The sequence below is a fragment of the Streptomyces chumphonensis genome, assembly GCF_014779715.1.
Taxonomy (GTDB): domain Bacteria; phylum Actinomycetota; class Actinomycetes; order Streptomycetales; family Streptomycetaceae; genus Streptomyces; species Streptomyces chumphonensis.
Genome location: NZ_JACXYU010000001.1, coordinates 1 through 461,373, shown reverse-complemented (window position 1 = coordinate 461,373; position 461,373 = coordinate 1). Strand labels below are relative to the sequence as shown.

374 protein-coding genes, 1 tRNA gene, 4 pseudogenes and 3 riboswitches (1 of these 382 only partly in view) are annotated in these 461,373 nt (G+C 73.9%); of the genes and pseudogenes, 250 read left to right on the top strand and 129 right to left on the bottom strand.

Annotated elements, in window-relative coordinates; translation table 11 throughout:
• Positions 1 to 66, top strand: the end of a protein-coding gene (locus IF129_RS01880; protein WP_318153492.1) for a DUF3043 domain-containing protein. 534 nt of this gene lie to the left of the window's left edge; 66 of the gene's 600 nt are visible here — the last part of the coding sequence; the start codon falls outside the window, past its left edge; its stop codon occupies positions 64 to 66.
• A complete protein-coding gene (locus tag IF129_RS01875) occupies positions 66 to 872 on the top strand; it encodes a class I SAM-dependent methyltransferase (RefSeq protein ID WP_191207614.1) in 807 nt (268 codons plus the stop codon). Before IF129_RS01880 ends, IF129_RS01875 begins: the two co-directional genes overlap by 1 nt.
• A 107-nt stretch (positions 873 to 979) precedes the next feature.
• Here IF129_RS01875 and nadA read toward each other — a convergent pair whose 3' ends face one another.
• Complete coding sequence (gene nadA, locus IF129_RS01870; RefSeq protein WP_191207613.1) at positions 980 to 2,158, bottom strand: quinolinate synthase NadA; 1,179 nt, start codon at positions 2,156 to 2,158, stop codon at positions 980 to 982.
• A gap of 353 nt (positions 2,159 to 2,511) precedes the next feature.
• On the opposite strand from nadA, the gene IF129_RS01865 reads away from it, so the two are divergent.
• Positions 2,512 to 2,868 (top strand): HesB/IscA family protein, encoded by a 357-nt coding sequence (locus IF129_RS01865; protein WP_191207612.1) that lies wholly within the window; start codon positions 2,512 to 2,514, stop codon positions 2,866 to 2,868.
• A gap of 112 nt (positions 2,869 to 2,980) precedes the next feature.
• On the opposite strand, the gene IF129_RS01860 is transcribed toward IF129_RS01865, so the two are convergent.
• Complete coding sequence (locus IF129_RS01860) at positions 2,981 to 4,444, bottom strand: hypothetical protein (RefSeq protein ID WP_191207611.1); 1,464 nt, start codon at positions 4,442 to 4,444, stop codon at positions 2,981 to 2,983.
• Positions 4,445 to 4,533: 89 nt separating this feature from the next.
• A complete protein-coding gene (locus tag IF129_RS01855; RefSeq protein ID WP_191207610.1) occupies positions 4,534 to 4,749 on the bottom strand; it encodes a hypothetical protein in 216 nt (71 codons plus the stop codon).
• 147 nt (positions 4,750 to 4,896) lie between these two features.
• On the opposite strand from IF129_RS01855, the gene IF129_RS01850 reads away from it, so the two are divergent.
• On the top strand, positions 4,897 to 5,871 hold the full coding sequence (locus IF129_RS01850) for a carbohydrate kinase family protein (protein WP_191207609.1): 975 nt from the start codon (positions 4,897 to 4,899) through the stop codon (positions 5,869 to 5,871).
• 29 nt (positions 5,872 to 5,900) lie between these two features.
• Here IF129_RS01850 and IF129_RS01845 read toward each other — a convergent pair whose 3' ends face one another.
• A complete protein-coding gene (locus tag IF129_RS01845) occupies positions 5,901 to 7,334 on the bottom strand; it encodes a cysteine desulfurase/sulfurtransferase TusA family protein (protein WP_191207608.1) in 1,434 nt (477 codons plus the stop codon).
• A 230-nt stretch (positions 7,335 to 7,564) separates the two neighbouring features.
• On the opposite strand from IF129_RS01845, the gene ctaC reads away from it, so the two are divergent.
• The 4 genes from ctaC to IF129_RS01825 all read left to right on the top strand — a co-directional run bounded on the left by ctaC (position 7,565) and on the right by IF129_RS01825 (position 12,126).
• The gene (gene ctaC, locus IF129_RS01840; protein ID WP_191207607.1) at positions 7,565 to 8,527 is read left to right on the top strand and encodes an aa3-type cytochrome oxidase subunit II; all 963 of its coding nucleotides are present in this window, start codon (positions 7,565 to 7,567) and stop codon (positions 8,525 to 8,527) included.
• Complete coding sequence (gene ctaD / locus IF129_RS01835; protein ID WP_318153491.1) at positions 8,524 to 10,284, top strand: aa3-type cytochrome oxidase subunit I; 1,761 nt, start codon at positions 8,524 to 8,526, stop codon at positions 10,282 to 10,284. Before ctaC ends, ctaD begins: the two co-directional genes overlap by 4 nt.
• Positions 10,281 to 10,679, top strand: a complete 399-nt coding sequence (locus IF129_RS01830; RefSeq protein ID WP_191207606.1) for a cytochrome c oxidase subunit 4 — start codon at positions 10,281 to 10,283, stop codon at positions 10,677 to 10,679. Before ctaD ends, IF129_RS01830 begins: the two co-directional genes overlap by 4 nt.
• A gap of 124 nt (positions 10,680 to 10,803) precedes the next feature.
• Complete coding sequence (locus IF129_RS01825) at positions 10,804 to 12,126, top strand: L,D-transpeptidase (protein ID WP_191207605.1); 1,323 nt, start codon at positions 10,804 to 10,806, stop codon at positions 12,124 to 12,126.
• Positions 12,127 to 12,224: 98 nt separating this feature from the next.
• Here the strand turns inward: IF129_RS01825 and IF129_RS01820 are convergent, their stop codons facing one another.
• Complete coding sequence (locus IF129_RS01820; protein WP_191207604.1) at positions 12,225 to 12,629, bottom strand: hypothetical protein; 405 nt, start codon at positions 12,627 to 12,629, stop codon at positions 12,225 to 12,227.
• A gap of 220 nt (positions 12,630 to 12,849) precedes the next feature.
• Between IF129_RS01820 and ctaE the strand changes: the two genes are divergently transcribed.
• From ctaE to IF129_RS01790, 6 genes are all read left to right on the top strand, one after another.
• A complete protein-coding gene (gene ctaE / locus IF129_RS01815; RefSeq protein ID WP_191207603.1) occupies positions 12,850 to 13,470 on the top strand; it encodes an aa3-type cytochrome oxidase subunit III in 621 nt (206 codons plus the stop codon).
• A 67-nt stretch (positions 13,471 to 13,537) separates the two neighbouring features.
• Positions 13,538 to 14,362 carry a cytochrome bc1 complex diheme cytochrome c subunit gene (gene qcrC, locus IF129_RS01810; RefSeq protein WP_191207602.1) on the top strand — a complete coding sequence of 275 codons (825 nt, stop codon included), beginning with the start codon at positions 13,538 to 13,540 and terminating at the stop codon, positions 14,360 to 14,362.
• Positions 14,359 to 15,429, top strand: a complete 1,071-nt coding sequence (qcrA, locus tag IF129_RS01805; RefSeq protein ID WP_191207601.1) for a cytochrome bc1 complex Rieske iron-sulfur subunit — start codon at positions 14,359 to 14,361, stop codon at positions 15,427 to 15,429. The genes qcrC and qcrA overlap by 4 nt, the downstream gene beginning before the upstream one ends.
• Positions 15,426 to 17,063 (top strand): cytochrome bc1 complex cytochrome b subunit, encoded by a 1,638-nt coding sequence (gene qcrB / locus IF129_RS01800; protein ID WP_191207600.1) that lies wholly within the window; start codon positions 15,426 to 15,428, stop codon positions 17,061 to 17,063. The genes qcrA and qcrB overlap by 4 nt, the downstream gene beginning before the upstream one ends.
• Before the next feature lie 160 nt (positions 17,064 to 17,223).
• Positions 17,224 to 18,288 (top strand): anthranilate phosphoribosyltransferase, encoded by a 1,065-nt coding sequence (gene trpD, locus IF129_RS01795; protein WP_191207599.1) that lies wholly within the window; start codon positions 17,224 to 17,226, stop codon positions 18,286 to 18,288.
• 110 nt (positions 18,289 to 18,398) lie between these two features.
• Positions 18,399 to 18,517, top strand: a riboswitch (SAM riboswitch).
• A 144-nt stretch (positions 18,518 to 18,661) separates the two neighbouring features.
• Complete coding sequence (locus IF129_RS01790) at positions 18,662 to 20,011, top strand: aminotransferase class V-fold PLP-dependent enzyme (protein WP_191207598.1); 1,350 nt, start codon at positions 18,662 to 18,664, stop codon at positions 20,009 to 20,011.
• Positions 20,012 to 20,038: 27 nt separating this feature from the next.
• Here IF129_RS01790 and IF129_RS01785 read toward each other — a convergent pair whose 3' ends face one another.
• Positions 20,039 to 20,320: an Lrp/AsnC family transcriptional regulator gene (locus IF129_RS01785; RefSeq protein ID WP_191207597.1), complete on the bottom strand. Its 282-nt coding sequence runs from the start codon at positions 20,318 to 20,320 to the stop codon at positions 20,039 to 20,041.
• A gap of 230 nt (positions 20,321 to 20,550) precedes the next feature.
• Between IF129_RS01785 and IF129_RS01780 the strand changes: the two genes are divergently transcribed.
• From IF129_RS01780 to IF129_RS01765, 4 genes are all read left to right on the top strand, one after another.
• On the top strand, positions 20,551 to 20,790 hold the full coding sequence (locus IF129_RS01780; RefSeq protein ID WP_191207596.1) for a hypothetical protein: 240 nt from the start codon (positions 20,551 to 20,553) through the stop codon (positions 20,788 to 20,790).
• A gap of 25 nt (positions 20,791 to 20,815) precedes the next feature.
• Positions 20,816 to 22,195, top strand: coding sequence for an NYN domain-containing protein (locus IF129_RS01775; protein ID WP_191207595.1), 1,380 nt, complete (start codon positions 20,816 to 20,818; stop codon positions 22,193 to 22,195).
• Positions 22,196 to 22,518: 323 nt separating this feature from the next.
• Entirely contained in the window at positions 22,519 to 23,559 is a 1,041-nt protein-coding gene (locus tag IF129_RS01770) for a C40 family peptidase (protein WP_191207594.1), read from the top strand.
• 306 nt (positions 23,560 to 23,865) lie between these two features.
• Entirely contained in the window at positions 23,866 to 24,885 is a 1,020-nt protein-coding gene (locus IF129_RS01765; RefSeq protein WP_318153490.1) for a C40 family peptidase, read from the top strand.
• Here IF129_RS01765 and IF129_RS01760 read toward each other — a convergent pair.
• Complete coding sequence (locus tag IF129_RS01760; RefSeq protein ID WP_191207592.1) at positions 24,837 to 26,045, bottom strand: glycosyltransferase family 87 protein; 1,209 nt, start codon at positions 26,043 to 26,045, stop codon at positions 24,837 to 24,839. The genes IF129_RS01765 and IF129_RS01760 overlap by 49 nt on opposite strands.
• Before the next feature lie 63 nt (positions 26,046 to 26,108).
• Between IF129_RS01760 and IF129_RS01755 the strand changes: the two genes are divergently transcribed.
• Both IF129_RS01755 and IF129_RS01750 read left to right on the top strand, forming a co-directional pair.
• Positions 26,109 to 27,260, top strand: a complete 1,152-nt coding sequence (locus IF129_RS01755) for a glycosyltransferase family 4 protein (RefSeq protein WP_191207591.1) — start codon at positions 26,109 to 26,111, stop codon at positions 27,258 to 27,260.
• A gap of 105 nt (positions 27,261 to 27,365) precedes the next feature.
• Positions 27,366 to 28,439 (top strand): PHP domain-containing protein, encoded by a 1,074-nt coding sequence (locus IF129_RS01750; RefSeq protein ID WP_191207590.1) that lies wholly within the window; start codon positions 27,366 to 27,368, stop codon positions 28,437 to 28,439.
• On the opposite strand, the gene IF129_RS01745 is transcribed toward IF129_RS01750, so the two are convergent.
• The gene (locus IF129_RS01745; protein ID WP_191207589.1) at positions 28,430 to 30,235 is read right to left on the bottom strand and encodes an AMP-dependent synthetase/ligase; all 1,806 of its coding nucleotides are present in this window, start codon (positions 30,233 to 30,235) and stop codon (positions 28,430 to 28,432) included. The genes IF129_RS01750 and IF129_RS01745 overlap by 10 nt on opposite strands.
• A 320-nt stretch (positions 30,236 to 30,555) precedes the next feature.
• On the opposite strand from IF129_RS01745, the gene IF129_RS01740 reads away from it, so the two are divergent.
• The 6 genes from IF129_RS01740 to IF129_RS01715 all read left to right on the top strand — a co-directional run bounded on the left by IF129_RS01740 (position 30,556) and on the right by IF129_RS01715 (position 35,508).
• Positions 30,556 to 31,326, top strand: a complete 771-nt coding sequence (locus IF129_RS01740; protein ID WP_191207588.1) for a metallophosphoesterase family protein — start codon at positions 30,556 to 30,558, stop codon at positions 31,324 to 31,326.
• A gap of 80 nt (positions 31,327 to 31,406) precedes the next feature.
• Positions 31,407 to 31,865 carry an SRPBCC family protein gene (locus IF129_RS01735; protein WP_191207587.1) on the top strand — a complete coding sequence of 153 codons (459 nt, stop codon included), beginning with the start codon at positions 31,407 to 31,409 and terminating at the stop codon, positions 31,863 to 31,865.
• A gap of 1 nt (position 31,866) precedes the next feature.
• Positions 31,867 to 33,045 (top strand): ArsA family ATPase, encoded by a 1,179-nt coding sequence (locus IF129_RS01730; RefSeq protein ID WP_191207586.1) that lies wholly within the window; start codon positions 31,867 to 31,869, stop codon positions 33,043 to 33,045.
• Between the two features lie 83 nt (positions 33,046 to 33,128).
• Positions 33,129 to 33,620 carry a DUF5304 domain-containing protein gene (locus IF129_RS01725; RefSeq protein ID WP_191207585.1) on the top strand — a complete coding sequence of 164 codons (492 nt, stop codon included), beginning with the start codon at positions 33,129 to 33,131 and terminating at the stop codon, positions 33,618 to 33,620.
• A gap of 134 nt (positions 33,621 to 33,754) precedes the next feature.
• Entirely contained in the window at positions 33,755 to 34,696 is a 942-nt protein-coding gene (locus IF129_RS01720) for an ROK family glucokinase (protein ID WP_191207584.1), read from the top strand.
• Between the two features lie 59 nt (positions 34,697 to 34,755).
• The gene (locus tag IF129_RS01715; protein ID WP_191207583.1) at positions 34,756 to 35,508 is read left to right on the top strand and encodes an endonuclease/exonuclease/phosphatase family protein; all 753 of its coding nucleotides are present in this window, start codon (positions 34,756 to 34,758) and stop codon (positions 35,506 to 35,508) included.
• Between the two features lie 2 nt (positions 35,509 to 35,510).
• On the opposite strand, the gene IF129_RS01710 is transcribed toward IF129_RS01715, so the two are convergent.
• Both IF129_RS01710 and IF129_RS01705 read right to left on the bottom strand, forming a co-directional pair.
• Complete coding sequence (locus IF129_RS01710; RefSeq protein WP_191207582.1) at positions 35,511 to 36,173, bottom strand: hypothetical protein; 663 nt, start codon at positions 36,171 to 36,173, stop codon at positions 35,511 to 35,513.
• Complete coding sequence (locus tag IF129_RS01705) at positions 36,160 to 36,933, bottom strand: alpha/beta hydrolase (protein WP_191207581.1); 774 nt, start codon at positions 36,931 to 36,933, stop codon at positions 36,160 to 36,162. The genes IF129_RS01710 and IF129_RS01705 overlap by 14 nt, the downstream gene beginning before the upstream one ends.
• A gap of 148 nt (positions 36,934 to 37,081) precedes the next feature.
• On the opposite strand from IF129_RS01705, the gene IF129_RS01700 reads away from it, so the two are divergent.
• From IF129_RS01700 to IF129_RS01685, 4 genes are all read left to right on the top strand, one after another.
• A complete protein-coding gene (locus tag IF129_RS01700) occupies positions 37,082 to 37,891 on the top strand; it encodes a lysophospholipid acyltransferase family protein (RefSeq protein ID WP_191207580.1) in 810 nt (269 codons plus the stop codon).
• Positions 37,892 to 38,029: 138 nt separating this feature from the next.
• The gene (gene macS, locus IF129_RS01695; protein ID WP_191207579.1) at positions 38,030 to 39,199 is read left to right on the top strand and encodes a MacS family sensor histidine kinase; all 1,170 of its coding nucleotides are present in this window, start codon (positions 38,030 to 38,032) and stop codon (positions 39,197 to 39,199) included.
• Positions 39,192 to 39,902: a response regulator gene (locus IF129_RS01690; protein ID WP_191207578.1), complete on the top strand. Its 711-nt coding sequence runs from the start codon at positions 39,192 to 39,194 to the stop codon at positions 39,900 to 39,902. Before macS ends, IF129_RS01690 begins: the two co-directional genes overlap by 8 nt.
• A 48-nt stretch (positions 39,903 to 39,950) precedes the next feature.
• On the top strand, positions 39,951 to 40,949 hold the full coding sequence (locus IF129_RS01685; RefSeq protein ID WP_191207577.1) for an ATP-dependent 6-phosphofructokinase: 999 nt from the start codon (positions 39,951 to 39,953) through the stop codon (positions 40,947 to 40,949).
• Between the two features lie 85 nt (positions 40,950 to 41,034).
• Here IF129_RS01685 and IF129_RS01680 read toward each other — a convergent pair whose 3' ends face one another.
• Positions 41,035 to 42,954 carry an anthranilate synthase family protein gene (locus IF129_RS01680; RefSeq protein WP_191207576.1) on the bottom strand — a complete coding sequence of 640 codons (1,920 nt, stop codon included), beginning with the start codon at positions 42,952 to 42,954 and terminating at the stop codon, positions 41,035 to 41,037.
• A 313-nt stretch (positions 42,955 to 43,267) separates the two neighbouring features.
• Here IF129_RS01680 and IF129_RS01675 point away from each other — a divergent pair, with 313 nt between their 5' ends.
• The 3 genes from IF129_RS01675 (at position 43,268) to IF129_RS01665 (ending at position 47,175) form a co-directional block, all read left to right on the top strand.
• Positions 43,268 to 44,185, top strand: a complete 918-nt coding sequence (locus IF129_RS01675) for an NADP-dependent oxidoreductase (RefSeq protein WP_191208222.1) — start codon at positions 43,268 to 43,270, stop codon at positions 44,183 to 44,185.
• A gap of 269 nt (positions 44,186 to 44,454) precedes the next feature.
• The gene (locus IF129_RS01670) at positions 44,455 to 45,912 is read left to right on the top strand and encodes an FAD-dependent monooxygenase (protein ID WP_191207575.1); all 1,458 of its coding nucleotides are present in this window, start codon (positions 44,455 to 44,457) and stop codon (positions 45,910 to 45,912) included.
• Between the two features lie 105 nt (positions 45,913 to 46,017).
• A complete protein-coding gene (locus IF129_RS01665; RefSeq protein WP_191207574.1) occupies positions 46,018 to 47,175 on the top strand; it encodes an alkaline phosphatase PhoX in 1,158 nt (385 codons plus the stop codon).
• 70 nt (positions 47,176 to 47,245) lie between these two features.
• Here IF129_RS01665 and IF129_RS01660 read toward each other — a convergent pair whose 3' ends face one another.
• Positions 47,246 to 47,746, bottom strand: coding sequence for a DUF1203 domain-containing protein (locus IF129_RS01660; RefSeq protein WP_191207573.1), 501 nt, complete (start codon positions 47,744 to 47,746; stop codon positions 47,246 to 47,248).
• Positions 47,747 to 48,130: 384 nt separating this feature from the next.
• On the opposite strand from IF129_RS01660, the gene IF129_RS01655 reads away from it, so the two are divergent.
• From IF129_RS01655 to IF129_RS01605, 11 genes are all read left to right on the top strand, one after another.
• Positions 48,131 to 49,312 carry a sensor histidine kinase gene (locus tag IF129_RS01655; RefSeq protein ID WP_191207572.1) on the top strand — a complete coding sequence of 394 codons (1,182 nt, stop codon included), beginning with the start codon at positions 48,131 to 48,133 and terminating at the stop codon, positions 49,310 to 49,312.
• Complete coding sequence (locus IF129_RS01650) at positions 49,309 to 49,710, top strand: roadblock/LC7 domain-containing protein (protein WP_191207571.1); 402 nt, start codon at positions 49,309 to 49,311, stop codon at positions 49,708 to 49,710. Before IF129_RS01655 ends, IF129_RS01650 begins: the two co-directional genes overlap by 4 nt.
• Positions 49,707 to 50,084 (top strand): DUF742 domain-containing protein, encoded by a 378-nt coding sequence (locus IF129_RS01645; RefSeq protein WP_191207570.1) that lies wholly within the window; start codon positions 49,707 to 49,709, stop codon positions 50,082 to 50,084. Before IF129_RS01650 ends, IF129_RS01645 begins: the two co-directional genes overlap by 4 nt.
• Positions 50,059 to 50,649 (top strand): GTP-binding protein, encoded by a 591-nt coding sequence (locus IF129_RS01640; RefSeq protein WP_191207569.1) that lies wholly within the window; start codon positions 50,059 to 50,061, stop codon positions 50,647 to 50,649. Before IF129_RS01645 ends, IF129_RS01640 begins: the two co-directional genes overlap by 26 nt.
• An 11-nt stretch (positions 50,650 to 50,660) precedes the next feature.
• Positions 50,661 to 52,046: a cytochrome P450 gene (locus IF129_RS01635; RefSeq protein ID WP_191207568.1), complete on the top strand. Its 1,386-nt coding sequence runs from the start codon at positions 50,661 to 50,663 to the stop codon at positions 52,044 to 52,046.
• Positions 52,047 to 52,170: 124 nt separating this feature from the next.
• The gene (locus IF129_RS01630; RefSeq protein ID WP_191207567.1) at positions 52,171 to 53,433 is read left to right on the top strand and encodes a cytochrome P450; all 1,263 of its coding nucleotides are present in this window, start codon (positions 52,171 to 52,173) and stop codon (positions 53,431 to 53,433) included.
• 87 nt (positions 53,434 to 53,520) lie between these two features.
• A complete protein-coding gene (locus IF129_RS01625; RefSeq protein WP_191207566.1) occupies positions 53,521 to 54,294 on the top strand; it encodes an enoyl-CoA hydratase/isomerase family protein in 774 nt (257 codons plus the stop codon).
• Positions 54,295 to 54,383: 89 nt separating this feature from the next.
• Positions 54,384 to 54,734: a hypothetical protein gene (locus IF129_RS01620; protein WP_191207565.1), complete on the top strand. Its 351-nt coding sequence runs from the start codon at positions 54,384 to 54,386 to the stop codon at positions 54,732 to 54,734.
• Between the two features lie 103 nt (positions 54,735 to 54,837).
• Positions 54,838 to 57,057 (top strand): NADP-dependent isocitrate dehydrogenase, encoded by a 2,220-nt coding sequence (locus tag IF129_RS01615; protein ID WP_191207564.1) that lies wholly within the window; start codon positions 54,838 to 54,840, stop codon positions 57,055 to 57,057.
• Positions 57,058 to 57,230: 173 nt separating this feature from the next.
• Complete coding sequence (locus IF129_RS01610; RefSeq protein WP_191207563.1) at positions 57,231 to 58,580, top strand: class II 3-deoxy-7-phosphoheptulonate synthase; 1,350 nt, start codon at positions 57,231 to 57,233, stop codon at positions 58,578 to 58,580.
• Positions 58,581 to 58,743: 163 nt separating this feature from the next.
• Entirely contained in the window at positions 58,744 to 58,989 is a 246-nt protein-coding gene (locus IF129_RS01605; RefSeq protein WP_191207562.1) for a (2Fe-2S)-binding protein, read from the top strand.
• 21 nt (positions 58,990 to 59,010) lie between these two features.
• On the opposite strand, the gene bfr is transcribed toward IF129_RS01605, so the two are convergent.
• Positions 59,011 to 59,490 carry a bacterioferritin gene (bfr, locus tag IF129_RS01600; RefSeq protein WP_191207561.1) on the bottom strand — a complete coding sequence of 160 codons (480 nt, stop codon included), beginning with the start codon at positions 59,488 to 59,490 and terminating at the stop codon, positions 59,011 to 59,013.
• 164 nt (positions 59,491 to 59,654) lie between these two features.
• Here bfr and IF129_RS01595 point away from each other — a divergent pair, with 164 nt between their 5' ends.
• From IF129_RS01595 to IF129_RS01575, 5 genes are all read left to right on the top strand, one after another.
• Positions 59,655 to 60,278, top strand: a complete 624-nt coding sequence (locus tag IF129_RS01595) for a sulfite oxidase-like oxidoreductase (protein WP_191207560.1) — start codon at positions 59,655 to 59,657, stop codon at positions 60,276 to 60,278.
• A 484-nt stretch (positions 60,279 to 60,762) separates the two neighbouring features.
• A complete protein-coding gene (locus IF129_RS01590; protein ID WP_191207559.1) occupies positions 60,763 to 61,104 on the top strand; it encodes a MerR family transcriptional regulator in 342 nt (113 codons plus the stop codon).
• Between the two features lie 368 nt (positions 61,105 to 61,472).
• Positions 61,473 to 61,676, top strand: coding sequence for a cold-shock protein (locus tag IF129_RS01585; protein ID WP_191207558.1), 204 nt, complete (start codon positions 61,473 to 61,475; stop codon positions 61,674 to 61,676).
• 345 nt (positions 61,677 to 62,021) lie between these two features.
• Positions 62,022 to 63,509, top strand: a complete 1,488-nt coding sequence (locus IF129_RS01580) for a DEAD/DEAH box helicase (protein WP_191207557.1) — start codon at positions 62,022 to 62,024, stop codon at positions 63,507 to 63,509.
• A gap of 71 nt (positions 63,510 to 63,580) precedes the next feature.
• Positions 63,581 to 63,904 carry an SCO5918 family protein gene (locus IF129_RS01575; RefSeq protein ID WP_191207556.1) on the top strand — a complete coding sequence of 108 codons (324 nt, stop codon included), beginning with the start codon at positions 63,581 to 63,583 and terminating at the stop codon, positions 63,902 to 63,904.
• Between the two features lie 100 nt (positions 63,905 to 64,004).
• Here IF129_RS01575 and IF129_RS01570 read toward each other — a convergent pair whose 3' ends face one another.
• From IF129_RS01570 to thiO, 8 genes are all read right to left on the bottom strand, one after another.
• Positions 64,005 to 64,928, bottom strand: coding sequence for a deoxyribonuclease IV (locus IF129_RS01570; RefSeq protein ID WP_318153489.1), 924 nt, complete (start codon positions 64,926 to 64,928; stop codon positions 64,005 to 64,007).
• A gap of 43 nt (positions 64,929 to 64,971) precedes the next feature.
• Positions 64,972 to 65,850 (bottom strand): transglycosylase SLT domain-containing protein, encoded by an 879-nt coding sequence (locus IF129_RS01565; protein ID WP_224754197.1) that lies wholly within the window; start codon positions 65,848 to 65,850, stop codon positions 64,972 to 64,974.
• Between the two features lie 301 nt (positions 65,851 to 66,151).
• Positions 66,152 to 66,607: a hypothetical protein gene (locus IF129_RS01560; RefSeq protein ID WP_191207555.1), complete on the bottom strand. Its 456-nt coding sequence runs from the start codon at positions 66,605 to 66,607 to the stop codon at positions 66,152 to 66,154.
• Between the two features lie 121 nt (positions 66,608 to 66,728).
• A complete protein-coding gene (gene pknB, locus IF129_RS01555; RefSeq protein ID WP_191207554.1) occupies positions 66,729 to 68,669 on the bottom strand; it encodes a Stk1 family PASTA domain-containing Ser/Thr kinase in 1,941 nt (646 codons plus the stop codon).
• 151 nt (positions 68,670 to 68,820) lie between these two features.
• Positions 68,821 to 69,930: a DUF4190 domain-containing protein gene (locus tag IF129_RS01550; RefSeq protein ID WP_191207553.1), complete on the bottom strand. Its 1,110-nt coding sequence runs from the start codon at positions 69,928 to 69,930 to the stop codon at positions 68,821 to 68,823.
• Positions 69,931 to 69,979: 49 nt separating this feature from the next.
• Positions 69,980 to 70,807, bottom strand: a complete 828-nt coding sequence (locus IF129_RS01545; protein ID WP_191207552.1) for a thiazole synthase — start codon at positions 70,805 to 70,807, stop codon at positions 69,980 to 69,982.
• A gap of 3 nt (positions 70,808 to 70,810) precedes the next feature.
• Positions 70,811 to 71,011 carry a sulfur carrier protein ThiS gene (gene thiS / locus IF129_RS01540; protein ID WP_381480324.1) on the bottom strand — a complete coding sequence of 67 codons (201 nt, stop codon included), beginning with the start codon at positions 71,009 to 71,011 and terminating at the stop codon, positions 70,811 to 70,813.
• 5 nt (positions 71,012 to 71,016) lie between these two features.
• Positions 71,017 to 72,198, bottom strand: coding sequence for a glycine oxidase ThiO (gene thiO / locus IF129_RS01535; RefSeq protein ID WP_191207550.1), 1,182 nt, complete (start codon positions 72,196 to 72,198; stop codon positions 71,017 to 71,019).
• Positions 72,194 to 72,305, bottom strand: a riboswitch (TPP riboswitch). (Overlaps the previous gene by 5 nt.)
• A gap of 123 nt (positions 72,306 to 72,428) precedes the next feature.
• On the opposite strand from thiO, the gene IF129_RS01530 reads away from it, so the two are divergent.
• The 6 genes from IF129_RS01530 (at position 72,429) to IF129_RS27035 (ending at position 77,863) form a co-directional block, all read left to right on the top strand.
• Positions 72,429 to 73,007, top strand: coding sequence for an LOG family protein (locus tag IF129_RS01530; RefSeq protein WP_191207549.1), 579 nt, complete (start codon positions 72,429 to 72,431; stop codon positions 73,005 to 73,007).
• 202 nt (positions 73,008 to 73,209) lie between these two features.
• Entirely contained in the window at positions 73,210 to 74,442 is a 1,233-nt protein-coding gene (locus IF129_RS01525) for an NAD(P)/FAD-dependent oxidoreductase (protein WP_191208219.1), read from the top strand.
• 69 nt (positions 74,443 to 74,511) lie between these two features.
• Positions 74,512 to 74,877, top strand: a complete 366-nt coding sequence (locus IF129_RS01520; protein ID WP_191207548.1) for an Rv2175c family DNA-binding protein — start codon at positions 74,512 to 74,514, stop codon at positions 74,875 to 74,877.
• Positions 74,878 to 74,962: 85 nt separating this feature from the next.
• On the top strand, positions 74,963 to 75,655 hold the full coding sequence (gene thiE / locus IF129_RS01515) for a thiamine phosphate synthase (protein WP_191207547.1): 693 nt from the start codon (positions 74,963 to 74,965) through the stop codon (positions 75,653 to 75,655).
• Between the two features lie 92 nt (positions 75,656 to 75,747).
• Entirely contained in the window at positions 75,748 to 76,665 is a 918-nt protein-coding gene (gene metF, locus IF129_RS01510) for a methylenetetrahydrofolate reductase [NAD(P)H] (RefSeq protein ID WP_191207546.1), read from the top strand.
• A 22-nt stretch (positions 76,666 to 76,687) separates the two neighbouring features.
• Entirely contained in the window at positions 76,688 to 77,863 is a 1,176-nt protein-coding gene (locus IF129_RS27035; RefSeq protein WP_191207545.1) for a hypothetical protein, read from the top strand.
• 71 nt (positions 77,864 to 77,934) lie between these two features.
• On the opposite strand, the gene IF129_RS01500 is transcribed toward IF129_RS27035, so the two are convergent.
• The 4 genes from IF129_RS01500 to IF129_RS01485 all read right to left on the bottom strand — a co-directional run bounded on the left by IF129_RS01500 (position 77,935) and on the right by IF129_RS01485 (position 83,535).
• Entirely contained in the window at positions 77,935 to 79,410 is a 1,476-nt protein-coding gene (locus IF129_RS01500; protein ID WP_191207544.1) for a phytoene desaturase family protein, read from the bottom strand.
• Between the two features lie 394 nt (positions 79,411 to 79,804).
• Complete coding sequence (locus tag IF129_RS01495; RefSeq protein ID WP_191207543.1) at positions 79,805 to 80,446, bottom strand: TetR/AcrR family transcriptional regulator; 642 nt, start codon at positions 80,444 to 80,446, stop codon at positions 79,805 to 79,807.
• 73 nt (positions 80,447 to 80,519) lie between these two features.
• The gene (locus IF129_RS01490; RefSeq protein WP_191207542.1) at positions 80,520 to 82,754 is read right to left on the bottom strand and encodes a YhgE/Pip domain-containing protein; all 2,235 of its coding nucleotides are present in this window, start codon (positions 82,752 to 82,754) and stop codon (positions 80,520 to 80,522) included.
• Positions 82,726 to 83,535: an ATP-binding cassette domain-containing protein gene (locus IF129_RS01485; RefSeq protein WP_191207541.1), complete on the bottom strand. Its 810-nt coding sequence runs from the start codon at positions 83,533 to 83,535 to the stop codon at positions 82,726 to 82,728. Before IF129_RS01485 ends, IF129_RS01490 begins: the two co-directional genes overlap by 29 nt.
• A 140-nt stretch (positions 83,536 to 83,675) precedes the next feature.
• On the opposite strand from IF129_RS01485, the gene IF129_RS01480 reads away from it, so the two are divergent.
• The 3 genes from IF129_RS01480 to IF129_RS01470 all read left to right on the top strand — a co-directional run bounded on the left by IF129_RS01480 (position 83,676) and on the right by IF129_RS01470 (position 85,665).
• Positions 83,676 to 84,164: an SAV_6107 family HEPN domain-containing protein gene (locus IF129_RS01480; protein ID WP_191207540.1), complete on the top strand. Its 489-nt coding sequence runs from the start codon at positions 83,676 to 83,678 to the stop codon at positions 84,162 to 84,164.
• A gap of 47 nt (positions 84,165 to 84,211) precedes the next feature.
• On the top strand, positions 84,212 to 84,961 hold the full coding sequence (locus tag IF129_RS01475; protein WP_191207539.1) for a class I SAM-dependent methyltransferase: 750 nt from the start codon (positions 84,212 to 84,214) through the stop codon (positions 84,959 to 84,961).
• A gap of 281 nt (positions 84,962 to 85,242) precedes the next feature.
• Positions 85,243 to 85,665 carry a DUF3040 domain-containing protein gene (locus IF129_RS01470; protein ID WP_191207538.1) on the top strand — a complete coding sequence of 141 codons (423 nt, stop codon included), beginning with the start codon at positions 85,243 to 85,245 and terminating at the stop codon, positions 85,663 to 85,665.
• Between the two features lie 263 nt (positions 85,666 to 85,928).
• On the opposite strand, the gene IF129_RS01465 is transcribed toward IF129_RS01470, so the two are convergent.
• The 4 genes from IF129_RS01465 to IF129_RS01450 all read right to left on the bottom strand — a co-directional run bounded on the left by IF129_RS01465 (position 85,929) and on the right by IF129_RS01450 (position 91,479).
• Positions 85,929 to 88,304, bottom strand: coding sequence for a transglutaminase TgpA family protein (locus IF129_RS01465; RefSeq protein WP_191207537.1), 2,376 nt, complete (start codon positions 88,302 to 88,304; stop codon positions 85,929 to 85,931).
• Entirely contained in the window at positions 88,301 to 89,782 is a 1,482-nt protein-coding gene (locus tag IF129_RS01460; protein WP_191207536.1) for a DUF58 domain-containing protein, read from the bottom strand. The genes IF129_RS01465 and IF129_RS01460 overlap by 4 nt, the downstream gene beginning before the upstream one ends.
• Entirely contained in the window at positions 89,782 to 90,795 is a 1,014-nt protein-coding gene (locus IF129_RS01455; protein WP_191207535.1) for an AAA family ATPase, read from the bottom strand. Before IF129_RS01455 ends, IF129_RS01460 begins: the two co-directional genes overlap by 1 nt.
• A 153-nt stretch (positions 90,796 to 90,948) precedes the next feature.
• Complete coding sequence (locus tag IF129_RS01450; RefSeq protein WP_191207534.1) at positions 90,949 to 91,479, bottom strand: beta-class carbonic anhydrase; 531 nt, start codon at positions 91,477 to 91,479, stop codon at positions 90,949 to 90,951.
• Between the two features lie 423 nt (positions 91,480 to 91,902).
• Here IF129_RS01450 and rsmH point away from each other — a divergent pair, with 423 nt between their 5' ends.
• From rsmH to IF129_RS01370, 16 genes are all read left to right on the top strand, one after another.
• Positions 91,903 to 92,871, top strand: coding sequence for a 16S rRNA (cytosine(1402)-N(4))-methyltransferase RsmH (gene rsmH / locus IF129_RS01445; RefSeq protein ID WP_191207533.1), 969 nt, complete (start codon positions 91,903 to 91,905; stop codon positions 92,869 to 92,871).
• Positions 92,868 to 93,248 carry a cell division protein FtsL gene (locus tag IF129_RS01440; RefSeq protein WP_191207532.1) on the top strand — a complete coding sequence of 127 codons (381 nt, stop codon included), beginning with the start codon at positions 92,868 to 92,870 and terminating at the stop codon, positions 93,246 to 93,248. The genes rsmH and IF129_RS01440 overlap by 4 nt, the downstream gene beginning before the upstream one ends.
• A complete protein-coding gene (locus IF129_RS01435) occupies positions 93,245 to 95,269 on the top strand; it encodes a peptidoglycan D,D-transpeptidase FtsI family protein (RefSeq protein WP_191207531.1) in 2,025 nt (674 codons plus the stop codon). The genes IF129_RS01440 and IF129_RS01435 overlap by 4 nt, the downstream gene beginning before the upstream one ends.
• Before the next feature lie 17 nt (positions 95,270 to 95,286).
• Positions 95,287 to 97,056: a UDP-N-acetylmuramoyl-L-alanyl-D-glutamate--2,6-diaminopimelate ligase gene (locus IF129_RS01430; RefSeq protein ID WP_191207530.1), complete on the top strand. Its 1,770-nt coding sequence runs from the start codon at positions 95,287 to 95,289 to the stop codon at positions 97,054 to 97,056.
• Entirely contained in the window at positions 97,053 to 98,480 is a 1,428-nt protein-coding gene (locus tag IF129_RS01425; protein ID WP_191207529.1) for a UDP-N-acetylmuramoyl-tripeptide--D-alanyl-D-alanine ligase, read from the top strand. The genes IF129_RS01430 and IF129_RS01425 overlap by 4 nt, the downstream gene beginning before the upstream one ends.
• The gene (gene mraY, locus IF129_RS01420; RefSeq protein WP_191207528.1) at positions 98,477 to 99,535 is read left to right on the top strand and encodes a phospho-N-acetylmuramoyl-pentapeptide-transferase; all 1,059 of its coding nucleotides are present in this window, start codon (positions 98,477 to 98,479) and stop codon (positions 99,533 to 99,535) included. Before IF129_RS01425 ends, mraY begins: the two co-directional genes overlap by 4 nt.
• Positions 99,532 to 101,040: a UDP-N-acetylmuramoyl-L-alanine--D-glutamate ligase gene (murD, locus tag IF129_RS01415; RefSeq protein ID WP_191207527.1), complete on the top strand. Its 1,509-nt coding sequence runs from the start codon at positions 99,532 to 99,534 to the stop codon at positions 101,038 to 101,040. Before mraY ends, murD begins: the two co-directional genes overlap by 4 nt.
• A 61-nt stretch (positions 101,041 to 101,101) precedes the next feature.
• Positions 101,102 to 102,544, top strand: coding sequence for a putative lipid II flippase FtsW (ftsW, locus tag IF129_RS01410; RefSeq protein WP_191207526.1), 1,443 nt, complete (start codon positions 101,102 to 101,104; stop codon positions 102,542 to 102,544).
• Between the two features lie 6 nt (positions 102,545 to 102,550).
• Positions 102,551 to 103,645, top strand: coding sequence for an undecaprenyldiphospho-muramoylpentapeptide beta-N-acetylglucosaminyltransferase (gene murG / locus IF129_RS01405; RefSeq protein ID WP_191207525.1), 1,095 nt, complete (start codon positions 102,551 to 102,553; stop codon positions 103,643 to 103,645).
• A 32-nt stretch (positions 103,646 to 103,677) separates the two neighbouring features.
• Entirely contained in the window at positions 103,678 to 104,565 is an 888-nt protein-coding gene (locus IF129_RS01400) for a cell division protein FtsQ/DivIB (RefSeq protein WP_318153487.1), read from the top strand.
• A gap of 363 nt (positions 104,566 to 104,928) precedes the next feature.
• Positions 104,929 to 106,149, top strand: a complete 1,221-nt coding sequence (ftsZ, locus tag IF129_RS01395; protein WP_191207524.1) for a cell division protein FtsZ — start codon at positions 104,929 to 104,931, stop codon at positions 106,147 to 106,149.
• A gap of 31 nt (positions 106,150 to 106,180) precedes the next feature.
• A complete protein-coding gene (gene pgeF / locus IF129_RS01390; protein WP_191207523.1) occupies positions 106,181 to 106,912 on the top strand; it encodes a peptidoglycan editing factor PgeF in 732 nt (243 codons plus the stop codon).
• Between the two features lie 3 nt (positions 106,913 to 106,915).
• On the top strand, positions 106,916 to 107,683 hold the full coding sequence (locus tag IF129_RS01385; RefSeq protein ID WP_191207522.1) for a YggS family pyridoxal phosphate-dependent enzyme: 768 nt from the start codon (positions 106,916 to 106,918) through the stop codon (positions 107,681 to 107,683).
• A 122-nt stretch (positions 107,684 to 107,805) separates the two neighbouring features.
• A complete protein-coding gene (locus IF129_RS01380) occupies positions 107,806 to 108,417 on the top strand; it encodes a cell division protein SepF (protein WP_191207521.1) in 612 nt (203 codons plus the stop codon).
• A gap of 69 nt (positions 108,418 to 108,486) precedes the next feature.
• The gene (locus IF129_RS01375; RefSeq protein ID WP_191207520.1) at positions 108,487 to 108,771 is read left to right on the top strand and encodes a YggT family protein; all 285 of its coding nucleotides are present in this window, start codon (positions 108,487 to 108,489) and stop codon (positions 108,769 to 108,771) included.
• A 49-nt stretch (positions 108,772 to 108,820) separates the two neighbouring features.
• Complete coding sequence (locus IF129_RS01370; RefSeq protein WP_191207519.1) at positions 108,821 to 109,990, top strand: DivIVA domain-containing protein; 1,170 nt, start codon at positions 108,821 to 108,823, stop codon at positions 109,988 to 109,990.
• 173 nt (positions 109,991 to 110,163) lie between these two features.
• Here the strand turns inward: IF129_RS01370 and ileS are convergent, their stop codons facing one another.
• Positions 110,164 to 113,337, bottom strand: coding sequence for an isoleucine--tRNA ligase (gene ileS, locus IF129_RS01365; RefSeq protein ID WP_191207518.1), 3,174 nt, complete (start codon positions 113,335 to 113,337; stop codon positions 110,164 to 110,166).
• 506 nt (positions 113,338 to 113,843) lie between these two features.
• Between ileS and IF129_RS01360 the strand changes: the two genes are divergently transcribed.
• Positions 113,844 to 114,629: a TraR/DksA family transcriptional regulator gene (locus IF129_RS01360; RefSeq protein ID WP_191207517.1), complete on the top strand. Its 786-nt coding sequence runs from the start codon at positions 113,844 to 113,846 to the stop codon at positions 114,627 to 114,629.
• 58 nt (positions 114,630 to 114,687) lie between these two features.
• Positions 114,688 to 115,233: a signal peptidase II gene (gene lspA / locus IF129_RS01355; RefSeq protein ID WP_318153554.1), complete on the top strand. Its 546-nt coding sequence runs from the start codon at positions 114,688 to 114,690 to the stop codon at positions 115,231 to 115,233.
• Between the two features lie 18 nt (positions 115,234 to 115,251).
• Here the strand turns inward: lspA and IF129_RS01350 are convergent, their stop codons facing one another.
• Positions 115,252 to 116,460, bottom strand: coding sequence for a metallopeptidase domain-containing protein (locus IF129_RS01350; protein ID WP_191207515.1), 1,209 nt, complete (start codon positions 116,458 to 116,460; stop codon positions 115,252 to 115,254).
• A gap of 127 nt (positions 116,461 to 116,587) precedes the next feature.
• Here IF129_RS01350 and IF129_RS01345 point away from each other — a divergent pair, with 127 nt between their 5' ends.
• A complete protein-coding gene (locus IF129_RS01345) occupies positions 116,588 to 117,535 on the top strand; it encodes an RluA family pseudouridine synthase (RefSeq protein WP_191207514.1) in 948 nt (315 codons plus the stop codon).
• 57 nt (positions 117,536 to 117,592) lie between these two features.
• Here the strand turns inward: IF129_RS01345 and IF129_RS01340 are convergent, their stop codons facing one another.
• Positions 117,593 to 118,654, bottom strand: a complete 1,062-nt coding sequence (locus tag IF129_RS01340) for a mechanosensitive ion channel family protein (RefSeq protein WP_191207513.1) — start codon at positions 118,652 to 118,654, stop codon at positions 117,593 to 117,595.
• 112 nt (positions 118,655 to 118,766) lie between these two features.
• Here IF129_RS01340 and IF129_RS01335 point away from each other — a divergent pair, with 112 nt between their 5' ends.
• Both IF129_RS01335 and IF129_RS01330 read left to right on the top strand, forming a co-directional pair.
• Positions 118,767 to 119,351, top strand: coding sequence for a dienelactone hydrolase family protein (locus IF129_RS01335; RefSeq protein ID WP_318153486.1), 585 nt, complete (start codon positions 118,767 to 118,769; stop codon positions 119,349 to 119,351).
• Between the two features lie 133 nt (positions 119,352 to 119,484).
• Positions 119,485 to 119,940 carry a cyclic nucleotide-binding domain-containing protein gene (locus tag IF129_RS01330; protein WP_318153485.1) on the top strand — a complete coding sequence of 152 codons (456 nt, stop codon included), beginning with the start codon at positions 119,485 to 119,487 and terminating at the stop codon, positions 119,938 to 119,940.
• 430 nt (positions 119,941 to 120,370) lie between these two features.
• Here the strand turns inward: IF129_RS01330 and IF129_RS01325 are convergent, their stop codons facing one another.
• From IF129_RS01325 to IF129_RS01310, 4 genes are all read right to left on the bottom strand, one after another.
• Positions 120,371 to 122,047 carry a serine/threonine-protein kinase gene (locus IF129_RS01325; RefSeq protein ID WP_191207510.1) on the bottom strand — a complete coding sequence of 559 codons (1,677 nt, stop codon included), beginning with the start codon at positions 122,045 to 122,047 and terminating at the stop codon, positions 120,371 to 120,373.
• 5 nt (positions 122,048 to 122,052) lie between these two features.
• Complete coding sequence (locus tag IF129_RS01320) at positions 122,053 to 123,741, bottom strand: alkaline phosphatase D family protein (RefSeq protein ID WP_191207509.1); 1,689 nt, start codon at positions 123,739 to 123,741, stop codon at positions 122,053 to 122,055.
• 144 nt (positions 123,742 to 123,885) lie between these two features.
• Positions 123,886 to 124,773, bottom strand: coding sequence for a thioredoxin domain-containing protein (locus IF129_RS01315; RefSeq protein WP_191207508.1), 888 nt, complete (start codon positions 124,771 to 124,773; stop codon positions 123,886 to 123,888).
• Between the two features lie 91 nt (positions 124,774 to 124,864).
• Positions 124,865 to 125,548 (bottom strand): hypothetical protein, encoded by a 684-nt coding sequence (locus tag IF129_RS01310; protein WP_224754194.1) that lies wholly within the window; start codon positions 125,546 to 125,548, stop codon positions 124,865 to 124,867.
• A gap of 169 nt (positions 125,549 to 125,717) precedes the next feature.
• Between IF129_RS01310 and dnaE the strand changes: the two genes are divergently transcribed.
• A complete protein-coding gene (gene dnaE / locus IF129_RS01305; protein WP_191207506.1) occupies positions 125,718 to 129,257 on the top strand; it encodes a DNA polymerase III subunit alpha in 3,540 nt (1,179 codons plus the stop codon).
• Between the two features lie 125 nt (positions 129,258 to 129,382).
• Here dnaE and IF129_RS01300 read toward each other — a convergent pair whose 3' ends face one another.
• The gene (locus tag IF129_RS01300) at positions 129,383 to 129,535 is read right to left on the bottom strand and encodes a hypothetical protein (protein WP_191207505.1); all 153 of its coding nucleotides are present in this window, start codon (positions 129,533 to 129,535) and stop codon (positions 129,383 to 129,385) included.
• 219 nt (positions 129,536 to 129,754) lie between these two features.
• Here IF129_RS01300 and IF129_RS01295 point away from each other — a divergent pair, with 219 nt between their 5' ends.
• The 4 genes and pseudogenes from IF129_RS01295 to IF129_RS01280 all read left to right on the top strand — a co-directional run bounded on the left by IF129_RS01295 (position 129,755) and on the right by IF129_RS01280 (position 133,767).
• Positions 129,755 to 131,011 carry an NYN domain-containing protein gene (locus IF129_RS01295; protein ID WP_191207504.1) on the top strand — a complete coding sequence of 419 codons (1,257 nt, stop codon included), beginning with the start codon at positions 129,755 to 129,757 and terminating at the stop codon, positions 131,009 to 131,011.
• A 208-nt stretch (positions 131,012 to 131,219) separates the two neighbouring features.
• Positions 131,220 to 132,095: pseudogene (locus IF129_RS01290) on the top strand (ABC transporter ATP-binding protein); the annotation flags it as partial.
• The gene (locus tag IF129_RS01285) at positions 132,092 to 132,931 is read left to right on the top strand and encodes an ABC transporter permease (RefSeq protein WP_191207502.1); all 840 of its coding nucleotides are present in this window, start codon (positions 132,092 to 132,094) and stop codon (positions 132,929 to 132,931) included. The pseudogene IF129_RS01290 and the gene IF129_RS01285, both read left to right, overlap by 4 nt.
• Positions 132,932 to 132,981: 50 nt before the next feature.
• Entirely contained in the window at positions 132,982 to 133,767 is a 786-nt protein-coding gene (locus IF129_RS01280) for a hypothetical protein (RefSeq protein ID WP_191207501.1), read from the top strand.
• Positions 133,768 to 133,815: 48 nt separating this feature from the next.
• Here IF129_RS01280 and ybaK read toward each other — a convergent pair whose 3' ends face one another.
• The 3 genes from ybaK to IF129_RS01265 all read right to left on the bottom strand — a co-directional run bounded on the left by ybaK (position 133,816) and on the right by IF129_RS01265 (position 136,857).
• On the bottom strand, positions 133,816 to 134,307 hold the full coding sequence (gene ybaK, locus IF129_RS01275) for a Cys-tRNA(Pro) deacylase (protein WP_191207500.1): 492 nt from the start codon (positions 134,305 to 134,307) through the stop codon (positions 133,816 to 133,818).
• Between the two features lie 49 nt (positions 134,308 to 134,356).
• Positions 134,357 to 135,097 carry an LON peptidase substrate-binding domain-containing protein gene (locus IF129_RS01270; protein ID WP_191207499.1) on the bottom strand — a complete coding sequence of 247 codons (741 nt, stop codon included), beginning with the start codon at positions 135,095 to 135,097 and terminating at the stop codon, positions 134,357 to 134,359.
• Between the two features lie 116 nt (positions 135,098 to 135,213).
• Positions 135,214 to 136,857 carry an oxidoreductase gene (locus tag IF129_RS01265; RefSeq protein ID WP_191207498.1) on the bottom strand — a complete coding sequence of 548 codons (1,644 nt, stop codon included), beginning with the start codon at positions 136,855 to 136,857 and terminating at the stop codon, positions 135,214 to 135,216.
• Positions 136,858 to 137,007: 150 nt separating this feature from the next.
• On the opposite strand from IF129_RS01265, the gene hisD reads away from it, so the two are divergent.
• Genes hisD through hisF form a run of 8 tightly spaced genes read left to right on the top strand, consistent with a single transcriptional unit; the run spans position 137,008 to position 142,739 of the window.
• A complete protein-coding gene (gene hisD / locus IF129_RS01260; protein WP_318153484.1) occupies positions 137,008 to 138,348 on the top strand; it encodes a histidinol dehydrogenase in 1,341 nt (446 codons plus the stop codon).
• Positions 138,345 to 139,469: a histidinol-phosphate transaminase gene (locus IF129_RS01255; protein WP_191207497.1), complete on the top strand. Its 1,125-nt coding sequence runs from the start codon at positions 138,345 to 138,347 to the stop codon at positions 139,467 to 139,469. Before hisD ends, IF129_RS01255 begins: the two co-directional genes overlap by 4 nt.
• The gene (gene hisB, locus IF129_RS01250; protein ID WP_191207496.1) at positions 139,466 to 140,059 is read left to right on the top strand and encodes an imidazoleglycerol-phosphate dehydratase HisB; all 594 of its coding nucleotides are present in this window, start codon (positions 139,466 to 139,468) and stop codon (positions 140,057 to 140,059) included. Before IF129_RS01255 ends, hisB begins: the two co-directional genes overlap by 4 nt.
• Entirely contained in the window at positions 140,056 to 140,220 is a 165-nt protein-coding gene (locus IF129_RS01245) for a hypothetical protein (RefSeq protein ID WP_191207495.1), read from the top strand. The genes hisB and IF129_RS01245 overlap by 4 nt, the downstream gene beginning before the upstream one ends.
• The gene (hisH, locus tag IF129_RS01240; RefSeq protein ID WP_381481619.1) at positions 140,211 to 140,864 is read left to right on the top strand and encodes an imidazole glycerol phosphate synthase subunit HisH; all 654 of its coding nucleotides are present in this window, start codon (positions 140,211 to 140,213) and stop codon (positions 140,862 to 140,864) included. The genes IF129_RS01245 and hisH overlap by 10 nt, the downstream gene beginning before the upstream one ends.
• Complete coding sequence (gene priA / locus IF129_RS01235; protein ID WP_191207493.1) at positions 140,864 to 141,592, top strand: bifunctional 1-(5-phosphoribosyl)-5-((5-phosphoribosylamino)methylideneamino)imidazole-4-carboxamide isomerase/phosphoribosylanthranilate isomerase PriA; 729 nt, start codon at positions 140,864 to 140,866, stop codon at positions 141,590 to 141,592. Before hisH ends, priA begins: the two co-directional genes overlap by 1 nt.
• Positions 141,589 to 141,987, top strand: coding sequence for a Rid family hydrolase (locus IF129_RS01230; protein WP_191207492.1), 399 nt, complete (start codon positions 141,589 to 141,591; stop codon positions 141,985 to 141,987). Before priA ends, IF129_RS01230 begins: the two co-directional genes overlap by 4 nt.
• Positions 141,984 to 142,739, top strand: coding sequence for an imidazole glycerol phosphate synthase subunit HisF (hisF, locus tag IF129_RS01225; RefSeq protein ID WP_191207491.1), 756 nt, complete (start codon positions 141,984 to 141,986; stop codon positions 142,737 to 142,739). Before IF129_RS01230 ends, hisF begins: the two co-directional genes overlap by 4 nt.
• 6 nt (positions 142,740 to 142,745) lie before the next feature.
• Here hisF and IF129_RS01220 read toward each other — a convergent pair whose 3' ends face one another.
• Together IF129_RS01220 and IF129_RS01215 are read right to left on the bottom strand one after the other, a co-directional pair.
• The gene (locus IF129_RS01220) at positions 142,746 to 143,378 is read right to left on the bottom strand and encodes a TIGR03085 family metal-binding protein (protein ID WP_191207490.1); all 633 of its coding nucleotides are present in this window, start codon (positions 143,376 to 143,378) and stop codon (positions 142,746 to 142,748) included.
• A gap of 22 nt (positions 143,379 to 143,400) precedes the next feature.
• Positions 143,401 to 144,297: a hypothetical protein gene (locus IF129_RS01215; protein WP_191207489.1), complete on the bottom strand. Its 897-nt coding sequence runs from the start codon at positions 144,295 to 144,297 to the stop codon at positions 143,401 to 143,403.
• Positions 144,298 to 144,443: 146 nt separating this feature from the next.
• Between IF129_RS01215 and hisI the strand changes: the two genes are divergently transcribed.
• The 13 genes from hisI (at position 144,444) to IF129_RS01150 (ending at position 155,385) form a co-directional block, all read left to right on the top strand.
• Positions 144,444 to 144,854, top strand: a complete 411-nt coding sequence (gene hisI, locus IF129_RS01210) for a phosphoribosyl-AMP cyclohydrolase (RefSeq protein WP_224754193.1) — start codon at positions 144,444 to 144,446, stop codon at positions 144,852 to 144,854.
• An 8-nt stretch (positions 144,855 to 144,862) separates the two neighbouring features.
• Positions 144,863 to 146,392 carry an anthranilate synthase component I gene (locus tag IF129_RS01205; protein ID WP_191207488.1) on the top strand — a complete coding sequence of 510 codons (1,530 nt, stop codon included), beginning with the start codon at positions 144,863 to 144,865 and terminating at the stop codon, positions 146,390 to 146,392.
• Positions 146,389 to 147,114, top strand: a complete 726-nt coding sequence (locus IF129_RS01200; protein WP_191207487.1) for a TIGR02234 family membrane protein — start codon at positions 146,389 to 146,391, stop codon at positions 147,112 to 147,114. The genes IF129_RS01205 and IF129_RS01200 overlap by 4 nt, the downstream gene beginning before the upstream one ends.
• Positions 147,115 to 147,188: 74 nt before the next feature.
• Entirely contained in the window at positions 147,189 to 147,434 is a 246-nt protein-coding gene (locus IF129_RS01195; protein WP_191207486.1) for an HGxxPAAW family protein, read from the top strand.
• 155 nt (positions 147,435 to 147,589) lie between these two features.
• Positions 147,590 to 148,036 (top strand): DUF2752 domain-containing protein, encoded by a 447-nt coding sequence (locus IF129_RS01190; RefSeq protein WP_191207485.1) that lies wholly within the window; start codon positions 147,590 to 147,592, stop codon positions 148,034 to 148,036.
• Between the two features lie 99 nt (positions 148,037 to 148,135).
• On the top strand, positions 148,136 to 148,942 hold the full coding sequence (trpC, locus tag IF129_RS01185; protein WP_191207484.1) for an indole-3-glycerol phosphate synthase TrpC: 807 nt from the start codon (positions 148,136 to 148,138) through the stop codon (positions 148,940 to 148,942).
• The gene (gene trpM, locus IF129_RS01180) at positions 148,939 to 149,106 is read left to right on the top strand and encodes a tryptophan biosynthesis modulator TrpM (RefSeq protein WP_381481632.1); all 168 of its coding nucleotides are present in this window, start codon (positions 148,939 to 148,941) and stop codon (positions 149,104 to 149,106) included. The genes trpC and trpM overlap by 4 nt, the downstream gene beginning before the upstream one ends.
• A 242-nt stretch (positions 149,107 to 149,348) precedes the next feature.
• Positions 149,349 to 150,644 (top strand): tryptophan synthase subunit beta, encoded by a 1,296-nt coding sequence (gene trpB / locus IF129_RS01175; RefSeq protein WP_191207482.1) that lies wholly within the window; start codon positions 149,349 to 149,351, stop codon positions 150,642 to 150,644.
• Entirely contained in the window at positions 150,644 to 151,537 is an 894-nt protein-coding gene (trpA, locus tag IF129_RS01170) for a tryptophan synthase subunit alpha (protein ID WP_191207481.1), read from the top strand. The genes trpB and trpA overlap by 1 nt, the downstream gene beginning before the upstream one ends.
• 111 nt (positions 151,538 to 151,648) lie before the next feature.
• A complete protein-coding gene (locus IF129_RS01165; RefSeq protein ID WP_318153483.1) occupies positions 151,649 to 152,734 on the top strand; it encodes a sensor histidine kinase in 1,086 nt (361 codons plus the stop codon).
• Positions 152,731 to 153,489 carry a LytR/AlgR family response regulator transcription factor gene (locus IF129_RS01160; RefSeq protein WP_318153482.1) on the top strand — a complete coding sequence of 253 codons (759 nt, stop codon included), beginning with the start codon at positions 152,731 to 152,733 and terminating at the stop codon, positions 153,487 to 153,489. The genes IF129_RS01165 and IF129_RS01160 overlap by 4 nt, the downstream gene beginning before the upstream one ends.
• Complete coding sequence (locus IF129_RS01155) at positions 153,486 to 153,896, top strand: hypothetical protein (RefSeq protein WP_191207480.1); 411 nt, start codon at positions 153,486 to 153,488, stop codon at positions 153,894 to 153,896. Before IF129_RS01160 ends, IF129_RS01155 begins: the two co-directional genes overlap by 4 nt.
• 25 nt (positions 153,897 to 153,921) lie before the next feature.
• Positions 153,922 to 155,385, top strand: coding sequence for a sodium/solute symporter (locus IF129_RS01150; protein WP_191207479.1), 1,464 nt, complete (start codon positions 153,922 to 153,924; stop codon positions 155,383 to 155,385).
• Between the two features lie 89 nt (positions 155,386 to 155,474).
• On the opposite strand, the gene IF129_RS01145 is transcribed toward IF129_RS01150, so the two are convergent.
• Positions 155,475 to 157,151, bottom strand: a complete 1,677-nt coding sequence (locus IF129_RS01145; RefSeq protein ID WP_191207478.1) for a solute symporter family protein — start codon at positions 157,149 to 157,151, stop codon at positions 155,475 to 155,477.
• Positions 157,148 to 157,552: a DUF485 domain-containing protein gene (locus IF129_RS01140; protein ID WP_224754192.1), complete on the bottom strand. Its 405-nt coding sequence runs from the start codon at positions 157,550 to 157,552 to the stop codon at positions 157,148 to 157,150. Before IF129_RS01140 ends, IF129_RS01145 begins: the two co-directional genes overlap by 4 nt.
• Before the next feature lie 240 nt (positions 157,553 to 157,792).
• On the opposite strand from IF129_RS01140, the gene IF129_RS01135 reads away from it, so the two are divergent.
• Both IF129_RS01135 and lgt read left to right on the top strand, forming a co-directional pair.
• Entirely contained in the window at positions 157,793 to 158,542 is a 750-nt protein-coding gene (locus IF129_RS01135; RefSeq protein WP_191207477.1) for a DsbA family protein, read from the top strand.
• Between the two features lie 65 nt (positions 158,543 to 158,607).
• Positions 158,608 to 159,411: pseudogene (gene lgt, locus IF129_RS01130) on the top strand (prolipoprotein diacylglyceryl transferase); the annotation flags it as partial.
• 87 nt (positions 159,412 to 159,498) lie between these two features.
• Here lgt and IF129_RS27030 read toward each other — a convergent pair.
• Positions 159,499 to 159,741, bottom strand: a pseudogene (locus tag IF129_RS27030) (hypothetical protein); the annotation flags it as partial.
• On the opposite strand from IF129_RS27030, the gene IF129_RS01125 reads away from it, so the two are divergent.
• From IF129_RS01125 to IF129_RS01115, 3 genes are all read left to right on the top strand, one after another.
• Positions 159,712 to 160,419: a VIT1/CCC1 transporter family protein gene (locus tag IF129_RS01125; protein ID WP_318153481.1), complete on the top strand. Its 708-nt coding sequence runs from the start codon at positions 159,712 to 159,714 to the stop codon at positions 160,417 to 160,419. The pseudogene IF129_RS27030 and the gene IF129_RS01125 sit on opposite strands and share 30 nt — an antisense overlap.
• Before the next feature lie 313 nt (positions 160,420 to 160,732).
• Positions 160,733 to 165,304 carry a glutamate synthase large subunit gene (gene gltB / locus IF129_RS01120; protein ID WP_191208212.1) on the top strand — a complete coding sequence of 1,524 codons (4,572 nt, stop codon included), beginning with the start codon at positions 160,733 to 160,735 and terminating at the stop codon, positions 165,302 to 165,304.
• Entirely contained in the window at positions 165,297 to 166,757 is a 1,461-nt protein-coding gene (locus IF129_RS01115) for a glutamate synthase subunit beta (RefSeq protein WP_191207475.1), read from the top strand. Before gltB ends, IF129_RS01115 begins: the two co-directional genes overlap by 8 nt.
• 131 nt (positions 166,758 to 166,888) lie before the next feature.
• Here IF129_RS01115 and IF129_RS01110 read toward each other — a convergent pair whose 3' ends face one another.
• A complete protein-coding gene (locus tag IF129_RS01110; RefSeq protein ID WP_191207474.1) occupies positions 166,889 to 167,539 on the bottom strand; it encodes a DUF6226 family protein in 651 nt (216 codons plus the stop codon).
• A 108-nt stretch (positions 167,540 to 167,647) separates the two neighbouring features.
• On the opposite strand from IF129_RS01110, the gene IF129_RS01105 reads away from it, so the two are divergent.
• The gene (locus IF129_RS01105; RefSeq protein WP_191207473.1) at positions 167,648 to 168,334 is read left to right on the top strand and encodes a hypothetical protein; all 687 of its coding nucleotides are present in this window, start codon (positions 167,648 to 167,650) and stop codon (positions 168,332 to 168,334) included.
• A gap of 28 nt (positions 168,335 to 168,362) precedes the next feature.
• Here IF129_RS01105 and IF129_RS01100 read toward each other — a convergent pair whose 3' ends face one another.
• Positions 168,363 to 169,040 (bottom strand): YoaK family protein, encoded by a 678-nt coding sequence (locus IF129_RS01100; RefSeq protein ID WP_191207472.1) that lies wholly within the window; start codon positions 169,038 to 169,040, stop codon positions 168,363 to 168,365.
• 234 nt (positions 169,041 to 169,274) lie between these two features.
• On the opposite strand from IF129_RS01100, the gene IF129_RS01095 reads away from it, so the two are divergent.
• From IF129_RS01095 to IF129_RS01080, 4 genes are read left to right on the top strand one after another with little or no spacing between them, the layout of a single operon-like run.
• Entirely contained in the window at positions 169,275 to 170,546 is a 1,272-nt protein-coding gene (locus tag IF129_RS01095; protein WP_191207471.1) for a sugar ABC transporter substrate-binding protein, read from the top strand.
• Positions 170,536 to 171,576, top strand: a complete 1,041-nt coding sequence (locus IF129_RS01090; protein ID WP_191207470.1) for a carbohydrate ABC transporter permease — start codon at positions 170,536 to 170,538, stop codon at positions 171,574 to 171,576. Before IF129_RS01095 ends, IF129_RS01090 begins: the two co-directional genes overlap by 11 nt.
• A complete protein-coding gene (locus IF129_RS01085) occupies positions 171,573 to 172,430 on the top strand; it encodes a carbohydrate ABC transporter permease (protein ID WP_318153480.1) in 858 nt (285 codons plus the stop codon). The genes IF129_RS01090 and IF129_RS01085 overlap by 4 nt, the downstream gene beginning before the upstream one ends.
• A 29-nt stretch (positions 172,431 to 172,459) precedes the next feature.
• A complete protein-coding gene (locus IF129_RS01080) occupies positions 172,460 to 173,332 on the top strand; it encodes a hypothetical protein (protein WP_191207469.1) in 873 nt (290 codons plus the stop codon).
• Between the two features lie 62 nt (positions 173,333 to 173,394).
• Here IF129_RS01080 and IF129_RS01075 read toward each other — a convergent pair whose 3' ends face one another.
• Both IF129_RS01075 and IF129_RS01070 read right to left on the bottom strand, forming a co-directional pair.
• Complete coding sequence (locus tag IF129_RS01075) at positions 173,395 to 175,902, bottom strand: hypothetical protein (protein ID WP_191207468.1); 2,508 nt, start codon at positions 175,900 to 175,902, stop codon at positions 173,395 to 173,397.
• 19 nt (positions 175,903 to 175,921) lie between these two features.
• Positions 175,922 to 176,431, bottom strand: coding sequence for a hypothetical protein (locus IF129_RS01070; RefSeq protein WP_191207467.1), 510 nt, complete (start codon positions 176,429 to 176,431; stop codon positions 175,922 to 175,924).
• A gap of 150 nt (positions 176,432 to 176,581) precedes the next feature.
• Between IF129_RS01070 and IF129_RS01065 the strand changes: the two genes are divergently transcribed.
• Together IF129_RS01065 and IF129_RS01060 are read left to right on the top strand one after the other, a co-directional pair.
• Entirely contained in the window at positions 176,582 to 177,340 is a 759-nt protein-coding gene (locus IF129_RS01065) for a GNAT family N-acetyltransferase (RefSeq protein WP_191207466.1), read from the top strand.
• A 148-nt stretch (positions 177,341 to 177,488) separates the two neighbouring features.
• Positions 177,489 to 177,710, top strand: a pseudogene (locus IF129_RS01060) (hypothetical protein); the annotation flags it as partial.
• Between the two features lie 16 nt (positions 177,711 to 177,726).
• Here the strand turns inward: IF129_RS01060 and IF129_RS01055 are convergent.
• Positions 177,727 to 177,918 carry a DUF397 domain-containing protein gene (locus IF129_RS01055; protein ID WP_191207465.1) on the bottom strand — a complete coding sequence of 64 codons (192 nt, stop codon included), beginning with the start codon at positions 177,916 to 177,918 and terminating at the stop codon, positions 177,727 to 177,729.
• Complete coding sequence (locus tag IF129_RS01050; RefSeq protein WP_191207464.1) at positions 177,915 to 178,775, bottom strand: helix-turn-helix domain-containing protein; 861 nt, start codon at positions 178,773 to 178,775, stop codon at positions 177,915 to 177,917. The genes IF129_RS01055 and IF129_RS01050 overlap by 4 nt, the downstream gene beginning before the upstream one ends.
• A 189-nt stretch (positions 178,776 to 178,964) precedes the next feature.
• On the opposite strand from IF129_RS01050, the gene IF129_RS01045 reads away from it, so the two are divergent.
• Positions 178,965 to 179,414 (top strand): ATP-binding protein, encoded by a 450-nt coding sequence (locus IF129_RS01045; RefSeq protein WP_191207463.1) that lies wholly within the window; start codon positions 178,965 to 178,967, stop codon positions 179,412 to 179,414.
• Positions 179,415 to 179,442: 28 nt separating this feature from the next.
• On the opposite strand, the gene IF129_RS01040 is transcribed toward IF129_RS01045, so the two are convergent.
• Positions 179,443 to 179,667 carry a hypothetical protein gene (locus IF129_RS01040; RefSeq protein ID WP_191207462.1) on the bottom strand — a complete coding sequence of 75 codons (225 nt, stop codon included), beginning with the start codon at positions 179,665 to 179,667 and terminating at the stop codon, positions 179,443 to 179,445.
• 91 nt (positions 179,668 to 179,758) lie between these two features.
• On the bottom strand, positions 179,759 to 180,607 hold the full coding sequence (locus IF129_RS26050; RefSeq protein ID WP_318153479.1) for a trypsin-like serine peptidase: 849 nt from the start codon (positions 180,605 to 180,607) through the stop codon (positions 179,759 to 179,761).
• A gap of 482 nt (positions 180,608 to 181,089) precedes the next feature.
• On the opposite strand from IF129_RS26050, the gene IF129_RS01030 reads away from it, so the two are divergent.
• Positions 181,090 to 181,992, top strand: coding sequence for a helix-turn-helix transcriptional regulator (locus IF129_RS01030; RefSeq protein WP_191207460.1), 903 nt, complete (start codon positions 181,090 to 181,092; stop codon positions 181,990 to 181,992).
• Here the strand turns inward: IF129_RS01030 and IF129_RS01025 are convergent.
• Positions 181,983 to 183,119 (bottom strand): FAD-dependent monooxygenase, encoded by a 1,137-nt coding sequence (locus IF129_RS01025; protein ID WP_191207459.1) that lies wholly within the window; start codon positions 183,117 to 183,119, stop codon positions 181,983 to 181,985. The two genes, IF129_RS01030 and IF129_RS01025, sit on opposite strands and share 10 nt — an antisense overlap.
• Positions 183,120 to 183,554: 435 nt before the next feature.
• Here IF129_RS01025 and IF129_RS01020 point away from each other — a divergent pair, with 435 nt between their 5' ends.
• Positions 183,555 to 183,875, top strand: a complete 321-nt coding sequence (locus IF129_RS01020; protein WP_191207458.1) for a chorismate mutase — start codon at positions 183,555 to 183,557, stop codon at positions 183,873 to 183,875.
• Between the two features lie 6 nt (positions 183,876 to 183,881).
• On the opposite strand, the gene IF129_RS01015 is transcribed toward IF129_RS01020, so the two are convergent.
• Complete coding sequence (locus tag IF129_RS01015; RefSeq protein WP_191207457.1) at positions 183,882 to 185,081, bottom strand: macrolide family glycosyltransferase; 1,200 nt, start codon at positions 185,079 to 185,081, stop codon at positions 183,882 to 183,884.
• A gap of 149 nt (positions 185,082 to 185,230) precedes the next feature.
• Between IF129_RS01015 and pepN the strand changes: the two genes are divergently transcribed.
• From pepN to IF129_RS00995, 4 genes are all read left to right on the top strand, one after another.
• On the top strand, positions 185,231 to 187,753 hold the full coding sequence (gene pepN / locus IF129_RS01010; RefSeq protein WP_191207456.1) for an aminopeptidase N: 2,523 nt from the start codon (positions 185,231 to 185,233) through the stop codon (positions 187,751 to 187,753).
• Positions 187,754 to 187,994: 241 nt separating this feature from the next.
• Positions 187,995 to 188,432, top strand: coding sequence for a VOC family protein (locus IF129_RS01005; RefSeq protein ID WP_191208210.1), 438 nt, complete (start codon positions 187,995 to 187,997; stop codon positions 188,430 to 188,432).
• A gap of 50 nt (positions 188,433 to 188,482) precedes the next feature.
• The gene (locus tag IF129_RS01000; RefSeq protein ID WP_318153478.1) at positions 188,483 to 189,079 is read left to right on the top strand and encodes a hypothetical protein; all 597 of its coding nucleotides are present in this window, start codon (positions 188,483 to 188,485) and stop codon (positions 189,077 to 189,079) included.
• Between the two features lie 186 nt (positions 189,080 to 189,265).
• Positions 189,266 to 190,063 carry an iron-sulfur protein gene (locus tag IF129_RS00995; protein WP_318153477.1) on the top strand — a complete coding sequence of 266 codons (798 nt, stop codon included), beginning with the start codon at positions 189,266 to 189,268 and terminating at the stop codon, positions 190,061 to 190,063.
• A gap of 104 nt (positions 190,064 to 190,167) precedes the next feature.
• Here IF129_RS00995 and IF129_RS00990 read toward each other — a convergent pair whose 3' ends face one another.
• The gene (locus IF129_RS00990; RefSeq protein WP_191207455.1) at positions 190,168 to 191,184 is read right to left on the bottom strand and encodes an ABC transporter substrate-binding protein; all 1,017 of its coding nucleotides are present in this window, start codon (positions 191,182 to 191,184) and stop codon (positions 190,168 to 190,170) included.
• 72 nt (positions 191,185 to 191,256) lie between these two features.
• Here IF129_RS00990 and IF129_RS00985 point away from each other — a divergent pair, with 72 nt between their 5' ends.
• From IF129_RS00985 to pyk, 13 genes are all read left to right on the top strand, one after another.
• Positions 191,257 to 192,327, top strand: coding sequence for a FecCD family ABC transporter permease (locus IF129_RS00985; RefSeq protein WP_318153476.1), 1,071 nt, complete (start codon positions 191,257 to 191,259; stop codon positions 192,325 to 192,327).
• A complete protein-coding gene (locus IF129_RS00980) occupies positions 192,324 to 193,493 on the top strand; it encodes a FecCD family ABC transporter permease (RefSeq protein ID WP_318153475.1) in 1,170 nt (389 codons plus the stop codon). The genes IF129_RS00985 and IF129_RS00980 overlap by 4 nt, the downstream gene beginning before the upstream one ends.
• Positions 193,490 to 194,365 carry an ABC transporter ATP-binding protein gene (locus IF129_RS00975; RefSeq protein WP_191207453.1) on the top strand — a complete coding sequence of 292 codons (876 nt, stop codon included), beginning with the start codon at positions 193,490 to 193,492 and terminating at the stop codon, positions 194,363 to 194,365. Before IF129_RS00980 ends, IF129_RS00975 begins: the two co-directional genes overlap by 4 nt.
• 289 nt (positions 194,366 to 194,654) lie before the next feature.
• Entirely contained in the window at positions 194,655 to 195,998 is a 1,344-nt protein-coding gene (locus IF129_RS00970) for a diaminobutyrate--2-oxoglutarate transaminase family protein (protein WP_191207452.1), read from the top strand.
• On the top strand, positions 195,995 to 197,518 hold the full coding sequence (locus IF129_RS00965) for a pyridoxal phosphate-dependent decarboxylase family protein (protein WP_191207451.1): 1,524 nt from the start codon (positions 195,995 to 195,997) through the stop codon (positions 197,516 to 197,518). The genes IF129_RS00970 and IF129_RS00965 overlap by 4 nt, the downstream gene beginning before the upstream one ends.
• A gap of 68 nt (positions 197,519 to 197,586) precedes the next feature.
• Positions 197,587 to 198,219 carry a GNAT family N-acetyltransferase gene (locus tag IF129_RS00960; RefSeq protein ID WP_191207450.1) on the top strand — a complete coding sequence of 211 codons (633 nt, stop codon included), beginning with the start codon at positions 197,587 to 197,589 and terminating at the stop codon, positions 198,217 to 198,219.
• Positions 198,220 to 198,265: 46 nt separating this feature from the next.
• Entirely contained in the window at positions 198,266 to 199,525 is a 1,260-nt protein-coding gene (locus tag IF129_RS00955; RefSeq protein ID WP_318153474.1) for an alanine racemase, read from the top strand.
• Between the two features lie 32 nt (positions 199,526 to 199,557).
• Positions 199,558 to 201,339: an IucA/IucC family protein gene (locus IF129_RS26650; RefSeq protein WP_191207449.1), complete on the top strand. Its 1,782-nt coding sequence runs from the start codon at positions 199,558 to 199,560 to the stop codon at positions 201,337 to 201,339.
• A complete protein-coding gene (locus IF129_RS00945) occupies positions 201,336 to 202,721 on the top strand; it encodes a lysine N(6)-hydroxylase/L-ornithine N(5)-oxygenase family protein (protein WP_191207448.1) in 1,386 nt (461 codons plus the stop codon). The genes IF129_RS26650 and IF129_RS00945 overlap by 4 nt, the downstream gene beginning before the upstream one ends.
• A complete protein-coding gene (locus IF129_RS00940; RefSeq protein ID WP_191207447.1) occupies positions 202,718 to 204,025 on the top strand; it encodes an MFS transporter in 1,308 nt (435 codons plus the stop codon). Before IF129_RS00945 ends, IF129_RS00940 begins: the two co-directional genes overlap by 4 nt.
• Positions 204,022 to 205,809 carry an IucA/IucC family protein gene (locus IF129_RS00935; RefSeq protein ID WP_191207446.1) on the top strand — a complete coding sequence of 596 codons (1,788 nt, stop codon included), beginning with the start codon at positions 204,022 to 204,024 and terminating at the stop codon, positions 205,807 to 205,809. Before IF129_RS00940 ends, IF129_RS00935 begins: the two co-directional genes overlap by 4 nt.
• A complete protein-coding gene (locus IF129_RS00930) occupies positions 205,806 to 207,155 on the top strand; it encodes a glutamine synthetase family protein (RefSeq protein ID WP_191207445.1) in 1,350 nt (449 codons plus the stop codon). The genes IF129_RS00935 and IF129_RS00930 overlap by 4 nt, the downstream gene beginning before the upstream one ends.
• A 99-nt stretch (positions 207,156 to 207,254) precedes the next feature.
• Entirely contained in the window at positions 207,255 to 208,682 is a 1,428-nt protein-coding gene (gene pyk, locus IF129_RS00925) for a pyruvate kinase (RefSeq protein WP_191207444.1), read from the top strand.
• A gap of 191 nt (positions 208,683 to 208,873) precedes the next feature.
• Here the strand turns inward: pyk and IF129_RS00920 are convergent.
• Positions 208,874 to 208,948 (bottom strand) — tRNA-Leu (locus IF129_RS00920).
• Positions 208,949 to 209,046: 98 nt separating this feature from the next.
• Here IF129_RS00920 and IF129_RS00915 point away from each other — a divergent pair.
• From IF129_RS00915 to IF129_RS00890, 6 genes are all read left to right on the top strand, one after another.
• The gene (locus tag IF129_RS00915; RefSeq protein WP_318153473.1) at positions 209,047 to 209,724 is read left to right on the top strand and encodes an ANTAR domain-containing response regulator; all 678 of its coding nucleotides are present in this window, start codon (positions 209,047 to 209,049) and stop codon (positions 209,722 to 209,724) included.
• 279 nt (positions 209,725 to 210,003) lie between these two features.
• On the top strand, positions 210,004 to 211,161 hold the full coding sequence (locus IF129_RS00910; RefSeq protein ID WP_191207442.1) for a branched-chain amino acid ABC transporter substrate-binding protein: 1,158 nt from the start codon (positions 210,004 to 210,006) through the stop codon (positions 211,159 to 211,161).
• Positions 211,162 to 211,367: 206 nt separating this feature from the next.
• On the top strand, positions 211,368 to 212,291 hold the full coding sequence (locus IF129_RS00905; protein WP_191207441.1) for a branched-chain amino acid ABC transporter permease: 924 nt from the start codon (positions 211,368 to 211,370) through the stop codon (positions 212,289 to 212,291).
• A complete protein-coding gene (locus tag IF129_RS00900; protein ID WP_191207440.1) occupies positions 212,288 to 213,652 on the top strand; it encodes a branched-chain amino acid ABC transporter permease in 1,365 nt (454 codons plus the stop codon). Before IF129_RS00905 ends, IF129_RS00900 begins: the two co-directional genes overlap by 4 nt.
• Positions 213,649 to 214,608: an ABC transporter ATP-binding protein gene (locus IF129_RS00895; RefSeq protein ID WP_191207439.1), complete on the top strand. Its 960-nt coding sequence runs from the start codon at positions 213,649 to 213,651 to the stop codon at positions 214,606 to 214,608. The genes IF129_RS00900 and IF129_RS00895 overlap by 4 nt, the downstream gene beginning before the upstream one ends.
• Positions 214,605 to 215,372 (top strand): ABC transporter ATP-binding protein, encoded by a 768-nt coding sequence (locus tag IF129_RS00890; RefSeq protein WP_191207438.1) that lies wholly within the window; start codon positions 214,605 to 214,607, stop codon positions 215,370 to 215,372. The genes IF129_RS00895 and IF129_RS00890 overlap by 4 nt, the downstream gene beginning before the upstream one ends.
• Before the next feature lie 68 nt (positions 215,373 to 215,440).
• Here IF129_RS00890 and IF129_RS00885 read toward each other — a convergent pair whose 3' ends face one another.
• Positions 215,441 to 215,893 carry a PaaI family thioesterase gene (locus IF129_RS00885; RefSeq protein WP_191207437.1) on the bottom strand — a complete coding sequence of 151 codons (453 nt, stop codon included), beginning with the start codon at positions 215,891 to 215,893 and terminating at the stop codon, positions 215,441 to 215,443.
• Positions 215,894 to 215,952: 59 nt separating this feature from the next.
• Entirely contained in the window at positions 215,953 to 218,238 is a 2,286-nt protein-coding gene (locus IF129_RS00880) for an FdhF/YdeP family oxidoreductase (protein WP_191207436.1), read from the bottom strand.
• A gap of 148 nt (positions 218,239 to 218,386) precedes the next feature.
• On the opposite strand from IF129_RS00880, the gene polA reads away from it, so the two are divergent.
• Together polA and IF129_RS00870 are read left to right on the top strand one after the other, a co-directional pair.
• The gene (polA, locus tag IF129_RS00875) at positions 218,387 to 221,113 is read left to right on the top strand and encodes a DNA polymerase I (RefSeq protein ID WP_381481181.1); all 2,727 of its coding nucleotides are present in this window, start codon (positions 218,387 to 218,389) and stop codon (positions 221,111 to 221,113) included.
• Between the two features lie 132 nt (positions 221,114 to 221,245).
• Positions 221,246 to 222,808, top strand: coding sequence for a lytic transglycosylase domain-containing protein (locus tag IF129_RS00870; protein ID WP_191207435.1), 1,563 nt, complete (start codon positions 221,246 to 221,248; stop codon positions 222,806 to 222,808).
• A 39-nt stretch (positions 222,809 to 222,847) separates the two neighbouring features.
• On the opposite strand, the gene hrpB is transcribed toward IF129_RS00870, so the two are convergent.
• Both hrpB and IF129_RS00860 read right to left on the bottom strand, forming a co-directional pair.
• Entirely contained in the window at positions 222,848 to 225,400 is a 2,553-nt protein-coding gene (gene hrpB / locus IF129_RS00865) for an ATP-dependent helicase HrpB (RefSeq protein ID WP_191207434.1), read from the bottom strand.
• Complete coding sequence (locus IF129_RS00860) at positions 225,397 to 226,203, bottom strand: class I SAM-dependent methyltransferase (RefSeq protein WP_191207433.1); 807 nt, start codon at positions 226,201 to 226,203, stop codon at positions 225,397 to 225,399. Before IF129_RS00860 ends, hrpB begins: the two co-directional genes overlap by 4 nt.
• A 395-nt stretch (positions 226,204 to 226,598) precedes the next feature.
• Between IF129_RS00860 and rpsA the strand changes: the two genes are divergently transcribed.
• The 6 genes from rpsA to IF129_RS00830 all read left to right on the top strand — a co-directional run bounded on the left by rpsA (position 226,599) and on the right by IF129_RS00830 (position 232,187).
• Positions 226,599 to 228,107 (top strand): 30S ribosomal protein S1, encoded by a 1,509-nt coding sequence (rpsA, locus tag IF129_RS00855; protein WP_191207432.1) that lies wholly within the window; start codon positions 226,599 to 226,601, stop codon positions 228,105 to 228,107.
• Positions 228,108 to 228,305: 198 nt separating this feature from the next.
• Complete coding sequence (locus IF129_RS00850; protein WP_191207431.1) at positions 228,306 to 229,262, top strand: PAC2 family protein; 957 nt, start codon at positions 228,306 to 228,308, stop codon at positions 229,260 to 229,262.
• Between the two features lie 22 nt (positions 229,263 to 229,284).
• The gene (coaE, locus tag IF129_RS00845; RefSeq protein WP_191207430.1) at positions 229,285 to 229,878 is read left to right on the top strand and encodes a dephospho-CoA kinase; all 594 of its coding nucleotides are present in this window, start codon (positions 229,285 to 229,287) and stop codon (positions 229,876 to 229,878) included.
• A gap of 61 nt (positions 229,879 to 229,939) precedes the next feature.
• A complete protein-coding gene (locus tag IF129_RS00840) occupies positions 229,940 to 230,302 on the top strand; it encodes a tetratricopeptide repeat protein (protein ID WP_191207429.1) in 363 nt (120 codons plus the stop codon).
• Positions 230,303 to 230,415: 113 nt separating this feature from the next.
• Entirely contained in the window at positions 230,416 to 231,129 is a 714-nt protein-coding gene (locus IF129_RS00835; protein ID WP_318153472.1) for an HNH endonuclease family protein, read from the top strand.
• A gap of 83 nt (positions 231,130 to 231,212) precedes the next feature.
• Positions 231,213 to 232,187 (top strand): pirin family protein, encoded by a 975-nt coding sequence (locus IF129_RS00830; RefSeq protein ID WP_191207428.1) that lies wholly within the window; start codon positions 231,213 to 231,215, stop codon positions 232,185 to 232,187.
• A 196-nt stretch (positions 232,188 to 232,383) separates the two neighbouring features.
• Here IF129_RS00830 and IF129_RS00825 read toward each other — a convergent pair whose 3' ends face one another.
• Together IF129_RS00825 and IF129_RS00820 are read right to left on the bottom strand one after the other, a co-directional pair.
• Complete coding sequence (locus IF129_RS00825; protein WP_191207427.1) at positions 232,384 to 233,553, bottom strand: CapA family protein; 1,170 nt, start codon at positions 233,551 to 233,553, stop codon at positions 232,384 to 232,386.
• Between the two features lie 164 nt (positions 233,554 to 233,717).
• On the bottom strand, positions 233,718 to 234,494 hold the full coding sequence (locus IF129_RS00820; RefSeq protein ID WP_191207426.1) for a class I SAM-dependent methyltransferase: 777 nt from the start codon (positions 234,492 to 234,494) through the stop codon (positions 233,718 to 233,720).
• A gap of 82 nt (positions 234,495 to 234,576) precedes the next feature.
• Between IF129_RS00820 and IF129_RS00815 the strand changes: the two genes are divergently transcribed.
• Positions 234,577 to 235,341 (top strand): PIG-L deacetylase family protein, encoded by a 765-nt coding sequence (locus tag IF129_RS00815; protein ID WP_224754190.1) that lies wholly within the window; start codon positions 234,577 to 234,579, stop codon positions 235,339 to 235,341.
• 67 nt (positions 235,342 to 235,408) lie between these two features.
• Here the strand turns inward: IF129_RS00815 and IF129_RS00810 are convergent, their stop codons facing one another.
• The 3 genes from IF129_RS00810 to IF129_RS00800 form a co-directional block, all read right to left on the bottom strand.
• Positions 235,409 to 236,659 carry an MFS transporter gene (locus IF129_RS00810; protein ID WP_318153550.1) on the bottom strand — a complete coding sequence of 417 codons (1,251 nt, stop codon included), beginning with the start codon at positions 236,657 to 236,659 and terminating at the stop codon, positions 235,409 to 235,411.
• 144 nt (positions 236,660 to 236,803) lie between these two features.
• Positions 236,804 to 237,349 carry a methylated-DNA--[protein]-cysteine S-methyltransferase gene (locus tag IF129_RS00805; protein ID WP_191207425.1) on the bottom strand — a complete coding sequence of 182 codons (546 nt, stop codon included), beginning with the start codon at positions 237,347 to 237,349 and terminating at the stop codon, positions 236,804 to 236,806.
• A gap of 34 nt (positions 237,350 to 237,383) precedes the next feature.
• Positions 237,384 to 238,337, bottom strand: coding sequence for a glycerophosphodiester phosphodiesterase (locus IF129_RS00800; RefSeq protein ID WP_191207424.1), 954 nt, complete (start codon positions 238,335 to 238,337; stop codon positions 237,384 to 237,386).
• Between the two features lie 203 nt (positions 238,338 to 238,540).
• On the opposite strand from IF129_RS00800, the gene uvrB reads away from it, so the two are divergent.
• The 4 genes from uvrB (at position 238,541) to IF129_RS00780 (ending at position 244,592) form a co-directional block, all read left to right on the top strand.
• A complete protein-coding gene (gene uvrB / locus IF129_RS00795) occupies positions 238,541 to 240,685 on the top strand; it encodes an excinuclease ABC subunit UvrB (RefSeq protein ID WP_191207423.1) in 2,145 nt (714 codons plus the stop codon).
• Between the two features lie 176 nt (positions 240,686 to 240,861).
• Complete coding sequence (locus IF129_RS00790) at positions 240,862 to 241,440, top strand: TerD family protein (protein ID WP_191207422.1); 579 nt, start codon at positions 240,862 to 240,864, stop codon at positions 241,438 to 241,440.
• Between the two features lie 30 nt (positions 241,441 to 241,470).
• On the top strand, positions 241,471 to 243,318 hold the full coding sequence (locus IF129_RS00785) for a TerD family protein (RefSeq protein ID WP_191208201.1): 1,848 nt from the start codon (positions 241,471 to 241,473) through the stop codon (positions 243,316 to 243,318).
• A gap of 269 nt (positions 243,319 to 243,587) precedes the next feature.
• Positions 243,588 to 244,592: a TerC family protein gene (locus IF129_RS00780; RefSeq protein ID WP_191207421.1), complete on the top strand. Its 1,005-nt coding sequence runs from the start codon at positions 243,588 to 243,590 to the stop codon at positions 244,590 to 244,592.
• On the opposite strand, the gene IF129_RS00775 is transcribed toward IF129_RS00780, so the two are convergent.
• From IF129_RS00775 to uvrA, 3 genes are all read right to left on the bottom strand, one after another.
• Entirely contained in the window at positions 244,510 to 247,011 is a 2,502-nt protein-coding gene (locus IF129_RS00775; protein ID WP_191207420.1) for a phosphodiester glycosidase family protein, read from the bottom strand. The two genes, IF129_RS00780 and IF129_RS00775, sit on opposite strands and share 83 nt — an antisense overlap.
• Positions 247,012 to 247,139: 128 nt before the next feature.
• Positions 247,140 to 247,577, bottom strand: coding sequence for a Rieske (2Fe-2S) protein (locus IF129_RS00770; RefSeq protein WP_191207419.1), 438 nt, complete (start codon positions 247,575 to 247,577; stop codon positions 247,140 to 247,142).
• A 21-nt stretch (positions 247,578 to 247,598) separates the two neighbouring features.
• Complete coding sequence (gene uvrA / locus IF129_RS00765; protein ID WP_191207418.1) at positions 247,599 to 250,565, bottom strand: excinuclease ABC subunit UvrA; 2,967 nt, start codon at positions 250,563 to 250,565, stop codon at positions 247,599 to 247,601.
• Positions 250,566 to 250,755: 190 nt separating this feature from the next.
• Between uvrA and IF129_RS00760 the strand changes: the two genes are divergently transcribed.
• From IF129_RS00760 to IF129_RS00700, 13 genes are all read left to right on the top strand, one after another.
• Positions 250,756 to 251,508 carry a maleylpyruvate isomerase family mycothiol-dependent enzyme gene (locus tag IF129_RS00760; RefSeq protein WP_191207417.1) on the top strand — a complete coding sequence of 251 codons (753 nt, stop codon included), beginning with the start codon at positions 250,756 to 250,758 and terminating at the stop codon, positions 251,506 to 251,508.
• Between the two features lie 67 nt (positions 251,509 to 251,575).
• Complete coding sequence (locus IF129_RS00755) at positions 251,576 to 252,232, top strand: MBL fold metallo-hydrolase (protein ID WP_191207416.1); 657 nt, start codon at positions 251,576 to 251,578, stop codon at positions 252,230 to 252,232.
• Positions 252,233 to 252,307: 75 nt separating this feature from the next.
• Positions 252,308 to 254,293 (top strand): excinuclease ABC subunit UvrC, encoded by a 1,986-nt coding sequence (gene uvrC, locus IF129_RS00750; protein ID WP_191207415.1) that lies wholly within the window; start codon positions 252,308 to 252,310, stop codon positions 254,291 to 254,293.
• A gap of 40 nt (positions 254,294 to 254,333) precedes the next feature.
• Positions 254,334 to 255,278, top strand: a complete 945-nt coding sequence (rapZ, locus tag IF129_RS00745; RefSeq protein WP_381481138.1) for an RNase adapter RapZ — start codon at positions 254,334 to 254,336, stop codon at positions 255,276 to 255,278.
• Positions 255,275 to 256,297 (top strand): gluconeogenesis factor YvcK family protein, encoded by a 1,023-nt coding sequence (locus IF129_RS00740; RefSeq protein WP_191207413.1) that lies wholly within the window; start codon positions 255,275 to 255,277, stop codon positions 256,295 to 256,297. Before rapZ ends, IF129_RS00740 begins: the two co-directional genes overlap by 4 nt.
• Positions 256,288 to 257,265, top strand: coding sequence for a DNA-binding protein WhiA (gene whiA, locus IF129_RS00735; RefSeq protein ID WP_191207412.1), 978 nt, complete (start codon positions 256,288 to 256,290; stop codon positions 257,263 to 257,265). Before IF129_RS00740 ends, whiA begins: the two co-directional genes overlap by 10 nt.
• Before the next feature lie 182 nt (positions 257,266 to 257,447).
• Positions 257,448 to 258,452: a type I glyceraldehyde-3-phosphate dehydrogenase gene (gene gap, locus IF129_RS00730; RefSeq protein ID WP_191207411.1), complete on the top strand. Its 1,005-nt coding sequence runs from the start codon at positions 257,448 to 257,450 to the stop codon at positions 258,450 to 258,452.
• Positions 258,453 to 258,576: 124 nt separating this feature from the next.
• Complete coding sequence (locus tag IF129_RS00725) at positions 258,577 to 259,800, top strand: phosphoglycerate kinase (RefSeq protein WP_191207410.1); 1,224 nt, start codon at positions 258,577 to 258,579, stop codon at positions 259,798 to 259,800.
• 6 nt (positions 259,801 to 259,806) lie between these two features.
• Positions 259,807 to 260,583 (top strand): triose-phosphate isomerase, encoded by a 777-nt coding sequence (gene tpiA, locus IF129_RS00720; RefSeq protein WP_191207409.1) that lies wholly within the window; start codon positions 259,807 to 259,809, stop codon positions 260,581 to 260,583.
• Between the two features lie 167 nt (positions 260,584 to 260,750).
• Complete coding sequence (secG, locus tag IF129_RS00715; protein ID WP_191207408.1) at positions 260,751 to 260,984, top strand: preprotein translocase subunit SecG; 234 nt, start codon at positions 260,751 to 260,753, stop codon at positions 260,982 to 260,984.
• A 173-nt stretch (positions 260,985 to 261,157) separates the two neighbouring features.
• The gene (locus tag IF129_RS00710; protein ID WP_191207407.1) at positions 261,158 to 261,493 is read left to right on the top strand and encodes an RNA polymerase-binding protein RbpA; all 336 of its coding nucleotides are present in this window, start codon (positions 261,158 to 261,160) and stop codon (positions 261,491 to 261,493) included.
• A 93-nt stretch (positions 261,494 to 261,586) separates the two neighbouring features.
• Positions 261,587 to 263,245, top strand: coding sequence for a glucose-6-phosphate isomerase (gene pgi, locus IF129_RS00705; protein ID WP_191207406.1), 1,659 nt, complete (start codon positions 261,587 to 261,589; stop codon positions 263,243 to 263,245).
• Between the two features lie 103 nt (positions 263,246 to 263,348).
• On the top strand, positions 263,349 to 264,353 hold the full coding sequence (locus IF129_RS00700) for a COX15/CtaA family protein (protein ID WP_191208200.1): 1,005 nt from the start codon (positions 263,349 to 263,351) through the stop codon (positions 264,351 to 264,353).
• 70 nt (positions 264,354 to 264,423) lie between these two features.
• On the opposite strand, the gene IF129_RS00695 is transcribed toward IF129_RS00700, so the two are convergent.
• Both IF129_RS00695 and IF129_RS00690 read right to left on the bottom strand, forming a co-directional pair.
• The gene (locus IF129_RS00695) at positions 264,424 to 264,789 is read right to left on the bottom strand and encodes a hypothetical protein (protein WP_191207405.1); all 366 of its coding nucleotides are present in this window, start codon (positions 264,787 to 264,789) and stop codon (positions 264,424 to 264,426) included.
• A 142-nt stretch (positions 264,790 to 264,931) separates the two neighbouring features.
• A complete protein-coding gene (locus tag IF129_RS00690; RefSeq protein ID WP_191207404.1) occupies positions 264,932 to 265,888 on the bottom strand; it encodes a heme o synthase in 957 nt (318 codons plus the stop codon).
• A 385-nt stretch (positions 265,889 to 266,273) separates the two neighbouring features.
• On the opposite strand from IF129_RS00690, the gene tkt reads away from it, so the two are divergent.
• From tkt to pgl, 5 genes are read left to right on the top strand one after another with little or no spacing between them, the layout of a single operon-like run.
• Positions 266,274 to 268,358 (top strand): transketolase, encoded by a 2,085-nt coding sequence (gene tkt / locus IF129_RS00685; RefSeq protein ID WP_191207403.1) that lies wholly within the window; start codon positions 266,274 to 266,276, stop codon positions 268,356 to 268,358.
• 40 nt (positions 268,359 to 268,398) lie between these two features.
• On the top strand, positions 268,399 to 269,517 hold the full coding sequence (tal, locus tag IF129_RS00680) for a transaldolase (protein ID WP_191207402.1): 1,119 nt from the start codon (positions 268,399 to 268,401) through the stop codon (positions 269,515 to 269,517).
• A gap of 5 nt (positions 269,518 to 269,522) precedes the next feature.
• Positions 269,523 to 271,070 carry a glucose-6-phosphate dehydrogenase gene (gene zwf, locus IF129_RS00675; RefSeq protein WP_191207401.1) on the top strand — a complete coding sequence of 516 codons (1,548 nt, stop codon included), beginning with the start codon at positions 269,523 to 269,525 and terminating at the stop codon, positions 271,068 to 271,070.
• On the top strand, positions 271,067 to 272,095 hold the full coding sequence (gene opcA, locus IF129_RS00670; protein ID WP_191207400.1) for a glucose-6-phosphate dehydrogenase assembly protein OpcA: 1,029 nt from the start codon (positions 271,067 to 271,069) through the stop codon (positions 272,093 to 272,095). The genes zwf and opcA overlap by 4 nt, the downstream gene beginning before the upstream one ends.
• Positions 272,092 to 272,874: a 6-phosphogluconolactonase gene (gene pgl / locus IF129_RS00665; protein ID WP_191207399.1), complete on the top strand. Its 783-nt coding sequence runs from the start codon at positions 272,092 to 272,094 to the stop codon at positions 272,872 to 272,874. Before opcA ends, pgl begins: the two co-directional genes overlap by 4 nt.
• Before the next feature lie 66 nt (positions 272,875 to 272,940).
• Here pgl and IF129_RS00660 read toward each other — a convergent pair whose 3' ends face one another.
• Positions 272,941 to 273,573: a TetR/AcrR family transcriptional regulator gene (locus IF129_RS00660; RefSeq protein ID WP_191207398.1), complete on the bottom strand. Its 633-nt coding sequence runs from the start codon at positions 273,571 to 273,573 to the stop codon at positions 272,941 to 272,943.
• 90 nt (positions 273,574 to 273,663) lie between these two features.
• Here IF129_RS00660 and IF129_RS00655 point away from each other — a divergent pair, with 90 nt between their 5' ends.
• Together IF129_RS00655 and IF129_RS00650 are read left to right on the top strand one after the other, a co-directional pair.
• A complete protein-coding gene (locus tag IF129_RS00655; protein ID WP_191207397.1) occupies positions 273,664 to 275,061 on the top strand; it encodes an MFS transporter in 1,398 nt (465 codons plus the stop codon).
• Positions 275,058 to 276,254, top strand: a complete 1,197-nt coding sequence (locus IF129_RS00650; protein ID WP_191207396.1) for an FAD-dependent monooxygenase — start codon at positions 275,058 to 275,060, stop codon at positions 276,252 to 276,254. The genes IF129_RS00655 and IF129_RS00650 overlap by 4 nt, the downstream gene beginning before the upstream one ends.
• Before the next feature lie 15 nt (positions 276,255 to 276,269).
• Here IF129_RS00650 and IF129_RS00645 read toward each other — a convergent pair whose 3' ends face one another.
• Both IF129_RS00645 and IF129_RS00640 read right to left on the bottom strand, forming a co-directional pair.
• Positions 276,270 to 276,992 (bottom strand): ABC transporter permease, encoded by a 723-nt coding sequence (locus IF129_RS00645; protein WP_191208199.1) that lies wholly within the window; start codon positions 276,990 to 276,992, stop codon positions 276,270 to 276,272.
• Between the two features lie 56 nt (positions 276,993 to 277,048).
• The gene (locus IF129_RS00640; protein WP_191207395.1) at positions 277,049 to 277,975 is read right to left on the bottom strand and encodes an ABC transporter ATP-binding protein; all 927 of its coding nucleotides are present in this window, start codon (positions 277,973 to 277,975) and stop codon (positions 277,049 to 277,051) included.
• Between the two features lie 211 nt (positions 277,976 to 278,186).
• Between IF129_RS00640 and IF129_RS00635 the strand changes: the two genes are divergently transcribed.
• The 8 genes from IF129_RS00635 (at position 278,187) to IF129_RS00600 (ending at position 284,851) form a co-directional block, all read left to right on the top strand.
• Positions 278,187 to 278,990: a helix-turn-helix transcriptional regulator gene (locus IF129_RS00635; RefSeq protein ID WP_318153471.1), complete on the top strand. Its 804-nt coding sequence runs from the start codon at positions 278,187 to 278,189 to the stop codon at positions 278,988 to 278,990.
• Complete coding sequence (gene sufB, locus IF129_RS00630) at positions 278,987 to 280,408, top strand: Fe-S cluster assembly protein SufB (RefSeq protein WP_191207393.1); 1,422 nt, start codon at positions 278,987 to 278,989, stop codon at positions 280,406 to 280,408. The genes IF129_RS00635 and sufB overlap by 4 nt, the downstream gene beginning before the upstream one ends.
• An 85-nt stretch (positions 280,409 to 280,493) precedes the next feature.
• A complete protein-coding gene (gene sufD / locus IF129_RS00625) occupies positions 280,494 to 281,666 on the top strand; it encodes a Fe-S cluster assembly protein SufD (protein WP_191207392.1) in 1,173 nt (390 codons plus the stop codon).
• Positions 281,663 to 281,995: a non-heme iron oxygenase ferredoxin subunit gene (locus tag IF129_RS00620; protein ID WP_191207391.1), complete on the top strand. Its 333-nt coding sequence runs from the start codon at positions 281,663 to 281,665 to the stop codon at positions 281,993 to 281,995. Before sufD ends, IF129_RS00620 begins: the two co-directional genes overlap by 4 nt.
• A gap of 6 nt (positions 281,996 to 282,001) precedes the next feature.
• On the top strand, positions 282,002 to 282,766 hold the full coding sequence (gene sufC, locus IF129_RS00615) for a Fe-S cluster assembly ATPase SufC (protein WP_191207390.1): 765 nt from the start codon (positions 282,002 to 282,004) through the stop codon (positions 282,764 to 282,766).
• Complete coding sequence (locus tag IF129_RS00610) at positions 282,763 to 284,031, top strand: cysteine desulfurase (RefSeq protein WP_191207389.1); 1,269 nt, start codon at positions 282,763 to 282,765, stop codon at positions 284,029 to 284,031. The genes sufC and IF129_RS00610 overlap by 4 nt, the downstream gene beginning before the upstream one ends.
• Before the next feature lie 14 nt (positions 284,032 to 284,045).
• Complete coding sequence (sufU, locus tag IF129_RS00605; RefSeq protein WP_191207388.1) at positions 284,046 to 284,513, top strand: Fe-S cluster assembly sulfur transfer protein SufU; 468 nt, start codon at positions 284,046 to 284,048, stop codon at positions 284,511 to 284,513.
• Positions 284,510 to 284,851 carry a metal-sulfur cluster assembly factor gene (locus tag IF129_RS00600; protein WP_191207387.1) on the top strand — a complete coding sequence of 114 codons (342 nt, stop codon included), beginning with the start codon at positions 284,510 to 284,512 and terminating at the stop codon, positions 284,849 to 284,851. Before sufU ends, IF129_RS00600 begins: the two co-directional genes overlap by 4 nt.
• 83 nt (positions 284,852 to 284,934) lie before the next feature.
• Here the strand turns inward: IF129_RS00600 and IF129_RS00595 are convergent, their stop codons facing one another.
• Complete coding sequence (locus IF129_RS00595) at positions 284,935 to 285,348, bottom strand: VOC family protein (protein ID WP_191207386.1); 414 nt, start codon at positions 285,346 to 285,348, stop codon at positions 284,935 to 284,937.
• Positions 285,349 to 285,435: 87 nt separating this feature from the next.
• Here IF129_RS00595 and IF129_RS00590 point away from each other — a divergent pair, with 87 nt between their 5' ends.
• Positions 285,436 to 286,023, top strand: coding sequence for a TetR/AcrR family transcriptional regulator (locus tag IF129_RS00590; protein ID WP_381481178.1), 588 nt, complete (start codon positions 285,436 to 285,438; stop codon positions 286,021 to 286,023).
• 51 nt (positions 286,024 to 286,074) lie between these two features.
• Complete coding sequence (locus IF129_RS00585; protein WP_191207384.1) at positions 286,075 to 286,398, top strand: DMT family transporter; 324 nt, start codon at positions 286,075 to 286,077, stop codon at positions 286,396 to 286,398.
• A gap of 51 nt (positions 286,399 to 286,449) precedes the next feature.
• Here the strand turns inward: IF129_RS00585 and IF129_RS00580 are convergent, their stop codons facing one another.
• The 3 genes from IF129_RS00580 to IF129_RS00570 form a co-directional block, all read right to left on the bottom strand.
• Entirely contained in the window at positions 286,450 to 286,878 is a 429-nt protein-coding gene (locus IF129_RS00580) for an RNHCP domain-containing protein (RefSeq protein WP_191207383.1), read from the bottom strand.
• 20 nt (positions 286,879 to 286,898) lie between these two features.
• Positions 286,899 to 287,261: an RNHCP domain-containing protein gene (locus tag IF129_RS00575; protein WP_191207382.1), complete on the bottom strand. Its 363-nt coding sequence runs from the start codon at positions 287,259 to 287,261 to the stop codon at positions 286,899 to 286,901.
• A gap of 350 nt (positions 287,262 to 287,611) precedes the next feature.
• Positions 287,612 to 288,214 (bottom strand): helix-turn-helix domain-containing protein, encoded by a 603-nt coding sequence (locus IF129_RS00570; RefSeq protein ID WP_191207381.1) that lies wholly within the window; start codon positions 288,212 to 288,214, stop codon positions 287,612 to 287,614.
• A 186-nt stretch (positions 288,215 to 288,400) separates the two neighbouring features.
• Between IF129_RS00570 and dapD the strand changes: the two genes are divergently transcribed.
• Positions 288,401 to 289,390, top strand: coding sequence for a 2,3,4,5-tetrahydropyridine-2,6-dicarboxylate N-succinyltransferase (dapD, locus tag IF129_RS00565; RefSeq protein WP_191207380.1), 990 nt, complete (start codon positions 288,401 to 288,403; stop codon positions 289,388 to 289,390).
• 78 nt (positions 289,391 to 289,468) lie between these two features.
• Positions 289,469 to 290,344 carry an EI24 domain-containing protein gene (locus IF129_RS00560; RefSeq protein ID WP_191207379.1) on the top strand — a complete coding sequence of 292 codons (876 nt, stop codon included), beginning with the start codon at positions 289,469 to 289,471 and terminating at the stop codon, positions 290,342 to 290,344.
• A gap of 15 nt (positions 290,345 to 290,359) precedes the next feature.
• On the opposite strand, the gene IF129_RS00555 is transcribed toward IF129_RS00560, so the two are convergent.
• Complete coding sequence (locus tag IF129_RS00555; protein ID WP_191207378.1) at positions 290,360 to 292,198, bottom strand: endonuclease/exonuclease/phosphatase family protein; 1,839 nt, start codon at positions 292,196 to 292,198, stop codon at positions 290,360 to 290,362.
• A 274-nt stretch (positions 292,199 to 292,472) separates the two neighbouring features.
• On the opposite strand from IF129_RS00555, the gene IF129_RS00550 reads away from it, so the two are divergent.
• Entirely contained in the window at positions 292,473 to 294,014 is a 1,542-nt protein-coding gene (locus tag IF129_RS00550) for a hypothetical protein (protein ID WP_191207377.1), read from the top strand.
• A 93-nt stretch (positions 294,015 to 294,107) separates the two neighbouring features.
• Here the strand turns inward: IF129_RS00550 and IF129_RS00545 are convergent, their stop codons facing one another.
• From IF129_RS00545 to IF129_RS00520, 6 genes are all read right to left on the bottom strand, one after another.
• Positions 294,108 to 295,292, bottom strand: coding sequence for a TerD family protein (locus IF129_RS00545; RefSeq protein ID WP_191207376.1), 1,185 nt, complete (start codon positions 295,290 to 295,292; stop codon positions 294,108 to 294,110).
• Positions 295,293 to 295,354: 62 nt separating this feature from the next.
• Positions 295,355 to 296,041 carry a class F sortase gene (locus IF129_RS00540; RefSeq protein WP_191207375.1) on the bottom strand — a complete coding sequence of 229 codons (687 nt, stop codon included), beginning with the start codon at positions 296,039 to 296,041 and terminating at the stop codon, positions 295,355 to 295,357.
• Positions 296,042 to 296,085: 44 nt separating this feature from the next.
• The gene (locus IF129_RS00535; RefSeq protein WP_191207374.1) at positions 296,086 to 296,289 is read right to left on the bottom strand and encodes a hypothetical protein; all 204 of its coding nucleotides are present in this window, start codon (positions 296,287 to 296,289) and stop codon (positions 296,086 to 296,088) included.
• A 260-nt stretch (positions 296,290 to 296,549) separates the two neighbouring features.
• Entirely contained in the window at positions 296,550 to 297,206 is a 657-nt protein-coding gene (locus tag IF129_RS00530; protein WP_191207373.1) for a response regulator transcription factor, read from the bottom strand.
• Positions 297,203 to 298,369 carry a sensor histidine kinase gene (locus IF129_RS00525; protein ID WP_191208198.1) on the bottom strand — a complete coding sequence of 389 codons (1,167 nt, stop codon included), beginning with the start codon at positions 298,367 to 298,369 and terminating at the stop codon, positions 297,203 to 297,205. The genes IF129_RS00530 and IF129_RS00525 overlap by 4 nt, the downstream gene beginning before the upstream one ends.
• A gap of 71 nt (positions 298,370 to 298,440) precedes the next feature.
• Entirely contained in the window at positions 298,441 to 299,379 is a 939-nt protein-coding gene (locus IF129_RS00520) for a hypothetical protein (protein WP_191207372.1), read from the bottom strand.
• Positions 299,380 to 299,560: 181 nt separating this feature from the next.
• Between IF129_RS00520 and IF129_RS00515 the strand changes: the two genes are divergently transcribed.
• The 3 genes from IF129_RS00515 (at position 299,561) to IF129_RS00505 (ending at position 303,414) form a co-directional block, all read left to right on the top strand.
• Positions 299,561 to 300,613 carry an aminotransferase class V-fold PLP-dependent enzyme gene (locus tag IF129_RS00515; RefSeq protein ID WP_191207371.1) on the top strand — a complete coding sequence of 351 codons (1,053 nt, stop codon included), beginning with the start codon at positions 299,561 to 299,563 and terminating at the stop codon, positions 300,611 to 300,613.
• Between the two features lie 382 nt (positions 300,614 to 300,995).
• Complete coding sequence (locus IF129_RS00510; protein ID WP_191207370.1) at positions 300,996 to 301,808, top strand: tryptophan 2,3-dioxygenase family protein; 813 nt, start codon at positions 300,996 to 300,998, stop codon at positions 301,806 to 301,808.
• Between the two features lie 52 nt (positions 301,809 to 301,860).
• A complete protein-coding gene (locus IF129_RS00505) occupies positions 301,861 to 303,414 on the top strand; it encodes a tryptophan halogenase family protein (protein ID WP_191207369.1) in 1,554 nt (517 codons plus the stop codon).
• Positions 303,415 to 303,498: 84 nt separating this feature from the next.
• On the opposite strand, the gene IF129_RS00500 is transcribed toward IF129_RS00505, so the two are convergent.
• Positions 303,499 to 304,065, bottom strand: a complete 567-nt coding sequence (locus IF129_RS00500) for a flavin reductase family protein (RefSeq protein ID WP_191207368.1) — start codon at positions 304,063 to 304,065, stop codon at positions 303,499 to 303,501.
• A 197-nt stretch (positions 304,066 to 304,262) separates the two neighbouring features.
• Complete coding sequence (locus tag IF129_RS00495; protein WP_191207367.1) at positions 304,263 to 304,967, bottom strand: response regulator transcription factor; 705 nt, start codon at positions 304,965 to 304,967, stop codon at positions 304,263 to 304,265.
• A 390-nt stretch (positions 304,968 to 305,357) separates the two neighbouring features.
• Between IF129_RS00495 and panD the strand changes: the two genes are divergently transcribed.
• From panD to IF129_RS00455, 8 genes are all read left to right on the top strand, one after another.
• Positions 305,358 to 305,792, top strand: coding sequence for an aspartate 1-decarboxylase (panD, locus tag IF129_RS00490; RefSeq protein ID WP_224754188.1), 435 nt, complete (start codon positions 305,358 to 305,360; stop codon positions 305,790 to 305,792).
• Positions 305,793 to 305,859: 67 nt separating this feature from the next.
• The gene (locus IF129_RS00485; protein ID WP_191207366.1) at positions 305,860 to 312,078 is read left to right on the top strand and encodes a non-ribosomal peptide synthetase; all 6,219 of its coding nucleotides are present in this window, start codon (positions 305,860 to 305,862) and stop codon (positions 312,076 to 312,078) included.
• Complete coding sequence (locus tag IF129_RS00480) at positions 312,075 to 319,754, top strand: non-ribosomal peptide synthetase/type I polyketide synthase (protein ID WP_191207365.1); 7,680 nt, start codon at positions 312,075 to 312,077, stop codon at positions 319,752 to 319,754. The genes IF129_RS00485 and IF129_RS00480 overlap by 4 nt, the downstream gene beginning before the upstream one ends.
• Positions 319,751 to 323,023, top strand: coding sequence for a non-ribosomal peptide synthetase (locus tag IF129_RS00475; RefSeq protein ID WP_191207364.1), 3,273 nt, complete (start codon positions 319,751 to 319,753; stop codon positions 323,021 to 323,023). The genes IF129_RS00480 and IF129_RS00475 overlap by 4 nt, the downstream gene beginning before the upstream one ends.
• A complete protein-coding gene (locus tag IF129_RS00470; RefSeq protein WP_191207363.1) occupies positions 323,020 to 330,711 on the top strand; it encodes a non-ribosomal peptide synthetase in 7,692 nt (2,563 codons plus the stop codon). The genes IF129_RS00475 and IF129_RS00470 overlap by 4 nt, the downstream gene beginning before the upstream one ends.
• Positions 330,708 to 331,934 (top strand): FAD-dependent oxidoreductase, encoded by a 1,227-nt coding sequence (locus tag IF129_RS00465; protein ID WP_191207362.1) that lies wholly within the window; start codon positions 330,708 to 330,710, stop codon positions 331,932 to 331,934. The genes IF129_RS00470 and IF129_RS00465 overlap by 4 nt, the downstream gene beginning before the upstream one ends.
• A gap of 10 nt (positions 331,935 to 331,944) precedes the next feature.
• Positions 331,945 to 333,165 (top strand): acyl-CoA dehydrogenase family protein, encoded by a 1,221-nt coding sequence (locus IF129_RS00460; RefSeq protein ID WP_191207361.1) that lies wholly within the window; start codon positions 331,945 to 331,947, stop codon positions 333,163 to 333,165.
• A gap of 5 nt (positions 333,166 to 333,170) precedes the next feature.
• Positions 333,171 to 333,926: a thioesterase II family protein gene (locus IF129_RS00455; RefSeq protein WP_318153469.1), complete on the top strand. Its 756-nt coding sequence runs from the start codon at positions 333,171 to 333,173 to the stop codon at positions 333,924 to 333,926.
• Here the strand turns inward: IF129_RS00455 and IF129_RS00450 are convergent.
• The 5 genes from IF129_RS00450 to ectA all read right to left on the bottom strand — a co-directional run bounded on the left by IF129_RS00450 (position 333,916) and on the right by ectA (position 339,163).
• A complete protein-coding gene (locus tag IF129_RS00450; RefSeq protein ID WP_191207360.1) occupies positions 333,916 to 335,493 on the bottom strand; it encodes an MFS transporter in 1,578 nt (525 codons plus the stop codon). The genes IF129_RS00455 and IF129_RS00450 overlap by 11 nt on opposite strands.
• Positions 335,494 to 335,740: 247 nt before the next feature.
• Positions 335,741 to 336,640, bottom strand: coding sequence for an ectoine hydroxylase (thpD, locus tag IF129_RS00445; protein WP_191207359.1), 900 nt, complete (start codon positions 336,638 to 336,640; stop codon positions 335,741 to 335,743).
• Positions 336,641 to 336,801: 161 nt separating this feature from the next.
• Complete coding sequence (locus tag IF129_RS00440) at positions 336,802 to 337,200, bottom strand: ectoine synthase (RefSeq protein ID WP_191207358.1); 399 nt, start codon at positions 337,198 to 337,200, stop codon at positions 336,802 to 336,804.
• A gap of 83 nt (positions 337,201 to 337,283) precedes the next feature.
• Positions 337,284 to 338,552: a diaminobutyrate--2-oxoglutarate transaminase gene (gene ectB, locus IF129_RS00435; RefSeq protein ID WP_191207357.1), complete on the bottom strand. Its 1,269-nt coding sequence runs from the start codon at positions 338,550 to 338,552 to the stop codon at positions 337,284 to 337,286.
• 95 nt (positions 338,553 to 338,647) lie between these two features.
• Positions 338,648 to 339,163, bottom strand: coding sequence for a diaminobutyrate acetyltransferase (gene ectA / locus IF129_RS00430; protein ID WP_224754187.1), 516 nt, complete (start codon positions 339,161 to 339,163; stop codon positions 338,648 to 338,650).
• Positions 339,164 to 339,676: 513 nt separating this feature from the next.
• Between ectA and IF129_RS00425 the strand changes: the two genes are divergently transcribed.
• The gene (locus IF129_RS00425) at positions 339,677 to 340,768 is read left to right on the top strand and encodes an amidohydrolase family protein (protein WP_191207355.1); all 1,092 of its coding nucleotides are present in this window, start codon (positions 339,677 to 339,679) and stop codon (positions 340,766 to 340,768) included.
• A 174-nt stretch (positions 340,769 to 340,942) separates the two neighbouring features.
• On the top strand, positions 340,943 to 341,899 hold the full coding sequence (locus IF129_RS00420; RefSeq protein WP_191207354.1) for an SCO1860 family LAETG-anchored protein: 957 nt from the start codon (positions 340,943 to 340,945) through the stop codon (positions 341,897 to 341,899).
• Between the two features lie 95 nt (positions 341,900 to 341,994).
• On the opposite strand, the gene cobC is transcribed toward IF129_RS00420, so the two are convergent.
• The 10 genes from cobC to IF129_RS00370 all read right to left on the bottom strand — a co-directional run bounded on the left by cobC (position 341,995) and on the right by IF129_RS00370 (position 352,980).
• The gene (gene cobC / locus IF129_RS00415; RefSeq protein ID WP_191207353.1) at positions 341,995 to 343,056 is read right to left on the bottom strand and encodes an Rv2231c family pyridoxal phosphate-dependent protein CobC; all 1,062 of its coding nucleotides are present in this window, start codon (positions 343,054 to 343,056) and stop codon (positions 341,995 to 341,997) included.
• Positions 343,053 to 343,925: a sirohydrochlorin chelatase gene (locus tag IF129_RS00410; protein ID WP_191207352.1), complete on the bottom strand. Its 873-nt coding sequence runs from the start codon at positions 343,923 to 343,925 to the stop codon at positions 343,053 to 343,055. Before IF129_RS00410 ends, cobC begins: the two co-directional genes overlap by 4 nt.
• 60 nt (positions 343,926 to 343,985) lie before the next feature.
• Complete coding sequence (locus IF129_RS00405) at positions 343,986 to 344,396, bottom strand: cobalamin biosynthesis protein (RefSeq protein WP_318153468.1); 411 nt, start codon at positions 344,394 to 344,396, stop codon at positions 343,986 to 343,988.
• The gene (locus tag IF129_RS00400) at positions 344,375 to 345,730 is read right to left on the bottom strand and encodes a cobyrinate a,c-diamide synthase (protein WP_191207351.1); all 1,356 of its coding nucleotides are present in this window, start codon (positions 345,728 to 345,730) and stop codon (positions 344,375 to 344,377) included. Before IF129_RS00400 ends, IF129_RS00405 begins: the two co-directional genes overlap by 22 nt.
• 4 nt (positions 345,731 to 345,734) lie before the next feature.
• Positions 345,735 to 346,331 carry a cob(I)yrinic acid a,c-diamide adenosyltransferase gene (gene cobO / locus IF129_RS00395; RefSeq protein WP_191207350.1) on the bottom strand — a complete coding sequence of 199 codons (597 nt, stop codon included), beginning with the start codon at positions 346,329 to 346,331 and terminating at the stop codon, positions 345,735 to 345,737.
• Positions 346,331 to 348,436, bottom strand: coding sequence for a putative cobaltochelatase (locus IF129_RS00390; protein WP_191208194.1), 2,106 nt, complete (start codon positions 348,434 to 348,436; stop codon positions 346,331 to 346,333). Before IF129_RS00390 ends, cobO begins: the two co-directional genes overlap by 1 nt.
• Before the next feature lie 5 nt (positions 348,437 to 348,441).
• Entirely contained in the window at positions 348,442 to 349,986 is a 1,545-nt protein-coding gene (locus IF129_RS00385; RefSeq protein WP_191207349.1) for a cobyric acid synthase, read from the bottom strand.
• Positions 349,973 to 350,986, bottom strand: a complete 1,014-nt coding sequence (locus IF129_RS00380) for a cobalamin biosynthesis protein (protein ID WP_191207348.1) — start codon at positions 350,984 to 350,986, stop codon at positions 349,973 to 349,975. Before IF129_RS00380 ends, IF129_RS00385 begins: the two co-directional genes overlap by 14 nt.
• A 130-nt stretch (positions 350,987 to 351,116) precedes the next feature.
• Positions 351,117 to 351,241, bottom strand: a riboswitch (cobalamin riboswitch).
• Positions 351,242 to 351,419: 178 nt separating this feature from the next.
• The gene (locus IF129_RS00375) at positions 351,420 to 351,632 is read right to left on the bottom strand and encodes a hypothetical protein (protein WP_191207347.1); all 213 of its coding nucleotides are present in this window, start codon (positions 351,630 to 351,632) and stop codon (positions 351,420 to 351,422) included.
• Positions 351,633 to 351,705: 73 nt separating this feature from the next.
• A complete protein-coding gene (locus IF129_RS00370) occupies positions 351,706 to 352,980 on the bottom strand; it encodes an inorganic phosphate transporter (protein WP_191207346.1) in 1,275 nt (424 codons plus the stop codon).
• A gap of 332 nt (positions 352,981 to 353,312) precedes the next feature.
• Between IF129_RS00370 and IF129_RS00365 the strand changes: the two genes are divergently transcribed.
• From IF129_RS00365 to amaP, 11 genes are all read left to right on the top strand, one after another.
• Positions 353,313 to 354,002 (top strand): class II aldolase/adducin family protein, encoded by a 690-nt coding sequence (locus IF129_RS00365; protein WP_191207345.1) that lies wholly within the window; start codon positions 353,313 to 353,315, stop codon positions 354,000 to 354,002.
• 67 nt (positions 354,003 to 354,069) lie between these two features.
• The gene (locus IF129_RS00360; RefSeq protein ID WP_191207344.1) at positions 354,070 to 355,221 is read left to right on the top strand and encodes an alpha/beta hydrolase family protein; all 1,152 of its coding nucleotides are present in this window, start codon (positions 354,070 to 354,072) and stop codon (positions 355,219 to 355,221) included.
• A gap of 124 nt (positions 355,222 to 355,345) precedes the next feature.
• Positions 355,346 to 356,746: a hypothetical protein gene (locus tag IF129_RS00355; protein WP_191207343.1), complete on the top strand. Its 1,401-nt coding sequence runs from the start codon at positions 355,346 to 355,348 to the stop codon at positions 356,744 to 356,746.
• Between the two features lie 193 nt (positions 356,747 to 356,939).
• Positions 356,940 to 358,538, top strand: a complete 1,599-nt coding sequence (locus IF129_RS00350; protein ID WP_191207342.1) for an ABC-F family ATP-binding cassette domain-containing protein — start codon at positions 356,940 to 356,942, stop codon at positions 358,536 to 358,538.
• A gap of 384 nt (positions 358,539 to 358,922) precedes the next feature.
• On the top strand, positions 358,923 to 359,138 hold the full coding sequence (locus IF129_RS00345; protein ID WP_191207341.1) for a helix-turn-helix domain-containing protein: 216 nt from the start codon (positions 358,923 to 358,925) through the stop codon (positions 359,136 to 359,138).
• 117 nt (positions 359,139 to 359,255) lie between these two features.
• Positions 359,256 to 360,047, top strand: a complete 792-nt coding sequence (locus IF129_RS00340; protein WP_191207340.1) for an enoyl-CoA hydratase/isomerase family protein — start codon at positions 359,256 to 359,258, stop codon at positions 360,045 to 360,047.
• Positions 360,048 to 360,257: 210 nt separating this feature from the next.
• Positions 360,258 to 360,734, top strand: coding sequence for an Asp23/Gls24 family envelope stress response protein (locus IF129_RS00335; protein WP_191207339.1), 477 nt, complete (start codon positions 360,258 to 360,260; stop codon positions 360,732 to 360,734).
• Between the two features lie 94 nt (positions 360,735 to 360,828).
• Positions 360,829 to 361,020 (top strand): hypothetical protein, encoded by a 192-nt coding sequence (locus IF129_RS00330; RefSeq protein WP_191207338.1) that lies wholly within the window; start codon positions 360,829 to 360,831, stop codon positions 361,018 to 361,020.
• A 3-nt stretch (positions 361,021 to 361,023) separates the two neighbouring features.
• Positions 361,024 to 361,503: an Asp23/Gls24 family envelope stress response protein gene (locus IF129_RS00325; RefSeq protein ID WP_191207337.1), complete on the top strand. Its 480-nt coding sequence runs from the start codon at positions 361,024 to 361,026 to the stop codon at positions 361,501 to 361,503.
• Positions 361,500 to 362,153, top strand: a complete 654-nt coding sequence (locus tag IF129_RS00320; RefSeq protein WP_191207336.1) for a DUF6286 domain-containing protein — start codon at positions 361,500 to 361,502, stop codon at positions 362,151 to 362,153. The genes IF129_RS00325 and IF129_RS00320 overlap by 4 nt, the downstream gene beginning before the upstream one ends.
• 20 nt (positions 362,154 to 362,173) lie before the next feature.
• Complete coding sequence (amaP, locus tag IF129_RS00315) at positions 362,174 to 362,770, top strand: alkaline shock response membrane anchor protein AmaP (protein WP_191207335.1); 597 nt, start codon at positions 362,174 to 362,176, stop codon at positions 362,768 to 362,770.
• Positions 362,771 to 362,803: 33 nt separating this feature from the next.
• Here the strand turns inward: amaP and IF129_RS00310 are convergent, their stop codons facing one another.
• The 4 genes from IF129_RS00310 to IF129_RS00295 form a co-directional block, all read right to left on the bottom strand.
• Positions 362,804 to 363,559, bottom strand: coding sequence for an SDR family oxidoreductase (locus tag IF129_RS00310; RefSeq protein WP_191207334.1), 756 nt, complete (start codon positions 363,557 to 363,559; stop codon positions 362,804 to 362,806).
• Between the two features lie 5 nt (positions 363,560 to 363,564).
• Positions 363,565 to 364,434 carry an SURF1 family cytochrome oxidase biogenesis protein gene (locus tag IF129_RS00305; protein ID WP_191207333.1) on the bottom strand — a complete coding sequence of 290 codons (870 nt, stop codon included), beginning with the start codon at positions 364,432 to 364,434 and terminating at the stop codon, positions 363,565 to 363,567.
• 25 nt (positions 364,435 to 364,459) lie between these two features.
• Complete coding sequence (locus tag IF129_RS00300; RefSeq protein ID WP_191207332.1) at positions 364,460 to 365,497, bottom strand: DEDDh family exonuclease; 1,038 nt, start codon at positions 365,495 to 365,497, stop codon at positions 364,460 to 364,462.
• A 237-nt stretch (positions 365,498 to 365,734) separates the two neighbouring features.
• Positions 365,735 to 367,261, bottom strand: coding sequence for a S8 family serine peptidase (locus tag IF129_RS00295; protein WP_191207331.1), 1,527 nt, complete (start codon positions 367,259 to 367,261; stop codon positions 365,735 to 365,737).
• A gap of 373 nt (positions 367,262 to 367,634) precedes the next feature.
• On the opposite strand from IF129_RS00295, the gene moaA reads away from it, so the two are divergent.
• Complete coding sequence (gene moaA, locus IF129_RS00290; protein WP_191207330.1) at positions 367,635 to 368,624, top strand: GTP 3',8-cyclase MoaA; 990 nt, start codon at positions 367,635 to 367,637, stop codon at positions 368,622 to 368,624.
• Here the strand turns inward: moaA and IF129_RS00285 are convergent.
• Complete coding sequence (locus IF129_RS00285) at positions 368,607 to 368,876, bottom strand: hypothetical protein (protein WP_191207329.1); 270 nt, start codon at positions 368,874 to 368,876, stop codon at positions 368,607 to 368,609. The two genes, moaA and IF129_RS00285, sit on opposite strands and share 18 nt — an antisense overlap.
• 190 nt (positions 368,877 to 369,066) lie before the next feature.
• Positions 369,067 to 369,501, bottom strand: coding sequence for a DUF3099 domain-containing protein (locus tag IF129_RS00280; RefSeq protein WP_191207328.1), 435 nt, complete (start codon positions 369,499 to 369,501; stop codon positions 369,067 to 369,069).
• Positions 369,502 to 369,707: 206 nt separating this feature from the next.
• Between IF129_RS00280 and IF129_RS00275 the strand changes: the two genes are divergently transcribed.
• Entirely contained in the window at positions 369,708 to 369,989 is a 282-nt protein-coding gene (locus IF129_RS00275) for a GlsB/YeaQ/YmgE family stress response membrane protein (protein WP_191207327.1), read from the top strand.
• A gap of 80 nt (positions 369,990 to 370,069) precedes the next feature.
• Here IF129_RS00275 and tyrS read toward each other — a convergent pair whose 3' ends face one another.
• From tyrS to IF129_RS00260, 3 genes are read right to left on the bottom strand one after another with little or no spacing between them, the layout of a single operon-like run.
• Positions 370,070 to 371,485, bottom strand: a complete 1,416-nt coding sequence (tyrS, locus tag IF129_RS00270; protein ID WP_191207326.1) for a tyrosine--tRNA ligase — start codon at positions 371,483 to 371,485, stop codon at positions 370,070 to 370,072.
• Positions 371,486 to 371,537: 52 nt separating this feature from the next.
• Positions 371,538 to 372,932 (bottom strand): metallopeptidase TldD-related protein, encoded by a 1,395-nt coding sequence (locus IF129_RS00265; protein WP_191207325.1) that lies wholly within the window; start codon positions 372,930 to 372,932, stop codon positions 371,538 to 371,540.
• The gene (locus IF129_RS00260; RefSeq protein WP_191207324.1) at positions 372,929 to 374,449 is read right to left on the bottom strand and encodes a TldD/PmbA family protein; all 1,521 of its coding nucleotides are present in this window, start codon (positions 374,447 to 374,449) and stop codon (positions 372,929 to 372,931) included. Before IF129_RS00260 ends, IF129_RS00265 begins: the two co-directional genes overlap by 4 nt.
• A gap of 258 nt (positions 374,450 to 374,707) precedes the next feature.
• On the opposite strand from IF129_RS00260, the gene fabG reads away from it, so the two are divergent.
• Positions 374,708 to 375,412, top strand: a complete 705-nt coding sequence (gene fabG, locus IF129_RS00255) for a 3-oxoacyl-[acyl-carrier-protein] reductase (RefSeq protein ID WP_191207323.1) — start codon at positions 374,708 to 374,710, stop codon at positions 375,410 to 375,412.
• Between the two features lie 5 nt (positions 375,413 to 375,417).
• Positions 375,418 to 376,197: an enoyl-ACP reductase FabI gene (gene fabI / locus IF129_RS00250; protein WP_191207322.1), complete on the top strand. Its 780-nt coding sequence runs from the start codon at positions 375,418 to 375,420 to the stop codon at positions 376,195 to 376,197.
• Between the two features lie 82 nt (positions 376,198 to 376,279).
• On the opposite strand, the gene IF129_RS00245 is transcribed toward fabI, so the two are convergent.
• Positions 376,280 to 376,753 carry a GbsR/MarR family transcriptional regulator gene (locus IF129_RS00245; RefSeq protein WP_191208193.1) on the bottom strand — a complete coding sequence of 158 codons (474 nt, stop codon included), beginning with the start codon at positions 376,751 to 376,753 and terminating at the stop codon, positions 376,280 to 376,282.
• A gap of 100 nt (positions 376,754 to 376,853) precedes the next feature.
• Here IF129_RS00245 and IF129_RS00240 point away from each other — a divergent pair, with 100 nt between their 5' ends.
• The 12 genes from IF129_RS00240 to IF129_RS00185 all read left to right on the top strand — a co-directional run bounded on the left by IF129_RS00240 (position 376,854) and on the right by IF129_RS00185 (position 425,560).
• The gene (locus tag IF129_RS00240) at positions 376,854 to 377,783 is read left to right on the top strand and encodes an ABC transporter ATP-binding protein (RefSeq protein ID WP_191207321.1); all 930 of its coding nucleotides are present in this window, start codon (positions 376,854 to 376,856) and stop codon (positions 377,781 to 377,783) included.
• 37 nt (positions 377,784 to 377,820) lie between these two features.
• Positions 377,821 to 378,591, top strand: a complete 771-nt coding sequence (locus IF129_RS00235; RefSeq protein WP_191207320.1) for an ABC transporter permease subunit — start codon at positions 377,821 to 377,823, stop codon at positions 378,589 to 378,591.
• Positions 378,592 to 378,753: 162 nt separating this feature from the next.
• Positions 378,754 to 379,905: a cytochrome P450 gene (locus IF129_RS00230; protein ID WP_191207319.1), complete on the top strand. Its 1,152-nt coding sequence runs from the start codon at positions 378,754 to 378,756 to the stop codon at positions 379,903 to 379,905.
• A gap of 315 nt (positions 379,906 to 380,220) precedes the next feature.
• Complete coding sequence (locus tag IF129_RS26645) at positions 380,221 to 383,061, top strand: LuxR C-terminal-related transcriptional regulator (protein ID WP_191207318.1); 2,841 nt, start codon at positions 380,221 to 380,223, stop codon at positions 383,059 to 383,061.
• Between the two features lie 291 nt (positions 383,062 to 383,352).
• Positions 383,353 to 383,859 (top strand): hypothetical protein, encoded by a 507-nt coding sequence (locus IF129_RS00220; RefSeq protein ID WP_191207317.1) that lies wholly within the window; start codon positions 383,353 to 383,355, stop codon positions 383,857 to 383,859.
• Between the two features lie 31 nt (positions 383,860 to 383,890).
• Positions 383,891 to 384,403, top strand: coding sequence for a hypothetical protein (locus tag IF129_RS00215; protein ID WP_191207316.1), 513 nt, complete (start codon positions 383,891 to 383,893; stop codon positions 384,401 to 384,403).
• A gap of 43 nt (positions 384,404 to 384,446) precedes the next feature.
• Positions 384,447 to 385,868, top strand: coding sequence for a PfaD family polyunsaturated fatty acid/polyketide biosynthesis protein (locus IF129_RS00210; protein ID WP_318153467.1), 1,422 nt, complete (start codon positions 384,447 to 384,449; stop codon positions 385,866 to 385,868).
• The gene (fabD, locus tag IF129_RS00205; RefSeq protein ID WP_191207315.1) at positions 385,865 to 386,731 is read left to right on the top strand and encodes an ACP S-malonyltransferase; all 867 of its coding nucleotides are present in this window, start codon (positions 385,865 to 385,867) and stop codon (positions 386,729 to 386,731) included. The genes IF129_RS00210 and fabD overlap by 4 nt, the downstream gene beginning before the upstream one ends.
• Before the next feature lie 74 nt (positions 386,732 to 386,805).
• Positions 386,806 to 399,474, top strand: coding sequence for an SDR family NAD(P)-dependent oxidoreductase (locus IF129_RS00200; RefSeq protein WP_191207314.1), 12,669 nt, complete (start codon positions 386,806 to 386,808; stop codon positions 399,472 to 399,474).
• 2 nt (positions 399,475 to 399,476) lie between these two features.
• Positions 399,477 to 410,060 (top strand): SDR family NAD(P)-dependent oxidoreductase, encoded by a 10,584-nt coding sequence (locus tag IF129_RS00195; RefSeq protein ID WP_191207313.1) that lies wholly within the window; start codon positions 399,477 to 399,479, stop codon positions 410,058 to 410,060.
• On the top strand, positions 410,057 to 424,447 hold the full coding sequence (locus IF129_RS00190; RefSeq protein WP_191207312.1) for an SDR family NAD(P)-dependent oxidoreductase: 14,391 nt from the start codon (positions 410,057 to 410,059) through the stop codon (positions 424,445 to 424,447). The genes IF129_RS00195 and IF129_RS00190 overlap by 4 nt, the downstream gene beginning before the upstream one ends.
• Before the next feature lie 9 nt (positions 424,448 to 424,456).
• Complete coding sequence (locus IF129_RS00185) at positions 424,457 to 425,560, top strand: MupA/Atu3671 family FMN-dependent luciferase-like monooxygenase (protein ID WP_191207311.1); 1,104 nt, start codon at positions 424,457 to 424,459, stop codon at positions 425,558 to 425,560.
• A 49-nt stretch (positions 425,561 to 425,609) separates the two neighbouring features.
• Here the strand turns inward: IF129_RS00185 and IF129_RS00180 are convergent, their stop codons facing one another.
• The 3 genes from IF129_RS00180 to IF129_RS00170 all read right to left on the bottom strand — a co-directional run bounded on the left by IF129_RS00180 (position 425,610) and on the right by IF129_RS00170 (position 428,283).
• The gene (locus IF129_RS00180; protein ID WP_191207310.1) at positions 425,610 to 426,401 is read right to left on the bottom strand and encodes a thioesterase II family protein; all 792 of its coding nucleotides are present in this window, start codon (positions 426,399 to 426,401) and stop codon (positions 425,610 to 425,612) included.
• Entirely contained in the window at positions 426,398 to 427,450 is a 1,053-nt protein-coding gene (locus tag IF129_RS00175; RefSeq protein WP_191207309.1) for a ketoacyl-ACP synthase III family protein, read from the bottom strand. The genes IF129_RS00180 and IF129_RS00175 overlap by 4 nt, the downstream gene beginning before the upstream one ends.
• A 167-nt stretch (positions 427,451 to 427,617) precedes the next feature.
• Complete coding sequence (locus tag IF129_RS00170; RefSeq protein WP_191207308.1) at positions 427,618 to 428,283, bottom strand: FadR/GntR family transcriptional regulator; 666 nt, start codon at positions 428,281 to 428,283, stop codon at positions 427,618 to 427,620.
• A gap of 78 nt (positions 428,284 to 428,361) precedes the next feature.
• Here IF129_RS00170 and IF129_RS00165 point away from each other — a divergent pair, with 78 nt between their 5' ends.
• A complete protein-coding gene (locus IF129_RS00165) occupies positions 428,362 to 429,741 on the top strand; it encodes a CynX/NimT family MFS transporter (RefSeq protein WP_191207307.1) in 1,380 nt (459 codons plus the stop codon).
• 4 nt (positions 429,742 to 429,745) lie between these two features.
• Positions 429,746 to 429,862 (top strand): SGM_5486 family transporter-associated protein, encoded by a 117-nt coding sequence (locus IF129_RS26640; RefSeq protein ID WP_263576191.1) that lies wholly within the window; start codon positions 429,746 to 429,748, stop codon positions 429,860 to 429,862.
• 78 nt (positions 429,863 to 429,940) lie between these two features.
• On the opposite strand, the gene IF129_RS00160 is transcribed toward IF129_RS26640, so the two are convergent.
• The 4 genes from IF129_RS00160 to IF129_RS00145 all read right to left on the bottom strand — a co-directional run bounded on the left by IF129_RS00160 (position 429,941) and on the right by IF129_RS00145 (position 432,309).
• Positions 429,941 to 430,951, bottom strand: coding sequence for an LGFP repeat-containing protein (locus IF129_RS00160; RefSeq protein WP_191207306.1), 1,011 nt, complete (start codon positions 430,949 to 430,951; stop codon positions 429,941 to 429,943).
• 113 nt (positions 430,952 to 431,064) lie between these two features.
• Complete coding sequence (locus IF129_RS00155) at positions 431,065 to 431,250, bottom strand: DUF397 domain-containing protein (protein WP_191207305.1); 186 nt, start codon at positions 431,248 to 431,250, stop codon at positions 431,065 to 431,067.
• Between the two features lie 22 nt (positions 431,251 to 431,272).
• Complete coding sequence (locus IF129_RS00150) at positions 431,273 to 431,458, bottom strand: DUF397 domain-containing protein (protein ID WP_191207304.1); 186 nt, start codon at positions 431,456 to 431,458, stop codon at positions 431,273 to 431,275.
• Complete coding sequence (locus tag IF129_RS00145) at positions 431,455 to 432,309, bottom strand: helix-turn-helix domain-containing protein (RefSeq protein WP_191208191.1); 855 nt, start codon at positions 432,307 to 432,309, stop codon at positions 431,455 to 431,457. The genes IF129_RS00150 and IF129_RS00145 overlap by 4 nt, the downstream gene beginning before the upstream one ends.
• A 226-nt stretch (positions 432,310 to 432,535) precedes the next feature.
• Here IF129_RS00145 and IF129_RS00140 point away from each other — a divergent pair, with 226 nt between their 5' ends.
• Positions 432,536 to 433,246 carry a 2-phosphosulfolactate phosphatase gene (locus tag IF129_RS00140; protein WP_191207303.1) on the top strand — a complete coding sequence of 237 codons (711 nt, stop codon included), beginning with the start codon at positions 432,536 to 432,538 and terminating at the stop codon, positions 433,244 to 433,246.
• A 200-nt stretch (positions 433,247 to 433,446) separates the two neighbouring features.
• Here IF129_RS00140 and IF129_RS00135 read toward each other — a convergent pair whose 3' ends face one another.
• The gene (locus IF129_RS00135; RefSeq protein ID WP_191207302.1) at positions 433,447 to 434,898 is read right to left on the bottom strand and encodes a cytochrome P450; all 1,452 of its coding nucleotides are present in this window, start codon (positions 434,896 to 434,898) and stop codon (positions 433,447 to 433,449) included.
• A gap of 704 nt (positions 434,899 to 435,602) precedes the next feature.
• Here IF129_RS00135 and IF129_RS00130 point away from each other — a divergent pair.
• Both IF129_RS00130 and IF129_RS00125 read left to right on the top strand, forming a co-directional pair.
• Positions 435,603 to 436,844 (top strand): aminotransferase class I/II-fold pyridoxal phosphate-dependent enzyme, encoded by a 1,242-nt coding sequence (locus IF129_RS00130; RefSeq protein ID WP_191207301.1) that lies wholly within the window; start codon positions 435,603 to 435,605, stop codon positions 436,842 to 436,844.
• 158 nt (positions 436,845 to 437,002) lie between these two features.
• A complete protein-coding gene (locus tag IF129_RS00125; RefSeq protein WP_191207300.1) occupies positions 437,003 to 437,653 on the top strand; it encodes a hypothetical protein in 651 nt (216 codons plus the stop codon).
• Positions 437,654 to 438,660: 1,007 nt separating this feature from the next.
• Here the strand turns inward: IF129_RS00125 and IF129_RS00120 are convergent.
• The 4 genes from IF129_RS00120 to IF129_RS00105 are packed head-to-tail and all read right to left on the bottom strand — an operon-like array spanning position 438,661 to position 444,731.
• Complete coding sequence (locus IF129_RS00120; protein WP_191207299.1) at positions 438,661 to 439,173, bottom strand: S1 RNA-binding domain-containing protein; 513 nt, start codon at positions 439,171 to 439,173, stop codon at positions 438,661 to 438,663.
• A gap of 9 nt (positions 439,174 to 439,182) precedes the next feature.
• Positions 439,183 to 443,823 carry a putative T7SS-secreted protein gene (locus IF129_RS00115; protein ID WP_191207298.1) on the bottom strand — a complete coding sequence of 1,547 codons (4,641 nt, stop codon included), beginning with the start codon at positions 443,821 to 443,823 and terminating at the stop codon, positions 439,183 to 439,185.
• Between the two features lie 6 nt (positions 443,824 to 443,829).
• The gene (locus IF129_RS00110) at positions 443,830 to 444,324 is read right to left on the bottom strand and encodes a hypothetical protein (RefSeq protein ID WP_191207297.1); all 495 of its coding nucleotides are present in this window, start codon (positions 444,322 to 444,324) and stop codon (positions 443,830 to 443,832) included.
• A complete protein-coding gene (locus tag IF129_RS00105; RefSeq protein ID WP_191207296.1) occupies positions 444,321 to 444,731 on the bottom strand; it encodes a hypothetical protein in 411 nt (136 codons plus the stop codon). Before IF129_RS00105 ends, IF129_RS00110 begins: the two co-directional genes overlap by 4 nt.
• 211 nt (positions 444,732 to 444,942) lie before the next feature.
• Between IF129_RS00105 and IF129_RS00100 the strand changes: the two genes are divergently transcribed.
• From IF129_RS00100 to IF129_RS00080, 6 genes are all read left to right on the top strand, one after another.
• The gene (locus IF129_RS00100) at positions 444,943 to 445,386 is read left to right on the top strand and encodes an ATP-binding protein (protein ID WP_191207295.1); all 444 of its coding nucleotides are present in this window, start codon (positions 444,943 to 444,945) and stop codon (positions 445,384 to 445,386) included.
• Between the two features lie 61 nt (positions 445,387 to 445,447).
• Positions 445,448 to 445,822, top strand: coding sequence for an ATP-binding protein (locus IF129_RS26020; RefSeq protein WP_318153466.1), 375 nt, complete (start codon positions 445,448 to 445,450; stop codon positions 445,820 to 445,822).
• Positions 445,819 to 446,115, top strand: a complete 297-nt coding sequence (locus IF129_RS26015) for a ParA family protein (RefSeq protein WP_224754183.1) — start codon at positions 445,819 to 445,821, stop codon at positions 446,113 to 446,115. The genes IF129_RS26020 and IF129_RS26015 overlap by 4 nt, the downstream gene beginning before the upstream one ends.
• A complete protein-coding gene (locus IF129_RS00090; protein ID WP_318153465.1) occupies positions 446,057 to 446,890 on the top strand; it encodes a ParA family protein in 834 nt (277 codons plus the stop codon). Before IF129_RS26015 ends, IF129_RS00090 begins: the two co-directional genes overlap by 59 nt.
• A 167-nt stretch (positions 446,891 to 447,057) precedes the next feature.
• Positions 447,058 to 447,288 (top strand): hypothetical protein, encoded by a 231-nt coding sequence (locus IF129_RS00085; protein ID WP_191207294.1) that lies wholly within the window; start codon positions 447,058 to 447,060, stop codon positions 447,286 to 447,288.
• A 59-nt stretch (positions 447,289 to 447,347) separates the two neighbouring features.
• Positions 447,348 to 447,863: a SixA phosphatase family protein gene (locus IF129_RS00080; RefSeq protein WP_191207293.1), complete on the top strand. Its 516-nt coding sequence runs from the start codon at positions 447,348 to 447,350 to the stop codon at positions 447,861 to 447,863.
• A 49-nt stretch (positions 447,864 to 447,912) separates the two neighbouring features.
• Here IF129_RS00080 and serB read toward each other — a convergent pair whose 3' ends face one another.
• On the bottom strand, positions 447,913 to 449,154 hold the full coding sequence (serB, locus tag IF129_RS00075) for a phosphoserine phosphatase SerB (protein WP_191207292.1): 1,242 nt from the start codon (positions 449,152 to 449,154) through the stop codon (positions 447,913 to 447,915).
• 251 nt (positions 449,155 to 449,405) lie between these two features.
• On the opposite strand from serB, the gene IF129_RS00070 reads away from it, so the two are divergent.
• The 5 genes from IF129_RS00070 (at position 449,406) to IF129_RS00050 (ending at position 454,434) form a co-directional block, all read left to right on the top strand.
• Positions 449,406 to 451,961 (top strand): FHA domain-containing protein, encoded by a 2,556-nt coding sequence (locus IF129_RS00070; protein ID WP_191207291.1) that lies wholly within the window; start codon positions 449,406 to 449,408, stop codon positions 451,959 to 451,961.
• Positions 451,962 to 452,045: 84 nt separating this feature from the next.
• Positions 452,046 to 453,188, top strand: a complete 1,143-nt coding sequence (locus IF129_RS00065; protein ID WP_191207290.1) for a GAF domain-containing sensor histidine kinase — start codon at positions 452,046 to 452,048, stop codon at positions 453,186 to 453,188.
• On the top strand, positions 453,181 to 453,822 hold the full coding sequence (locus IF129_RS00060; protein WP_191207289.1) for a response regulator: 642 nt from the start codon (positions 453,181 to 453,183) through the stop codon (positions 453,820 to 453,822). Before IF129_RS00065 ends, IF129_RS00060 begins: the two co-directional genes overlap by 8 nt.
• A 34-nt stretch (positions 453,823 to 453,856) precedes the next feature.
• Positions 453,857 to 454,141, top strand: a complete 285-nt coding sequence (locus tag IF129_RS26850; protein ID WP_318153464.1) for a chaplin — start codon at positions 453,857 to 453,859, stop codon at positions 454,139 to 454,141.
• 53 nt (positions 454,142 to 454,194) lie between these two features.
• On the top strand, positions 454,195 to 454,434 hold the full coding sequence (locus tag IF129_RS00050; protein ID WP_191207288.1) for a chaplin: 240 nt from the start codon (positions 454,195 to 454,197) through the stop codon (positions 454,432 to 454,434).
• A gap of 25 nt (positions 454,435 to 454,459) precedes the next feature.
• Here IF129_RS00050 and IF129_RS00045 read toward each other — a convergent pair whose 3' ends face one another.
• Entirely contained in the window at positions 454,460 to 455,248 is a 789-nt protein-coding gene (locus tag IF129_RS00045) for a hypothetical protein (RefSeq protein ID WP_191207287.1), read from the bottom strand.
• A 127-nt stretch (positions 455,249 to 455,375) separates the two neighbouring features.
• On the opposite strand from IF129_RS00045, the gene IF129_RS00040 reads away from it, so the two are divergent.
• The 3 genes from IF129_RS00040 (at position 455,376) to IF129_RS00030 (ending at position 457,677) form a co-directional block, all read left to right on the top strand.
• Positions 455,376 to 456,167 carry an ABC transporter ATP-binding protein gene (locus IF129_RS00040; RefSeq protein WP_191207286.1) on the top strand — a complete coding sequence of 264 codons (792 nt, stop codon included), beginning with the start codon at positions 455,376 to 455,378 and terminating at the stop codon, positions 456,165 to 456,167.
• A 51-nt stretch (positions 456,168 to 456,218) separates the two neighbouring features.
• Positions 456,219 to 456,650 (top strand): NfeD family protein, encoded by a 432-nt coding sequence (locus IF129_RS00035; RefSeq protein ID WP_191207285.1) that lies wholly within the window; start codon positions 456,219 to 456,221, stop codon positions 456,648 to 456,650.
• A 70-nt stretch (positions 456,651 to 456,720) separates the two neighbouring features.
• Positions 456,721 to 457,677 (top strand): SPFH domain-containing protein, encoded by a 957-nt coding sequence (locus IF129_RS00030; RefSeq protein WP_191207284.1) that lies wholly within the window; start codon positions 456,721 to 456,723, stop codon positions 457,675 to 457,677.
• Positions 457,678 to 457,770: 93 nt separating this feature from the next.
• Here IF129_RS00030 and IF129_RS00025 read toward each other — a convergent pair whose 3' ends face one another.
• A complete protein-coding gene (locus IF129_RS00025) occupies positions 457,771 to 458,280 on the bottom strand; it encodes an HNH endonuclease (RefSeq protein ID WP_191207283.1) in 510 nt (169 codons plus the stop codon).
• Positions 458,281 to 458,456: 176 nt separating this feature from the next.
• Complete coding sequence (locus IF129_RS00020; RefSeq protein WP_191207282.1) at positions 458,457 to 458,996, bottom strand: YbhB/YbcL family Raf kinase inhibitor-like protein; 540 nt, start codon at positions 458,994 to 458,996, stop codon at positions 458,457 to 458,459.
• A 154-nt stretch (positions 458,997 to 459,150) separates the two neighbouring features.
• On the opposite strand from IF129_RS00020, the gene IF129_RS00015 reads away from it, so the two are divergent.
• Positions 459,151 to 459,591, top strand: coding sequence for a barstar family protein (locus IF129_RS00015; protein WP_191207281.1), 441 nt, complete (start codon positions 459,151 to 459,153; stop codon positions 459,589 to 459,591).
• Positions 459,592 to 459,633: 42 nt separating this feature from the next.
• On the opposite strand, the gene IF129_RS00010 is transcribed toward IF129_RS00015, so the two are convergent.
• Positions 459,634 to 460,416, bottom strand: coding sequence for a sporulation protein (locus tag IF129_RS00010; protein ID WP_191207280.1), 783 nt, complete (start codon positions 460,414 to 460,416; stop codon positions 459,634 to 459,636).
• A gap of 37 nt (positions 460,417 to 460,453) precedes the next feature.
• Here IF129_RS00010 and IF129_RS00005 point away from each other — a divergent pair, with 37 nt between their 5' ends.
• Positions 460,454 to 461,101 (top strand): DNA-3-methyladenine glycosylase, encoded by a 648-nt coding sequence (locus tag IF129_RS00005; RefSeq protein ID WP_191207279.1) that lies wholly within the window; start codon positions 460,454 to 460,456, stop codon positions 461,099 to 461,101.
• The last annotated feature ends 272 nt before the right edge of the window (positions 461,102 to 461,373 follow it).

The window sequence follows — 461,373 nt, the reverse complement described above, 5'->3', positions numbered from 1 at the left end:
CTCCAGATGCGGCGGATGCGGCTGCCCAAGCCGCAGATCGCCCGTGGCGAGTCGCCGCGCCGCTGATGGCCGTTCCCACTCAGGCGTTCGGTGCCGACGGACGTCTGCCCGGCGACGCCACGGCGCTGCGTGACCTCGTGGAACGCACGCTCGTCTCCCGCCGGCTCGACGCCGAGCTGGCGGCCCGCTTCCCGGTGGGCCGACGCCTGCGCGTGCTGGACGTGGGTGCCGGTGAGGGTGCGCAGACGCTGCGGCTGGCCCGTCTCGGCCACGAGGTCACCGGACTCGATCTCGACCCCCGCATGCTGCGGTCGGCCCGGGACGCGCTGGAGTGCGAGCCGCCGGGTGTGCGTCGGCGCGTGCGGCTCCTCACCGGGGACGCCCGGGCGACCGGCGCGCTGTTCCGGCCCGGGACGTTCGACGCCGTCCTGTGCCACGGCGTGCTCATGTACGTCGAGGAGCCGGGCCCGCTGCTGGCGGGACTGGCCCGGGTGCTGGCCGCCGGCGGTCTGCTGTCCCTGCTGGTGCGCAACGCCGACGCACTGGCCGTGGGGCCGGGGCTGGCGGGTGACTGGGCGGGCGCGCTGACCGCGTTCGACGATCCGCACTGCACCGACCACGTCGGCGTGGCGGCGCGGGCCGACCGGCTCGGTGCGCTGACGGCGGCCCTCGCCGGCACCGGGGTGCCCCTGCGGACCTGGTACGGCGTGGGGGTGTTCACCGGCCACCGGACGGAGCCCGGCCCCGCGCCGCACCGGCAGCCGTCGGAGGGGGAGCTGGAGCCGCTGCTGGCGGCGGAGGAGCGCGCGGGGGCCACCGACCCCTACCGGTCCGTCGCCCCGCTCCTCCACCTCTGCGCGACGCGCGACTGACCCGGCCCGCGGGTTCGGCGCGGCGCCGCACGCCCGGGTCCCGCACGCCGAGCCCCGGGTGGCTCCGCGCGGAGCCACCCGGCGCCGTCAGCGGCCGGTGGGGAGGGTCACGGCAGGGCGAGCATGCGCTCCAGCGCCAGCTTGGCGAACTTCTCCGTCTCGGGGTCGACCCGGATGCGGTTGACGACCGTGCCGGCCGCCAGCGACTCCAGCGCCCACACCAGGTGCGGCAGGTCGATGCGGTTCATCGTCGAGCAGAAGCACACCGTCTTGTCGAGGAAGGCGATCTCCTTGCCCTCGGCGGCGTAGCGGTCGGCCAGCCGCCGCACGAGGTTCAGCTCCGTGCCGATCGCCCACTTCGACCCGGCGGGCGCCGCGTCGAGGGTCTTGATGATGTACTCCGTCGAGCCGACGAAGTCGGCGGCGGCGACGACCTCGTGCTTGCACTCCGGGTGCACCAGCACGTTCACTCCGGGCATCCGCGCGCGCACGTCGTTGACCGAGTCCAGCGAGAACCGGCCGTGCACGGAGCAGTGGCCGCGCCACAGGATCATCTTCGCGGCGCGCAGTTCCTCGGTGCTCAGCCCGCCGTTCGGCCTGTGCGGGTTGTAGACGACGCAGTCCTCCAGGGACAGGCCCATGTCGCGCACGGCGGTGTTGCGCCCGAGGTGCTGGTCGGGCAGGAAGAGGACCTTCTCGCCGTTCTCGAAGGCCCAGTCCAGGGCGCGGCGGGCGTTGGAGGAGGTGCAGATCGTGCCGCCGTGCCGACCGGTGAACGCCTTGATGTCCGCCGAGGAGTTCATGTAGGAGACGGGCACGGTGACGTCGGCCACCCCGGCCTCGCCCAGCACGTCCCAGCACTCGGCGACCTGCTCCGCCGTGGCCATGTCGGCCATCGAGCAGCCGGCCGCCAGGTCGGGGAGGACGACCTGCTGGTCGTCGGAGGTGAGGATGTCGGCCGACTCGGCCATGAAGTGCACACCGCAGAAGACGATGTACTCCGCCTGCGGACGGGCGGCGGCGTCCTTGGCCAGCTTGAAGGAGTCGCCCGTGACGTCGGCGAACTGGATGACCTCGTCGCGCTGGTAGTGGTGGCCGAGCACGAAGACGCGCTCACCGAGCGCCTCCTTGGCCGCACGGGCGCGGGCCACCAGGTCGGGGTCCGAGGGTGCGGGGAGGTCGCCGGGGCACTCGACGCCGCGTTCGCTCCTGGGGTCGGCCTCCCGGCCGAGGAGCAGCAGGGCCAGCGGCGTGGGCTGGACGTCCAGCGGCTGTGCTGCGTTCACGTTGTTCACTCCTCTTGGCGAAACCGGGCGCCTCGGAAGCTGACGGCACGCACCCTTGGCTCAGAGCGGCCCCCGGGAGGGGGAGGCTCATGTCACTTCACCGTTTCTCGTCTATCTGACGTTATTATGATAGCTCCTTCGCGTCAGGGTGACGATGCCCGGCCCCGCGATGTGACGCACACCCCGCCCCGATCGGCGTCCGCTCCCCGCACGACCGTGACCGTCCCCCCTGCGGTGTGCGAGCATGAAGGCGGAATAAGCGGAACAAGAACGACCCCGGCACCGGAATGAATCCGGGGGCCCGCCTGTTCCCCAGGTGGCAGAGCAGTCCGTACAACCCGGGAGAGAAGCAGATGTCCGTATCGGACGAGACCGCTACGACGACTGACGGCATCATCCTGTCCGACGCCGCCGCGGCGAAGGTCAAGGGCCTGCTGGAGCAGGAGGGCCGGGACGATCTGGCGCTGCGCGTCGCTGTTCAGCCGGGTGGCTGCTCCGGTCTGCGGTACCAGCTCTTCTTCGACGAGCGCTCGCTCGACGGAGACGTCGTCAAGGACTTCGACGGGGTGAAGGTCGTGACCGACCGCATGAGCGCCCCCTACCTCGGCGGTGCCTCGATCGACTTCGTCGACACCATCGAGAAGCAGGGCTTCACCATCGACAACCCCAACGCCACCGGCTCCTGCGCCTGCGGCGACTCCTTCAGCTGAGCCCGAGCCGCACCGCGGCCGCGTCGGCAGGACACGAAGGGCGGTGCCCCTCCCACGGGAGGGGCACCGCCCTTCGTGCGTCCGCGCCCGCTCAAGGAGGGCGTCGGACGGCTCAGCGGCGCGGCACGGGATCACCCTCCGCGTCCACGACCCTCCGGTCCCCGACCGGCTTCTCCAGTGCGATGTCCACGCTCATCTCCTGGGCGAGCATGATGCACGGTCGTCCCGAGTCGTCCGGCTCCTCCGCCACGCTCACGCGCACCTCGCCGCCCGTCTCCCGCGCGACCCCGGAGTACGTGCCGCACACGCCCCCCGTGAAGCGCACGGTCAGCTCGCGGTCCGAGGCCGCGTAGGCATCCACCGCCAGGCCCGCCCGGGGCGGGTCGGCCGGTTCCGGGTCCGCCCGGCCGGGCTCGGCGGGCGTGGACGTGGCGTCGTCGGGGCGCCCCGGCGCGGCCGGATCGACGGGGGCCGCGTGCCCGGTGGTCACGTCCGCCGGGTCCAGCGCGGGGAAGGCGAGCGTGCGGCCGTCCCCGCCCCCCTCCGCGAGCCGGAACAGCCAGGACGGCACCAGCACCGTCCGCCCCCGCGAGAGCTGGGCACTCAGCCCGAACGTGGCGCCGGTGACGACCGGCTCCTCCTCGCCGCCCGGCGGTCGCACCGGCTGCGCGGGGCACGGCGCCGTGACGCAGTGGACGGTCGTGGGCACCCCGCGTGCGCTCATCACCCGGAGCGTCTCGGCGGCGTCCATGACCGGGTAGGTGGCCAGCGGCTCGGCGGCGCCCAGGTGCCCGGCCGCCCGGACCACCCGGCCGTCCGCCCCGACCGTGACCGTGGTCCGGCGGCCCTGTGTGGGCAGGTCCCGGACGGCCGGGTCGACGCCCACCGTGCGCAGCGACCCCGTCGTCTCCCCGGCGTCGGTGGCACCCCCGGCCACGCCGGCGGCCTCCAGGACGGGCGCGGCGATCTCCTCGGCCTCCTCCTTCGTGACCGGAGGGGTGATCGGCGCGGCGGGCGCCCTCCCGGGCCGGGCGTCACCGTCGAACGGCGGCGCATCCGGCTCCCGTCCGCCCTCGGGCGGCCCGCCCAGGTCGTCGCTCGGCGCCGCGTAGTGGACGAACGACCAGGCCGCCCCGTCGCTCGCCGCGACCCGCAGCGCGGGACCCATGCCGTCGGTGCCGTCGGCGGCGACCCACGCGCCGTCCTGCCGGCGCGGCTGCGCGGTGATGCCGAGCGCACGCGCCAGCGCGGTCACGGTCTCCTCGTCCGCGCTGTCGTCGGTGCGGTACACGGCCGCGCGGTCCGGCCCGTCGGGCAGGTCGCCCTCGGCGCGGTACGCGGGGACCCGCTCCGCCGACTCCCGCGCCGGGTAGGCGTCCAGCACCAGGGGATCGGCGTCGCCCGGCGCGGCGGCGTCCGGCGTCCCGCGCTCACCGCGCCCGCCGTCGCCGACGGCCACGAGGGTGCCGCCCCCGGCCAGCAGGACGGCGACCGTGACCGCGAGGGCGGCCAGCCGTCCGCGGCCGGGGCCGACCGGTGCGTCGTCCGCCCGCGGGCCCGTCTCCACCGTGCTCACCGCATCGCTCCTTCGGCGTCGCCGTCGTGCTGACGCGGATGGGACGGGGCGGGAGCGCTTCCGGTTCCGTGCACGTGTCGTGCCGGGGGTCAGTCCCCGTAGTCGGACATGCCCTCCACGAGTCGGGTGGACCGGTCGGGCACCCGGACGCCGTGCAGCGGCTCGGCCGCCGCACGGGTGCGGACGGACGCCTTGGTGCCGGAGGTCCAGCGCCCGGCCATGCGGGCGCAGTCGCCGCGCAGCTCGTCGAGGGATTCCGGCTCGGGGGAGCCGGTGGTCGTGGAGGCACCGCTGTCGTGGGTCATGGGTCGACGTTAGCGAGGGATCCACCGCCGAGTAAGACCTACTTTCGGGTAGTAACCGCCGGTAGGTACACGTGCCGCGATGTTCGCTCGAACGGGTAGCGTGAGTCTGCCGTCCTTACGCCTCCGCCCCGACAGGAGCAGCCCGCCGTGCGCATCGCCGTCTCCGGTTCCATCGCCACCGATCACCTGATGACGTTCCCCGGCCGCTTCGCGGACCAGCTGGTCGCGGACCAGCTGCACACCGTCTCGCTGTCGTTCCTCGTCGACACCCTCGACGTGCGCCGGGGCGGCGTCGCCGCCAACATCTGCTTCGGCATGGGCCAGCTCGGGGCCCGCCCGGTGCTCGTCGGCGCCGCCGGAGGGGACTTCGCCGAGTACCGCTCCTGGCTGGACCGGCACGGCGTCGACACCGGCTCCGTGCGCATCTCCGACGTGCTGCACACCGCCCGGTTCGTCTGCACCACCGACACGGACCACAACCAGATCGGCTCCTTCTACACCGGGGCGATGAGCGAGGCCCGCCTCATCGAGCTCCAGTCCGTGGTCGACCGGGTCGGTGCGCTGGACCTCGTGCACATCGGCGCGGACGACCCCGAGGCGATGTTCCGGCACACCGAGGAGTGCCGCAGCCGGGACATCCCCTTCGCCGCCGACTACTCGCAGCAGCTCGCCCGGATGGAGGGCGAGGAGATCCGCGACCTCACCGACGGCGCCGCCTACCTCTTCGCCAACGAGTACGAGACGGCGCTCATCGAGCGGAAGACGGGCTGGTCGGCGGACGAGGTGCTGTCCCGCGTCGGCACCCGCGTCACCACGCTCGGCGCGCGCGGGGTGCGGATCGAGCGCGCGGGCGAGCCCGTGATCGAGGTCGGCTGCCCGGAGGAAGAGAAGAAGGCCGACCCGACGGGCGTGGGCGACGCCTTCCGCGCCGGCTTCCTCTCCGGCCTCGCCTGGGGCGTCAGCCTGGAGCGGTCGGCCCAGGTCGGCTGCATGCTCGCGACGCTCGTCATCGAGACCGTCGGCACGCAGGAGTACGCCCTCAGCCGCAGCCACTTCATGGAGCGTTTCACCAAGGCCTACGGGGCGGACGCCGCCGCCGAGGTCCAGGCCCACATCCGCTGACGCCGGCCGGTCCGCCCGGTCCGCCGTTGCTAGCGGCGGCGGACCCGGTAGGCCGTGCCCTCGGCGCCCAGGTACTCCTGGTCCCGCATGTGGCACCAGGCGGGGATGTCCAGGCCGGCGGCCTCGTCGTCCGAGAGCACGGTGACCACGCCGCCGACCGGCACCCGGTCGATGACCTTCGCCAGCTCGATCACCGGGATCGGGCAGCGCTTGCCGAGCGCGTCCACCGTGAGGGAGTCCGCTTCGCCGTGCGCCCGCTCCGGCCCGGCCTCGTGGGGCGCGAGGTGGCCCCGCACCGAGCGGACGACCCCGGGCAGGGCGTCGAGGAAGGCGTCCACCTCCCGTGCCGTCGTCCCCCGGGGGAGTGAGAGCCGGACGTTCCCCTCCGACAGCACGCCCATGGCCCGCAGCACGTGGCTGGGCGTCAGGGTGCTGGACGTGCACGAGGACCCGGAGGAGACGGAGAACCCGACGGCGTCGAGCGCGTGGAGCAGCGCCTCCCCGTCGGCGTAGAGGCAGGAGAAGGTGACGAGGTGGGGCAGCCGCCGCAGCGGGTCGCCGACCACCTCGACGTCCGGCACCGCCTCCGGCACGACCCGCCGGACGCGGTCCACCAGCGGACGCAGCCGCTCGGCCTCGGCCGCCGCCTCGGCCTGGACGGCCCGCAGGGACGCGGCGGCGGCGACGATCGCCGGCAGGTTCTCGAAGCCGGGCGAGCGACCCGACTCGCGTTCGTCACCCGGGCCCTGCGGCGCGAAGCGGACGCCCTTGCGCACCGCGAGCAGCCCCACCCCGCTCGGCCCGCCCCACTTGTGGGCGCTGGCCGCCAGCATCGACCACTCCCCGCCGACCTGACCCCACGGCAGGGACTGGGCGGCGTCGACGAGCAGCGGTACGCCCGCCTCGCGGCAGGCGGCGGCCACGTCCCCGACCGGCTGCACGGTCCCCACCTCGTGGTTGGCGGACTGGAGGCAGGCCAGCGCGGTGGCCCCGCCGCCGGACGCCGGCCCCCCGGCGGTGCCGCGGCCCTCCGACGGAGCAGTGGGGCCACCCGTGCGGAGCAATTCCGCGAACTCCTCGGCCACGACGCGCCCGGTGCGGTCGACCGGCACCTCGGCGACCGTGCCGCCCGCCGCCTCGTGGTGGGCGGCGGCGTGCAGCACCGCCGAGTGCTCGACCGCCGAGACCACCAGGTGCCGGCCCACCCGGCGCCGTCCGGCCAACGCGCCGGCGACGGCGGTGTGCAGCGCGTGCGTGCCCGAAGGGGTGAAGACCAGCTCGTCGGGACGGCAGCCCACGGCCTCGGCGGCCGTCTCGCGGGCGGCGTCCAGCAGCAGACGCGCCCGGCGTCCCTCGCGGTGCAGCCGGGCCGGGTCGGCCCAGCCCTCGTCCAGCGCGGCCAGCAGGGCCTGCCGGGCCAGGGGGTGCAGGGGGGCGGCGGAGGCGGCGTCGAAGTAGGGCACAGGGGAACGCTAGCGCGTCCCGGCGCGGCCTCCGCGCTCCGGCGGACCGGGGCATTCCACCCCATCGGACGGCGGGTCGGCGCGTTAGCCCCCCTCCCCGCACGGGCTCAGATCGTGTCCAGTAGGGTTTGGTCCGCATAAACATCCAAACCCTGCCCGCACCAGGGCCGGAGCCCGGTCACCCAGGTCCGCGCCCGGCTGAGCGGGCGAGACTCTCGGGAAGGCGCTACGTGAGTCCCAACGGCTCCGACCGCTCGTCGCGGCGCCCGATGCGGCGGATGCTGCCGCCGGCGCTGACCGCGGCCCTGGTCCTGGCGACCGCCACCGGTTGCACTTCAGAGGACCTCCCCCGCCTCGGCATGCCCACCCCCGTCACGGAGGAGGCGCCGCGCATCCTCTCCCTGTGGCAGGGGTCCTGGGCCGCCGCGCTCGCCGTAGGCGTGCTGGTGTGGGGCCTGATCCTGTGGAGCGTCATCTTCCACCGGCGCTCCCGCACCAAGGTCCAGGTGCCGACGCAGACCCGGTACAACATGCCCATCGAGGCGCTGTACACCGTGGTCCCGCTCATCATGGTCTCGGTGCTCTTCTACTTCACGGCGCGTGACGAGTCCGAGCTGCTGGAGACCTCGGACAAGCCGGACCACGTCGTCAACGTGGTCGGCTACCAGTGGAGCTGGGGCTTCAACTACCTCGAGGACGTCGACGGCGACGTCTCCACCGACAACCGGGACGCCGCCGAACTCAACGGCATCCCGGACCGGATGATGGAGGCGGTCCCCGAGGGTGCCGAGGGCGTGCACGTCGCCGGCACCCCGGCCGACAGGAACCCGCAGACCGGCAACCCGGGCCCCACGCTGTGGCTGCCCAAGGGCGAGTCCGTGCAGTTCATCCTCACGTCGCGGGACGTCATCCACTCCTTCTGGGTGGTGCCGTTCCTGATGAAGCAGGACGTGATCCCCGGCCACACCAACGTCTTCGAGGTGACCCCCAACAAGGAGGGCACCTTCCTGGGCAAGTGCGCCGAGCTGTGCGGCACGGACCACGCCCGGATGCTGTTCAACGTCAAGGTCGTCTCTCCTGAGCGCTACCAGCAGCACCTGGAGGAACTGGCCGAGCAGGGCAACACCGGCTATCTGCCCGCGGCCATCGAGCAGTCGGAAGCGGCCGAGAATGCGGAGACGAACAACCCGTGAGCATCCTCAACGAACCTCAGGGTGCCGACGCGGCAGACGACTCGTATGAGAACGAGCTGCCCGTGCGGCGCAAGCAGCCCGGCAACGTCGTGGTCAAGTGGCTGACGACCACCGACCACAAGACGATCGGCACGCTCTACCTCGTCACGTCGTTCGTCTTCTTCATCATCGGCGGCGTCATGGCCCTGGTCATGCGCGCCGAGCTGGCCCGCCCCGGCAGCCAGCTGGTGTCGAACGAGCAGTTCAACCAGCTGTTCACCATGCACGGCACGGTCATGCTCCTCATGTTCGCCACCCCGCTCTTCGCGGGCTTCGCGAACTGGATCATGCCGCTCCAGATCGGCGCGCCCGACGTGGCGTTCCCGCGGCTGAACATGCTGGCCTACTGGTTCTACCTGTTCGGCTCCTCCATCGCGGTCGCCGGCTTCCTCACGCCGAACGGCGCCGCCAGCTTCGGTTGGTTCGCCTACACCCCGCTGTCCAGCGTGGAGCACTCGCCGGGTGTCGGCGCCGACATGTGGATCATGGGCCTCGCGCTCTCCGGCTTCGGCACGATCCTCGGTGCGGTCAACTTCATCACCACGATCATCTGCATGCGCGCTCCGGGCATGACGATGTTCCGCATGCCGATCTTCACCTGGAACGTCCTGCTCACCGGTGTGCTGGTGCTGCTGGCCTTCCCGGTGCTGGCCGCCGCGCTGTTCGGACTGATGGTGGACCGTGTCTTCGGGGCGCACATCTTCGACCCGGCCAACGGCGGGGCGCTGCTGTGGCAGCACCTGTTCTGGTTCTTCGGCCACCCCGAGGTGTACATCATCGCGCTGCCGTTCTTCGGCATCGTCTCCGAGGTCATCCCGGTCTTCTCGCGCAAGCCGCTGTTCGGCTACGTCGGCCTCATCGGCGCGACGATCGCCATCGCGGGCCTGTCGGTGACGGTGTGGGCGCACCACATGTACGTCACCGGCGGGGTGTTGCTGCCGTTCTTCTCCTTCATGACGTTCCTCATCGCCGTTCCGACCGGCGTGAAGTTCTTCAACTGGATCGGCACGATGTGGAAGGGGTCGCTCAGCTTCGAGACCCCGATGCTGTGGACCATCGGCTTCCTCATCACGTTCCTCTTCGGCGGTCTGACGGGCGTCATCCTGGCCTCGCCGCCGATGGACTTCCACGTCTCCGACTCCTACTTCGTGGTGGCCCACTTCCACTACGTGGTGTTCGGCACCGTGGTGTTCGCGATGTTCGCCGGCTTCCACTTCTGGTGGCCGAAGTTCACCGGCAAGATGCTGGACGAGCGCCTGGGCAAGATGACGTTCTGGACGCTGTTCGTCGGCTTCCACGGCACCTTCCTAGTGCAGCACTGGCTCGGCGCCGAGGGCATGCCCCGCCGGTACGCCGACTACCTGGCGGCCGACGGCTTCACCGCGCTGAACACGATCTCGACGATCAGCTCGTTCCTCCTCGGCGCCTCGATGCTGCCGTTCTTCTACAACATCTGGAAGACGGCCAAGTACGGCGAGAAGATCGAGGTCGACGACCCGTGGGGGTACGGCCGCTCGCTGGAGTGGGCGACGTCCTGCCCGCCGCCGCGGCACAACTTCCTCACCCTGCCGCGGGTGCGGTCGGAGTCCCCGGCCTTCGACCTGCACCACCCGGAGATCGCGGCGATCGACCAGTTGCAGAACCACGCCGCGGAGGAAGCCGTGGTGGCGGGCTCCGTCACCGGCGGCTCCGAGGGTGAGAAGGAGACCGGCAAGTGAAGATCCAGGGCAAGATGTTCATCTGGCTGGCCCTCTTCATCCTGGCCATCGCCGTCGTCTACGGCATGTGGTCGAAGGAGCCGGTCGGCACCACCGCGCTGTTCATGGCGTTCGGCCTGTCCATCATGGTCGGCTACTACCTCGCCTTCACCGCGCGCCGCGTGGACACCGGGGCGCAGGACCGCGAGGACGCCGACGTCGCCGACGACGCCGGTGAGCTGGGGTTCTTCAGCCCGCACAGCTGGCAGCCGCTGGCGCTCGGCGTGGGCAGCGCGTTCGCCTTCATGAGCGTGGTGTTCGGCTGGTGGCTGATGTGGATCTCGGCGCCCGTCATCCTCGTCGGGATCTTCGGCTGGGTGTTCGAGTACTACCACGGTGAGGGTCAGAACCAGTAGGGCCGCCGCCGTGTGACACACACGGTCCGCAAGTCAAGGGTCATCCCCGGAGTGTCCTCCGGGGATGACCCGTTTGTACGTACTGAACGCGCCCGTTCTGCCCACTATTCATACTTTTTACTGCATGAGGCACGGGACGCATGGATCGCAACGAATCACGCGAAGCGGCGCGGTGCTGCTGGCGTCGGCGGTGGTGCTGACGGCCTGCGGAGACTCCTCCCATCCGTTGGGCGGGAAGCCGTACGACGCCGCCGACCAGGTCGCCGTCAGCGCGGACACCGAGGGACGCGGTGCCGTCGACGCCGGGAAGCCGCTGGAGGTCACCGCCACGGGGGAGGAGGGCCGGATCACGGACGTGCTCGTCGTCGACACGGAGGGCCGCTACGTCCGCGGCGAGCTCAGCGCCGACGGGAGCCGATGGCGCAGTACGACGCCCCTGGTCGCCGGCGCCGAGTACACCGTGAAGGTCAGTACCGAGAACGAGGACGGCCACGCCGGACGGACGGACCGCACGTTCACCACCCGGAAGGCGCCCGAGGAGCACCGGCTCGACGTGACGTTCGGCCCGGAGGCCGGGACGTACGGCGTCGGGCAGCCCCTCACCGCCGAACTGAGCAAGCCCGTCGACGAGAACGCCCAGCGGCGCATCGTCGAGCGGGCCCTGCGGGTCACCTCCACCCCGAAGGTCACCGGTTCCTGGCACTGGGTGGACGGCAAGAAACTGCACTACCGCCCGAAGGAGTACTGGCCCACCAACGCCGAGATCACCGTGGAGAGCCGGCTGCGGGGGGTGCGGGTGCGCAAGAACCTCTACGGCGCCGCCACCGAGAAGCTCGAACTGAAGACCGGGGACCGGGTGGAGGCCGTCGCGGACGCCGCGTCGCTCCAGATGACCGTCAAGCGCGACGGGAAGGTCGTCAACACCTTCCCCATCACCACCGGCAAGGCCGGGTTCCGCACCCGCAACGGCGTCAAGGTGATCCTCGGCCGCCAGTCCTTCGTCCGGATGACCAGCACGAGCATCGGCATCGCGCCGGGCAGCTCGGAGTCCTACGACCTGCCGGTGCACTGGGCCACCCGGCTGACGTGGAGCGGTGAGTACGTGCACGCGGCGCCCTGGTCGTCGGGCTCGCACGGCTACGCCAACGTCAGCCACGGCTGCACGGGGATGAGCACCGCGAACGCCGAGTGGTTCTTCAACAACGTGCGGCAGGGCGACCTGGTGACCCACGTCAACACCGAGGGGACCGACATGCCCGCCTTCGGCAACGGGTTCGGCGACTGGAACCTCTCCTGGAAGGAGTGGCGCGAGGGCAGCGCCCTGCACAACCCCCGCAACTCGGGGGACACCGACGACCCGGAAGAACGCGAGAGCGCCGAGGCCCCGGACACCTCCGAGGCCGCCGCGAGCGGCGGCGGGGCGGGGCGTCTGCGCCCCACCGCGTGAGCGGCACGGCGGACGGGCGGGGTGCCTCTGCGGCACCCCGCCCGTCCGCCGTCGGGGCCGTCGTCGGCGGCGGGTACGGCCCGGGGGGCCCGGGGGGCTCAGCCCGCGTGCTGGGCCGTCCGCTCCCGCAGGAGGCCCGCCAGTCCGTCCGCCAGGGCCACCGGGTCCACCGGGTGCGCGGTGACGGCGTCGGCGCGGCTCCAGGTGGCCAGCCAGGCGTCCTGCCGCCGCCCGATGAGCAGCAGCACCGGCGGGCAGTCGAAGATCTCGTCCTTGATCTGGCGGCACACGCCCATCCCGCCCGCCGGCGTGGCCTCGCCGTCCAGCACGCAGGCGTCGATCCCGCCGGCGTCCAGCGCGGCGATCACGGCCGGCAGCGTCGCGCACTCCAGGTACTCCACCGACGGCGCGTCCGCCGCGGGCCGCCGTCCGACCGCCAGCCGCACCTGCTCCCGCGTGTTCGCGTCGTCGCTGTAGACCAGCACCGTGGCCGTCGGCTGCATCGTTCCTCCGCGTTCGCTTCTGCCGGGGCGGGTGGGACAGGGATGAACAGGTGGTGCGGGCTTCCCCGGCTACCGGGGATGCTACTCCTCCAAGGCCCCGGCGGGCAGCACTCCGGACGACTCCCGCCGCGCCCCGCGGCCCCACGTCCGCGCCGTGCGCGACGGGCGGACACACCGAACCGGACCCCCCGAAGTGAGTACGGAATAAGCGACCGACATAATGTCGGTCGTGGCGACAGCAACAGCAGTAGAAACCGGGCACGCGCACCCGTCGGTCAACCGGCCGAACCTCACCAGCGTCGGGACGATCATCTGGCTCAGTTCGGAGCTGATGTTCTTCGCGGCACTCTTCGCGATGTACTTCACCGCTCGTTCGGTGATGGGCGCCGAGTTCTGGACCGAGAAGGCGGATGCGCTCAATCTTCCCTTCGCGGCGGTGAACACCACCATCCTGGTGCTCTCCTCACTCACCTGTCAGATGGGTGTGTTCGCGGCCGAGCGCGGGGACGTCAAGAAGCTCCGCTCGTGGTTCGTGATCACGTTCGTGATGGGCGCCGTCTTCATCGGCGGGCAGATCGTGGAGTACGTCGAGCTCGTGAAGCACGAGGGCCTCTCCCTGGCCTCGGACGCCTACGGGTCGGTCTTCTACCTGACCACGGGCTTCCACGGGCTCCACGTCACCGGCGGCCTCATCGCGTTCCTGTTCGTCCTGGGCAGGACGTACATGGCGCGGAGGTTCACCCACCACCAGGCGACCGCGGCCATCGTCGTGTCCTACTACTGGCACTTCGTCGACGTCGTCTGGATCGGCCTCTTCGCCACGATCTACCTGATCAAGTAGTCGGGCCAGGGGCCTGACAGCAGAGCCATAGACATCGACGCAGAAGATCCTGACACCGGGGTAATCCGTGAAAAAGCTCTCCGCACGACGGCGCCATCCGCTGGCGGCGATCGTCGTTCTCCTCTTCGCGCTGGCGGCCACCGGGGGGCTGTACGCCGCGTTCGCTCCCGCCGGCGAGGCGCAGGCCGACGAGACGCCCGCCGCCCAGTCCCTCGCCATCGAGGAGGGCAAGAAGCTCTACGCCGTCGGCTGCTCCAGCTGCCACGGCACCGGTGGCCAGGGCACCTCTGACGGCCCGACCCTGGTCGGCGTCGGCGCCGCCGCGGTCGACTTCCAGGTCGGCACCGGGCGGATGCCCATGCAGGCCCCGGGCGCCCAGGCGCCCAAGAAGCCGGTGATGTACTCGCAGGCCGAGATCGACCAGATGGCCGCCTACATCGCCTCCCTGGGCCCCGGCCCGGCCATCCCGACGGAGGAGCAGTACAGCCCGGAGGGGCTCAGCGCCGAGGAGATCGCCGAGGGCGGTGTCCTCTTCCGTACCAACTGCGCGCAGTGCCACAACTTCACCGGTGAGGGCGGCGCCCTGACCGAGGGCCGGTACGCCCCGGGGCTGGACGACGTCGACCCCAAGCACATCTACGAGGCCATGCAGACCGGCCCGCAGAACATGCCGTCCTTCCCCGACACCGTGCTGACGGAGGAGGACAAGCGGGAGATCGCCGCCTACCTCGGCCAGGTCAACTCCTCCGAGGCCAAGACCCCCGGCGGCTACAAGCTGGGCGGCTTCGGCCCCGTCGCCGAGGGCCTGTTCGCCTGGGCCATCGGCCTGCCCCTCCTCATCGGGATCACCGTCTGGATCGCGGCCCACAACGCCAAGGCCAGGAAGTCATGAGTAGCGAGACTGGACCACACGAGAACGTGTCAGACGACAAGAACCTGCCCTCCGCGCAGGACGCATCCGGCGCGGAGCCGGAGGTGCACACGAACCCGTTCGCCGACCCGGGACTGGCGCCGCACGACCCGCGCATCCAGGACATCGACGAGCGGGCGGCCAAGCGCTCCGAGCGCACGGTGGCCATGCTGTTCACGGTCTCCATGCTGGCGACGCTCGGCTTCATCGTCGCCTACGCGGTGATCCCGGTGGACGAGTACGTCTACATCTTCCCGATCGGCCGCATCAGCGCCGTCAACTTCGCGCTGGGCATGACGCTGGGCGTCGCGCTCTTCTGCATCGGTGCCGCCGCCGTCCACTGGTCGCGGACCCTGATGAGCGGCGCGGAGATCGTCCAGGACCGCTACCCCATCGGTGCGGCCGACGAGGACAAGGCGGGGGCGCTGGCCGCCTTCGGCGAGGGCGTCCGTGACTCGCAGTTCGGCCGTCGCAAGCTGATCCGCACCACCATGTTCGGCGCCCTGGCGCTCGTGCCGCTCTCCGGCGTGGTGCTCCTGGGCAGCCTCGGCCCCGCGCCGGGCACCAAGCTGCGGCACACCGCCTGGGCCCGGGGCAAGCGCCTGGTCAACGAGAACACGCACGAGGCCCTGCGCCCCGAGGACATCACGATCGGCTCGCTGAGCTTCGCGCTGCCCGAGGGGCTGGAGCACGACGACCACTCCTTCCAGAAGGAGATCGCCAAGGCGGCCCTGATGCTCGTCCGGCTGGAGCCGGAGGACATCAAGGACCAGCAGGAACTGGAGTGGTCCTACCAGGGGATCGTGGCGTACTCGAAGATCTGTACGCACGTCGGCTGCCCCGTCAGCCTGTACGAGCAGCAGACGCACCACGTGCTGTGCCCCTGCCACCAGTCCACCTTCGACCTGGCCGACGGCGCCCGCGTCATCTTCGGCCCGGCCGGCCACCCGCTGCCGCAGCTGCGCATCGGAGTGGACGACGAGGGCTACCTCATGGCGCTGGACGACTTCGCCGAGCCCGTCGGACCGAGCTTCTGGGAGCGCGGATGAGTAACGCAGCCGACAACGTCCGCCCCCGGGCCAGCGCGCCCCGCGGAGAGCGGATCGCCGACTGGGCCGACGGCCGGCTCGGCATCTACGGAGCCGCGAAGAAGAACATCCGGAAGGCGTTCCCGGACCACTGGTCCTTCCTCCTGGGTGAGATCGCGCTCTACTCCTTCATCATCATCATCCTGACCGGCGTCTACCTGACGCTGTTCTTCAAGCCCAGCATGGCCGAGATCCACTACGAGGGCTCGTACGTGCCGATGCAGGGCGTCCTGATGTCGGAGGCGTTCGCCTCCACCCTGGACATCAGCTTCGACGTCAAGGGCGGTCTGCTCGTCCGGCAGATCCACCACTGGGCGGCGCTGATCTTCCTCGTCGCGATGTTCGTGCACATGATGCGGGTGTTCTTCACCGGAGCGTTCCGCAAGCCGCGCGAGCTGAACTGGCTGTTCGGCTTCCTGCTGCTGGTCCTGGGCATGTTCACCGGCTTCACCGGCTATTCGCTCCCGGACGACCTGCTCTCGGGCACCGGCGTCCGGTTCATGGAGGGCGCCATCCTGGCCGTGCCGGTCGTCGGCACGTACCTGGCGATGTTCCTCTACGGCGGCGAGTTCCCCGGGACGGAGATCATCCCGAGGTTCTTCTCGATCCACGTGCTGCTGCTGCCGGGCATCATGCTGGGCCTGGTGGTGGCCCACCTGATCCTGGTCTTCTACCACAAGCACACGCAATACCCCGGCCCCGGCCGGACGAACTCCAACGTCGTCGGCTTCCCCCTGATGCCGGTGTACATGGCGAAGGCCGGCGGCTTCTTCTTCCTGGTCTTCGGCGTCATCGCGATGATCTCGGCCGCCGTCCAGATCAACCCCGTGTGGGTGATCGGGCCCTACCGGCCGGACCAGGTGTCCACCAACGCCCAGCCGGACTGGTACATGGGCTTCTCCGAGGGCCTCATCCGCGTCATGCCGGGCTGGGAGTGGGTCATCCCGACGGGGCACACCATCAACTTCGGTGTGTTCATCCCGCTGATGATCTTCCCGTTGGTGCTCGCGGCGATCGCGGTCTACCCGTTCTTCGAGAACTGGGTCACCAAGGACCAGCGGGAGCATCACCTGCTGGACCGGCCGCGCAACGCCCCGACGCGCACCGCGTTCGGCGCCGCGTGGATCAGCTGGTACTTCGTGATGCTGGTCGGTGGCGGCAACGACCTGTGGGCGATCTTCTTCGACCTGTCGATCAACGCGATCACGTGGTTCGTCCGGATCGGCTTCTTCGTCGTCCCCGTCCTGGTGTTCGTCGTGACGCGCCGCATCTGCCTCGGCCTCCAGCGCCGGGACCGCGACAAGGTGCTCCACGGCCGCGAGACCGGCATCATCAAGCGGCTCCCGCACGGTGAGTTCGTCGAGGTGCACGAGCCCCTCTCGCAGGAGCAGCTGCACCTGCTCACCCAGCACGAGCAGCGCGAGCCGGCCGAGCTGCCGCCCGCCGTCGACGAGAACGGCGTCAAGCGCAAGGTCGGACCCATCGAGCGGCTGCGGGTCCGCGTCAGCCGGGGCTACTTCGGCCCCCACGCGCAGATCCCCAAGCCGACGGCCAAGGAGTACCAGGAGATCATGTCCGGCCACGGCCACCACTGATCCCCCGGCGTCGCCACAACGCCGCGCTCCGCCCGCAGGGCCCCGCCCCGTCCACGTCCGGACGGTGGACGGGGCCCTGCGGCGTCACGCGGGGCCGATAGTGTGGGGACGCGGCGTGCGCACGCAGGCCGCCTACGCCAAGTCGACAGGAGCGTGCCCGATGAGCGCTGTGACCCCCGCCGGAGGCGACACCATGGCGGAGCGCTCGTGGCGGAGCGTGCTCAACTCCCTGCTGGCCGGCCGCCACCTCACCGCCGGGGACACGGCGTGGGCGATGGACCGCATCATGCGCGGCGAGGCGACCGACGCCCAGATCGCGGGCTTCGCGGTGGCCCTGCGGGCCAAGGGCGAGACGGTGGAGGAGGTCGCCGGACTCGTCCGCACGATGTACGAGCACGCCAACACCATCGAGGTGGCGGGCCCCTCGGTCGACATCGTCGGCACCGGCGGGGACCAAGCCAAGACGGTGAACATCTCGACGATGTCGGCCATCGTCGTCGCCGGGACGGGCACGCGCGTCGTCAAGCACGGCAACCGGGCGGCGTCCTCGGCGAGCGGGGCCTCCGACGTCCTGGAGCAGCTGGGCGTCAACCTGGACCTGAGCCCCGCCCGGGTGGCCGAGGTCGCGGAGGAGGCGGGCATCACCTTCTGCTTCGCGGTGAAGTTCCACCCCGCCCTGCGCCACGTCGCCGGAGCCCGCCGCGAACTGGGCGTCCCCACGACGTTCAACTTCCTCGGCCCGCTCACCAACCCGGCCCGGGTACGGGCCCAGGCGACGGGGGTGGCCGACGCCCGCATGGCGCCCATCGTCGCCGGGGTGCTCGCCGAGCGCGGCACCTCGGCGCTGGTCTTCCGGGGCGACGACGGGCTGGACGAGCTGACGGTCACCTCGACGTCCACCGTCTACGTCGTGCACAACGGCGCCGTGCGCAAGGAGTCCTTCGACCCCCGTGACGTGGGCATCGAGTTCGTGCCCGTCGAGGCGTTGCGCGGGGCCGACGCCGCCTACAACGCCGAGGTGGCGCGCCGGGTGCTGGACGGCGAGCGCGGTCCGGTCCGCGACGCGGTGCTCCTCAACTCGGCCGCCGCGTTGGTGGCCCTGACGCCGGGTGAGGCGCCGCTCGCGGAGCAGTTGCCGGCGGCGATCGCCCGCGCGGCGGAGGCCATCGACTCCGGTGCCGCCAAGGCCGCCCTGCACCGCTGGGCCGCCGCGACACACGCCTGACGGCCGAGGTGGCCGCGCGTCCCGGACGGGCGGCCACCTCGGGCCGCCCTCGCGCCCGACGCCGCCGGGCGGGGTGGGGCGGCGCCGCCCCCTGTGGCATACTCGGCGCAGGTCACGAGTGACAGCGACCATGGCCCCGGCCCGCTGTCCGGCAACCCTCCAACCGTGGCGGGGTGCCCCGGGTGATGACCGGGCCGCACGACAGCAAGGTCGGCGGCAAGCGCGGTCGAGGGAGTTCTCCGATGCGTCAGCGAATGCGTTAGGGGCGTCTGCCCCCGGGCCCTGAGCGGCCCCGCAGCCCTGCGGCCGGACGTTCCCCCGCGGGTACCGGTCCGCGTCCCGAACTCCCTCGCCCTGTCCCTGGAGCCTCAGCATGTCCGCACCCACCGTCGCCGCCCCCGCCACCCCTGCCGCCGTCACCCTCCGTCCGCCCGTCGAGACCGGTGGTGACGGTCCGCTGCCCGTGCTGGGCGCCGATGTGCGGGTCCCCGCCGGTGCGGGGACCCGCACCTACGCCGCCCTCGACTACGCGGCCAGCGCCCCCGTCCTGCGCCGCGTGTGGGAGGACGTCGCCGAGTACGCGCCCTGGTACGGCAGCGTCCACCGGGGCGCCGGCCACCTCTCGCAGCTGTCGACCGACCTGTTCGAGCGGAGCCGGGCCACGGTCGCCGACTTCCTGGGCTGCCGCCCGGACGACGACGTCGTCTTCACCCGTTCGACCACGGACTCGCTGGCCCTGCTGGCCGCCGTGCTGCCCGCCGGGACGCGGGTGTTCGTCTTCGCGTCCGAGCACCACGCCGTGCTGCTGCCCTGGCGCGGCCGCGCGGTGACCTGGCTGGACGTTCCGCGCAGCCCGCAGGAGGCGGTGGCCCTGCTGGACCACGCGCTCGACGGCGCGCCGGAGGGGCCGAAGCTGGTGTGCGTCACGGGGGCCTCGAACGTGACCGGTGAGCTGTGGCCCGTCGCGGAACTGGCCGCCGTGGCCCACCGGCACGGCGCGCGCATCGCCCTGGACGCGGCCCAACTCGCTCCGCACCACCCCGTCGACATCGGCGCGCTCGACGTGGACTACGCGGCCTTCTCCGGCCACAAGCTCTACGCGCCCTTCGGGGCCGGCGTCCTGGCGGGCCGGGCGGACTGGCTGCGGGAGGCCGAGCCGTACCTCGCGGGCGGCGGGGCGAGCCGCAGCGTCGTGCGGGGCGCGGACGGGACGGTCGGCGCCCGGTGGCACACCTCCGCCGCCCGGCACGAGGCGGGCTCGCCGAACGTCATCGGTGCCTACGCGATCGCCTCGGCCTGCCGGGCCCTGACGGAGGCCGGGGCCGACCGCCTCGTCGCCCGGGAGCAGCGGCTGCTGGACCGGCTCCGCGCGGGACTCGCCCGGCTGCCGCAGGTCCGGGTGCTGTCCCTGTTCGGGGCGGACGCGCCGCGCGTGGGCGTCGTGTCGTTCACCGTGAGCGGCTGGTCCTGCCGGGAGTTCGCCACCGCCCTGGCGGACGAGTACGGCATCGGGGTGCGCGACGGCCTCTTCTGCGCCCATCCGCTGCTGCGGGCGCTGCTGGGCGCCGACGCCGTGGCGCCCGGGGCGTGCGGAGGCGCGCCCGAGGAGGGTGAACTGGGCGCCGTCCGGGTCAGTTTCGGGGCGGGCACCCCGTGCGGCCACATCGACCGCTTCCTGACGGCGGCCGAGGAACTGCTGCGCCGCGGCCCGTCGCGGTGCTGACGGCCCGGACGGGGTGGGCCGGGCTCCTCAGGAGTCGAGCCCGATGGCGAACGCCGCCTCCAGGTCGTGCTGCGAGTACGTCCGGAAGGCGATGTGCGTCTCGGTGGACAGGACGCCGGGCACCTTGCTGATGCGCCCGGGGATGACGTCGGCGAGATCGTCGTGGCGCGCGACGCGGACCATCGCGATGAGGTTGTGCGCGCCGGTCACCGAGTACACCTCGCTGACGCCCTCCAGGGCGGCGATCTGCTCGGCGACCTCGGGGATCGCATCGGTGCTGGTCCTGATGAGCACGATCGAAGTGATCACGGTCTCGTCTCCCTCACTCGCCCGGTCGGGCCCGCTCGCCCCCGGGCGGACGACGCTACGTCCGAAGCACACCCTAGCCTCACGCGCAGGTGACGGCTCGGCCACGGCGTGGCCACCCGGCACACGGGGCAGGCTCCAGGCCGTAGGGTTGCAGGTAGGAGCCTGCGCCGCACAACGTCGTGCCCGTGAGCACAGACCCGGAAAGCCCCGAGGAAAGTCGAGGACGAACCATGCCGGTCCCTCAGCCGACGGCCGAGACGCGGTGGCGCTGCACCCTGTGCGGGAACCTCACCCGCTTCGACGTGACGCGCAGCAGCAGGGTCGTGGAGTACGTTCACCTCGATCTGGCCGGTGAGCCCAGGGTCGAGGAGCGGGAGGTGCTGAGCGAGGCGATCGAGTCCGTGCGGTGCCGCTGGTGCAACGCCGTGGACCAGATCGAGTTGGTGGACCGGCCCGGAGCCGAGGTCTGAGGCAGAGACGGACGGGTGTGGAGCCGTGCAGGAGACGACGGGCGGTGAGCCGCGCGGGGAGCGGCCGCGCGGCGCCGGGGAGCGGTCGCGTGCCGCCGAGGTGCTGGACCGTCCGTTGCCCGAGCGGGTGCGCCGCAGGGTCGTGTCGCTGACCGGCGACGTGCTCGGCGGGCTGACCGTCGCCGAACTCCCCGCCCCGCTGCGTCAGTACGCCAAGTTCACCCCCGCCCGCCGGGCGAAGTTCGGCGGGAACGCCATGGCCACCGCGCTGGAGACGGACGCCGTCTTCCGCCAGCGCGTGGCGGGCCGGCTGCGGGATCTCCTCCCGGAGCTCGCCGAGGCCGTCGCGGACGGTTCTCCCCCCGCCGCCGCCGACCCCGTCGACGTCGCGGCCCTCGCCTACGTGGTGCGGCCGGAGGGCTGGGCGAAGCTGGTGGCCGCCGCGGGCGAGGAGGCACAGCGGGCGCAGGCCGAGCGGGCCGGGGCGGAGGCCGAACGGGAGCTGGAGAGGCTCCGCGCGGAGCTGGCCGAGGCCCGCGCCGCCGGGCGGGGCGACAGCGGCAGGCTGCGCGCCGAGCTGGCCGACGCCCGCCGCGAGATGGAGGGGCTGCACCGCAGGCTGCGCAGCGCCCAGGCCGACGTCAAGCGCGGTGAGGCGGCGCTGCGCAGGCTGGCCGCCGAGTTGGAGGAGGTCCGGGGGCAGGCCCAGGCGCAGAAGGCGGCGTCCGACAGTGAGGCGCGGCGGCTGCGGGGGCGGGTCGCCGAGGCGGAGTCGGCGCTGGAGGCCGGACGGCGCGCCGCGCGGGAGGGCCGCGGCGTGGCGGACATGCGGGTGCGGCTGCTGCTGGACACCGTGCTGGACGCCGCGCAGGGGCTGCGCCGGGAGCTCGCGCTGCCCCCGGTGGCCCAGCACCCCGCCGACACCGTGGAGGCGGTGGAGCCGGGCCGGATGAGCCCGAAGGACGTCGCCCACCGGGCGCTGTCGGAGGAGGACCCGGCGCTGCTGGACCAGTTGCTGGCGCTGCCGCAGGTGCACCTCCTCGTCGACGGGTACAACGTCACCAAGACCGGCTATCCCTCCATGCCGCTGGAGAAGCAGCGGTTGCGGCTGCTCGGCGGGCTGGCGGGGCTCGCGGCCCAGTCCGGCGCGGAGGTCACCTGTGTCTTCGACGGGGCCGAGCTGGCCGCGCCGGTGCTGCTGGCCCCGCCGCGCGGTGTGCGGGTGCTGTTCAGCAAGCCGGGCCAGACGGCCGACGAGTTGATCCGGCGGCTGGTGCGGGCGGAGCCCGGGGGGCGTCCGGTGGTCGTCGTCTCCACGGACCGGGAGGTGGCCGACGGCGTGGCCGAGGCCGGGGCGCGTCCGGTGGCATCGGCCCTGCTGCTCAGGCGACTTGCCCGGTCGTGAGCGGTGCGTCCGCTTTTCCCGGTTTCCCGTGGTGTGCGGCCATCCGTGCGCGACTGCGGCTCACCCAACGTCAAGTGGCTGTTGCTGCCTGTGTGATGTTGGTAAAGGATGGCGGTGCGCGGTGAGATTTTCGCCCCAAGGATTTGAGCAGTCGTCGGCACCTCGCTACTGTCTGGCTTCGAACCTCCGCACGGTTGATCGCCCATCCGGGGCGACAGTGGAGGAACCGCCGAATCCGCAGCGCGCAAGCGGAGCCGGTCCACCGGGCAGGGTGCGCCCGTCCGGGGCCCGGCAGGCGGCTGAGGAAGAAGGAGCTCGCCCCAGTGGCGTCCCACCGTCGTCCCAAGCAGCCGGGCCGTACCCGCGCGACCGTACTGACCGCGACGGCCGCGGCGGCGGTTGCCCTGTCCTCCAACTCCGCCTTCGCCGACCCCGGTCCGGAGCCGACGAAGCGTGGCGTCAAGGCCGAGGTCGACAAGCTGCACGAGGACGCGGCGGCGGCCACCGAGAAGTACAACGGCGCCAAGGAGAAGGCCGACAAGCTCCAGGAGGAGGTCGACGAGCTCCAGGACTCCGTGGCCCGCGGCCAGGACGACCTCAACGAGCTCCGCAACGGCCTCGGTTCCCTCGCCACCGCGCAGTACCGCAACGGCGGGCTCGACCCCTCGGTCCAGCTGCTCCTCTCCTCGGACCCGGACGACTACCTCGACCGCGCCTCCTCGCTGGACCAGCTCAGCGTCAAGCAGGTCGGTGCGCTCAAGAAGATCGGCAGCAAGCAGCGGCAGCTCAAGCAGCAGCGCGACGACGCGGCGGAGAAGCTGGAGGACCTCGCCGACACCCGCAAGGAGCTCGGCGACCAGAAGCAGAAGGTCCAGGACAAGCTCGCCGAGGCGCAGAAGCTCCTCAACAAGCTCACCGAGGAGGAGCGCGCCGAGATGCGCGCCGAGGAGCAGCGGGCCAGCCGGGCCGCCGGTGAGCGGGTCGAGATGGGCAAGGAGGAGGCGGCGCCCGGACGCGCGGCCTCCGCCTACCAGGCCGCCACCACGCGCGTCGGGACGCCCTACGCGTGGGGCGCCCAGGGGCCCAACTCCTTCGACTGCTCCGGCCTCGTCGTGTGGTCCTACCAGCAGGCGGGCATCTCCGTCCCGCGCACCTCGCAGGCCCAGGCCAACGCGGGCACCCGCATCAACTCCATGAGCGACCTCCAGGTCGGCGACCTCGTCATCCTGCGCAACGACCTCGGCCACGTCGGCTTCTACGCGGGCAACGGGCAGATGCTGCACGCGCCCAAGCCGGGCGCGCAGGTGCGGTACGAGTCCATAGCGCGGTCCGGGATGCCGTTCATGTGGGGCGTACGGATCTGATCCGCCGTTCCACGGCCCCTGTCGCGTCGCCGTCCACGGCCCCTGTCGCGTCGCCGTCCACGACCCCTGTTGCGTCGCCGTCCACGGCGACGCGACGTGTTCCCTCCCGCGGGTGAATCACCGCGGGCGCCGCATGCCGTGTCCGCCGCTCCGGGGCCGCAACGGCGCCGGTGAACGGCCCGGAGCGTCAACTTCACGCCGTCGAGCGTCACCGCGAGGTGCTTTGAGCCGCACCCGCAAGGCCGCTACTGTGCGGGCGCCCCGTCCGAGGAGGAGGGGATGTCAGCGGAAGGAGCGCGGCCGCTCGTGGGCTCGCATCGACACACCCCGCAGCCCGGATTCGGCAAGCGGGCCACCGTCCTGACGGCTGCCGCCGCCTCGGCCGCCGCGATGACCGCCGTCCCCGCCGGGGCGGAGCCGGGGGAGCCCTCGGTGGCGTCGGTCAACGCCCGGGTGGACGGGCTGTACGCCGAGGCCGAACGGGCCACCGAGAAGTTCAACGCCGTCCGGGAGAAGGTCTCCGACCTGCGGGCCCGGGTGGAGCACGCGCAGGACGAGGTCGCCCGTGGCCAGGGCCGCGTCAACCGCCTGCGCAACGCGCTCGGCGCGCTGGCCGGCGCCCAGTACCGGTCGGGCGCGCTCGACCCGACGATCGCCCTGATGCTCTCCAGCGACCCGGACGGCTACCTCGGACGGGTCGCCACCCTGGACCGCATCGGCAGCCGCAAGGCGGGCGAACTGCGCGAACTGCGCACCGCCCAGCGACTGCTGGACGGCAAGCGGGAGCGGGCGAAGGGCACACTGGAGCGGCTGGAGGAGGAACGCGGACGCCTGGGTCGGCATCAGGAGTCCGTGCGCAGCAAGCTCACCGCCGCCCGCAGGCTGCTCAACACGCTGACCGCGCAGGAGCGCCGCGAACGGGAGGAGCGCGCCTCCCGGGGCGCCGAGCGGCGCGGCGCGGTGCCGCCGGGGTCCGTCTCCGGACGGTCGGGCGCGGCTCTGAGCGCCGCGCACAGCGCCCTGGGCCGCCCCTACGCGTGGGGGCAGGCGGGGCCGGGCGCGTTCGACTGCGCCGGGCTGACGCAGTGGGCCTACCGGCAGGCGGGCGTCTCGATCCCGCGCACCTCGCAGGGGCAGGCGCACGCCGGTCGGCGGGTGCCCCTCTCCGAGGTGCGGCCGGGCGACCTCGTCATCTACCGCAGCGACGCGAGCCACGTGGCCATGTACGCGGGGGGCGGCCGGGTCATCCACGCCCCCTACCCGGGCGCCGCCGTCCGCTACGACCCGGTGGGCATGATGCCCGTCAGCGCGGTGGCGCGTCCCTGACCCCCGTCCCGGGACCGGGGGACGGTCGAGCGCCACAGCTCCGCGCAGGCCAGGCCGGCGGCCGCCAGCAGGAGCCCGTTGCGCAGCACGAGGAGCGCGATGCCCCCGGGAGTGCTGGCCACGACGGCGTCGAAGAACAGCGGGAACTCCAGCACCGTCACCGCCGTGGCGGCCAGCACCAGGCGGGCCGGGGTCCGCTGCCGGGCGGAGCCGAGTGCCAGGCACGCGGCGGCCAGCCCGGTCAGCCACACCAGGTACTGCGGGCTGATGACGCGGCTGGTCACGGTGAACAGCAGCACCGCCGCGAACGCCGCGTCGGCCGGGGTGGACGGGCCCCACCGCACCGCGCGCGTCCGCCACAGCAGGAGCCAGCCGAAGGCCGCCAGCGTCGTCAGGAGTGACGCCGTCGCCACGACGCCCACCCCGGGGCCGAGGAACTCCATCGAGCCGTAGTGCAGGCTGACGTGGCCCGACCACCCGAAGTGCCGTGCGACGTGGAAGACGAGGGCGCCGACGGACTCCACTTCCAGACCCCGGTCGCGCTGGGCGAAGAGGAAGTCCCAACCGTGCGGGAGGGCCAGCGTGAGCAGGGCCGCCGCCCCGGCGGCGGTGGCTCCGGCCGCGAGCCACAGCCGCCGCGCGGACCGGCCCGCCCGGTAGCCCGTCAGCAGGAGCGCGGGCCACACCTTGACGAGCGCGCCCAGTCCGACCAGGGCCCCGGCGAGCCGGGGCCGGCGGGCGGCGGCGAGGAGGGCGCCGACCGCGAGCGCCGTCACCAGGAGGTCGTAGCGGGCGTACACCGTCGGCCCGAGCAACGGGACGCCCGCGATCCACGTCCAGGCTCCGGCGCGGGCGCGCGAGGGCCGCAGCAGGAGGCCGAGGACGACGGCGTCGGCGGCGCAGACCAGGACGAAGAAGGCCGCCGGGTAGGACAGGAAGGGCAGCAGGCCCGGGGCCAGGACGGGCAGGGCCGCGCCGGGCGGGTACTGCCAGGTCACGTCCGCCTGCGGGAAGGTGCCCGCCCGCAGCGTCTCCGCCCAGTTCTGGTAGATCACCGACACGTCGCTCGTCACGTCGGGCCCGCGGAGGGTGACCACGCCGAAGACGCACAGGAGCAGGGCGGTGCGGGTCAGGGCCCAGACGACCAGGGGCAGGCGCATGCCACCGACCGTACGTGGTGGTCGCCGGGGCCGGACACCGGCGACGCGGTACTGTCGTGCGCGATGCACAAGACGTTGATTGTCACCAACGACTTCCCGCCCCGGCCCGGTGGGATCCAGGCGTTCCTGCACAGCATGGCGCTGCGGCTGGACCCGGAGAAGGTCGTCGTCTACGCCTCGACCTGGAACCGCACCGCCGAGGGGCGGGAGGCGACCGCCCGGTTCGACGCCGAGCAGCCGTTCACCGTCGTCAGGGACCGCGCCACCATGCTGCTCCCCACCCCCCGCGTGACGCGGCGCGCCGTCGGGCTGCTGCGTGAACACGGCTGCCGCGCCGTGTGGTTCGGCGCGGCGGCCCCGCTGGGGCTGATGGGCGGCGCGCTGCGCTCGGCGGGCGCCGAACGGCTGGTGGCCACGACGCACGGGCACGAGGCGGGCTGGGCCCAGCTCCCGGTGGCCCGGGGGCTGCTGCGGCGCATCGGCACGTCCACGGACACCCTCACCTACCTGGGCGCGTACACGCGCTCCCGGATCGAGCGGGCCCTGACGCCGGAGGCCGCCGCCCGGATGACGCAGCTGCCGCCCGGCGTCGACGAGAAGACGTTCCACCCGGACTCCGGGGGGGACGCGGTGCGCGAGCGGCTCGGCCTGGCCGACCGCCCCGTCGTGGTGTGCGTCTCCCGGCTGGTGCCGCGCAAGGGGCAGGACACCCTGATCCGGGCGCTGCCGCGGATCCTCGCCGAGGTGCCGGAGGCGGTGCTGCTGATCGTCGGCGGTGGCCCCTACGACCGCGAGCTGCGCCGGCTGGCGGAGGAGACCGGTGTCGCCGGTTCCGTGCGGTTCACCGGTGCCGTGCCCTGGGAGGAGCTGCCCGCCCACTACGGCGCGGGCGACGTGTTCGCCATGCCCTGCCGCACCCGGCGCGGCGGCCTGGACGTCGAGGGCCTCGGCATCGTCTACCTGGAGGCGTCCGCCACCGGGCTGCCGGTCGTGGCCGGGGACTCGGGGGGCGCGCCCGACGCCGTCCTGCACGGGGAGACGGGCTGGGTGGTGCGCGGGGACGACCCGCGTGGGACGGCGGAGCGCGTGTCGGCGCTGCTCCGGGACCCCGAGCTGGCGCGGCGCATGGGGGAGCGCGGTCGGGCCTGGGTGGAGGAGCGCTGGCGCTGGGACCTGCTCGCCGAGCGGTTGAAGGAGCTGCTCCGGGCTCCCTGAGGCCCCGTGGGCCGCCCTTGCTCCCACCGGGCGCCGCTCCGTCGTGCCGCCGGAGGACCGGTCCGCGTTTGCGGGGCGGCTCCGGGGGGACGACGCTGGACTCCCATGGACCCCGTCGCGGCGCTGGACCGGATCGCGTACCTGCTGGAGCGGGCCCAGGAGCCCACGTACCGGGTCCGGGCCTTCCGCAGGGCCTCGGGCGTGTTGGCCGCCCTCCCGCCGGAGGAGGTCGCACGGCGGGCGGGGGACGGCTCGCTGACGGACCTGCACGGGGTGGGGGAGACCACGGCCCGGGTCGTGCGGGAGGCGCTCGCCGGGGACGTGCCCGGCTACCTGGCGCGGCTGGAGGAGGAGCCCGGCCCGCCGGAGCTGCCCGAGCCCGCGCGGGCCCTGCGCGCGGCCCTGATCGGCGACTGCCACACGCACTCCGACTGGTCCGACGGCGGCAGCCCCATCGACGTCATGGCGCGCACGGCGGCCGACCTCGGGCACCGCTGGGCCGTGCTCACCGACCACTCGCCACGGCTGACGGTGGCCCGGGGACTGTCACCGCAGCGGCTGCGCGAGCAGCTGGACGTCGTGGCCGCGCTCAACGAGGAGCTGGCCCCCTTCCGGCTGCTGACGGGCATCGAGTGCGACATCCTGGGCGACGGCTCGCTGGACCAGGAGGAGGAGCTGCTCGACCGGCTCGACGTCGTCGTCGCCTCCGTCCACTCCGAGCTGCGGATGCCCGCGCCCGCGATGACCCGCCGCATGGTGGCCGCCGTGGAGAACCCCCTGGTGGACGTCCTGGGCCACTGCACGGGACGACTGCTCAGCGGTCGTCGTGGCCGCCCGGAGTCCACGTTCGACCCGGAGGCCGTCTTCGCCGCCTGCGCCGCCGGCGGCACGGCGGTCGAGATCAACTGCCGTCCCGAGCGGCTCGACCCGCCCCGACGGCTGCTGCGGCAGGCCGTGGACGCGGGGGTGCTGTTCGCCGTCGACACCGACGCCCACGCGCCCGGCCAGCTCGACTGGCAGGGGAACGGCTGCCTGCGGGCGGTGGAGTGCGGCGTCCCCACCGAGCGCGTCGTCAACACCTGGGAGGCGGACGCCCTGCTGGCCTGGACGGCCGACGGACGCCCGCCGGAGCCGGGTGGCGGGCGTCCGGGCCCAGGGGTGGGGACGCGTCAGGTGTAGAGCGCCTCGATCTCGTGCGCGAAGTCCTTGGCGACGACGTTGCGCTTGAGTTTGAGGGAGGGCGTGATGTGCCCCGACTCCTCGGTGAACTGCGCGGGCAGGATGCGGAACCTGCGGATGGACTCCGCCCGCGACACCGCCGCGTTGCCGTCGTCCACGGCCTGCTGGACGGCCGCCAGCAGCTCCGGGTCGGCCAGCAGGTCCTGGTGGCCCAGCCCGCTCTTGCCGTGCTCCTCCGCCCAGCGGGGCAGGAACTCCTCGTCGAGGGTGACGAGTGCGGCCACGTAGGGCCGTCCGTCGCCGACGACCATGCACTCGGCCACCAGCGCGTGCGCCCGGATGCGGTCCTCGATGACGGCGGGGGCGACGTTCTTGCCGCCCGCCGTCACCAGGATCTCCTTCTTGCGGCCGGTGATCGACAGGTAGCCGTCCTCGTCGAGGGTGCCGATGTCACCGGTGTGGAACCAGCCCTCGGACAGCACCTCGGCCGTGGCCGACTCGTTGTTCCAGTAGCCGGAGAACAGGTGGTCGCCGTGGAGCATGACCTCGCCGTCGTCGGCGATCCGCACGACGCTGCCGGGCAGCGGCTGGCCGACGGTGCCGATCTTCTGCCGGTCCCACGGGTTGAACGCCGTCGCCGCGCAGGACTCCGTGAGCCCGTAGCCCTCCAGCACGGTGAAGCCGATGCCCCGGTAGAAGTGGCCGAGCCGGGCGCCCAGGGGGGCGCCGCCGGAGATGGCGTGCGTGGCGCGGCCGCCGAGGACGGCGCGGAGCTTGGCGTAGACGAGCCGGTCGAAGACCTTGTGCTTCAGCCTGAGCCCCAGCGAGGGGCCGCCCGGTGCTTCCAGGGCCTCGCTGTAGGCGATGGCGGTGGCCGCCGCCTTGTCGAAGATCTTTCCCTTGCCGTCGGCCTCGGCCTTGGCCCGCGCGGAGTTGTAGACCTTCTCGAAGACGCGGGGCACGCCGAGCACGATCGTCGGCCGGAAGGAGGCCAGCTCGTCGGTGAGCGTCTTGATGTCCGACACCAGCCCGAGCCGGATGGGCGCCATGACGGCGGCGTTCTGCACCATGCGCCCGAAGACGTGCGCGGTCGGCAGGAAGAGCAGGACGGAGCCCTCGCCGGGGCGGAAGAGCGGTTTCAGCCGCTCGACGATGTTGCCGCACTCGGCGAAGAACGCCCGGTGCGTCAGCACGCAGCCCTTGGGCCGGCCCGTGGTGCCCGAGGTGTAGACGATCGTCGCGGGGGAGTCGGCGCGGGTGGCCGCACCGCGTTCGGCGAGCGCCCCCTCGGTGACGCCGGCGGCCGTGCCGCGCTCGGTCAGCTCGCCGACGGCACCGTCGTCGATCGTCCACACGTCCCGCAGCTCCGGCAGCCGGTCGCGCAGCGCCTCGACCGCCTTGGCGTGCTCCGGGCTCTCCACGAGGACGGCCACGGCGCCCGAGTCACCCAGGATCCAGGCCGTCTGCTCGGGGGAGCTGGTCTCGTAGACCGGCACCGTCACCGCGCCGGCGCACCAGATCGCGAAGTCCAGCAGCGTCCACTCGTAGCGGGTGCGCGACATCAGGGCGACCCGGTCGCCCGCGGCGACGCCCGCCGCGACCAGTCCCTTGGCGGCGGCCTCCACCTCGGCGAGGAACTCCGTCGCCGAGACGTCCACCCAGCGGGCCGGGTCGCGTGGGTCCTTGCGGGCCATCACGGCGAGGTCCGGGTACCGCGCGGCGTTCCGCCGGACCAGATCCGTCAGGTTGCCGTCCGCGGGGACCTCGTACAGGGCCGGAAGGCTGAACTCACGCAAGACTGCTGCTCCTCGTCGGCGCCGGGGTGTTGCCGTTGCGGCGAGACCGGGAGGAGTCTCGCGTGCGGGACGGCCCGGACGTTACCCATCGGTACGGGTACCGGTACAGGGCTGGGTGGCAGATGTTCCCTGTGTCACACCGGCCGAGCCGGGCGGGCTCGGAGCGGCTGACCGCCCACCGACCCTAGTCCACGAAGCCGCTAAACCGGTAGTAACCCCCCTACACCCGGCCCACCCGGCACAGCGGGCCTCGCGCGCCGGCCCGGGCCCCGCCCCGCACGGGCCGGGGCATAGCGAGGCGGCTTCCGTAAGGTTGGGCCATGCGACGTACGCGGGTTCACGTGGTCAGCGACGTGCACGGCAACGCCGAGGCCCTCGCCCGGGCGGGCGACGGGGCGGACGTCACGCTCTGCCTCGGCGACCTCGTCCTCTTCCTCGACTACGCCGACCACAGCCGGGGGATCTTCCCGGAGCTGTTCGGCGCCGAGGCCGCGGGCCGCTACGTGGCGCTGCGCACCGAGCGCCGCTACGTCGAGGCCCGCGCCTACGCCCGGGAGCTGTGGGGCGACACGGACCGGGCGGCCGCGATCGAGGCCGCCGTGCGCCGTCAGTACGCCGAACTCTTCGCCGCCCTGCCCACCCCCACGTTCGCGACCTACGGGAACGTGGACGTCCCCCGGCTGTGGCCGGAGTACGCCGGGGAGGGCACCACCGTCGTGGACGGTGAGACCGTGGAGATCGGCGGCCTCACCGTGGGCTTCGTCGGCGGCGGGCTGCGCACCCCGATGCGGACCCCCTACGAGCTGGACCCCGAGACGTTCGCCGCCAAGGTCGCCGCCCTCGGCCCGGTGGACGTGCTGTGCTCGCACATCCCGCCCGACGTCCCCGAGCTGTGCTACGACACGGTCGCCCGCCGCTTCGAGCACGGCAGCCGCGCCCTCCTGGAGGCCATCCACACGCTGCGGCCCCGCTACGCCCTCTTCGGCCACGTCCACCAGCCACTGGCCCGACGCATGCGGATCGGCGCCACCGAGTGCGTCAACGTCGGCCACTTCAACGCCACCGGCGAGCCCTTCGTCCTGGAGTGGTGACGTGCCCGTCCCCGGCGCGCGATAGCCTGCACCGGCACCGGCTCCAGCAGTTCGAACGGGTCACGCGGAGGACCACAGCGATGGCGGAACACACCAGGTCGAGCATCACCGTCGACGCGGCACCGGCCGAAGTGATGGGCGTGATCGCCGACTTCGCCCGCTACCCGGAATGGACGGGGGAGGTCAAGGAGGCCGAGGTGCTCTCCGCCGACGCCGAAGGCCGCGCCGAGCGGGTGCGGCTGCTGCTGGACGCCGGCGCCATCCGCGACGAGCACACCCTCGCCTACACCTGGCACTCCGCGCACGAGGTCAGCTGGTCGCTGGTCACCTCGCAGATGCTGCGCGCGCTCGACGGCTCCTACCGGCTGGCGTCGGCCGGCCCCGACCGCACCGAGGTCACCTACCAGCTGACCGTGGACGTCAAGATCCCCATGCTCGGCATGATCAAGCGCAAGGCCGAGAAGGTCATCATCGACCGAGCCCTGGAGGGCCTGAAGCAGCGCGTCGAGTCCGGCGCCGGCCGGGCCGACCAGGGCTGACGTGCGACGCACGGTCCTCGTCACCGGCACCGGCGGGGCCGGGCGGAGCACGGTGGCGGCGGCCACGGCGCTCGCCGCCGCACGCGAGGGCCGTCGCGCGGTGCTGGTCGGCCCCGAGCCGCTCCCCGAGGCGCTGCACGCCGTCGACGGACTGCGCCACGTGCGGCTCGACGTGGCGCGGACGTTCCGCTCGGCGGCGCTGGACCTCCAGAGCCGGGGCAGGGCCGCACTGGACTTCCTGGGTGCGACGGCGCTGGAGGAGGACGAACTGACCGAACCGCCCGGCGCCGCGGCCTTCACCCTCCTGCACACCCTCCGGGCCCTGCACGACGCGGTCGGGACCCCGAGCGCGGAGGGCGCCGGTGGCGACGGGGACGTCCTCGTCGCCGACCTGCCGCCCGTCGGGGAGGCCCTCGCGCAGCTGGCCCTGCCCGAGCAGCTCGCCCGCTATCTGCACCGCCTGCTGCCGCCGCAGCGGCAGGCGGCCCGGGCCCTGCGTCCGGTGCTCGCCCAGCTCGCGGGCGTCCCCGCGCCCGCCGACCGGCTCTACGAGACCGCCGCCCGCTGGCAGGACGCGCTGGCCGGAACCCGGGAGGTGCTGGCGGCTCCCGGCACGTCGGTCCAGCTGGTGGTGGGCGCCGAGGCCGGGATGCCCGCCGTCGTCGCCGAGGCGCGGGCCGGGCTCGCGCTCCACGGCGTCCCGCTGGACGCCGTCACGGTCAACCGGATGCTGCCCGCCGCGTCCCCCGACCCGTTCCTGGCCGCGCTGGGCGGCGGGCAGCGGGAGGCCGTCGGCGAACTGCGCACCGTTCTGGGCCCGGTGCCGCTGCGCGAGCTCCCCTGGAGCCCCCGCGCGCCGCGCACGCCGCAGGAGTTGGCCGCGCTCGGCGTGCCCGCTCCCGCGCCGGCGCCCGCGCCCCGTCCGGTGCCGCGCGTGGAGGACCGCAGGGACACCGAGGGCGAGCTGGTGTGGCGGCTCCCGCTGCCGGGCGCCGTCCGGGAGCGGCTCGACCTGGTACGGCGCGGCGACGAGGTGATCGTCACGATCGGCCCGTACCGCCGAGCCCTTCCGCTGGACGGAGCCCTCACCCGCTGCGCCGTGGCCGGAGCGCGCCTCGCGGACGGGGAACTCGCGGTCCGCTTCCGCCCCGACCCCGCACTGTGGCCGCGCGAGCGGTGACCGGTACTGTCGGAAGTCCGAACGTTCCGGGCGCCCCGGAACCCGGGTGCGCCCGTGACCGAGACCTGCCGCAGGAGGCCGCGATGAGTGACGCCACCGAACGCGAGCCCGAGGCCGACGCCTGGGCGGGTGCGTGCGCCGAGGACCTGGCGGCCGAACAGGCCCGCCGCCGCGAGAAGTACGGTCCGCGACCGGGCAGCGCGGCGGAGGAGCTGCGCCGCCTCGCGGAGTCCGTCGCCGACCGGATCGCGGACGTCGCGGCGCCGCTGGCCGGGCAGGCGTTCGGCGCGGTGGGCCAGGGCGAGCGGTGGGCGCGGCAGTTCGTCGAGAGCGCCCGGGCGGCCGTGGAGCCCGTCGTCGAGCGGAACCCGCAGGTCTTCGAGCACCTGTCGGCCGCGGGCGGTGAGCTGCTGGCCGCGTACCGCTCGGCGGTGACGGACGCGGAGCAGCGCTGGTCCCGCCGCCCGGACGGCACGGACCGCGCCCCCGCCGCCCCGGAGGCCGACCCCGGTGACGACCGCCGTGACGACCGCCGTGACGAGCCGCCGGGCACCGAGCACATCGATCTGGACTGACTTCTTCCGCCTCCGGCCCCCGTCCGCCCGCGCACCCCGTGCGGGGTGCCCGCACCGCGGTCGGTGGGCGCCCAGGTCCCGGGCGCTCCGGTAACGTTGGGTTCAGCGGGGCTCCACCTAAAGCTGAGGGACATATGGGACTCACCATTGGCGTCGACATCGGCGGTACCAAAGTCGCGGCCGGTGTCGTCGACGAGGCCGGGAACATTCTCGAGACCAGCACGGTACCGACCCCGCAGACGCTCGACGGCGTGATCGACGGCATCGCCGACGTGGTGCGCACGGCCAGCGCGGAGCACCCGGTGGACGCCGTCGGCATCGGCGCCCCCGGCTACGTCGACGACAAGCGGGCGACGGTGCTCTTCACCCCCAACCTGACCTGGCGGCACGAGCCGCTGAAGGACAGGGTGGAGCAGCGCGTCGGCCTGCCCGTCGTCATCGAGAACGACGCCAACGCGGCGGCCTGGGGCGAGTACCGGTTCGGCGCCGGGAAGGGCCACGACGACGTCGTGTGCATCACGCTCGGCACCGGCCTCGGCGGCGGCATCGTCATCGGCGGCAGGCTGCACCGCGGCCGGTTCGGCGTGGCCGCCGAGTTCGGGCACATCCGCATGGTGCCGGACGGCCTGCTGTGCGGCTGCGGCAACCAGGGCTGCTGGGAGCAGTACGCCTCCGGCAGCGCCCTCGTCCGGTACGCCCGGCAGCGCGCCGCGGCCACCCCCGAGAACGCCGGAATCCTGCTCGGCCTGGGCGACGGTACGCCCGGCGGGGTCCAGGGCAAGCACATCAGCCAGGCGGCCCGGGAGGGCTGCCCGGTGGCGATCGACTCCTTCCGGGAGCTGGCCCGCTGGGCGGGTGCCGGGCTGGCCGACCTGGCGACCCTCTTCGACCCCGGCGCGTTCATCGTCGGCGGCGGCGTCTCGGACGAGGGCGAGCTCGTGCTGGATCCGATCCGCAAGTCCTACCGCCGCTGGCTGGTCGGCGCCCAGTGGCGGCCGCAGGCGCAGGTGCTGGCGGCGCAGCTGGGCGGGAGGGCGGGCCTGGTCGGCGCGGCCGACCTGGCCCGGCAGGGCTGACGCACGGCCCGGCAGGGCGCGGCTGACGGCCCGTCACGCCTCGTCGTACGGTGAGGGGCATGACGCAGCCGCTCGCGGACCTGCCCGCATCCCGTACCGATGCCGACGGCTCGGCCGTCGTCCGTCTGCTCAGCTACAACATCCGTTCCCTGCGGGACGACGAGGGGGCGCTGGCCCGGGTCATCCGGGCCTGCGCTCCCGACGTCGTCTGCGTCCAGGAGGCCCCGCGCTTCTTCCGCTGGCGCAAGCACGCGTCCCGGCTGGCCCGCGGGACCGGCCTGGTCCACGTCACCGGGGGAGCGACGGCGTGCGGGCCGATGATCCTCTCCTCCCTGCGCGCGACGGTGGAGAGCGCCGAGGACGTGCTGTTGCCCCGCACCCCCGGGCTGCACCGGCGCGGCCTGGCCACGGCGGTGCTGCGCTTCGGCGAGCGGGCGCGGCTGTCGGTGGTCAGCTGCCACCTGAGCCTCGCCGCGTGGGAGCGGGCCGGGCAGGCCACCGCGCTGCTGGACCGGGTGGCCGCCATGCCGGGGCCCGTCGTCGTGGCCGGTGACCTCAACGAACGACCGGACGGCGCCGTCTTCCGGCGGCTCGGCGAGCGGCTGCGGGACGGCTGGGAGGCCCGGCCGTGGGGGGAGGAGTACACCTCCGACGCCGCCCGGCCGCACCAGCGGATCGACGCCGTCTTCGCCGACGCCGACGTGGAGGTGCTCGGCTGCGGTGTCCCCGTCGGCCTCCCGGGCGTCACCCCGCAGGCGCTGCGCGCCGCGTCCGACCACCGTCCGGTGCTGGCGGCGCTGCGCCTGCGGTGACGTCAGACGACCGCGCCCCGGCCCGGGTCGTCCCAGTCGTCGTCCTCGCGGCCGTCACGCATGCGCATGACGAGTGTGCCGAAGCCCCCGAGGAAGCCGCCGATGCCCAGCATGGACATCCACCACGTCATGTCCCAGCCGAACAGGACGGCCGCCAGCAGCAGCGCGGGGCCGCCCAGCACGGCCAGCCAGGCGAACTTCGTCGTCGTGTCCGCCGGGGGGAGCGGTGGCGGCTCCGGGGGGACGAAGTGGTCGTCCTCCTCGCGCTCGGGCGCCACCCAGTCCCGGGGACCGTTGCCCGCCGAGTAGACGGTGATGCTGCGCTCCGGCAGGTCGCCCCGGGCGGAGCCCCCGGCGCGCCCGGTGCCGGCGGTGTCGTCGGCCGTACCGTCGGGCGCGTCCTGGGCCGCCGCACCGGCCTGCCCGGAGTCACCGCCGTCACCGGTGCTCCTCGCCTCCCCGGGGTCTGCGGCGTCCCCGCCCTCCCCGGCGGCCGGGCCCGGTGTGTCGGCGGACCGCTCGGACCCGTCCTTGGCCTCGGCCCTCGCCCAGACGCCCGGCGGATCCGGCGGCTCGGCTCCGTAACCGGCGACGATCTGCGCCCAGGCGGCGTCCTCGTCCAGCGGCTCCCGGCCCTCGCCGGGGCCCTGCTCACGTTCCGTCACGTGCGGTCTTCCTCGCTGCCAGGCGGGTGATGAATGCGTGGGAGTCGGCGAATATGCGCTCCGCGTCGTGGTCCAGTGTGGCGACGTGGTAGCTGTTCTCCAACACGGTCTCCGTCACATCGGTGGACGAGACGGAGCGCAGGATCAGCGCCGAGTCCGAAGGCGGCACGACGTGGTCCACCCGGCTGTGCATCACCAGCAGCGGCTGGGTGACCTGCGGCAGCTCGCCCCGCGTCAGCCGGAAGAGGGTGCGCAGGGAGTGCGCGGCGTGCAGCGGCACCCGGGTGTAGCCGATCTCCTCGGGCCCCTCCTTGCGGATGTCGCTGGTGATGCCCGGCGCCGAGCGCACGAGGTGGCGCAGGACCGGCAGGGCGTGGCCCTGGAGGCGGGGGAACGTCATGCCGGGGTTGACGACGGCGATGCCGCTGATCGCGTCGCCGTGCCGGGCCGCCAGGCGCAGGGCCAGCGCACCGCCCATGGAGAGGCCGCCGACGAAGACCTGGCGGCAGCGGCGCCGCAGCAGGCGCAGCTCGTGGTCGAGCGCCGCGTACCAGTCCTGCCAGCCGGTGACGGCCAGGTCCTCCCAGCGGGTGCCGTGCCCCGGCAGCAGCGGGACGCTCACGCTCAGCCCCCGGTCGGCGAGGTACTGCCCCCAGGGGCGTACGGACTGCGGGGCGCCGGTGAAACCGTGGCTGATGAGGACGCCGATCTCGTCGGAGCCGTCGTGACGCATCGGCTCGCACCCGGGAAGCAACGGCACGGTGGTTCTCCATTCGGGGCACACGTGGAGCCTTGAGGGGTCCTGCCACCCTACGCGCACGTACCGGCACCGGGTAGTCCGGTACGCCCGGCGGACGGCGCTCCGGGGCGGGATAAGGTGCTGGACGTCGACACAGGAGGTTCCCGGGTTGTTGTACGGAGCGATGAAGGTCTCCATCGGAGGGTCGCTGAAGCTTGCCTTCCGCCCCTGGGTGGAGGGCCTTGAGCATGTCCCGGCCGAGGGCCCGGCGATCCTCGCCAGCAACCACCTGTCCTTCTCGGACTCCTTCTTCCTGCCCGCCGTGCTGGACCGCAAGGTCACCTTCGTGGCCAAGGCGGAGTACTTCACCACCCCCGGGATCAAGGGACGGTTGACGGCCGCGTTCTTCAAGGGCGTCGGTCAGCTCCCGGTGGACCGGTCCGGCGCGCGCGGCGCGGCCGAGGCGGCGATCCGGAGCGGTGTGGAGGTCCTGGAGGGCGGCGGCCTCTTCGGCATCTACCCCGAGGGCACCCGGTCCCCCGACGGGCGGCTGTACCGGGGCAAGCCCGGCGGGCTGGCGCGCATCGCGCTCGCCACCGGGGCTCCGGTGATCCCGGTGGCCATGATCGACACGGAGAAGATCCAGCCGCCCGGCAAGGTCGTGCCCAAGCTCATGCGGCCGGGCATCCGCATCGGAAAGCCGCTGGACTTCAGCCGCTACCAGGGGATGGAGGGGGACCGCTTCATCCAGCGCTCGCTGACCGACGAGGTCATGTACGAGATCATGAAGCTCTCCGGCCAGGAGTACGTGGACATGTACGCCACGGCCGCCAAGCGCCAGATCGCCGAGGCCGCCAAGCGGGAGGCGGAGGAGGAGAAGGCCGCGAAGGCGGCGGCCAAGGAGGCCGCGCGCCACGCGGACCGGCCCGCCGGGAAGGGCGGGCCGGGCGACACGGAGCAGGGCGGCCACGCGGCCTGACGTCACGCGGGGGGACCGATGACGGGTACGGAAGCACGGGGCGGGGGGCGCACGCCCCCGGAAGCGGGGGGAGCGGCGGACGCCCGGACCGCGCGCGGGCGCGGGCGGCCGTGGTGGTCCCCGCGCGTCGCCGGCGGGATGTCGGTCGAGGCCCCGCTGTGGCGGGCGCTCGCCGGGTACCGGGTGCTGACCAGCGCCTACGCCATCGCCGTCTTCAGCTGGAACAGCGACGCCTACGCCCGCCCGCTGCCCGGCGCCGTCTACCTGGCCGTGCTCGCGCTGTGGACGCTGGCGACCCTCGGCCACGTCTCCTCGGCCGAGCGCTGCACGCCGCGCTTCCTCGTCGCCGACCTGGCCGTCGCCCTGACCGGCGTCCTCATCACGCCGCTGGCCGACACGCGGGACGCCGTGGGGCCGACGTTGCCCTCCGTGTGGGTGGCGGGCGCGGTGCTGGCGTTCGCGATCAAGGGCGGCTGGCGCTGGGCGACGGGGGCCTCCCTGATCATCGGCGCGGCCAACGTCGTGGAGCGGGGGGACCTGTCGCGGGACACGGTCCACAACATCCTGCTCGTCACCGTCGCCAGCATCGGCATCGGCTACGTCGTCGAGGTGGCCCGCGTCTCCGAGCGCACACTCGCCGAGGCGCTGCGCATCGAGGCGGCGACCCGGGAACGGGAGCGGCTGGCCCGGGACATCCACGACGGCGTGCTCCAGGTCCTGGCCATGGTGCAGCGCCGGGGCTCCGCACTCGGCGGTGAGGCGGCGGAGCTGGGCCGGCTGGCCGGTGAGCAGGAGGTGGCGCTGCGCTCCCTCGTCTCCGGTGGCCCGGGCCCCCGGTCGGCCGAGCCGTCCGCGGGGTCGGTACCCGGGCCCCGGCGGAGCCCGCAGGCCCGCTCCGGTCCGGCACCGGACGGCGGGTCGGTCGACCTCCGGTCGCTGCTCGCCCCGCTCGCGGGCCACCGGGTCACCCTGGCCGAGCCGGGAGCCCCGGTGCCGCTGCCCCCGCGGACCGCGCGGGCCGTCGCCGCAGCCGTCGCCGCGGCCCTGGACAACGTCCGGCGGCACGCGGGGGCGGGGGCGCGGGCGTGGGTCCTGCTGGAGGACGAGCCGGACGCGGTCCTCGTGACCGTCCGCGACGACGGCCCCGGCATTCCCGCCGGACGGCTGGCGGCGGCCGAGGCGGAGGGCCGGATGGGTGTGTCACTCTCGATCCGGGGACGGCTGCGGGAGCTGGGCGGCAGTGCGGAGGTCCTCACGATCCCCGGACAGGGGACGGAAGTTGAGCTGAAGGTGCCGAAAGATGACTGACGCCCCGAGCGGGACGGCCGCAGCACCCGTGCGGGTGATGGTCGTCGACGACCATCCGATGTGGCGCGACGCCGTCGCCCGCGACCTCGCGGCGGCCGGGTTCGACGTCGTCGCGACCGCCGGGGACGGCCCGCAGGCCGTCCGCCGGGCCGAGGCGGTACGGCCCGACGTCCTCGTGCTCGACCTCAACCTGCCCGGACTGCCGGGTGTGGAGGTCTGCCGGCGGCTGGTGGGGGAGGGCTCGGCGCCGCGGGTCCTCGTGCTGTCGGCGAGCGGCGAGCACGCCGACGTGCTGGAGGCCGTCAAGTCCGGCGCGACCGGGTACCTGGTCAAGTCCGCCGGCCCCGAGGAGCTGATCGAGGCGGTCCGGCGCACCGCCGTCGGCGACCCCGTCTTCACTCCCGGCCTGGCCGGTCTGGTCCTCGGCGAGTACCGGCGGCTGGCGGGGGAGGCCGGCGCGGGGAACGCGGGCGCGACCGCGCGGGAGGCGAACGGCCCCGAGACCCCGCACCTCACGGAGCGGGAGACCGAGGTGCTGCGGCTGGTCGCCAAGGGCCTGTCGTACAAGCAGATCGCCGAACGTCTGGTGATCAGCCACCGCACCGTGCAGAACCACGTGCAGAACACCCTCGGCAAGCTCCAGCTCCACAACCGGGTGGAGCTGGTCCGCTACGCCATCGAAACCGGACTCGACGACGCGTGAGCACCCGGTAACGTGACGTCGCGTCACCATCACGGAAGGGAGCACGCCATGCGCGTCGGACTGCTCACCGGGGGAAGCGACTGCCCCGGACTCAACGCGGTCATCCGGGCCGTCGTGCGCAAGGGCGTCCAGGACCACGGCGACACCTTCGTCGGGTTCCGGGACGGCTGGCGCGGCGTGCTCGTCGACGACGCGGCGGAGCTGGGCATCACGGACGTGCGCGGCACCCTGCCGCGCGGCGGCACCATCCTCGGCTCCTCGCGCACCGACCCCCTCGCCCAGGCCGACGGCCCCGCCCGGGTGCGGGCGACCCTGGAGTCCCGGGGGCTGGACGGGCTCATCGTGATCGGCGGCATCCACACCCTCGGCGCGGCCGCCTCCCTCGCCGACGAGCACGGGCTGCCGTGCGTCGGCGTCCCGAAGACCATCGACAACGACGTCTCCCGGACGGACTACACCGTCGGCTTCGACACCGCCGTCACCGTCGCCACGGAGACCATCGACCGCCTGCACACCACGGCCGAGTCCCACAAGCGGGTGCTGGTGGTGGAGGTGATGGGCCGCGAGAGCGGCTGGATCGCCACCTACGCCGGCCTCGCCGGGGGCGCCAACGGGGTGCTCATCCCCGAGTACCCCTTCGACCTGGAGCGGGTCTGCTCCTGGGTCACCTCCCGCTTCGGGGCGAGCTACGCCCCCATCGTCGTCGTCGCCGACAACGCCCGGCCCGCCGACACCACCGTCCGGCTCGGCGGCCTGTCCGGCATCGGCGAGTGGCTGGGCCGGGAGATCGAACGCCGCACCGGTCACGAGGCCCGCGCCACCGTGCTCGGACACATCCAGCGCGGCGGCACCCCCACGCCCTTCGACCGCTGGCTCGCCACCCGCTTCGGGCTGCACGCCATCGACGCCGTCCACGACCGGGCCTGGGGGCGGATGGTCGCCCTGCGGGGCACGGAGGTGACCCGCGTCCGCCTCGCCGACGCCGTCGCCGCCCCCAAGACGGTCGACCGCAGCCGGTACGCCGAGAACGAGGTCTTCTTCGGCTGAGCCGCACGCCTCCGGCGCGGTGCCGACGCGCGTCCGGCGCGGTGCCGCACCGGACGCGCGGCCGTCAGCCGCTCCCCGCCCGCGCCTACACCCGCACCGACGCCAGCAGTTCGGCGACGATCGCCGAGCCCTCCAGCGTGAGCACCGACTCCGGGTGGAACTGCACCCCGGCGAAACCCGGGCCGCGCAGCGCGTGCACGTCGCCGGTGCGCGGGTCCCGGCTCAGCTCGACGCCGTCCAGCGCCAGCCGCTCGGCCGCGGAGGCGTCGCAGCGGGCGGTGAAGGAGTTGTAGAAGCCGACCGTGCGGGACCGGCCGAACAGCTCGACGCGCTCCTGTGCCCCCTGCGTCGGCACGTCCCTGCGGACCAGCTCCAGCCCCAGCTCCGCCGCGAGCAGCTCCTGGCCCAGGCACACCCCGAGCACGCCGTGCGGGTGCCCGCGCAGCAGCTCGCCGGCGAGGGAGCGCAGGAAGCGCATCTTCGCGTGTCCGGGGTCCGACGGGTCGCCCGGACCGGGTCCGAGGACGACCGGGCCCCGGTGCCCGAGGGCGGCCTCCCGCACCCCCGGCTCGTCGAACCGCCGCACCGCGACGTCCAGGCCCGTGGAGCGCAGCAGGTGGGCCAGCATCGAGGTGAACGTGTCCTCCGCGTCGATCACCAGCGCCGTGCCGCGCAGCGGACCGCGCTCGTCCTCGGTCCGCATCCGCAGCCAGAACGGGGCGAGGTCCGCCCGCCGCCGCGCCAGTGCCGCCCGCACGCGCGGATCGTCGGCCAGGCGGACCTCCGGGCCCTCCCGGCGCGGGCGTGCGGCCCGGACCCCGAGCGCCGTCAGCACCCCGGCGGCCTTCGCGTGCGTCTCGGCGACCTCGCCCGCGGGATCGGAGTCGCGGACGAGCGTGGCGCCCACCGGCACCCGCAGCCGGCCGCTCGCCGCGTCGATCTCGGCCGTGCGGATGAGGATGGGGGAGTCCAGCGTCTGGGCCCCGCCCGCGTCCCGCCCCAGCAGCGCCAGCGCCCCCGCGTAGTAGCGTCGGCCGCCGTTCTCGTAGCGCCGGATCACCCGGCAGGCGTTCTCCAGCGGGCTGCCGGTGACGGTCGCCGCGAACATCGTCCCGCGCAGCACCTCCCGGGCGTCCAGCGTGCTGCGTCCGCGCAACTCGTACTCGGTGTGCGCCAGATGGGCCATCTCCTTGAGCCGGGGCCCGACGACGACCCCGCCCATGTCGCCGACCGTGCACATCATCTTGAGCTCCTCGTCGACGACCATCGACAGCTCCGCCGTCTCCTTGCCGTCCGCCAGGAACTCCAGCAGCCCCCCGACGCACGGCCCTCCGGCCGGGTACCGGTAGGTGCCGCTGATCGGGTTCATCACCACCGTGCCGCCGCTCATCCGCACGTGCGCCTCGGGGCTGGCCCCGACCAGCGTCCGCTCCCCGGTGTGCACGACGAACGTCCAGTACGCGCCGCGCTCGCCGGCCAGCAGCCGGCGGAACAGGGCCAGCGCGTCCCGAGGCCCGTACCCGGCGCCCGGGGAGCCGTCGCCGGAGCGGTCGTGGACCGGCTCGACGAAGCCCTCGAACGTCCGCCGCACGACGAAGTTGGCCCCCTCGCCCTCCCCGATCTCGTCCCGCACGACGCGCCGCACCACCTCCTCGTAGGCGGCGTCGTCCACGTCGAACGCCCCGTCCCGCACGCGCACCGGGTGGGCGGGCAGCGCCGCCATCGCCGCCGCGACGGGCACCTCGTGCCGCTCGCGGGGCACCAGCACGCTGAGCGGCGTCCCGTCGTCGGCGACGCTGAACCCGCGCTCCCGGAGCTGCCGGAACGGGACGAGCGCCAGCGCGCCGAGGCCGTCGTCGGGGATCTCGGCCAGCCGCTCGATCTCCCGGACGTCCCCGACGAGCACCTCCACCACGTCCCGCTCCAGCCCCGGCGTCCTGCGGCGCAGCAGCGCGAAGGGGCGGGCGTGCCCGTCGGGTTCGTCGAGCAGTCTCTCGATCACCATCGGTCTTCTTCCTTCCGTGCCCGGAGGAGGAAGCGACCTGTGCCGTCAACGCGCGAAGGCCGCCCCTCGGGCGGCCTTCGCGTCTGGTCAGGGATACGCGCAGTCAGGTGGCCGCCGGATGAGCGGGCCACCACCAGTCGGTGCGGGTCTGCGCGAACATGCCCGCACCCTACCGTCCGCGGCCCACCGGAGGCGGGACGCGTCCGCATCCCGGTCGGCCCGGCGTGTTTGACCTGTGGGGATACGGCAAACCGAGACGGAACGGATCGCTACGGAAGGCGTGAGGATGAGCGAGGACACCGACGGCCCCACGATGCGGGCGATGACCTACGACCGGTTCGGCGGCACCGAGGTCCTGTCCGGGACGCGGCGACCCCTGCCCAGGGTGGCCCCCGGGGAGGTGCTCGTGCGGGTGCGCTGCGCGGCGGTCAACCCGGTCGACTGGAAGATCATGTCCGGGGGGCTGAAGGACATGATCGACACGGTCTTCCCCGTCGTTCCCGGGTGGGACGTCGCCGGCGTCGTCGAGCAGGTCGGCATCGACGTCCCCGAGTGCGCGGTCGGCGACGAGGTGATCGCCTACGCCCGCAAGGACCACGTGCACGGCGGCACCTTCGCGGAGTACGTCTCCGTCCCCGTGCGCTGCCTGGCGCCCCGGCCGGCCGCCCTGTCCTGGGAGCAGTCGGCGGGGCTGCCGCTGGCCGGGCTCACCGCCTACCAGACGCTCGTCCGCCTCGGTACCGGGGAGGGCGACACGGTCCTGATCCACAACGCGGCCGGCGGTGTGGGGTCGCTCGCCGTGCAGATCGCCCGGACCCTCGGCGCCCGGGTCATCGGCACGGCCTCACCGACCAACCACGACCGGCTGCGGGAGCTGGGGGCCGAGCCCGTCGCCTACGGCGAAGGGCTGGTCGAGCGGGTCCGCGCGATCGCTCCGCAGGGCGCCGACGTCGTCGCCGACTTCGTCGGCGGTGTCGTCGACGCGACCGTGGGCGCCCTCGCCGAGGGCGGCCGGCACGCCTCCGTCGCCGACCCCGCCGTCCTGGAGCGGGGCGGGCAGTGGATGTGGGTGCGGCCCAGCCGGGCGGACCTCAGCGCCCTCGCCGCGCTGGCCGACGAGGGGCGGCTGACCGTTCCGGTGGCCGAGGTGTTCCCCCTCGACCGGCTGGCCGAGGCCTTCGCGCTGAACCAGGCCGGCCACACCCACGGGAAGATCGTCGTCACGCCCTGACGCCCTGCGGGCGCGTCCGCGCACGACGAGGGCCCGCACACGACGAGGGCCCGCACACGACGAGGGCCCGCACACGAAAAAAGCAAGGAGGCTTTCCGCTCTCCTTGCCATGCTCAACGTATAGCGCACTGGGGGCCTTGCGGCAAGGCCCCCAGTGTGGCGCAGAATCTCCAGCCGACACCGGAAACCACGGGAATCGGCCCTTCCGCATGCTTTGGCGTGTTCTGTCGTCGGGGTGGCCGAACCCGCTTTTCTCATCAGGGGGATTCATGCCGGACGTGATCGTGGTCGGCGCCGGGCCGACCGGGCTGATGCTCGCCGCCGAACTGCGGCTGCACGGGGTGCGGGTGCTCGTGCTGGAGAAGGACGCGGAGCCGACCCGCCAGGTCCGCGCGCTCGGCCTGCACATGCGCAGCATCGAGGTGATGGACCAGCGCGGCCTGCTGGAGCGGTTCCTCGCGCACGGCCGGCGGTACCCCGTCGGCGGTGTGTTCGCGGGCATCGCGAAGCCGCAGCCGGCGGGGCTGGACTCCGCGCACGCCTACCTCCTCGGCATCCCGCAGACCGTCACCGAGCGGCTGCTGACCGAACACGCCACCGGGCTCGGCGCCGAGATCCGGCGGGGCCACGCCCTGGCCGGGCTCGCGCAGGACGAGGACGGGGTGACCGCCGAGCTCGCGGACGGCACCCGGCTGCGAGCGAGCCACCTGGTCGGTTGCGACGGCGGACGCAGCACGGTGCGCGGGCTGCTCGGCGTCGGCTTCCCCGGCGAGCCCGCCCGCGCGCAGTGGCTGCTGGGCGAGCTGGAGGCGGCCGTCCCCGCGGACGAGCTGACCGCCGCGGTGGCGAAGCTGGGCACGACCCGCCTGATGTGCGGGCCCGCCCCGCACGCGGAGGGCGTGTTCCGCTTCGTCCTGCGCACGGCCGAGGTGACCGAGGACCGGACCGTGGCGCCGACCCTGGAGGAGTTCACGCGGCGCCTGCGGGAGCTCGCCGGGACGGACTTCGGCGTGCACACGCCGCGCTTTCTGACCCGGTTCGGTGACGCCACCCGGCTCGCCGAGCGGTACCGGGTGGGCCGGGTGCTGCTGGCCGGCGACGCCGCGCACGTGCACCCGCCGATGGGCGGGCAGGGCCTCAACCTCGGCGTCCAGGACGCGTTCAACCTCGGCTGGAAGCTGGCGGCCGAGGTGGCCGGACGGGCACCGCGGGGGCTGCTGGACAGCTACGCGGCCGAGCGCCGCCCGGTCGCCGCCGACGTGCTGGACAACACCCGTGCGCAGAGCGAGTTGCTCGCCCCGGGACCGGGGGCGCAGGCGGTGCGTCGGCTCTTCTCGGAGCTGATGGACATCGAGGAGGTCAACCGCCACCTCGTCGAGAAGATCGCGGCGATCGGCATCCGGTACGACCTGGGGCAGGAGCACCCGCTGGTCGGTCGGCGGATGCGGGACGTGCCGCTGGGGCGGGGGCGCCTCTACGAGCGACTGCGCGGCGGCCGCGGGCTGCTGCTCGACGGGACCGGTCGGCTCTCCGCGGCCGGCTGGGCGGACCGCGTCGACCGGGCCGACGACTTCGACGGAACCGTCCCCGGGTGCGGTGCCGCCGGACCGGCCACCGAGGTGCCCGCCGCGCTCTTGCGGCCCGACGGGCACGTGGCGTGGGTCGGCACGCGGCAGGGGGAGTTGGAGGGCCGCCTGCGCACCTGGTTCGGCACGCCCACCGGCTGACCGGTCGTCGCACGGCGTTCACCGGGCTTTCGCCGCAACCCCCCTGTACGGAGCAAGATCCCTGCGGCACGGTGGCACCGCATCGGTCTGACTGGGGAGTAACTTATGCAGCGTCGTGTCTTCCTCCGTGCCGCCTCCGCCGGAGCGGGCGCCGTCGCCGTGTCGGGCGCCCTGTGGCAGGGCGCCGCGACGGCGTCCGCCGCGGCCGTCCCGGGCGCCGGACCCTACGGCCCCCTGCTGCCGCCCGACCGCAACGGTGTCGCCCTGCCGCAGGGCTTCACCAGCCGGGTGGTGGCCCGTTCGGGGCGGCCCGTCGGCGGCATCCTGTGGCACGGCGCGCCCGACGGCGGGGCCTGCTTCCCCGACGGGGACGGGTGGATCTACGTGTCGAACTCCGAACTCCCCCTCATCGGCGGGGTCTCGGCGATTCGGTTCCGCGCCGACGGCTCCGTCGACCGGGCCTACCGCACGCTGTGGGGCACGACCCTCAACTGCGCGGGTGGCGCCACCCCCTGGCAGACCTGGCTGTCCTGCGAGGAGACCTGGCGCGGCAAGGTCTTCGAGACCGACCCCTACGGCCGCCGCGAGGCCGTCGCCCGCCCGGCGATGGGACGCTTCAAGCACGAGGCGGCCGCCTGCGACCCCGAGCGGCGGGTCGTCTACCTCACCGAGGACGAGGAGGACGGCTGCTTCTACCGCTTCGCCCCCGAGCGCTGGGGGGACCTGTCGGCCGGGCGGCTGGACGTCCTGTGCGTCACTCCGGACGGCAAGGCCGTCGAGTGGCGCCGCGTCCCCGATCCCGGCGCGCGGATCTTCGGCCCGCAGACCCGGCACCAGGTCGCCGAGGCCCGCCACTTCGACGGCGGCGAGGGCTGCCACTACCACGACGGCGTCTGCTACTTCACCACCAAGGGCGACGGCCGGGTCTGGGCCTACGACGCCCGCCGCGAGACGCTCGGCACCGTCTACGACGCACGTGCCGACGGCGGCACGCTGGACGGCGTCGACAACGTCACCGGCACGGCGGGCGGGGACCTCTACGTCGCCGAGGACGGCGGCAACATGGAGATCAACATCATCACCCCCGACGGTGTCGTGGCGCCGGTGGTGCGGGTGGACGGGCACGAGGAGTCCGAGATCACCGGGCCGGCCTTCTCCCCGGACGGCTCCCGGCTCTACTTCTCCTCCCAGCGCGGCGCCTCGGGTTTCGTCGCCGGGACGGACGGCGTCACCTACGAGGTGCGCGGCCCCTTCCGCCGCTGACCGTCGCCGCCGCGGGCCGCGCGCCGTGCTCGGCGTCCCGCGTACCCCGCCGCCCGTCCCCCGGTCGTCGTCACGGCCGGGGGACGGCGTAGTGGAAGCACCCGTACTCGACGGCTCGGACGTGGACCAGCGCCGTGCCGGGCAGGGCGAACGCCTCGGCGAAGGCGGCCTCCAGGGCGGGCAGGGGCTCCTCGGGCAGCGTCAGCAGGCGCCCCCCGGCGATGCGCCCGGCCGCGTCGTACCGCCGCAGGCACCGCAGCGCCCCGGGCCTGCTGAACGGGTAGCCGACCGCCTCGGGGTCCGGCCCGGGACAGGGCTCGGCGTGGACGAAGACGGGACCCTGCTCGTCGTACGGGCCGGGTTCGGCGCCGGTGCGGGCGGCCCACCGCCGCAGCGGGGCGTAGGTGAGCAGCACGACGCGCTCGCCCGGCCGCGCCCGGCGCAGGCAGCAGCGCAGCGGCTCGCCGCCCTCGTCGGCGGTGACCGGCCGGGGGCGGTGGCCCGCGTCGTCCCGCTCGCGCAGCGCGGTCAGCGTCGCGTCCGGTATGGGCAGTGCGGTGTAATGCGTCATGCGCCGAGTCTGCGCGCCGTCCGGGGCGCGGCGCTCGCGGGATACGGACGTCGAGTCCCGGGAAACGGTGGGTGAACTCGATCCGCTCCGGGGGTGTCGGACCACGGCTGCGCGTGGGGGAAATGCCAGCATTGCGGACGGCCCGTCAACCACACGTGTAGGACTCGTAGTTGTGACAACCCGACCCCCCGTCGGGTGATACGATCACCGAACTTTGTCGACCTGCCCGAGGGGGCCCCGGAAGCCAACCGCCCCCCGCGCGCCGCGTCGGCGAGACGAGTGAATGCCTCCAGGCCAGGGGGCGCCGTCCGGGCGCTGGATTCGGTGCGCCGATCCTGCTCAAGCGTCCAGTGCCTGGCGGTCCAGTCGCTTGAAGAGAGTCTTATGACGCAATACATCCAGGACCCCGCAGTCTGGGGCCTCGCCGTCGGCGCTCCCCTCGCCGTGACAGCCATCGTGCGAGGCAGGAGGACCGCCAAGAGACTGCGGAAGGAACAGAGCGAGCTCAGGGCGCACTACGCCGGATTGGAGCACCAGTACTCGGCGTCGGTCGAGGACGCCAAACTCCGGGCGGAAGAAGAAACGAAAAGCGCACTCAAGGCCGCCATGCGAACGCTTCAGGGCCTCGCGGGCGAGCAGCAGTTGGTCATTTCCAAACTTCAGGGCAAATACGGGGAGTCGGCGATTCTCCAGGACCTGATGGAAATCGACCACATGAATTCACAGTTCGGACGGCGAGCGCAGTCCATCGCCGTTCTCTGCGACGGCTGGCTGGGCCGGCAGCGGGCCGTCGCGTCCGTCTACGACGTCGTGCGCAGCGCGAAGGGCCGTATCCGTCACTTCAAGCGTGTGGAGATCCGCTCGCAGACGGGCTTCGCCATCGTCAGCCGTGCCGTGGAGCCGATAGCGGTCGCGCTGGCCGAGTTGCTGGACAACGCGACCAGCTACTCGGCGCCGGAGACGATGATCGAGATCAACATCCGGTCCGTGCCGAAGGGCGTCTGCATCATCATCGACGACGCGGGCGTCGGCATGAACGAGGAGGAGAAGGAACGCGCCACCGGGCTCCTCTCCGGCCAGCGGTCCTCCGGCGTGGCCGGTCTGGGCAATCCGCCGCAGTTCGGCTTCGCCGTGATCGGCGTGCTCGCCGCCCAGTACGGCTTCAACGTCTCCGTCGACTCCACCTCGCCCTACGGCGGTGTGCGGGCCGTGGTGCTCCTGCCGGACGACCTGCTCACGAGCATGCCCGAAGCGAAGGAGCCGCCCGTGGCAGCAGCACCCGCACCGGCGCCCGGCCCGCACGCCGGCGGCCCGGAGCCGACGGCCCCGCTCGCCACCACGACCGGCGGACTACCCAAGCGCCGTCGGCGCGGCGCCATGGCGATCGTGCCGGACCCGGCCGGCGGTGAGACCGGCGGCACCCCCCACCGCTCACAGGAGGAGACCGCCTCGATCATGGGCGCCTTCCAGCGCGGTACCCGATCCGGTCGCGCGGTCCCCACCACCGACGCGGCCGACCCAGGCAATCCAAGCCACGCGAACAGCGAAGGGCATGGCGTTCAGTGAACAACGACATCTCGTGGATGCTTGACAGCGCCCTGGAGGTACCCGGGGCCCGTCACGCCATCCTGGTCTCCGCCGACGGCCTGCTGATGGCACGCTCGAACGAGGTCGACAAGGACCACGCGGACACCGTCGCCGCGGCGATGAGCGGCATGCAGTCCCTCAGCCGCACGGTGGCGAGCTTCTGCGGCACCCCGCACCTGCGGTGGCGTCAGACGCTCGTCGAGTTCGACGGCGGCTGGGTCTTCCTCATCTCCGCCGGTGAAGGGGCCTACCTGGCCGTGTCGGCCGCCCCGGACGTCGACATGGCCGACATCACCTTCCGGATGCAGCAGCTCGTCGGACAGCTCGGCAAGGCGATGTCCACGCCGCCGCGCGAGAACACCGGCCCGCTCTCATGATCGACCCTGGCGAGCAGGAGCCGGAGGCGGCGGAATTAGTCCGACCGTATGTGATCACCGATGGCCGCGTTCTTCCGGAGGACGACCGCTTCAGCCTGATCACCCTGGTCACCGCTTCCGCCGATCACGAACAGCGCATGGCCCGGCTCTCCCCGGAGAAGCGGGCGGTGCTGGAGTTGTGCGGGGGAGGCTACCTTTCCGTCGCCGAGATCGCGGGTCACATGCGGCTGCCGGTCGGCGTCGTGAAGATCCTGCTTTCCGACCTCGCCGACGGCGGATACCTCGTCACCCGCGCTCCGGCGCCCCGCGCCACGCTTGTCGACAGACAGCTGCTTCAGGAGGTACTGGATGGACTCCAGGCCCGTTTTGGATGACGGCGCCTATGTGCGCTCGGCGGTGCAGACGGCGGCGAAGATCCTCGTCGTCGGGCACTTCGCGGTGGGCAAGACCACCTTCATCGGAACGATGTCCGAGATTCCTCCGCTGCGCACCGAGGAGACGATGACGCAGGCGGCGGCCGGAGTCGACGACCTGGGCGACGTCCGGGGCAAGACCACCACCACGGTCGCGATGGACTTCGGCCGTCTCACGATCAACGACCGGCTCGTCCTGTACCTGTTCGGTACCCCCGGTCAGCAGCGGTTCGTCCAGGTGTGGGAGGACATGAGCCGGGGAGCGCTGGGAGCACTGATCCTGGTGGACCCCGAGCGACTGGAGGAGTCCTTCCCCGTCATGGACCTCGTCGAGCAGTACGGGCTGCCCTACGCGATCGCCGTCAACCGCTTCGACGGCACGCCGGACCGCCCCGACGAGGAACTGCGCGAGGCGCTCGACCTGCTTCCGGAGACCCCCGTCGTCACCTGTGACGCGCGGGACCCGAAGTCGTCGGCGCACTCGCTGATGGTTCTCATCCGCTACCTGCAGACCCGCATCAGCTAGGAGCCCCCCCCATGCACCCCCACTCAGACGCCCAGAACCCCCCTCCTGGGTGCCCTGCACACGACGGCGGCGGCGACGGCGGGCGGATACCGCTGCACGGGCCGGAGTTCGCCGCCGACCCGCAGGCGTTCTACGAGCACCTGCGCAAGTACGGCCCGGCGGCCGACGTCGAGCTGGCCCCGGGTGTGGACGCCGTGCTCGTCACCGAGTACGCCGCCGCGCTGAAGGTGCTCCAGAACACGGACCTCTTCGCCCGCGACTCCCGCCGCTGGCGCGCCCTCAACGACGGCGAGGTCCCTCCCAACAGCCCCGTCCTGCCCATGCTCGCCTACCGTCCGAACTGCCTGTTCTCCGACGGCGCCGAGCACATGAGGCTGCGCCAGGCGGTGACGGACAGCCTCGCCCGGGTGGACACCCACCGGTTGAGCCGGCACGTCGAGCACGTCTCCGCCTACCTGGTCAACCAGTTCTGCGAACGCGGCACCGCCGACCTGCTCGCCGAGTACGCCAAGCTGGTCTCGCTCCTCGTCTTCAACGAGCTGTTCGGCTGCCCGGCCGACATCGGCGACCGCCTGGTCTCGGCGATGTCGGACATGTTCGACGGCGTCAACGCGGAGGAGGCCAACGCCGAGCTGACGCAGAGCCTCCTGAGCCTGGTCACCCTCAAGCGCAGGCAGCCCGACGAGGACGTCACCTCCTGGCTCATGCGCCACCACGCCGGCCTCTCCGACGAGGAGATGGTGCACCAGCTCGTCACCCTGCTGGGCGGCGGCACCGCACCGACGCAGAACCTCATCGTCAACGCGATGCGCCTGCTGCTCGCCGACGAGCGGTACTCCGGCGGCCACCACGGCGCCGGACTCCTCGTCGAGGACGCCATCAACGAGGTGCTGTGGAACAGTCCGCCGCTGGCCAACTACGCGGCGCACTACCCGACCCGGGACGTCGACCTGGGCGGCGTGCCGCTCCAGGCCGGCGACCTCGTCATGGTCAGCTTCGCCGCGGCGAACACCGACCCGGCCCTGTCCGCGTCCCGCTACACCTTCAGCAAGCGGGCCCACCTCGCCTGGGGCGCCGGCCCGCACGCCTGCCCGGCCAAGGACCCGGCGCAGCTCATCGCCGTCACGGCCATCGAGAAGCTGCTCAACCGGCTCCCGGACGTCGAACTCGCCGTCCCCGCCGACCTGCTGGTCTGGCGTCAGGGCGCCTTCCACCGGGCCCTGCAGAGCCTGCCGGCCCGGTTCGCGCCGAGCCGGCCGGAAGGCAGCCCCGCCAACTCCGTCTGGCGCGACGGTGTTCGAGTGGCCCCCACGGCCGCCTCGGCACCCGCCGCCCCGCCGGAGAAGCCCGCGAAGAGCAGCTGGTGGAGCACCTTCCTGTCCTGGCGCAGGCAGTGACGGACCCGTCGCACAGGGTGTGAGCAAGGCAACGATTCGAAAAGCACGACCGGCTTGGATGAACGTTCGAAGAGGGGGGTAGGTCGCCCGCGAATTTGATCACATCGCAGACGAGGAGCCTCCCGTGGAGCGAACCGCCCTTGCCCCCCGAGTCGACCGGCGGACCGTCGCCGCGCTGATCTCCCGACTGCGCTCCGCGAACGGGCAGGCCGACCCCCGGTCCGTCTACACGAAGCTGCTCGCTCTCGGACCCGTGGTACCCGCCCCCTGGGGCGGGTACCTGGCGAACTCCTACGAGGCGTGCGACGAGGTGCTGCGGCGCTCCCGGCAGTGGCTCACCCCCGACACCGCCTGGCGGAACCGCCAGGAGAACGCGGCCGAACGCTGGAACAACCCCTCCTCGGTGGAGTGGAGTCGCAGCCTCCCCGGCCTCAACCCCCCTGAACATACGCAACAACGCAGCGTCCCCGCGGGCTATTTCGGAAGAACGGCCCTGGAGGCCCTGCAGGAGCCGATCGAGCGCATATCCGAGCGGCTGCTCGACCGGCTGGAGGGTGAACTGGCGCACGGGGAAGCCGACTTCGCCACCCTCGTGAGCGAGCGGCTGCCCGTCTCCGTCATCGGCCACTGGCTGGGACTGCCCCCCGAGGACTACGACGAACTGATCGTCCTCACGCACGACCAGGCCCTGCCGCAGGAACTCGTGCCCACCAAGAGCCAGCTCGCCCAGGCCGACCGCTCCGCCATCCGGCTCGTCGAGTACATCGCCGACGTGGTCCGCGCACGCCGCGAGCGGCCCGGGGACGACGCCGTCTCCGACTGGCTGCGCATGTGGGACTCCATCGAGCCCGACCGGGAACAGGCCGACCGGAACGTCCACCACCTCGCCAAGTTCGTCGTCATGGCGGCGCTGGAGACGACCTCCTCCGTCCTGTCCACCGTGATCTGGCTGCTGGATCAGAACCCGGAACAGCGTGCGTGGCTGCGCGCACACCCGGAGGACGTCCCCTCGGCCGTCGAGGAGTGCCTGCGCTACGACGCCCCCGTACACGTCCACGGCCGGATCGCCGCCGAGGACACCGAGCTCGCCGGCGTCCCCGTCGCCCGGGGCGAGATGGTGCACGTCATGATCGGCGCGGCCCACCACGACCCCGCCCAGTACCCCGACCCCGGCACCTTCGACATCCACCGGGGCGGCTCGCACCTCGCCTTCGGCGGCGGCGTCCACTACTGCCTCGGCGCGCCCCTCGCGCGGATGGAGGCCGCCGTCCTCGTCCGCGACGTGCTCCGCCGCTTCCCGACGCTGCGCGTCACCGCGCCGCCGACGTGGGTCTCGCCCCGCGCCGCCTTCCGGTACCTCGCCGCGCTGCCCGTCGCCGTGCGCTGAGCCGTCCGCCCGCACGCGTCACCCCCACTCGCGCCACCCCCACTCCACCCCCCCCAGGCCCGCGCTCCCCAGAACCAAGGAACCCCTGTGCCCGAACAGCCCTTCCCCGCCGGTGACCTCAAGACCCTCCACGTCGAGCGGGACGGCGGCGTCCTCCACGTCCGGCTGAACCGTCCCGAGGCGGGCAACGCCGTCGACGTCCCCATGCTCGACGACCTCCTCACCGTGCTCGCCGCCGTGCACGACAGCACCGACCTCCGCGTCCTGGTGCTCTCCGGGGCCGGGGACGACTTCTGCCAGGGAGGAGCGCGCGAGGAGTTCGGCACCCTCCTCGACGAGGACCCCACCGGCGCCGGCCTCCACGCGCTCGGCGGCAAGGCCCGTCGCGTCTGCGAGGCCCTGGCCACCGCCCCCGTGGCCACGATCGCCCGGCTGCACGGCAAGGTCATCGGCGCCGGCCTCGGCCTGGCGCTCCACTGCGACCTGCGCGTCGCCGCCGAGGGCACCCGCCTCCGGCTGCCCGAGCTCGGCCTCGGCCTCCCGACCGCCTGGGGCGGCGCCCTCCAGCGCCTGCTGTCCGAGGTCGGCGCCGCCCGCATCCGCGAACTCATCCTGACCACGCGCATCTTCGACGCCGCCGAGGCGGAGCGGATCGGCGTGGCCCACCGCGTGGTGCCCGACACGGAGCTGGACAAGGTCGTCGGCCAGTGGACGAAGCCCCTGCTCCGCCGCTCCCCGGCCGCCCTGCGCTCGACGAAGGCCCTGCTCAACGCCTACGCCTCCGCCGCCCGCCAGGGCGACCTCACCCTGCTCGACGCCCAGCTGCTGACGTTCTCGGCCGCGGCCCACCACGCGCGGTAGGCCCGCGTCCCGGCCCGGTGGAACCGGCCGTCCCCGTCGTGCATCTACCGGGCCGGAGGGAACACCGGGACGCTACGGAGGGGGACGCCGTGCACCGCGACCGCGAGCACGCGTCCGCCGGAGGCGTGGTGGCGGCCGTGCTGGCCAACCTGCTGATCGGCGTCCTCGCGATCGTCCCGGCCTTCTGCGCGCACTGGCTCGTCGTCGAGTACCCGCTGGTGGACTGCATGGGCGGGCTCGGCTGCGACAAGGAGGCCGAGGACCACGTGGCCGGGGCCCTGGCCGGGGCGGCCGTCGGCGGCGTCGTGGTCCTCGGGGCGCTGCTCGTCGTCGACGTGGCCGTGCCCCGCCAGGAGGGCTGGCCGCTGCGCCGCTGGCTCGGCTCGGCCGCCCTCGTCCCCGTCCCCTTCCTCCTCGCCCTCGCGGTCGGCTGGATCTGACGGTCCGGGGCCGGGGAGGTGGCGTGGAGCCCGGTCGAGGCGGGGGCGGGCCACGAGATATCTTGATGTCGAGCAATGTTGCAATCGTGGAGCGGAGCACCCGGTGACAGACTCGACCATCATCTACACGCACACCGATGAGGCGCCGGCCCTGGCGACGTATTCGTTCCTGCCGGTGGTCAGGGCGTACGCCGCGACGGCCGGGGTCCGCGTGGAGACGCGCGACATCTCACTCGCCGGCCGGATCCTCGCGAGCTTCCCCGAGCGGCTGGACGCCTCGCAGCGCGTCGAGGACTCCCTGGCCGCCCTCGGTGAGCTGGCCAAGACCCCGCAGGCCAACATCATCAAGCTGCCGAACATCTCGGCGTCCATCCCGCAGCTGAAGGCCGCGATCGCGGAGCTGCAGGAGCAGGGCTACGACCTGCCCGACTACCCGGACGACCCGAAGACCGACGAGGAGCGCGACGTCCGCGCCCGCTACGACAAGGTCAAGGGCAGCGCGGTGAACCCCGTGCTGCGGGAGGGCAACTCCGACCGCCGCGCCCCGGCCTCGGTGAAGAACTACGCCAAGGCGCACCCGCACCGCATGGGCGCGTGGAGCCCCGACTCGAAGACCAACGTCGCCCACATGACCGGTGACGACTTCCGCTCCACCGAGAAGTCGGCCGTCATCGCGAAGGACGGCGCGCTGCGCATCGAGCTGGTCGGCGACGACGGCTCCACGACGGTGCTGCGCGAGTCGGTACCCGTGCAGGCCGGGGAGATCGTCGACTCCGCCGTCATGCGCGTCGCCGTGCTGCGCGAGTTCCTCAAGGAGCAGGTGGCGCGGGCCAAGGCCGAGGGCGTGCTGTTCTCCGTGCACCTGAAGGCCACGATGATGAAGGTCTCCGACCCGATCATCTTCGGCCACGTCGTGCGCGCCTTCTTCCCGAAGACGTTCGCCCGTTACGGCGAGGTGCTGGCCTCGGCGGGCCTGACGCCCAACGACGGCCTCGGGGGTATCTGGAAGGGCCTGGAGAACCTGCCCGAGGGCGAGGCGATCAAGGCGTCCTTCGACGCCGAGCTGGCCGAGGGGCCCGAGCTGGCGATGGTCGACTCCGACCGGGGCATCACCAACCTGCACGTGCCCTCCGACGTCATCGTGGACGCGTCCATGCCCGCGATGATCCGCACCTCCGGGCACATGTGGGGTCCGGACGGTGAGGAGGCGGACACGCTGGCGGTCATCCCGGACAGCAGCTACGCCGGTATCTACCAGGTGGTCGTCGACGACTGCCGGGCCAACGGCGCCTACGACCCGTCGACGATGGGCTCGGTGCCCAACGTCGGCCTGATGGCGCAGAAGGCCGAGGAGTACGGCAGCCACGACAAGACCTTCGAGATCCCGACCACCGGCACGGTCCGCGTCACCGACCAGGACGGCGCCGAGGTGCTGGAGCACACGGTCGGCGAGGGCGACATCTGGCGCATGTGCCAGACGAAGGACGTCCCCGTCCGCGACTGGGTGAAGCTGGCCGTGACCCGGGCGCGGGCCACCGGCGACCCGGCCGTGTTCTGGCTGGACGAGGGCCGCGCGCACGACGCGAACCTCATCGCCAAGGTCAGGGAGTACCTGCCGGAGCACGACACCGAGGGCCTGCGCATCGAGATCATGGCGCCGGTCGACGCGATCGCGTTCTCGCTGGAGCGCATCCGCCGGGGGGAGAACACGATCTCCGTCACCGGCAACGTCCTGCGCGACTACCTGACCGACCTCTTCCCGATCCTGGAGCTGGGCACCAGCGCGAAGATGCTCTCCGTCGTCCCGCTGATCAACGGCGGCGGCCTCTTCGAGACGGGCGCGGGCGGCTCGGCCCCCAAGCACGTGCAGCAGCTGGTCAAGGAGAACTACCTGCGCTGGGACAGCCTCGGCGAGTTCCTCGCGCTGGCCGTCTCCTTCGAGCACCTCGCGCAGAGCACCGACAACGCCCGCGCCCAGGTCCTGGCCGACACGCTGGACCGCGCGACGGCCACGTTCCTCAGCGAGAACAAGTCGCCCAGCCGCCGGGTCGGCGGCATCGACAACCGCGGCAGCCACTTCTACCTGGCCCTGTACTGGGCCCAGGAGCTGGCGCGCCAGAGTGACGACGCGCAGCTCGCCGAGGCCTTCGGCGACCTCGCCCGGACGCTGGCCGAGCAGGAGTCGACCATCGTCGACGAGCTGGTCGCCGTGCAGGGCTCCCCGGCCGACATCGGCGGCTACTACCAGCCCGACGAGGTGAGGACCGCCGCCGTGATGCGGCCGTCGAAGACCCTCAACCAGGCGCTGGCCTCCCTCGACTGAGGCCCGAGGCGCACGGCGCCACCCGGGCGGGTTCCGTCCCGCCCGGGTGGCGCCGTTCCCGTTCCCCGGCCTTCCGTGACTCGCGTCACCGCGCCGAGCGGTCGGATGAGAACGCCGTCTCATCTGGCGGTCGCGGGCCGAAGGGCGCGCCGCGACGCCGTAACCTGGGTGCCGTGACCGTGAACGCTGAGAGCAGCACCTCGACCGCCACCTGGCGGAATCTTCCCGCGGCGCAGCAGCCCGACTACCCGGACTCGACGGCTCTGCGCGATGTGATCGCCGAGCTGGAGTCCTATCCGCCGCTGGTCTTCGCCGGTGAGTGCGACCAGCTCAAGGACCGCCTGGCTGCCGTCGCCCGGGGTGAGGCGTTCCTCCTCCAGGGCGGTGACTGCGCGGAGGCGTTCGACGGGGTGTCGGCGGAGCACATCCGCAACAAGCTGAAGACGCTCCTGCAGATGGGGGCCGTCCTCACCTACGCCGGGTCCGTCCCGGTGGTGAAGGTCGGCCGCATCGCCGGCCAGTACAGCAAGCCGCGCTCCAAGCCCACCGAGACGCGCGACGGCGTGACGCTGCCGACCTACCGGGGCGACTCGGTCAACGGCTTCGAGTTCACCCCCGAGGCCCGCCGCCCCGACCCGGAGCGGCTGAAGCGCATGTACCAGGCGTCCGCCTCGACGCTGAACCTGGTGCGCGCCTTCACCACCGGCGGTTACGCGGATCTGCGGCAGGTGCACGCCTGGAACCAGGACTTCGTCAAGAACTCGCCCTCCGGTCAGCGCTACGAGGCGCTCGCCCGGGAGATCGACCGGGCGCTCAACTTCATGAACGCCTGCGGGGTGGACCCCGAGGAGTTCAAGACGGTCGAGTTCTTCGCCTCCCACGAGGCGCTGCTGCTCGACTACGAGGCCGCCCTCACCCGGGTGGACTCGCGCAGCGGCAAGCTCTACGACGTGTCCGGGCACATGGTGTGGATCGGTGAGCGCACGCGCCAGCTCGACCACGCCCACGTGGAGTTCTGCGCCCAGATCCGCAACCCGCTCGGCGTCAAGCTCGGCCCGACGACGACGCCGGAGGAGGCGCTCGCGCTGATCGACCGCCTGGACCCGGACCGTGAGCCCGGCCGGCTGACGTTCGTCGCCCGCATGGGCGCCGACAAGGTGCGCGACCGTCTGCCCACGCTGGTGGAGAAGGTCACCGCGTCCGGCGCCCAGGTGGCGTGGGTGTGCGACCCCATGCACGGCAACACCTTCGAGGCCGCCTCCGGCCACAAGACGCGTCGCTTCGACGACGTGCTGGACGAGGTCAAGGGCTTCTTCGAGGTGCACAAGGGGCTGGGCACGCACCCGGGGGGCATCCACGTGGAGCTCACCGGTGACGACGTCACCGAGTGCGTGGGCGGCGGGGACGAGATCTTCGTCGACGACCTGCACCAGCGCTACGAGACGGCCTGCGACCCCCGGCTGAACCGCAGCCAGTCGCTCGACCTCGCCTTCCTGGTCGCGGAGATGTACCGCCACCAGTGACGGGTCGCGCCACGGTGGCGCCCACCGCACGCGTCTGGGGCGCGGGTCACAGCGATCCGCGCCCCAGTGGGCTTTTCGGGCTCCGGACAACAGGGTAAGGTAAGGGTAACCTAATTGATCACGGGTCCTCCTGGGGCCCGTCCGTGCCCCGGGAGGTGACCGCGTGTACGTCTGCTCGTGCTTCGGGATCACCGAGCAGCAGGTACGTCAGCACGCGGACGCCGGGGCCTGCACGCCGCGGCAGATCGCCTCCGCCTGCAAGGCGGGCACGGACTGCGGGTCCTGTGTCCGCCGTATCCAGGGCATCCTCGGCCGGGGTTCCTGCCCCCGCCGCGAGCGCGTCGATCAGGGGCTGCCCGCGCTCACCGCCGAGCCGCAGCGGGCCGACGCGGTCGCCGAAGCGGCCTGACGGGCCGGGCGCCGGCCGCCGTCACGTGCTCGGCTGCTCGATCAGCTGCGCGATGTAGAGCGCCTCGCCGAGCTTCTCGATCAGCTCCAGCTGCGTGTCCAGGTAGTCGATGTGGTGTTCCTCGTCGGCGAGGATCTCCTCGAAGATGTTGGCCGAGGTGACATCGCCCTTGGCCCGCATCACCTCGATGCCCCGGCGCAGCCGGTCGATGGCCTCGACCTCGACCTGCCGGTCGGCCTGGAACATCTCCGTGACGGTCTGGCCGACGCGCACGTGGAACAGCCGCTGGTAGTTCGGCAGCCCCTCCAGGAACAGGATGCGGTCGGTGAGCCGCTCCGCGTGCTTCATCTCGTCGAAGGACTCCGCGCGCGTGTACGTGGCGAGCTTCGTCCAGCCGAAGTTCTCCTGCATCTTGGCGTGCAGGAAGTACTGGTTGATCGCGGTCAGCTCGGCGGTCAACTGCTCGTTGAGGAACTCGATGACCTCGGGGTCGCCCTGCATGGCACGGGCTCCTTCCCATGACGAAGATCGGCGTGTGGTGCGCCGCATCCTCGCACCCCCGCGCGGGTACGTCCAGTAAGTGAAGGCTTACCGAAATGCCCTGATTTCAGGGGCTGGACGGGGCCTCGTCCTGGCCGTCTGCCCGGGTCTGTCACCATGGAACCATGGGTCAGCCGGAGAGCCGCGCAGCGGAGAACGCAGAGCTCCCGCCTGGTCAGCGGCTCCAGCGCGGCTGGCCGGTCACGCACTACGGGCCCGTTCCCCGGTTCAAGCCCGAGCGGTGGGACTTCCGCGTCTTCGGCGCCACGGTGGACGGCGACAAGCACGCCTGGACGCACGAGGAGTTCTCCGCTCTGCCCTACGACACCGTCACGGCCGACCTGCACTGCGTGACCAAGTTCAGCATGCGCGGCGTCGAGTGGGGCGGAGTGCGCGCGCGCAGCCTTCTCTCCCTGGCGCCCCCGGCCGAGGGGGTCACGCACGTCATGGTCTGGGCCGAGTACGGCTACAGCGCCAACCTGCGCCTGGCGGACTTCGCGGCCGAGCAGTCCGTGTTCGCCACCCACCGGGCCGGGGAACTCCTGACCGCCGAGCACGGCTTCCCGGTCCGTTTCGTCGTGCCCCACCTCTACGCCTGGAAGGGCCCGAAGTGGGTGCGCGGCGTGGAGTACATGACGGCCGACCGTCGCGGCTTCTGGGAGGAGCGCGGGTACCACAACCTCGGCGACCCCTGGCGTGAGCAGCGCTACTCCTACCAGGAGGAGCCGGGCGAGGGCCCGGAGCTCTAGCCGGGCGCTCAGGCGCCGGGCGGGGTCCCGTTGTGACGCCGCACTCAGTCCCCGCTCTCCCCGCGTCCGTTCCGACGGTTCCCCCGCACCTCCGCCCGAGAGGGACGACCGAGAACTCTTCGGGCAACCCGGAGAGAAAAACTGTCGTGGCGAGAGTAGACATCCGACTTCGCCCGGCCTAGTGTGAGGGTCGCACGTTTTCCAGGAGTGCGGAACGCGAGAGTGAGAGAAGGAGGTAGACGCCATCAGGATCGCCCGGGGCGGCCGCGGTCGGCCCGGGAGCCGCAGGCCCCGGAACGGAAGGTGGTCACACGGTCAAGAATCCGCGATCCCCGCGCACGTCCCCCGGTTCGGGGGAGTGCGCACAGAGGAATCCGGCCCCGCGATAGGCCGGAAGATGGTGTTACGTCCCTCGGGGCCCTGGTGCCGTACGGCACCAGGGCCCCTCGATGCGTTCGATGTGTTGGTCCGACCAGAGGTGCCCATGACCGCGGAAGACTCCTTCGACCGTCTCGACGACGACGACTACCCCGCCTACACGATGGGCCGGGCCGCCGACATGCTCGGCACCACGCCCGGCTTCCTGCGGGCGATCGGCGAAGCCCGCCTGATCACCCCGCTGCGCTCGGAGGGCGGGCACCGCCGGTACTCCCGCTACCAGCTGAAGATCGCCGCCCGCGCCCGGGAACTGGTCGACCAGGGGACGCCCATCGAGGCCGCCTGTCGGATCGTCATCCTTGAGGACCAGTTGGAGGAGGCCCGGCGCATGAACGAGGAGCTGCGGCGCCCGGACGCCGGGCACCGGCACGATGCCGGCACCGCCTGACGCCGCTCCCCTCGGGCCGTGCCCCCGGCCCCCGCGGCCGGCGCCGACACGGCCGGCCCTGCGGCAGAACGCTCCGGTCCGGGCCTGGCAAAATCTACGACGGCGGAATGAGAAACCCGACCCGGTCGCGAGGACGCCACCTCGTACGGCGGACCGCGGAGAATGTTCACCGCGCCGGGGCCCGTCGCCCCGTGCTACTGTCGATAACAGTTGCAGTTGTGGTTCCCCAGACTTCGAGTGCCGCTCCCGGCCGCCAAAACCGGGAGCAGCACTTATGTATTTCCGGTTTTCCGGACGGGCTAATCATCGCGGCGACGCGGGGCCCGCACGGTGCGGAGCCCCGGGCACTGCCCCGAAGGAGAATTGTTATGGCATCCGGTACCGTGAAGTGGTTCAACTCGGAAAAGGGCTTCGGCTTCATCGAGCAGGACGGCGGCGGCCCCGACGTGTTCGCCCACTACTCGAACATCGCCGCCCAGGGTTTCCGCGAGCTGCTCGAGGGGCAGAAGGTCACCTTCGACATCGCGCAGGGCCAGAAGGGCCCGACGGCCGAGAACATCGTCGCCTCCTGACGCGACACGCATGACAGAAGAGCCGGGGCCCGCACCTGAAGGGTGCGGGCCCCGGCTCGTTCCGCGAAACCGGCGTGGTCGATCGCTTTTCCGGACCTCCCGCACAGGCGGGTGATCCGGCTGCCCGCGCCACCCGACATCAGGCCCAGCTCCGGACCGCACTCCGCGGGAAACCCGTTGCTCCCGGTGAATTCACCGAATCTTCGGATCGTTTCCATGCGAGCTGCCGCTCTTCTCTCCGGCCGGGCCCTCTGAGTTTCTACTCGGCCCGTTCTCGTGATCCTCCGCGCTGCTCTTTCCGCTGCGGGAATTCCTTGATACGTGCCGCATCAAGGAAGGTTCCGTATGAACCGCACGCGTTCCAACGACCGCTACTCCCAGCGTTCCGGCGGCTCCGGCCGGGTCGGCCGCCCCCGCCCCTCCGGCGCCGGGCGTTCCGGTGGTGGCGGCCGCTCCGGCGGTGCCGGCCGCCGGCCCGTTCCCGTCCAGGGGGAGTTCGCCCTTCCCCGCACGGTCACGCCCCCGCTGCCCGCCGTCGAGTCGTTCGCCGATCTCGACATGCCGGCGCCCCTGCTCACCGCGCTGGGCGCCGAGGGCGTGAGCGTGCCCTTCCCGATCCAGGGCGCCACCCTCCCGAACACCCTCGCGGGGCGTGACGTGCTCGGACGGGGACGGACCGGCTCCGGCAAGACGCTGGCCTTCGGGCTGGCCCTGCTGGCCCGGACCGCCGGACAGCGGGCCGAGCCGCGTCGGCCGCTCGGTCTCGTCCTCGTGCCCACCCGGGAGCTCGCCCAGCAGGTCACCGACGCCCTCACGCCCTACGCCCGCGCGGTCCGGGTCCGGCTGGCCACGGTCGTCGGCGGCATGTCGATCGGTCGGCAGGCGAGCGCCCTGCGGTCGGGCGCGGAGGTCGTCATCGCCACGCCGGGACGGCTGAAGGACCTGCTGGACCGGGGCGACTGCGGCCTCGGCCAGGTGGCCGTCACCGTGCTCGACGAGGCCGACCAGATGGCCGACATGGGCTTCATGCCCCAGGTCACGGCCCTGCTCGACCAGGTGCGCGGCGAGGGCCAGCGGATGCTGTTCTCCGCGACGCTCGACCGCAACGTCGACCTGTTGGTCCGCCGCTACCTGACGGACCCCGTCGTCCACTCCGTCGACCCCTCCGCGGGCGCCGTCACCACCATGGAGCACCACGTGCTGCACGTCCACGACGCGGACAAGCGCAGCGCGACGACCGAGATCGCCGCGCGCGACGGCCGGGTCATCATGTTCCTGGACACCAAGCACGCGGTGGACCGGCTCACCCGGGACCTGCTCGGCAGCGGGGTGCGCGCCGCGGCCCTGCACGGCGGGAAGTCCCAGCCCCAGCGCACCCGGACCCTCGCACAGTTCAAGACCGGGCACGTGACGGTGCTCGTGGCGACCAACGTGGCCGCGCGCGGCATCCACGTCGACGACCTCGACCTCGTCGTGAACGTCGACCCGCCCACGGACCCCAAGGACTACCTGCACCGGGGCGGCCGTACCGCGCGGGCCGGTGAGTCCGGGAGCGTGGTCACCCTCGTCACCCCGAGCCAGCGCCGGGCGATGTCCCGGTTGTTGGCGGCGGCGGGCATCGTCCCGCAGACCACCCAGGTGCGCTCGGGCGAGGCCGAACTGCAACGGATCACGGGTGCCCAGGCCCCCTCCGGCATCCCGGTCACCATCACGGCGCCCGCCCCCGCGCGCGCCGAGTCCGGCGGAGCGTCGCGCGGGCGTCGTGGACGCCGCCCCGGGCAGACCACGCGCCGCGGCGCCCGCCGGCGTCCGCCCCACGACACGGCCGCCTGAGCGGCCGTCCGCACTCGCCGCGTCCCCACCGCACGTCCGGCCGTCCGCACCCCATCCCCCGTGAGGTCCTCATGCGCTGCATCATCGCCCGCTTCCCGTTCGACCTGACCAAGAACGCCGTGCTGGAGACGATGAAGGGTGTCAAGCCCGAACCGGTGACCGGAGAGTCCGTCATCATCGGCCGCCGCCACTACCCCCTCAAGCAGGTGGGCCAGGTCGTCACCGGCCAGGACCGCCGGGACTTCAGCGCGGGCGAGGTCCGCCGGGCCATGACGCTCCTCGGCTTCACCTGCCGCTCCGCCCCCGAGGAGGCCGCCGAGGTCTCGCCGCAGACCGGCCTCAGCCCGTTCCAGCAGGCCTCGGCGATGCTGGGCGGCCCCGAGTCCGCAGGCTGACCCTCGGCGCCGCACTCCACGCCACGCGACGGTGGGCCCGGGCGGTGGAGACCGTCCGGGCCCACCGTCGCGCGTGCGGGGCCGCGCCGAGGGGCCGTGCTCAGGAGGGCCGGCGCGCCCGCAGGTCCTTGAGCCGGGCCACGTCCGCCCGGTGCCCGGCCGTCCCGCCGGGCGTCTCGATGACCAGCGGCACGCCGTCGGTGGCCGGGTGCCCGAACAGCTCCCCGAACGCCTCCGCGCCGATGTGTCCGGCGCCGATGTTCTCGTGCCGGTCCTTGTGCGCGCCCACGACGTCCTGGGAGTCGTTCGCGTGGATCAGGCGCAGCCGGCCCGGGCCCGCCACGTCCACGATCTCGTCCAGCAGCGCCTTCGCGCCGCCCGGCTCCGCCAGGTCGTGTCCGGCCGCGAAGGCGTGGCAGGTGTCCAGGCACACGCCCACCCGGGGATGCCGGTCCAGGGCGTCCAGGTACGGGCCCAGGTCCTCGGCCAGCGAGCACAGGGACGCGCCCTGCCCGGCGGTGGGCTCCAGCAGCAGCCACGGGTCGTCGTCGCGGGTCAGCTCGGCGAGCAGCGGGCGGACCAGTTCACGCACCTGCGCCAACGCGACGGACCGCTCCCGCCCGCCCGTCGCGGAGCCGGTGTGCACGACGACGCCGAGCGCACCGATGTCCCGGCCGCGCCGCAGGGAGTGGCGCAGCGAGGCGACGGAGCGCTCGGCCGTGGCCGGGGTGTGGGAGCCGAAGTTGATCAGGTACGGCGCGTGCACGTAGGCCGGGACGCCCTCGGCCGCGCAGTGCTCCCGGAACCGCTCGTCCTCACGCGGGTTCCCCGTGGGCGTGGCCCAGCCCCGGGGGTTGGCGACGAAGACCTGGACGGCCTCGGCCCGCAGCTCCCGGGCGTAGGGGAGCCCGACGGCGGCCAGCCCTCCGGCCACGGGGATGTGGGCGCCGACGGGATTGCGGACGCGGCGCCCGGAGGATCCGGACGCCGCGTCGTCGTGTCGCTGCTGGGGGGAATCGTTCACCCGCTCAGGGTGCCATCCCCGAGTTCACCCGCTTCGGGGTGGCTCAGTACGCGCTCCAGACGTTGTCGATGGAGCCGTAGCGGTCGGCGGCGTAGTTGCAGGCCGCGACGATGTTGGCGACGGGGTCGTACTGGTCGCGCGGGGTGCCCTCGACGTGGTAGGCGTCGAAGGTCGGCTTGATCACCTGGAGCAGGCCGATGGAGGGTACGCCGTTGCGGGCGTTGATGTCCCAGTCGTTGATCGCGTTCGGGTCGCCGCTGGACTCCCGCATGATGTTCCACTTGATGCGGTCGTAGCTGCCGGGGATGTCGTGCTCGTCCATGATGTCCATGGCCTCGCTGATCCACCCGTCGAGCGTGTTCGGGTACTGCTTCGGCTGCTCGGCGGCGGCCGGCTTCTCGGCGCGCTTGCTGCGGTCGGCGGCGGCCTGGGCCTCGCGCTCCTTCTTCGCCTTGGCCTCGGCGGCTGCCTGCTTCTCGGCCTTCTCGGCCTCGGCGGCCGCCTTCGCCGCCGCCTCCGCGGCGCGGGTGTCGGCGGCCTCCTGCTGCTCCTGCAGGCTCTTGAGCCGGCCGCCCGCGCCCTCACCGAGGACGACGGAGGCCGGAGCCTCGGCCACGGTCGTGTTCTCCTGCGCGGAACTGGTCGTCGGTACCAGCGTCAGGGCGACGGCCGCGGCGGCGGCGCCGGATATGACGGCCGCGGAGTGGCGCTGGTCGCGCGTCAGGCTCCGGGCGAACGCCGGGACGTCGCGGAGGTGGGCGGGCACCTCGCGCAGCTGGGCTGGGGCCTGGCGCAGCTGACCGGGAACGGCCTTGATGTTTGCCTTGAGCTCCTGGAGGTAACCCGGAAGCTCGTTGCGGAGGTGCTCCGGGATCATGCGGAGCTCGGTCGAAATCCTGGATTCCGGCTTGATGCTGGGCATGCGGGGTCGAACCTCTTCCAGATCGCTGATGTCGCAGGCCTGAGCGGCGCGGAGCCGTTCACGTCTACGGCGCCATGCGACGTGAATGATTGTTAGCGACTGGAAAACCCGCTGGCAAAGGTGTGACCTACGATCCGGCGTCGTAGCCCACCGGGGCAGGTTTGTCCGTTTCCGCCCTACATGGTGGGCGACATGTCCACTAATCCCGGTCGTACGTGACGTGCGCCCTATGCGGCGGATCACAGCGTCGAGGGGGGCGGGCGACCGCCCGAAGTTGCTTCCGCACGCGGTGTGAACGGAATCAGGAGCGGCCGGCGGCCCGCAGTGCGGCGGCGCGCAGCCGGGCGAGCAGCGGCAGGACGTCGTCGTTCGGGGCCGCGCCGACCGCCTGGACGTAGGCGATGACGCTGTGCGCCATCGCGTCCGACGCCCGCTCGTCGCTGCCGGCGGCCCAGGCCGCCAGGGTGGCGGACAGCACCGCCGACACGCGGACCGTCACGTCGGCCTCCCGACGTGCCCGCGCCGCCGCCAGCTCCGGCGGGGACAGGTCGTCGCCGACGCCGTGCACGGTGTCCATGAGCGCGCTGATGACCTGCCGGGCGAACGCGGCCAGCACGACGGGCATCGGCCGTTCGTCCTCGTCGCGGTGGACGAGGGCCCGCTGGGCGTCCCGGTCGCCCCGGAAGGCGGCCTCCACATAGGCGATCGCCGCGAGCACCTCGTCGGGCGGCAGCCGGTCCCCGTCGTCGCCGGTCATCGGCTCCTCCTGCCGTCGCGTCTCCTCGGGAAGGCCGCACGGTGGCGCGGGCCTCCCGTGATCGTTTCCCGCACCGCCGGGGCGGCAGTCGCGTCCGGCCGGTGCGCGCGGCCGAGCCGGGTCAGCGGACCCAGATGGTGATCTCGGAACCCTTCGGGGCCTTCTCGCCGCCGTCCACGGACTGGTTGAAGACCGTGCCCAGGAAGAAGAGGTTCCGCACGGTGACCTCGAAGCCAGCTTCCTCCAGCGCCGCCACGGCCGCGTCCTCGTCCAGCCCGACGACGTCCGGCACGGTCACCGACTCCGGCCCCTTGGAGACGGTCAGCGTCACGGTGTCGCCCTCCGCCGCCGTGGCGCCCGCACGCGGCGACTGCCGCGCGACGGTCCCGGGCTCCCGCGCGGAGTGCGCCCGCTCGGCGGAGAACTCCACCTCCAGCCCGGCCCGCTCCAGCGTCTTCCGGGCGTCCTCCCGTTCGGCTCCGGCCACGTCCGGCACCTCGACGCGCTCACCCCTGGAGACGACCAGCTCGATCGCCGTCCCCGGCCGGCGCTCGGTGCCCGCCGGGGGCTCGGTGCGGATGACGGCGCCCCGGTCCACCGAGGAGCTGAACTCGCGCGTCACCGTCGTCGGCTCCAGCTCGGCGTCCGTCAGCCGCCGGCGGGCGTCCGCCAGCGGCACGCCCTCCAACTCGGGGACGGCCACCACGTCCGGTCCCTGCGAGACCCTGATCGTCACCGTGGCGTTGCCCCGCACGCGCGTGCCGGGGCCGGGGTCGCTGCTGACGATCAGCCCCTCGTCGACGCTCGCGCTGTGCACCTCCTCCACCCGCGTCCGCAGCCCCGCCTCGTCCAGCCGCCGCTCCGCCTCCGCGAGGGGCAGCCGCAGCACGCTGGGCGTCCGCGTGAACTGCCCGGAGTTGATGTACCAGACGCCCGCCCCCACACCGACGACGAGCAGCAGCACCAGGCCCACGAGCAGCCCGGGGGAGCGGCGCCCGCCGCCGCGCCGGGCCGCCGCGCGGCGATCCGGCCCCGCCGGGGGCTCCTCCTCTTCCTCCAGGCGCGGCAGCAGCGGTGTCGAGGGCAGGACGGTCGTGTGCTCGGCGGCGTCGGCACGCGCACCGCCCCGTCGGCCGACCCGGGGCAGCACGGTCGTGGCCCGGTCGGCCCCGTCGTCGGCACGGGCCCGCGGCGGGACGAGGTCCAGCTCGGTCGCGGTCAGCCCGGCCCGGACCGCCCGCAGCTCGGCCAGCATCACCGCGGCGTCCGCCTGGCGCGCCGATGCGTCACGCGCCGTGCCGCGCGCCACCAGGGCGTCGAGCGGCGGCGCGAGCCCCGGGACGGCGCGGGACGGCGGCGGCACGTCCTCCCGCAGGTGCCGGTAGAGCACCTGCGCCGGGGTCGTCCCCGTGTGCGGCCTGCGTCCGGTCAGCATCTCGTAGAGCATCACGCCGCACGCGTAGACGTCGGCACCGGTGTCCGTGATCCCGTGCTCGATGTGCTCGGGGGAGAGGTAGGAGACCGTGCCCATCACCGACGTCGTCGACAGGGCCGTCTGCGCGTCCACGGCCCGCACGAGGCCGAAGTCCGCGACCTTCACCCGGCCGTCGTCGCCGATCAGCACGTTCTCCGGCTTCACGTCCCGGTGCACGAGCCCGGCCCGGTGGGCGGCGCCCAGCGCGGCCAGTATCGGCTCCAGGATGTCCAGCGCGGCCCGCGGCTGGAGCGCCCCGCGCCGCACGAGGACGTCCCGCAGGGTGCACCCGGCGACGTACTCCATCGCCAGGTACACGTACGAGCCGTCCATGCCCTGGTCGAAGACGCCGACGACGTTGGGGTGGTCCAGGCGGGCGACGGCCCTGGCCTCGCGGATGAACCGCTCCACGAAGCCGTCGTCGTGGGCGAGGGACGGATGCATCACCTTCAGGGCGAGGACCCGGTCCAGCCGGGTGTCCACCGCCCGGTAGACCGTCGCCATGCCGCCGGCCGCGATCCGCGCCTCGACGCGGTACCGCCCGTCCAGCACGTGCCCGATCATCGGGTCCTGAAGGGTCGCGTCCACACCGGGATTCTACGAGCCGCCACCGGCGCCGTGCGCGGACCGCCGGGTCCCACGCCGCACTGCAGCGGAACGGTGACGAACCCGCACCCTCCCCGTGCCGTCCGCCCCGGCGCCCCGCCCCACCGCCCCGGCGCACCCGCCGGGACGGACGTCAGGCGTCGGCGGCGGACGCCTCGTCCGCGGGGTCCGTCGCGTACTCCTCGTCCGACGGGAAGGCGACGGACCAGTCCGACTCCAGGTCGAGTGCCCGGCGCAGCGGCACCTCGCTCTCCAGGACCAGCGAGTCGAACGCCGCGTCGTAGGCGTCCTCGTAGGCGGCGTCCGTGGCGCCCGACGCGTCCTCCCAGAGCGCCGCCGTGGCGCGCATCTCCTGAACGAGCCCGGCCGCGGGCTCGCGTGCCGCGTCCTCCCAGTCGTGCTCGTGCATCGCGTCCGCCTGCTCGGTGAGCGTCCCGGAGAGGTCCTCCGCCCACCGCCGCTGCGCGTCGAGGTCGTCGAAGGCGGGCTGCTCCGCGTAGACCGCGTCGACGCGGCCGAAGTGCGTGAGGTAGAAGACCTGCTCCTCGTCGAGCGTCGTCGCGTCGATCCGCAGCGAGCCCTCCAGCGCCCTCTCCTCGTGGGCGTACGTGCAGATGACGCCTCGGTCGCCGTTCGCCCAGGTGAGGGACGTCGGCTGCAAGTGGTAGGGGAAGACGTCGGCCGGAACGGTCCAGCTGTCGAGGATGTAGCCGTCGACGTGCTGCGCGCACTGCTCGCCGACCCACTCGGTGACCGCGTCGTCACCCGGCCAGGGGCCCTCCTCCATGCTCAGGACGGCGTAGGCCTCGGCCTGGTGCGGCTCGTCGCACGGAACGAGACCCGCGGAGCCGTGCTCGGTCTCCTCCTCGGCGGAGAGCGAGCCCAGGTTGAAGCAGTCACCCGGCTCGATGGTGGCCGGGTCGACCCGGGTGGGGACGGTGGTCCCGGCCGCGCGGCCGTCCTCTTCCCTCTCCTCCCCGGCGAACACGGCCACCACCACGGACGCGGCGATGACCACCAGAGACACGGCCGAGACGACCACGCCGGCCACGGCCATGCCCTTGCCGCTCTCGTGGCGCCGACGGATTTGGGCCAGGGCGACGATCCCCAGGACCAGACCCACCGGCGGCAGGCAGGTGAGCGCGCACACCAGGGACGCGACCGCCAGGCCGTTCGTCGGACGGGGCGGCCCGCCGTACGGGCTGCCCCCGTAGGCCGGGCCGGACGGGGGATGGTGACTCATGGAGCAGGCGTCCTTCGGCGATCATCGGATGGGGTCGCCGGATCGTACGTCAGTGCGTGAACGCCGGCCGCTCCGGGTCCAGCTCGGCGACGCCCTCCACCGGGGAGGACGCCTGGGCGAAGTGCCGTCGCGGGATGCGCCCGGCGCGGCGGGCCAGGCGTCCCGCCTCCACCGCGTGCCGCATGGCGGCGGCCATGAGCACCGGCTCCTGCGCCCGGGTGACGGCGGAGGCGAGCATCACCGCCGCGCAGCCCAGCTCCATCGCGAGCGCGACGTCGGACGCCGTACCGGCCCCGGCGTCCAGGATGACGGGGACGCCCGCGCGTTCGGTGATGAGCTGGAAGTTGTGCGGGTTGCGGATGCCGAGGCCCGAGCCGATGGGTGAGCCGAGCGGCATGATCGCCGCGCAGCCGACGTCTTCGAGCTTGCGGGCGAGCACGGGGTCGTCGTTGGTGTAGGGGAGCACGGTGAAGCCGTCGTCGACGAGGGTCTCGGCCGCGTCCAGCGTCTCCACCGGGTCGGGCAGCAGGGTGCGTTCGTCCGCGATGACCTCCAGCTTCACCAGCCGCGTGCCCAGCGCCTCACGGGCCAGCCGGGCCGTCAGGACGGCCTCGCCCGCCGTGAAGCAGCCGGCGGTGTTGGGCAGCACGCGGATGCCGAGGCGGTCGAGGACGGAGAGCACCGAGCCGTGCACCGAGGCGTCGACGCGGCGCATCGCCACGGTGGTCAGCTCGGTGCCGGAGGCGACCAGGGCGCGTTCCATGGTCTCCAGGCTCGGCGCGCCGCCGGTGCCCATGATGAGCCGTGAGGAGAGGGTGAGGTCGCCGAGCGTCAGCGGGTCGTCGGCCGTGAGCACCGTCGGGGTGTCCGTCGTCATGGGTCAGCCTCCTTGGACTGCGGTCAGGACCTCCACCCGGTCGCCCTCGGCGAGCGCGGTGGCGGCCCAGCGGCCTCGCGGCACGACCGTCTCGTTGACGGCGGCGGCGACGCCGGAGGGGGCGGTGGTCAGCGTCGCGACGAGGGCGTCGAGGGTGGTCCCGACCGCCTCGGCGCGCTCCTCGCCGTTGACGCGGATCGTCATCCGGTTCATACGGGCAGCTCCTGTCGGGGCGGGGCGGCGGACGCGCCGTCGCCGGAGCGGAAACGCAGCGGGCTGAAGGGGCGGGCGGCGTCCGGCAGGACGCCCGTGGCCAGCGACGCGGCCAGGGCGTCACCGGTGACGGGCGTCAGCAGGACGCCGTTGCGGTAGTGGCCGGTGGCGAGCTGGAGGCCCGGCAGGGCGCTCGGGCCCAGCACCGGCGCGTTGTCCGGGGTGCACGGCCGCAGCCCGGCGCGCGTCTCCACGAGCGGCAGCTCCGTCAGGCCGGGGACCAGCTCGTGGGCGTCGCGCAGCAGCGCGTAGACGCCGCCCGCCGTGACGGTGGTGTCCCAGCCCAGCTCCTCGCTCGTGGCCCCGACGACCAGCTCGCCGTCCGCGCGCGGCACGAGGTACACCTGCCCGCCGCGCACCACGGCCCGCACGGTGCGGGAGAGGAAGGGCGGCCCCGGCGTCTCGGGCATGCGCAGCCGCAGCACCTGGCCCTTGACGGGCCGCACCGGTGGCAGGACGCCGTCGGGCACCCCGGCGAGACGCCCGCTCTCGCTACCCCCGGCCAGCACGACGGCGTCGCCGCCCAGCTCGGTGCCGTCGTCGAGGGCCACGCCCACCGCGCGGCCGCCGGCGTCCCCCGCCAGCAGCAGCCGCTCGGCCCGCGCACGCCGGAAGGTGACGCCCGCCCCTCCGCCCGCGGCCAGCAGGGCGTCGGCCAGCCGCCGGGGGTCCACCTGGTGGTCGCCGTCGACGCGCAGGCCGCCGCGCACGCCCGGCGCGAGCATCGGCTCCAGGCGCCGGCACTCCCGTCCGGTGAGCCAGCGCGCGTCCAGTCCGCAGCGCTGCTGGAGGGCGTGCAGGTCCCGCAGGTGGGCCCGGTCGTCGGCGTCGAGCGCGACGGCGAGGGTGCCGCACGCGCGGTAGCCGATGTCGTGCCCGGTCGTCTCGGTCAGTTCGGCGGCGAAGTCCGCGTAGGCCGCGGCCGAGGCCAGGTTGAGGGCCAGCAACCGCTCCTCGCCGAAGTGCAGTTCGGTCACCGCCGCCAGCATGCCGGCGGCCACCCGGGCCGCGCCGCCGCCCGGCGCCGGGTCCACGACCGTGACCCGCATCCCGCGCTGCGCCGCCCGCCAGGCCGTGACCAGGCCGATCACGCCGCCGCCCACCATCACCACGTGCATGGGTTCCAGCTCCTCCCTTCGCCGGCATGACCCGGATCAGGTTCGTACGGTCGGAGGCCGTCCGCCTCCCTCTCAGCCCGGTGCGCCGGGCTCCCGCGTGTGCGTTGCGCGGACCACCCTACTGCCGTGCCCGGCCCGGCCGCAGCGGGCGCCGTGCTCGGGGCCGGGCGTGAGCCGGAGGCGAGCCGGAACCCAGGGGCGTACGAGCCGGACGTGTGAACGTCGGCGCCATGAAGATCTGCGTGTTCCTCTCCGCCGCCGACCTCGACGAGCGGTACACGGCCCCGGCGCGCGAGTTCGCCGAGCTGCTCGGGAGGGGCGGGCACACCCTCGTGTGGGGCGGCTCCGACGTCGGGCTGATGAAGGTCGTCGCCGACGGCGTGGAGCGGGCGGGCGGCACGCTGTGCGGCGTCTCCGTCGGGTTCCTCGCCCACGTCGCCCGGCCCGGGGTGGCGGACATGGTCACGGCCGGCGACCTCGGCGCGCGCAAGGCCCTGCTGCTGGAGAAGGCCGACGCGGTCGTGGTGCTCGTCGGCGGCACGGGCACGCTGGACGAGATGACCGACCTGCTGGAGCTGCGCAGGCACGGCCTGACCCGCAAGCCGCTGGTGGTGCTCAACACGGCCGGGTACTACGACGGTCTCAGGTCCCAGCTGGAGCGGATGGAGGCCGAGGGCTTCCTGTCCGTCCCGCTCGCGGAGCTGGTCCACTTCGCACGGACCGGGCGGGAGGCGCTCGACCACGTGACGCGGCGGCTGCGGGCCGGCGGGCGCGGGGACGGCGCCCCGACCGTCACCGAGGCGGTGTGACCCGGCCGGGGCGCGGCCCCCGGCGCGGCGGCGCGCGGCCCCCGGCGGGGGTGTGGAGGGTCACGCGGAAGGCCGGTGCGGGACCGGACTGCGCGCGTAGACGCCGGTCTACAGTGATCGTGTGACCTCACCACACGAGCATCGCCGGTCGGGCCGGCCGGGCCCCCGGGGCGCGGAACGCGTCGTCATCGTCGGCGCCGGAATGGCCGGTGTGCAGACGGCGGTGCAGCTGCGCGAGCTGGGCTGGTCCGGCTCCGTCACCCTGCTCGGCGCCGAGCGGCACCGCCCCTACGACCGGCCGCCGCTGTCCAAGGCCGTGCTCAGCGGCAAGGCGGAGGGGTCCGCCTTCGACGTGGACTTCGACGCCCTCGGGGTCCGGCTGGAGCTGGACCGCCGCGTCACGGGGCTGCGCGCGGACGACCACGAGGTCGACACGGCCCGGGGGCCGGTGCCCTACGACCGGCTGGTCGTCGCCACCGGCGCGGAGCCCGTCCCGCTGCCCGGCGGTGCGGACGTGCCCGGCGTGCACCTGCTGCGCACGCTGGACGACGTCGAGCTGCTGCGGCCGGTGCTGGGCGGACGGCGGCGCGTCGTCATCGTCGGCGCGGGCTGGATCGGGGCCGAGTTCGCCACGGCGGCGCGGGAGGCCGGGTGCCCGGTCACCGTCGTCGAGGCCGCCGGGCAGCCGCTGTCCGGCGCGCTGCCCGCCGACATCGCCGCCCGGATGCGGGGCTGGTACGCCGAGAGCGGTGCGGAGCTGATCACCGGCGTCGCGGTGGCCCGCGTCCGGGCCGAGCCCGAGCGCAAGGTGGAGCTGGCCGACGGGCGGGTGCTGGCCGCCGACGCCGTCCTCGTCGGCATCGGCGCCCGCCCGGCCACCGGCTGGCTGGCCGGATCGGGTGTGGAGCTGGCCGCCGACGGCTCGATCCTCGCCGACGAGCGGCTGCGCACGTCCGTGCCGGACGTGTACGCCGTCGGGGACTGCGCGTCGTTCCCCTCGGCGCGCTACGGCCGCAGACTGCTCGTCCACCACTGGGACAACGCCCGGGGCGGCCCGGGCGCCGTCGCGGTCGGGCTCGTCGGCGACGCCGGGCAGGCCGTGGCCGCCGGGTCCGAGGTCTACGACCCGGTCCCGTACTTCTGGTCCGAGCAGTTCGGCCGCTTCGTGCAGTACGCCGGGCACCACGGCGCCGCGGACGAGGTGCTGTGGCGCGGCGATCCGGACGGCGTCTCCTGGGCCGTGTGCTGGCTGCGCGACGGCGTCCTCGACGCCCTGCTCGCCGTCGGCCGGCCCCGGGACCTGGCGCAGGGCCGCAAGCTCATCCGGCGGCGCGTCGCGCTGGACCGCGCCCTGGCCGCCGATCCGGCGGTGCCCCTGAAACGGGCGGCCCTGGCCCCGGCGCGGCAGGCGCCGCCCCTCGGCGCCGCCGACTGAGGAGCCGGTTGGCCCATGCCGGGCGGACCGCGGTGCCGATTGTCGCCGGCGGATGGCAGGCTTAGGGGTGTGACCGAGATTGACGCGAAGATCGATGCGCTCGTGCCGAGCTGGCTCACCCTCCCCGACATCGCCGAGAGGCTGGACGTCGAGGTGACGCGGGTGCGGCAGTTCGTCAAGGAAGGGCTACTGATCGCGGTACGCCGAGGCGAGAACCGGGTCCTGATGGTCCCCGCCGACTTCATCGGCGAGGGCCGGATCACGAAGGGGCTCACCGGTACGCTCACGCTGCTGAGGGACGACGGCTTCAGCGACGAGGAGATGCTGGAGTGGCTCTTCACCGCGGACGACTCCCTGCCCGGCAACCCGGCGCAGGCGCTCCGGGAGAACCGCGGGACCGAGGTGAAGCGCCGGGCCCAGGCGCTCGCCGTCTGAGACCGGCGTCCACCGCGCCGCAGAACCGTCCCGGCGGCGGGGCACGCGTCCCCGCCCCGCCGTCCCACCAGGGGGAGAAGACCTCATGTCCGCGCAGACCACGACCGCCGGGTCCGACTCCGCGGTGCGGAAGCTGGCCGACGCCCGGCTGTACCTGTGCACCGACGCCCGCACCCGGCAGGGGGACCTCCCGGAGTTCCTGGACGCCGTGCTCTCCGGCGGCGTCGACGTCGTCCAGCTGCGGGACAAGGGGATGGAGGCCGGCGAGGAACTGCGGCACCTGTCCGTCCTCGCCGACGCCTGCCGGCGGCACGGCAAGCTGCTCGCCGTCAACGACCGCGCGGACGTCGCGCACGCCGCCGGGGCGGACGTGCTCCACCTCGGCCAGGGCGACCTGCCCGTCCCGGCCGCCCGGGCCCTCCTGGGCCCGGGGCCGCAGGACGTGCTCATCGGCCGGTCCACCCACGCCGAGAGCGAGGTCGACGCCGCCCTCACCGACCCGGGCGTGGACTACTTCTGCACCGGCCCCTGCTGGCCGACCCCGACCAAGCCAGGCCGGCACGCCCCGGGGCTGGCGCTGGTGCGGTACGCCGCCGAACGCAGCGCCGCACACGGCGACGAGCGGCCCTGGTTCGCCATCGGCGGCATCGGTCCGGAGAACCTGGACGCCGTCCTGGACGCCGGCGCCCGCCGCGTCGTCGTCGTCCGCGCGCTGACCGGGGCGGCGGATCCGCACGCGGCGGCGGCTTCGCTCGCGGAGCGGTTGCGAACCCGCTGACCTGCCGTTTCCTGGGCCGACGGCGTCCACCCGGGCGTCCAGGGTGTGGACATGGCTCTGGCCCGGACCCTACTGGCGGTTAGCCTTCGTCCATGGCCCACGGCATCTCCTCCACCAGGACCGACCGCGCGGTGACGATCCGCGAGCTTCTCGCCTCGGGGAAGCGCTCCTACTCCTTCGAGTTCATGGCGCCGAAGACACCCAAGGGCGAGCGGACCCTGTGGAACGCGATCCGCCGCATCGAGGCCGTCGGCCCGACCTTCGTCTCCGTGACCTACGGCGCCGGCGGGTCGTCCCGGGACGGCACCGTGCGGGCCACCGAGCGCATCGCGACCGAGACCACGCTGACGCCCGTCGCCCACCTCACGGCCGTCAACCACTCCGTCGCCGACCTGCGCAACATCATCGGCCAGTACGCCGGGGCGGGCATCCGCAACATGCTGGCCCTGCGCGGTGACCCGCCCGGTGACCCGATGGGGGAGTGGGTGCGGCACCCCCGGGGCGTCTCCCACGCGTACGAACTGGTCGAACTGATCAAGGAGTCGGGGGACTTCTGCGTGGGCGTGGCCGCCTACCCCGAGATGCACCCCCGCTCGACGGACTGGGACACCGACATCCGGCACTTCGTCGACAAGTGCCGCGCCGGGGCCGACTACGCCATCACCCAGATGTTCTTCTACCCCGAGGACTACCTCCGGCTGCGCGACCGCGTCGCGGCGGCGGGCTGCGACACGCCGATCATCCCGGAGATCATGCCGGTCACCAACGTGCGGCAGATCGAGCGTTTCGCCGAGCTGAGCAACGCGACCTTCCCCCCGGAGCTGGCGAAGAGGATCCTGGCGGTCAAGGACGACCCGGCGGCTGTACGCTCGGTCGGGATCGAGTACGCCACGGAGCTGAGTGCGACGTTGATGGCCGAGGACATCCCCGGGCTGCACTTCATCACGCTCAACCACTCCACGGCGACCCTGGAAATCTACGAGAACCTCGGACTGCACGCGCGGCACTAGGGGTTCTGCGAGAGGGGCGTACATGGGCTGGACGGTCCTCTACATCTTGTTCGGCGTGGTCGCGCTGTGGCTGCTGGGTGAGGTGCTGCTCCAGTACAAGGCGCGCCTGCGCTGGCGCCTCACCGCGTTCTTCGGCTTCCTCACCGTCGTCCTCGGCGTGCTGCTGGGCTCCGTCCCCGTGATCGCCCTGGGCACGGCCGCCTTCGCCGTCGGCCAGTTCCTCGTCACCCTCTCCTTCCGCCGGGGCTTCGACCACGGCTGGGCGCTGGAGAACGTTCCCGGAACGCGTCGCCGCCGGGCCAAGGACGGCTCCGACCCCGACGCGCCGCCCCGACCCGCCGACGCGCCGCCGGTGCTGGAGGTCTCCGAGCTGGAGGAGACGGCCGCGTACCGCATGGAACCGCTCCCGGAGGAGGACACCGGGCAGTACGGCGTGTACGACCGGGACGCTGCCGACGGCGGCGACGGCCACGGCGGTGAGGCCGGGCGGCGGGAGCAGCCGGAGGCGGACCCCTACGCGGCGGCGCCCCCCGACCCGTACGCGACGCCGGGCGGCTACGGCTACGACGGGGGGTACGAGAGCGGCTACGGCTACGACGGCGGCTACGGCACGCCGTACGGAACGCCCCAGGGCCCGGGCGGCGCACCCGACCCACTCGGCGACAGCGGCGAGCACCGGTACGCGAGCGCCGGGTACGCGCAGGACACCCCCGGCTTCCCGGCCGACCCGTACACGGGGGACCACCGCGACGACCGGTCCTACGGCGGGGGATACCCGACCCCGGCGCCGCAGTCCGAGACCGGCGCCTACGCCTCCTACGCCTCCTACGACGGCTACCAGGGCGACGGTGGCGGCCAGGGCGACCTGTACGGCTACCCCGCCCCGCCCGCGCCCGGCGGCTACGACCCCCTGGGCGGCCCCGACCCCCTGGGCGGTTTCAGCGCGCAGGGCGGGCACCCGTCCGGCGGCTACGACACCGGCGGCTACGAGACCTACGGCTACCCCACTCCTCCCCCCGCCCAGGAGCCCGCCGCCTACGGCCGGTACCCGGAGGAGCCGGGCTCCTGGGCGGAGGTGCCGCACCAGCGGGACGCCGCCGCACCGCACGCCGCGCCGGAGCAGCAGCCCTACCCGTACCAGGACGGCTACGACTACGACTACGGCTACCCCGCCCCCGGCCAGCAGCCCCGCAACTGAGCGTTCCCGTGCGGCTGTGCACGGCGGCGCCCGACGGCCGGGCACGGCCGCACCGGGACCGCCGGACGCGGTCAGCTGGAGCCGCGCCAGTGCGGGCCCTCGGTGATGAGGCCCGCCACGAGGGCGCCCGACATGCCCGCGTGCGCCGGTCCGCCGCCCGGGTGCGCCCAGCCCCCCACGGCGTAACGGCCGGGCGTCGGCGCCAGGTTGGGCGCCTGGCGGTAGGTGTCCGGTGCGCCCGCCAGGGCCGGCACCGGGACGGTTCCGCCCGGCGCCCCCGTCTCGCGTTCGGCGTCCGCCGGGGTGTGCACGGCGTGCCACAGCAGGCGTTCCGCGAGCTCCGGCACCACCGTCCCGGCCGCGGCGGCGAGTTGTTCCACCGCCGCCGCCACGGTCGCGGGGTCCGACCAGTCCGTCGTGGTGTACGGCGCCCCCGCCGCCGTGGCGGGCGCGTGCGGCGGCACCGTCGCCGTGACGCTCACCGCCTCGTGCTCCGCGTCCGGCACGCTCGACGCGTCGTCCGGCCGCAGCACCGTGACCGTCGGGGCGGCGAGCGGGCGTGCCCCGTCGAAGAGGCCCGCCAGCGCCACGTCGCGGTCGGGGGCGTGGACGACGGTGCGGTGCGGTGCGCCCGGCGGTCGGCCGCCCCGCAGGGCGAGCAGCACCGTCAGCCGGGCCCGCCCGGGGGCGGTGCCGGCGTGCGGGCACCGGCCGTCCACCACCGCGTCCGCGGCCACCTCGGTGCCGTCGGCCAGGACCACGCCGCAGGCCCGCCCGGCCCGGACCGGGACGTCGGCCACCGGCGTGCCGAGGACGACCTCCACCCCGCGTTCGACGCACCGCCGGTACACGGCGTCCGCCAGCGCGCGCATCCCGCCCGCGACCCGCCAGGAGCCGAAGGTGTGCTCCACGTAGGGCAGGACCGTCGTGCTCGCCGGGGCCGTGCGCGGGTCGAGACCGTACGCCACGGCGTAGCTCTCCAGCAGCGCCGCCGCCCGCGGGTCGGCCAGTTCGTCGGCGGCCACCTCGGCCAACGTCGGCACGCGGCGGCGCAGCAGCCCCCGGCGGCGCAGCGCCGGGTACGGGTCGGTCGGCGGCGGGGCGTCGGTCAGCGGCTCCTCCAGCAGCGGCCGGCGGGTGGCGTCCCACACGGCGCGCGCCCGCACCAGCAGGTCCGTCCAGCGCCGCCCCGCACCCGCGCCGAGGCCCGCGTCCAGCGCGCCGATCAGGCCGGAGCGCGTGACGGGCAGCGGCACCTCGGTGCCGTCCGCGAACCGGTGGACGGCCCCCGGATCCAGCTGACGCAGCGTGACGTGCGACTCCAGCGGCTCGCGGCCCGTCTTCAGGAAGAGGTCCCGCCAGACGGCGGGCAGGTGCAGCAGCGCGGGCCCGGTGTCGAACGTGAACCCGTCCCGGGTGAGGGCCCGGACGCCGCCGCCGTACGTCCGGGACCGCTCGTACACCGTCACCCGGTGGCCGGCCGTCGCCAGCCGTGCCGCCCCGGCCAGTGCGCCCAGACCGGCGCCGATCACCACCACGCGTGCCATGACCAGCGACTCTAGCCATCCGGCCGGCCCTCGCGCCGGGCGGGGCCGTCCGGCGTGGGGACGCCACCCCAGGGGGTGAGTACCGCTACCTAGAGCGCCGGTTGAGTACCCGCGCGGATGGGCGGTGACCTGCCCGGACGGCAGAGTGGTGCGCACCGGGACGACGCGGCGCGGCACCGCCGGCACGGGGCGGCGGAGCCGCACCGCGTCCCCCGGCAGGGGGGAACCGAAGGGGGACCGGGGGACACGGGGGGAACGGGGGCGAGCGGGCGGCACCGGTCATCGCGCGACCGGGGCCGCCCGCTTCCGGCCCACCGGCCCCGCGGCCGGTCCCTCCGTTCGGCTCCCCCCGCCCGCTCCCACCCGCTTCCGCCCGGAGGCGGGCGGCCGTGGGTCAGGGCCGTCCGGCCACGCGGCCCTGGAGCAGCAGCGACAGCGAGGCGTGCACGTCGTCCAGCGAGCGGTCCGGCTGGAACGCCTGCCAGTCCAGCGCCGCCACGAGCACCATGCCGAACAGGGCGGCGGCCGTCAGCTGCACGTCGATCTCGCCGCTCAGCTCCCCCTCCTCGACGCCGAGCCGCAGCTGTTCCTCGACCACCGCCACCGCCCGGGCCCGGACCACCAGCAGCGTCGACTGCCAGGTGCGGTTCTTGCGCCACAGCTCTGCCACGTACAGCTGGGTGAAGGCCGGATAGCGGTCGATGAACTCCAGGCCGGCGCGGACCATCGCGTCCAGGGAGTCGACCCTGCCGCCCCCGCCCTCCCGCACGGTGGCCGCCGCCGCCTCCAGTCGCCCGGTCAGCAGCTCGACACCGTGTCGCAGCAGCTCCTCGAACAGTTCGTTCTTGCTGGCGAAGTTGTAGTAGACGGTGCCCTTGGCCACTCCCGCGGCCTCGGCGATCTCGTCCACCGTGGTGGCCGAGAACCCCTGTTCCGCGATGAGGTGCACCGCGGCCTCGTACAGCTTCTGCCGGGTGGCGCTGCGCCGGGCGCTCGTGCCCGCCGTGGCGCCCGGCCCGTTGCTCCCGCTCTTCATGACGATGATTGTCCTCTTCCCGAGCGCGCCGGGCCGCGCGGCCTGCCGGTGCCGGCGCCGGTTGCGGCGCCGGTCACAGCGTCAGCTCCGGGTGGAGCCGCTTGAGCGTCCACACCGAGCCGCGCCGCGCCGTCCACGCCGTGGCGGCCAGGGCCGCCACGGTGAAGGCCAGCAGCACGGCGCAGCCCTCCCACACCGGGCCGAGCGGACCGCCGGTGATCAGGTGCCGCAGACCCGCGACGACGTACGTCATCGGGAGGTAGGGATGGACGGCGTTGAAGAAGTCCGGGCTCGTCTGCACCGGGTAGGTCCCTCCGGCGCTGGTGAGCTGGAGCATCAGCAGGACGAGCACCAGGATCCGTCCCGCCGGCCCGAACCGGGCGTTCAGCCACTGCACGATGGCGGTGAAGCAGGCCGCCACGAGGAGCAGGAAGCCGAGCGTCCCGGCGGGCCTGGCCATCTGCAGGCCCAGCCCCGGCGCCCAGTGCAGCACCGCCAGCAGCACCGACGCCTGCACGGCCCCGATGGCCGCGACCGGCAGCCACGACGCCAGCGCGGTGCGCAGGGCGGGGGCACCCGCGGCCAAGGCCCGCCGACTCAGCGCCGGCATGAGCATGTAGGCCACCATGGCGCCCACCCACAGGGCGAGCGGCACGAAGTAGGGGGCGAAGCCGGTGCCGTAGTTGGGGGCCTCGTGCAGGCCGCGGGAGGTCAGCCGCACGGGATCGGCCATGACGGCACTGCGGTCGGCGCGCTCCTGCGCGCTGTGGTCGGGGATCTGCTCGACGCCGTCGTGCAGGCCCTCGGCGAGCCGCAGGGAGCCGTCGGCCAGGTTCACCATGCCCCCGTCGAGCAGGTCCGCGCCGTCGCTCAGCTCGATCAGCCCGCTCTCCAGCGCGCCGGCGCCACCGGCGGCCCGGGTCAGGCCGGAGTGCAGTTCCTCGGTGCCGTCGTGCACCTCCTGGGCGCCGTCGTTGAGCGCGTTGACCTGCTTGACGGCCTTCCGCACGTTCTCACCCAGGTGCGGAGCCTGCTCCTGCACCTCCAGCGCGACGTCGCGCAGCGCGTCGAGATCCTTGCCGAGGTCGTCCAGGTCCTCGTAGCCGTCGATGTGCTCCTGGACGTCGGCCGCCGTGTCCGCACCGCCCCGGCTGTACTCGGCGTACCGGGCGAGGTCGGTGCAGTGCTCGTCGGTGAGGACGGAGCCCTGCGGGGCGGGCGTCCCGCCGGGCCCGTCGGCCGGCAGGTCCGGCAGCTCCGGCAGCTCCGGTCGGTCGGCGCCCCCCGACGGGGGCGCCGCCTCACCCGCGCCCCCGTCGCCCCCCTGGGCACCGGGCACGCAGAGCAGCTCGTGCAGCCCCTCGATCCCGACGGCCGCCGCCTCGGTGAGCCGCACGGCGCGGGCGGCGTCCTCGGGCAGGCTGTCGAGGTGCTTCCGGGCGGCCTCCGCGCCCTCGGCCACCTTCCCGGCGGCCGTCGCGATGTCCTCGCCGTCCTCGCGGGTGAAGGGGCCGACCCCCTCGGCGATGCCGTTCACCTTGTCGGCGAGCCGCTGGGTGCCGTCGGCGACCCGCCGTGCGCCGTCCTCCAGCCGTCCGGCGCCCTCGTCGAGCCGCACCACCCCGTCGGTCAGCTCCCCGCTGCCGTCCTCGGCGTCCTCCGCGCCGTCCGAGATCCGGCCCGAGCCGTCCTTCGCCTCGTCGATGCCCTCCTTGAGTTCGCTCGCGCCGTCGGCCGCGTCCTGGGTGGCGTCGTGCACGGCGGAGAACGCCACGAAGATGTTGTCGTAGAAGCCGCGCGAGGTCTTGCTCGACGCGGCGGCGCGCACCTCGGAGAAGACCGTGCGGGCGACCTGCCCGACGATGTAGTTGTTCGCGTCGTTCGTCCGCACCCGCAGCGCGCCCGTCTCGGGGTGGTCCCCGGAGCTGGACGTGATCTTGGTGCTGAACTCCTCGGGGACGGTCAGCGACAGGTAGTACCGGCCCTCCCGCACGCCCCGTTCGGCGTCCTCGGGCGTCGTCTCGTGCCAGGCGAAGGTGTCGCTGTCGCGCAGGGCCTCGACGAGGTCGTCGCCCGCCTCCACGCGCCGTTCCCCGTCGCCCGCCGGGTTCTCGACGCGCGCGCCGGAGTCCTCGTTGACCAGCGCCACGGGTATGCGGTCCAGGCGCCCGTAGGGATCCCAGAAGGACCACAGGTACAGCGCCCCGTACAGCAGCGGCAGCAGCATGATCGTGACGAGCGCCGCGCGGGGCAGTCGCCCCCGCCCGAAGCGCCTGAGCTCAAGCGCGGCCAGTCGTGGTGCACGCATCGTCCGCGTCCCCCTCTCCGGTGGTGTCGTCGCCCGGTACGTCGCCCGGCTCCCCGTCCGGGGCGTCCCCCGGCGCGTCGTCCCGCTCCTCGACCGGTTCCCCGGGCCCCTCGCCGGTGGTGGTGGTGCGGACCGTGAGCACGTCCGGCGGTGGCTCGCTGCACACCGCCAGCACGGTCGTCCCCTCCTCCGTCAGCCCCCGCAGCAGCTCCCACAGCTCGGCGCGTTCGGGGTCGGAGAGCTTGAGGTCCGCGTCGTCCAGGGCGAGCAGGCGCGGCCGGTCGAGCAGGGCGAGGGCGACGCCGAGGCGCAGGGCCTCCAGGCGCTCCAGGTGCCGCACCGTCGTGCGCGGACCCTTGGGGAGGTCCCCGGGACGCAGTCCGGCCCGGTCCAGGGCCTCGGCCACCCGCTCCCGGCGCTCGGCGGCCCGCTCCCGGCGCAGGCCGCGCCGGGGACGGCGCAGCAGTGCCCGTTCGCGCAGGTGCTCGGTCACGGTCCACGACGGCTCCAGGTCCGTGACGCCCGGCACCGGCCCCAGCGCCGCGACGCGCCGCACGGACCCCATCCGCTGGGGCACCCGGTGCCCGGCGACGGTGGCGTGGCCCGACGTGGGGCGCATCCGGCCGGTCAGCGTGAGCAGCAGGCACGTCCGCCCCGACCCGGACGGGCCGGTGACGGCGATGAGGGCGCCCGGTGGAGCCTCCAGGCTCACCCCTTCGAACACCGCGCCACTGGAGCCCCTCAGCCCCAGGTCGCGGGCGCTGACGGCCGCGCCCTCCATACGTCCTCCCCGCTCCCGTTTTTTTGAACTGACCAGTCAGTGCAAAAGCGTAGCAGCAGGTCAGCGCCGATTGTCAGTGGGGTGGTCCACGATGTGCGCATACGAACCGTTGAGCGAAGGAAGCGAAGGAGGCACCAGTCATGAAGAAGCTGAACAGCCCCCCGAGCGACATCCACCCCGTCCTGCGCCGCAGCGCCGCGCCCCCGGCCGCGCTCGACCTGCTCTCCCAGGCCCAGCACGGGCTCGACGAGGCCGCGGGACACGAACTGCCCAACGAGCGCTACGCCACCGCCCACCTGGCGGCGCTGCGCACCGCGGCGGCGGTCCTGGCCGTCCGCGGCCGTCCCGAGAGCGGCGCCCGGGCCCGCCGCCGCATCCGCAGCGCCTGGGAGGTGCTGCCCGAGGTCGCCCCCGAGCTCGTCGAGTGGAGTGCCCTGTTCGCCGCGGGGGCGCCACGCCGCGCGCGGGCGGAGGCCGGGATACGCGGCGCGGTCACACCCCGGGAGGCGGACGACCTCCTGCGGGACGTCGCCATGTTCCTGCGCATCGTCGAGCGCATGCTCATAGCCCAGCCCGCCTTCCCGCGCGCCCGCGTGGAGGCGGAACCACCGGCGGTGGCGAGGCAATAGGGTGGGGGCTGCCAGCCCCCGCACGTCCGCCGCCGAGGAGCCACGTCATGTCCCGCCCGCGCGCAGCCCTTCGTACCGCCGTGGTCTGGGAGGTGCTGCGGGAAGCCCTCCATCGCCGGGCCGAGGCGGCCGGCCGCTCGGAGCTGGACGTGCTGGACGCCGGGGGCGGCTCCGGGCACTTCGCCGTGCCCCTGGCCCGGCTCGGCCACCGCGTCACCGTCGTGGACCCGAGCCCCAACGCGCTCTTCGCGCTGGAGCGCCGCGCCGCCGAGGAGGACGTGGCCGACCGGGTGCGCGGTCTCCAGGGCGACGCCCACGGGCTGCTGGACGTCGCCGAGCGCGGCGGGTACGACGCCGTGCTGTGCCACGGGGTCCTGGAGTACGTGGACGACGCCGCCGAGGGCCTGCGGAACGCCGTCGCGGCCCTCCGGCCGGACGGCGGCGTCCTGTCCGTCCTGGCGGCCGGGTTGGGCGGTGCCGTGCTGGCCCGCGCCCTGGCCGGACACTTCACGGACGCCCACCACGCGCTGACCGACCCCGACGGGCGCTACGGGGACTCCGACCCCGTGCCCCGGCGGTTCACCGCCGATCAGCTGTCCGCCCTGGTGGCCGACACCGGCCTGAAGGTGGCCGCCGTGCACGGGGTGCGGATCTTCAGCGACCTCGTGCCGGGAGCCCTGGTGGACACCGAGCCGAGTGCGGTGGAGGCGCTCGCCCGGCTTGAGGCGGCGGCGGCCGAGATGCCCGCGTTCCACGCCGTCGCCACGCAGCTGCACGTGCTGGCCGAAGTGGGCTGAGCCACACGCGCGGGTGGTCCGTCCGGGGTGCCGGGCGAGTGCACTGGCTTACAGAACAGCGTGGGCCGCCCGATCAGCGCAACGGCGCCGTATGATCGGAGGGAACCACCGGGGCATGCCGGGCGGCGGGCAGGGGAATGAACAAGCCACTGCCGCGGTCCGTCATACCGGACCCGATGGGAGAAATGGCGTAGAGGGGCGGGTTTCACGGGGGCGATTCCCTGCCTATCCTTAAAGGGTCGCATCCGGTCGCCCCCGCGACCGACGAGTAGGAGGACTCCGTGCCGCTCTCTGAGCACGAGCAGCGCATGCTCGAGCAGATGGAGCGAGCGCTGTACGCCGAAGATCCCAAGTTCGCGACAGCGCTCGAAGGTAGTGACCTGCGGGCGCCGTCCCGCCGCCGGGTCTACCAGGCGGTAGCGGGCTTCGTGGTGGGCATCGCGCTCCTCATGGCCGGGATGGTCGCCCAGATCGTCTGGCTCGGTGTGGTCGGCTTCCTCGTGATGCTCGGGTGCGCCGTCCTCGCGGTGACGGGCTGGCGCAAGGCCCCCGCGGAGGGCGCTCGGCAGGATGGTGAGAGCGGTGACGGCCGTGAGGGCGGCGGTCGCGGCGCGGGCCGGGGGCGTCGGCAGCGCACCCCCAGGCGGTCCGTGATGAACCGGATCGAGGACCGCTGGCAGCGTCGTCGCGACGAGCAGCAGTAGGAGTCCCCGCCCGCCTCCGGCCGCCGGACCCGCCCCCGGGCCGCGGCGCCCCGGCCCGTCCGCCACCGGCCCCGAGTCCGCCGACCTGTGACGCTGCGGCAGCCACCTGCGGGTGGCTGCTTTTTGCGCTCTGCCCGGTCTGCCCGGTCCTCCAGATCCTGCCGCCCAGCGGCCCGGCACCGCGGAACCACGCCTGAGGCCGTGCGCCTTCGCCCCCCGCCCGTCACGGGCGGGGGGCGAAGGCGCACCCGGTGGGGCCGGCGTCAGCCGCGCTGGAGCAGGGCCCGCAGGGAGCCCGCGGTACGGGACCAGAAGGCCCGGTGGGCCTCGGTCAGCGCCGCCCACCGCTCGGAGCCGGCCCACACCACCCGGACGGTCGAACGCGGCAGCAGCGTCGCGCGCAGCCTGGTCCGCCGTGGCGCGGCGGCTCGCAGCCCGGCCCGCGCCAGCTCGACGTCGGCCGTGTGCCCGCCCGCCGGGACGTCCCCGGGGACGGGCGCGTACAAGGCCCGTTCCACGGCGTCGGCCAGGCGGTGGACGGCGGCCTCCGCCGGGCCGTCCAGCCGTCCGGCCCGAACCAGGCGCACCGCGCTCTGCCGCGGCGTGGCCGACTCGTCGGGCGGGATGCCGACGTCCCATCCGGCGTCCAGCAGCTCCTGCCAGGACGCGAGGGCGTCACCGCCGGAGCGCCGCCGCCGCACGGACGCCCGCCAGAGCAGCGGGGAGAGCAGCAGCGCCCCCACGACCAGCGCGAGGGTCGCGACCAGGGCGACGAACCGCACGGTGTCCCAGGGGAAGCCGTCCGAGGCGCCGGCGGCACCCTGCTCCTCCTCGCAGCCGCCGAGGCCCGGCGGGCAGTCCTCCCGCGCCTCCGGCCCGGGGGAGGGCTCGCCGCTCTCCTCGGGACGCGGCAGGTCCGGTTCGTCGGTGGCGCCCGGCTCGGGCAGCGAGGGCACCGCGTACTCGGGGGTGGTGCCCCGGGCGGGGGTGGGCTCGAACCGCGTCCAGCCGACGCCTTCGAAGTACAGCTCGGGCCAGGCGTGCGCGTCCTGGAGGCCCACCAGGCGGGAGCCGTCCGGTGCCGTGACGCCCGGGGTGAAGCCGACGGCCACGCGCGCCGGGATGCCCAGTGAGCGGGCCATCGCCGCCATGGAGAACGAGAAGTGGATGCAGAAGCCCTCCTTCTGCTCCAGGAAGCGGACGATGGCCTCGCTGCCCGTGCCCGCCGTCACCTCGGTGTCGTAGGTGAAGCCGCCGCCTCGGGCGAACCACTCCTGGAGGGCGACGGCCCGCTCGTAGTCGTTGGCGGCCCCGGCGGTCACCGCGAGGGCGCGCTCCAGGACGACACCGGGCAGGTCGTCGGGCACCGCGGTGTACTCGCTCAGCAGGCCCTCCGGCGGGCGCGGCGCGTCCGCGAGCTGCTCGGCCGTCGGCCGCACCGCCAGGCTCTGCACCTCGTAGCGCGCGTCGGCCGTCGTCTGTCCGCCGTCGCCGACGAGGGTGCGGCCCTCGGGCTCGAAGCGCCAGCGGCCGTCCACGGCGACCCGCCGTGCCGGGTAGGGCATGGGCAGCCAGCTCTGCTCGTACCAGTCGGCCGCCGCGATCCGCGTCGTGACGACCTCGCGGTCCACCGCCGGTGACAGGCCGGGCGGCGCCGGAAGCGTCTGCGGGACGTCGGTGATCCGCCGCTGGGACGGACGCCAGGCCTCCCCGTCGAACTCGTCGAGCGCCACGATCCGCAGGTACAGGTCGGAGACGTCCTCCGCGTCCGTCTGGTAGGTGAGGACGGTCCGGTTCTCCGGCTGGTTCAGGCTGTCCTGCAGCGCGACGAGGGGGTTGACGGCCGTGACGGTGTTCCCGCCGTCGCTCCGCCCCCCGGTGCCCCGTCCCTCGGAGTCCAGCAGCCCGGTCCCGAGCGCCGGCAGCGCGAGCGGCACCAGGAGGGCCAGGCCGAGCGCGGCCACCCCGATCCGGTGGCCGGTGCGCACGGGTGAGGCCCGCCGTACCCGGGCCGTGGCACCAAGGGCCCCCGGAGGCGGGGAGTCGCCGAAGACCGTACCCCACCGGGTGAGCCGCTCCCGTCCCTCGGCGAGCAGCAGCAGCAGATACCCGGCCGCGGCGCACAGGAACCACAGCCAGCGCCCGTCGCCGTCCCCCGACAGCCCGGCGGCGACCGAGTAGAGCGCCAGCAGCGGGAGCCCCGCGGGGGCGGCGGCGCGGTAGCTGACGGCGAGGACGTCCACGAGCAGCCCGACGAGCAGGACGCCGCCGACCAGCATCAGCCGTATGCCGTCCGTGACGGGCGCCGGTATGGCGTACTGGCTCACGTCGTCGCCGCCCTGCACGAGCAGGGTGCCGAAGTGCTCGAACGCGGTCGGCCCCGGCAGGAAGCCCGCGACGGCGGACTCGCGCACGAACAGGAACGTCAGCATGAGCAGGGCCAGCACCGCCTGCGCCAGGATGATCGACCAGCGGGGGGCCGGGACGCGCCGCAGCGCCGTTCCGAGCGCGCCCTGCACGCCGAGGACGGCGGCGGCCTGCAGGAGCCAGGAGTAGCCGTCCACCAGCGGCAGCAGCGCGGTCGCGGCGGCGAGCGTCGCGGCCCAGGCGCAGAGGGTGAGTCGTGCCCGTACGCTCATCGTTCCCCTCCCGGGGTCCCGGTCGTCCCGCTGCTTCCCGGCGCCGCCGGCGCACCGGCGTCCGCCGCGGGCGGTGGTCCCGTGGGCGGCGGCCCCGGGGGCGGTGGCGGCGCGCCCGGCGGCGGGGGAGGCGGCGCGGACGCCGGGGCCGGCGGGGCCGACCGGGTGGGCGGGGCCGGCGCGGCGGAGGAGCCCGCCCCGTTCGCCCGGTCCGCCAGCTGCCAGACGTTCGGCAGCGCGTCGTACGGGGTGAACGGCAGGACGCACCAGCCCGCCTCCCGCAGTGCGCGCATCTGCGCCTCCTCGGCCTGCGGGGCCTGCTGTCCCCGGGCGACGAGGGCGACCGCGCCGCCGGAGCGCTGCCGCATCCGCGCGGCGACGGTGCTCTGCGCCTGGTCGAGGTGGCCGAAGAAGGCCACCAGGAGCCCGCCGGCCCCGTCCCGCAGGGCCTCGGCGGCCTGGTCGAGGCCGAGCGCGGGGGAGTGGCCGACGACGGCGAGGGTGTCCAGCACCAGACCCGCGGTGTCCGAGCCGTCGCCACCCGCGGAGCCGCCGTCCGGTCCGGGCGTCAGCGCGCCGGTGTCCGTCAGCAGCCGCACCTGGTAGCCGCGCTCCAGCAGGTGCAGGGCGACGGACGCGGCGCCGGTGACCGCCCACTCGAACGGCGAGTCCGGCCCGGAGCCCGCCCAGGCGCCGCGCCGGGTGTCGAGCAGCACCGTGGCCCTGGCCTGACGTGGCTGCTCCTCGCGCCGCACCATGAGCTGGCCGCGCCGGGCGGTGGAGCGCCAGTGCACGCGTCGCACGTCGTCGCCGTGCCGGTAGGCGCGCGGGATGACGTCGTCGTCACCGGTGACGGCGAGGGCGCGGCGGCGCTCGTCGCCGTACCCGGTGGCCTCACCGGCCAGCCGTACCGGCGGCAGCGGCTGCGCGGCCGGTATCACGGTGAGGAGGTCCTGGGTGCTGAACGAACGCGTCAGCTCGACCATCCCGAACGGGTCCGTGACGCGGAGCTGGAGCGGGCCCAGGGGGTAGCGGCCGCGCAGGTCCGAGCGGATGCGGTAGGACACCTCGCGCCGCCCGCCGCCCTCCACCCGGTCCAGCACGAACCGGGGCCGGGGGCCGAGCACGTAGGGGACCCGGTCCTGGAGCATGAGCATGCCCGTGGGCACGCGGGAGACGTTGTCGACGCGCAGCTGGACCCGCGCCTCGGACCGCACGGCGACGCGGGCGGGGTTCAGGCGCCGCGCCCCGGTCACCCGGTGGCGGGAGAGGTGCAGGGCGAGGACGCACACCAGCGGCAGGACGGCCAGCAGCGCTCCCACCCGGAGCAGTTCGGGCTGGCCGAGCAGGTAGGCGCAGACCGCCGCCGCCACACCGGCGGCGAGGAACGACCGGCCCCGTGTGGTGAGCCCGCCGAACGAGGCGCGCAGCGAGCCCGTCCGCCGGACGGCGCCCCGGTCCCCGGGCGCTGACGCCATCAGTACCCCCGGGCCTGCACCTGGGCCTGCGCCCCGCCCCACCCCGGCGTCGCGTCCGGCAGCGGGGTGCGCTGCACGATGTCGTAGACGACGTGCTCGGCGGTGCGCCGGTTCAGCTGGGCCTGCGGGGTGGGCAGCAGCCGGTGGGCCAGCACGGGAAGGGCGAGGAACTGGACGTCGTCGGGGAGGGTGAAGTCCCGCCCGGCGAGGGCCGCCGCCGCGCGGGCGGCCCGCAGCAGCTGGAGCGTGGCGCGCGGGGAGGCCCCCAGCCGCAGCTCGGGGTGGTTGCGGGTGGCCGACACCAGCTCGACGGCGTACCGCTTGACGGCGTCGGAGACGTGCACGCCGCGCACGGCCGCGATCAGTTTGGCGACGTCGTCCGCGTGCGCCACCGGCCGCAGGTCCTCCAGAGGGGACGTTCCGCCGTGCACGTCCAGCATCTCCAGCTCCGCCGCCGTGCTCGGGTAGCCGATGGACAGCCGGGCCATGAAGCGGTCGCGCTGCGCCTCGGGCAGCGGGTAGGTCCCCTCCATCTCCACCGGGTTCTGCGTGGCGACCACCATGAACGGCGCGGGCAGCGGATACGTGTGCCCGTCCACGGTGACCTGGCGCTCCTCCATCGACTCCAGCAGCGCCGACTGGGTCTTGGGGGAGGCGCGGTTGATCTCGTCGCCGATGACGACCTGGGCGAAGATCGCACCCGGCTTGAACTCGAACTCGCGTCGGTCCTGGTCGTACACGCTGACGCCCGTGATGTCGGAGGGCAGCAGGTCGGGCGTGAACTGGATGCGGCGCACCGAGCAGTCGACCGACCGGGCCAGTGCCTTCGCGAGCATGGTCTTGCCCACGCCCGGCACGTCCTCGATCAGGAGGTGTCCCTCGGCGAGGAGCACGGTGAGGGCGAGCCGGACGGCCTCCGGCTTGCCCTCGATCACGCTCTCCACCGAGCGGCGCACCCCGTCCGCCGTGGCGGTCAGGTCGCTGAGGTTCTCTCGCGTGTCATACGTCGTCACCCGGCCCTCCTAGGCCCGTTCCCGAAGGCCGGACCTCACGGGTCACGAGGCCGGCCACCCCGAATCGTCCCGGCTCCGGCCGGTACGGACCCCTCGGGTCCGTACGGCTCGGAGCCGTTGACGGTTCATTCTTCACAGACCGGCGGCCGTACGTCACTTTCCCGGGGCGATCCCGGGGGCGATCTCGCGCAGCAGACCGGTCGTCACGTCGAAGACGAATCCCCGCACATCGTCAGTGTGCGGGAGGAACGGGGAGGTGCGGACCCGCTCGATCGACTGGCGCACGTCCTGGTCCACGTCCCGGAAGGACTCCACGGCCCACGAGGGCCGCTGGCCGACCTCCAGCTCCAGGTCGTGCCGGAAGTCCTCGGTGAGCTTCATCAGCCCGCAGTCGGTGTGGTGGATCAGGACGACCGAGCGGGTGCCGAGCGCGCGCTGGCTGATGGTCAGGGAGCGGATGACGTCGTCGGTCACCACGCCGCCGGCGTTGCGGATGGTGTGGCAGTCACCGAGCCGCAGGCCGAGTGCGGCGTGCAGGTCGATCCGGGCGTCCATGCAGGCCACGACCGCGACGTTCAGCACCGGCGCGGCGTCCATGCCCGGGTCGGTGAAGGAGGTCGCGTACTCGGCGTTGGCGGCGACGAGGCGGTCGGTGACCGCGCGCGGGTGGGGTGAGGTCGACATGGTCCGACGGTATCCGCGCCCCGCGTTCCCGGCGCGTTGTGAGACCGGACGTTCGGTGGAAAACGGGTCGAGCCGGGGGCGCGGTGTGAGGCACTCCACAGGACCCCGGCGCCCGTGCGGGCGCCCCCGCACCGCCCGGCGAGCCGCGCGCACGGGGTGCCGGGGCGCGCACGGCCGCGTCGGCGCCACCACCCGCAGGACGCGCCAGACCGGTTGATTGACCGAGCCGACGACTGGACTAGAGTGACGCGAGCGGGAGCCGGGCGGGGTGGCTTCTCCGGTGTTCCGGCCTCCCGACCTCCCCGGCCCTCACCGACACCCGGACGCCCCGCATCCGTCGACGACGCCAGGCGCTGACCGCCACGACGGCCTCCGTCGCCCGCCGGGACGGGGCCGGGGCCGAGCCGGGACCTGAGAGGGCGCATGACCAGCAACCACGACGAACGGCACGTTCCGGTCATGCTCCGGCGGTGCCTGGAGCTGCTGGCTCCGGCGCTCACCCGGCCCGGAGCCGTCGTCGTCGACTGCACGCTCGGCCTGGGCGGCCACAGCGAGGCCCTGCTCGACGCCTTCCCCGAGGTCCGGCTGATCGCCCTCGACCGCGACCCCGACGCGCTGAAACTGGCCGGGGAGCGCCTGGCCCGGTACGGCGACCGGGCGACCCTGGTGCACGCCGTCTACGACGAACTGCCCCGCGTGCTCGCCGGGACCGGCACCCCGCGCGTCCAGGGCGTCCTCTTCGACCTCGGCGTCTCCTCCATGCAGCTCGACGAGGCCGCCCGGGGGTTCGCCTACGCCCGGGACGCCCCCCTGGACATGCGGATGGACCAGAGCCGCGGCGTGTCGGCGGCCGAGGTGCTCAACACCTACCCGCCCGGGGAGCTGGTGCGCATCCTGCGTACCTACGGCGAGGAGAAGCAGGCCCGGCGCATCGTCGAGGCCGTCGTCCGGGAGCGTGACCGGGAGCCGTTCGACTCCAGCGCCCGGCTGGTGGACCTGATCCGCGACGCCCTGCCGCAGGCCGCCAAGCGCACCGGCGGGAACCCGGCCAAGCGCACCTTCCAGGCCCTGCGCATCGAGGTCAACGGCGAGCTCGCCGTGCTGGAGAGGGCCCTGCCCGCCGCCGTGGACGCCCTGGCGGTGGACGGCCGCATCGCGGTGCTGTCCTACCACTCGCTGGAGGACCGGCTGGTCAAGCAGGTCCTCGCGGCCGGCGCCGCCACCACCGCCCCGCCCGGCCTGCCCGTCGTCCCCGAGCGCTACCAGCCCCGGCTCGAACTGCTGACCCGGGGCGCGGAACTGCCCACCGAGGAAGAGGTCGCCCGCAACCGCCGCGCCGCCCCGGCCCGGCTGCGCGGCGCCCGACGCATCCGGGAGGTCGCACCGGCATGACCCGCACGACCGGACGTACCCCGCGCACCCGGCCGCCGGTGATCGGCCGGCTCGTCCCGGGCGGCGGCGCCACCGCGGCCCGCACCCCCTTCGTCCTGCTGGTCGTCGTCCTGCTCGGTTCGGGCCTGCTGACGCTGCTCCTGCTGAACGCGGCCGTCAACGAGGGCTCCTTCGAGCTGGGCAAGCTGCGGCAGGAGACGCGGGAGCTGACCGACGAGGAGCAGGGACTCCAGCAGGACGTGGACTCCTTCTCCGCACCCGGCGCGCTGGACCGGCGCGCGCGGGAGCTGGGCATGGTCCCCGGTGACGTCCCCGTCTTCCTCCGCCCGGACGGCACCGTCCTCGGCGAGCCCTCCCCGGCACCGGACGCCCGGTGAGCCCGCCGGAGCCGCCCCGGCGCCGCGTCCCGCGCCCGGCCCGACCCGGCCGCCCGGCGGCCGGTGGGGCCCGCCCGGCGCACCGCCCGGCCGCCGCCGGACCCGCCGACGAGCGCCGCGCCGCCGCACGCCGCGTCCGGCGCGAGCCGCCGCCCCGTCCCCGCGCCGGTCGGCGGCCCCCGCCCCGCCCGCCCCGGGAGCTGCGGCTGGCCGCCCCGCGCACCCGGCTGCGCCTGCTGAGCGTGGCCGTCACCCTGGTGCTGCTCGTCTTCGGGCTGCGGCTGCTCCAGGTGCAGGCCGTCGACGCGAACAGCTTCGCCGCCGCGGCCGACGTCAACCGCTACGTCACCGTCCCCCTCGCGGCCGAACGGGGCACCATCACCGACCGGGGCGGCCACGAGCTGGCCACCACCGTCGACGCCTACGACATCACCGCCGACCCCTACCTCTTCGGCGAGGAGCGCACCGGAGTGCCCGACGCGCCCGCCCGGGCCGCCGCGCTGCTCGGTCCGATACTGGGCGAGGACCCGGCGGAGCTGGAGCGCAGGCTCACCGACCCGCCCGCACCGCGCTACGTGCGGCTGGCGTTCCAGCAGACACCCCAGGTGTGGCGGCAGATCCAGGACCTCAAGAAGACCCTGGCGGACCAGGAGGAGAAGGAGGAGGGCGTCAACGTCCTGGCCGGCGTCTACGCCGAGCCCCGGGCCAAGCGCGTCTACCCGGGCCACGAGCTGGCCTCCGGCGTCCTGGGCTTCGTCAACTCCGCGGGTGAGGGTGGCGGCGGGCTGGAAGCGCAGCTCGACACGCTGCTGGCGGGCGAGGACGGCACGATCACCTACGCCCAGTCGGCCGGCCGCCGCGTGCCCACGGCCGGCGGGCAGGAACAGCCGCCGACGCCCGGTACCGGGGTGGAACTCACCCTGGACCGCGACATCCAGTGGGCGGCCCAGGAGGCCATCACCGGGCAGGTCAAGAAGTCCGAGGCGGACGGCGGGTACGTCATCGTCCAGGACGTGCGGTCGGGTGAGGTCCTCGCGATGGCGAGCGCCCCCGCCTTCGACCCCAACGACCTGTCCACCGTCTCGGCGAAGAACCTCGGCAACCCCGCCCTCCAGGACGTCTACGAGCCCGGCTCCACCGCCAAGCTCATGACCATGGCCGCCGTGCTGGAGGAGGGGGCCGCCGCCCCCGGTACGCACGTCACGGTGCCCAACCGGCTGCCCCGCGCCGGCCGCAAGTTCGCCGACGACCACGACCACGAGACGTACCACCTGACGCTGACCGGCGTCCTCGCCAAGTCCAGCAACATCGGCACCATCCTGGCGGCGGAGCGGCTCGGCGAGAGCCAGCGGGAGGCCAACGAGGTCCTGCACGGCTACCTGCGGGCCTTCGGCGTCGGACGCCCCACCGGCCTCGGGTTCCCCGGCGAGAGCCCCGGCATCCTGGCCGCGCCCGGCGACTGGAACGCCGCCCAGCAGCACACCATCCCCTTCGGGCAGGGGCTGTCCGTCAACGCCCTCCAGGCCGCCTCCGTCTACTCCACGATCGCCAACGGCGGCGTCCGCGTCACCCCCAGCCTGGTCCGCGGCACGGTCGGCCCGGACGGACGCTACGAGCCCGCGCCGGAGCCCGACCGGAAACGGGTGGTCAGCGAGAAGACGGCCGACACCCTGGGCCTGATGCTGGAGGAGGTCGTGACCGACGAGGAGGGCACCGGCAAGCCGGCGGCCGTGCCGGGCTACCGGGTGGCGGGCAAGACCGGCACCTCCAACCGCGTCGACCCCGAGACCGGCCGCTACAACGGCTACACCGCCTCCTTCGCCGGGTTCGCCCCGGCGGACGACCCGCGCGTCACCGTCTACTGCGCGGTCCAGAACCCCACCGAGGGCGGGTACCACGGAAGCTCCGTCTGCGGACCGGTGTTCCGCCACGTCCTGCAGTTCTCCCTGAAGACCCTCCAGGCCCCGCCGACCGGCGTCAGGGCACCGAACCTGCCCACCACCTTCACTCCGGGCGACTGAACGGAAGATCCCCCCACGTGACCACCATCACCGGCGACTCCGCCAACCGGCCGGCCCCCGCGGGCACCGCCCACGGGGCCGGCCCCTCACTTCGCGGCGCGCCGGGCGCGCCCGGTAACCTCACCGCCGTGCCACAAGCTGATCAGACCCCTACGTCCCCCCCGCGCCCCTCCGGAGTGCGGCCCGTCGAGCTGGCGGAGCTGACCCGGTCGCTGGGGATCGCGGAACCGCGCCCGGCCTCCTCCGGAACGGGTCCCGGCGACGCCGCCGAGCCTCCCCGGACCGCCGTCACCGGCATCACGCACGACTCCCGTGCCGTGCGGCCCGGTGACGTCTACGCCGCCCTGCCGGGCGCCCGCTTCCACGGCGCCGACTTCGCCGCCCAGGCCGCCTCGCGCGGCGCCGTCGCGGCGCTGACCGACCCGGCGGGCGCCCAGCGCTGCGCGGACGCCGGGCTCGCGGTGCTCACCGTGCCCGACCCGCGCCGCCACATGGGTCACCTGGCGGTCGCCATCTACGGCGACCCCGGCCGCGATCTGCTCCAGATCGGCATCACCGGCACCTCCGGCAAGACGACCACCGCCTACCTCGTGGACGGCGGGCTGCGCGCCGCCGCCAAGGAGGGGGAGCTGACCGGCCTCATCGGCACCGTCGAGTCCCGCATCGGGGACGAGCGGCTGAAGGCGCAGCGCACCACCCCCGAGGCCACGGAGCTCCAGGCCCTCTTCGGCGTCATGCGCGAGCGCGGGGTCACCTCCGTGGCGATGGAGGTCTCCAGCCACGCGCTCGTCATGGGCCGGGTGGACGGCTGCGTCTTCGACGTCGCCGTCTTCACCAACCTCAGCCCGGAGCACCTGGACTTCCACACCGACATGGAGGACTACTTCCAGGCGAAGGCGCAGCTGTTCACCCCCGCGCGGTCCCGCGCCGGCGTGGTGAACCTCGACGACGAGTACGGCCAGCGGCTCGCCCGCGAGGCGGGCGTCCCCGTCACCACCTTCTCCGCCGAGGGCCACCCCGACGCCCACTGGCGCGCCGACGACGTCGAGGTCGGGCCGCTCGGCTCGGTGTTCACGGTCCTCGGGCCGGACGGCCAGCGGGTGCGCGCCGCCGCGCCGATGCCGGGGCCGTTCAACGTCTCCAACGCGCTGGGCGCCATCACCGCGCTCGTCGTGGCCGGCATCGACGTGCAGACGGCCGCCGACGGCGTCGCCGCCATCCCCGGCGTCCCCGGGCGGCTGGAGCGCGTCGACGCCGGTCAGCCCTACCTGGCCGTCGTGGACTACGCGCACAAGCCCGACGCCGTCGAGTCCGTGCTGCGGGCCCTGCGCCGGGTCACCGACGGGCGCATCCACGCCGTCCTCGGCTGCGGCGGCGACCGCGACCCCCACAAGCGCGGCCCGATGGGCGCGGCCCTGGCCCGGCTGTCCGACACCGCCGTGCTGACCTCCGACAACCCGCGCTCGGAGGATCCGCTCGCCATCCTCGCCGCCATGCTGGCCGGCGCTGCCGAGGTCCCGTCCTACGAGCGCGGAACGGTGCTGCTGGAGGAGGACCGGGCCGCCGCGATCGCCGTCGCCGTGGCCCGCGCCGAGCCCGGCGACGCGGTGATCGTCGCCGGGAAGGGGCACGAGGTCGGCCAGGACATCGCCGGGGTCGTCCGCGCCTTCGACGACCGCGAGGTGCTGCGCGCGGCCATCGAGGAGCGCGGCGGCCGCGAGGCGGGGACCGCGGGGGAGCCCCGGACCGAGCACGCCACCACCGACGAGGAGCGGCCCGCCCGATGATCCCGCTGACACTCGCCGAGATCGCCACCGTCGTCTCCGGCCGTCCCCACGACATACCGGACGCCCAGGTGAAGGTGACCGGGCCGGTGGTGTACGACTCCCGCGAGGTCGTCCCCGGAGGGCTGTTCGCGGCCTACGCCGGGCAGCGCGTGGACGGCCACGACTTCGCGCGGCAGGCCGTGGCGGACGGCGCCGTGGCGGTGCTGGCGACCCGGCCCGTCGGCGTGCCCGCCATCGTCGTCGACGACGTCACCGCCGCCCTCGGCGCCCTCGCCCGGCACGTGGTGACGGCGCTCGGCACGGCCGTGGTGGCGCTCACCGGCTCCTCGGGCAAGACGAGCACCAAGGACCTCCTCGCCCAGCTGCTGGAGGCCGACGCGCCCACGGTGTGGACGCCCGGTTCGCTGAACAACGAGATCGGGCTGCCCGTCACCGCGCTGCGCGCCGACGCGACGACCCGTCACCTGGTGCTGGAGATGGGGGCGCGCGGCATCGGCCACATCCGCTATCTCACCGGCCTGACGCCGCCGCGCATCGGTCTCGTCCTGAACGTCGGCACCGCGCACCTCGGCGAGTTCGGGGGCGTGGAGCAGATCGCCCAGGCCAAGGGGGAACTGGTGGAGTGCCTGCCGCCGGCCGGGGACGGCGGCGTCGCGGTGCTGAACGCCGACGACCCGCGGGTGCGGGCCATGGCCGCCCGCACCCGGGCCCGCGTCGTCCTCTTCGGCGAGTCCGCCGACGCCGACGTGCGGGCCGAGGACGTGTCCCTCGCGGACGGCAGACCCTCTTTCACGCTTCACACACCCTCCGGGTGCAGTGACGTGACCTTGCGCCTGTACGGTGAGCACCACGTGTCGAACGCGCTCGCCGCGGCAGCCGTCGCCCATGAACTGGGCATGCCCGCCGACGCCATCGCACAGGCGCTGAACCACGCCCGCAGTCTCTCCAAGTGGCGGATGGACGTCACGGAGCGCGCGGACGGCGTCACCGTCGTCAATGACGCGTACAACGCGAACCCCGACTCCATGCGGGCCGCTCTGCGCGCACTGGCCGCGATGGCGGGGGGCGGGGCGGACGGTGTGCCGCGTCGCACGTGGGCGGTGCTCGGTGAGATGGCCGAACTCGGTGAGGCGGCGCTCGCCGAGCACGACGCGGTCGGACGGCTCGCCGTCCGGCTCAACGTCAGCAGGCTCGTGGCGGTCGGCGGCCGGGAGGCCGCCTGGCTGGACATGGGCGCCAAGAACGAGGGTTCGTGGGGTGAGGAGTCGGTGCACGTGTCCGACGCACGGGCGGCGATCGACCTGTTGCGCAGTGAGCTGCGCCCGGGGGACGTCGTACTGGTGAAGGCGTCCCGCTCGGTGGGGCTGGAGCAGGTCGCGCAGGAACTGCTGGCCGGCCCTGAGGGCGGGGTCGCCGGGCGATGAGGCAGATCCTCTTCTCCGGGGTCATCGGTCTGTTCCTGACCCTGATCGGCACGCCGCTGCTGATCAAACTGCTCGCCCGCAAGGGGTACGGGCAGTACATCCGGGACGACGGCCCCCGGGACCACCACAGCAAGCGCGGCACGCCCACGATGGGCGGTATCGCCTTCATCCTGGCGACGCTCGTCGCCTACGTCCTCACCAAGCTGATCACCGGCAGCGAACCGACCATCTCCGGTCTGCTGGTGCTCTTCCTGATGGCGGGCATGGGCCTGGTCGGCTTCCTGGACGACTACATCAAGATCGTCAAGCAGCGCTCGCTGGGTCTGCGGGCCAAGGCGAAGATGCTGGGCCAGCTCATCGTCGGCGTCACCTTCGCGATCCTCGCACTCAACTTCGAGGATCTGCGCGGCAACACCCCGGCGTCCGACCGACTTTCCTTCACCCAGGACTTCGGCTGGCAGATCGGCCCGGTGCTGTTCGTCATCTGGGCCCTGTTCATGACGCTCGCGATGTCCAACGGCGTCAACCTGACGGACGGTCTGGACGGTCTGGCCACCGGCGCGTCGGTCATGGTCTTCGGCGCCTACACCTTCATCGGCGTCTGGCAGTACCAGGACTCCTGCGCGATCACCGGCAGCCCCTCCTGCTTCGAGGTGCGCGACCCGCTCGACCTCGCCGTCGTCGCCGCCGGACTCATGGGCGCCTGTTTCGGCTTCCTGTGGTGGAACACCTCACCGGCCAAGATCTTCATGGGTGACACGGGTTCGCTCGCCCTCGGCGGGGCCCTCGCCGGCCTGGCGATCATCTCCCGCACCGAGCTGCTGCTGGCCATCCTCGGCGGCCTGTTCGTCCTCATCACCCTGTCCGTGGTGATCCAGGTGGGCTCGTTCCGCCTGACCGGCAAGCGGGTGTTCAAGATGGCGCCGCTCCAGCACCACTTCGAGCTCAAGGGCTGGAGCGAGGTCCTCGTCGTCGTCCGCTTCTGGATCATCCAGGGCATGTGCGCGATCGTCGGCGTCGGCATCTTCTACGCGGCCTGGGCGGCCCAGAAGTGAGCGCCGCGCCGCCCTTCGGGGACGCCTCCGGACACCCGCCCGAGGTCGAGGGGCGCGCGGTCACCGTGGCCGGGATCGGGGTGAGCGGCGTGAGCGCCGCCCGTGCCCTGGCCCGGCTCGGGGCCGTCGTCACCGTGGTCGACGGCGGCGACGGCCCGGCGCAGCGCGAGCGCGCCGAGACGCTGGCGGCCGAGGGCATCGGCGCGCGGCTCGGTGACGGGGAGACGCTGCCGCCCGGCACGGAACTCGTCGTCACCTCGCCCGGCTGGCGGCCCGACGGTCCGCTGTTCGCCGCCGCTGCCGCCGCGCGGCCGGGCGGCGTCCCCGTGTGGGGCGACGTCGAGCTGGCCTGGCGGCTGCGGTCCCTGCCGGGGGCCTGCGACGCGCCCTGGCTGGCCGTCACCGGCACCAACGGCAAGACGACCACCGTGCAGATGCTGGCCGCCGTGCTCGACGCGGCGGGGCTGCGCACGGCGGCCGTGGGGAACATCGGCACCCCGATCGTGGACGTCGTCCTCAGCGGCGAGCCGTACGACGTCCTGGCGGTCGAGCTGTCCAGCTACCAGCTGCACTGGGCGCCCTCCGTGCGCGCCCACTCGGCCGCGGTGCTCAACCTGGCCCCCGACCACCTCGACTGGCACGGCTCCATGGCCGCGTACGCCGCCGACAAGGGCCGGGTCTACAGCGGCAACACGGTCGCCTGCGTCTACAACGCGGCCGACCCGGCCACCGAGGCGCTCGTCCGCGAGGCCGACGTCGTCGAGGGCTGCCGGGCCGTCGGGTTCACCCTCGGTACGCCCGGACCGTCCGAGCTGGGCGTCGTGGACGGCCTGCTCGTGGACCGCGCGTTCGTGCCGGACCGGCACCGGCAGGCCCAGGAGCTGGCCGAGCTCTCCGACATCGCCCCCTCGGCCGGCCCGCCCGCGCCGCACAACGTCGCCAACGCGCTCGCCGCCGCCGCGCTCGCCCGCGCGTTCGGCGTACCGCCCACGGCGGTGCGCGACGGGCTGCGCGCCTTCTCCCCGGACGCCCACCGCATCGCGCGGGTGGCCGAGGTGGACGGCGTGACCTACGTCAACGACTCCAAGGCCACCAACACCCACGCCGCCCAGGCCTCGCTGGCGGCCTACCGGCCGGTGGTGTGGATCGCGGGCGGGCTGGCGAAGGGCGCCACCTTCGACGAACTGGTCGGCTCGGCGGCCGACCGGCTGCGCGGCGTCGTCCTCCTCGGGGCCGACCGGCACCTGATCGCCGAGGCGCTGGCGCGACACGCCCCGGATGTGCCCGTCGTCGACCTCGACCGCACGGACACTGGGGCGATGGCGGAGGCCGTGCGGGCGGCGGCCGGGCTGGCCCGGTCAGGCGACACCGTCCTGCTGGCCCCGGCCTGCGCGTCGATGGACATGTTCACCCACTACGGGCGGCGCGGGGAGGCGTTCGCCGAGGCCGTCGGCCTGCTCGGCGGCGCGGCCGGTAGCGTGCCGCCCGAGGACCGGGAGGCGTAGGCCCCCGCCGGTCGTCCCGGCCCACCGGACCGTCCGGCGGCCCGGCGGAAGGGGAGACCAGATGACGGCGGACCAGCGGCCCACCCGCGAGGCGGCGCGGGAGCGGCGGCCCCGCCCCGCCGACCGGGCACCCCGGCGTCCCTCCCCCGACGCCCCGCGAGCCGACGCCCCCCGGACGCCGCCCACCGCGGCCCGGCGCGCCGCGCCGGCACCGGTGTCCGCCGTGCGGGCGGGGCGCGGAGCGCTCGGGCAGCGGGTGGCGGGCCTGCACGACCGCGCCCGGCGGGCCTGGGACCGTCCGCTCACCGCCTACTACCTCATCCTCGGCGGCAGCCTCCTCATCACCTCGCTGGGCCTGGTGATGGTCTTCTCGGCCTCCCAGATCCAGGCGCTGCGCTTCGACCTGCCGGCGACGTACTACTTCAAGAAGCAGCTCGTGGCCGCGACGCTGGGCACCGTCGCGCTGCTGGTGGCGTCCCGGCTCCCCGTGAAGCTGTTGCGCGCCCTGTCCTACCCGCTGCTGCTGATCACCGTGGTGCTGCTCGTCCTCGTGCAGGTGCCGGGCATCGGCGTGGAGGTGAACGGCAGCACGAACTGGCTGAGCGTGGGCGGGCCGTTCATGCTGCAACCCAGCGAGTTCGCCAAGCTCGCCCTGGTGCTGTGGGGGGCCGACCTCCTGGCCCGCAAGGGGGAGCGGGGCCTGCTCACCCAGTGGAAGCACCTGCTGGTGCCCCTGATCCCCGGGGCGCTGCTCATCTGCGCCCTGGTGATGCTCGGCCGCGACATGGGCACGGTCATGATCATCGCGGCCGTGCTCTTCGGGCTGCTGTGGCTGGCGGGAGCGCCCGCGCGCATGTTCGGCACCGCGCTGGTCTGCGCGGCGGCCGCCACCGTGGTCCTCATCGCGGTGGCGCCCCACCGCATGAACCGGCTCGCCTGCCTCGGCGCGTCCGACCCCGGGCCCGACGACCGCTGCTGGCAGGCCCTGCACGGCCTCTACGCCCTGGCCTCGGGCGGGTGGTTCGGTTCCGGACTGGGGGCGAGCGTGGAGAAATGGGGCGAACTGCCGGAGCCCCACACGGACTTCATCTTCGCCATCACCGGTGAGGAACTGGGCCTGGCGGGGACGCTGTCCGTTCTCATGCTCTTCGCGGCTCTAGGCTATGCGGGTATCCGCGTGGCCGGACGCACGGAGGACCCCTTCGTGAGATACGCCGCGGGGGGTGTGACGATCTGGATCACGAGCCAGGTGGTCATCAACGTCGGTGCCGTTCTCGGGCTGCTGCCCATCGCCGGGGTGCCCCTGCCGCTGTTCTCCTACGGGGGTTCCTCCCTGCTGCCGACGATGTGTGCCGTCGGGTTGCTGATCGCGTTCTCCCGCAGCGACCCCGCCGCACGCGCGGCGCTGGCCATGCGGCAGCCTGGTGTCCTGAGGACGCCGGGTGGCGCGAGACGGAAGACGATGCGACGACCCGTCAGGAAGCGGTCGTCCGGAGAGCGGTGAAATTCGGTGCATGTCGTACTCGCCGGCGGGGGGACCGCCGGCCACATCGAGCCCGCGCTCGCCCTCGCGGACGCCCTGCGCAGGCAGGACCCGACCGTGGGGATCACGGCCCTGGGCACGGAACGCGGACTCGAGACGCGGCTCGTGCCCGAGCGCGGCTACGAGCTGGGGCTCATCCCGGCCGTGCCGCTGCCCCGCAAGCCCACGCCCGAGCTGATCACGGTCCCCGGGCGGCTGCGCGGCACCGTCAAGGCGGCGGAGCAGATCCTCGAACGCACGAAGGCGGACTGCGTCGTCGGCTTCGGCGGCTACGTGGCCCTGCCCGGGTACCTCGCGGCCAAACGGCTCGGGGTGCCCATCGTCGTCCACGAGGCGAACGCCCGGCCGGGCCTGGCCAACAAGATCGGCTCCCGCTACACGCGGTACGTCGCCGTCTCCACGCCGGACAGCAAGCTGCGGCACGCCCGGTACGTCGGCATCCCGCTGCGCCGTTCGATCGCGACCCTCGACCGCCAGGCCGTGCGCGCCGAGGGCCGGGCCGCCTTCGGGCTGGACCCGAACCTGCCGACGCTGCTGGTCACCGGCGGCTCGCAGGGCGCGCGGCGGCTCAACGAGGTCGTGCAGGCGATCGCGCCCGTCCTGCAGCGCTCGGGCATCCAGATCCTGCACGCGGTCGGCCCGAAGAACGACCTGCCGCAGACGGACAACATGCCGGGAATGCCCCCCTACCTCCCGGTACCGTATCTGGACCGGATGGACCTCGCCTACGCCGCGGCCGACATGATGCTCTGCCGCGCGGGCGCGATGACCGTCGCGGAGCTGTCCGCCGTCGGGCTGCCCGCCGCCTACGTCCCGCTGCCCATCGGCAACGGGGAACAGCGGCTGAACGCCCAGCCGGTGGTCAAGGCGGGCGGTGGACTCCTGGTGGACGACGCCGAGCTGACGCCGGAGTGGATCCAGGGCAACGTGCTCCCGGTTCTCACCGACCCGCACCGGCTCTACGACATGGCGCGCTCGGCGGCGGAGTTCGGCCGGCGGGACGCCGACGAGCTGCTGGTCGGCATGGTGCACGAGGCGATCGCGTCGCGCCGAGCGGCCTAGCCGCACGGCGAGCGGCCGGGAAGGCAGGAGCAGTGGGCGGCGCAGCCGGACCGGTCGCCGCCGCGGAACCCCGCGGCGGCGAGCCCGAGCAGTCGGAGTCCGCCGGAGAGGGGGCCGAGGGGCGACGGCGGTGGCTGCCCGGCCCGCTGCGGCGCCCGCGCCCGCCCCGGCCTCCCCGGTTGCGCCGGCCGCGGCTGCGGCTCCCGAGCCGTCGCCGCACCCGGCTCGTCCTGGCGGCGGCCCTGGTGGCGGTCCTCGCGGGCTCGGCGGCCTGGGTGCTGTACGGCTCGTCGTGGCTGCGCGTGGAGCGCGTCACGGTCCAGGGGGTCCGCGAGCTGACGGAGGACCAGGTCCGCAACGCGGCCGACGTCCCGCCCGGCGAACCGCTCGCCGCGCTGGACGCCGGGGCCGTCGAGGACCGCACGCGGCGGGCGCTGACCCGCATCGCGCGGATCCGCGTCGAACGGGACTGGCCCGACGGCGTCGTCCTGCGCGTCACCGAACGCACGCCCGAGGTGGTGATGGAGAAGCCGGGCGAGCGGGGGACGTACATCGAGGTCGACGCCGAGGGAGTGCGCTACGCGGAGGTGCGGGAACGCCCGGCGGGCGCGCCGCTGGTCGTCCTCGACCTCGACGCCTCGCGCAGCAACGACTTCTTCGGTTCGGCACGGCTGCGGGCTGCGGCGGTGCGCGTCGCGACGCACCTGCCCCCCGGGGCGCGCAAGGCCACCCGAACGCTGCGCGTGCGTTCCTACGACTCCGTCACCCTGGAGCTGACGGGCGACCGCACCGTGCTGTGGGGGAGCGCCGAGGAGGGCGCGGCGAAGGCGAAGGTCCTCACCGCCCTGCTGAAGGCCGAGCCGGACGCGGCCCACTACAACGTCAGCGTCCCCACCGCCCCGGCCGTCTCGGGTGGTTGACGTCGGGCGGCCCGCCGGGGCCGTCGGCGCGGGCACCGGTCCCCGTCGTTCCCCGCCCGCCTGGCCGCCGCCGCGACAACTCGGTTGACGGTCTTTCGGCCTGGTGGGCACCCTGGTTGGTTACCACCGAGAGTGATCACATAGGGTGAAAAGAAAAACGGGAGGTTCGGCGTGTTCGTTGAACGCGCAGTGCGTGTCGACTTAGTGTCCGTTCCGAAGACTCCAAGGAATGACAGGCACTGGTAACCCTAAACTTGACCGTTAGGGTTAGGGGTCGGCGTTCGAACCGCCCCATCGGCATAGGTCGGCGTCCACACCACGTGTGGCGCGGCGACACGTAACTCGAGGCGAGAGGCCTTCGACGTGGCAGCACCGCAGAACTACCTCGCAGTCATCAAGGTCGTCGGTATCGGCGGCGGTGGCGTCAACGCCATCAACCGGATGATCGAGGTCGGTCTCAAGGGCGTCGAGTTCATCGCGATCAACACCGATGCTCAGGCGCTGTTGATGAGCGACGCCGACGTCAAGCTCGACGTCGGCCGCGAGCTCACCCGGGGCCTCGGCGCCGGCGCCAACCCCGATGTCGGCCGCAAGGCCGCCGAGGACCACCGCGAGGAGATCGAGGAGGTCCTCAAGGGGGCCGACATGGTCTTCGTCACCGCCGGGGAGGGCGGCGGCACCGGCACCGGTGGCGCCCCCGTGGTCGCGAACATCGCCCGCTCGCTGGGCGCGCTGACCATCGGCGTCGTGACGCGCCCCTTCACCTTCGAGGGGCGGCGCCGGGCGAACCAGGCGGAGGACGGCATCGCCGCGCTCCGCGACGAGGTCGACACCCTCATCGTCATCCCCAACGACCGGCTGCTGTCCATCTCGGACCGCCAGGTCAGCGTCCTGGACGCCTTCAAGTCGGCCGACCAGGTGCTGCTGTCGGGTGTGCAGGGCATCACCGACCTCATCACCACCCCCGGCCTCATCAACCTCGACTTCGCGGACGTCAAGTCCGTCATGTCGGAGGCGGGTTCGGCCCTCATGGGCATCGGCTCGGCCCGGGGCGACGACCGCGCGGTCGCGGCGGCGGAGATGGCCATCTCCTCACCCCTGCTCGAAGCCTCCATCGACGGCGCACGCGGCGTGCTGCTCTCGATCTCCGGCGGTTCCGACCTCGGTCTCTTCGAGATCAACGAGGCCGCCCAGCTGGTCAGCGAGGCCGCACACCCCGAGGCCAACATCATCTTCGGCGCCGTCATCGACGACGCCCTCGGGGACGAGGTACGGGTCACCGTCATCGCCGCCGGCTTCGACGGCGGTCAGCCGCCGGCCAAGAACCGCGAGAAGGCACTCGGTTCCTACGGGAAGGACGAGTCGGCGGGCAGCGGCCCCCGTCCCGCCCCGCCGGTGCCGGACGAGCGGCCCTCCTTCGGCGGGCTCGGCAGCGTCCCGGCCCGCGACGAGGAGCCCGAGCCGGCGGCCGACCCCGCGCCGACCGCCGAGGCGTCCCCCGTCACCCCGCCGCACGTCCCCTCGGCCCGTGACTACCAGGACACCCAGGCCGAGGAACTGGACGTCCCGGACTTCCTGAAGTAGCCACCACCGTACGGACCGGGCCTCTCGCGACGTGATACGACAGCACGAAAACGGCAGCGGCGCCCACTTCGCCTTCACCGACCGGTGGGGCGGGGTGAGCGCCGCTCCTTATGGCACCCTCAACCTCGGCGGGGCGGTCGGGGACGACCCGGCGGCCGTCCGGGCCAACCGGCGCCTGGCGGCCCGCGGTCTCGGCCTCGACCCCGAGCGCGTGGTCTGGATGAACCAGGTGCACGGCGCCGACGTCGCGGAGGTCGACCGCCCGTGGGGGACGGCGCCCGCGCCCGCCGTGGACGGTCTGGTCACCGCGCGGCGCGGGCCGGCCCTGGCCGTCCTCACCGCCGACTGCACCCCCGTCCTGCTCGCCGACACCGCGGCCGGTGTCGTGGGCGCCGCCCACGCCGGACGGCCGGGACTGGTCGCCGGTGTGGTGCCCGCCACCGTCCGGGCCATGGTCGCCCTCGGCGCGGACCCGGCCCGCCTCACCGCCCGCATCGGCCCTGCGGTCTGCGGCCGTTGCTACGAGGTGCCGGAGGCCATGCGGGCCGAGGTGACCGCCGTGGTGCCCGCCGCCCACGCCACGACCCGGCAGGGCACTCCGGCCGTCGACGTGGCCGCCGGGGTGCGCGCCCAGCTCGCCGAAGCGGGGGTCGCCGACATCGTCGCCGACACGGTGTGCACCCTGGAGTCGGATGACCATTTCTCCTACCGCCGGGAGCAGCGCACCGGGCGGCTGGCGAGTTACGTCTGGCTGGAGGGCTGAACGATGGCCGAGGGCACACGCGGACCGGGTGCGGACGCCGACCCGGGGGAGCGCGCGGCGGAACTGGCCGCGAACCTCGCGCGGGTGGAGGAGCGTCTGGGCGCCGCGTGCGCGGCGGCGGGCCGCGCCCGCGAGGAGGTGACGCTCGTCGTCGTCACGAAGACCTACCCGGCGAGCGACGTACGGCTGCTGGCCGACCTCGGGGTGCGGCACGTGGCGGAGAACCGCCACCAGGAGGCCGGCCCGAAGGCCGAGGCGCTGGCCGACCTGCCGCTCGTGTGGCACTTCGTGGGGCAGTTGCAGACCAACAAGGCCCGTGCGGTGGCCGGTTTCTGTGACTATGTCCACTCCGTCGACCGAATCCGGCTCGTGGACGCCCTCGCGTCGGCGGCCCGGAACCGGGGACGTGAACTGCGCTGCCTGCTCCAGGTGGCCCTCGACAAGGAGGGCGCCGACGCGGAGACCGCCTCCGCCCGGGGTGGTGTCGCCCCCGCCGACGTCGACGCGTTGGCGGCGGCGGTCACGGCGGCACCGGGTCTCTCCCTGGCCGGTGTGATGACCGTGGCTCCGCTGACCGGCCGTTACGCGGGCCGACCGGGCGCCGCGTTCGCGCGCCTGGAGGAAATCTCAAGCGGGCTGCGACGGAACGATCCTGCTGCAACCATGGTGTCGGCAGGGATGAGTTCGGACCTTGAGGAGGCCGTGGCCGCGGGTGCGACACATGTACGCGTCGGCACTGCGGTACTCGGAGTCCGTCCCCGCCTCGGGTAACGTCGCCAAGAAAGTCGGACTACAGACGAAAATATGGTCATTTCCGGCGAAACGGTCAGACTACGTGGATGCGCGGCCACCGGTGACGGAGCCGATCCACCACAGAGCGGAGGGTGCGGAGCATGGCCGGCGCGATGCGCAAGATGGCGGTCTACCTCGGCCTCGTGGAGGACGATGGTTATGACGGCCGGGGGTACGACCCTGACGACGAGTTCGAACCCGAGCCCGAGCCCGAGCGGGAACACCGGCGGCAGCCGGCCCACGAGCCTCCGCCGGAGGAGCCCGTCCGGGTGGTCCAGCCGCCTGCCCAGCGGGAGCGCGAACAGACACCTGCCCTGGTGGGCGACGGTGGCCGGGTGAGCAGGATCGCCCCCGTGTCGTCCATCACATCCGAACGCCCGAATCTGGAGAAGAGCGCACCGGTGATCATGCCCAAGGTCGTGTCCGAGCGGGAGCCCTACCGGATCACCACGTTGCACCCGCGGACGTACAACGAGGCCCGTACCATCGGGGAACACTTCCGTGAGGGCACTCCGGTGATCATGAACCTCACCGAGATGGACGACACGGACGCAAAGCGACTTGTCGACTTCGCGGCCGGTCTCGTCTTCGGTCTGCACGGCAGCATTGAGCGGGTGACCCAGAAGGTCTTCCTTCTGTCTCCTGCTAACGTCGATGTAACGGCGGAGGACAAGGCCCGCATCGCAGAGGGCGGGTTCTTCAACCAGAGCTGAGACGCAACACCGGAAACAGCCCCGGCCGACAGGCGGCCGGGCAGGTCCCAGGGGAGAGGGAAGCGCACGATGGGCATCGCACAACAAGTGGTCCTCGTCGTGTTGAACCTGTTCCTGTACGTGCTGATCTTCCGGCTGATCATGGACTACGTCTTCATGTTCGCCCGCTCATGGCAACCCGGCAAGGCGATGGTGGTCATCCTGGAGGGGACCTACACTGTCACCGATCCGCCGCTGAAGCTTTTGCGGCGGTTCATCCCGCCGCTGCGCTTCGGGGGCGTGGCGCTAGACCTGTCCTTCTTCGTACTGATGATCATCGTTTTCATCCTGATCCGGATCGTGGGCGGGCTGTGAACGAGTACGGTCTTGCCGATATGCCGATGACCTACGTTGAGGTGAAGAGATGCCGCTGACCCCCGAGGACGTGCGGAACAAGCAGTTCACGACCGTCCGCCTCCGAGAAGGCTATGACGAGGACGAGGTCGATGCCTTCCTTGACGAGGTCGAAGCAGAGCTGACCCGCCTGCTGCGGGAGAACGAGGATCTGCGCGCCAAGCTGGCCGCCGCGACGCGGGCCGCCGCGCAGAGCCAGCAGCAACAGGGTATGCGCAAACCTCCGGAGGACCGATCGCAGCAGGGTCCGGTGCCCGCTGCCATATCAGGTCCGCAGCCGGTGCCTCCGGGGCAGCAGCAGATGGGCGGCCAGCAGCAGATGGGCGGCCCCCCTCAGCTCCCCGGTGCACCCCAGCTGCCCGCAGGTCCCGGCGGACCCCAGTCCGGCCAGCACGGTCCCGGCCAGCAGCAGCACCAGCCTCAGCACCAGCAGCACCAGCCGCAGCACCAGCAGCATCAGCAGCACGGTCCCGGCCCGATGGGCCCGGGTCCGATGGGCGGCCACGGCGGCCCGCCGCAGATGCAGCAGGGCGGCGGCAACGACAGTGCCGCGCGCGTGCTGTCCCTGGCGCAGCAGACCGCCGACCAGGCGATCGCCGAGGCCCGCTCCGAGGCCAACAAGATCGTCGGCGAGGCCCGCAGCCGCGCCGAGGGTCTGGAGCGGGACGCCCGTGCCAAGGCCGACGCGCTGGAGCGGGACGCCCAGGAGAAGCACCGCGTCGCGATGGGCTCCCTGGAGTCCGCCCGCGCCACGCTGGAGCGCAAGGTCGAGGACCTGCGCGGCTTCGAGCGGGAGTACCGCACGCGCCTGAAGTCGTACCTGGAGAGCCAGCTGCGTCAGCTGGAGAACCAGTCGGACGACTCGCTCGCGCCGCCGCGCAGCCCGGCCGCCGCGTCCCTGCCGGCCTCCCCGTCGATGGCGTCCGCCGGCGCTCCGTCCGGCGGCACGATGGGCGGCCACCAGTCGATGGGCGGCCAGTCCATGGGGGGCGGTCAGTCCATGGGCGGCCACGGCGGCGGCCACAACCAGGGCGGCGGTCAGACCTACGGCGGTCAGCAGCAGATGTCCCCGGCGATGACCCAGCCGATGGCCCCCGTCCGGCCGCAGGGCCCGCAGCCCATGCAGCAGCAGACGCCGTCGCCGATGCGGGGCTTCCTCATCGACGAGGACGACAACTGACGGCAGGACACGCGCCTCCGCACGGCATGTGAAGGGCCGGACCCCACCGGGGTCCGGCCCTTCTCGCCGTTCCCGGGTCCGTGTCGTCCCGGGCCCGCCGTCCGGAGACGCGTCCGGGCACGCCGACGCCCCGGGGTCCGGCCGGAGCCGGACGCCCGGGGCGTCTCTCGGGCTCAGAGCTTCCGCAGCCCGAACGCCACGCCCAGCTCGTCGTCCCGCGAGACGGGGTGGCCGGTCTCCTCGCGGTGCCGCGTCACCCACTCCGTCTCGTCCCAGCCGCGCTCGTCGACCTCGTCGGCGAGCACCTCCTCGGCGATGAGCCCCATGTGCTCGCGCAGCGCCTCGGCCGCCTCCGGAGTGCGGGCCGACCACGTCAGCGCGATGCGGTCGGAGACGTCGAAGCCGGACTCCTTGCGCTGCGTCTGGACGAGCCTGATGACGTCCCGGGCCAGCCCGGCCCGTTCCAGCTCGGGGGTGATCTCCAGGTCGAGCGCGACCGTCGCGCCGGAGTCGGAGGCGACGGACCAGCCCTCTCGGGGCGTCTCCGTGATGATGACCTCCTCCGGGGTCAGGCCGACCCGCTCGCCGTCGACCGTCACCTCGGCCGTACCGGCGCGCAGCGCGGCGGAGAGTGCCGCCGCGTCCGCCGCCGCGATGGCCGCGGCCACCGGCTGCGTCCGCTTGCCGAAGCGGCGGCCGAGCGCGCGGAAGTTCGCCTTGGCCGTCGTGTCCACGAGCGAACCGCCGACCTCCCCCAGCGAGGCCAGCCGGCTGACGTTGAGCTCCTCGGCGATCTGGGCCCGCAGGTCGTCGTCGAGCAGCTCGAAGCCCTGCGCCGCGACGAGTGCGCGGGAGAGCGGCTGACGGGTCTTGACGCCGGACTCCGCCCGCGTGGCCCGGCCCAGCTCCACCAGGCGGCGCACCAGCAGCATGTCCACGGACAGCCGCTCGTCGATGGCCTCCGGCGTGGCGACGGGCCAGTTCGCCAGATGCACCGACTCCGGCGCGTCCGGCGTCACCGGCACGACCAGGTCCTGCCACACCCGCTCGGTGACGAACGGGACCAGCGGTGCCATCAGCCGCGTCACGGTCTCCAGGACGTCGTGCAGCGTGCGCAGCGCCGCCGCGTCACCCTGCCAGAACCGGCGGCGCGAGCGGCGCACGTACCAGTTGGACAGGTCGTCCACGAACGTCGACAGGAGCTTGCCCGCCCGCTGGGTGTCGAAGTTCTCCATCGCCCGGGTGACCAGGTCGACCAGCGCGTGCAACTCGCTGAGCAGCCAGCGGTCCAGGAGCGGACGCTCGTGCGGCGCCGGGTCGGCCCCGGTCGGTGCCCAGCCGCCGGTGCGCGCGTACAGGGCCTGGAAGGCGACGGTGTTCCAGTACGTGAGCAGCGTCTTGCGGACGACCTCCTGGATGGTTCCGTGGCCCACCCGGCGGGCGGCCCATGGCGAGCCGCCGGCGGCCATGAACCAGCGCACGGCGTCCGCGCCGTGCTGCTCCATCAGGGGGATCGGCTCCAGGATGTTGCCCAGGTGCTTGGACATCTTGCGGCCGTCCTCGGCGAGGATGTGGCCGAGGCACACCACGTTCTCGTACGCGGACCGCCCGAAGACGAGCGTGCCGACCGCCATCAGCGTGTAGAACCAGCCGCGCGTCTGGTCGATCGCCTCGGAGATGAACTGCGCCGGGTAGCGCTGCTCGAAGGTCTCCTTGTTCCGGTACGGGTAGCCCCACTGGGCGAACGGCATCGAGCCGGAGTCGTACCAGGCGTCGATGACCTCGGGGACGCGCGTCGCCTCGGCCGAGCAGCCCTCGGTCGGGCAGGTGAACGTCACCGCGTCGATGTACGGCCGGTGCGGATCGAGCCCGCTCTGGTCCGTCCCCGTCAGCTCGCCGAGCTCCGTCAGCGAGCCCACGCACGTGAGGTGGTCCTCGGTGCAGCGCCAGATGGGCAGCGGGGTACCCCAGTAGCGGTTGCGGGAGAGCGCCCAGTCGATGTTGTTGCTCAGCCAGTCCCCGAAGCGTCCGTGCTTGACCGACTCGGGGTACCAGTGGGTCTTCTCGTTCTGGTCGAGCAGCTCGTCCTTGATCTGCGTGGTGCGGATGTACCACGAGGGCTGCGCGTAGTACAGCAGCGCGGTGTGGCAGCGCCAGCAGTGCGGGTAGCTGTGCTCGTAGGCGACGTGGCGGAACAGCAGGCCGCGCGCGTCCAGGTCGGCCACCAGGGCCTCGTCGGCCTTCTTGAAGAACTGGCCGCCCACCAGGTCGAGTTCCGGCTCGAACGTGCCGTCGGACCGGACCGGGTTGACCACGGGCAGGCCGTAGGCGCGGCAGACCTTCAGGTCGTCCTCACCGAAGGCGGGGGCCTGGTGGACGAGCCCGGTGCCGTCGTCCGTCGTCACGTACTCGGCGTTCACGACGAAGTTCGCACCCGCCAGCTCGACGAGGTCGAACGGGCGCCGGTACGTCCAGCGCTCCATCTCCGCGCCGGTGAAGCCCTCCCCGGTGGCCTCCCAGCCCTCGCCGAGCGCCTTGCCCAGCAGCGGCTCCGCGACGACCAGGCGGTCGGTGCCGTCGGTGGCGACGACGTAGGTCACCTCCGGGTGGGCGGCGACGGCGGTGTTGGAGACCAGCGTCCACGGGGTCGTCGTCCACACCAGCAGCGAGGCCGTACCGGCCAGCGGCCCGGAGGTGAGCGGCAGGCGCACGTAGACCGAGGGGTCGACGACCGTCTCGTACCCCTGCGCGAGCTCGTGGTCGGACAGACCCGTGCCGCAGCGCGGGCACCAGGGCGCCACCCGGTGGTCCTGCACGAGGAGGCCCTTGCCGAAGATCTCCTTCAGCGACCACCACACGCTCTCGATGTACTGCGGGTCCATCGTGCGGTAGGCGTCGTCCAGGTCCACCCAGTAGCCCATGCGCCGGGTGAGGTCGGCGAAGGCGTCGGTGTAGCGCGTCACCGAGGTGCGGCACTTCGCGTTGAACTCCGCGATGCCGTACGCCTCGATGTCCTGCTTGCCGTTGAAGCCCAGTTCCTTCTCGACGGCCAGCTCCACGGGGAGCCCGTGGCAGTCCCAGCCCGCCTTGCGGGAGACGTGGTAGCCCTGCATGGTGCGGAAGCGCGGGAAGACGTCCTTGAAGACCCGGGCCTCGATGTGGTGCGCGCCCGGCATCCCGTTGCCGGTCGGGGGGCCTTCGTAGAACACCCACTCGGGGCGGCCCTCGGACGCCTCCAGCGTCCGGGCGAAGATCTTCTGCTCCTGCCAGAACTCGAGCACGGCGTGCTCCAGGGCGGGCAGGTCCACCTGGGCGGGGACCTGGCGGTACTGCGGGGTGGGACTCATCGGATGGTTCCTCCGGCGGACAGGGCAGCTTCCGTCGGAGGGACGAGACGCGCCCGCACGGCGCCTCCCGCGGTACCACCCTCCTTGGCGGTGTGCTGGTGACCACCGCCCGCTCGTTGGGCCGGGGCACCCGGAGGTGCTCCTGCGGGCCGGTTCTACTCGCCCCGCGCGGGGGCTTTCTTCCGGCGGCTCCGGGGTGATCTTCACGCCGCGCTCGCCCCCGGGCTCACACCGTCCCCGGGTCGCTCTGGGCCGCTCGACGACGCTACTCGTCCCGTTCAACGCCTTCGCTGCCGCCCAGTGTACGGGCCGCCCGGGAGCGCCGCCGAACGGTTTCCCCGCCCGGGCCTTCGGGCACAACGCCTTCGCGGGTGCCCGGCGGCGGCGCTCGGCCGGGGGCGGAGATCGCGCCCGGACGGCGCGTCCGGTTGCCGCGTGCTTCGTACCGATTTATCGTTCCGGCACGATTCGCGAGCAAGATCACACTATGTGAAGGGGTCGCGGCGATGGCAGGCCGGGCGAAGAAGTCAGCCGCCGACACGACGCCGGCCGAGGGCCGACCCGCGGCGAGGACGGCGGAAGCCGGGGAGACGGAGGAGCTGCCGGCCGGGACCGCCGCACGGAAGGCGGCGAGGAAGGCGGCGAAGAAGTCGGCCGGGAAGCCGGCCGCGAAGCTGGTGAAGAGGGCGCCCGCGAAGAAGACGGCGGGGAAGAAGACGGCGGCCACGCGGGCGTCCGCCGGGAAGACGGTCGCGAAGAGGCCGGCCGCGAGGGCCGAGCCCACCACGACGGCGGCGAAGAAGGCCGCACGGAAGACGGGAGCCGGAACGGTGGCTGCGAAGAAGACGACGACCGGTACGCAGACGGCGGTACCGCAGGCCCGCATCGCGGCCGCCCCCGGCGAACTGGCCGTACGGACGGGCGAGGAACCGTGGACGGAGGGCGAGGTCGTCGAGGCCAGGAGCGAACTGGCGACCGAGGTCGAGCGGCTGCGGACCGAGATCGAGGCGGCCGAGCGGGCCCTGGCCGGCCTGATGCGCGACTCGGGCGACGGCGCCGGGGACGACCAGGCGGACACCGGGACCAAGAACATCACCCGGGAGCACGAGATGGCCGTGGCCGAGAACGCTCGGGAGATGATGTACCAGAGCGAGCGGGCCCTGGAGCGGATCGCCGCCGGTACGTACGGTCTGTGCGAGAACTGCGGCAACCCCATCGGCAAGGCCCGTATGCAGGCGTTTCCGCGGGCCACCCTGTGCGTGGAGTGCAAGCAGAAGCAGGAGCGGCACTGAGGGCCGGCCGGGGGCGGTGTCGTAGGCTCGTCCCGTGACAGCAGAGGCGGAGCAGGCCATCGACGAGGTGCCGGAGAAGTCCACGGACGACGTGGCGGGCGAGGGCGGCCGGCCGCGCGGCAAGCGCCGCGTGGCCGTGCTGCTGTGGGTGGCGGCCGTCGCCTACGCGCTCGACCTGGTCTCCAAGATCATCGTCGTGGAGCGCCTGGAGGGTGAGCCGGCCGTCGAGGTGGTCGGCGATCTGCTGCGGTTCACCGCCGTGCGCAACCCGGGGGCGGCGTTCGGCATGGGGGAGGCCCTGACGATCGTCTTCACGGTCATCGCCGCCGCCGTGATCGTGGTGATCTTCCGTATCGCGCGCAAGCTCTACAGCACCCCGTGGGCCATCGCGCTCGGACTGCTCCTCGGCGGCGCCTTCGGGAACCTCACCGACCGCGTCTTCCGCTCCCCGGGGGTCTTCCAGGGCGCGGTGGTCGACTTCATCGCCCCGGCCCACTTCGCCGTCTTCAACCTGGCGGACTCCGCCATCGTCTGCGGCGGTGTGCTCATCGTCATCCTCTCCTTCCGGGGTCTCGATCCGGACGGCACGCTGCACCGCGACTGACCTGCGGCCCCACCGGCCTCACCGGGTGATCCGGACCCGGTAGCCCTCGTCGGTGCGTTCGATCACCTCCACCGTCACGCCCGCGGCCCCGGCCCGCAGGCCGCCGCCGGGCCGCACCGGCGCGTCGCCCAGTTCGGCGAGGGCCCCCTGCTCCCGGGCGCCGCACCGCTCCCCGCCGCCGCTGCCCGGAGTGGAGTCCAGCACCCGGACCGGTCCGTGACCGGTCCGCACGCCGGAGTCGACGGTGTACAGCAGCACGCCCTCCGTGCAGATCCCCTCGTCCAGCCCGGTACGCGTGCGCGCCTCGGCGACGAACGCGGTGGCCCGTCCCGTCGGGACCACGGCGAGGCTGCCGCCGCCGGGAGCCGCGACGGGGCGCAGCAGCCCGGTGCCGCCCTCCGGCAGGCAGGCGACGTCCTCGTCGGCCAGCCAGCCGAACTTCCACTTGTGCCAGCCCAGCAGGTCGCTGCGGGCCGCCACGCTCATCGGGTCCCACGCGCCCACGAACTCCGTCGAGGCGCCCCGCGTCGTGTCGTAGAGGTCGGGCAGGCCGAACAGGTGCAGGGTCTCGTGGACGAAGTTGCCGCGCTGCCAGTCCGGGCTGTCCCCCTCGCGCCCGAAGACGACCGCGGCGGCCGTGACGGAGCTCCCGCCGGCCCGCAGGGCGGTGAACGTCTGGGCCTGCGAGGTCATCGGGCTCGCCGGGACGTTGTCGTCGGCGACGACGATCAGCAGGTCGGTCTCCGCGAACTCCACGCCCCGGTCCGTCGCCGCGCCGATCGCGTCCTCCACGTACCGCTGGAGGGTCGCCGTCGGGATGCCGCGCTCGATTCCGTAGTCCGGCCACGGGCGCGGCATGCGCAGCCAGCCGTCCGACGGCTCGAAGCGCGGGCGGTAGCGCCCGTGGGAGGAGCGGCGCAGGTGCTCGGCGGCGTAGTCGGTGAAGTGGGCCGCCCGCTCGGCCGCGCGGCTGCGGGCGGGCAGGTCGGGGAAGTCGACCATGAGGACGGTGGCCGTCTGCTCGCCCAGCGGTCGCAGGTGCCGGCCGGTGTAGGGTCCTTCGCCGACCCAGCCGCGCGGCTCCGGCGCGATGGCGCACGGTCCGCCGACGTCCCCGTCCCACCGGGCCCCGGCCCGTTCGGGGAGGGGGACGAGGGCCAGCAGTGCGGCGACCAGCGCGGTGGCGGCCGCCGGGACCGGCCGGCGTCCCGGAGCGCGTGGGACCACGGCGTCCTCCCTCCCCGTGGCGGAGGGCGGCGGCTCCCGTCACGTGGTCGCAGTGTCACCCCCGGTCGCGGCGGCCGCACGCGGGGCCGGTCCGGACGGGTGGCGGGAGTCGGGCATACTCGACCGGGTGAGTACCCCACCATCCCCCGAGGTCCGTACGCTGCCCGTGCCCGACGGTCTGGAGGGCGAGCGTCTCGACGCCGCCCTCGCCCGCATGTTCGGCTTCTCCCGCACGAAGGCCGCCGAGCTCGCGGCCGACGGCAAGGTCCGGGTCGACGGGTCGGCGGCCGGGAAGTCGGACCGCGTCCAGGGCGGGGCCTGGCTGGAGGTCGAGATGCCCGCCGCGCCGGCGCCGGTGCGGGTGGTGGCGGAGCCGGTCGAGGGGATGGAGATCGTGCACGACGACGACGACCTCGTCGTCGTCATGAAGCCGGTGGGGGTCGCCGCGCACCCCAGCCCCGGCTGGAGCGGGCCCACGGTCATCGGGGGCCTGGCCGCCGCCGGGTACACCGTCGCCACGTCCGGTGCCGCCGAACGCCAGGGCATCGTGCACCGGTTGGACGTCGGCACCTCCGGGCTCATGGTCGTCGCCAAGTCGGAGCGCGCCTACAGCCTGCTGAAGCAGCAGTTCCGGGAGCGGACCGTCGACAAGCGCTACCACGCGCTCGTGCAGGGGCACCCCGACCCGCTCAGCGGGACCATCGACGCGCCCATCGGTCGCCACCCGCAGCACGACTACAAGTGGGCCGTCGTGGCGGAGGGCAAGCCGTCGGTGACCCACTACGACCTCGTCGAGGCGTTCCGCGCCGCCAGCCTCCTGGACATCAAGCTGGAGACGGGCCGGACCCACCAGATCCGCGTGCACATGGCGGCCCACCGGCACCCGTGCGCCGGGGACCTCACCTACGGCGCCGACCCGACGCTGGCACGGCGGCTGGGGCTCTCCCGCCAGTGGCTGCACGCCGTGCGCCTCGGCTTCGAGCATCCGTCCGACGGCCGCTGGGTGGAGTTCGCGAGCACCTACCCGGACGATCTGCGCGCCGCCCTGGACCGCGTCCGGGCCGACAGCGCGTAGCCGGGGCGCGGGCCGGGAGGCCGACGGGCCGGACCCGCCGCTCCCGGCCCCGACGCGTCAGGGCTTCCGGTCGAGCACCGGCCCCGGCCCGTCGGCCTCCCGGCTGGTGCGGACGCGGGGCAGCGCGTACGGGTGCTCGTCGCGCAGCCAGGCCAGCAGCTGTTCGCGCACCTCGCAGCGCAGCGTCCAGACGTCGTCGGCGGTGCGGGCCGACATCGCGGCCCGGACCTCGATCGTCGACGGCGTGGTGTCCGTCACGACCAGGCTCCAGCTGCGCCCGTCCCAGTTGTCGCTGGCCCGGACGATCTTCTCCGTCTGCGCGCGCAGCTCGGTGACCGGGGTGCGGTGGTCCAGGTGCAGGAAGACCGTTCCGATGACCTGCGGGCCCCCGCGCGACCAGTTCTCGAACGGCTTGTTCGTGAAGTAGGACACCGGCATGGTGATCCGCCGCTCGTCCCAGGTGAGCAGCACGAGGTAGGAGATGGTGATCTCGTCCACGACGCCGTACTCGCCGTCGACCACCACGGTGTCCCCGATGCGGACCATGTCGCCGAACGCGATCGACAGCCCGGCGAACAGGTTGCTCAGGGTCGACTGGGCGGCGATACCGGCCACGATGCCGAGCACACCGGCGGAGGCCAGCATCGACGTGCCGAGGGTCTTCATACCGTCGAACTGCAGCAGTATCGCCGCCCCCGCGATGACGATGACGACGGCCGTCACCAGCCGCTGGATCAGCGTCAGCTGGGTGCGCACGCGGCGGGCCCGGGCCGGGTCGTGGGCCACGCCCGCGTAACGGGTCGACGCCGTCTCCATGACCGCCGCCGCGATGCGCAGCGCCAGCCAGGCGGAGGCGGCGATCATGATGATCGTCAACCACAGCTTGACGGTCGGCTGCCGGTCGGAGGCCAGGTGCGTGCTGTCGAAGAAGCCGCGCACCAGGGCCACGAACAGCACCGCCGCGAACGGCGAGCGTCCCTGGCGCAGCAGCCCCCACATCGGGGTCTCGGGGTGCCGGGCGTCGACGCGTACGAGCAGCCGGTCCACGGCCCAGGCGACCACCCAGGCCACGACGATCGCGCCGCCGAACACGATGACCGGTCGCAGCACGTTCTCCATGAGGTCTCTACTCCTTGCAGGCGATGGGCTCATCAGACCGTACCTGGCACGATGTGGACGTCCGCCCCGGGCCCACAGGGGCGGGCACGAGACACGGAAAGGACGTGACGCAGTGGCCACCGTGGTGCTGTTCCACTCGGTGTACGGACGCAGGCCCGCCGTGGAGGCCGCGGCCGAACGGCTGCGGGCGGCCGGACACGAGGTCCACACCCCCGACCTGTTCGACGGCCGGACCGCGCCGACCCTCGACGAGGGCCGGGCGGTCCAGGAGGAGATCGGGTGGGACGAGCTGCTGCGCCGCGCGGTCGCCGCCGCCGCACCGCTGTCCGAGAAGGGACTGGTGTACGCCGGGCTCTCCCTGGGCGCCGCGTTCGCCCAGAGCCTGGCCCTCGCCGACGAGCACGCCCGTGCCCTGCTGCTCCTGCACGGCACCTACGACGTGCCCGAGGACGCCTCGGCCGACGGCCTGCCCGTGCAGCTCCACGTCGCCGACCCCGACCCGTTCGAGCCCGGCGACTGGCTGAACACCTGGTACCTGCACCTGGGCAGGACCGGCGCGGACGTGGAGGTCTTCCGCCACCCCGGCGCGGGCCACCTCTACACCGACCCCGACCTCCCGGACCACGACGCCGAAGCCGCCGAGCGCACCTGGCGGCTCGCCCTCGCCTTCCTGGCGGAGGTCGACGCCGAGCGCTGAACCGCCGGGCACGGGGGCCCGCCCGGTGGGCCCGGCCGGCCCACCCGCCGGGGCCGTTCAGCCCTGGCGGGCGCCCCCGGCCGGGTCCAGGATGAAAGAGGTCAGTCCGTCGCCGGGCCGTGGGAGGCGCGCCGTGGTCAGCACCGTCACCGATCCCTTCCGTCTGCTGCCGCCGCACGGTCGGGAGCGGCTGCTCGCCCTGGGCCGGCCGGTGCGCTTCCCGGCCGGGACGCGCATCTTCCGGGAGGGGCGTCACGCCGACCGCTTCTGGGTCATCCGCGGCGGAACGGTCACGCTCGACCTGCACGTCGCCGGACGCCGCCCCGCGCACATCGAGACCCTCCACCCCGGTGACCTGCTCGGCTGGTCGTGGATGGTGCCGCCGTACACCTGGCGGCTGGGCGCCGAGGCCGCCGGGGACGTCAGCGCGCTGGAGTTCGACGCGGCGGCGGTGCGGGGCGTGTGCGACGACGACCCGGAGCTGGGCCGGGCCCTGGCCTGCCAGGTCGCCGAGATCATCGGGCGGCGTCTGCACCGGACGCGCACCCGCCTCCTGGACCTGTACGCCCCCTACGGCAGCGGCCCCTGAACACCGGGCGGGCCGCCTCCCCCCTCCGCTGACCGACCCGTCCGGTCGGGCCCTCCCCGGCCCGGCGTGCGGTCAGGCCGCCGGCCGTGGCCGGCCCGCCGAGCCGCCGCTCTGCCTCCGACAGGGACGGGCCCTGCGTCCGGTACTCCTCCATCTGGGACGAGCCGTTCGTCCTGCCCCACCCCGACCTTCACTTGCCGGAGGTCTCCCGCGCCCTCCACGGTTGCCGGCACCGGCGGCTCGGCCGCGCGGTCCGGGACGCGGCCGCGATCGGCGGGGCGAGACCGGCCGCCGGCGGGAGGTCGGCCGCATGCTCCACGTCCCGTGGCACCACGCAGTGATCGGCCCGTTCGAGGGCCACGGCGACCTGGCCGAACCCGACGGGGAGTCCTCCCGCCGGCCGCTACGGCACCGTCCGCCGCCCTGACCGTCAGGGACGGGTGCACCTTCCGCTGCCGCCGCCCTCCGGATGGCAGACGAGGTCCCGGTCGGACGCGTCGCCGCTGAGGTAGCGGCCGACGCAGGAGTCGCCCGTCGTCCGGCCCCGGTCGGCGCAGTAGGCCACCGCGTCCCGGCCGTCGGTGAACGGGCCGGGCGCGTAGAGCACCCAGTACCCCGGGTTGAGCGAGGCGTGGTCGTCGCTGAGCAGCACCCGCGCCTCGGGGACCGTGGCCCGCAGCTCCGCCAGGCGCCGGTCGCGCTCGGCCGTGCCGGAGGAGACGGGCTCCGAGTGGAGCTGGGCGATCCAGGTGCCGGGCACCGGGGCGGAGGGCGACGGGGTGGCGCTCGGTGTCGGCGTCCCGGCGTCGGGCGTCGGCGACGCCGGGGGCTCGGGGTCGGCGGTCCGTTCGGCCGGGCGCTCGGCGGTGTCCGCCCCGGCGTCTGCCTCGTCGGGGCCGGTCGCCTCCGGGCCTGCCGCATCGGCCCCCGCCCCGTCGGTGTCGGGGGAGGGGCCGACCTCGGCGCCCGGCGCCCGCGCGGCCGGCGGCTCGTCGCGGGTGGCCAGCAGGAAGCCGCCCGCCACCGCCCCCAGGACGACGGCCACGGCGGCGGCCGCGCCGAGCACCCGGACCGCGCCCCGTCGCCGCGCGGGGGGCGCCGGGTCCGTCGCGCGGTACGGCTCGCCGGTCCCCGGCGGCGGCCCCGGCGGCGGCCCCGGCGGCGGCCCCGGCGGAGGGCTCTGCGCGACGGGCGGGAGGGCGCGCGGCGGGTCGGGGAGGGTGACGGGCGTTCGCCCGGACCCCGACGGCGTCCCCGCGTCCTCCGTGCCCGCCGCGTCCTCCGCCGCGCTCTGTGCTTCGGCGAGCAGGGCGTCCAGCCGTTCGGCGTCCGGACGCGCCTCCGGCTCCCGCACCAGCAGTGCCGTCACCGCAGGCGTGAGCGGGCCGCAGCGCACGGGCGGCGGGACGGGCTCCTCCAGCACGGCCGCCAGCGTGGCCAGGGTGTCGGCGCGGCGCAGCGGGCTGTGGCCCTCGGTGACGACGTAGAGCAGCATTCCGAGCGACCAGAGGTCGGCCGCGTCGCCCCCGGCACCCCGGATGCGTTCGGGGGCGATGTACTCGGGTGAGCCCACGAGTTCCCCGGTGACCGTGACGCGGCCGGTGGAGCCCACGGCGGCGATGCCGAAATCCGTCAGCACGGCCCCGCCGTCCGGCCGGAGCAGGACGTTGGCCGGTTTGACGTCGCGGTGGTGGATGCCCGCCGCGTGGGCGGCGCGCAGACCGGCCAGCACGTCCCGGCCGATCCGCGCCGCCCGCGCCGGGGTGAGCGGGCCCTCCGCCGCGCAGTGCTGCTGGAGACTGGCCCCCGGAACCAGCTCCATCACCAGCCACGGATGGGGCCGCTCGTCGACGATGTGGTGGATGGTCACCACGTTCGGGTGGTTCAGCGCGGCCAGGGCCCGCGCCTCGCGCAGCACCCGGACCCGCAACCGCTCGGCGTCCGTGCCGTCCGTGGACGGCTCGGCCGCACGGACCTCCTTCAGCGCGACCTCACGCCGCAGCACGAGGTCGCGGGCCCGCCACACCGTGCCCATCCCGCCACTGCCGAGACGCTCCAGCAACGCGAACCGGCCGTCCACGACACGCTCTTGTGTTCCCCCGCTCATGGGGATCAGCGTACGGGCCGCTCCGCGCGCTCCAGACGCTGCGTACCGGACCGGGTGCGGTAGGAGCGCACGGGGTGGGTGGTCGCGTCGGGGTCGGTCTTGTCGGAGATGCGGTGGTAGTCCATCTGCGCCCGCTCGGCCGTGACGTCCAGGACGCCGTACCCGTGCGCGTCGGTGTCGATCCACCGCGCGTGCCGGTTGGCCGCGCGCAGCGCCCCCGAGGCCGCCGGGCTCGCCCAGCCCTCGGGCACGCGCAGGATGTCGTCGATGTTGTCGGAGGTGACCGAGGTGACGACGAACTCCGTGGCCGCCGTCGGGGAGAGCGGGTACGTCGCGGCCTCCACGGGGACGTCGTTGGCCCAGGCCATGTGGATGTCGCCGGTGAGGAAGACGGTGTTGTCGATCCCGCGATTCCGCAGGTGGGTGAGCAGCTCGCGGCGGTCGTCGGTGTAGCCGTCCCACTGGTCGGTGTTGAGGGCCAGCCCCTCGGCGGGCAGTCCGAGCAGCCGGGCGAGGGGGCGCAGCAGGTAGGCGGGGACCGAGCCGAAGGCGAGCGGCGAGATCATCACGGACGTGCCGACCAGTCGCCAGCGGGACGTGGAGGCGTCCAGCCCCGCCTTCAGCCAGTCCAGCTGCGCCCGGCCCGTCACCGTGCGGGCGGGGTCGTCGACCTCGCCCTCCCCGACCCCGGCCTGCTCGTCGCGGAAGGAGCGCAGGTCCAGCAGGTGCAGATCGGCCAGGGTGCCGAACCGCAGGCGCCGGTAGGTGGTTCCGGCGACGGACGGCCGCACCGGCATCCACTCGAAGTACGCCTGTTTCGCGGCCGCCATCCGCTCCGCCCAGGCACCCTCCGCGCCCGGCGTGTGGTTCTCCGCTCCGCCGGACCAGGCGTTGTTGGCGAACTCGTGGTCGTCCCAGATCGCGACGACCGGGTGCGCGGCGTGCAGGGCCCGCAGGTCGGCGTCCGTCTTGTACTGGCCGTGCCGGGCACGGTAGTCGGCGAGCGTGGTGATCTCGTGCGCCGGGGTGTGCGGCCGGACGGTCCGGCCCCGCGTGCCGTAGCCGCCGGTCGGGTACTCGTACAGGTAGTCGCCCAGGTGCAGGACGGCGTGCAGGTCGCCGCGTCCGGCCAGGTGGCGGTAGGCGGAGAAGTAGCCGGCCTCCCAGTTCGAGCAGGAGACCACGCCGAGGCGCAGGTGGTCCGGGGCGGCGTCGTCGGCGGGTGCGGTGCGGGTGCGGCCCGTGGGGGAGGTGACGCCGTCGGCGGTGAACCGGTAGTGGTACGCGGTGGCGGGCCGCAGCCCGCGCACGTCTGCCTTCACCGTGTGGTCGGACGCGGCCGCCGCGCGGACGGTGCCCCGGGCGACGACGTCGGTGAAGCCCGCGTCGGTGGCCACCTCCCAGGCGACGTCCAGGGCGCCGCCCCGGCCGGAACCGGGATCGGCGCCGGGCTCGGGCGTGACCCGCGTCCACAGCAGGGCGCCGTCGGGGAGCGGGTCCCCGGAGGCGACGCCGTGGTGGAAGGCGGGACCGCCCCCGGCGGCGCGGGCCGCCGTCCCCGCCACGAGGGGCGACGCGAGGGCGGCGGTCGTGGCGGCGGCGGCGATCACCGTCCGGCGGCGGGGGCGGTGCGGCGTGAGGCCGGGTCTGTCCGAGGGGCCGGCGGTCGGGGTGTCTGCGTCAGCGTGGGTCACGGGCGCAGGCTAGAGGCCCGCCGGGGCGAACGGGTAGACGACTTCCGGCTGTTCACGCGACCGTCGACGCCGCGCCACCCACCGACGGGCGGCACCCCGGCTCGCAGGGCACCGCCCGTCGGCTCGTTCAGCGGGTGCGGCGGGTCACTTCTCCAGCAGCGGCGTCACGACCGCGTTGTACTCCTCCGGAGTGCCCGGCGCGTAGCCCTGGGCGTTCTTCGCCACCTCGCCGTTGACCTTGACGGTCGGCGTGCCCTGGACGCCCTCGGCGGCGCGGAACTTGTCCGAGACCTTCAGCGCCCAGGGATCGAAGGTGCCCGAGGTGACGTTCTCCTCGAACGTCTCGTTGCCCTTGAGCTCCTCGACGTCCTGCGCGATCTCGACGAGCCGCGCGTCGTCGGCGAACTCGTCCATCTGCTCGCTGGGGTGGACGTCGGCGGAGTACAGCAGCTTCTTGTACTCCAGGAACGCCTCCGGGCTGACGTCCAGCGCGGCACCGAGGGCGCTGAGCGCGTTCTTGGAGCCGCTGCTCTTGCCGAGCTCGTCCGGCTTGTCCCCGTCCAGGAAGGTGCCGAAGACGAACTCCGCCTTGTAGGTGCCGTCCTCGATGTCCTTGAGGACGAGGTCGCCGACGTTCTGCTCGAAGGCGGCGCAGACCGGGCAGCGCATGTCCTCGTAGATGGTGACGGTGTCCTCGGCGCCCTCGTCGCCGACGATGATGTCCGTGCCGTTCTCACCCTGCGTGTTCGCGGGGGCGACGTAGCCCTCGTAGGCGCCCTCGCCCTTGGACTTCTCGGGCTCCCCGGCGACGGCGGACGCGGCGGACCAGTCGCTGTTGTCCCCCTCGCCGCCGCTGTCGGTCATGTTGGTGACCGCGACGCCGATGCCGGCGGCGACGACCAGGACGGCGACGACCGCGCCCGCGACGCCGAGCTGGCGGCGCATCTTCTCCTTCTTGGCCTGCTGCTCGCGCTCGACGCGCAGCCGCTCGCGGGCGGCCCTCTTGGCTTCCTGGCTGTTGCGCTTGCTCATGCGGATAACTCCGTGGAATCGGTACGTGACGGGGGACGCGCCCACGTGGGTGGGCGGGCGGACGGCGGCGGCCGGCCCGGGTCGGTCCGGGTCAGCCGGCCAGGGGCCGGGGCGGCCCGCGTCGTACGACGGAGTGCGTCAGGAGAGGCAGCGCGCGGGCGGTGCGCACGCGGTGCGCGGCGCGGAAGGCGGCGCCGGAGCGCGGCTGCGGCAGCGGGTGGGCGACGGCCCGCACCGACGGCGGCCACAGCAGCGCGTAGGCGTGCGTGGCGGCCGCGCGCAGCAGCCGGACGAACGCCTCCTCGCCCCGCCACAGCCAGACGGCGGCGGTGAGCCCGACGAGGACGTGGGCGCCCAGGAGCAGCCAGGGCGCGGCGGGCTGGGCCAGCGCCGGGGCGGGGGTGTCGGCGGCCATCCGCGCCAGCGGCGTGCCGAAGCCGCCGCCCGCGCAGACGAGGTCGACGCCCATGGTGCGCAGCGGCCCGGTGACCGGCCCGCCCGCCGTGCCGTAGCAGGCGGCCTGCCCGGAGGTGAAGACGGTGTCGGCCGCCAGCTCCAGCGGCACGAGCGTCGCGGCGATGGTGCCGAGGCCGCGCCGGCGGTCGGCCAGCAGGTAGGCGCAGAGGAAGACGGCGCCGGTGACGGCGAGCAGCGTCGTCAGGGGGACCGGGGTCGCCGAGAGGAGCACGTGGGTGCCCGCGGACAGCACGACGCAGACCGCGGTGAACACCGCGGCCCGCGCTGTCCGGATACCGGTACTCGTCGACACGCCCATCGCGCCCGAGTGTGCCACGCCGGGTGTAAACGTGGAGTGAGGGAGGTCCACACCGGAATACTTCCGTGACCCGGGACGCCCGGTGGGCCCGCTGGGGCCCCGGTGTCGGTGCCCGGTCGTAGACTTCGACACCGCCCCTCAGAAGACCCGCGCCGGAGGTTCCCCACCCGTGACCGACCAGCCGTTCACGCATCTGCACGTGCACACCCAGTACTCGCTGCTGGACGGAGCGGCGCGGCTCAAGGACATGTTCGCGGCGTGCGGGGACATGGAGATGTCGCACATCGCCATGACCGACCACGGCAACCTCCACGGGGCCTACGACTTCTTCCACCAGGCGCAGGGCGCGGGCATCACGCCCATCATGGGCATCGAGGCGTACGTCGCCCCCGAGTCGCGGCGGTACGCGCGGCCGGTGAAGTGGGGCGCGCCCCACCAGAAGCGGGACGACGTCGCGGGCGCCGGCGCGTACACGCACATGACGATGTGGGCGCGGGACCTCACCGGGCTGCACAACCTCTACCGGGCGCAGTCCCGGGCCAGTCTGGAGGGCTTCTTCCGCAAGCCCCGGATGGACCGGGAGCTGCTCGCGGAGTACTCCGAGGGCCTGATGGCGACGACCGGCTGCCCCTCGGGCGAGGTCTCCACCCGCATCCGGCTCGGGCAGATGGACGAGGCGCTGAAGGCCGCCGGGGAGTTCCAGGACATCTTCGGCAAGGAGAACTTCTTCGTCGAGTTGATGGACCACGACATCGACATCGACCGCCGGGCCCGCGCCGGGCTGGAGGAGATCGCCCGGAAGCTGGGCGCGCCCTTCGTCGTCACGAACGACTCGCACTACACCTACGAGCACGAGTCGGCCGCGCACGACACGCTGTTGTGCATCCAGACCGGCAGCAACCTCTCCGACCCCGACCGCTTCAAGTTCGACGGCTCCGGCTACTACCTGAAGTCGGCCGCCGAGATGTACGCGATCGACAACTCCGACGCCTGGCAGGAGGGCTGCCGCAACACGCAGCTCCTCATCGCCGACCGGGTCGACGTCTCCGGCATGTTCAAGCCGCGCAACCTCATGCCGAGGTTCGACGTGCCGGAGGGCTACGACGAGGTCACCTGGTTCCAGGAGGAGGTCAAGCGGGGCATGGCGCGCCGCTACCCCGGCGGCGTCCCGGAGGACCGTCAGCGGCAGGCCGCCTACGAGATGGGCGTCATCATCGAGATGGGGTTCCCCGGCTACTTCCTCGTCGTGGCCGACTTCATCATGTGGGCCAAGAACGCGGGCATCGCCGTGGGCCCCGGCCGCGGCTCGGCGGCCGGCTCGATCGTCGCCTACGCCATGGGCATCACCGACCTCGACCCGATCGACCACGGGCTGATCTTCGAGCGGTTCCTCAACCCCGAGCGCGTCTCCATGCCCGACGTCGACATCGACTTCGACGAGCGCAGGCGCGGTGAGGTCATCCGCTACGTGACGGAGAAGTACGGCGCCGACAAGGTCGCCATGATCGGCACGTACGGCACGATCAAGGCGAAGAACGCCATCAAGGACTCCGCCCGGGTGCTGGGCTACCCGTACGCGGTGGGGGACCGCATCACCAAGGCCATGCCCGCCGACGTCCTGGGCAAGGGCCTGCCCCTGTCGGGCATCACCGACAAGAGCCACCCGCGCTACAGCGAGGCGGGCGAGATCCGCTCGATGTACGAGAACGAGCCGGACGTCACCAAGGTCATCGACGCCGCGCGCGGCATCGAGGGGCTGGTGCGGCAGATGGGCGTGCACGCCGCCGGTGTGATCATGTCCAGCGAGCCGCTGATCGACCACGTGCCGGTCTTCTCCCCGAAGAACGACGGGGTCGTCGTCACGCAGTGGGACTACCCGAGCTGCGAGAGCCTCGGCCTGCTGAAGATGGACTTCCTGGGCCTGCGCAACCTCACGATCATGGACGACGCCCAGAAGGCCATCGCCAAGAACAAGGGCGTGGAGATCAAGCTGCTCGACCTCCCGCTGGACGACCCGAAGACGTACGAACTGCTCCAGCGCGGCGACACCCTCGGCGTCTTCCAGTTCGACGGCGGCCCCATGCGCTCCCTGCTGCGCATGATGAAGCCCGACAACTTCGAGGACATCTCCGCCGTCTCGGCGCTCTACCGGCCGGGCCCGATGGGCATGAACTCGCACATCAACTACGCCCTGCGCAAGAACGGCCAGCAGGACATCACGCCGATCCACCCGGAGCTGGAGGAGCCGCTCAAAGAGGTCCTGGACATCACCCACGGCCTCATCGTCTACCAGGAGCAGGTGCAGAAGGCCGCGCAGGTGCTCGCCGGGTACAGCCTCGGCCAGGCCGACCTGCTGCGCCGCGCCATGGGCAAGAAGAAGCCCGAGGTCCTGGAGAAGGAGTTCGTCAACTTCCAGGCGGGCGCCCGGGAGAAGGGCTTCTCGGACGAGGCGATCCAGGCGGTGTGGGACGTCCTGGTGCCCTTCGCCGGGTACGCCTTCAACAAGGCGCACTCCTCGGCGTACGGGCTGGTCACCTACTGGACGGCCTATCTGAAGGCCAACTACCCGGCCGAGTACATGTCGGCGCTGCTCACCTCGGTGCGCGACGACAAGGACAAGTCGGCGGTGTACCTCAACGAGTGCCGCCGGATGGGGATCAAGGTCCTGCCGCCGGACGTCAACGAGTCGGACGCCAACTTCACGCCGCGCGGCGACGACACGATCGTCTTCGGCCTCACCGCCGTGCGCAACGTCGGGCAGAACGTCGTCGACGCCGTCGTGCGGTGCCGCAGGGCGAAGGGGGCCTACGAGTCGTTCCCCGACTTCCTGGACAAGGTGGAGGCCGTCGTCTGCAACAAGCGGACGGTGGAGTCACTGATCAAGGCGGGCGCGTTCGACGCGCTCGGCCACACCCGCAAGGGCCTGACCGCGCAGTTCGAGCCGATGATCGACAACGTCGTGCAGGTCAAGCGGAAGGAGGCCGAGGGGCAGTTCGACCTCTTCGGCGACCTCGGGGCGGACGAGGGCGACGGCCCGGGCTTCGGGCTGGACGTGGAGTTCACGCCGGAGGAGTGGGAGAAGACGTACCTGCTGGCCCAGGAGCGGGAGATGCTCGGCCTGTACGTCTCCGACCACCCGCTGTTCGGCATCGAGCACGTCCTCAACGAGCGGGCCGACGCGGGCATCTCGCAGCTCACCGGCGGTGAGTACGGGGACGGCTCGACGGTCACCATCGGCGGCATCATCTCCGGCCTCCAGCGGAAGATGACCAAGCAGGGCAACGCGTGGGCGATTGCCACCGTGGAGGACCTGGCGGGCTCCATCGACTGCATGTTCTTCCCGGCCACCTACCAGCTGGTCTCCACCCAGCTCGTGGAGGACGCCGTGGTGTTCGTCAAGGGCCGGCTCGACAAGCGGGAGGACGTGCCCCGGCTGGTCGCGATGGAGCTGATGGTGCCCGACCTCAGCGAGGCCTCGGCCAACGCGCCGGTGACGATCACGATTCCGTCGGTGAAGGTCACCCCGCCGCTGGTGGCCAGGCTGGGGGAGGTGCTCACCCACCACCGGGGGGCCACCGAGGTGCGGGTGCGCCTCCAGGGCGCCCGGCGGACGACGGTCCTGCGGCTGGACCGCCACCGCGTCACCGCCGACCCGGCGCTCTTCGGGGACCTCAAGGAACTGCTCGGCCCCTCCTGCCTGGCGGGCTGAGGGCCGGCCGCGCGCTCGGCCGGGCGGCGCGCCGGGGGAGCCGACGGGAGTAAGGGCGCGCCGGGTCTCCGGGGCGCCCTCACTCACCAGTGCCGCGTGCGAGGTGAAGCCGGTGCCGCGTCCGGTCAGTTGTGACCGAGCGGCTTGTTCTTGCGCTTGGCCGACGTGCCGGGGTTCTCCTCGTCCATGGGACGGTCGGCGCCCGGGTTCTGCACGTCGCCGCCCTGGGCGGGGCGGTGCTGCTGCTTCTGGCGATCTCGGTTCTTGTTCTTGGCCACGATGAACCTCCTCAAGGTCCTTGGAACTCGGCCGTGATCAGATTCGCACGGGCGGACACTCTTCGCATGTCGGGCAATACCCTTCGTGTGCACCGCTGTCCGTGCACGATCCTGCGCGCTCCGCTCACGGATTCGCCACGCCGAAGATCGAGTTCCGGCAGATAACCCCGGTACGGTCGGGCAGACTCGAAAGAGTTCCGAGGAAAGTGGGGTGAAACCGTGGACCGCTGCGTCGTCCTGGTGGACGCCGGGTACCTGCTGGGTGCCGCCGCGAGTCTGCTGGCGGGGGAGCCCTCCCGGTCCCGGATCACCGTGGACCACTCCGTGCTCATCCGGGCCCTTCGGGACCGGGCCGAGCAGGAGACGGGGTGCGCCCTGCTGCGGATCTACTGGTTCGACGGCGCCCCGGACCGCGTCCCGCAGCCCGAGCACCGGCGGTTGCGCGTCATGCCCCGGGTGACGGTCCGCCTCGGCGCCCTCACCCGCACCGACGGCCGCTGGGCGCAGAAGGGCGTGGACGCGGCCATGCACACCGAGCTGACGGAGCTCGCCCGCAACCGCGCCTGCTCGGACATCGTCCTGGTCACCGGCGACGGGGACCTGCTGCCGGGGCTGATGTCCGCCAAGGAGCACGGCGTCGCCGTGCACCTGTGGGCCGTGCAGGCGGCCGACGGGGACTACAACCAGTCCGAGGACCTCGTCGCGGAGGCCGACGAGCGCCGGGTGCTGGACCGGACCTGGATCACCCACGCCGTCCGGGCCAGGGAACCGGCCGGGGCCTGTGCCCCGCAGCCCGCCACCCGGCCCGACATCGCCGCCATCCTCGCCGCCCCGCTGCCCGATCCGCCCAGCACGGCGGGCAAGGACTCCACCCCCGCCCGCAACGGCCTGGCCCCCGACGAGCGCCCGGCGCAGCCCGCCGAGGAGAGCGACGGGGCGGGTGCCGGGGCGGGCGAGCCGCCCGCCGCCAGGGGCGTGCCCACGCCGAAGGACCTGGCCGGGCTCGCGCGGCCGTCCGTCGCCCCGCCGGGCCCGCCGCAGACGGCCGCGCCGAACGCCACCCTGCGCTGGTCCTCCGACAAGGGCTGGGTGGACCGGGGCGGGTCCCCGGCCGAGCCGCCGGAGGTCGCCGCCCTGCCGATGCTCGCCCAGCTCACCACCGCCGAACAGCGCTGGGCGGACCGGGAGGAGGACATCACGACCGTCAGCGGCGACCCGTTCGAGGTCGGCCAGGTCTTCGCCCGCCGCTGGATCGCCCGGCTCGGCGGCGCCGCGCACCTGGGCAGCCTCTCCCTCCAGTACCCGCGCATCCCGCACCGGATCGACGGGGAGCTGCTGCGCTACGCCGCCCGGTTCGGCCTGCTCGCCCACAAGGACGACCAGATCGACGAGCACGACCGCTACGCCATCCGGGCGGGCTTCTGGCGCGAGGTCGACACCCACACCGGCGAGGAACGCGCTCCGGCCGAGCACTGAGTGCCCCGGCGCGCGGCCTGGGCCGGGTGGGTGACGAATCCGCGCCGCCGGGCGCGTACCCTCGTAGCTCGTGGAGACGGGCGCACGACAGGACGAGACCGAGGGCGGGCCGGCGTGCGCCGTACGCGACCTGGTGAAGACCTACCCGGCCCAGCGGGCCCGGCGCGGTACGCCCGCCGCACCCGCCGTGCGGGCCTGCGACGGCGTCTCCCTCACCGTGCGGCGCGGTGAGCTCTTCGGGCTCCTCGGCCCCAACGGCGCCGGCAAGTCCACCCTCGTCCGCCAGCTCACCGGGCTGCTGCGGCCCGACGCCGGGCACATCGACGTCCTCGGCCACGACCTCGTCCGGCACCCCGAGCGGGCCGCCCGGCTGCTGGCCTACCTGGGGCAGGAGTCCACCGCGCTGGACGAGCTGACCGTGCGGCTCGCGGTGGAGACCACCGCCCGGCTGCGCGGCCTGCCGGCCGACGACGCCCGCCGGGCCACCGGCGCCGTCCTGGAGGAGCTCGGGCTGTCCGTCCTGGGCCACCGCCCGCTGAAGCGGCTCTCCGGTGGCCAGCGGCGGCTCGCCTGCGTGGCCACCGCCCTCGTCGGGGAGCGTCCGCTGCTGGTCCTGGACGAGCCGACGACCGGCATGGACCCGGTGGCCCGGCGCGCGGTGTGGGCGGCCGTCGACCGCCGCCGCGCGGAGCGGGGTGCCACGGTGGTCCTCGTCACCCACAACGTCATCGAGGCGGAGTCCGTGCTCGACCGCGTCGCCGTCCTCGACCGGGGCCGGGTCATCGCCTGCGACACGCCCGGCGGTCTCAAGGCCCTCGTCGGCGACGACGTGCGCGTCGAGCTGGTCTGGCGGGACGAGCCGCCGCTGCACGTCCCCGAGGTGGCGGCCCTCGGTCCCACCGCGCAGCGCTCCGGACGGCGCTGGACGCTGCGGCTCTCCCCGGACGCCGCCCGCGCCGCGGTCGCCGCCGTCACCGGCGGCCCCGCCTTCGCGGCGCTCGACGACTTCTCCCTGGCCACGCCGAGCCTGGAGGACGTGTACCTGGCCCTCGGCGGCCGAACGGAAGGTCTGGTGAAGGCGTGAGTGCCGCATCCGTCGACCGCGCGCCCGCGGTGAGCAGCCGGAGCCGGCCCGGCGGGGGCGGCGCGGGGGAGGGCCGCGCCCCCCTCGCCCCGGCCGTCGGGCTGTGGCCCGCGCTGTGCGCCGTCTACCGCGCGCAGCTCTCCCGCGCCCGCGTCGCCCGCATCCCGCTGCTCTTCGTCGCCACCTTCCAGTCCATCGGGATCATGGTGCTGCTGCGCGGCGTCGTCGAGCCCGGTCCCGGGCCGGAGGCGCGGGCGGTGGTGGCCGGGTCGAGCGTGCTCGTCGTCGCCTTCGTCGCGCTGAACCTGCTCGCCCAGTACTTCGGCTCGCTGCGCGCCTCCGGCGGCCTCGACCACTACGCGACGCTGCCCGTGCCCCCGGCCGCCGTGGTGCTGGGAGCCGCCGGGGCCTACGCCTCCTTCACCGTTCCCGGCGTCCTCGTCACCGCCGTGACGGGCAGCGTCCTGTACGCGCTGCCGCTGACGGGGCTGTGGGTGCTCATCGGGGTCATCCCGCTGACCGGGGCCGCGCTGGCCGGCCTCGGCGCCGCCCTCGGGCTCCTCGCGCCCCGGCCCGAGCTCGCCACGCTGTGCGGGCAGCTGGGCATGTCGGCCGCGCTGCTGCTCGGCGTGCTGCCCCCCGCCTCGCTGCCGCTCGCGGTGCGGTGGGCGCGCGACCTGCTTCCCTCCACCTACGGGGTCGAGGCGTTCGCGGCCACCTTCGGCCCGTCACCCGACTGGGCACGCGTCGCCGTGGACCTCGGGGTCTGCGCCGCCGTGGGCGCCCTCGCCCTGACGGCCGCCGCCTGGGCCTACCGCCGGGCCGCCGTCCGCTGAGCGCACCGCCCCGCTCCCGCGCGGCGGGCGGAGCCTGGCACGATGGCGGGGTGACCGCACCGACCCCCTCCTCACCCCAGCCAGGACGCCCGTCGGGGCCCGAGCCCGGGCGGCAGCCCCTCCACGACCCGTGGGCCGCGCGTCCCCCCGCCGGGGAGGGCGTCGACACGCCGGAGCGCGGCGGGCCCACCGGAGAGGTCGTGGGGGCGTCCGACCTGTGGCAGTGGATCCTCACGGCGGTCGCCGTCACCGCCGGCGGAGCGCTGCTCGGCCTGCTGTGGTGGTGGCTGGCCCCCGACGTCGCCTACATCTCCGACGGGCGCGACGCCTTCCTGCGCAACAACGAGAGCGAGGACTCCTTCGGCGTCCAGGGCACGTTCGCGCTCCTCGCCGCCGCCCTCGGGGTGCTGAGCGGTCTCGTGGCCTTCCTGCTGCGCCGGGCGGGAGGCGTCGGCGTGGTGCTCGGACTCGCCTCCGGCGGGGTGCTCGGCTCCTGGGCGGGCGCCTGGTTCGGCGGCCTGCTCGGCCCGGGCGGCGACCTGACGGCCCGCGCCGTCGAGGCCGGCCGGGGCGGGGTGTTCAGCGGGCCGCTGGAGTTGAGCGGGTGGGTGCTGTGGCTGCTGTGGCCGCTGGCCGCCCTCACCACCCACCTGCTGCTCGTCGCCGCCTTCGGGCCGCGCGAGGCGGCCCCCCGGGTGCCCCCGCAGAGCTGGGGCACACCGCAGGACCGGCCCCCGAAGGACGTGTCCCCGCAGGACCGGCCCCCGAACAGCGCGGTCCCGCCGGCCCCGCAGCACCCCCGGCCGCAGCCGCCCGGCGAGCCGCCGCGTCCCTGACCGAGGCCCCGGGACCGGCCCCGGGACCGAGGCCCCGGCTGTGGCCGCTCAGCCGCCGATCGCCGCCGTGCGGGCGCCCGTCTGCGCGATGAGGTCCGCCGGGGCCAGCTCGATCTCCAGGCCCCGGCGCCCGGCGGAGACGCACACCGTCGTGTGGGCCCGCGCGGAGACGTCCACCACGGTCGGCAGCGGCCGCCGCTGCCCGAGCGGGGAGATGCCGCCGCGCACGTAGCCGCTCGACCGCTCCGCCGCCGCCGGGTCCGCCATGACGGCCCGCTTGCCGCCCACGGCGGCGGCCAGCGCCTTGAGGTCCAGCGGGCCCGTGACCGGGACGACGGCGACCGTCAGCGCGCCGTCCACCTCGGCCACCAGCGTCTTGAACACCCGCGCCGGGTCCATGCCCAGCGCCCGTGCCGCCTCCTCGCCGTAGGAGCCGGCCGCCGGGTCGTGCGGGTAGGCGTGGACGGTGAACGCCACCCCGGCCGCCGTCAGCGCCACCGTGGCGGGCGTGCCGCCGCCCCCGCGCGTCTTCCTGGCCACCGTGCTCCCCTCGTTCCTCCGTCGCTCCGGCCGCTCCGGCCGGGGCGGGTCAGTTCGGGCTGGTCGGCTGGTGGGTGAGGTCCACGGCGGGCAGCGAGGGCAGCTCGCCGAGCACCGCCGTCTCCCGGCGCAGCAGCCGCAGCTCCTCGGCCAGCCGGGACGCCGTGTCCGGCGCCTGGAGCAGCCGCTGCTTGGTCACCGTGTCCAGCACGGTCGCGGCGGCGACGAGGTAGGAGACCACCGACGGCTCCTCGGGCAGTTCCTGACCGGTGGTGAGCGTCAGCTGCTGCGCCCCCGCCAGCCGCTTGCGGTACTCCCCGAAGGCCCGCAGCACCCCGGCGGCCAGCGCCCCGGCGCCCTCGCCGCCGTCCTCCTCCAGCTCCTCCACCTCACCGACGAGGTACGGGCCCGAGGCGTCCACCGACAGCAGCCGGAACCGGGTGGTGCCGGTCGCCAGCACCTCGTAGCCCTCGGCGCCCTCCCGCTCCCGGATGGTCGAGGCGTCCGCGACGCAGCCGACGCCGTGGAAGGACCCCATCGGCTCGGGGCCGAAGCCGGCGGCCGGGCCGGCGTCGGGCGCAGGTGAACCGTCGGGCAGGCCGAGCGCGGTCGGTGCCACTTCGTGTCCGTCCCGGATCGCCACGACGCCGAACGGGCGCGGCTCGTCCTCCGGGATCTCCAGGAGGTCGCCCATGAGGGCGCGGTAGCGCGGCTCGAAGACGGTGAGCGGCAGGACCAGCCCGGGGAACAGCACGGTGTTGAGCGGGAACAGAGGCAGCGCGATGGTCACAGTCGGCCACCTTACGGCGCGTCCGCGCTCCGGCGTGCTCCGGCTGCGCCGAGGAGCGCGGGACGCGCGCCCCCCGGCCGGCCCCGCCCCCGGCCGACCCGCCCGCGCGGCGGACGTCACTGCCGGCGGAGCATGCGCGTCGCTCCGGCGGCGACCGTCGTGGCGAGGACCCACCCGGCCAGGACGAGCCCGACGGCGACCCACTGGCCGGCCCCCGCCGGGTTCCAGGCGCGGTCGTGCCCCAGGTCGATCACCGGCAGCAGGAGGTCCAGCGCGTAGACGGCGGCGTTCCAGTGCGGGTACTTGTCCTGCTCCAGCGGCTCGGGACGGCGGCCCGCGAAGAACAGCGCGCCCGCGAGCCACAGGACGGCCATCCACAGCGCCGCCAGCCCCGGCCGGTAGCCGTAGGCGACCGTCCAGTCCTGGAGGTGGCCCCACACCTTCCCGACGGGGGAGAGGGTCTCCCGCCGGCGCCGCTGCTTGGCCAGGAGCACACGGCGGGCCTCGGCGTCCTCGCCCCCGTTGCGCAGGACGGTGGCGAGCTGTTCGTAGGGCCCGGGGGAGTACTCGGGGGTCGCGGTGGCCAGCCAGGCGAGCCGCCGTGCCAGCGGGAACGGGCCCACGGGGATGAGCTGGTCGTAGCTGAACCCCGCCATCCACAGGCCGTCGCGCACGGGCCAGCTGTCGACGCTGTCCACGAGGTTCCCCACGGTGGCTCCGGACAGGACGACGCGCCCCTCCTCCGGCCGCTCGGGGGTGAAGCACAGCTCCGGCGTCTGGACGCGGCGCAGGGAGATCTCCTGGCCGCGTCGGAGGGTGAACCGCGCCTGGTCCACCACGAGGGAGTCCCCGAAGCGCCCGTCGTCCAGCTTCAGGCCGCCGGTGCACTGGAACCGCTTCACCCCGCGCGCCGGACTGTCGGCGGGCCGTCCGTCCGGGCCCGGCGGGAGGTGCCCCGGGGGCGAGGGCACCCCGCCGGGCGGCGTCACGCCCTGGGCGACGTAGGCGGTGCCGGGCCCGGACGTCGCGCAGTGCGCGAAGCGGGCGACGTGCATCTCCGGGGCGTGCAGCGCGTACCGGCCGCGATGGTTGCGCAGGACGCTGCCGTACAGGTAGAGCGAGCCGCCGATCTGGGCGCCCCGCAGGCTCACCTCCCCGTCGCACATCAGGAGGCTGGCCTGGAGGTCCTGGCCGACGGTCAGGCCGTCGGCGGCGATGGCGCGGGTGCGGCCCCCGCTGCCGACCGTCGCCTCGTTGAGCAGCAGGTCCGTGCCGATCGACGCGTCGGTCAGCCGTATCCCCTCGGTGACCGTGCAGCGGGCGAGGTGGAGGTCGCCGTCGGTGCCGGCCCGGGCGGCCTCCAGCCGGGGCAGCCGGCAGTCCAGCAGCCGGACGGTGCCCATCCGGGCTTCGGTCAGCAGCAGCTCCTCCTCGAAGCGGCACTGCGTCAGCTCGACGTACACCCCCACCCGGCCGCCGGAGAGGTCCAGCCGCCCCGATATGTGCGCCCCCGCCAGGCTCAGCGAGGCGACGCGCCCGAGCAGCGGCGGCGGCCCGTGCAGGAGCAGCAGCGCGACCACGCGCGCCCGGATGGTGCGCCGGGGCCCCCAGGGCCCGTCCCCGCCCGGGTCGTCCAGCGCGGGGTCGCCCGTGCGCAGGTCGTGTCGGCTGCCGTTGCGGAAGGCCTGCCACAGGCCCCACTCCGCCGTCGTGAGCCGCAGCTCCGCAGGTGGCTCGCCGTCGGTCAGCGGCTCGCTCACGCCCGTCCCCCCTCCGCCGACGGCCGCCGGTCGAGCGGCCGTACCGGTGTGTGACGGGATCAACGCTATCGGTCAGCACCGACGACGGACACCCGTATCACGCTCTGATACGGGGCGAGGTCACCGCATGCCGTCTGCGAGACTGGACCCGTGCTGCGAACCATTTCCCTGACCCGCATCGACCTGCGCGGTACCGCCTCCTCGGGCGGCCCCGGCGGGATCGACCGGGACCTGCTGCCCCGCGCCGAGCTCGACGTCGAAGCCGCCCTGGAGAAGGTGCGGCCCATCTGCGAGGACGTACGGCATCGCGGCACCGCGGCCCTCATCGACTACGCGCGGCGGTTCGACGGCGTCACCCTGGACCGCGTGCGCGTCCCCGCCGAGGCGCTCCGCAGGGCCCTGGAGGAGCTGGACCCGGCCGTGCGCGCGGCCCTGGAGGAGTCCGTCCGGCGGGCCCGCACCGTGCACAGCGCCCAACGCCGCACCGACCACACCGTGCAGGTCGTCCCCGGCGGCACCGTCACCGAGCGCTGGGTGCCCGTGGAGCGGGTGGGCCTGTACGTGCCGGGCGGCAAGGCGGTCTACCCGTCCTCCGTCGTGATGAACGTGGTGCCCGCGCAGGAGGCCGAGGTGCCCTCCCTGGCGGTGGCCTCGCCCCCGCAGGCCGAGTTCGGCGGGCTGCCGCACCCGACGATCCTCGCCGCCTGCGCGCTGCTGGGCGTCGACGAGGTCTACGCCGCCGGCGGTGCCCAGGCCGTCGCCATGTTCGCCTACGGCACCGAGGACTGCGCTCCCGCCCAGCTCGTCACCGGCCCGGGGAACATCTGGGTGGCGGCGGCGAAGCGGCTGCTCAAGGGCCGTATCGGCATCGACGCCGAGGCCGGCCCGACGGAGATCGCGATTCTCGCGGACGCCACCGCCGACCCCGCGCACGTCGCCGCCGACCTGATCAGCCAGGCCGAACACGACACGCTCGCCGCCGCCGTCCTCGTCACCGACTCCGAGGAGCTGGCGACGGCCGTCGACGCGGAGCTGTCCACGCGGGTCGCCGCGACCAAGCACGCCGAGCGCGTCACCGAGGCCCTGGCCGGGCGGCAGTCCGGCGTCGTCCTAGTCGACGACGTCGAGCACGGCCTGCGGGTCGTGGACGCCTACGCGGCCGAGCACCTGGAGATCCAGACCGCCGACGCCGCCGCCGTCGCCGCCCGGGTGCGCAACGCCGGGGCCGTCTTCGTCGGCCCCTACGCGCCCGTCTCCCTCGGCGACTACTGCGCGGGCTCCAACCACGTCCTGCCCACCGGCGGCTGCGCGTGCCACTCCTCGGGGCTGTCCGTGCAGTCCTTCCTGCGCGGCGTCCACGTCGTCGACTACTCCCGCGACGCCCTCGCCGAGGTCACCCACCACGTCGTGCACCTCGCCGAGGCGGAGGACCTGCCCGCGCACGGCGCCGCCCTCACGGCCCGCTTCGACGGGAAGGTGCCCGGCGCGTGACCGTCCTGGAAGACCTGCCGATCAGGGACGAGCTGCGCGGCCAGTCCCCCTACGGGGCGCCGCAGCTCGACGTCCCCGTCCGGCTGAACACCAACGAGAACCCGTACCCGCTGCCCGAGGAACTGGTGGCGCGGATCGCCGAACGGGTCGCCGAGGCCGCGCGCGGCCTCAACCGCTACCCCGACCGGGACGCCGTCGAGCTGCGCACCCGGCTCGCCGCCTACCTCACCCGCACCTGCGGGTACGCGGTCAACGCCGACGGCGTCTGGGCGGCGAACGGCTCCAACGAGGTCCTCCAGCAGCTCCTCCAGGCGTTCGGCGGCCCCGGGCGCACGGCGCTGGGCTTCGACCCGTCGTACTCGATGCACGCGCTGATCGCCCGCGGCACCGGCACCGACTGGGTCTCCGGCTCCCGCCGGGAGGACTTCACCGTCGACGTCGACGCGGCCCGGCGGGAGATCGCGCGGCACCGCCCGCACGTGGTGTTCGTGTGCTCGCCGAACAACCCCACCGGCACCGCCGTCGAGGCCGACACCGTGGTCGCGGTGTACGACGCCGCCCAGCGCGCGGCGCGCGGGAAGGGCGCGCTCGTCGTCGTCGACGAGGCGTACGGCGAGTTCAGCCACCACCCGTCCCTGCTGCCGCTGCTCCGGGACCGCCCCAACCTGGTGCTCTCCCGTACCATGTCGAAGGCGTTCGGCGCCGCCGGGCTCCGGCTCGGCTACCTGGCCGCCGATCCGGCCGTCGTGGACGCGGTGCAGCTCGTCCGGCTGCCGTACCACCTGTCGGCCGTCACCCAGGCCACGGCGCTCGCCGCGCTGGAGCACACGGACACCCTGCTCGGCTACGTCGAGCGGCTGAAGTCCGAGCGGGACCGGCTGGTGACGGAGCTGCGGGCGGCCGGGTGCGAGGTGACGGCGTCCGACGCCAACTTCGTGCAGTTCGGCCGGTTCGACGGCGAGGGCGGCGCGCACGCCGTCTGGCAGGCGCTGCTGGAGCACGGCGTGCTGGTCCGGGACAACGGCGTGCCCGGCCGGCTGCGGGTCACCGCGGGCACCCCCGAAGAGAACGACGCGTTCCTGGACGCAGTACGCGCAGTGATGAAGGAGAACGAGCGATGAGCCGCGTGGGACGGGTGGAGCGCACCACCAAGGAGACCTCCGTCGTGGTCGAGCTGGGCCTGGACGGCACGGGGAAGGTCGACGTCGCCACCGGTGTCGGCTTCTTCGACCACATGCTCGACCAGCTCGGCCGGCACGGTCTGTTCGACCTCAGCGTCAAGACCGAGGGCGACCTGCACATCGACAGCCACCACACCATCGAGGACACCTCCCTCGCGCTCGGCGCCGCCTTCCGGCAGGCCCTCGGCGACAAGCGGGGCATCGTCCGGTTCGCGAACGCCTCGGTGCCGCTGGACGAGTCCCTGGCCCAGGTGACGGTCGACCTGTCCGGACGGCCCTACCTCGTGCACGCCGAGCCCGAGAACATGGCTCCGATGATCGGCCCCGACTACGACACCACGATGACCCGGCACATCCTGGAGTCCTTCGTCGCGCAGGCGCAGATCGCGCTGCACGTCCACGTGCCCTACGGGCGCAACGCCCACCACATCGTGGAGTGCCAGTTCAAGGCGCTCGCCCGCGCCCTGCGGTACGCCAGCGAGATCGACCCCCGGCAGACGGGCATCCCGTCCACCAAGGGCGCCCTGTGAACGGAGTCTCGACGGCCCTCGTCTTCGTCGGGCTGTTCCTGCTCGGCGGGGCGATCTCGTTCTGGCGGCAGGGCCTGCCCAAGGGCGTGGTCGGGCTCCTCGGAGCCGGTTCCGCCCTCGCCCTGATCGCCGGCATCCTGCGTCTGGAGGTGTGGCAGTGAGCACGGCCGCCGCGAAGAAGGTCGTCGTCTTCGACTACGGCTTCGGCAACGTCCGGTCGGCCGAACGGGCGCTCGCCCGCGCTGGCGCCGACGTGGAGATCACCCGCGACTACGACGCCGCGATGAACGCCGACGGGCTGCTCGTCCCCGGCGTCGGCGCGTTCGCCGCCTGCATGGCCGGGCTCAAGGAGGCCCGGGGCGACTGGGTGGTGGGCCGCCGGCTCGCCGGAGGCCGCCCGGTCATGGGCATCTGCGTCGGCATGCAGATCCTCTTCGCCCGGGGCATCGAGCACGGCGTGGAGGCCGAGGGCCTGGACGAGTGGCCCGGCACCGTCGGACCGCTGAAGGCCGACGTCGTCCCGCACATGGGCTGGAACACCGTGGAACCGCCCGCCGACTCACGGCTCTTCGCCGGGCTGGACGCCGACGCCCGCTTCTACTTCGTGCACTCCTACGCCGCGCACGGGTGGGAGCTGGAGGTGCACAACCCGGCGATCGCGCCGGCCAGGGTGACCTGGGCCACGCACGGCGAGCGCTTCGTCGCCGCCGTGGAGAACGGGCCGCTGTGGGCCACCCAGTTCCACCCCGAGAAGTCCGGCGACGCCGGAGCGCAGCTGCTCACCAACTGGATCGGTACCCTGTGATGACCCAGAAGCTCGAACTGCTTCCCGCCGTCGACGTCCGCGACGGCCAGGCCGTGCGCCTCGTGCACGGCGAGTCCGGCTCCGAGACCTCCTACGGCGACCCGCTCCAGGCCGCGCTCGCCTGGCAGTCGGCGGGCGCCGAGTGGCTGCACCTGGTGGACCTGGACGCCGCCTTCGGCACCGGCGACAACCGGGACCGCATCGCCGAGGTCGTCCGCACCATGGACCTGAAGGTGGAGCTGTCCGGCGGCATCCGCGACGACGCCTCGCTCAAGGCGGCCCTGGCCACCGGCTGCACCCGCGTCAACCTGGGCACGGCGGCGCTGGAGTCCCCGGAGTGGGTTGCGAAGATCATCGCCGAGCACGGCGAGAGGATCGCCGTCGGCCTCGACGTACGCGGCACCACGCTGCGCGGCCGGGGCTGGACCCGCGACGGCGGCGACCTGTACGAGACGCTGGAGCGCCTCAACGCCGAGGGCTGCGCCCGCTACGTCGTCACCGACATCAACAAGGACGGCACCCTCCAGGGCCCGAACCTGGAGCTGCTGAAGAACGTCTGCTCCGCCACCGACCGCCCGGTCGTGGCCTCCGGCGGCGTCTCCTCACTGGCCGACCTGCGGGCCATCGCCACGCTCGTCCCGCAGGGCGTGGAGGGCGCCATCGTGGGCAAGGCTCTCTACGCGAAGGCGTTCACCCTGGAAGAGGCCCTGGAGGCGGTGGCGGGATGACCATCGAGCGCGTGCGAGGCCGCAGTCCCTTCGAGGAGGCCGTCGGCTCCGCACGCGCGGTCGCCGCGGGCGACCGGGTCACGGCCACCGCCCTGCCGTTCCTCGACGGCGCGGTGGAGGGGGAGGGCGATCCCCACACGCAGGCCCGCGTGGCCTTCACCCTCGCCCTCGACGCCCTGGCCGAGCTCGGCGCGGACGTCGAGGCCGTCGTCCGCACCCGGCTGTACCTGGCCCACACCCGCGACGTCGACGCGGTGAGCCGGGCCCACCAGGAGGTCTTCGGAGCGGTGCGACCCGTCACCACGCTGGTCGTCGTGTCGGGCTTCGCCGACTCCCGCGTCCTGGTGGAAGTGGAAGTGGAAGCACACCGAGAAGTCTCAGGAGAACGTTCGTGACCCTGGCCGTACGAGTCATCCCCTGCCTGGACGTGGACGCGGGCCGGGTCGTCAAGGGCGTCAACTTCCAGAACCTGCGCGACGCCGGCGACCCGGTGGAGATGGCGAAGGTCTACGACGCCGAGGGCGCCGACGAGCTGACGTTCCTGGACATCACCGCGTCCTCGGGCAACCGGGAGACCACCTACGACGTCGTGCGCCGTACCGCCGAGCAGGTCTTCATCCCGCTCACCGTGGGCGGCGGCGTCCGCACCCCCGACGACGTGGACCGGCTGCTGCGGGCCGGGGCCGACAAGGTCGGCGTCAACACCGCCGCGATCGCCCGGCCCGAGCTGATCCGGGAGATCGCCGAGCGCTTCGGACGCCAGGTGCTCGTGCTGTCGGTGGACGCCCGGCGCACCCCGTCGGGCTCCTTCGAGGTGACGACGCACGGCGGCCGTCGGGGGACCGGCGTCGACGCCGTGGAGTGGGCGCACCGCGCGGCCGAACTGGGGGCGGGGGAGATCCTGCTGAACTCCATGGACGCCGACGGCACGAAGGACGGCTACGACACCGAGATGATCGCCTCGGTGCGTCGGCACGTCACAGTGCCGGTCATCGCCTCCGGGGGCGCGGGGAAGCCCGCGGACTTCCCGGGGGCGATCACCGCGGGCGCCGACGCCGTCCTCGCCGCCTCGGTCTTCCACTTCGGCGATCTGCGGATCTCCGAGGTCAAGGACGCGCTGCGGGCGGCGGGCCGACCGGTCCGCTGAGACCGGTCACAGGCCCAGTTCCGCCTCCCCGGCGCGCCCGACGGCGTCCGGGTCACCGTCGACGTCGACCCGGGCGACCCGCTGGCGGCCGTAGGCGTACAGCAGGAGCTCGCCCGGTTCACCCGTGACGGTGACGACCGGTGTGCCCTTCTTGACCACGGCCGTCTGCCCGTCCGGGCGTCGCAGCACCAGGCCGACCGGGCACCTGCGGCCCAGCAGCCTGGCCATCTTCTCCAGCCGCCTCCACAGCGCGTCGGAGAAGACCGGGTCCAGGGTGCGTGGCGTCCACTCCGGGTGGGCCCGGCGGACGTCCTCGGCGTGGATGTAGAACTCGACGGTGTTGGCCGCCTCGTCGACCTGCTTGAGGGAGTAGAGCGAGCGACGCGGCGGGCCGGTACGGACGAGCTCCACGAGCTCGTCGTACGGCCGCGCCGCGAACTCGCCCTGCACCCGGTCGAGACGGGCGGCGAGGGGCTTGATCAGGAGGCCGCCGGCCGCGTCGGGCCGGCGTTCCCGGACGACGAGGTGGGCGGCGAGGTCGCGGGTCCGCCACGGTCCGCACAGGGTCGGGGCGTCCGGACCCGCCGCCTCCAGGAGGTCGGCGAGGAGCAGGCGTTCACGCCGGGCATGAGTCGACATGACGCCCACCCTACGGCCGGTGTCAGGGCAGCGAGCCGGTGAGCTCGTCGCCGTCCTGGGCGTCGCTGATCGTCAGGGCGCAGGAGACGGTGTCCTCACCCTGGTACTCGTAGGTCGACTGCAGCGGGTAGAGCGCGAAGGGGTAGTAGACCTTGCCGTCGGCGGGCATGGCGTTCACCTTGTCCTGCGCGTCCTTCTCGCACAGGGAGATGGACTCCTCACCGATCGCGCTGTCGTCGGCGTAGTCGCCGGAGAGCGTGATGTTGGTGATGACCTCCGCGTCGTGCGGCTCCGAGCAGGACTTCTCCTCGATCTCGGTGACGTCGCTGCTGAGCGTCGGATGGTCGAAGCACGTCCCCGGGTCCAGCACCTCGAACTCCAGGTACGGCGACTCGGTCGGGACGTCGATGTCGAACGGGTCGTCGGTCGCCTCGTCTGAGGGCTCGCCCGTCGGCGCGTCCGACGACTCCTCCGGGTCGGGCGTGCCGCTCGCGGTCGGCGTGGCGCTGCTGTCGGCCTTCACGTCCGGCTCGTCGTCGCCCGAGGTGGCGATGAGGATGCCGCCCACCGCGAGCGCGGCGACCAGCACGGCCGCGATGACGATGACGGCGACCTTCGGCCCGTTGCCCCCGCTCGGCGGCGGCGGGGGGTAGCCCCCGGGCCCGCCGGGCGGACCGGGCGGGCCCCCGGGTATGCCGGGGCCGCCGTAGGGCGGCTGGCCCGGGTAGCCACCGGGCTGCCCGGGCTGGCCGGGGTAGCCGTAGCCGTCCGGGGGTCCCGGCTGGTGGGGCTGCTGGGGATAGCCGTAGCCACCGGCCGGCGGGCCGGGCTGCTCTGGGGGACCGAAACCCTGCGGCGGACCGAAACCGCCGCCGGCGCCGGACCCGGAATGGTTGTTCGGCGGCGGAGGATAGCTCATGCACGAAAGGATGCCCCATGGCACCGACGTGCGACGTCCCGGGCCCGTCACAGCTTCGGAACAGCGGACCCGGCCGAACGAGGCGTCCGGGTAAGGGTGTTATGTCGGCTTTCCCGATTCGGTCGTCTCGGCGGCAGAATGATCCCATGCCCGCAACCGCACTCGATCCCGCCGTCGCCGCCCGCCTCAAGCGCAACGCCGACGGCCTGCTCCCCGCCATCGCCCAGCAGTACGACACCGGTGAGGTCCTCATGCTGGGGTGGATGGACGACGAGGCCCTGCACCGGACCCTGACCACGGGCCGGTGCACGTACTGGAGCCGCAGCCGCCGCGAGTACTGGGTCAAGGGCGACACCTCGGGCCACGTCCAGTACGTGCGGTCCGTGGCGCTGGACTGCGACGGCGACACCCTGCTCGTCCGGGTCGACCAGGTCGGCGCCGCCTGCCACACCGGCGACCGGACCTGCTTCGACGCCGGCCGGCTCCCGCTGGCCTCCCCCGCCCCGGACGCCGCCCCGCCGTCCCCGCAGCCCGGCACACCGGAACAGGAGCGCTGACCCCTCACATGACCGCCTCCCCCGACCTCGACACCTTCCGCACGCTCGCCAAGGACCGCCGCGTCATCCCGGTGGTCCGCCGCCTGCTGGCCGACGCGGACACCCCCATCGCCCTGTACCGCAAGCTGGCCGCCGAACGCCCGGGCACCTTCCTGCTGGAGTCCGCCGAGAACGGCCGGACCTGGTCGCGGTACTCCTTCGTCGGCGTCCGCAGCGCCGCCGCGCTGACCGTCCGCGACGGGCGGGCGCACTGGCTCGGCACGCCGCCGGTCGGCGTCCCCACCGACGGCGACCCGCTCGACGTCCTGCGGGCCACGGTGGAGACGCTGCACACCCCGCGCGATCCGGAACTGCCGCCGTTCACCGGGGGCATGGTCGGCTACCTGGGCTACGACGTCGTCCGCCGCCTCGAACGGGTCGGGGACAGCGCCGAGGACGACCTCGGGCTGCCCGAGCTGACCATGCTGCTCGCCTCCGACCTCGCCGTGCTGGACCACCGCGACGGCACCGTCCTGCTCATCGCCAACGCCATCAACCACAACGACCTGGACACCGGCGTCGACGAGGCGTACGCCGACGCCGTCGCCCGCCTCGACGCGATGACGGCCGACCTCGGCCGCCCAGCGCCCTCCGGCGCGACGCCCCTGCCCGAGCCCGCCGTCCCCGCCTACGAGGGGCTGTGGGGCGGCGCGAACTACCGGGCGGCGGTGGAGGACGTCAAGGAGCGCATCCGGGCCGGCGAGGCCTTCCAGGTCGTCCCCTCCCAGCGCTTCCAGACGGCGACGGACGCCACCGCGCTCGACGTCTACCGGGTGCTGCGGACGACCAACCCCAGCCCGTACATGTACCTGTTCCGCTTCGGCGACCCGTCGGCGCCCGACGACGGCACCGCGTTCGACGTGGTCGGCTCCAGCCCGGAGGCGCTGGTCAAGGTGGAGGAGGGGCGGGCGATGCTCCACCCCATCGCCGGCACCCGGCCGCGCGGCGAGACCCCCCAGCGCGACCACGCCCTGGCGGAGGAGCTGCTCGCCGACCCCAAGGAGCGCGCCGAGCACCTCATGCTGGTCGACCTCGGCCGCAACGACCTGGGCCGGGTGTGCGCGCCCGGCAGCGTCGAGGTGGTCGAGTTCATGACCATCGAGCGGTACAGCCACGTCATGCACATCGTCTCCACGGTGACGGGCCGGCTGGCCGCGGACCGCAGCGCCTTCGACGCGCTGCTGGCCTGCTTCCCCGCCGGGACGCTCTCCGGCGCGCCCAAGCCCCGGGCGCTGCAGATCATCGAGGAGCTGGAGCCGGTGCGCCGCGGGCTGTACGGCGGCTGCGTCGGCTACCTGGACTTCGCCGGGGACGCCGACACCGCCATCGCCATCCGCACCGCGGTGCTGCGCGAGGGCACCGCCTACGTCCAGGCGGGCGCCGGCGTCGTCGCCGACTCCGACCCCGCCGCCGAGGACACCGAGTGCCGGAACAAGGCGGCGGCCGTGCTGAGGGCGGTCCATGCGGCCGGGCGGCTCGGAGGTAGCGTGGCGGGGTGAGCACCGCACCCTCAGCGACCGACCGCGACCGAGCCGCCCGACGCGCCCTCGGCGCCGCCCTGTTCGGTGGCGCGCTCGGCGCCGCCCTCGTCCTGGTCTCGGCCGGCCAGACGTGGGGCGAGGCCGTCGCCACCGGCCCCGGCGGGGCGTTGCCCGTCGAGGTGGGCGGCGGTGACGTCACGGGGGTGCCCAGCGCCCTCGCCCTCGTGGGCCTGGCCGCGCTGGTCGCCGTCTTCGCCGTCCGGGGCGCCGCCCGGCTCCTGGTCGCCCTGACGCTCACCCTGTGTGGTGCGGGGGCCGTCGTCGCCGCGCTGGCGGGGGCCGTCGACACCGGGGCGCTGAGCGACGCGGCGGCCACGGCGACGGGGCTGAGCGGCGGCTCGCTCCGGGACGTGAGCCACAGCGCGTGGCCCTATGTCGCCGCCGCCGGGGGCGCCCTGCTCGTGCTGGTCGGCCTGCTGGCCCTCCGCCACGGCCGACGCTGGCCCGCCATGGGCAGCCGCTACGAGCGCGGTTCCGGCGCGCGGCGGCCCCGTCCGGGACCCGGTGCGGACGCGGACCGCCCCGAGGACCTCTGGAAGGCCCTCGACCGGGGCGAGGACCCCACCGACGGCCCCGGCGACGGCGCCACCGACGACCCCGGCGACGACCCCGGCGACGGCGCGGGGGACCGCCCGGCGGCGGACGGGACGGCCGGGGACGACCGCCCGAAGGGGCCCTGACACAATGCCCGTGAGCACCCGCGCACCCGCGCGGGGGCGCTCATCCGTCTCTCAGATCGACCGAGGAGCCACTCATGGCGGACAGCAGCCACGGACACACCCCTGCCGCATGGACCGGCGTCACCATCGCCTTCATCGGCTTCTGCATCGCCGGTGCGTTCATGGTCATGGCCGAGCCGGTGGGCTTCTGGGCCGGGATGGTCGTGATCGTCCTCGGCGGCGTCGTCGGTGGCGTGATGCGCGCCATGGGGATGGGCATGCCCAAGGAAGACGACGCGCTCGTCGCCCGCCGCCAGGAGGCCGCCACCACCCAGTCCTGACCGGCGTCCGCGTCGGACAGACCCTGGGAGCAGCACGCTCCACGCGCCCGCCCCGGCCCCGAACGGCCGCCGGGAGCGGGCGCCGTCCGTGGGGGCGGGCGGGCGCGTGGAGCGTCCGGAGTGCGGCACGGGCCCACTCCGGTGATGCTGGACGAATGCCGCGTACCGCTCTCCCGGCCGCCGGGGCCGTGACCGCCCGGCTCCTTCCGCTGGCCGCCCTGGTCGCGGCGGGTGCGGGCGCCGCGTACGTCGGCCGCGTCGACCCGAACGAATCCGGCCACTATCCCCCCTGCCCCCTCCTGCGCCACACCGGCCTGTTCTGCCCCGGCTGCGGCGGGCTGCGCGCCGTGCACGCGCTCGTCACCGGCGACCCGCTCACCGCCCTCGGCGCCAACGCCGCCGTGGTGGGCGGTGCGGCGGTCCTCGCGGTGCTGTGGCTGGGCTGGTTCCTCCGGCCCGCCGCGCCGCCGCTGCCCGCCCCCGGGCACGTCCGCTGGGCGGCCGCGCTGGCGGTGGCCTTCACGGTGGTGCGCAACACGCCGCTCGGTGCGGCGCTCACCCCGGAAGCCGGAGGTCCGCCGGGTGTTTTGTCCGGAATGTGAGATCCGGCTCCACCGGATGCGGGTCCTGTGTGCCTGGCCGGATACCATCACAGGGATTGTCCGCGACGTTCCGTAACTCAGCAGAAAGGGGCCGCTCGCGTGAGTGTGCTCGCCGAGATCATCGACGGAGTCCGCGCAGACCTCGCCGAGCGCCAGCAGCGCGTCAGCCTCGACGAACTCAAGGAGCGTGTCGCGAAGGCGCCGCCCGCCCAGGACGGGGTGGCCGCGCTGAAGGGCGACGCCATCAAGGTCATCTGCGAGGTGAAGCGCTCCAGCCCCTCCAAGGGAGCGCTCGCCGCCATCGCGGACCCGGCGGGCCTGGCCGCCGACTACGAGGCGGGCGGCGCCGCCGTCATCTCCGTCCTCACCGAGCAGCGCCGGTTCGGCGGCTCCCTCGCCGACCTGGAGGCCGTGCGCGAGCGGGTCGACATCCCGGTCCTGCGCAAGGACTTCATCGTCACCGCCTACCAGCTCTGGGAAGCCCGCGCCCACGGCGCCGACCTGGCCCTGCTGATCGTGGCCGCCCTGGAGCAGGACGCCCTCGTCTCCCTCATCGAGCGGGCCGAGTCCATCGGCCTCACCCCGCTGGTCGAGGTGCACGACGAGGAGGAGGTCGCCCGCGCGGTCGACGCGGGTGCCCGCGTCATCGGCGTCAACGCGCGCAACCTCAAGACCCTGGAGGTCGACCGGGGCAACTTCGCCCGGGTCGCCCCCACCATCCCGGACAGCGTCGTCAAGATCGCCGAGTCCGGCGTGCGCGGCCCGCACGACCTGATCGCCTACGCCAACGACGGCGCGGACGCCGTGCTGGTCGGTGAGTCCCTGGTGACCGGCAAGGACCCGCGCACGGCCGTGGCCGACCTCGTCGCCGCCGGGACGCACCCGGCGCTGCGGCACGGCCGCTGACCTTCGGTAGGCTGACCGGCGTGAACCGCACCTTCGCCCGACTCGCCCGCGGCTGCCGGCCGCGCGGCTGCCGCGCGCCCGCACGGCGTGTGCGCGGACGGCGTGTGCGCTACCACATCGGAGCCGAGCCCGGCCAGATCAACGGGCGGCGATGGCGCGCCTGAGCAGGCCCCCGTCCCGCGACTGACCTGGACGCGACACCGGGCCACCGCAGCGTGACGCCACGCTTCCCGGCCGGCCCCCCGCGTCACCGGGCCACCGCCCGTGCGGACGCCTGTTCCACCGCCTCCCTCCCCGTACGGCGCCCGGCGCCCGCCCGCGTCGCCGCGCCGCACCCACCTCTCCGGCGTGCCGACGTCACCCGCGTGCCGCCGCCGTGGCCCACATCTCACCGTGGAGTGCTCCGATGTCCGAAGACTTCTTCCTCCCCGACCCCGAAGGCCGGGTGCCCAGCACCGCAGGCTACTTCGGCGCGTTCGGTGGCAAGTTCATCCCGGAGGCGCTCGTCGCCGCCGTGGACGAGGTCGCCGCCGAGTACGCCAAGGCCAAGGACGACCCCGGCTTCGCCGCCGAGCTGAACGACCTGCTCGTCAACTACACCGGGCGGCCCAGCGCGCTCACCGAGGTGCCGCGCTTCGCCGAACACGCCGGGGGCGCGCGGGTCTTCCTCAAGCGCGAGGACCTCAACCACACCGGCTCACACAAGATCAACAATGTGCTCGGCCAGGCGCTGCTGACCCGGCGCATGGGCAAGACCCGCGTCATCGCCGAGACCGGCGCCGGCCAGCACGGCGTCGCCACCGCCACCGCCTGCGCCCTGTTCGGGCTCGACTGCACCATCTACATGGGCGAGATCGACACCCGGCGCCAGGCGCTCAACGTCGCCCGGATGCGCATGCTGGGCGCCGAGGTCGTCCCCGTCACCTCCGGCAGCCGCACCCTGAAGGACGCCATCAACGAGGCGTTCCGCGACTGGGTCGCCAACGTCGACAGCACCCACTACCTCTTCGGCACCGTCGCCGGACCGCACCCCTTCCCGGCCCTCGTCCGCGACTTCCACCGCGTCATCGGCGTCGAGGCGCGGCGGCAGATCCTCCAGCGCGCCGGACGGCTGCCGGACGCCGTCGCCGCCTGCGTCGGCGGCGGCTCCAACGCCATCGGCCTCTTCCACGCGTTCATCGGCGACGCGGACGTGCGGCTGGTCGGCCTGGAGGCCGCCGGACACGGCGTCGACTCCGGCGAGCACGCCGCGACCCTCACCGCCGGGGAGCCCGGCATCCTGCACGGCTCCCGCTCCTACGTCCTCCAGGACGACGAGGGCCAGATCACCGAGCCCTACTCCATCTCCGCCGGTCTGGACTACCCCGGCATCGGCCCCGAGCACTCCTACCTCAAGGACACCGGCCGCGCCGAGTACCGCCCGGTCACCGACGACCAGGCCATGCGGGCCCTGCGGCTGCTGTCCCAGACCGAGGGCATCATCCCCGCCATCGAGAGCGCCCACGCCCTCGCCGGGGCCCTCGACCTCGGCCGGGAGCTCGGCCCGGACGGCGTGGTCCTCGTCAACCTCTCCGGCCGGGGCGACAAGGACATGGACACCGCCGCCCGCTACTTCGGCTACTACGACACCGACGCGGACACCGACACCGACGCCGCCCCCGACCAGCACCCGCGGCCCCAGCAGAAGACGGAGGCCGAGTGATGGCCGGCACCACCCACATCCACGGCACCCCCGCCCCCGCCGCCCACCACGACACGCTCCCCGAGGTCCCCGCCGGGGCGCGCGGCAACCTGGAGCTGCTCGAAGCCGCCCTGGCCGCAGCCAGGGCCGAGAACCGCGCGGCCCTGGTCGGCTACCTGCCCGCCGGCTTCCCCACCGTCGACGGCGGCATCGCCGCCTGCACGGCCCTGCTGGAGAGCGGCTGCGACGTCGTCGAGGTCGGACTGCCGCACAGCGACCCCGTCCTGGACGGCCCGGTCATCCAGACCGCCGACGACATCGCCCTGCGCGGCGGCGTCCGCATCGCCGACGTCCTGCGCACCGTGCGGGAGACCCACGCCGCCACCGGCAAGCCGGTGCTGTGCATGACGTACTGGAACCCCGTCGACCGCTACGGCCCCGAGCGGTTCGCCGCCGAACTCGCCGCCGCGGGCGGTGCCGGCTGCATCCTGCCGGACCTGCCGGTCGAGGAGTCCGACGCCTGGCGCCGCTCCGCCGCGCACCACGGGCTCGCCACCGTCTTCGTCGTCGCGCCCAGCAGCCAGGACGCCCGCCTGGCCACCATCACGGCGGCGGGCAGCGGCTTCGTCTACGCCGCGTCCCTCATGGGCGTCACCGGTACCCGCGACTCCGTCGGCCGCGAGGCCGCCGACCTCGTCGCCCGCACCCGGGCGACGACCGACCTGCCGGTGTGCGTGGGGCTCGGCGTCTCCAACGCCCGGCAGGCGACCGAGGTGGCCGACTTCGCGGACGGCGTCATCGTCGGCTCGGCGTTCGTCAAGGAACTCCTCGCGCACCCCGACGACCTGGACGCCGGCCTCGCGGGCGTCCGGCGCCTGGCGGGCGAACTCGCCGCCGGCGTGCGCCGGGACTGACGTCGACGCCGGCCCGGGCCGAGAGCGGCGGTCGTGCACCGCCGCCCTTCGGCCCGGAGCCGGTGGTGCCGGGGCCGTGACGTGCGCCCCGGCACCGAGTAGCGTCGGCCCGTGGAAACGAGCACGTCACCCCCGCCCTGGTACCGCCGCCGGCAGCGCCGCCGCGCGGGCTCGGAACTGCCGGTGACGATCGGCGCCCTGCGCGAGGCCCGGCTGCTCGGCACCGACCTGCGGGCCGGGCTGCGGGCGGGCGGGGCACCGGCCGCCCGCCGCATCCGGCGGCTCCTGCGCGCGGACGCCGTCCTCCTGGCCGACCTGGACGGCCCCGTCGCCCGGCACGGCACCCTGCCCGCCGGCAGCGACACCGACGCGCTCCTCGCCGAGGTGTACGAGCACGGCACCGCCCTGCGCCGCCCGCCGCTGTGCGCGGCGCCCCTCATCGTCGCCGGGGACCTCTCCGGCTGCCTCGTCGCGGCGGGCGACCTGGGCGAGGAGGACCTCGGCGAGGTCGCCCGGCTCGTCGCGGAACACCTCGACCACGCCGGGCTGCGCACCGCGCGCGTCCGCATCGCCGCGGCCGACCTGCGCACCCTGCGGGCGCAGATATCCCCGCACTTCCTGCACAACGCGCTGGCCGTCATCGCCGCGCACATCCGCAGCGACCCCGCGCGCGCCCGGGGCCTGCTCACCGACTTCGCCGACTACCTGAGGTACTCCTTCTCCACCCAGGGCGACTACGCCACGGTCGCCGAGGAACTCCAGGCCACCCAGACCTACCTGGAACTCCAGCGCGCCCGCTTCGACGACCGCCTCGACATCACCGTGCGCATGGCGCCGGAGATCCTGCCCGTCGCCGTCCCCTTCCTGGTCGTGCAGCCGATCGTGGAGAATGCCGTCCGGCACGGACTGGAGCGCAAGGCCGGACGCGGCCACATCAGCGTCTCCGGCGTCGGCGAGGGCCCCTTCGTGGTCATCGAGGTCGAGGACGACGGCGTCGGCATGGACCCGGCCCTCGCGCGGGCCGTCCTGGCCGGCGGCGGCCCGCCCGCCCGGGGCGTCGGCCTCGCCAACGTCGACCAGCGGCTGCGTGCCGTGTACGGACCGGAGCACGGACTCCTCATCGAGACCGCGCCCGACAGCGGTACCAAGGTGATCATCCGGGTGCCGCGCTTCATGCGAGGAGTGGTGGCGGAGTGACGTTGCAGGTCCTGGTCGTCGAGGACGAGCCGTCCACCCGCGAGGAGCTCGGCGCCTTCCTCGCCGAGATGCCCGAGGTCGCCGACGTCCTGGCGGCGGACAGCGGCGAGGCGGCCGTCCGGCTGCTGGGCGGCGTCGCCTTCGACGCCGTCTTCCTCGACATCTCCATGCCCGGCCTGGACGGCATGGCGGTCGCCCGCGTGATCAGCATGCTCTCGCGGCCGCCCGCGATCGTCTTCGTCACCGCCTCCGAGTCGCACGCCATCGAGGCGTTCGGCATCGGCGCCGTGGACTACCTGCTCAAACCCGTCCGGCCCGAGCGGCTCGCCGACTCTGTCGCGCGCATCGTCCGGCTCCGGCGCGCCTCCGCCGAGGGCGCCCCGCCCGCCGACGAGCTGGCCGTCGTGCAGATCGAGCACAGCCGGCGCACCGTCTTCGTGCGGCGGGACGACATCCAGTTCGCCGAGGCGCACGGCGACTACGTGCGGCTGCACACCGCCGACGGCACCCACCTCATCCGGCTCTCCCTCTCCTACCTGGAGGAGGTGTGGGCGCCCGCCGGGTTCGTCCGCGTGCACCGCGGCTACCTCGTGGCCGTGGGCTGGGTGCACGACCTGCGCGTCACCAGCTCCGCCGGGCTGGTGGCCGCCACCCCGGCCGGGGACGTGCCGGTCAGCCGCCGCCACGCACGCGGTCTGAAGGAGCAGCTCATCGAGGCCGCCCGCAGCGGGCGGCTGGGCCGGGCCGCGCGGTGACCGGCACCCGGCGGGTGCGGGTCAGCAGCCCGCAGACCCGCATCGCCCTGGCCCGCGGCGTGCGCGGCGTCCGGCGGCCGCTGCCGCTGCCCGGCCCCGCCGACCCCGCACTGGCCCGCCGCGTCTTCGTCGCCCAGCGCCGCGCCGCCGTGCGCACCGTCGCCCTGCTCGCCCTCGTCCTGTTCGGCACCAGCGGCCTCATCGCCGCGCTCCCGGTCCTGGACCGGCTGACGGTCGGCGGCGTCCCCCTGTCCTGGCTGGTCCTCGCCACCGCCACCTATCCGCTCCTGCTGCTCATCGCGGCGTGGCACGTGCGGGCCGCCGAGCGCACGGAGGACCGCCTGCGGCCCCCGTCCGCACCTACCGGGGACGGTCCGGGCCGCCCCGCCCGGGACGGCCGCCGGTGACCCGCACGACGCCGGACGGGCCCGCGTGACCGGCCTGCTGGCCATCGGCTTCCTCATCGCCGCCAGCCTGGCCATCGGCGTGTACGGCGTGCGGGCGGCGCGCACCACTCCCGACTTCCTCGTCGCCTCCCGCCGGGTCGGCGGCGGCTGGAACGCCATGGCCATCGCGGGGGAGTACGTCTCCGCCGCCTCCGTCCTGGGTCTGGCCGGGCTGCTCCTCAAGGACGGCATCGGCACCATGTGGTACGCCGTCGGCTTCACCGCCGGGTACGTGGCCGTGGCCGCGCTGGTGGCCGGTCCCATGCGCCGCTCGGGCGCCTTCACCGTCCCCGACTTCGCCGAGTACCGGCTCGCCTCCACCGGTGTGCGGCGGCTGTGCGGGCTCGTCGTGCTCGTCATCATGTGGCTCTACCTGGTACCGCAGTTCAAGGGCGCGGGCGTGGTGCTCCAGCTGGTCAGCGGCACGCCGTACTGGGTGGGCGTGGTGCTGGCCGGCCTCGTCGTCAGCGGCTCGATCGCGATGGGCGGGATGCGGTCGGCGACGTACGTGCAGGCGTTCCACTACCTCGTGAAGCTCGCCTTCATCGCCGTGCCCGCCGTCTTCCTCGTCGTGCGGGCCGGAGCGGAGACCCGCGCGCGGGCGCTGGAACCGGTCACCGTCCCCGACGGCTGGAGCCGGCCGCTGCTCGACATCGGGGACGCCGGGTACCCGCTGCTCAGCACCTGGTCCGTCCTGCTGGCCACCACGCTGGGCGCGGTCGGGCTGCCGCACGTCGTCATGCGATTCCACACCAGCGCCAGCGCGCGGGCCGCGCGCCGCGTGGCCGTCATGGTGATCGCCCTGCTCGGCGTCTTCTACCTCTTCCCCGTGGTCTACGGCCTGTTCGGCCGCGTCCTGACGCCGCACCTCGTGCACCAGGGCGCCACGGACACCGTCGCCGTCGTCCTGCCCGGCGAGGTCGCCCCCGGCACCCTCGGCGGCCTGCTCACGGCCCTCGTGGCCGCCGGCGCCTTCGCCGCCTTCCTCTCCACGTCCTCGGGGCTGCTGCTCGCCCTGGCGGGCGGCCTCTCCCACGACCTGTTCGGCAGCGGCCTCTCCCGGCTCCGGCTGGCCGTGGCCGCCGGTGCGTTCGTCGCGGTGCTGCTGTCCCTGCCCGCCGCGCACGTGGACATCAACGTGATGGTGGGCTGGGCCTTCGCGGTCGCCGCCTCGACCTTCTGCCCGCTGCTGGTCCTCGGCATCTGGTGGCCCCGCCTCACCCTGCCGGGCGCGGTCTGCGGCCTGGTCGTCGGCGGCGTCTCGGCGACGGGCGCCGCGCTCGCCTCGGTGGCCGGCACGTACGCCTCCGGCCTGCTGACGGTCCTGCTCGCCCAGCCCGCGGCGTGGACGGTCCCCCTGGCGTTCGCCACGATGGTCGGCGTCTCCCTGCGCTGGGGCTCACCCCCCGAGGGCGCCACCCGTGCCGTCCTCCGCCTCCACGCCCCCTGACGTCCGCCGCCCGCCGCCGTGCGCGGCACGCGGCGGTGCCCCGGCCGACGCCGGTCGGCCGGGGCACCGCGGTCGCGGGCGGGTGCGCGTCAGTGGTCGCCCGCCGGTTCGGCGCCGGCCCCGGTCAGGGCGCGGACCTGGAGCTCCGCGAACCGCCGGGGGTCGCGCTCGTCGGAGAGGAGCGTCCCGACCACCGCGCACAGCAGGCCGAGCGGGATCGACACCAGGCCCGGGTTGGCCAGCGGGAACCAGGAGAAGTCGGCGCCGGTGACGAGTGCCTTCTCCGAGCCCGACACCACGGGGGAGAAGATCACCAGTCCCACCGCGCTGATCAGACCGCCGTAGATGCCGGCCACCGCGCCCTGGGTGTTGAAGCGCTTCCAGAACAGGCTCAGCAGCAGGGTCGGCAGGTTCGCCGAGGCGGCGATGGCGAAGGCCAGGGCCACGAGGAAGGCGACGTTGAGGCTCTGCGCGAAGATCGCCAGCACGATGGCCACCGCTCCCACGCCGAACGCCGACATCCGGGCGACCCGCACCTCGTCCTGCTCGGTCGCCCTACCGCCGCGCAGCACGCTGTTGTAGAAGTCGTGGGCCAGGGAGGAGGACGACGCGATGGTCAGCCCCGCCACGGTGGAGAGGATCGCCGCGAACGCGACGGCCGCGATGATCGCCAGCATCACGGCGGCCAGCCCCGAACCGCCGAAGTGCTCGCCCGCCGCCTCGGCGAGCTGCGGAGCGGCCGTGTTCCCCGCCGCGTCCTGGGCGGTGATGGCCTCCTTGCCCACCAGGGCCGCCGCGCCGAAGCCCAGGACCAGGGTCATCAGGTAGAAGGTGCCGATGAGGCCGATGCCCCAGTTCACCGACTTCCGCGCCGTCTTGGAGTCGGGGACCGTGTAGAAGCGGATCAGGATGTGCGGCAGCCCGGCGGTGCCGAGCACCAGGGCGAGGCCCAGGCTGATCATGTCCAGCTTGTTCCACAGCGTCTGGAGCGCGTCGCCCGGGACCTCCGTGCCGAAGCGCAGCCCGGGTTCGAGGAAGGACTGTCCGGCCCCGCTCGCACCGGCCGCGTCGTTCATCAGGGCGCCGAGGTCGAAGCCGTAGACGCCCAGCACCATCACCGTCAGCAGGAAGGCGCCGCCCATCAGCATCCCGGCCTTGATGATCTGCACCCAGGTGGTGTCCTTCATCCCGCCGAAGGTGACGTAGACGATCATGAGGATGCCGACGACGACGATCCCGGCGATCTTGGCGGTGTCCGCGTCCATGCCGAGGTACGTCTCACCGGGGGCGATGCCGAGCAGCAGGGCGATCAGCGCGCCGGCGCCGACCATCTGCGCGAGCAGGTAGAAGACCGAGACGGTGAGGGTGGAGACGGCGGCGGCGGTCCGGACGGGCCGCTGCCTCATGCGGTAGGACAGCACGTCGGCCATCGTGAAGCGACCGGAGTTGCGCAGCAGTTCGGCGACCAGGAGCAGGGCGACGAGCCAGGCGACGAGGAAGCCGATCGAGTAGAGGAAGCCGTCGTAGCCGAACAGCGCGATCATCCCCGCGATACCGAGGAAGGAGGCGGCGGACATGTAGTCGCTGCCGATCGCGAAGCCGTTCTGCAGCCCGGTGAAGCCGCGCCCGCCGGAGTGGAAGTCGGCGGCCGACTTCGTCTGGCGGCTGGCCCGGACCGTGATGACCAGGGTCACCGCGATCATCGACACGAACAGCAGCAGCGTGATGGCGCGGCTGGAATCGCTGGTCTCAGCGGCGAACATCATGCGGAACGCTCCGAATCCTGGGGGGCGGTACGGCCGGCGTGCGCGGCGGGCTCCCGCCCGTGCAGTTCCTCGCGCAGGGAGTCGGCGAGCGCGTCGAGCCGCCGGCCTGCGTAGCGGGAGTACAGGACGGCGATGCCGAAGGTGCTGACGAACTGGAGCACGCCGAAGACGAGCGCGACGTTGACGGTCCCGAACAGCACCGTGGACATGAGGTCGCGTGCGTACGCGGACATCAGCACGTACAGCAGGTACCAGGCGAAGAAGGCGACGCTCATCGGGAAGACGAAGACCAGCAGCCGTCGCTTCAGCTCCAGGAAGCGCGCGTCGGTGTGCATCGCCACCGTCCGTTCCGCCCGCTCCTCCTCCGGTGAGCGGGAGTGCGGTGGGTGATCTGTCGGCATGAACGCCTCCTCGGCAGGGGGAACTGGGGGGAAGGTAAGCAGCGTCACAGCGCGGGGGAAGCGGCACTCCGGGACGTGCGGTGAACGTTCCGGGCGCGCGACAAGCGGTACACCTCCGTGCGACGACCGGTCCGAAACCACGCCCAGCGGTCGTCAAGCCGTCCGAGGTCGTCGTCCCTTCGGGGGAAATGCGGCGCGGAGCGCGGGCGAAACGCCGGGACGGTCGTTGGCCCGGATGTGATGAGCCACAGCAGCCAGGAGGGAAGCCGCCCCGCCGTCGCGCGGCTGCGGGAGCAGCGCGAGCGGGAGCAGGCGTCGCACAAGCGCAGGCGCGGACTGAAGGCCGGCCTCGTCGCCGTGGGCGTGCTCGCCGTCGTCGGCGTGGTGGGCTACGCGGCGGCCGGCGGCTCGCAGGAGAAGGGCGACGGCAAGGCGGCGCCGCCCGTCACCGAGGGCAAGAACAGGGCCCCCGTCACGCTCACGATCTACGAGGACTTCCGCTGCCCGGGCTGCGCCCAGTTCGAGCGGGCCTTCAAGGACACCGTCCACGAGTTGACCGACGAGGGGAAGGTCCGCGTCGAGTACCACCTGGTCTCGATCATCGACGGCAACATGGGCGGGAACGGCTCGAAGTACGCGGCCAACGCGGCGCACTGCGCCAAGGACGCCGAACTGTTCACCCCCTACCACGACCTGCTCTACGCCGAGCAGCCGCCGGAGCAGGAGGACGCCTTCGCCGACAAGGACCGCCTCATCGAGCTCGCCGGTGAGATCCCCGGCCTCGACAGCCCCGAGTTCCGCTCCTGCGTCCAGAACGGCACCCACGACACCCGGGTGACCCGCACCAACGACGCCTTCACCGCCTCCGAGTACAACGCCACCCCGACCGTCCTGCTGAACGGCGAGAGCCTCTACGGGGACCCGACCGACCCGCTCACCCCCGAGAGCCTGCGCGTCAAGGTCGAGAAGGCGGCGGCCGACGCAGCGTGACGCACGAGGGCCGGGCCCGGGCGGTTACCGCCTCCCGGGCCCGGCAGGGTAGCGTCTGAAGGGCCATGGACATCCTCGCGTCTATCCCCAGCCCGTCGAGCGGTGAGATCGAGCTCGGCCCGTTCCCGCTGCGCGGCTACGCCGTGTGCATCATCCTCGGCGTCTTCGTCGCCGTCTGGCTCGGTGGCCGACGCTGGGTGGCGCGCGGCGGCCGTCCCGGCACGGTCGCCGACGTCGCGGTGTGGGCCGTCCCGTTCGGCCTCGTCGGCGGGCGGCTGTACCACGTCGTCACCGACTACCAGCTCTACTTCGCCGAGGGGCGCGACCCCGTCGACGCGCTGAAGATCTGGGAGGGCGGCCTCGGCATCTGGGGCGCCATCGCGTTCGGCGCGCTCGGCGCCTGGATCGCCTGCCGGCGCCGGGGCATCCCGCTGCCCGCCTACGCCGACGCCGTCGCCCCCGCGCTCGCCGTCGCCCAGGCGATCGGCCGCTGGGGCAACTGGTTCAACCAGGAGCTCTACGGCCGGGCGACGGACCTCCCGTGGGCCGTGGAGATCGACAACGGCACGCACGAGGGCACGTTCCACCCCACGTTCCTGTACGAGTCGCTGTGGTGCCTGGGCGTCGCCGCGCTCGTCGTCTGGGCCGACCGCCGATTCCGCCTCGGCCACGGCCGGGCCTTCGCGCTCTACGTCGCCGGGTACACGGCGGGCCGGTTCTGGATCGAGTACCTGCGCATCGACGAGGCGCACGAGATCTTCGGCCTGCGGTTGAACAACTGGACCTCCCTGCTGGTGTTCCTGGCCGCGGTGGCCTTCATCGTCGTCTCCGCCCGGCGTCGCCCGGGCCGCGAGGCCGTCGTCGAGCCCGACCCGGACGGGGTGCGGCCCGCCTCCGACGCCGAGACGCTGTCCGAGGACACCCCGAAGGACGGCCCCGCGAAGGACGGCCCCGCGAAGGACGGCCCCGCGAAGGACGGCTCCGGGAAGGGCGCTTCCGCGGACGGCGCCTCGGGGGCGACCTCCGAGGACGCGGTTCCGGGCCGTGAGGCCGACGCGGCGTCCGACGCGGCCGGGCCCTCCGGCCGGGCGTGACGGGGCACCGCTGAGGCCGGTCAGTTCGGCCTGCCTTGCTGGCGGTGGCCCCGGTCGCCGCCTACCGTCGGACGTGTGTTGCCAGGAGAGCGGCCCCGCGTCCACACCCACCGCGACGTCAACGGCGGGTGGCTGCGTCCGGCCGTGTTCGGCGCCATGGACGGCATGGTCTCCAACCTCGCCCTGATCACCGGCGTGGCGGGCGGTTCCGTCGCTCCGCAGACCATCGTCCTGACGGGCCTGGCCGGACTGGCCGCCGGTGCCTTCTCCATGGCCGCCGGCGAGTACACCTCCGTGGCCTCCCAGCGGGAGCTGGTCCTGGCCGAGCTGGACGTGGAGCGGCGCGAGCTGCGCGAGGACCCGGAGGGGGAGCGGCGGGAGCTGGCCGCACGCTACCGGGCCCGGGGGGTCGCCGATCCGCTGGCGGAGGAGGTGGCCGAGCAGCTCTCCCGCGACCCCGACCAGGCGCTGGAGATCCATGCCCGCGACGAGCTCGGCGTCGACCCGACGGGCCTGCCGTCGCCCCTGGTGGCCGCCTTCTCCTCGTTCGGCGCCTTCGCGGTGGGCGCGCTGCTGCCCGTCGCGCCGTACCTGCTGGGCGTGACGCAGGTGTGGCCGGCCGTGGTGCTGGCCCTGGTCGGGTTGTTCCTGTGCGGCGCGGCCGTGTCGAAGGTCACCGTCCGTCCCTGGTGGTACACCGGGCTCCGACAGTTCATCCTGGGAGGGTCCGCCGCCGCGGTCACGTATGTCCTGGGGTCGCTCCTGGGCGCCGCGATCGGCTGACCGCGCTCGGTGACCTCGCGCTTCCGCGGCGGGTTTCACGTTTCCCGGCGGTTTCAGAATCGTGGGCACCGGGCAGAAGCGCATAGCGCTGCGAGCAATGACGCCCGCACCCCCCCGCGTGAGCAGGGGCAACACCTCTTCCGCAGAGTACGGATCACCCGTTCGGCGTCCGTATGGTGGACTCGGTTATCCACTTTCCGGGAAACTGACCATCATGTAATCTGCACGAAATTTTGATCGCAGAGGGCCAACGTCGTCCCTCGGCACGTTCCATGCCACGACGACGACGGGAGAGCCGATGCGTGCAGCGTCTATGGCGGCCCACCCTGCCAAGCAGGGGTTGTACGACCCCCGAAACGAGCACGACGCCTGTGGTGTCGGCTTCGTGGCCACCCTCACCGGCGAAGCGAGTCACGGGCTCGTGGAGCAGGCGCTGACCGTTCTGCGCAATCTCGAACACCGTGGAGCCACCGGCTCCGAGCCGGACTCCGGTGACGGCGCCGGCATCCTGGTCCAGGTCCCGGACGCCTTCCTGCGCGAGTCCGTGTCCTTCGACCTGCCCGAGGCGGGCGGTTACGCCGTCGGCGTCGCCTTCCTCCCCGCCGACGAGGCCGAGGCCGAGGCCGCGACCTCCCGGATCGGCGCGATCGCCGCCGAGGAGGGCCTGACGGTCCTCGGCTGGCGCGAGGTGCCCGTCGCACCCGAGCTGCTGGGCAACGGCGCGCGCGCCACGATGCCGCGGTTCCGCCAGCTCTTCGTGGCCGACGCCGCCGTGAACGGCGCCCCGCGCACCGGCCTGGAGCTGGACCGCTTCGCGTTCCTGCTGCGCAAGCGCGCCGAGCGGGAGGCCGGGGTGTACTTCCCCTCCCTGTCCGCGCGCACGATCGTCTACAAGGGCATGCTCACCACCGGGCAGCTGGAGCCCTTCTTCCCGGACCTCTCCGACCGGCGCTTCGCCTCGGCGATCGCCCTGGTCCACTCGCGGTTCTCCACGAACACCTTCCCGAGCTGGCCGCTGGCCCACCCCTACCGGTTCATCGCCCACAACGGCGAGATCAACACCGTCAAGGGCAATCGCAACTGGATGCGCGCCCGCGAGTCCCAGCTCGTCTCCGACCTGTTCGGCGGCGAGGGCCGGGACCTGGAGCGGATCTTCCCGATCTGCACCCCCGACGCCTCCGACTCGGCCTCCTTCGACGAGGTCCTGGAGCTGCTGCACCTCGGTGGCCGTTCGCTGCCGCACTCGGTGCTGATGATGGTCCCCGAGGCGTGGGAGAGCCCCGAGTCCCGGGAGTCGATGGACCCGGCCCGGCGCGCCTTCTACGCCTACCACTCCACGATGATGGAGCCGTGGGACGGCCCCGCCTGCGTCACCTTCACCGACGGCACCCAGGTCGGCGCCGTTCTCGACCGCAACGGCCTGCGTCCGGGCCGCTACTGGGTCACCGACGACGGCCTCGTCGTCCTCGGCTCCGAGGTCGGCGTCCTCGACATCGACCCGTCCAAGGTCGTCCGCAAGGGCCGCCTCCAGCCCGGCCGCATGTTCCTGGTGGACACCGCCGAGCACCGCATCATCGAGGACGACGAGATCAAGGCCGCCCTCGCCGCCGAGCACCCCTACCAGGAGTGGCTGGAGGAGGGCATCACCGAGCTGGCCGACCTGCCCGAGCGCGAGCACATCGTCCACACCCACGCCTCGGTCACCCGCCGCCAGCAGACCTTCGGCTACACCGAGGAGGAGCTGCGCGTCCTGCTGGCCCCGATGGCCCGCACCGGCGCCGAGCCCATCGGCTCCATGGGCACCGACTCGCCCATCGCCGCCCTCTCCGACCGGCCGCGGCTGCTGTTCGACTACTTCACCCAGCTGTTCGCCCAGGTCACCAACCCGCCGCTGGACGCGATCCGCGAGGAGCTGGTCACCTCGCTGATCTCCTCGCTCGGTCCGCAGGGCAACCTGCTGGAGCCGACGTCCGAGTCCTGCCGCAGCGTGACGCTGCCGTTCCCGGTGATCGACAACGACGAGCTGGCCAAGCTCATCCACATCAACGCCGACGGCGACCGTCCCGGGATGAAGGCCACCACGCTCTCCGGTCTGTACCGGGTCGGCGGCGGCGGCCCCGCGCTCGCGGACCGGCTGGAGGAGGTCTGCCGCGAGACGGACGCCGCGATCGCCGGTGGCGCCCGCATCATCGTCCTCTCCGACCGGCACTCGGACGCCGAGCACGCGCCGATCCCGTCGCTGCTGCTCACCTCGGCCGTGCACCACCACCTCATCCGCACCAAGCAGCGCACCCAGGTGGGGCTGCTGGTCGAGGCCGGCGACGTGCGCGAGGTCCACCACGTCGCCCTGCTGATCGGCTACGGCGCCGCCGCCGTCAACCCGTACCTGGCCATGGAGTCGGTGGAGGACCTCGTCCGCGCCGGCACGTTCCTGGAGGGCGCGGAGCCCGAGGCGGCCCTCCGCAACCTCATCAAGGCGCTCGGCAAGGGCGTGCTGAAGGTGATGTCCAAGATGGGCATCTCCACCGTGGCGTCCTACCGGGGCGCCCAGGTGTTCGAGGCCGTCGGCCTGGACGAGGAGTTCACCCGGCAGTACTTCAACGGCACCGCCACCAAGATCGGCGGCGCCGGGCTGGACGTCGTCGCGCAGGAGGTCGCGGCCCGGCACGCCAAGGCGTACCCGGTCTCCGGCATCTCCGCGACCCACCGGGACCTGGAGATCGGCGGCGAGTACCAGTGGCGCCGCGAGGGCGAGCCCCACCTGTTCGACCCGGACACCGTCTTCCGGCTCCAGCACTCCACCCGCGAGCGCCGGTACGACATCTTCAAGCAGTACACGCAGCGCGTGGACGAGCAGTCCGAGCGGCTGATGACGCTGCGCGGCCTGTTCCAGTTCTCCTCCGGCCGCGAGTCGATCCCGATCGACGAGGTCGAGCCCGTCTCGGAGATCGTCAAGCGGTTCTCCACCGGCGCCATGTCCTACGGCTCCATCTCGCAGGAGGCGCACGAGACGCTGGCCATCGCGATGAACCAGCTCGGCGGCAAGTCCAACACGGGCGAGGGCGGCGAGGACCCCGAGCGGCTCTACGACCCCGCCCGGCGCTCGTCGATCAAGCAGGTGGCCTCCGGCCGCTTCGGTGTGACCAGCGAGTACCTCGTCAACTCCGACGACATCCAGATCAAGATGGCCCAGGGCGCCAAGCCCGGTGAGGGCGGCCAGCTGCCCGGCCACAAGGTCTACCCGTGGGTGGCCAGGACCCGGCACTCCACGCCCGGCGTCGGCCTCATCTCGCCGCCGCCGCACCACGACATCTACTCGATCGAGGATCTGGCGCAGCTGATCCACGACCTGAAGAACGCCAACCCCAGGGCGCGCATCCACGTCAAGCTCGTCTCCGAGGTCGGGGTCGGCACCGTCGCGGCGGGCGTGTCCAAGGCGCACGCCGACGTCGTGCTGATCTCCGGCCACGACGGCGGCACCGGCGCCTCCCCGCTGACGAGCCTCAAGCACGCCGGTGGTCCCTGGGAGCTGGGGCTGGCCGAGACGCAGCAGACGCTGCTGCTCAACGGCCTGCGCGACCGCATCGTCGTGCAGACCGACGGCCAGCTCAAGACCGGCCGCGACGTCGTCATCGCCGCCCTGCTCGGAGCCGAGGAGTTCGGCTTCGCCACCGCGCCGCTCGTCGTCTCCGGCTGCGTCATGATGCGGGTCTGCCACCTGGACACCTGCCCGGTCGGCATCGCCACGCAGAACCCCGTGCTGCGTTCGCGCTACAGCGGCAAGGCCGAGTTCGTCGTGAACTACTTCGAGTTCATCGCCGAGGAGGTCCGCGAGCTGCTGGCCGAACTGGGCTTCCGCACCCTGGACGAGGCCATCGGCCATGCCGAACTGCTCGACACCTCGCGCGCCGTGCGGCACTGGAAGGCGCAGGGACTGGACCTGGCACCGCTGATGTACGTGCCGGAGCTGCCCGAGGGCGCCGTGCGGCACCAGGTCGTGGAGCAGGACCACGGGCTGGAGAAGGCGCTCGACAACGAGCTCGTCAAGCTCGCCGCCGACGCGCTGGGCGCCGAGAGCGCCGAGGCCGCGCAGCCGGTGCGGGCCCAGATCCCGATCCGCAACGTCAACCGCACGGTCGGCACCATGCTGGGCCACGAGGTGACGCGGAAGTTCGGCGGTGCCGGACTGCCCGACGACACCATCGACATCACCTTCACCGGCTCGGCCGGGCAGTCGTTCGGCGCGTTCGTGCCGCGCGGCGTCACGCTCCGCCTGGAGGGCGACGCCAACGACTACGTCGGCAAGGGCCTCTCCGGTGGCCGGATCGTCGTCCGCCCGGACCGGGGCGCCGACCACCTGGCGGAGTACTCGGTGATCGCGGGCAACACCCTCGCCTACGGCGCCACCGGCGGCGAGATGTTCCTGCGCGGCAAGGTCGGCGAGCGGTTCTGCGTCCGCAACTCCGGCGCGACGGTCGTCTCCGAGGGTGTGGGCGACCACGGCTGCGAGTACATGACCGGCGGCGCGGCCGTCGTCCTGGGCGAGACGGGTCGCAACTTCGCGGCCGGCATGTCCGGCGGCGTCGCCTACGTCATCGACCTGGCCGCCCACAACGTCAACCCGGAGCTGGCCGGGGCCGTCGAGGAGCTGGACGCCGACGACCAGCGCTGGCTGCACGACGTCGTGCGCCGGCACCAGGAGGAGACCGGCTCCACCGTCGCCGAGAAGCTCCTCGCGAACTGGGCCGAGGCGCTGCCGCGCTTCCGCAAGGTCCTCCCGTCCACGTACAAGGCCGTGCTCGCCGCCAAGGACGCCGCCGAGCGGGCCGGACTCACCGAGTCCGAGACCCACGAGAAGATGATGGAGGCGGCGATCAATGGCTGACCCCAAGGGCTTCCTGACCACCGACCGTGAGGTGGCCGAGACGCGGCCGGTCGAGGAGCGGGTCAAGGACTGGAACGAGGTCTACGTCCCCGGCTCCCTGCTGCCGATCATCAGCAAGCAGGCCGGCCGGTGCATGGACTGCGGCATCCCGTTCTGCCACAACGGCTGCCCGCTCGGGAACCTCATCCCCGAGTGGAACGACTACGCCTACCGCGAGGACTGGGAGGCGGCCAGCGAGCGGCTGCACGCGACGAACAACTTCCCGGAGTTCACCGGGCGGCTGTGCCCGGCGCCGTGCGAGTCCGCGTGCGTGCTCGGCATCAACCAGCCCGCCGTCACCATCAAGAACGTCGAAGTCAGCATCATCGACAAGGCGTGGGACCACGGCGACGTCACCCCGCAGCCGCCCGAGCGGCTCTCCGGCAAGACCGTCGCCGTGATCGGCTCCGGCCCGGCCGGGCTGGCGGCCGCCCAGCAGCTGACGCGCGCCGGGCACACCGTCGCCGTCTACGAGCGCGCCGACCGCGTGGGCGGGCTTTTGCGGTACGGCATCCCCGAGTTCAAGATGGAGAAGCGCCACATCAACCGGCGCATCGAGCAGATGCGCGCGGAGGGCACCAAGTTCCGCACCGGTGTCGAGATCGGCCGTGACCTGAGCGCGACGGACCTGCGCCGCCGCTACGACGCCGTCGTCATCGCCGCCGGCGCCACGACGGCGCGGGAACTGCCCGTGCCGGGCCGCGAGCTGAACGGCGTCCACCAGGCCATGGAGTACCTGCCGCTGGCCAACAAGGTGCAGGAGGGCGACTTCGTCGCCCCGCCGATCACCGCCGAGGGCAAGCACGTCGTCGTCATCGGCGGCGGCGACACCGGCGCGGACTGCGTCGGCACCGCCCACCGTCAGGGCGCCGCGTCCGTCACCCAGCTGGAGATCATGCCCCGGCCGGGCGAGGACCGCGCCCCGCACCAGCCGTGGCCGACGTTCCCCATGCTGTACAAGGTCACCTCGGCCCACGAGGAGGGCGGCGAGCGGGTCTACTCCGTCTCCACCAGCCACTTCGAGGGCGACGAGAACGGCGACGTGCAGTGGCTGCACCTCGTCGAGGTCGAGTTCGTCGACGGCAAGCTCACCCAGAAGGAGGGCACCGAGCGGCGCATCCCGGCTCAGCTCGTCACCCTCGCCATGGGCTTCACCGGCACCGACCAGGAGAACGGCCTGGTCCGGCAGTTCGGCCTCGCCATGGACGAGCGCGGCAACATCAACCGCGACGCCGACTACGGCACCAACATCGACGGCGTCTACGTCGCCGGTGACGCCGGGCGCGGCCAGTCGCTCATCGTGTGGGCCATCGCCGAGGGCCGCTCCGCGGCACGCGGCGTGGACCGCTACCTGACCGGCAGCAGCGCGCTGCCGTCCCCCGTCAAGCCGACGGACCGGGCTCTGACCGTCTGAGCCCGCCTCCTCGGCGACCGTTGTCCCGTACAACGGCGTGCGGACACCGCCGAAGGGCCCGCCCCACCCCCGACCGGGTGCGGGCCCTTCGGACCCCGGTACCTCTCCCCGGCGCTTCGGCCGCCGCTCCCTCAGGCCCAGGACGTGCCGCGCACCACCCGGTGGCGCGAACGGCCGCTCCTCGCCTTCTCCAGCACCCGCTCGGGGTCCAGCCCTCCGGGCAGGTTCTGCGACGACCACTCACCCGACCCGGTGGCCACCACCGTCCAGCGCCGCGCGGCGACGTGGACGAATGCGCCGGTGACGACGGCGAGCACGGCCTCGTCGAACGCCTCCAGCAGATCCTCCGAGCCGTAGTCGCACGCGTCGCACCCGCAGTCGGGCTGCCCGGTCACCTGTACCGCCGGTTCCCCGGCGCCCACCGTCACCACCGCGTCGGACACCCCTTGCAGGCTGCGGAAGGCGAACAGCAGCGGGAGCGCGCCGGATCGGCGGGGCCGCAGCCAACGCGCCGTCTCCGGCACCTGCTCGCCGTCGTCGCGCCACAGCCCCGCGTCGCACGGGGCCCGGTGAGCCGACGCGAGCCCGGCCGCCGTCAGCGCCTGGGTCCATGCCTCGGCGCGGGCCGCGAGGATGCGGTACCGCTGTGGCGTCGAGCAGCGGGAGTACTCCTCCTCGGGCGGGGCCGTGCGCTCCGGGTGCGGGTCGGGCCACGGGGGAGTGGCGGCCCCGGTCACGGCGAAGCGCTCGGTCACCGCTGCGAGCAGCGCAGGCGTGTCCATCCCGCGAACCTACGACCCGCTCGCTGGGGCGCTCAACGGCTTTATCACCCGCACCGGGAACCGGAACGGCGCCCGCCGCGTCGAACCCGCACCCGGCGAGGAGGAAACATGCGACACACCCGCAGCAGGACCCGGCACACGGCAGTAGCGGTCGTCCTGGCGGTCACCACCGCCCTGACCGCCTCCGCCTGCGGTGACGACGGCTCGAACCAGAGCGGCAGCGACTCGGTCAAGACGTCGGAGCAGTCCGAGCAGCCGAAGGAGCCGAAGGGGCCGGACGACTCCGAAGGCTCGAAGGACGCGGAGGACGACGGGCCCGGCAAGGACGCTCCCGGCGAGGACGGCGGTCCGGACGGCGTCCAGGGCGAGGACGGGGAGGCCCCGACGAAGCCGAAGAAGGACGACCAGCCCTTCAAGCCGAGCGGCGACACCCCCTTCGAGAAGCGGGCCGACGCCATCGCGCACTTCTGGCCCAACGTGGAGGCCGCCGACGGCCGGGCCACCGGCTCGGACCTCCAGCCCGTGCCCGCCGCCCAGAAGGCCAAGGGCGCCGACACCCTCACCGTGACCGTCGGCTACGGAGCCTGCGACGCCGACCACGGCGTGCACGTCGCGGAGTCCGACGACCTCGTCGTCCTCGGCGGCTGGCGTGAGGAGGGCACGGCCGAGACCTGCACCGAGCAGCTGCTCACCGAGAAGGTCACCGTCGAGCTGGACGAACCGCTGGGCGACCGCGCCGTCGTCGACGCGGCGACGGGCGAGACCCTGGTGACGCCCACCCTCACTCTGGAGTGACCCGCCCGGTCGGCGGCGGGCCGCGCCCTCAGCGGCCCGCCGCCGGCTCGCGTCCGGGCACGCACACCACCGCGACGACCGCCGCGCACCCGGCGGCCACGGCGATCGGGAGGCTGACCGCCACCTCCAGCAGCAGTCCGCCGGCCGCCGCTCCGGCGCCCAGGCTCACCACCGCCAGGGCCCAGTTCCGCCGCTGCGTCCGGGTGCCGTGCCCCTCGCGGAAGAGCAGGGCCAGTGTCGTCGTGACCAGGATGGTCGAGTATCCCGGCACCGCCGCCTTCAGCGTCGTCGCCGCCCGCACCCCCATGGCCGTCGCCAGCAGGGCGATGACGCCCAGGTGACGTCCGCCGACCTGCGGCGTCGTCTCCGCCGCCAGCCGCCACGCCAGCGCCGCGCCGACGAGCAGCAGCAGCGCCTCGGCCCCCACGGCCCCCCGGAACCAGCGCCCGCCCCGCGCGGTGACGACGTCGATCAGCCGGTTCCCCGTCAGGATGCCGACAACGAACGCCAGCAGCGCGAGCCCCGTGGTCGTCACCGCGAGCTGCGGCTCACCCGCCAGGGCCAGCCCGAGGAAGAGCACGTTGCCCGTCGTCAGGGCGCAGAAGACCCGGCCGAGCGCGAGGAAGCCCACGACGTCGACCATCCCGGACGTCGCGGTGAGCACCAGGAGTCCCGCGAGCACGCGTGGCTGGGGCGGACCCGTCACGCCGCCTCCTTCCCCGCCGGCCGTCGGGCCGGGCATCGGCTTCGCAGGCACCCTTGCTCCGGCCCCCGTCCGCTCGGGCCACCCTCACCGGATCGGGGGCGTGTCGGTCGGGTGAATGGCGGCGGCGGCCCGTTCCGCACCGCGCGAAATCATATGAAATGACGCACAGTGGGAGCGTCGCCCACGGTGTCCGGGGCGGCACGGTGTGGAGTGGACGCGTGAGGAGCCCGGCCCATGAGGAAGTGCCTCCGGCGGAGTACCGCCGCCCTGGTCACCGCCCTGTCGCTCACCCTGGCGGCCTGCGGCGGCGGTGGCGCGGCCGACGACGACACACTGACCGTGTGGATCATGGAAGGCACCAACCCCGACTCGAAGCCCTTCTTCGCCGAGGTCGGCCGCGCCTTCACCGAACGCACCGGCGCGGAACTCGACGTCCAGTACGTCCCCTGGCCCGACGCGCACGACAAGTTCACCAAGGCCATGGCGGGCGGCACCACCCCGGACGTCGCCGAGGTCGGCACCACCTGGACGGCCGAGTTCGCCGACGCCGGAGCCCTGGCCGACCTCACCGACCGCGCCCGGGACGCGGGCCTGGACGAGGACATGGTGCCCGCCCTGCGCACCGCCGGGACCTACGAGGACCGGCTCTACGGCGTCCCCTGGTACGCGGGCGTGCGGGCCCTGCTGTACCGCGAGGACGTCTTCGAACGGCACGGGCTCGACGCCCCCACCGACTGGCCGGAACTGCGCGAGGTCGCCCGCACGCTCAAGCGCGAGGAACCGGACATGCTGCCCTTCCCCGTCGTCGGGGACGGCGAGTACGTCCTCGACGCCTTCGTCTGGGGCGCCGGCGGAGACCTCGCCACCCGGGGCGGCGGCGGATGGACGTCGGCCATCAGCACCCCCGCCTCCCTGCGCGGGCTGGAGTTCTACACCTCCCTCGCCACCGAGGACGGCACCTCCGCCGAGGCCGCCACCACCTGGGACGAGGCCGACCTCGTCGCCGGGATCACCGGCGGCGACGTCGCCATGGCCGTCGCCGGAAGCTGGACCCCGGCCGCGATCGTCGCCGACAGCCCGGAGTTGGAGGGCAAACTCGCCGCCGCCCCCATCCCGGGCCCCGAGGGCGGCATGAGCCCCTCCTTCCTCGGCGGCTCCCACCTCGGCGTCTTCAACACCGCGCCCGACCAGGACCTCGCCTGGGAGTTCGTCGAGCTGATGACCTCCGAGCGCTACGCCGCCCGGTGGGCCGAGCAGTCCGGCTACTTCGCCGGACGCGCCTCCCTCGTGGAACAGGCCGCCGAAGAGGGCGGACCGCTCGTGGCCCCCTTCGCCCGGCAGATGCGCGACGCGGGCCGCACCGTCCCCGTCACCCCCGCCTACGGACAGATCCAGGGCAAGAAGACGCTCGCCCAGATGATGCAGTCCATCCTGAGCGGCCGGAAGAGCGTGGAGGAGGCGGCCCGCGCCGCCGCCGCCGACATGGACCGGTCCTTTGGCCACTGAGACCCCCGAGGCCCCCCGCACCGCCGAGGACCCGCAGCCGGGCGGACCCACCCCCGGGCGCCGCCCGCCCGGCCCGCGCGCCACCGCCGCCGCCCGCGCCCGCAGCGCCCGCGCGGCCCGCCGCCGTCGCCGGGCCCGGCCCTGGCTCCTGCTGGCCCCCGCGCTGCTCGCCGTCGGCACGCTCCTGCTGTGGCCGCTCGGCCGCGTGGTGTGGATGTCCTTCCAGGACTACGGCCTGCGCGAGATCGTCTCCGGCCGCACGAACTTCACCGGCACCGACAACTACGCCGAGATCCTCGGCTCGTCCTACCTGTGGACGACCGTCCTGCCCAACACCGTGCTGTTCGCCGCCGCCTGCGTGGTGCTCACCGTCGTCCTCGGCACCCTGGTGGCGCTGCTCCTCCAGCGCCTCGGCCCCTTCTGGCGCAACCTCACCGCCGGCACGATCATGATGGCCTGGGCCATGCCCGCCGTCACCGGGACGTACGTGTGGATCTGGCTGTTCGACCCGCTGAACGGCGCCGTCGTCCAGAGCCTCGGCGGGCTCGGCCTCCTCGACCCGGCCGCCACCAACTGGTTCACCGGACGGTTCAGCTTCTACGCCATCGCCACGCTCAACGTCGTCCACCACGGCTTCCCGTTCGTCGCCGTCACCGTCTACGCCGGACTCCTCACCATCCCCCGCGAACTGACCGAGGCCGGCATCGTCGACGGCGCAGGCGCCTGGCAGCGCTTCTGGACGATCACCGTGCCGTCCATCAAGCCCGTCTTCCTCGTGGTGGTCATCCTCTCCACCATCTGGGACTTCAAGGTCTTCGTGCAGCTCTACCTCATGCCCGGCGGCAACGGCGCCAACCCGCAGGTGCTCAACCTCGGCGTGTGGTCCTACGTCGAGTCCTTCGCCCAGCGCCAGTACGGCATGGGCGCCGCCATCGCCGTCCTCCTCACGCTGCTCCTCCTGGGCATCACGGTCGGCTACGTGCGCGCGCTCTTCTCCGAAAGCAGTGGTGAGAAGGGAGACCGCCTGTGACCGCGAACCCGGCGCGTCCGGTCAGCCCGACCCGCCCCGGCCGCCCCGGCCGCGTCGGGACGGCCGTCGCCACCGCCGCCCTGCTCGCCTTCACCGTCTTGCCCGTCTACTGGATGGTGACCTCCGCCCTCGACCCCGGCGCCAACACCCGGGGCGCCGACCCGCTGCCCTCCGGCGTCACCTGGGACCACTTCCGCTTCGTCCTCGACGAGGGCGGCTTCGGCCGCTTCCTGCTCAACTCGGCCCTCGTCGGCGCCGGGACGATCCTCCTCGCCGGGCTCCTCGCCCTGCTGGCCGCCGTCGCCGTCGCCCGGCACACCTTCCGGCTCCGCACGGCCGTCCTCGTCATGGTGCTCATCGTCCAGATGGTGCCGCTGGAGGCCCTCGTCATCCCGCTGTTCGTGCAGATGCGCAACCTCCAGATGCTCAACAGCCTCCTCGGCCTGACCGTCGTCTACCTGGCGTTCTCGCTGCCGTTCGCGATCTGGATGCTGCGCGGCTTCGTGGCGGCCGTCCCGCAGGAGGTGGAGGAGGCCGCCTACCTCGACGGCTGCACGTGGCCGCGCATGTTCCGCTCGGTGCTGCTGCCCCTGGTCGCCCCCGGCCTGGTCGCGACCAGCGTCTTCTCCTTCATCGTCGCCTGGAACGAGTTCGTCTTCGCCTTCACCTTCCTCCAGGACGACGCCAAGTTCACCGCCGCCGTCGGGCTCCACCGCTTCTTCGGCCAGCACGGCAACGACTGGGGACCGGTCATGGCCGGCTCCACCCTCATCACCCTGCCCGTCCTCGTCTTCTTCGTGCTCGCCCAGCGCCGCCTGTCCGGCGGGCTCGCGGCGGGCGCCGTCAAGGGCTGAACACCGACGGCCGCACTACAGTTGACGGCGTGACCGCTGACCGAGTCGAACGCGGCTTCCCGCACCTGGACACCGTGCGCGCGGCGCTCACCGCGCTCTACCGCCGCCTGTCCGCCGACGGCGTCGCCCAGTTCGACGCCGGCCTGCCACCGGCGGACGTCGCCATCGACGCCGACGAGGAGCTGTACACCGCCGTGCAGCGGGTGGCCGCCGCGATCGTCGCCCAGCTCCACCTGCCGCAGGCCCGGATGATCGTCGGATTCCGCGACATGGAGCACGCGGCGACCGTCGAGCTCGAAGCCGGACCCGAGTACTTCATCGAGCTGAACTCCCGCTTCAAGCAGCACCGCCGCGACATCGGCGCCGCCCTCGCGCACGAGATCACGCACGTCGCCCTGCACCGGCTCGACCTCACCTTCCCCGGCACCCGCGACAACGAGATCCTCACCGACACCGTCACCACCTACCTCGGCGCGGGCTGGCTGCTGCTCGACGCCTTCCGCCAGGACGCCGTCTCCTCCCAGAAGCTCGGCTACCTCACCCCCGAGGAGTTCGGCTACGTCCTCGCCAAACGCGCCGCCGTCTTCGCCGAGGACCCCGCGCCCTGGTTCACCAGCCCCCAGGCGTACGACGCGTACACGGCCGGCCGCAAGGAGGCCGAGGCCGACGCCCGCCGCCCCCCGCTCGCCGCCGCCGGCCGGCTGGCCCGGCACCGCTACGCCCACGACCGCCGGCGCGGCCGGGCCCCCTCCGGCGCGCCCTACGCCTTCACCCCCGACGCCCCGCCGCGCGTCTCCTTCGCCTGCCCCACCTGCTTCCAGCAGCTGCGCCTGCCCACCGGACGCGGGCCCCTGCGCGCCCGCTGCGCGGTCTGCGGCGCGGAACTGGCCTGCGAGACCTGACCCCGCCGGGCGTCGGACACGTGCGCCCGCCGCGCGTGCGGCAGGCGCCCCGCGGCCGGTGGTCACGGTGGCGGCCTGCGACCCGTGGGCGTGCCGTCGTCCCCCTCCCCCCGCTCCGGGGGGCTCGTGCGGAGGGGGTCCTCCAGGGGCGCGCCCAGTTCGCCCTCCATCGCGTCGATGACCCATTGGACGTCGTCGGCGTAGCGGGTACGGGTCGAGCCCAGATCCTCGGGGGCGGGTCCCGGCGGAAAGCCGTGCGGGTGATCCGGCGGAAGCCCCCGACGCAGCCAGTAGGGGGCGAAGTACGCCCGCCCGCGTGCCGCCGCACGGGCCACCGCGTCGTGCAGCCCCGCCTCGCCCGCGGCCGCGAAGCACGCCTCGGCACGGGCGACCGTGGACCTGAGCACGGAGTGCGAGTAGGCGCTGGGCGCCTGTCGGAGCAACTCCTGCCGGATCTGGTAGACGAACGCGTGCAGCACGGCTCGTGTGTGGAGGTCGAACGCGTCGTCCGGCCGTCCTTCCCGCCACGCCAGCTCCGCGTACAGGGTGATGAGGTAGACGAGGAGTTCCCGGTCCCCGTCCTCCTCGACGCGCTCCTGGAGCCCGGCGGCGAGAGCGCGCGCGTGGGCCGGGTCGGCCTCCACCCACAGGGTGGCCTCGGCCCAACGGGCCCACGTGGCGATCCAGTGGGAGGCGGGCTCGGTGCAGGTGCGGGCGCACGCCCGGTACCACGCCGCCGCCCGGGTGCGGGAGCCGTCCGAGCCGTCGCTGCCGTACCAGGCGATGTCGCCCCGCAGAAAGCAGGTGATGGCGTGGACGCGCCGCAGGTCGGGATCGGTGGGATCGCTCTCACGCCGGAGTTCCAGCTTCGCGCAGAGCTTGTTCAGCGCGACTCCGGCCTCCGCCCAGCGCGCGACGTCCCGGCCGGGGATCTGGTTGCCCTGCCCGGGTACGTAGCTCGTGCGGAAGTCGGCGAGCCAGTCGACCCACTCCAGGTCCAGTCGAGCGGGGAGGGCGCGGTAGGCGGCGAGCAGTTCGCCGCAGTAGGTCGAGGGGATCTCGGCGTCCCACCACCAGAAGGCGTCCAGGAAGAGCCGGATCATCGCGTTGCGGACCGAGGGGAAGTCGCGGCGGTCGAGTCGGGCGGCGTGGTGCAGCCACTCCAGGGACTCGCGCTGCCACGCCGGGTCCTCGTGGCGCTGACCATCGGCGTACGCGGCCCGGTCGTCGAAGTTGAGCACCCCGCGGTAGTACCGCTCGACGGCCGCGTGCAGCTGCTGGTGGCGGCTGGGCTCCTCGGCCGCCAGGAGCCGTTCGGCGTTCTCCCGCAGGTAGTCGTGCAGGCGCCAGCCCTCGTCGGGGTCGTCGTCGAACAGCGTGGTGAACGCGCGTTGGGTGAGCCAGTCGTGGAGTCGGCCCGCGTCCTCTTCGAGGACCCCCTGCTCCCGGAGGACGGCGGCCAGGAGCGGGAGACGGCAGCGTCGCATGACGACCAGCTGGTCGAACAGCTCCACGGGCCGCCCCAGGAGCGCCCGGGCCGAACGGTCCACGTGGTCGCGGACGGTGGCGATGGCGCCCGCCGCTCCCCAGTGGGGGTCCGCGCCGGTCAGCAGCGAGCGGATGGTCGCGGGGTCCCGCTCGCCGTGGTCGGCCGCCGCCAGGATCTCGCAGCAGGTGACGACAGCGATCGGGTGCCCCCGGGTCACTTCGTAGACGGTGGCCGCCGCCCGTTCCGCCCGGTGGCTCGGCCAGCCGACGGCCACCAGGGCGCTCACGGCGTGCGCGGAGCACTCCGCGGCGGTCATCCGCGTCAGCCGTATCACCCGTTCCCGCTCGGCGACGGCCCCCCGCCCCGGAGCGGGACGCGCTGCGCGGATGACGAAGGCCCGGGAGACTCCCGCGAGCACCCGGGTCAGCCACGGTTCCACGCTCGTTCCACGGAGGGTGTGCACGTCGTCCACCACGATCGCCAGCGGTATGTGCTCGGGGACGCCGCGCAGTGCGGTGATCAGATTGTCGCCCATGCGGTCGATGTCGGTCATCAGCTGGGCGGTCTGGTCGGCCGTCGGTGCGATCGAGCCCGATCCCGAGACCACGACGCCGGTCGAGTTCCGCACGACGATGGTGGTGCCGGCCTCGCCCAACAGAGGGCCGGGCGCTTCGGTGACGCGGGCGGCCTCGACCCGGGAGCGCAGCTCGGCCCGGGCGTCCGCGGCCCCTGCCGTCGACTCACGGTCGGCGCGCCCGGCGCGCGGGGAGAAGGCCCGGGTCCGCGCGATGTCGTCGCCCATCGCGCTGATCAGCAGCCGGCAGGCGGCCTTGTCCGCCATGAGACGTGCGAGACCGCCCGAGGTGTCGTCCGCACCGTAGGCGGGTTCGGACGCGGTGACGAACAGGGTCAGGTAGCCGAGCCCGTTGAGGGCCGCAGCGGCCTGCGAGAGCAGGAGTGTCTTGCCGCAGCCGCTGTCGGCGACGACGTGGAACCTGGCCGGGCGACCGGACTCGGCCGCGGCGAGGAGCGTCCGCAGGTGGGGGGCCAGGGCCGCGGGGACGCCATCCGCCACGGGCACGTCGTCACCGCCCCGTGGATCACGATCCTCCGGGCGGCTCGGGGGCGTCGGCGCCCTCCCTTCCTTTGGGGGGCGAGAGACCGTCGGCGGAGCCGATGTTCCCCGATCCCGTGATGCGAACACCCTTCGCACGACGGACCGTAACGTGCGTACGACGCTGCGCCTCGCCTCTGCCACGGATACTCCCCGTATCGTCGATCGACACGTCACGACTCCCCCGGACCGAGAGCCGTGTCCGGTCCCGTCCGCGCGGATCACGGCGCGGACGGGACCGGGTCGCCAGCCAGCTGAGCGTCGTCAGGGTGTAGACGGCCAGCAACAGCCAGCCGTAGGTGGCGAAGGCCGAGCCCAGGAACTGCACCACCGTGCTGAGCAGCAACAGGGTCCCGAAACCCCACAGCAGCAGAGGTTCCCGGGTGAGCCCGTTGACGACACGGCCCAGCAGGCGGATTCCCCAGAGAGGTTCGGCGGAAAAGGCTTCGGAGGATGAGGGAGAGATGTTCTCGGGCGGGGGTTCGAGACCGGCCATGAGTGCTTCCGCCTCTCGCCGTTGCGCTGATGATTTGACAGTACGTCAGAATCACGCCATTGAGGAGTGCTCCCCGGAAGTCCTCACTTCTTGTGGGCGTCGGCGGGCTGTGCCATCGTGTCTCCATTTCCAGAAGTGGGGGAGCGACCCATGCAGGTGCCCCGAAGTCAGCGCATCACTCACATCGCCGCCCCCGGAGCCGAACTCGACCGCATCTACCAGGAGATCCTCAAACCGTCGTTCACGGCCGATGAACTGGGCGATCCCGCGCAACTGCGAAAACTCGTGAACGTCGGGTCGGCGACCGTCTTCGCCAGCCACGCCCCGGACGGCAGACCGCTGGGAACCGCGATCGGTGAGTGGGACGCGAAGCGGCGGGTCGTGCTCCTGTCCTGGCTGGCGGTGCGGCCGGGCCTGCGCGGCTCCGGCACCGGCGGGGCGCTGCTCCGGGAGGCGCTGCGCCACTGGATCACGTGGTACGACCCGTGCCTCGTGCTGGCCGAGGTGTCCGACCCCCTGGGGCGCTCTGCGAACCCGGCCGCCGGGTCGACGGTGGATCACGGTGACGCGGCGGCACGGCTCCGGTTCTACCTGCGCCTGGGCGGACGCGTGCTCGACCTCCCCTACTTCCAGCCCGCTCTCGGTCCCGGGCTGGCCCGGGTGGAGGACGAGTTGCTGCTCGTCCTCCACGCACATGCCGAATTCGCCGGTGCCGCCCCGGAAACGATCGACGCGGCCGTGCTGCGGGGCTACATCGAGGACTACCTGCGCGAATGCGAGGGCTCGGTCGGTGACGACTCCGCCACGGCTCGTCTGCTGGAGGCACTGGACCGCCCCCGCGGGATTCCCTGGACCACCGGATCGGAGATCGGCGATCACTCCTTCGGAGCGCCCGGCGGTCGTTCGTGATGTCCGCGACGCGTTTCGGAACGCCGTGCGCCCCACCTCATCGGGATTCTGCTCTCTCGGCTGAGACGGAAAGATACTGCTGATAACAAGAGTGGCCGGAGAAAGGGAAGAAACACTTCTGCCCGAGGTCGGTGTGGCGTGCTCCGGCCCTAGCACGGCGGAACACCTCGTCGCACTCCCGGGGGTCACCGTGCTCGACCTGGACCTCGCGGCTGCCTTGGCCGTGTCCCGGCACGCCACCTGGGCGGCCGCCCATTGCCGGTACGCGGCCCAGCCGACGCAGGAACGCCCCGACGGGGCGGTCGTCGCCACCGTCGCTCCCGGCCGGTGGGTCGGCGAACCCGTCCGCGTCCTCGACCTCACGCCGTGACCTGGCCCCGAGCGCGTCAGACGTGTGCGTCGGTTGCGAGTGCGGTGAAGGCGGTCCATGCGGCGGGGGAGATGGTGAGGTGGCCGCGTGGGGTGTCTTTTGAGTCCCGGACGTGGACGGCGTCGTGCCCGGTGGCGACTTCGACGCAGTTGTCGCCGGAGCTGCCGCTGTAGCTGCTTTTGGTCCAGGCCAGTTCCGTGCTACTCATAGCGCTCCTCGCATCTGCTCCAGCAGGCTTGCTGTGGCTTCGCGGCCGAGGGCCTGCGACCGTAGCTTGCCATAGCGCTGAAGCATCGCGCTGACATCGCCGGGGTTCGTGATGAGAACGCTGGACTGCTGACCTTCGACGTACCCGACCCACTCATGGCGCGAGGTCTCGGCCAGGTACATGAGACCGTCGATGCCCGCGTGATCGTACTGACGAAGCGGCATTACCTGGACCTCGACGTTGCGCCTTACACCTGCTTCCAGGAGCTGCTCAAGCAGCATGCGCTGCACGCTTGGGCCTCCCATCTGCCGTTCCAAGAGAGCCTGCTCGATGATGAAACTGAAGGCTGTGTGCGGCAGTTCGGTCAGAAGCTTTTGTCGCTCCAGTCGGGTCGCGACCTGGCGCTCTACCTGCTCCTCCGACAGGGGCGGAAGGCGGCGCTCGAACGCGGCGCGGATGTAGGACTCAGGCTGCAACAGTCCCGGAATGGCTCGGCACTCGTACGTGTACAGCGAGATCGCTTCTTCCTCGATGCCCGCCCACTGGCGGAACCAGGACGCCAGGCCCGCCTTGCGGGTCAGGCTCTTGGCGGCGGCCGCGAGGACCCTGGCGGCGGAGGGGCCCAGCACCGCTTCCACGCGGTCGAGCAGGTCTCTCGGCGGAAAGCGCTTGCCCTGCTCGATCTTGGCGATGTACGCCACCGAGTACTGGACCAGGGGAGCGAACTGCTCCTGTGTGAGCCGGGCTTCGTCCCGGAGCGCCTTGAGGACCGCGCCGAAGGTCTTGAGGCTGTCCGACAGTTCCGGCTCACCGCCGTTGCCGCAACCTCCGCCCGCACCGCCGTTGTCCGTCGCCATCGCAGCCGCCTTCCCCTGTGCCGGTCCCCGTTGCGTGCTGTACCGTGCGTCGCCCGTGCTGCGTCACGCACGACTGATCCATGGTCACGCACAGTGATGCGCCCAGTCCAGCGGGTGAACCGATACAAGCGATTCTGTATGGGTGCTGGACCTGCCGACGGGGCGTCATCCCGCAGCAGCATCAACCGCATGCAAGCCCCTCACACGCCCAGCTCTCCCTCGGTCCGCAGCTTCGCGCAGCGCTTCTCGGCGACTCGGCGGGGTGCACGTCTCGCCCGTCTGCTGGTCGCGCATCAGCTCACCGCGTGGGGACACCCGTACGGCACGCCGCCGCACGACGCGGTCGCGCTCGTCGTCGGTGAACTCGCCGCGAACGCCGCCTTGCACGGCCGTGTTCCGGGGCGGGACTTCGCGCTGCACCTGACCTGGGACGCCCGTGACGGCGTGATCCGGGTCGAGGTGTCGGACACGCACCCGGCTCAGCCGACGCGCGTCGTGCCGGTGTCGGACGCGGACCATGGCCGGGGGTTGGTCCTCATCGAGGCGTTCGCCACCCGCTGGGGCGTGCGCGACCGTGTCGGCCCCGGCAAGACCGTGTGGGCCGAGTGCGCGCTCCCGAACCGCCCGGACCCGCTCTGACGCGGGTCCACCGGCGGATCCGCTCCGGTCAGTTCTCCTCCGGCATGGGCGCCGGGTCGGCGTCCCTCATGCGCTCCTCCGTCCAGTACTCCTCCACGTCTGAGGGGTGCTCCCGGACCTCGGAGGTCGAGGTGTCCCCGGGCGGGGCGGGTGTGGGGTCGGGGGACTGGCCGACGCGCAGGGCTACGACCGTCGCGACGGCTCCGGCCACGCCGATGATGAGAACGAGCTTGCGCTGTGCGGAACGTTTCACGATGCCGGCCTCCCGGAAGACGTGACACTGCGGGCGGCGCCCGCCCACTCAGCCTAACCACGGCCGCGCGGCGGGCGCCTCCACCGCGTGGCTAGGTGGCCGAACCCTGGTCGTCGAACATCTGCTTGACGCTGTCCCCGAAGTACGGGCTCTTGTTCCAGCCGTCGCTGTTGACGGTGCTGGTGACCCCATTGGTGTAGCCGAGTCCGGAGGCGTCGTCGAACTTGCGCATCCACGGGCCGCCGCTGGATCCGCCCCCGAAGTCACATCGAAGCTGGATCTTGCCGTCGAAGACGCTGACGCGCTCCGTTGTGCCGGTGCAGTACCACTGCCTCTGTCCGTTGTCCCGGTCCCCGGGATAGCCGTTGACGGTCACGTCCTGCTCGCGGGAGTAGTTGTAGCTCAGCCCGTTTCCACCGGTCACGTTGACGAGCTTGTCGCCGTCGCGCGGCCACGTGGTCACCATCGCGACGTCCCAGTCGAGGTCGCTGTTGTTGATCCAGCCGTTGAACGCCCGGAACTCCTTCGCCGCGAAGGTTCCGTAGGGGCGGTTTCCGTCCCGGTACCTGGGCACGTAGGCCCAGTTGCGCATCCAGTCACCGCCGTCACCGCCGTGCACACAATGACCTGCCGTGATGACCATCTGCTTCGACGCGCTGTTCAGCGCGCTGGCCGAACAGACGTAGTCACGTCCGTCGGAAGGGTCGGTGAAGAACACCTTGCCGGCGACGGACGTCTCGTAGAGAGCCGTCCGAATCTCACCGGAGGCAGGCGCGGCAGGCGGGGTGGAACCGGCGGTGCCGGATGCTTGAGGCTCCTGCCGCCTCTCGTGGCCGGATTCGCCGTGGCCCGCGGCGTCGACGGACACCGGGCGGGCGTCGCGCATCCGCTCCGGCGTCCAGTAGTGCTCGACCGCTTCGCCGCCCGACGTCGAGTTCACCCGGGCGCCCTCGCTCGTCGCCGCGAGCGAAGTCGTGGTCGCTCCCGGCGTGGACGGCTTCGTCTCAGCCGGAGGAGTGTGTGCGAAAGCGGAACTCGTGGCGACCACGAGCAGGGTCACGGCAGTGGATAAGCCCCACACCGTACGTCTGTACAGGGTCACTGTGATGTCGCCCCCTCAGTCATGGAAGACGCGCTGCGCCTTGACTCGGCGAGGCTAGGTTCGCGCGAAGGAATGCGGGAAGACCGCCGAGGACACTCGTGCGGTGACAACCGGGCGGAGTGGATTCCGATTCGCGTCAGGCTGTCGGCAGCAAGGGGAAGGGCCACCGCCTCTCCCCGGGAGCGGCACCGACGCACTCGCTTCCGGTTCCCACCTCCGCGTGGCGTATGTCACAGCCACGCGTCCGCGACTGGGCGGCGGGACGGGGGGCTCGGGGTCGATGTGAGCCAGCGGTCGGCGGGGCCCCTAGCCTGTGGCGCATGGGCGGGAGTTCGGGTGGGGCGCTGGACGCGGGGACGGCGCGGTCGGTGCGGGAGCTGTTGCGCGGCCACCGGGCCGAGCGGCGGCTTGAGGACGCGTACCGGGCCGCCGTCGGGCTGGGGCTCGACCCGCCGTCGGTGGAGCAGTTGCGGGGGCGGCGGCGCGCCCGGGGCGTGAGCCAGCAGCAGGTGGCCACGCTCCTGCGGTACACCGAACGCCGGTACTGGGAGTGGGAGTCGGGCCGGGAGCGGATGCCCGTCGCCGTGGCGCAGCGTGTGATCGCCCTGCTGGGGGTGGACGACCGGGCGGCGCGGTGGCTGCTGGAACTGCTGCATCCGGCGCCCGTTCCCGTCGGGGAGCCCGACCCGGTGTGGCGCGCGCTGCCGCACATGGTGCCCGCGCCCGCCTACCTGGCGACGGTGACCACCTGGGAGGTCGTCACCGCCAACGACGCCTACCACGAGCTGTTCCCCTGGGCGGCGCCGTGGGCGGCCCGGCCCGAACCGAGCATCGTGCGGGCGGTGCTGCTGCGGCCGGAGGCGCGCGAGGTGCTGCTGCGGTGGCGGGAGGACTGGGCCGTGCCGCTGGTCAACATCGTCTGGTCGACGTACCAGGTGCACCGCGACGATCCGGCGCTGCGGGCGCTGGTGGAGGAGCTGCGCGGCTCCCCGGAGAGCGCCGCGCTGTGGGCGTCGCGGGAGGCGCGCGTCGCGGCCCCGGCCCTGCACCAGGGGATGGACCGGCGCGGGGTGCGGCACCCCGTCAAGGGGGAGATGGAGGTCGTGACGCTGGTGAGCCGCCCGGAGACGCTGCGCTCCTGCCGGATGGTGGTGCTCGCCCCGGCCGAGTGGGGTGAGCGGGCGCGGCGGTGGGAGGCGCTGCGCCCGTCGCTTCACGGGTGAGCGCCGAGCGCGGTGAGCGTCCGGTGGATGAGGGCGGGGCCCTCCCGGTGGCGCCCGGTGGCGAGGAGTTCGCCGAGCAGCATGCTGGTGTCGGCCACGAGCCGCACACGGGGTCGGCGGCGTTCGGCGTAGGCGGCGAGCGCGCCGTTCACGTCGTGCTCGCCCGAGGTCAGGACGTCGGCGAGTACCTGGGCGTCCTCCAGGCACATGGCCGCGCCCTGGGCGAGGGTGGGCGGCATGCAGTGGGCGGCGTCCCCGGCGAGCGCGAGGCGGCCGGACGCCCAGCGCCGGGCCTGGTAGTGGGTGAACGCCGTGTGGTGGATCTCCGCGCCCGCGAGATGGCGGCGGATCTCCGCCCACACGGGACCGCCGTAGCGTGCGGCCAGCCGCAGCACCCGGTCGGTGTACTCCGCGCGGTGCGGCGCCTCGCCGGTCCTGGGGGCGTCGGTGACGAACATCGTGTAGGCGAGGTCGTCGCCCATGGGGGCGTACCCGGCGATGTGCGCGGCTCCGCCGTAGGCCAGGCAGGTGCGCGTGACGTCGGCCGGTCGGGGCACCAGGGCCCGCCACACGGCCCACCCGGTGGGCTGCGGCGCGCCGGGGTCGACCAGGTGGCGCAGGGCGGAGTGCGCGCCGTCGGCGGCGATGACGACGTCGGCGCGCAGCCGCTCCCCGTCCTCCAGTACCGCCGTGGCCGCCGTGGCCGCCGCGGCGTCCGGTCCGTCCTGCTCGACGTGGCGGACCCGCCGTCCGAGGTGGGTCCGCACGCCGGCGGCCGTCACCGCGTCCCGCAGGATGCGCTGGAGGCGCGGGCGGGTGATGCCGCACGTCGGCGGCAGGTCCGGGCCGCCGCTGCGCAGGTCCGGCTGCTCGGCGAGGACGGTGCCGTCGGGGCGGAGGACGGCGAGGGAGTCGAACGGCGTCCCCGCCGCGAGGACGGCGTCGCAGACCCCCGCCGCGCGCAGCACCCGCAGCGCGTTGCCGTGCAGCAGCACGCCGGTGCCGAGCGCCCCGAAGTCCGGCCGCGCCTCGACGAGGTCCACCCGCACCCCGCGCCGTGCGAGCAGCACCGCGGCGCAGGCCCCGGTCGTCCCGCCGCCCGCGATCACCGCGCTCGCCATGCCCATGCGGCCGACGGTATCGGGGCTCGGCCGGGGTTCGGTCGTGCGGTGCCCGACGCCTCGTCGACCGGTGGTCGCGGGCCCCGGCGCGTCCGCCCGGTTTCCAGAAGCGTTTCTTCCGGAAGCAGGGCGACGGTGCCGGGGCCCGTCGGGTCCGGTGGGATGGGGACCGGTCAGCGGACCGCGTTTCACCGGGGGTGCGGCGCGTCCGCCGGCCCGGGCCGTGTGCCCGCGCCACCGCGCCCGTTCCGGGTCACGCCCTCCCCCGTTGGGCGTGGAAACGGGCGCTGGTGGCAGGGCGCCGCCCGGCGTCCCCTGCCTCCGGGGGAGGGGAGGGCACGGGGCGCGCGGTCGGCCCGGTGACGGGACCGGCCCGCGGTGCCGTTCAGCGTGTGGACGGCACCGCCCGCCGCCGCCCGCGGCCGTCTAAGGTCTGACCGCATGAGCGACAGCACCATCGACCCCGCCGTGCAGGCCGAGCTGGACCGGTTGCGGGAGAGCATCGACAACATCGACGCGGCCGTCGTCCACATGATCGCCGAGCGGTTCAAGTGCACCCAGCAGGTCGGTCGGCTCAAGGCGACGCACCGGCTGCCGCCGGCCGACCCGGGGCGGGAGGCCCGGCAGATCGCCCGGCTGCGGCAGCTCGCGGAGAACGCCAAGCTGGACCCGGCGTTCGCGGAGAAGCTGCTGAACTTCATCATCGCCGAGGTCATCCGCCACCACGAGACGCTGGCGGGCGGCCCGGAGGACGGGATGTAGCGGGCGTCAGCGGGGGAGTTCGGCCTCGATGAGGTCGGCCGCGTGCGGGGCGCCGCCCTCGTGGGCCATGTCGGCGTGGAGTGCGGCGAAGCGGTCGGCGACGGCGGGGTCGGTGGTCAGCTCGGTGGCGGCGGCGCGCAGGGCGTCGGCCGTCGCGTCGTCGGTGTCCACGCGACGGGCCACGCCGAGGCCCGCCAGCATGTCGGCGTTGGCGAACTGGTCCGCCGCCTGCGGTACGGCGATCATCGGCACGCCGCAGGCCAGTCCCTCCTGGCTGCCGCCCATGCCCGCGTGGGTGACGAACAGGTCGGCCTGCCGGAGGACGCGCAGCTGCGGTACCCAGCGGTGCACCTCCACGTTGGCCGGGAGGGGGCCGAGCGCGGCCTCGTCGACGTGCTTGCCGATCTGCAGGACCAGGTGCCATCCCGGCCGCCCGCCGAACGCGGCGAGGCAGGCCCGGTAGAACGCGGGCCGGTCGGTGAAGGTGGAGCCGAGGGAGACGAGCACGACGCGTTCGGCGCCGGCCGGGCGTGTCCAGTCGCCCTGGTGGGCGCGGTCCCCCTGGCAGCTGCCGGTGAAGGTGTGGACGGCCGGGTCGACCCGGTCGGCGTTCGGCTGGAGTGCGCGGGGGATGAGGACGACGGAGCGCCGGGGCCGGGCGGTGAACCGTTCGGGGTCGGTGCCCTCCAGGCCGTGCTCGGCGAGCCACTGCCGGAAGCGCGCGAAGTAGGCGATGCCGCGCGGTGAGGTGCGCAGCGGCGCGAGCATCGGCTCGGCGACCTCCTCCTCGTACCCCTCCCAGGCCACCATGGTGGGGGAGAGCTGCACGGCCGGGACGCCCCAGCGGTGGGCGAGGACGGGGGCCGGGTAGGCGGCGATGTCGTACAGGACGAGGTCGGGCTCGTCGCCCGCGTAGGCGGCGGCGAGCTGGGGGAGGGCCTGGATCGCGTCGTCGAGGAACGGCTCCAGGTTGTCGATCAGCTCCTCGCCCCACGCCTCGGGTCTGTCGTCGGTGGGGAGGGTGGACGTCCAGGGGCGGATCTCGGCGCCGACGGCGGTCACGCTGTCGGCGAACTCGGCGGGGACGGCGTAGGTGACGCGGTGGCCCCGGGCGACGAGCTCGCGCAGCACCTCCAGGCCGGGGTGGACGTGGCCGGCGGCCGGAATGCTGAACATGGCGATGTGGGCGGGGCGTTGGGTGGGCATGTCGACGAGGCTAGACGATACGCACCGTCTCGTGCAACCGGCCGACCGTCCCCCGCCCCGCGGACACGGTGTCGGCCACCCGCCCCCGCGACGCCGAAGTGGGCCGAATCCGCGTGGGCGCCGTCCGCTCCGTAAGGCACGATGTGGCCATGTCCGTACTGACGCGCGACGAAGCGCAGGCCCGAGCAGCCCTCCTCGACGTCCACCGTTACACCGTCGACCTCGACGTCACCCGGGGTGAGGAGGTGTTCGGCGCCACCACGGTCATCCGCTTCACCGCGCGCCGCGCGGGCGACACGTTCGTGGAGTTGCGGCCGCACACCCTGCACACGGCCACCCTCGACGGCGCCCCCCTGCCCGCCGGCGCCCACGCGGACGGCCGCATCGCCCTGACCGGTCTCGACGCGGGCGAGCACGAGCTGCGCGTCGTCGCCGACATGCCCTACTCGCACACCGGTGAGGGCATGCACCGCTTCACCGACCCGGCCGACGGCCTCACCTACCTCTACACCCAGTGCTGCCAGTCCGACGCCCCGCTGGTCTTCGCCTGCTTCGACCAGCCCGACCTCAAGGCCGAGTTCGCCGTCACCGTCACCGCCCCCGAGGCGTGGACGGTGCTGGGCAACGGCATCGCCACCCGCGACGCCGCCCGCCCCGGACGCTGGACGTGCACCACGACCCCGCCCATCAGCACCTACCTCATGGCCGTCGCCGCCGGGCCCTACCACTCCGTGCACACCGAGCACGCCGGGCTGCCCTTCGGGCTGCACGTGCGCCGCTCCCTGGCCGACCACCTCGACGCCGACACCGAGGAACTCCTCGCCGTCAGCCGCCGCTGCTTCGACCGCTACCACGAACTGTTCGACGAGCCCTACCCGTTCGACTCCTACGACCAGGCGTTCGTCCCCGAGTTCAACGCCGGGGCCATGGAGAACCCCGGGCTGGTCACCTTCCGCGACGAGTTCGTCTTCCGCTCCGCCGTCACCGACACCCAGCGCCAGATCCGCGGCATGGTCATCGCCCACGAGATGGCCCACATGTGGTTCGGCGACCTCGTCACCCTGCGCTGGTGGGACGACATCTGGCTGAACGAGTCCTTCGCCGAGTACATGGGCTACCAGGTCCTCGCCGAGTCCACCCGCTGGGCGGACACCTGGACGGACTTCGCCGTCGCCCGCAAGAGCTGGGGCTACGACGCCGACCAGCGCCCCTCCACGCACCCCGTCGCCCCCGACCCCGAGGCCGTCCCCGACACCGCCTCCGCCCGGCTCAACTTCGACGGCATCTCCTACGCCAAGGGCGCCTCCGCCCTGCGCCAGCTCGTCACCTGGCTGGGCCCCGCCGACTTCCTCGCCGGCATCAACGCCCACTTCGCCGCCCACCGCTTCGGCAACGCCACCCTGGCCGACTTCCTCAACTCCCTCGCCGGAGCCTCCGACAAGGACGTCCACGCCTGGGCCGAGCGCTGGCTGCGCACCAGCGGCGTCGACACCCTCGTGCCCGCCGTCGGCGACGCCGCCCCCGACCGGTGGCGCCTGGACATCCGCCACGACGGCACCCGCCCGCACCGGCTCCTCGTCGGCGTCTACGACCGCGCCGAGGCCGAGCCCGGCCAGCTCGTGCTGCGCGAACGCCCCCACGTCGACGTCCCGCAGGACCCGGGCACCACCACCGTCGACCGGCCCGGCCCCCGCCCCGACCTGGTGCTCCTCAACGACGGCGACCTCACCTACGCCAAGATCCGGCTCGACGCCGCCTCCTGGGACACCGTGCGCGCCGCGCTCTCCGGCCTGCCCGACCCGCTCTCCCGCGCCGTCGTGTGGAACGCCGCCCGCGACATGGTGCGCGACGGCGAACTCCCGCCGCGGGAATACCTCGACGCCGCCCGCGCCCACCTCCCGCACGAGACGGACAACGCCGTCGTGCAGACCGTCCTCGCCTTCGCCCGCTCCGAGGTCGCCGACCGGCTGCTGCCCGCCGGACGCCGCCCCGAGGCGCTCGCCACCCTGCACGCCCTGTGCCGCGAGCTGCTGGCCAAGACGGCCGACGGCTCCGACCCCGGCCTGCGGCTCACCGCCGTCCGCGCCGCCATCGCCACCACCACCGACCCCACCGCGTGCTCCCGGTGGATGGCCGAGGGCACCGTCCCCGGCGGCCCGTCCCTCGACCCGGAACTGCGCTGGCAGATCCTCCACCGGCTCGCCGTCCTCGGCGCCGTGGGGGAGGAGGAGATCCACGCCGAGGCCGAGCGGGACGCCAGCGCGACCGGCCGGGAGGGCGCCGCCCGCTGCCGGGCCGCCCTGCCGACGGCCGAGGCCAAGGCGGCGGCCTGGGACGCCCTGTTCGGCCCCGGCGACGAACTGTCCAACTACCTGTTCAACGCCACCGCCCAGGGCTTCTGGCACGCCGAGCACGCCGACCTCGTCCGCCCCTACGCCGACCGGTACTTCGACGACGCCGTCGCGCTCGCCGCCCGCCGGGGCCCCTCGCTCGCCCACTTCGCCGCCGGGGCCGCCTTCCCGCGCACCCTGGTCGAGCCGCACGTCCTCGCCCTGGGCGAGCGGTGCCTGGCGCAGAGCGAGCCCGACCCCGCCCTGCGCCGCCCGCTGGCCGACGCACTGGACGACCTGGCCCGCGCCCTCCGCGTCCGCGAGGCCGCGGCGGACGGCTGACCGCCCGGCCCGCCCGGTGACGTGGCCGGGGTGGGCCGGAGCCTCCACGGCACCGGCCCACCCCGGCCGCACCCCGCCACCCGCCGAACGGACCACGCGGTGCGCCCGCTCAGGTGCGCCGCGGGGACACGCGTCACCGCCCGTCCCTTGCGGAACGGAACCGACCGCAACGCGGGAGAAGCTGGTGATGAGTGCCCCCGCAGGCACCGCCACCCCCTCCACCGACGGGAGGCGAGCCGTCATGGCCCGCGACATCCAGATCACCTTCGACTGCGCCGACCCGGCCGCACTGGCCGCGTTCTGGACCGAAGCGCTCGGCTACCGCCTCCAGGAACCGCCCGGCGGCTTCGCCACCTGGGAGCAGGCCCTGGAGGCGATGGGCGTACCACCGGAGCGGCGCAACGACGCCTCGGCCGTGGTCGACCCCGACGGCGCCGGGCCCCGGCTGTTCTTCCAGCGCGTCCCCGAGGGCAAGCAGGTCAAGAACCGCGTGCACCTCGACCTACGGGCCGCCCCCGGGCTCCAGGGCGAGGCCCGGATGGCGGCCCTGGAGGCCGAGGCCGAACGGCTCGCCGGGCGCGGCGCCATCCGGCTCCAGCGGCATGAGCCGTCCCCGCCGCTCGCCGCAGGGCACCTGATCATGGCCGACCCCGAAGGCAACGAGTTCTGCCTCGACTGACGGGCCCACCGCACAGCTCGCGGCGTGACGACGACTGGTAGAACCGGTACGTGCCTGCCGCGGAGCCGGCGCGGACGACTCCCTCGCCCGGGGTCCTCCTCGCGACCTTCACCCTGGAGCCCCCGTTGCGCCTGCCGACAAGGCGAACCACCCGCCACACAGCCCTGGTCCTCTCCGCCGTGCTCGGGGTCGCACCGCTCACCGGCTGCGCGCTGCTGGACGCTGCCGGAGGTTGCGAAGGGGCCGACGGTCGGGTGAGGGACGTGGCGGCGCTCGACATCCTCGACTCCCGGCCCGACGGGGCCGCCGTCGCCCGGGGGTTCGAGAAGGTGGACGCCGGTTGCTGGGCGGACAGCGGTGACGTCGTGGTGTACGCCGACCGGACCTACGCCTTCCCCGGCACACGGGAGGACGTGACCGCGCACTACCGGACGTCGGCGGTGCGGGACGGGTGGAATCCGGGCCCGGAAGACTCGCCCGGCGGAATGTGCTTCACCCGGGAGGACATGTCCCTGCGGCTCGTCTTCCTCACCGCCGAGATCCTCAGGGAGGACGGTCACGGAAGCCGCCCCGACCTGACGACCGGGGCGGGATACTCGGTCAGCGTCGAGACGTACCTGAACGACGGCGTCGAGGCGGGTTGCTAGCTTCTGTCGCCTGCGCGGTCTCGGTGGGGACCCGCGTGGTCTGACGGAAGGTGCCGTGACGGTGGGGCCGGCCCGCCCGGTGCCCCGTGCGCGGAGGCAGGGGTGTCGCCGGAGGTGATCGTGGCTCTAAGGTGAGGCTTACCTGATGTGCCGATCGTGCCGACCGCGCTGAACCAAGGGGGGCCCGTGCCGACCACCACCGCACCGCTGGACGTACCGCCCGCGCCCGCGCCGCCGGAGCCCGTGGACCTGGCCGCCGGGACCTACCGCCGGTTCGCGGCGGCGTTCCCCCTGCTGCGCGTCACCACCGAGCCGCCCACCGGGGGCGGCTGGCTCACCGGGCGGGCGCTCGCCGCCGACGACGCGCTGCGCGGCCACCTCCTCAGCCGTCAGGCCCAGGCCATGGAAAGCGCCCAGGGAGCCGCCCCGCGCCCCGACGTCGCCGCGACGGAGATCCTGCACCAGTACGCGTTCGTCGCGTGCCTGGCGATGAGTGCGCCCTGGTACCTCGAACGACGCGTCCCGTGGCTGGACGCGGACGGGGTCGCCTACCACGAGGCACGCGGCGTCCTCGCGCTGACGCCGACGCGCGTCACCGTCCTCCCCGGCGACCCGGCCGCCGCCCTGCCCGGCGCGCGCACCGTCCCGGACGAGGAGGCACTGCGGGCCGACCTGCGCGCCGCCGTCGCCGCCCATCTGGAGCCGCTGCTCACCGCCTTCGGCCCGCTGCTGCGCCGGGGCGCGCGCGGCATGTGGGGCGTGGCCACCGACGAACTCGCCGACGGCCTCGGCTACCTGGGCGACCTGCTGGGCGACCGTCCCGCCGCCGCCCGGGCCGCCGACGCGCTGCTGCCCGGCGGCACTCCGCCGTTCGCGGGCTCCGCCCGCTTCCGCCCCGACGGCACCCGCACCCGGATGAACTGCTGCCTCTACTACACCTTTCCCAGCGCTCAACTCTGCGCCGCCTGCCCCCGCGTGCGCTGACCCCCGCCACACGGAGCCACCCGGAATCGACGGCGGCGGGGTGCCGGGCACGAGGGGCGTGCCGGGCACCCCGCCGGGAAGCGGGTCGCCGTCCGGGTGCGGTGTTACGCGCGGGCCGGGTCCACGTCGTAGGTCGTGGCGACGTCGTCGAGGACGACCTCCGCGCCGTACAGACCCACCGCGATCATCCACGTGATGTCGTCGACCTCGTGGACGTCGCCCTCCAGCTGCTCCCACAGCGGGTTGGCCATGAACTTCTTCTTGCTCTTCTCACCGGCGCCGGCGGGGTCCGGGTAGGCGGTCACGAAGATGTCGTCGGCGTCGACCTTGGCGATCTGCTCCTCGGAGATGTCGGCGTTGAAGCCGGTGCCCTGGGCGTCCTTGGGGACGTCGAAGCCGAGGTCGTTGATGATGACACCGACGTAGGTGTCCTCCTTGTACAGCCGCGTCGGGCCGTCCACGAAGCGCACCACGGAGACGGTCGGGTTGGCGCCCTCCTTCTCCCGGACGGCGTCACCGATCGTCTTGGCGCGGGTCTCGAAGGCGTCGACCTTCTCCTCGGCGAGCTCCTCCTTGCCGAGGGTCTCGCCGACCAGTGCCAGGTTCTCCTTCCAGGTCGCGCCGGTGTCCTCGGTGAAGACGGTCGGGGCGATCTCGGAGAGCTGGTCGTACAGCTTCTCGTGGCGGACCTTCGCGGAGAGGATGAGGTCCGGCTTCTGGGCGATGATCTTCTCGAGGCTCGGCTCGTCGAGCGTGCCGACCTCCGCGGCCTCGGCCCCGTAGGTCTCGATGTCCTCGCCGAAGTAGGGCGGCAGCTTCTCCTCGGGACCGGTGAAGGTGGTGTACCCGACGACGTTGCCCTCCAGCGCGAACGTCGCGTCCACGAAGGTCATGTCGAGGGCGACGACCCGCTGGGGGGCCTCCTCGATCTCCGTCTCGCCCATGGCGTGCTCGACGGTGCGCGGGAAGGCCGCGTCGGACGCCGCGGGCTTCTTGTCGGCCTGGTCGTCCGTATTCTTGTCCGCGTCGTCGCTGCTGCACGCGGCGGTGGCGAACAGACCGATGGCGACGGTGACGGCGCCGACGGAGCGGCCGATGCGGGGGAGCCAGCGGGCTCTCATCAGGTGGTCCCTTCGTTCACGGGGGGGGGTGCGCCCTAAGCTTAGGCTCGCCTAACCTACAGCATGGTGCCGGTGAAGGAGATTGTGATCGAAGCGCTATCCGCGCCGCCCCGGACGGGGAAGCGGCGACAGGTCGCCGTGCGGCGTGCCCACCGCCGTTGGACGGGCCTGCTCATCCTCGTCGCGACGCTGCTGCTCGCCCTGCTGGCCAGCGTCGCCTTCGGCTCCAAGTCCCTGACGCCGGGCGAGGTCTGGAACGCGCTGGGCAACCCCGGCGGCACGGCCGAGGCCGACGTCATCGTGCACGCGCTGCGGCTCCCGCGCACCGTGCTCGCGCTCGTGGCCGGGGTGGCGCTCGGCGTCGCGGGCGCGCTGATGCAGGGTCACACCCGCAACCCCATCGCCGACCCGGTCATCCTGGGGCTCAGCGCGGGCGCCGGCATGTGGGTCGTCGGCGCCGTCTTCCTCCTCGGCGTCACCGACCTCTACGGCTACGTGTGGTTCGCCTTCCTCGGGGCGGCCATGGCGGCCCTGCTCGTCCACTTCGTGGGCTCCCTCACCCGCGGGGGTGCGACCCCCGTCACGCTCGCCCTCGCGGGCGCCGCCTCGCACGCCCTGTTCACCGCGATCACCGCCGGCATGGTCATCTTCGACCGGCAGGCGCTGGACACCTACCGCTTCTGGACCGTCGGCGCCGTGAACGGCCGCCCGCTGGAGTTCACCGCCCAGCTCCTCCCCTTCATCGTGCTCGGCCTGCTGCTCGCCGCCTACAACGCACCCGGCCTCAACGCCCTCTCCCTGGGCGAGGACGTGGCCCGCACCCTCGGCGTCCGCGTCGGCGCGACCCGGACCGTGGGCATGGCCGCCATCACCCTCCTCACCGGCGCCGCCGTGGCCGCCTGCGGGCCCATCGGGTTCGTGGGCCTCGTCGCCACGCACATCGCCCGCCACTTCACCGGACCCGACTACCGGTGGGTGCTCGCCTACGCCGGGCTGCTCGGCGGCACCCTCGTCCTCGTGGCCGACGTCCTGGGACGCGTCGTCGCCCGACCCGGCGAACTCCAGGTCGGCATCATGCTCGCGCTCATCGGGGCGCCCGTCTTCATCCAGCTCGTCCGCCGCCGCAAGCCGGTGCGGCTGTGAGCCCGGCACCCGCCGCCCGCGAGGCGGCCGCCGAGCCCCCGGCCGAGCCCGGCCGTCCGGACGCCGCGGGCCACCGGCCCGTCAAGGAAAGGAGCGCCGTGCCCCGCGTCCCCGGCCGCACCCCGGTGCGCCTCGGCCCGCTCTCGGCCGTGTGGCGGCCCCGCACGGTCCTCGTGCCGTGCGCCATCGCGCTCGCGCTGTGCGCCGCCGTCGTCCTCAACACCGGACGCGGCGACTTCCCGCTCAGCCCCGGCGACGTCCTCCAGGCGCTCCTCGGCACGGCCGACGGCGTCGCCGAACTCGTGGTGTGGGAGCTGCGGCTGCCCCGCTCGGTCGTCGGAGCCCTCGTCGGCGCGTCCCTGGGCCTGGCCGGCGCGATCCTCCAGGGCATCGCCCGCAACCCGCTGGCCAGCCCGGACATCCTGGGCATCACCGCGGGCGCGGGCGTCGGGGCCGTCAGCGTGATCGTCTTCGCCGGCGCCAACGGGGCGGCCGGGGGCCTGGTGGGCGACGTGGGCATCCCCACGGCCGCCGTGACCGGCGGGCTCGCCGCCGCCCTCCTCGTCTACGTCCTCGCCGTCCGCCAGGGCATCAGCGGCTACCGCGTCCTGCTCGTCGGCGTCGGCGTCAACGCGGCACTGACGAGCGTGCTGTCCTGGCTGCTGGTCAAGGCGGACATCGTCGACGCGGGTCGCGCCCTGATCTGGCTCAACGGCAGCCTCAACGGCACGAACTGGGACATCGCCGCCCCCGCCGCCTGGGCCCTCACCCTGCTGCTCCCGGCCGCCCTCCTGCTCTCGCTGCAGTTCGGGGCGCTCGCCTTCGACGAGGACACCGCCCGGGGCCTGGGCGTGCGCATGACGGGCGCCCGCGCCGCCCTGCTCCTGACCGCCGTCCTCCTGACCGCCGTCGCCACCGCCGCGACCGGCCCCATCGCCTTCGTCGCCCTCGCCTGTCCGCAGCTCGCGCTGCGCCTCCTGCGCACCGGCCACCCCCCGCTGTTCGCGTCCGCGCTGCTGGGCGCCGCCGTCACCGTGTGGGCCGACTTCCTCGGCCGCACCCTGATCAGCGGCGTGGAGCTGCCGGTGGGCATCTTCACCGCGGCCCTCGGCGCGCCCTACCTGCTGTACCTGCTCGTCCGCAGCGGAAAGGCCCGCACCTCATGACCGACACCACCGCCCCGGCCCCCACCTCTGCCGCCGGCTCAGCCGCCACGGCGGACGCCGCGCCCCCGCCGGTGCGGCTGCGCGCCGAGGGGCTGACCCTCGGCTACGGCGACCGCGCCGTCGTCCACGACCTGGACCTGGACATCCCCGACGGCACGGTCACCGCCGTCATCGGCCCCAACGGGTGCGGCAAGTCGACCCTCCTGCGGGCCTTCGGGCGGCTGATGAAGCCGCGCTCCGGACGGGTGCTGCTGGACGGGAAGCCCGTCCACACCATGCCCACCCGTCAGGTCGCGTCCCTGGTGGGCCTGCTGCCGCAGAGCCCCGTCGCGCCCGAGGGGCTGACCGTCGCCGACCTCGTCGCCCGCGGCCGTCACCCCCACCAGACGTGGTACCGCCGCTGGTCCGGCGACGACGAGCGCGTCGTGGAGCAGGCCCTGCGCGCCACCGGCACCCACGACCTGGCCGAACGCACGCTGGACGAACTCTCCGGCGGCCAGCGGCAGCGCGCCTGGATCGCCATGGCCCTCGCCCAGGACACCGAGCTGCTCCTGCTCGACGAACCCACCAACCACCTCGACCTGGCCCACCAGATCGAGGTGCTGGACCTGGTGCGCGAGCTGCACCACGACACCGGCCGCACGGTCGTCCTCGTCCTGCACGACCTGTCGCTGGCGGCCCGCTACGCCGACCGGCTCGTCGCCATGAAGGACGGCCGGATCGCCGCGAGCGGTCCGCCCGCGAAGGTGCTGACGGAGGACCTGCTCACCGACGTCTTCGGGCTGCGGGCCCGCGTCCGCACCGACGAGGAGACCGGCGCGCCCCTCGTCGTCCCGCTCAGCCGCCACGACCGGCCCGCCGCGCGGGGCTGACCGGACGCGACCGGCCGCGCCTCCGTTCGCGGCACGCGACGTCGGGCCCGCCGAGCTCCTCGCCCTCCCGGGACGTCCCCGTCGGCCGGCCCGAGGTCGTAACCCGCGTGGGCGGAGGGCCGTTGACCACCCGGCGGAACCCGTCGGGGACGCGTCGGTCGCGAGCCCCCCACGGCAGAGGCCCCGTATCGTCGACGGTGATGGTTAGGCTAACCTAAGTCTGCTTGTGCGGGCCGCGCGCCGAACGGCGCACCGCACCACCTCACCGTGACCCGAAGGGCTTCGCCGCATGCTGCGTGCTCAACTCCTCGACCGGCAGGCGCGACGCGAGTCAGCCGCCCGTACCTACGCCCGCACCCTCCCCGTGGCCCCCGTCAGCGCCGCCGGCGCCGAGGTCACCGGAGCGGACGGACGCACCTACCTGGACTGCCTCTCCGGCGCCGGCACCCTCGCACTCGGGCACAACCACCCCGCCGTCATCGCCGCACTCCACGGCGCCCTCGGCTCCGGCGCACCCCTCCACACCCTCGACATGATCACCCCGCAGAAGGACGCCTTCACCACCGAACTCCTGCGCCGCCTCCCCGGTGACCTGCGCGACGACGCCGTCCTGCACTTCTGCGGCCCCGCCGGAACCGACGCCGTCGAAGCCGCACTGAAACTCGCCCGCACCACCACCGGCCGCACCGGCGTCGTCGCCTTCACCGGCGCCTACCACGGCATGACCCTCGGCGCCGCCTCCGTCTCCGGCCCGCTGCGCATGCGCGGCGCCGACGGCCAGGGCCCCGCCGCGGCCCAGCCCGTCACCCGCCTGCCCTACCCCTACGCCTACCGCTGCCCCTTCGGCGTCGGCGGCGAACAGGGCGCCGAACTCAGCACCCGGCTCCTGGAGACCTACCTCACCGACCCCAGCAGCGGCATGGCGCCACCGGCCGCCGTCATCCTCGAAGCCGTGCAGGGCGAGGGCGGCGTCATCCCCGCCCCCGCGAGCTGGCTGCGCGCGGTGCGCCGCATCACCGCCGAACACGGCGTCCTCCTCATCATCGACGAAGTGCAGACCGGCATCGGCCGCACCGGCCGCTTCTGGGCCTGCGAACACGCCGACGTCACCCCCGACATCCTCGTCACCTCCAAGGCCGTCGGCGGGGGACTGCCCCTCGCCCTCATCGCCTACCGGCCCGACCTCGACACCTGGCAGCCCGGCGACCACACCGGCACCTTCCGCGGCAACACCCTCGCCATGGTCGCCGGAGAGGTCACCCTGCGCACCGTCGCCGAGGAACAGCTCGCCGAACACGCCGAGAAGACCGGCGCCCGCCTGCGCAGCGCCCTGCGCGAACTCGCCTCGCGCCATCCCGTCATCGGCGACGTCCGGGGGCGCGGCCTCATGATCGGCGTCGAACTGGTCCAGCCCGACGCCGACCCCGACGCCACCGGCGCCCGGCCCACCCACCCCCACTACGCGCGCGCCCTCCAGAAGGCCTGCCTGGACCGCGGCCTCATGCTCGAACTCGGCGGCCGCGACGGCTCTGTGCTGCGCCTGCTGCCGCCGCTCGTCCTCACCGACGCCCAGGCCGACACCGTCCTCACCCGCCTCGCCGACGCCCTCACCGACGTGGAGCCCGCCGCATGAGCCAGTACCCCGACACCGCCGTCGCCGCAGGTCCGGGCGACCCGCGCGCCCTGCGGGCCCTGACCGCCGTCGCGCTCGACGCCCTCGCCGACGGCGCCGCCGCCCGTGGCGGCGCCCTGCCCGCCGGCGGCCCCGAGGCCGTCACCGCCCGCACCCGGAATCTCCTCACCCCCATCCTCCCCGCCCAGGGCGTCGGCGCCCACGACGCGCTCTACGACACCGTCCGCGCCACCGCCCAGGGCGCCGCCGACCCCGGCGAGGCCCACTGCGTCGCCCACCTCCACTGCCCGCCCCTGGCCGTCGCCGCCGCCGCCGACCTCGCCGCCTCCGCCCTCAACCCCTCCATGGACTCCTGGGACCAGGCACCGGCAGCCGCCGTCGTCGAAGAGGAGGTCACCGCCGCCCTCGCCACCCTCATGTACCCGGCCGAGAAGCGGCCCGACGCCCTCATCACGAGCGGCGGCACCGAGTCCAACCTCGTCGCCCTGCTCCTGGCCCGCGAACGCGCCCGTGCCGCCACCGACGGCCGGGGCACCCTGCACGTCCTGTGCGGGGAGAACGCCCACCACAGCGTCCACCGCGCCGCCTGGATCCTCGGCCTGCCCGCACCCCGTCACATCCCCTGCCCCGGCGGGCGCATGGACCCCGCCGCCCTCGACACGGCCCTGCGCGACCTCGCCGACACCACCGGCCGCGCCGACCGCGCGCTCGTCGTCGCCACGGCCGGCACGACCGACGAGGGCCTCATCGACCCGCTCCCCGCCATCGCCCTCACCGCCCAGCGGCACGGCGCCGAACTCCACGTCGACGCCGCCTACGGCGGCCCGCTCCTGTTCAGCGACGAACTCGCCGAGGCCCTGCGCGGCATCGAGCACGCCGTCTCCGTCACCTTCGACCTGCACAAGATGGGCTGGCAGCCCGTCGCCGCCGGTGTCCTCGCCGTCCCCGACGCCGAGCTGCTGCACGCCCTCTCCCTGCGCGCCGACTACCTCAACGCCGACGACGACACCGAAGCCGGCCTCCCCGACCTCCTCGGCCGCTCCCTGCGCACCTCCCGCCGTCCCGACGCCCTCAAGATCGCCGTCACCCTGCGGGCCCTCGGCCGCGAAGGGCTCGGCCGCGTCGTCGAACACTGCGTCCGCACCGCCCGCCGCCTCGGCGACGCCGTCGACGCCCACCCGGCCCTGCGCCGCCGACCCGGACCCGTCGGCATCTCCACCGTGCTCTTCCGGCCCGTCGCCGCCGACCGGCTCCCGGCCGAGGAGGGCGACGAACTCGTCGCCGGCATCCGCCGCCAGCTCCTCACCGAAGGACTCGCCGTCCTCGGCCGCGCCACCGCCGAGGACCACGACGGCACCCGGCGCCTGTGGCTCAAGGCCACCCTCCTGCACCCGCAGACCGTCGCCGCCGACCTCGACGCGCTGCTCAAGCTCGTCGCCGAACGCGCCGAACTGAGCCCCACCGCCGACGTGGTGACCCTTCCCGCCCCCCAGGCCCGCTTGGAAAGCAGCGCCCTGTGATTTAGCTTAGCCTCGCCTAATCGAACCGATCCCTGGCGCAAAGCCGCACCACCTCCTGGAGGACCACCATGCCCGCCGGTACCGCCACCGCCCTCACCGACGTCAGACCCGACGGCCTCATCGCCCACCTCCCGGCCGGCATCCGCATCGAGCACCACACCGGCGCCGACATAGCCGCCGACCCCCGCCCCTGGGCCCGCGCCTACGAAGAGGTCTACGCCCACGCCATCGGCCTCAGCGACCACTGCGACCCGCCCATCGCCGAACGGCTCACCCGCCACGCCGGACGCCCCGGCTTCGCCCTCGTCGCCGCCCGCGCCACCGACACCGCCACCGGGGCCGAGGGGGCCGACGCGCCCGTCGCCGGCTACATCTACGGCTACACCCTCCCCACCGACACCCTGTGGTGGGAGGGCCTCACCCCGCAGCCCGCACCCGAGTACGTCCGCGAACACCCCGGCCGCACCGTCGGCGTCTGCGAACTCCTCGTCGCCCCCGCCTGGCGCCGCACCCGCGTCGGCCTCGCCCTCTTCCAGGCGTTCATCGCCGACCGCACCGAGGAACGCGCCGCCGCCCTCCTCGCCGACGGCAACGACGTCGTCCTCGACCGCTACGCCAAGTACGGCTTCCAGAAGGTCGGCACCGTCGAGCCCTACCCCGGATGGCGCCGCCACACCATGGTCGTCGGCGCCCTGCGCTGACGCCCGCCCCGCCCCCGGACCGCACCCACCAGTCAAGGCAGACCCCGTGTCGATCGAGCTCCCGCCCTCCGCAGCCCACCGCGCCGCCTACCCGCTCACCCGCCTCCCCGAGCGGGTCCGCACGCGGCTCACGGAACTGGCCCGCACCCACGCGCCCCTGGCGGCCTACCTCTACGACCCCGACACCGCCGCCGCCCGCGCCCGCGAACTGCGCGCCGCCCTGCCCGACTGGGCCGCCGTCTACTACGCCGTCAAGGCCAACGCCCACCCCGCCGTCCTGGCCGGCCTCGCCGACCACGTCGACGGCTTCGAGGTCGCCTCCGTCAGCGAACTCACCCTCGCCCGCACCGCCCTGGACGCCCGCACCGACCCCCGGCCGGCCGCCGCTCCCACACCGGTCCTGGCCGCCGGACCCGCCAAGTCCACCGCCGTCCTCACCGCCCTCGTCCGCGCCGACGCCGAGAGCATCAACGCCGAGAGCCTCCTCGAACTCCACCGCATCAACCACATCGCCCAGCGGCACGGCACCACCGCCCGCGTCTCCCTGCGCGTCAACCCCGCGCACATCCCCCTCACCGGCTCCCTCCAGATGGGCGGCGTCCCCTCCGCCTTCGGCGTCCCCGAACCCGACGTCCCCGCCGTCCTCGCCGAGGCCGCCACCCTCCCCGCCCTGGACGTCGTCGGCTTCCACATCCACGCCGCCTCCGGCAACCTCGACGCCGAATCCCACGCCGCCTACGTCCGCTGGTGCGTCACCTGGGCCACCGACACCGCCCGCGCCCACGGCATCGACCTGCGCCAGATCGACACCGGCGGCGGCCTCGGCGTCGCCTTCGAGGACGAGAAGCCCTTCGACACCGCCCGCTTCGGCGCCCTCATCGCCGACACCCCGCCCCCGCCCGGCGTCCGCGTCATCCTCGAACCCGGCCGCTACCTCGCCGCCGAGTGCGGCTGGTACGCCGCCGAGGTGACCGACCTCAAGAACTCCTACGGCCACTGGTACGCCATGCTCCGCGGCGGCATCAACCACTTCCAGCTCCCCACCTCCTGGGACATCGTCCACAACATCGCCGTCCTGCCCGTCGACGACTGGCCCGCCGAACTGCCCCGCCCCACCGCCGAGGACGCGCCCCTGACCGTCGTCGGCGAACTGTGCACCCCCGAGGACACCCTCCTGCGCGACGTCCGCGTCGACCGCATCCGCGCCGGGGACCTCGTCGTCTTCCCCAACGCCGGCTCCTACGGCTGGGAGTTCGCCATGCCCCACTTCCTCGGGCACCCCGCAGCCGAACGCCACGTCCTGTGACCCGGCCGCACACCCCACCCCAGGAGCCCGCCGTGCCCCACACCCCGCCGCCGCCCGCCCCCGACCCCCTCGACCACCCCGACGCCCAGCAGGCCGCCGACCACGCCGCCACCGAAACCCTGCTGCGCGCCTACGTCCGCGAGACCGGCACCCCCGTGCCCCCCACCGGGCACGACCTGCACCTGCCGCTGCCCGCCACCGGCATCACCCTGACCGTCCCCGTCCACCACCGCAGCCCCACCGGCTGGCACCGCTTCGGCCCCGCCGCGCTCCTCCCCGGCCCGGGCGCCCCCGACGCCGCGCCGCTGCCCGCCGACGCCGCCCTCGTCGCCGCCGCCACCATCCGGCAGACCACCCTCGGCCGCGGCCTGTCGCCCCACCACGGCACCGACGCCGCCGCCCGCGTCCTCGGCTCCGCCCGCCGCACCGCCGCCCACCTCGCCGCCCGCCGCGCCGAACCCCCCGGCACCACCGGCCCCACCCCCTTCCTCGACGCCGAACAGGCCCTCCTCCTCGGCCACCCCTTCCACCCCGCGCCCAAGAGCCGCGAAGAGGCATCCGACGCGGAACTCGACACCTACTCACCCGAACTGCGCGGCGCCTTCCCCCTCCACTGGTTCGCCGCCCACCCCGACATCGTCACCGGTGAGACGACCTCCGGCGCCCACCCCGCCGACCTCCTGCGCCCCCTCACCCGCGGCCTGACCCTCCCCGACGGCACCCTCCCCGTCCCCGCCCACCCCTGGCAGGCCCGCGACATCCTGCGCCGACCCGCCGTCCGCGCCCTCATCGACGACGGCCTCCTCACCCCCCTCGGCCCGCACGGCGACCCCTGGCACCCCACCTCCTCCGTCCGCACCGTGCACCGGCCGGACGCCCCCCACCAGCTCAAACTCTCCCTCGGCATGCGCATCACCAACTCCCGGCGCAACAACCTGCGCGCCGAGATGCGCCTCGGCGTCCGCGCCGCCCGCCTCCTGGCCGCCGGACCCGCCCACTGGCTGAGCCGGCACCACCCCGCCTTCGGCATCCTCCGCGACCACGCCTGGATCTCCGCGGGCCCCGGCGACACCGAGACCGGCCTCGAAACCGCCCTGCGCGACAACCCCTTCCACGGCGGCCCCGACGACGCCCTGTGCGTCGCCGGCCTCCTCGCCGAGCGCACCGGCGACGGCACCCCGCCCGCCCACCGCGCCACCCTCGCCGACGCCGTCCACCGCGCCGCCCACGCCCATCACCTCACCCCCGCCCAGGCCGCCGAACTCTGGCTGGACCGCTACCTCGACGTCCTCGCGATCCCCCTCATCGCCCTCCACGCCCACTACGGCATCGCCCTCGAACCCCACCACCAGAACACCCTCGTCACCCTCGACGACACCGGCCTGCCCCGCGCCGGCTGGTACCGCGACAGCCAGGGCTACTACCTGGCCGCCTCCCACGCCGACGCCATCGAGGACCTCCTGCCCGGCGCCACCAAGGACGTCGACCTCGTCTTCGACGACACCTTCGTCGACGAACGCGTCGCCTACTACCTCGGCATCAACAACCTCCTCGGTCTCGTCGGCGCCTTCGGTGCCCTCCGACTCGCCGACGAGACGCGCCTCCTGACCACCCTGCGCACCCGCCTCACCGCCGCGCGCACCGCCCACCCCGGCGCCGACGGCCTCCTCGGCCTCCTCCTCGACGCCCCCACCCTGCGTTGCAAGGGCAACTACCTCACCTGCGTCGACGGCCTCGACGAACTCGTCGGCGACGTCCACACCCAGTCCGTCTACATCGACCTACCCAACCCCCTCGCGGAGGCCCAGCGGTGACAGCCCAGCAGCCCACCTACGACCTGGTCGGCATCGGCATCGGCCCGTTCAACCTGTCACTGGCCGCACTCGCCGACCGCGTCCCCGACCTCACCACGCTGTTCCTCGACGGCAAACCCGCCTTCTCCTGGCACCCCGGGCTGCTCATGGAAGGCACCACCCTCCAGGTGCCCTTCCTCGCCGACCTCGTCACCATGGCCGACCCCACCAACCCGTGGTCCTACCTCAACTACCTCCGCCACCACCAGCGGATGTTCCCCTTCTTCTTCTCCGAGCGCTTCCACATCCCGCGCCGCGAGTACGACCACTACTGCCGCTGGGTCGCCGAACGCCTCCCCAACACCCGCTTCGACGCCCACGTCACCGCCCTCACCTGGGACGAGACCACCCACACCTTCACCGTCACCCACCGCGCGGCCGACGGCACCACCACCCGGCTCTCCGCCCGGCAGATCGTCCTCGGCACCGGCACCACCCCCACCGTGCCGCCCGCCCTCCAGCACCTCCTCACCCCGCAGCACACCGGACGCGTCCTGCACAGCGCCGACTACCGCACCCACCGCACCGCACTCGGCGCGCTCGACGACGTCACCGTCATCGGCGCGGGCCAGTCCGGCGCGGAGGTCGCCCTCGACCTCATCCGCCACCAGGACGGCGACGGCCGCGGCGGCCCCCACACCCGCTGGCTCGCCCGCACCCCCGCCTTCGCCCCCATGGAGTACTCCAAGATCGGCCTGGAGCACTTCACCCCCGACTACATCGACTACTTCCGCGCCCTCCCCGACACCACCCGGGAACGCCTCACCCGCCGGCAGTGGCAGCTCTACAAGGGCGTCAGCGAGGAGACGCTCGGCGAGATCCACGACGAGCTCTACGAACGCACCATCGGCGGCGGCCGCCCCCGTGCCGACCTCCACCCCGGCGTCGAGATCACCGCCGCCCACCACGACGGCCACCGCTACCACCTCACCTGCCACCACACCGAGCAGCAGCGCGACTTCACCGTCACGACCGACGCCGTCGTCGCCGCCACCGGCTACGCCCCCACCCGCCCCGCCCTCCTCGACCCGCTCCTCGACCTCATCGACCTCGACCCCCGGGGCCGCTACCAGATCGACGGCGACTACCGCGTCGCCCTCGACCCCCGCGTCACCGGCACCCTCTACGTCCAGAACGCGGAGATGCACACCCACGGCGTCGGCGCCCCCGACCTCACCCTCGGCGCCTGGCGCGCCGCCACCATCCTCAACGCCGCCACCGGCGCCGACACCCTCCCCGTCCCCCGCCGCACCTCCTGGACCACCTTCGGCGCGCCCACGACCGGGCACGACGGCGACCACGACACGCCCACCCCGCCGGCCACCGTGGGAACCCGCCCGTGACCACCCACACCCACGGCGGGGGCGCCACCACGCACCCCGCCGAACCCGCCCAGCCCACCGCCCCCGCCGCCGCCGCGACGGGGGCCACCGCCGTCGCCCCACCCGCACGCCACCTGCGCGGCGTCCTCATCGCCGTCATCGCCCTCTACCTCGTCGCCGAGACCGCGCTCGCCCCCTTCCTGCCCCAACTCTTCGCGCGCCTCTACGCCATCGACGACACCGGCGCCACCGGCTACTACCTGTGGATATGCCGCATCATCGGCCTCGCCGCCCTCCCCCTGTGGGGCCTGGCCGCCCGACGCTGGCCCGCCCACCGCCTCGTCCTGACCGGCCTCCTCGCCTCCGCCGCCTGCGACCTCGCCCTCGGCCTCGCCCCCACCTACACCGCCTTCACCGCGCTCTCCGCGGCCTCCGTCGCCGCCAACTGCTCCCTCCTGCTCGCCTACCCCGCCCTCATCGGCGAGTACAGCCGCCACGCCACCGAAGGCCAACCCGACAGCGACACGGCCCGCCTCGCCGGAATCCGCGCGATCGTCGCCGTCTTCCACCTCGCCTCCATCGCCGCCACCGCCACCGGCGCCGCCGTTCTCGCCCTCCCCGAACCCCGCCTCGGCATCTCCGCCTTCGCCCTCCTCGACCTCCTGCTGGCCGCCCTGCTCCTGCGCACCCTCCGCCACCTTCCCGCCCCCCGGCCCGGACACCGCGCGCCCCACCCCGCCGGACGCACCGCCTGGCTCCTCCTGCTGGCGTCCGCCGCCCTCATCGGCGTCGCCTTCGACTTCGCGATCAGCGTCTCCCGTCCCTTCTTCACCACCCACGCCACCGAACTCGGCACCAGCACCACCGTCGCCGCCGCCCTCTTCCTCCTCCCCTCCGCCGCCGCCCTCGCCACCCTCCCCGCCGCCCGCCACTGCCTCGGCCGCTACGGCGCCACCCTCCTGCCCGCCTCGCTCGCCGTCACCGGCGCCGGCCTCGGCGTCCAGTACCTCGCCGACAACCTGCCCGTCCTCGCCGCCGGACGCGTCCTCTTCGGCCTCGGTCTCGGCCTGGCACAGATAGCCGTCGAACTGCGCATGTTCCGCGCCACCGGCACCGCGGGCCCCGCCTTCACCGCCGTCGAGACCGTCCGCTCCGCCGGCCTCATCGCCGCCCCGCTCGCCGCGGCCGCCGCGGCGGGCCACGACCTCGGCCTGCCCCTCGGCGTCGCCGCCGCCGCCCTCCTCGCCGCCGCGCTCCTCACCCTCGCGTTCACCCGCAGCCGCATCCGCACCACCGCACCCGACCCGAAGGACGCACACGCATGAACCGCCCCACCCCCGAGACCTGGGCACACGCGGGCCACCGGCTGCTCGTCAAAGCCATCGAGGAGTTCGCCTACGAGGAACTCCTCACCCCCGAGCCCGTCGAGGACCGGCCCGACACGTACCGCCTCACCTTCGACGGCGGCGTCCACTGGACCTTCACCGCCACCCGCGGCACCTTCGGCACCTGGCGCCTGACCGGCCCACCCACCCGGACACCGGCACCCGACGGCGAACCCGGCCCCGAACAGCTCCTCCTCGACGCCCGCCCGACGCTCGGTTGGGACGGACCCACCACCGCCGAGATCCTCCGCGAACTCACCGCCACCCGCCGGGCCGACGCCGCGGCCCTCACCCGGCAGCGCACCGCCGCCGCCCTCGCCGACCTGGACCACCTCGACCTCGAGGCCCACCAGGACGGCCACCCGTGCATGCTCCTCAACAAGGGCCGCCTCGGCTTCTCCGGCCGCGACGCGGCCACCTACACCCCCGAAGCCGCCGGGGAGATACGCCTCATATGGGCGGCCGTCCACACCGGCCTCGCCACCTACAGCGGCACCCCCGGCCTCACCGCCGACACCCTGCTGAGCGAGGAACTCGACGCCCACACCCGCGGCCAGTACGCCGCCACGCTCGACAAGGCCACCGCCGGCACCGGCCACGACCCCGCCGACTACACCTGGCTGCCCGTCCACCCCTTCCACTGGGACGAGGCCGTCGAGACGCTCTTCGCCCCCTACCTCGCCGACGGCCGCATCGTCCGCCTCGGCGAGAGCCCCGACCGCTACCGCCCCCTCCAGTCCATCCGCACCCTCGCCAACCTCGACCACCCCCACCGCCGCAACGTCAAGGTCCCCCTCCTCATCCGCAACACCCTCGTCTGGCGCGGCCTGTCCACCGAGCCCACCCACGCCGCCCCCGACGTCAGCCACTGGCTCCACACCCTCCGCGCCCGCGACCCCTACCTCAGCGAGGAACTCCGCTTCCACCCCCTCGGCGAAGTGGCCGCCGTCTCCGTCCGCCACCCCCTCTACCAGGCCGTCCCCGACGCCCCCTACCGCTACCACGAACTCCTCGGCGCCGTCTGGCGCGAGCCCGTCCACACCCACCTGCGCGACGGCGAACGCGCCCGCACCATGGCCGCCCTCCTGACGACCGGCAGCGACGGCCGCGCCCTCGTCACCGAACTCGTCCACCGCTCAGGACGCACCCCCGAGAACTGGCTCCGGCGCTTCCTCCAGGCCCTCCTCCCCGGCCTCCTCCACCACCTCTACGCCTACGGCGTCGCCTTCTGCCCCCACGGCGAGAACACCGTCGTCCTCTACGACGCCACCGACACGCCCATCGGCATCGCCGTCAAGGACTTCGCCGAAGACGTCAACCTCCTCCCCGAACCCCACCCCGCCTACGCCGACCTCACCGAACGCGCCGACACGATCCTCCTGCGCTGGCCCGCCGGCGAACTCGCCCACTCCCTCCTCAGCGCCGTCTTCGCCGGACACTTCCGCTACTTCGCCCCCCTCCTCGCCGACCACCTCCACCTCCCCGAACCCCGCTTCTGGGCCCTGGTCCGCGCCGAGATCGAGCGCTACCACCGGCGCTTCCCCGAACACGCGCACCGCGCCGACGCCTACGGCCTCCTCGCCCCCGCCTTCGACCGCATCGCCCTCAACCGCGAACAGCTCCTCGGCGGCGCCTTCCACGACCGTGCCGAACGCGACGAGGGCTTCGACGTCACCCACGGCCGCATCCCCAACCCCCTCGCCACCGCCCAGGACCAGCCATGACCTACGACGACCTCCGCGCCGCCCACGCCGCCGGCGACCTCGACAACATCATCGTCGCCCTCCCCGACCTGCAAGGCCGCCTCCAGGGCAGCCGCCTGGCCATACCCCACTTCCTCGACGAGGCCGCCCCCCACGGCTTCGGCGCCTGCACCTACCTCCTCGCCACCGACGTCGACATGAACACCGGCCCCGGCTACGCCATCGACGCCTGGAACACCGGGTTCGGCGACTTCCTCCTGCGCCCCGACCCCACCACGTACACCACCCTCCCCTGGGACGACGCCACCGCGCTGGTCATCGCCGACGCCACCTGGCCCGACGGCACCCCCGTCCCCGTCGCCCCCCGCCACATCCTCCGCCGCCAGCTCGACCGTCTCGCCGCCCACGGACTCACCGCCCACGCCGGCACCGAACTCGAGTTCCTCGTCTTCCACGACACCTACGCTCAGGCCCACCAAGCCCACTACCAGGACCTACGCCCCGCCACCCGCCACACCGTCGACTACGCCCTCCAGGGCACCACCCACCTCGAACCCTTCCTGCGCCGCCTGCGCCGCGAGATGACCGCCGCCGGACTCACCCTCGAAACGGCCCGCGCCGAGGTCCACCCCGGCCAGTACGAGATCGTCTTCCGCTACGACGAGGCCATGGCCACCGCCGACCACCACGCCCTGTTCAAACACGGCACCAAGGCCATCGCGGCCCAGGAGGGCCACGCCGTCACCTTCATGCCCAAGTACGACGACGGCGAAGGCAACTCCTGCCACATCCACCTCTCCCTGCGCGGCACCGACGGGACCCCCGTCCTCGCCGACCCCACCGCGGCCGACGGCATGTCCTCCCTCATGCGCCACTTCATCGCCGGACAGCTCGCCTGCCTACCCGACTTCACCCTCCTCCTCGCCCCCAACATCAACAGCTACAAGCGCCTCCAGCCCGGCGCCTTCGCCCCCACCGGCATCACCTGGGGCCGCGACAACCGCACCTGCCCCGTCCGCGTCGTCGGCCAGGGCCACTCGCTGCGCCTGGAGCACCGCGTCCCCGGCGGCGACGCCAACCCCTACCTCGCCCTCGCCGCGCTCATCGCCGCCGGCCTCCACGGCATCGAGAACGAGCTGCCCCTCCCCGACCCCCACCCCCACAACGCCCTCACCGACCCCGCCGTCCCCCGGCTTCCCGCCACCCTCACCCAGTCCCTCCACCACTGGGAGACCAGCGAGACCGTCGCCAAGACCTTCGGCGACACCGTCGGCACGCACTACGCGCAGGCCGCCCGCACCGAACTCGCCGCCTTCGAGCGCACGGTCACCGACTGGGAGCGCCACCGCGGCTTCGAACGCCTCTGAGAACCCGCCGGAGAATCGTCAACGACGCTTCGCCGCCACGTCATTCACCCGCCACCGGCCACCGGACGACTACCAGTCGGTAAGCCATAGGCTCGCCGCATGCGCCGAGCAAAAATCGTCTGCACCCTGGGACCGGCCACCGACTCGTACGAGCAGATCAAAGCCCTCGTCGACAGCGGAATGGACATCGCCCGCCTCAACCTCAGCCACGGCACCCACGCCCAACACGAACAACGCGCCCACCACGCCCGCACGGCCGCCGAGAACGCCGGGCGCAGCATCGGCGTCCTCGCCGACCTCCAGGGGCCCAAGATCCGCCTCGGCACCTTCCACGAAGGCCCCGTCCTCCTCGAACGCGGCGACACGTTCACCATCACCACCGAGGACGTCCCCGGCGACCACACCACCTGCGGTACCACCTATGCGGGCCTCGCGGCCGACGTCAACCCCGGCGACACCGTCCTCGTCGACGACGGCCGGGTCACCCTCCACGTCACCGCCATCGACGGCCCCCGCGTCCGCACCACGGTCATCGAGGGCGGCCTCGTCTCCGACCACAAGGGCATCAACCTCCCCGGCGTCGCCGTCTCCGTCCCCGCCCTCAGCGAGAAGGACCACGAGGACCTCCGCTGGGCCCTGCACCACGGTGCCGACCTCATCGCCCTGTCCTTCGTCCGCAGCGCCGCCGACGTCCGCGACGTCCACCGCGTCATGGCCGAGGAGGGCATCCACCGGCCCGTCATCGCCAAGATCGAGAAGCCCCAGGCGGTGGAGAACCTCCACGAGATCGTCCACGCCTTCGACGGCCTCATGGTCGCCCGGGGCGACCTCGGCGTCGAGATGCCCCTCGAACGCGTCCCCATGGTCCAAAAGCGCGCCGTCAAGCTCGCCAAGCGCAACGCCAAGCCGGTCATCGTCGCCACCCAGATGCTCGACTCCATGATCGAGAACTCCCGGCCCACCCGCGCCGAGGCCTCCGACGTCGCCAACGCCGTCATCGACGGCACCGACGCCGTCATGCTCAGCGGCGAGACCAGCATCGGCAAACACCCCGTCGCGACCGTCCGCACCGCCGCCCGCATCATCACCGCCGCCGAGGAGGACCTCCTCGCGCGCGGCCTGCCGCCCATCAGCCCCAGCACCAAACCCCGCACCCAGGGCGGCTCCGTCGCCCGCGCGGCCGCCGACGTCGGCGACTTCCTCGGTGCCAGGTTCCTCGTCGCCTTCACCCAGAGCGGCGACACCGCCCGCAGGCTCTCCCGCTACCGCTCACCCATCCCGCTGCTGGCCTTCACCCCCGACCCCGTCACCCGCGCCCAGCTCTGCCTCAGCTGGGGCGTCGAGACGTTCCTCGGCCCGACCGTCGCCACCACCGACGAGATGGTCGACCAGGTCGACGAACAGCTCCTCAAGATCGGTCGCTGCGAACGCGGCGACACGGTCGTCATCACCGCCGGGTCGCCCCCCGGCGTCCCCGGCACCAGCAACCTCGTCCGCGTCCACCACATCGGCGAGGAGCACCGCTGACCGCAGCCGCCGCGGGGGCGGGTCGCTCAGAGCTTCGCCCCCACGTGCGTGTCCGCGGTGCGGCGCGGGCGTGCCCACGGGGCGTCGCGCGCGACGATGCCGCGGGGAGTGTTCGACGCGGGGCCGACCGAAGGGGTTAGCCGGAGCAGCGGAGCGGCCTGCGGGCCCAGACCTTCGAACGGAAGGAAAAGTGCCCCGGGTCGGACTCGAACCGACACTGTATGGGTTTTGAATCCATTGCCTGCTGCCAATTGGGCTACCGGGGCCTAAGAAAGGAAGGTCGCCTGGCCTTCGATGTGACACCACCATACCGCAGGCAGATAGGCTCATGGGGCCCGACCTGCTCGATATGCGAGGAGCACCAGTGAGCGCCGCTGACGCCCCCGAGAACCCCACGCCGGCCGATGTCCCCGAGGACGGGGGCGCGCACGTGCCGCCCGCGACGACCCGCGTGGTGATCGCGGAGGACGAGGCTCTCATCCGGATGGACCTGAAGGAGATGCTGGAGGAGGAGGGGTACACCGTGGTCGGTGAGGCCGGGGACGGCCGGACCGCGGTGGAGCTGTCGCGGGAGCACCGTCCGGACCTGGTGATCCTGGACGTGAAGATGCCGGTCATGGACGGGATCTCGGCGGCGGAGAAGATCGCGGAGGACAGCATCGCGCCGGTGCTGATGCTGACGGCGTTCTCCCAGCGTGAGCTGGTGGAGCGGGCGCGGGACGCCGGGGCGATGGCGTACCTGGTGAAGCCGTTCAGCAAGAGCGACGTCGTGCCGGCGATCGAGATGGCGGTGTCGCGGTTCGCGCAGTTGAAGCAGCTGGAGGAGGAGGTCTCGGACCTCACCCAGCGGCTGGAGACCCGGAAGCTGGTGGACCGGGCGAAGTCGTTGTTGCAGACGGAGTACGGACTGACGGAGCCGGCCGCTTTCCGGTGGATTCAGAAGACGTCGATGGACCGTCGGTTGTCGATGCGTCAGGTCGCCGAGGCCGTCATCGAGGACGCCGCCGAGAAGCAGGCGGAGAAGCAGGCCAAGCAGCGGTGACGCGGGGCGCGGGCGAGGCGGTTTCGTTCCGCCTCGCCCGTTTTTGCCCCTCGGGGGCGCTTTAAAGGATCTTCCCGTTTCGTTCGGTGAGCGGTAAGGACCGTCCTCTTTCCGGCGCATGGCACAGGTCACAGCCGCATCACACTTGTGGCGGTTGTCTGTTTGGTTTGCTCCCTGCGGCATAGATTCCGGGCCAGCCGTACGTTCGTACGGTCTTGCTCCCGCCGGTCGTCTTCCGGCGGCTGCCAACTGTTCTGGGCCGGACCAGGGGGTTCCCACGTGCTCAACAAGACCTTTGTGAAGCTGGCCGCGCCGCTGGCCATCAGCGCTCTCGCGCTGACCGGGTGTGGAAGTGACAGCGGTGGCGGTGGCGACACGATCAAGATCGCCTTTCAGGGACCGCTTTCCGGCGACAATGTCCAGCTTGGTACCAATATGGAGAACGGTATCAAGCTGGCGATCGACCAGGCGAATGCCTCGGGCGACTACGACTTCGAGATCGAGTACTTCCCGACCGACGACCAGGGTCAGCCGGACAAGGCGACCGCCGCCGCGCAGAAGGCAATTGACGAAGGTGTCATCGCGGTGATCGGCCCGGCCTTCTCGGGCCCGGCGGACACGGCCGCGGAGGTCTACGCGGAGGCCGGTATCCCGGCGGTCTCCTCGTCGGCGACGCGGCCCGACCTGACGACGAAGGGGTACGAGAGCTTCCTGCGCGCGGTGCCGAACGACTCGGCCCAGGGCGCGGGTATGGCGAAGTACTTCGACCAGGCGACGGACGCGGAGAAGGTCGTCGTCGTGGACGACAAGACCGACTACGGCGTGGGTCTGGCGGACGTCGCCGAGAAGGAGCTGACGGCCGCCGGCATCGAGGTGGTCCGCCAGTCGGTTCCGCAGAAGACTCCGGACTACTCGGCGGCGGCGCGCAGCGTCGTGGGCCAGAAGGCCGACGGGCTGATCTACGCGGGCTACTACGAGGACGCCGGCCCGTTCGCGACGAAGCTGGCCGAGGCGGGCTTCGAGGGCACCACGATGTCCGGTGACGGCACGAACGACATGGGCTTCGTGAAGCTGGCCGGTGACGCGGCCAACGGCTGGAAGCTGACCTGCCCCTGCACGGACCCGACGCAGGAGGACGCGACGAAGGCGTTCGCCGACGACTACCAGGCGGAGTTCAACCAGGCACCCGGTACGTACTCGGCCGAGTCCTACGACGTCGCGCAGATGATCATCGCGCAGATCGCCGAGACGGGCGGTGCGGAGTCGGACAGCGAGAAGCTGCTGGAGTCGCTGCGCGGCGTGGAGTACAAGGGTCTGACGAAGACGTTCTCGTTCGACGACAAGGGCGAGTTCAAGAACCAGACCATCTACATGTACGAGGTCCAGGACGAGAAGATCGGGTACGTGGGGAACATCGACGAGCTGGCGGCCGAGTAACGCGTCGCCCCGGGGCCGGTGACGGCCCGGTGTTTCGGCCGGTTTCTGCGATGACCGGTCCCGGTCGGCGCGATGCGCGCGTGCATTGCGCCGACCGGTGTTCCACGGTCCGCCGTTCTCCGCGGTGGCCGCGTTTTTCCTCCGCTGCTGCCGGAGCCGTGCTGAACGTGCGGGGCGGTGGCTCGTTCCCATAAGGAAGTCGTTCGATGTCCCTCAACGCTTTCTGGGACTTCTTGGTCCTAGGGGTGGTGCTCGGCTGTCTTTATGCCGTCATCGCCATCGGTTACACGCTCGTCTACGGCGTGCTTCAGCTTCTGAACTTCGCGCACAGCGAAGTGTTCATGTTCGGTGGTTTCGGCGGTCTGATGGCGCTGACGGTGTGGGCTCCGGCTCCTGACCCGTCGGGTGCGCAGTCGGTCCTGTACGTCGTGGTCGGAATGCTCGCGGGTGCGGCGTTCGGTGGTGTGGTCGCGTACGGGTTGGAGAAGGTCGCCTACCGGCCTTTGCGGCGACATAAAGCGCCACGACTGGTGTTCCTCATCACGGCCATCGGCGCGTCGTTCTTCCTCTACAACCTGGCGGGGAAGCTGTTCGGCCGCAACTCGCTGTCGATGCCGGACATGTACGAGAACAAGAGGGTGTTCTCGTTCTTCGGTGCGGAGCTGAGCGTGACGATGATCCTGATCGTCGTGTCCGCGGTGGGCATGATGATCGGTCTGGACTACGTGGTGAACCGGACGAAGCTGGGGTCGAGTATCCGCGCGGTGGCGCAGGACCCCGAGGTGGCGTCGCTGATGGGCGTGAACATCGACAAGGTGGTCTCGCGGACGTTCGTGATCGGTGGTCTGCTCGGTGGTGCGGCGGGGTTCCTCTTCGGAGTGAACAACAAGGTCGTGTACACGATGGGCTTCCTGCCGGGGATCACGGCGTTCGCGGCGGCGGTGCTGGGCGGCATCGGCAACGTGCGCGGGGCCATGCTCGGCGGCATGCTGCTGGGCATCGTGGAGACCCTCACCGTGTACTTCTGGGGTGAGGAGTGGCGCTACGTGGCGGGCTTCGCCGTGCTGGTCGTGGTGTTGATGTTCCGGCCGACGGGTCTGCTGGGCGAGCGTCTGGGGAGGACCGCATGAGTGCGGAGGCTTTGGTCCGCGGCCGGGCCGCGGAGCGGCTGAGGACGGTGCGCTGGTACCAGCGGCCGCGCTGGAAGCGGCTGGGCGCGATGATCGCGCTCGCGGTCCTCGCGGTGATGGTGACGGGCGTGCAGGGCACGCAGCGGGACCTGTTCTACGCCCTGGAGGAGAACCTCACCTCGCCGCTGCTGCTGGTGTGGCTGGCGTTGACGGTCGGGGTGTGGGCGGTCAGGGAGTTCCTCTCGCCGCAGGTGAAGGCCGTCTCGGACGGCTACCGGTCGGTGGTCGAGGAGCCGCGCGGGAAGCTGCGGCGTGCCTGGCGCGAGGAGAAGTGGCTGCGCTGGGGTGCGTTGGGCGCTCTGGTGGCGGCGGCGGTCTTCCTGCCGTCGGGTCTGGAGCGGTACTGGCAGACGGTGCTGGTGGACCAGATCGCGATCTACGTCCTGGTGGCGATCGGCCTGAACGTGGTCATCGGCTGGGCCGGGATGCTGGACCTCGGCTTCATCGCGTTCTTCGCGATCGGTGCCTACAGCGCGGCGTACTGGACGGGCGCGCTGCCCGTGCAGCCGCCGATGGAGTTGAACAACTTCGCGGTCATCCCGGTGGCGATCGTCACGTGCCTGCTGGCGGGTGTGCTGCTGGGCGCGCCGACGCTGCGGTTGCGCGGTGACTACCTGGCCATCGTGACGCTGGGCTTCCACGAGATCGTGTACCTGACGGCGAAGAACCTGGACGACGTCACCGGGGGCACGGGTGGCGTCAAGGTGGAGCGGTTCTCGCTGGACCTGGGGTTCTGGTCGTACGAGTGGGGCGTCATCGACCCGATGCCGTACTACTACCTGCTGCTGGTGTTCATCGCGGTCGTGGTGTTCTTCTTCTGGCGGCTGGAGCACTCGAAGGTCGGCCGGGCGTGGACGGCGATCCGTGAGGACGAGGTCGCGGCGGCGTCGACGGGTGTGAACACCGTGCGCTTCAAGCTGATGGCGTTCGCCATCGGTGCGTCGACCTCGGGCGTCGCGGGTGTCGCGTACGCGTCGAAGGTGGGCTACATCAACTCGGAGAACTTCGTCATCCTGCTGTCGGTGCTGGTACTGGCGTACGTGATCTTCGGTGGTATGGGTTCGATCGCCGGTGTGCTGTTCGGTGCCGCGTTCCTGGTGTGGCTGCCGGAGGCGCTGCGGGACTTCGTGGACCCCAAGGACCGGTACATGTACCTGGGCGTGCTGCTGGTGATCATGATGATCTACCGGCCGCAGGGTGTGATTCCGTCGCGGCGTCGTGCGCGGGAGCTGAAGCTGTCGGAGTCCGGTGAGTCGGACGCCGATGCGATGACGGAGCCGGCGGGAGGCAGGCTGTCATGACGACGGAGCTGATCAAGGGCAAGGGGCCCGGGGGCCGGCCGGAGCCGGACGCCGGCGACCTGGTGCTGGACGCGAGCGGGGTGACGCTGCGCTTCGGCGGTGTGACGAGTCTGGACGGCGTCGAGCTGAGCATGCGCCGTGGGGAGATCCTCGCGGTGATCGGTCCGAACGGTGCGGGCAAGACGTCGTTGTTCAACTCGCTGACCGGCGCGTACGTGCCGCAGGAGGGCCGGATCACCTACCGGCCGCGTGCGGGGGGCGAACACGAGCTGCGGGGGCGCAAGCCGCATCTGGTGAATCACCTGGGCCTGGCGCGGACGTTCCAGAACATCCGGTTGTTCGGCGCGTTGACGGCGTTGGAGAACGTGAAGATCGCGGCGGAGACGCGGCTGAAGTCGGACCCGGTGTCGATCATGCTGGGGTTGCCGAACGCGCGACGGGCCGAGCGGGCGAGTGACCGGCGGGCGCACGAGGTGCTGGACTTCGTGGGACTCGCGGCGAAGCTGAACGAGCTCGCCGGGTCGTTGAGCTACGGCGACCAGCGGCGGCTGGAGATCGCCCGGGCGTTGGCGACGGATCCGCAGGTGCTGTTGCTGGACGAGCCGGCGGCGGGGACGAACCCGACGGAGAAGCTGGAGCTGGAGGAGCTGATCCGGGGGATCAACCGGGAGCTGGGCGTGAGCGTGCTGCTGATCGAGCACGACATGCGGCTGGTGATGTCGGTGGCGGACCGGGTGATGGTGCTGAACTTCGGCAAGAAGATCGCCGAGGGGTCTCCCTCACAGGTGCAGCGTGATCCGGCGGTCGTGGAGGCGTACCTGGGTGCGTCGGCCGAGCCCGAGGAGGCCGCCGAGGGTGCGGACGGCACCGACGGCGGCGGCGTGCCGCAGGCCCGTGACGGTGAGGTGACCGACGAGCGCGCGGCGCAGGACGGTCCGGGGAAGGACGAGGCATGAGTGGCACCGCTGAGGTGACGAAGGAGCAGGCCGCGGGTCAGCCGGAGGGCACTCCGGTGCTGGAGCTGCGCGACCTGCGGGTGTTCTACGGCGCGATCGAGGCGTTGAAGGGCATCGATCTCGCGGTGTACGAGGGCGAGGTCGTGGCGCTGCTGGGCGCGAACGGCGCGGGCAAGTCGACGACGCTGCGCACGGCGTCGGGCATGCTGGCGCCGCGCTCGGGCCGGGTGCTGCTGCACGGTGAGCGGGTCGACGGCATCAAGTCGCACGACCTGGTGCGGTTCGGTATCGGGCACGTGCCGGAGGGCCGTCGGGTGTTCCCGCGGATGACGGTGCGGGAGAACCTGGAGATGGGGGCGTACCGGTTCAAGTCCCCCGACCGGGACACGCTGGACCGGGTGTACTCGCTGTTCCCCCGCCTGCACGAGCGCAGGACGCAGCTGGGCGGCACGCTCTCGGGCGGCGAGCAGCAGATGCTGGCGATCGGCCGGGCGTTGATGGGCAAGCCCGAGCTGCTGCTGCTGGACGAGCCGTCGATGGGTCTGGCGCCGCTCATCGTGGCGCAGATCTTCGACATCCTGAAGGAGATCAACGAGCAGGGCACGACGGTGCTGCTGGTGGAGCAGAACGCCTCCCAGGCCCTGCAGTTGGCCGACCGCGGCTACGTGCTGGAGACGGGGGCGGTGGCGATGTCGGGTGAGGCGTCGCGGCTGCTGGCGGATCCGCGGGTGCGGGAGGCGTATCTGGGTGAGGGCGCCGCCTGATCCCGGCGGCGGAGGTCGAGGGGCCGGTCCACCCGTGGGGTGGCCGGCCCTTCGACGTGTGGTGGTGCTCAGGCGTCGCGCAGCAGGCAGGTGAGGCGGGCGGTGCAGACGCGGCGGTCCTGCTCGTCGGTGATGACGACCTCGTAGGCGGCGGTGGTCCGGCCGAGGTGGGCGGGGGTGGCGGTGCCGGTGACGAGGCCGGAGCGCAGACCGCGGTGGTGGGTGCAGTTGAGGTCGACGCCGACGGCCACCTTGCCGGGGCCGCCGTGGAGCATGGCACCGACCGAGGCGAGGGTCTCGGCGAGGACGGCGGAGGCGCCGCCGTGGAGGAGTCCGTAGGGCTGGGTGTTGCCCTCGACGGGCAGGGTCCCGACGACGCGGTCGGGTGCGGCGTGCAGGATCTTCAGCCCCATCCGCTCCCCGAGGTGTCCGGCGGAGAAGAGGGACGGCAGGTCGATGCCGAGCCCGGCCCACTGGTCGAGGATCTCCTGGGGGAAGACGGTGGCGGTGTTCTCGCCCATGGTCGTTCGGCTCCGATCGCTGGCGGCTCTGCTTGGCGGTCCTGATGCTAAGCGTTCGCTCACGGTCGGGTGGGGGTGAGTCGGATCACGACGGACTTGCTCGCGGGCGTGTTGCTGCCGTCCGCGGTGGCGTCGAGGGGGACGAGGACGTTGGTCTCGGGGTAGTAGGCGGCGGCGCAGCCCCGGGCGGTGGGGTAGTGCACGACGCGGAAGCCGGGGGCGGTGCGCTCGGTGCCGTCGTGCCATTCGCTGGTCAGGTCGGCGTAGCCGCCGTCGGCCAGGCCGAGTGCCGCGGCGTCGTCGGGGTGGACGAGGACGACGCGGCGGCCTCCCTTGATGCCGCGGTAGCGGTCGTCGAGGCCGTAGATGGTGGTGTTGTACTGGTCGTGCGAGCGGAGCGTCTGCAGGAGGAGGCGGCCCGGGGGGATCTCGGGGTGCTCGACGGGGGCGGCGGTGAAGCGGGCCTTGCCGGTGGCGGTGGGGAAGCGGCGTTCGTCGCGGGGGGCGTGGGGGAGGGTGAAGCCGCCGGGATGGGCGATGCGGGTGTTGAAGTCCTCGAAGCCGGGGATGACGCGGGCGATGCGGTCCCGTACGTGCCCGTAGTCCTGCTCGAAGGTCTCCCAGGGCGTGGTGCTGGTGGGCCCGAGGACCCTGCGGGCGAGCCGGCTGATGATGGCGGGTTCGGACAGCAGGTGTTCCGAGGCCGGTTCGAGGGTGCCGCGGGAGGCGTGCACCATGCCCATGGAGTCCTCGACGGTGACGAACTGCTCCCCGCTCGCCTGGACGTCCCGCTCGGTGCGGCCGAGGGTGGGGAGGATGAGGGCGCGGGCGCCGGTGACGACGTGGGAGCGGTTGAGCTTGGTGGAGACGTGGACGGTGAGCCGGGCGCGGCGCATGGCGTCCTCGGTGACGGCGGTGTCGGGGGAGGCGGCGACGAAGTTGCCGCCGAGGGCGAAGAAGACCTGGACGCGGCCGTCGCGCAGGGCGCGGATGGACTCGACGGTGTCGTAGCCGTGTTCCCGGGGCGGGGTGAAGCCGAACTCCTGCCCCAGGGCGTCCAGCAGTTCGGGGGCCGGGCGTTCGACGATGCCCATGGTGCGGTCGCCCTGGACGTTGCTGTGGCCGCGGACGGGGCACAGGCCGGCGCCGGGTCGGCCGATGTCGCCGCGCAGCAGGAGGAAGTTGACGACCTCGCGGATGGTGGCGACGGCGTGCTTGTGCTGGGTGAGGCCCATGGCCCAGCACACGACGGTGCGCCGCGAGGCGAGGACCAGGCGCAGGGCCTCCTCGACGGCGTCGCGGTCGAGGCCGGTGGCGGCCAGGGTGGCGTCCCAGTCGGCCGTGCGGGCGGCGTCGGCGAACGCGGCGAACCCGTCGGTGTGCTCGGCGACGAACGCCTCGTCGACGGCGCCCTCGGTCTCGATGACCCGTTTGTTCAGCAGCCGGAAGAGGGCCTGGTCGCCGCCGAGACGGACCTGGAGGAAGAGGTCGGTGAGCGGGGTGCCGGGGCCGGCGAGACCGAGGGGGGTCTGCGGGTTCCGGAACCGTTCCAGGCCCGCCTCGGGGAGCGGGTTGACGGTGATGATCTTCGCGCCGTTGTGCTTGGCCTTCTCCAGGGCGGAGAGCATGCGCGGGTGGTTGGTGCCGGGGTTCTGTCCGGCGACGATGATCAGGTCGGCCTGGTGGAGGTCTTCGAGGAGGACGCTCCCCTTCCCGACGCCGATGGTCTCGGTGAGGGCCGTGCCGGAGGACTCGTGGCACATGTTGCTGCAGTCGGGCAGGTTGTTCGTGCCGAACTCGCGGGCGAAGAGCTGGTAGAGGAACGCGGCCTCGTTGCTGGTGCGCCCCGAGGTGTAGAAGACGGCCTCGTCGGGGGAGGGCAGGGCGCGCAGTTCGTCGGCGATGATCCCCAGGGCCTGGGTCCAGCTGACGGGTGAGTAGTGGTCGGCGCCCTGGGCGAGGTAGACGGGCTGGGTCAGGCGGCCCTGCTTGCCGAGCCAGTAGCCGGACCGTTCGGCGAGGTCGGCGACGGAGTGGTGGGCGAAGAAGGCGGGGGTGACGCGGGCGCGGGTGGCCTCCTCGGCGACGGCCTTGGCGCCGTTCTCGCAGAACTCCGCCGTGTGCCGGTCGGCCTCCTCGGGCCAGGCGCAGCCGGGGCAGTCGAAGCCGTCCTTCTGGTTGACGCGCAGGAGGGTGAGCGCGGTGCGTTTGACGCCCATCTCGCGGTGGGCCATGCGCAGGGCGTGGCCGACGGCGGGCAGCCCGGCGGCGGAGCGGCGCGGCGGGCGGACCTGGGGGGCGTCCTGGACGGGGTCGCCGGAGGAGGACGGAGTGGCGCGCGTCATGGTGCGATCCTCCCACGCCGGGCGGCGGGCCGGGCGGGCGCGGGCCGGGACGTCCGCGGCGCGGGGACGCCGCGTCGCGGGAGTGTCGGTGGGCCGTGGCAGGATCGGTGCCGTGGCAAAGGACGAGCAGATCGGCGTGGCGGACGGCGTGGTGGAGACGGCATCGGAGCGGGCGGAGCAGGGCGGTGGGGGCAAGCTCCTGCTGATGGACGGGCATTCGCTGGCCTACCGGGCGTTCTTCGCGTTGCCGGAGGAGAACTTCTCCACGACCACGGGGCAGACGACGAACGCGGTGTACGGCTTCGTGTCGATGCTGTCGAACACGTTGCGTGACGAGGCGCCGACGCACTTCGCGGTCGCGTTCGACGTCTCGCGCAAGACGTGGCGGGCGCAGGAGTTCACCGAGTACAAGGCGAACCGCTCCAAGACGCCGGACGGCTTCAAGGGGCAGGTGGAGCTGATCGGGGAGCTGCTGGACGCGATGCGCGTCAAGCGCTTCGCGGTGGAGGGCTTCGAGGCGGACGACGTCATCGCCACGCTGGCGACGCAGGCCGAGGCCGCCGGGTACGACGTGTCGATCGTCACCGGCGACCGGGACTGCTTCCAGCTCGTCTCGGACCGCGTCACGGTCCTGTACCCGACGAAGGGCGTCTCGGAGCTGACGCGGTTCACGCCGGAGAAGGTGCGGGAGAAGTACGGGCTGGAGCCGGCCCAGTACCCGGACTTCGCGGCACTGCGCGGTGACCCGTCGGACAACCTCCCCGGCATTCCGGGGGTGGGGGAGAAGACGGCCACCAAGTGGATCAGCCAGTTCGGCTCGTTCGACGAGCTGGTCGCGCGGGTGGACGAGATCAAGACCAAGGCGGGGCAGAACCTCCGGGACCACCTGGAGTCGGTCAAGCTCAACCGGCGGCTGACGGAGATGGTGCGGGACGTCGAGCTGCCCTGCGGTCCGGCGGAGCTGGAGCGGGTCGCCTACGACCGCGAGACGCTGACGTCGCTGCTGGACGTGCTGGAGATCCGCAACCCGAACTTCCGCGAGCGGCTGTTCGCCGCCGACCCGGCCGCCGCCGAGGCGGACGCGGAGCCCCCGGCGGCCGGGGTCGAGGTGGCGGGCCGGGTGCTGGAGGCGGGCGAGCTGGGGCCGTGGCTGGCCGAGCACGCGGCGGCGGGCGGACGTCCGCTGGGCCTGGCGTCGGTGGACGACTGGCACCTGGGCGCGGGGCGGGTGAACGAGATCGCGCTGGCCACCGGTGAGGGCCCCGCGGCCTGGTTCGACCCGGCGGAGCTGGACGCCCCCGACGAGCAGGCGTTCGCGGCCTGGCTGGCCGACGGGGAACGGCCGAAGACGGTGCACAACGCGCGGGCGACGCAGCGGGTGTTCGCCGAGCACGGCTGGCGGATCGAGGGGATCGTCTCGGACACCGCGCTGGCCGCCTATCTCGTGCAGCCGGGCCGGCGCAGCTTCGCGCTGGACGCGTTGAGCGTGGAGTTCCTCGGCCGTGAGCTGCCGCAGCCCGCCGAGAGCGGTTCGGGCCAGCTGGCGCTGGGGGCGGACGAGCAGGCGCAGGCCGACGCCCTGATGGGGCAGGCCCGTACGGTGCTGGACCTGGGGGAGGCGTTCACCGGGCGGCTGGCCGAGGTGGGTGCGGCGGAGCTGCTGGCCGACATGGAGCTGCCCGTCTCCGAGGTCCTGTCGCGCATGGAGCGGGCCGGTATCGCGGCGGACCGCGCGTGGCTGGGTGGTCTGGAGCAGCAGTTCGCCGACGCGGCCCAGCAGGCGGTGCGGGAGGCGCACGCGGCCGTCGGGCACGAGTTCAACCTCGGCTCGCCCAAGCAGCTCCAGGAGGTGCTGTTCGGTGAGCTCGGGCTGCCGAAGACGAAGAAGACCAAGACGGGCTACACCACCGATGCCGACGCGCTGGCGTGGCTGGCGACGCAGACGGACCACGAACTGCCGGTACTGATGCTGCGGTTCCGGGAGCAGTCCAAGCTGCGCGCCACCGTCGAGGGGCTGATCAAGACGATCGCGGCGGACGGCCGGATCCACACCACGTTCAGCCAGACGGTCGCCTCCACCGGCCGGCTGTCCTCGACCGACCCGAACCTGCAGAACGTCCCGGTACGCACCGACGAGGGCCGGGCGATCCGCCGCGCGTTCGTCGTCGGCGAGGGCTTCGAGTCGCTGATGACGGCGGACTACAGCCAGATCGAGCTGCGGGTCATGGCGCACCTGTCGGAGGACGCCGGGCTCATCGAGGCGTTCACCTCCGGTGAGGACCTGCACACCACGGTCGCCTCGCAGGTGTTCGGCGTCGACAAGGACCAGGTCGACCCCGAGATGCGCCGCAAGATCAAGGCGATGTCCTACGGTCTGGCCTACGGCCTCTCCGCGTTCGGGCTGTCCCAGCAGCTGGGCATCAGCCCGGAGGAGGCCCGCAGGCTCATGGACACCTTCTTCGAGCGGTTCGGCGGCGTGCGGGACTACCTGCACCGTGCCGTGGAGGAGGCGCGCGCCGTCGGCTACACCAGCACGATGCTGGGCCGCCGCCGCTACCTGCCGGATCTCAACTCCAGCAACCGGCAGCGCCGGGAGATGGCCGAGCGCATGGCGTTGAACGCGCCGATCCAGGGCACGGCCGCCGACATCGTGAAGATCGCCATGCTGCGGGTCGACGCCGAGCTGCGGAAGCGGAATCTCACCTCGCGCATGCTGCTCCAGGTGCACGACGAGATCGTGCTGGAGGTCGCCGCGGGCGAGCGGCACGCGGTGGAGGAGTTGGTGCGCGCCGAAATGGCCGGTGCGGTGGAACTGCGGGCCCCGCTGGACGTGTCGGTGGGGGTGGGCCCGGACTGGGAGTCGGCGGCCCACTGACCGACGGGGTCGTGCCGCGAAAGGCGTGACCGGAAGCCGTCGCGTGTCGTATCGTCACCTTCGCCGCCCTGTCGGGAGTCAGGTACATGACGGGCGTCGCGACCATTCGGGGACAAGGGGAGGAACGGCCGTATGACGGGTCGTACCGGTGGCAGGCTCCGCAGGGGCGTGAGCGCGACGGCCGTGGCGGCCGCCGCGATGGTGGCCCTGACCGCGTCTCAGGCGCCCGGCCTCTCCCTGCCCCCGCCCAGTCCCACGGCGGACGATCCGGCGCTCGGAGCGGACGACGCGCCGGCGACCGGGGGCGATGCCCCCTACCACACCGAGCTGCCCCCGCTGGAGACGCCGGACATGCCGGACAGCTCCCGTGAGCTGGACGGCGACGGCCCGCTGGTGACCGGCCCGGCCGAAGCGGGCGTGCCCGCGACGGTCCTGGCCGCCTACCGACAGGCCGAGAGCACGCTGCGGAGCGAGCAGCCCCGCTGCAACCTGTCGTGGCAACTGCTCGCCGCCATCGGCAAGGTGGAGTCCGGGCAGGCCCGCGGTGGTGCCCTCGACGCAGAGGGCACCACGCTCTCCCCGATCCGCGGCCCCAAGCTGGACGGCAACGGCTTCGCCGACATCTCGGACACCGACAACGGCGCCTACGACGGCGACACCGTGCACGACCGGGCCGTCGGCCCCATGCAGTTCATCCCCTCCACGTGGGCGGCGTGGGGTGCCGACGGCAACGGTGACGGCGCCAAGGACCCCGACAACATCTTCGACGCCGCCCTCGCGGCGGGCCGCTACCTGTGCGCCGCCGGCCGGGACCTGGCGGACCCGGCCGACCTGGAGCGCGCCCTCCTCAGCTACAACCCCTCGCGGGAGTACCTGAACACGGTGCTGTCGTGGCTGGAGTTCTACCGCAAGGGCGTCCACGAGGTCCCCGACGGCACCGGCCAACTGCCCGACTCGCCGGGGCCGGGCAACCCGAAGAAGCCGAAGCCCGACCCGGTCGCCGAGGAGCCCCAGCGGCGTCCCGCGTCCGACCGGCCCTCCGGCGAGAAGGACACCGACCCGCCCGAAAAGCCCGAAAAGCCCGCGAAGCCCGAGGACCCCGCCGGGGACGAGCCGGGCGAGGGCGGCGAGACCCCCCGGCCGAGGCCGCCCGCCGTGGACGACGACCACAACGTCATCGTGCCGCCGCCCGGCGAGGACCCCGACGGCGACGGCCCCGCCCCGGACGACGGCAAGGACGAGGAGCCGACCGACCCGGAGGAGCCGGAGGAGCCGACCGACCCCGAGGAGCCGGAGGAGCCCACCGACCCCGAGGAGCCCGGCGAGGAGCCGGGGGAGTGCCCGGTGGACCCGGGGGAGCCCGAGGAGCCGGAGGAGCCGCAGCCCGGTACCGAGGAGCCGACGGACGACGAGGACGCCGTCGACGGGGAGGAGTCGGAGAACCCGGCGGACAGCGACGACACCGACCCCTCCGAAAACGCTGAGGACGCTGAGGACGCCGAGGGCGAGGACGGCGAGGCCACCGACGCCGAGGACCCGGACGCCGAGGACCCCGCCGACCCGTGTGACGACGGCGAGGAGCCGGACGGGGACGAAAGCGGCACGCCGCAGGACGACGGGGAGCCCGGAGGCGGTGACGGCTCGTCCGGTGACGACACCGCCGCCCGTCCCGAGGACGCCGCCCGCGTCGAGTAGCCGGCACCGGCGAACGCGTCACGCCGGAGCCCGCCCCGTCTACCGCCCTCGGCGCGGGGCGGCCCGGCGGGTGGGCACCGCCGTGGTCGGATCGTCCGGCCACGGGTGCCGCGGGTAGCGCCCGCGCAGTTCGGCCCGCACGGCGCGGTAGCCCTCGGCCCAGAACGACGCCAGGTCCGCGGTGACGGCGGCGGGCCGCCCGGCGGGGGAGAGCAGGTGCACCAGCAGGGGCACCCGCCCGTCGGCGAGCCGGGGCGCCTGGGTCCAGCCGAAGAGCTCCTGCAGTTTGACGGCGAGCACCGGCTGGTCGCCGGTGTAGTCGACGCGCACCCGCGAGCCGGAGGGGACCTCGACGCGTTCGGGGGCGAGCTCCTCCAGCCGGGCCGCCGCACCGCTCGACCAGGGGAGCAGGCCGCGCAGCAGGGCGAGGGTGTCGACGGCGTCCAGCCGGTCGCCGGTCAGCCAGGTGGCGGCGTGGGCGAGGAGGGCGTCGTCGCCGACGTCGGGCCAGGGCTCGCCCAGCGTGCGGTGGAGGAAGGCCATGCGCCGACGCAGCGACCGGGCCTGCTCCGGCCAGCGCAGGAGATCCGTCCCGCCCCGGCGCACCGCCTCCAGGAGCGCCCGGCGCACCTGCTCCGGGTCGGGGTGCCGCACGGTCTCGCCGCCCAGGGCGATCGCGCCGAGCCGGGTGACGCGCTGCGCGGTGACGACGCCGCGCCCGGCGTCGTAGGCCACCTCCTCGTCCTCCCGCAGCAGGGCGGCGGCGGCCACCCGGGCGGTCTCCTCGTCGATGACGGCGACGAGCCGGGCCCGGGCCGCGGGGGCGCCCGCCGGGCGGTCGGCCACCGCGACGGCGAGCCAGGGTGCGCCGCCGTGCCCGCTCGTCACCTCGGCCCGGGTGCCGGAGGCCATCAGGTAGGCGCCGGTCCCGCCCTGCCGCCGCGCCACCCGCTCCGGGTGGGCGAGGGCGACCACGAGGCCCGCGGCCCCGTCCACGCCGCCGGGGGCGTCCGGGCCGCCGTCCACGCCGCCGTCCACGCCGTCTTGGGATGCGGCGTCCTTCGGCAGCGCCCTGCGCAGCCGGTCGACCTCGCGCCGCCACCGGGCGGCGTACGCCTCGCGGGGGGAGCGGCGGACGGCCCGCAGGACGTCGCCCAGGTCCTGCCCCAGCTCGCGCGGCGGCTCCTCGCTGAGCAGCGCGACGACCTCCGCGGCGGCTCTCGGTCCGACGAGGCGGGCGCCGTCCAGCAGGGCCCGGGCCAGCCGGGGGTGGAGGCCCAGCCGGGCCATGGCCTCGCCGCGCGCGGTGGCGCGGCCGACGCCGTCCACGGCGCCGACGGCGGTCAGGACCGCACCGGCCGCCGCCATGGCCCCGGCGGGCGGCGGGTCGAGCAGGGCCAGGCCCTCGGCGCCGGGGGCGCCCCAGCAGGCCGCCTGGAGGGCGAACGCGCCGAGGTCGGCGACGGCGATCTCGGGCTGCGGGAAGCGGGGCCTGCGGCCGTCCTCCCCCTGCGCCCAGCACCGGTAGGCGGTGCCCGGCGCCTCGCGTCCGGCCCGCCCCGCACGCTGCCGGGCCGCCGCCCGGGAGGCCCACACGGTGGTCAGGGCGCTGAGCCCGCGCGCGTGGTCGGTGCGCGGCTCCCGGGCCAGCCCGGCGTCGACGACGATCCGCACCCCGGGCACGGTGAGGCTGGACTCCGCCACGGCGGTGGCCAGCACGATCCGGCGGCGTCCGTGCGGGTCCGGCCCGGCGAGGACGGCGTCCTGGGTCTCGGCGCGGGCGCGGCCGTGCACCTGGAGGACGTCGGCGTCCGCGCCCTCCAGCGCCGCCGCCACCCGGGCGATCTCGCCGACGCCGGGCAGGAAGCACAGGAGGTCCCCCTCCCGTTCCGCCAGTGCGCGCCGGACGACGGCGGCGACGTGCGCGAGCAGCGCGCGGTCCACGCGCAGGCCGTGCGGCGGCGCGACGGGCGTGGGCGGGGGCGCCCACACCGTCTCGACGGGGTGGGCGACGCCCGGCGCCTCCACCACGGGGGCGTCCAGCAGCCGGGCCCAGCCCTCGGCGTCGGTGGTCGCGGAGGCGGCCAGGAGCCGGAGCTCCGGACGCAGGGTGTGCCGCACGTCGAGCAGGAAGGCGGCGGCGGTGTCGGCGTCGAGGTGCCGCTCGTGGCACTCGTCGAGCATGACGACGTCGACGCCCGCCAGCTCCTGGTCGCGCTGGAGCCGCTGGAGGAGCACGCCGGTGGTGACGACCTCCACGCACGTCCCCGGCCCGACGCGGCGCTCGCCGCGCACGGTGAAGCCCACGCGGTCGCCCACGTCCTCCCCCAGCAGCCACGCCATCCGGCGGGCGGCGGCCCGGGCGGCGATCCGCCGGGGTTCGGCGACCAGGACGCGCCGGGGGCGGCGCGTTCGGTCCTCCCCGGCACCCGGTGCCAGACCGGCCAGCTCCAGCGGCACCAGCGTCGTCTTGCCCGACCCCGGCGGGGCGCAGAGCACGGCGGTGCCCGCCCGGTCCAGGGCGTCGCGCAGCCGGGGCAGCGCCTCCCGCACCGGCAGGTCGAGCGCGCGCTCCCGTGCGGCGGCCGTCATGCGTCCCGCTCGCACACGAAGATCGCCGTGCCGGGGATCAGCGCCCCGCGCAGCGGGGACCAACCGCCCCACTCCTGCCGGTTCCACGCCGGCCACTCCGGTTCGACGAGGTCGGTGAGGCGCAGCCCGGCGGCGGCGACGTCCCGCACCCGGTCGCCCAGGGTGCGGTGGTGCTCGACGTAGAGGGCGCGGCCCTCCTCGTCCTGCTCGACGTAGGGGGTGCGGTCGAAGTAGGACGCGGAGACGGTCAGTCCCTCGGGCCCGGGCTCGTCGGGCAGGGCCCAGCGCAGGGGGTGCGTCACGGAGAACACCCACCGTCCGCCCGGTCGCAGGACGCGCCGCACCTCGCGGAGGACGCGCACGGGATCGGCGACGAAGGGGACGGCGCCGTAGGCCGAGCAGGCCAGGTCGAAGGAGGCGTCCGCGAAGGGCAGCGCCCCGGCGTCGGCCTCGACCAGCGTGACGCCGTCGGTGCCCAGGCGCAGGGCGTGCTGGAGTTGGCGGTGGGAGACGTCCAGGGCGACCGGGCGGGCGCCGCGGGCGGCCAGCCAGCGCGAGCACTGCGCCGCGCCCGCGCCGATCTCCAGCACGCGTGCTCCGGCCAGCCGCTCCGGGTCGCCCAGGAGCCGCGCCTCGTCCTCGGTGAGCCCCTCGGGGCCCCAGACGAAGCGGTCGTCCCCGAGGAAGGCGCCGTGTTCGTTCTGGTAGTCGTCCGCGTTGCGGTCCCACCACAGCCGGCTCGCCCGCCGGCTCTCGGCCTCGTCGGCCCCGCGCCGTACGGCGTCGCCCTCGTCGGCACTCATCCTCGTCTTCGCACCCCTGTCGCACTCGTGTGGCGACCGTAACGATAGGCTGTGGGAAATCTTGTGCATGCGGCGTGCGATGAGCACACTGCGGTGTACGTCTGCCGACGCGGAACACGCGGCGGAGCGGGCGGCTTTCGCCCCATCCGTCCCACGTGTCGCAAACGTGCATTGACCCTGCCCGGCTGCGGCCGTATGCTACAAGTTGCGCTGCGGGCCTGCGCGCCTCGGACGGAGCAGGTCGCGCTCGCATCTGTTGTATGTCCTCTCGGTTGTCGAGGTGCTTTCGCGTTTCGGGAAGTACCTCCCAGGCTGTCCGGCTTCGGCGGTGCGATAAGGGCTCACGGCGTAGCAGTACCTACGACTTCTGTGTCCGTACCGGAGCCCTTTACCACATGACGAGCAGCACCGAGACCACCGTGACCACCCCGCAGGTTGCGGTCAACGACATCGGTTCCGAGGAAGCCTTCCTCGCCGCGATCGACGAGACGATCAAGTACTTCAACGACGGCGACATCGTCGACGGCGTCATCGTGAAGGTCGACCGGGACGAGGTCCTGCTCGACATCGGTTACAAGACCGAGGGCGTCATCCCTTCCCGTGAGCTGTCGATCAAGCACGACGTCGACCCCAACGAGGTCGTCGCCGTCGGTGACGAGATCGAGGCCCTGGTCCTCCAGAAGGAGGACAAGGAAGGCCGCCTCATCCTGTCCAAGAAGCGCGCCCAGTACGAGCGCGCCTGGGGCACCATCGAGAAGATCAAGGAAGAGGACGGGATCGTCACCGGTACCGTCATCGAGGTCGTCAAGGGTGGTCTCATCCTCGACATCGGCCTCCGGGGCTTCCTCCCCGCCTCCCTGGTCGAGATGCGCCGTGTCCGCGACCTCCAGCCGTACGTCGGCAAGGAGCTCGAGGCCAAGATCATCGAGCTGGACAAGAACCGCAACAACGTGGTCCTGTCCCGCCGTGCCTGGCTGGAGCAGACGCAGAGCGAGGTCCGTCAGACCTTCCTCACCACCCTCCAGAAGGGTCAGGTGCGCTCCGGCGTCGTCTCCTCGATCGTCAACTTCGGTGCCTTCGTGGACCTGGGCGGCGTCGACGGTCTGGTGCACGTCTCGGAGCTGTCCTGGAAGCACATCGACCACCCCTCCGAGGTCGTCGAGGTCGGCCAGGAGGTCACGGTCGAGGTCCTGGACGTCGACATGGACCGCGAGCGCGTCTCCCTGTCGCTGAAGGCGACCCAGGAAGACCCGTGGCAGCAGTTCGCCCGCACGCACCAGATCGGCCAGGTCGTGCCCGGCAAGGTCACCAAGCTGGTGCCGTTCGGCGCGTTCGTCCGCGTCGACGAGGGCATCGAGGGTCTGGTCCACATCTCCGAGCTGGCCGAGCGCCACGTCGAGATCCCGGAGCAGGTCGTCCAGGTCAACGACGAGATCTTCGTCAAGGTCATCGACATCGACCTGGAGCGCCGCCGCATCAGCCTCTCGCTGAAGCAGGCCAACGAGTCCTTCGGCGCCGACCCGATGGCCGTCGAGTTCGACCCCACGCTGTACGGCATGGCGGCGTCCTACGACGACCAGGGCAACTACATCTACCCCGAGGGCTTCGACCCCGAGTCGAACGACTGGCTGGAGGGGTACGAGAAGCAGCGCGAGGAGTGGGAGAACCAGTACGCGGTCGCCCAGGCGCGCTTCGAGCAGCACCAGGCGCAGGTCGTCAAGTCCCGCGAGCAGGACGCCCAGGCCGAGGCCGAGGGCGCCGGTGCCGGTCCCGCCCCGAGCAGCCAGGGTGGCGGCGGCGGTGGCGGTTCCTACTCGTCGGACTCCGGCGAGGACTCCGGTGCGCTGGCCTCCGACGAGGCCCTCGCCGCGCTCCGCGAGAAGCTGGCCGGCGGCCAGAGCTGATTCCGCGCCGGGCCGAGGCCCGGCCGGTTCGGTGCACGACGGTACGGAAGGGCCCGCTCCCCGCTCGGGGGGCGGGCCCTTCCGCGTCGGGGCGTCCCGCTCCGGCGGCCCCGACCGCCACGAGGCGGACGAGGGAATTCCGCGCGGGGCAAGGGCGTTGGCACAGGCGGAAGCGCTCGACGGAGGGGCAGGGAGAACGTGTTGAAGCCGCGTGAGCTGTACGAATGGGATCCGAGCGGCCTGCGGTCGGTGGACGAGATCATCGACCAGGGTGTCGGCGCCGGTCTCGTGCTGCTGTACCACTTCGAGGGCTTCATCGACGCCGGGGCGACCGGCGAGCAGATCACCGACCTGCTGCTGGAGGGGCGCCCCCACACAACGGTGGCCCGCTTCGACGTGGACCGCCTCGTCGACTACCGGGCGCGGCGCCCCGTCATGACGTTCCGGCGCGACCGCTGGGTCTCCTACGACCGTCCGGCCCTGGAGCTGAAGCTGCTGCGGGACGCCACCGGCAGCCCGTTCCTCCTGCTCAGCGGTCCCGAACCGGACGTCCAGTGGGAGGCGTTCACCGCGGCGGTGCAGGAGATCGTCGAGCGGCTGAACGTCCGGCTCTCGGTGACGTTCCACGGCATCCCCATGGGGGTGCCGCACACCCGCCCGGTCGGCCTCACCCCGCACGGCAGCCGCGCCGACCTCGTCCCGGGCCGCCCCGGCCTGTTCGACGAGGCGCAGGTGCCGGGCAGCGCGGCCTCCCTCCTGGAGCTGCGGCTGATCGAGGCCGGGCACGACGTCCTGGGGGTCGCCGCGCACGTCCCGCACTACGTCGCCCGCTCCCCGTACCCGGACGCCCCGCTCGTCGTCGTCGAGACGATCACCGCCGCGACCGGGCTGGTCCTGCCGGCCATCGCCCACACCCTGCGCGGACGCGCCCACACCACGCAGACGGAGATCGAGCGGCAGCTGGCCGACGGGGACGGCGAGCTCGTCGCCGTCGTCCGGGGCCTGGAGCAGCAGTACGACGCGGTGGCCGGCGCGGCGAGCCGGGGCAGCCTGGTCGCCGAGCCGAACGAACTGCCCTCGGCGGAGGAGCTGGGCGCCGTCTTCGAGCGGTTCCTCGCGGACCGCGAACGCGACACCGGCGAGCCCGACGCGTGAGACGGCCCGTAGGGTTGCGGGCATGCTGACTGTGGGACTGACCGGAGGCATCGGGGCGGGCAAGAGCGAGGTCTCACGCCTCCTCGCCTCCCACGGCGCGGTGATCGTCGACGCCGACCGCATCGCCCGCGAGGTCGTCGAGCCCGGGACCGAGGGGCACGCCGCCGTCGTCGCGGAGTTCGGTGACTCGGTGCTGTTGCCGGACGGCGCCCTGAACCGGCCGGCCCTCGGCCGCGTCGTCTTCAACGACCCCGAGCGCCTCGCCGCGCTGAACGCCATCGTGCACCCGCTGGTGGCCGCCCGCTCCGCCGAGCTCCAGGAGGCGGCGGGCGAGCACGCCGTCGTCGTCCACGACGTTCCGCTCCTCACGGAGAACGGCCTGGCCCCCCGCTACGACGTCGTCGTGGTGGTCGACGCCTCCCCGGAGACGCAGCTGGACCGCCTCGTGCGGCTGCGCGGCATGCCGCGGGACGAGGCCCGTTCCCGGATGGCGGCCCAGGCCACCCGGGCGGAGCGGCTGGCCGTCGCCGACCACGTCATCGACAACGAGGGCCCGCTGGAGGCACTCCAGGCCCGGGTGCGCGAGGTGTGGGAGCAGCTCCGGAAGCGTGCCTGACCCGCTGCGGGGGAATGCTTCCGGTCACCCGGCTGTTGTCCCGGCCGAAGGAGGCGCCCAGATGTCCCGAACGCCCCAGACGAACGTGATCGACTTCCGTGCCGCGGAGAAGCTGCTCGAAGCGAAGGACCCGCGGGGTGCGGTCAAGCTGCTCGATCCGCTGATCACCGCGCACCCGGAGAACACGGCGGCCCGGCTCCTGCGGGCCCGCGCGTTCTTCCACTCCGCCCAGCTGCGCTCCGCCGAGCTGGAGTTCCAGCTCGTCATCGAGCGGGAGCCGGACAACGCCTTCGCGCACTTCGCGCTGGCGCGGACGCTGGAGCGCGCGGGGCGCACCGGCGAGGCCCGCCGTCACTTCCGTCTCGCCGCCGCGCTGGACCCGCGTCCGGACTACGTCGAGGCCGCCCGGTTCGAGAGCATCTGACGCCGCCCGCCCGGCCGGTCGCCGTGTGACGGGGCGTCCGGCCGGGTCCGGCGCCGGGAAGGGCGCGCAGGGGCCCTGCCCGGCACGGCCGTCGGCCGATAGGGTCGTCCCCCGTGATATCGCGCCGCGTTCGTGCCACCTGCGTCCTCGTTCTCCTCGCCGCCACCTCCTGCACCGTCGACGACGTCACCGACGGCCAGGCTCCCGCAGGCGACGGGCGGCCCGCCCTGGCCGCCCTCGACGACCTCACGGTCAAGGGCCGTGCCGGACGCGACGGTTACGACCGCCGCATGTTCGGCAGCCCCTGGCCCGACGTCGACGGCAACGACTGCGGCACCCGCGACGACATCCTCGCCCGCGACCTCGACGACGTCACGCGGGACGAGGACGGCTGCACCGTCGAGTCCGGCACCCTCACCGAGGACCCGTTCACCGGCGCGACCATCGACTTCGTACGCGGCGGCCCCAGCGAGGTCGACATCGACCACCTCGTGGCCCTCTCCGACGCCTGGCAGAAGGGCGCGCGCACCTGGGAACCGGCGAAGCGCATCGCCCTCGCCAACGACCCCCTGAACCTGCTGGCCGTCGACGCCGGCGCCAACCGGCAGAAGGGCGACGCCGACGCCGCCACCTGGCTCCCGTCCCACCAGCCCTACCGCTGCACCTACGCGGCCGCCCAGGTCGCCGTCAAGCAGAAGTACGAACTGTGGGTCACCGAAGCGGAGAAGCAGGCGCTGGCCCGCATCCTCGGCGACTGCCCCGACACCGAGCTGCCGCAGGGCGACACCCCGACCACCGCACCCCCCGAGTTCTCCGCCCCCGACTGACGCCCGCCCCCGCCGCGGCCCCATCGCTCCGGCCCTCGCGCCGACCCGTCCGAAGCCGGGTGCGGCGTCGTAGGGTCGGGGCCATGAGCGAGGACGCAGCGCGGACCGGAACGGCCGTGTACGGGTGCACGCTGGGGGCCGCCGAGGAGCCGGACAGCCTGCTCCTCCCCGGCCACGACGTACCGCTGGGCCGGTACACGACGGTGCGGCGGCTGCTGCCGCACCGGGAGCGGCGGATGGTCGGCGCGTGGTGCTTCGCGGACCACTTCGGCCCCGACGACGTCGCCGAGCGCCCCGGCATGCAGATCGCACCCCACCCCCACACGGGGCTCCAGACCGTCACCTGGCTGGTGGCGGGCGAGATCGTGCACGCCGACAGCCTCGGCAGCCTTCAGCCGATCGTGCCGGGCGCACTGAACCTCATGACCTCCGGGCACGGGATCTCCCACTCCGAGCAGTCGCCGCCGGACCACCCGCCCGTGATGCACGGACTCCAGCTGTGGATCGCCCTGCCCGACGAGGCGCGGCACCAGCCGCCGCGTTTCGAGCACCACGCGGACCTGCCGACCGTGCGGGACGGCGCGGCGACGGTGACGGTCGTCGTCGGCGAGCTGGCCGGGGCCCGGTCGCCCGCCCGGGTGCACAGCCCCCTCCTCGGCGCCGAGGTGAGCTTCGACGGCCCCGGCACCCTGCGGCTTCCGGTGGACCCCGCCTTCGAGACCGGGGTCCTCGTCCTGTCGGGCACGGCCACGATCGCCGGGACGGAGCTGGCGCCCGGCGCCCTGCTCCACCTCGGCCGGGGCCGAAGCGACGTGACCGTCGAGGCCGCCGCACCGGCCCGTCTCTTCCTGCTCGGCGGCACGCCGTTCGAGGAGCCGCTCGTCATGTGGTGGAACTTCGTCGGGCGCACCCACGAGGAGATCGTGCGCGCCCGGGACGACTGGGAGGCCGGTGACCGCTTCGGTACCGTCGCGCACTGCACGGACGCCCCGCTGCCCGCCCCGGCTCTCCCCACCGTCCGGCTCAAGGCCCGGGGCCGTACCGGCGAGACCCGCTGACGTCCGGCGGAGTCGGTGTCAGTCCGCGTGCCGCAGGGCGGTTCGGCGGCGGCGACGGTGGCCTCCAGCCGTCCGCCGTGTGCGCCGCGCCGGTCCACGCGGGCGCAGGACCGGCGGCGCGGCTCCCCGGCGACGCGGAACTCCGGCTCGCCGTCGTCCGTCCGGTCGGTCATCGCGTGGCCCGTGGCACCGGGCCTCATCGGCCCATGCGCAGCCCGTCCTCCTCGGCGCCCCGGCTCAGCGCCGCGTCGCGGATGACGTCCAGGGCCCGGGTGTAGGGCGCGTGGTCGGGCCGCTCCCCGAGGGCGCGGGGGAGGTTCACCACGCGCAGCGGGTCGTTGTCCATGACGTGCGGGACGAACTCCGCCGTGCGGACCCGCCAGGCCCCGCCCTCCCGCCGCGGCGGGACGAAGGTGAAGCGGGCCGCCGAGCCCATCTGCCCGCGCGGGTCGTTCATGACGCCCGCCACCTGGTCGCCCATGCCGTACACCACCCAGGTGCCGTTGACCTTCTCGTAGGGCTGGGGGACGTGGACGTGGGTGCCCAGGAGGAGGTCGATGGCGCGGCGTCCGTCCGTGCGGGCGGCGGTGAGCTCCTCGGCGAGGGCGAGCTGCCGGTCGTCGGGCGCCTCCTGGTACTCGGTGCCCCAGTGCATGCTCACCACGACGACGTCGGCTCCGGCCTTTCGGGCGGCGCGGGCGTCGGCGATGATGCGCTCGGGGTCGGTGAGGTTGACCAGGTGGGGCCGGTCCTCGGGGACGGGGATGCCGTTGGTCCCGTAGGTGTAGGCCAGTTGGGCCACCTGGGCGCCGCCGGCCGCCATGAGGGCGGGCCGGTCGCGTTCGGCCGCGCTGCGGGCGGAGCCGACGTGCCGGACACCGGCCGCGTCCAGGGCCTCCAGGGTCCGGGTGACGCCGTCGGCGCCGGCGTCGAGGGTGTGGTTGGACGCGGTGGAGCAGGAGTCGTAGCCGGTCTCCGCGATGGCCTGGGCGACCTGCGGGGGCGTGCGGAACATGGGGTACCCGCTGAACGGGCCGTCGTCCGCGCCCAGGACCGTCTCCAGGTGGCAGATGGCCAGGTCGGCGCCGGCCACGACGGGTTCGGCGCCGGCGAGCATCCGGCGGAAGTCGTGGCCGCCCCCGGCGTCGGCGTCGGCGGCGGCCTGCCGGATGACGGAGTCGTGGCTGAGGATGTCGCCGGTGGCGACCAGGGTGAAGGGCTTGCGCGCGTCGGTCGCGGAGGCCGGGGTGCGGCCGTTCGCCGGCGCGGACGGCTCGGCGCTGCCGCCGCCGCAGCCTGCGAGGGGGACCAGCAGGGCGAGGGCGAGGGGCACGGTGGCCGCACGGTGTCGGGTGTGGTGCCTCAAGGTACCGCTCCGTAGTCATATGAGTATGATTAGTACGACAATCACACTCATTGACACGGCGTGGCGTGTCCGAACGCCGCCACCCCCGGTGGGTCGCCGGGATGGCGGCGCGGAACCACTCGTTCAGGCCCGGTCCGGGCTCTCGGCCACCGGCCGGACGGGCGTCACCCCCGGTGCGTGACCCGGATCCTCGACTGCCGGTGGGGCAGCTCCTCCCAGTCGTCCATCGGGCGGGCCGTCAGCCCGTGCGACTCCGCGAGCCGCACGAGCGTCTCGGTGCGGTAGTAGAAGTCCTCCCGCAGGACCTGGTGCTCGGCGCCGAGCGTCCGGTTGTAGGTGAAGTCGAAGAACCCGCCGGGCGCGAGGACGCGGCCCACGTGTCGCAGGCACTCGTCGATCACCTGCACGGGCGAGTGCGAGAAGACGCTGTGCGCGTGCACGACGGTGAAGTGCCCGTCCGGCAGGTGCGCCAGCCGCAGGTCGTCGACCAGCGTCAGGTACGGCAGTTTGGCCTGCAGCCCGTGCCGCACGAGCGTCTCCCGCGCCGACAGGAGGATCTCCGGCGAGATGTCCGTGCCGTGGTAGTGCGCGGGATCCAGGTAGGCGATGAACAGCCGACCCGCCCGCAGGTTCCCGCAACCGATCTCCAGCATCCGGTCCTCGGGGCTCAGGCCGTGCCGCACCAGGTAGTCGAACTGCATCTCGCCCAGGGCGAGCCACCGCTCGTGCGTGGCGCTGCCGACCGCCGACTCGGGGTTGCGGGCGGTGTCGTCCTTCATCACCGCCCGGTAGTAGGCCACGTGGTCGCCGCCCGTCATCCGCCGCAGACGCAGGTCGCGGACGAACCGCCGCAGGTAGGGAGGCACCCGCGTCGGATGCCGCAGGGCGTACCGGAGCCGGTGGGCCAGGGAGGAACGGTCGGTGTGCAGCCGTCGGGACACGGGAAGCGCCTTTCACCGGTGCGCGGGGGCGAACCGGTGAAAGGGGCCCTCCGCGGCATGGGCTGTGTGAGGATCGGTCGGGATGCGTAACGACCGACGGGAGGCCCGCGTGGCGGAAGAACTGGCACAGATGCCCGAGGACTGGCAACGGGCCCTGGCCGTCGTGGCCCATCCGGACGACCTGGAGTACGGGGCCGCCGCCGCCGTCGCGCACTGGACGGACGCCGGCAAGGAGGTCACCTACCTGCTGGTGACACGCGGCGAGGCCGGGATCGACACCCTGTCGCCCGCCGAGGCCGCGCCCGTCCGGGAGGCCGAGCAGCGGGCCAGCGCCGCCGTCGTCGGGGTGCGGGACGTGGACTTCCTCGCCCACCGCGACGGCGTCATCGAGTACGGCGTCGACCTGCGCCGCGACCTGGCCGCCGCGATCCGGCGCCACCGGCCCGAACTGGTCGTCACCCTCAGCTTCGACGAGACCTGGCCCGGCGGGTACTGGAACACCCCCGACCACAAGGCCGTCGGCCGGGCCACCCTCGACGCCGTCGCGGACGCCGGGAACCGCTGGATCTTCCCCGAACAGCTGGCCGACGGAGCCCTCCAGCGGTGGGACGGCGTGCGCTGGGTGGCCGTCACCGCGCCCACCGGGACCACCCACGTGCAGGAGGTCGGGGAACGGGACGTCGACCGGGCCGTCGCCTCCCTCGCCGAGCACCGGGCCTACCTCACCGCACTCAGCGACGAGGACCCCGAGACCTACGCCCGCACCTTCATCACCGGCGTGATGGACGGTATCGCCGAGCGCAACGGCGGCCGCCGGGGCGTCGGGTTCCGCCTCCACCCCTGCTGAGGAGAAGCGCCGCCGAGCGGACGCGGCGCCGTGCCGGATCTCCGGGACCGGACGCGGCGCCCGGGGCTCAGCCGTCGGACGCGCGCCCGGCGCGGCCCAGCAGCGCCAGGGCCGCCACCGGCAGCAGCAGCGTGGCGGCCAGGGCGTTCAGCCAGCCGTACCCGGCCTGCGCGACGACGAGCCCCGCCAGCGCGCCGCCGACCCCGGCCGCCGCGTTCATCGTCAGGTCCGACAGGCCCTGCGCGGCGGCCCGGGCGCTCTGCGGCACCGAGTCGGTGAGCAGGGCGGAACCGGCCACCAGGCCGGCGGACCAGCCGAGCCCCAGCAGGAAGAGACCGGCCGCGCTGCGGGCGTGATCCCCGTCGGAGGTCCCCGCCAGGACCGTCGCACAGGCCAGCAGGCCCACGGCCAGGCCGATGACGGCGACCCGTCCGAGGCGGTCCGCCAGCCAGCCCATCACCGGGGAGAAGGCGTACATGCCCGCGATGTGCCCGCTGATGACGAGACCGATCAGCTCCAGGTCGGCGCCGTGGTGGCTCAGGTCGACGGGCGTCATCACCATCACCGACACCATCACCGTGTGCGAGCCGGCGACGGCGACCAGGGCCAGCCGGGCCCGTGGCGAGGCGAACACGGCCGCCCGGCCCGCGCGCAGGGAACGCTCCTCGGTCCCGCCGCCGTCCGCCGAGGAGGCCGCCAGCGCACGGGCCGTCAGCAGCGGGTCGGGCCGCAGCAGGATCCAGACGAGGACCCCCGCGACGAGGAAGATGACCGCACCCCACAGGAACGGCCCGGCCGCATCGGGCACACCGAATCCGGACAGGCTGCGTCCGGCCGGGCCCGCCAGGTTCGGTCCCGCGACGGCTCCGAGCGTGGTGGCCCACACCACGAGGGAGATGGTGCGGGCGCGCCGCTCGGGCGCGGCCAGGTCGGCGGCGGCGAACCGGGCCTGGAGGTTGGCGGACGACCCCGCGCCGAAGACCGCCATGCCGACGAGCAGCAGGGGGAAGCTCCCGATGACGGACGCGGCCACCACCAGCGCGCCGCCGGCCGCCGCCACGAGGTAGGCGAGGGTGAGCCCCGGACGCCGTCCGCGCCGCGCCATCAGCGCGGCGAACGGCAGCGAGAGCAGCCCGGTGCCGATCACCGAGGACGTCAGGGCCAGCCCGGAGAGCGCCTCGGAGCCGCTGATCTCCTCGGCCAGCACGGCGGCCAGCGCGATGCCCGTCGCCACGCCGAGGCCGCCGAGGACCTGGCTGACGACGAGCACCAGCGTGATCCGCCGCCGGATCTCCGCGAGCCGGGCGGCGTCCGGCACGGCGGGCGCGGCGGGGTCGGGCGTGGCCTTGGCGAGGACGGGGGCGGTCGGGGATATCGCGGGCGGGGCGCCGGGGGACGCCGTGGCGTCGCCGGGCTCGTGCGGCGGGTTCACACTCGGCAGTGTGTCAGCAGGCCCCCGCACTCAGAACAGCGGAGCGGGAAGCACGCCCTCCAGCGCGAGCAGGGTGCGCTTGGCCTCCAGGCCGCCGCCGAACCCGCCGATGCCGCCTCCCGAGGCGACGACGCGGTGGCAGGGCACGACGACGGGCAGCGGGTTGGCGCCCATGGCCGCGCCGACCGCCCGGGCGGCCCCGGGTTCCCCGACGGCGTCGGCCAGGTCCTGGTAGGTGGCCACCGCGCCGTACGGCACGGTGGCGGCCAGGGCGTGCAGCACCCGCGCGGTGAACCCCCCGGTCAGCGACCAGTCCAGCGGCACCCCGAAGGTGCGCAGCCGGCCGGCGAAGTATCCGTCGAGCTCCCGCGCGGCCCGGCGCAGCACCGGGTGCCCGGCCCGCTCGACGGGCTCGGTGCCCAGCGGCCCGGCGAACCGGTCCAGGGCGCGCGGCACCGCCGGCCCCTCGGCGTGGAAGCCGACGGCCGCCAGCCCGGTGTCCGTGGCGAGGAGCAGCAGCGGGCCGACGGGCGCCGGCACCACCGTCCAGGCCGGCTGCGCGTACGTGGCGGTCATGGGGGCGAGCCTACGGGGCCCCGCCGACAGCGCGTCAGCGCCAGTCGCCGGCTCCGTCCCCCGCACTGACCGCGTCGCGGACGACGTCCGGACGGTTGCTGATGACGCCGTCGACGCCCAGGTCCGCCATCCGCGCCGCCGTGGGGCCGTCGTCGACGGTCCAGGTGAACATCTCCAGCCGACGTCCGTGCGGGCCCCGCACGGCCCGCACCGCGTCGACGTACTCGGACGTCACGGTGGTGTAGCGGGGGTTGATCTGGTCGGCGAACCGCGCGTACGCGGACAGCTCGTCGGGGTCCGGTGTGCCGAGGAAGCCCGTCTTGACGGCGGGCTTGAGCGCGTGCACCCGGCGCAGGGCGTCGGCGCTGAAGGACTGGACGATCAGCTGGCGGCGCACGTGGTAGGCGTCCAGCCACCCCTCCTCGCGCAGCGTGTCGAGGATGTCCTGCTCGATCCCGGGATACAGCTCGGGCTTCTTGATCTCCAGCAGCAGCTTCTGGTGGTGGTCGGAGATCCGGTCCAGGAACTGCGCGAGCGTCGGCACCCGCTCGCCCGCGTACCGCGGGCCGAACCAGCTGCCGGCGTCCAGCCGCGCGATCTCGGCGGCCGTGAAGTCCGCGACGTTCCACGGTGCGCGGTCGGGGAAGACCTCCTCGACGTTCGTCGTCCGGCTCAGCGTCGGGTCGTGCAGCACGACGAGTTCGCCGTCCCTGGTGCGCTGGACGTCGTTCTCGACCCAGATGATGCCCAGGTCACGTGCCGCGTCGACGGCGGCGAGGGTGTTCTCGGGGCTGTAGGCGGAGGCGCCGCGGTGCGCGATCGCCACCACGTCCCGCACGGCGGCGGGGTGCCCGGCCGCGTGGGCGGCCGGGGAGGGGGGGACCGGATCCGCCAGGGGCGCGGGCCGGGCCGGGGCCGGGGCGGCGGTGAGCACGAGGGCGAAGGCACCCAGCAGCGGGCCGAGCAGGGCGGTGGGGCGAAGGGACACAGGGGCTCCTCACGTGAGGGACAGCGGCGGCACCGCTCTGGTCAACGAGCGGTGTCGCGTTGTGTCGACGTTCCGTCGCGCTGCGTCGGCAACGCGGCCGTGAAGAACCCTTTCCAGTGCGGGCGGCCTCGGCATGGGCGCCAAACGGGTGCCTGATGACGACGAGCTGAACGTTGTCGGTGCCGCGCCGTACGGTGGTGAGCATGCGGCCCGTATCCCAGATCGAACGCAAGGTGGCGCCTTTCGAGGTCGTCAGCCCCTACCAGCCCAGCGGTGACCAGCCCACCGCCATCGCCGAGCTCGCCCGGCGGGTCGAGGCGGGGGAGAAGGACGTCGTGCTGCTCGGCGCCACCGGCACGGGCAAGTCGGCCACCACGGCGTGGATGATCGAGAAGCTCCAGCGGCCGACGCTGGTGATGGCGCCGAACAAGACGCTGGCCGCCCAGCTGGCCAACGAGTTCCGCGAGCTCCTGCCGAACAACGCGGTGGAGTACTTCGTCTCGTACTACGACTACTACCAGCCGGAGGCGTACGTTCCGCAGTCGGACACGTACATCGAGAAGGACTCCTCGATCAACGAGGAGGTCGAGCGGCTGCGGCACAGCGCCACGAACTCGCTGCTCACCCGGCGGGACGTGGTGGTCGTGGCCTCGGTCTCCTGCATCTACGGCCTGGGGACGCCGCAGGAGTACGTCGACCGCATGGTGCCGCTCAAGGTCGGTGAGGAGGTCGACCGCGACGCGCTGCTGCGCCGTCTGGTGGAGATCCAGTACGCCCGCAACGACGCCGCCTTCACCCGGGGCACCTTCCGGGTCCGGGGCGACACCATCGAGGTCTTCCCGGTCTACGAGGAGCTGGCCGTCCGCATCGAGATGTTCGGTGACGAGATCGAGGCGCTCTCCACGCTGCACCCCATCACCGGCGAGGTCATCTCCGACGACACGGAGCTGTACGTCTTCCCCGCCTCCCACTACGTCGCCGGCGAGGAGCGCATGGCCCGCGCCGTGCGGGCGATCGAGGACGAGCTGCGCGAGACGCTGGAGGCGATGGAGAAGCAGGGCAAGCTCCTGGAGGCCCAGCGGCTGCGCATGCGCACCACCTACGACCTGGAGATGATGCAGCAGATCGGCACCTGCTCCGGCATCGAGAACTACTCGCTGCACATCGACGGGCGCGAGACCGGCTCGCCGCCGCACACCCTGCTCGACTACTTCCCGGAGGACTTCCTCCTGGTGATCGACGAGTCGCACGTCACGGTCCCGCAGATCGGGGCGATGTTCGAGGGGGACGCCTCCCGCAAGCGCACCCTCGTCGACCACGGTTTCCGGCTGCCCTCGGCCATGGACAACCGCCCGCTGAAGTGGGAGGAGTTCCAGGAGCGCATCGGCCAGGCGGTGTACCTGTCCGCGACGCCCGGCCCGTACGAGCTGTCCCGCTCGGACGGTGTGGTGGAGCAGATCATCCGTCCCACCGGCCTGGTGGACCCGGAGGTCGTCGTCAAGCCGACCGAGGGTCAGATCGACGACCTGGTGCACGAGATCCGCACCCGCACCGAGAAGGACGAACGCGTCCTGGTCACCACGCTCACCAAGAAGATGGCGGAGGACCTGACCGACTACTTCCTGGAGCTGGGCATCAACGTCCGCTACCTGCACAGCGACGTCGACACGCTGCGCCGCGTGGAGCTGCTGCGTGAGCTGCGGGCGGGCGAGTACGACGTCCTGGTCGGCATCAACCTCCTCCGGGAGGGGCTCGACCTCCCCGAGGTGTCGCTCGTGGCCATCCTCGACGCGGACAAGGAGGGGTTCCTGCGCTCGGGCACCTCCCTGATCCAGACCATCGGCCGGGCGGCGCGGAACGTCTCCGGCCAGGTGCACATGTACGCGGACAAGACCACCCCGGCGATGGAGCGGGCCATCGACGAGACGAACCGCCGTCGGGCGAAGCAGGTCGCGTACAACAAGGAACACGGCATCGACCCGCAGCCGCTGCGCAAGAAGATCGGCGACATCGTCTCGGCCATCGCCCGCGAGGAGGTCGACACCGAACAACTGCTCGGCACCGGCTACCGCCAGGCGGCGGACGGCGAGCGCAGGGGGAGGGCCCCCGTCCCGGCCCTCGGCAAGGGGCAGGTGAAGGCCGCGGCGGGCGCGGCGGGGAAGGCCGCGGCGGACGGTGCGCCCACCGACCGTCCGGCGACCGAACTCGCCGGGATCATCGAGCAGCTGACCGAGCGGATGCGGGCCGCGGCGGCCGAGCTCCAGTTCGAGGTGGCCGCGCGGCTGCGGGACGAGGTGGGTGAGCTGAAGAAGGAGCTGCGCCAGATGCGTGAGGCGGGCCTGAAGTGACGCGTGCCTGACCAGCACGGGCCCGGGGGGCGGCGCCGACGGGCCCGGGCGTGGCCGGACTGTCGCAGGACCGCCACAAACCGCGGGTATCCCCGTGCACGCCGCGCGGAGCACTGCGTAGGGTTCGAAGCGGCCTCCGCGTTCGCGGCGCCGTACACCACCGGAGAGGACGAGACGTGACGGTCAATCTGTCGAAGGGGCAGGCGATCAGCCTGGAGAAGGCCGCGGGGGGCACCCTGTCCGCGGTGCGCATGGGCCTGGGCTGGCAGGCCGCGGCGCGGCGCGGCCTCTTCGGCCGGCGCAGCAAGGAGATCGACCTCGACGCCTCGGCGGTGCTGTTCGCCGAGGGGCAGCCCGTGGACGTGGTCTTCTTCCAGCACCTGCGCAGCGACGACGGCTCGGTGACCCACACCGGCGACAACCTCGTCGGCGGCGCGGGGCAGGGCGGGGACGACGAGGCGATCCTGGTGGACCTCCAGCGGGTTCCGGTCCACATCGACCAGATCGTCTTCACCGTCAACTCCTTCACGGGCCAGACGTTCGCCGAGGTCGAGAACGCCTTCTGCCGCCTGCTGGACGAGAACACCGCCACCGAGCTGGCCCGCTACACCCTGACCGGTGGCGGCTCCTACACCGCGCAGATCATGGCGAAGGTGCACCGGCAGGGAGGCGGCTGGTCCATGACCGCCATCGGCGCCCCCGCCGAAGGCCGCACCTTCCAGGACCTGATGCCCGCCATAGCGCAGCACCTGTAGGGGCCGGACGTGGACGAGGGGGAGCGGTCGATGACGGCCGAGCTGGTGCGCGGACAGAACCACGCGCTGCCGGGCACGGACCTGACGGTCCGCGTCGAGGCCGCGCTCCCCGTCCTCGCCGGGATGACCCTGGCCGACGCGGACGGACGCGGCCGCGAGGGCTGGCTCGTCCACGGCGACGCCCTGAGTCTTCCCGGGCTCCTCGCCCCCGGGCGTCCCGCCCCCGCGCACGACCTGCGCGTCGATCTCGCCCGGCTGCCCGAGGGGGCCCGCACGGTCCGGGTCTGGCTGGCACTCCCGTCCGCCGGGCCCGCCTCCTTCGCGGCGGCGGGTGCACCGCGCGTGGTCGTCGGCGAAGCGGCCGGTGCCGCTCGGCTGGCCCACACCCTCGGCGGGCTCGCCGCCGAGAGCGCGGTCACGGCCGTCGAGTTCTACCGCAGGGCCGGCGCGTGGAAGGTGCGTGCCGTGGGGCAGGGGTACGCGGGAGGGCTGGCGGCGCTCTGCGCCGACCACGGCCTTCCCGACGCGGCGACGCTCGCCCGTCGGGTCCTGGCCTCCTCGGCGGCGGGGACGCGGGAGAGCGCGCCGCCGCCGCAGGAGGAGCCCGCCCCGCAACCCGGTCGCGTCGACTACCGGCACCCGGGCCGCGCCGGGAGGGTGGGTCCTGCCGTGGACGTCACCCACCCCGGCCGTCCGGCCCGGCCCGAGCCCCGGCCGTCCTCCGGCGAGCCCGCCGCGCCGCCCCCGCCCGTCGCGGGCGACGCCTCGGGCTGGTCCATGGAGGAGCGGCTGCACAACCAGGTCTGGGGCATGTTCGAGGACTTGGCCCGCGCGGTCGCGGCCTACCGCGGCGCCGTCTCCTTCGCCGACGACCGGCTGGAGCGGGAGATCGACGGGGTGCTCGCCGACCCGCGCACCCGCACCGGTCCGGCCGCCGACCGGGCACGGGAGCGGGCCCGCTCCCGGCAGGGCGAGCTGATCGCCCGCGCCCGCGCCGCCCTCGACCGGGACCTGGACCAGCTGACGGCCGAGGCCGCCGTGGTGGAACCGGCGCTCCCACCGGCGTTCGCCCGGTGGGACAACCCGGTCTGGCACGGCTACCGCGTTCCCGAGCAGGCGCCCCTGGCCCTGCGGTTGGGCGATCTGAGCCTGCCGGAGCGCATCGGCCTGCGCATCCCGATGCTGGTCCGGCTACCGCTGGAGCGGGGCCTGTGGATCGACGCGGGCCGTGGCGACGGGCCGGCCACCACCGTCCTGGACGGCGGTGAGCTGCGCCGCGAGGCCGGGCTGCTGGCGACGGCCGTCGCCGGACGGCTCCTCGCCGTGCACCCGCCGGGCCGCTTCACCGTGCGGGTGATCGACCCGGCGGGCTCGGCCGCGCACACGCTGCGCCCGCTGGTGGACTCGGGCGTGCTGGCGGAGCCGCCCGCCCGGGGCGCCGCCGGGGTGGCGGCCGTCCTGGAACGGCTGACCGAGCGGGTGGACCTCGTGCAGATGGCCGTCCGCAGCGGGGCCGCCGACGCGCTGCCGCCCGGCCTGGACACGAGCGAACAGCTCCTCGTCGTCCACGACTTCCCGCACGGTTTCGACGACCGCGCCGTGACCCGGTTGCGGTATCTGGCCGACGAGGGCCCGTCCGTCGGCGTGCACCTGCTGATGGTCGCGGACCGCGAGGACGCCGCCGCGTACGGTCCGCTGCTGGACCCGCTGTGGCGGTCCCTGCTGCGGATCACCCCCGTTCCCGACGACCACATCGCCGACCCGTGGGTCCGTCAGGTCTGGACGTACGAACCACCCCACGTACCGCCCGGGAGCGCGATCCTGCCCCAGGTGCTCGGGGCGCTCGCCGCCGCCCGCGCCCGCCTGGGAGGCCGCTGAGGGCCGTCGGGCGGTCGGACCGTCCGCAGGCCCGGCGGGTCCACCGCGTCACCGGGCGCTCTCCCGTGCGGTATGTGACGTGGGCGACAACTCCGCCCGGGCGCTTGGTGATTCCTTGACCTTCCCATAGGGTGGTTTTTGCGGAGGGGAGTATTCCCACCTGCGATGTTCCCGTCAGTACGGGCCGACCATTCGGCCCCGGGGCATCGGCCTGCGGCACTGCCCCGGGCGGAAGAGACCTCCGGCGACCACAGCCGGAGGAGTGCTGCGTGGACGTAACCTGGACCACCTGGGCCGTGACGATTCTCGTTCTCTGTGCCCTCATCGCCGTCGACTTCTTCATCGGCGGCCGCAAACCCCACGAGGTCTCCATCAAGGAGGCGGGCATCTGGTCGGCCGTCTGGGTCGCCCTCGCCGTCCTGTTCGGACTCGGCCTGCTGCTGTTCGGCGACACGAAGTCCTCCGGCGAGTTCTTCGCCGGTTACATCACCGAGAAGTCGCTGAGCGTCGACAATCTCTTCGTCTTCGTGCTCATCATGGCGAAGTTCTCCGTACCCGCCATCTACCAGCAGCGGGTGCTGATGATCGGCGTGCTGATCGCGCTGGTGCTGCGCGCGGGCTTCATCGCGGCCGGCGCCGCGATCATCTCGCAGTTCTCCTGGGTCTTCTTCATCTTCGGCGCCTTCCTCATCTGGACCGCGTGGAAGCTGATCGAGGAGGCCCGCGCCGACGAGACGGACGAGGAGTTCGAGGAGAACCGCTTCCTGAAGATGGTGGAGAAGCGCTTCCCCTCCACCGACCAGTACCACGGCACCCGCCTGACGATCGTGGAGAACGGGCGTCGCCTGATGACCCCGATGCTCATCGTCATGCTGGCCATCGGCACCACGGACGTCCTGTTCGCCCTGGACTCGATCCCGGCCATCTTCGGCCTCACCCAGGACCCGTACATCGTCTTCACCGCCAACGCCTTCGCCCTGATGGGTCTGCGGCAGCTGTACTTCCTCATCGGCGGCCTGCTGAAGAAGCTGGTCCACCTCTCCTACGGGCTGTCCGTCATCCTCGGCTTCATCGGGGTCAAGCTCGTCCTCCACGCCCTGCACGAGACCGGCGTCCACGTCCCGGTGATCAGCACCCCGGTGTCGCTCGGCGTCATCTGCGGCGTGCTGGTGGTCACCACCGTCACCAGCCTCATGGCCGCCAGGAAGCAGAGTGCGCAGGCGGCGGACGGAGCGGACCCGCAGGAGGAGGACAGCGACGTCGCGGCGCGCTGACCCCGCTCCCGCAGGCCTTCCGCCGACGCGCGGGCCGCGCGGGGGCACGCCCTGAACGACCGGACGGGAGCCCGGCCGCACCGCGCGGCCGGGCTCCCGGCGTGTCCGCCGCGGAATCCGGCGGGACGTGCGCGGCGAGCTCGTCGAGGACCACCTCCCCCCGGTACCGCGCGCCGGGCCGCGTCTCGGCCAGATAGATCCGGCGCACCGTGAGCGGGTGCGCCGCGCGCGGGGGCACCTCGAACGTGAGCCGCCGCCAGCCCGTCCACCGCACGTGCGGGCCGCGCAGGACGTGCCCCGCGCCCCGCGCGTCGGTCAGGTGCAGCGAGGGCCAGGCCCCGTGGCCGTCCCCGTACACCCACAGGGTGAGGCGCCGGGTCCGGTCCGGTACCGGGACGGGCACCGGCGGGTCCGCGTACGCGGCCCGGGTGGCGGTCGAGCCGCTGAAGTCGTAGCGCATCCGCAGCCCCGGCCCGGTCCGTCCGGCCGGTTCCGGGAGCAGCGCCCCCGTGGCGCGGGCGCCGCTGAACCGCCACCTCCCGGCGTCCGAGAAGTCCGCCACGGTGCGCTCGGTGAGGCCGGTGGTGACCGCGACCGTGGCCGTCCGGCCCGCCACCGACAGCTCCACCCGGCCGGACGCCGCCGCGGTGCGCGCGGTGACGGTGAACGTGCCGTCGTCCGGGTCGGCCGACACGTCGAACAGGCTCGCGTCGTAGAGCGGGGTCACGTCCTTCGGGGCGACGGGGGCGCGGGCCCCGTCGGCGTCCTCCCCGACCAGCCCGAACGTCGCGCTGTCCCCTTCCGCCGCGAGCGCGACGCGGGCCGTGGTGGGCCGCAGCCGCTCCAGCGCGCCGAGCACCTCCAGCCGCGTCCGCCCCCGGACGAGCCCGGTGCCCGGGTGGACCGAGGCGGCCGTCACCGTGACCCGGCCGGTCCGCAGGCCCCGGAACGTGCCCTCCGCGTCCACGGTGCCCAGCGCGGGCCGGGCGGAGCTCCACCGGGGGCTCCCGCCGGCGGGCCCGTAGGTCTCGTCGAACGGCACGGCGGTCAGCCGCCGCGTCAGCCCCGGGAAGACCCGGTCCGTGCGACCGTCGCGGCCCGGGGAGAAGACCGGCGTCCGCTCCGGCTCCAGCGCGGGCCGCACCCGGTAGCCGACCGGTCGTCCGCTGCCCTGCGGCACGGTGACCGCCAGTCCGTTGGGCACCGGCCGCTCGGCGCCGTCGGACGGCGCGTTCTCCACCCGGGGACGCGCCGCGCCGGGCTCCCGGGCCAGCAGGGTGGCGGAGCCGCCGCCGTCGAGATTGAGGGCCTGGTACGCGCCCAGATCCCGCATCATGCGGCCGAGCGCGGTGAGGGTCACGCCCCCGGACGCCGCCTGGCGTCCGTCGACGGTGAGGAGGTGCAGCGTCGCGCCGTCGGCGGAGAGGCCGAGGGCCGTCCGGGGCGCGGCGGCGTTGTTGGGCAGGCCTGTCCAGTCCCGGGGCTCGCCGTCGACGACCAGGGGCTCCCGGCCGCCGACCGCGGTGTGGGGCAGCGGTCCGCCGTCCCCGGCGCGGACCGCGTACCGCACCGCCACCCGGTCTCCGGGGACGAGGGCCGCCAGGGCGTCCGCTCCGGCCTCACGGCCGCGCAGGACGGTCGTCCCGGCGGGGACCGGCCCGGTGCCCCCCTCGCCGTGGACGGCGGTGACCACACCGTCCGCCACCGTGACCTCGGCGGAGCGGGCGCCGTGCGTGGTCGGCGCCCGGTCGGCGCCGCCCCAGTCCGGCGTGTAGAGCCCGATGCCGCCCGGGGGGAGGTCGGCGGCGTTGTACCCCGCCAGCGGCCGCGTCCCCCGGGGCAGCCGCACGGTCCCTTCGAAGAGGAGCTCCAGGATGCGGCCCGCTCCCCGCGGCCCGAATCCCGCGACCGGGGACGGGTCCGGCGACCCCGACTGCGTCAGCCTGCCGTCCCGCAGCCCGGCCGAGAGGGGCGCACCGGTGCCGTTGATGTCGAAGAAGTCGGCGTTGACGGCCGCGACGGTGCGCCGTCCGGCCCCGGGTTCGTGCCGGGCCACCAGTTCGCTGACGGTCCGCCGCCGCGTCACCGTGCCGGAGGCGAGGTAGTCGACGCGGACGTCACCGGCGAGATCCACGCTCAGCACGTCGCCCCGCACCCACCCCTCGGCGTGCGGCTCGCTGAACGAGGTGAGCCTCACCCCGGGAGCGACCGGTCGCTCGCCGCGCTCCGGGACACGGTCCGGGTCCGCTCCGCCCGCCGGACGCGGCGCCGCCCCGGCGGACGCCGCGAGGACGGCCGCCGGGGGAGCGGGGGCCGCACCTCCGGCGGCCCCCGTGCCCGGCGCCGCGAGAGCCGGTCCGAGCAGCAGCGAGACCGCCGCCCCCAGCAGGGCGCGGGTCGTACGTCGGGGGAGCCTCACGCACGCAGCGTGGCAGGGCCCGGCGGTGACGGCGGCGGACGCGGGGCCGGACGCGGCGGGAAACCGCCCCCGTGGCGGTCACCGGCGCGGCGTCGGCACCGGCTCGGCGCACGCGGCGTGACGCGAGGTCAGCCGGCGACCAGCCCGTCGCCCTCCACCCGGACGGGAATCTCGGGCAGCGGTTCGCGGGCCGGTCCGGTGAGCACCTCGCCGGTCGTCGTGTCGAAGCTGCTGCCGTGGCAGGAGCAGACGATGGCCGACTCCCGCAGGGCGAACATGGCGCAGCCCTCGTGCGTGCACACGGCGCTGAACGCCCTGTACCGGCCCGGTTCGGGCTGCGACACGACGACCTTGGCGTCGCGGAAGGCGTGGGCACCGCCCACCGGCACCTCGTCCGCGGCACCCAGCTCCACGGGGGCCGTCGGGGTCGACGGCGGAGGCGTGGCGGTCTCGCCGGGGCGGCCACAGCCGGAGAGGGCGGATCCCCCGGCGGCCAGGGCCGCCCCGGCCGCCGCCCCGCGCAGCGCGGTACGGCGGCGGGGGTGTCGCTGTTCGTCACGTGTCACGCGGGCCACCCTACGTGCGGCTCAGGCGCGCTTCGCACCGGCCTTGCGGGTACGCGAGGTGGCGGCCTTCTTGGCCGGCGCCTTCGCGGCGGCCTTCCTCGCCGGCTTCCGGCGCGCCGTGCCGCCGTTCACCGAGGCGTCGCTGACCCGCTCGCCCAGCAGGTCCCGCAGGAACTTGCCGGTGTGGCTGGCGGGGACGGCGGCGACCTCCTCCGGCGTCCCCTCGGCGACGACCAGCCCGCCGCCGACGCCGCCCTCGGGGCCCATGTCCACCACCCAGTCCGCCGTCTTGATGACGTCCAGGTTGTGCTCGATGACGATGACCGTGTTCCCCTTGTCGACCAGGCCCTCCAGGACCGTGATCAGCTTGCGGATGTCCTCGAAGTGCAGCCCCGTCGTCGGCTCGTCGAGCACGTACACCGTGCGGCCGGTGGAACGCTTCTGGAGCTCCGAAGCGAGCTTGACGCGCTGCGCCTCGCCCCCGGAGAGCGTCGGCGCCGACTGGCCCAGCCGCACATACCCGAGCCCCACGTCGTTGAGCGTGCGCAGGTGCCGGGCGATGGCGGGAACGGCCTCGAAGAAGTCCATCGCCTCCTCGATCGGCATGTCCAGCACCTCGGCGATGTTCCTGCCCTTGTAGTGGACCTCCAGCGTCTCCCGGTTGTAGCGGGCGCCGTGGCAGACCTCGCACGGGACGTACACGTCCGGCAGGAAGTTCATCTCGATCTTGATCGTGCCGTCGCCCGAGCAGTTCTCGCAGCGGCCGCCCTTGACGTTGAAGGAGAACCGGCCGGGCAGGTAGCCGCGGACCTTGGCCTCCATCGTCTCGGCGAACAGCCGCCGCACGTGGTCGAACACCCCGGTGTAGGTGGCCGGGTTGGAACGGGGGGTGCGGCCGATCGGCGACTGGTCGACGTGCACCACCTTGTCGACCTGGTCGTCACCCGTCACCCGGGTGTGGCGGCCCGGCACCGCCTTGGCGCCGTTGAGCTCCCGTGCCAGGTGCGTGTAGAGGATGTCGTTGACCAGCGTGGACTTGCCGGAGCCCGAGACGCCCGTCACGGCGGTCAGGACGCCGAGCGGGAAGTCGACGTCGATGTCGCGGAGGTTGTTCTCGCGCGCGCCCACGACCGTCAGCCTGCGGTCCGGGTCGGTCTCACGGCGCTCCTGCGGGGTCGGGATCTGCCTCTTCCCGGCCAGGTACTGGCCCGTCATCGACTGCTCGTTGCCCAGGAGCTCGGCCAGCGGCCCGCTGTGCACCACCTTGCCGCCGTGCTCACCGGCGCCGGGCCCGATGTCCACGACCCAGTCCGAGGTGCGGATCGTGTCCTCGTCGTGCTCGACGACGATCAGGGTGTTGCCCAGGTTCCGCAGCCGCACCAGCGTCTCGATGAGCCGGTGGTTGTCCCGCTGGTGCAGGCCGATCGACGGCTCGTCCAGCACGTACAGGACGCCCACCAGACCGGAGCCGATCTGGGTGGCCAGCCGGATGCGCTGCGCCTCGCCCCCGGACAGCGTCCCCGCCGCGCGGTTGAGCGAGAGGTAGTCCAGGCCGACGTCGACGAGGAACCGCAGCCGCTCGTTGACCTCCTTGAGGACCCGCTCGGCGATCTTCTTCTCCCGCGCGGTCAGCGTCATCTCCCGCAGGAAGTCGGCGCACTCGCTGATGGACATGGCCGCGACGTCCGCGATGGACCGCCCCTTCACCGTGACCGCGAGGACGATCGGCTTGAGCCGCGTGCCCTCGCAGGTCGGGCAGTTCACCTCGCGCATGTAGCCCTCGAAGCGCTCCCGGCTGGAGTCGGACTCGGCCTCCGAGTGCCGGCGCCGCACGAACGGCACCGCGCCCTCGAAGGCGGTCGTGTAGGAGCGCTCGCGGCCGTAGCGGTTGCGGTAGCTGACCTCGATCTGCGTCCGGTGGCCGTTCAGCAGGGCCTTCCTGGCCCGCAGCGGCAGCCCGGCCCAGGGGATGTCGGTGCGGAAGCCCAGCGCGTCGGCCAGGGCGCCGATCAGCCGCCCGAAGTACTCCTTGTTGTGCCCGTGGGACCACGGGTGGATCGCGCCCTCGTCCAGCGACTTGTCCTCGTCGGGGACGATCAGCTCCGGGTCGACCTCCATGCGCGTCCCGATGCCGGTGCACTGGGGGCAGGCGCCGAAGGGGGAGTTGAAGGAGAACGACCGCGGCTCCAGCTCCTCGAACGACAGGTCGTCGTAGGGGCAGTACAGGTGCTCGGAGAACATCCGCTCACGCTGCGGGTCGTCCTCGTCGAGGTCGACGAAGTCGAGGATGACCATGCCGCCGGACAGCCCCAGCGCCGTCTCCACGGAGTCCGTCAGCCGCCGCTTGGCGCTGTCCTTCACGGTGAGGCGGTCGACGACCACCTCGATCGTGTGCTTCTCCTGCTTCTTGAGCTTCGGCGGGTCGGAGAGCTGGACCGTCCGCCCGTCCACGCGGGCCCGGCTGTAGCCCTTGGTCTGGAGATCCGAGAAGAGGTCGGCGAACTCGCCCTTGCGCTCGCGCACCAGCGGCGAGAGCACCTGGAACCGGCTGCCCTCCTCCAGGCCGAGCACCTTGTCCACGACGGCCTGCGGCGACTGCCGCGCGATGGGACGGCCGCACTCGGGGCAGTGCGGCTTGCCGATGCGCGCGAACAGCAGCCGGAGGTAGTCGTACACCTCGGTGATCGTGCCGACCGTCGAGCGCGGGTTGCGCGAGGTCGACTTCTGGTCGATGGAGACCGCGGGCGACAGGCCCTCGATGAAGTCGACGTCCGGCTTGTCCATCTGCCCGAGGAACTGCCGTGCGTAGGACGACAGCGACTCCACGTAGCGGCGCTGACCCTCCGCGAAGATCGTGTCGAAGGCGAGCGAGGACTTCCCCGACCCCGAGAGCCCGGTGAAGACGATGAGGGAGTCGCGCGGGAGGTCGAGCGAGACGTTCTTCAGATTGTGCTCGCGAGCGCCACGGACGATGAGACGGTCGGCCACGCCGATTGGCACCTTTCGTGTGGAGTGGGGGTCCGGACGGCCGGCCCCCGTACCAGGGTATGGGGGCCGCCGCCGGAATGTCTTCGGGATGCCGCTACCGCGACCTTATAGCACGCACATTCGATTTTCGGCCGTCCGCGGCTCCGGGAGCCGACTTCACCCGAACGTGGGGCGGCGCTAGCGTTGGATCATGACTTCGCCACAGCACGACGTCGCCGCACTCCGCGAGTCCACCGACACGCTCCTGGCCGCGCTCGAGAAGCACGCCGACGGGCCCACCGGCCCGGACGCGCTCCTCACCGAGCCCTCCCGCCTGCCCGGCTGGACGCGCGGCCACGTCCTCGCCCACCTCGCCCGCAACGCCGACGCCCTCGTCAACGTCCTCGAAGGCCGGCCCATGTACGTCAGCGCCGAGGCACGGGACGCCGACATCGAGCGGGACGCCCCGCGCCCCCTGGCCGCCCACCTCGACGACCTGCGGGACACCGCCCGGCGCCTGGACGAGGTCCTCGCCCGCTACGCGGGCGGCGACGGCGACGCCTGGGAGCGGACCGTCGAACTCCGCAACGGCGTCACCGACCGCGTCGGCGCCATCCCCTTCCGCCGCCAGGTCGAGGTCGAGCTGCACCACCTCGACCTCGGTCTCGGCCACGGCCCGGACGCCCTGCCGGCCGCCTTCACCGAGCGCCTGATCGCCTACCTGGCCCGGCGCTTCTCCGGCAACGCCGAGGTCCCCGCCACCGAGCTGCGCACCGACGACGGCCGTTCCCGGCGCACCGGCCGGGCGGCGGAGCCGGGCGGGCCCGACGGCCTGGGCGACGCCACCGGTCCCGTCGTGGTCACCGGCTCCGCCACCGCCCTGGCGTGCTGGCTCGCGGGCCGCACCCCCGGCACCGGCCTCACCGCCTCGACCGGCACGCTGCCCGTCCTGCCGCCCCTCTGACCGCCCACCGCCCCCGCCCACCGGCCGCAGCCCCCACCGGCCGTGGCCCCGCCGCACAGGAGTCCACATGTCCTACACCGGAAAGGTCACGGTCGGCGGCCCGGCCGACGTCCACGAACTGGCCGATCTGATCATCTCCAAGGCCGCCGTCGGGCCCATGGACAACAACGCCTACCTGCTGCGCTGTCGTGCCACCGGCGAACAGCTCCTCATCGACGCCGCCAACGAGCCCGGCACGCTGCTCGGCCTCATCGGGGCCGACGGCGTCACCGGCGTCGTCACCACCCACCGGCACGGCGACCACTGGCAGGCGCTCGCCGAGGTGGTGGAGGCCACCGGCGCGCGCACCTACGCCGGCCGGGACGACGCCGAGGGCATCCCCGTCCCGACCGACGTGCCCCTCGCGGACGGCGACACCGTCTCCTTCGGAGCGCTCCGGCTGACCGCCCGCCACCTCGTCGGCCACACCCCCGGCTCGGTCGCCCTGGTCTACGACGACCCCCACGGCCACCCGCACCTCTTCACGGGCGACTGCCTCTTCCCCGGTGGCGTGGGCAACACCTTCGGGAACCGGGACCACTTCGCGTCACTGCTGCACGACGTGGAGACCAGGCTCTTCGCCGAACTGCCCGACGAGACCTGGGTCTACCCCGGCCACGGCGCCGACACGACGCTCGGCGCCGAGCGCCCCCACCTCGCCGAGTGGCGCGAACGCGGCTGGTGAGGGCCCGCCCCGGCCGGCCGTGGGGCGGGACGGGACGCACCGGTCCTGTCACCGTGCGCACGTAGGGTGGACGGCATGGCAGATCCGTCCAGCTACCGGCCGTCGCCCGGGCAGATCCCCGAGTCCCCGGGCGTCTACCGCTTCCGTGACGAGCACCGCAGGGTGATCTACGTCGGGAAGGCCAAGAGCCTGCGGCAGCGGCTCTCGTCGTACTTCCAGGACGTGGCGAACCTGCACCCGCGCACCGCCACGATGGTGACGACGGCGGCCTCCGTGGAGTGGACGGTGGTCGGCACCGAGGTCGAGGCGCTCCAGCTGGAGTACACCTGGATCAAGGAGTTCGACCCCCGCTTCAACGTCAAGTACCGCGACGACAAGAGCTATCCGTTCCTCGCGGTGACGATGAACGAGGAGTTCCCCCGCGTCCAGGTCATGCGCGGCGCCAAGAAGAAGGGCGTGCGCTACTTCGGCCCCTACGGGCACGCCTGGGCCATCCGCGAGACGGTGGACCTGCTGCTGCGCGTCTTCCCCGTGCGCACGTGCAGCGCCGGCGTCTTCAAGCGCTCCGCGCAGATCGGACGGCCGTGTCTGCTGGGGTACATCGGCAAGTGCGCGGCGCCCTGCGTGGGCCGGATCAGCGCCGAGGACCACCGCGACCTCGCCGAGGACTTCTGCGACTTCGTGGCCGGCCGCACCGGCACCTACCTGCGGCGCCTGGAGCAGCGGATGCACGAGGCCGCCGAGGAGATGGAGTACGAGCGGGCCGGGCGGCTGCGGGACGACATCGGGGCCCTGCGGCGGGCCATGGAGAAGCAGGCCGTCGTCCTCACCGACGCCACCGACGCCGACCTGATCGCCCTGGCCGAGGACGAGCTGGAGGCCGCCGTGCAGATCTTCCACGTGCGCGGCGGGCGGGTGCGCGGCCAGCGCGGCTGGGTGACCGACAAGGTGGAGGCGCTCAGCAGCGCCGACCTCGTCGAGCACGCCCTCCAGCAGCTCTACGGCGAGGAGCGGGGAGAGGCCGTGCCCCGGGAGGTGCTCGTCCCGGCGCTGCCGGAGCCGGTCGAGCCCGTCGCCGAGTGGCTGACCGGCCGCCGGGGCGCGCGCGTCAGCCTCCGCGTCCCCCGGCGCGGCGACAAGCGCGCCCTGATGGAGACGGTCGAGCGCAACGCGCAGCAGTCCCTGGCCCTGCACAAGACGAAGCGGGCCTCCGACCTCACCACCCGCTCCCGCGCCCTGGAGGAGATCGCCGAGGCGCTGGACCTGGCGTCGGCCCCCCTGCGCATCGAGTGCTTCGACGTCTCGCACTTCCAGGGCGACGACGTCGTGGCCTCCATGGTCGTCTTCGAGGACGGGCTGGCCCGCAAGAGCGAGTACCGCCGCTTCCAGATCAAGTCCTTCGCCGGGCAGGACGACGTCCGCGCCATGCACGAGGTCGTCGGCCGCCGCTTCCGCCGCTATCTCGCCGAGCGCCGGGAGACGGGCGAGTGGGCGGTCCCGGAGGAGGACGACGAGCCGCCGGAGACGGGTTCGCGCGGTGTCGACGGGCGGCCGAAGCGGTTCGCCTACCCGCCGCAGCTCGTCGTCGTGGACGGCGGTCAGCCGCAGGTCGCCGCCGCCCGCCGGGCCCTGGACGAGCTGGGCATCGACGACGTCGCCGTCTGCGGGCTGGCCAAGCGGCTGGAGGAGGTGTGGGTGCCGGGCGACGACGACCCGGTGGTGCTGCCGCGCAGCAGCGAGGGGCTCTACCTGCTGCAGCGGGTGCGTGACGAGGCGCACCGCTTCGCCATCCGCTACCAGCGCGGCAAGCGCTCCAAGGCGCTGAAGGAGGGGCCGCTGGACGCCGTGCCGGGCCTGGGCGAGGCCCGCAAACAGGCGCTGGTGAAGCACTTCGGGTCGGTCAGGAAGCTGCGCGCCGCCACCGTCGAACAGATCTGCGAGGTCCCCGGGATAGGCCGCAAGACCGCCGAGACCGTGGCCGCCGCGCTCGCCGGCTCGTCACGGCCCGTTCCCGCCGTCAACACCACCACGGGCGAAATCATCGACGATGATGAACGGTGAGGGCGCACCCGCCCGCAGCACCGAGACCGGGGGAGAGATCATGGACCAGCAGCGCACAGAGAACGACACGGGAGCACACGTGAACGCGGGCACGCCGGCCGAGGGCAACGGCGCGGAGGACCTGACCGTCCCCGAACTGGTCATCATCTCCGGCATGTCCGGGGCCGGCCGCAGCACGGCCGCGAAGTGCCTGGAGGACCTGGGCTGGTTCGTCGTGGACAACCTGCCGCCCGCACTGATCCCCACCATGGTCGACCTCGGCGCCCGTTCCCAGGGCAACGTCGCCCGCATCGCGGTCGTCGTCGACGTCCGCGGTCGGCGTTTCTTCGACGCGCTCAAGGAGTCGCTGGCCACCCTGGAGGCCAAGCACGTCACCCGCCGCACCGTCTTCCTGGAGGCGTCCGACGACGCGCTGGTGCGCCGCTTCGAGTCCGTGCGACGCCCGCACCCGCTCCAGGGGGACGGCCGGATCGTCGACGGCATCGAGGCCGAGCGGGACCTCCTGCGCGAGCTGCGCGGCGACGCCGACCTGGTCATCGACACCTCCGGGCTCAACGTGCACGAGCTGCGCGCCAAGATGGACGCCCGGTTCGCCGGGGAGGAGGAGCCCGAGCTGCGGGCCACGGTGATGTCGTTCGGCTACAAGTACGGCCTGCCGGTCGACGCCGACCTGGTCGCCGACTGCCGCTTCCTGCCCAACCCGCACTGGGTGCCCGAGCTGCGGCCCTTCACCGGCACCAGCCCCGAGGTCGCCGACTACGTCTTCGACCAGCCCGGTGCCAAGGAGTTCCTGGACCGCTACGCGGAGCTGCTCCAGCTCATCGCCACCGGGTACCGCCGGGAGGGCAAGCGCTACGTCACGATCGCCATCGGCTGCACCGGCGGCAAGCACCGCAGCGTCGCGGTGAGCGAGCGCCTGGGGCGGCGGCTGTCCGCCGAAGGGGTGGAGACGGTCGTCGTACACCGGGACATGGGACGGGAATGAGCGCGGTCACCGGCCGTTCGCTGCGGCTGCGCAGGCGCGGGCTCCTTTCCGGCAAGCGGCAGCCCAAGGTCGTCGCGCTCGGCGGCGGCATGGGGCTGTCCGCCTCGCTGACCGCGCTGCGGCGGATCACCGGTGACCTCACCGCCGTCGTCACCGTGGCGGACGACGGCGGTTCCAGCGGCCGGCTCCGCTCCGAGCTGGACGTCCTTCCCCCGGGCGACCTGCGCAAGGCGCTCGCCGCGCTGTGCGGGGACGACGAGTGGGGCCGGACGTGGGCGCGCGTCGTCCAGCACCGCTTCGCGGGCTGCGGCGACCTGAACGGACACGCCGTGGGCAACCTGCTGATCGTCGCGCTGTGGGAGCAGCTGGGCGATCACGTGGCCGCGCTCGACCTCGTCGGCAAGCTGCTGGGCGCGCACGGCCGCGTCCTGCCCATGTCGGCCGTGCCGCTCCGGCTCCAGGCGCAGGTGCGCGGGCACGATCCGCACCGTCCCGACGAGACGAGCACCGTCGTGGGCCAGGCCACCGTCGCGCTCACCCCCGGCGAGGTGCGGGAGGTGCGGCTCGTCCCGGCCGACCCGCCGGCCGTCCCGGAGGCCGTGGAGGCCGTCCTGGACGCCGACTGGGTCGTCGTCGGCCCCGGTTCCTGGTTCTCCTCGGTGATCCCCCACCTCCTCGTGCCCGAGCTGCTCCAGGCCCTCTCCGAGACCCGGGCGCGGCGCGTCCTGTCGCTGAACCTGGCACCCCAGCCCGGGGAGACCGCAGGCTTTTCCCCGCAGCGTCATTTGGAGGTTTTGGCCCGACACGCCCCTAAACTCGCTTTCGACGTCGTGCTGGCGGACCAGGATGCAGTCCCCGACCAGCAGAGTCTGCGCGAGGCCGCCGAGCGGCTGGGCGGCACGGTGGAGCTGGCGGCGGTGGCCGCGCAGGACAGCGACGCCCGCCACGACCCGGTACGGCTGGCCGCGGCGTACGACCGTATTTTTCGGATGCACGGAAGGATCGGCCCATGGCGATGACGGCAGCGGTGAAGGATGAGATCTCCCGGCTCCACGTGACCCGGACCTGCTGCCGCAAGTCGGAGGTCTCCTCCATGCTGCGTTTCGCGGGCGGGCTGCACCTGGTCAGCGGGCGCATCGTCATCGAGGCCGAGCTGGACACCGCCATCGCCGCGCGGCGGTTGCGCAGAGACATCGAGGAGATTTTCGGACACAAGTCCGACCTGGTGGTGATGGCTCCCGGTGGGCTTCGGCGCGGCAGCCGCTACGTCGTCCGGGTGGTCGCGGGCGGTGACCAGCTCGCGCGGCAGACCGGCCTCGTCGACGGCCGGGGCCGCCCCATCCGCGGACTGCCGCCGCAGGTCGTCTCCGGCGCCACGTGCGACGCGGAGGCCGCCTGGCGCGGTGCGTTCCTCGCCCACGGCTCGCTGACGGAGCCGGGCCGCTCGTCCTCGCTGGAGGTCACCTGCCCGGGCCCGGAGGCCGCGCTCGCGCTCGTCGGCGCGGCGCGCCGGCTGCAGATCGGCGCGAAGGCCCGCGAGGTGCGGGGCGTGGACCGTGTCGTCGTCCGCGACGGCGACGCCATCGGGGCGCTGCTCACCCGGCTCGGCGCGCACGAGTCCGTGCTGGCGTGGGAGGAGCGCCGGATGCGCCGGGAGGTCCGCGCCACCGCGAACCGGCTGGCCAACTTCGACGACGCCAACCTGCGGCGTTCGGCGCGCGCGGCCGTGGCGGCCGGCGCGCGGGTGCAGCGGGCTCTGGAGATCCTCGGGGAGGAGGTGCCCGAGCACCTGGCCGCCGCCGGGCGGCTGCGGATGGAGCACAAGCAGGCGTCGCTGGAGGAGCTGGGCGCCCTCGCCGACCCGCCGCTGACGAAGGACGCCGTGGCCGGGCGCATCCGGCGGCTGCTCGCGATGGCCGACAAGCGCGCCTCGGATCTCGGACTGCCGGGCACGGAATCCACGCTGACCGAGGAGATGGTCGGCTGACGCCGGCCGGTCGTACGGGTCACCGCCCCGGCGGGGCCCGGCGAGGGCCGGATCGCCACGGTGCGGGGCCGGTCGATGTCACCGGGGCCACATCGGCGCGGTAGGGTCGAAGGTGGTCGGGGACAACCCAAACAAGCTCGCCGGAACCCTCTTCCGGCGTACCTGACGAGGAGATCGGTTTCGTGACGATCCGCGTAGGCATCAACGGCTTCGGCCGCATCGGTCGCAACTACTTCCGCGCGCTCCTGGAGCAGGGCGCGGACATCGAGATCGTGGCTGTCAACGACCTGGGCGACACCGCCACCACGGCGCACCTGCTGAAGTACGACACCATCCTGGGCCGCCTCAAGGCAGAGGTCACGCACACCGCCGACACCATCACCGTCGACGGGAAGACCATCAAGGTCCTCTCCGAGCGCAACCCGGCCGACATCCCCTGGGGCGAGCTGGGCGTCGACGTCGTCGTCGAGTCCACCGGCATCTTCACCCAGCGCGAGGACGCGGCGAAGCACCTGGCCGGCGGCGCCAAGAAGGTGCTCATCTCCGCCCCCGCCAAGGAGGAGGACATCACCGTGGTCATGGGCGTCAACCACGACGCCTACGACGCCGGTGAGCACCACGTCGTCTCCAACGCCTCCTGCACCACCAACTGCGTGGCGCCCATGGCGAAGGTCCTGGACGAGAGCTTCGGCATCGTCAAGGGCATGATGACGACGGTCCACGCCTACACCAACGACCAGCGCATCCTCGACTTCCCGCACAAGGACCTGCGCCGCGCCCGCGCCGCCGCGGAGAACATCATCCCGACGTCCACCGGTGCCGCCAAGGCCACCGCCCTGGTCCTCCCGCAGCTCAAGGGCAAGCTGGACGGCATCGCGATGCGCGTCCCCGTGCCCACCGGCTCGGTGACCGACCTGGTCGTGGAGCTGGAGCGGGAGGTCACCAAGGACGAGGTCAACGCCGCGTTCCAGAAGGCCGCCGAGGGTCAGCTGAAGGGCATCCTGGAGTACACCATCGACCCGATCGTCTCCTCGGACATCGTCAACTGGCCGGCGTCGTGCACCTTCGACTCCTCGCTGACCATGGTCATGGGCAAGCAGGTCAAGATCGTCGGCTGGTACGACAACGAGTGGGGCTACTCGAACCGTCTGGTCGACCTGACCCTCTTCGTCGGCAACCAGCTGTAGGACCGCCGCGGTCCTTCAGGCACCGAGAAGTAGTGACCGGAACGAGGCCCGTGCGGCGCACCGGCGCGCCGCACGGGCCTCGTTCCATGTCGCAGGGCCGAACTCCAAGGAGCCACATCACCGTATGAAGACGATCGACGAACTCGTCACCGAAGGGGTCGCCGGGAAGCGGGTCTTCGTCCGCGCCGACCTCAACGTCCCGCTCGCGGGGGACACCATCACCGACGACGGCCGCATCCGCGCCGCCGTGCCGACGATCCTGAAGCTCGCCGACGCCGGTGCGCGGGTGGTCGTCGCCTCGCACCTGGGCCGTCCGAAGGGGGCGCCCGAGGCGCGCTTCTCCCTCGCCCCCGTCGCGCGGCGGCTGGGCGAGCTGCTGGCCGGCACCGGCGGGGGAGCGGTGACGTTCGCCGCCGACACCGTGGGGGACAGCGCGAAGGCCACCGTCGCCGCTCTGGGCGACGGCGAGGTCACGCTGCTGGAGAACCTCCGCTTCAACCCCGGCGAGACGAGCAAGGACGACGCCGAGCGCGCCGCGTTCGCCGACGAGCTGGCCGCCCTGGCCGACGCCTACGTGGGCGACGGCTTCGGTGCCGTGCACCGCAAGCACGCCTCCGTCTACGACCTGCCCCGACGGCTGCCGCACGCCGCCGGCGGGCTGGTCGCCACCGAGGTCGGTGTGCTGAAGCAGCTCACCGACGACGTCAAGCGGCCCTACGCGGTCGTCCTCGGCGGCGCGAAGGTCTCCGACAAGCTCGCCGTCATCGAACAGCTGCTGGAGAAGGCCGACCGCATCCTGATCGGCGGCGGCATGGCCTACACCTTCCTCAGGGCGCAGGGCCACGACGTGGGCGACTCGCTGCTCCAGGAGGACCAGATCCCGGCCGTGCGCGGCTATCTGGAGCGGGCGAAGGAGCGCGGGGTGGAGTTCGTCCTCCCCGTGGACGTCGTGGCCGCCGACGCCTTCCCCGACCTGGCGACGAAGGCCCCCGCGCACCCGGTCACGGTCGCCGCCGACGCCATCCCCGCGCAGCGGATGGGGCTGGACATCGGCCCCGAGTCGCAGAAGCTGTACGCGGCGAAGCTCGCCGACGCCGCGACCGTGTTCTGGAACGGGCCCATGGGCGTCTTCGAGCACCCGGACTTCGCCGGAGGCACCCGGGCCGTCGCCCAGGCGCTCACCGACAGCCCGGCCTTCACGGTCGTCGGCGGCGGTGACAGCGCCGCCGCCGTGCGCACGCTCGGCTTCGCCGACGACGCCTTCGGCCACATCTCGACCGGTGGCGGCGCCAGCCTCGAATACCTCGAGGGCAAGACGCTCCCCGGCCTCGCCGCACTGGAGGACTGAACCACCATGAGTTCCCGCACGCCCATCATGGCGGGCAACTGGAAGATGAACCTCAACCACCTTGAGGCCATCGCGCACGTCCAGAAGCTCGCCTTCGCCCTCTCGGACCAGGACTACGACGGCGTCGACGTCGCCGTCCTGCCGCCCTTCACCGACCTGCGCTCCGTGCAGACCCTGGTCGACGGCGACAAGCTGAAGATCACCTACGGCGCCCAGGACATCTCCGCGCACGACTCCGGCGCCTACACCGGCGAGGTCGGCGGCCCGATGCTGGCCAAGCTGAAGTGCAGCTACGCCGTCGTCGGCCACTCCGAGCGGCGGCAGTACCACCACGAGGACGACGCCCTGTGCAACGCGAAGGTCAAGGCGGCCTTCAAGCACGGCCTGACCCCGATCCTGTGCGTCGGTGAGGGCCTGGACGTCCGCAAGGCGGGCAACCACGTCGCGCACACCCTCGCGCAGCTCGACGGCGCCCTCGCCGACGTCCCCGCCGCCGACGCGGAGACCCTCGTCATCGCCTACGAGCCGGTGTGGGCCATCGGTACCGGGGAGGTCGCCACGCCGGAGGACGCGCAGGAGGTCTGCCACGCGATCCGGGGACGTCTCGGCGAGCTGTACGACACCGAGCTGGCCGACAAGGTCCGCATCCAGTACGGCGGCTCGGTCAAGTCGGGCAACGTCGGCGCGATCATGGCCCAGCCGGACGTGGACGGCGCGCTCATCGGCGGCGCCTCCCTGGACGTGGACGAGTTCGTCAAGATCGTCCGCTTCCGCGACCAGTAGCCCACCGCCGGGCTGGGCCCGCGGGGCGTTCCCGTCGTAGGCTGTGCGGGACCGGATCACGCTGCGATCCGGTCCCGCACCCCGGGCCCGCACCCACCGGTGCACCCGGCGCCGGAGCGGCGCCACCCCCACCGTCCGTTTTCCGTAGTCCGAGAGTTGGTCCAACCGTGGAACTGGGTCTGTCGATCGCCCTGCTCGTCTTCAGCGCGCTGCTGATGCTGCTGGTGCTGATGCACAAGGGCAAGGGCGGCGGCCTCTCCGACATGTTCGGCGGCGGCATGCAGTCCTCCGTCGGCGGCTCCTCGGTGGCCGAGCGCAACCTGGACCGCATCACCATCGTGGTCGGGATCATCTGGTTCGCGATCATCGTCGCCCTCGGCATCATGATGAAGTCCTCCTGAGGCGGTCCCCGGCGCCGCCCGGCCGGTGCCGCACCGCTGACAGGGACGCCACCTTGCTGCCTATCATGAGGACCGCGTTCCACCTCGCGGGGTAACTCCCGGACGGGGACGCGCGTTGGGCCCTACGTACACTAGGGCGACTTCGCAGCACCTTGAGGCAGGGAGTTACGACCGTGGCAGGTGGCAACGCGATCCGGGGCAGCAGGGTCGGGGCGGGGCCGATGGGTGAGGCCGAGCGCGGTGAGTCCGCGCCGCGCCTGCGCATCTCCTTCTGGTGCTCCAACGGACACGAGACCAAGCCGAGCTTCGCCAGCGACGCGCAGGTTCCCGACACCTGGGACTGCCCGCGCTGCGGCTTCCCGGCGGGCACGGACCAGGACAACCCCCCGGACCCGCCGCGCACGGAGCCGTACAAGACGCACCTGGCCTACGTGCGCGAACGCCGGTCCGACGCGGACGGCGAGGCGATCCTCGCCGAGGCCCTCGCCAAACTCCGGGGCGAGATCTAGTCGTTCCGCTCCCGGTGCGCGGATCGGTCCATCCGGCCCCGATAGGGTCGTCTCCGGCGGGGAACGGACGACAAGGATGGGCTGACAGCGCAGATGAATGCAGCAGGCGCAACGTTCGGCGGACGACTGGACCGCCTCCCGGAATGGGCCGCTCTGGCCGAGCACCGCGAGCGGCTGGGGGACGTGGGGCTGCGGGAGCTGTTCGACGCCGACCCCGGGCGCGGTGAGCGGTACCGCGTCCAGGTCGGCGACCTCTACCTCGACTACGGCAAGCACCTCGTCACCGACGAGACGCTGACGCTGCTCCGCGCCCTCGCGGAGGCCACCGGTGTCGGTGCGCTGCGGGACGCCATGTTCCGCGGCGAGAAGATCAACACCACGGAGGACCGCGCGGTGCTGCACACCGCGCTGCGCGCGCCGCGCGACGCCGTCGTCGAGACCGACGGCCGGAACGTCGTCCCGGCGGTCCACGCCGTGCTCGACCGCATGGGCGCCTTCGCCGGGCAGGTCCGCTCGGGGGCCTGGACGGGGCACACCGGCCGCCGCATCCGCACGGTCGTCAACATCGGCATCGGCGGCTCCGACCTCGGTCCGGCGATGGCGTACGAGGTCCTGCGCCCCTACACCGCCCGCGAGCTGGACTTCCGGTTCGTCTCCAACGTGGACGGGGCCGACCTGCACGAGGCGCTGCGCGATCTCGACCCGGCCGAGACGCTGTTCATCGTCGCGTCGAAGACCTTCACGACGATCGAGACCATCACCAACGCCCGCGCGGCCCGCGACTGGCTGCTGCGCGGCCTGGACGCGGGCGCCGAGGCCGTCGCCCGGCACTTCGTGGCCGTCTCGACGAACGCCGACGAGGTGGCGGCGTTCGGCATCGACCCGGCCAACATGTTCGAGTTCTGGGACTGGGTCGGCGGCCGGTACTCCTACGACTCGGCCATCGGCCTGTCGCTGATGACCGCCGTCGGCCCGGAGCGCTTCCGGGAGATGCTCGACGGCTTCCACCTCGTCGACGAGCACTTCCGCACCGCGCCGCCCGAGGAGAACGCCCCGCTGCTCATGGGCCTGCTCGGCGTCTGGTACGGCGCCTTCTTCGACGCCCAGGCCCACGCGGTGCTGCCGTACTCGCACTACCTGGCCCGCTTCACCGCCTACCTCCAGCAGCTCGACATGGAGTCCAACGGCAAGTCCGTGGACCGCGAGGGCCGGCCGGTGACCTGGCAGACCGGCCCGGTGGTGTGGGGCACGCCCGGCACCAACGGGCAGCACGCCTACTTCCAGCTGCTGCACCAGGGCACCAAGCTCGTCCCCGCCGACCTCATCGGGTTCGCGGAGCCCGTCGCCGAGCTGGGCCCCCTGCGCGACCAGCACGACCTCCTCATGGCGAACCTCTTCGCCCAGGGGCAGGCGCTCGCGTTCGGCAAGACGGCAGAGGAGGTGCGCGCCGAGGGCATCGCCGAGGAGCAGGTGCCGCACCGGACGTTCCCCGGCAACCGGCCGACGACGACCATCCTGGCCACCGCCCTCACCCCCTCCGTGCTCGGCCAGCTCATCGCGCTGTACGAGCACAAGGTCTTCACGCAGGGCGCCGTGTGGAACATCGACTCCTTCGACCAGTGGGGTGTCGAGCTGGGCAAGGTGCTGGCCAAGCGCATCGAGCCCGCCCTGACGGAGGGCGCCGACGTGCCGGGGCTGGACGCCTCCACCTCCTCGCTCGTGGCCCGCTACCGGGCGCTGCGCGGACGCTGAGCGCACCCGGCCGGGGGAGCGGGCCGGGCGCGGCCCGTGTCCCCGGCCGGGACCCTCGTGAAAACTCGCACAAGCACCCGCTTACCATGGCGGGGTGCCGAACATGCTCAAAGCCGCGCGTAACCCCCTCGCGTACGTCGCCAGCCGCTGGACGCCGTCCCAGCGCACCCTCCAGCGGGCCACCCTCACCGCGGTGGTCATGAGCGTCGTCATCGTCGTCACCGGCGGCGCCGTCCGCCTGACGGGCTCCGGGCTGGGCTGCGACACCTGGCCCAAGTGCACCGGCGACAGCCTCATCGCCACCCAGGAGATGGGCCTGCACGGCGCCATCGAGTTCGGCAATCGCATGCTGACGTACGTCCTGTGCGCGGCCGTCGGCTGGGCGATCGTCGCCGCCCGGAGCACCGAGCCGCGCCGCCGGGGCCTCACCCGGCTCGCCTGGACGCAGTTCTTCATCGTCGTGGCCAACGCGGTGCTCGGCGGCGTCACCGTGCTCACCGGGCTGAACCCCTACTCCGTGGCCGGGCACTTCCTGCTGGCCACCGCACTGATCACCGTCACGGTGCTCACCTGGCACCGGGCCCGGGAGGGCGACGGTCCGCCGCGTCCGCTCGTCGGCCCCCGCGTCCGGCAGCTCGGGGCGGCGCTGCTGGCGGCCTCGGCGGTGCTGATCGCGGTCGGCACCGTCGTCACCGGCGCCGGTCCGCACGCCGGCGACAGCAGCGACGTCCCCCGCATCCCGCTGGACTGGGACTCCGTGACCCGGGTGCACGCCGCGACCGCCTGGCTGGTCGTCGCGCTGACGCTGGCCCTGTGGGTGTTCCTGCGTGTCGTGGACGCCCCCGACGGGCCCCGGGCCCGCACCCGCGACCTCACGGTCGTCCTCGCCTCGCAGATCGTGGTCGGCTACGCGCAGTACCTGACGGACGTGCCGGAACTGCTCGTCGCCGTGCACCTGCTCGGCTCGACCCTGGTGTGGATCGCCGTCCTGCGCGTCGTGCTCTCCCTGCGCGAGCGCGGCACGGCCCCGGTGCCGACCGCGTCCGCGCCCCCGGAGGCGGTCGGCCGTGCCGCCGCCCGTCCCGAGGCACCGGTCCCCAGCGCGTAGCGGGGGATCGCCTTCCGGGGCGCGCCGCACGCCGGTCGGGGCCGGGCCGTGCGGCGCGCCCCGGTGGTGCTCACGGGTTGGCGGGGCCGCCGATCTGCATGCCGGCCATCCGGCTCCACTCGTACGGGCCGGTGCGGACCTTGGCGGCCATCTCCCCGTCGAACGTCTCCCGGACGGTGATCCCGGCCCGCTCCACGGCCAGCTGGGCGACGGCGTGGCTGGTGGCCACCAGGTCGCCCCAGCCGCCGTCCGCGCCGACCAGGACGATCCGCACGCCCCGCTGCCCGAGGTAGGCCAGCTGTCCCTCGGCGCTGCCGCCGTGGCGCCGGGCGAACGCGGTGATGTGCTTGGCCAGCCGCGCGGCCTGCCGCTGCGCCTTGCCGTCCGCCGCGCTCTCGCGCGGCGCGGGGGTCTCGCTGCTCTGCGTCTCTGCCATAGCGCAAGGCTACCGCCGGGTAGGCCAGCAGGTCACCGTGGGTCGCGCCACGGTTCGCGCGCCGACGCGCGGCCGCCCCGGGCCGCGGCGGTGCGGCCCGGGGCGGTGCGTCAGGACGGGAGCAGGTCGGCGCGGGACGGGGTCAGCGCAGGAACGGGTCGATGGCGACGGCGGCGAAGAGGATCGTCACGTAGGTGATCGACCAGTGGAACAGCCGCATCTCCTTGAGCTTGGTCCCCGTGGCGCCGGCCTTGGCGCGGGACTGGAGGGCATGGGCCTCCCACAGCCACCAGCCGCCGGCGGCCAGGGCGACGGCCGTGTAGAACCAGCCCACGTAGCCCAGCGGGTACAGGGCCAGCGACACGGCCACCATGACCCAGCTGTACCAGACGATCTGCCGGGCCACGACGCGGTTCGACGCGATGACGGGCAGCATCGGCACGCCCACCCGGGCGTAGTCGTCCTTGACCTTCATCGACAGCGGCCAGTAGTGCGGCGGCGTCCAGAAGAAGATGACGAGGAACAGCACGACCGCGGCCCAGCTGACCTCGTTCGTGACCGACGACCAGCCGATCAGGACGGGCATGCAGCCCGCGATGCCGCCCCAGACGATGTTCTGCGCGGTGCGCCGCTTGAGCAGCATCGTGTAGACGACGACGTAGAAGAGGAGCGCGCCCAGGGAGAGGGCGGCCGAGAGCCAGTTGACCAGCAGGCCGAACCACAGCGTCGAGCCGACGGCGAGCGTCAGGCCGAAGACCAGCCCCTCGCGGGGGGAGACCAGGCCGGTGACGAGCGGCCGCTGCGCGGTGCGGGCCATCAGGGCGTCGATGTCACGGTCGATGTACATGTTCAGGGCGTTCGCCCCACCGGCCGACAGGTAGCCGCCGACGCAGGTCCACAGCACGAGCAGCAGGTCGGGGACCCCCTGCGCGGCCAGGAACATCACCGGAATGGTGGTGGTGAGCAGCAGCTCGATGATGCGGGGCTTGGTGAGGGCCACGAACGCCTTGACCCGCGCCATGACCGGCGGGCCCGACTGCGTCTCGCCGCCGGGGGCAGGCGCGATACTCCCCGCGGGACGGGATTCGACGGCCGTCACGAACACCCCTGATCACAAGCGACATCCGCGGCTCACACCGCGTGGGAACAAGCGAGGGCCGGACGACGCGTCCGGCGACGTCTCGCACGTACCACGCCACTTTAGACGGCGGCCGTACGCGGCCCGACTGCGGGGGGTGGCCGTGTTGGGCCGGTATGCGCCCGGCCGCGCGGGACGCCGTCCGCGGCGGGAGGGGCGGCGTCCCGCGCGGCCGGGCGGGAAATATCGGGGCGAACGTGAGGGTTCCCCCGACACGGGGTCACCGGGATCGTGACCGCGGGCCGCACACCGGCGGGCAGCCGACGCGCGCGGCGGTAGGCTCGGCAGCGCGCGGTGAGGGACAGGTCACCGGCTTTTCGTATGCGGAGAGGAGCCCTGAGCCAGGGTGAGCACCAAGCCGACCACCACAGAAGCCGACACGTTCGCATGGACGGAACTGGACCAGAGGGCCGTGGACACCGTGAGGGTCCTGGCCATGGACGCCGTCCAGAAGGTGGGCAACGGCCACCCGGGCACGGCCATGAGCCTCGCCCCGGCGGCCTACGTCCTGTTCCAGAAGCTGATGCGGCACGACCCCGCCGACTCCCACTGGACGGGCCGCGACCGCTTCGTTCTCTCCGTCGGGCACTCCAGCCTGACGCTCTACATCCAGCTCTACCTGGCCGGGTACGGCCTGGAGCTGGAGGACCTCAAGGCCTTCCGCACCTGGGAGAGCCGGACTCCGGGCCACCCGGAGGTGCACCACACGGTCGGCGTCGAGACGACGACCGGTCCGCTCGGCCAGGGCATCGGCAACGCCGTCGGCATGGCCATGGCCGCCCGCTACGAGCGCGGCCTGTACGACCCGGAGGCGCCCGAGGGCACCTCCCCGTTCGACCACACGATCTGGGTCCTGTGCGGTGACGGCGACCTCCAGGAGGGCGTGGCCGCCGAGGCCTCCTCGCTGGCCGGGCACCAGAGGCTCGGCAACCTCGTGATGCTGTGGGACGACAACCACATCTCCATCGAGGGCGACACCGAGACGGCCGTCTCGGAGGACACCCTGAAGCGCTACGAGGCCTACGGCTGGCACGTGCAGCGCGTCGAGCAGGCCCCGAACGGCGACCTCGACCCCAAGGGCCTGTACGAGGCGCTGACGGCGGCCCGGGAGGAGACCTCCCGCCCCTCGCTCATCGCCGCCCGCTCGATCATCGCCTGGCCCGCGCCGAACGCGCAGAACACCGAGGCGTCGCACGGCTCGGCGCTCGGCGCCGAGGAGGTCGCCGCCACCAAGCGCGTCCTCGGCTTCGACCCCGAGGCCGACTTCGCCGTCGACGACGCCGTCCTCGCGCACACCCGGCAGGCCCTTCAGCGGGGCAGCGCGGCCCAGGCCGACTGGCGGGAGCGGCTGGACGCCTGGCGCGCGGCGAACCCCGAGCGCGCCACCACCTGGGAGCGCATCCGCGACCGCCAACTGCCGAAGGACTGGCGCGAGGCCCTGCCGACGTTCGAGCCCGGCAAGGACGTCGCCACCCGCAAGGCGTCCGGCGCCGTGCTGAAGGCCCTCGGCGGGGTGCTGCCGGAGCTGTGGGGCGGTTCCGCCGACCTCGCCGGCTCGAACAACACCACCATCGCCGAGACCTCGTTCCTCCCGGTCGGCAACAAGCTGCCCGGGGCCGACCCGTACGGCCGCACCGTGCACTTCGGCATCCGCGAGCACGCCATGGGCTCCGTCATGAACGGCGTCGCCCTGCACGGCAACACGCGCATCTACGGCGGCACGTTCCTGGTGTTCTCCGACTACATGCGGCCCGCCGTGCGGCTCGCGGCGCTGATGAAGACGCCGGTCACCTACGTCTGGACGCACGACTCGATCGGTCTGGGCGAGGACGGCCCCACGCACCAGCCCGTCGAGCACCTCTCCGCGCTGCGTGCCATCCCCGGCCTCAACATGGTCCGGCCCGCCGACGCGAACGAGACGGCGACGGTGTGGGCCGAGATCATGGAGCGGCACGCGATCCACCCCGCCCCGCACGGCCTCGCCCTCACCCGGCAGAACGTGCCCACCTACGAGCCGAACCCGGACGCGGCCAAGGGCGGCTACGTCCTGCTGGAGGCCGAGGGCGGCAGCCCGGACGTCCTCCTCATCGCGACGGGGTCCGAGGTGCAGCTCGCCGTCGAGGCGCGCGAGCAGCTGGCCGCGCAGGGCGTGCGGGCCCGCGTGGTCTCCATGCCGTGCGTGGAGTGGTTCGAGGAGCAGGACCAGGCGTGGAAGGACGCGGTGCTGCCGCCGGCCGTCCGGGCCCGAGTGAGCGTCGAGGCGGGCGTGGCCCAGTCCTGGTACCGATACCTCGGGGACGCCGGCCGAGCGGTGTCGCTGGAGCACTTCGGTGCCTCCGCCGACTACAAGACCCTCTACCGCGAGTTCGGCCTCACCGGTGAGGCGGTGGCGGCCGCCGCCCGCGAGTCCATCGAAGCCGCAGCGCGCTGACCCACTGCCCGACAAGCGACAAGCAGGAGATGCAATTCCTATGACAGACGCACTCAAGCGCCTCTCCGACGAGGGCGTCGCGATCTGGCTGGACGACCTGTCGCGCGAGCGCATCACGTCCGGCGGCCTCGCCGAGCTGATCGACCAGCTGCACGTCGTCGGCGTCACGACCAACCCGTCGATCTTCCAGAAGGCGATCTCCCAGGGCGAGGGGTACGAGCAGCAGCTCACCGACCTCGCCGCCCGCCGCGTCTCCGTCGAGGAGGCGCTGCGGATGATCACCACGGCCGACGTGCGGGACGCGGCGGACATCCTCCGTCCGGTGTACGAGGCGACCGGCGGCCGGGACGGGCGGGTCTCCATCGAGGTCGACCCCCGGCTGGCCCACCACACCCGGCCGACCGTCGCCGAGGCACGCCAGCTCGCCTGGCTCGTCGACCGGCCCAACACCCTGATCAAGATCCCCGCCAGCCTGGCCGGGCTCCCCGCGATCACCGAGACCATCGCCACCGGCATCAGCGTGAACGTCACGCTCATCTTCTCGCTGGAGCGCTACCGCCAGGTGATGGACGCCTACCTGACGGGGCTGGAGCGGGCCGACGCGAAGGGCCTGGACATCTCCCGGATCCACTCGGTGGCGTCCTTCTTCGTCTCCCGCGTGGACAGCGAGATCGACAAGCGCCTCGACGCGCTGGGGACGGAGGAGGCCGCGGCGCTGCGCGGCAAGGCCGCCCTCGCCAACGCACGGCTCGCCTACCAGGCGTACGAGGAGGTCATCGCCTCCGACCGCTGGAAGGCGCTGGAGGCCAAGAACGCCAACGTGCAGCGCCCCCTGTGGGCCTCCACGGGCGTGAAGGACCCGGCCTACCCGGACACCCTCTACGTCACCGAGCTGGTCGCGCCCCACACCGTCAACACGATGCCGGAGCCCACCCTGGACGCCACGGCGGACCACGGGAAGATCACCGGTGACACCGTGCGCGGCACCTACGAGCAGGCGCGCGCGGACCTGGACGCCATCGAGGCACTCGGCATCTCCTACGACGAGGTCGTGCGGCTGCTGGAGGACGAGGGCGTCGAGAAGTTCGAGAAGTCCTGGACGGACCTGCTCACCTCCACCGAAGCCGAGCTCAAGCGTCTCGCCCCGAAGGAGGCGTAAGGCCGGTGACGAGCCCCGCAGCAGGCCAGGCAGGCGACGGCAATCCGCTGCGTGACGCACAGGACCGGCGGCTCCCGCGCATCGCGGGGCCGTCGGGCCTGGTCATCTTCGGCGTCACGGGAGACCTGTCCCGCAAGAAGCTCATGCCCGCCGTGTACGACCTCGCCAACCGCGGACTGCTGCCGCCGGGCTTCTCGCTCGTCGGCTTCGCGCGCCGCGACTGGCAGCACGAGGACTTCGCGGACGTCGTGCACGAGGCCGTCAAGGAGCACGCCAGGACGCCGTTCCGCGAGGAGGTCTGGCAGCAGCTGGCCCAGGGCATGCGGTTCGTGCCCGGCGTCTTCGACGACGACACGGCGTTCGACACGCTGAAGACGACCATCGAGGAGCTGGACAAGGCCCGGGGCACCGGCGGGAACTTCGCCTACTACCTGTCCGTCCCGCCCAAGTTCTTCCCCACGGTCGTGCAGCAGCTGAAGAAGCACGGCCTGTCCGACGCGCCCGAGGGCTCCTGGCGGCGCGCCGTCGTCGAGAAGCCCTTCGGCCACGACCTGACGAGCGCCCAGGAGCTCAACGAGGTCATCCACGGCGTCTTCCGCGCCAGCCAGGTCTTCCGCATCGACCACTACCTGGGCAAGGAGACGGTCCAGAACATCCTCGCCCTGCGGTTCGCCAACACCATGTTCGAACCGCTGTGGAACCGCTCCTACGTCGACCACGTGCAGATCACGATGGCCGAGGACATCGGCATCGGCGGCCGGGCCGGCTACTACGACGGCATCGGCTCGGCCCGGGACGTCATCCAGAACCACCTCCTCCAGCTGCTGGCCCTCACCGCGATGGAGGAGCCCTCCTCCTTCGACGCCAAGGCACTGGTCACGGAGAAGCTGAAGGTGCTCAACGCCGTCCGGCTCCCCGCCGACCTCGGCAAGCACACCGTCCGCGGCCAGTACACGGCCGGCTGGCAGGGCGGTCAGAAGGTGCTCGGCTACCTGGAGGAAGAGGGCATCAGCCCGAAGTCCAAGACGGACACCTACGCCGCGATCAAGCTGGAGATCGACAACCGGCGCTGGGCGGGCGTGCCCTTCTACCTGCGCACCGGGAAGCGGCTGGGCCGCCGGGTCACCGAGATCGCCGTCGTCTTCCAGCGCGCCCCCTACTCGCCGTTCGACACCACCGACACCCAGGAGCTGGGGCAGAACGCCCTGGTCATCCGGGTGCAGCCGGACGAGGGCGTCACGATCCGGTTCGGCTCCAAGGTGCCCGGCACCTCCATGGAGATCCGGGACGTGACGATGGACTTCGCCTACGGCGAGTCGTTCACCGAGTCCAGCCCGGAGGCGTACGAGCGGCTGATCCTCGACGTGCTGCTCGGCGACGCGAACCTCTTCCCGCGCCACCAGGAGGTCGAACGCTCCTGGGAGATCCTCGACCCGATCGAGGAGCACTGGGAGCGGCACGGCAAACCCGAGCCGTACACCGCCGGGACCTGGGGCCCCAAGGCGGCCGACGAGATGCTGGCACGCGACGGTAGGAGCTGGCGGCGCCCATGAACATCGACCTCACCCACACCACGTCCAGCCAGGTCAACGCGGCGCTGGTCAAGGCCCGGCGGGCGGCGGGCTTCCCGGCCGTCGGCATGGTCCTCACCCTGGTCATCGTCACCGACGAGGGCAACCACTACGACGCGCTCAAGGCGGCCAGCGACGCCTCCCGCGAGCACCCCTCCCGCATCCTCGTCGTCATCCGCCGCCCCGGCCGCTCCCCCCGGGACCGCGCCCAGGCCCGGCTCGACGCCGAGGTGCGGCTCGGTGGCGAGACCGGCACCGGCGAGACCGTCCTGCTGCGGCTGCACGGCGAGCTGGCGGGCCACGCCTCCAGCGTCGTGCTGCCACTGCTCCTGCCGGACGCGCCCGTCGTCGTCTGGTGGCCCGAGGACAGCCCGGCCGTGCCGTCCAAGGACCTGCTGGGCGCCCTCGCCCAGCGCCGCATCACCGACGCCGCCCGTACCGAGGACCCGGCCGGCACGCTCGCCCGCCGGGCGGAGACCTACGCGCCGGGGGACACCGACCTGGCCTGGACCCGCATCACGCCCTGGCGCAGCGTCCTGGCGGCGGCGATGGACCAGCGGGCCGTCGGACAGCGGCAGACCACCGTCACCGGCGCCGTCGTCGAGGGCGAGGAGCACAACCCCAGCACGGAACTGCTGGCCCTGTGGCTGGCCGACCGGCTGGGCGTCCCGGTGACGCGCGCCCTGTCCGAGGGCCCCGGCATCACGGCCGTCCGGCTCGCCACGCCCGAGGGCGAGATCTGCCTGGACCGGCCCGACGGGCGGCTGGCCCTGCTCGCCGTGCCGGGGCAGCCGGACCGGCACGTCGCCCTCCACCGCCGCACCACGGCGGAGCTGATCGCCGAGGAGCTGCGCCGCCTCGACCCGGACGAGGCCTACCACCACGCCCTGTGCCACGGCCTGGCCAACCTCGGCGCCGAGAAGGCGCCCGCCGGGCCGTCCGACCCGCCCGCCGCCGGCCGGGAGTCCCGGCGCAAGGCGCCCGCACGGAAGGCCGCCGCACGATGACCACGACCCCCCAGGTCGTCGTCCACCGCACCAAGGACGAGATGGTGCGGGCCACGGCGGCCCGCCTCGTCACCACGCTCGTCGCCGCCCAGACCGACCGGGGCACCGCGTCCGTCGTGCTGACCGGCGGGCGCAACGGCATCGCCCTGCTCCACGCAGTGGCCGCCTCACCCGCCCGGGACGCGGTCGACTGGGCCCGCCTGGACGTGTGGTGGGGCGACGAGCGCTTCCTGCCCGCCGGGGACCCGGAGCGCAACGAGACGCAGGCCCGGGCCGCCCTGCTGGACGCCGTCCCGCTCGACCCGGCGCGCGTCCACCCGATGGAACCGTCCGGCGGCGCCTTCGGCGACGACGCCGACGCGGCGGCGGCCGGGTACGCGGCCGAGTTGGACGCCGCGTCGCGTCCGGAGGACCACGGCCCGGTGCCGTCGTTCGACGTGCTCCTGCTCGGCGTCGGTCCGGACACCCACGTGGCCTCGCTGTTCCCGGAGCTGCCGGGGGTGCGGGAGACGGGGCGCACCGTCGTCGGCGTCCACGGCGCCCCCAAGCCCCCGCCCACCCGCGTGTCGCTGACGCTGCCCGCGATCCGGGCGGCCCGCGAGGTGTGGCTGCTCGCGGCCGGGGAGGACAAGGCGCGGGCCGTGGCGGTGGCCCTCACCGGGGCCGGCGAGGTGCAGGCCCCGGCGGCCGGCGCGTACGGCCGGTCACGCACCCTGTGGCTGCTGGACGAGGCAGCCGCCGCCCGACTCCCGGAGGGCTTCCGGGCCCCGCCGGCCTAGCGGTCGTTCCGGCGGTCGGCGAGGACGCGGCGTACCGGTGGAGCCCGCGCCCGGGTCCGGACCGTCTCACGTGGTGCGGTACGCCCGGAGGAACGTGCGCACTCCCTCGATGACGAGGGGTTGGACCCGGGTGTCCCGCGCGGCGTTCGCGGAGCCGAGCCTGTCCAGCGCGACGCCGAAGGTCAGCGCGACGAACTGGTCGGCCGCGAGCCGGGGGTCGGGGACGTCGAGCAGCCCGGCGGCGGCGAGTGCGGCGAACCGCTCGGCGAGTGCTTCGTCCGGGGTGTCGGCCATGGAGTTGTAGCCCCGGTGCGGTGGGTGACCGGGTTCCGCCCGGACCAGCCGTTGCAGCGTCGCGTACTCCGCCGAGCCGAGCATGTCCGTGGCGATGTTCATCGAGAACGCGACCAGGGCGTCCTCGAGGTCGGCGGCTTCGGTGACCTCGGAGAGGGTGTCGTCGAGGGTGCGCCGGATCGTGGTGATCAGTGACTGGCCGACGGCGTCGAGCACCGCGCGCAGCAGCGTCTGCTTGTCGCCGAAGTAGTCGTAGACCGTCCGCTTGGACACTTCCGCCCGTGCGGCGATCGCGTCCACGCTCGTCCGGTCGAAGCCGTCGGTGAGGAACAGTTCCCGGGCCGCCGAGAGGATGGCGGCGCGCTTCCGCGTGGACCCCTCGCGGAGTGTCTTCGTGGTGGGCATCGACCCATCCTATCTTTCTACACTGCACGGTGTAGTGTAGCTTGGGTCCATCCCCGACCGCCCCGCCCAGCCACGACGGAGAGGACATCCATGACCGCGACCCTGGCTCCCCCGGTCCGCATGAGCAGAACCGCCGTAGGGGCCCTCGGCACCCTGGCCGTCGCCACCGGCGCGCTCGAATCGGTGGTGGCGCCCACGCTCCCGCTCCTGCAACGCGAGCTGGATATGAGCCCCGCCGAAGGCGCGTTACTCAGCGTCGTGCTCCTCATCACCGGCGCCCTCACCACGCCGGTCGCGGGGAGGCTCGGCGACCGCCACGGCGGGAAGCGCGTCCTGATCCGGCTGATGGCCGTGGTCTCGGCCGGCGGGCTGGTGTCCGCCCTGGCACCGAACCTGCCCGTGCTGTTGCTCGGCCAGATATTGCAGGGGGCGATGGTGGGCGCGCTGCCCCTGTCGTTCATCGTGGTGCGCAAACACCTCCCCGAGGACGCGGCGAAGGTGGCCATCGGGGTGGTCAGCGGGCTCTTCGTGGGCGGCACGATGGTGGGCACGCTGTCGGCGGGGCCCGTGGCGGAGGGGCTCTCCCGGCACTGGATGTTCGCGCTGCCGACGATCGCGGTCATCGGGGCCACGACGCTGGTGGCCGGGCTGATGCCGCACGATCCGCCGGGCCGGCCGGACGACGTGGGGTTCGACTGGCCCGGCCTGGGCCTCCTGAGCGCGTCGCTCGCCACCCTCATGCTCGCGCTCGCGCTGGCCCCCCTCATCGGCTCGCGGCCGCTCCTCCTCGGCGCCCTGCTCGTGGCGCTGGGCGCCTTCGCCACCGCGTGGACAGCCGTGGAGCGCCGTGCGGCCTCCCCGATCGTCGATCTGCGCATGCTGGCGCGCCCCGCGATGTGGAAGGCGTGTGTGCTGACGTTCATGGTCTGCGTCGGCACGTCGGTGGCGGTCCATCTCGTCCCGCAACTCCTCGACGTCTCCGCCGGCACCCACGGCTTCGGAGCCGGGGCCACCGAGATCGGCTTCTTCCTGCTGCCCGGCGCCCTGGCGGCGTCGCTGGCCGGTCCGCTCGCCGGGATCGGTGCGCGGCGCTTCGGCTCACGTGCGGTGGTCACCGCCGGAATCGCCATGGTCAGCACTGCCCTGCTCGCCCTGGCGGCGGTGCACACCGAGGTCTGGCACCTCGTCGTCGGCAAGGTGGTCATCGCGCTCGCCAACGGCCTGTGCGTCACGGCGCTGGTGACGAGCACCGCCACGTCCGTGGACCAGCGTGACACCGGCATCGCCACCGGCCTGGTCCTGGTGACGCGTGTGATCGGCTACGCCGTGGGTGTGCAGGTCGGTGGCGCGCTCCTCACCGTCGGAACCCCCTCCGGGTCGGGGGTCCCCGACGAATCGGCCTTCGTCATCGGCTTCGTCATCGCCGGTGCCGTCACGGCGCTGTCCCTGCTGGTCGCCCGGACCATGAGCGAAGGAGTCAAGGAATGACCCGCGTCACGCCGAGGGGTACGGTCCTGGTATCGGGGGCCGGCGTCGCGGGGCCCGCCCTCGCGTACTGGCTCAGCCGCGGTGGATTCCGGGTGACGGTGGTCGAGAAGGCCCGCGCACCGCGGGACGGTGGCTATCCCGTAGATGTCCGCGGCACCGCACTAGAGGTCGTCCGCAGGATGGGAATCCTGCCGCGACTGCGGGAGGCGCACATCGACCTGCGCCGACTGACCTTCCTCGACGAGGACGGCGGGACGGTGGCCTCGCTCACTCCGCACGCCGTCACCGGTGGTGTCGCGGGCAGGGACCTCGAGGTCCGGCGCGGCGACCTGACCGCCGCCCTCCACGCGGCGGTCCGCGACGACGTCGAGTTCCTGTTCGACGACTCCGTCGACACCCTCGCCCAGTCCGGCCACGGCGTCGACGTCACCTTCCGCGGGGGCGGCTGCCGTACGTTCGACGTGGTGGTCGGTGCGGACGGTGCGCACTCGCGCACCCGCCGCTTCGTGTTCGGCCCCGAGGAGCGCTTCCACCGCCACCTCGGCTTCTGCTTCGCCGTGTTCACCCTGCCCAACACCCTCGGGCTCTCCCACGAGACGATCATGTGGAACACGCCGGGGCGAGCCGCGGCACTCTACGCCGTGGGGGACGGCGACGACGTGCACGCCCTCCTGAACGTCGCCCATCCGGAGCCGCCCTCCCACGCCTTCCGGGACCGGGAGGCGTGGCAGGACCTGATCACCTCGCTCTTCGCCGACGCGGGATGGGAGGTGCCGTGCCTGCTGGCCGCACTGCGCGACGCGGCCGACCCCTACTTCGACGCGGTCGGCCAGATCCGCATGCCCCGCTGGTCCCGGGGCAGGGTGGCGTTGGTGGGCGACGCCGCGTACGCGCCCTCCTTCCTCACCGGCCAGGGCACCAGCCTCGCGCTCGTCGGCGCGTACATGCTCGCTGCCTCCCTGGCCGGCCGGGACCACGCGGCGGGCCTCGCCGCCTACGAGGAACGCACCCGAGGCTTCGTGACCGCGAACCAGGAACAGGTGGGCGAGGGCGACGCCCTGCTGTTCCCCACCACGGCACGGGCCCTGGAACGGCGCGACGACATGCTGCGCCGGCTCGGTACGGCGCCACCGCACGGGGGACGACCGGCCCACGCGGCGCTCACCCTGCCCGAGTTCGCGCCCCTGACGTGACCCCCTGTCCCCCCGCTACTCCCAGCGGAAGAAGCGGGCGGCGGCGGTCAGGGCGACCACCGCCCAGGCCGTCAGGATGCCCAACTCCGTCCACGGCACCCCGGCACCGTGCTGGAGGACGGCGCGCAGCCCGTCGGAGAGGGCCGTCACCGGCAGCAGGGCGAGGACGTCCTGCGCGGCCTGCGGGAACCGCTCCAGCGGCACCACGACGCCGCCCCCGAGCAGCAGCAGGACGAAGACGAGGTTCGCCGCCGCCAGCGTCGCCTCCGCGCGCAGGGTGCCCGCCATGAGCAGACCGAGCCCGCTGAAGGCCGCCGTGCCGACGACGAGCAGCAGCGCCACGACGGCCCCGTTGCCTTCCGGCGACCAGCCCAGCGCGAACGCCACGGCGCTCAGCAGGGCGACCTGGAGCACCTCGACGCCGACCACCGCCGCCGTCTTGGCCGTCATCAGGCCCCAGCGGGGCAGCGGTGAGCTTCCGAGCCGCTTGAGGACGCCGTAGCGGCGCTCGAAGCCGGTGGCGATGGCCTGCCCGGTGAACGCCGTCGAGAGCACGGCGAGCGCCAGCACCCCGGGGGCCACGAAGTCGACCCGCTCCCCGCCGTCGACCGGCAGGTCCACGATGTCCACGCCGCTGAACAGCACGAGCAGCAGGGTGGGGATGACCACGGTGAGCAGGAGCTGTTCCCCGTGGCGCAGCGCCATCCGCAGCTCCAGGGCCGCCTGGGCGGCGATCATCCGTCCGGCGGGCGCGGCCCCCGGGGCGGGGGAGTGCGTCCCCGTGGCGATCCCGTTCACGACCGCAGCTCCTTACCGGTCAGTTCCAGGAAGACGTCCTCCAGGGTGCGGCGCTCGACGGCGATGCGGTCGGGCAGCACGCCGTTCTGCGCGCACCAGGAGGTGACGGTGGCGATGAGCTGCGGGTCGACGGTGCCGTGCAGCCGGTAGGCGCCCGGTGCCACCTCCTCCGCGCCCGTCCGGGGCGGCAGGGCCCGCAGCAGGGAGGCGAGATCGAGCCCGGGGCGGCCGGAGAAGCGCAGGGTGTTCTCGGCGCCGCCCCGGCACAGCTCCCCGGGGCTGCCGTGGGCGACGACCCGGCCGGCGTCGACGATCGCCACGGCGTCCGCCAGCTCCTCGGCCTCGTCCATGTGGTGGGTGGTCAGGACGCAGCCGACGCCGTCGGCGCGCAGCTCCCGCACCAGGTCCCAGGTGGCGCGGCGGGCCTGCGGGTCCAGGCCCGCCGTCGGCTCGTCGAGGAAGACCAGTTCGGGCCGGCCGACGACGGCCATGGCCAGGGCCAGCCGCTGCTGCTGGCCTCCGGAGAGCCGCCGGTAGGCCGTCCGGCCGCAGGAGCCGAGCCCGAGGCGTTCGACGAGCGCGTCGACGTCGAGGGGGTGGGCGTACAGGGCGGCCATGTGCCGCAGCATCTCCCCGGCCCGCACGCCCGGGTAGACGCCGCCGCTCTGGAGCATCACCCCGATCCGGGGCCGCAGCGCCGCGCCGTCGGCCACGGGGTCGAGCCCGAGGACCCGTACCGTGCCGGCGTCGGGCTTGCGGTAGCCCTCGCAGATCTCGACGGTGGTCGTCTTGCCGGCGCCGTTGGGGCCGAGCACGGCTGTGACCGTGCCGTGCTCCACGGTCAGGTCGAGGCCGTCCACCGCCGTCGTCCCGCCGTACCGCTTGACCAGCCCCGCGACCTCGACGGCCGCCTTCTCGTGCATGCGGGCCAGTCTAGGAAGCGCCGGGGAGCGCCGACGCCCGGGGGGCCGCGCCGCTCCGCCGCCCTCCCGGGGCCTCCCCGGGGCGGGCGCCGGGCGTCGAGGGGCCGTCGGACACCCCGCGCGAGTAAGGCTTGCCTTACGTGACGCACCCCATTGCCGCAGGTCACAACCGGGCTTGCCGCTCCTCGCCGAATTACGCAACAATGGCGTTGTGAAAAACACGGGAGACGCGCCGACGACGCGGGAGCCGGTTCCGGCCCCCGCGCTCGCGAGTGTGCCCGCCGCGCTGGAGGAGCAGCACGGCACCCGTCATCGCGTGGCCCGCTCCATCCTCGACCACGGCCCGTCCACCGCGGCGGAGCTGGCGGTGCGGCTGGAGCTCACGCAGGCCGCCGTTCGGCGGCACCTCGACGCGCTGGTCGCCGAGGGCACCGTGGAGGCCCGCGCCCAGCGGGTCTACGGGCACCGGGGGCGCGGCCGTCCCGCCAAGGTCTTCGCCCTCACCGACGGCGGTCGGGACGCGTTCGACCAGGCCTACGACGAACTCGCCGTCGACGCCATGCGCTGGATCGCGCGCATGGCCGGTGGCGGCGAGCAGGGCGAGGCCGCCGTCGCGGCGTTCGCCCGGGCCCGGGCGAACGCCCAGGCCGAGCGGTACCGTGCGCGTCTGGAGGGTTCGGCCCCCCGGGACCGCGCGCGTGTGCTGGCCGAGGCGCTCTCGGAGGACGGGTACGCTGCTACGGCACGCAGTGCCCCTGCCTCGACCGGCGAGCAGCTCTGTCAGCACCACTGCCCGGTGGCGCACGCCGCCGAGCGGTTCCCGCAGCTGTGTGAGGCGGAGACCGAGGTCTTCTCCCGCCTGCTCGGCACCCACGTGCAGCGCCTGGCCACCATCGCGCACGGCGACGGGGTGTGCACCACCTTCGTCCCGCGAGCAGACGGGCCCGCGCTGACCTCTGAGACCACCGCACACGCAACAGCTTCTGCAAGCACCGCCGGGAGGAACCCCGCATGACGCTCCCCACGGAGACCGCCCACCCCGAGCTGGAGGGGCTGGGCAACTACGAGTACGGCTGGGCCGACAGTGACGCGGCCGGAGCGGCCGCCAAGCGCGGCCTCTCCGAGGAGGTCGTCCGCGACATCTCCGGCAAGAAGTCCGAGCCGGACTGGATGCTCAAGCTCCGCCTGAAGGGCCTGAAGCTCTTCGACAAGAAGCCCATGCCGAACTGGGGCTCGGACCTGTCGGGCATCGACTTCGACAACATCAAGTACTTCGTGCGGTCCACCGAGAAGCAGGCCCAGTCCTGGGAGGACCTGCCGGAGGACATCAAGAACACCTACGACCGCCTCGGCATCCCGGAGGCCGAGAAGCAGCGCCTGGTCGCCGGTGTGGCCGCGCAGTACGAGTCGGAGGTCGTCTACCACCAGATCCGCGAGGACCTGGAGCAGCAGGGCGTCCTCTTCCTGGACACCGACACCGCGCTGCGCGAGCACCCGGAGATCTTCCAGGAGCACTTCGGCACGGTCATCCCGGCCGGTGACAACAAGTTCGCCGCGCTGAACACCGCCGTGTGGTCCGGTGGTTCCTTCATCTACGTGCCGCCGGGCGTGCACGTCGACATCCCGCTGCAGGCCTACTTCCGGATCAACACCGAGAACATGGGCCAGTTCGAGCGGACGCTGATCATCGTCGACGAGAACGCCTACGTGCACTACGTCGAGGGCTGCACCGCACCGATCTACAATTCCGACTCGCTGCACTCGGCGGTCGTGGAGATCATCGTGAAGAAGGGCGGCCGCTGCCGCTACACGACGATCCAGAACTGGTCGAACAACGTCTACAACCTGGTCACCAAGCGTGCGGTCGCCTACGAGGGCGCGACCATGGAGTGGGTCGACGGCAACCTCGGCTCCAAGGTGACGATGAAGTACCCGGCCGTCTACCTGATGGGCGAGCACGCCAAGGGCGAGACGCTGTCCGTCGCCTTCGCCGGTGAGGGCCAGCACCAGGACGCCGGGGCCAAGATGGTCCACATGGCGCCGAACACCTCCTCCAACATCGTCTCCAAGTCGGTGGCCCGGGGCGGTGGCCGCACCTCCTACCGCGGTCTCATCGAGATCGCCGAGGGCGCGGAGAACTCCAAGTCCAACGTGCTGTGCGACGCGCTGCTGGTGGACACGATCTCCCGTTCCGACACCTACCCCTACGTCGACGTCCGCGAGGACGACGTGACGATGGGCCACGAGGCGACCGTCTCCAAGGTCAGCGACGACCAGCTCTTCTACCTGATGAGCCGGGGCATGGCCGAGGACGAGGCCATGGCGATGATCGTGCGCGGCTTCGTCGAGCCGATCGCCAAGGAGCTCCCCATGGAGTACGCCCTGGAGCTGAACCGGCTGATCGAGCTGCAGATGGAGGGCGCGGTCGGCTGACGCCGGCCGTCCCGCCCGTCCCGCAGCGCTCGGCGGCGTCAGAGCCGAGCGTGTCCAGACCCGAGAAAGAGAACCAGTAGTAGCCATGGCTGAGGCTCAGACAAACCCGGCGGGCAACACCGCCATCGCGGTGGCCGCCGAGTCCACCGTCGCCACCCGGATGAGCGCACCGCCCTCGTTCGACGTGGCGGACTTCCCCGTGCCGCACGGCCGCGAGGAGGAGTGGCGCTTCACCCCGCTGGCGCGGCTGCGCGGGCTGCACGACGGCAGCGCCGAGGCGTCGGGCGGCCTGAAGGCCGAGATCTCCGCGCCCGAGGGCGTCACCGTCGAGGCCGTCGGCCGCGACGACGCCCGCCTCGGCCGGGCCGGCAAGCCGGTGGACCGGGTCGCCGCGCAGGCGTTCAGCTCCTTCGAGAAGGCCACCGTCGTCACGGTGCCGAAGGAAGCGGTCCTTCAGGAGCCGATCCGGGTCGGCCTGCACGGCGAGGGCGGCGTCTCCTACGGGCACACCGTCTTCGAGCTGGGCGCCTTCGCCGAGGCCGTCGTCGTCATCGACCACACGGGTGACGCCGTGCGCGCCGCCAACGTGGAGTTCGTCCTCGGGGACAACGCCAAGCTCACCGTCGTCTCCGTCCAGGACTGGGCGGACACGGCCGTGCACTGCTCGCAGCACAACGCCCTGGTCGGCCGGGACGCGAGCTTCAAGTCCGTCGTCGTCACCTTCGGCGGCGACGTCGTGCGGCTGCACCCCCGGGTCAGCTACGCGGGCCCCGGCGGGGAGGCCGAGCTGTACGGCCTGTACTTCACCGACGACGGCCAGCACCAGGAGCACCGCCTGCTCGTCGACCACGACGCGCCGCACTGCCGCAGCAACGTGGCCTACAAGGGCGCGCTCCAGGGGCAGGACGCGCACGCGGTGTGGATCGGCGACGTCCTGATCCGCAAGGCCGCCGAGGGCACCGACACCTACGAGCTGAACCGCAACCTCGTCCTCACCGACGGCGCGCGGGTCGACTCGGTGCCCAACCTGGAGATCGAGACCGGTGAGATCCAGGGGGCCGGACACGCGTCGGCCACCGGCCGCTTCGAGGACGAGCAGCTGTTCTACCTGATGTCGCGCGGTGTCCCCGCCGACGAGGCGCGCCGTCTGGTCGTGCGCGGCTTCTTCGCCGAGCTGGTCCAGCAGATCGGTCTGCCCGACCTCCAGGAGCGCCTGCTCGCCAAGATCGACGAAGAGCTGGAAGCGTCGGTGGCATGAGCGGATACGTGAAAGTCGCGAGCCTCGGTGAGCTGGAGGACGACACCCCGAAGCGGGTGGACGTCGACGGCACGCCGGTCTCGCTCGTGCGCACCGAGGGCGAGGTGTTCGCGATCAACGACATCTGCTCGCACGCGAACGTCTCCCTCTCCGAGGGAGAGGTGGAGGACTGCGCCATCGAGTGCTGGCTGCACGGCTCCAGCTTCGACCTGCGCACCGGCAAGCCCTCGGGTCTCCCCGCCACGCGACCCGTCCCCGTGTACCCCGTAAAGATCGAAGGAGACGGCCCGGACGCGGCCGTGCTCGTCTCCGTCACCCAGGAGTCCTGAAGCCCCATGGCCACCCTTGAGATTCACGACCTGCACGTTTCCGTCGACACCGACAGCGGGCCGAACGAGATCCTGCGCGGCGTCGACCTGACCGTGAAGCAGGGCGAGACCCACGCCATCATGGGCCCGAACGGCTCCGGCAAGTCCACCCTCGCCTACTCCCTGGCGGGTCACCCGAAGTACACCGTCACCGGTGGCACCGTCACCCTCGACGGCGAGGACGTCCTGGAGATGTCCGTGGACGAGCGGGCCCGCGCCGGCGTCTTCCTCGCCATGCAGTACCCGGTCGAGGTCCCCGGCGTCTCCGTCTCGAACTTCCTGCGCACCGCCGCCACCGCCACCCGCGGCGAGGCCCCCAAGCTGCGCACCTGGGTGAAGGAGGTCAAGGAGGCCATGCAGCGGCTGTCCATGGACCCGGCCTTCGCCGAGCGCAACGTCAACGAGGGCTTCTCCGGCGGCGAGAAGAAGCGCCACGAGATCCTTCAGCTGGAACTGCTGAAGCCGAAGATCGCGATCCTCGACGAGACCGACTCGGGCCTGGACGTCGACGCCCTGCGCGTCGTGTCCGAGGGCGTCAACCGGGTGCGGGAGAGCGGCGACGTCGGCACCCTGCTGATCACGCACTACACGCGCATCCTGCGCTACATCAAGCCCGACCACGTCCACGTGTTCGCCAAGGGCCGCATCGCCGAGTCCGGCGGTCCGGAGCTGGCCGACAAGCTGGAGGCCGAGGGCTACGAGCAGTACGTGAAGGGGGGCACGACTTCGTGACATCCTCCCGTCCCGGGCTCCCGGGCCTCCTCGACACCGAGGCGATCCGCAAGGACTTCCCCGTCCTGGACCGGCAGATCCACGACGGCAAGCGGCTCGTGTACCTGGACAACGCGGCGACCTCGCAGAAGCCGCGCCAGGTGCTCGACGCGCTGAACACCTACTACGAGCGGCACAACGCCAACGTCCACCGCGGTGTGCACGTCCTCGCCGAGGAGGCCACGGCCCTGTACGAGGGCGCGCGGGACAAGGTCGCCGCCTTCGTCAACGCTCCCAGCCGCGACGAGGTGATCTTCACCAAGAACGCCTCGGAGTCGCTGAACCTCGTGGCGAACATGCTCGGCTGGGCGGACGAGCCCTACCGGGTGGACCACGAGACCGAGATCGTCATCACGGAGATGGAGCACCACTCCAACATCGTTCCGTGGCAGCTGCTCGCGCAGCGCACGGGCGCGAAGCTGAAGTGGTTCGGGCTGACCGACGACGGCCGGCTCGACCTGTCCAACCTGGACGAGGTCATCACGGAGAAGACCAAGGTCGTCTCCTTCACGCTGGTCTCCAACATCATGGGCACGGTCAACCCGGTCGAGGAGATCGTCCGCCGGGCGCAGGAGGTCAACGCGCTCGTCGTCGTCGACGCCTCGCAGGCCGCACCGCACATGGTGCTGGACGTGCAGGCCATACAGGCGGACTTCGTCGCGTTCACCGGCCACAAGATGTGCGGCCCGACCGGCATCGGCGTGCTCTGGGGGCGCCAGGAGCTCCTGGAGGACCTGCCGCCCTTCCTCGGCGGCGGCGAGATGATCGAGACGGTCTCGATGCACTCCTCCACCTACGCCCCCGCGCCGCACAAGTTCGAGGCGGGCACGCCGCCGATCGCCCAGGCCGTGGGTCTCGGCGCGGCGGTGGACTACCTCAGCGGCATCGGGATGGACGCCATCGCCGCGCATGAGCACGCCCTCACCGGGTACGCCGTGCAGCGGCTCCAGGACGTCCCGGACCTGCGGATCATCGGCCCCGGTACGGCCGAGGACCGGGGTGCGGCGATCTCGTTCGTGCTGGGCGACATCCACCCGCACGACGTCGGCCAGGTGCTGGACGAACAGGGCATCGCCGTCCGGGTCGGCCACCACTGCGCCCGGCCCGTGTGCCTGCGCTACGGAATTCCCGCGACCACGCGAGCGTCGTTCTATCTGTACTCCACACCGGCCGAGGTCGACGCTCTGGTCGAGGGCCTGGAGTACGTTCGGAACTTCTTCGGATGAGGGTGGCCTGACTCGTGAAGCTGGACTCCATGTACCAGGAAGTGATCCTGGACCACTACAAGAACCCGCACGGACGTGGCCTGCGCGACGGCGACGCCGAGGTGCACCACGTGAATCCGACCTGCGGGGACGAGATCACGCTGCGGGTGCGCTACGACGGTGACACCGTCGCCGACGTCAGTTACGAGGGCCAGGGCTGTTCGATCAGTCAGGCCAGCGCCTCGGTGCTGAACGAGTTGCTGGTCGGCAAGAACCTGGCCGAGGCCCGGCGCGTCCAGGAGACGTTCCTGGAGCTGATGCAGTCCAAGGGCCAGCTGACTCCGGACGACGCGATGGAGGACGTCCTGGAGGACGCGGTCGCCTTCGCCGGGGTCTCCAAGTACCCGGCCCGGGTCAAGTGCGCGCTGCTCAGCTGGATGGCCTGGAAGGACGCGACGGCCCAGGCGCTGGGCGAGTCCCCCGTTAAGGAGAAGACGGCATGACCGAGACGACCGAAGCAGGCGTGGCCAAGCCGGCCAGCGAGGAAGAGGTCCACGAGGCGATGATGGACGTCGTCGACCCCGAGCTGGGCATCGACGTCGTCAACCTCGGCCTGGTCTACGGGGTCCACGTGGACGAGGACAACACGGCCACGATCGACATGACGCTGACGTCCGCGGCCTGCCCGCTGACCGACGTCATCGAGGACCAGGCGAAGTCCGCGACCGAGGGCATCGTCAAGGAACTCAAGATCAACTGGGTCTGGATGCCGCCGTGGGGTCCGGACAAGATCACCGACGACGGCCGCGAGCAGCTGCGCGCCCTCGGCTTCAACGTCTGAGCCGGTGCGGGGGCCTCCCCGCCCGGCGTCCGGTGCCCCGGTCCGCGCTGCGGTCCGGGGCACCGGTGCGTCCCGGACGGCCGTCACGGCGTGGCGTACTGCTCGGCGTAGTCGGCGCTCGGCGCGATGGGCGTGATGACGTCGACGAGGACCCCGTCGGGGTCGGCCACGATGAAGTGCCGCTGCCCGAAGTCCTCGCTGCGCAGCTCCAGCGCGGCCGGCAGTCCGGCGCGGACGACGAGGCGCTCCCACTCGGCGTCGACGTCGTCGACCTCGAAGTTCAGCAGCAGCCCCTGGACGGGCCGGCGGTGGCCCTCCGGGAGGGTGGGGTGCGTCGCGTCGAGGAGCGCCAGCTCGTAGGCCGGTTCGCCGGGCCGCCGCAGGCTTACGTACCAGTCGGCCTCGAACGTCACCTCGAAGCCCATGAGGCGGGTGTAGAAGTCGCGTGACGCGCTGAGGTGGGAGGTGCAGATCACGGGATAGAAGCTGGTCAGCATGGTGCTCACTCCTTCGCATACCTTGGGTATGTCAAGTTCGACGCTATGCGCATACCATCGGTATGTCAAAGGGAGAGGGTGACGCGTGTGGGCACGGTGCGGGCACGGCAGCGGGACCGGACCCGCCGGGCGCTGCTGGACGAGGCCCGGCGGCTGTTCGCGGAACGCGGCTACGCGGCGGTCGGGCTGGCCGACGTCGTCGCGGCGGCCGGCGTGACCAAGGGGGCCCTCTACCACCACTTCGACGGCAAGGCCGACCTCTTCCGGGCCGTCCTGGCCGAGGTGCAGGAGGAGGTGGGGGACCGCGTCGCGGCCTCGGCCGAGGCCGAGGCGGACCCGTGGGACCGGCTGACGGCCGGCTGCGCGGCGTTCCTCGACGTCACCGCGGCCCCCGGCGTCCAGCGGATCATGCTCCTGGACGGGCCCGCCGTCCTGGGCTGGCACACCTGGCGCACGATGGACGAGGCCGCGTCCGCCCGGCACCTGCACGAGGCGCTGGCCGACCTCGTCGCGCGGGGCGTCCTCGCCGACCAGCCCGTCGCCCCGCTGGCCCGGCTGCTGTCGGGCGCCATGAACGAGGCCGCCCTGTGGCTCGCGGACAGCGCCGACCCCGGCGATCTCGGCGACACCCAGCGCGCGCTGGAGCGCCTGCTGGCCTCCCTGCGCCACTCCTGACGCCACGAGCCGAGGGCCTCGCCGCGCGCGGTGATCCGTACGATCGGCGGCATGGTGTACTTGACGCTCGGAGCGGCGATCCTCGCCGAGGTGCTGGCCACGACCTCCATGAAGTTCAGCGACGGCTTCACCCGACTGTGGCCCTCGCTGGGGACGGTCGTCGGCTACCTCATCGCGTTCGTGCTCCTGGCACAGGCGCTCAAGACGATGTCCGTCGGCACCGCCTACGCGATCTGGGCCGGGGTCGGCACCGCCGCCGTGGCCACGATCGGCATGGTCTTCATCGACGAACCGGTGACGTTCACCCGGATCCTGGGCATCGCCCTCGTGGTCGTCGGCGTCGTCGTCCTCAACCTCGGCGGCGGCGCCCACTGAGCACCCCCTCGCGGGGCCACCCGGCGGTCCTCCGCCGGGTGGCCCCGCTGCCTACAGCGCCATGAGGGTGCGGCCGGCCCGGGTGGTGTCCCGGAGCGGCCTGAGCGCCATCCGCACCAGGGCGAGGGCGTTGTCGTCGCCCGCGATGCGGTTCACGCCGAGTTCCCCGCAGCTCAGGCACCGGTGGACGATCATCCACTCACCGTCCGGCCGGGTGCTCAGTGCCAGGGGCTCCATGCGCCCCCGGCAGTCGGACGCGCGGTCGCCGGGCACCCGGCGGTCGACGTGCCGACTGGTGAGGCAGTGCGGGCAGTGGTTGCGGTGGACGGTGCCCGGAGCCGTGAGGGACACCTCCAGGCGGCAGTGGACGCACCGGAAGGCGTCGGCCCGGTGGCCCCCCGCCCCGTGCAGGACGTCCTTGTGCCGCTGCGGGCGGCGGCCCGCCCCGGCCCGCGCGCGTGACGGATTGCGTCGTGGCATGGTCGGTCTCCTTTCCCGTGTCACAGGCTGCCGAGGGCTTCGAGCGGGAACGGCGGTTGGGCGAGTGGGCGGACCGCCATGCGCATGAGGATGAGCTGGTTGTCGTCCGGCTGCACGGGGCCGGCGGTCAGCTCGTCGCAGCGCACGCAGCGGTGGACGACCTGCCAGTCACCGGTGCGCAGCACGGCGATGGCGATCGGCGTCATCCGCCCCTCGCAGCGGCTCCGCCCGCCCGCCACGTGATCCGTGACGTGCCGGGAGTGCAGACAGGAGGGGCAGTGCTCACGCCGCGCGCCGTCGGCGGCGGCCGTGGTGACCGTGAGGCCGCACCACGCGCAGGTGAAGGTGTCGATCTGGAGAATGTTGTGCGGGTTGTCGGACACCCGGGATGCTCCTTGCTGAAAGGTCGGAAACGACAGCAAGAGCCGGCCGAGCGGTCCTCGACGGGAGGCCGCGCACGCACCACGGCTTCCACGGGAAGCGCGGGGGCGGGCGGTACGGGGCGCCGCAGCGGGCGTCCACCTGCCACGGAGAGCCGTGGCGGGACGATGCTAGGCGGCGCGGCGAGGCGCGCTCGGCGCGGTGCGGGGCATCAAGACACTTCTCCTCGGGGCCGACGGGCCCGGTGGACGACAGACGGACGCCGACCACCGTAGCCACACCGCGCGGCGGCGGCCACGGGTTTTCCGACCCGCCGGTGACCGTGCTCGGGAGCTGTCCCGGGGTGGGGCCGTCAGTCGCGCGTCCGGGGGCGGGCGCGCAGGTGGGCACGCTCGCCCTGGCGGCCGAAGAGGCTGAGCAGCTCGACCGGTTCGGCACCCGCCGCGGAGAACCAGTGCGGCAGCCGGGTGTCGAACTCGGCGGCCTCGCCGGGGGCGAGCTCCATGTCCCGCTCCCCGAGGACCAGCCGCAGCCTCCCGTTGAGCACGTAGAGCCACTCGTAGCCCTCGTGCGTCTGCGGATCGGGCTCGCGGTGGCCGGTGGCGCCGGGAAGCACCATCTTGTACGCCTGGATGCCCCCGGCCCTGCGGGTCAGCGGCACGCTCGTGATGCCGCCGTGGGTCACCGGCCTCAGGTGGATGCGCGGATCACCGGTGGGCGGCGCGCCGACCAGCTCGTCCAGGGTGACGCCGTGCGCCCGGGCCAGGGGCAGCAGCAGCTCCAGGCTGGGCCGCCGCGACCCCGACTCCAGCCGGGAGAGCGTGCTGACGGAGATGCCGGTGCGCGCGGCGAGCTCGGCCAGCGTCGTGTCGCGGTGCCGCCGCAGCGCCCGCAGCCGGGGACCGACCGCTTCCAGTGCCTGCCCGAGGTCGTCGCCGTCTTCCGTGGAGACCATGGGAGCCAGCTTGCCAGCCGGCAAGGAAGGTTGCCGGAGCAGGCGGCGGCGCGCACCGTCGGCCCTGGCGGAGACCCGCCGGGCCGTCGGGCCCGCCGCGCGTCCCGCCCGGCGCAGGCCGGGCGGGCGGGATCGGTGGGCGAGACCGGTTCGCGGGGCGGCGGCGGGGGACGTTAGGTTCTCCCCATGACCGAAGCAGCCACCACCCGTACCACCGGCGCCGTCGCCGCCGGGCTCGCCACCGTCACCGCCGACGGCACCGTCCTCGACACCTGGTTCCCGCGCCCCGAGCTGGTCGACGCCCCCGGCCCGGCCGGTACCGAGCGGCTGAGCCCCGAGCGGGCCGCCGAACTGCTGGGCGAGGCCGCCCCGCGCGCCCTCGGGCCGGACCCGCTGCGGGGCGTGGAGACCGTCGCCGTGCGGACCGTCATCGACTCCCTGGACGCGAAGCCCGCCGACGCGCACGACGCCTACCTGCGGCTGCACCTCATCAGCCACCGCCTGGCCCGCCCGCACGGGCTGAACCTGGACGGCGTGTTCGGGCTGCTGGCCAACGTCGCCTGGACGAGCCTCGGCCCGGTGCCGGTGGACCGGCTGGAGGACGTGCGGCTGGCCGCGCGCGCCGAGGGCCGTCAGCTCAACGTCACCAGTGTCGACAAGTTCCCCCGCATGACGGACTACGTCATGCCGAAGGGCGTGCGCATCGGGGACGCCGACCGGGTGCGGCTCGGGGCCCACCTGGCCGAGGGCACCACCGTCATGCACGAGGGCTTCGTCAACTTCAACGCCGGAACGCTCGGCACCTCCATGGTCGAGGGCCGCATCAGCGCGGGCGTCGTGGTCGGGGACGGCTCCGACATCGGCGGCGGCGCCTCGATCATGGGGACGCTCTCCGGCGGCGGCAAGCAGCGCATCACCATCGGCGAGCGCTGCCTGCTCGGGGCCGAGGCGGGCATCGGCATCTCGCTGGGCGACGACTGCATCGTGGAGGCCGGCCTCTACGTCACGGCGGGCACCCGCGTCAGCCTGCCGGACGGTCAGGTGGTGAAGGCGCTGGAGCTCTCCGGTGCCACCAACCTGCTGTTCCGCCGCAACTCCACCAGCGGCGCCGTGGAGGCCCTGCCCCGCAGCGGCTCCTGGGGCGGCCTGAACGAGGCCCTGCACAGCCACAACTGAGCACCGACGGCGGCCTGTTCCCGGCCCCGGTGCCCGGCCCGTGCGGGGCCGGCCACCGGGGCCGTTACGCTGACGGCCATGAGTGATCTCGCAACGGGGGCGCGCTGCCTGGGCAAGGGGCAGGGCTGGGTCGCGCGGAACGGCCGGTGGTACGGGTTCGGCCTGATCCCGGCCGCCATCGCCCTCGTCCTCTACCTGGCCGCCCTGGTCGCGCTCGGCGTGTACGCCGGGGACATCGCGCAGTGGGCCACCCCGTTCGCCGACGACTGGGGCGCGGCGTGGCGGACGGCGCTGCGCGTCTCGGTCGGCGTCGTCCTCTTCGCGGGCGGGCTGCTGCTCGCCGTCCTCACCTTCACCGCCGTGACACTGCTCATCGGCGACCCCTTCTACGAGAAGCTCTCCGAGAAGGTCGAGGAGGACGAGGGCGGCTGCCCCGCCGGGCCGGACCGGCCGCTGTGGCGCGAGCTGTGGACCTCGGCGTGCGACAGCCTCTACGTCCTGATGTGGGCGCTGGTCTTCGCGATTCCGCTGTTCCTCCTGGGCTTCGTGCCCTTCGTCGGGCAGACGGTCGTGCCCGTGGTCGGGCTGTGCGTCTCCGGCTTCTTCCTCACCGTGGAGCTGGCGTCGGTGGCGATGCAGCGGCGCGGGCTGCCCGTGCGGGAGCGGATGCGGGTACTGCGCCGCCGCAAGGCGCTCGTCCTGGGGTTCGGCGTGCCGCTGGCCGCCGCCTTCCTCGTGCCGTTCGTCGCCGTCCTCCTCATGCCGGGCGCGGTGGCCGGGGCCACCCTGCTGGCCCGCGACGTGCTGGGCGAGGGGACGCGCCCGCGCCCCGCGCCCGGCGCCGGCACCGCCGCCCCGGGGCCCTACGGGCCGGCCACGGCGCCCTACGGGCCGCAGGTCGCGGCGCCGCACGGGCCCGGCGGCCCCGGGGGACGGCCGGGCCCGTACGCGTGACCACCCGCCGTCCGCCTACGGGCGGAAGCGGATGACCTGCGGGTCGTGGTCGCTGCTCTGGTCGGCGAACTCGGCGTTGGTGTGCACGATGTCGTAGTCGTAGCGGCGGATGCCGGGGGACACCAGCGTCTGGTCGAGCACCTGCGCGTTGCCCTGGTAGACGTAGGTGTAGCGGTCCTCGGCCGCGAGCGCGTACACCGCGCTGGACAGGACGCCGCCGTCCGTCAGCGCCTCGGTGGTGGGGGAGAACTCGAAGTCGTTGATGTCGCCGAGCACCACCACCTTCGCCTTGCGCTGCACCGCCAGCACGTCCTTGACGAAGGAGTTCACCACCTCGGCCTGCCGCAGCCGCTGCACCTCGGAGGAACGGGTCGGCGGTTGGAAGCGGGAGTGCAGGCTCTGGTCGCCGCCCTTGGACGCGAAGTGGTTGGCGACGACGATGACCGGGCGGCCGCGGAAGCGGAACTCGCCCGCCAGCGGCTTGCGGCTGTCCTCCCAGGCCGCGTCGAGCGGGTCGATCCGGCCGGGGGAGTGGGTCAGTGCGGCCTTGCCGCGCCGCTTGAAGACGCCCGTCGCCGTGGTGGCGTCGCCCTCGCCCCGGTCCACGAACGACACCCGGTGGGGGTTGAAGAGGAAGACGTTGCGGATGTTGCCGCCGGGCTGGCCGCCGTCCTCCTTGTCCTGCGGGGCGATGCCGCGCCACGCGTAGCGCGGGCCGCCCGCCGCGACGATGGCGTCGGTGAGCCTGCGCAGCGTCGCGTCGGCCGTGACCGTCCCGTCGTCCGTGGGGCCGGAGTCGTCCTGGATCTCCTCCAGGGCGAGGATGTCGGGCGTGGCCAGGTTCCGCACGACGCCCTCCGCGAGGCGGTCGAAGGTGGCCTGCGGGTCGCCCGGGTCGAGGTTCTCGACGTTGTAGGAGGCCACGGCCAGTTCGTGGCGGCGCTGCGGGCGCGTCTCCTCCCGGAGCAGCCCTCCGTCCGTCACCCGGCCCAGCTCGCGGGCGGCCAGCAGGTAGCCGCCGTACTGGTCGTAGTCGAGCGGGCCCTCGCCGGCGGACAGGCGGTCGCCGGTGTCGGCGGTGGGGAAGGGGCGCTCGGAGACCGGCGTCAACGACGTGACCTTCAGCCGCCCGGAGTTCTGCTCGTCGTACCCGCCGTACCGGGTGCCGCCCCGCGCCGTCGGGTTCTGCTCCGGCTCGATGCTCACCCACAGGTCGTGGTAGGGGGAGGTGGCTCCGACGACGCGGACGTCGTCGACGCGGACGTTCATGCCCTCCAGGGACTCGTAGCGGTCCAGCGCGTACCGGCCCGGTCGCAGACGCAGCTCCTCGATGCCGCCGTCGGCGGCGTCGCCGCGCGGTGCGTACCGCTCGGGCACCGCGTCCTCGTCGAGGACCTCGGGGGCGGGCAGCGGGAGGCCGGAGGAGACGACAGTGACGTCGGCGCCGGATATCTGCGTCACCGACTGGTTGCCCGAGCCGGTACCGCCGTAGTAGTACTCGCCGACCCGGCCGCTGACGCGCACCGAGTCGCCCGGGCGGACCGCGGGCGTGCTCCCGGTGAAGACGAAGACGCCTTCGCTGGTGGCCGGATCGCCGTCACCGCGCGGGTCCTGGAACCAGAAGCCGCGCGAGCCGTAGGGCCGGACACCGGTGACCACGCCGGAGACGTCGGAGACCTGGCGGCCGACGAGCGGGCTGATGCGGGTGTCGCCCTGGATGTCGTGGATGCGGACGTCGGTGGCGGCGGCGGGTCCGGACGCCGAGGCGTTCGCCCCGAGCAGCGTCGAGGTCACGGCCGCGACGGTGAGCGCGGCCAGCGCCACGGTGGGGCGGGAGAGGTGTCGAGTGGTCACGTGCGGTCCCTCCGGGACGGGATGGGGGTGGCGCGGGGGATTTCTACGCGCGTAAAAATCGCCCAGAGCTGAGGCGATGTCAAGGCACGTGGAGTGGCCCGGAACAGGCGGACCGGTGAACCCGGGGCGATGGGCGCGTACGGGCGAGTACCGGCCGAAGCGGCGCTAGGCTGGGTGGCCGGCTGACAACCGCTGTGCACCACGGGGCCTCTCGTGCCACCGCCGTGCGTACCGCCCACCCTTCCGCTTCCCCGTCGCGAGGAGCCCGACGCCGATGACCGGTGACGACCGTCCGCCCATGCCGCCCGTGCGGCTGCCCGCCGAGGCAGAGCTGGCCCGGGACGCGCTCGCCGTGCCGCTGCTGAACCGGGCCGTCGCGCTCGCCCGGTGGGTCGGCGACGGCGTGCGCCTGACGGTGGGCGGCGAGCTCCCGGAGGCGAGGGTCGCCGAGGCGCTCGACCTGCTCGGGCTGGAGGCCACGCCGGAGGGGCGCGAGGAGCTCGCCGACGCCTGGCAGGTCGCCACCGAGACGGGGCTGGCCGCAGTCCTGCCCGCCGAGGACGCCGCCGACGCCGGACCGGCCGACGAGGCGGCCGACGACGCCGCGACGGGGGAGGTCGCGGTCACCGGGGAGAGCGTGAAGCTGCTCACCGCCGGCGGCCCGGCCGACGTCCTGGAGCTGTGGCGCGACGTGTGGGAGGTCGCCCTCAGCCTGGCGGCCCTGCGCCCCATGGAGGGCCTGCTGGCGGACGCCCTGGAGGACGCCACCGGCGCGGACGGCACGCTCGACCCCGAGGCCCTCGACCCCGAGGCGCTGGGGGGGGAGGCCGAGGAGTCCGCCGACCTGCTCGACGGCGCGCTCGGCAACCTCTACCTCCTCACCGCCACCGACCCCTCCCTCGCCTCGGGCGCCATGGTGCCGCTGCCCGTGCTGGCCGCGTCGCTCGTCCTGCCCGACGACCCCGACGGCCCGGAGCAGCCCTCCGACGCGGTCCTGGAGGAGGTCTCGGACGTGATGATGCTGCTGGACGGGCAGTTGCGCGGTCTGGAGGCGGCCGGGGCGGTCGAGTACCGCCCGATGGACGAGGAGTTGCTCCAAGAGGCCGACGAACAGCCGTTGCCCGCCCAGGAGGTGGAGGACGAGGAGCTGTCGCGGTACGGCATGGTGCGCCTCACGCCGCTGGGCGTGCACGGGGAGCGGGCCCGGCTGCTGGAGGCGGGGTTCACCGCCCCCCTCGTCGGCGACCTCAAGGAGGCGGACGCGGCCGCCCTGCTCGGTGCGGCGTCCGGCTACCCCGAGGAGCTGGCCCAGGCGGAGCTCGAGCAGTGGCTCGTGGGCCGTCCCGTCCCGGAGGCCGCCCAGGAGCTGCTCGGCGCCGCACGGGGGGCCGACGCCCTGGCTCCGCGCCGCCGCCTGCTGTGCCAGCAGGGGCTGGCGCTGGTCGGTGCCGAGGCCGAGCCCGCCCTGCGCGCGGTGCTGTCCGACGCCGAGCTGGGCGGGCTCGCCCGGGTCTGGCTGGCCGAACGGGGCGCGCGGGACGTGCCGCCGCCCGACGAGGAGCTGATCTTCTGGCTCACCGTCGACACCCTCGCCGCCCAGCTGGACCCCGAGGACCCGACGGCCGCCTCCCCGGAGCTGAGCGAACTGATGGCCGGGCTCGTGGCCCAGCACAGCGGGTTCTTCGAGAAGGCGTGGCGCGTCGACCATCCGGCCACGGCGCGGGTGCTGGAGGCCATGGCCCGGGTGCACCCCGACCGGACGGCGGCCAAGGCGGCCCGCAAGGCCGCCTACAAGGCCCGCTCCCGCCGCGCCTGAGCCGGGCGCGGCCGGGGCCCGGCGTCGCCCGGCGGCCCCGCCGGGCTCGACGTCAGCGTCAGCGGTGCCCGACCGGCACCGCTGCCGGCGCGGTCACAGGGCCTGGCCGGCGGGCTTGAGCAGGGAGCGGGCGGTGCGGGCGTCGAGGAAGTGCCCGAGCGCCGTCATCTCCCACTCGCCGGAGAACTGCCGGATGAACTTGGCCATGAGGACCGCCGTGCGCGGCTCGGACTCCGTCAGGTCGAAGCGCACCAGCTCCTGGCCGCCGGTGTCGAGCAGCCGGCAGTACGCCTTGGCCACCTGGCTGAACTTCTGCCCCCGGTAGGAGTTCACGGTGAAGACCAGCCCCGTGACCTCCGGCGGGAGGCCGTCCAGGTGCACGGTGATCGTCTCGTCGTCCCCCGCGCCCTCGCCGGTGAGGTTGTCGCCGGAGTGCTGGATCGCGCCGCGTAGGATGTTCAGCTTGCCGAAGTAGCAGACGTCGATCGGCTTGCGGTTGGCGTCGTAGGCGATGACCGAGGCGTCCAGGTCGATGTCCCTGCCCCGGTAGGCGGGCTCCCAGCCGAGCCCCATGCGCAGGGCGCCGAGCACCGGACGGTCGTTCTTGACCAGGGAGACCGTCTCGTTCTTCCGCAGGTCGACGCGGCCCTTGTCCAGGTTGATCTTCCCCGCGCCCGGTGCGGGCGGGGCGGGCGGTGCCGGCTGGGCCGGGGGCTGCGGTGCGGGGGCCGCCTGCGGGACCGGCGGGGCGGGCGGCGCCGGCGGGGCGGCGGGCGCCGGGGCGGGGGCCGGCTCCTCCACGGTGACCCCGAAGTCCGTGGCGATGCCCGCCAGACCGTTCGCGTACCCCTGGCCGACGGCCCGCACCTTCCAGCCGCCGCCGCGCCGGTAGACCTCCACCAGGACCAGCGCCGTCTCCGGACCGAGCCGCGGCGGGGTGAACGTCGCCACCACCGCGCCGGACGCGGCGTCGCGCACCGTGCCGGTCGGCTCGGTGCCCGCGAAGGTGGCCCCGGGAGCGTCGAGGCTGGCCGTGACGACCACCTTCTCGATCTCGGCGGGGACGGCGGCCGTGTCGACGGTGATGGTGTCGGTACCGCTGCCGCCGCTGTGCGAGACCCCCGGGGCGGAGGGCTGGTTGTAGAAGACGAAGTCGGCGTCGGAACGCACCTTGCCGTCGGCGGTGATCAGCAGGCCCGACACGTCCAGCCGCACCGGAGCGGCGACGTCGACGGCCACCCGGGCCGCGGAGAGGGGCAGGTTCGAGCCAGGAGTCATTGCGGTCATGCCCGTCGTAACGACCGGCCGGGCGGCACGGTTCCGCCGGGCCCGGCGCCGGCTCAGCCCGGCCCGCGGGCGGCCGCCGCGGTGGTGTCGGGGGTGACGGTGATGGCCGTCAGGTGGCCGTAGACGACGACGTTGCCGAGGTAGCCCTCCGTGCTGGAGTAGCCGCCGCCGCAGGTGATGAGCCGTATCTCGGCCCGCTCGGAGGGGCCGTAGACCTTCTCGTCGGGGAAGGCGTCCCGGTCGTGGACCTCTACGGCGTGGATGCGGAACTCGGCGGTCAGCCCGTCCACCCGGTCCACGGCGACGGTGTCCCCCCGCGTGAGCGCCCCGAGGCCGTAGAAGACGCTCGGCCCCGACGCGTTGTCGACGTGCCCGGCGATGATGGCCGTCCCCCGGGAGCCGGGCGTCGCCCCGCCCTGGTACCAGCCGGTGAGGTTCACGGCCGTCTGCGGGGGCACCTCCAGGCTGCCGTCCTCCTCCAGGCCGAGCGGCATGACGGCCGCGTCGACCCGGACGCCGGGTATGCGCACCCGCACGGGTTCCGCGGGCGGCAGCGGCACGATGGCGCCCGAGCCGGCGGCGACCTCCGGCCGTTCGGAGGGGGCGACGGCCTGCTCGGGTGCGGGTTGCGGGGGCATTTCGTCCTGCGGGCTGTGGTCGATGAGCCACACCCCGGCGCACAGCCCGACCGCCGTCAGGGTCGCGGCGATCGTCTCGCGGCGGCGCTGCGCTCGGTCCATCGTGTGCCTCCGGCGGGTCCTCGACGGTGCTCGGCCGCAGCCGCTCAGGGCCGGTCCCGGTCGCGCCGGTGCAGCAGCCAGCTCCCGCCCGCCGCGCCCAGGGCGAGCACCGCCGCGGCGGCCAGGGACCCGGTGGCGCCGCCGCTCACCGAGGCGTCCGCGGCGAGGGCGGGCGCCGCCGTGAGTCCCGACGCCGCCGGGGCGGCTATGGACAGCACGAGACCGGTCAGGGCACGGGCTGGGCGCATCCTGCTCACTCCTTCAGCACCAGGCCGGGGTTCGGCACTCATGTGCCGAGGAAACCGGGCGCCGGGGGCCGCCGCGAGGCGATCGGGCGCGGGCCGTCCGCGTTTCGCCGCCGGGCGGGCCGGGCGGCGGAGCGTCCTCGCAGCTCAGGATCGCCGTTGCGGCGTTCGGGTGACCTGTGGCAATCGGGGGAGGGGGCCCGGCCCCTTCCGTGCCCCCCCGGCGTGCGGCTGCGGTGTCCGCGCCGGGCGCCGGCGGCGGCTCAGCCCCGTCCACCGGGGCGGACGAAGCCGTGCTCGTACGCGGTGATCACCGCCTGGGTGCGGTCCCGGGCGCCCAGTTCGGCGAGCACCGCCGCCACGTGGGACTTGACCGTCTCGGCACCCACGGTCAGCCGCTCGGCGATCTCCGCGTTGCTCAGGCCCTCGGCCATCAGGCGCAGCACCTCCGCCTCCCGGGCGGACAGCCGGGGGGTGAGGGTGTCCCGGGTACCGGGCGCGTGGTGGGCCGCCAGGGCCCGCACCGCCGCGGGGAACAGCAGGGTGTCGCTGCGGGCGGCCAGTCGCACGGCCCGCACCAGATCCTCCGCGGCGGTCCGCTTGAGCAGGAATCCGACGGCCCCGGCCCGCAGCGCCGCGTAGACGGACGCGTCGTTCTCGAAGGTAGTGAGGACGACGACGCGCGGTGGCGGGTCCAGCGTCGCCAGCAGCCGCTCCGTGGCGCGGATGCCGTCCACCTCGGGCATCCGCACGTCCATGAGGACGAGGTCCGGGCGCAGTGCGCGCACCACGGACACGGCCTCGGCCCCCGTGGCCGCCTCGCCGACGACCTCCAGGTCCGGCTCGCACCCCAGGATGGCCCGCAGCGCGACCCGCACGAGCCGTTCGTCGTCGGCGAGCACGATCCGCGTCGCGCTCATCGCGCACCCCGCAGCGGAAGCCGCGCCGCGACGCGCCAGCCGTCCGCGCACGGACCCGCCTCGACCGTGCCGCCGAGCAGCGCCGCCCGTTCGGCCATGCCGCGCAGCCCGCGCCCGCCGGTGCGCCCGCGCCGCGCGGGTCCCGGCACGGCGTTCGTGAGCGTGATGGTCAACTCCTCGTCCCTCCTGGTCACGTCGAGCCGGATCGGAAGGTCCAAGGCCGCGTACCGCAGCGCGTTGGACAGCCCCTCCTGCACGATCCGGTACGCCTCGCGGGAGGCGGATGCCGGTAGGCCCTCCAGGTCCTCCGGCAGGTGCGCCGCGACCTCGGCTCCGGCGGCCCGGACGTGGGCCAGCAGCGTCGGCAGGGCCGCCAGCGTCGGGGCGGGGGCGCGCCGCTCCGGCCCGGCGTCCTCGGCGTCCTCCCGCAACGTGCCGAGCACGGCGTCGAGTTCGGCCACCGCGTCCCGCGTCGTGGTCTCGATCGCCGCGAGCGCCTCCCGGACGAACCCCGGATCGTGGTCGAGCACCCGGCGTGCCGCGCCCGCCTGGAGCGTGACGGCGCTCAGCGCGTGACCGACGGCGTCGTGCAGCTCCCGGGCCAGCCGGTTGCGGACCGCCAGGCGTTCGGCCCGCTCCTCGGCGGCGGCGAGCCGGTCGGCCGGGCTCGGCCCGAGCAGCACGGGGGCGCACCGTGCCAGCACCCGTCCGGCGCCCGCCGCCGCGCCCACCGGCACGGTGAGCAGCAGCAGTCCGGCCACCGGGCCGAGCCACGGGGAGCCGAGCGGCCAGCCGAGACCGGAGCCGCGCACGGCGGCGGAGAAGGGCGTGGCCACGAGCACGACCGTGGCGGGCGGGACGGCCAGCGTCGCACCGCTGACGAGGGCCCCGAGGCCGGTGTGCAGCGTGAACCAGCCCGCCGCGCGCCGCCGTGCCGACGGGGAACGGGCCGGGGTGTCGGCGAGCCGGTCGGCGGCGACACCTCCCAGCGCCCGCACCGCCGCCACCGACAACGGCCGCACCGGCGGGGAGAGTCCGACGAGGGCGGCGCAGGGCAGGGCGAGGGCGTACGCGGCCAGCTGGCCGGGGACGTCCGCCACCGGCACGCTCGCCGCACCGGTGGCGAGACCCACCAGAACGGAGGAGAGGAGGAAGAACGGCATCAACAGGGCGCCGCCCAGCAGCAGGTGCGCCCAGCGCCGTGCGAGGCGGCGCAGGCGGCGGCCCGAGCGGCTCAGCACTGCGGCCGGACGGGCCGGGCGGGCCGGGCGGGCTCCGGTCGGCGCGCGGTGACGCCCGCCAGCACGCCGAGCGTCACGAGACCGGTGATCACCTGGGCAGCATAGGTGAGCCGCCACAGCACGGACGGGCCGTCCGCCGTGGAGACGGGGGCGTCGAGGAGCGGCACGAGCAGCCACCACGCCCCCCAGGCGGCGAGGGCCGCCCCGCCGCACCAGGTGCCCACCACGGCCGCCCCCCGCCACGGCCCGCGCGGCCGCAGCCCCAGCCGCAGGGCCCCCGCACCGGCGGACAGCGCCGCGAGGGCCAGCACGACGCTCACGGGGACGGTCCCGTCCCCGCCGGCCCCGAGCCCCCGCCCCAGGTGGGCGGTGAACGGGACGGCGGCCAACGCCGCCGCGAGGGCGGCGGATCGGCGCGGCCCGGCCGCCCGCGGGGCCGCGCCGCCGCCCCGCAGGCGCGCACCCCAGCGCTGCCCGACGTAGGCGGCCAGCAGTCCGCCCAGCGCGAGGGCCTGGAGGCTGAATCCGGTGTAGACGACGGTGAAGACCCAGGCGTCCAGGAACGGTTCCGAGGGCGGTGCGGGACGGGCGGCGCCCAGCCGGAGCGCCGTGTCCAGCACCGTGCTGAGCAGCACCGGCCCCAGCAGCCCGGACGCCGCCCACAGCGGTGCCAGGAGCAGCGGCGCCGGCAGCCGCCGTCCCCACGGGCGGGTCAGGGCGAGGGCCAGCACGACGACGCCGGCGTCCATGAGCAGCGTCGCTCCGTTGACGGCCGCCATGACCCCGGCCGACCCGGGCTCCAGGAGCGGACTCCCGGCCGGGATGCCGACCTCCCCGCCGCTCGTCCAGACCAGCTTGAGCGTCATGTAGGGGAGGCAGGAGAGGAGCGCCAGGGCGCACAGCGCGGGGCGGAGCCGAAGCAGTCTGTCCATGGTGACGACTCTGGCGGCGGCGGCCCCCGTCCCACCTCCTGCCGAACGACGACCCGTCTCCCCCACGCGGGGGAGTCGGGCCTCATCCACGCGGCTGACCTGCGGGGATAAGGCAGGCTTTGAGAAAGGTGAACGATACTCGCCATGGACAGCGGGCTCCCGGCCGCCGGAGAATGCGATCATGCCGAGTTCGTTGAGCCAGGAGTTCGCACCGCAGACCACGTACCTCAACACCGCCGCCCACGGGATCTTCCCCGCCCGGACCGCGGCCGTACTGCGCACCGCCGTCCAGGAGATGGCCGAGGCGCGCATGGACCAGACCGCCTACTACGAACGGGTCGAGGAGGCCCGCGCCGCCTTCGCCGCCCTCGTCGGCCTGCCCGCCGAGCGGGTCGCGACCGGGTCGGCCGTGGCGGTGCACGTCGGGCTGATCGCCCAGTCCCTCCCCGCCGGTACCGAAGTGCTCGTCGCCGACGGCGACTTCAGTTCCCTCGTCAACCCCTTCCACGTCCGCCCCGACCTGCGGCTGCGGCAGGTGCCGCTGGAGGGGCTGGCGGACGCGGTGCGGCCGGGGACGGGACTGGTCGCGGTGAGCGCCGTGCAGTCCGCCGACGGCCGCGTGGCCGACCTCGCGGCCGTGCGCGCCGCCGCCCGGGCCGCCGGGGCCCGGGTCCTCGTCGACACCACGCAGTCGACCGGCTGGCTGCCCATGGACCCCGAGCTCGCGGACTTCACCGTCTGCGGCGCCTACAAGTGGCTGCTGTGCCCGCGCGGCACGTCGTTCCTCACCGTGCCCGAGGACGGGGGCGGCCTCGTCCCCGCCCACGCCGGGTGGGTCGCGGGGGAGCGGCCCTGGGACGCGTGCTACGGACCGATCGACGAGCTCGCCCGCTCCGCGCGCCGCTTCGACGAGTCCCCGCCCTTCCTGCCCTTCCTCGGCGCCGTGCCCTCCCTGGCGCTGATCGCGGAGCTCGGCCCGGCGGCGATCGGAACCCACAACCGGGAGCTGGCCGCGCGGTTCCGTGCCGGGGCGACGGAGCTGGGCCACCGTCCCGTTCCGGCCGACTCGGCCGTCGTCGCGGTGCCGGGGCTGGGCGACGCCGCGCCGGCGCTGGCCAAGGCGGGCGTCGAGGTCTCCGCGCGGGCGGGCAACCTCCGCGCCTCCTTCCACCTGTACAACAGCGGCGCGGACGTCGACCGCCTCCTGGAGGTCCTCGCCGACCATCCGCGCTAGCACGGGCCGGCGTCCACGTCCGGTGGAGCCCGGTGCGTCCCGATCGCGGGAGGCGCCGGGCTCCACCGCGTGGCCGGGAAGGCGGCCGGACGCGGTCGGCGTGCCTGACCGGGTACGTCGGAGCCGTCCGGTCTGCCACTCCCACCGGGGCTGCCCCCGGCCGCGCGGAAGGGGAAGGGTCGGACACCCCGGCCGTGGCCGGACGCGGACGACCTCCGGAGAGACGCATGCCCGACGCCGCACGGCCGACCCTCCTCCGCGCGCCGACGGCACCGGTGCCGCCCGGCCCGCCGGCCGGCGACGCCTCCCGCGGTCCGGTCCGTGCTCACGACGGCGCCGGAGCGGGAGCCGGGACGCGAACCAGGACGGAAGGAGCCACGCCATGGTGACGGCACTGGGCCGGCGGCGGGAAGCCGCCGACCGCACGCTCACCTACGACGACTACCTGGAGTTGACCACCCTCCTCGACCTCCAGCGGCCGCGCGGCGACCACCCGGACGAGCTGCACTTCATCGTCGTGCACCAGTCGATGGAGCTGTGGTTCAAGCTGCTCGCCCACGACCTGCGGCGGATGGTCGTGCTCCTGGACGCCGACCGGCTCCCGGAGTGCTGCACGGTCATGCGCCGGATCAACGACGTGATGACCGCGCTCCTGGTCCAGATGCGCAGCCTGCGGGACCTGCCGCCGCACAGCTTCCACGCTTTCCGGAACCTGCTCGGTGAGGCGAGCGGCTTCCAGTCCGCGCAGTTCCGCGAGCTGGAGCTCTGCTCGGGGCTGCGGGAGGAGGGCTATCTGCGCGATCTGCGCGGGGTCTGCGGCGGGGCGCTGCCCGACGCGGTCGTCCGGAACCTGGGGCGACGCAGTGTCGCCGACGCCCACCGGGAGGCGGGCCGCCGCGCGGGCGTGGACGACTGGGCGGAGCTGTACACCGACGAGGGCGCCGCCTCGCCCCTGTACGTCGTCAGTGAGCAGCTCATGGACTACGACGAGCTGTGGCTGCGCTGGCGCACCGAGCACGTCGCGCTGGTGCGCCGCATGGTCGGCGGCTCCGCCCGGGGGACCGGGGGCACCGAGATCGGGTACCTGGAGCGCACCCTGCGGCACCGCTTCTTCCCCCACCTGTGGGAGTCGCGCGACACGCTCGCCGCCGGTCCGGCGGCCGAGGACGACCGATGTGGCGGAGACGCCGGGTGACTCCCCCAGGTCGCCCCGGTAGGCCCGCAGACCCCGGAAGGAGACAGACCGCATGGTCAACAGCGTGGTGATCGTCGGCGGCGGTACGGCGGGCTGGATGACGGCCACCTACCTGCGCGCCACCTTCGGCGACCGGCTGCCCGTGACCCTCGTGGAGTCGGCGGACGTCCCCACCGTCGGTGTGGGCGAGGCGACCTTCAGCACCGTCCGCCACTTCTTCGACTACCTCGGCCTGGCCGAGCACGAGTGGATGCCCTCCTGCAACGCCTCGTACAAGCTGGCCATCCGTTTCGAGAACTGGCGCGGCACCGGCGAGCACTTCTACCACCCGTTCGAACGCCTGCGGGTGGCGGACGGCTTCTCGCTCGCCGACTGGTGGCTCAAGTCCGGTGGCCGCGACGGCCGGCGGTTCGACGAGGCCTGCTACGTGCTGCCCGCCCTGTGCGAGGCCAAGCGCTCGCCCAAGCACTTCGACGGTGAGCTCTTCGAGCGTTCGCTGCACGACGGCGGTGACCGCTTGCGGCGCACGACGATGAGCCAGCAGGACACCCAGTTCCCCTACGCGTACCACTTCGACGCCGCCCGGCTCGCCACCTTCCTCGCCGACTTCGGGACCCGGCGGGGGGTGCGCCGCGTCCTGGACGACGTCGTGGAGGTCCGGCAGGACGACCGCGGCTGGATCTCCCACCTGGTCACCCGTGAGCACGGAGAGATCCGGGGCGACCTGTTCATCGACTGCACCGGCTTCCGGGGCCTGCTGCTCAACAAGACGCTGGGGGAGGACTTCGTGTCCTTCCAGGACGTCCTGCCCAACGACCGCGCGGTGGCCCTGCGGGTGCCCACGGACGTCGAGCGCGAGGGCATGGCCCCCTACACCACGGCGTCCGCCCGCGACAGCGGCTGGATCTGGACCATCCCGCTGTTCGGGCGGATCGGCACCGGCTACGTCTACTCCTCGCAGTTCTGCTCCCCCGAGGAGGCCGAGAAGGAGCTGCGGAGCTTCGTCGGGCCCCGCGCGGAGGGGCTGGAGGCCAACCACATCCGGATGCGGATCGGGCGCAACCGGCGCTCCTGGGTGAAGAACTGCGTCGCCGTCGGCCTGTCCAGCGGCTTCGTCGAGCCGCTGGAGTCGACCGGCATCTTCTTCATCCAGCACGGCATCGAGCAGTTGGTCAAGCACTTCCCGGGGGAGGACTGGGACCCGGCGCTCGTCGACGCCTACAACGACCGGGTCGCCTGCTGCCTGGAGGGCGTGCGGGAGTTCCTGACCCTCCACTACCGGGCCGCCGCCCGTGCCGACACCCCCTACTGGAAGGCCGCCAAGGAGCGGGCCCTGCCCGAGGGGATGGCCGAACGGCTGCGGGGATGGGAGGCCCGCCTGCCCGACGGCGGCGGGGTCTACCCGTACTACCACGGCTTCGATCCCTACTCCTACGCCGTGATGCTGCTCGGGCTGGGACACCACCCGGCCCGCGTCCATCCGGCGCTGGAGCTGCTGGACGGCGCGGAGGCGGAGCGGCAGTTCGCGGACGTGCGCCGGCAGAGCGAGCGGCTGGTCGCCGAACTGCCCGCCCAGCACGCGTATCTGGCTCGGCTCCAGGGCTGAGCACGGGGGGCGGGGCGGTGCCCGGAGCGGAAGCGCTCCGGGCACCGCCCCGTGCGGGTACGGGTGCTCCCGCCGAAGCGGGCGTCACCTCTCGCCGGTGGTCGGCTCCGCGAGCCGGGACCAGTCGGCGAACCGCCGCCGGCCGTACAGCAGTGGTGCGCCCGGCCGGCTGAGGACCTCCTCGACGGCCCCGATGACGACCGTGTGGTCACCTGCCGGATGGGTGCGGAGCACCCGGCACTCGGCCGTCGCGTGGGCGTCCTCGGTCAGCCGGGGCACCCGGTACCGTGCCGTCGGCTCCCACGCCACCTCGGCGAACCGGTCCCGTCCCCGCGTGGCGAAGGTCTCGGCCGTGCTCCGGCCCCCGGTGTGCAGCAGGTTCACGGCGAACGCTCCGCTCTCGCACAGCGCACGCAGCGTGCCGCTGCGGTTGTCGACGCACACCAGCAGGCTCGGCGGGTGCAGGCCCACGCCGCACATCGACGTGCAGGTCAGTCCGCGCGGTGCGCCGGACCCGTCCACGGTGGTCACCACCGCGACGCCGCTGGGGAAGCCGCTCATCAGGGACCGGAAGGCGTCCACGGCGGTCCGCGGCGCGCGGCCGTCGTCCCGGTCGGAGGGTCCGGAGGGGTCGGTCCTGGTGCTCCGCATGGGGTCGCCTTTCGCAACGGTGGGCTGCCGCCCCGAGGAGCGGCCGGGTCGGGAGCCGTTCCGGCCGCTCCTCGGGGGCGACACCCTAGGAGCCGGTGCCGTCGAGGGCGACGGTCGGACGGAGCGGCCGTGCGGGGTCCCCGGGACGCGGTGCCCGGTCGGGCCCGGTGCCCCGCGCCGCCGCCCCGTCCGCACGGTCACGGCGCCGGAGCCGCCGCGATGCCCGCCTGGACGGCGACGACCGCGGCCACCGTGCGGTTGGGGCAGTTGAGTTTGGCCAGCACGTTGGAGACGTGGCGCTTGGCCCCGTGCTCGGAGATGCCGAGGCGGCGGGCGATCTGCTTGTTGCTCATGCCCTGCACCAGCAGGGCGAGCGCCTCCTCCTCCCGGGGGGTGAGCTGCGGCCCGCGGCTGGGGCGTTCCCCGGCCTTCACCACCGCCAGCAGTTCCCGCACCAGCCCCGGGGGCGCGGGTATCTCGCCCCGTCTGACGTCGGTGACCGCCTGGTTGAGTGCCTCGGCGCTCAGTCCGGACTCCTGGAGGAAGCCGTCGACGGCCAGGCCGCTGACCCGCCGGACGTGGTACCGGTCGAGCTCGCTGAGCAGTAAGAGGACCTTGGTCCCGGCCTCCCGCGCCGCCCCGGTCAGTTCCCGGAGCGTGGGGGTCTCCAGGGACGCGGGCAGCAGCAGGATGTCCGGGGTGACGTGGGCGAGCGTCTGGCCGAGCAGCTCGGCGGAGGCGGCGGTGTGGACGGAGCCGACGTCGTCCAGGTGGCGCAGCAGGGTTTCCAGGCCCCGTCTGACGACCTCGTCCGCGTGGAGTACCGCCACATCGAGAAGGAGCGGGGAACGGCGGGGAATGTGCAGGTCCATGACATGGCAGTCGAGCACCTGTTCCTTCATCGACCACCCTCCTCAGGTGTGGGATCGACGTGATGGGGGAAGTGGGCGCGGCGCGTGCGGAGTGCCGCATTCCACTGGCGGGGACGTTATAACTCATGTCCGGTGGACGGAAGATGTAACGCCTGAAACATCGCCTTGCGTGCGGGTGGGGTGGGTCGGAACACACGGGAACACCGGGATCGCGGACCGGGGCCCTCGCCCCGCGCCACGAGGCCGCGGAACGCCCACCGGCGCGCGAAGGCGGAGCCCGGGGATCGGCCCCGCCCCTCCCGGGGTGCCCGATGGGCCACCGTCACCGGTGCCCCATCGGCCCCGCTGAAGGGGGCTGGGGCGGCTCGCGGCCCTCGCGCATGCTGCTGGCCGGACCGCAACCTCTCAGCGGGGATGACCATGAAACTCAGGACGATGCTGAAGTCGAAGATCCACCGGGCCACCGTCACCCGGGCCGACCTGCACTACGTGGGATCGCTGACGATCGACTCCGATCTGATGCGGGCGGCGGACCTGCTGCCCGGCGAACTCATCCACGTCGTCGACATCGACAACGGCGCACGCCTGGAGACGTACGTGATCGAGGGGCCCGCCGGCTCCGGGGTCATCGGCGTCAACGGAGCGGCGGCACGGCTCGTCCAGCCCGGCGACCTGGTGATCGTCATCGGGTACGCGCAGCTCACCGAGGACGAACTCGCCGACCACGAGCCCCGGATCGTCTTCGTCGACGACAAGAACCAGATGGTCGGGACCGGGGACGACCCCTCCCGCGCGCTGCCCCACGGAGCCGCGGCGACCGGGACGGCCCTCGCGGACGGCGGGGCGGCGGGCTGACCCGCAGCCGGAACCAGCCCCCGGCCGTGCCGTCGCGTCGACGCAGCAGGAACAGGAGCAAGCCAGGATGACCGCCCCCACCACCGGGCCGCCCCGAACCGACGCCCCCACCTTCCTCGGGGCCGTTCTGGACCACGCGCGGCGCGACCCCGAGGCCACCGCCTACCGCTTCCTGCCCCCGGGCCACCGGCCCGGGGACCGGGGGTCGGCGATCTCCCGGGGCCGGCTGGACGCCAGGGCGCGGGCCGTCGCCGCGCGCCTGGACCGTCCGGCGGGATCCGGGCCGGCCCCGGCGCTGCTCGTCCTGCCGCCCGGCCACGACTTCTTCGCCGCGTTCCACGGCTGCCTGTACGCCGGGGTGACGGCGGTGCCCTGCCCGCCACCGCGCGCCGCGCGGGACGCCTCCGCCCGGATCGCGGGCATCGCCGAGGACGCCGGGGTCGGCGCCGTCCTCACCACCGCGGACCTCGCGCACACCCTGCGTCAGGCGTGGGGACGGGCGGGCGACGGCGTCCGCTGGATCGAGGTGGACGCCCTCGCGGAGGAGGACGGCACCGACTGGCGACCGCGCGCCGAACCGACCGACGGTCCCGTGCTGCTCCAGTACACCTCCGGTTCCACCGGGCGTCCCAAGGCCGTGGTCGTCGACCAGGCCGCGCTCACCGCCCAGCTCGAGAACTTCCGGACCCTGACCGGGTTCCCCGACGGCGGGTCGGCCGTCAGCTGGATGCCGGTGTACCACGCGCTGGGCCTCGGGCATCTGCTGCTGGCCCAGTACGTCGGGGGCGAAGCCGTCTACATGACGCCCGACGACTTCGTCGACGATCCGGGCCGGTGGCTGCGCGCCATCGGCGACACCCCCGGCCCGGTGCTCGGCGGCGGACCGAACTTCGCCTACGAGCGGTGCGTCGAGGCGGTGGGGGAGGACCGCGTCCGCTCCTACGACCTCTCCTCCTGGCAGACCGCGCTGGTCGGCGGCGAACGGATCCAGCCGCGCACCCTCGACCGGTTCGCCGACGCCTTCGCCCCCGCGGGATTCCGGCGCGAGGCGCTCTTCTGCGCCTACGGACTCACCGAGGCCATGCAGATCGTCCTCGGTGAACACGGGCCCAGGACGCTGACGGTCGACGCCGCGGAACTCGAACGAGGCCGCGTGCGGGTGGCGGAGGGCGACGACGGGGGGCGCGTGCGGACGCTGACCGCGTGCGGGCGTCCCGGGCCCTCCGCGCGGGTGCTCGTGGTCGACCCCGGGACGGGCACCGAGGCGCAGTCCGGCCGGGTCGGCGAGGTGTGGGTCGCCGGACCCGCCGTCTGCCGCGGCTACTGGCGTCGCACGGAGGAGACCGAGCAGACCTTCACCGGACGGCTGGAGGGCTCCACGAGCCCCTGGCTGCGCAGCGGCGACCTCGCCTTCGCCCACGACGGCCGCGTCTTCCTGTGCGGCCGTTCGCGCGAACTCGTCATCATCCGGGGCCGCAACCTCCACCCGCAGGACATCGAGGCGTCCGCCCGCGCGGCGGCCCCGGAGCTGGCGGCCCTGCCCGTCGCCGCCTTCTCCGTGGACGACGAGGAGGGCGAGCGCCTGGTCGTCGTCCAGGCCGTGCCCCGCGCCGCCGAACCGGAGTCCGGCGCCCTCGCGGAGCCGGCCGCCCTCGCCGACCGCATCCGGCGCGCCGTCGCCTCCGACCACGAGGTCGAGGCCGAGGTCGTGCTGGTCGAGCCGGAGGAGATCGCCTACACCGACAGCGGCAAGATGCGCCGCACCGGCTGCCGGCAGGCGTACTCCGACGGCGAGCTGACCGTGCTGCACACCACCGGACCCTCGGCGGAGCGTCGCGCCGACGGTGACGCGGCACCCGGCGCCGGCGGAGCGTTGCGCGTCCTGGTCGGCTCCCTCCCGGCCGAGCTGCGCCGCCCGGTCGCCGCGGCCGAGGTGCGCCGCCGCCTCGCGGCGGCCACCGGGCTGCCCGCCGACGCCATCGGGGACGACACGCCCCTGGTCGCGCTGGGTCTGGAGTCGCTCCGCGTCATCGCGCTCCGCTACGGGCTGGAACGCGACTTCGCGGTGTCCCTGCCCACGGCGGGCCTCCTGCGCGGCACCGTCGCCGACCTCGCCGCACGGATCGCCGAGGACACCGGCGACCGGGGCGGCGGCACGCCGTGGCCCGAGCTGGTGGCCGACCCGGCCCGCCGCCACGAGCCGTTCCCCCTCACCGAGATCCAGCAGGCCTACCTCGTCGGCCGCAGCACCGCGTACGACCTGGGCGGCTCCTCCATCCACCTCTACCTGGAGGTGGCCGCCGAGGGCATCGACGTCCGGCGGCTGGGCGAGGCGCTCGACCGGCTGGTGCGGCGTCAGGAGATGCTGCGGGCGGTCGTCAGCGCCGACGGGCACCAGCGCATCCTGCCCGTCGAGGAGGTGCCCGCCGTCCACATCCCGTGCCACGACCTGAGCGGGGCGGACGAGGATGCGGTCCGGCGACACCTGGCGGCGGTGCGCGAGGAACTCGCCCACCAGGTCCTGCCGCTGGACTCCTGGCCCATGTTCGACATCCGCGCCACCGCGCTGGGCGGCGACCGCCACCGGATCCACATCAGTCTGGACCTCCTGGCGTTCGACGTGGCGAGCGTGCGGCTGTTCTTCCTGGAGTGGGGGGACCTGTACGCCGACCCCGCCGCCCAGCCGCCGCCCCCCGAGGTCTCCTTCCGCGACTTCGTGCTCGCCGCCCGACGGATCGAGCAGACCCCCGTCCACGCCGCGTCGCGCGCCTACTGGCTCCAGCGGGTGCCCACCCTGCCACCCGGCCCCGAACTCCCCCTGCTGCCGGTGCCCGAAGGGGGCGCCGCCCGCGTCCCGGTGCGCCGACGCCACCGGGCGCGGCTGGACGCCGAGCGCTGGAGCATCCTGCGTGAGCGCGCCCAGGAGCGTGGCCTGACGCCCTCCGCCCTGCTGCTGGCGGCCTACGCCACCGTGCTGGGCACCTGGAGCGCCACCGGCCACTTCACCCTCGACGTGCCGCTGTTCAGCCGCTGGCCGCTGCACGAGCGGATCGACGACATCCTCGGCGACTTCACCTCGGTGACGCTCCTGGAGGTCGACCTGCGGCCGGGCGACGGTGTCGCGGGTCTGGCCACGCGGATCCAGCGCCGGCTGTGGGAGGACCTGGAACACCGCTACTTCAGCGGCGTGGAGGTGATGCGCGAGATCTCCCGCACGCGCGGCCTGCCCGCCTCGGCCTTCGCCTCCGTCGTGTTCGCCAGCACCCGCGAGCACGGCCGCGACCAGGACTTCTCCCAGGGCGAGTGGGGCACGCGCTGGATGGGCGAGACCGTGGCCGGAGTCACCCAGACCCCCCAGGTCCTCCTGGACCACCAGGTCTTCGAGGACGACGGCGTGCTGTCCTACAACTGGGACGCGGTGGCCGACCGCTTCCCCGAGGGCATGGTCGAGGAGATGTTCGGGGCCTACCGCACCCTCCTGGAGGAGCTGGCGGACGGTGCGGACGCCTGGTCGCCGGGCGGGTTCGACCCCCTCCCCGCGTCCCACCGGGCCCTGGTGGCGGAGGCCAACGACACCGCCGCCCCCGTGCCCGAACAGCATCTCTTCACGGGCATCGTCGAGCAGGCCCGCGAGCATCCCGACCGCACCGCGCTGATCGCCCCGGACCGCCGGCTGACCTTCGCCGCCCTCCACGATCACGCCCGCCGACTGGGGCGCGCCCTGCGCGACCAGGGCGCCCGCCCCGGCGACCTGGTCGCCGTCCACCTGCCCAAGAGCGCCGAACAGGTGGTCGCCGCCGTCGCGGTCCACCTCGCGGGCGCCGCCTACCTGCCGGTCGATCCCGACCTTCCCGAGCGGCGCCGGCACACGATCCTCGAACGGGGGCTGGTCCGCCTCGCCCTCGTGCCGTCCGGGGCGGCCCCGGACCTGCCCGCCGGCGTCGTCGCCGTCCCCGTGGACCTCGACGAGCCCCCCGAGGAGGACGGCGGCCCCCTGGACCCGGTCCAGCGTCCCACCGACCCCGCCTACGTGCTGTTCACCTCCGGCTCGACGGGCGAGCCCAAGGGCGTCGTGCAGACCCACCGGGCCACCCTCAACACCCTCCTCGACGTCCGGGAGCGCCTGGGCGTGGGGGCGGGGGACGTGGCCCTCGGGCTCTCGTCGCTCAGCTTCGACCTGTCGGTGTGGGACGTGTTCGGCGTGCTCGGCGCGGGCGGCACCCTGGTGCTCCCCGAGCCGTCCGCCGTCCGCGACCCCGGCCGCTGGCTGGAGCTGGCGGCCGAGCACGGCGTCACCCTGTGGAACTCCGTGCCCGCCCTGCTGCGGATGCTGGTGGAGCACCTGTCCGGCACGCCCACGAGCGCTCCGCATCCCGCGCTGAAGACCCTGCGCGCGGTGTGGCTGTCCGGCGACTGGATCCCCGTGGACCTCCCCGACCGGATCAGGGCGCTGGCCCCCGGCGCCGCCGTCACCGCCTCGGGCGGACCCACCGAGACGGCGATCTGGTGCGTGGCCAACCCGCTCGGCGACGTCGATCCGCGATGGGACTCCATCCCCTACGGCCGTCCCATGCGCAACCACACCCTCCACGTCCTGGACGACCGGATGCTGCCGTGCCCCGTCGGGGTCCCCGGCGAGATGTACATCGGGGGAGCGGGCCTGGCCGAGGGCTACTGGCGGGACGAGGAGCGCACCGCGGCCTCCTTCGTCACCCACCCCGGCTCCGGTCAGCGCCTCTACCGCTCGGGCGACCTGGGCCGCTGGCTGCCGGACGGCAACCTGGAGATCCTCGGCCGCGACGACCTCCAGGTGAAGATCGGCGGCTTCCGCGTCGAACTGGGCGAGATCGAGGCGGCGCTGACCCGCCACCCGGAGGTCGCCGAGGCCGCCGTCGTCGCCACCGGAACCGACCGGCACGCCCGCGCGTTGGCCGCCTGCGTCGTCCCGGCGGCCTCCCCTCCCGACCGCGCCGCCGACCGCGCCGAGGACGGCCGGGACGCCTACGACGCCGAGGAACTGGGCGAGGTGGTCACCGACCCCGTCGAGCGGCTGGCGTTCAAGGCCCGCCGGGCCGGGCGCCGCACCGATCTCGACGGCCGGCGCCACCGCCTGCCGACGGCGGACGAGGAGGCGTCCCGCGACCCGCACGCCCGTGTCAGCCACCGCCGGTACGACGAGCGCCCGGTGCCGTCGGCCGAACTGGCCCGGCTGCTGGCGCCACTGAGCAGCCGGGAGGACGGACCCTTCCCCAAGTACGCCTACGCCTCGGCCGGTTCCCTCTACCCCGTCCAGACCTACCTCTACGTGGCCGAGGGCCGGGTGGACGGCCTGGCGGGCGGGACGTACTACGCCGACCCCGCCACGCGCGAGCTGGTCGCGATCGACCCCGGGGCCCGGCTGGCGCCCGACCTCCACGTCGAGGCCAACCGGGCGACGTTCGCCGGGTCGGCCTTCTCTGTCCTGCTCGTCGCCGACCACGCGGCCATCGACCCGCTCTACGGTCGCCGGAGCCGGGACTTCTGCCTCCTGGAGGCCGGCCTGATGGCCCAGCTGCTGGACACGGCCGCGACCGAGGGCCCCCTGGGCCTGTGCCAGTTGGGTCTGGTCCGCTCCACGCCCGCGCTCCGCGCCGCGCTGCGCCTGGAGGACGGACGCCACGAAGTGCTGCACGCGCTGGTCGGCGGGCTGCGCCCGGCGCACGACCGAACGGGGCCGGGCGAGGCGGGGACGGCCCCGGACCCCGCGGACGGCGGGCCGCTGGCCGAGCGGCTCCGCTCCCACCTGGCGTCCCTGCTGCCGTCGTACATGGTCCCGGCCGCGATCACCGAACGGGCGGCGCTGCCGCTGACGGCCAACGGCAAGGTGGACCGGGGAAGGCTGGCCTCCGAGGCGACCTCCGCCGCACCGCGCCCCGGCTCCTACGTGGCGGCCGAGGGCGATCTGGAACGCACCGTCCAGGAGGTCGCCCAGCGCACGCTGGAGATCGACGCGATCGGGGTCACCGACAACTTCTTCGACCTGGGAGCGACGTCCGTGCGGGTCGTCCAGGTGCACCGGGAGCTGTGCGCGGCGCTCGGCCGCACCTTCCCGCTGCTGAGCCTCTTCGAGCACACCACGGTGCGCCGCCTCGCGGAGTTCCTCGACGGCGGCGGCGACACCACCGGGGCGGCCCGGCAGGGACGCGACCGCGCCCGCATGCGCCGTGCCGCGAACCGCCGGGCACCCGGACGCCGTCCGATGCCGCCCACCGCGCCGACGCCGCACCAGGAAGGCCCTCACGCATGACAACGCCCCGCTACAACGGTCCGAGCGACGGCGCCGCCGGCGTGCTCGACGGCGGCGAGATCGCCGTCGTCGGCATGGCCGGCCGGTTCCCCGGCGCGTCGAACGTGCGCGCCTTCTGGGACAACCTGCGCCACGGCGTGGAGTCGGTGACCTTCTTCGAGGACGAGGAACTGCTCGCCAGGGGAGTGCCCGCCGACCTCCTCGCCGACCCCGCCTACGTCAAGGCGGGTTCCCTGCTGGCGGACGTCGACCTGTTCGACGCGGCGTTCTTCGGCTACAACGCCCGCGAGGCGGCCCTGCTCGACCCGCAGCAGCGGCTGCTGCTGGAGACGGCGCACACCGCGCTGGAGGACGCGGGCTGCGTCCCCTCCGCCGTCCCCGGCGCGATCGGCGTCTACGCGGGCAGCAGCCTGTCGACCTACCTCGTCTCCAACCTCCTGGCGGGCCGCGCCGGCTTCACCGACGTCGCCGAGACCCTCGAACTGCTCGTCACCAACGACAAGGACTACCTCGCCAGCCGGGTCAGCTACCGCCTGAACCTCAGCGGCCCGGCCGTGGCGGTGCAGACGGCCTGCTCCTCCTCCATGGTGGCGCTGCACCTGGCCACCCAGGGGCTGCTGTCCTACGACTGCGACGTCGCGCTGGTCGGCGGCGCCTCCGTGCGGGTCCCCCAGGGGCGCGGATACCTGCACCGCGACGGAATGATCTTCTCCGCTGACGGGCACACCCGACCCTTCGACGCGGACGGCACCGGGACCATGTTCGGCAGCGGGGTCGGGGTGGTCGTGCTCAAGCGGCTCGCCGACGCGCTCGCCGACGGCGACCGCGTGGACGCGGTGATCAGGGGAACGGCGGTCAACAACGACGGCGCGGCCAAGATCGGGTACACCGCCCCCGGCGTCGACGGCCAGGCCCGGGTCATCGCCACGGCGCTGGGCGTCGCGGACGTCGAACCCGACACCGTCACCGCGATCGAGGCCCACGGCACCGGCACCCCCCTCGGCGACCCGATCGAGATCACCGCCCTGGCCCGGGCCATGGGGCCGTCGGCCGGGGGCGCCTCCTCCTGCGCCATCGGGTCGGTGAAGTCCAACGTCGGCCACCTCGCGGAGGCGGCCGGCATCACCGGACTGATCAAGGCGGTGCTCCAGCTCAGGTACCGGGAACTCGCACCGTCGCTCCACTTCGAGCGCCCCAACCCGCGCCTCGACCTCGACTCCGGCCCCTTCCACGTCGTCACCGGGCCGACGGAGTGGAAGACCGACGCCGTCCCGCGCCGCATCGGCGTCAGCTCCTTCGGCATGGGCGGGACGAACGCCCACGCCGTCCTGGAGGAGGCGCCCCCCGTGCCGCCCGCCCGCCCTCTCACCCGCGACCTGTACCTGCTGCCGCTGTCCGCCCGCACCCCGGCCGCCCTGGAGAGCGCCACCGACGAGCTGGCCACGGCGTTGGACGGCGAGGCCGGCCGCGCCCCGGCCGACGCCGCGACCACGCTGCAACGCGGGCGGGCCGCCCACCCCCACCGCCGGCTGGTGGTGACCCGCGACGCCGCCGACGCCGCCCGCGCCCTGCGCGAACGCGACGCGGAGCGGGTGGCCACCGGACAGGCGTCCGAGGTGCCGCGCGTCGTCCTGATGTTCCCGGGCCAGGGCAGCCAGCACCCCGGCATGGGCGCCGGGCTCTACCGCGCCGAGCCGGTCTTCCGCGAGCAGGTCGACCTCTGCGCCGAGACCCTGGCCGGGGAACTCGGCCTGGACCTGCGGGAGCTGATCCTGCCCGGTCCCGGCACCGACCCGCGCGCCGCCTCGGCGCGGCTGCGCGCCACGGAGCTGGCGCAGCCCGCCCTCTTCACGGTCTCCTACGCCCTCGCCGAACTGCTCGACGGTCTCGGGGTGCGGCCGGACGCGCTCATCGGGCACAGCGTCGGCGAGATCGTCGCCGCCTGCCGCGCGGGGGTGATGTCCCTGCCCGACGCGCTGCGCCTGGTCGCCGTGCGCGGGCGCCTGATGGGGGCCCTGCCCCCCGGCGGGATGCTCTCGGTGGCCCTGCCCGAGGAACGGGTGCGCGCGACGCTGCCCGCCGGACTGTCCCTCGCCGCCGTCAACGGCCCCGAGCTGTGCGTGGTCTCCGGCCCCTCCACGGCGCTCGACGCCTACGCCGAGCAGCTGGCCGACCAGGGCGTCGGCGGGCGGCCGCTGCACACCTCGCACGCCTTCCACTCCGCCATGGTCGAGCCGATGCTGGAGGAGTTCACCGCCGCCGTTTCCGCGCTCGACCTCCACGAGCCGCAGGTGCCCTACGCCGCCAACCGCACCGGGACCTGGGCGACGGCGGCCGAGGCCACGGACCCGGAGCACTGGGCCCGCCACGTGCGCGAGCCGGTGCGCTTCGGCGACGGGATCCGCCTGGTGACCGAGCAGGGCCCGACGGTCCTGGTCGAGGCCGGACCCGGAACGGTGCTGTCCGCCCTGGCCCGGCCCGCCGCCCGCGGCCGGGGCGCCACCGCGGTCTCCTGCCTGCCGCCCGCCGCCGAGGACGGGGAGCGCGACGAGGCCCTGCGGTTCACCGAGGCGCTGGGACGGCTCTGGCTGGCGGGCGCCGAACTGGACTGGGAACGCGTCCAGGGCGGGACGGGCCACCGCATCGCCCTGCCCACCCACCCGTTCGAGCGGCGCCGGTACTGGATCGAGCCGGCCGCGGGCGGCGAGCGGACCGCCGGCCTGCCCGAGGTCACGGCGCCCGAACCGGACACCCCGGCGCCGCTCGTCCTCTCCGGCGACCTCGACCCGCGTCCGCCCCTGACGACCCCCTACACCGAGCCCCGTGACGACCGCGAGCGGCGGCTCGCGGGCATCTGGCAGGAGCTGCTGGGCGTCGCGCCCGTCGGCGTCCACGACAACTTCATGGAGCTGGGCGGCCACTCGCTGCTCGCCGCCCGGGTGGCCGAGCGGATCAAGGCCGACCTCGGTGCCGCCGTCGCCCTCCGGGACCTGCTGGCCGACCCGACCATCGCCGGCCTGACCGCCCTGCTGGGCGGCTCCGCCCCCGCCGCCCCCGACGCGGGGGAGGACGGCGAACGCCTGCCCGCCGCCGTCCCCGACCCCGAGCACCTGCACGAACCGTTCCCGCTCTCGGAGATGCAGCAGGCCCAGTGGATCGGCCGCATGGGCAGCTTCCAGGGCGGCGGGGTCGCCGCGCACGTCTACTGGGAGGTGGATCTCGACGGGGAGGTCGACGTCCACCGGCTGGAGGCCGCCTGGCAGCGGGTCGTCGACCGGCACGACATGCTCCGCGCCGTCATCGACGACGACGGGCGTCAGCGGATCCTGCCCGACACCGGCCCCTACCGCTTCGCGGTGCTGGATCTGCGGGACGCGGACGCCGAGGAGGGCGACGCCACCCTGGAGGAACTGCGCGCGGACCTCTCCCACGAGATCCGTCCGGCCGACCGCTGGCCGCTGTTCGACATCCGCGTCACCCTGCTCGCCGACGGCCGCACCCGGCTGCACCTCAGCTTCGACCTGCTCATCGCCGACATCGGCAGCATCCGGCTCCTGGTGCGGGACTGGCGACGGTACTACCAGGGCCGCGAGGAGGAGATCCGCCCGCTGCGCCTGTCCTACCGGGACTACGTCCTGGCCTCCGAGGAGGTCCGCTCCACCGCCCTGTACAAGCGGTCCCTGGCCTACTGGCGCGACCGGGTGGCCGACCTGCCACCGGGACCGGACCTGCCCCTGGCCCTCAACCCCGCCTCGCTCACCGAGCCCGAGTTCACCGCCCGCGACGCGGTCGTGCCCACCGACGCCTGGGGCCGCTTCAAGGAGCGCGCGGCGGCGGCCGGGGTGACGCCCTCGGCCGCGCTGCTCGCCGCGTACGCGGCCGCCCTGGGGACCTGGGCGCGCGAGCCCCGCTTCACCCTCAACGTCACCGTCATCAACCGCCTGCAGGTGCACGAGGACGTCCGCGACCTGGTCGGCGAGTTCGCCTCCTTCGACCTGCTGCCGGTCGACCTCGCGGACGGCCCCGGTCTCGCCGACCTGGCCGCCGCGCTCCAGCGGCAGAGCTGGGAGGACCTGGAGCACCGGTACCTCAACGGCGTGGAGATCCTGCGCGAGATGGCCCGCGTGCGCGGCGGCACCAGCGGCTCGGTCATGCCCGTCGTGTTCACGAGCACGCTGGTGCAGGAGAACGCGGCCGAGGACGCCTCGATCTTCGGCTGGCTCGGCTCCGTCCTGCACGAGATCGCCCAGACCCCGCAGGTGTGGCTGGACTTCGCGGTGATGGAGACCGCCGAGGGCGTGCAGCTCAGCTGGCACTGGGTGCGGCAGCTGTTCCCCGACGGCGTGATGGAGGCGGTCTTCGACACCTTCCGCACCCTGGTCGAGGAACTGGCCGCCTCCGACGACGCCTGGCGCGCCGCCGTCCCCTGCCCCCTGCCGGCACCGCAGGCGGAGCTGATCGAGGCCGTCAACGCCACCGAGGGCCCCGTGCCCGAGGGGCTGCTGTACGGACCGCTGATGGAGCGGGCCGCACAGCGTCCCGACCGGGTCGCCGTGGTGGCCCACGACCGGGAGGTGACCTACGGGGAACTGCGCCGCCACGCCTGCGTCCTGGCCCACCGGCTGCGCACCCTGGGCACCGGCCCCGGCCGCCTGGTGGCCGTCGCCGCGGACAAGGGCTGCGAGCAGGTCGTCGCGGCCCTCGCCGTGCAACTCGCGGGCGGCGCCTACCTGCCCGTCGACCCGGACCTGCCCGCCGAGCGCCAGGACCACCTGTGCGAACGCGGCCGGGTGCGGTTGGTGCTGACGCGCGTCGGCGGCCCCGAGCGGGAGTGGCCCGACGGCGTCCGCACGGTCGAGGTCGACCTCGACGCCGACCCCGGCGACGCACCCGGTGCCGACGGCACCCCGCCCGAGCCCGTCCAGACCCCGGCCGACCCGGCGTACACGATCTTCACCTCCGGCTCCACCGGCGAGCCCAAGGGCGTCGTCCTCTCCCACCGGGCCGCGCTGAACACGCTCGTCGACATCAACGAGCGCTTCGGTGTGGGCGAGGACGACGCGGTGCTCGGGCTGTCCTCGCTCAGCTTCGACCTCTCGGTCTACGACGTCTTCGGGGTCCTGGGAGCCGGCGGCCGGCTCGTCCTGCCGCGCCCCGGAACCAGCCGCGACCCCGAGCACTGGGACGCCCTGGTGCGGCGGCACGGCGTCACCCTGTGGAACTCCGTGCCCGCACTGATGCAGATGTACGTCGAACACCTCTCGGGCCCCGAGCGCGGCGCCGCGGAGCGGGGCCGGCCGCCGCTGCGGCTCGCCCTGCTCTCCGGCGACTGGATCCCCCTCGACCTGCCCGTCCGGCTGCGTGAACTCGCGCCCGACCTGCGCGTCGTCAGCCTCGGCGGCGCCACCGAGGCCGCCGTGTGGTCGATCTTCCACCCCGTCGACCCGGACGTGGCCGCCGACCCGGAGTGGGACTCCGTCCCGTACGGCACGCCCCTGCGCAACCAGACCTTCCACGTGCTGGACGGGCGGCTGCGGCCGTGCCCGGTGTGGTCCGTCGGCGAGCTGTACATCGGCGGCGTCGGCGTCGCGGAGGGCTACTGGCGCGACGAGGAGCGCACCGCCGCCTCCTTCGTCACCCACCCCGTCACCGGTGAACGCCTCTACCGCACCGGCGACCTCGGCCGCCGGCGGCCGGACGGCACGATCGAGTTCCTCGGCCGGGAGGACTTCCAGGTCAAGGTGGGCGGCTTCCGGATCGAGCTGGGCGAGATCGAGGCGGCCCTGCTGCGGCACGACGGCGTGCGGGAGGCGGCCGTGACGGCGCCCGGCGACCGGCACAACCGCCGGCTCGTGGCCTACCTCGTCCCCGGCACGCCCGGCGGGGAACGCGGCCCGGAGAGCGACCGGGAACTGACGGAAGCGGTCCGGTCCCTCGTCGAGGGGGTGCTGCCCGCCTACATGGTCCCGGCGGCCTTCGTCGTCCTGGACCGGATGCCGCTCAGCTCCAACGGCAAGGTGGACCGCTCCGCCCTCCCCGACCCGACCGCCCCGACGGCCGGGAGCGACGCCGGGGCCGGTCCGCTGGCCGCCCGGCTCGCCGAGATCGTCGCGGAGGTCGTGGGCACCCCGGGCGTCGGCCCGGGGGACAACTTTTTCTCGGTCGGCGGCAACTCGATCATGGGCATCCAGGTCGTCTCCCGCGCCGCCGCCGAGGGGCTGGAGTTCAGCGCCGCCGACCTGTTCCAGCAGGAGACCCTCGCCGAGCTCGCCGCCGTGCTGGAGGCCCGGGGCACCGAACTGCCCGGCTCCGGCGCCACCGCCGAGCTCACACCGCGCCAGGCCCAGCTGCTGGCCGACGGGACGGTGCCGCGCGGCGTCCACCGCGCGGAGCTGGCGGTCGGACCCGAGCTCGAACCGGCCGTCCTGGACCGGGCGCTGGCCGCCCTGGTCGCCGCGCGCTCCGCCCTGCGCACCCGGCTGGTCGAGGACGAGGGCGGCTGGTTCCGCCGCTCCGCCCCCGCCGACGCGGACGGGACCGGCACGGAGACCTCCGTGCCCCTGATCGACCTGGGCTCCCTCCCCGAGTCCGCGCGGGAGCCGGCGCTGGAGCAGATGGCCGCGGAGATGCGCGAGGAGCTGTGCCCGGTGCGCGGTCCCGTCACCAAGGCGGCGCTGTTCGACCTCGGCACGGCCGGCCGCCGCCTGCTGTGGCTGGTGCACGAGGCCGCCGTGGACGGCCCGTCGTCCTCGGCCCTGCTGGAGGAACTCGCCCGCGCCGCCGACCGGGCGGCCGGGGGCGCGGAGCCGGTGTGCGACGCCGAGGACACCGAGGCCCTGCGGCGGCTGGTCCGGTCGGCCGCCTCGGGGCACCTGCCCGACGACGGCGGGGCGAGCCGGACGGAGACCGGTCGGGGCCCGTCCGGCGGGGCGCCCCTCGTCCCCGACGAGGGCGACGTGCTCCACCGGCTCGGCGCCGAACTGACCCATCAGGAGACCGCCGACCTCCTCAAGGGGACCGCCACCGCCTACCGCCTCACGGTGGTCGAGACCCTGGCCGCCGCCCTCTGTCTCGCCCTCGGCACCCTGGACGGCCCGGACGCGGTCCGGGTCGGCGTCGAGCGGGACCCCCGCGTCGCGCCCTCGGCGCACGAGGGCGACGCCCACGCGATCGGCAGCCTGGCCACCGTGCGGTCCCTGGTCCTGGTCGCGGCGACGGACCCGGACGCGGCGCTGGTCGCGGCCAAGGAGACCTGCCGGGCCGCGCCGCCGGCACCGGACGCGGACCCGCCGGGCGTCCTCCTGCGCCACCTGGGCGCCGCACCGGAGTCCGCCGGGGTGCTCACCGCGCTCCACCCGCCCGTCACCGAGGGCGGCCACCCGCTCGTCGTCAGCACCCGGCTCACGGGCGGACGGCTGTCCCTGTCCGTGTCCTGCCGCTCCGGCGAGGCGCCGCCCGACGTCCTGTCACCGCTGGCGGACGCCCTCGCCGACGCGCTGTGGCGCATCGCCGACCACTGCCGGACGCCGGGCACCGGATCACTCAGCCCCAGCGACTTCCCGCTGGCGGGCCTCGACGCGGACGAGCTCACCGCGTTCGTCGACGCGCTCGGCACCGACGGCGGTGACGCCCACGACCCGAACAGCCCGCAGGCACACGCCGAGGAGACCCGATGAAGCCCGACACGCTCCAGGACGTCTACGAGCTGGCGCCCGTCCAGGAGGGCATGCTCTTCCACAGCCTCTTCGCGCCCGAGTCCGGCGTGTACGTCGAGCAGCTCACCTTCACCCTGCGCGGCACCCCGGACCACGGGGCCTTCCGGCGGGCCTGGCAGGACGTCGTCGACCGGCACCCCGTCCTGCGCACCGGGTTCCACTGGGAGGAGGTCGGCAAGTCCCTCCAGGCGGTCCACCGCCACGCCCCGCTGCACGTCGAGGAGATCGACTGGCGCGGTCTGCCGGAGGACGAACAGGAGCGCCGATACCGTCAGTTCACGGCCGAGCACCGGCGCCGGGGCTTCGATCTGCGCAGACCCCCGCTGATGCGGGTGGCCCTCGTCCGCTGCGGGGACGACCTCCACCGGCTCTTCTGGAGCTTCCCCCACCTCGTCATGGACGGCTGGTCCTTCGGCCTGGTCCTGGCGGAGTTCGCCGAGAACTACGCCGCCCGCGCCGCCGGGACGCGGCCCTCTCCGGCCCCCGCCCGCCCCTACCGCGACTACGTCGCCTGGTGGAACGGGCGGGACCTGGGCAAGGCCGAGGAGTACTGGCGGCGGGCGCTGTCGGGGTACGAGCCGCCCGAGGCCCTGGAGATCGGCCCCCGGCCGCCCGGCGACGACGGCCCCGGCCACGGCTTCGTCCCCGACCGCTCGCTCGGCTCCCTGGTGCGCGACCTGGACTCGCTGGCGCGGGAGACCCGTCTCACGCTCAACACCCTGGTCCAGGGCGCGTGGATGCTGCTGCTCTCCCGCTACACCGGACGTGACGACGTCATCAGCGGCGCCACCTCCACCCACCGCCCCGTCGACCTGCCCGGCGCCGAAACCATCGTCGGCCCGATGATCACCACCACCCCGGTGCGGGCCCGCATCGACCCGGAACGCCCCCTGCTGCCCTGGCTGCGGCAGCTCCAGGACGAGATGACCGAGGCGCGCGAACACGCGGACGTCCCGCTGCACCTGTTCCCCCGCTGGGCCGGGCTGCCCGGCGGCGGGGTCCCCCTGTTCGAGACCGACCTCGCCTTCGAGAACACCCCGGCGCCCGAGATGGCGCTGCACGGGCTGGAGATCGTCGACTTCGCCTACGACGGACGTCCCCACTACCCCCTCACCATGGTCGTGTTCCCCCAGGAGGACCTGCCGCCCCGGCTCGTCCACGACCGGCGGCGGTTCGCCGAACCGGCCGCCGAACGACTGGCGGGCCACTTCCACGAGCTCCTGGCCCAGATGGCGGCGGCCCCCGGCGGCCGACTGGGCGACGTCGAGCCCTACACCCCCCGCGAGCGGGCCCGCATCGTGGGCGGCGGTCACGCCCCGCAGCCCGTCCCCGACGCGCCCTGCCTGCACGAGATCTTCGCCGAACAGGCCGCTCGCACCCCCGGAGCCACCGCCCTCGTCTGCGGCGACGACCGGCTCACGTACCGGGAACTGGACGAGCGCGCCAACCGGCTCGCCCGCCGACTGCGGGAACTCGGAGCCGGGCCCGGTGAGCGCGTCGGCCTGTGCCTGGAGCGCTCCACCGACCAACTGACGGCCGTCCTCGGCGTCCTGAAGTCCGGCGCCGCCTACGTCCCGCTGGACCTGGCGCAGCCCGCCGCCCGCATGGCCGACGTCCTCGACGACGCCGACGTGCGCGTCCTCGTCACCCACGCGGCGGCGGCCGACCGCGTGCCGCCGGTCGCCGGGCCCGTGGTGGACCTCGACCGGGACGCTGCGGAGATCGCCGCGCTGGAGCCGTCGGCCCCCGACTCCGGGGCCGCTCCCGGGGACCTGGCCTACGTCCTGTTCACCTCCGGCTCCACCGGCCGCCCCAAGGGGGTGGAGGTGACCCACACCAACGTCGTCCGCCTGGTGCGCGGCGCCGAGACCCTCTTCGACGTCGGCCCGCGGGACGTGTGGAGCATGTTCCACTCCTACGCCTTCGACGTGTCCGTCTTCGAGACCTGGGGCGCCTTCGCCACCGGAGCGCGCCTGGTGGTCGTGGACCGCGACACCGCGCGCTCGCCCGAGGCCCTGCACGGGCTGCTCGCGGGCGAGGGGGTCACGGTGCTCAGCCAGACCCCCTCGGCGTTCGGCCCCTACACCCGGCACGCGCTGGACCACGGCGGTGAGCGCCCGCCCCTGCGCTACGTGATCCTCGCCGGCGAGTACCTCGACGTTCCCTCCCTCGCCCCGTGGTTCGAGCGCTTCGGCGACGACGCGCCCCGCCTGGTCAACATGTACGGCATCACGGAGACCACGGTCCACGCCACCTTCCACCGCGTCACCGCCGCCGACACCGCCTCCGGCGTCCGCAGCCCCATCGGGCGTCCCCTGCCGGACCTGCGCATCCACCTGCTCGACCGGTACGGCCGGCCCGTACCGCCCGGGGTGTGCGGCGAGATGTACGTCTCCGGCCCGGGCGTCGCCCGGGGCTACCGCGGCCTGCCCGAGCTGACGGCCGAGCGCTTCCTGGAGGACCCCTTCACCGGCGACGGCTCGCGCATGTACCGCTCCGGCGACCTGGCCCGGCTGCTGGAGAACGGGGAGCTGGAAGTGCTCGGCCGGGCCGACGACCAGGTGAAGATCCGCGGCTTCCGGGTGGAGCCCGGAGAGGTGGCCGCCGCGCTGCGCGGGCACCCGGGCGTGCGGGAGGTGCTGGTGGCCGCCCGCCAGGAGGCTCCGGGCGACGTGCGGCTGGTCGCCTACGTGGTCCCGTCCGGGGCGGAGTCGGGCGCCGACACCGAGACCGGGACGGGGGACGGGGCGCTCGCGGCCGGGCTGCGGGCTCGGGCCCGGGACCGGCTGCCGGAGTACATGGTCCCCTCGGCGTTCGTGCTCCTGGACGAGCTTCCGCTGACGGCCAACGGGAAGGTGGACCGGCGCGCTCTGCCCGCGCCGGACGGACGCCGCCCGGGCGCCGCCGGTGACTACACCGCCCCCCGGGACGCACTCGAGACCGAGATCGCCCGGGTGTGGGCCGAGGTCCTCGGCGTGGACCGGGTCGGCGCGCACGACGACTTCTTCGCGCTCGGCGGGCACTCCCTCCTGGCCACCCGGGTCGTCGGCAGGCTGCGGGTCGCGCTGGGCCGGGAGGTCCGGGTGCGCACCCTGTTCGACCGGCCGGTGCTCTCCGCACTCGCCGAGGCCCTGCGCGGCCCGACCGCCCCGGCCGCCGAGGGCCCCGCCCTCCTCGCCCGGCCCCGCACCCCGGTCCGCCGCCCGGCTGCCGGTGAGGAGCGCCCGTGACCGTCGACGCGCACCACGGCAGCCCGGCCGGACCGGCCACCGTCCCCGGAGCACCGCAGAGCGGCACCGACGAGCACTGCTACGTCCTGCCCACCTCCTTCGGGCAGCGGCGGCTGTGGTTCCTCGCCCAGCTCGCCCCCGACAGCGCCGCCGCCTACCTCGGCCACGGCGCCACCCGGCTGCGCGGCCCCCTGGACACCGCGCTGCTGCAGCGCTCCGTGGACACCCTGGTACGGCGGCACGAGACCCTGCGCACGTCCCTGGCCGAGCTGGACGGCGAACCGGTACAGCTCGTGCGTCCCGACGGCCGGCTCCCCGTCACCGTGACGGACCTGTCCGCCTCGGCCGACCCGGAGGCCGGGCTGCGGACCCTGGTGGAACGGGAGGTCGCCCGGCCCTTCCCCCTGGACACCGCGCCGCTGGCCCGGGTGACCCTCTACCGGCTCGCACCCGAGGACCACGTGCTCGTGGTGACCTTCCACCACGGCATCGGGGACATGTGGTCCGGCGCGGTCCTGGTGCGTGAACTCGCCGCCTGCTACCGGGCCCACGCCCGGGGGGCCGAGCCGGAGCTGCCCGACCTGCCGGTCCAGTACGGCGACTACGCGGCGTGGCAGCGCGAGCTGCTGGAGAGCGGTGAACTCCTCGGCCAGATCGCCTACTGGCGACGGCGGCTCGCGGACCTGCCGGTGCTGGAGCTCGCCTGCGACCGGCCCCGTCCGGCCGTCCAGTCCTTCCGGGGCGCGGTCCGCACCGCACGGCTGCCCGCCCCGCTGGTGCGCGGGCTCAGGCGGCTCGGGCGGGAGCGGGGCGCCAGCCTGTTCATGGTCCTGCTCGCGGGGTTCTCGGTCCTCATGTCGCGCTACTCCGGCCAGCGGGACGTACCCGTCGGCTCGCCGGTGGCCGGCCGCGACCGGCCCGAGCTGGAGCACCTGATCGGGCTGTTCATCAACACGCTCGTGCTGCGCACCGACGTCTCCGGCGACCCGTCCTTCGCCGAGCTGGTCGACCGGGCCCGGGAGACCAGCCTGGAGGCCTACGCCCACGCGGACGTGCCCTTCGAGCGGCTGGTGGAGGAGCTCCGGCCACCCCGGGACCTGTCCCGGGGCGCGCTGGCGCAGGTGATGCTCATGCTGGGCAACACACCGCGCGACGACCTGCGGATGCCGGGCCTGGAGACCGAGCCCGTCCGGATCGACCCCGGTACGGCGAAGCTCGACCTCTTCCTGACGTTCCTGCCGGAGACGGGGACGGAGACCGGGGCGGACCCGGACGCGTCCGGGGAGGACGGCGGACTCCGCGCCGAACTGGAGTACAGCACCGACCTGTTCGATCCCGCCACCGCGGACCGGATGCTCACCCAGCTGTGCACGCTGCTGGAAGCGGCCGCCGCCGCGCCGCACCGCCGGCTGTCCGAGCTGCCCGCCCTGCCCGAGGACGAGGCGCGACTGCTGGAGCGGTGGGGCACCGGCGGGACCGCCCCGGTGCGCGATGTCCTCCTGCACGACATGGTGCGGGAGCAAACGGCGCGGGACGGTGGACGCACCGCCGTGTTCCTGGACGGCTCCCGGCTGACGTACGCCGAACTGGACGCGCGGGCCAACCGCCTCGCCCACCACCTGCGGCGCCTGGGGGTCCGTCCGGAGGAGCGCGTGGCGGTCTTCACCGAGCGTACGCCCGACCTGCTGGTCGCCCTCCTCGGCGTGCTCAGGTCGGGGGGCGCCTACGTGCCGGTCGATCCCGACTACCCGGCCGAGCGCGTCCGGTACCTGCTGGCCGACTCCGGGGCGCGGTTCCTGGTGGGCCACACGAGCCTGACCGACCGGCTCCCCGAGCACGACGTGCACCTCGTGCTGCTGGACGAGGAGCGCTGCCGGGCCGCCGTCGAGGCCGAGAGCGCGGAGTACCCCGAGACGGTGAACGGCCCGCAGGACCTGGCGTACGTCATCTACACCTCCGGCTCCACCGGGCGTCCCAAAGGCGTGCTGGTGCCCCACGGGCGGTTGCCGAACCTCCTGGACTCCATGCGCCGCGCACCCGGCCTGAGCGAGCACGACGTCGTGGCCGCCACCATCACCCACGCGTTCGACATGTCGGTGCTCGACTTCTTCCTGCCGCTGACCACGGGCGCGGCCGTCGCGCTGGTGCCCCGGGCCGACGCGGTCGACGGGGACCGGCTGGCCGCCCGCATGGCGGCCACCGGAGCCACGTACTGGCAGGCCACGCCGGCCGCCTGGCAGCTGCTGCTGGACACCGGTTGGCGGGCCTCCGGGCCCTTCCGCGGCCTGTGCGGGGCCGAGCCGCTGTCCTCGGAACTGGCCCGGCGGATGGCCCGCGCCGGCGTCGAGGTCTGGCAGGTGTACGGGCCGACCGAGACCACGGTGTGGGCGTCCTGCCACCGCTACACCGAGGGCGAGGACCCGGTGCCGCTGGGGCGGCCGCTGCCCAACACCCGCTTCCTGGTCCTGGACGCGGCGGGCCGCCCGGTACCGCTGGGCGTGCCCGGCGAGCTGTACATCGGCGGCCCGGGCGTGACCCGGGGCTACCACGGCAAGCCGGAGCTGACGCGGGCCCACTTCGTGCCGGACCCGCGGGGCGGGGAGGGCGCCGGCCGCGTGTACCGCACCGGCGACCTCGTCCGCTACCGCGCCGACGGCACCCTGGAGTTCGTCGGCCGCGCGGACTCCCAGGTGAAGGTGCGCGGCTTCCGTGTCGAGCCGGGCGAGGTCGCGGCCGTGCTGCGCGAGCACGGCGACGTGCGCGACGCCGTGGTCGTCCTCCGGGAGGACACCCCGGGGGACCGCCGGCTCGTCGGCTACGCCGTGCCCGAAGGCGTCCCGGACGACGTCGACGCCCTGGCGGGGGAGTTGCGGCGGACGGCCCGGGCACGTCTTCCGGAGTACATGGTCCCGGCGGCTGTCGTCGTCCTCCCCGCCTTTCCCCGCACCCCCAACGGCAAGGTGGACCGCCGCGCCCTGCCCGCGCCCGGCGCCGCCTCCCGCGACCGCGCGCCGGAGTTCACCGAGCCCCGCACGGCGACGGAGCGACAGGTGGCGGCCGTGTGGGCCGACGTCCTGGGCCTGGAGAGCGTCGGGGCGCACGACGACTTCTTCACCCTCGGGGGCCACTCGCTGCTCGGCGCCCGTGCTGCGGTCCGGCTGGGCGAGAAGCGCGGCGTCAAAGTGCCCGTCCGGCTGCTGTTCGACCACCGCACCGTCGCCGCCCTCGCCGCCAAGCTCGACGGCCCGACCGCCTCTCCGCCCGAACCCCGGGACGGGCCGGCGCCGCTCCCGAGGCGGCCGGAGGCGGACGGCCCCCACCGGGGCCGCCTCCTGCTGCCCGCCTCGCCCGGCCAGAAGCGGCTGTGGTTCCTGCACCGGCTCGAACCGGACAGCGCCCGCGCCTACCTGATGCCCGGCCGGGTGGAGCTCGACGGCCCCCTCGACGCGGACGTCCTGCGCCGCGCGGTGAACCTGCTGGTGGAGCGGCACGAGACGCTGCGCACCGCCTTCGCCGAGGTGGACGGCGAGCTCTTCCAGGCGGTCGCCCCCGCCGCGCGTGTGCCCGTCGCGGCGCTCGACCTGACCGCCCTGCCGGAGGGGGAGCGCGCCGCCGCCCGCGAACGCCTTCTGAACGAGGCGGCGTCCACGCCCTTCGACCTGGGCCGTCCGCCCCTGGTGCGGGTGACGCTGCTGCGCACGGCGCCGGAGCGGCACGTGCTCACGGTGGTCTTCCACCACGCCGTGTGCGACCGCTGGTCCGTCGCCGTCTTCGTCCGCGAACTGGTGGCCGCCTACGACGCCCTGCTGCGCGGCGGGGAGGCGGACCTGCCGCACCTGCCGGTGCAGTACGGCGACCACGCGGCCTGGCAGCGCGACCTGCTGGCGGGCCCGGAGGCCGACCGTCGGCTCGCCCACTGGCGGGACCGCCTGCGCGACCTTCCCGTCCTCGACCTGCCCACCGACCGGCCCCGCCCGGCCGTGCAGACCTTCCGCGGCGCACGGCGCGTCAGGGCCCTGCCCGTGGAACTGGTCCGCGCCCTGGAGGAGGTGGGCCGGCGGGGGGACGCCACCGTGTTCATGGTCCTCCTCGCGGCCTACGGCGTGCTGCTGTCGCGCCACAGCGGACAGCGGGACCTCGCCGTGGGGTCGCCGGTGGCCGGCCGGGACCGCTCCGAGGCGGAGCACCTGATCGGGTTCTTCGTCAACACGCTGGTGCTGCGCACCGACCTGACGGGCGACCCCTCCTTCACCGAGCTGATGGCCCGCGTCCGGAGCACCTGCCTGGACGCCTACGCCCACGCGGACGTGCCCTTCGAACGCCTGGTCGACGAGGTGGGGGCCGCCCGGGACCTGTCCCGGGCGCCGCTGGTGCAGGCCGTGCTCTCCTTCGGCAACATCGACATCCCCGAGGTCCGCATGGGCGGCGCGGACGTCCGCCCGCTGGAGACCTCCACCGGAACCTCCAAGTTCGACCTGGTGCTGGAGGTCCTGCCGCGCGGCGGCGCCTGGCAGGCCGCCCTGGAGTACAACACCGACCTGTTCGACGAGGCCACCGCCGACCGCCTGCTCGACCACCTGACCGAGATCCTCGACGCCGTGGCCGAGGCCCCCGGGCGGAGGCTGTCCGAGCTGCCCGCCACCCGGGCGGCCGACCGCGCCGACCTGGAACGCTGGGGCCGTGGCCCGGACCGTGCCCTGCCCGGGGCGCCGGCGCACCTGCTGTTCGAGGAACAGGTCCGCGAACGGCCGGACGCCACCGCCCTGTTCGGCCCCGGGGGCGAGCTCGCCTACGCCCGGCTCAACGCCCGCGCCAACCGGCTCGCCCGCCGGCTGCGGACGCTCGGGGTCGGCCCCGGCACCCTGGTCGCCCTGTGCGCACACCGCTCGGCCGACACCTACACCGGCATCCTCGGCATCCTCAAGGCGGGCGGCGCGTACGTGCCGGTCGATCCCGGCCACCCACCGGAGCGGGTCCGGTACCTGCTGGCCGACAGCGCGGCGTCCGTCGTGCTCACCCAGCAGGACGTGCGCGAACGCCTCGGCGGCCTCCTCGGCGCGCGCCACCGCCACGTCGTGCTCCTCGACCGCGACCACCGGGAGGACCCCGGCCCCGGGGACGCGGACGCGACGGACCTCAAGCCGCTCAGCGGCCCGGACGACCCGGCGTACGTCATCTACACCTCCGGCTCCACCGGGCGTCCCAAGGGCACCGTGGTGACCCACCGGGGGGTCGCGGACCTCCACCTCAGCCGCGACCTGATCCCGGTCGGCCCGGACGACCGCGTGCTGGCCTTCGCCTCCACCGGCTTCGACGCCTCGGTGTGGGAGTGGACGATGGCCCTGCTCGGCGGCGGCGCCCTGGTGCTGCCCCCGGCCGACGACGCCGCGGCGGGCGTGGACGTCGCCGAGACCGTCCGCGACCACGCGGTGACGGTCGCGCTGCTGCCGCCGTCGCTGCTGGCCCTCCTCGACCCCGCCGAGACGCCCACCCTGCGGACCGTCGTCTCCGGCGGAGAGGACTGCTCCGCCGCCGTGGCGGCCCGGTGGGCCCCGTACGTGCGGCTGGTCAACGCCTACGGACCGACCGAGGCCACCGTCTACGCCACCCTCTCCGGGGCCCTGACCGGAGCGGGGCACCCGCCGATCGGGCGTCCCGTGCCCAACGCCCGGCTCTCCGTCACCGACGCCGACGGGCGCCCGGTGCCCGTCGGGGCGCCGGGCGAACTGCGGATCGCCGGGCCCGGGGTGGCGCGCGGATACCTCGGCCGGGCGGACCTCACCGCCGAGCGGTTCCTCCCCGACCCCGAGCACCCGGGCGACCCCGCCCCGCGGGTGTACCGCACCGGGGACCTGGTGCGGTACCTGCCGACCGGCGAGCTGGAGTACCTCGGCCGCCAGGACGAGCAGACCAAGATCCGCGGCTTCCGGATCGAGCCGGGAGAGGTCGAGGCGGTGCTGCGCGGCCACCGGTCCGTCGCGGACGTCGTGGTCGCCGCCCGCGAGGACGGCGTGGGCGACCGGACGCTGGTCGCCTACGTGGTGCCCCGCCCGTCCACCGCGTCCGACGGTGCGGCGGGGACCCGGCTCATCGGCGAACTGCGGGCCCTGGCCCGAGAACACCTGCCGGCCTACCTGGTCCCCGCCCACCTGATGCTCCTCACCGCGCTCCCCTCGACCCCCACCGGCAAGGTGGACCGCGCGGCGCTGCCCGCGCCCGTCACCGGCGGCGCCCACGCCGACGGAACCCGCACCGCGCCGGCCACCCCCACCGAGGAGCGGCTGTGCGGACTCTTCGCGCGCGTGCTCGGAGCCGAACGCGTCGGCGCGCTCGACGACTTCTTCGCCCTCGGCGGCAACTCCCTGTCGCTCTCGCGGCTGCACGCCCTGGTCAGGGACGCGTGGCCGCAGGCGCGGGTGCCCCTGCGCCTGCTCTTCGAGCAGCCCACCCCCCGGGCCGTGGCCGAGGCGGTCACCGGCGGCCCTGAAGGCCACCACGCACCGGACCCGGCCGCCGACGTCTCGCTCGATCCGGCCGTGCGCGTGCGCGGGGCGTGGACCTGGCGGGAGCACCCCCGAACGATCCTCCTCACCGGCGCCACCGGCTTCCTGGGCGCCTTCCTCCTGAAGGCGCTGCTGGAGACCACCTCGGCCCGGGTGGTGTGCCTGGTCCGCGCCGAGGGGCCGGAGCGGGCCGCCGCCCGCCTGGAGGAGCACCTGCGCGGCCTGGGGCTGTGGGACGAGCGCACCCGCGCCCGGACCCGGGCCCTGCCGGGCGACTTCTCCCGCCCCGCGCTGGGCCTGGGGGAGGAGGCCTTCGCCCGGCTGGCCGCCGACGTCGACGAGATCCACCACTGCGGCGCCAGCGTCAACTTCGGCCGCCCCTACGCCGACCTGCGCGAGGCCAACGTCGGCGGCGTCCGGGAGATCCTGCGGCTGGCCTGCACCGGACCTGTCAAGCCCGTCCACCACGTCTCGACCCTCTCGGTGTTCTCCCTGCGTGGCGAGGGCGACCTCATGGCGTACGAGGACGAGCTGCCCGCCGAGCCCCCGTCCGCCGAGAACGGCTACAACCAGAGCAAGTGGGTGGCCGAGAAGATCGTCGCGCTGGCCCGGGAACGCGGCGTGCCGGTCTCCGTCTACCGCCCCGGCCGCATCGCCGGGGACACCGTCAGTGGGATCTGGCGCACCGACGACGTGTTCTGCCACGTCCTGCGCGCCTGTGCGGTCGTGGGCGCGGTGCCCGAACTCGCCTTCAGCACCGACATCGTCCCCGTGGACCACATCGCCGCCGTCATCGCCCGCGTCGCCCGGGCGCGGGAGAACCTGGGCGGGACCTACCAGTTCGCGGGCGCGGAGCGGCTCCGCTTCGACACCGTCTCCGAGGCGCTGGAGCGAGCCGGGTACCCGGCCCGCCGGCTGCCCTACCCCGACTGGTACGAGCTCTGCCGACGTCACGCGGAGTCCCGGTCCGACAGCGGACTGGGCCCCACGCTCTCGCTGTTCGGCAAGCGGGTCGAGGACGACCGCGGCGGCCTGCGCGAGCCCGTCTTCGACACCGCCCACACCCGCCGGGCCTCCGGCGGGCTGCGCCCCGCGACGGTGGACGCCGCGCTGCTGGAGCGCTACCTGCGCTCCCTGGCCGCCACCGGCTTCCTCCCCCCGCCCTCCTCGAAAGGCACCGCATGACCGCACGCCCCACCGTCCTGATCGCTGGCGCCGGCGTCGGCGGCCTGACCGCCGCCCTGGCCCTGCGCGGGTACGGGTTCCCGGTCCGGCTGTACGAGCGCAGGAGCGGTCGCGCCATCGAGACCGGCGGCACCGGGCTGAACCTCTGGAGCAACGCCACCACCCTCCTCGCCCGCCTCGGCCTCGGTGAGCGCCTGGCGGCGAGCACCACCCGGATCGAGCGCGGACAGGTCGTCTCCGAGCGGAACGTGCCGATGGTCCGCATCCCGGTGCAGCGCTACACCGCACCGGGCAGCAGTCCCGGCGTCACCCTCGCGCGCGGCGAGCTGGTGCGCGTGCTGCTGGAGGCCTGCGAGGCCGCCGGGGCCGACGTCGTGTTCGGCCGGACGGTCACCGGCCACCGCGACGAGGGCGACCGCGTCCGCCTGCTGCTCGACGGGGGCGCGGAAGCCGAGGGGGACGTCCTGCTCGGCGCCGACGGCATCCGCTCCCGCACCGCCGCGCAGGTGCCCGGCGACGCCGAACCCGTCTACAGCGGGGTGACGACCTACCGGGGCGTCAGCGACGGCAGCGGCGGAGTGCCCCCGGAGACGGTCCACTTCTTCCAGGGGCCGGGCGGTGTCAACGGAGGCGCCTGGCACGTCGGGCGGGGCCGTGTGGCGTGGACCGTGGGCCACTTCGCCCCGGCCGGGGGGCGGGACGAGCCCGGCACGCTGCGCGAACGGGCCCTCGGCCTCGTCGAGGGCTTCACCGGACCGCCCCGCGCCATCGTCGCCGACACCCCCGAGGAACGGATCATCCGCACCGACCTCTACCACCGCCCCTGGCGGGAGACCTGGGGCGCGGGACGGGTCACCCTGCTCGGGGACGCCGCCCACGCCATGCCCACGGTGCTCGGCCAGGGCGCCTGCCAGGCCATCGAGGACGCGGCCGTCCTCGCCGGTGAGCTGGCGGCGTCCCCGGCCGACCCGGTCGCCGCCCTGCGCTCGTACGAGCGCGTCCGCAAGGAGCGCGTCGCCTGGGTGCGCGACCGCGTCTTCAAGGTCGGCGGCGCGCCCCGGGTGGACCACCCGCTGCTCCGCCCGCTGTTCGTGCGGCTGACCCGCCTCCTCGCCGTCCGCGGCCAGGAGGAGATGTGGCGCGGCCTGCAGCGCCCGCCGCACCTGCCCGTCCCCCTCCCGGCGCGGCCCGCCCGGAACCAGCCGCCCTCCACCCACCGCTGAGAGGACCGTGATGACCGCGACACCCCCTCCGGGCTGCCCCCCGCCGCTGACCGTCCTGTCCGGGCCCGACGCCGAGTGGCGCCGCACGGTCCGCGAGGTCGCCCGCAGTGCCGTGGCACCCCGGGTACGGGCCATGGACGAGGCGGGGCGGCTCGACGACGCGCTGGTCCAGGAGCTGTTCCGGGCGGGACTGATGGGGATCGAGGTGCCCCGGGCCTACGGGGGCGCGGGCGGCGACCTGTTCCGGGTGGTGCTCGCCATCGAGGAACTCGCCAAGGTCGACCCCTCGGTGGCCGTCTTCGTCGACGTGCAGAACGCGCTGGTCGCCAGCGCCCTGCTGCGGCACGGCGGCGGCGACCAGAAGCGGCGCTTCCTGCCCCGGCTCGCCACCGGCCTGGTCGGCGCCTACGCCATTTCCGAGGAGGACGCGGGCAGTGACGCCTTCGCCCTCGCCACCCGCGCCGAACCCGACGGCGACGCCTACCGCCTGACCGGGCGCAAGCAGTGGATCACCAGCGCCGAGCGGGCCGGCCTGTTCCTGGTCTTCGCCCGGACCGGCGGCGACGCGCGGGCGCCCCGCCTGGGCGCCTTCCTCGTCGAACGCGACACTCCGGGGCTGTCCGTCGGCCCGCCGGCGGGCACGATGGGCATCCGGGCCAGCTCCACGTGCGAGGTGGTCCTGGACGGGGTGCGGGTGGGCCGGCAGAACCTGGTGGGCCGCCCGGACGGCGGCGCGGCGCTCATGGTGGAGACCCTGGTCGTCGGCAAGCTCGGCATCGCGGCCCAACTGGTCGGCCTCGCGGACGGCGCCCTGCGGTACGCGTGGGACTACGCGGGCGCCAGGCGGCAGTTCGGCACCCGCCTCATCGACTTCCAGGGGGTCGGCTTCCCGCTGGCCGCTCTGGCGGCCGAACTGGAGGCGGCACGCACCCTGCTCTACGACACCGCACGCCTCCTCCAGCACGGAGCGCCGCAGGACGAACGGCTCAGGGCCACCTCGATGGTCAAGTACGTGGCCTCACGGATCGCCGAACGCGCCGCCGCGCAGGCCGTGGAGACCCTCGGGGGGAACGGGTTCGCCACCCGGCACCCGGTGGAGAAGCTCTACCGGGACGCCAAGGTGGGCGCGATCTACGAGGGCACCTCCAACATCCAGTTCCAGACCATCGTCTCGCTGCTGGCGGGGAGCGCCGCGCACTCCTCCGCCGTCGGCACCGAGCGTGAGGAGTGAGCACCGTGGACCCCACCGCCCCCACCCCGCCCCCCGCCCACCGCCCCGCCGACCGTGCGGGTGCGGCCCCCCTGCGGATGTTCTGCCTGCCCTACGCGGGGGGCTCCGCGCGGATGTACGCCGACTGGGAGCGGCACCTGCCCGCCTTCGTCCAGGTGGTGCCGGTGGAGCCGCCGGGGCGCGGCAGCCGCGTGAGCGAGCCGCCCCACACCCGCCTCGAACCGCTGGTGGACGAGCTGCTGCCGCGCGTGCTCGCCGCCGGCGACGCGCCGTACGCCCTCTTCGGCTACAGCCTGGGCGCGTTGGTCGCCTTCGAGCTGGCCCGGGTGCTGGAGCGGCGCCACCGCCGTCCGCCGGTCCACCTGTTCGTGGGCGCGTTCCGCGCCCCGCACCTGCCGCGCACCGCCGTCCCCGACCACGACCTGCCCGAACCGCAGTTCCGCGAGCGGCTGAGGGCGTTCAACGGCACGCCGGAGGACGTGCTGGCCGACGAGTCCCTGATGGAACTGCTCGTTCCGATCCTCCGTGCCGACCTCGCGGTGGCCGACACCTACCGCCACCGGCCGGACCGGCCGCTGACCTGTCCGATCACCGCTTTCGCCGGGAGCGACGACGCCGAGGTGCCCGTCGGCTCCGTCGCCCGGTGGCGGCGCCACACCCACGCCGGCTTCACGCTCAAGGTGCTGGAGGGGGACCACTTCTTCCTGCACCGGCAGGAGCGGGCCCTGCTGGCGGAACTGGCCTCCGCCGTCAGCGTCTGACCGCTCCCCGGTCCGGCTCTTGCGGGCCGCCGTCCCGCCGCCCGTCGGCCGGTCCGGCGCGCGGACGCCGCCGCGCGGGGACGAGGACCGCCGCGGCGGCGGCCCCCGCCAGGTACACCCCACCGCTCACGGCGAGTCCGCGGTGCATGCCGTCGGTGAGCGCGGCGTCCACCTCCTCCCTCCACGCGCGGTCCCGCGCGCCGGCCGGGTCAACGGCCTCCGGTCCGCCGTCCACGGCCTCCCGCACCACCTCCCGTCCGGCCGACGGGGGCAGCCCGAGCCGGTCGACCCGCTCGGTGAGCGAGGCCGAGAACCCCGTGGCCACGACGGCCCCCACGACCGCCACCCCGAGCACGTTGCCGACCTGCTGGCCGGCGATGGACGTCGCCGAGGCGATGCCGGCGCGGGCCGGGGGGACGGAGCCCATCAGGGCGGCGTTGGTGGGGGCCATCGTCAGGCCCACCCCCGCGCCGACCGGCACCAGGGCCGGCCACCACAGGGCGTACGGGGTGGTGGCCTCCACCGTGGTCAGCACCAGCAGCCCCGTGCCGGTGCTCAGCAGTCCGCAGACCATGGGCAGCGCCGGGTCGTAGCGCGCCGCCAGCCGACCGGCCACCGGCGCGGCCACCGCGGCGGGCAGCAGCAGCGGCAGCATGCGCAGCCCGGCCTGCGAGGGGCTGTACCCCTGCACCTGCTGCACGAACAGCGACAGGAACAGGAACGACCCGAGGAGGCCGAAGGCGACGGCGAACAGGACGCCGTTGCACGCCGCGAACCGGCGGTCGCGGAAGAGCGAGAGGGGCACCATCGGCTCCGCCGAGCGGTGCTCGACCGCCAGGAACGCCGCCAGCAGGACACCGGCCAGACCGAGCAGGGACACGATGCCGGGGGAGGACCATCCCGAACGCTCGGCCTCGATCAGCGCGGCGGCCAGGCAGCCCAGCCAGCCGACGGCGAGGAGCTGGCCGGGGACGTCGAACCGGCGCGGCAGGGCCGGGACCGCGGGCAGCACCCGCAGGGCGAGCACCACGGTCGCCAGGCCGAACGGGCCGTTGATCCAGAACACGCTCGCCCAGCCCAGCGCGTCCACCAGGACCCCGCCGAGTACGGGACCCAGCGGCAGGGCCAGGGCCGAGACGCCCGACCAGACCCCGATCGCGCGGGCCCGTTCGCCCGGCTCCGGGTACAGGTGCGTCAGCACGGCCAGGGTGGCCGGTACGAACAGGGCGGCGCCGACGCCCTGGACGGCCCGGCCCGCCACCAGGACGCCCAGCGACTGCGCGGCCGCGCACAGCAGGGAGCCGGCGGTGAAGACCGTCAGCCCCCACAGGAACACCCGCCGGCGCCCCAGCCGGTCGCCGAGCGAACCGCCGGACAGCAGGAAGCAGGCGAAGGCCAGCACGTAGGCGCCGACGATCCACTGGAGTCCCGCCACTCCGGTGCCCAGCTCGCGGCGGATGCTCGGCAGCGCCAGGTTGACCACCGTGATGTCGAGCATGGACACGAACTGGGCCGCGCACAGCACGGCCAGGGCCCACGCCCGCCTGCTCCTGTGATCCTCCGGCACATCGCTCCCACGGTCCGCGTCCCTGGCGTCGGCGCGGGCCGGGGGCCCCGATCCGCGCCCCGGGCACGCTAGGCGGCGCCGTGGGGTGCCGGGCAGCGGCAGGTGCGCCGTGCGTTCGGGGTGCCCGTCGGAGCCCCCCGAACGGGCACCCGCGCGGCGGCGGCCCCACGCGCCCGTGGGCGCCGGCCGGGCCTGGGCAGGCCCGACCGGCACCCACGGCGCGATCTGGAAAGGGACAGGCGGAGCGTCAGCGAACCGGCGTGAAGTCGCGCGCTCCCAGGTACTCCGGTCGCCTCATCGGAGCGGCGAACGGTTCCTCAGCGGTGTTCTCGACGCTGTTGAACACGATGAAGACGTTGCTGCGCGGATAGGGCGTGATGTTGTCGCCGGAGCCGTGCATGCAGTTGCAGTCGAACCAGGTGGCCGAACCGGCCTTGCCCGTGAAGAGCCGAATACCGTGTGCGGTCGCGAACTCGGTCAGTGCCTCGTCGGACGGGGTGCCGGCGTCCTGCATCTGCAGCGACTTCTTGTAGTTGTCCTTCGGAGTCTCCCCGGCGCAGCCGAGGAACTTCTTGTGGGAGCCCGGCATGATCATCAGGCCGCCGTTGGTGTCGTAGTTCTCGGTGAGAGCGATCGACACCGACACGGTCCGCATGTTCGGGAGGCCGTCCTCCGCGTGCCAGGTCTCGAAGTCGGAGTGCCAGTAGAAGCCCCGGGCCCCGAACCCCGGCTTGACGTTGATCCTGGACTGGTGGACGTAGACGTCCGACCCCAGGATCTGCCGTGCCCGGCCGACGACCCGGGGGTCGCTGACCAGCGCGGCGAAGACCTCACTGATCTTGTGCACCTCGAACACGGTCCGGATCTCCTGCGACTGCGGCTCGACGATCGAGCGTTCGTCGGCGCGGATCCCCGGGTCCGAGATGAGCCTTTCCAGTTCCGCGCGGTACGCCGTCACCTCGTCAGGGGTGATCAGCCGGTCGACCGCGAGGAACCCGTCACGCTCGTAGTCCGCCAGGTGCCCGGCCGAGATGGGGCCGGGTGCCCCCGGTGCGGACCACACCACCGGGTCCTGCCGCGGGCTGGCCACCTCGGTGGTCCCCCGGGTCGGATACAGGTCGGTGATGCGCTCGGGTGCGGTGGTCATGGAGTTTCCTTCCTCTCCTCTCGTACGGCCCTGTCCTCTTTCCAGGTCGTTCGCCTGCGGGGGAGTACCCCTGGGTCGGCGTGTTCCCCACAGGAAACGTTCCAAAGACGGCGCGGGCCACGAAAACCCCTGTTCGGGGCTCCGTGACCCGCGCCGACGGCTTAGTCGCTCTCGGTGAGGAGCGGGTAGACACCGTTCTCGTCGTGGTCCTCACGACCGGTGACCGGCGGGTTGAAGACGCAGATCACCCGGAAGTCCGTCTTCGGGCGCAGCGTGTGCTTCTCGTGACCGTCGAGCAGGTACATGGTGCCGGGGCTGATCCAGTGCTTCTCACCGGTCTCGTCGTTCGTCAGCTCGGCCTCGCCCTCCACGCACAGGACGGCCTCGACGTGGTTCGCGTACCACATCGAGGTCTCCGTACCGGCGTAGAGCACGGTCTCGTGGAACGAGAACCCGACCTTCTCCTTGGCCAGGATGAGGCGCTTGCTGCGCCACGTCCCCGAGGCGGAACGGATGTCCCGGTCGGTGTCCTCGATCTCCTGAAGGGAACGGACGATCACTTCGTGGTGCCTTTCTGCTCGCTTGGCTACGGGGCGGCCCGCCCCCCTGAGGGGAGCGGGCCTTAAGGGTGGCGCAACAGGGGTCAGAGCGTCTCGCGGACCGCGCGCGCCAGGATGCGCAGACCCTCGTCCAGCTCCTCGGGAGTGGTGGTCAGGGCGGGGAGCAGCTTGACGACCTCGCTCTCCGGACCGGAGGTCTCGATCAGCAGACCGAGGTCGAAGCAGCGCCGGGCGATCTTGCCGGCGGCGGCCTTGTCGGCCATCTCCATGCCCCACACCAGGCCGCGGCCGCGGTACTCCACGACGGCGTCCGGGTGCTCGCGGGCGATCTCGCCGAGGGCGGCCTCGACCTGCTCGCCCCGGGCGAGGGTCTGCTTCTCCATCTGGCCGTCGGCCCAGTACGTCTCCAGGGCGGCGGTGGCCGTCACGAACGCCGGGTTGTTGCCGCGGAACGTGCCGTTGTGCTCGCCCGGCTCCCAGATGTCCAGCTCCGGCTTGAAGAGGGTCAGCGACATGGGCAGACCGTAGCCGCTGATGGACTTCGAGACGGTGACGATGTCCGGCGTGATGCCCGCCTCCTCGAACGAGAAGAAGGCACCGGTGCGGCCGCAGCCCATCTGGATGTCGTCGACGATGAGCAGCATGTCGTACCGCTCGCACAGGTCGGCCAGGGCGCGCAGCCACTCGGGCCGGGCCACGTTGATGCCGCCCTCGCCCTGCACCGTCTCGACGATCACGGCGGCGGGCTGGTTGAGGCCCGAGCCGGAGTCCTCCAGCAGGCGCTCGAACCAGATGAAGTCCGGCGTCGACCCGTCGAGGTAGGCGTCGAACGGCATCGGCGTGCCGTGGACCAGCGGGATGCCCGCGCCGGCGCGCTTGAAGGCGTTGCCGGTGACGGCGAGCGAGCCCAGCGACATGCCGTGGAACGCGTTGGTGAAGGACACGATCGACTCGCGGCCCTTGACCTTGCGGGCCAGCTTGAGCGCGGCCTCGACGGCGTTGGTGCCGGTGGGGCCGGGGAACATGACCTTGTAGGGCAGGTCACGCGGGCGCAGCACCACGTTCTGGAAGGTCTCCAGGAACGCCCGCTTGGCGACCGTGGACATGTCCAGGCCGTGCGTGACGCCGTCGCGCTCCAGGTAGTCGATCAGCGCGCGTTTGAGCACCGGGTTGTTGTGCCCGTAGTTGAGTGAGCCCGCACCCGCGAAGAAGTCGAGGTACGTGTGGCCGTCCTCGTCGTACATGTGGCTGCCCTGGGCACGGTCGAAGATCGTGGGCCAGCCGCGGCAGTAGCCGCGCACCTCCGACTCCAGGGTCTCGAAGACGCTCAGGTCCGGCTGGGTGATGGTCACGGAAGGCTCCTGGGAGTGAGTCGTGAAGAGGAGGAAGTCTGTGGGGCGGCGGCCGTGCGGGACCGCCGCGGCGGGGTGGCCGGCGGGGCGGCGCCTCAGCCGGGCGCGCCGGCGAGGGCGCGCACCGGGCCGATGCGGTACAGCACCTCGGGCTCGTGCCCGTCACCGGGGAAGACCTCGCCGTCGAACAGCACCTCGCGGTGCAGCCCCGCGCCGTGGCGGTCGGCGAAGGAGGTGAACAGCCGGTTGGAGGGGACGTTGTCGGGCGTGACCGTGGTCTCGATCCGGTCCGCGCCCAGTTCCTCGGCGACACGGGCGGTCAACCCGTCCAGCATGGCTCCGGCCAGGCCGCGGCCCCGCTGGCTCTCGTCCACCGCGACCTGCCAGATGAGCAGGGTCCGGGGCTCCTGGGGACGGATGTAGCCGGTGATGAAGCCGACCGGGTCGCCGTTCCCGTCCCGCGCCACCACGGAGGTGGCGGCGAAGTCGCGGCACCACAGGAGGTAGCTGTAGGACGAGTTCAGGTCGAGCACCCGGGAGTCGCGGGCGATGCGCCAGATAGCGGCGCCGTCGTCCACCCGTGGGGTGTCGAGCTTCAGTTCCTCGGGCATTCCGATGAATTCGCTTCGAGCACGTGCATGGTCAGCTTGTGCGGGGGTCATGTCGATTTAATTTACCCAGGAAAAAGTCAGATTGCATCGTGGCGCGGGGTTACGCACAGGGCCTGGACATGTTATCGCGCGCGGGCGCGCCTGTGGCACCGGCTGCGGGTAAAATGACTGGTCATGTCGGACATGCCGGCCCAGAACGCCGCCCCTGTGGAGTCTGTCACAGGTGCATAACGACCGAGGCGCCTGTCCGCATCGCGGGCTTTCCGGGCCGCTGATAAAGAAGTTGGTTTGACCTGCGAAAAAGCGGGAAGAAGAGAACGGGCGGCTACGCAGAATAACGAATTCAGAAGGTATTCGATCCCCTCGATTCCGTGAGCGTAGCGTGTCGGTGAATTCTTCGCGACCCACGGTGTCCGGCCCGCGGCGGGCCCCCTCCGCGCTGCTCGGCCCGTCGCCGTCGAGGAGCGCGGAGGGGGCTCGTGCCCCTTGGTGCCCCCCTCGTACAGTGCGGGCATGAGCGGAAGCGCGGTGCTGCACATCACGGGCCCGGTCCTGGTCGGACCGCGGGAGGTACGCGACGAGGTATGGGTGGTCGACGGGCGGATCAGCCACACCCGGCCCCTCCTGGCGCGCGAGGTCGTCACGGTCCGCGGCTGGGCCCTTCCCGGGCTGGTCGACGCCCACTGCCACGTCGGGCTGGACGCGCACGGCGCCGTCGACGCGATCACCAGCGAGAAGCAGGCCCTCACCGACCGTGACGCCGGCACGCTCCTCATCCGCGACGCGGGCTCGGCCGCCGACACCCGGTGGATCGACGACCGCGCCGACCTGCCGAAGATCGTCCGCGCGGGGCGTCACATCGCCCGCACCCGCCGTTACATCCGCAACTACGCACACGAGATCGAACCCGAGGAGCTGGTGGCCTACGTGCGCCGGGAGGCCCGGCGCAGCGACGGCTGGGTCAAGCTCGTCGGCGACTGGATCGACCGGGAGGTCGGCGACCTCACGGCCTGCTGGCCCCGCGACGCCGTACGGGCGGCCATCGCCGCCGCGCACGAGGAGGGCGCCCGGGTCACCGCCCACTGCTTCGCCGAGGACTCCCTGCGGGACCTCGCGGAGGCCGGAATCGACTGCGTGGAGCACGCCACCGGGCTCACCGAGGAGACGATCCCGCTCTTCGCGGAGCGCGGCATCGCCATCGTGCCCACCCTGGTCAACATCGCCACGTTCCCGCACCTGGCGGACGGCGGGGAGGGGAAGTTCCCCCGCTGGGCCGACCACATGCGCCGACTGCACGCGCGGCGCTACGCGACGGTACGGGCCGCCTACGACGCGGGTATCCCCGTCTTCGTCGGCACGGACGCGGGCGGTTCCCTGGCCCACGGGCTGGTCGCCGAGGAGGTGGCGGAACTGGTCCGGGCCGGGATCCCCGCCCTGGACGCCCTCTCCGCCACGACCTGGGGCGCGCGGGCCTGGCTCGGCCGTCCGGCGCTGGGGGAGGGCGAGCCGGCGGACCTCGTCGTCTACGACGAGGACCCGCGCGCGGACGTCCGGGTCCTGGCGCGGCCGCGCCGCGTGGTGCTGCGGGGGCGCGTCGTGCGGTAGCGGCCGGTGTTTCGCCACGGTGTTCGGCCGCGCCCCGTCCGGGTGAACCGGTCCGGGAACGCGGACGGGGGCGACGGCCCGCGTCAACCATGACGGGGTCCCGGTCACCGGCACGAGCGATGTCCCCTCATACGCCGTGCGGTGACGTCCGTACGTCCGTGGGGGTTCCCTGCCGTGAACACGTCCGTCCTCAGCCTGCTCGCCGCGACCGCGCTCACCGGCGCCGCGGCCGCGCCCGCCCACGCCACCGGGGACGGTGGCGGAGCGGGCCGGGAAGGCGCGGCCCACGCCGCGGTGCTGCGTGCGCAGCTCGACGTCTCCCTGCTCGACGACACCGTCGAGATCCCCCTGGAGACCGCACTCAACGAGGTCTCCGCGCCCGGCGCGGGGCCCCGGCCCGAGACCGCCGGGAAGACCGCGCTCACCGCCGAGCTCGACGGGGTGCACGGCGGTGAGCCGTTCAGCGTCCTGCGGGCCGAGGTCGCCGAGGCGCGGGCCGAGGCCACCGCCGACCGCGCCGCCGCGGGCGTCACGCTCGCCCGTGCCCGCGTCCACCTCCCCGGCCTGCCCCTGCTGTCCGTCATCGAGGCCGAGACGGTCTCCGCCGAGGTCGAGTGCGCCCTCGGCGCGGACGCCACGGCCGAGGTCGACGTGCCGGGCTCGGTGACGGTGCTCGGCAAACGCGTCGCGCTCCGTGCCGGTGGCCCGACGACGGTCTCCGTGCCGGGCGTCGGTGAGGTGGGCCTGACCTTCGCCCAGCGGGAGAGCACCCCGGGTGGCGCGGCGGCCGCGGCGCTGGAACTCGCGGTCTCCGTCGACCCCCTGAACCTGAACGTGGCCGAGGTCGAGGGCCGCGTCACCCTGGCGGAGGTGAGCTGCCGCACGCCCGCGGGCCCCGAGGAGGCCGCCGACCCGGAGCCCGCCGAGCCGGAGCGGCCCGCCCCCGAGGGGCGGGAGCCGGAGGGCACCGTGCCGCAGGCCGGGCCGGCCGCGCGGGTCGAACAGCCCGACGAGGGCCCCGACCTCGCCGCGACCGGCGGCGACTCCCGCACCCCCTACCTGCTGGGCGGGGCGGCGGGCCTGCTCGCCGTCGGCGGTGCGCTGCTCCTGCTGCGGCGGCGCGGCGCCTGACCCGGGGCGCGCCGGGGGAGCCTGCCCCGGGTCAGGCGCCGGGACCGGGGCCGGGGCGCGGCAGGGGGCGCGGTGGCGGCGCGGTACGGCGCCGCTCAGCGCACCCCCGCCGCGCCCAGGGCCCGCACGAGTCCGTCCGTCGTGGCGCGGTCCCGGACGGCCAGCCGCAGCCACCGGGGACCCAGACCGGGGAAGGTGTCGCCGCGCCGTAGCGCGTACCCCGACCGGCGCAGCCGCGCGCGGAGCTCCGCCCCCTCCGGGTGGTGGATGAGCAGGAACGGCCCCTCGGGGGCGGCCGTGGCGTGGCCGATCTCCCCGAACTCCCGCAGCCGGGCCAGCAGGTGGGCCCGGTCCGCCGCGAAGACGCGGGCCGCCGCCTCGGCCTCCGCGCGGGCCCGTGCCGAGCAGCAGGCCTCGGCCGCCGCCAGGGCCGGGGTGCCGACGGGCCACAGCGGCTGCTGCTCCGCCAGCGCGGCGATGACCGGCGCACCGGCCAGGACGTAGCCGATCCGCAGGCCCGCCAGGCCCCACGTCTTGGTCAGGCTGCGCAGGACGACGACGGAGCCGGGCAGCTCCGCGAGGTGCGGCACCAGCGACTCCCGCTCGCCGGGGACGGCGTCGATGAACGCCTCGTCCACCACCAGCGTCCGGCCCGGGCGGGCCAGCGCCCCGAGGGCGCCCGCCGGGTGCAGCACCGACGTCGGGTTGGTCGGGTTGCCCACGACGACGAGGTCCGCCTCCTCGGGCACGGCGCCGGGCCGCAGCCGGAACCCGTCGGCGGCCTCCAGCAGGACCCGCGCCACCGGGTGGCCCGCGTCGCGCAGCGCGGCCTCCGGCTCGGTGAACTGCGGGTGGACGACGACGGGGTGCCGGACCCGCAGGGCGCGGGCGAGCAGGACGAACGCCTCGGCCGCTCCGGCCGTGAGCAGGACGCACTCCTCCGGCACGCCGTGGTGCCGGGCCACCGCACGCCGGGCCGGGCGGTCGTCGGGGTAGGCGGCGAGGGAGTCGAGCGAGGCCGCGATCCGGGCCTTCAGCCACGACGGGGGCGTGCCGGTGCGCACGTTGACGGCCAGGTCCGTCAGGCCCGCCGCGTCGCGCACCTCCGCGTCGCCGTGGTGGCGCAGGTCCGGTTCGGTGGGAGCGTGCGTGCTCATGCCCGCGCCGGCCCCTCGCCGAAGTCCGCGCCGGGTTCCCCGCACGGCGCGCCCCCGGGGGCCCCCGCCCGGGGGTGGGCGCAGCAGCCGGCCCCGGCCCGGCCCGGGCAGGCCAGCGCCTCCCGGTAGCGCTGCCACACCAGCCCGGTCAGTGAGGCACCCGCGCCGAGGACGCCCGCGAGCCGCACGTCCGTCTCGGGGTACACGGCGGACCAGCCCTCCACCTGAAGCGCCGCGCGGTCCGTGGCGTCCTCGGGGAAGAGGAAGTACGGCAGGACGACGACGCGCCGGGCGCCCAGCGCGCGGCAGCGCTCCAGCCCGGAGGTGACGTCCGGGGCGGCGACGGAGACGAAGGCGGTCTCCACGCCCGCGAACCCTCTGCCCTCCCACAGCAGCCGCGCCGCCCGGTGCAGCTCGGCGTTGGCCTCGGGCTCCACAGTGCCCCGCCCGACGAGCAGCACGGTCGTGTCCGCGCGGTCGCCCGGCGTCCGGCTCGTCGTGCCCAGCGCCTCCTCCACCCGGCGCTCCAGCGCGTCGAGGACGAACGGGTGCGCGCCGAGGGGCCGCCCGCAGACCGCGTCCAGCCCGGGGTGGGCGGCGACGGCGCGGGCGACGGCGTCCCCCGGCCCGGTCGCGCCGGGGTCGACGTCGAGGGTCAGCGGGACGACGGCCAGCCGTCGCACCCCCCGCCCGGCGAGGTCGGCGACGGCCTCGGCCGGCGAGGGGCCGCCCGGCCCGGTCAGGGCCCAGGCCACCGGTGCTCCGGCCCCGCCGTCACCGAGGCGGCCGACGAACGAACGGACGCCCTCCGTCCCGGACGCGTCGCGGGTCCCGGGGCCGACGGCGAGCAGGGCTGGCGCGGTGGTCACGTGTACTCCTGTGGTGCTGGTGCTGGTGCTGGTGCTGGTGCGTGGGGACGGGCGGGCGGATCAACGGGGTGGGCGCCCGGCCACGGCGCACGTGACCCGGGATCCTCCGGTCAGGGGCGCCGACCTCAGTTTGGCAACGAGCAGTTCGGCCCCCGGCCCCGCCCCCAGGAGGGCCGCGGCCTCGGCGACGGACGGGGTGCCGAGGGCCGCCGCCGGGAGCGCCGACGGGTGCGGCACCGGCACCTCGGCCAGGGCCGCCGCGCTGTGCCCGCGCAACGGCACGCCCAGCCGTCCGGCCGCCGCGACGAGCCCGGGCTCGGCGGCCCTGGCCTCGACCGTGGCCAGGCACTCGACGGCGCCGGCCGGAAGACCGACGCGGGACAGCGCGGCGGCGACGACGCCCAGCACCTCCTCGGCCGCGGCCCCGCGCCGGGCGCCGATTCCCACGGTCACCCGGCCGGGGGCGACCACGCCGCACACCTCTCCACGAACCGCTGGGCCAGGCCCGGTTCGGCGGCCCAGTGCACGTGCAGGTAGGACGCGTGCACCTGCTCCCGCACGAAGCCCTCGACGCGCCGCTCGGGGCGCGTCATGCCCCACGCCGGACGGGGGCCCGCACCGGGCTCGGTCGTCGTGCGGTGGAACTCGTGGCCCCGCACCCGGGTGCCGGGCACCGCCAGCACACTCTCCTCCAGCGCCACGGCCTCCCGGTAGCCCAGCGTCAGCCGTCCCGTCATCCGCGCCGAGACGTCCAGCACCCCGCACATCGGCAGCCCGTCCAGCTCCCGGCCCAGGTAGAGCAGCCCGGCGCACTCCGCCGCGACCGGGCCGGAGAACCGGGCCACGGCCTCGCGCAGGCGGCTGTTCGCCGACAACTCCGGGCCGTACACCTCGGGGAACCCGCCGCCGATCACCACCCCGGACGTTCCCTCGGGCAGCCGCTCGTCGCGCAGCGGGTCGAAGGGGACGACGTCCGCCCCGGCGGCCCGCAGCAGTTCGGTGTGCTCGGTGTAGGCGAACGTGAACGCCGCCCCGCCCGCGACCGCGACCACCGGGCGGCGGGCCGGGCTGCGCACCACCGGCGGTTCCCAGGGGGTGTCGGGCAGCGGCGGCGCGCTGCGGGCGAGTGCCAGGACCGCGTCCAGGTCCACGCCCGCCCGCACCTGCGCGGCCAGCGCGGAGGCAGCGTCCACCGCCTCCGCCCGGCGTTCGGCCACCGGGACCAGGCCCAGGTGCCGGGAGGGGGCGCTCACCTGCGGCTTGCGCAGCAGCGCGCCGAGGACCGGCACCCCGGACTCCTCCAGCGCCTCGCGCAGCAGCGCCTCGTGGCGTGCCGAGCCCACCTTGTTGAGGATCACCCCGGCCAGCCGCACCCCGGTGTCCCAGGAGGCGAAGCCGTGCACGAGCGCCGCGACCGACCGGGACTGCGAGGAGGCGTCCACCACGAGCACCACCGGAGCCCGCAGCACCTTGGCGACCTGCGCCGTCGACCCCGTCTCGCCCAGCCCGCTCGCGCCGTCGAACAGGCCCATCACGCCCTCGACGACGGCCAGTTCGGCCCCGGCGGCACCGTGCAGGAACAGCGGGGCGACCCGTTCGGGTCCGCACAGGTAGGCGTCCAGGTTGCGGCCGGGGCGGCCGGTGACGAGCGCGTGGTAGCCGGGGTCGATGTAGTCGGGCCCGACCTTGTGCCCGGAGACGGCCATGCCGCGTTCGGCGAAGGCGGCCATCAGGCCCGTCGCCACGGTGGTCTTGCCGCTCCCGGAGGCCGGTGCCGCCAGGACCAGCCGGGGGATGTGCGTCACGCGATCACCACTCGATGCCCCGCTGGCCCTTCTGGCCCGCGTCCATCGGGTGCTTGACCTTGCCCATCTCCGTCACGAGGTCGGCCGCCTCCAGGAGCGGCTGCGGCGCGTTGCGTCCGGTGACGACGACGTGCTGGGTGCCGGGCCTGGCGCGCAGGACGTCGACGACCTCCCCGACGTCCACCCAGCCCCAGTGCATCGGGTAGGCGAACTCGTCGAGCACGTAGAACCGGTGGGTCTCGGCGGCCAGGTCCCGCTTGACCTGCTCCCAGCCCTCGCGGGCGGCCTCCTCGCTGTCCTCCAGGTCCCGCTGGACCCACGACCAGCCTTCACCCATCTTGTGCCAGGCGACGCTGCCGCCCTCGCCGGAGGCGCCCAGCACCTTCAGCGCCCGCTCCTCGCCGACCTTCCACTTCGCCGACTTCACGAACTGGAAGACCCCGACCGGCCAGCCCTGATTCCACGCGCGCAGCGCCATACCGAACGCCGCCGTCGACTTCCCCTTGCCCGTGCCCGTGTGGACCATGAGCAGCGGACGGTTGCGCCGCTGACGCGTCGTCAGCCCGTCCTGCGGCACCACGCTCGGCTGTCCCTTCGGCATTACGCGACCCTCCGTACGTCCTTGACCAGCGCGGACACGGTGTCCGCGCGCAACTCCTCCAGTGTCACCGCGGGTCCGCCGAGGTCCCGCGCCAGCTCGGCGGCCAGGCCGAGGCGCACCGGCCCGCTCTCGCAGTCCACGACGACGGACGCGGTGCCCTCGGCCGCCAGCAGCCGGGCCGCCCGGCGGGCGCGCGGCACCGGCTCGACGCCGCCGGTGGCCCGTCCGTCGGTGACGGTGACCAGCAGCGGACGCCGCGCCGGATCGCGCATCCGCTCCACCCGCAGCACGTCGCGGGCCGTCAGCAGGCCCTCCGCCAGGGGCGTGCGGCCGCCGGTCGGCAGCGCCTCCAGCCGGGCGGCCGCCGCGTCCACGGACGACGTCGGGGGCAGGACCACCTCGGCGCCGGAGCGGCGGAACGTCACCATGCCGACCTTGTCGCGGCGCTGGTAGGCGTCCAGGAGCAGCGAGAGGACGGCCCCCTTGACGGCGCTCATGCGCTGCCGGGCCGCCATCGACCCGGAGGCGTCCACGACGAACAGGACGAGGTTCGACTCGCGGCCCTCGCGCACCGCCTCCCGCAGGTCGTCCCGCCGCAGACGCAGCCCGGCGCCGTGCCGTCCGCGTGCGCGCTGGTGCGGTGCCGCCGCCCGCACGGTGGCGGCCAGGTGCAGCTTCCCGAGCGCCCCGTGCGGCCGACGCGCCCCGGTCGTGCGCCCCTGCGCGGTGCGGGCCCGTGAGCGCCGCCCGGCCGCGCCCTCGCCGAGGCCGGGCACGGACAGCGTGCGGGCCTTGAACGGCTCGGTGGCGGGGGCCGGACGTCCCTCGCCGGGCCCCGAGCCCTGCTGCGGGACGGACGGCTCGGGCCCGGCGCCTTCCTCGCCGGACGTGTCGCCGGGCGGCCCGGCCGGCGAGTCGGCGGGGGCGTCGGTGGGCGCCGACGCGTCGTCCTGCGGTGGCACTCCGCCCGGCCCGCGGTCCGGGCCCCCGCCGTCCGGGCCGTCGCCGGGCCCGTCCGGCCCGTCCGAGGGGCCCTGCGGGTTCGGCGGGTCGTCGTCCGGGTCCGGGGCGTCCCCGGCGCCGTTCTCCTCCAGGACCTCGTCGAGCTTGTCCTCGTCCAGGCCCGGCGCGTCGAAGGGGTTGCGGCGCCTGCGGTGGGGGAGGGCCAGCAGGGCGGCCCGCCGCACGTCCTCCTCCAGCACGTCCGTGCGCCCCGCCCAGGCGGCCAGCGCCGTCGCCGTGCGCGCCATGACGATGTCGGCGCGCATCCCGTCCACCTCGAACGCGGCGCAGGTCGCCGCGATCTGGCGCAGCGCACCGTCACCGAGCCGCACCTCGGGCAGCAGCGCGCGCGCCGTGGCGATGCGCTCCCGCAGCTCCGACTCCTGCTCCGTCCACCGCGCGGCGAAGCCCGCCGGGTCGGCGTCGTAGGCCAGCCGGCGCCGGACGACCTCGACCCGCTCCTCCGTCTCGCGCGAGGCGGCGACCTCCACGGTCAGCCCGAACCGGTCCAGCAGCTGCGGACGCAGCTCGCCCTCCTCCGGGTTCATCGTCCCGACCAGCAGGAACCGCGAGGCGTGCCGCACGGAGACGCCCTCGCGCTCCACGTACGAGGCGCCCATCGCCGCCGCGTCCAGCAGCAGGTCGACCAGGTGGTCGTGGAGCAGGTTCACCTCGTCCACGTACAGCACGCCCCGGTGGGCGTCGGCCAGCAGGCCCGGTTCGAAGGCCTTCACGCCCTCGGCCAGCGCCCGTTCGATGTCCAGGGCGCCCACCAGGCGGTCCTCGGAGGCGCCGACCGGCAGTTCCACCATGCGGGCGGGGCGCGTCTCGCCGCCGACCGCGCCGGAGCCGGCCTCCGCGGCGTGCGGGCCGTCCGGGCAGGCGGGGTCGGGCGCGGCCGGATCGCAGGAGAACCGGCATCCCGGCACGACCGCCAGCCGCGGCATGAGCGCCGCCAGCGCCCGGACGGCGGTGGACTTGGCGGTCCCCTTCTCGCCGCGCACGAGCACCCCGCCGATCGCGGGGGAGACGGCGTTCAGCAGCAGCCCGAGCCGCAGGTCCGCCATCCCGACGACGGCGGTGAACGGGTAGGGCGTGCTCATGCTGCTCATACGGAGTCCTCTTCCTCGGGTGCCGGTGCGCCCGGCGGTACGAACGGCAGCCCGGCCGGGGCGCCGTCCTCGATGAGCCGGAGCAGGGCCGCGGTGTCGGCGTGCTCCTCGATCAGGTCGCCCAGCCGGTCGAGCTGTTCCTCCCGCAGCACGCCGAACTCCGTGTCCGGGGCGGGGACGAACGCCCGCCCGGCCTGCGTGGCCACGCGCCGCAGGAACGCGCGGCGGAACGCGTCGCTCTCCAGCGAGCCGTGCCAGTGCGTGCCCCACACCGCGCCGACCCGGCAGCCGTCGAGGAAGGGCTCGCCGCCCAGCACGTCGGCGACGCCGTGGTGGATCTCGTAGCCCTCCACCGGCTCGCCCAGCGCCGTGCCGGAGGGCCGGGCGAGGGTCTTGGCGCGCGCGAACCGCACCCGCACCGGCAGCAGGCCCAGCCCCTCGACGACGCCGGCCCGCGACTCCACGTCGTCCTCGACGCGTTCGCCGAGGAGCTGGAAGCCGCCGCAGATCCCCAGCACCGGGCGGCCCTCGGCGGCCCGGCGGGCGAGCACCTCGGCCAGCCCCCGCTGCCGCAGCCAGCGCAGCGCGCCGACGGTCCCGCGCGTGCCGGGCACCACGACGAGGTCGGCGTCGGCCAGTTCCTCGGGGCGGTCGCCGAAGCGCACCACGACGCCGGGCTCGGCGGCCAGGGCGTCGATGTCGGTGAAGTTCGACATGAGCGGCACCGGCAGCACCGTGACCCGCAGTACCTCCGCGCCGTGCGGCGGGGCGGAGGACGCCTCCCGCACCGTCCCGCGCAGGGAGACGCGCAGTCCGTCCTCCTCGTCGATGCCCAGGCCGTGCCGGTGGGGCAGGACGCCGAGGGTGGGACGTCCGGTGAGCCGCCGCAGCATGTCAAGGCCCGGCTCCAGCAGGGAGACGTCCCCGCGGAACTTGTTGACGAGGTAGCCCGACACCAGGGCCTGGTCCGCCCGGGACAGCAGCGCCGTGGTCCCGAAGAAGGACGCGAACACGCCACCCCGGTCGATGTCGCCGACCACGACGACGGGCATCCGCGCGGCCCGCGCCAGCGCCATGTTGACGATGTCCGTGCGCCGCAGGTTGATCTCGGCCGGGCTGCCGGCGCCCTCGCAGATGACGGCGTCATGGGTGCGGCGCAGTTCGGCCAGGCACTCCGTGACCGTCCCCAGCAGCCGTTCGGAGCGGCCCCCGTGGTAGCCGCGCGCGCTCAGCTCCCCGACCGGCCGGCCCAGCAGGACGACCTGGCTCGTCCGGTCGCCGCCCGGCTTGAGCAGCACCGGGTTCATCAGCGCGCTCGGCTCGACGCGGGCGGCGGCGGCCTGCATGGCCTGCGCCCGGCCGATCTCGGCGCCCTCCCGCGTCACGAACGAGTTGAGCGACATGTTCTGCGCCTTGAAGGGGGCGACCTTCAGCCCGCGCCGGGCCAGCCAGCGGCAGATGCCCGCCGTCACCACGCTCTTGCCCGCGTCCGAGGTCGTCCCCGCGACGAGCAGCGCCCCGCCCGTGTCACCGTCCGCCATGGTTCCTCCCGTCCCGCCGTCCGGCGCGTGCCGCCGCGGCCCCACGTCCCGACCGCACCGCCGCGCGGCCCAGGGCACGCCCGGCGACGGTCACGGCCAGTGCCGCCAGCCCGACGCGGCGGGAGAGCCGCACGGCCCGCTCCACGTCCGCCACCGTCACCTCCCGCCCCGAGGCGCCGCCCAGGACGGGCCGGTGCTCGACCCGTCCGCCGTAGGCCAGCGTGCCGCCCAGCCGGACGCCGAGCGCCCCGGCGAACGCCGCCTCCACCGGGCCGGCGTTGGGGGAGGGATGCCGGTGGGCGTCGGCCCGCCAGGCCGCCAGCGCCCCGGCGGGATCGGGCCCCAGCGCGGCGGCCAGGGCCGCCGTCAGCCGCGCTCCGGGCCACCCGGCGACGTCGTCCAGCCGCGCCGCCGCCCAGCCGAACCGGCGGTGGCGGGGCGAGCGGTGACCCACCATCGCGTCCAGCGTGTTGACGGCCCGGAAGCCCGCCAGGCCCGGAACACCGGCCAGCGCGCCCCACACGAGAGCGCCGACGACGGCGTCGGAGGTGTTCTCGGCGACGGACTCCACGACCGCGCGGGCGATGCCCTCCGCGTCCAGCGCCTGCGGGTCGCGGCCGCACAGGTGCGGCAGCCGGGCCCGCGCCGCCTCGACGTCACCGGCCTCCAGGGCGGCGGCGACGGTCCGCGCCTCCCGGGCCAGCGAGGTACCGCCCAGCACGCTCCAGGTGACGGCGGCGCTCAGCGCGACGGCCGCCGGGCTCCCGTGCCGGGCGGGCAGCCGGTGAAGCGCACGGCCGAGCGCGGCGGCGGCGAGGACGACGGATCCGGCGCACAGGGCGGTGTGCGCGGCCCCGGCGGCGCGGTGGTCGCGCCACAGGAGGCGCTCGGCGCGTCCCGCCGCGCGCCCGAAGGCGGCCACGGGGTGGGCGCGGCGCGGATCGGCGAGGAGGGCGTCGCCGAGGAAGCCGAGGACGACCCCGGCACAGGTGCGGCCCATGGCGTCGTCAGCTCGCCGTCGGCACCTGCTCGGTGGGCGGGGCGGAACGGTCCGGAGGGCTGGCGGTGCCGGGCATGCGATGTGTCCTCACTCAGGGTCCGCGCCCTGGCTCGACGTGTCCGGCGACGAGAGTCTCCTGGCTCCCGGATCGACACGTCCCCCGGCCTTCCCGCCGCGCGTGCGGCCGTGGCCTCGGGTGGGGGAGTGCTCCCCGGTGACAGTGGCGGGACCGCGCCGGATTCGCACCGGCTTCCTCCCCTGCCGCCGTTTGGCAACGCGAAGTCCACCACGGCCCGCTGAAGCCGTCAACTCGGCGCTGACCTGCGTCGGAGAGTGTGAGCAGACACACGGCGGAGGGGCACGGACCAGATCCGTGCCCCTCCGCCGTGGTGCGGGCGCGTCGTCGCGTGCCCGGTGCGCGGGCCCTCGACGGCTAGGCCGCGATGGTGTAGATGCCGAGCGCCACGGCGCCGGCGCAGACCGCGTAGGCGGCGTAGGAGCCCACGCGGGCCAGCGTCCCGGTGCCGCCGTCCGCCGTGCGCGCCGAGCCGCCGACGATGCCGAGGGTGAAGACGCCCACGAGGGCGACCGTCGCCACCAGGCTGACGCCGAAGACCTGGCCGAGTGCTGCCCAGTCGATGTCCATCAGACTTGTCCTTGGGGGGTCGTGGTGCGGGGAGCGGGTTCCGTCGCCGTGGGACGGCGTCCGGCGTGCGTCGTCAGACGGCGCTCGGGGTGCGGCGCTCGGCCGCGTTCGGGTCGTCGTCCGACGGGGAGTCACCGCGCTGGGCGCCGGCCGGCGGCGGGCTGACGGCCTGGACGGCGGCGGTCATCACGCCGGAGTCCCCGTCGCCCGCGCCCCGGTCGCCGGGCTCGGCCGACGTGCCGGGCTCGTCGTCGTTGACGTTGGTGTGGTCGACGACGGTGCGGCGGGAGGCGGCCCAGATCGCGGCGGAGGCGGCCACGAAGAGGACGGCCACCACGGTGACGCCCCAGTCGCCCTGGACGGCCAGCAGGGCCGCCAGCGCCGCGACCAGACCGGCCGCCGGGATCGTCAGGCCCCAGGCCGCGAACATGCGGTACGCGGTGTTCCAGCGCACGACGCCGCCCTTGCGGCCGTAGCCCGAGCCCATCACCGAACCGGAGCAGACCTGCGTGGTGGACAGGGAGAAGCCGAGGTGGGAGGAGGCCAGGATGGTGACGGCCGAACTCGTCTGCGCGGCGAAGCCCTGCGGCGGGTGGATGTCGGTGAGGCCGCGGCCCATGGTGCGGATGATGCGCCAGCCGCCCAGGTAGGTGCCGAGGGCGATCGCGATACCGGCCGAGGCGATGACCCACAGCGGCGGGTCGGCGTCCCCCGCGATGACGCCGCCGGAGATCAGGGCCAGCGTCATGACGCCCATGGTCTTCTGCGCGTCGTTCGTGCCGTGCGCCAGCGAGACGAGGGCGGCCGAGGTGATCTGGCCGGTGCGGTAGCCGCGCGAGGTCTTCTCCGGGTCCGCGTTGCGCGCCGCCCGGTAGGTCAGCTTGGTCGCCAGGAAGGCGGCCAGACCGGCGACGACCGGGGCGACGAAGGCGGGGATGAGGATCTTGCTCAGCACGGCGTCACCGTCGACCGCGCCGATCCCGACGGAGGCGACCGTCGCACCGATCAGACCGCCGATGAGTGCCATGGAGGAGCTGGAGGGGATGCCGCCCAGCCAGGTGAGCAGGTTCCACAGGATCGCGCCGACCAGGCCCGCGAAGATCACTTCGGGCCGGATGCCGGCCGTCTCGTCGATGATGCCCTTCGAGATGGTGGTGGCGACCTCGATGGAGAGGAACGCTCCGACGAGATTGAGGATCGCCGACATGGTCACCGCCGCCTTGGGCTTCATGGCCCCGGTGGAGATGGTGGTGGCCATCGCGTTGGCTGTGTCGTGGAAGCCGTTCGTAAAGTCGAACACCAGGGCCGTGACGATCACGATCCCGATCAGCAGCGTGAAGTGTTCCATTCACCCGGCAATCAGTTTGGCGGTCAGGTTGCTCGGTGAACGTAAGGACATCGGGTGAACGGAAGGTGAACTGGGGCGGGCTTCGGGGTGTCCTGCCCCGGCGGGTGCTGGGCGGGTCCTTCGTCCGCCGCGTGAACAGGGGGTTCCGTCGTCGTGAACACTCCGGGGAGACTCCCGTCACACGGCAGGTCAACGCCGGTGCCGGAGCGTGGAGGTGGGAAGGTTCCCCGCCGGAACCGCGGTCCGTCCTCCGGGTGACGTTCCGGCCGCCGTGACCGTTCCGAGACCTGTCCCGCGCCCGCCGACGCCCCGACGCCCGCCGAGGAGTACCGATGCCCGCGCCCTCCCCGCGCCCCCTGCCCGCCGAGGACGCGCCGCCGCACTGGCACGCCCGGTGGCGCGACGTCGTCGCCACCGCACGCCGCACCGCCGACTCCGGGCTGGTCGTCGGCACCTCCGGCAACGTCTCGGCCCGCGTCGGCGACGTCGTCCTGGTGACGCCCAGCGGCATGCCCTACGACCGCCTCACGCCCGCCGACCTCTGCGCCGTCCACCTGGACGGCCGCCCCGCCGCCGGGCACCGCGCGCCCACCAGCGAACTGCCGCTGCACCTGGCCGTCTACCGGGAGACGGACGCCGCCGCCGTCGTGCACACCCACGCCGTCCACGCGACGGCCGCCTCCACGCTCGTGGACGAGCTGCCCGCCGTCCACTACATGGCGGCGGCGCTCGGCGGCCCGGTCCGCGTCGCGCCCTACGCCATCTACGGCACGCCCGAGCTGGCCGACCACCTCCTGACCGCGCTGCGCGGACGCACCGGATGCCTTCTGCGCAACCACGGCACGGTCGTCTACGGCCGCGACCTGGACCAGGCGTACGACCACACCGCCCAGCTGGAGTGGATGTGCCGGGTCTGGCTGGCGGCCGCCGCGGTGCCGGGCCGCGTTCCCGCCGTCCTGTCCGCCGGGGAGCTCGACGCCGTCGCGGCCCGGCTGCGGGGGTACGGCCAGCCGCGCGCGTGAGGGGCGCGCGGCCCGTTCGGACGCCGTCCGCTGGCGACCCCGGGCCGCCCGCCGCACACTGAGCGGGATGCGACCCACAGCCGCGGCCGCCGTCGCCGCCTCCACCACAGTGCTGGGTGCCGGTGCCGCCGTGGCGGCCGGCCGGTACGCGGCAGGTGCCGCCCTCAGGCCCAACGCCGGGGGCCTGCCGCCCGGCTTCGACGGGCCCCCGCTGACCGTCCACGGCACCGCCGCGGGGCAGGTCACCCTCACCCGCTCGCTCGACTCGCTGCTCCCCGGCATCTACGGGCTGACCGGACGCGGCTGCCACGCCGTCGTCGGCAACGTGCTGGAGACCCCGCGGCCGGGCGGCCACGTCGACGGCGGGTCCCCGGACACCGTCGTACGGCGGCTCGTGCGCGTCACCCGGGGCGCGCTGCGGCCCGGCACCCGGGTGCGGCTGACCCCGCAGGTCTACTCCGGCTCCCCGCACGACGCCCTCGGGCTGGACTGCCAGGACGTCCTGGTCCCCGGGGAGCTCGGTCCGCTGCCCGCCTGGTACCTGCCCGGCCCCCGGGAGACCTGGGTGATCGCCGTGCACGGCCTCGGTACGACCAGGGACCACCCGCTGGTGGTGCTGCCGCTGCTGCACCGCATGCAGTTCCCGGTCCTCTCCCTCGGCTACCGGGGCGACCCCGGGGCGCCCGCGCCGCGCGACGGGGCCAACCACTTCGGCGACGCCGAGTGGCGCGACCTGGACGCGGCCCTGCGCTACGCGGTCGGCCGGGGCGCCGCCCGCATCGTGCTCATCGGCTGGTCCACCGGCGCGACCATGGCCCTGTACGCGGCCGCCCGCTCGGCGCTGCGGGCTCACGTCGCGGGCCTGGTGCTGGACTCGCCGGTCCTCGACTGGCGCACCACCGTGCGCGCCCTCGCCGGACGCCGCGTGCCCCGCGCGCTCCTCCCGCTGGCCGTGCGGGCGGCGGAGACGCGTACCGAGGGAGCCCCCGAGCGGCTGGCCGACGCCACCGACCCGGAGCGCCTGACCGAGCCGGTACTGATCCTTCACGGCCCCGGCGACCGCGTCGCCTCCTGGGGCGACTCGATCGACTACGCCGCCGCCCGCCCCGACCTGGTGACCGTCCGGGAGGTGCTGCGCGGTCGGCACGGCGGTGCCTGGAACGCCGACCCGATGGGCTGCGAGGAGGCCCTGCGGCGCTTCCTCACCCCGCTCATGTGAGACCCCCGCGCCCGCCGGGACGTCCTCCTGCGAGCGCGTCGCGGCGCACCCGCCCGGGCCCGCCATGTGGGTGACGTCGACCACGGTTTGGGCTTTTCGGGGCTCAGCAGGAAGACTGCACCCCGTGACGTCCCGTACCCCGCGAGACACCAGGCTGAGCATCGTCCCCGGGCAGGCCCTCGCCTCGGCCCGCCGATCCGTCTCCGTGCGGCGCTCCCGGCCCGCACCGCGTCCTCCGGCCGGGCTGTTGCCCCGCGACCGGCTCGCGCGCCAGGCCCGCGCGGCCCTGGGCGAGGCCGTGCGCCTCGCCCGCTGGGCCGACGGGCGGCCCCTGGACCCCGGACGTGACCTCTCCCCGGCCCTGGACCCCGGGCCGCCCGCCGAGGCCCTGCGCATGCCCCGGGACCAGGTGGCCGTCCAGTGGGACCGGGCGCGACTGGCCGGGCTGGTCGAGCTGCACGCCGGAACCGTGCGGGCCGGCTGGCGGCTGCGCGCCTGGGACCGGGACGACTCGGCCGTGCTGCGCGGCTGGGTCGCCCTCTTCGACGCCTGGTCGCTGGCCTGCCCGGCCCCCGAAAGCGCCGACGCGTCCCTGGTGGGGGACGTCGTCGTCGCCGCCCCCCAACTGCTGTCGGTCATGCACCTCACGTCCGGGCCGATGGCCGAACCGGCCCTGCTGGAGCTGCTGGCCCAGCGCATCGCCGAACTCCACGCCGAGCGCGCCGCGGCCGGCGCCCCGGCCCGTCCCGCGGCCGTCCAGGACCCAGCCGAGCTGACGCCCCTGCTCGGCTGGGTCCTGGACGGCCTCTCCGCCGTCGGCGCCCTCACCCGCTGCCAGACCCCCGGCCAGGAGGACGGGCCCGGCCAGGCCGTGCTGACCCCCCTGGGGGACTGGGCGGTGTGGGTCAAGCTGGAACAGATCTGCGTCGCCGCCCTCAGCCCGGCCGGGAACATCGAGCAGTGCGCCGAGGACATGCTGCGCGGCTGCGCGCGGCTCTCCCCGGGCCCGGCCCGCGCCGAGTACCGCGCCTGGCTCGCGGCCCGTCCGACCGTCCCGGCCGTCGGCGAGCTGCTCACGGCGGCACGCGGCGAGGACGCCCTCGTGCGCGCCCTCGCCTTCGAGGCGCTGCGCGTCGTCGGCGCCCCGGCCGAGCCCGCCGTCCGGGAGGCCGCCGACGAGCCGGCGCTGCGCCCCTACGCGCTGCTGTGGCTCGCGGAGCACGAGGGCGCCGACCCCGAGGACCTGGCCGGTGGCGCCCCCGGCGTCCTCAGCCGGGCGGAGGCCGCCTGGCTGTGGGTGGACACGGCGGCCGCCGTCGCGGACCACGGTGAGAGCCAGCTCCTCGTGGACCACCTGGAATCGGCCGTGCGGGAGACGGTGCCCCGGCTCCTGGAGGAGGTCCGGGCCACCGGCCACCCCCGCACCGTCCAGGTCCTGGTCGCGCTCGCCGCCGCGCATCCCGACCCGGCCCTGGCCCGTGCCGTGCGCCGGGCGGCCTTCCAGGTCCACTCCGGCGGTGCCTGACGGGACGCGGGCGGCGGGAAAAGCGGTTGCGACGCGCCGGTAGACTTCCCGACATGGAAACTCCCCGCACGCATTAGCCGACGACGTACGTCCGCCTGCCGTCCGCCGCGCCCGACGCACGCGCGGCGCCCCGCGGCACGCGTCCCGAAGCCCGCCAGCCCGTACGTACGTCGTCCTGTCCAGGAGTTCTTCCGTGATCACCGTTTCCGACCTCGAGCTGCGCGCCGGCGCCCGCATCCTCATCGAGTCGGCCAGCTTCCGCATCGCCCGCGGCGACCGCATCGGCCTCGTCGGCCGCAACGGCGCCGGCAAGACCACGCTCACCAAGTGCCTGGCCGGCCAGGGGCAGCCGGCCTCGGGCGCCATCACCTCCACCGGCGAGGTCGGCTACCTGCCGCAGGACCCCCGCACCGGCGACCTGGACACCTTCGCCCGCGACCGCGTCCTGTCCGCGCGCGGCCTCGACGTCGTCATCCGCCGCATGCGGGAGAACGAGGAGCGGATGGCGGGCGGCAAGGGCGCCACCCGCGAGCGGGCCATGAAGAAGTACGAGCGCCTGGAGACGGAGTTCCTCACCAAGGGCGGCTACGCCGCCGAGGCCGAGGCCGCGACCATCGCGGCCAGCCTCGGACTGCCCGACCGGGTGCTCGCCCAGCCGCTGCACACGCTCTCCGGCGGCCAGCGGCGCCGCGTCGAGCTGGCCCGCATCCTCTTCTCCGACGCCGACATCCTGCTGCTCGACGAGCCCACCAACCACCTCGACGCCGACTCGATCGTCTGGCTGAGGGACTTCCTCAAGACCTACCGGGGCGGCCTCGTCGTCATCTCCCACGACATCAACCTCGTGGAGACGGTGGTCAACAAGGTGTTCTACCTCGACGCCACCCGCTCGCAGATCGACCAGTACAACATGGGGTGGAAGCAGTACCTCACCCAGCGCGAGGCCGACGAGAAGCGCCGCAGGCGGGAGCGGGCCAACGCCGAGAAGAAGGCCGCCGCGCTCAACACCCAGGCCGACAAGATGCGGGCCAAGGCGACGAAGGCGGTGGCGGCGCAGAACATGGCCCGCCGCGCCGAGAAGCTGCTCCGGGGCCTGGAGGCCGAGCGGCAGAACGACAAGGTGGCCAAGCTCCGCTTCCCGGACCCGGCCCCCTGCGGGAAGACGCCGCTGACGGCCGAGGGGCTGTCCAAGTCCTACGGCTCCCTGGAGATCTTCACCGACGTCAACCTCGCCGTGGACCGCGGCTCGCGCGTCGTCATCCTCGGGCTCAACGGCGCCGGCAAGACGACGCTGCTGCGGCTCCTGGCCGGCGTGGAGGAGCCCGACACGGGCGCGGTGCGCCCCGGGCACGGCCTCAAGCTCGGCTACTACGCCCAGGAGCACGAGACGCTGGACCCCGGGCGCACGGTGCTGGAGAACATGCGCACGGCGGCGCCGGACATGGACCTCGTGCAGATCCGCAAGGTCCTCGGCTCGTTCCTCTTCTCCGGGGACGACGTCGACAAGCCGGCCGGTGTGCTCTCCGGCGGCGAGAAGACGCGGCTGGCGCTGGCCACCCTGGTCGTCTCCTCCGCCAACGTGCTGCTGCTCGACGAGCCCACGAACAACCTCGACCCGGCCAGCCGCGAGGAGATCCTCGGCGCCCTGCGCACGTTCTCCGGCGCGGTGGTGCTGGTCACCCACGACGAGGGCGCCGTCGACGCCCTTCAGCCGGAGAGGATCATCCTCCTGCCGGACGGCGTGGAGGACCTGTGGGGCGCCGACTACGCGGACCTCGTCGCACTGGCATGACCCGCTCCCGTGACGTCGCGCTACCGTTCGGGCGCGGGGCGTCACGGATCGCCCGTCGCCGCGCGGAGCGCGGGTAGACGCATGATCCTTCATCCGAGTGAGGACGGCTCGTATCCCCCGGTCACCCCGCCCTCCGGACGCCGCCGGGCGCTCGCTCGCCCCGTACCCGCGGTGGCGCCGGGGTCGTCGGGGCTGACCTGCCCCTTTGCGCGTCGGCGCCGGTCCTGAGCGGCCTCCGAGCCGCGCTGTCGAGGCCGTCGCGCCCGTCACAGCGGGTGTCCGCCGCGTCAAGCTCATCCCATCGACCTTGCCGAATGGGTGGCCAGAACCGGCGGGAGGGGTGATCATGAGAACTCAGAGCGCACTTCCCACGAGGAGGCACGGGTGACCGAGACTCTGAAGAAGGGCAGCCGGGTGACCGGCACCGCGCGCGAGGAGCTCGCGGCGGACCTGAAGAAGAAATACGACTCAGGCGCGAGCATCCGGGCGCTGGCCGAGGAAACCGGCCGGTCCTACGGGTTCGTGCACCGCATGCTCAGCGAGGCCGGAGTGACCCTGCGCGGTCGCGGCGGTGCCACGCGGGGCAAGAAGGCCGGCTGACCACCCGTTCCCGGAGCGGGTGGGACGCATCCTTCGGCGGCCCACCCGGCCGATCCTCGGACCGGCCGGGTGGTTACTCTGCAGTCACTTCACTGCGGCAAGCCACCGGAGGACGCGATGACCCTGCTCGACCAGGACGGTGTGCGACTCACCGTCGACCCGGAGAACGACGGCGCCGTGGCCACGGTCACGCTGGCCAACCCGGACAAGCGCAACGCCCAGTCCCCGGCGATGTGGCGCGCGCTGGCGGCGGCGGGCCGGGAGCTGCCGGGCAGCGTGCGGGTCTGCGTGCTGCGCGGCGAGGGCCGGTCGTTCTCCGCCGGGCTGGACCGGCGGGCCTTCACGCCCGAGGGCTTCGAGGGCGAGCCCTCGTTCCTGGACCTGGCCCGGGGCCCAGCCGCCGACATGGACGCCGTCATCGCCGAGTACCAGGAGGCGTTCACCTGGTGGCGCCGGCCGGACGTCGTCACCATCGCCGCCGTCCAGGGGCACGCCATCGGCGCGGGCTTCCAACTGGCCCTCGCCTGTGACCTGCGGGTCTGTGCGGACGACGCCCAGTTCGCCATGCGCGAGACGAGCCTCGGCCTCGTCCCCGACCTGACGGGCACCCACCCGCTGGTCAACCTGGTGGGGTACGCCCGCGCCCTGGAGATCTGCGCCACCGGCCGCTTCGTCCACGCCCAGGAGGCCGAACGCTGCGGGCTGGCCAACCTCACCGTGCCGCGGGCCGAGTTGGCGGCGGCGACCGCCGACCTCGCCGCCGCCCTGGTCGCCGCCCCGCGCGACGCGGTGATCGAGACGAAGGCGCTGCTCCAGGGCGCACTCCAGCGGGACTACGAGGAGCAGCGCGTGGCCGAACGGGCCGCCCAGGGCCGACGGCTGCACGCGCTCGCCGGGCTCGGCGAGTAGGCACGGCCGGGCTCGGCGCGTGGGCACGGCCGGGCTCGCGCAGGGCCGCAGCACACCGAACGGGTGAGTACGGGGCCGGAAATCGGACTCATGCCCACCCGTTCGGCCGTGCAACGGGTGGGTACCCGTCTGGGTCAGACCTAGGGTGAGTCGCGGAGTGGGGCAGGCCTCTCCGCCTCCCAGCAGCCTGATCGGAAAGGGATGAAGGCGATGACCGAGACGACATCCGCCGCGGCCAAGGACACCGGCCAGGCAGGGCGTTCCCAGGGCGCCAACCGGGGCGGCGGCGACCCGGCCGGCCGGGGGAGGACGACCATCGCCGACGGAGTGGTGGCCAAGATCGCCGGCATGGCCACGCGGGACGTCGACGGCGTCCACGCGATGGGCGGCGGGATGGCCCGCACCTTCGGCGCCGTACGGGACCGCGTCCCCGGTGGCGGCCGCTCCGTGACGCGCGGCGTCAAGGCGGAGGTGGGGGAGGTGCAGGCGGCCCTCGACCTGGAGATCGTGGTGGAGTACGGCGTCTCCATCTCCGATGTCGCCGCCGACGTGCGCACCAGCGTCGTGGAAGCCGTCGAACGCATGACCGGGCTGGAAGTGGTGGAGGTCAACATCGCCGTCAGCGACGTCAAGCTCCCCGACGAGCCGGACGAGGACGAGGAAGAGGAACAGCCCAGGTTGCGGTAGACCGGGGTGGGGTGGCCGGGCCCGCCGCGGGGAAGACCCGCGAGGAGGGCGGTGACCCGGTGAGGTCCGGGCGGAGCGATGCAAGGAGCGCAGGATGAGTATGGCGGTCGTCGGCTTGGTCACCGGAATGGCGCTGGGCTTCGCCGGCTATTTCGGCGGGTTCGGAGCCTTTCTGCTCGTGGCGGCGCTGGGCGCCGTGGGATTCGTCATCGGCAGGTTCGCCGACGGTGACCTGGACCCGGGGGAGTTCTTCGGTGCCCGGGGCCGCAGCGATCGTCGGCGGTGAGCCGTGGCGCTCGAACCCGTCCCCGCCGCCGAGCGCGGGGCCACGCGGATCGCGGACAAGGTGATCGCCAAGATCGCCGTCCAGGCCGCCCACGAGGCTCTGCGCGGCCCGGACGACACGGCCGGCACCGGCCGTCCGGTGCCGGCCGCCCCCGACGGCGGCGCCCCGGAGGCTCACGTGCCGCCCGGGGGCCCGGCCGCGGCCCCGGCCGAGCTGCCCGCGCCCGGGAGTCGGGCCCGTGACGCCTCGGTGTCCTCCCGCTCCCGCTCCCGCCGGGCCGGTGAGCCGGACACCGCCCGGCTGCGGGTGTCCGTCGAGCTCGGGTACCCGAGCGACATCGGCGCCCAGTGCCGCGCGGTGCGCCGCCGGGTGGTGGTCCGGGTGCGGGAGCTGGCCGGTTTCGCGGTGCGGGAGGTGGCCGTCGACGTCGAGCGGCTCAACACCCCGCACCTGGGCGGCGACCGGGCGGGGAGGGTGCAGTGACCGACGAGTCCCCCGGCGCACCCCGCACCCTCGACCCCCCGCCCGCCGACCGCGACGTCACGGGCCCGCCCGGCGCGGCGGGGGGCGCGGCGGAGCCGGAACCGGGCTCGGGTCGGCGCGGCCGGTTCTGGTCGGTACGCCGACTGCCCTCGGTCCTGGTCGCCCTCGTGCTGCTCTTCGGCGTCGGCTTCCTCCTGTACGACCTGATCGCCGTCCGGGCCGGCCGCGAGGCCGCCGACTGGCGCACCGGACTCGCTGACGAACTGGCCACCCGCCAGCTCGGCGACGCCTGGACGATCGCCGGTGCGGCTCTCGTCGCGGCGCTGGGCCTGTGGCTGCTGCTCCTGGCCCTCACCCCGGGGCTGCGGGCCCTGCTGACCATGCACGGGGCGCCGGGCCTGCGGGCCGGGCTCGACCGGGGGACCGCCGCCGGGGTGCTGCGTGAGCAGGCGGTCCAGGTGCCGGGCGTGCGCAGCGCCAAGGTCCGGGTCCGCCGCCGCAGGGCCCGGGTGCGGGCGGTCGCCCACTTCCGGGAGGTCGAGGAGGTCCGCACGGACCTGACCGGCGTCCTGGCCGACACCCTGGCCGATCTGGGACTGGCGCGGCAGCCCCGGCTGTCGGTCCACGTCCGCCGCCCGGACCACCACTGACCCACGCTGAAGGTGCACCGATGCTGAGAACCGTCAACCGGGTGCTGCTGGCGCTCACCGGCCTGGCGCTGCTGGGTCTCGGGGCGGCCGGCCTCGCGGGCGGCACCGACCTCTTCCGCCGCCTCGACGTCACGCCGCCCGACGGCTACTCCTGGCGCAACCCCGACGAGGTCCTCCTCACCCGGGAGGACCGCACCCAGTGGACCGACGAGAGCTGGTGGTGGCCCGTCGTCCTCTCCGTCCTCGGCGTGCTGCTGGTCGTGGCGTTGTGGTGGCTGATCGCCCAGCTGCGCTCCCGGCGCGTCGCGGCCGTCCTGGTGGACAGCGGCGACGGCGCGGGGGCGGCGGTGCGCGGGTCGGCGCTGGCCGACGTCATCGCGGCGGAGACGGAGGAGCTGCCCGGCGTGCGCGGCGCCCGTACCCGCCTGGTGGGGCGGCGGCGGGCGCCGAGGGCCCGCGTCGGGGTCCTGGTGGGCGCCGACGCGCGCCCGGCCGGCCTCGTCCGCGCGCTGCACCGGGGGCCGCTGGAACACGCCCGGGCCTCGGCCGGGCTGGAGTCGCTGCCCGCCGAGGCGCGGCTGCGCGGAGCGCGGGGCCGCCCCGAACGCCTGACCTGAGCCCGGCTCCCGCCCGTTCCCCGTGCGGGCCGCTCAGAAGCGGTGCTGGGCGCCGCCGTCCACCGGCAGCATCGTGCCGGTGAGGTAGGACGCGGCGGGGGAGAGCAGGAACGCCGCCGCCTTCCCGAACTCCTCCGGCGTGCCGTAGCGGCCCAGCGGGATCGCCGCGCAGTTGCGGGCGCGGGAGGCGTCGGCGTCCCCGGACAGCGCGTCGAGCTCCCGGACGCGGTCGGTGTCGATGCGCGAGGGCAGCAGCCCCACCACCCGGATGCCGCGCGGCCCGAGCTCCAGCGACAGCGACTTGGCGAAACCCGCGAGCCCCGGCCGCAGCCCGTTGGAGATCGTCAGGCCGGGGATCGGCTCGGCCACCGAACCGGAGAGCACGAAACCGATCACCCCGCCCTCCGCAAGCCGCGCGGCGGCTGCCCGGGCCGTCCGCACCGCGCCGAGGAACACCGCGTCGAAGGCGGTCCGCCACTGTTCGTCGGTCGCCGTCTCGGCGCCGCCGGCCGGGGGGCCGCCGACGCTGACGAGGACACCGTCGAGGCGGCCGAAGTGCGTGAAGGCGGCGTCCACCAGCCGTTCGGCGGCAGCCGGGTCGGCGTTGTCGGCGGCCATGCCGACGGCCGACGGCCCGAGCCGCCGCGCCGCCGCCTCGGCCGTCTCCCGCTCCCGCCCGGTGACCAGTACGCGTGCCCCGTCGGCGGTGAGCTGCCGCGCGGTGGCGAAACCGAGTCCGCGCGTGCCGCCGGTGACGAGGTACGCCGTGTCCTTGAGCCCGAGATCCATGGGCGTCAGTCTGCCGTGCCCGCCCCGGCGGCCGTGCGGGCGGGGGTCCTGGCGGGCGCGTCACGCCGGTCGGCGGGCACGTCGCGTCCCGGCCCGTCCGCCGTCGGCCCGGCAGCGGCGGCCCGCCGGTCCCGCAGCTCCCGCCGCAGCAGCACGACCCACCCCACGGGGACGGCGGCGGTGAACAGCCACCACTGGACGGCGTAGGCCATGTGCGCGCCGATGCCGCTTTGGTCGGGCTCGGGGACCTGCTGGGCGAGCTCGTCCGGCGCGGGCCGCGGCGCCGTGTCCGTCAGCTCCACGAACCCGCCCAGCACCGGCCGGCCCAGTTCCTTCTCCCGGTCCGCGCTGTTGATGAGCATGACCTGGCGGTCCGGCAGGCCCTCGCGGACCTTGATGCCCGTCGCCTCCGTCGTCTCGTCGCGCATCAGGCGTCCGGTGAGGGTGACCGTGCCCCCGGGGGCGTCCGGGACCTCGGGGAACGTCCGCTGGTCGCCGCTGCCGGGCACCCAGCCCCGGTTCACCAGCAGCGCGGTGCCGTCCGCGCGGATCAGCGGCGTGAGCACGAAGTAGCCCACCTCGCGGCCGTCGGCGGCGGTGCGGCGGCGCACGACGACCTCGTGCCCGGTGTCGTAGACCCCGCTCGCCGTCACCCGGCGGAAGCGGTCCTCGGCGGCGGGCTGCCGCTCCGTACCGGTCAGCTCCGTGACGGGTACCGGGTCGGCGGCGAGGCTGTCGGCGATCAGCTCGTTGTGCGCGACGCGGTCCTGGTGCCGGTGCAGCTGCCAGAAGCCGAGCTGCACCATGACCGGCATCAGCGCGAGGCCGAGGAGGGTGAGGATCACCCACTGGCGGGACAACAGGAAGCGGTACACGACCATCGACGGTACCGCGCCGCGCTCAGCTCCCGGGCGCTGGGGCCACGTCCCGCAGAAGCTGGGTGAAGGCCGCCTCGTCGAGGATCGGGGTGCCGAACGAGCGGGCGCGGTTCACCTTGCCGGTGGGTGAGGAGGGGTCGTTCGTCACCAGCAGGCTCGTGAGCCGCGACACGCTCGTGGCGATGTGCAGGCCCGCCTCGATGGCGCGGTCCTCCAGCAGCTCCCGTTCGGTCTGGGTGTCCCCGGAGATGGCCACCCGCATGCCCTGGACGAGGGTGCCGCCGGGGCGGTAGCGGCCGGGGTTCGGGTAGGGGCAGGCCGGCCGCCTGCGCGAGGGCCGCCACGTCGCCGCCGCGAAGGGGCGGGCGCCGCCCTGGCCGCCGGGGCCGCCGTACGGCGCGGCGGACCACTCCGTCAGCGGGGTGCAGGACAGCAGCGGCAGCCGCACGCCGCCCGCCGCCGCCAGCCGCAGACTCGGGCGGAACGTCTCCGCCAGCACGCGGGCGTCGTCCAGCGCGTGGTGGGCGCGCTGCTGGACGACGCCGTAGTGCGCCGCCAGCGACTCCAGCTTGTGGTTGGCCAGCGGGAGGCCGAGGGACTTGGACAGCGCGATGGTGCACAGCCGCTGCCGTACGGGCGGCTCGCGGTCGGTGCGGGCGAACTCGCGGGCGATCATCGTCCAGTCGAACATGGCGTTGTGGGCGACCAGGACACGGCCGTCGAGCCGCCGCCCGAACTCCTCGGCGACCTCCCCGAAGAGGGGGGCGTCCGCCAGCACCGCGCTCGTGAGCCCGTGGATCCAGGTGGGCCCCGGATCGCGCTGCGGGTTGACCGTGGAGTACCAGTGGTCCTCCACCTCGCCCCGGGCGTCGAGCTGGTAGACGGCGGCCGACACGATCCTGTCCTCGCGGGACAGCCCGGTCGTCTCCACGTCCACCACGGCGTATCCGGCGGGGTAGTCCGACGGCCAGCCGGACCCCGCGGGCTGCTGTGCGGGGATCCGCGGTGCGCCGGGCGCTGACTGAGTCCGGTTCCCCGGTGCCGTCTGATCTTCGAGCATGGTCACAGAGGATACGGGTCCCGACTGACATCGCCCACCGTGCGCCCGGACAAGCCCGGCCGTGCGCAAGGGCTTTGACGCCGGTTCGGTTTGCCGCTCTAGCGCCTGCTTCGTCCGGCTTGTCCCCCCCCCGGTCCGTCCGCTCCGGAAACACCGCGCGGCCGGACCCCGGGCGGGGTCCGGCCGCGGGCTCGCCGGGGGCGCCTCGGTCGAGGCGGGCCGTCCGGCGCCGTCAGGTCACTTCACGGCGGCGAGGGCGTCGACGATGCCGTAGCCGTAGAAGCTGTTGATGTGCTGGGTGCCGGTGCAGGAGGCGGCCCAGCGCCCGTCCCCGCTGGGGTCGAACTCTCCCTCGGGGCAGGGGGTGCTGACGGCCTGCGCCTTCAGCCGCCAGGCCAGCTCCTGCGGGGTGACGTGCGGGTCCTCGCTCTTGATGAGCGCGGCGACGCCCGCGACGTACGGTCCGGCCATCGAGGTGCCCTGGAGGAACGCGTACTCCCCGTCCGGCATGGTCGACAGGACCCCGCCGTTCTTGGCCGGGGCGTCCGGGATCTGGTAGCGGGCGTCACCGCCGGGCGCGGCGATGTCGATCTCGCCCAGGCCGTGGTTGGAGAAGTAGGACTTGACGCCGTGTGAGCCGGTGGAGGCGACCGAGGTCACGCCCGGCAGCTGGGTGGGCATGTCCGGGCACACGCTCGGGTCCACGGTCCGCTCGACGGGGGTGGTGTCGTTCGGGCTGGAGGTGTCGGTGAGTTCGTCGGCGGCCAGGTCCATGTTGGAGTTGCCCGAGGAGGTGACGTGGGCGACGCCCTCACGCGTGGCGTACGCCATCGCCCGGGTCACGGCCTCGACGAGGGCGCCCTGGTCCTCGTCGTCGCGGCAGGCGAACAGCCACGGGTCGATGTAGTAGCTGTTGTTGGTGATCTCGACGCCGGTCTCGGCGGCGAACATGAAGGCGCACACGACGGCCTCGGTGTAGAAGAGGCTCGTGCCGGGCTCGCTCACCTTGATGGAGGAGACCTGGACGCCCGGGGCGGCTCCGGCCACGCCGATGCCGTTGCGGGGGGCGGCCACGATGCCGGCCACGTGCGTGCCGTGGTAGCTGCCGTCCACGTACGGGCGCCAGGCTCCCGCGCTGGTGTCGGCGACGCCGCCGACGCAGTTGGCGGACTGGGCGGCGGAGAAGTTCGGGGCGAGGTCGGGGTGGGTGTCGTCGACGCCGGTGTCGATGACGGCGACGGTCACGTCGCGGCTGCCCTCACTGATGCGGTGCGCCTCGTCGGCCTTGATCTGGGGCAGCGGCCACTGCAGCGACTCCAGCGGCTCGTTCGTCGCGCCGTCGGCCTGGGCCGCGCGGAAGCCGTCCTTGGGCGGCTTGACGTACTCCGGCTCGCCGACGTCCGTCGTCGCCGCCGGGGTGAGCGGCGCGGTGCGCGTCGCCCCCGCCGATTCGATGCCCCGCTTGGCGCGCATCTCGTTGCCGAAGTCCGGGTCGTCGGAGTGGGCGACGACGACGCCGATCTCCTCGTAGGCCGTGACGACGGTGCCGCCCGCCTTCTTGACGGCCTTCTTGGCCTTCTTGACCGCCTTCTTCGACGCGTCGGTGTTGAGCACGTACGACAGCGTCGGGCCCTCCTCTGCGGCGGGCTTCCCCTTCGCGAGCGCCGTGGCCGCGCCGGGCATCAGCCCGAGCGAGACGGTCAGGGCCACGCCTGCGGGTACCGCGAGCAGGCGGCGCCGTCTGGACAGGGGGCTCAATGCCATGGGGTCTCCATGTGGTCGGGGGGTGGACTTGGGGGTCGTGCTTCCCGGGCCCTCGTGGTTCCGGGCCGTTCCGGGCCCCTTGGGCCGTACGGGTCCTCTGGGTCCGTGCGGCGGCGTCGGACGGTGGCGTGGCGCGCCGCCGGGCGCTGGGCGTCCGGGCACGGCGCGTCAACCCGCCGTCCGGTAAACGGGGTTGGCCGTCCGGGGGTCGGAGGGAAGCTATCGCCGCCCGACGTCGAACGGCAATGATGAGTCAGATATACATCAGAAATTAACAGAGGGTGGTCATATCGTCACTTCAACGATCTGTTGAATGGTGGCGGGCTCGCGTACGCTGCCCAGCAAGGCTTCAACCGTGGGAGGACTGGCGCGCATGCTCATCGACACGTTCGGCCGGGTCGCCACCGACCTGCGGGTCTCGCTGACCGACCGCTGCAACCTGCGCTGCACCTACTGCATGCCCGAGGAGGGACTGCAGTGGCTCGCCAAACCCGAGCTCCTCACCGACGACGAGATCGTCCGCCTCGTGCACATCGCCGTCACGGAGCTGGGCGTGGAGGAGGTCCGCTTCACCGGCGGGGAGCCGCTGCTGCGCCCCGGGCTGGTGTCCGTCGTGGAGCGCTGCGCGTCCCTGGAACCACGGCCGCGGCTCTCGTTGACCACCAACGGCATCGGCCTGGAGCGCACCGCGACCGCCCTGAGGGACGCCGGCCTCGACCGCGTCAACGTCTCCCTGGACACCCTCGACCCCGAGGTGTTCCAGCGGATGACCCGCCGCAAGCGCCACGCCGACGTGCTGCGCGGCCTGGCCGCCGCCCGCACCGCCGGGCTCACGCCCGTCAAGGTCAACGCCGTCCTGATGCCCGGCCTCAACGACGCCGAGGCGCCCGACCTGCTCGCCTGGGCGCTCGAGAACGACTACGAGCTGCGGTTCATCGAGCAGATGCCGCTGGACGCCCAGCACGGCTGGAAGCGCGAGGGCATGATCACGGCCGGGGACATCCTCGCCTCCCTGCGCACCCGCTTCACCCTCACCGCCGAGGGGGAGGACGAGCGCGGCTCCGCGCCCGCCGAGCGCTGGCTGGTGGACGGCGGCCCGCAGCGGGTCGGGGTCATCGCCTCCGTCACCCGGCCCTTCTGCCGGGCCTGCGACCGCACCCGGCTGACGGCCGACGGGCAGGTCCGCACCTGCCTGTTCGCCACCGAGGAGTCCGACCTGCGGGGCGCGATGCGCTCGGGCGCGGACGACGCCACGGTCGCCGGGCTCTGGCGCACCGCGATGTGGGGCAAGAAGGCGGGCGCCGGCATCGACGACCCGTCCTTCATCCAGCCGGACCGCCCGATGTCAGCGATCGGCGGCTGATCCGGCGCCGCCCTCCGGCCCGGCCGGGCCCCCCGGCCCGCCCGGCGCCTCCCAGTCCGTCAGCGCCACCACGTCCTTGAGGAAGCCGCGCACGCCGAGGAAATGCGCCAGGTGTTCGCGGTGCTCCTCGCACGCCAGCCACGTCTTGCGCCGCTCCGGGGTGTGCAGTTTGGGGTTGTTCCAGGCCAGCACCCACACGGCCGGTGCCCGGCACCCCTTGGCGGAACAGATCGGCGTCGCATCCTCGGTCACCCGCCCATCCAAGCATGTGACCTGCGGACATGACGACGCCGGGCAGCCACGGGGGGAGCTGCCCGGCGTCGATCGTCGCTCCGACGGGGGATACGGAGCGCCTAGGAAGTATGGCACGCAGGGAACGCCCGCGTGACCCGAACGGCCATGATGGGGCCGAGCCGGTGCCGAGCCTTCGCCCCGGCGCCCGTCAGCCGTGGGCCGAGTGCCGCCGGGACCCCGAAGTGGCGTCCGGTGCCGACGTGGCACCGGGTGCCGTGAACCTCGCGGAGCCGGTTCCCGCGCCGCCCGGGGCGGGAGGTCGCTCACCGGCCGTCTCGACGTGCGAGGGCGCCAACGCCGCCCGCTCGGGCGGGACGTCGAACGTCGACGGCAGCCCCGGGGCGTTCTCCCGTCCCGCGTTGGCGACGACGACCGCCACGTACGGCAGCACCCCGCCCAGGACCAGCGTCACCACCGCCAGCGGGACCCACACGTTCCACAGCAGCACCGTCAGCACCACGGAGAGCGTCCGGATCAGCATGGAGATCACATAGCGCCGCTGGCGCCGGCGCACGTCGTCCGTCAGGCCCTGCCGTGCCCCGGTGATCCGGTACACCTCGGGGCCGTGCTGCTTCCGCGTCACCCTGAACCACCCGCTCGCCCGCCGTTCCCGGCGTATCCGTGGATATCGCCCGACGCCTCCACGGTACGCCCACCCGCCGAGCCGCCCCGCCCCGGGGCCCGGCCGCCCGCCCTCACCCGTTCGGGTCAGCAGCGGATGAGCACGGCGGAGTTCTGTGGGCAGCCTGGAGGTCGCACGTCCACACGCCCGCCGCACGAGGAGGCGACATGAGTTGGTTGTGGGCAATCATCGTGGGACTGGTCCTGGGAGTCCTGGCCCGGGCGATCCTCCCCGGCAAGCAGGACATCCCCATCTGGCTGACGATCATCTTCGGCATCATCGGCAGCCTGCTCGGCAACGCGGTGGCGGGGTGGATGGGCGTCGACGACACCGACGGCATCGACTGGATCCGGCACCTGCTGCAACTCGCCGGCGCCGTCCTGATCGTCGCCCTCGGAGCGCCCCTGTGGGCGTCCGTCAGGCGGGGGAAACGCTCCCATTCCCGGTAGCGCGCCACCGTCGCCGGTCGGACCGGGTGGGGCGCCGGACGGAACCCCTCGAAGCGGGTCCGTCCGGCGCCCCACGTCCGCTACAGCCCGCTCACCCCGGCGACCTTCCGGCCCGCCTTCAGGTACACCGAGCCCCGCACGTCCAGCTCGGCCAGCTTCTCGGCCGCCACCTCGGCCAGCGGACGCAGCGCCTCGCCCTCGGTGAGGACGACCGCCCGCTGCTCGCCGCCGTCCGCCGGCTCGACGACCATCCGCAGTCCGTTCTGCTTGGCGATCCGCCGGGCGGCGGAGGCGCTGGGCGTGAACCGCAGCACCTTGGTGAGCACGGCCGCGATGCCCTCGCCGCCGTGCTCGGCGACGTCCACCACCGGCAGGGTCTCCACGTCGGTGAAGGACTTCTTCGAGAACTGGGCGACGAACCCGGCGCGCGCCGCCATCGCCGCCTCCTGCCCGTGGAGCGCCGAGACGACCTCGCCCGCCAGGACCTTCTTCAGGTCCATCGGGTGCAGGGAGCGCTCCTCGATCCGCGCCGAGACGACGTCGAGCTCGGCGTCCGTCCACTCCGTCCAGGCCCGCAGGTACGGGACCATCAGCCGGTCGGGGATGGACATGATCTTGCCGAACACGTCGTCGGGCCGCGCGGTGAGGGCGATGTAGTTGCCCTTGGACTTCGACATCTTCGCGCCCGAGCCGTCCGTGCCCTCGATGAGCGGCATGGCGGCGATGAGCTGCGGCTGCTGACCGTAGATCTCCATCACCCGCCGGCCCATCTGCATGTTCAGCAGCTGGTCCACACCGCCCAGCTCGAGGTCGCAGTGCAGCTCGGCCGAGTCGATCGCCATCGCGACCGGGTAGATCAGCTCGGACATCGTCAGCCCCGACCCGGCGGCCAGCCGGTTGCGGAAGTCCTCCCGCTGGAGCAGCTGCGAGGCCGGGACCTGCGCGAGGATGCCGATCAGCCGCGGGAGGGTGATGCCGGCCAGCCACTCGCTGTTGTGCACGAAGCGGACCCGATCGAAGTCGAAGAACGGCCGCACCTGCTCCCGGTAGGTGGAGAGGTTGCGGGCGATGTCCTCGTCCGTGAGCGGGGGCCGCTCCGCCGTCCGGCCCGAGGGGTCGCCGATCTTGGCGGTGATGTCGCCGATCAGCACCGTCACGTCGTGGCCCATCCGCTGGAAGCGGCTGAGCACGATGAACGGCACCGCGTGCCCGAGGTGCACCTCCGCGCCCGTCGGGTCGATGCCGAGCTTGACGTGCAGTCCCCGGCCCTCGGCCCGCCGCGCCTCGATCTGCTCGGCCAGCTTCTCCGCACCCGGCAGCAGCTCCACCGAGCGCGAGGCGATCAGCTCCGCCTGGTCCTTCGCCGGGAGGTCGGCGAGGTCCATATAACGCCGCGAGCCCGTCTCGGTGAGCAGCTGCTCCACCGTGGCGTCGGAGGAGAGGTCCTGCGCGAGCAGCGCGGTAGCGCGCCGCACGGAATCGCCGAGGCGTGTCACGTTGCGTCCAAAGGATCGGGGAACGGATGGGTCGGGGAAGAGTCTATGCCGGTCACACCCCCTGGCTCACCGAGCTCATGTTGAAGTCCGGCACGCGCAGGGCCGGCATCGCCGCCCGGGTGAAGTAGTCCGACCACTCGCGCGGCAGGGTGCGCTCCGTGCGCCCCGCCTCGGTGGCGCGGCCCAGCAGCCCCACCGGCGACTCGTTGAAGCGGAAGTTGTTCACCGCCGCCGTCACCTCGCCGCCCTCCACCAGGTAGACGCCGTCCCGGGTGAGCCCCGTGAGCAGCAGCGTCGCCGGGTCGACCTCGCGGATGTACCACAGGCAGGTCAGCAGCAGCGCGGGCCGGTCGTGGCCGGAGGCGGCGACCATCTCCTCCAGGGAGCGCTCGCCGCCGCCGTCCAGGACGAGGTTGTCCACCGGCGGCGTCAGCGGCAGCCCGGTCAGCCCGGCGGAGTGCCGCGTGGTGAGGAGGTGGCTCAGCGTGCCCTCGCGCAGCCAGTCGGTGGCCGTCAGCGGCAGCCCGTTGTCGAAGACGGACGCGTCGTCCCCCGAGGCGTGGCTGACGACGAACGGCGCCGCCTCCAGTCCCGGGTGGCCCGGGTCGCTGCGCAGCGTGAGGGGCAGCCCGGCCAGCCGCTCGCCGACGCGCGTCCCGCCGCCCGGTGTGCTGAAGACGCTGCGCCCCTCGGCGGCGTCCCGCGCCCCGGAGGACCACAGCTGGTAGATCATCAGGTCGGCCACGGCCGTCGGCGGCAGCAGCGTCTCGTACCGTCCGGCGGGCAGCTCCACCCGCCGCCGCGACCAGGCCAGCCGCCGTGTCAGCTCCGCGTCCAGCTCGGCCGGGTCGACGTCCCGGAAGTCACGGGTCGCGCGTCCGGTCCAGGCGCTGTGCTCGTCGGTCTTCGCGTTCAGCTCCAGCGTCCCGGTGGGCTGGTCGTGCCGCAGCCGCAGCCCGGTGGAGCTGCCGAGGTAGGTGGAGACGACGCCGTGGTGGGCGAACCCGTACAGCTTCCGGCCGCCCGCGCGGGCCGCCGCGAAGCACGCGCCGAGCGCCGGGGCGAAGTCCTCGAACACCTCCGCGGAGGTCTCGGCCGCCGGAGCGGTGAAGTCCGCCGACGCCGCGACGCCGGAGACCAGCGGCTGGGCGTCCTCGGCCGGCCCCGCCGTGCGCGCGGCCTCCTCCGCCGCCCGGACCAGCGGCTCCAGGTCGGCCTCCGTCACCCCCGCCCGCGAGACGACACCGGAGGCCGTGCCCCGCCCGCCGTCGGCCGTCGCGACGACGGTGACGCCGCGCCCGCGCGTGACGCCGTTGGTCGTCAGCGCGTTCCCGGCCCAGCGCAGGTTCGCCGACGACTCCTCCTCGGCGATGACCACGCACCCGTCGGTCCGTGACAGGGCCAGGGCGCGCTCGACGATCTCGTGCGGTGCGGTGGGCTTGCTCATCGGCCGGCCTCCTGGGTGGTGTTGAGGATGTTGACGCCGCGGAAGAGCGCGGACGGGCAGCCGTGCGACACGGCGGCGACCTGGCCCGGCTGGGCCTTGCCGCAGTTGAACGCCCCCGCGAGCAGGTACGTCCGCGGCCCGCCGACCGCCTCCATCGAGCCCCAGAAGTCCGTCGTGGTGGCCTGGTACGCCACGTCCCGCAGCTGCCCGGCGAGCCGGCCGTTCTCGATGCGGAAGAAGCGCTGCCCCGTGAACTGGAAGTTGTAGCGCTGCATGTCGATCGACCACGACCGGTCCCCGACGACGTAGATGCCCCGCTCCACCCCGGCGATCAGCTCCTCGGTGGACGGTCCGTCCGGCGCGGGCCGCAGCGAGACGTTCGCCATGCGCTGCACCGGCACGTGCGCGGGGGAGTCGGCGAAGGCGCAGCCGTTGGAGCGCCCCAGCCCCGTCAGCCGCGCGATGCGCCGGTCCAGCTGGTAGCCGACGAGCACCCCGTCCCGGACGAGGTCCCAGGACTGCGTCTCCACGCCCTCGTCGTCGTACCCGATGGTGGCGAGCCCGTGCTCGGCCGTGCGGTCACCGGTGACGTTCATGGCGGGCGAGCCGTACTCCAGGGTGCCCAGCCGGTCGAAGGTGGCGAACGAGGTGCCCGCGTAGGCGGCCTCGTAGCCCAGCGCCCGGTCCAGCTCCGTCGCGTGCCCGACCGACTCGTGGATCGTCAGCCACAGGTTCGTCGGGTCCACCACCAGGTCGTAGGCGCCCGCCTCGACGCTCGGCGCCGCCATCTTCTCCGCCAGCAGTCCCGGCAGCACGGCCAGCTCCGCGTCCCAGTCCCAGCCGGTGCCCGTCAGGTACTCCCAACCGCGTCCCACCGGCGGGGCGACGGTGCGCATCGAGTCGAACTCGCCGGACTCCGCCACCGCCACCGCCGTCAGCTGCGGATGCACCCGCACCCGCTGCTGGGTCGTCGTCGTGCCCGCCGTGTCGGCGTAGAACTTGTTCTCCTGCACCGCGAGCAGCGCGGCGTCCACGTGCGCGACGCCCTCGGCGGCCAGCAGCCGCTCGCTCCACTCGCGCAGCAGTCCCGTCTTCTCCTCGTCGGGGACGTCGAAGGGGTTCACCTCGTAGGAGGAGATCCACGTCCGCTCCCCGTGCCCCGGCTCGTCCGCGAGCTCCACCCACTCGTCCGAGCCGGCCGCCCGGATCACCCGCGCCGACAGCTTGGCCATCGACACCGCCCGGGCGGCCACCCGCGCGGCCGCCTCCATCGTCATGTCGACACCGGCGGCGAAGCCCCACGCCCCGCCGTGCACCACCCGCACCGCGTATCCCGCGTCCGTGGTGTCCGAGGAGCCCGAGAGCCGGGCGTCCCGCAGCCGCCAGTCCGCGCTGCGCACCCGCTCGCACCGGAAGTCGGCGTGGTCGGCGCCGAGCGCCCTGGCCCGGGCCAGGGCGGCGTCCGCCAGCTGTCGCAGCGGCAACGCCGCGAAGGTCTCGTCGATCGATCGTGGCACAGCAGTCCTCCCGAGGTCGCACGCCGATCATGCCCTGCCCCCGCCGCGATTCCCACCGGGTTCCGGGCCACCGGCGGGGCGGACCGCGGGTTCTGTAGGAAGTCCACAGGGGTGTGCCGGGGGCCCTGTGGGCGCCCGAGTCCGTGCCGCGTCGGCGGGACCGATAGTTTGCATGGTGCACGGCCCGACCCGGCAGGACCGGGCCGCGACCACGCGACGGACACGACGCACAGCTCGACAGATTGGAAGGGTGGTCCCTTGAGCCGCTCGGTTCTCGTCACCGGAGGAAACCGCGGCATCGGCCTCGCCATCGCCCGCGCACTCGCGGACGCCGGCGACCAGGTCGCCATCACCTACCGGTCGGGCGAGCCGCCGGCCGGGTTCCTCGCGGTCAAGTGCGACATCACCGACCCCGAGCAGGTGGAGCAGGCCTACAAGGAGATCGAGGAGAAGCAGGGCCGGGTGGAGGTGCTGGTGGCCAACGCCGGTGTCACCCGCGACCAGCTCCTCCTGCGCATGTCCGAGGACGACTTCGCGTCCGTCCTGGACACCAACCTCACGGGCACCTTCCGCGTCGTCAAGCGCGCCGCGCGCGGCATGCTGCGCGCCCGCACCGGTCGGATCGTGCTCATCTCCTCCGTCGTCGGCCTGCTGGGCTCGGCCGGTCAGGCCAACTACGCGGCCTCCAAGGCCGGGATGGTCGGTTTCGCCCGCTCCCTCGCCCGGGAGCTGGGCTCGCGCGGCATCACCTGCAACGTCGTGGCGCCCGGGTTCGTCGACACCGACATGACCCGCGTGCTGAGCGACGAGCAGCGCGCCTCGATCACCGACCAGGTGCCGCTGGGCCGCTACGCGCAGCCCGAGGAGATCGCCGCGACCGTGCGCTTCCTGGCCTCGGACGAGGCCGCGTACATCACCGGAGCCGTCATTCCCGTTGACGGCGGATTGGGCATGGGGCACTGAACGATATGAGTGGACTGCTTGCCGGCAAGCGCATCCTGGTCACCGGGGTGCTCACGGACGCGTCGATCGCCTTCCACGTCGCGAGGCTCGCCCAGGAGGAGGGTGCCGAGGTCGTCCTCACCGGGTTCGGCAGGCTGACCCTGGTGCAGCGGATCGCCCGGCGGCTGCCCAAGGAGGCGCCCGTCATCGAACTGGACGTCCAGAACCAGGAGCACCTGGACTCCCTCGCCGCCCGCGTCACCGAGCACCTCGGTGAGGGCGTCGGGCTGGACGGCGTCGTGCACTCCATCGGGTTCGCCCCCCAGGACGCCCTCGGCGGGAACTTCCTGCACACCGGCTGGGAGTCCGTCGCCACGGCCGTCGAGGTCTCGGCCTACTCCCTGAAGTCGCTGACGATGGCCCTGCTGCCGCTGCTGGAGCAGCGCGGCGGCTCGGTCGTCGGCATGGACTTCGACGCCCAGGTGGCCTGGCCCAAGTACGACTGGATGGGCGTGGCCAAGGCCGCGCTGGAGTCGACCTCCCGCTACCTCGCCCGCGACCTCGGCGAGAAGGACGTCCGCTGCAACCTCGTCTCGGCCGGGCCCATCAAGTCGATGGCCGCCAAGTCCATCCCGGGCTTCGAGGAGTTGGCCGACGTGTGGAACTCGCGCGCCCCGCTCACCTGGGACCTCACGGACCCGGAGCCGGCCGCGCGCGGCGTGGTCGCCCTGCTGTCGGACTGGTTCCCCAAGACGACCGGGGAGATCGTGCACGTCGACGGCGGCGTGCACATGATGGGGGCCTGAGCCCCCTCGTACCGCGAACGGTCGCGCCCCGGACGCACGGTCCGGGGCGCGACCGTTTCCGCGTCGCAGCGCGGAGGCCTGGTCAGTCCTGGCCGGCCTCGTACTGTTCCAGCCACTTGTCGATGAGGGCGGCCATCTCCCGCTGCATGAAGCCGTAGAAGTGCTGCATCTCGTCCAGGCGGCGGCCGGGGGCGCTGTCCTTGCCCACCACCTTGAGGCCCTCGGAGGCCGCGTCCCACATGCTGTCCAGCAGGGCGTTCTGCTTGCCCATCAACGTGGCCCAGGCGTGTTCGCGGAAGCGGTAGTGGTCGCGGCGGCTTCCGGGGGCCGGCGCGCGTTCGACGATGCCGGTGGGGATCAGCTGCTTGACGGCGCCGGAGACCGCGCCGGTGCTGATCTGGAGCTCCTGGCACAGGTCGGCCGCGGTCATGGTCTCGTGGCGGCTGAAGAGGAGCGCGGTCATGACCCGGGCCGTGGCCTTCTGCATGCCGCTCTCGGAGAGCGTCAGCGCGAGCCTCTCGGCGGCTTCACGGAGCTGTGCGTCCTTCTCGTCCATCTCGTCCACGCGATTCCTCCTCGACAACTCCGACCAGCATAACGAATCCGAACAGAAATCAGAGGCTTCAAAATTCTCTGAATCCTGTTACTCTGTCGCCATGGACAATGTGATGGAGCTCCGAGAGCTCACCAAGGCGTACGGTGCGCGCCGCGGCCTCACCGGGCTGACGCTGCAGGTGAGGCGGGGCGAGGTGTTCGGCTACCTCGGGCCCAACGGCGCGGGCAAGTCCACGACGATCCGGCTGCTCCTCGACCTGATCAGGCCGACGTCGGGTGAGGCGCGGGTGCTGGGGCTCGACCCCCGTGCGGACGGTGTGGCCCTGCGCCGCCGGGTCGGCTACCTCCCCGGTGACTTCGTCTGCGACGGTCGCCAGTCGGTCCGGGCGTACCTGCGGTTCCTCGCCGCTCTGCGCGGCGGCGTCCCGCAGACCGCGATCGACGCGCTGGCCGACCGGCTGGGGCTCGACCAGACGGCCCGGATCAAGAGCCTCTCCAAGGGCAACCGGCAGAAGGTCGGTCTCGTGCAGGCGTTCATGCACGAGCCGGAGCTGCTGATCCTGGACGAGCCGAGCGCCGGCCTCGACCCGCTCATGCAGCAGACGTTCCTGGACATGGTCGCCGAAGCCTCGGCCGCCGGGCAGACCGTCTTCATGTCGAGCCACATCATGAGCGAGGTGGAGGCCGTCGCCGACCGCGTGGGCATCATCCGCGACGGGCGCCTGGTGGCCCTCGACGCGGTGGCCAACCTGCGCTCGGGAACGGTCAGGGACATCGAGGTGACCTTCGACGCGGCCGTCCCCCCGGGCGCGTTCGAGGACGTGGCCGGGGCCGACCGGCTGCGCCTGGACGAGACGCGGACGGTCCTGACGGGCCAGGTGGCGGGCAGCCCGGACGCGCTGGTCAAGGCGCTCGCCGCGCACACGGTCCTCAGCCTGCGGGCGACCGAGCCCGCCCTGGAGGAGCTCTTCCACACCTACTACGACGGCGCGGAAGCCGCCCCGAAGGCGACGTCGGCGAGTCGGTCCTGACCGCCGCCCGTCGCCCGGAACCCTCGAAAGGACCCACGTGAGCTCCGCCGTCTTCGCCAAGTCCCTCACCGACAGCCGCCGCGGCCTCATCGGCTGGGCCGTCGGCATCGCCCTGGTCGGCGTCGTGTACGCCAGCACCTACCCGTCCCAGAAGGAGAACACCGCCAACCTTCCGGAGGCCCTGCGCGAGAGCCTCAATATCGACGCGACCGCCGCGGGCTACCTGCACGCGAGCGTGTTCGGCGTCATCCTGCCGCTGCTGGCCATGGTCTACGGCATCATGGCGGGCTCCCGCGCCGTCGCCAGCGACGAGGAGAGCGGGCAGCTCGACCTCCTGCTGGCCCACCCCGTGACGCGGACGAGCCTGGCGGCGCAGCGCTTCTGGGCCCTGACCGTCGGTGCCCTGGCCATCGCCGTGCTGGTCTGGCTCGGACTGCTGACCGTCCGGAGCAGTGCGGAGCTGACGAGCGTCACGCCGCTGGAGTTCCTGGCGCAGTGCCTGAACCTGGCGCTGCTCGCGGTCTTCTTCGGCGCCCTGGCCCTCGGGGTGGGGGCCGCGACGGGCAAGCGGAACGTCGTCCTGGCAGCCAGCGCCGCCGTCGGCGTCCTGGCCTACACGGCCAGCACCTTCGCCGGTCAGCTCGACGCCGACTGGCTCGCCTGGCTCACCCCGTTCCACTACTACATCGGGGGCGAGCCGCTGCGGAACGGCTTCCAGTGGGCCGACGCGGCCGTCCTCGTGGTCGCCTCGGCCGTGTTCGTCGGGGTGGGCCTGTTCCGGTTCAACCGCCGGGACGTCAACGCCTGATCCGTGCCGCCCCGGCACCGGCCCCCTCTGCTGGGGTCGGTGCTGGGGCGTTCCCCGGTGCGTGCGGGGTCCGGGGCCCGTGATGCTGCCCTGGCCGACCCGCCGGGTGAGAAGGGTGATGGGGTGTCCGACGCCGAACACGATGTACCTCCGCAGCCGAACGTGAACGACCCCGCCATTTACGACTGGTACCGACTGATGCGGGACGAGCATCCGGTGCACAGGGACGCGCAGACCGGCTGGTGGGTGGTGTATCGCTACGCCGACGCCCGGCACGTCCTGACCAACCCGGGCACGTACTCGTCCGAGATGCACCGCATGGGCTTTCCCGAGTCCGGGCTGGAGAGCCTCCCGCAGATGGACCCGCCGCGCCACACGCGGGTGCGGCAGATCCTGAGCACGGCGTTCACACCCGGCTCGATCGCCGCCTACGAACCGCAGATCATCCGCATCACGAACGAGATCGTGGACGAGATGATGGGCCGGGACCAGGCGGACCTGGTGGCCGACCTGGCCTACACCATTCCGATCGCCGTGATCCTGGAGATCCTCGGACTGCCCGCCGAGGACCGGGTGCTCTTCTACGACTGGGCGCGCAAGGTCATGAACGTCACGCCCGAGGAGATGGCCCAGGAGGGCTACCTGGAGGCCCTCGGCGAGCTTCAGCAGGAGGCCATCGCCTACCTGCGCGAGCGCGTCCGGGAACGCAAGGGCGCCTCCCGCGACGACATGCTGACCCGGTTGGCCAACGCCGAACTCGACGGCGAACGGCTCACCGAGGACGAGACCGTGAACTTCGCGAACGTGATGTTCGCGGGCGGCCACATCAGCACCACCATGACCATCGCCAACTCGATCGACCTGCTGGACCTCAACCCCGAGGCGTGCCAGGCCGTTCGCGCGGACCGCGCGCTGATTCCCCAGGCCGTCGAAGAGGTGCTGCGCCACCGCCCCCCGATCACCACGGGGTTGCGGGCCTCCACGCGGGAGGTGGAGTTGGCGGGGGTGACCATCCCGGCCAACCAGCACGTCGCGGCGAGCTTCTGCTCCGCCAACCGCGACGAGCGCCAGTTCCCCGAGCCCGAGGCGTTCGACGTGCATCGGCGCAGTGAGGGACGCCACTTCGGGTTCGGTTTCGGGACCCACCACTGCATCGGCAACGCGCTCGGTCGGCTGGAGACCAGGCTGGTGCTGAACGTCCTGTTCGACCGGTTCAAGGAGATCACCGTGGACCGCGACGGCGACATCGCCTGGGCCGTGCCCCCGCAGATGGTCGGCTTCGACAAGCTGCCGGTGAGCCTGCGGCCCGCCTGACGTCCCACGCACCCGCCTCCCGGAGGACTTCGGTCCGCCGGGAGGCGTCGTGCTGTGGCGACCGGGGTCGCCGACGGGCGCCTCCCGCAGGCCGCCGCCATGTCGCAGGCATAGTCGCCCTCCCGCCGTCGTGTTAGTTTCCGAACACATACAGGTGCCGACCTCACCGCGTACTCGGGGGAACCGAAGATGACGTCTTCGCTGTTCAGTTCGTATGTCCACGCCGCCCTCCGACCCCAGGGGCGGGTGCGTCCCACCTAGCTCCGCCGTTCCCGTCCGTCAGATTCATTTCGGTTCTGTGCGAAGGGATGCGCGATGGGACAGGCATGTTCTCTACTCGAACGCGACGACGAGCTCGCGTTGTCGGACGCCGCCCTGCGACGGGTGGGCTCCGGGGACGGGGCGATGGTGATCTTCGAGGGCGGCGACGGGCTGGGGAAGACCGGCCTGCTGGCCTCCGTCCGCGCCGACGCTGCCGACCGCGGCTTCCAGGTGTTCCAGGCCCGGGGCAACGTGCTGGAACAGCGCTTCCGGTGGGGCGTGGTGCGGCAGCTCTTCGAACGCCGCTCGGGGGTCGGGCCCTCGGAGGTGCTGGACGGCGCGCTGGTCGGTCCGGCGGTCCTGGCCGGGGACCTCTTCGACTACACGCGCAACCCGCGCCTGGAGGACACGGCCTCGCGGGACGACCACCTCTACTCCGCCCTGCACGGCCTGTACTGGTTGTGCCGGAACCTCGCGCGGGAGCGCCCGCTCCTCCTGCTCATCGACGACGCCGACTGCGCGGACGTCGAGTCCCTGCGGTTCGTGAACTACGTGGCGAACCGCCTGGAGGGCAGCGGCATCCTGCTCGTGCTGAGCTGCGGCCAGTCGGGCCCGGCCGACACCCGCGACCTCATCACGTCCGCCTCCGTGCTGCCGTCGGCCTCCCACGCCGTCCTCGCGCCGCTGAGCCCCGAAGCGGTCCGCCGCCGGATAGCCGAGCGCCTCGGACGTGAACCCCACGCCGGCTTCTCGGCGGCGTGCCTGGCCACGACCGGCGGCAACCCCCTCCACCTGGAGGAACTGCTCAAGGAACTGCACCGCCACGGACTGGCCCCGGTGGATTCCACCGCCGAACAGGTCCCGCTCCTGACTCCCGCCAGGGTCGCCCGCCGTCTTCTGCGCCAGCTGAGCCGACTGCCGCACGAGGCGACGGCGCTGGCCACGGCCGTCGCGGTCCTGGGAGCCGACGCCCGGCCCCGGCACTGCGCGGTCGTGGCGGAACTCGGCGAGGCCGAGGCGGCGGCGCAGGCCGCCGGGCTGCGGGACGTCGGGGTCCTCGGTCCCGGGCTGCCCTACTCCTTCCAGCGACCGGAGCTGGGGCGGATCCTGTTCGCGGAGACACCCGCCCACATCCGCAGCGCCGCCCACGGCCGGGCGGCCCACTGCCTGTACGCCGCGCGGGCCGACAGCACCACGGTCGCCGGTCACCTGTGCCGCGCCGAGCCGGGCACCGCGCGGTGGGCCGCCGACGTCCTCGTGTCGGCCGCGCAGGAGGAGATGCGCGGCGGGCATCCGGAGCACGCGGTGCGCTACCTGCGCCGGGCCCTGGCCGAACCGCTGTCCGCCCCGGACCGCTCCCGCCTGCTCGGGGCCCTCGGGTCGGCCCAGTTGCGCTCGCGCGACCCGGAGGCGCTCGTCCACCTGCGGCAGGCACTGGTCCGCTCCCCGGACGCGGAGCGCGACCTGCGGGTGCGCCTGGACATGGGCCTGGCCCTGCTGGCCGTGGGCCGTTCCGAGGAGGCCGTCCGCGTCTTCGGCCAGCTGGCCGAGGAGGAGCCGGGCGGGACCGTCCTCACCCACTGGTCCTCCGCCGCCTCGATGGCCTCCCGTCTCGCCGGGGGGTCCGGCCGGCGGAGCAGGGGCGCCCGGGCCGGCCGCGGTCCGCTTCCGGCGGCGCACGCCGCGTTCGAGGCCATGGCCCGGGGGCTGCCGGTGAACCGCGTCAGGCGGCTGGCCTCGGCGGCCGGCCGCACGTTCCGGCTGCCGACCCACGACACCGAGATCACCGACGCCTCCGTGGCGGCCTGGACCCTGGCCCAGTGCGACCGCCCGGACCTGGCCGACCGGATCCTCTCCGACCTGGTGGTCCAGGCGTCGGAGGCCGGCTGGCTCCTGGCCGGGGCGACGGCGGCGGCGCTGCGCGCCGGCGTCCTGCTCGACGCGGGACGGACGGCCGAGGCCGAGGCGCTGGCGCGCGGGGTGCTGGGCGATCACGACGCCCGCCGACTGACGACGATGGGCGTTCCGCTCGCCGCGGCGGCGCTCGTCCACTGCCTGGTCGACACGCAGCGGCCGGAAGAGGCCCGTGAACTCCTGGCCCGCTTCGACCTCGCGGACCGCCTCCCGGAGGCGGCCCACTTCGTCCCGCTGCGCCTGGCCAGGGCCCGGTTGCGCATCCGCCTCGGGGAGCACGAGGCGGGCCTCGCCGAGATGTGCGCCTGCCGGGAACAGGTCCGCAGGCAGGGCTGGCGGTACCCGGCCGCCGTCTGCGCGGTGCTGCCCGACGCCGTGCACGCGGTGGCGCTCACCGCCGATCCGGGCACGGCCCGCAGGATCGCCCGGGAGGAGGTCGAGCACGCCCGCGCCTTCGGTGCGGCCCGGCCGCTCGCGGTGGCCCTGCGCACCTACGGCGAACGGCTCGGCGGAGCGGAGGGCCTGCGCCGGCTGGAGGAGGCACACCACATCCTCGAGCCGCTGCCCTACCTCCCGGACCGGGGCCGGACGCTGCTCGCCCTGGGCTCCGTCCTGCGGCGCGACGGGAACCGCAGCGCCGCGCGGAAGCAACTCCAGCACGCGCTGGAGCTCGCCCGCACCAGCGGTGCCTCCGCTCTGGAGAACGCCGCCCGGGCCGAACTGCGCCTGGCGGGCGACCGGCTGGCCGGAGGCACGCTGCGCTCCCCGGCCTCGCTCACCCCGGCGGAGGAGCGGGTCGCCCGCAAGGCGGCGGAGGGGATGAGCAACCGGGAGATCTCCCAGGCCCTCTTCGTGACGGTGAAGACGGTGGAGTGGCACCTCAGCCAGGCCTACGCCAAGCTCGGGATCAGCCGGCGGGCCGAACTGCCCCGGGTGCTGGCCGATCGCGGGCTGCGGGTGGGGGAACGCACACCCGCCTGAGCGCGAACGCCTCCTGTCCTGCCGTGCCCTGTCCTGTCCTGCCGTGCCGTTGTGGTGCCGTCGGGGGACCGACCAGCGCAGCCCCCGGAACCGGGTCCTCCGAAAGCCTGCTCCGAGGCCGTCACCAGCGCGTTCACACGCCGGACCCGCGATGGACTGGGGTCGCTGCTGGGGGTCCTCCGGGGGCGCCCGCGCGGCGCCTTGAGGAACGCTTGCGGCCGAGTCCAAGCCGTTCGTCACCCGGCACCCCGGGGACGCGGCGCGGTCCGACGCAGCGAAAGGGCGGAAGCAGTGGAGAACAGCACCGGGCCGGAGAAGCGGTACGACACGCTCACCGCCGCCGAGCGGTCGTTCGTGGACGAGGTCGCCCACCACTACCACACGGCGCACGGTGTGACCTGGGAGAAGGGACGCGTGATGGCCTGGATGATCATCAGCGACCCGCCGGAGCAGACCCTGGAGCAGATCTGCGCCGCGGTGGACGCCACCCCCGAGGCCATCGAGCAGCTCATCGAGCAGCTGACGCTGGCGGGTCTCTACCAGCGTGTCGAGGAGCCCGGCCGCGAACCCCGCTACCGCCTCGTGGACGACGGGTACCCCAAGGCCGTGTCCGACACCTTCGCCAGCTGGCCCGAGTACCACCGGATCTTCCAGTTCGGCCTGGAGGCGCTGGCCGACGCCGGTGCGGAGCGGCGCAAGCGCGTCGCCGAGATCGAGGAGCTCTTCGGACACATCGTCGGCGACCTCGCCGACATGTCGCGGCGGTGGGAGGAACACCGCCGCACCGTCTCCGCCTGACGACCCGTACCCGCAGCGAGGGGAAACCCGCATGACCGACGCCACCTCATCAGCGCTCCTGGACGACGGCGAGAGGGCCTTCGTCGAGAAGGTCGCCCAGTACTACTTCGAGAACGACGGCATGCCGCACGACCGCGGCCGTGTCGTGGGGTACATGATGATCTGCGACCCGCCGGTCCAGAGCCCCGCCGAGATCGAGAAGGTCCTCGGCGTGCCCCGCGCCGCCATCGACCGGATCGTCGACCAGCTCACCCCGGAGAACGACCCCGTGAGCGTCTTCGAGCGCTCGGGGCCGCTGGACGGGGACTACACGATCCGCCTCCGGGAGAACAGCTGGGGCCCCAAGGTGCGGGGCATCTTCGCCGAGTTCCCCGACTTCCACCGCGTCACGGAGCGGGGGCTCAAGGAGCTGAGGGCCGAAGGGGCGTCCGAGGAGCGGCTGGTGCGGCTGGCCAACATGGAGCGCTTCCTCCGCTTCGTCAGCGGGGAGATGCCCGCCATCCTCGACCGCTACGAGCAGCGCGGCTCGGCGGGGGCCCGCTGAGGTCGACCGTGGAGCAGAGTCGGCGCGCCGAGGGGAGACAGAGGTGACCACACTGGTCGCACCGAACGACCCGCACCCCCGGGAGCCCGGCGTGATCACGCCGGAGGCCCTGGGCAGCTCCGCCTTCCGCGCGGACCACGGGGCGCGGTACGCCTACGTCGCCGGGTCGATGTACAAGGCGGTGGCCTCGGAGGACATGGTGGTCCGGATGGGCCGCGCCGGCCTGCTCTCCTACTTCGGCACGGGCGGCCTGCGGACCGGTCAGATCGTCTCGGCGATCGAGCGGTTCGCCCGCGAACTCGGCGACCGGCCCTACGGGCTCAACCTGCTGGCCTCCCACGAGAATCCGGCCAAGGAGGACGAGCAGGTCCGGCTCTTCCTCCGGCACGGGGTGCGGCGGGTCGAGGCGGCCTCCTTCATCCGGCCGACACCGGCGCTGGTGCACTACCGGCTCAGCGGTCTGCACCGGGGCCGGGACGGTTCGGTGCGGGCCCCCCACCGCGTGCTGGCCAAGATCTCCCGGCCCGAGGTGGCCCAGTGGTTCCTGGAACCGGCACCGCGCGCCCTGGTGGACGCCCTGCTGGCCGAGGGGCGCGTCACGCAGGAGGAGGCCGCACTGGCCGAGCGGATCCCGCTGGCCGACGACGTGTGCGCCGAGGCGGACTCGGGCGGCCACACCGACCAGCGGCAGCTCGTCGTCCTGCTGCCCGACACCGTCCGGCAACGGGACCGCGTCGCCCGGGACTTCCCGGCGGCGGCCGGGGTGCGGGTCGGGGCGGCCGGAGGGCTGGGCGTTCCGGAGGCCGTGGCCGCGGCCTTCGTCCTCGGCGCCGACTTCGTGCTCACGGGCAGCATCAACCAGTGCACCGCGGAGTGCGGCACCAGCGAGCGGGTCAAGGACATGCTCCAGACCGCCGAGGCCCACGACATGGCGGTGGTCCCCGCCGGGGACATGCTGGAGACCGGGGCGCGCGCCCAGGTGCTGCGGCGCGGGCTGTTCTACCCGGCCCGGGCCAACCGGCTCTACGAGCTCTACCAGCGCCACGGAAGTCTGGAGGAGCTCGACGAGCGCACGGCCCGGCAGTTGCAGCGCCGCTACTTCCGGCGCAGCTTCGACGAGGTGTGGGACGAGACCCGCGCGTACTACGAGAAGGCCAACCCCGCGGCCCTGGACCTCGCCGAACGCGACCCGAAGCACAAGATGCTGCTGGTGTTCAAGGCGTACTTCGTCCAGTCGATCCGACTGGCCATGAGCGGTTCCGCCGAGCACCAGGTCGACTACCAGATCAACTGCGGCCCCGCGCTGGGAGCCCTCAACGCCCACCTGCGCGGCACCGCGTGGGAGCACTGGCGCGACCGCCACGTCGACGAGCTCGGCGAGATGCTGATGCGCGGCGCGGCCCGCGTCCTGTCCGACCGGCTGGGGGCGCTGGCCTCCGCGACACGAAACCGGAGCAGCTGGTGACCACCGTCCATCTCTTCGCCGGTCAGGGTTCGCAGCGGCTCGGCATGGGCCGGGAACTGCTCGCGGCCTACCCCAACCTGGTGCGCCAGGCCGACTCCGCACTCGGCTACTCGATCGCCGGACTCTGCCTCGACGGTCCCGCCGAACGGCTGGCCGACACCCGGTACACCCAGTGCGCCGTCTACGTCGTCGACGCCCTCGCCTACGTGGACGCGGTCCGCACCACGGGGGTGATCCCCGACGTGGTGGCCGGGCACAGCCTCGGCGAGTACGCGGCCCTCTTCGCCGCGGGGGCCTACGACTTCCGTACCGGGCTGGAGATCGTCGCCGAACGCGCGGCCCTCATGGCGCAGGCCGGACCGGGCGCCATGGCGGCGGTCATCGGGGCCGACGAGGACACGGTCCGGTCCGTGATCGAGGCGGACGGCGGCGAGGTCGACATCGCCAACCTCAACGCCCCGGACCAGATCGTCGTCTCCGGACGCCCCGAGGACGTCCGCAGGGCGTCGCGCGCCCTCGCGGTGCACGCGACGACGGTCGTCCCGCTGAAGGTGAGCGGCGCCTTCCACTCGCGGCACATGCGGCCCGTCGCCGAGCGCTTCGCCGCGTTCCTGGACCGCTACGTCTTCGGACGGCTCAGGATCCCCGTCATCGCGAACACCACCGCCCGCCCCTACGGCGACGCCGGGGTGGCCGACGTGCTGCGCCGACAACTCACCGAGCCGGTCCGGTGGAGCGAGACGGTCGAGTACGTCCTCGACCTCCCCGACCCCCGGCTGCGCGAGATCGGCCCCGGCAACGTCCTGACCGGGCTGACGCGGCGCGTCCAGGAGTCCCGAGGACGCTCGGCGGTCGCCACCTGACCCGTCCCCCCGCTCGGCAGGGAGTCCGCCCCCCGGGGGCGGACGTGCGATTCTCCGGAGAGGAAGAGCACCGCATGAACCCCCACCTCGTCACGGGCACCCTCACCGTCACCCCCGAAGAGGTCCGGGCCTTCGCCGAGGCGAGCGGTGACGCCAGCCCGCTGCACGTCGACGACGCCTACGCACGTCGCACGCCGTTCGGCCGACCGGTCGCCCACGGGGTGCTGTGCGTGCTCAAGCTCTTCGCCGCGGGCCCCGCCCGCCCCGGCCTGCGGGTGTCCTCGCTCACCGCCCGCTTCCGCGGCCCGGTGACGCCCGGCCAGCGGTACGCGTGGTCGGCCGAGGACGCCGCTCCCGAGGACGCCGCCGCGGGCGCCGGACCGGACGGACCCGTGGAGGGGGCCGCGCCGCCGCGCCGCCTCGTCCTGCGCCTGCGGGACGGGCGGCGGGACCTGATCGAGGTGCTGGCCACGGTGGAGCCCGGGACCCTGCGGGAGGCCCCCGCCCGGCCCGCCCGGTCCCGACTGCGGCGGACGGCGGCCGGTACGCCGTGGGACGGTCTCGCCCCGGGGCAGGCCGTCGGGGCCGCCTACCGACCCGACTGGCCGGCCCTGTCCGCCCTGGCCGACCGGCTGGGGCTCGCCGAACGGGCCCTGGACGCCGAGCACCTGGCCGTGCTCTCCTGGGCCAGTCAGCTCGCGGGGATGGAGGCGCCCGGTCGCGCGGCCCTGGTCAGCGGCCTCGACCTCGACGCGGAACCCGCCCCCCGGCGTTCGGCCTTCCGGGCCCGGGGCGAGATCACCGAGGTGGACGAGCGCTACCGGCAACTGCGCCTGCGGGGCGAGGTGACGGCCGGTCACCTGCGGGCCCGGGTGGGGCTGCGGGTGCACGTGCGCGGGGAGGGGAGCGCCCCCTCCGTCGACCTGCTCCGCACCCGGCTCGGGTGCGGTCCCGGGCCGGGGCCGCTCGTCGGCCGGACCGCCTTCGTGGCCGGCGGGAGCCGGGGCCTGGGCGCCGCCGTGGCCGCCGCGCTCGTCCTGTCCGGTGCCCGGGTGCACGTGGCCTTCCGGGACAGCACGGCCGAGGCCGAGGAGTTGCGGGCCGCCCTCGGCGCGGACGGGGAGCGGCTGGTCCTTCACCGGGGGGATGTCGGCGACCCCCGGTGGTGCGCGGAGACGCGGCGGAGGATCGTCGAGTCGGAGGGGCCGGTGCGCCTCCTGGTGCTGAACGCGGGGCCCCCGGCGCAGGCGTTGGACCTGCACCCGGACGCCGTGGCGCGGGCCGCCGCGCACGTGGAGGCGGCCCTGCGGCTCGCGCACGCACCGCTCGCGGCGTTCGCCGAGGACGTGGCCGCCGGAGACGGCCAGGTCGTGGCCGTCTCCTCCGCGTACGCCGCCTCACCGCCGCGCGGCCTGTCCCACTACAGCGCCGCCAAGCGCGCGGTCGAGGGTCTGGTGACGGCCGCCGTCACCGAGCACCCCGGACTGTCCGGCCTCCTCGTCCGGCCGCCCCGGCTCGCCACCACCTTCGCCGACAGCGTCACCGCCGCCGAGGAGGCGCTGCCGGTGGAGACGGCGGCGGCCGTGATCGTGCGCCGGATGGTGGCCGGAGGCGCACCGGGCGCCACCGAGGTCGTCGACGTCTTCGCGCCTTCCGTCGCCGAACCGGCCCCCGCCGGGACCGCCGCCGACCCGGATCGGGAACCGTCCGCACCCGCCGAGGGCCCCGCCGCACGGGCGGGGGCGGCGCTGGCGGTGGCGGCCACCTTCACCACGGAACCGCTGCGCGAGGGCCTGGAGTTCTGGGCGCGGCGGCTCGGCCTGGAGGTGTCCGTCCGGCTCTCGCCCTACGGCCAGGTCTTCCAGGAACTCCTCGACCCGGCGGGCGGGTTCGCCGGCAACGTCGGCGGCTGCAACGTCGTCCTGCTCCGCTTCGAGGACTGGCCGCGCGGGGCCGGGGGCGTGCGGACGGCCGAGGAGTTCGCCGCCGCCGTCACGACGGCCGCCCGCCGCGACGCCGTGCCGCTCGTCGTCATGGTCTGCCCGCCCTCCCCGACGGCCGCGGACCGGCGCGCGGAGGAGCTCTCCTCCCTCGAAGCGCGGGTGCGGACCGCGCTGGAGGGCGTGCGCGGCGTCCACCTGGTCTCCGGCCCCGACTGGCGCGCCCCCTACTCCGTGCCGCGCCACCACGACGCGGCACGGGAGGAGCACGCCCACATCCCCTACACCCCGACGGCCTGCACGGTGCTGGCGACGGCCGTGGCGCGGACGGCGCACTCCCTGCTGGCCCCGCCGTTCAAGGTCCTCGTGCTCGACTGCGACAACACGCTGTGGCGGGGGGTGTGCGGTGAGGACGGGGCCGACGGCGTCGAGATCGGGCCCGCGCACCGCCGACTGCAGCAGTGGGCCGTGGAGCGGCACGCCGAAGGCGTCCTGGTCTGCCTGTGCAGCAAGAACAGCGACGAGGACGTGGACGCCGTCTTCGCGCACCGGCCCGACATGCCGCTGCGTCCCGAGCACGTGGCGGCCCGCCGGGTCGACTGGAACCCCAAGCCCGGCAACATCCGGGCGCTGGCCGAGGAACTCGGCCTGGGCACCGACGCCTTCGTCTTCCTCGACGACAATCCCGTCGAGGTCGCGGCCGTGCGGGCCGAGCTCCCGGAGGTGCTCGCGCTCACCCTGCCCACCGACGTCGCCCGGTGGCCGGACTTCCTGGACCGGCTGTGGGCGTTCGACAAGGCGGAGGTGACGGACGAGGACCGACGGCGGACGGTGATGTACCGGGCCGGCCGCGAGCGCGCGGCCCTGCGCGAGGCGACCGCGACGCTGAGCGAGTTCATCGGGGGACTCGACCTGCGGGTCGACGTGCGCCAGGCGACCCCGGAGCAGTTGGCGCGGGCGGCTCAACTCACCCAGCGGACGAACCAGTTCAACCTCGCACCGACGCGCAGGACGGAGTCCCAGCTCGGCGCGCTGTCGGCGGAGGGCGCCCGCTGCTGGGTCGCCGAGGTCACCGATCGCTTCGGCGACTACGGGCTCGTGGGCGTGGCCATCACCCGGGCCGGGGCGGACGGCGACGGGGACACCGCGACGCTGGACACCTTCCTGCTGAGCTGCCGCGTCCTGGGCCGGGGCGTGGAGCACGCCTTCCTCGCGGCGGTGGCCTCCGCCGTCGAGGAACACGACGGATGCCGCCACCTCACCGCCGTGCACCGGCCGACGGCCCGCAACACCCCCGTCCGCACCTTCTTCGACGCCGTCCTCGGCCACCGGGCGTCACCCGCACCGACGGAGGGCGAGGTCGTCTACCACGCGCCGCTGGCGGAGGTCGCGCGCGTCGCCTTCCGGCCGGAGGACGCCCCGGACCCCGCCACCGGGGACACCGTGGCGTGGGCCCCGCGACCGGCGCCGGCGGCGTCCTCCGCCGGCGGCACGGCCCGGCTCGACGCCCTCGCGGACCTCGCCGGTGTCCTCGTCGACGCCGAGGTGCTGCACCGGGCGGTCACCGGCGATCCGGAGCCCCCCGCCGCCCGCGCGGCGGACGCGGCCGACCCGGCGGCGGGCGTCGTCGCCCCCCACGCGTGGGCCGAGGCGCTGGACCGCGTCTGCGGGGTGCTGGCCCGGCCCGGACGGCGGACGGGGGCGCGCCTGGGCCCGGACACCACGGTCGAGTCGCTGCGCCTGGAGTCGCTGGAGATCGTCGACGCCACCGTCGCCCTGGAGGAGCACTTCGGCCGGCTGCCGACGACCCTCTTCTTCGAACACCGCACGCTGGGGGACGTCGCGCGCGCCGTGCTCCCCCCGGCGGCCCGCACCCCGGGCCCGACCGGCCCGGCGGAGCCGGCGGCCCCGGCGCCACCCCGGACGCCGGCGTCCGCGCCGGACGCCGGGGACGGCGCCGCTCCCGGCGCACCGGCTACCGCGGCCGAGGACGCCGAAGCCGCCGAGGACGCCATCGCCGTCGTCGGCGTCGCCGGGCGGTACCCCGGCGCCGCAGACCTCGACCAGCTGTGGCACAACCTCGTGGCCGGCGCCGAGTCGCTGGGGGACGCGACGCGGCGGTGGGGCCGCGCCGACCTCGTCGACCCCGACGGCGGCCCCGGCCGCACCTACACCGCCGCCGCCGGGCTCCTGGACGACGTCGACGCCTTCGACGCGCTGTTCTTCGGTCTCGCACCGAGCGAGGCCGAGACGATGGACCCGCAGCAGCGGCTGTTCCTCCAGACCGCCTACCACGCGCTGGAGGACGCCGGACACACGGCGGCGAGCCTCGGCCGCGACGTCGGCGTGTACGTGGCCTCCATGGGCCCCGACCACGCCGTGCTCAGCGCCAACGCCGCGCTGGACGGCCTCAGCCGCTACCCCAACAGCGACATCTACCAGATCGCCAACCGCGTCTCCTACTTCCTCGACTTCACCGGCCCCAGCATCGCGGTGGACACCGCCTGCTCCGGCTCCGGCGTCGCCCTGCAACTCGCCTGCGACGCCCTGCGCGCGGGCACCGTCTCGGCGGCGATCGCGGGCGGCGTCAACGTCATCCTCCACCCCGCCCGCCGGATCCAGTACGCCCAACTGGGCATGCTCTCGCCCACCGGCCGCTGCCGCCCCTTCGGTGCGGGCGCCGACGGCATGGTCACCAGCGAGGGCGTCGGCGCGGTGCTGCTCCGGCCGCTGAGGGACGCGCTGGCCGACGGCGACCACATCCACGGAGTGATCAAGGCGGTCACCACCAACAGCGGTGGCCGCACCAGCGGTTTCACCGTGCCGAGTCCGGCCGCGCAGGCGGAGCTGATCGGCGCGGCCCTGCGGCGGGCCGGTACCGACCCGGCCACCATCGGCTACGTCGAGGCGCACGGGACCGGGACCGCGCTCGGCGACCCCATCGAGATCCGCGGACTGACCGCGGCCTTCGGCTCGCCCGGCCCGGACGGTGCGATCCCGGTCGGCAGCATCAAGGGGAACATCGGTCACACCGAGGCCGCCGCCGCGCTGGCCGGGCTCACCAAGGTGCTGCTCCAGCTGCGCCACGGCACGCTGGTGCCCTCGCTGCACTCCGAACGGCTCAACCCGGCCATCGACTTCGACACCGGTCTCTTCCAGGTGCAGCGCGAGGCGGCAGCCTGGCGCTCCGGCCGGGCCGGAGCGCCCCGCCGGGCCTCCGTCAGCTCGTTCGGCGCCGGCGGGGTCAACGTCCACCTGGTCGTGGAGGAGCCGCCGTCCACCGGCACGGGCGCCCCCGGGGACGCCGGACCGGAACGCCCGGAACTGGTCGTGCTCTCCGCGCGGGAGGACGCCACCCTGCGGGAGGTCTGCCTGCGGCTCGCCGCGTGGCTGCGCGGGCCCGGCGCCGACCGGGACCCGGCCGACGTCGCGTACACCCTGCGGGAGGGTCGGGAACGGCACGCCGTCCGCCTCGCGTTCCCCGTCCGCGACCGGCGCCACCTGCGGGACGTCCTCGACGCGCTCACGGCCTCGGGACGGACCGTCGAGGAGGCGGCCCGGGAGCTGAACGGCGTGGCGTTCGAGCGGTCCGGCGCCGGGCGCGACCTGGCGGACCTCCTCGACGGCGGTCCCGAGACCACCGGTCTGCTGCGCGGCCTGGCCGAGCGCGGCGACCTGCTCAAACTGGGTCGGCTCTGGTGCGCGGGGGCACGCTGCGACTGGTCGGCCGTGCTGCCCGCCACGGGGCGCCGCCGTGTGCCCCTGCCCGGCTACCCCTTCGCCCGTACCCGCCACCGGCTCCCCGCCGCCGAGACGGCGCCCGCGCGGGCCGACCGGGCGCGGCCCGACGAGGCGCCCGCCGACGCGTCCCCGCTCGCCTACTACACGCCGCGCTGGACGACGACCCACCCCGCTCCCGAGGAGCGGCCCGTCACCCGGGCGACGGTCGTCGCGATCGGCGGCCCGCGGGACTGGAGCGAGGGGGCCGACCACCACGCGGCCGACCCGGACGACCTGCCCGGCGTCCCGGGCGAGCTGATCGTGGTGGACCGCCGGGGGCTGGACGACGCCGGGGGGCCGGTGGCGGAGGGCGTGGAGCGCTCCACCGCCACGCTGCTCGCGCTGGCCCGGCGCGCCGCGTCGGGCGGAGGCCCGCTCACCTACGTGTGCGCGGCACCGGCCGACGAGGACGACCCGCACGGCTCCGTCGTCCCGGGGCTCGGCCGGGCCCTGGCCCACGAGATCCCGGGGTTCCGGGCGGTCCGCGTGGAGGTCGGGGCCGACACGGCCGAACCCGCGCTCGCCGACCTGGTGGCCGAGGCGGGCCGGGGCACGACGGAGGTCCGCCTCACCGGCGGGGAGCGCCGCACGCGCCGCTGGCACCGCGCCGAGCCCGCCACCGGCGGCAGCCCGGTCGGCCTGCGGCGCGGCGGGCACTACGTGATCACCGGCGGGGCGGGCGGGATCGGTCGACGGCTGGCCGTCCTCCTCGCCGACGCGTGCGCCGCGTCGGTCACCCTGCTGGGACGCTCCGCCGCCCCGGAGGCGGTGGAGGAGCTGCGCGAGCGGTGCCGGGCGGCCGGTGGCGACCTGCTGTACCTGCGTGCGGACGTGACGGACCCCGCCGCTCTGGCGCAGGCGATGGCCGCCGCACGGAGCCGCTTCGGCCCGCCGCACGGGGTCGTCCACGCCGCCGGGGTCCTGCGGGACGCGCCGCTGGCCGACCTGACCGACGCCGCCGTCCGCGACGTCCTCGCGCCGAAGGTCACCGGAACGCTGCTGCTCGACCGGGAGACGGCCGCCGACGCGTTGGACTTCTTCCTCCTCATGTCCTCCTTCGTCGGCACCTTCGGCAACGCGGGCCAGGCCGCCTACTGCGCCGCCAACCGCGTCCTGGACGCGTTCGCCGAGCAGCGTGCCGCCCGCGTCGCGCGGGGGCGGCGGCACGGCGCCTCGGTCTCGGCGGTGTGGCCCCTGTGGGAGGACGGTGGCATGCGCATGCCCGACGCCGTGCGGCGCCTCACCGCGACGACCACCGGCCTGACGGCGATCTCCTCCGAGGAGGCCCGCACGGCGCTGCGGGACGTCCTCGCCCTCGGTTCCCCCACCGTCCTGGTCGCCCGAGGGGACCAGCGGCGGATCACCACCGCCCTGGACGCCCTCGAACCCCCCGCGGCGCGGGCGGACACGGCCGGCCCGCCGCCGGACGCCCCCGAGCCCGGCGGGCGGCCCGCCGACGGCCTGCGCCCCTGGCTGTGCGCCCTGCTGCGGGCGGAGGCGGCCGAGCTGGTCAAGGTGCCCGTCGAACAGATCGCCCCCGAGGTCGAGTTCGGCGACTACGGCTTCAACTCCGTCCTCTTCACCGATCTCGCCAACCGCCTCAACGACCGGTTCGGGCTGGCGCTCACGCCCGTGGCGTTCTTCCAGCACCCCACCGTGGACGCGCTGGCCTCCGTGCTGTGCGCACGCTACCGGGACGCGGTCATCGCGGCCCGGGACTCCGCCGCCGCGCCGGAACCGGACCAGCGGCCCCACGCGGCCCCGCCGGTGGCCGCCCCGGAGCCCCGGTCCGCACCGGATGCGGCGCCCTCGACGCCGGCGGGGGAGCGAGGGCCCCGGCCCGTGGCCGTCATCGGTATGGCGGCCCGGCTGCCCGGCTGCCCGGATCTGGACACCTACTGGCGCCAGCTCCTGGACGGCCGCGACCTCGTGGGCCCCGCACCGGCGGGACGGTTCACGCGGGACGCGCCCCGAGGCGGCTTCCTCGACGACATCCTCGCCTTCGACGCGGAGTTCTTCGGCGTCCCGCCGCGCGAGGCCCGGCTGATGGACCCGCAGCAGCGGCTCTTCCTGGAGGCGGCCTGGCACGCGCTGGAGGACGCGCTCCTCGACCCGCGCGGTCTCGCGGGAAGCCGCACCGGCGTGTTCGTCGGCGCCACCCTCTCCGACTACGCCGACCACCTGGCCCGCGCCGCCGAGGAGGTGGGCGGCCACACCATCACCGGGCACGTGCAGTCCGTCATCGCCAACCGGGTCTCCTACCTGCTGGACCTGCGCGGCCCCAGCGAGGTCGTGGACACCGCCTGTTCGAGCTCGCTGACGGCGCTGCACCGCGCGCTGTGCGCCCTGGAGGCCGGGGAGTGCGACCTGGCGGTGGCGGGCGGCGTCAACGCCCTGTTCAACCCCGTCTGGTTCGAGTCCCTGGGCAGGGCGGGACTGCTCTCCGGCAGCGGACGCTGCTGGACGTTCGACGAGCGCGCCGACGGGTTCGTCCGGGGCGAGGGGGTGGGGGCCGTCGTCCTCAAACCCCTCGACCTGGCGCTGCGCGACGGGGACCAGGTGCACGGTGTGATCCGGGGGTCCGCCGTGGGCCACGGCGGTCGCGCGCACTCCCTGACCGCGCCCCGCCCCGAGGCGCAGGCGGAGGTCGTCCGCGCCGCCCTCCGGCGGGCCGGGGTGGAGCCGCGCACGGTGTCGTACGTCGAGACGCACGGCACCGGGACCCGGCTGGGCGACCCCATCGAAGTGGCCGGTCTGACCGAGGCGTTCACCCGCTCTGGGGCCGCCGTGGCGGAGCCGTGGTGCCACCTGGGCGCCGCCAAGACCAACATCGGCCACCTGGAGTCGGCCGCGGGTGTGGCCGGTCTGCTCAAGGTGCTGCTCGCGCTGCGCCACCGCACGCTGCCGCCCAACGCGGCGGGCGACCGCGCCAACCCCCACCTGGACCTGTCCGGCGGCCCCTTCACCGTCCTGCGCGAGACGAGGAACTGGGAGCCGAAGGACCCGGACGGCCGCCCGCTGCCCCTGCGGGCGGGGGTGAGCGCCTTCGGCTTCGGCGGCGCCAACGCGCACGTCGTCGTGGAGGAGCCGCCCTCCCGGCCCGTCCCGGCACCGGCCGACGACGACGCCGGGGAGCACCTGCTCGTGCTGTCCGCCCACGGGCCGGACCGGTTGCGGGCGTACGCCCGCCGGTTGCGGACGGCGCTCACGACGACACCCCACCGGCTCGCCGACCTCGCCCACACCTCGCGGGTGGCGCGCACCGCCCTGCCCCACCGGATCGCCCTGGTCGCCGCCGACCTCGACCAGGCCGTGAGCGGGCTCGACCACTACCTGGACGGCCGGCGGGCGCCGGGCCTGTACGCGACGGAGAGCGGCCTGTCCGACGACGCCCCGGACCCCGCCCCGCCGGCCGAGACCGCCCGGCGCTGGGCCCTGGGCGAGCCCGTCACGCTGCCCCGGGTCCCCGGCGCACGACGTGTCCCCTTCCCCGGCTACCCGTTCGACCACTCCACGGCCCACGGCCCGGTGCTGACCGGCGGCCCCGCGTCGCGGCCCGCACCCGGCGCCGCCGCCCCCGCCCGCCCGGTGCCGTCCGCGGAACCGGCCCCGGAGGCGGAACGGGCCCCGGAACCGGCCCCGGAGGCCGGACCGGTCCCGCACCTCCTGGCCCGGCGGTGGCGGCCGGCACCGCCGCCCGCGTCCCGGGCCCCCGAAGGCGCCGCCACCCGCCTGCTCCTGGTGGGGCGGGAGGCCGGGATCGGGCTCGTCGAGGAACTGGCCGCCACCGAGGACGTGCGCTGGCTGGTCCTGCGCGAACCCTCCGCCCTCCCGGCGCTCTGTGCCCACGAGTTCGAGCTCGACCTCGACGACCACGAGGGCGGCGGGCGCCTCGCCGAGCGGATCCTGGCGTCCCACGGGCCGCTCGACGCCGTCATCGACCTGGTCGACGCCACGAGCGGCCCCGGCACCGCCCGGGAGGCCGCCCGCGTCGCCCTGCTGCGGGCGCTGGCCGCCGACCGTCGCGGGCACGCCCTGCGCCTCGTCCACGTCCGGGGGCAGGCGGGGCCGGAGCCCGACGCGTCCGCGTCCCTCCCCGGGGAGTCGGTGGCCGGGGCCCGCATGGCCGGCCTGGTGCGGGCCCTGGGCGCGGAGTACGCCGCGCTGCGGACCGTCACCGTCGAGACCAGGCCCGGCGGTCCGGACGACGCGCCGCCGGGACCGCTCTCCCTCGCCCTCCGCGAACTGGACGCGGCCGGAAGCGAACCGGAGGTGCGCTACGACGGGACCGCCCGGCACGTCGCCCGGCTCGAACGCCTGCCGCTGCCCGCCTCCGGGGCCGGCGGCCACCTCGGTGCGTTCCGCATCCGTCCCGACCGCCCCTACCTCATCACCGGGGGCACCGGGGGACTGGGCCTCGCGGCGGCCGAACTGCTGGTGGCGAAGGGCGCGCGGCGGCTCGTGCTGACCGGCCGCCGGACCCTGCCCGGCCGCGAGCGGTGGGCGGACCGCGCGCCGGGGGAGTGGTGGGCCGCACGCGTCGCGGCGATCGAGCGGCTGGAGGCGGCGGGGGCCGAGGTCATGCTCCCCGACACCCCGTTCACCGACCCGGACGCCACCGGGGACCTCCTCACCGCGGCCCGCGCGCGGTTCGGCCCGGTCGCCGGGGTCCTGCACTGCGCCGGTTCGGTCTCCCCCACCCCCGCCTTCGTCCACAAGTCCTACCGGGAGATCACCGACTGCTGGGAACCCAAGGGCGCCGGGCTGCTCGCCCTGGACCGGGCCCTCGCGCAGGACGAACCGGACTTCGTCGTGCTCTACTCCTCCGTCTGCGCCGCCGTTCCCGCCCTCGCTCCGGGGCTGAGCGACTACGCGAGCGCCAACGCCGTGCTGGACGCCTACGCGGCGCACGCCGCCCGGCGGGAGCGCGTGCGGGGCTCGCGAACCCGCTGGATCGCCGTGGACTGGGGCAGTTGGTCGGAGATCGGCATGGGCGAGGTGACCAGCCGCCGCTACCGCGACCACGGCCTGGCGGCCCTCACCCGGGAGCAGGGCCTGACCCTGCTCGACGCGGCGCTCGCCACCGGCGGACACACCAGCCTCATCGCCGTCAACGCCCGGCCCGAGGCGGCCGAGGCCCTGCTGCCGGGCCCTGGGCCCGCGCCGCGCGGCGCCCCGGCCACCGAGCCCGGGCCGTCGGCCGACGCGGCGCAGGCGGCGGGCCGGCAGGACACCCTCGTCGAGCGGTGCGCCGCCCACATCACCGACGTCCTCGCCCGCGAACTCGGACTGGAGCACGGCCGCGTCACCCCCGACGCCCGCTTCAGCGACCTGGGCGTCGACTCCATCCTGATCGCCGCCATCGTCACCGGGCTGGAGACGCTCGCCGGAGCCCCCCTGGAGCCCTCGGTCATCCTCGAACACCCCACCGTGTCCCGGTTGAGCCGGTACCTCGTCGAGCACCACCCGGACGGGCTGGCCCGCTGGGACCGCGGCCGCTCCACCGCACCCGCCGCCGACCGCACCCCGCCGACCGTCGGGGCCGCCGAAGCCGCCGAACCCGCCGGGGCCGTCCCCGCCACCGCCCGGCGCCCGGAGCCGGACGTCCTCCCGCTGGCGGTCGTCGGCCTGGCGGGGCGCTTCCCCGGCGCGCCCACCACCGAGCACTTCTGGGACCTGCTCCGGCACGGCCGGTCCGGCGTCCGGGAGGTGCCCCGGTCCCGCTGGGACATCGCCACCCTGTACGCGCCCGAGTACCGGGAGGGACGCAGCATCAGCAAGTGGGGCGGGTTCCTCGACGGCATCGAGGACTTCGACCCGGGCTACTTCGGCATCCCGGAGGCCGACGCCGCGCACATGGACCCGCTCACCCGGCTGTTCCTGGAGACGGCCGAGGAGCTCTTCGCCGACGCCGGGTACCGGCCCGAGGAGATCGCGGGCCGCCGCGTCGGGGTGTTCGTCGGCTCGGGCACCAGCACCTACGGCTCACGGATCGCCGTGCCCGGCCGGGCCACCGCCACCGGCACCAACCAGAACTTCATCGGCGCCCACCTCGCCCACTTCCGCGACCTGCGCGGCCCCAACCTGGTCGTCGACACGGCCTGCTCGTCCTCCCTGACGAGCCTGTGCCTGGCCCACCAGGCGCTGCGGACCGGCGAGTGCGAGATGGCCGTCGTCGGCGGCGCCGACCTCATCCTGGACGAGACCCCCTACCTGTCCCTGAGCGCCGCCCGCGCGCTGGCCCCCGACGGGACCTGCCGCGTCTTCGACGCCTCGGCGAGCGGCTTCGTGCCGGGCGAGGGGGTGGGGGCCGTCCTGGTGAGACCCCTCGACGCCGCCCTGCGCGACGGCGACCGGGTGCTCGCCGTCATCGAGGGCACGGCGATGAACAACGACGGCCGCACGATGGGCCTGACGACCCCGAACCCGGACGCCCAGCGGGAGGTCATCCGCAGCGCGCTGCACCGGGCCGGGGCGTCGGCGGGAAGCGTCTCCTACGTCGAGGCCCACGGCACCGGCACGATGATCGGGGACCCGATCGAACTGCGCGCCCTGACCGAGGTGTTCCGCGAGGACACCGCCGACACCGGCTTCTGCGGGGTCGGCAGCGTCAAGTCGAACGTCGGCCACCTGCTCATGGCGGCCGGCATGGCCGGACTGCACAAGGTCATCCTCTCCCTGGTCCACGAGGCCCTCCCGCCGACGCTGCACTGCGAGCGCCCCAACCCCCGCTTCAGCTTCGACGCGTCACCGTTCCGCCCGCAGACCGAGCTGGCGCCCTGGCACCCCCGGCACGGCGTCCGGCGCGCCGGGATCAGCGCCTTCGGCTTCGGCGGGACCAACTGCCACGTCGTCCTGCGCGGTGTGACGGACGCCGAGCGGGCGGGCCGCGAGATCCGGCGCGCTCCGCTACCGGCACCGGTCTTCCGACGGGCGCGCCACTGGCTTCAGCGGCCCCCCGCGGCGCCCCCTGCCCCCACCCCCGGACCCCGTCCCCTGCTCCAGCTGGAGGAATGGATCTAGCCATGGCGGAGAACCCACGCGCGGACCACCCGCTCGCCCCGCTCGCCGGCCGGCGCACCGCGACCACCGTGCGCGCCGAGGACGCGGCGGTCCGCGACCACCTGGTGCACACCGTCCCCGTCCTCCCCGGGGTGTTCCTCCTCGACCTCGTGCTGCGCCTGGTCGGCCGCGCCGGGCTGGACCCGGCCGCCGTGGAGCTGCGGCGGATCGTCTTCCGCGCGCCCGTCCTCGGCACCCCGGACGGCCGCCGGGTCGAGGTCGTGGTCGCCGAGGACGGGCCGGGGCCCGGGCTGCCGGTCACCGTCCGCAGCCGACCGGCGGACCGGGCCGCCGCCGACTGGGAGGTCAACTGCACGGCGGAACTCCACCCGCTGCCCGCCCCTTCGGCCGACCGTCCCCGCGTCGACGTGGCGGGGCTCACCGACGCCTCCCGGGACACGGTCGACGTCGCGGACCTCTACGGCTTCGTCCGCGAGCGGCTCGACATCGACCACCGGGGCTTCATGAAGGCGTCCGGAACGGTCCACGTCGCGCCCGGGGAGGCCCTGGCGCGGATGCGGCTGGCGGCCGAGGCCGAGCCGTACCTGGACCACTTCCACGTCCACCCGGCGGTGCTCGACTTCGCCACCCTCGTCCCGATGCTGCTGTTCCGGGAGGCGGAGCGGGCCGGCGCGGACCACCCGTTCATCCCCCTCTACATCGACCGCTTCCACGCCACCCACGGGGTGGGCCCGGAGAACCTCGTGCACGTCCCCGGCCCGGTCGGGGGCCGGCTGGACGCCGAGCTCTTCGACGCCGACCTGCGCGTCTGCGCGCCCGACGGGACCGTCGTCGCCGAGATCCTCGGCTTCCGGGCCAAGCGCGTACGGTCGGCCGAGCTGATCACCGGCCGACTCGGCTCCCCCGGGGCACCGGACACCCCGCCCGCGCCGACGGCGTCCCCACCGGCCGACTCCGCGCCCGCCGCCGTGACTCCGCCCCCGTCCTCCTCCGGCGCCCCGGACGCCCTGGCCGCGCTCGGCACGCTGGTCGCGGCGCGGCTGGGACGCCAGGACGGCGGCGTCGACCCGGACATCGGCTTCTACGACCACGGGCTGACGTCGGTCGATCTGCTGGGCATCGCCGGTGAGCTGGAGGAACGTATCGGCAGCCCGCTCTACCCGACGCTGCTGTTCGAGTACCCCACCGTGCGGGCCCTGGCCGACCACCTGCGCGACCAGGGGCACGAGAGGGCCCTCACCGCCTCGGCGGAACACGGCGCCGAGGCGGAGCCGGAGCGACCCGCCGCGACGCGGCCGGCCCCGACCGCGCTCCGGCGGCCGACCGCCCCCGCCGCGCACCGTCCGCCCGTCGCCCCGCCCGTCGCCCCGCCCGTCGCGCCGGCCGACGAGCCGCTGGCCGTCGTCGGCCTGGCCGGGCGCTACCCGGGAGCGCGGAACCCGGACGAACTGTGGGAGGTCCTGACCGAGGGCCGTGACTGCGTCACCGAGGTCCCCGCCGACCGCTGGGACCGTCGGAGCCCCCACGGCCCAAGCGGCGACCCGGAGGGGCCCGGCCCCTGGGGCGCGTTCTGCGAGGGCGTGGCGGAGTTCGACGCCGACTTCTTCCACATCCCCGCCGAGCGGGCCCGCCTGATGGACCCGCACGAGCGGCTGTTCCTGGAGACGGCCTGGGCCGCCCTGGAGGACGCGGGCCACACCCCGGAGGGCCTGGCCGCCCAGACCGGGGGCGGCGTCGGCGTCTTCGCGGGCCAGATGTGGAACGACTACCAACTCCTCGGCCTGGAGCACCTGCACGAGCACGCCGACGCGGGCCCGGCCGGGTCCTGGGCGTCCGACCTGGCCAACCGGGTGTCGTACGCCTTCGACTTCCAGGGCCCGAGCCTGACCGTGGACACGGCCTGCTCGGCCGCCCTGACCGCCCTGCACCTGGCCGGGGAGAGCATCCGGCGCGGCGAGTGCCGGGCCGCGGTGGTCGGCGGCGTCAACCTCTCGCTCCACCCCTACAAGTACCTGCGGCTGGCCCGGTTGGGGCTGCTCTCGCCCACCGGCCGCTGCCGCCCCTTCGGCGCGGGCGCCGACGGCTACGTGCCCGGGGAGGGCGTCGGGGCCGTCGTCGTGCGTCCCCTGGCCGACGCCCTGGCCTCCGGCGACCCCGTCCACGCCGTCATCGCCGGCTCCGGGCTGCGCCACAGCGGCCGGACCGGCGGCTACTCCGTCCCCAGCCCCGACGCGCAGGCCCGGGTGGTGGCCGCCGCCCTGGCCGACGCCGGCGTCTCCCCCCGCACCATCGGCTACGTCGAGGCCCAGGCGTCGAGCACGACTTTGGGCGACCAGATCGAGATCGAAGCCCTCTCGTCCGTCTACGCCGCGCACACCGAGGACCGCGCGTACTGCGCGATCGGCTCGGTGAAGGGCAGCATCGGCCACCTGGAGGCCGCCGCCGGCGTGGCGGGGCTGACGAAGCTGCTGCTGGCCCTGCGGCACCGCACCATTCCCCCCGGCCCGGACACCGGCGAGGTCAACCCCGCGCTGCGGCTGGACCGGACCCCCTTCTACCTGCCCCGGACCGCCCGCCACTGGCCCGAGCCCGTGGAGCCGGGCACCGGCCGGCCGGCACCCCGCCGCGCCGCGCTGAGCGCCTTCGGCGCCGGGGGCGCGAACGTGCACCTGATCGTGGAGGAGTACCGTCGGCCCGCGCGGGAGCACGGGCCGACGGCGCCCCGCCCGCTGGCCGTGCCGGTGTCGGCCCGCACCCCCGAGCGGCTGCGCGTGCTGGCCCTGCGGCTCGCCGCTCATCTGCGGGACTGCCCCGGACTGCGCCTGGCCGACGTGGCGCACACCCTGCGCCACGGCCGTCGGCCGATGGAGCACCGCGCGGCGCTCGTCACGGCGGACCTCGGCGAACTGGCCTCGGGCCTGGAGGCCCTGGCCGCCGGTCAGGAGCCCGCCTGCCCGACACGCGGCGGCCGGGTGGCCCCCGGCGCGGCGGCCACCGGGGCACCGCCGCACGACGTCCACGCGGCCGCGGGCGAGGACGCGCTCGCCGCCGCCTGGGCGGCGGGCACCCTCGCCGCCTGGCCGCCCGACGACTCCGCCGTCCGGGTGCCGCTGCCCACCTACCCCTTCGCCCGGGAGCGGTACTGGCTGGACGAGCCCGCGCCACCGGCCCCCTCCGACGCCCCGCGCCCGTCGGGAACCCCGGCGGCGGACGCGGCGCGCACCCTGGTCCTCGCCCCCCGGTGGCACGCCCGCGCGTTGCCGCGGGACGCCGACCGGCCCGACGCGTTCGCCGGTGCCCTGCTCGTCGTCCTCGACACCGACGACGGCCGGGTGGAGGCCCTGCGCGCCCGCGCCCGCCGCGTCGTGCAGGTCCGCCCCGCGATGGCCTACGCCCGCACCTCCGCCGACGGCTTCGAGATCGATCCGGGGGAGGAGGAGCACTACCGCGCCCTCGCGGCGGCCCTGCGCGACGAGGGCGAGGAGCCCGGCGGCCTGCTGCACCTGTGGGGGCTGCGCGCCGGGACGTCCCCGCCGCCGGGAGACGCCGGAGCCGTGCTCTCGATGCTGCTGCTGTGCCGCGCCTGGCTCCTCGGACGCACCGACACGCTGCCCGTCCTCCACGCCCACACCGCCGACGGCGAGTCGCCCTCGCAGGCGGCGGTGGGGGGCCTCGCCCGCAGCGTGCGGCTCGAACAGCCCCGACTCGCGGTCACCACGGTGCGCTTCGACGCCGGACCGCAGGACGTCTCGGCGCTGCTCGCGGAGGCCGTGGCCGCGCGGACGGCCCCGGACGCCCCCGTCGAGGTCCGGCACACCCGCACCGGCCGGACCGTCTTGGCCTTCGAGCCGCTGGACCCGGCCCCGGCCCTCCCGCCCGTACCGGACGCCGGACCCCCGCCGCGGGTGCCGCTCGCCCGGGACGGCGGCACCTACCTCATCACCGGGGGAGCCGGCGCCCTGGGCCGGCACACCGCCCGGCTGCTCGCCGAAACGGCCCGCGTCTCCATCGCGCTGCTCGGGCGCTCGGCCCCCGACGCCGCCACGGAGGCGGCCGTCGCCGAGCTCGAATCCCTCGGCGCCCGGGCCCTGTACGTCAGGGCGGACCTCGCCGACGGTGCGGCCCTGCGGCGGGCCCTGACCGAGGTGACCACGCGGCTGGGCCCGCTCACCGGGGTCGTCCACAGCGCCGGAATCGTGGACGACGCCCTCCTGGTCAACAAGGACCGGGCGGCCGCTGCCCGCGTCCTGGCCCCCAAACTGCGGGGCACGGCCCACCTGGACGCGGCCACCGCCGACGCGGAGCTGGACTACTTCGTGATGTTCTCCTCCGTCGCCTCGGTCCTGGGGAACCCCGGTGCCACCGACTACAGCGCGGCCAACCGCCACCTGGACGCCTTCGCGGTGTGGCGGGAGGAGCGGCGTCGGGCGGGTGAGCGTCACGGACGCACCACGGCCGTCAACTGGCCGCTGTGGCGCGACGGCGGCATGTCCGTCGACGCCGCCGTCCGCGACCGGGTCCTGGCCCGCACCGGGTCGATCCCGCTGGCGACGGCGGACGCCCTGGCCGTGCTCCGCACCGTGCTCGACCGCGACGAGCCCCAGGTCGTGGTGGTCCACGGCGACCGCGCACGTCTGCTCGGCCACCTGGACGTCATCAGCGCGACCGACGCGCCCGGACCGACCGACGTGACCGACGTGACCGACGCGGCCGGACCGACCGGGGACGCACCGGTCGCCGAGCCGGCCGGGGCCGGACGGGCGGAGGTCCTGCGCCGCACGCAGGAGTACCTGACCGCCGCCGTCGCCCGCCTGCTCGACCACCGCGATCCGGGGGCCGGGCGGCGTGCGCACCAAGACAGCGGGTTCCTGGAGCTCGGGCTGACGTCGGTGGACGTCGTGGAGCTCGTGCGCGGCCTGTCGCGGGAGCTGGGACGCGAGCTGCCGCCCACGGCGCTCTTCCGGTACCCCGACGTCGGGGCCCTCGCCGCACACCTGGTGGACGCCTACGGACCGGAGGTCCGGACGAGGCTCACCGCAGAGCCCGAGCCCCAGCCCACGCCCGCGCTGGAGCCCGAGACGGCGCCCACCGCCTCCGCCGGGCCCGGCGGGGAGCGCGACGGGTCGCCGCGCCGCGCCGCCCGGTCGGCGCCGACGTCCTCCGGCGGCTGCGGGGCCGAGCAGCCCGTGGCGATCATCGGCATGGCGGGACGCTTCCCCGGCTCCCGGGACGTGGACGGCTTCTGGGCCGACCTCCTCGCCGGCCGCGACCTGGTGCGCGAGGTCCCGCCCGACCGGTGGGACCACCGGCTCCACCACGACCCCACGGGCACCCGCCCGCACGGCACCGACTGCGGCCACGGCGCGTTCCTGGACGACGTGGCCCGCTTCGACGCCGGGTTCTTCGGCGTGCCCCGCGCCGAGGCGGAGGGCATGGACCCGCAGACGCGGCTGCTGCTGGAGGTCCTGTACCAGACCGCCGAGGACGCCGGGGTCGCCGCCCGGCTCCGGGGGTCGTCCACCGGATGCTTCGTCGGCCGCTGCTTCAACGACTACGACCTGGAGATGCTCGTCCGGGGCCGCCCGCCGGGCGCCCACGACGTCACCGGCACGTCGGTGGCGATGTCGGCCAACCGGGCCTCCTACGTCTTCGACCTCTCCGGACCCAGCAGCGTCGTGGACACCGCCTGCTCCTCCTCGCTGTACGCGCTCCACCTCGCCGTGGCCGCCGTGCGTCGCGGGGAGTGCGACACGGCGTTCGCCGCCGGCACGAACCTGATCCTCAGCCCGCAGCACTACCTGCGCAGTTCGGCGCTGGGCGCGCTCTCCCCCTCGGGGCGCTGCCACGCCTTCGACGCACGGGCTGACGGCTACGTGCCGGGGGAGGCCGTCACGGCGGTGCTGGTGAAGCCGCTGGAGCGGGCGCTGGCCGACGGGGACCCGGTCCACGGCGTCGTCCGGTCGGTGGCCGTCAACCACGGGGGCCGGGCGGGGGCGATCACGGCCCCGAACCCCGCCCGCCAGACGGACCTCCTCCTGCGCGCCTGGGACGAGGCGGGCATCGACCCCGCGACGCTCACCTATCTGGAGGCACACGGCACGGGGACGGCGCTGGGCGACCCGGTGGAGGTCGACGGTGCCGTCGCGGCCTTCCGCCGGCACACCGCGCGGACCGGTTTCTGCGCCCTGGGCTCGGCCAAGGGCCATCTGGGGCACACCGAGGGGGCCGCCGGGCTGGTCGGCGTGGTCAAGACCCTGCTGTCCATGCGGCACGGCACGATCCCGGCGATGCCGTCCTTCGCCACCCCGAACCCGCTGTGCGCCCTGGACGGCGGCCCGCTCCACATCAACACCGCACCGCTGCCGTGGGACCGCGTCGGGGACGTGCCGCGCCGGGCGGGCGTCAGCTCCTTCGGGTTCGGCGGCGCCTACGCGCACGCCGTGCTGGAGGAACCGCCCCCACGCGCCGTGCCCGCGGCCGTCCCGGGCCCGCTGGTCTTCCCCTTCTCCGCCCACCACGAGGACGCGCTGCGCGAACGCCTCGCGGGCCACCTGGAGTTCCTGCGGGAACGCCCGGAAGTGCGGCTCGACCAGGTCGCCGCCACCCTGCGGACGGGCCGCGAGGCGCTGCCCCTGCGCGCCGCCGTCGTCGCCGGGACGCGGGAGCGGCTCCTGGCCGGGCTGGCGGACTGCCTCGCCGCCCCGCGGGTCGCGGGCCGCGCGGTGGACCTCGGCGGACCGGCGGCGGGCGAGGCGCGGGCCGCCGCCGAGGACTGGGTGAGCGGCGGGTCGGCGGACCTCCCGTCCACCGGTGTGCGGGTGCCGCGCGTCCCGCTGCCCGTCTACCCCTTCGCCGGGGATACCTACTGGTTCGCCCAGGACGCCCAGGACGCCCAGGACGCCCAGGACGCCCAGGACGCCCCGGCCACCACGCCCCCGGCCACCACGCCCCAGCCCACCCCCGCCCTCCCGGCGCACCGCACCGGGTCGGCGGACGTCGCCGAGCCGCCGGACGTCACCGAGTCGGCCGTCCGTACCGTCGAACGCCTCATCGCGGAGAGCCCGTTCTCGGGGCGCCGCGCGGCCGCCGGCATGGACCGCGTCGACGACCTGCTGCGGCGCTGGTGCCGGCGATTGCTCGGCGAGGGCCGGGACACCCCGCCCACCGCCGAGGAACTGCGGAGCCGGCTCGCCGACGAGGAGCGGTACGGGAGGCTCGCCGACGCCCTCGCCGCCCTGATCGCCCGCGCACCCGCCGAGCCCGGCGGCACCGGGGCGCCGCGGGCGCGCCTGGTCGAGGAGGCCGACGCCCTGGCCGCCGACCATCCCGAGCTGGCGCCCTGGATCGACCTGATCAAGGTGTGCCTGCCCCGGCTCCCCGAGTTCCTGGCGGGCGAGGCGGACCCGCTGGAGGTCTTCTTCGCCCCGGACCACCCCGACCTGCTGCTGCGCATCTACGACGGCAACGCCGTCGCGGACCACCACAACGAGATCGTCGCCCGGCTGGTCGCCGGGCAGGTGCGGTCCCTGCGCGAGCGCAGGCCCGGGACGCCGGTGCGCCTGCTGGAGATCGGCGGCGGGACCGGGGGGACCACCCGGCGGCTGCTGGAGGCCCTGGCCGAGCACGGGGACGGCGTGCACTACGTGTTCTCCGACGTCTCGCCCGCCTTCCTGCCCGCCGCCCGGAGGCGCTTCGCCGACACCCCCGTCTCCTTCGAGTGCCGCGTGCTCGACCTGGACCGCGACCCGGAGGACCAGGGCTTCGAGGCGTCGGGCGTGGACGTGGTGATCGCCGCCAACTCCGTGCACGCCACCCGCAGCATGGCGGCCAGTCTGGGGCGCGTCCGCCGGCTCCTCGCGCCGGGCGGCATCGTGGTCCTGGAGGAACTGGTCCGCAACCGCGACTGCATGACGGCCATGATCGGACCGCTGCCCGGCTACTGGTCCAGCGTGGACCCCGGCGTCCGGCTGCCCGACTCCCCGTTCCTCGACGTGGCCGGCTGGCGGGGGGCCCTGCGGGAACAGGGCTTCGAGCGCACCTGGGCGCTGGGCGCCCCCGATCTGGCCGAGGACGAGTTCGACAACGCCGTCGTCGTCGGCAGGGTCCCCGCAGCCGCCGCGCCGGTCGCCCGCCGCGAACCGGCCCGCGACCACGCGGCCCCCGCGCCCGCCCCGGCACCCGCCCCCGCACCCGAGGTCGTCGCGGCCCCCGCGCCCGCCCCGGCCGACCCCGACGAGCCGGTGACGGCCGACCCCGAGGAGGTCACCGAGCGGCTGCGGACCGTCTTCGCGCGGTTCTTCGGCCTGGCCGAGGAGGCCGTGACCCCCGACGCCCCCTTCGACAGCTACGGCATGGACTCCCTCAGCGCCATCCAGCTCATCCGCAGCCTGGAGCCGGAGTTCGGGAAGCTGCCGAAGGTGCTGCTGTTCGAACACCCCACCCTCGCCTCGCTGGCCCGCTACCTCGCGGAGCACGCACCCGGTCCCGCCGCGCCGCCCGAGGAGCGCCCCGCCGCCCCGGCCGCCCCCGCCGTCGCCCCCGCCGTCGCCCCCGCCGGCCCGTCCGGCGCGTCCCGTCAGGAGCCGCCCGCTCCGGTGCCGACGTCGGCCGCACCGGACGGCACCCCGTCCCCCGCCAGGCCGCAGCCGCCCCCGGCCGCCGGGGGCGGCGGGGCCGAGGACGACCCCGTGGCCATCGTCGGACTCGCGGGCCGCTTCGCCCGCTCACCCGACGTGCGGACCTGGTGGCGGCACCTGCGGGACGGCGTCCACCTGGTAGAGGAGATCCCGGCCGAACGGTTCGACTGGCGCGAGGTGTTCGGTGACCCACACCGTTCGCCCGGCACGGTCAACAGCCGCTGGGGATCCTTCATCGAGGGCGTCGACCGCTTCGACGCGGACTTCTTCGGCATGACGCCGCTGGAGGCCGAACTCATGGACCCGCAGCAGCGCATGATGCTGGAGACGGCCTGGAAGGCGGTGGAGGACGCCGGTCACCGCCCCGCCGACCTGCGCGGCACCCGGACCGGCGTCTTCATCGGGGCCACCTCCCACGACTACGACTGGGCCCTCCACCGGGCCGGCCGCCACCGCGAGGGCCACGTCGTCAGCGGCAACGGGCACTGCCTCATCGCCAACCGGGTCTCCTACCGGCTCGACCTGCGCGGGCCGAGCGAGGCGGTCGACACCGCCTGCTCCAGTTCGCTGACGGCGCTGCACCGCGCGGTCCGTGCGGTGCGGGGCGGCGAGTGCGACGCGGCCCTGGTCGGGGGCGTGCACCTCTTCCTCACACCCGACCTGTTCGTCGCTCTGGGCCAGTTGGGCATCATGTCGCCCGACGGACGGTGCGCCGCGTTCGACCGGCGGGCCAACGGCATGGTGCGCGGCGAAGCCTCGGTCGCGGTGCTGGTCAAGCCGCTCTCCCGGGCGCTCGCCGACGGCGACACGGTGTACGCCCTGGTACGCGGCAGCGGCGTGTCGCACGGCGGGGGCGGTCACATGGACTCGCTCATGATGCCCAACCCCGCGGCCCAGGCGGAGCTGATCTCCTCCGTCCACCGGGACGCCGGGGTCGACCCCCGCACCATCAGCTACATCGAGGCCCACGGCACCGGGACGGAGGTGGGGGACCCGATCGAGGTCCGGGGCCTGCGCCGGGCCTTCACCGGGTCGGACGGCGCCACCGGTCCCGGCGACCGCGCGCCCTGGTGCGGCCTGGGCACCGTCAAGTCCAACGTGGGGCACACCGAGGCCGCGGCCGGGCTGACGGGCGTCGTCAAGACCGTCATGGCCCTGCGGCACCGGCAGCTCCCGCCCACGCTGCACTACACCGAACCGAACCCCCTGCTCGACCTGGACGGCAGCCCGTTCTTCGTCGTCGACCGGCTCACCCCGTGGACCACCGAGGACGGCGCACCGCGCCGCGCGGGCGTGAGCGCCTTCGGACTCGGCGGCACCAACGCCCACGTGCTGCTGGAGGAGTTCGTCGATCCCCGGACGGCCGGTGACCGGGCGTCGGACGGTCCCTGGATCGTCCCGCTGTCCGCCCGGACGGCCGAAGGGCTCCGGGACCAGGCCCGGCGGCTGCACGCCTTCCTCACCGAGCGGGACACCGGTCCGTCGGCGGAGGAGCGGCCCGGCCTGCGGGACCTGGCGCACACCCTGTGGGTGGGCCGCGACGCGATGCCGCAGCGCCTGGCGGTCCTGGCCGCGACGGAGGAGGACCTGGCGGCCTCCCTGCGCCGGTACACGGCCGGCACCCCCGATCCGGACGTCGTCGGCGGGCCCCCGGCCGACGCGTCCGCTCCGGACGCCGGTCCGGAGCGGGCCGCGCTCCGGGAGGCCGCCCGGCGCTGGATCGAGGGGGGAGCACCGTGGAGCCCCGCCGACGGGTGGCGGGACGCGCGCCGCGTGCCCCTGCCGACCTACCCCTTCGCCGCGACGCGGTACTGGGCGCACCCCCTGGACGGCACTCCGGCACCCGGGGACCGCGACGGGGAGGAGCGGTTGACCGACCTGCTCGGCGCGCTGGAGAGCGGGCGGATCTCGGTCGTGGAAGCCGAACGGTTGATGGAAGGTGTGCTGTGAACCCCCAGGAGTCCAGGCGGAACATCCTCGAACGGCTGCGGCGCGGGGAGCTGTCCGTCGCCGAGGCGAAGGCGTTGCTCCGGACCGGGCCCCAAGGCGCCGAGCCGTCCGCGCGGGGTGAGGGGACGCTGGCCTGGTTCCGGCCCGGCTGGCGGCGCGGGGCGGCGGCACCCGACGGCTCCGTCGACGCCGCCCGCACGCTCCTCGTCCTCGACGAGGCCGCCGCCCGGCACCGCGGGGACCAGGACCGGCCGACGGCGGCGGCCACCGTCGTGGTCACCGACACCGACGACGAGCTGCGCCGAACGGGTCCGGGCCACTACCGGATCGGTACCGGCCGCGACGAGGACTGGGCCCGGCTGTGGCGCGAGCTCTCCGCGGCGGCCCCGGCGCCGAGCGGCGTCGTCCTGATCACCGGAGCCGACCCCGAGCACTGCCTGGACGCCGTCTACCCCCTCACCCGGGCCCTCGTCCGCCGACCGGGCACCGAGCGGATCGCGCTGGCCTGCGTCGCCGTCGGCCCCGCACACGAGCAGGCCGCCGACGCGCTCGGCGGGTTCTGCTCCGTCGCGGCGCAGGAGGACGGACGGCTGCGCCCGGTCGCCCTGGCCGTCGCCGACGGCCGGGACCCGCTGGGCGCGGCCCTCGCCGAACTGGCCCTGTCGGACCGGCCCCTGGAGGAGGCCCGGGTCGACGGCGACGGCCGCTGGGTGCGCACGATGACCCCCGAGACGCTGCCCCTGCCCGCGCGCCTGGACCTCCCCGAGCGGAGCGTCCTGGTGGTGTCCGGCGGCGCGGGCGGGATCGGGCTGGGCCTGGCCGCCGTGCTGGCCCGGGACACCTCCGCCCGGCTGGTCCTGCTGGGACGCGGCGAGCTCACCCCCGAACGCCGGGCCGCCCTGGACGGGATCGAGGGCGCCGGCGGCGACGTCCGGTACCTGCGTGGTGACGTCACCCGCCTCGCCGACGTCCGGGCCGCCGTGGACCTGGCCCGCGCGGAGTTCGGCCCGGTCACCGGCGTCCTGCACCTCGCCGGCGTCAACGAGGACGCGTACCTCGTCAACAAGGCCCCCGGGACGCACGCCCGGGTGCTGGCCCCGAAGCTGCTGGGCGCCCGCAACCTGGACGAGGCGACCCGCGACGAACCCCTCGACCTCTTCGTGCTGTTCTCCTCCATGGTCGGCTACCTCGGCCACCCCGGGCAGGGCGACTACGCGGCGGCCGGACGCGCGCTCGGCGGCTTCGCCGCCCACCGCGCCGGGCAGGTCGCCCGGGGTCTGCGGGCCGGGGCGACGGTCTCCGTCGGCTGGCCCCTGTGGTCCGGCGGCGGCATGGAGTTGAGCGCGGCGGACCGGCGGGCCGTGCGCGAGCGGCAGGGCATGGTGGAGATGCCGCCGGAGGTCGGGCTGCGGGCGATGGCCGCGGCCCTGCGCTCCGGCGCGCCCGAGCTGGTCGTCGTCCACGGTGACGCGGAGCGCGCGGGCGCCTTCGTGCGGGGGCGCCTCGACGGCGCCCCGACCGGACGGACCGAGGCGGACCGCCGCCCCACCGGCGCGGCCCCCGCGCCCGCGGCGGTGGCCGAGGCGACCCGCCGTCACCTGCTCGGCCTGGTCTCGGAGCTGACCCGCATCCCGCCCGGCCGACTGCGGGGCGACGAGGAGTTCTCCGCCCTCGGCATCGACTCGGTGATGGTCAAGCGGCTGTCCGTCGCCCTGGAGGACCGGTTCGGCGACCTGCCCGTCACCCTGCTGTTCGACCACCGCACGGTCGACGACCTCACCCGGTACCTGGTGGAGCACCACGCCGACGCGGCCCGCGCCGTCACCGGGACCTCGGACGCCGCCCCGCCCGCCGCCCCCGCGTCCGAACGGCCCGCGCGCCCCGACCCGGACGCCGGCCCCGACGCGGCCCCCACCCCCGCCCCTTCCGTTCCGGCGGCGGCGCCACCCGTCCCCGCGCCCACCGCGCCCCCGGCCCCCGACGACGCCGTCGCGATCGTCGGCCTCGCCGGGCGCTACCCCGGGGCCGCCGACCCCGACGCCCTGTGGGACCTCCTGCTGCACGGCCGGGACGCCATCCGGGAGATACCACCCGACCGTTGGGACAAGGACCGCTGGGCGGACACCGGAGACCGGCGCCCGGGCTCCAGCTACGCCCGCTGGGGCGGTTTCCTCGACGGCGTCTCCCACTTCGACTCGCTCTTCTTCTCCGTGGCCCCGCGCGAGGCCCGCCGCATGGACCCGGCCGAGCGCCTGTTCCTGGAGACGGCCTGGTCCGCGATCGAGAACGCCGGATACTCCCTGGCGCGCCTCCACCGTCTCTCCCAGGACGGCGAGGAGAACGCGGTGGGCGTGTTCGTCGGCACCACCGGCATGGCCTACGACCTGGTCGCCGCCGAGGAGTGGGGCAAGGGCAACCCCGTCTCCGCCTACTCGATGGAGTTCTCGCTCGCCAACCGGCTCTCCTACCTCCTCGACGTGCACGGCCCGAGCCTGGTGGTGGACACCGCCTGCTCGGCGTCCCTGACCGCGCTCCACCTGGCGTGCGAGAGCCTGCGCCACGGCGAGTGCCGGATCGCCCTCGCCGGGGGCGCCTACCTGAACCTCCACCCGATGAAGTTCGCCATGCTCTCGGAGCAGCGCATGATGGCGCCGGACGGCGTCTGCCGCCCGTTCGGCGAGGGCGCGTCCGGCTTCGTGCCCGGCGAGGGCGTCGGCGCCGTCGTCCTCAAACCACTGTCCGCCGCTCTGGCCGACGGGGACCACGTGCACGCCGTCATCCGCTCCACCGCCGTGCGGCACGGGGGACGCACGCACGGCTACACCGTCCCCTCGCCCCGGGGCCACGCGTCCGTGATCGGCGCCGCGCTGCGCCGCGCCGGGGTCGACGCGCGCACCATCGGCTACGTGGAGGCCCACGGCACCGGGACCGAACTCGGCGACCCCATCGAGATCGAGGGCCTGACCCGGGCCTTCTCCGCCCACACCGCCGACCGGGGGTTCTGCGCCCTGGGGTCGGTGAAGGCCAACATCGGGCACGCCGAGGCCGCCGCCGGGATCGCCGGCCTGACCAAGGTCCTCCTCCAGCTGCGGCACCGCACCCTCGCCCCGACACTGCACAGCGACCCGCCCAACGCCCGGATCGACCTCGCCGCCACCCCGTTCCGGCTCCAGCGGGACGCCGCGCCCTGGGAGCCCGGCCCCGGCGGCCTGCCCCGGCGCGCCGCGCTGAGCTCCTTCGGCGCGGGCGGCGCCAACGCCCACGCGGTGCTGGAGGAGTACGTACCGGCCGCCTCCCCGCCCCGGGCCGAGGACGACCGCCCGCAGCCGGTCCTGCTGTCCGCCCGCACCCCGGACCGGCTGACGGCGATGGCCGGACGGCTCGCCCGCCACCTGGCGGGCCCGGGCGCGGACGCCTCCCTGACCGACATCGCCCACACCCTGCTCGTCGGCCGCGAGGCGTTGGAGCACCGGCTGGCGCTCGTCGTCGCCTCCGTCGCCGAACTGCGGGAGAAACTGGACCGGTTCGCCGCCGAGGGCGTCGCGGACTTCACCGGCCGCGCCGGCCCCGCGCGGCCGCCCGGCGAGCGGCCCGCCACGACGGCGGACGCCTGCGCCGCCCGCCGCTGGGACGAGGTCGCCGCGCTGTGGGTGCGGGGTGCCGCGCTCGACGGGGAGGCGCTCGCCGAGGCGGCGGACCCCGCCCGTCCCCGGCCGCGCGTCGTCCCCCTGCCGGGCTATCCCTTCGCGGGCCCCTCCCACTGGCCCGCCGTCCTCCCGGCGCAGCCCGGCGCCGCACCGGCACCGGACGCCGCGCCCGGCACCGCACCGCCCCTGACGGAGACCTCCCGCACCCCGGACGGCGCCGAGTTCACCGTCGACCTGGCTCCGGCGGACCCGGTCGTCGCCGACCACCGGGTCGAGGGGCGTCCCGTCCTCGCCGGCGTCGCCCACCTGGAGCTGGCCCGCGCCGCCGCCCACCGGCTGACCGGACGGCCCGTCACCGCCCTCTCCGCCGTCCGGCTGCGCGCCCCGCTGACCGTGGACGGCACACCCGCCACCGTCCGGGCCGTGCGGGAGGGGGACGCCGTCCGCGTCGAGATCCGCACCGAGCGCGGCGACCGCCCGGTCCTCCACGCGACCGTCACCGCCCACCCGGCCGCGCCCGGCCCGCACCCGGAGACGACCCACGCCGCCCCGGCCGCCGCACCCCTCGACCTCGCCGCGATCCGCGCCCGCTGCCCCCGCCGATCCCCCGGCGCGACCCTCTACGGCCGGGCCGAGGACGAGGGCTTGCGCTTCGGGCCCTCCTACCGCCTCGTCGAGCACCTCCACCACGGCGAGCGCGAGGCGCTGGCCGAGCTGGCCGCCCCACCGCAGGCCGCCCGCACCGGCTGGTGGCTCGAACCGGGCGTGACCGACGCCGCCCTGCACACCCTCCACGGCACCCTGTCCGAGGTCGAGGACCCGCCCACCCGTCCCGCCGCGATCGAGCGGATCGACCTGTGGGACCGTCCGCACACCGCCCGCTTCGCCCATGCCCGCCTGGTCTCCGCCGACCCCGACGGGTCCACCGTGCGCTGCGACGTCACCCTGTGCGACGCGGAGGGCCGCGCCCTGGTGCGCTTCACCGGCCTCACCGTGGTGCGCCCCGCCGCCACGGCGGAGCCCGTCCCCTCCTACCGGCCCGTGTGGCGCGTGGACCCGCCCGCCCCGCCGGGGGACGGCGGCCACCGGGGGCCCGTCCTCGTCCTCTCCGGCGCCCACGACCACGGACTCGGCGCCGCCCTGACGGCCCACCACGGGGACCGGGCCCGGCACCTGGACCCCGCCGGCCTGCGGACGCCCGCCGACTACGCCCGCGCCCTGCCCGCCGCCGGAGAACCCGCGACCGTGTACTTCCTCGGCGGGGTGGAGGACCGGCGCTACTCGCCCACCGACCTCGACCACCTGGAGGACGCCCAGCGTCGCGGCGCTCTGGCCCTCTTCCACCTCGCCCGCGCCCTCACCGAGGTCCGCCCGCGCGGCGCCCGCCTCGTCGTCCTCACCAGCGACAGCCAGCAGGTCGACCCCCTGGTGCCGACCCGCAACCCGTTCGCCGCCTCGCTGCACGGCCTGACCCGCACCCTCGCCCGCGAGCTGCCCTTCCTCGACACCGTCTGCCTGGACCTGGCCGGCCCGGACCTGGAGCGGGCGGCGGCGTCGGGCGACTGGGAGCCCCTGCTGGCCCGTGTCGCCGCCGAGCCGGCCCGCCTGCCCTTCGCCGAGGTCGCCTGGCGCGAAGGCGCCCGGTTCGTCAAGCGGCTCGAACCGGCGCGCCTGCCCGAGCCGGGGCCCGAGCGGCTGCCGCTGCGCGAGAAGGGCCGCTACCTCCTGGTCGGCGGGGCGGGCGGCCTCGGCCGGGTCATCGGCCGCCACCTGTCCGCCGTCTACGGTGCCCGGCTGCTGCTCGTCGGACGACGCGCGGAGGACGAACTGGACCCCGCCGTCCTCGGCGACCTCCGCGACGCCGGGGGCCGGGCCGCGTACCTGCGGGCCGACGTGACCGACCCCGACGCCCTGCGGTCGGCCGTCACCCACATGCGCGAACGCTTCGGCGGCGTCGACGGCGTCATCCACACGGCGTTCGTCCTGGCCGACCGCACGATCGCCGCCGCCGACGACGCGACGTTCCGGGCGGCCCTCGCCCCGAAGGTGCGCGGCACCGCGGCGCTCGCCGACGCGCTCAGCACCGAACCGCTGGACTTCCTGGCCCTGTTCTCGTCCGCCATCGCCCACACCGGCAACCCGGGCCAGTCCAACTACGCGGCCGGTTCCACCTTCCAGGACGCCTACGGCCGCCACCTGGCCGCCCGCCTCCACTGGCCCGTCACCGTCTTCGACTGGGGGTTCTGGGGCGAGGAGGGCGCCGTCGCGACCGGGGAGCACCGCGCCCGGCTGGCCCGTTGGGGCGTGGCACCCCTGTCCGCCGAGGAGGGCGTCGCCGCGTTCCGGCAGGGCCTGGCCGGGGGAGACGGCCACATCGTCCCGCTCAAGGCCTCCCCGGCCCTGGCCGAGGTGACGCCGGTGGGCACGGAGACCGTGCACCATGCCCAACCCCCCGCCGCCTCCGTGCTGCCCGCGCTCGACGCGGCCCTGCGCGCCGAGGTCGCCGAGCGCGGCGAGCCGTACGACGGGGACTACCTCGACGCCGTGGACGCCTACGCCCGCCGCGCCGTCCTGGCCGCCCTCGCCACGTCCCCCGGCGGCCTGGGCCGACCGGGGGAGCGGCTCACGACGGCGGACCTCGCCCGACGCCACCGCGTCGTGCCGGGGCGGCGGCGGCTGTTCGAGGCACTGCTCGCGGCCCTGACCCACGGCGGCCACCTCGGTGCCGACGGCGAGGCGTTCCGGGTGCCGCCCGAGGCGGCGGAGGCGACCGGGCCCGGCGACCGCGCGGCGGACCGCACCGCCCTCCTGGGCCGCTTCCCCCACGCGCGGGCGCTGCTCGACCTCCTCGACGACTGCGTGGCCGCCCTCCCCGAGGTCCTCACCGGGGCCCGACAGGGCCTGGACGTCCTCTTCCCCGGCGGGTCGGACCGCAGAGTGGCCGCCCTCTACCACGACGACCCGCGCACACGGCACTTCAACGCCCTCAGTGCCCGCGCCGTCCGCACCGCCGTGCACGAACGGCTGCGCCCCGGCAACGGAGCCGACGGCGCCCCCGTGCGCGTCCTGGAGATCGGCGCGGGGACCGGCGGGACCACCGAACCGATGCTCGCGTCCCTCGACGCCCTCGACGCCCACGCCGGCCGGCTCCACGTGGACGTCACGGACCTCTCGGCGGCCCTGGTGGGCGCCACGGGCGAACGGCTGGGCACCGGACGGCCCCACGTCGCCTTCCGCGTCCTCGACATCGCGGGCGACGTGCACGCCCAGGGCTTCGGCGGCGAACGCTACGACGTGGTCGTCGCGACGAACGTCCTGCACGCCACGGCCGACGTCCGGCGCACGCTGCGCAACGTCGCCGCCCTCATGCGGCCGGGCGCGGTCCTCGTCCTCAACGAGGCCACCCGGGTGCTGGACGGCATCACCCCCGTCTTCGGCCTCACGGACGGCTGGTGGCTCGCCCGCGACCACGAACTGCGGCTGCCGCACTCCCCGCTGCTCGACCCCGGCGCGTGGTCGGCGCTGCTCCTCGACGCGGGCCTGCGCGGCGTGCGCCGGTTCGCCGTCGAAGGCTGGTCGGACCACCGCGCGGGCCAGCACCTCCTCGTCGCCGAGCGGGGGGCCTGGCGGGAGCGCACCGCGCCCGCCCCGGCGGCCGGAGCCGCCGCGCACGACCGCCGCGAGGACCCGGCTCCGCGCCGGGTCCCGGCCCCGGCCGGCCCGGAACCCCGCGCCGCCGCCCGGCGGCCGGAGGCCGCCCACCACCCGCTCGTGGAGCGGGCCGTGGAACACCTCACCCGGCTGTACACGGAACTGCTCCGGCTCGACGCCGAGGAGCTGGACGCCGAGGCCCCGCTCGCCTCCTACGGCAGCGACTCCCTCACCACCATGGAAGCGGTCGAACGGCTGGAGCGGGACCTCGGTCCGGTACCGAAGGGCCTGCTCGTCGACCGCCCGTCCGTCCGCTCGATCGCCGAGGGCCTCGTCGAGGCGATGGGCCCGGCGCTGGCCCGTCGCTGGCCGGACGCGGCGCCGGAATCCGCCGCCGCGGGCGGGGCACCGGCCCCCGAAGCGGGCGCCCCCGCCGACGTCCCGGAGCCGACCGGCCTCCCGTCGGCCCCCGAAGCGGGCGCACCGGACGAACCGGTGGCACCGGACGGGCCCGCCCCCCGGCCCGCCGCCCCCCGACCCGCGTCCGACCGCCGGACGGACGAGCCGATCGCCGTGGTCGGCGTCGCCGGGCGCTACCCCGGAGCCGCCGACCTCGACGCCCTCTGGGCCGCGCTGCGCGCCGGACGCCGCACCGTCGGCGAGGTGCCCCCGAGCCGATGGGACCAGACCCGGCACCCGGGCCCGGACGCGGCGGCACCGGAGCGCGACGCGCAGCGCTGGGGCGGCTTCCTCGACGGCGTGGACCGGTTCGACCCGCTCCTCTTCCGGGTCTCGCCCCGCGAGGCGGAGCGTATGGACCCGGCCGAACGCCTGCTGCTCGAAGTCGCCTGGGAAGCGCTGGAGGACGCCGCCCTGCCCCCGTCCGCCCTGCGGGCGGCCACCGCGCCCGGCGGCCCCGGCGTCGGGGTCTTCGCCGGCGTCATGCACCACCAGTACCAGCTCCTCGCGGCGGAGCAGTGGGGCCGGGGCCACCGACCCGTCCCGGCCGCCTCGGCCTGGTCCATCGCCAACCGCATCTCCCACACCTTCGGCTTCACCGGCCCCAGCATGGCGGTCGACACCGCGTGCTCGTCGGCGTTGACGGCCCTGCACCTGGCCTCGCTGAGCCTGCGTCAGGGGGAGTGCTCGGCGGCCGTCGTCGGCGGCGTCAACCTCATCCTGCACCCCAGCCACCACACGGCCCTGGCGGCCTCCGGCATGCTCGCGCGGGACGGGCACAGCCGGGCGTTCGACCCCGGAGCGGACGGCATCGTCACCGGCGAGGGCGTCGGCGCGCTCGTCCTCAAACGCCTCTCGGACGCCCTGCGCGACGGGGACCGCGTGCACGCCTGCGTCCTCGGCTCCGCCCTCAACGCCGACGGCCCCTCCGACGGCTACGGCGTGCCCAGCGCGCCGGCCCAGGTCGCGGTGATCCGCCGGGCGCTGCACGCGGCGGGCGTGGAGCCGGACTCCGTCCAGTACGTCGAGGCCCAGGCGACGGGCTCACCCGTCGGCGACCCGGTGGAGCTGGCCGCGCTGCGCCGCGCCTACGGTCTGGACGGCCGGCGGCGGCTCGACGTCGGTTCCGTCAAACCCAACACCGGCCACCTGGAGGCGGCTTCGGGCCTGCTCCAGCTGACCAAGGTCCTCCTCCAACTGCGCCACGCGACGCTCGCCCCCACACCGGGCGGCGCCACCACCGCCGCGCCGGACGGCTTCCGGGTCGTGCGCGAACCCGTCCCCTGGGAGCGGGAGGCCGACGGCACACCGCGTCGCGCCGCCGTCAGCTCCTTCGGCGCCGGGGGCGCCAACGCCCACGTCATCCTGGAGGAGGCACCGGCCCGGACGCCGTCCCCCCGGCCGGACGGCACCGGTGAACCGATGCTCCTGCCGCTCTCCGCCCGCCGGCCCGACCGGCTGCGCGCCGCGGCCCGCAGGCTCGCCGACCACCTGCGCGGGCCCGGGGCCGGGCTCGCGCTCGCGGACGTCGTGCACACGCTCCGGGTCGGACGCGAACCCCTGGCCGCGCGCCTGGCGGCCGTGGTGCGGAGCGTGGCGGAGGCGGCCGAGGTGCTCGACGCCCACGCCGAGGGGCGCGCGGACCACCGATGCATGACCGGGCGGGCCCGCCCGGCCGACCAGCGGGGCGGATTCCCGCCCGCACCCCCGGCCCAGGCCACCGAGGACGCGCTGCTGGCCCTCGGCCGCGCCTGGACCGAGGGCGTCGCCTCCGACGAGGCCCCCGACCCGGGCGGCCGGCCGGGCGACATCGTCGACCTGCCGCACTACCCCTTCGCCCACGCCCGCTACTGGCTGGAGCGCCCCGAGGCGACCCCGCCCGCCGAGCCCGAGCACCCGCACAGCCCCGTGCGCGAGACCGAGGAGCCCGCCGTGACCACACCCCCGCCGGCCGAGGAGGGCCCGCACGCCCCCGGCGCCGCCGCGACCGGCCCGCGGACCCCGGCCGTTCAGGCCCCGCAGGCCCCCGACTCCGGGAGCACCGTGGAGACCGTGGTGATCGACGTCATCTGCGGGCTGCTCGGCGTCGCCCCCGCCGACATCGATCCCGGTGACCACCTCAGCGACTTCGGCTTCGACTCGATCACCATGGTGCAGCTCGCCGACCGCCTCTCCGACCGGTTCGCCACCGAGCTGAGCCCCATGCTGCTCTACGGCTTCCGCGACCTCGCCTCCCTCGTGGCGCACCTGACCGCCGAGACCCGCGAGGCCCCGGCGGCGGAACCGCCCGCCCCGAAGACGTCGGCCCCGGCCCCGGAGACGCCGACCCCCGTGCCCGAGCCGCCCGTCCCGACCGGACCGCCCGTCCCGCCCGGGCCGCCCGTCCCGACCGGACCCGCCCGGCCCGAGCACGAACCCGTCGCGGTCGTCGGCATGGCGGGCGCGTTCCCCGGATCGAGCGACGTGGACGCCTTCTGGGAGCACCTCGTCTCCGGACACGACCTCGTCACCCGGGCCCCCGCCGACCGCTTCGCGGCGACGAGGGAGTCGGCGACGGGGGAGGAGAGCGGCGAGCACGGCCCCTGGGGCGGCTTCCTCGACGGCGTCGACCGCTTCGACGCCGGCTTCTTCCAGATCACGCCGCGCGAGGCCCGCGTCATGGACCCCCAGCAGCGGCTCTTCCTTCAGACGGTGTGGTCGGCCGTCGAGGAGGCCGGCTACGACCCCGCCGACCTGGCCGGCTCCTCCTGCGGGCTGTACGTGGGCGTCGCCTCCTCCGAGTACGGCGAGCTCGCCCGCGAGCGCGGCGCCGACGTCGACGGTCAGCTGATGACCGGCAACGACCACAGCGTCCTGGCCAACCGCGTCTCGTTCCTGCTGGACCTGCGCGGACCGAGCGAACCCGTCGACACCGCCTGCTCCAGCTCGCTCGTGGCCGTGCACCGGGCCGTCCAGGCCATCCGGGCGGGGGAGTGCGACCTGGCCATCGCCGGGGGCGTCAACGTCATCGTCGGACCGACGGGCTTCGACGCCTTCACCCGCTCGGGCATGCTCGCCCCCGACGGCCGCTGCAAGACCTTCGACGACCGGGCGGACGGCTACGTGCGCGGGGAGGGCGTCGGCGCCGTCCTGCTCAAGCCGCTCAGCAGGGCCCGGGCCGACGGCGACCACATCCACGGCCTCATCACCGGGACCGCGACCAACCACGGGGGCCGGGCCGCCTCCCTGACCGCCCCGAACCCCGCCGCCCAGTCCGAGGTGATCACCCGGGCGCAGCAGCGGGCGGGCGTCGAGCCGGAGACGATCGGCTACGTCGAGGCCCACGGCACCGGCACCGCGCTCGGCGACCCCATCGAGGTGACCGGGCTGCGCGGCGCCTTCGGGTCGACCGCGCCCGAGCAGTACTGCGGGCTGGGCACGGTCAAGACCAACATCGGGCACCTGGAGACGGCCGCCGGCATCGCCGGGCTCGTCAAGGTCCTCCTCCAGCTGCGGCACGGCATGCTGGCGCCGTCGCTCCACCTCCGGCGGGTCAACCCCCGCATCGAGCTGGCGGGCTCGCCCTTCCACCTCGTCACCTCGGCCCGCCCGTGGCCGTCACGCACCGACGCGGCCACCGGCCGCCCGCTGCCCCGGCGGGCGGGGCTCAGCTCCTTCGGCTTCGGCGGCACCAACGCGCACCTGGTCGTGGAGGAGGCCCCGGAGCGTCCCGGCGCGCGGCCCGGCCCCGAGGTGCCCGGCTCCGTGGAGCCGGGGCGGCCCCGGCTCCACGTCCTCAGCGCCCGCGACCCGGAGCGGCTGCGCGCGTACGCGGAGCGCCTGCACGCCTGGGTGGCCCGGCGCGCGGCGGACGGCTCGCTCGGCCGGACGTCCGCCGCCGACGTCGCCCACACCCTCCAGGTCGGACGCACCGCCCTGCCGGTGCGGCTGGCCGTCGCCGCCTCGACCCTGACCGAGCTGGCGGAGGTCCTGCGCACCCACCTGGACGGCGGGGAGGACCCCCGGTTGCACGTCACCGACCCCGCCCCGGCCCGCCCCGGCCGCCGCCCGGACGCCCACGACGCCTGGGACGCCTGGGACGCCAAGGATGTCGCTTACGCCCTGGAACGGGCGCGCGCGGGCGACCCCGCGCGGCTCGCCGACCTGTGGGTGGCGGGCGCCGACATCGACTGGCGCACACTCGAACCCGCGCGGGCGGCGCTCCGGCTCTCCCTGCCGACCTACCCGTTCGCCCCCGAGAGCCACTGGCTGCCGCCGGCCCGGCCACGCCGCGCCGCCGAGCGTGCCCCCGAAGCCGACGCGCGCCCCCGGCCCGAGCCGTCGCCGGCGGCCCCCGCTCCAGCCCCGGCCCCCGCTCCAGCCCCGGCCCCGGCTCCTGCCTTGGCCCCCGCTCCGGCCCCTCGGCCCGCCGCCGGCCCGCCCGTCCCGCCGTCCGGGCCCCGTCCCGCCGAGCCTCCCCGACGCGGCACCCCGGTCCCGGAACCGGTGACGGCCGCTGAACCCTCCGGGACGGGCAGCCCCGGCGACGACCGGCTGACCCGGCTGCGTCGGCACGTGCTCGACGCCGTCGCCGACGGCATCGGCATCCCCGCCCACGAGGTCGAGCCCACACGGGAGTTCGCGAGCTACGGGGTGGACTCCATCGGCGCCATGCGGATCATGCAGACCATCCAGGCCCGCTACGGCGACCACATCCCGATGGCCGCCATCCTCGAACACCCCACCATCGACCGGCTGACGACCCATCTCGACGCGTCCTACGTCCTGCCCGACGCCGTGCCCCCGGCCGACGAGGCCGCGGCGGAGCCCCCGTCCCCCGAGGCGCCCCCGCGGGCCGAACCCGAACCGGTGGGCCTCGTCCCGTTCGCGGACGGCGACGGCGGGACACCCGCCTACTGCCTCTTCGGCGACACCGGGGAGCTGAGCTGGCTCCTCCACCTGCGCGACCACCTGGCCGAGGCCGGTCCCGTGTGGGGGCTGGAGGCGCCGGGCTTCGCGACGGGCGCGGCCCCGGTCGAGGGCGTCGACGCCCTGGCCGACCGCTGCGCCGAGGCCGTCGCCCGGCAGCACGCGGGAGGGGGCTGCCGGATCGTCGGCCACGGGCTGGCCGGGCTCGTCGCCGCCGAGACCGCGCGCCGGCTCCAGGACCGGGGGGTGGAGGTCGCCGAACTCCTGCTCCTGGGCACGCCCGAGCCCGGCCTCGGGTTCGCCGGTGAGACCCCGGCCGCGTCCGTCGCCGAGGTGACCGGCGTGTTCGCCGCCGTGTGGGGCGCCCCCGACCGGCCCGTCGGGCCGCGGGACGGGGAGGCCGGGACCTCCGGGGAGGCCCGGGAGCGGGTGGCCGACGCCGTCGCACGGCTGGCCGCCCACGCCCCCATGGACGGGGAGCGGCTGCACCACTGGGTGTCCACGGCGGTGCGCTGGCGCCAGGCCCTCGTGCGGTCCGCACAGGCGTACCACGCCCGTCCGGTGAGCGGCCTGGGGGCCGCCGGCGTGGTGCGCGCCGTCCGGGGCGTGCGGGGGCCGACGGGCGGCTACGACCGCTGGATCGCGCCGCCGCCGGTGGTCCACGAACTGGACGTCGCACCGTGGCGGCTCGCCTCACCCCACGGCGCGGCGGAGACCGCCCGCTCGCGCGCCCACCGCCCCTCGCTGGCGACCGCCCGGGCGAAACCCTCGCCCGTGGTGTCCATCAACCGGCACGGCGCCGACCGGCGGTCGATCTGGGCCCACAACCTGTACGGGGAGGTCAGCTACGCCATCTACCTCTCCCGCCACCTCGGCGCCCGCAAGCCCGTCGTCGGACTGGAGCAGCTCGGCGTGGGACCCACGGCGGCCCGCCCCCACGCCTACACCTCCGTCAGGGAGATGGCCGGCCACTACGTGCGGGAGCTGCGCGAGCAGTTCCCCGGCGAGCCCTTCCTGCTCGGCGGATGCTCCTTCGGCGGCGTCCTCGCCTACGAGATGGCCCGGCAGCTCCAGTGCGCCGGGGAGGAGGTCACCCACCTGATCGCCATCGACCCGATCATGCCGGGCACCGAGGCGTGGGACAGCGTGGACTGGGGGACGGTGACCGCCGTCGAGGCCGAGGCGTTCTCCCTGGTCATGCTGGGGAACGCGATGTGCCAGCGCTGGGGCGTCGCCGAGCAGATCACCCTCGACTCCCTGGCCGGGCTGGACCTGGACGGGCAACTCGCCGTCGTCGCCCGCCACATCAACGAGCGCTCCGCCGCGCGCCCCGACCCCGAGGTGATCAAGCGGCAGGTCCTCGTGCGGCACGAGGTCATGCTCCGCAACGGCGACCTCCTCCAGGAGTACCGGCCCGAGCCGCTGCAGAGCCCGATCCCCACCACCCTCTTCCACGCCACCCAGGGCTTCCTGGCACCGGGCAACGACAACGGCCTGCCGGCCGTGCCGCGCACCAGCGACGACCGGTCCAACGGCTTCGCCGAACACGTCGGGGGCCTGCTCACCCTCCACGAGATGACGGCCGACCACCACACCATCGCGCACAACGACAACCTCGGGCGGATCGCCCGCACCCTCGACCCCCTCCTGCGGCGGCAGGACTTCCCGGGCAGCCTCTTCCCGGCGACGCTCTCCCCCGCCTCCCCCAACGGCAGCAGGTGATCGCGACCCATGGACTTCAGCGTCTACTTCTTCTCCGCCAACGACCGCAACGACTTCGGGGAGCGCTACCGCTTCATCCTCGACGTGGCCCGGTTCATCGACCGCCACGGCTTCACGGCGATCTGGACCCCCGAGCGGCACTTCCAGGAGTTCGGCGGCAGCTTCCCCAACCCGGCCGTGCTGTCCGCCGCGCTCGCCGTCGCCACCGACCACCTCCGCATCCGGGCGGGCAGTGTCGTGCTGCCCCACCACCACCCCGTCCGGGTGGTGGAGGAGTGGGCGCTCGTCGACCAGCTCTCCGGCGGGCGGGCCGGGGTGTGTGTGGCCACCGGCTGGCACCAGGGCGACTTCGTCTTCTACCCCGAACACTACGAGGGGCGCCGGGAGTACACCCTCGACCACGTCGCCACGCTCCGCTCGCTGTGGCGCGGCGAGACCGTGGCCTTCCCCGGCCCCGGCGGGCGCGACCTGGACGTGCGCACCTACCCCCGGCCCCGGCAGCCCGAACTGCCGCTGTGGCTCGTGCACACCTCCAACCCGCAGACCTGGATCGAGGCCGGCCGCCGCGACCTCAACGTCCTCTCCCTGCTCACCAGCTGGGAGAAGCTGGAGGAGAACATCGCCTCCTACCGGGCGGCACGCGAGGAGGCCGGCCACGACCCGGGCGGCGGTGTGGTCACGGTCGGCATGCACACGTTCGTCGGCGACGACGAGCAGGCCGTCCGGGACCTCGTGCACGAACCCGTCAAGCGGTACCTGGCCTCGTTCATGACCCAGAAGCGCGCCGACGAGGCGGTCGGCGGCGCGCGGCGCGACTCCGGCGCCGACGAACAGGACAAGGTCGCCGAGCTGATGGCCGAGGACTACTACGCGCGCCGCTCGCTGCTGGGGACGCCCGACAAGTGCGCGGCGACCGTGGAGCGGCTGCGCTCCATCGGAGTCGACGAGGTGGCCTGCCTCGTCGACTTCGGCCTGCCCTTCCGGACCGTCCTGGACGCCCTCCCCGCACTCGACGCGCTCCGCCGCCGCTGCGCGCCCGCCGAGGACCGGACGCCCGCCCCCGCCGCTGCCCCGGCCACCGCGGCCCCGTTGTCCTGGTACTACGACCGCTGACGAGCGACGGGCGGGCCGGGCCCTCGGCCCGCCCCGTCCGCCCCGGACCTCAGGGCACCAGCGAGCGCAGCGCCTCCTCACGCAGCTGGTCGAGCAGCCGGGCCCGCTGGGTCTGGAGGAAGAAGTGCCCGCCGGGCAGCAGGCTCGTGGTGCACCCGGCCGTCGTCTGGCGGCCCCACCGGGCCAGCGAGGCGTGCGAGGACTCCGGGTCCTCGATGCCCCCGTAGGCCGCGATCGGACAGCTCAACGGCGGGCCCTCCACGTACCGGTAGGTCTCCAGCAGGGCGGTGTCCGCCCGCAGGATGGGCAGGTACAGGGCCCGCATCCCCGCGTCCTCGCGGATGATCGGCGGGATGGCCCCGTAGCGCTGGTCGAGCACCTCCAGGTACTCCTCGTCGGGCAGTCGGTGGATCGTGCCGTGGTAGGTCGGCTCCTGCGGCGCGTTGCGCGCGGAGACCGCCAGCAGGGCGGGCTCCATGCCCCACGTGTCGCGCAGCGCGCGCGCCGTCTCGAACGCCAGGAAGGCCCCCAGGCTGTGCCCGAAGAGCGCGAACGGCGGCGTGAGCAGGGCGGCCAGGGCCCGTGCCGCGTCCCGCGCCACGGCCACCAGGTCCGTCGGCAGGGGCTCCTGCCGCCGCGCCTCCCGGCCCGGCAGCCGCAGCGTCCACGGCTCGACGGCCGGGAGCAGCTCCCGCGACCAGCCGTGGAAGGCCGCCGCGCCGCCCCCGGCGTACGGCACGCAGACCAGCCGCAGCAGCGGAGCGCTCCCGCGCTCGGACTCCACGGGCCGCAGGACCCACCGCTCGGACGCGTCCCGGAGCGCGGATGTGCCCACCGTCACGCGGAACCGTCCGGAGTACCCGCCCACGCGGGCACGTCGGTGATCTCCACGACGGCGCACGAGAAGGCGATGCCGGCGCCCGCGCCCAGCAGCATCACGTGGTCGCCCGGTGCGACGCCGCCGGTGGTCAGGAGGTGGTGCAGGCCGCTGGTCTGGTCGTTGGCGCCGGTGTGGCCCAGCGCCCGGCCGAAGTCGAACACCCCCCGGTCCACGGCGTCCTCACCGAACGGCTCCAGCAGTCGCCGCAGGACCTGCCGGTCGCCGACGAACTGGTGCGCCACGCGGGTGATCGCGTCGGGCGTGAGCCCGGCCTCCTCGATCGTGCGCGCGATGAGGTCGCGCTGGGTCTGCCCCATCAGACGTCCCGCGTGCACGAGGTCCTGCTCGCCCTGGTAGGTGGCCGCCCGCTCGCGCAGGTCCACCCGCACGCCGGTGCTGCACCCCGCCGGGAACAGCGGCTCGCCCCCGCGGTTCAGCTCCTCCAACTCCGGCAGCGAGGTGGCGCACACGTTGACCAGACGGGCGAAGCCCGCGCGGCGGGAGAGGACGGCGGCCGTCGCCGCGTCACCGAACAGCCCGCCGGGCGTGGCGCGCCAGCGGTCGATCAGCGGGTCCCCCCAGTTGTCCGCCGAGGTGATGAGGGCCGCCGTGCGTCCCGGCGCGGCGGCGAGGTGGTTGCCCGCCAGCTCCATCGCGGCGAGGAAGCCGTTGCAGCCCTGCCGGATCTCCAGGGCGGGGATCGTGCCGCCGAGGGTGTGCCGCAGGATGTAGTGCTGCGGCGACCACAGGTCCGGTCCCTGGTGGTGGCACGAGGCGTGCAGCAGGACGGACATCTCCTCGGCCGCGTGGCCCGATCGCGCCAGCGCCTCGCGGGCGGCCTCGACGGCCAGGTCCGGAGCCGGACGGTCCCCGGCCACGGCGACCGACTCCCACTCCAGGCTCTCCGCCTCCGCCGCGTCGTACCAGCCCTGCGCCACGGCGTGCCGCACGGACACCCGTGGGGGAAGGCAGGCGGCGAGACCAGCGATGTAGAGATCCTCGAACAGCAAGACGAGCACTCCTCTCCGGGCGCGTCGGCCCTCGGCCGCCTCCGCCGGCGTGCCCCGGACGCCGAGCCTGGCCGCTGCCGCTCCCATCCGCCCCGGTGGATCCCCCAGCAACACCCCCGGTTCCCGCTTCCCCTCGGGACCTGGACCCGGCCGCGCCGGACCGGCGCCTACGCCCGGCAGTGGGCGGTGTAGGAGGCGGCCTCGCGGGCCGCCAGCTCGGCGTCCCCGTCGCGGACGGCGTCGATCATGCGGGCGTGGTCCAGGTGCTCCTCGGCCCGCAGCTCCTCGCCGACGTCCCGGCGCAGGTAGTCCCGCAGCACGAAGCCCACGTCCGAGTACAGGGCGGTCAGCACCTCGTTGTGCGAGGCCCGCACCACGGCCAGGTGCAGCGTGGCGTCCGCGCCGACGAACCGCTCCACGTCCCCCGAGGCCCACGCCTCCTCCCGCCGTTCCAGCAGCGCGTACAGCTGGCGCACGTCCTGCTCGGTGCGGCGCAGTGCGGCCAGCCGGGCCCCCTCGGCCTCCAGCGTCGCGCGCAGCTCCGCGATGTGCACCGGGTCGGCCTGCGCGAAGCGCCGGTGCATGACGCCCGCCAGCTCGCTCGTCGCGACCACGTAGGTGCCCGAGCCCTGCCGGATGTCCAGCAGCCCGTTGTGGGCCAGCGCCCGCACGGCCTCCCGGACGGTGTTGCGCGCCACCCCGAGCTGCTCGACGAGCTCGGGCTCGGTGGGGATGCGGCTGCCGAGCGGCCACTCGCCCGAGGTGATCTGCGCACGCAGCGCGTCGATGACCTGGTCGGCCAGTGCGGAGCGGCGCGGGGAGTTCAGCGGCATCGGCTCATCGCCCTTCGGGAGACGGGTGGCGGGACAGCGGCTGGCCCATATTCATCCGATGATTCTATGATGGGCGCCATGCCTCAGGAAGACCCGACGACCCTCGACGCGCCCGAGCCCCCCGCCCCGGCACCCGCCCCACCGGCCCCCCGCGCCTCCGGCGGCGCCCACGGCGCAGGCGGCTCGGGCGGCACGGCGGTCCCGGGCGTCTCCGGGCGCACCCCCGGCGCGGCACGCTGGACGCCGCGCCTGGTCGTCCTCGGCCTCGTCATCGCCGCGCTCAACCTGCGGCCCGCCGTCACCGGCCTCGGGCCCCTCCTCGAAGAGGTCCGCGCGGGCCTGGGCATGAGCAGCGCCGTCGCCGGTGTCCTCACCTCGGTGCCGGCCCTGTGCTTCGCCGTCTTCGGCAGCGTCGCCTCCCGGCTGGCCCGCCGCCACGGCCCGGCCGCCGTCGTCCTCGCCGGCATGGCCGCCATCACCGCCGGGCTCGCCCTGCGCCCGCTGGCCGGGGGCACGACGGTCTTCCTCCTCACCACCGCCCTCGCGCTCGCGGGCATCGCCGTCAGCAACGTGCTGATGCCCGTCATCGTCAAGCGCTACTTCCCCGACCGCGTCGGCGCCATGACCGGGCTCTACTCCATGGCCCTCTCCCTGGGCACGGCGGCAGCGGCGGCCCTGACCGTCCCGGCCACCGAAGCCCTGGGCGGCACCTGGCGCACCGGCATCGGCCTGTGGGCCGTCCTCGCCGCGCTCGCCCTCCTGCCCTGGTTCGCGGTGTTCCTCCGCGACCGCCACCACGGCGACACGGCGCCGGCCGGGCCGCCCGGCACCGGCGCCGCCGCCGACGGCACCCCGCCGTCCCCGCCGCTGCGCATCACCCGCTCCCGCATCGCCTGGGCGCTGGGCTGCTTCTTCGGCCTCCAGGCCACCGCCGCCTACGTCACCATGGGCTGGGTGCCGCAGATCTACCGCGACGCCGGGCTGTCCGCGTCCACCGCCGGGGTGCTGCTCGCCGTCACCATGGGCCTCGGCATACCGCTCTCCTTCGTCCTGCCCCGGGTCGCCGCCCGGCTGAACCACCAGGCCCCCCTCGTCCTCCTCCTCGGCGTGTGCGGCCTGACCGGCTACACCGGCCTGTGGCTCGCCCCGGCCGAGGGCGCCTGGGCCTGGGCGCTGTTCATGGGCGTCTCGAACTGCGCGTTCCCGCTGGTCCTCACCATGATCGGCATGCGCGCCCGGACCAGCGGGGGAGTGGCCCAGCTCTCCGCGTTCGTGCAGAGCACCGGCTACCTCATCTCCATCCCCGGCCCGCTGCTCGTCGGCGCCCTGCACGGCGCGACGGGCGGTTGGGAGGCCCCGCTGGCCCTCCTCGCCGTCCTCATGGTGATCCAGCTCGGCGTCGGCCTCGTCGCCGGACGGAACCGGTGCGTGGAGGACGACCTCCAGGTGCGACACTGATCGCATGCCTGTGCTCGACCCCAACCCCGGCAACGGTCAGAAGAAGCTGCTCTACGTCTTCGGCGCGATGATCGGCATCTGCGTCGTCATCGGCGTCATCGCCTCGATCTTCGCCCCCTGACTGGCGTCCCCGCCACGCCTGCCCCGGCCCTCCCTAGCGCCTCTCGGCGGCCGGGGGCGTGCGCTCAGGGGCTCCCGATCAGTCCCACTGACAGGTGTGGTCGAGGAACTTCGTCAGGCTCGTCGCGTCCTCCATGCCGATGTCGCCGCGCCACGACTCCAGGTCGAAGCTCTCGCCGGTGTTCCACCCGCCGGGCAGCAGCTCGGCGGCGAACTTCGCGTGGCAGGCGTGCTGCTGGTACAGGGAGTTGTGCTCCCTCTGACTGACGTCGTTCGGGTAGGGCGCGAGGGACCACATCTGGTACCAGGCGCCCTGGAAGTCGGTGCGCGCGTGGTGGAATCCCGCCTCCGTCGGGAACGCGCGGACGACGACGTGGCTCGTGCCGTACGGGATCTCCACGCGGACCTCGCGGAACCAGTCCGTACCGGTGGTGCCGGAGTAGCCGACGCACTCGCCCGTGCAGCCCTCGACACCGTTGCCCGACGACCAGAACAGGCTGAGTTTGTTCTTCGAGTAGCGCTGGTAGACCGACTGGTTGGCCTCGTCCCACAGCTCGTCGGAGGTGGGATAGCCGAACGGCCCGCCCTCCCAACCGTACTGGCCCCAGAGCTCGCCGATCTTCCCCCACACGGGGTGGGCACCGTAGGACGGGTGCCAGTAGACGGTGCCGCCCTGGAACGTCTGCCGCTTGCCGACACCGTCGGGGTTGGTCAGCTCACCGGACGTCGGGTAACCGAGCTCGCTCGTTTCCCAGCCCATGGACTCCCACTTGCCCCGGATCGCGCCCCACACGGGGTGCGCGCCGGTCTGCGGAGTCCAGTAGATGCTGCCGCCGGTGAAGTGGTTGTAACGACCGATCCCGTCCGGGGTGGCCAGTTCGTCGGTGGTGGGGCAGCCGAGCGGCCCGCCCTGACCGCCGGTGGCGTTGTAGGCGACGAGGATGTCCCCGCCGACCTGACGACCGCAGACGTCCGAGGCGGCGGCCGTGGGTGCGTGGACGACGAGCGCGGTGAGCGTGGCGAGCGCGACGGCCCCGGCCTGCATCAGCCGGGCGGTCCGCCGCCGTAAGAGCGGGGTGCGTGAAGCCATGCGGGAGTCCTTCGCCTGGGGATTCTGGCGCTCCCACTGTAGGGACGAGCAGCCCGCGCGAGAACCGCGCCCGTCCGGCGGCCGAGCCCGCCGTCACACGACGGCGAGCACCGTCACCGACCGCCGACGAAGCCCACGAGAGAGACCCACGCCGCGGGCGAGGCGCCGACATGGGGACGCGTCACGTCCTTGGAGTCCCGCACGTGCACAGCAGGCCCACTGACGAGGACCTCTACGCAGTCGTCGCCCTGCGCACTGCTGTAGCTGGACTTGACCCACGCCTCGTCGTTCGTCCTCATGACCCTCCCGCAGTCGAGTCCGCTACGCGCCGGTCGCGAACCTCACGAACTGCGCCCAACCTTCAGAAGAGACAGCAAAGTCAGGACGCGTCAAGTCCTTGGAGTCCCGCACGTGCACGACGGCCTTAGTGACCGCGACTTCCACGCAGTCGTCGCCCTGGGTGCCGCTGTAGCTGGACTTGAACCACTCCAGGTCACTGTTCTTCACAGCTCTCCCCTCAGACGCTCCAACAGGTCCCGCGATTCTTTAGGCGGCAGGGCCTGCGAGCGAAGTGTGTCATATCGCTGATGGAGGAGAGCCACCTCTTTCAAGCCCAGAATGAGCCGTCCGTTTTGCTGTCCCTCGGAGTATGCGTAGCGGCGGCCCTGCGGCGACTCCAAGAGTCGCACGGGGCCATCCAGGCACGCGTGGTACTCGGCGTTAAGCGGCATGAGTTGCAGCGTGACGTTGCGCGGTCGCGTGTGCTCCAGTACGTGGTTGATCTGATCGCGAAGCACCTCCTCGCCACCCAGCCTGCGGTGAAAGACGGACTGTTCCACGATGAAGCTGAACGGCACCTGCGGGCGTGCGGACAGCATCTCCTGCCGTTCGAGTCGGGCCGTCACCTGCGCTTCGAGTTGTTCGTCCGTCAGCAGCGGGATGCCGTTGTCGAAGACAGCTCGCGCATACGCCTCCGACTGCAACAAGCCCGGGACCAGGCGGCACTCGTACGTGCACAGGCTGACCGCCTCCCGCTCCAGCCGGGCCCAGCGGCGGAACCACGCGGCAAGACCGGGCTCGCCGCGTGTGAGGTGACGGGCCGCGCGGCGCAGGGCGCCGGTGTTGCCGAGGACGGCCTCAGCCCGTTCGATGAACTGCTCGTCCGGCATACGCCGCCCCAGTTCCACGGACTCCACCGTGTGCTTGGAGAACCGCACGTGCTCGGCGAACTGAGCCCGTGTGAGCCCCGCGTGCTCGCGGAGGGCCTGGACGACGGCGCCGAACGTCCGCAGACTGTCCGACGGGTCCGGTTCCCGCTCGCTCTCGGCCACCGAACCGACGACATCCCCTGTCCACATGAACGGCCCCTTCGCCACCGTGCGTGAGCCCGGACGCTCCCGCTCACCACACACCAGCGTGACCTGCGCCACGTCGTACTGTCCACCGTGAGTGCCCGTACGCTGACGTACCGTACGGATCGCGGCTCTGGTCAAAGGATCTGAGCCCTCGGGCAGTTGACCTTCGACAACGGGCCGACTGGTCGAACGCACCGAGGCGCGAGCAGCCTGAGTACGCTGCGCCGGCATGACCGGAACAGACGCTCGCTTCGTTGGTATCGCCGGGCTGGTCGAAGCCCCGTCCGTGGCGGTCGTGGTCGACGTGATGCGGGCCTTCACCGTGGCTGCCTGGACCTTTGCCCAGGGCGCGGAGAAGATCGTGCTCGCCGAGTCGTTGGACGACGCTCGGGCACTCAAGACCCGCCACCCGGATTGGGTGGCGCTCAAGGACGGCCCGCCCGCGGAGGGGTTCGACCTGGTCAACTCTCCCGGAGTGCTGCGTGCAGCCGACCTTCGTGGACGGACTGTCGTGCAGAAGACCACCGCGGGGACGGTCGGCGCCCTCGCCGTCAAGGACGCGGCGCTGGTGCTGTGCGCCGGCTGCGTGGTGGCGGAGGCGACGGCTCGGCTCCTGCGGACACGCGGGCACGGCAGCGTCACGTTCGTGGTCACCGGCGAAGACGGACAGGCCGACGAAGACCTGGCGTGCGCCGAGTACATCGCTCGCAGGTCGAACGGCGCCGAGGTAGACGCTTCTCCGTTCCTCCGCCGAGCTGCCGAGTCGCCCGCCGCCACCGAGCTCGCGGAGGGGGTACGTCAGGGAACGCATCCCCACGATGTCGCACTCTGCCTTGAGCTCGACCGGTTCCCCTTCGCCATGGTGGCGGCTGTGGAGGACTCGCTCATGGTCCTGCGCCCGCGCACCGTACCGGCGCAACCCGATGCCCCCGTGACCTGACCGGCGTCGGGCGTGCGTCATCGGCATGTCCCGGTGACGCTGCCTCGGTGGACGCAGAGCCCCCCCCAGCCCTGCTCACGATTCGCAGGTCCTGACCACCGCTCACCACGCCACGTGCTCCGTGCCCTGTCCGAGCAGGAGGACGGTCCCGCACCGGCGATCCGGACGGACACGGAGCCTGCGGCGTGGAGTCGCTCCGCCTACGTCGTCTCGACCTGATGTCCGTACGGGCAGGCCGGGGCGGCGTCGGCCTCAGCCGTCCGGGGCGGCGGGGTCGCGGTCGCCGTGGTGCCCTGGTTCCGCCGTGTGACCCGCATGCGCAACTCGCCCTTGGGACGCAGGGTGACCATCGGTTCCTTGACCGGCGACGGCCCGGGGAGCGAGTGCAGACGCACCTGACCGGCGATGGTGGCCAGAGCGACGTGGCCGCCGAGCAGCGCGTGGTGGTTGCCGATGCAGACCCGGTGGCCCGCGCCGAACGGGATGTAGGAATGACGCCGCATCTGCTTCTCGGCCTCCGGGGCGAACCGGTCGGGGTCGAAACGCTGCGGGTCGGGGAAGTAGTCCTCGCGCCTGTGCAGCACGTAGGGACTGAAGATGACACTGGCGCCGGCCGGGATGCGATGGCCGAGGATGTCCACGTCGGCCGTCGCCTGCCGGGAGAACATGTAGACCGGCGGATAGAGCCGCATGGCCTCCTTGAAGACCTGGAGCGCGTAGGGGAGTCGGTCGAGGTCCTCCAGGGTCGGCAGGCGTCCGCCCAGCACCTCGTCGGACTCCGCGAGCAGGCGGTCGTAGACCTTGGGGTACTTACTCAGCAGGTGGAAGCTCCAGGCCAGACCGGTCGCGGTCGTCTCATGCCCAGGCATGAACATGTTGAGCGCTTCGTCGCGGATCTCCTTGTCGTCGAAGGGCACCCCGTTGTCGTCGGTGCACTCCATGAGGAGGTTCAGCCAGTCGTCCGGCTTCTCGGCCATGGCGCGGCGCTCGGCGAGGAACGTGTAGAAGGTGCGCTCCAGGCGCCGGATGGCGCTGCGGTAGCGCAGATTCGCCGGTGTCGGCCAGCCGATGGTCAACGGGACGAGAGCGCTGGCCTGCGAGTCGAACCCGTGGATGGCGTCGGTGAGGGCGTTACCGAGATCGTCCGCCTCGCCGAGGATGTCCTTGCTGAACAGGTTCCGGCCGACCATGCCCAGGACCAGCCTGACCATCTCCCGGCGCACGTCGATGACGCTGCCGTCCTCCCAGCGTTCGGCCACGGTTCCGGCGACCTGGGCGGCGGAGTCGGCGGAGTTCCGGATCACTGCGGTCCGGAAGCGCGGCTGGATGAGCCGTCGATTCCGTTTGTGGTCCTCATTGGTGGCGGTGAGCAGCCCGTCACCCAACAGCGGCCGGGCGAATGCACGGAAACGGTCGGTCTTCTCGAAGAGACTGCCGTGCTTGATCAGGATCTCGTGCACCAACTCGACGGAGTTGGCCAGGAAGACGTCCTCACCGGCGAGCGAGTAAACCCCCAGGTCGCCACAGGTTTCGAAGGTGCGCTGGAAGAGTTCAAGGCGGTCCTTCTTGAACTCCCAGGTGTTCCCGATGACGGCGCGACCGTCGACTTTCGGCACCGTGTCGTTGAGCGTGCTCGTACTCTCCAGTACCACGTAGAACCCCCGTCGCTGTGAACTTCCGATGAGAAGCCGTGCTCCACCGGAGCGTAGGCAGCGGCCACCCCGCACAGCAATCACCTGTCAACTACTTGCCATGCGCTACTCATCGGTATTCCGCCTCTGGCAAGGCATCTCAAGTGGCTCACCACGCTCGGGCCAATCCCCGCGCACTCAGTCGCACGGAGTCAGAGGCGATGAGAACGACAGCCCGTTCGAAACCGTCCTTGCGCTTTCAGGAAAGGTGAAAACATCCCGGAGCGTTCATGACCCGTGCGACGGGTGATGAGCGAGGAGTTGACCACAACCGCTCAGCGTCCACTGACGGCTTCGTCAGTTCTTCGCGTCGATGACCAGCCCGGACTCCGAGCCGAGGAAGGTCCAGTACCAAGGTACCCACCCCTCGGCGGCATGGTTCTCACAGGGAGGGAAAGCCGTAGTGTCGTGGCGTTCGCGGTTCCACCAGGAAACTGGGAATCCCGTCGCCAACGCGTATCAGAACCGAAGACGAGAGATGGCGCGGGGGCGGATACACGCGGGACGCGTCATGTCGAGCCGCCACCCGAAGAAGGCGATGCCTTATGCGTGCCCCGGCGCACGCCTCGGTGCCTTGGCACTCGCCGTAGCGCCGACGCGGTGCGAGTCGCCGAACCGCGTCCTGTATCGCCACTCGCCGTTCTCCCAGCGAAAGGCCGACCGTCATGTCCCGAGCCGTGCTCTCCACGTCCAGCAAGCTCTCCGGAGTGAGCTACAGCCTGCGTGGCCCCCTGGCGGCACGCGCCGAAAGCATGCGGGCCGAGGGGCGTTCGGTGGTCAGCATGAACGTGGGCGACCCCGTGGCCCACGGTTTGCCGCCCCGACCGGAGGTGGTGCGGGCCATGCGAGACGGAATCGACCGCTCCGCCGCCTACGGGCCGGCACGGGGACTCCCCGACGCGCGGGAGGCGGTGGCCGGCCACTACCGGGGGAAGGGCTTCGACACGGTCGAGGCGGAGGACGTCTACCTGGGCAACGGAGTGTCGGAACTCGCCGCTTCGACACTTCATGCCCTCCTCGAACCGCAGGACGAGGTGCTGATCCCGGCACCGGACTACCCGATGTGGACGGCGTCGACCGTGCTGGCGGGTGGCCGGCCGGTGCACTACCCGTGCGACGAGACGTCGGGGTGGCTGCCGGACCCCGTGGCCCTGCGCGACAGGATCACCGCACGCACCCGGGCCATCGTGGCGATCAATCCGAACAACCCCACCGGATCCGTCTGGCCGCGCCCTGTGGTCGATGCCATCGCCGCCCTCGCCCGGCGTCACGGGCTCCTGCTCCTGGCCGACGAGATCTACGACGACTTCCTGTATGACGGCGCGCTCCACTCGCCGCTGGCGACCTGCGCCCCGGACACGCCCTGCGTGACCTTCGGCGGGCTCTCCAAGCGCAGCCGCGTCCCCGGATTCCGCATGGGCTGGGCGGTGCTGACGGGCCCTCGTGCGGCCCGCGCCACTCTGGCCACGGCGCTCGACACCGTGACGTCCCTGCGGCTTTGTCCCAACGTGCCCGCTCAACGCGTGGTGCCGACCGCGCTGCGGGTGGACGACACCAAGGACCTGACCGGACCCGGAGGTGCCTTCCGCCACCGACGGGACCACCTGCTGCGTGCGCTCGCCGGTATCCCCGGAATCCACTGCGTGAAGCCCGGTGGTGCCTTCTACGCCTTCCCCCGCATCGACGTCCGGCGGTACCGCGTGGACGGCGACGCCCTCGCCGGCGGCCTGTTGCGTGAGGAGGGCCTGCTCGTCGTACCGGGTGCCGGGCTGGGCCCCGTGCCCCCCGGACACCTGCGCATGGTGACCATGCCCCCGTGCGACGTCATCGACGATGTGGCCGAACGCCTGGCCCGATTCCTGGAGCGGCACGACAGTCGCAGGACGTGGTGCGGCAGCGTGCCCTGACTCCTTCCTCCCGTCCTCGGGAAGGAACGTCCTCCCCCCGCGGCCGGGAGCGACCGGCCCCGGCGCGCCGGACCCACTGGAAAGGAGGCTCACCGTCGCGTCATCGAGTACGCCGTGCTGGATCGCACGGCTAAGCGACCACACCGAGGAGGTACCTCGTGAACGCGGAAGAACTGATGGAGGAAATGCGGCCGGACGTCGACCGCTGCGTCCAGCGCAACGAAACGCTGGCGCGGATGCGTGTCGGCGAGGTGGATCGGGAGTTGCTGCAGCGGCTCGTGATCGCCGAACACAACTGTCAGGAGTCCGAACTGGCTGCCTATGGACTGCTGGTGGCCCGCCACCGGCATGAGACGCCGGCGCGCCTCTTCGGCTTCACCATCCATACGATCGCGGAGGCCCACGCGCTCATGGGTCCGGTCGCGGAGTCCGTCGGCCTGCGCCCCGAGGACCTGAAGATCGCCACGAGCGGGCTGCTCGGACGCGCGGTCGGTAGCCTCACCGCCCCGGGGGCTTTGGCGAGTCCGGCTGCGGTGGCTCTCTACTTGCACAGTGATCTCGCCGTCTGGTGCACCGTTTTCGACGAGCTGGCGCGTCTGGCCGGTGAGAAGGAGGCGGCACCCGAACCCCTCATCGACTACCTGGAGTGGTGGGGCAGCGAGCCGCCCGCCACTTTGACGAGCGGTGTCCGCGAGGTGATCACCTACGGTCTCGCACACGGGGAGGAGCCCGAGGAGGTCCTCACCTTCGCCCGTCAGCTCCACTCCATCGTCGACGACTACTGGGGGTACGTGAGCAGCGGCCGGTAACCGTGCCACGTCAGGCCACATCTGCCCGGCGACGCTCGGGAGGCTCGGGGCGCGCACACTCCATGCGCGCCCCGCACCCGAGGGCCTTCGACACCACGGGTTCGACCTCAATAGGTGCCATCGGTGTAGGCCACTCGAATCATGTACTGCGGTCCTACGTTTTAGGGGGTCCCGCGCAACGGGCCGAAAGCGGACGGTGCGTGATGGTCTCCGGTGTCCTCGTGCCAATTCACTCGACCGGCGCAGACGTAGCCTTCTCCGCCATTGATGACGTAGAGAGGAACGTTGGAGAGCTGCGCGAAGCGTTGCCCCAGCATGGCCTGAGCTTCCTGTTCTGAGGCCAGGTCAACCCGAAATCTCTGATACGTAGATCGTAGATGCATCATTTCAACGGCTGCGAACAAGAAATCGATGCGCGTTTTATAATGCTGAGGGTGAAAGCTTCGCACGAGGAGAACTGAATGGCTCACTGAGTACTGCCATACTTGGAATCTTCGTTTCCAGTCTGCTACTTTTTTGACGGTCGTTTCCTCGGTTGTGGGCGCTGAGGCGGCTCTGGGAGGTTCTTGCTGTCCGCTCTTGCCGGCCTAGTGGTGTGAGAAAATCTTTGATTGCACTAGGGCCGATCCCTCTTGAGTGTGGACAGTCATTCTTCGTACCATTCTCTGCAAAGTTCGGAGACGTGCTTATGCGAGACGTTACGTCGACTATCCGAGCTAATTTCGCTCTATCTTTCCAGTAGTCCTTTTAGCTCCCGGAGTGCATATGCGTCTCCTTCCTGCATCGCATCAACTCGGGCACCGCTTATCAATTGAAGGCAGTCGTGCAAAGCTAGGCCGAGGCTCCGCCGCTCGACCCACCGCAGCGTGATCGAACTCGAACGCCAAATCCGCGGCTGGATCAACGAGTGGAACAAGAACCCCAAGTCGTTCATCTGGGCCAAGGCCGCCGACGAGATCCTCGACACTCTCGCCGCATACCGCACACGAACTACCGACTCAGGGGTACTAGTTCTCCCGTTTCGTCAGCGACAGAGCGATTCTACGTAGCTGAACGTTGATGGCCGATACCTTGACATCCATGGCGGTTCCACTTCGCAGATCGCGCCAATCTGTCTGCATTTGGTGCAACTCCTCTGCCGGTAGCAGTCCTTCGAGGCCGGGGTGGACTCTCAGAAAGATGCCGATCGGGGCAACCTTCGTAACCTTGCCACTGATCTCTTCTCCCAAAAACTGAGTAGCGAACTCTAGCAATGGGTCGGGTTGTAGATCTTTAATTGAGAGAGAAATTCTACTGCGCGCTTCGTCTACAGCCAGCACCACCACCGTCACGTCGTCTCCGGGAGAGATGACGTCGCGCGGCGAATCAATGCGTGTCCATGCGAGATTTGGCACCGTCACCAAGCCGACGCATCCTTGAAATGAAATGAATGCGCCGAAATCTGTGACTTCTTGCGCGACTCCCCGGTGTACATCTCCTGGAGATGGGTTAGCGGGTGATGGAATGTCGTTGGTGGACATGCCCTCGAGTCAGCCCTTCCAGGTGTATCCGTTGTAGAAGTTTATCCAGTGCACTTCTTCGATGAATTCGTTAAAGCGAGTGATTTCGCCTTGAGGGATAATCCACTGATGTTCGCCGGGCTTATTGTCGTGGCTGGTGCGGTACTGTTCTGGGGGAAATGACTCACGAAATTCTGACTTCATCACGTACTCGTGGTAGCCGTCCTCGTACACTCCTTGTGCCGCATACTGTTGGGCAACTCTTTCCGAATCGCCGAGGTATGCGGTTCCTGGCCCGCCCAGTTCGGTATGAGGGTGGTTGCTCGGATCGAGCCCATACGCCTCGGACTCTCGGTTTCCAGCGTGCGGCGCTCGATACAACCTCTCGCGAGAGTCCTCGTAGTCCGGTGCCAGGCCCAGGGGGTCGGTCCAGGTGTGGGGGTTGTGGACGTAGGTGGTGGGGTTGGGGGCGGGGGAGAGGCCGAGGGGGTCGGGGGTGGTGTAGCGGGCGGTTTCGGGGTCGTAGTAGCGGTGGACGTTGTAGTGGAGGCCGGTTTCGGGGTCACTGTATTGGCCGGGGAAGCGGAGCGGGGTGTAGGCGGTGGCGTCCGTGTTCCAGGTGGTGTGGCCCCAGAGGGTGGAGCGGGTGCGCCAGGCGACGGTGCCGGTCTCGTCGACGAGTTCGGTGGGGGTGCCGACGAGGTCGGTGACGATGGCGAAGAAGCGGCGGTCGATCTCGCGTTGACCGGTCGCGTCGGTGAGGCGTTCGGTCTGGGTGACGGGGTGCAGTCCCTGGTGGTCCCAGGTGAGGGTGACGGGGTGGGGGAGGCCCGGGGCGGTCGTGGTCTGTTCGATGAGGGTGGGGCCGTCCCAGGCGAACAGGATCTCCTCGACGACGGTTTCGCCGTCGTCGGCCATCCGTTGTTTTGCCGTGCGGCGGCCGAGGGGGTCGTAGTGGTAGCGCCAGCGGGTGCCGTCGGGGGTGGTGACGGCGGTGAGGCGGTCCTCGGCGTCCCAGGTGTAGCGCCAGGTGTCGGGTTTGCGGGACAGGCGGGGTTTCTGGCGCAGCACCAGGCGGCCGGCGTCGTCGTGCTCGTAGCGGACGCGGCCGGCGCCGGTGATGCGGGTGCCGGTGTAGGTGCGCGGTCCGGTGGCCTCGGGGGCGGGGTGGTCGGCGGGCCAGGCGGCGTGCGTCTGGTTGCCGGTCTCGTCGTAGGCGTAGGACTCGCTCCACCCGGCCGCGTGGACGGCGGTGACGCGGCCCGCCGCGTCGAGGTCGAAGCGGCGGCTGCCGGTGTGGCGGTCGTGGACGGCGGTGAGCGCGCCGTCGGGCCGGTAGGCGTAGCCGCGGTGGGTGACCGGGTCGGGCGCCGCGCCGGTGAGGACGGCCTCGGTGAGGCGGTTCGCCGGGTCCCAGTGCTGGGTGAGGGCGAGGTCGTCGCCGATGGTCCGGCGGGTCTCGCGGCCCGCGGCGTCGTGTGCGAAGGTCAGCGCCCGCCCGCCGGACGTCATGCCGGTGCGGCGGCCGGCCGCGTCGTACTCCCAGGTGGTGACGGCGCCCATGGGCGTCACGCGGCGGGTGCGGCGGCCGAGCCGGTCGTAGGTGAAGGCGGTGGTGCGGCCGTTGACCGTCTCGGACTTGACGCGGCCCGTTCGGTCCCGGTGCAGGTACAGCTCCGCCTCGGCGCTGACGGCGCTGAGCAGGCGCCCGGCGGCGTCGTAGGCGTAGTCGGTGACGGCGCCGTCGGCGTCCTTGCGCAGGATCTCGCCGCGCGGGCCGCGCTCGAAGCGGCTGACCTGCCCCAGGGGGCCCGTGCGGGCGATGAGGTGGCCTGCGGGGTCGTAGGCGTAGGCCTGGGTGCGGCCGTCGAAGTCGGTCTCGGACGTCAGGTGCCCGGCGGGGTCGTAGGTGTAGCTCCAGGCGCGGCCCTGCGGGTCGGTGACCCGGCGCAGGCGCAGCGCGGTGTCGTGGTCGAAGGTGTAGCGCACGCCGTCCGGGCCGGTGCGCGCGGCGAGCAGGTCGAAGTGGCCGTACTCGTATGTCGTCACGCCGCCGGCCGGGTCGGTGTGGGAGACGCAGTTGCCCTCGCCGTCGTAGGTCCACCTCTCGGTGGCGCCGTCCGGGCCGGTGCGGGAGAGGAGCTTGCCCTCGGTGGTCCATTCCAGGTGGGTGACGGCGCCGAGGGGGTCGGTGACGCGGGTGACGCGGCCGAACGTGTCGCGGGCGTAGCGGGTGACGCCGCCGAGCGGGTCGGTGATCGTCAGCGGCAGTCCGGCCGCGTCGCACGCGACGTGGGTGGTGTGCCCGAGGGCGTTGGTGACGGACGTCAGGTGTCCGGCGTCGTCGTGGCCGAAGTGGGTGGTGGTGCCGGCCGGGTCGGTGACGGAGGTGCGGTTGCCCCGCTCGTCGTAGGTGTGCCGCCAGGTGCCGTCGGGGCCGGTGACGGTCAGCGGCAGCCCGAGGGCGTTGTACTCGACGGCGGTGCGCGAGCCGTCGGGCCGGGTGACGGCGACCGGTCGGCCCGACGCGTCCCGCTCGACGGCCGTGGTGCGGCCCAGGGCGTCGGTGCGGGTCAGGACGCGGCCGCGGTGGTCGTGGGAGGTGCGGGTGGTGTGCCCGAGCGGGTCGGTGACGGCGACGACCCGGCCCGCGTCGTCGACGAGGTGGCGGGTGACGTGGCCCTCGGCGGTGGTGAGGGTGGTGACGCGGTGGCCGGTCGCCTCGTCGCGTGCGTCGTAGGAGAGCCGGATCGACAGGTGGCCCTCGGTGCCGCCCTCGGCGATGCAGCGGTTCCGGTCGTCGTAGACGTAGTCGTAGCGCCGCTCGTTGCTGTCGGTCCAGGCGATGACGCGGTGCTCGGCGTCGTACGCGAACCGCAGCGGCAGGCCGGAGGAGCCGGTGACGGACGTCAGTTCGCCGTCGGTGTAGCCGTAGCGGACGACGGGGGTCGTCCGGCCGTCGTCGGCGAGGAGGTCCAGGGCGGTGATGCGGCCCTCGGACGCCGTCAGGCGCAGGACGTGCCCGGCGGAGTGGGCGATGGCGGTGGGGGTGCCGTCTTCGTCGTAGCTGAAGGTGAGCGTGTGGCCGTTGCGGTCGCTGATCTCGGCCAGGGGCGCGGCGCCGTTCGCGCCCGGTTCCTCCGGGCCGGTGTAGCGGCGGACGTGCCCGGTGTCGGGGTCGGTGAGGGTGTAGTCGCCGTCCGGGTGCCGCTCCAGTGGCCACTGCGGCCCGCGCGCGGGAAGGGTGGGGACGTCCGGCGCGGGGTGGGGGTACTCCAGGAGGAGGCCGTCCTCGGTGACGAGGATGACGCCCGTCGCGTCGATCTCCAGCCGCTGGTCGGCGGTGCTGGCCCAGGACGGCCCGAACCAGCGGCCCGAGCGGTAGCCGGAGTCGACCTGGCGGCTGAAGACCAGCGGCAGGGCGCCGGGCAGGGCCACGTCCGTCTGCGGCAGGAACATCATGCCGGTCGCCAGGTCGACCGGGTCGGTGTTGTCCGTGGACCTCTGCTTGTTCTGGGTCTCGGCCTGGCCCGGCTCCCTCCGCTCGACGTGCGGCCGGCTGGGGGCGACGTCGTCGAGCGTGCCCGCCGCCCGCCGCCCGGCACTGCCGGGCAGGCCCGCACCCTTCGTGCCGATCAGCTCCGGGACCAGCGTGCCGAGGAACTCGGCCGGGTCGTTGCGCATCGCCTGCATGACGGTGCTGGGGATGGTGCGCGGATCGGTCGTCGCGATGCCGTGGACGCTGGAGTTGAGGTTGGTGAGGTACTCACCCGGGTGGGTGAGGTTGTACGGGTCGATCACGCTGTGCTTGCGGCCCCACAGGAACAGGTCCGTGCCGCCTTCGAGTACGCCGCCGCCGAAGTGCTGGACGCCGAGCTTCATCCCCTCGGCGTCGGAGTCCATCTGCTCCTTCAGCGACGGCTTGGGCGGCGCCGCGTCCCGGGCGGCGGCCACCATGCGCTGCGCGGCGCGGGCCGCCTCGTCGCGCTGGCGCCGCGCCTCCTCCAGCTTCTCCACGGCGGCCTCGACGTCTGCCGTGCCCGGGTCGGAGAACGGCTTCGGCTCCGTCGGAAGGGGGTTGTCGTCGCGGTCGAAGTGGTGGGCGATGAAGGCCAGGCGGTACGCCTCGACCTCGCTCTCGTGCGCCGCCCGCGCCTCCTTCGACGCCTTCTGCCCCTTGCGGTAGAGCTCGATGGCCGAGGCGGCCTCGCCCTGGGCCCACTCCACGGTGTCCGCGAAGTCCCTCAGTGCCTGGCCCGCCATCTGGCAGGCGTCCGCCGCCTCGAACCACTTCTTCGGCTCGACGGAGATCTTCTCCTCGAACGCCTGCGCCGTCTCCCCGCGCAGATCGCTCGGGTCCACGCCCTTCATACCCGCGCCGACGGTGTCGAACGCGTCCTTGAGGTTCAGCAGGTGCTGCCCGGTGGAGCGCAGCGTGCCCGCGCTGCCGTGCACGAGCTTCTTCGCGTCGTCGGTGTCGCCGAGCGCCATCTCGGCGACATCCGCGCCGAGCCGGTTCGCCACCGAGTCCGACTTCTCCCGGACCGCGTCCGCCGCACCCTCCGCGCCGAGGGAGTCCAGCCCCGCCGCCGTGACGTCCCCCAGGTCGTCGACGACGCCGCCGGTCTTCTCCCCCACGAAGTCCTTCGCGTCGTCCAGGAAGTCGGGCATCAGCCCTCACCGCCCGCGCCGGGCCCCTCGCCCGTCCAGGTGTCCTTGATGTCCTCGCGGGCCCGCGCGAACGACTCCGGGCTGAAGTCCGGGGCGTCGGGGGTGAGGATGTCCGCGTAGCTCTGCTGGGCGACCTCCTCCTGTGTCAGGTGCGGATTGCCGGTCGGGGACGAAGCCGTTGGCCGCGTACTTGAACTTCGCCGACCAGTAGGCGTCCTCCGCCCAGACCAGACCCGCCGCCAGGTCCAGCCGTTCGGCCACGAGGTTCGCCCGCTGCATCAGGCCGCGCACCCCCCACTCCCAGTTCCCGCAGAACCCGTCGAACGGCCCCGGGGCGCCGGCCTCCATCGTCGTCAGCGTCAGGTCGTTGAACCCGGACCCGCGCAGCGCGCTCGTCTCCGAGGTGAACGTGCGCAGTTCGGCCATCGCGTCGTTGATGCCCTTGGTGAGCAGGTGCACCGTCTCCGGAGTGATGCGCAGGTCGTCGTTCTCGTCGCTCATCGCCGGGCCTCCCGCGCGGTCGTGTCCTCGCCGCGGTCGACGGCCGCACCCTCGGGGACGATGCCGCGCACGGGCGGGAACAGCATCGACGTCGCCTCGTCCTCGACGTCGAGGGCGACGCCGGTCGGCACGTCCAGGCTCGGTACGACGGCGTCCAGCAGCCGGGCGCCCAGCACCGAGCGGTACACCACCGGTTCGTCCGGCCGCGCGCCGCGCGCCACCACGAAGCGGGCGAGCCGCTCCTCGCCGGTGAAGGCGTAGATCCACTGGAACCCGCCCCACGCTCCCACCCGCAGCCCGTCCTCCGCGTGCGGGAGCAGCACGGCCGTTCTGCGGAACTCGCCCAGCATGGCGTGCGGATCGCCCTGCCCCGCCCGCACGGCGGTGATGTGCCCGGTCAGTCGCACTGCGACGCCCCCACCCTCACGTCCTGGCCCGTTCCCCCGGTCACCGGTACGATAACCAGCATCGCGGTGCGTAGCGTGCCCACCCCGGCACAGCACCCCTGTCCACCCGCCCGGACGCACCGTACCCGCCACTCCGCGTCACCGTACGGTGACCCCCGGTACGAGTGTCGTGCCTGGTCAACGGTGTGCGCGGGCCACCAAGGTGGCCCCCATGGACTCCCTGGAACGCCAGCACCGCCCCGCCGTCCGCACGTTCAGCCAGCTCTACTCCTCGACCCGCCGGGGCGCCCGGCTCGCCCGCCTGCTCGCGGCCGACCAGCTCCGCACCTGGGGCGTTCCACCGGACGTCGCGGAACGGACGGAGGTCGTCGTGGCCGAGCTGGCGGCCAACGCCCTCTTCCACGGCCGCGTCCAGGGACGGGACTTCCGGGTCGCCCTCACCCACGACCCCGTCGCCGGGAGCGTCCTGGTCGAGGTCACCGACGCGCGCGGCACCCACGTCCCGCTGCGCGCCCCCACCCCCGGGGCGGAGGACGAGACGGGACGCGGTCTCCTGCTCGTCACGGCCCTCGCCGACGCCTGGGGCCACGCGCCCTGCCCGCCCGCCGGCAAGACCGTCTGGGCCGTCCTCACCCCCCGCCCACCCCACCCCTGACGCCACAGCCGAGCCGACCGCCCGGCCCGTCCGCCTTCGTCGACACGGCACAATGGCGCCCGTGAGCGCAGACGACGTAGACCTTGCCGACCTCCTCGGCACGCAGGAGGGACCCACGCTGGAGTTCAAGAGCACCGCGAAGCGGGAGGGAGGACGCGGTGACGCCATCGGGAAGGCCGTATGCGCCATCGAGGACAGGATCGAGGTGACCAACCCCGGCGGTCCGTTCGGCCAGGTGCGCGCCGACAACTTCGACCGTGTGACGGACTACCGCAATCCTTCCCTCGCCGCTGCGATGAAGGGGCTCGGATACGTCAACCGGTTCGGCCGTGGAGTGGGCCGGGTACGGAAGGCGCTGGAGAACAACGGGAACCCGGCGGCCGAGTTCCAGGTCGACGACGTTTCGTGGGCCGTCGTCATCCGGAGTGCGGCATGACGTCGATCGCGCTGTTCAACAACAAGGGCGGTGTGGGAAAGACGACCCTGTCCTACCATCTGGCGCACATGATCCGACGGCTCGGGCTCACCGTGCTGGCCGTGGACCTCGACCCGCAGGCGAACCTGACCTCGATGTGCCTGGAGGAGACGGAGATCGAGGAGCTGTGGGAGAACGGCTCCGAGCTCATCGATGAGAGGGCCCGCTCCGGGAGGCCCGCCCGGCGCCGGCCGGGTGCGCAGCGGCCAGACCATCGCCGACGCCGTCCGGCCGATCCTGGAGGGCACCGGTGACGTCGCACACGTCGAGCCCGCTCAGCTCGAACCGGGTCTGTGGCTGCTTCCCGGCAGCCTGGACCTGAGTCGGTTCGAGGACAAGCTGTCCAACGAGTGGTCCCGGGCCTACGGAGGAGACATCGCGGCGATCCGCACCTCCACCGCGTTCCACCGCATCATCGAACAGGCCGTGTCCGCAGTGGAGGCGGACGTCGTCCTGATCGACGTCGGGCCGAACCTCGGCGCGATCAACCGCGCCGCACTCATCTCGGCCGACACCGTGCTCATGCCCCTGGCGGCGGATCTCTTCTCGCTGAAGGGCCTGAGCAACCTGGGACCGACGCTGCGCCAGTGGCGAACCGACTGGCAGACGCTCGTCCTGCCCCGGGTTCCCGCCGGTATCTCGGCACCGGACGCCGACATGCGTCCCCTCGGCTACGTGATCATGCAGCCCGAAATGCGTCTTGACCGCCCCGTCAAGGCGTACCGGCGATGGCTCCGGCGCATCCCATGGGTCTACACGGCCGCCGTGCTCGGAGAGTCATCGCCAGCCCAGGACGACCGGCATCGCATCGCCACCCTGCGCAACTACCGCAGCCTCATGCCGCTGGCCCACGACGCCCGGAAGCCGATGTTCGACCTGCGTCCGGCCGACGGTGCGCTGGGCAGTACCCAGCAGTACGTGAAGACCTGCTACCGGGAGTTCCGTCAGCTGGCCGAGGCCGTCCTGGACCGGCTCGGCACCCCGTGGGACGACGGCTCGGGCCGCGAGACGTCGACCCACCGCCCGTGACGCGCGTCCGACCGCAGACACCGGGCGGGGTGGGGGTAGCCCCACCGTCCCCTAGGGGGTGGAGGTCAGGGAAGGGTGGGTGGGTTCCCGGGTAGGCCCGTGGCGTCGCGCGCCATAGCGTCGAGGTACCGCTCGACGCCCCGCACGACCCGACGAAAGGCGAGCCGATGACGACCGCCGCCGGCGCCCGTCCGACCTCCCGCCGCCACGACGCAGCCACGGGTCCGCGACTGCGCTGGTGGGCCCTCCCGCTGCCGGTGGCCGTCTTCGCCCTGCTGCTGGCTCTGCTCCTGCTCGGCGGCGGGCAGGGCTCCGGCGGCGCGGCCGAGACCGCGAGCGGCTTCGGGCAGGTGGCCTCCGTGCTGTGGGAGAAGCTGCACGCCGCCGGCTCCGCCTGAGCGACGCAAGTCGTCAACAGCCCGAGCCCGGTGGTCGGTTTCGTGCGAAGCTGGGAGGCATGAGCGTCGATCAGCCCCGCAGGATGGTCCTACTCCGACACGCCAAGGCAGACTGGCCCGAGGTACCCGATCACGAGCGGCCGCTGGCGGAACGCGGCCGCAAGGACGCCCCGCTGGCCGGTGACTGGCTGGCGTCGCAGGGCATCGGCCCCGAGCTGACCCTGTGCTCGACCGCCGCCCGCACCCGTGAGACGTGGAAGCTGCTCGTGCCGCAGCTGCCCAAGCGCCCCAGGACCGTCTACGAGGACCGGCTGTACGACGCGTCGCCCGGAGAGATCATCGCCGTGCTCAACGAGGTGCCCGACGACGTCCGCGAGCTCCTCGTCATCGGCCACAACCCCGGGATGCAGGGGCTGGCCGACGTGCTGACCGGCTCCGCCGAGCCGGAGGCCCGCGGCCGCATGGAGCGCGGCTTCCCGACCTCCGCGATGGCGGTCCTCACCGTGGACGGTTCCTGGAAGTCGGTGGAGCCGGGCGCGGGCCGTCTCGTGGAGTTCTGGGCCCCGCACGCCTGAGTGCCGCGGTCCGTTCCCCGGCCGCCGGGGAACGGACCGGGCCACCGGGTCACCGGGCGGTGTCGGCGGCCTCCACCTCTTCCCGGGTGATCCCCAGCAGGTACAGCACGGTGTCGAGGAACGGCACGTTGACGGCCGTGTGGGCGGCCTCCTGCACGACGGGCTTGGCGTTGAAGGCCACGCCCAGCCCGGCGGCGTTCAGCATGTCCAGGTCGTTCGCGCCGTCCCCGATGGCCACGGTCTGTGCCAGGGGGACGCCCGCCTCCTCGGCGAACCGGCGCAGCAGCCGCGCCTTGCCCGCCCGGTCCACGATCTCCCCGGTCACCCGGCCGGTGAGCTTGCCGTCGACGATCTCCAGGGTGTTGGCCGAGGCGAAGTCCAGTCCCAGCCGCTCCCTGAGCTCGTCCGTCACCTGGGTGAAGCCGCCGGAGACCACGCCCACCTGGTAGCCGAGCAGCTTCAGCGTGCGCACGAGCGTGTTCGCGCCGGGCGTGAGCCGCACCTGCCGCCGGACCTCGTCCACCACGGAGGCGTCGAGCCCGGCCAGCAGGGCGACGCGGGCGTGCAGCGACTCCTCGAAGTCCAGCTCACCGCGCATAGCGGCCGCCGTCACCTCGGCCACCTTGTCCTCGCAGCCCGCGTGCCCGGCGAACAGCTCGATGACCTCGTCCTGGATGAGGGTGGAGTCGACGTCCATCACGACGAGCCGCTGGGCGCGCCGCTGCAACCCGGACGCGACGACGGCGACGTCCACGCCGAGGGCCGCCGACTCCGTGGCCAGCGCCGTCCGCAACGGTTCTGTCAGCGCGCCGGAGACCTCGAACTCCACGGCGGTCACCGGGTACTTGGCCAACCGGAAGATGCGGTCGATGTTGCCGCCCGCGCCGGTGATGCAGGCGGCGATGGCCGCCGTCGACTCGGCGGTCAGCGGCTGGCCCAGCACCGTCACGTGCGAACGGCCCACGCCGCGCGGCCGGTTGTCCCCGTGCCCGGAGATGATCTCGGCCTGGAGCTTCAGCGACTCGGCCCAGCTGTGCACGGTGGCCCGCAGCGCCCCCTCGCCCGTGCCGGAGCCGGCCCCGTCCGGCGCCGTGACCAGGGCGCACAGCGTTATCCGGCCCCGGGTGACGACCTGCTCGATGTCCACCACCGCGAGGCCGTAGGCGGCCAGGGTGTCGAAGAGGCCCGCCGTGATGCCGGGACGGTCCTTGCCGAAGATCTTGACCAGCAGGGTGGGAGCGTCCTCGCCGGGCATGCCGGGCGGGAGCGGGGGAGTCTGCGTCGCGCTCATGGTGGTTCCACCGTATCGGCACCTGCGGCCCCCTCGTACTCCTGTCCGTACCCCGGACGGACGCCCGCGCCGGTGCTCGCGGATGTCCGCCTTGCGTGCTCGCGGCGGATTCCGCCGGGTCGGGGCACGGGTTCGCGCGGCCCGACTTCCTGTCCACGGGCCCGGCCTGGAATAGTTCCCCACGATGTTCGCCATCCCTAGACCCTCCAGGCAGGGGGGTAGCTCGGGGGAAGAAATCTGTGGGGCATGGAGTGCCGGAACTCGTACTGGAACTGAACGGCAGGACCTGGACGCTCGACCCGTCCCGGTCGTACGTACTGGGGCGTGACCCCCAGGGGGATCTCGTCCTGGACGACGCGCGCGTCTCGTGGCGGCACGCCACGCTGCGGTGGGGCGGTCGCTCCTGGGTGATCGACGATCCGGGGAGCACGAACGGCACCTACACGCGGGGGCAGCGCGTCCAGCAGCTGGAGGTCGGCCCCGGCACGGTACTGCATCTGGGGAACGCCACCGACGGGCCGCGCCTGGTGTTCACCGCGCCCGCGGCGGCCCCCCGGTCGGCGCAGCCGGCACCGCAGCAGGCGCAGCCGCAGCCGGCCGAGCAGCCGCACGGCGGCTGGGCGCAGCAGCCGGCGCCGCAGCAGGCCGCCTACGCACCGCAGCAGCAGGGCTGGCAGCAGGCGCCCCAGCACCCCGCGCCCCAGCCGCAGGCCCCCCGGCCCGACGCGCGGCAGCACGCGGTGCCCGCCCAGCAGGGCCTCTCCCCCCACGAGGCCCAGGGCGCCGGCCGGGGCGACCGCAGCCCGACGACGTTCCACCAGGTGTCACTCGGACGAGTGATGCGGATCGGCCGTGCGCTGGAGAACGAGCTGGTGGTCTCCGACCTCCAGGTCTCCCGGCTGCACGCCGAGTTCCTCGCCGGACCGGACGGCCTGTTCGAGATCCGCGATCTGGGCAGCCACAACGGCACCTACGTCAACGGTCAGCAGCTGCCGCGCAACGACCGCCGCCGCATCGGGCCCCACGACATCATCGGCGTCGGCCACTCCACCTTCCGGCTGGTCGGCGACCGGCTTGAGGAGTTCGTCGACACCGGTGAGGTCTCCTTCGCGGCCCGGCACCTGACCGTGCAGGTCGACGGCGGCAAGACGATCCTCGACGACGTCTCCTTCGGCGTCCCCGAGAAGTCGGTCATCGCCGTCATCGGCCCCTCCGGTTCGGGAAAGTCGACGCTGCTCAAGGCCCTCACCGGCTACCGGCCGGCGAACCAGGGCGAGGTCCTCTACGACAACCGCAACCTGTACACGCACTTCGCCGAGCTGCGCCACCGCATCGGACTCGTCCCGCAGGACGACATCCTGCACACGGCTCTGCGCGTCCGGACGGCCCTGCGGTACGCCGCAAAGCTCCGCTTCCCCGGTGACGTCGCCGAGGCCGAGCGCAACGCCCGCGTGGAGGAGGTGCTCGCCGAGCTGAAGCTGGACATCCACGCGGACAAGAAGATCACCTCCCTGTCCGGCGGACAGCGCAAGCGCGTCTCGGTCGCGCTGGAGCTCCTCACCAAACCGTCGCTGATCTTCCTCGACGAGCCGACCTCCGGCCTCGACCCGGGCATGGACCGCGACGTCATGCAGCTCCTGCGCGGCCTCGCCGACGACGGCCGCACCGTCCTCGTCGTCACCCACTCGGTCGCCGAACTGGCCCTGTGCGACAAGCTGCTCGTCATGGCACCCGGGGGCGGGGTGGCCTACTTCGGCCCACCGGAGGAGGCGCTGAACTTCTTCGGCTACGACTCCTGGGCCGACGTCTTCTCCGCCTTCGAGAACTACCGCGACTACGACTGGATGGGCCGGTGGCGCGGTTCGCAGCACTACCAGCTCTACGCCGCGGACATCGACTCCGTCGCCCCGCAGCCCGTCCAGGTCGACTGGCAGCAGGCCCAGGCCGGGCTGCAGAAACCCCAGAGCTGGGGCTCGCAGCTGTGGACGCTCATGCGCCGCTACGCGTCGGTCATCGCCTCCGACCGCGGCTTCATGGCCCTCATGCTCATCCTGCCCGCCGTGCTCGGCGTCGTCAGCGTCGTGATCCCCTCCGACTTCGGGCTCGGCTACGGCCCCGCGGAGAAGGGCAGGACCAACCGCGACGCGAGCACGATCATGCTCATCCTCGTGGTCGGGATGTGCTTCTCGGCGGCGGCCAACTCCGTCCGTGAACTGATCAAGGAACGGGTCATCTACGAACGGGAACGCGCCACCGGCCTGTCCCGTTCCGCCTACCTGATGTCCAAGGTCATCGTGCTCGGCGTGATCACGGCCGTCCAGGGCGTCATCATCTGCGTGATCGGCTTCCTGCCCCGGGAGATGCCCGACCAGGGCGTCCTCTTCTCCGGCTCCCCGGGCATCGAGATGACCCTCGTGGTCATCGCCCTCGGCCTCGCCTCGATGATGGTCGGCCTGATCATCTCCTCGCTGGTCAAGACCGCCGAGAAGACCATGCCGCTGCTGGTCATGTTCGCCATCGTCCAGGTCGTCTTCACCGGCGTGCTCTTCCAGATCTACGGCAAGGCGGGCATCGAGCAGCTCGCCTGGCTCATGCCCTCCCGCTGGGCGGTCGCCGGCATGGGCAACACCGCCGACCTCAACGTGCTGCTGCCCTGGGACCCGGAGGCCGGCGGCGACCCGCTGTGGGAGCCGGAGCTGAGCGCGTGGCTGCTCAACATGGGCGTGCTCCTCGGCATGGCGGTCCTGTGCGGCTTCGTCGTCTCCCGCTTCCTGCGCCGCCACGAGCCCGAGGTCATGCGCGAGTGAACGGCCCCTCCCGCCGGGCGTCCCGACCGGGGCCGCCCGGCGGGAGGCCGGACCCCGCACGACGGATGCGGGTACGGTGATCACATGGTGATCAGAAGCGGGCTGGCCGCCGTCAGCGCGGCCCTCCTCGCCATGAACCGCCAGGTCGAGGTCCGCGAGGTCCTCCAGACGATCGTGCACTCCGCCCGCGACCTGCTCGACGCCGAGTACGCCGCCCTCGGCGTCCCCGACGACCGCGGCGGGTTCGCCCAGTTCGTCGTCGCCGGCGTCAGCGACGAGCAGTGGAAGGCCATCGGCCCCCTGCCGCGACGGCACGGCATCCTCGCCGCCATGCTCGACGACGCCGCCCCGCAGCGCCTCGCCGACGTCCGGCGGGACCCGCGCTTCGAGGGCTGGCCGGCCGCCCACCCCGAGCTGTCCGACTTCCTCGGCATGCCGGTGGCCGACGGCGACGAGGTCCTCGGCGCCCTCTTCCTCGCCAACAAGCGCCACGGCGGCCCGCACGGCGAACGCTCCTTCACCGAGGAGGACGAGCGCCTGCTGCGCCTGCTGGCCGAGCACGCCGCCATCGCCCTCACCAACGCCCGCCTCTACGAGCGCGCCCGCGAACTGACCGTCGCGGGGGAGCGGGCCCGCCTGGCCCACGAGCTGCACGACGCCGTCGCCCAGAAGCTCTTCTCGCTGCGCCTCACCGCCCAGGCGGCGACCGCGCTCGTCGACCGCGACCCGGGGCGCGCCAAGGCGGAACTGCACGAGATCACCCGGCTCGCCGCCGACGCCGCCGACGAGCTGCGGGCGGCCGTGGTGGAGCTGCGCCCCGCGGCGCTGGAGGAGGACGGGCTCGTCGCCACGCTGCGCACCCAGGTCCAGGTCCTCGACCGGGCCCACACGGCGGACATCGGCTTCACCGTGCACGGCGTCCGCGCGCTGCCCGCCGCGCAGGAGGAGGCCGTCCTGCGGGTCGCCCAGGAGGCCCTGCACAACGCCCTGCGCCACTCCGGGGCCGCGGGCGTCACCGTCACGCTGGAGCGGCGCGGCGCGGGCGGCGCCGTCCTGCGCGTCACCGACGACGGCCGGGGCTTCGACCCCGGCGCGGTGCGCCGCGCGGGCCGCCACCTCGGCCTGGTCTCCATGCGCGACCGCGCCGCCTCCGTCGGCGGCCGGCTCACCGTCCGCTCCGCGCCCGGGCAGGGCACCCGCGTCGAGATGGAGGTGCCCGGTGGCTGAGCGCATCCGCGTCCTGCTCGTGGACGACCACCAGGTGGTGCGCCGGGGGCTGCGCACGTTCCTGGAGGTGCAGGACGACATCGAGGTCGTCGGCGAGGCGGCCGACGGCGCGGCGGGCGTGGAGGAGGCCCGTCGGCTGACCCCCGACGTCATCCTCCTGGACGTCAAGATGCCCGGCAGCGACGGCATCGCGGCCCTGCGCGGGCTGCGCGAGGCGGGCAGCGCCGCCCGCGTCCTGGTCGTCACCAGCTTCACCGAGCAGCGCACCGCCGTCCCCGCCCTGCGCGCGGGCGCGTCGGGGTACCTGTACAAGGACATCGACCCCGACGCGCTGGCCGGCGCGATCCGCTCGGTGCACGCCGGTCACGTGATCCTCGAACCGGAGGTGGCGGCGGCGCTGCTGACCGAGGAGGCCACGACCCCGGCCCCGGGGCGTTCCTCGGGGCTGACCGACCGGGAACGGGAGGTGCTCGGCCTCATCGCGGACGGCCGCTCCAACCGCGAGATCGCCCGGGCGCTCGTGCTGTCGGAGAAGACCGTCAAGACGCACGTCTCGAACATCCTCATGAAGCTGGATCTGGCCGACCGGACCCAGGCCGCCCTGTGGGCCGTGCGGCACGGCGTCACGGAGTGAGGAGACCGGCTGGCCGGCGGCCTCGTCACCGCCGGTGCCGGAAGCGGCCTCCGGCACCGTGGTGCGGGTCCCGGTGCACGTTCCGGCGAACCCGTGCGGCGACACGGTCGACGTCGTCGGCCCGCTCGACCCGACGTTCGGCACCTTCTGCCTCAACGCCTGCCCCCGCGGCCTCCACCGGCCGCCCCTTCCGGCCTCCGGGCACGCGCCCGGGGGCCGCAGTCCTGTCCGGTCGTTGGTCCGAACGGGGGGCGGCGCCCGCGCGCCCGTGTCGCACACCGCCCGGTGCCGTTGCTCAGCGTGCGGTTCCGCCGCGTAACCGTGCCGAGGCGCAGGGCCAGGCACTCTGTCGATGATTTCAGGAGAAACCCCATGAGCGCAGCCAAGAAGGTCGCCGTCACCATCGCCGCCGCGGGCGCCGCCGTGGGCGGCGCGGCCGGTACCGCGTTCGCCGACGCCGAGGGCCAGGCCGTGGCCGCCAACTCCCCGGGTGTGGCCTCCGGCAACGTCGTCACCGTCCCGGTGCACATCCCGGTGAACCTGTGCGGGAACACCGTCGACGTCATCGCCGCGCTGAACCCCACCTTCGGGAACACCTGCGTCAACGACTGACGGCGCACCCCGCCGGCGGCGCGGCTCAGCCGCGCCGCCGCTCCACCTCCTCCGCGTACGCGTTGTACGCCGCCACCTGCGCCCGCCGCGCCATCCGCTCCACCGGCCGCAGCACGTCCGCCCGCATCGCGAGTTGTCCGGCGCTCACCGCCGCACCCGGCTCGACGGCCTCCGCGATGTTCACCAGCGCCGCCACCCGCTGCGCCAGCTCCAGCACCCGCACCGCGCGGCCCGGATACCCCGGCGCCAGCAACCGCCGCCCGGCCTCGGCCCGCGCCTGGTACGCCGCCAGCGCCGCCTGCGCCACGGGCCCCGAGCCCGCGACGTCCAGTTGCGTCAGCGCCTCCGTCGCCTCCCGCAGCGCCTGCTGGAGCTCCCGCTCGGCCTCCCCGAGCGAGGGGACGTCCGCGGGCGGGGCCTCCCGCACCGGCAGGCAGCGCCACACCACCTCCACGTGCACGTCCCCGGCCGGACCCGCCTCCGCGACGTCGGGCACCAGCCCGAGCGCCGCTCCCGACGCCAGCACCGCCTCCCCGGCCTCCAGCGCCGCGGCGTTGAACTCCGGCGGACCGCTCAGCCCGAGCGGATGCCCCGGCGCCGGGAGCGCCACCCGCAGGGCCACCGCCCCGAGGGCCCGCAGCCGGCCGAGCGCCAGCGTCCAGCCCACCGGACCCGCCTCCTCCGGCAGCCCGCTCACCCGATGGACGGCGTCCTCCGCCACGACGCGGACCGCCGCCTCGTCCGGCGACGCCTCCCCGGCCAGCAGCGCGTTCCCCCAGGCGGCCAGCCGCCCCGAACGTGGTTCTTCCAGCATCCCCCCAGACTAGGACCCGGCCCCGACAAGCCTGACCGCCGTCGCGGGCGACACGTGGCGTAGGTTTTCCCTGGGGACTGTGCCCACCGGCACGGGCGAAGCGACTGCAATGGGAGAAACCGCGCTCATGAGCGATGTACTGGAGCTGGTGGACGTATCCGTGGTCCGCGACGGTCGGGCTCTGGTGGACGACGTCTCCTGGTCGGTCAAGGAGGGCGAGCGGTGGATCATCCTCGGCCCCAACGGCGCCGGGAAGACGACGCTGCTGAACCTGGCCTCCAGCTACCTCTTCCCCTCCGCCGGGCAGGCCACGATCCTCGGTGAGCGGCTCGGCTCCGTCGACGTCTTCGAGCTGCGCCCCCGCATCGGTGTCTCCAGCAGCGGTCTCGCCGACAAGCTGCCCCCGGGCCAGACCGTCCTGCAGACCGTCCTGACCGCCGCCTACGGCATGACCGCCGGCTGGCATGAGGACTACGACGCCGTCGACGAGGACCGTGCCCGCGCCTTCCTGGACCGGCTCGGCATGAACGACTTCGTGGACCGCTCCTTCGGCACCCTCTCCGAGGGGGAGCGCAAGCGGACCCAGATCGCCCGGTCGATGATGGCCGACCCCGAGCTGCTGCTCCTGGACGAGCCCGCCGCCGGCCTCGACCTCGGGGGTCGCGAGGATCTCGTCCGTCGGCTCGGACGCCTCGCCCGGGACCCCTTCGCCCCCTCGATGATCATGGTCACCCACCACGTGGAGGAGATCCCGCCGGGCTTCACGCACGTGCTGATGATCCGTCAGGGCAAGGTGCTGACCGCCGGTCCGCTGGAGACGGAGATGAACTCCGCCAACCTCTCCCGCTGCTTCGGGCTGCCTCTCGTGGTCGAGCGGATCGGTGACCGCTGGACCGCCAACGGGCTTCCGCTCTCCTGAGGTTGGACCGGTCCGCCGGTCCCCTGTCCCGGTCGGCCCCGGGCACCTATGATGACCTGTGTGGACGCATGGGTGTGGTGGCTCATCGTAGCCGTAGGGCTCTGTATCCCGCTCGTCATGACCGCGATGCCCGAGTTGGGCATGCTCGCGGTCGGCGCCGGAGGGGGAGCGCTCGTCGCAGCGCTCGGCGGGGGTCTCGTCGCGCAGGTCGTCGTCTTCGCCGTCCTCTCGACGGCCCTGATCCTCGTCGTCCGGCCCATGGCCCGGCGCATGCGCGCCGAGCGCCCCGAGTTGGCGACGGGGGTGGACGCCCTCAAGGGGCGGCAGGCCGTCGTGGTCGAACGGGTCGACGGCAGCGGGGGCCGCGTCAAGATCGGGGGCGAGATCTGGTCGGCCCGGGCGATGGAGGCCGACGACGCCTACGAACCCGGACGCAGGGTCGACGTGGTGGCGATCGACGGCGCCACCGCCGTCGTGATGTGATGGCCCCCGCGGAACCGGGCCGACACGGTCCGTCAACTACACACGTCAACACACGAGTCCAGGGGGCACGGTGGACGCCGTCATCATCGTCCTGATCATCTTGGTGGTGCTCGTCTTCGTCGCGCTCATCAAGACGGTGCAGGTCATCCCGCAGGCGAGTGCGGCCATCGTGGAGCGCTTCGGCCGCTACACGCGCACCCTCAACGCGGGCCTCAACATCGTCGTGCCGTTCATCGACACGGTCCGCAACCGGGTCGACCTCCGCGAGCAGGTCGTCCCCTTCCCGCCGCAGCCGGTGATCACCCAGGACAACCTGGTCGTGAACATCGACACCGTCATCTACTACCAGGTGACGGACGCCCGGGCGGCGACCTACGAGGTCGCGAGCTACATCCAGGCCATCGAGCAGCTCACGGTCACCACGCTCCGGAACATCATCGGCGGCATGGACCTGGAACGCACGCTCACCTCCCGCGAGGAGATCAACGCGGCGCTGCGCGGCGTCCTGGACGAGGCGACCGGTAAGTGGGGCATCCGCGTCAACCGCGTGGAGCTCAAGGCCATCGAGCCTCCCACCTCCATCCAGGACTCGATGGAGAAGCAGATGCGCGCCGACCGCGACAAGCGCGCCGCCATCCTCCAGGCCGAGGGCGTCCGGCAGTCCGAGATCCTCCAGGCCGAGGGCCACAAGCAGTCGGAGATCCTGCGGGCCGAGGGTGACGCCAAGGCCGCCGCCCTGCGCGCCGAGGGCGAGGCCCAGGCCATCCGCACCGTCTTCGAGTCCATCCACGCGGGCGACCCGGACCAGAAGCTGCTGTCCTACCAGTACCTCCAGATGCTGCCGAAGATCGCCGAGGGCGACGCGAACAAGCTCTGGATCGTCCCCAGCGAGATCGGCGACGCCCTCAAGGGCCTCGGCGGAGCGCTGGACGGTTTCAAGAAGCACGGTGGAGACGCCGGGCCGACGATCCCCGCCCCGACCCCGGGCATGAGCAAGCGCCCCCCGGAGCGTCCCGAGATCGACTGACCGCACCACCGCACGACATGCGGGCGGCCCCGGCGAACCGCTCGGTTCGCCGGGGCCACGCGTCGGTCCGTCCGCCCCGTGCTCGGGGGAGTGTCACGCGGGGGTCGGCAGCGTCAACCACTCCGGCAGGGTCTCGCCGTCCCGCAGCCGCAGGGCCAGCAGCAGCGCGTCGGCCGGGGTGGGCTCGAACGGCGGCGTGAGCAGCCGCATGCCCGCCTCGGCCGGAGTGCGGTCCGCCTTGCGGTGGTTGTCCTCCGCGCAGGCGGCCACCGTGTTCAGCCAGGTGTCGCCGCCGCCGTGCGACCGGGGCACGACGTGATCCACCGTGGTCGCGCGTCGCCCGCAGTAGGCACAGCGGTGCCGGTCCCGCACCAGCACACCGCGCCGCGACCACGCGGCCCGTTGTCGGAACGGCACCCGCACGTAGCGCCGCAGCCTGATCACCTGCGGCACCGGCAGCTCGACGTTGGCCGCCCGCACCCGCAACCCGGGATGCGACTGCTCCACGACGGCCTTCTCCTGCATCACGAGCACCACGGCCCGTCGCAGCGACACCGTCGACAACGGCTCGAAGCTCGCGTTGAGAATCAGCGTCTCGCGCATCCCGTCCACCCTCCCCGGCGCCCCGCCGGGCTGCGGGACGCCCCCACTGTGCCGCTGCGGGATTCCGTGGACAACGCAATTTCCCCGCCGTGTACGGCGGGTGACGTGTGCCCGGCCACCGGCCGACGGTGAGCGGGCGGCCGGGCGACGACGGTGCGCGGGCGCCGCCGGAGCGCTCAGGAGTCGGCGCGCACCTCGTACTCACCGATCAGCCGGGCACGCCCGATCGCCTTGAAACGCAGGTTGAACCCCACGACGGCCGGGGTGGCGTCGGAGTCGGGGCCCAGCTTCTCGTCACCCACCGCGTAGACGGTGAAGACGTAGCGGTGCGGCCCGTCGCCGGGCGGCGGCGCGGCCCCGACGAACTCCTTGTCGCCGTAGTCGTTGCGCACGTGGACGGCGCCGGACGGAAGCCCGGCGAAGTCGCCACCGCCCGCGCCGGCGGGCAACTCCGTCACGGAGGCCGGGATGTCGAACACCGTCCAGTGCCAGAACCCGCTGCCGGTGGGGGCGTCCGGGTCGAAGCAGGTCACCGCGAAGCTGCGGGTCTCCTCGGGGAAGCCCTCCCAGCGCAGATGCGGCGAGGTGTTGCCCCCGGCCTGCACCTGATCAGGCTTCAGCTCCGCCCCCTCGCTCACGTCGTCGCTGACGACGGTGAAGGACGCCACCGGCGGGTGGAAGTCGTGGGGGAGTGGACGCCGCTTCTGCTCGGTCACGTCAGAACCTCCTGATCGCTGGCATCGTTGCAGCGGCCAGCCTAACGAGCCGGGGCAGTACGGGCTGACAGCATGGCGGGGGTGCCCCGTGCCTCCCGCCGGCGCGTCGGCACCTGCGAGACCGCAGACGAGACCCTCACATCGGTGGTGACCCATGACCAGCCCCCAGACACCCGGCCCCCTCCCCGAAGCGGACCTCACCGGAGTGCTCGACGGATCACTGCCCCCCGGCCTCTACCGGTGGCGTCCCGCCGCCGGTGACCCCGGGCCCTCCCTCGGGCCGGAGGAAGCCGGCTGGGACAGCCGCGCGGTGGACCTCGGCGGTGTGGGCGACGGCGACGGATTCGTGACCCGCTGCGCCGACGGCCTCGGCTTCCCCGAGCGGTTCGGCCGCGACTGGGACGGACTGGCCGACGCCCTCACCGACCTGGGGTGGACCGATCCGCCGGAGCACGGGCGGCTCCTCCTGGTGCGCGGCTGGGACGCCTTCGCGCAGTCGGCCCCCGCCGACGCGGCGACGGCCGCGGACGTGCTGTCCGCGGCCGTCAGCTACTGGGCGGGCCGGGCCGCCCCCATGACCGTCCTGCTCAGCTGAGCGGCCGCCCGGCCGGGGTGTCCGTCCCCGGCCGGAGGCGGGTCAGAACCAGTTGCGCCGGCCACCCACCTCGGCCAGCCACTGGTTGAGGTATCCGGCCCAGTCGGTCTGGTGGTACTGCTCGAGGTCGACCTGGAAGCTCCGGTAGGAGTCGCTGCCCCCGGTGAAGAGCCCCGGCTTCTTGTCCATCTCCAGTACGACGTCCATGGCCCGGTCGTCGGCGACGAAGGACAGCTCGACCTGGCTCAGGCCCCGGTACTGCTCCGGTGCGAGGAACTCGATCTCCTGGTAGAAGGGCAGCCGCTGCCGGGTACCCCGGATCGTGCCCTGCTCCAGGTCGGCGCTCTTGAACCGGAAGCCGAGCGAGCCGAACGCGTCCAGGATCGCCTCCTGCGCCGGCAGCGGGTGCACGTGGACGGGGTCCAGGTCCGAGGAGTCGATGGCCCGCGCGATGGCCAACTCCGTCGTGACGCCGACGTGCATCCCCCGGAGCTCCTGGCCGAGGAAGTGGGTGATCGGCGTCTCCCACGGGATCTCCAGGGCGAAGGGGACGACGTGCTCCGCCCCCGCCTGGAGCTCGAACGCGCTCCCGACCTGCTGCTTGACGAACTCGACGTTCCGCAGCGTCTCCTGGTCCTGGCTCTCGACCTCGACCCTGCCCTGGAGCCCGACGGAGACGCCCTGGACCTCCTGGTCCACCGAGCCGCCCTTGACGCGGACCTCGCCGTGAACCGCTCCGCCCGGCAGCACGTTCGGCTCGGACAGCACCGTGTCCACCGAGGCGCCACCGATTCCCACACTCGCGAACAACTTCTTGAAGCCCATCCCGACCTCTCCCCTCGCTCGACTACGCTCGACCGGCATGTTCGCCGCCCGTGACCGTACCGCCCTGCCCCGCGCCTTCTTCGACCGTCCCGTCCTGGAGGTCGCCCCCGACCTCCTCGGCCGGACCCTGGTCCGGCACACGGCCGAGGGTCCGATCGAGGTGCGGCTGACCGAGGTGGAGGCCTACCTGGGCGAACGCGATCCGGGCTCGCACGCCTTCCGGGGCCGCACCGAACGGAACGCCGCCATGTTCGGTCCCCCCGGACACGCCTACGTGTACTTCACGTACGGCATGTGGCACTGCCTGAATCTGGTGTGTGAGACGAGCGGAACCGCCGCCGGGGTTCTCCTGCGGGCGGGGGAAGTCGTGAGCGGTGCGGACGTCGCCCGCACCCGACGTCCCACCGCGCGCCGCGACCACGAGCTGGCGAAGGGTCCGGCGCGCCTGGCGACCGCCCTCGACGTGGACCGCCGGCTCAACGGCACCGACGTGTGCCAGGAGCCGGACGCCTCGCCGCCGCTCCACGTGCTCGCCGGGGCGCCGCCCACCACCGGCCTGCTCCGGAGCGGGCCGCGCACCGGTGTCGGGGGCGACGGAGCCCACCAGCCGTACCGCTTCTGGATCGACGGCGACCCCACCGTCAGCCCCTACCGGCCCCACCAACCACGTCGGCGCCAGAGCTGACTTGACTCCGGGCAGCGGGACGCCTAACGTAGTCCGAGCCGCTGAACGCAGGCAGGGCCTTCACAAAGATCATCACAGCGTGATCGAGTGGGCGCCGCGTGAACGTGGCCAACCACTACTGACGATCTCTCCCTTCCGGGACGTCCTTCGGCACGCCGAAATTCGACCGGAGAAGCTCGATTAGGAGCTGGGCGAGAAACTCGCTAAAGTAGTGGACACACCGAAGGGAAGCGCCCGGAGGAAACCCGGAAGGGAATCCGAAGGAAGCGTCC

Coding starts and splice junctions, on each gene's coding strand:
- IF129_RS01725 (WP_191207585.1), top strand. CDS start 33,129: ATGAGTGACGCCACCGAACGCGAGCCCGAGGCCGACGCCTGGGCGGGT.
- qcrB (WP_191207600.1), top strand. CDS start 15,426: ATGAGTAACGCAGCCGACAACGTCCGCCCCCGGGCCAGCGCGCCCCGC.
- IF129_RS00185 (WP_191207311.1), top strand. CDS start 424,457: ATGGACTTCAGCGTCTACTTCTTCTCCGCCAACGACCGCAACGACTTC.
- IF129_RS01215 (WP_191207489.1), bottom strand. CDS start 144,297: ATGAGCTATCCTCCGCCGCCGAACAACCATTCCGGGTCCGGCGCCGGC.
- panD (WP_224754188.1), top strand. CDS start 305,358: ATGAAACTCAGGACGATGCTGAAGTCGAAGATCCACCGGGCCACCGTC.
- IF129_RS27035 (WP_191207545.1), top strand. CDS start 76,688: ATGGGCTGGACGGTCCTCTACATCTTGTTCGGCGTGGTCGCGCTGTGG.
- mraY (WP_191207528.1), top strand. CDS start 98,477: ATGAGGCAGATCCTCTTCTCCGGGGTCATCGGTCTGTTCCTGACCCTG.
- ectA (WP_224754187.1), bottom strand. CDS start 339,163: ATGCCCGAGGAACTGAAGCTCGACACCCCACGGGTGGACGACGGCGCC.
- IF129_RS01460 (WP_191207536.1), bottom strand. CDS start 89,782: ATGGCGTCAGCGCCCGGGGACCGGGGCGCCGTCCGGCGGACGGGCTCG.
- dapD (WP_191207380.1), top strand. CDS start 288,401: ATGACCGAAGCAGCCACCACCCGTACCACCGGCGCCGTCGCCGCCGGG.
- IF129_RS01560 (WP_191207555.1), bottom strand. CDS start 66,607: ATGACCGGCGACGACGGGGACCGGCTGCCGCCCGACGAGGTGCTCGCG.
- IF129_RS00480 (WP_191207365.1), top strand. CDS start 312,075: ATGACAACGCCCCGCTACAACGGTCCGAGCGACGGCGCCGCCGGCGTG.
- IF129_RS00525 (WP_191208198.1), bottom strand. CDS start 298,369: ATGCCGTTCTTCCTCCTCTCCTCCGTTCTGGTGGGTCTCGCCACCGGT.
- opcA (WP_191207400.1), top strand. CDS start 271,067: ATGAACATCGACCTCACCCACACCACGTCCAGCCAGGTCAACGCGGCG.
- IF129_RS01030 (WP_191207460.1), top strand. CDS start 181,090: ATGGGCGGGAGTTCGGGTGGGGCGCTGGACGCGGGGACGGCGCGGTCG.
- IF129_RS00620 (WP_191207391.1), top strand. CDS start 281,663: ATGAGCGGATACGTGAAAGTCGCGAGCCTCGGTGAGCTGGAGGACGAC.
- IF129_RS00425 (WP_191207355.1), top strand. CDS start 339,677: ATGAGCGGAAGCGCGGTGCTGCACATCACGGGCCCGGTCCTGGTCGGA.
- hrpB (WP_191207434.1), bottom strand. CDS start 225,400: ATGACGGCCGCCGCACGGGAGCGCGCGCTCGACCTGCCGGTGCGGGAG.
- IF129_RS01715 (WP_191207583.1), top strand. CDS start 34,756: ATGACGCAGCCGCTCGCGGACCTGCCCGCATCCCGTACCGATGCCGAC.
- pepN (WP_191207456.1), top strand. CDS start 185,231: ATGTCCGTACTGACGCGCGACGAAGCGCAGGCCCGAGCAGCCCTCCTC.
- tal (WP_191207402.1), top strand. CDS start 268,399: ATGACAGACGCACTCAAGCGCCTCTCCGACGAGGGCGTCGCGATCTGG.
- IF129_RS01855 (WP_191207610.1), bottom strand. CDS start 4,749: ATGACCCACGACAGCGGTGCCTCCACGACCACCGGCTCCCCCGAGCCG.
- IF129_RS00895 (WP_191207439.1), top strand. CDS start 213,649: ATGACGACGGAGCTGATCAAGGGCAAGGGGCCCGGGGGCCGGCCGGAG.
- IF129_RS00010 (WP_191207280.1), bottom strand. CDS start 460,416: ATGGGCTTCAAGAAGTTGTTCGCGAGTGTGGGAATCGGTGGCGCCTCG.
- IF129_RS00195 (WP_191207313.1), top strand. CDS start 399,477: ATGGCGGAGAACCCACGCGCGGACCACCCGCTCGCCCCGCTCGCCGGC.
- IF129_RS00100 (WP_191207295.1), top strand. CDS start 444,943: ATGGACTCCCTGGAACGCCAGCACCGCCCCGCCGTCCGCACGTTCAGC.
- thiS (WP_381480324.1), bottom strand. CDS start 71,011: ATGACGATCCGCGTCAACGGCGAGGAGCGCGCCGAGGCGGTCGGGACC.
- IF129_RS00650 (WP_191207396.1), top strand. CDS start 275,058: ATGACCCGCGTCACGCCGAGGGGTACGGTCCTGGTATCGGGGGCCGGC.
- IF129_RS01105 (WP_191207473.1), top strand. CDS start 167,648: ATGCGACACACCCGCAGCAGGACCCGGCACACGGCAGTAGCGGTCGTC.
- IF129_RS00560 (WP_191207379.1), top strand. CDS start 289,469: ATGAGTGATCTCGCAACGGGGGCGCGCTGCCTGGGCAAGGGGCAGGGC.
- IF129_RS00460 (WP_191207361.1), top strand. CDS start 331,945: ATGACCGCGACACCCCCTCCGGGCTGCCCCCCGCCGCTGACCGTCCTG.
- IF129_RS01755 (WP_191207591.1), top strand. CDS start 26,109: ATGCACAAGACGTTGATTGTCACCAACGACTTCCCGCCCCGGCCCGGT.
- pgl (WP_191207399.1), top strand. CDS start 272,092: ATGACCACGACCCCCCAGGTCGTCGTCCACCGCACCAAGGACGAGATG.
- IF129_RS00475 (WP_191207364.1), top strand. CDS start 319,751: ATGAAGCCCGACACGCTCCAGGACGTCTACGAGCTGGCGCCCGTCCAG.
- IF129_RS01865 (WP_191207612.1), top strand. CDS start 2,512: ATGTCCGTATCGGACGAGACCGCTACGACGACTGACGGCATCATCCTG.
- IF129_RS01720 (WP_191207584.1), top strand. CDS start 33,755: ATGGGACTCACCATTGGCGTCGACATCGGCGGTACCAAAGTCGCGGCC.
- IF129_RS00870 (WP_191207435.1), top strand. CDS start 221,246: ATGACGGGTCGTACCGGTGGCAGGCTCCGCAGGGGCGTGAGCGCGACG.
- macS (WP_191207579.1), top strand. CDS start 38,030: ATGTCGGTCGAGGCCCCGCTGTGGCGGGCGCTCGCCGGGTACCGGGTG.
- IF129_RS00385 (WP_191207349.1), bottom strand. CDS start 349,986: ATGGCGGACGGTGACACGGGCGGGGCGCTGCTCGTCGCGGGGACGACC.
- IF129_RS00535 (WP_191207374.1), bottom strand. CDS start 296,289: ATGCGCCCAGCCCGTGCCCTGACCGGTCTCGTGCTGTCCATAGCCGCC.
- hisB (WP_191207496.1), top strand. CDS start 139,466: ATGAGCCGCGTGGGACGGGTGGAGCGCACCACCAAGGAGACCTCCGTC.
- IF129_RS00310 (WP_191207334.1), bottom strand. CDS start 363,559: ATGGATCTCGGGCTCAAGGACACGGCGTACCTCGTCACCGGCGGCACG.
- IF129_RS01875 (WP_191207614.1), top strand. CDS start 66: ATGGCCGTTCCCACTCAGGCGTTCGGTGCCGACGGACGTCTGCCCGGC.
- IF129_RS00935 (WP_191207446.1), top strand. CDS start 204,022: ATGAACCGCCCCACCCCCGAGACCTGGGCACACGCGGGCCACCGGCTG.
- bfr (WP_191207561.1), bottom strand. CDS start 59,490: ATGCAGGGCGACCCCGAGGTCATCGAGTTCCTCAACGAGCAGTTGACC.
- IF129_RS01750 (WP_191207590.1), top strand. CDS start 27,366: ATGGACCCCGTCGCGGCGCTGGACCGGATCGCGTACCTGCTGGAGCGG.
- IF129_RS01380 (WP_191207521.1), top strand. CDS start 107,806: ATGGCCGGCGCGATGCGCAAGATGGCGGTCTACCTCGGCCTCGTGGAG.
- IF129_RS00660 (WP_191207398.1), bottom strand. CDS start 273,573: ATGCCCACCACGAAGACACTCCGCGAGGGGTCCACGCGGAAGCGCGCC.
- IF129_RS00215 (WP_191207316.1), top strand. CDS start 383,891: ATGACCGACGCCACCTCATCAGCGCTCCTGGACGACGGCGAGAGGGCC.
- cobO (WP_191207350.1), bottom strand. CDS start 346,331: ATGCCGAAGGGACAGCCGAGCGTGGTGCCGCAGGACGGGCTGACGACG.
- IF129_RS00890 (WP_191207438.1), top strand. CDS start 214,605: ATGAGTGGCACCGCTGAGGTGACGAAGGAGCAGGCCGCGGGTCAGCCG.
- IF129_RS00510 (WP_191207370.1), top strand. CDS start 300,996: ATGGTGACGGCACTGGGCCGGCGGCGGGAAGCCGCCGACCGCACGCTC.
- IF129_RS01070 (WP_191207467.1), bottom strand. CDS start 176,431: ATGGCCGGTCTCGAACCCCCGCCCGAGAACATCTCTCCCTCATCCTCC.
- IF129_RS00785 (WP_191208201.1), top strand. CDS start 241,471: ATGACGGCCGAGCTGGTGCGCGGACAGAACCACGCGCTGCCGGGCACG.
- IF129_RS00155 (WP_191207305.1), bottom strand. CDS start 431,250: ATGAGGACGAACGACGAGGCGTGGGTCAAGTCCAGCTACAGCAGTGCG.
- IF129_RS01055 (WP_191207465.1), bottom strand. CDS start 177,918: ATGAGTAGCACGGAACTGGCCTGGACCAAAAGCAGCTACAGCGGCAGC.
- IF129_RS01550 (WP_191207553.1), bottom strand. CDS start 69,930: ATGAGTCACCATCCCCCGTCCGGCCCGGCCTACGGGGGCAGCCCGTAC.
- IF129_RS00965 (WP_191207451.1), top strand. CDS start 195,995: ATGAGCCAGTACCCCGACACCGCCGTCGCCGCAGGTCCGGGCGACCCG.
- IF129_RS00520 (WP_191207372.1), bottom strand. CDS start 299,379: ATGGACAGACTGCTTCGGCTCCGCCCCGCGCTGTGCGCCCTGGCGCTC.
- IF129_RS00300 (WP_191207332.1), bottom strand. CDS start 365,497: ATGCTCGAAGATCAGACGGCACCGGGGAACCGGACTCAGTCAGCGCCC.
- amaP (WP_191207335.1), top strand. CDS start 362,174: ATGCTGAGAACCGTCAACCGGGTGCTGCTGGCGCTCACCGGCCTGGCG.
- uvrB (WP_191207423.1), top strand. CDS start 238,541: ATGCGGCCCGTATCCCAGATCGAACGCAAGGTGGCGCCTTTCGAGGTC.
- sufD (WP_191207392.1), top strand. CDS start 280,494: ATGGCTGAGGCTCAGACAAACCCGGCGGGCAACACCGCCATCGCGGTG.
- IF129_RS00130 (WP_191207301.1), top strand. CDS start 435,603: ATGTCCCGAGCCGTGCTCTCCACGTCCAGCAAGCTCTCCGGAGTGAGC.
- IF129_RS01045 (WP_191207463.1), top strand. CDS start 178,965: ATGCAAGCCCCTCACACGCCCAGCTCTCCCTCGGTCCGCAGCTTCGCG.
- IF129_RS01220 (WP_191207490.1), bottom strand. CDS start 143,378: ATGTCGACTCATGCCCGGCGTGAACGCCTGCTCCTCGCCGACCTCCTG.
- IF129_RS01315 (WP_191207508.1), bottom strand. CDS start 124,773: ATGAGCAAGCGCAACAGCCAGGAAGCCAAGAGGGCCGCCCGCGAGCGG.
- IF129_RS00375 (WP_191207347.1), bottom strand. CDS start 351,632: ATGGACATCGACTGGGCAGCACTCGGCCAGGTCTTCGGCGTCAGCCTG.
- ctaE (WP_191207603.1), top strand. CDS start 12,850: ATGTCGGTCGTGGCGACAGCAACAGCAGTAGAAACCGGGCACGCGCAC.
- IF129_RS00365 (WP_191207345.1), top strand. CDS start 353,313: ATGCCCGCGCCCTCCCCGCGCCCCCTGCCCGCCGAGGACGCGCCGCCG.
- IF129_RS00740 (WP_191207413.1), top strand. CDS start 255,275: ATGAGCGCGGTCACCGGCCGTTCGCTGCGGCTGCGCAGGCGCGGGCTC.
- IF129_RS01655 (WP_191207572.1), top strand. CDS start 48,131: ATGACGCAATACATCCAGGACCCCGCAGTCTGGGGCCTCGCCGTCGGC.
- IF129_RS01640 (WP_191207569.1), top strand. CDS start 50,059: ATGGACTCCAGGCCCGTTTTGGATGACGGCGCCTATGTGCGCTCGGCG.
- trpB (WP_191207482.1), top strand. CDS start 149,349: ATGTCCGAAGACTTCTTCCTCCCCGACCCCGAAGGCCGGGTGCCCAGC.
- IF129_RS01095 (WP_191207471.1), top strand. CDS start 169,275: ATGAGGAAGTGCCTCCGGCGGAGTACCGCCGCCCTGGTCACCGCCCTG.
- moaA (WP_191207330.1), top strand. CDS start 367,635: ATGCTCATCGACACGTTCGGCCGGGTCGCCACCGACCTGCGGGTCTCG.
- IF129_RS01190 (WP_191207485.1), top strand. CDS start 147,590: ATGCCGCGTACCGCTCTCCCGGCCGCCGGGGCCGTGACCGCCCGGCTC.
- IF129_RS01480 (WP_191207540.1), top strand. CDS start 83,676: ATGAAGAAGCTGAACAGCCCCCCGAGCGACATCCACCCCGTCCTGCGC.
- IF129_RS01565 (WP_224754197.1), bottom strand. CDS start 65,850: ATGCCCAGCATCAAGCCGGAATCCAGGATTTCGACCGAGCTCCGCATG.
- IF129_RS01685 (WP_191207577.1), top strand. CDS start 39,951: ATGCGCGTCGGACTGCTCACCGGGGGAAGCGACTGCCCCGGACTCAAC.
- IF129_RS00050 (WP_191207288.1), top strand. CDS start 454,195: ATGAGCGCAGCCAAGAAGGTCGCCGTCACCATCGCCGCCGCGGGCGCC.
- IF129_RS01015 (WP_191207457.1), bottom strand. CDS start 185,081: ATGCCCACCCAACGCCCCGCCCACATCGCCATGTTCAGCATTCCGGCC.
- IF129_RS00545 (WP_191207376.1), bottom strand. CDS start 295,292: ATGACTCCTGGCTCGAACCTGCCCCTCTCCGCGGCCCGGGTGGCCGTC.
- qcrA (WP_191207601.1), top strand. CDS start 14,359: ATGAGTAGCGAGACTGGACCACACGAGAACGTGTCAGACGACAAGAAC.
- IF129_RS01050 (WP_191207464.1), bottom strand. CDS start 178,775: ATGGCGACGGACAACGGCGGTGCGGGCGGAGGTTGCGGCAACGGCGGT.
- IF129_RS01450 (WP_191207534.1), bottom strand. CDS start 91,479: ATGTCGACCTCACCCCACCCGCGCGCGGTCACCGACCGCCTCGTCGCC.
- IF129_RS00830 (WP_191207428.1), top strand. CDS start 231,213: ATGAGCGAGGACGCAGCGCGGACCGGAACGGCCGTGTACGGGTGCACG.
- IF129_RS00970 (WP_191207452.1), top strand. CDS start 194,655: ATGCTGCGTGCTCAACTCCTCGACCGGCAGGCGCGACGCGAGTCAGCC.
- IF129_RS00040 (WP_191207286.1), top strand. CDS start 455,376: ATGAGCGATGTACTGGAGCTGGTGGACGTATCCGTGGTCCGCGACGGT.
- IF129_RS01820 (WP_191207604.1), bottom strand. CDS start 12,629: ATGCAGCCGACGGCCACGGTGCTGGTCTACAGCGACGACGCGAACACG.
- IF129_RS00465 (WP_191207362.1), top strand. CDS start 330,708: ATGACCGCACGCCCCACCGTCCTGATCGCTGGCGCCGGCGTCGGCGGC.
- IF129_RS00240 (WP_191207321.1), top strand. CDS start 376,854: ATGGACAATGTGATGGAGCTCCGAGAGCTCACCAAGGCGTACGGTGCG.
- IF129_RS00640 (WP_191207395.1), bottom strand. CDS start 277,975: ATGCACGAGAAGGCGGCCGTCGAGGTCGCGGGGCTGGTCAAGCGGTAC.
- IF129_RS01360 (WP_191207517.1), top strand. CDS start 113,844: ATGGCAGGCCGGGCGAAGAAGTCAGCCGCCGACACGACGCCGGCCGAG.
- IF129_RS01680 (WP_191207576.1), bottom strand. CDS start 42,954: ATGGTGATCGAGAGACTGCTCGACGAACCCGACGGGCACGCCCGCCCC.
- IF129_RS00485 (WP_191207366.1), top strand. CDS start 305,860: ATGACCGCCCCCACCACCGGGCCGCCCCGAACCGACGCCCCCACCTTC.
- serB (WP_191207292.1), bottom strand. CDS start 449,154: ATGAGCGCGACGCAGACTCCCCCGCTCCCGCCCGGCATGCCCGGCGAG.
- IF129_RS01145 (WP_191207478.1), bottom strand. CDS start 157,151: ATGATGTTCGCCGCTGAGACCAGCGATTCCAGCCGCGCCATCACGCTG.
- IF129_RS00700 (WP_191208200.1), top strand. CDS start 263,349: ATGCTCAAAGCCGCGCGTAACCCCCTCGCGTACGTCGCCAGCCGCTGG.
- IF129_RS00015 (WP_191207281.1), top strand. CDS start 459,151: ATGACCAGCCCCCAGACACCCGGCCCCCTCCCCGAAGCGGACCTCACC.
- IF129_RS00045 (WP_191207287.1), bottom strand. CDS start 455,248: ATGCTGGAAGAACCACGTTCGGGGCGGCTGGCCGCCTGGGGGAACGCG.
- gltB (WP_191208212.1), top strand. CDS start 160,733: ATGGCGGCCCACCCTGCCAAGCAGGGGTTGTACGACCCCCGAAACGAG.
- IF129_RS00120 (WP_191207299.1), bottom strand. CDS start 439,173: ATGTCCACCAACGACATTCCATCACCCGCTAACCCATCTCCAGGAGAT.
- IF129_RS00380 (WP_191207348.1), bottom strand. CDS start 350,986: ATGGGCCGCACCTGTGCCGGGGTCGTCCTCGGCTTCCTCGGCGACGCC.
- IF129_RS01740 (WP_191207588.1), top strand. CDS start 30,556: ATGCGACGTACGCGGGTTCACGTGGTCAGCGACGTGCACGGCAACGCC.
- IF129_RS01205 (WP_191207488.1), top strand. CDS start 144,863: ATGACCGCCTCCCCCGACCTCGACACCTTCCGCACGCTCGCCAAGGAC.
- IF129_RS00265 (WP_191207325.1), bottom strand. CDS start 372,932: ATGAGCAAGCCCACCGCACCGCACGAGATCGTCGAGCGCGCCCTGGCC.
- IF129_RS01025 (WP_191207459.1), bottom strand. CDS start 183,119: ATGGGCATGGCGAGCGCGGTGATCGCGGGCGGCGGGACGACCGGGGCC.
- IF129_RS01580 (WP_191207557.1), top strand. CDS start 62,022: ATGAACCGCACGCGTTCCAACGACCGCTACTCCCAGCGTTCCGGCGGC.
- rsmH (WP_191207533.1), top strand. CDS start 91,903: ATGACCAGCAACCACGACGAACGGCACGTTCCGGTCATGCTCCGGCGG.
- IF129_RS01370 (WP_191207519.1), top strand. CDS start 108,821: ATGCCGCTGACCCCCGAGGACGTGCGGAACAAGCAGTTCACGACCGTC.
- IF129_RS00570 (WP_191207381.1), bottom strand. CDS start 288,214: ATGGTCTCCACGGAAGACGGCGACGACCTCGGGCAGGCACTGGAAGCG.
- IF129_RS00885 (WP_191207437.1), bottom strand. CDS start 215,893: ATGGGCGAGAACACCGCCACCGTCTTCCCCCAGGAGATCCTCGACCAG.
- IF129_RS01425 (WP_191207529.1), top strand. CDS start 97,053: ATGATCCCGCTGACACTCGCCGAGATCGCCACCGTCGTCTCCGGCCGT.
- thiE (WP_191207547.1), top strand. CDS start 74,963: ATGTCCGCGCAGACCACGACCGCCGGGTCCGACTCCGCGGTGCGGAAG.
- IF129_RS00335 (WP_191207339.1), top strand. CDS start 360,258: ATGACCGAGACGACATCCGCCGCGGCCAAGGACACCGGCCAGGCAGGG.
- IF129_RS01790 (WP_191207598.1), top strand. CDS start 18,662: ATGTCCGCACCCACCGTCGCCGCCCCCGCCACCCCTGCCGCCGTCACC.
- IF129_RS00505 (WP_191207369.1), top strand. CDS start 301,861: ATGGTCAACAGCGTGGTGATCGTCGGCGGCGGTACGGCGGGCTGGATG.
- IF129_RS01465 (WP_191207537.1), bottom strand. CDS start 88,304: ATGAGCGTACGGGCACGACTCACCCTCTGCGCCTGGGCCGCGACGCTC.
- IF129_RS01670 (WP_191207575.1), top strand. CDS start 44,455: ATGCCGGACGTGATCGTGGTCGGCGCCGGGCCGACCGGGCTGATGCTC.
- IF129_RS01485 (WP_191207541.1), bottom strand. CDS start 83,535: ATGGAGGGCGCGGCCGTCAGCGCCCGCGACCTGGGGCTGAGGGGCTCC.
- IF129_RS01530 (WP_191207549.1), top strand. CDS start 72,429: ATGAAGATCTGCGTGTTCCTCTCCGCCGCCGACCTCGACGAGCGGTAC.
- IF129_RS00515 (WP_191207371.1), top strand. CDS start 299,561: ATGCCGAGTTCGTTGAGCCAGGAGTTCGCACCGCAGACCACGTACCTC.
- thpD (WP_191207359.1), bottom strand. CDS start 336,640: ATGACCACCGCACCCGAGCGCATCACCGACCTGTATCCGACCCGGGGG.
- priA (WP_191207493.1), top strand. CDS start 140,864: ATGACCCAGAAGCTCGAACTGCTTCCCGCCGTCGACGTCCGCGACGGC.
- IF129_RS01310 (WP_224754194.1), bottom strand. CDS start 125,548: ATGGGCGTGTCGACGAGTACCGGTATCCGGACAGCGCGGGCCGCGGTG.
- IF129_RS00065 (WP_191207290.1), top strand. CDS start 452,046: ATGGTGATCAGAAGCGGGCTGGCCGCCGTCAGCGCGGCCCTCCTCGCC.
- IF129_RS00110 (WP_191207297.1), bottom strand. CDS start 444,324: ATGAGCGACGAGAACGACGACCTGCGCATCACTCCGGAGACGGTGCAC.
- IF129_RS00170 (WP_191207308.1), bottom strand. CDS start 428,283: ATGCCGCTGAACTCCCCGCGCCGCTCCGCACTGGCCGACCAGGTCATC.
- IF129_RS00655 (WP_191207397.1), top strand. CDS start 273,664: ATGACCGCGACCCTGGCTCCCCCGGTCCGCATGAGCAGAACCGCCGTA.
- trpA (WP_191207481.1), top strand. CDS start 150,644: ATGGCCGGCACCACCCACATCCACGGCACCCCCGCCCCCGCCGCCCAC.
- IF129_RS00025 (WP_191207283.1), bottom strand. CDS start 458,280: ATGCGCGAGACGCTGATTCTCAACGCGAGCTTCGAGCCGTTGTCGACG.
- IF129_RS01385 (WP_191207522.1), top strand. CDS start 106,916: ATGGCCGAGGGCACACGCGGACCGGGTGCGGACGCCGACCCGGGGGAG.
- IF129_RS00550 (WP_191207377.1), top strand. CDS start 292,473: ATGACCGGTGACGACCGTCCGCCCATGCCGCCCGTGCGGCTGCCCGCC.
- IF129_RS01115 (WP_191207475.1), top strand. CDS start 165,297: ATGGCTGACCCCAAGGGCTTCCTGACCACCGACCGTGAGGTGGCCGAG.
- IF129_RS01495 (WP_191207543.1), bottom strand. CDS start 80,446: ATGAAGAGCGGGAGCAACGGGCCGGGCGCCACGGCGGGCACGAGCGCC.
- IF129_RS00275 (WP_191207327.1), top strand. CDS start 369,708: ATGAGTTGGTTGTGGGCAATCATCGTGGGACTGGTCCTGGGAGTCCTG.
- IF129_RS01585 (WP_191207558.1), top strand. CDS start 61,473: ATGGCATCCGGTACCGTGAAGTGGTTCAACTCGGAAAAGGGCTTCGGC.
- IF129_RS00725 (WP_191207410.1), top strand. CDS start 258,577: ATGAAGACGATCGACGAACTCGTCACCGAAGGGGTCGCCGGGAAGCGG.
- IF129_RS01490 (WP_191207542.1), bottom strand. CDS start 82,754: ATGCGTGCACCACGACTGGCCGCGCTTGAGCTCAGGCGCTTCGGGCGG.
- IF129_RS01020 (WP_191207458.1), top strand. CDS start 183,555: ATGAGCGACAGCACCATCGACCCCGCCGTGCAGGCCGAGCTGGACCGG.
- IF129_RS01340 (WP_191207513.1), bottom strand. CDS start 118,654: ATGGAGAACGTGCTGCGACCGGTCATCGTGTTCGGCGGCGCGATCGTC.
- IF129_RS01005 (WP_191208210.1), top strand. CDS start 187,995: ATGGCCCGCGACATCCAGATCACCTTCGACTGCGCCGACCCGGCCGCA.
- IF129_RS01325 (WP_191207510.1), bottom strand. CDS start 122,047: ATGAGCGGGGGAACACAAGAGCGTGTCGTGGACGGCCGGTTCGCGTTG.
- IF129_RS01645 (WP_191207570.1), top strand. CDS start 49,707: ATGATCGACCCTGGCGAGCAGGAGCCGGAGGCGGCGGAATTAGTCCGA.
- IF129_RS00295 (WP_191207331.1), bottom strand. CDS start 367,261: ATGGCATTGAGCCCCCTGTCCAGACGGCGCCGCCTGCTCGCGGTACCC.
- IF129_RS01500 (WP_191207544.1), bottom strand. CDS start 79,410: ATGGCACGCGTGGTGGTGATCGGCGCCGGTCTGGGCGCACTGGCCGGG.
- IF129_RS00115 (WP_191207298.1), bottom strand. CDS start 443,823: ATGCCCGACTTCCTGGACGACGCGAAGGACTTCGTGGGGGAGAAGACC.
- ileS (WP_191207518.1), bottom strand. CDS start 113,337: ATGAGTCCCACCCCGCAGTACCGCCAGGTCCCCGCCCAGGTGGACCTG.
- IF129_RS01760 (WP_191207592.1), bottom strand. CDS start 26,045: ATGCGCCTGCCCCTGGTCGTCTGGGCCCTGACCCGCACCGCCCTGCTC.
- IF129_RS00360 (WP_191207344.1), top strand. CDS start 354,070: ATGCGACCCACAGCCGCGGCCGCCGTCGCCGCCTCCACCACAGTGCTG.
- whiA (WP_191207412.1), top strand. CDS start 256,288: ATGGCGATGACGGCAGCGGTGAAGGATGAGATCTCCCGGCTCCACGTG.
- IF129_RS00005 (WP_191207279.1), top strand. CDS start 460,454: ATGTTCGCCGCCCGTGACCGTACCGCCCTGCCCCGCGCCTTCTTCGAC.
- IF129_RS00530 (WP_191207373.1), bottom strand. CDS start 297,206: ATGAGCGCGACGCGGATCGTGCTCGCCGACGACGAACGGCTCGTGCGG.
- metF (WP_191207546.1), top strand. CDS start 75,748: ATGGCCCACGGCATCTCCTCCACCAGGACCGACCGCGCGGTGACGATC.
- IF129_RS26645 (WP_191207318.1), top strand. CDS start 380,221: ATGGGACAGGCATGTTCTCTACTCGAACGCGACGACGAGCTCGCGTTG.
- hisI (WP_224754193.1), top strand. CDS start 144,444: ATGCCCGCAACCGCACTCGATCCCGCCGTCGCCGCCCGCCTCAAGCGC.
- IF129_RS01110 (WP_191207474.1), bottom strand. CDS start 167,539: ATGGACACGCCTGCGCTGCTCGCAGCGGTGACCGAGCGCTTCGCCGTG.
- IF129_RS00580 (WP_191207383.1), bottom strand. CDS start 286,878: ATGCCACGACGCAATCCGTCACGCGCGCGGGCCGGGGCGGGCCGCCGC.
- IF129_RS01675 (WP_191208222.1), top strand. CDS start 43,268: ATGCGGGCGATGACCTACGACCGGTTCGGCGGCACCGAGGTCCTGTCC.
- IF129_RS00815 (WP_224754190.1), top strand. CDS start 234,577: ATGCGTAACGACCGACGGGAGGCCCGCGTGGCGGAAGAACTGGCACAG.
- IF129_RS01590 (WP_191207559.1), top strand. CDS start 60,763: ATGACCGCGGAAGACTCCTTCGACCGTCTCGACGACGACGACTACCCC.
- IF129_RS00860 (WP_191207433.1), bottom strand. CDS start 226,203: ATGAGTGCCGACGAGGGCGACGCCGTACGGCGCGGGGCCGACGAGGCC.
- IF129_RS01780 (WP_191207596.1), top strand. CDS start 20,551: ATGCCGGTCCCTCAGCCGACGGCCGAGACGCGGTGGCGCTGCACCCTG.
- IF129_RS00755 (WP_191207416.1), top strand. CDS start 251,576: ATGTCCTACACCGGAAAGGTCACGGTCGGCGGCCCGGCCGACGTCCAC.
- IF129_RS01135 (WP_191207477.1), top strand. CDS start 157,793: ATGAGCCACAGCAGCCAGGAGGGAAGCCGCCCCGCCGTCGCGCGGCTG.
- IF129_RS00370 (WP_191207346.1), bottom strand. CDS start 352,980: ATGGAACACTTCACGCTGCTGATCGGGATCGTGATCGTCACGGCCCTG.
- IF129_RS00165 (WP_191207307.1), top strand. CDS start 428,362: ATGCCTCAGGAAGACCCGACGACCCTCGACGCGCCCGAGCCCCCCGCC.
- IF129_RS00585 (WP_191207384.1), top strand. CDS start 286,075: ATGGTGTACTTGACGCTCGGAGCGGCGATCCTCGCCGAGGTGCTGGCC.
- IF129_RS00760 (WP_191207417.1), top strand. CDS start 250,756: ATGACTTCGCCACAGCACGACGTCGCCGCACTCCGCGAGTCCACCGAC.
- sufC (WP_191207390.1), top strand. CDS start 282,002: ATGGCCACCCTTGAGATTCACGACCTGCACGTTTCCGTCGACACCGAC.
- IF129_RS01665 (WP_191207574.1), top strand. CDS start 46,018: ATGCAGCGTCGTGTCTTCCTCCGTGCCGCCTCCGCCGGAGCGGGCGCC.
- IF129_RS00930 (WP_191207445.1), top strand. CDS start 205,806: ATGACCTACGACGACCTCCGCGCCGCCCACGCCGCCGGCGACCTCGAC.
- IF129_RS00960 (WP_191207450.1), top strand. CDS start 197,587: ATGCCCGCCGGTACCGCCACCGCCCTCACCGACGTCAGACCCGACGGC.
- IF129_RS01635 (WP_191207568.1), top strand. CDS start 50,661: ATGCACCCCCACTCAGACGCCCAGAACCCCCCTCCTGGGTGCCCTGCA.
- coaE (WP_191207430.1), top strand. CDS start 229,285: ATGCTGACTGTGGGACTGACCGGAGGCATCGGGGCGGGCAAGAGCGAG.
- IF129_RS01825 (WP_191207605.1), top strand. CDS start 10,804: ATGAGGCACGGGACGCATGGATCGCAACGAATCACGCGAAGCGGCGCG.
- IF129_RS00500 (WP_191207368.1), bottom strand. CDS start 304,065: ATGCGGAGCACCAGGACCGACCCCTCCGGACCCTCCGACCGGGACGAC.
- IF129_RS00595 (WP_191207386.1), bottom strand. CDS start 285,348: ATGCTGACCAGCTTCTATCCCGTGATCTGCACCTCCCACCTCAGCGCG.
- sufB (WP_191207393.1), top strand. CDS start 278,987: ATGACGCTCCCCACGGAGACCGCCCACCCCGAGCTGGAGGGGCTGGGC.
- cobC (WP_191207353.1), bottom strand. CDS start 343,056: ATGAGCACGCACGCTCCCACCGAACCGGACCTGCGCCACCACGGCGAC.
- IF129_RS01475 (WP_191207539.1), top strand. CDS start 84,212: ATGTCCCGCCCGCGCGCAGCCCTTCGTACCGCCGTGGTCTGGGAGGTG.
- IF129_RS01660 (WP_191207573.1), bottom strand. CDS start 47,746: ATGACGCATTACACCGCACTGCCCATACCGGACGCGACGCTGACCGCG.
- fabI (WP_191207322.1), top strand. CDS start 375,418: ATGAGTGGACTGCTTGCCGGCAAGCGCATCCTGGTCACCGGGGTGCTC.
- thiO (WP_191207550.1), bottom strand. CDS start 72,198: ATGCACGTGGTGATGGTGGGCGGCGGCGTGATCGGCCTGGTCACGGCC.
- IF129_RS00145 (WP_191208191.1), bottom strand. CDS start 432,309: ATGTGGACAGGGGATGTCGTCGGTTCGGTGGCCGAGAGCGAGCGGGAA.
- IF129_RS00645 (WP_191208199.1), bottom strand. CDS start 276,992: ATGATCGCCGCCCAGGCGGCCCTGGAGCTGCGGATGGCGCTGCGCCAC.
- IF129_RS00160 (WP_191207306.1), bottom strand. CDS start 430,951: ATGGCTTCACGCACCCCGCTCTTACGGCGGCGGACCGCCCGGCTGATG.
- IF129_RS26640 (WP_263576191.1), top strand. CDS start 429,746: ATGCCTGTGCTCGACCCCAACCCCGGCAACGGTCAGAAGAAGCTGCTC.
- IF129_RS00140 (WP_191207303.1), top strand. CDS start 432,536: ATGACCGGAACAGACGCTCGCTTCGTTGGTATCGCCGGGCTGGTCGAA.
- IF129_RS00905 (WP_191207441.1), top strand. CDS start 211,368: ATGTCCCTCAACGCTTTCTGGGACTTCTTGGTCCTAGGGGTGGTGCTC.
- IF129_RS01230 (WP_191207492.1), top strand. CDS start 141,589: ATGACCATCGAGCGCGTGCGAGGCCGCAGTCCCTTCGAGGAGGCCGTC.
- IF129_RS00200 (WP_191207314.1), top strand. CDS start 386,806: ATGAACCCCCACCTCGTCACGGGCACCCTCACCGTCACCCCCGAAGAG.
- IF129_RS00495 (WP_191207367.1), bottom strand. CDS start 304,967: ATGAAGGAACAGGTGCTCGACTGCCATGTCATGGACCTGCACATTCCC.
- IF129_RS01525 (WP_191208219.1), top strand. CDS start 73,210: ATGGCCGGTGTGCAGACGGCGGTGCAGCTGCGCGAGCTGGGCTGGTCC.
- IF129_RS01140 (WP_224754192.1), bottom strand. CDS start 157,552: ATGCCGACAGATCACCCACCGCACTCCCGCTCACCGGAGGAGGAGCGG.
- IF129_RS00840 (WP_191207429.1), top strand. CDS start 229,940: ATGTCCCGAACGCCCCAGACGAACGTGATCGACTTCCGTGCCGCGGAG.
- IF129_RS26015 (WP_224754183.1), top strand. CDS start 445,819: ATGACGTCGATCGCGCTGTTCAACAACAAGGGCGGTGTGGGAAAGACG.
- IF129_RS01545 (WP_191207552.1), bottom strand. CDS start 70,807: ATGACGACGGACACCCCGACGGTGCTCACGGCCGACGACCCGCTGACG.
- IF129_RS01735 (WP_191207587.1), top strand. CDS start 31,407: ATGGCGGAACACACCAGGTCGAGCATCACCGTCGACGCGGCACCGGCC.
- uvrC (WP_191207415.1), top strand. CDS start 252,308: ATGGCAGATCCGTCCAGCTACCGGCCGTCGCCCGGGCAGATCCCCGAG.
- IF129_RS00600 (WP_191207387.1), top strand. CDS start 284,510: ATGACCGAGACGACCGAAGCAGGCGTGGCCAAGCCGGCCAGCGAGGAA.
- IF129_RS01195 (WP_191207486.1), top strand. CDS start 147,189: ATGGCGGACAGCAGCCACGGACACACCCCTGCCGCATGGACCGGCGTC.
- IF129_RS00080 (WP_191207293.1), top strand. CDS start 447,348: ATGAGCGTCGATCAGCCCCGCAGGATGGTCCTACTCCGACACGCCAAG.
- IF129_RS00975 (WP_191207453.1), top strand. CDS start 193,490: ATGACCGACACCACCGCCCCGGCCCCCACCTCTGCCGCCGGCTCAGCC.
- rpsA (WP_191207432.1), top strand. CDS start 226,599: ATGACGAGCAGCACCGAGACCACCGTGACCACCCCGCAGGTTGCGGTC.
- pyk (WP_191207444.1), top strand. CDS start 207,255: ATGCGCCGAGCAAAAATCGTCTGCACCCTGGGACCGGCCACCGACTCG.
- pgi (WP_191207406.1), top strand. CDS start 261,587: ATGAATGCAGCAGGCGCAACGTTCGGCGGACGACTGGACCGCCTCCCG.
- tpiA (WP_191207409.1), top strand. CDS start 259,807: ATGAGTTCCCGCACGCCCATCATGGCGGGCAACTGGAAGATGAACCTC.
- rapZ (WP_381481138.1), top strand. CDS start 254,334: ATGGACCAGCAGCGCACAGAGAACGACACGGGAGCACACGTGAACGCG.
- IF129_RS00695 (WP_191207405.1), bottom strand. CDS start 264,789: ATGGCAGAGACGCAGAGCAGCGAGACCCCCGCGCCGCGCGAGAGCGCG.
- IF129_RS01065 (WP_191207466.1), top strand. CDS start 176,582: ATGCAGGTGCCCCGAAGTCAGCGCATCACTCACATCGCCGCCCCCGGA.
- IF129_RS00390 (WP_191208194.1), bottom strand. CDS start 348,436: ATGAGCACGCCCTACCCGTTCACCGCCGTCGTCGGGATGGCGGACCTG.
- IF129_RS00085 (WP_191207294.1), top strand. CDS start 447,058: ATGACGACCGCCGCCGGCGCCCGTCCGACCTCCCGCCGCCACGACGCA.
- IF129_RS01595 (WP_191207560.1), top strand. CDS start 59,655: ATGGGTCAGCCGGAGAGCCGCGCAGCGGAGAACGCAGAGCTCCCGCCT.
- IF129_RS00880 (WP_191207436.1), bottom strand. CDS start 218,238: ATGACGCGCGCCACTCCGTCCTCCTCCGGCGACCCCGTCCAGGACGCC.
- IF129_RS00340 (WP_191207340.1), top strand. CDS start 359,256: ATGACCCTGCTCGACCAGGACGGTGTGCGACTCACCGTCGACCCGGAG.
- IF129_RS01690 (WP_191207578.1), top strand. CDS start 39,192: ATGACTGACGCCCCGAGCGGGACGGCCGCAGCACCCGTGCGGGTGATG.
- IF129_RS00245 (WP_191208193.1), bottom strand. CDS start 376,753: ATGGACGAGAAGGACGCACAGCTCCGTGAAGCCGCCGAGAGGCTCGCG.
- IF129_RS00330 (WP_191207338.1), top strand. CDS start 360,829: ATGAGTATGGCGGTCGTCGGCTTGGTCACCGGAATGGCGCTGGGCTTC.
- IF129_RS00035 (WP_191207285.1), top strand. CDS start 456,219: ATGACCTGTGTGGACGCATGGGTGTGGTGGCTCATCGTAGCCGTAGGG.
- ftsW (WP_191207526.1), top strand. CDS start 101,102: ATGACGGCGGACCAGCGGCCCACCCGCGAGGCGGCGCGGGAGCGGCGG.
- IF129_RS01375 (WP_191207520.1), top strand. CDS start 108,487: ATGGGCATCGCACAACAAGTGGTCCTCGTCGTGTTGAACCTGTTCCTG.
- IF129_RS00900 (WP_191207440.1), top strand. CDS start 212,288: ATGAGTGCGGAGGCTTTGGTCCGCGGCCGGGCCGCGGAGCGGCTGAGG.
- trpD (WP_191207599.1), top strand. CDS start 17,224: ATGAGCGCTGTGACCCCCGCCGGAGGCGACACCATGGCGGAGCGCTCG.
- IF129_RS00540 (WP_191207375.1), bottom strand. CDS start 296,041: ATGGACCGAGCGCAGCGCCGCCGCGAGACGATCGCCGCGACCCTGACG.
- IF129_RS01440 (WP_191207532.1), top strand. CDS start 92,868: ATGACCCGCACGACCGGACGTACCCCGCGCACCCGGCCGCCGGTGATC.
- IF129_RS00805 (WP_191207425.1), bottom strand. CDS start 237,349: ATGACCGCCACGTACGCGCAGCCGGCCTGGACGGTGGTGCCGGCGCCC.
- IF129_RS01575 (WP_191207556.1), top strand. CDS start 63,581: ATGCGCTGCATCATCGCCCGCTTCCCGTTCGACCTGACCAAGAACGCC.
- IF129_RS00990 (WP_191207455.1), bottom strand. CDS start 191,184: ATGAGAGCCCGCTGGCTCCCCCGCATCGGCCGCTCCGTCGGCGCCGTC.